The 452522-nt window shown below is 64.3% G+C and carries 423 protein-coding genes, 3 tRNA genes and 1 pseudogene (1 of these 427 running past the window's edge); 176 read left to right on the forward strand and 251 right to left on the reverse strand.

What is annotated here, in order from left to right; genetic code table 11:
• The 5 genes from QAZ22_RS10610 to QAZ22_RS10630 form a co-directional block, all read right to left on the reverse strand.
• Positions 1 to 126: the 5' portion of a hypothetical protein gene (locus QAZ22_RS10610; RefSeq protein WP_278206713.1), read on the reverse strand. 108 nt of this gene lie to the left of the window's left edge; 126 of the gene's 234 nt are visible here — the first part of the coding sequence; its start codon is at positions 124 to 126; the stop codon falls past the left edge of the window.
• A 36-nt stretch (positions 127 to 162) separates the two neighbouring features.
• A complete protein-coding gene (locus QAZ22_RS10615; protein ID WP_278206714.1) occupies positions 163 to 555 on the reverse strand; it encodes a VOC family protein in 393 nt (130 codons plus the stop codon).
• A gap of 73 nt (positions 556 to 628) precedes the next feature.
• On the reverse strand, positions 629 to 1039 hold the full coding sequence (locus QAZ22_RS10620) for an SRPBCC domain-containing protein (protein ID WP_278206715.1): 411 nt from the start codon (positions 1037 to 1039) through the stop codon (positions 629 to 631).
• Positions 1036 to 1359, reverse strand: a complete 324-nt coding sequence (locus tag QAZ22_RS10625; protein ID WP_278206716.1) for a metalloregulator ArsR/SmtB family transcription factor — start codon at positions 1357 to 1359, stop codon at positions 1036 to 1038. The genes QAZ22_RS10620 and QAZ22_RS10625 overlap by 4 nt, the downstream gene beginning before the upstream one ends.
• A gap of 112 nt (positions 1360 to 1471) precedes the next feature.
• Entirely contained in the window at positions 1472 to 2224 is a 753-nt protein-coding gene (locus QAZ22_RS10630; RefSeq protein WP_278206717.1) for an IclR family transcriptional regulator, read from the reverse strand.
• Between the two features lie 205 nt (positions 2225 to 2429).
• On the opposite strand from QAZ22_RS10630, the gene QAZ22_RS10635 reads away from it, so the two are divergent.
• From QAZ22_RS10635 to QAZ22_RS10655, 5 genes are all read left to right on the forward strand, one after another.
• The gene (locus QAZ22_RS10635) at positions 2430 to 3407 is read left to right on the forward strand and encodes a tripartite tricarboxylate transporter substrate-binding protein (protein WP_278206718.1); all 978 of its coding nucleotides are present in this window, start codon (positions 2430 to 2432) and stop codon (positions 3405 to 3407) included.
• Positions 3408 to 3533: 126 nt separating this feature from the next.
• Positions 3534 to 4070 (forward strand): tripartite tricarboxylate transporter TctB family protein, encoded by a 537-nt coding sequence (locus QAZ22_RS10640; protein ID WP_278206719.1) that lies wholly within the window; start codon positions 3534 to 3536, stop codon positions 4068 to 4070.
• A gap of 4 nt (positions 4071 to 4074) precedes the next feature.
• Positions 4075 to 5598 carry a tripartite tricarboxylate transporter permease gene (locus QAZ22_RS10645; protein ID WP_278206720.1) on the forward strand — a complete coding sequence of 508 codons (1524 nt, stop codon included), beginning with the start codon at positions 4075 to 4077 and terminating at the stop codon, positions 5596 to 5598.
• Between the two features lie 15 nt (positions 5599 to 5613).
• Entirely contained in the window at positions 5614 to 6798 is a 1185-nt protein-coding gene (locus QAZ22_RS10650) for a CoA transferase (RefSeq protein ID WP_278206721.1), read from the forward strand.
• Positions 6795 to 7634 carry a citryl-CoA lyase gene (locus QAZ22_RS10655; RefSeq protein WP_278206722.1) on the forward strand — a complete coding sequence of 280 codons (840 nt, stop codon included), beginning with the start codon at positions 6795 to 6797 and terminating at the stop codon, positions 7632 to 7634. Before QAZ22_RS10650 ends, QAZ22_RS10655 begins: the two co-directional genes overlap by 4 nt.
• 10 nt (positions 7635 to 7644) lie before the next feature.
• Here QAZ22_RS10655 and QAZ22_RS10660 read toward each other — a convergent pair whose 3' ends face one another.
• The 14 genes from QAZ22_RS10660 to QAZ22_RS10725 form a co-directional block, all read right to left on the reverse strand.
• Entirely contained in the window at positions 7645 to 8112 is a 468-nt protein-coding gene (locus tag QAZ22_RS10660) for an NUDIX hydrolase (protein ID WP_278206723.1), read from the reverse strand.
• A gap of 148 nt (positions 8113 to 8260) precedes the next feature.
• Positions 8261 to 8539, reverse strand: coding sequence for a hypothetical protein (locus QAZ22_RS10665; RefSeq protein WP_278207815.1), 279 nt, complete (start codon positions 8537 to 8539; stop codon positions 8261 to 8263).
• Between the two features lie 111 nt (positions 8540 to 8650).
• Positions 8651 to 9343 carry a response regulator transcription factor gene (locus QAZ22_RS10670; RefSeq protein ID WP_278206724.1) on the reverse strand — a complete coding sequence of 231 codons (693 nt, stop codon included), beginning with the start codon at positions 9341 to 9343 and terminating at the stop codon, positions 8651 to 8653.
• Positions 9340 to 12063: a sensor histidine kinase KdpD gene (locus tag QAZ22_RS10675; protein ID WP_278206725.1), complete on the reverse strand. Its 2724-nt coding sequence runs from the start codon at positions 12061 to 12063 to the stop codon at positions 9340 to 9342. Before QAZ22_RS10675 ends, QAZ22_RS10670 begins: the two co-directional genes overlap by 4 nt.
• 56 nt (positions 12064 to 12119) lie before the next feature.
• Positions 12120 to 12683 carry a potassium-transporting ATPase subunit KdpC gene (gene kdpC / locus QAZ22_RS10680; RefSeq protein ID WP_278206726.1) on the reverse strand — a complete coding sequence of 188 codons (564 nt, stop codon included), beginning with the start codon at positions 12681 to 12683 and terminating at the stop codon, positions 12120 to 12122.
• A 12-nt stretch (positions 12684 to 12695) separates the two neighbouring features.
• Positions 12696 to 14792 (reverse strand): potassium-transporting ATPase subunit KdpB, encoded by a 2097-nt coding sequence (kdpB, locus tag QAZ22_RS10685; RefSeq protein WP_278206727.1) that lies wholly within the window; start codon positions 14790 to 14792, stop codon positions 12696 to 12698.
• A complete protein-coding gene (locus QAZ22_RS10690) occupies positions 14789 to 15043 on the reverse strand; it encodes a hypothetical protein (protein ID WP_278206728.1) in 255 nt (84 codons plus the stop codon). Before QAZ22_RS10690 ends, kdpB begins: the two co-directional genes overlap by 4 nt.
• Positions 15027 to 16730 carry a potassium-transporting ATPase subunit KdpA gene (gene kdpA, locus QAZ22_RS10695; protein ID WP_278206729.1) on the reverse strand — a complete coding sequence of 568 codons (1704 nt, stop codon included), beginning with the start codon at positions 16728 to 16730 and terminating at the stop codon, positions 15027 to 15029. The genes QAZ22_RS10690 and kdpA overlap by 17 nt, the downstream gene beginning before the upstream one ends.
• Positions 16731 to 16752: 22 nt before the next feature.
• Entirely contained in the window at positions 16753 to 16842 is a 90-nt protein-coding gene (locus tag QAZ22_RS10700) for a K(+)-transporting ATPase subunit F (protein WP_040990279.1), read from the reverse strand.
• 631 nt (positions 16843 to 17473) lie between these two features.
• Entirely contained in the window at positions 17474 to 18910 is a 1437-nt protein-coding gene (locus tag QAZ22_RS10705) for an amidase (protein WP_278206730.1), read from the reverse strand.
• 153 nt (positions 18911 to 19063) lie between these two features.
• Positions 19064 to 20155 (reverse strand): Gfo/Idh/MocA family oxidoreductase, encoded by a 1092-nt coding sequence (locus QAZ22_RS10710; RefSeq protein WP_278206731.1) that lies wholly within the window; start codon positions 20153 to 20155, stop codon positions 19064 to 19066.
• Positions 20156 to 20421: 266 nt separating this feature from the next.
• Positions 20422 to 21594: an ABC transporter substrate-binding protein gene (locus QAZ22_RS10715; protein ID WP_278206732.1), complete on the reverse strand. Its 1173-nt coding sequence runs from the start codon at positions 21592 to 21594 to the stop codon at positions 20422 to 20424.
• Positions 21595 to 21674: 80 nt separating this feature from the next.
• On the reverse strand, positions 21675 to 22523 hold the full coding sequence (locus tag QAZ22_RS10720; RefSeq protein ID WP_278206733.1) for an ABC transporter permease: 849 nt from the start codon (positions 22521 to 22523) through the stop codon (positions 21675 to 21677).
• Positions 22520 to 23353, reverse strand: coding sequence for an ABC transporter ATP-binding protein (locus QAZ22_RS10725; protein ID WP_278206734.1), 834 nt, complete (start codon positions 23351 to 23353; stop codon positions 22520 to 22522). Before QAZ22_RS10725 ends, QAZ22_RS10720 begins: the two co-directional genes overlap by 4 nt.
• A gap of 273 nt (positions 23354 to 23626) precedes the next feature.
• Between QAZ22_RS10725 and QAZ22_RS10730 the strand changes: the two genes are divergently transcribed.
• Together QAZ22_RS10730 and QAZ22_RS10735 are read left to right on the forward strand one after the other, a co-directional pair.
• The gene (locus QAZ22_RS10730) at positions 23627 to 24574 is read left to right on the forward strand and encodes a MurR/RpiR family transcriptional regulator (protein WP_278206735.1); all 948 of its coding nucleotides are present in this window, start codon (positions 23627 to 23629) and stop codon (positions 24572 to 24574) included.
• A 213-nt stretch (positions 24575 to 24787) separates the two neighbouring features.
• The gene (locus QAZ22_RS10735) at positions 24788 to 26575 is read left to right on the forward strand and encodes an NAD(P)/FAD-dependent oxidoreductase (protein WP_278206736.1); all 1788 of its coding nucleotides are present in this window, start codon (positions 24788 to 24790) and stop codon (positions 26573 to 26575) included.
• Between the two features lie 526 nt (positions 26576 to 27101).
• Here QAZ22_RS10735 and QAZ22_RS10740 read toward each other — a convergent pair.
• Together QAZ22_RS10740 and QAZ22_RS10745 are read right to left on the reverse strand one after the other, a co-directional pair.
• Positions 27102 to 28334, reverse strand: a complete 1233-nt coding sequence (locus tag QAZ22_RS10740; RefSeq protein ID WP_278206737.1) for an amidohydrolase/deacetylase family metallohydrolase — start codon at positions 28332 to 28334, stop codon at positions 27102 to 27104.
• An 82-nt stretch (positions 28335 to 28416) separates the two neighbouring features.
• Positions 28417 to 28782, reverse strand: coding sequence for a RidA family protein (locus QAZ22_RS10745; protein WP_278206738.1), 366 nt, complete (start codon positions 28780 to 28782; stop codon positions 28417 to 28419).
• Between the two features lie 196 nt (positions 28783 to 28978).
• Here QAZ22_RS10745 and QAZ22_RS10750 point away from each other — a divergent pair, with 196 nt between their 5' ends.
• On the forward strand, positions 28979 to 29464 hold the full coding sequence (locus QAZ22_RS10750; protein ID WP_278206739.1) for a hypothetical protein: 486 nt from the start codon (positions 28979 to 28981) through the stop codon (positions 29462 to 29464).
• A 103-nt stretch (positions 29465 to 29567) separates the two neighbouring features.
• Here QAZ22_RS10750 and QAZ22_RS10755 read toward each other — a convergent pair whose 3' ends face one another.
• The gene (locus tag QAZ22_RS10755) at positions 29568 to 29822 is read right to left on the reverse strand and encodes a hypothetical protein (protein WP_278206740.1); all 255 of its coding nucleotides are present in this window, start codon (positions 29820 to 29822) and stop codon (positions 29568 to 29570) included.
• 320 nt (positions 29823 to 30142) lie between these two features.
• Here QAZ22_RS10755 and QAZ22_RS10760 point away from each other — a divergent pair, with 320 nt between their 5' ends.
• Both QAZ22_RS10760 and QAZ22_RS10765 read left to right on the forward strand, forming a co-directional pair.
• Positions 30143 to 31636 (forward strand): ATP-binding protein, encoded by a 1494-nt coding sequence (locus tag QAZ22_RS10760; RefSeq protein WP_278206741.1) that lies wholly within the window; start codon positions 30143 to 30145, stop codon positions 31634 to 31636.
• A 178-nt stretch (positions 31637 to 31814) separates the two neighbouring features.
• On the forward strand, positions 31815 to 32258 hold the full coding sequence (locus tag QAZ22_RS10765) for a hemerythrin domain-containing protein (RefSeq protein WP_278206742.1): 444 nt from the start codon (positions 31815 to 31817) through the stop codon (positions 32256 to 32258).
• Between the two features lie 5 nt (positions 32259 to 32263).
• On the opposite strand, the gene QAZ22_RS10770 is transcribed toward QAZ22_RS10765, so the two are convergent.
• The 9 genes from QAZ22_RS10770 to QAZ22_RS10810 all read right to left on the reverse strand — a co-directional run bounded on the left by QAZ22_RS10770 (position 32264) and on the right by QAZ22_RS10810 (position 42154).
• Complete coding sequence (locus QAZ22_RS10770; protein WP_278206743.1) at positions 32264 to 32986, reverse strand: Crp/Fnr family transcriptional regulator; 723 nt, start codon at positions 32984 to 32986, stop codon at positions 32264 to 32266.
• Positions 32987 to 33070: 84 nt separating this feature from the next.
• The gene (locus QAZ22_RS10775; protein ID WP_278206744.1) at positions 33071 to 34057 is read right to left on the reverse strand and encodes an ABC transporter permease; all 987 of its coding nucleotides are present in this window, start codon (positions 34055 to 34057) and stop codon (positions 33071 to 33073) included.
• The gene (locus QAZ22_RS10780; protein ID WP_278206745.1) at positions 34054 to 35040 is read right to left on the reverse strand and encodes an ABC transporter permease; all 987 of its coding nucleotides are present in this window, start codon (positions 35038 to 35040) and stop codon (positions 34054 to 34056) included. Before QAZ22_RS10780 ends, QAZ22_RS10775 begins: the two co-directional genes overlap by 4 nt.
• Positions 35037 to 36584, reverse strand: a complete 1548-nt coding sequence (locus QAZ22_RS10785; RefSeq protein WP_278206746.1) for a sugar ABC transporter ATP-binding protein — start codon at positions 36582 to 36584, stop codon at positions 35037 to 35039. Before QAZ22_RS10785 ends, QAZ22_RS10780 begins: the two co-directional genes overlap by 4 nt.
• 257 nt (positions 36585 to 36841) lie before the next feature.
• Positions 36842 to 37876 carry an ABC transporter substrate-binding protein gene (locus QAZ22_RS10790; RefSeq protein ID WP_278206747.1) on the reverse strand — a complete coding sequence of 345 codons (1035 nt, stop codon included), beginning with the start codon at positions 37874 to 37876 and terminating at the stop codon, positions 36842 to 36844.
• Positions 37877 to 37948: 72 nt separating this feature from the next.
• Positions 37949 to 38860 carry a sugar phosphate isomerase/epimerase gene (locus tag QAZ22_RS10795; RefSeq protein WP_278206748.1) on the reverse strand — a complete coding sequence of 304 codons (912 nt, stop codon included), beginning with the start codon at positions 38858 to 38860 and terminating at the stop codon, positions 37949 to 37951.
• Between the two features lie 19 nt (positions 38861 to 38879).
• Entirely contained in the window at positions 38880 to 40430 is a 1551-nt protein-coding gene (locus QAZ22_RS10800; protein WP_278206749.1) for a mannitol dehydrogenase family protein, read from the reverse strand.
• A complete protein-coding gene (locus QAZ22_RS10805; RefSeq protein WP_278206750.1) occupies positions 40406 to 41188 on the reverse strand; it encodes an SDR family oxidoreductase in 783 nt (260 codons plus the stop codon). Before QAZ22_RS10805 ends, QAZ22_RS10800 begins: the two co-directional genes overlap by 25 nt.
• A 72-nt stretch (positions 41189 to 41260) precedes the next feature.
• Positions 41261 to 42154 carry a MurR/RpiR family transcriptional regulator gene (locus QAZ22_RS10810; protein WP_278206751.1) on the reverse strand — a complete coding sequence of 298 codons (894 nt, stop codon included), beginning with the start codon at positions 42152 to 42154 and terminating at the stop codon, positions 41261 to 41263.
• 442 nt (positions 42155 to 42596) lie between these two features.
• On the opposite strand from QAZ22_RS10810, the gene QAZ22_RS10815 reads away from it, so the two are divergent.
• Positions 42597 to 43781, forward strand: coding sequence for a Gfo/Idh/MocA family oxidoreductase (locus QAZ22_RS10815; RefSeq protein WP_278206752.1), 1185 nt, complete (start codon positions 42597 to 42599; stop codon positions 43779 to 43781).
• Between the two features lie 65 nt (positions 43782 to 43846).
• Here the strand turns inward: QAZ22_RS10815 and QAZ22_RS10820 are convergent, their stop codons facing one another.
• Positions 43847 to 44437, reverse strand: a complete 591-nt coding sequence (locus QAZ22_RS10820) for a TetR/AcrR family transcriptional regulator (protein WP_278206753.1) — start codon at positions 44435 to 44437, stop codon at positions 43847 to 43849.
• Between the two features lie 243 nt (positions 44438 to 44680).
• Here QAZ22_RS10820 and QAZ22_RS10825 point away from each other — a divergent pair, with 243 nt between their 5' ends.
• Positions 44681 to 45340, forward strand: a complete 660-nt coding sequence (locus QAZ22_RS10825) for a methyltransferase domain-containing protein (RefSeq protein WP_278206754.1) — start codon at positions 44681 to 44683, stop codon at positions 45338 to 45340.
• Between the two features lie 48 nt (positions 45341 to 45388).
• Here QAZ22_RS10825 and QAZ22_RS10830 read toward each other — a convergent pair whose 3' ends face one another.
• Genes QAZ22_RS10830 through QAZ22_RS10840 form a run of 3 tightly spaced genes read right to left on the reverse strand, consistent with a single transcriptional unit; the run spans position 45389 to position 48467 of the window.
• Positions 45389 to 46249, reverse strand: a complete 861-nt coding sequence (locus tag QAZ22_RS10830; RefSeq protein WP_278206755.1) for a carbohydrate ABC transporter permease — start codon at positions 46247 to 46249, stop codon at positions 45389 to 45391.
• On the reverse strand, positions 46246 to 47136 hold the full coding sequence (locus tag QAZ22_RS10835; protein ID WP_278206756.1) for a sugar ABC transporter permease: 891 nt from the start codon (positions 47134 to 47136) through the stop codon (positions 46246 to 46248). Before QAZ22_RS10835 ends, QAZ22_RS10830 begins: the two co-directional genes overlap by 4 nt.
• A gap of 38 nt (positions 47137 to 47174) precedes the next feature.
• Entirely contained in the window at positions 47175 to 48467 is a 1293-nt protein-coding gene (locus QAZ22_RS10840) for an extracellular solute-binding protein (protein WP_278206757.1), read from the reverse strand.
• Positions 48468 to 48790: 323 nt separating this feature from the next.
• Here QAZ22_RS10840 and QAZ22_RS10845 point away from each other — a divergent pair, with 323 nt between their 5' ends.
• The 7 genes from QAZ22_RS10845 (at position 48791) to QAZ22_RS10875 (ending at position 55163) form a co-directional block, all read left to right on the forward strand.
• A complete protein-coding gene (locus QAZ22_RS10845; protein WP_278206758.1) occupies positions 48791 to 50062 on the forward strand; it encodes an extracellular solute-binding protein in 1272 nt (423 codons plus the stop codon).
• A gap of 117 nt (positions 50063 to 50179) precedes the next feature.
• A complete protein-coding gene (locus QAZ22_RS10850) occupies positions 50180 to 51112 on the forward strand; it encodes a sugar ABC transporter permease (protein WP_278206759.1) in 933 nt (310 codons plus the stop codon).
• Complete coding sequence (locus QAZ22_RS10855) at positions 51109 to 51984, forward strand: carbohydrate ABC transporter permease (RefSeq protein ID WP_278206760.1); 876 nt, start codon at positions 51109 to 51111, stop codon at positions 51982 to 51984. Before QAZ22_RS10850 ends, QAZ22_RS10855 begins: the two co-directional genes overlap by 4 nt.
• Positions 51981 to 52721 carry a PIG-L family deacetylase gene (locus tag QAZ22_RS10860; RefSeq protein WP_278206761.1) on the forward strand — a complete coding sequence of 247 codons (741 nt, stop codon included), beginning with the start codon at positions 51981 to 51983 and terminating at the stop codon, positions 52719 to 52721. The genes QAZ22_RS10855 and QAZ22_RS10860 overlap by 4 nt, the downstream gene beginning before the upstream one ends.
• On the forward strand, positions 52718 to 53590 hold the full coding sequence (locus QAZ22_RS10865; RefSeq protein ID WP_278206762.1) for an ROK family protein: 873 nt from the start codon (positions 52718 to 52720) through the stop codon (positions 53588 to 53590). The genes QAZ22_RS10860 and QAZ22_RS10865 overlap by 4 nt, the downstream gene beginning before the upstream one ends.
• Complete coding sequence (locus QAZ22_RS10870) at positions 53587 to 54351, forward strand: GntR family transcriptional regulator (protein WP_278206763.1); 765 nt, start codon at positions 53587 to 53589, stop codon at positions 54349 to 54351. Before QAZ22_RS10865 ends, QAZ22_RS10870 begins: the two co-directional genes overlap by 4 nt.
• 20 nt (positions 54352 to 54371) lie before the next feature.
• Positions 54372 to 55163, forward strand: a complete 792-nt coding sequence (locus QAZ22_RS10875) for an SIS domain-containing protein (protein ID WP_278206764.1) — start codon at positions 54372 to 54374, stop codon at positions 55161 to 55163.
• Positions 55164 to 55205: 42 nt separating this feature from the next.
• Here the strand turns inward: QAZ22_RS10875 and QAZ22_RS10880 are convergent, their stop codons facing one another.
• Positions 55206 to 55385, reverse strand: a complete 180-nt coding sequence (locus QAZ22_RS10880; protein ID WP_278207816.1) for a hypothetical protein — start codon at positions 55383 to 55385, stop codon at positions 55206 to 55208.
• A gap of 324 nt (positions 55386 to 55709) precedes the next feature.
• Here QAZ22_RS10880 and QAZ22_RS10885 point away from each other — a divergent pair, with 324 nt between their 5' ends.
• Complete coding sequence (locus QAZ22_RS10885) at positions 55710 to 56144, forward strand: hypothetical protein (RefSeq protein WP_278206765.1); 435 nt, start codon at positions 55710 to 55712, stop codon at positions 56142 to 56144.
• A 238-nt stretch (positions 56145 to 56382) separates the two neighbouring features.
• Here QAZ22_RS10885 and QAZ22_RS10890 read toward each other — a convergent pair whose 3' ends face one another.
• The 8 genes from QAZ22_RS10890 to QAZ22_RS10925 all read right to left on the reverse strand — a co-directional run bounded on the left by QAZ22_RS10890 (position 56383) and on the right by QAZ22_RS10925 (position 65483).
• Positions 56383 to 57573 carry an NADH-quinone oxidoreductase subunit D gene (locus tag QAZ22_RS10890; RefSeq protein WP_278206766.1) on the reverse strand — a complete coding sequence of 397 codons (1191 nt, stop codon included), beginning with the start codon at positions 57571 to 57573 and terminating at the stop codon, positions 56383 to 56385.
• 172 nt (positions 57574 to 57745) lie between these two features.
• A complete protein-coding gene (locus QAZ22_RS10895) occupies positions 57746 to 58141 on the reverse strand; it encodes a hypothetical protein (RefSeq protein ID WP_278206767.1) in 396 nt (131 codons plus the stop codon).
• Between the two features lie 120 nt (positions 58142 to 58261).
• Positions 58262 to 59869 carry an FGGY-family carbohydrate kinase gene (locus QAZ22_RS10900; RefSeq protein ID WP_278206768.1) on the reverse strand — a complete coding sequence of 536 codons (1608 nt, stop codon included), beginning with the start codon at positions 59867 to 59869 and terminating at the stop codon, positions 58262 to 58264.
• A gap of 32 nt (positions 59870 to 59901) precedes the next feature.
• Entirely contained in the window at positions 59902 to 60630 is a 729-nt protein-coding gene (locus QAZ22_RS10905; RefSeq protein WP_278206769.1) for an SDR family oxidoreductase, read from the reverse strand.
• A gap of 116 nt (positions 60631 to 60746) precedes the next feature.
• Positions 60747 to 61631 (reverse strand): AraC family transcriptional regulator, encoded by an 885-nt coding sequence (locus tag QAZ22_RS10910; RefSeq protein WP_278073929.1) that lies wholly within the window; start codon positions 61629 to 61631, stop codon positions 60747 to 60749.
• 171 nt (positions 61632 to 61802) lie between these two features.
• Complete coding sequence (locus tag QAZ22_RS10915; protein WP_278206770.1) at positions 61803 to 62753, reverse strand: ABC transporter permease; 951 nt, start codon at positions 62751 to 62753, stop codon at positions 61803 to 61805.
• A 23-nt stretch (positions 62754 to 62776) separates the two neighbouring features.
• A complete protein-coding gene (locus QAZ22_RS10920) occupies positions 62777 to 64297 on the reverse strand; it encodes a sugar ABC transporter ATP-binding protein (protein ID WP_278206771.1) in 1521 nt (506 codons plus the stop codon).
• Between the two features lie 73 nt (positions 64298 to 64370).
• Positions 64371 to 65483, reverse strand: coding sequence for a sugar ABC transporter substrate-binding protein (locus tag QAZ22_RS10925; protein WP_278073932.1), 1113 nt, complete (start codon positions 65481 to 65483; stop codon positions 64371 to 64373).
• A gap of 376 nt (positions 65484 to 65859) precedes the next feature.
• Here QAZ22_RS10925 and QAZ22_RS10930 point away from each other — a divergent pair, with 376 nt between their 5' ends.
• Positions 65860 to 67053, forward strand: a complete 1194-nt coding sequence (locus tag QAZ22_RS10930; protein ID WP_278206772.1) for an SGNH/GDSL hydrolase family protein — start codon at positions 65860 to 65862, stop codon at positions 67051 to 67053.
• A 53-nt stretch (positions 67054 to 67106) separates the two neighbouring features.
• Here the strand turns inward: QAZ22_RS10930 and QAZ22_RS10935 are convergent, their stop codons facing one another.
• Positions 67107 to 68066: a dihydrodipicolinate synthase family protein gene (locus tag QAZ22_RS10935; RefSeq protein ID WP_278206773.1), complete on the reverse strand. Its 960-nt coding sequence runs from the start codon at positions 68064 to 68066 to the stop codon at positions 67107 to 67109.
• A 95-nt stretch (positions 68067 to 68161) separates the two neighbouring features.
• On the opposite strand from QAZ22_RS10935, the gene QAZ22_RS10940 reads away from it, so the two are divergent.
• Positions 68162 to 69202, forward strand: a complete 1041-nt coding sequence (locus QAZ22_RS10940; protein ID WP_278206774.1) for a proline racemase family protein — start codon at positions 68162 to 68164, stop codon at positions 69200 to 69202.
• A 130-nt stretch (positions 69203 to 69332) separates the two neighbouring features.
• On the opposite strand, the gene QAZ22_RS10945 is transcribed toward QAZ22_RS10940, so the two are convergent.
• The 4 genes from QAZ22_RS10945 to QAZ22_RS10965 all read right to left on the reverse strand — a co-directional run bounded on the left by QAZ22_RS10945 (position 69333) and on the right by QAZ22_RS10965 (position 74186).
• Entirely contained in the window at positions 69333 to 70079 is a 747-nt protein-coding gene (locus QAZ22_RS10945; RefSeq protein ID WP_278206775.1) for a phosphoribosyltransferase, read from the reverse strand.
• Positions 70080 to 70121: 42 nt separating this feature from the next.
• Complete coding sequence (gene hemA, locus QAZ22_RS10950) at positions 70122 to 71399, reverse strand: 5-aminolevulinate synthase (protein ID WP_278206776.1); 1278 nt, start codon at positions 71397 to 71399, stop codon at positions 70122 to 70124.
• A 656-nt stretch (positions 71400 to 72055) separates the two neighbouring features.
• Positions 72056 to 72667, reverse strand: a complete 612-nt coding sequence (fixJ, locus tag QAZ22_RS10960; protein ID WP_278206778.1) for a response regulator FixJ — start codon at positions 72665 to 72667, stop codon at positions 72056 to 72058.
• Positions 72657 to 74186, reverse strand: a complete 1530-nt coding sequence (locus QAZ22_RS10965) for a PAS domain S-box protein (RefSeq protein ID WP_278207817.1) — start codon at positions 74184 to 74186, stop codon at positions 72657 to 72659. Before QAZ22_RS10965 ends, fixJ begins: the two co-directional genes overlap by 11 nt.
• Positions 74187 to 74412: 226 nt before the next feature.
• Here QAZ22_RS10965 and QAZ22_RS10970 point away from each other — a divergent pair, with 226 nt between their 5' ends.
• On the forward strand, positions 74413 to 75222 hold the full coding sequence (locus QAZ22_RS10970; RefSeq protein ID WP_278206779.1) for a universal stress protein: 810 nt from the start codon (positions 74413 to 74415) through the stop codon (positions 75220 to 75222).
• A 52-nt stretch (positions 75223 to 75274) separates the two neighbouring features.
• Entirely contained in the window at positions 75275 to 77917 is a 2643-nt protein-coding gene (mgtA, locus tag QAZ22_RS10975; protein ID WP_278206780.1) for a magnesium-translocating P-type ATPase, read from the forward strand.
• A gap of 73 nt (positions 77918 to 77990) precedes the next feature.
• Here mgtA and QAZ22_RS10980 read toward each other — a convergent pair whose 3' ends face one another.
• Together QAZ22_RS10980 and QAZ22_RS10985 are read right to left on the reverse strand one after the other, a co-directional pair.
• Positions 77991 to 78551: a cytochrome b/b6 domain-containing protein gene (locus tag QAZ22_RS10980; protein ID WP_278206781.1), complete on the reverse strand. Its 561-nt coding sequence runs from the start codon at positions 78549 to 78551 to the stop codon at positions 77991 to 77993.
• 3 nt (positions 78552 to 78554) lie between these two features.
• Complete coding sequence (locus QAZ22_RS10985; protein ID WP_278206782.1) at positions 78555 to 78836, reverse strand: PepSY domain-containing protein; 282 nt, start codon at positions 78834 to 78836, stop codon at positions 78555 to 78557.
• 149 nt (positions 78837 to 78985) lie between these two features.
• Here QAZ22_RS10985 and QAZ22_RS10990 point away from each other — a divergent pair, with 149 nt between their 5' ends.
• From QAZ22_RS10990 to QAZ22_RS11000, 3 genes are all read left to right on the forward strand, one after another.
• Positions 78986 to 79648 carry a response regulator transcription factor gene (locus tag QAZ22_RS10990; RefSeq protein ID WP_278206783.1) on the forward strand — a complete coding sequence of 221 codons (663 nt, stop codon included), beginning with the start codon at positions 78986 to 78988 and terminating at the stop codon, positions 79646 to 79648.
• A complete protein-coding gene (locus tag QAZ22_RS10995; RefSeq protein WP_278206784.1) occupies positions 79645 to 81009 on the forward strand; it encodes an ATP-binding protein in 1365 nt (454 codons plus the stop codon). The genes QAZ22_RS10990 and QAZ22_RS10995 overlap by 4 nt, the downstream gene beginning before the upstream one ends.
• A 62-nt stretch (positions 81010 to 81071) precedes the next feature.
• Positions 81072 to 81620 carry a hypothetical protein gene (locus tag QAZ22_RS11000; protein WP_278206785.1) on the forward strand — a complete coding sequence of 183 codons (549 nt, stop codon included), beginning with the start codon at positions 81072 to 81074 and terminating at the stop codon, positions 81618 to 81620.
• A 70-nt stretch (positions 81621 to 81690) separates the two neighbouring features.
• Here the strand turns inward: QAZ22_RS11000 and QAZ22_RS11005 are convergent, their stop codons facing one another.
• The 10 genes from QAZ22_RS11005 to QAZ22_RS11050 form a co-directional block, all read right to left on the reverse strand.
• The gene (locus QAZ22_RS11005) at positions 81691 to 82386 is read right to left on the reverse strand and encodes a CBS domain-containing protein (RefSeq protein ID WP_278206786.1); all 696 of its coding nucleotides are present in this window, start codon (positions 82384 to 82386) and stop codon (positions 81691 to 81693) included.
• Between the two features lie 37 nt (positions 82387 to 82423).
• Entirely contained in the window at positions 82424 to 82594 is a 171-nt protein-coding gene (gene ccoS, locus QAZ22_RS11010) for a cbb3-type cytochrome oxidase assembly protein CcoS (RefSeq protein ID WP_278206787.1), read from the reverse strand.
• Positions 82591 to 84876, reverse strand: coding sequence for a cation-translocating P-type ATPase (locus QAZ22_RS11015; protein ID WP_278206788.1), 2286 nt, complete (start codon positions 84874 to 84876; stop codon positions 82591 to 82593). The genes ccoS and QAZ22_RS11015 overlap by 4 nt, the downstream gene beginning before the upstream one ends.
• On the reverse strand, positions 84873 to 85388 hold the full coding sequence (locus QAZ22_RS11020; RefSeq protein ID WP_278206789.1) for a FixH family protein: 516 nt from the start codon (positions 85386 to 85388) through the stop codon (positions 84873 to 84875). Before QAZ22_RS11020 ends, QAZ22_RS11015 begins: the two co-directional genes overlap by 4 nt.
• Positions 85385 to 86944: a cytochrome c oxidase accessory protein CcoG gene (gene ccoG, locus QAZ22_RS11025; RefSeq protein ID WP_278206790.1), complete on the reverse strand. Its 1560-nt coding sequence runs from the start codon at positions 86942 to 86944 to the stop codon at positions 85385 to 85387. The genes QAZ22_RS11020 and ccoG overlap by 4 nt, the downstream gene beginning before the upstream one ends.
• 166 nt (positions 86945 to 87110) lie before the next feature.
• Positions 87111 to 87974, reverse strand: a complete 864-nt coding sequence (gene ccoP / locus QAZ22_RS11030; RefSeq protein WP_278206791.1) for a cytochrome-c oxidase, cbb3-type subunit III — start codon at positions 87972 to 87974, stop codon at positions 87111 to 87113.
• Between the two features lie 2 nt (positions 87975 to 87976).
• Entirely contained in the window at positions 87977 to 88126 is a 150-nt protein-coding gene (locus tag QAZ22_RS11035; RefSeq protein WP_278206792.1) for a cbb3-type cytochrome c oxidase subunit 3, read from the reverse strand.
• Positions 88127 to 88139: 13 nt separating this feature from the next.
• A complete protein-coding gene (ccoO, locus tag QAZ22_RS11040; RefSeq protein ID WP_278206793.1) occupies positions 88140 to 88871 on the reverse strand; it encodes a cytochrome-c oxidase, cbb3-type subunit II in 732 nt (243 codons plus the stop codon).
• A gap of 10 nt (positions 88872 to 88881) precedes the next feature.
• Positions 88882 to 90492 carry a cytochrome-c oxidase, cbb3-type subunit I gene (ccoN, locus tag QAZ22_RS11045; protein WP_278206794.1) on the reverse strand — a complete coding sequence of 537 codons (1611 nt, stop codon included), beginning with the start codon at positions 90490 to 90492 and terminating at the stop codon, positions 88882 to 88884.
• Positions 90493 to 90756: 264 nt separating this feature from the next.
• A complete protein-coding gene (locus tag QAZ22_RS11050; protein WP_278206795.1) occupies positions 90757 to 91470 on the reverse strand; it encodes a Crp/Fnr family transcriptional regulator in 714 nt (237 codons plus the stop codon).
• Between the two features lie 107 nt (positions 91471 to 91577).
• Between QAZ22_RS11050 and hemN the strand changes: the two genes are divergently transcribed.
• Entirely contained in the window at positions 91578 to 92960 is a 1383-nt protein-coding gene (hemN, locus tag QAZ22_RS11055) for an oxygen-independent coproporphyrinogen III oxidase (RefSeq protein ID WP_278206796.1), read from the forward strand.
• 222 nt (positions 92961 to 93182) lie between these two features.
• Here hemN and QAZ22_RS11060 read toward each other — a convergent pair whose 3' ends face one another.
• The 4 genes from QAZ22_RS11060 to QAZ22_RS11075 form a co-directional block, all read right to left on the reverse strand.
• Entirely contained in the window at positions 93183 to 94286 is a 1104-nt protein-coding gene (locus QAZ22_RS11060; RefSeq protein ID WP_278203250.1) for an IS4 family transposase, read from the reverse strand.
• A 101-nt stretch (positions 94287 to 94387) separates the two neighbouring features.
• On the reverse strand, positions 94388 to 94819 hold the full coding sequence (locus QAZ22_RS11065) for a potassium channel family protein (RefSeq protein ID WP_278206797.1): 432 nt from the start codon (positions 94817 to 94819) through the stop codon (positions 94388 to 94390).
• A gap of 115 nt (positions 94820 to 94934) precedes the next feature.
• Positions 94935 to 95384 (reverse strand): group III truncated hemoglobin, encoded by a 450-nt coding sequence (locus QAZ22_RS11070; protein ID WP_278207818.1) that lies wholly within the window; start codon positions 95382 to 95384, stop codon positions 94935 to 94937.
• Between the two features lie 182 nt (positions 95385 to 95566).
• Positions 95567 to 96757, reverse strand: coding sequence for an NnrS family protein (locus QAZ22_RS11075; protein WP_278206798.1), 1191 nt, complete (start codon positions 96755 to 96757; stop codon positions 95567 to 95569).
• A 208-nt stretch (positions 96758 to 96965) separates the two neighbouring features.
• Here QAZ22_RS11075 and QAZ22_RS11080 point away from each other — a divergent pair, with 208 nt between their 5' ends.
• On the forward strand, positions 96966 to 97670 hold the full coding sequence (locus QAZ22_RS11080) for a Crp/Fnr family transcriptional regulator (protein ID WP_278206799.1): 705 nt from the start codon (positions 96966 to 96968) through the stop codon (positions 97668 to 97670).
• On the opposite strand, the gene QAZ22_RS11085 is transcribed toward QAZ22_RS11080, so the two are convergent.
• On the reverse strand, positions 97588 to 97899 hold the full coding sequence (locus QAZ22_RS11085) for a DUF1858 domain-containing protein (protein ID WP_347566952.1): 312 nt from the start codon (positions 97897 to 97899) through the stop codon (positions 97588 to 97590). The two genes, QAZ22_RS11080 and QAZ22_RS11085, sit on opposite strands and share 83 nt — an antisense overlap.
• A 275-nt stretch (positions 97900 to 98174) precedes the next feature.
• On the opposite strand from QAZ22_RS11085, the gene QAZ22_RS11090 reads away from it, so the two are divergent.
• On the forward strand, positions 98175 to 100556 hold the full coding sequence (locus QAZ22_RS11090; RefSeq protein WP_278206801.1) for a phosphoketolase family protein: 2382 nt from the start codon (positions 98175 to 98177) through the stop codon (positions 100554 to 100556).
• 62 nt (positions 100557 to 100618) lie between these two features.
• A complete protein-coding gene (locus QAZ22_RS11095; protein ID WP_278206802.1) occupies positions 100619 to 101794 on the forward strand; it encodes an acetate/propionate family kinase in 1176 nt (391 codons plus the stop codon).
• A 191-nt stretch (positions 101795 to 101985) separates the two neighbouring features.
• Here the strand turns inward: QAZ22_RS11095 and QAZ22_RS11100 are convergent, their stop codons facing one another.
• Positions 101986 to 102501, reverse strand: a complete 516-nt coding sequence (locus tag QAZ22_RS11100; RefSeq protein WP_278206803.1) for a GNAT family N-acetyltransferase — start codon at positions 102499 to 102501, stop codon at positions 101986 to 101988.
• A 46-nt stretch (positions 102502 to 102547) separates the two neighbouring features.
• On the reverse strand, positions 102548 to 103195 hold the full coding sequence (locus QAZ22_RS11105; RefSeq protein WP_278207819.1) for a helix-turn-helix domain-containing protein: 648 nt from the start codon (positions 103193 to 103195) through the stop codon (positions 102548 to 102550).
• Positions 103196 to 103425: 230 nt separating this feature from the next.
• Between QAZ22_RS11105 and QAZ22_RS11110 the strand changes: the two genes are divergently transcribed.
• Entirely contained in the window at positions 103426 to 103599 is a 174-nt protein-coding gene (locus tag QAZ22_RS11110; protein WP_278074636.1) for a hypothetical protein, read from the forward strand.
• Positions 103600 to 103690: 91 nt separating this feature from the next.
• On the forward strand, positions 103691 to 104674 hold the full coding sequence (locus tag QAZ22_RS11115; protein WP_278206804.1) for a zinc-dependent alcohol dehydrogenase family protein: 984 nt from the start codon (positions 103691 to 103693) through the stop codon (positions 104672 to 104674).
• Between the two features lie 12 nt (positions 104675 to 104686).
• Here the strand turns inward: QAZ22_RS11115 and QAZ22_RS11120 are convergent, their stop codons facing one another.
• The 5 genes from QAZ22_RS11120 to QAZ22_RS11140 all read right to left on the reverse strand — a co-directional run bounded on the left by QAZ22_RS11120 (position 104687) and on the right by QAZ22_RS11140 (position 108500).
• Positions 104687 to 105277, reverse strand: a complete 591-nt coding sequence (locus QAZ22_RS11120; RefSeq protein ID WP_278206805.1) for an NAD(P)H-dependent oxidoreductase — start codon at positions 105275 to 105277, stop codon at positions 104687 to 104689.
• A gap of 32 nt (positions 105278 to 105309) precedes the next feature.
• Positions 105310 to 105696, reverse strand: a complete 387-nt coding sequence (locus tag QAZ22_RS11125; protein WP_278206806.1) for a hypothetical protein — start codon at positions 105694 to 105696, stop codon at positions 105310 to 105312.
• Positions 105697 to 105779: 83 nt separating this feature from the next.
• The gene (gene trxC, locus QAZ22_RS11130; RefSeq protein WP_278206807.1) at positions 105780 to 106229 is read right to left on the reverse strand and encodes a thioredoxin TrxC; all 450 of its coding nucleotides are present in this window, start codon (positions 106227 to 106229) and stop codon (positions 105780 to 105782) included.
• Positions 106156 to 108114, reverse strand: coding sequence for a heavy metal translocating P-type ATPase (locus QAZ22_RS11135; protein WP_278206808.1), 1959 nt, complete (start codon positions 108112 to 108114; stop codon positions 106156 to 106158). Before QAZ22_RS11135 ends, trxC begins: the two co-directional genes overlap by 74 nt.
• Positions 108114 to 108500: a DUF302 domain-containing protein gene (locus tag QAZ22_RS11140; protein WP_278206809.1), complete on the reverse strand. Its 387-nt coding sequence runs from the start codon at positions 108498 to 108500 to the stop codon at positions 108114 to 108116. The genes QAZ22_RS11135 and QAZ22_RS11140 overlap by 1 nt, the downstream gene beginning before the upstream one ends.
• A gap of 147 nt (positions 108501 to 108647) precedes the next feature.
• On the opposite strand from QAZ22_RS11140, the gene QAZ22_RS11145 reads away from it, so the two are divergent.
• On the forward strand, positions 108648 to 111329 hold the full coding sequence (locus QAZ22_RS11145) for a bifunctional acetate--CoA ligase family protein/GNAT family N-acetyltransferase (protein ID WP_278206810.1): 2682 nt from the start codon (positions 108648 to 108650) through the stop codon (positions 111327 to 111329).
• Between the two features lie 14 nt (positions 111330 to 111343).
• On the opposite strand, the gene QAZ22_RS11150 is transcribed toward QAZ22_RS11145, so the two are convergent.
• Both QAZ22_RS11150 and QAZ22_RS11155 read right to left on the reverse strand, forming a co-directional pair.
• Positions 111344 to 112903 (reverse strand): bifunctional aminoglycoside phosphotransferase/ATP-binding protein, encoded by a 1560-nt coding sequence (locus tag QAZ22_RS11150; protein WP_278206811.1) that lies wholly within the window; start codon positions 112901 to 112903, stop codon positions 111344 to 111346.
• Between the two features lie 65 nt (positions 112904 to 112968).
• Entirely contained in the window at positions 112969 to 113370 is a 402-nt protein-coding gene (locus tag QAZ22_RS11155; RefSeq protein ID WP_278206812.1) for a c-type cytochrome, read from the reverse strand.
• A 168-nt stretch (positions 113371 to 113538) separates the two neighbouring features.
• Here QAZ22_RS11155 and QAZ22_RS11160 point away from each other — a divergent pair, with 168 nt between their 5' ends.
• The 3 genes and pseudogenes from QAZ22_RS11160 to QAZ22_RS11170 all read left to right on the forward strand — a co-directional run bounded on the left by QAZ22_RS11160 (position 113539) and on the right by QAZ22_RS11170 (position 115895).
• The gene (locus QAZ22_RS11160; RefSeq protein WP_278206813.1) at positions 113539 to 114375 is read left to right on the forward strand and encodes a universal stress protein; all 837 of its coding nucleotides are present in this window, start codon (positions 113539 to 113541) and stop codon (positions 114373 to 114375) included.
• A 284-nt stretch (positions 114376 to 114659) separates the two neighbouring features.
• Positions 114660 to 115037 (forward strand): annotated as a pseudogene (locus QAZ22_RS11165) (DUF6088 family protein); the annotation flags it as partial.
• Positions 115038 to 115496: 459 nt separating this feature from the next.
• Complete coding sequence (locus tag QAZ22_RS11170; RefSeq protein WP_278206814.1) at positions 115497 to 115895, forward strand: hypothetical protein; 399 nt, start codon at positions 115497 to 115499, stop codon at positions 115893 to 115895.
• A 125-nt stretch (positions 115896 to 116020) separates the two neighbouring features.
• On the opposite strand, the gene QAZ22_RS11175 is transcribed toward QAZ22_RS11170, so the two are convergent.
• Positions 116021 to 116110: transfer RNA gene (locus QAZ22_RS11175), tRNA-Ser, on the reverse strand.
• A gap of 491 nt (positions 116111 to 116601) precedes the next feature.
• On the opposite strand from QAZ22_RS11175, the gene QAZ22_RS11180 reads away from it, so the two are divergent.
• The 5 genes from QAZ22_RS11180 (at position 116602) to QAZ22_RS11200 (ending at position 121326) form a co-directional block, all read left to right on the forward strand.
• Positions 116602 to 117342, forward strand: coding sequence for a metallophosphoesterase (locus tag QAZ22_RS11180; protein ID WP_278206815.1), 741 nt, complete (start codon positions 116602 to 116604; stop codon positions 117340 to 117342).
• Positions 117343 to 117360: 18 nt separating this feature from the next.
• Positions 117361 to 118773 (forward strand): bifunctional serine/threonine-protein kinase/universal stress protein, encoded by a 1413-nt coding sequence (locus QAZ22_RS11185; RefSeq protein ID WP_278206816.1) that lies wholly within the window; start codon positions 117361 to 117363, stop codon positions 118771 to 118773.
• Positions 118774 to 118954: 181 nt separating this feature from the next.
• Positions 118955 to 119656, forward strand: a complete 702-nt coding sequence (locus QAZ22_RS11190; RefSeq protein ID WP_278206817.1) for a hypothetical protein — start codon at positions 118955 to 118957, stop codon at positions 119654 to 119656.
• A 158-nt stretch (positions 119657 to 119814) separates the two neighbouring features.
• A complete protein-coding gene (locus QAZ22_RS11195; RefSeq protein ID WP_278206818.1) occupies positions 119815 to 120135 on the forward strand; it encodes a hypothetical protein in 321 nt (106 codons plus the stop codon).
• Between the two features lie 201 nt (positions 120136 to 120336).
• Positions 120337 to 121326: a BMP family ABC transporter substrate-binding protein gene (locus QAZ22_RS11200; RefSeq protein WP_126097971.1), complete on the forward strand. Its 990-nt coding sequence runs from the start codon at positions 120337 to 120339 to the stop codon at positions 121324 to 121326.
• A 61-nt stretch (positions 121327 to 121387) separates the two neighbouring features.
• Here QAZ22_RS11200 and QAZ22_RS11205 read toward each other — a convergent pair whose 3' ends face one another.
• Together QAZ22_RS11205 and QAZ22_RS11210 are read right to left on the reverse strand one after the other, a co-directional pair.
• Positions 121388 to 121792 (reverse strand): hypothetical protein, encoded by a 405-nt coding sequence (locus tag QAZ22_RS11205; protein WP_278206819.1) that lies wholly within the window; start codon positions 121790 to 121792, stop codon positions 121388 to 121390.
• A 32-nt stretch (positions 121793 to 121824) separates the two neighbouring features.
• Positions 121825 to 122034 (reverse strand): SlyX family protein, encoded by a 210-nt coding sequence (locus tag QAZ22_RS11210; RefSeq protein ID WP_278206820.1) that lies wholly within the window; start codon positions 122032 to 122034, stop codon positions 121825 to 121827.
• Positions 122035 to 122200: 166 nt separating this feature from the next.
• On the opposite strand from QAZ22_RS11210, the gene QAZ22_RS11215 reads away from it, so the two are divergent.
• From QAZ22_RS11215 to deoA, 6 genes are all read left to right on the forward strand, one after another.
• Positions 122201 to 123733 (forward strand): ABC transporter ATP-binding protein, encoded by a 1533-nt coding sequence (locus QAZ22_RS11215; RefSeq protein ID WP_278206821.1) that lies wholly within the window; start codon positions 122201 to 122203, stop codon positions 123731 to 123733.
• On the forward strand, positions 123730 to 124869 hold the full coding sequence (locus QAZ22_RS11220; protein WP_278206822.1) for an ABC transporter permease: 1140 nt from the start codon (positions 123730 to 123732) through the stop codon (positions 124867 to 124869). The genes QAZ22_RS11215 and QAZ22_RS11220 overlap by 4 nt, the downstream gene beginning before the upstream one ends.
• A 1-nt stretch (position 124870) precedes the next feature.
• A complete protein-coding gene (locus tag QAZ22_RS11225; protein WP_278206823.1) occupies positions 124871 to 125842 on the forward strand; it encodes an ABC transporter permease in 972 nt (323 codons plus the stop codon).
• Positions 125843 to 125915: 73 nt separating this feature from the next.
• On the forward strand, positions 125916 to 126308 hold the full coding sequence (cdd, locus tag QAZ22_RS11230; RefSeq protein WP_278206824.1) for a cytidine deaminase: 393 nt from the start codon (positions 125916 to 125918) through the stop codon (positions 126306 to 126308).
• Positions 126309 to 126321: 13 nt separating this feature from the next.
• Complete coding sequence (locus QAZ22_RS11235; protein ID WP_278206825.1) at positions 126322 to 127128, forward strand: purine-nucleoside phosphorylase; 807 nt, start codon at positions 126322 to 126324, stop codon at positions 127126 to 127128.
• Complete coding sequence (gene deoA, locus QAZ22_RS11240) at positions 127128 to 128444, forward strand: thymidine phosphorylase (protein WP_278206826.1); 1317 nt, start codon at positions 127128 to 127130, stop codon at positions 128442 to 128444. The genes QAZ22_RS11235 and deoA overlap by 1 nt, the downstream gene beginning before the upstream one ends.
• A 171-nt stretch (positions 128445 to 128615) precedes the next feature.
• Here the strand turns inward: deoA and QAZ22_RS11245 are convergent, their stop codons facing one another.
• From QAZ22_RS11245 to QAZ22_RS11255, 3 genes are all read right to left on the reverse strand, one after another.
• Complete coding sequence (locus tag QAZ22_RS11245; RefSeq protein ID WP_278206827.1) at positions 128616 to 129182, reverse strand: TIGR02281 family clan AA aspartic protease; 567 nt, start codon at positions 129180 to 129182, stop codon at positions 128616 to 128618.
• A gap of 104 nt (positions 129183 to 129286) precedes the next feature.
• Complete coding sequence (gene upp, locus QAZ22_RS11250; RefSeq protein ID WP_278206828.1) at positions 129287 to 129916, reverse strand: uracil phosphoribosyltransferase; 630 nt, start codon at positions 129914 to 129916, stop codon at positions 129287 to 129289.
• Between the two features lie 133 nt (positions 129917 to 130049).
• Entirely contained in the window at positions 130050 to 131024 is a 975-nt protein-coding gene (locus tag QAZ22_RS11255; protein WP_278206829.1) for an adenosine deaminase, read from the reverse strand.
• A 168-nt stretch (positions 131025 to 131192) separates the two neighbouring features.
• Here QAZ22_RS11255 and ubiE point away from each other — a divergent pair, with 168 nt between their 5' ends.
• The 3 genes from ubiE (at position 131193) to coaBC (ending at position 135132) form a co-directional block, all read left to right on the forward strand.
• Positions 131193 to 131969, forward strand: a complete 777-nt coding sequence (gene ubiE, locus QAZ22_RS11260; protein WP_278206830.1) for a bifunctional demethylmenaquinone methyltransferase/2-methoxy-6-polyprenyl-1,4-benzoquinol methylase UbiE — start codon at positions 131193 to 131195, stop codon at positions 131967 to 131969.
• A gap of 42 nt (positions 131970 to 132011) precedes the next feature.
• Positions 132012 to 133586 (forward strand): 2-polyprenylphenol 6-hydroxylase, encoded by a 1575-nt coding sequence (ubiB, locus tag QAZ22_RS11265; protein WP_278206831.1) that lies wholly within the window; start codon positions 132012 to 132014, stop codon positions 133584 to 133586.
• 73 nt (positions 133587 to 133659) lie between these two features.
• Positions 133660 to 135132, forward strand: a complete 1473-nt coding sequence (gene coaBC / locus QAZ22_RS11270; RefSeq protein ID WP_278206832.1) for a bifunctional phosphopantothenoylcysteine decarboxylase/phosphopantothenate--cysteine ligase CoaBC — start codon at positions 133660 to 133662, stop codon at positions 135130 to 135132.
• A 32-nt stretch (positions 135133 to 135164) separates the two neighbouring features.
• Here the strand turns inward: coaBC and QAZ22_RS11275 are convergent, their stop codons facing one another.
• From QAZ22_RS11275 to QAZ22_RS11300, 6 genes are all read right to left on the reverse strand, one after another.
• On the reverse strand, positions 135165 to 136601 hold the full coding sequence (locus tag QAZ22_RS11275; protein WP_278206833.1) for an MFS transporter: 1437 nt from the start codon (positions 136599 to 136601) through the stop codon (positions 135165 to 135167).
• Positions 136602 to 136793: 192 nt separating this feature from the next.
• Positions 136794 to 137270: a DUF992 domain-containing protein gene (locus tag QAZ22_RS11280; RefSeq protein WP_278074605.1), complete on the reverse strand. Its 477-nt coding sequence runs from the start codon at positions 137268 to 137270 to the stop codon at positions 136794 to 136796.
• Between the two features lie 270 nt (positions 137271 to 137540).
• Positions 137541 to 138392, reverse strand: coding sequence for a tetratricopeptide repeat protein (locus QAZ22_RS11285; RefSeq protein ID WP_278206834.1), 852 nt, complete (start codon positions 138390 to 138392; stop codon positions 137541 to 137543).
• 136 nt (positions 138393 to 138528) lie between these two features.
• On the reverse strand, positions 138529 to 138792 hold the full coding sequence (gene rpsU, locus QAZ22_RS11290; protein WP_040969057.1) for a 30S ribosomal protein S21: 264 nt from the start codon (positions 138790 to 138792) through the stop codon (positions 138529 to 138531).
• A gap of 178 nt (positions 138793 to 138970) precedes the next feature.
• Complete coding sequence (locus QAZ22_RS11295) at positions 138971 to 139357, reverse strand: SET domain-containing protein-lysine N-methyltransferase (RefSeq protein ID WP_278206835.1); 387 nt, start codon at positions 139355 to 139357, stop codon at positions 138971 to 138973.
• 108 nt (positions 139358 to 139465) lie between these two features.
• Positions 139466 to 140224 (reverse strand): SDR family oxidoreductase, encoded by a 759-nt coding sequence (locus QAZ22_RS11300; protein WP_278206836.1) that lies wholly within the window; start codon positions 140222 to 140224, stop codon positions 139466 to 139468.
• 251 nt (positions 140225 to 140475) lie between these two features.
• Here QAZ22_RS11300 and QAZ22_RS11305 point away from each other — a divergent pair, with 251 nt between their 5' ends.
• The 5 genes from QAZ22_RS11305 (at position 140476) to QAZ22_RS11325 (ending at position 145975) form a co-directional block, all read left to right on the forward strand.
• A complete protein-coding gene (locus QAZ22_RS11305; protein WP_278074601.1) occupies positions 140476 to 141729 on the forward strand; it encodes a sarcosine oxidase subunit beta in 1254 nt (417 codons plus the stop codon).
• Positions 141730 to 141809: 80 nt separating this feature from the next.
• On the forward strand, positions 141810 to 142106 hold the full coding sequence (locus tag QAZ22_RS11310) for a sarcosine oxidase subunit delta (RefSeq protein WP_278206837.1): 297 nt from the start codon (positions 141810 to 141812) through the stop codon (positions 142104 to 142106).
• Positions 142103 to 145111, forward strand: a complete 3009-nt coding sequence (locus QAZ22_RS11315) for a sarcosine oxidase subunit alpha (RefSeq protein ID WP_278206838.1) — start codon at positions 142103 to 142105, stop codon at positions 145109 to 145111. Before QAZ22_RS11310 ends, QAZ22_RS11315 begins: the two co-directional genes overlap by 4 nt.
• Positions 145104 to 145688, forward strand: a complete 585-nt coding sequence (locus QAZ22_RS11320; RefSeq protein WP_278206839.1) for a sarcosine oxidase subunit gamma — start codon at positions 145104 to 145106, stop codon at positions 145686 to 145688. The genes QAZ22_RS11315 and QAZ22_RS11320 overlap by 8 nt, the downstream gene beginning before the upstream one ends.
• 95 nt (positions 145689 to 145783) lie before the next feature.
• Entirely contained in the window at positions 145784 to 145975 is a 192-nt protein-coding gene (locus tag QAZ22_RS11325; RefSeq protein ID WP_278206840.1) for a hypothetical protein, read from the forward strand.
• Positions 145976 to 146078: 103 nt separating this feature from the next.
• Here QAZ22_RS11325 and QAZ22_RS11330 read toward each other — a convergent pair whose 3' ends face one another.
• The 6 genes from QAZ22_RS11330 to QAZ22_RS11355 all read right to left on the reverse strand — a co-directional run bounded on the left by QAZ22_RS11330 (position 146079) and on the right by QAZ22_RS11355 (position 150445).
• The gene (locus tag QAZ22_RS11330; RefSeq protein WP_278206841.1) at positions 146079 to 146315 is read right to left on the reverse strand and encodes a DUF680 domain-containing protein; all 237 of its coding nucleotides are present in this window, start codon (positions 146313 to 146315) and stop codon (positions 146079 to 146081) included.
• Positions 146316 to 146484: 169 nt separating this feature from the next.
• Positions 146485 to 147129 (reverse strand): TetR/AcrR family transcriptional regulator, encoded by a 645-nt coding sequence (locus tag QAZ22_RS11335; protein ID WP_278206842.1) that lies wholly within the window; start codon positions 147127 to 147129, stop codon positions 146485 to 146487.
• A gap of 138 nt (positions 147130 to 147267) precedes the next feature.
• Positions 147268 to 148044: an SDR family oxidoreductase gene (locus QAZ22_RS11340; RefSeq protein WP_278206843.1), complete on the reverse strand. Its 777-nt coding sequence runs from the start codon at positions 148042 to 148044 to the stop codon at positions 147268 to 147270.
• Positions 148045 to 148061: 17 nt separating this feature from the next.
• Entirely contained in the window at positions 148062 to 149114 is a 1053-nt protein-coding gene (locus QAZ22_RS11345; protein WP_278206844.1) for a phosphotransferase family protein, read from the reverse strand.
• Positions 149111 to 149596: a MaoC family dehydratase gene (locus QAZ22_RS11350; RefSeq protein WP_277816115.1), complete on the reverse strand. Its 486-nt coding sequence runs from the start codon at positions 149594 to 149596 to the stop codon at positions 149111 to 149113. The genes QAZ22_RS11345 and QAZ22_RS11350 overlap by 4 nt, the downstream gene beginning before the upstream one ends.
• Before the next feature lie 33 nt (positions 149597 to 149629).
• Positions 149630 to 150445 carry an SDR family oxidoreductase gene (locus QAZ22_RS11355; protein ID WP_278206845.1) on the reverse strand — a complete coding sequence of 272 codons (816 nt, stop codon included), beginning with the start codon at positions 150443 to 150445 and terminating at the stop codon, positions 149630 to 149632.
• A 116-nt stretch (positions 150446 to 150561) separates the two neighbouring features.
• On the opposite strand from QAZ22_RS11355, the gene QAZ22_RS11360 reads away from it, so the two are divergent.
• Entirely contained in the window at positions 150562 to 151803 is a 1242-nt protein-coding gene (locus tag QAZ22_RS11360) for an acyl-CoA dehydrogenase family protein (protein WP_278206846.1), read from the forward strand.
• A 5-nt stretch (positions 151804 to 151808) separates the two neighbouring features.
• The gene (locus tag QAZ22_RS11365) at positions 151809 to 152846 is read left to right on the forward strand and encodes a zinc-binding dehydrogenase (RefSeq protein ID WP_278206847.1); all 1038 of its coding nucleotides are present in this window, start codon (positions 151809 to 151811) and stop codon (positions 152844 to 152846) included.
• Between the two features lie 114 nt (positions 152847 to 152960).
• Here the strand turns inward: QAZ22_RS11365 and QAZ22_RS11370 are convergent, their stop codons facing one another.
• Positions 152961 to 153791, reverse strand: a complete 831-nt coding sequence (locus tag QAZ22_RS11370) for a MurR/RpiR family transcriptional regulator (RefSeq protein WP_278206848.1) — start codon at positions 153789 to 153791, stop codon at positions 152961 to 152963.
• Positions 153792 to 153937: 146 nt separating this feature from the next.
• Between QAZ22_RS11370 and QAZ22_RS11375 the strand changes: the two genes are divergently transcribed.
• The 12 genes from QAZ22_RS11375 (at position 153938) to QAZ22_RS11430 (ending at position 168310) form a co-directional block, all read left to right on the forward strand.
• The gene (locus QAZ22_RS11375) at positions 153938 to 154756 is read left to right on the forward strand and encodes an N-formylglutamate amidohydrolase (protein ID WP_278206849.1); all 819 of its coding nucleotides are present in this window, start codon (positions 153938 to 153940) and stop codon (positions 154754 to 154756) included.
• 19 nt (positions 154757 to 154775) lie between these two features.
• Positions 154776 to 156338 (forward strand): amino acid permease, encoded by a 1563-nt coding sequence (locus tag QAZ22_RS11380; protein ID WP_278206850.1) that lies wholly within the window; start codon positions 154776 to 154778, stop codon positions 156336 to 156338.
• Positions 156339 to 156421: 83 nt separating this feature from the next.
• Positions 156422 to 157792 (forward strand): glutamine synthetase family protein, encoded by a 1371-nt coding sequence (locus QAZ22_RS11385; protein ID WP_278206851.1) that lies wholly within the window; start codon positions 156422 to 156424, stop codon positions 157790 to 157792.
• Between the two features lie 146 nt (positions 157793 to 157938).
• The gene (locus QAZ22_RS11390; RefSeq protein WP_278206852.1) at positions 157939 to 159327 is read left to right on the forward strand and encodes an aldehyde dehydrogenase family protein; all 1389 of its coding nucleotides are present in this window, start codon (positions 157939 to 157941) and stop codon (positions 159325 to 159327) included.
• 17 nt (positions 159328 to 159344) lie between these two features.
• The gene (locus tag QAZ22_RS11395; RefSeq protein WP_278206853.1) at positions 159345 to 160517 is read left to right on the forward strand and encodes an iron-containing alcohol dehydrogenase; all 1173 of its coding nucleotides are present in this window, start codon (positions 159345 to 159347) and stop codon (positions 160515 to 160517) included.
• Between the two features lie 243 nt (positions 160518 to 160760).
• A complete protein-coding gene (locus QAZ22_RS11400; RefSeq protein ID WP_278206854.1) occupies positions 160761 to 161867 on the forward strand; it encodes an ABC transporter substrate-binding protein in 1107 nt (368 codons plus the stop codon).
• A 63-nt stretch (positions 161868 to 161930) separates the two neighbouring features.
• Positions 161931 to 162845, forward strand: a complete 915-nt coding sequence (locus QAZ22_RS11405; RefSeq protein WP_278206855.1) for an ABC transporter permease subunit — start codon at positions 161931 to 161933, stop codon at positions 162843 to 162845.
• Positions 162842 to 163633 carry an ABC transporter permease gene (locus QAZ22_RS11410; protein ID WP_278206856.1) on the forward strand — a complete coding sequence of 264 codons (792 nt, stop codon included), beginning with the start codon at positions 162842 to 162844 and terminating at the stop codon, positions 163631 to 163633. The genes QAZ22_RS11405 and QAZ22_RS11410 overlap by 4 nt, the downstream gene beginning before the upstream one ends.
• Positions 163634 to 163644: 11 nt before the next feature.
• A complete protein-coding gene (locus QAZ22_RS11415) occupies positions 163645 to 164709 on the forward strand; it encodes an ABC transporter ATP-binding protein (protein ID WP_278074578.1) in 1065 nt (354 codons plus the stop codon).
• 169 nt (positions 164710 to 164878) lie between these two features.
• Entirely contained in the window at positions 164879 to 166432 is a 1554-nt protein-coding gene (locus tag QAZ22_RS11420; protein ID WP_278206857.1) for a sodium:proton antiporter, read from the forward strand.
• Between the two features lie 107 nt (positions 166433 to 166539).
• Complete coding sequence (locus QAZ22_RS11425; protein ID WP_278206858.1) at positions 166540 to 167457, forward strand: endonuclease/exonuclease/phosphatase family protein; 918 nt, start codon at positions 166540 to 166542, stop codon at positions 167455 to 167457.
• Between the two features lie 7 nt (positions 167458 to 167464).
• Positions 167465 to 168310, forward strand: a complete 846-nt coding sequence (locus QAZ22_RS11430) for an EamA family transporter (RefSeq protein WP_278206859.1) — start codon at positions 167465 to 167467, stop codon at positions 168308 to 168310.
• 35 nt (positions 168311 to 168345) lie between these two features.
• Here QAZ22_RS11430 and QAZ22_RS11435 read toward each other — a convergent pair whose 3' ends face one another.
• From QAZ22_RS11435 to QAZ22_RS11500, 14 genes are all read right to left on the reverse strand, one after another.
• Complete coding sequence (locus QAZ22_RS11435) at positions 168346 to 169563, reverse strand: MFS transporter (RefSeq protein ID WP_278206860.1); 1218 nt, start codon at positions 169561 to 169563, stop codon at positions 168346 to 168348.
• Between the two features lie 89 nt (positions 169564 to 169652).
• Positions 169653 to 169970, reverse strand: coding sequence for a Dabb family protein (locus QAZ22_RS11440; RefSeq protein ID WP_278206861.1), 318 nt, complete (start codon positions 169968 to 169970; stop codon positions 169653 to 169655).
• Positions 169971 to 169980: 10 nt separating this feature from the next.
• Complete coding sequence (locus QAZ22_RS11445; RefSeq protein ID WP_278206862.1) at positions 169981 to 171609, reverse strand: choline dehydrogenase; 1629 nt, start codon at positions 171607 to 171609, stop codon at positions 169981 to 169983.
• 12 nt (positions 171610 to 171621) lie between these two features.
• Entirely contained in the window at positions 171622 to 172383 is a 762-nt protein-coding gene (locus QAZ22_RS11450; protein ID WP_278206863.1) for a 3-ketoacyl-ACP reductase, read from the reverse strand.
• Positions 172384 to 172543: 160 nt separating this feature from the next.
• Entirely contained in the window at positions 172544 to 174058 is a 1515-nt protein-coding gene (locus tag QAZ22_RS11455; RefSeq protein WP_278206864.1) for a GMC family oxidoreductase, read from the reverse strand.
• 5 nt (positions 174059 to 174063) lie between these two features.
• The gene (locus tag QAZ22_RS11460; RefSeq protein WP_278206865.1) at positions 174064 to 175179 is read right to left on the reverse strand and encodes an ABC transporter ATP-binding protein; all 1116 of its coding nucleotides are present in this window, start codon (positions 175177 to 175179) and stop codon (positions 174064 to 174066) included.
• Between the two features lie 23 nt (positions 175180 to 175202).
• On the reverse strand, positions 175203 to 176147 hold the full coding sequence (locus QAZ22_RS11465) for a carbohydrate ABC transporter permease (protein WP_278074568.1): 945 nt from the start codon (positions 176145 to 176147) through the stop codon (positions 175203 to 175205).
• Entirely contained in the window at positions 176144 to 177103 is a 960-nt protein-coding gene (locus QAZ22_RS11470) for a sugar ABC transporter permease (protein WP_278206866.1), read from the reverse strand. The genes QAZ22_RS11465 and QAZ22_RS11470 overlap by 4 nt, the downstream gene beginning before the upstream one ends.
• Before the next feature lie 172 nt (positions 177104 to 177275).
• Positions 177276 to 178529: an ABC transporter substrate-binding protein gene (locus tag QAZ22_RS11475; RefSeq protein WP_278206867.1), complete on the reverse strand. Its 1254-nt coding sequence runs from the start codon at positions 178527 to 178529 to the stop codon at positions 177276 to 177278.
• 59 nt (positions 178530 to 178588) lie between these two features.
• Positions 178589 to 180100, reverse strand: coding sequence for an aldehyde dehydrogenase family protein (locus QAZ22_RS11480; RefSeq protein WP_278206868.1), 1512 nt, complete (start codon positions 180098 to 180100; stop codon positions 178589 to 178591).
• 10 nt (positions 180101 to 180110) lie between these two features.
• Positions 180111 to 180887 (reverse strand): enoyl-CoA hydratase/isomerase family protein, encoded by a 777-nt coding sequence (locus tag QAZ22_RS11485; protein ID WP_278206869.1) that lies wholly within the window; start codon positions 180885 to 180887, stop codon positions 180111 to 180113.
• Positions 180880 to 182481, reverse strand: coding sequence for an acyl CoA:acetate/3-ketoacid CoA transferase (locus QAZ22_RS11490; protein WP_278206870.1), 1602 nt, complete (start codon positions 182479 to 182481; stop codon positions 180880 to 180882). Before QAZ22_RS11490 ends, QAZ22_RS11485 begins: the two co-directional genes overlap by 8 nt.
• Positions 182478 to 183494: a Gfo/Idh/MocA family oxidoreductase gene (locus tag QAZ22_RS11495; protein WP_278206871.1), complete on the reverse strand. Its 1017-nt coding sequence runs from the start codon at positions 183492 to 183494 to the stop codon at positions 182478 to 182480. The genes QAZ22_RS11490 and QAZ22_RS11495 overlap by 4 nt, the downstream gene beginning before the upstream one ends.
• Positions 183491 to 184543 (reverse strand): LacI family DNA-binding transcriptional regulator, encoded by a 1053-nt coding sequence (locus QAZ22_RS11500; protein WP_278206872.1) that lies wholly within the window; start codon positions 184541 to 184543, stop codon positions 183491 to 183493. Before QAZ22_RS11500 ends, QAZ22_RS11495 begins: the two co-directional genes overlap by 4 nt.
• Before the next feature lie 230 nt (positions 184544 to 184773).
• Here QAZ22_RS11500 and QAZ22_RS11505 point away from each other — a divergent pair, with 230 nt between their 5' ends.
• Positions 184774 to 185928, forward strand: coding sequence for a dihydrodipicolinate synthase family protein (locus QAZ22_RS11505; protein ID WP_278206873.1), 1155 nt, complete (start codon positions 184774 to 184776; stop codon positions 185926 to 185928).
• A gap of 11 nt (positions 185929 to 185939) precedes the next feature.
• Here QAZ22_RS11505 and QAZ22_RS11510 read toward each other — a convergent pair whose 3' ends face one another.
• Positions 185940 to 186401, reverse strand: coding sequence for a hypothetical protein (locus QAZ22_RS11510; RefSeq protein ID WP_278206874.1), 462 nt, complete (start codon positions 186399 to 186401; stop codon positions 185940 to 185942).
• A gap of 286 nt (positions 186402 to 186687) precedes the next feature.
• Between QAZ22_RS11510 and QAZ22_RS11515 the strand changes: the two genes are divergently transcribed.
• Positions 186688 to 186981, forward strand: a complete 294-nt coding sequence (locus QAZ22_RS11515; protein WP_278206875.1) for a DUF1330 domain-containing protein — start codon at positions 186688 to 186690, stop codon at positions 186979 to 186981.
• A gap of 90 nt (positions 186982 to 187071) precedes the next feature.
• Here QAZ22_RS11515 and QAZ22_RS11520 read toward each other — a convergent pair whose 3' ends face one another.
• The 3 genes from QAZ22_RS11520 to QAZ22_RS11530 form a co-directional block, all read right to left on the reverse strand.
• On the reverse strand, positions 187072 to 187740 hold the full coding sequence (locus QAZ22_RS11520) for an outer membrane protein (protein WP_278206876.1): 669 nt from the start codon (positions 187738 to 187740) through the stop codon (positions 187072 to 187074).
• A gap of 327 nt (positions 187741 to 188067) precedes the next feature.
• A tRNA-Val gene (locus QAZ22_RS11525) sits at positions 188068 to 188142 on the reverse strand.
• 216 nt (positions 188143 to 188358) lie between these two features.
• Positions 188359 to 188721, reverse strand: a complete 363-nt coding sequence (locus QAZ22_RS11530) for a response regulator (RefSeq protein WP_006199474.1) — start codon at positions 188719 to 188721, stop codon at positions 188359 to 188361.
• A gap of 165 nt (positions 188722 to 188886) precedes the next feature.
• On the opposite strand from QAZ22_RS11530, the gene QAZ22_RS11535 reads away from it, so the two are divergent.
• A complete protein-coding gene (locus QAZ22_RS11535; protein ID WP_278206877.1) occupies positions 188887 to 189828 on the forward strand; it encodes an N-formylglutamate amidohydrolase in 942 nt (313 codons plus the stop codon).
• A 301-nt stretch (positions 189829 to 190129) separates the two neighbouring features.
• Entirely contained in the window at positions 190130 to 190903 is a 774-nt protein-coding gene (gene hisN / locus QAZ22_RS11540; protein ID WP_278206878.1) for a histidinol-phosphatase, read from the forward strand.
• Positions 190904 to 190965: 62 nt separating this feature from the next.
• Here hisN and QAZ22_RS11545 read toward each other — a convergent pair whose 3' ends face one another.
• Both QAZ22_RS11545 and QAZ22_RS11550 read right to left on the reverse strand, forming a co-directional pair.
• Positions 190966 to 191424 (reverse strand): hypothetical protein, encoded by a 459-nt coding sequence (locus QAZ22_RS11545; protein WP_278206879.1) that lies wholly within the window; start codon positions 191422 to 191424, stop codon positions 190966 to 190968.
• 172 nt (positions 191425 to 191596) lie between these two features.
• On the reverse strand, positions 191597 to 192553 hold the full coding sequence (locus tag QAZ22_RS11550) for an alpha/beta hydrolase (RefSeq protein ID WP_278206880.1): 957 nt from the start codon (positions 192551 to 192553) through the stop codon (positions 191597 to 191599).
• 478 nt (positions 192554 to 193031) lie between these two features.
• Here QAZ22_RS11550 and QAZ22_RS11555 point away from each other — a divergent pair, with 478 nt between their 5' ends.
• Positions 193032 to 193499: an Hsp20 family protein gene (locus QAZ22_RS11555; protein WP_278206881.1), complete on the forward strand. Its 468-nt coding sequence runs from the start codon at positions 193032 to 193034 to the stop codon at positions 193497 to 193499.
• 167 nt (positions 193500 to 193666) lie between these two features.
• On the opposite strand, the gene QAZ22_RS11560 is transcribed toward QAZ22_RS11555, so the two are convergent.
• Positions 193667 to 194719, reverse strand: coding sequence for a low specificity L-threonine aldolase (locus tag QAZ22_RS11560; RefSeq protein WP_278206882.1), 1053 nt, complete (start codon positions 194717 to 194719; stop codon positions 193667 to 193669).
• A gap of 496 nt (positions 194720 to 195215) precedes the next feature.
• On the opposite strand from QAZ22_RS11560, the gene gltB reads away from it, so the two are divergent.
• Together gltB and QAZ22_RS11570 are read left to right on the forward strand one after the other, a co-directional pair.
• The gene (gltB, locus tag QAZ22_RS11565; protein ID WP_278206883.1) at positions 195216 to 199937 is read left to right on the forward strand and encodes a glutamate synthase large subunit; all 4722 of its coding nucleotides are present in this window, start codon (positions 195216 to 195218) and stop codon (positions 199935 to 199937) included.
• A gap of 155 nt (positions 199938 to 200092) precedes the next feature.
• Complete coding sequence (locus tag QAZ22_RS11570) at positions 200093 to 201547, forward strand: glutamate synthase subunit beta (protein WP_278206884.1); 1455 nt, start codon at positions 200093 to 200095, stop codon at positions 201545 to 201547.
• Here the strand turns inward: QAZ22_RS11570 and QAZ22_RS11575 are convergent.
• Complete coding sequence (locus QAZ22_RS11575) at positions 201544 to 202758, reverse strand: DUF459 domain-containing protein (protein ID WP_278206885.1); 1215 nt, start codon at positions 202756 to 202758, stop codon at positions 201544 to 201546. The genes QAZ22_RS11570 and QAZ22_RS11575 overlap by 4 nt on opposite strands.
• Positions 202759 to 202874: 116 nt before the next feature.
• Positions 202875 to 204095: a lytic murein transglycosylase gene (locus QAZ22_RS11580; protein ID WP_278206886.1), complete on the reverse strand. Its 1221-nt coding sequence runs from the start codon at positions 204093 to 204095 to the stop codon at positions 202875 to 202877.
• A 220-nt stretch (positions 204096 to 204315) separates the two neighbouring features.
• Between QAZ22_RS11580 and galU the strand changes: the two genes are divergently transcribed.
• Entirely contained in the window at positions 204316 to 205221 is a 906-nt protein-coding gene (galU, locus tag QAZ22_RS11585; protein ID WP_278206887.1) for a UTP--glucose-1-phosphate uridylyltransferase GalU, read from the forward strand.
• Positions 205222 to 205245: 24 nt separating this feature from the next.
• Here the strand turns inward: galU and QAZ22_RS11590 are convergent, their stop codons facing one another.
• Positions 205246 to 207039 carry an outer membrane beta-barrel protein gene (locus tag QAZ22_RS11590; protein ID WP_278206888.1) on the reverse strand — a complete coding sequence of 598 codons (1794 nt, stop codon included), beginning with the start codon at positions 207037 to 207039 and terminating at the stop codon, positions 205246 to 205248.
• Between the two features lie 160 nt (positions 207040 to 207199).
• On the opposite strand from QAZ22_RS11590, the gene QAZ22_RS11595 reads away from it, so the two are divergent.
• The gene (locus QAZ22_RS11595) at positions 207200 to 208201 is read left to right on the forward strand and encodes a KpsF/GutQ family sugar-phosphate isomerase (protein ID WP_278206889.1); all 1002 of its coding nucleotides are present in this window, start codon (positions 207200 to 207202) and stop codon (positions 208199 to 208201) included.
• A 50-nt stretch (positions 208202 to 208251) separates the two neighbouring features.
• Here the strand turns inward: QAZ22_RS11595 and QAZ22_RS11600 are convergent, their stop codons facing one another.
• The 11 genes from QAZ22_RS11600 to QAZ22_RS11650 all read right to left on the reverse strand — a co-directional run bounded on the left by QAZ22_RS11600 (position 208252) and on the right by QAZ22_RS11650 (position 221825).
• Complete coding sequence (locus tag QAZ22_RS11600) at positions 208252 to 208749, reverse strand: NfeD family protein (RefSeq protein WP_278074546.1); 498 nt, start codon at positions 208747 to 208749, stop codon at positions 208252 to 208254.
• Positions 208750 to 208779: 30 nt separating this feature from the next.
• Complete coding sequence (locus QAZ22_RS11605; RefSeq protein WP_278074545.1) at positions 208780 to 209730, reverse strand: SPFH domain-containing protein; 951 nt, start codon at positions 209728 to 209730, stop codon at positions 208780 to 208782.
• Between the two features lie 135 nt (positions 209731 to 209865).
• Positions 209866 to 210921, reverse strand: a complete 1056-nt coding sequence (gene hemH, locus QAZ22_RS11610; RefSeq protein ID WP_278206890.1) for a ferrochelatase — start codon at positions 210919 to 210921, stop codon at positions 209866 to 209868.
• 356 nt (positions 210922 to 211277) lie between these two features.
• Positions 211278 to 213323 carry a 5'-nucleotidase C-terminal domain-containing protein gene (locus QAZ22_RS11615; RefSeq protein ID WP_278206891.1) on the reverse strand — a complete coding sequence of 682 codons (2046 nt, stop codon included), beginning with the start codon at positions 213321 to 213323 and terminating at the stop codon, positions 211278 to 211280.
• Positions 213324 to 213637: 314 nt separating this feature from the next.
• Positions 213638 to 214009 carry a hypothetical protein gene (locus QAZ22_RS11620; RefSeq protein ID WP_278074542.1) on the reverse strand — a complete coding sequence of 124 codons (372 nt, stop codon included), beginning with the start codon at positions 214007 to 214009 and terminating at the stop codon, positions 213638 to 213640.
• 187 nt (positions 214010 to 214196) lie between these two features.
• Complete coding sequence (locus tag QAZ22_RS11625; protein ID WP_278206892.1) at positions 214197 to 215642, reverse strand: homospermidine synthase; 1446 nt, start codon at positions 215640 to 215642, stop codon at positions 214197 to 214199.
• 134 nt (positions 215643 to 215776) lie between these two features.
• Positions 215777 to 216715 (reverse strand): DUF3445 domain-containing protein, encoded by a 939-nt coding sequence (locus tag QAZ22_RS11630; RefSeq protein ID WP_278206893.1) that lies wholly within the window; start codon positions 216713 to 216715, stop codon positions 215777 to 215779.
• Positions 216716 to 216772: 57 nt separating this feature from the next.
• Positions 216773 to 217435, reverse strand: a complete 663-nt coding sequence (locus QAZ22_RS11635; RefSeq protein ID WP_278206894.1) for an aminotransferase class IV family protein — start codon at positions 217433 to 217435, stop codon at positions 216773 to 216775.
• The gene (locus QAZ22_RS11640) at positions 217384 to 218529 is read right to left on the reverse strand and encodes an aminodeoxychorismate synthase component I (RefSeq protein ID WP_278206895.1); all 1146 of its coding nucleotides are present in this window, start codon (positions 218527 to 218529) and stop codon (positions 217384 to 217386) included. The genes QAZ22_RS11635 and QAZ22_RS11640 overlap by 52 nt, the downstream gene beginning before the upstream one ends.
• Positions 218530 to 218909: 380 nt before the next feature.
• Positions 218910 to 219629 (reverse strand): proton-conducting membrane transporter, encoded by a 720-nt coding sequence (locus tag QAZ22_RS11645; protein WP_278206896.1) that lies wholly within the window; start codon positions 219627 to 219629, stop codon positions 218910 to 218912.
• A 357-nt stretch (positions 219630 to 219986) separates the two neighbouring features.
• A complete protein-coding gene (locus tag QAZ22_RS11650) occupies positions 219987 to 221825 on the reverse strand; it encodes a M3 family oligoendopeptidase (protein WP_278206897.1) in 1839 nt (612 codons plus the stop codon).
• A gap of 160 nt (positions 221826 to 221985) precedes the next feature.
• Here QAZ22_RS11650 and QAZ22_RS11655 point away from each other — a divergent pair, with 160 nt between their 5' ends.
• Together QAZ22_RS11655 and QAZ22_RS11660 are read left to right on the forward strand one after the other, a co-directional pair.
• On the forward strand, positions 221986 to 223530 hold the full coding sequence (locus tag QAZ22_RS11655) for a sigma-54 dependent transcriptional regulator (protein ID WP_278206898.1): 1545 nt from the start codon (positions 221986 to 221988) through the stop codon (positions 223528 to 223530).
• A 377-nt stretch (positions 223531 to 223907) separates the two neighbouring features.
• Complete coding sequence (locus QAZ22_RS11660; protein WP_278206899.1) at positions 223908 to 225758, forward strand: DUF882 domain-containing protein; 1851 nt, start codon at positions 223908 to 223910, stop codon at positions 225756 to 225758.
• A gap of 93 nt (positions 225759 to 225851) precedes the next feature.
• Here the strand turns inward: QAZ22_RS11660 and QAZ22_RS11665 are convergent, their stop codons facing one another.
• Positions 225852 to 226745: an AraC family transcriptional regulator gene (locus tag QAZ22_RS11665; protein WP_278206900.1), complete on the reverse strand. Its 894-nt coding sequence runs from the start codon at positions 226743 to 226745 to the stop codon at positions 225852 to 225854.
• A gap of 225 nt (positions 226746 to 226970) precedes the next feature.
• On the opposite strand from QAZ22_RS11665, the gene QAZ22_RS11670 reads away from it, so the two are divergent.
• Positions 226971 to 227732, forward strand: coding sequence for an SDR family oxidoreductase (locus QAZ22_RS11670; RefSeq protein ID WP_278206901.1), 762 nt, complete (start codon positions 226971 to 226973; stop codon positions 227730 to 227732).
• Positions 227733 to 227744: 12 nt separating this feature from the next.
• Here QAZ22_RS11670 and QAZ22_RS11675 read toward each other — a convergent pair whose 3' ends face one another.
• Positions 227745 to 228383: a 2-dehydro-3-deoxy-phosphogluconate aldolase gene (locus tag QAZ22_RS11675; RefSeq protein ID WP_278206902.1), complete on the reverse strand. Its 639-nt coding sequence runs from the start codon at positions 228381 to 228383 to the stop codon at positions 227745 to 227747.
• Positions 228384 to 228532: 149 nt separating this feature from the next.
• Between QAZ22_RS11675 and QAZ22_RS11680 the strand changes: the two genes are divergently transcribed.
• The 3 genes from QAZ22_RS11680 to QAZ22_RS11690 all read left to right on the forward strand — a co-directional run bounded on the left by QAZ22_RS11680 (position 228533) and on the right by QAZ22_RS11690 (position 231316).
• Positions 228533 to 229462, forward strand: coding sequence for a rhodanese-related sulfurtransferase (locus QAZ22_RS11680; protein ID WP_278206903.1), 930 nt, complete (start codon positions 228533 to 228535; stop codon positions 229460 to 229462).
• A 119-nt stretch (positions 229463 to 229581) separates the two neighbouring features.
• Positions 229582 to 230310 carry a tellurite resistance TerB family protein gene (locus tag QAZ22_RS11685; RefSeq protein ID WP_278206904.1) on the forward strand — a complete coding sequence of 243 codons (729 nt, stop codon included), beginning with the start codon at positions 229582 to 229584 and terminating at the stop codon, positions 230308 to 230310.
• Positions 230311 to 230554: 244 nt separating this feature from the next.
• Positions 230555 to 231316: an SDR family oxidoreductase gene (locus tag QAZ22_RS11690; protein WP_278206905.1), complete on the forward strand. Its 762-nt coding sequence runs from the start codon at positions 230555 to 230557 to the stop codon at positions 231314 to 231316.
• Positions 231317 to 231329: 13 nt separating this feature from the next.
• On the opposite strand, the gene QAZ22_RS11695 is transcribed toward QAZ22_RS11690, so the two are convergent.
• The gene (locus tag QAZ22_RS11695) at positions 231330 to 232514 is read right to left on the reverse strand and encodes a pyridoxal phosphate-dependent aminotransferase (RefSeq protein ID WP_278206906.1); all 1185 of its coding nucleotides are present in this window, start codon (positions 232512 to 232514) and stop codon (positions 231330 to 231332) included.
• A gap of 83 nt (positions 232515 to 232597) precedes the next feature.
• On the opposite strand from QAZ22_RS11695, the gene QAZ22_RS11700 reads away from it, so the two are divergent.
• From QAZ22_RS11700 to denD, 4 genes are read left to right on the forward strand one after another with little or no spacing between them, the layout of a single operon-like run.
• The gene (locus QAZ22_RS11700; protein ID WP_278206907.1) at positions 232598 to 233284 is read left to right on the forward strand and encodes a GNAT family protein; all 687 of its coding nucleotides are present in this window, start codon (positions 232598 to 232600) and stop codon (positions 233282 to 233284) included.
• Between the two features lie 54 nt (positions 233285 to 233338).
• Positions 233339 to 234319, forward strand: a complete 981-nt coding sequence (locus tag QAZ22_RS11705) for a cation diffusion facilitator family transporter (RefSeq protein ID WP_278206908.1) — start codon at positions 233339 to 233341, stop codon at positions 234317 to 234319.
• A gap of 38 nt (positions 234320 to 234357) precedes the next feature.
• The gene (locus QAZ22_RS11710) at positions 234358 to 234564 is read left to right on the forward strand and encodes a hypothetical protein (RefSeq protein WP_278206909.1); all 207 of its coding nucleotides are present in this window, start codon (positions 234358 to 234360) and stop codon (positions 234562 to 234564) included.
• A 2-nt stretch (positions 234565 to 234566) separates the two neighbouring features.
• A complete protein-coding gene (denD, locus tag QAZ22_RS11715) occupies positions 234567 to 235541 on the forward strand; it encodes a D-erythronate dehydrogenase (RefSeq protein ID WP_278206910.1) in 975 nt (324 codons plus the stop codon).
• Positions 235542 to 235806: 265 nt separating this feature from the next.
• Here denD and QAZ22_RS11720 read toward each other — a convergent pair whose 3' ends face one another.
• Positions 235807 to 236568 carry an SDR family oxidoreductase gene (locus QAZ22_RS11720; RefSeq protein WP_278206911.1) on the reverse strand — a complete coding sequence of 254 codons (762 nt, stop codon included), beginning with the start codon at positions 236566 to 236568 and terminating at the stop codon, positions 235807 to 235809.
• Between the two features lie 64 nt (positions 236569 to 236632).
• Between QAZ22_RS11720 and QAZ22_RS11725 the strand changes: the two genes are divergently transcribed.
• Positions 236633 to 237205, forward strand: coding sequence for a TetR family transcriptional regulator (locus tag QAZ22_RS11725; protein WP_278206912.1), 573 nt, complete (start codon positions 236633 to 236635; stop codon positions 237203 to 237205).
• Positions 237206 to 237447: 242 nt separating this feature from the next.
• On the opposite strand, the gene QAZ22_RS11730 is transcribed toward QAZ22_RS11725, so the two are convergent.
• From QAZ22_RS11730 to QAZ22_RS11745, 4 genes are all read right to left on the reverse strand, one after another.
• Positions 237448 to 238614, reverse strand: a complete 1167-nt coding sequence (locus QAZ22_RS11730) for a nickel/cobalt transporter (RefSeq protein WP_278206913.1) — start codon at positions 238612 to 238614, stop codon at positions 237448 to 237450.
• Positions 238615 to 238620: 6 nt separating this feature from the next.
• A complete protein-coding gene (locus tag QAZ22_RS11735; RefSeq protein WP_278206914.1) occupies positions 238621 to 239289 on the reverse strand; it encodes a DUF1007 family protein in 669 nt (222 codons plus the stop codon).
• Between the two features lie 133 nt (positions 239290 to 239422).
• Positions 239423 to 240322 (reverse strand): LysR family transcriptional regulator, encoded by a 900-nt coding sequence (locus tag QAZ22_RS11740; protein WP_278206915.1) that lies wholly within the window; start codon positions 240320 to 240322, stop codon positions 239423 to 239425.
• 2 nt (positions 240323 to 240324) lie between these two features.
• Positions 240325 to 241524, reverse strand: a complete 1200-nt coding sequence (locus tag QAZ22_RS11745) for an amidase (RefSeq protein WP_278206916.1) — start codon at positions 241522 to 241524, stop codon at positions 240325 to 240327.
• A gap of 541 nt (positions 241525 to 242065) precedes the next feature.
• Here QAZ22_RS11745 and odc2 point away from each other — a divergent pair.
• The gene (gene odc2 / locus QAZ22_RS11750) at positions 242066 to 243199 is read left to right on the forward strand and encodes an ornithine/lysine decarboxylase (RefSeq protein ID WP_278206917.1); all 1134 of its coding nucleotides are present in this window, start codon (positions 242066 to 242068) and stop codon (positions 243197 to 243199) included.
• Positions 243200 to 243297: 98 nt separating this feature from the next.
• Complete coding sequence (locus tag QAZ22_RS11755; RefSeq protein ID WP_347566938.1) at positions 243298 to 244005, forward strand: N-acetyltransferase; 708 nt, start codon at positions 243298 to 243300, stop codon at positions 244003 to 244005.
• Positions 244006 to 244070: 65 nt separating this feature from the next.
• Here QAZ22_RS11755 and QAZ22_RS11760 read toward each other — a convergent pair whose 3' ends face one another.
• The 6 genes from QAZ22_RS11760 to QAZ22_RS11785 form a co-directional block, all read right to left on the reverse strand.
• A complete protein-coding gene (locus QAZ22_RS11760; protein WP_278074515.1) occupies positions 244071 to 244355 on the reverse strand; it encodes an SCP2 sterol-binding domain-containing protein in 285 nt (94 codons plus the stop codon).
• Positions 244356 to 244581: 226 nt separating this feature from the next.
• Positions 244582 to 245103: a hypothetical protein gene (locus QAZ22_RS11765; protein ID WP_278074514.1), complete on the reverse strand. Its 522-nt coding sequence runs from the start codon at positions 245101 to 245103 to the stop codon at positions 244582 to 244584.
• Between the two features lie 70 nt (positions 245104 to 245173).
• The gene (locus QAZ22_RS11770; protein ID WP_278206918.1) at positions 245174 to 245596 is read right to left on the reverse strand and encodes a hypothetical protein; all 423 of its coding nucleotides are present in this window, start codon (positions 245594 to 245596) and stop codon (positions 245174 to 245176) included.
• An 8-nt stretch (positions 245597 to 245604) separates the two neighbouring features.
• Complete coding sequence (locus QAZ22_RS11775) at positions 245605 to 246174, reverse strand: rod-binding protein (RefSeq protein ID WP_278074512.1); 570 nt, start codon at positions 246172 to 246174, stop codon at positions 245605 to 245607.
• 116 nt (positions 246175 to 246290) lie between these two features.
• Complete coding sequence (locus QAZ22_RS11780) at positions 246291 to 247817, reverse strand: FAD-dependent oxidoreductase (RefSeq protein WP_278206919.1); 1527 nt, start codon at positions 247815 to 247817, stop codon at positions 246291 to 246293.
• Positions 247818 to 247997: 180 nt separating this feature from the next.
• Positions 247998 to 248504, reverse strand: a complete 507-nt coding sequence (locus tag QAZ22_RS11785; RefSeq protein ID WP_278206920.1) for a hypothetical protein — start codon at positions 248502 to 248504, stop codon at positions 247998 to 248000.
• Between the two features lie 584 nt (positions 248505 to 249088).
• On the opposite strand from QAZ22_RS11785, the gene QAZ22_RS11790 reads away from it, so the two are divergent.
• Positions 249089 to 250180: a transporter substrate-binding domain-containing protein gene (locus QAZ22_RS11790; protein ID WP_278206921.1), complete on the forward strand. Its 1092-nt coding sequence runs from the start codon at positions 249089 to 249091 to the stop codon at positions 250178 to 250180.
• Between the two features lie 53 nt (positions 250181 to 250233).
• Here QAZ22_RS11790 and QAZ22_RS11795 read toward each other — a convergent pair whose 3' ends face one another.
• The 4 genes from QAZ22_RS11795 to QAZ22_RS11810 form a co-directional block, all read right to left on the reverse strand.
• Positions 250234 to 250617, reverse strand: a complete 384-nt coding sequence (locus QAZ22_RS11795) for a hypothetical protein (RefSeq protein WP_278206922.1) — start codon at positions 250615 to 250617, stop codon at positions 250234 to 250236.
• A gap of 4 nt (positions 250618 to 250621) precedes the next feature.
• A complete protein-coding gene (fliR, locus tag QAZ22_RS11800) occupies positions 250622 to 251374 on the reverse strand; it encodes a flagellar biosynthetic protein FliR (protein ID WP_278206923.1) in 753 nt (250 codons plus the stop codon).
• On the reverse strand, positions 251371 to 253458 hold the full coding sequence (flhA, locus tag QAZ22_RS11805) for a flagellar biosynthesis protein FlhA (RefSeq protein WP_278206924.1): 2088 nt from the start codon (positions 253456 to 253458) through the stop codon (positions 251371 to 251373). Before flhA ends, fliR begins: the two co-directional genes overlap by 4 nt.
• Positions 253459 to 253549: 91 nt before the next feature.
• Positions 253550 to 254029, reverse strand: a complete 480-nt coding sequence (locus QAZ22_RS11810) for a MarR family transcriptional regulator (protein ID WP_278206925.1) — start codon at positions 254027 to 254029, stop codon at positions 253550 to 253552.
• Between the two features lie 62 nt (positions 254030 to 254091).
• Here QAZ22_RS11810 and QAZ22_RS11815 point away from each other — a divergent pair, with 62 nt between their 5' ends.
• From QAZ22_RS11815 to QAZ22_RS11825, 3 genes are all read left to right on the forward strand, one after another.
• A complete protein-coding gene (locus tag QAZ22_RS11815) occupies positions 254092 to 254820 on the forward strand; it encodes an NAD(P)-dependent oxidoreductase (RefSeq protein WP_278206926.1) in 729 nt (242 codons plus the stop codon).
• Positions 254821 to 255058: 238 nt separating this feature from the next.
• Entirely contained in the window at positions 255059 to 256840 is a 1782-nt protein-coding gene (locus tag QAZ22_RS11820) for a chloride channel protein (RefSeq protein ID WP_278206927.1), read from the forward strand.
• Between the two features lie 68 nt (positions 256841 to 256908).
• A complete protein-coding gene (locus QAZ22_RS11825; RefSeq protein ID WP_278206928.1) occupies positions 256909 to 258294 on the forward strand; it encodes an FAD-binding oxidoreductase in 1386 nt (461 codons plus the stop codon).
• A 12-nt stretch (positions 258295 to 258306) separates the two neighbouring features.
• Here QAZ22_RS11825 and QAZ22_RS11830 read toward each other — a convergent pair whose 3' ends face one another.
• From QAZ22_RS11830 to QAZ22_RS11980, 31 genes are all read right to left on the reverse strand, one after another.
• On the reverse strand, positions 258307 to 259950 hold the full coding sequence (locus QAZ22_RS11830) for an MFS transporter (protein ID WP_278206929.1): 1644 nt from the start codon (positions 259948 to 259950) through the stop codon (positions 258307 to 258309).
• A gap of 197 nt (positions 259951 to 260147) precedes the next feature.
• The gene (gene fliQ / locus QAZ22_RS11835) at positions 260148 to 260414 is read right to left on the reverse strand and encodes a flagellar biosynthesis protein FliQ (RefSeq protein ID WP_027165133.1); all 267 of its coding nucleotides are present in this window, start codon (positions 260412 to 260414) and stop codon (positions 260148 to 260150) included.
• A gap of 127 nt (positions 260415 to 260541) precedes the next feature.
• Positions 260542 to 260949, reverse strand: coding sequence for a flagellar hook assembly protein FlgD (flgD, locus tag QAZ22_RS11840; RefSeq protein WP_126098093.1), 408 nt, complete (start codon positions 260947 to 260949; stop codon positions 260542 to 260544).
• A gap of 1 nt (position 260950) precedes the next feature.
• Positions 260951 to 261388: a flagellar biosynthesis repressor FlbT gene (gene flbT, locus QAZ22_RS11845; protein ID WP_278206930.1), complete on the reverse strand. Its 438-nt coding sequence runs from the start codon at positions 261386 to 261388 to the stop codon at positions 260951 to 260953.
• Positions 261385 to 261732 (reverse strand): flagellar biosynthesis regulator FlaF, encoded by a 348-nt coding sequence (flaF, locus tag QAZ22_RS11850; protein ID WP_278206931.1) that lies wholly within the window; start codon positions 261730 to 261732, stop codon positions 261385 to 261387. Before flaF ends, flbT begins: the two co-directional genes overlap by 4 nt.
• Positions 261733 to 261763: 31 nt before the next feature.
• Complete coding sequence (locus tag QAZ22_RS11855; protein WP_278206932.1) at positions 261764 to 262813, reverse strand: flagellar hook-associated family protein; 1050 nt, start codon at positions 262811 to 262813, stop codon at positions 261764 to 261766.
• Between the two features lie 3 nt (positions 262814 to 262816).
• Complete coding sequence (flgK, locus tag QAZ22_RS11860) at positions 262817 to 264268, reverse strand: flagellar hook-associated protein FlgK (RefSeq protein WP_278206933.1); 1452 nt, start codon at positions 264266 to 264268, stop codon at positions 262817 to 262819.
• 31 nt (positions 264269 to 264299) lie between these two features.
• Positions 264300 to 265556: a flagellar hook protein FlgE gene (locus QAZ22_RS11865; RefSeq protein WP_278206934.1), complete on the reverse strand. Its 1257-nt coding sequence runs from the start codon at positions 265554 to 265556 to the stop codon at positions 264300 to 264302.
• 91 nt (positions 265557 to 265647) lie between these two features.
• Positions 265648 to 266316 (reverse strand): response regulator transcription factor, encoded by a 669-nt coding sequence (locus QAZ22_RS11870; protein WP_278206935.1) that lies wholly within the window; start codon positions 266314 to 266316, stop codon positions 265648 to 265650.
• Positions 266317 to 266526: 210 nt separating this feature from the next.
• Positions 266527 to 267123 carry a transglycosylase SLT domain-containing protein gene (locus tag QAZ22_RS11875; RefSeq protein WP_278206936.1) on the reverse strand — a complete coding sequence of 199 codons (597 nt, stop codon included), beginning with the start codon at positions 267121 to 267123 and terminating at the stop codon, positions 266527 to 266529.
• On the reverse strand, positions 267053 to 268444 hold the full coding sequence (locus QAZ22_RS11880) for a flagellar hook-length control protein FliK (protein WP_278206937.1): 1392 nt from the start codon (positions 268442 to 268444) through the stop codon (positions 267053 to 267055). Before QAZ22_RS11880 ends, QAZ22_RS11875 begins: the two co-directional genes overlap by 71 nt.
• Positions 268441 to 269880 (reverse strand): chemotaxis protein MotC, encoded by a 1440-nt coding sequence (locus QAZ22_RS11885; protein WP_278206938.1) that lies wholly within the window; start codon positions 269878 to 269880, stop codon positions 268441 to 268443. Before QAZ22_RS11885 ends, QAZ22_RS11880 begins: the two co-directional genes overlap by 4 nt.
• Positions 269877 to 271313, reverse strand: coding sequence for a MotB family protein (locus tag QAZ22_RS11890; RefSeq protein WP_278206939.1), 1437 nt, complete (start codon positions 271311 to 271313; stop codon positions 269877 to 269879). Before QAZ22_RS11890 ends, QAZ22_RS11885 begins: the two co-directional genes overlap by 4 nt.
• Positions 271310 to 271933 (reverse strand): hypothetical protein, encoded by a 624-nt coding sequence (locus QAZ22_RS11895; protein WP_278206940.1) that lies wholly within the window; start codon positions 271931 to 271933, stop codon positions 271310 to 271312. Before QAZ22_RS11895 ends, QAZ22_RS11890 begins: the two co-directional genes overlap by 4 nt.
• 3 nt (positions 271934 to 271936) lie before the next feature.
• Positions 271937 to 273595, reverse strand: coding sequence for a flagellar basal-body MS-ring/collar protein FliF (gene fliF / locus QAZ22_RS11900; protein ID WP_278206941.1), 1659 nt, complete (start codon positions 273593 to 273595; stop codon positions 271937 to 271939).
• A gap of 179 nt (positions 273596 to 273774) precedes the next feature.
• Positions 273775 to 274845, reverse strand: a complete 1071-nt coding sequence (locus tag QAZ22_RS11905; protein ID WP_278206942.1) for a flagellin — start codon at positions 274843 to 274845, stop codon at positions 273775 to 273777.
• Positions 274846 to 275203: 358 nt separating this feature from the next.
• Positions 275204 to 276190 (reverse strand): flagellin, encoded by a 987-nt coding sequence (locus QAZ22_RS11910; protein WP_278206943.1) that lies wholly within the window; start codon positions 276188 to 276190, stop codon positions 275204 to 275206.
• Between the two features lie 252 nt (positions 276191 to 276442).
• Positions 276443 to 277174 (reverse strand): flagellar type III secretion system pore protein FliP, encoded by a 732-nt coding sequence (fliP, locus tag QAZ22_RS11915; protein WP_278206944.1) that lies wholly within the window; start codon positions 277172 to 277174, stop codon positions 276443 to 276445.
• The gene (locus QAZ22_RS11920; RefSeq protein WP_278206945.1) at positions 277171 to 277665 is read right to left on the reverse strand and encodes a flagellar basal body-associated FliL family protein; all 495 of its coding nucleotides are present in this window, start codon (positions 277663 to 277665) and stop codon (positions 277171 to 277173) included. The genes fliP and QAZ22_RS11920 overlap by 4 nt, the downstream gene beginning before the upstream one ends.
• Positions 277666 to 277683: 18 nt before the next feature.
• Complete coding sequence (gene flgH, locus QAZ22_RS11925) at positions 277684 to 278388, reverse strand: flagellar basal body L-ring protein FlgH (RefSeq protein WP_278074486.1); 705 nt, start codon at positions 278386 to 278388, stop codon at positions 277684 to 277686.
• The gene (locus QAZ22_RS11930) at positions 278385 to 278915 is read right to left on the reverse strand and encodes a MotE family protein (RefSeq protein WP_278206946.1); all 531 of its coding nucleotides are present in this window, start codon (positions 278913 to 278915) and stop codon (positions 278385 to 278387) included. The genes flgH and QAZ22_RS11930 overlap by 4 nt, the downstream gene beginning before the upstream one ends.
• Positions 278916 to 279031: 116 nt before the next feature.
• On the reverse strand, positions 279032 to 280120 hold the full coding sequence (locus tag QAZ22_RS11935; protein WP_278207821.1) for a flagellar basal body P-ring protein FlgI: 1089 nt from the start codon (positions 280118 to 280120) through the stop codon (positions 279032 to 279034).
• Between the two features lie 149 nt (positions 280121 to 280269).
• Complete coding sequence (flgA, locus tag QAZ22_RS11940; protein ID WP_278206947.1) at positions 280270 to 280800, reverse strand: flagellar basal body P-ring formation chaperone FlgA; 531 nt, start codon at positions 280798 to 280800, stop codon at positions 280270 to 280272.
• A 5-nt stretch (positions 280801 to 280805) separates the two neighbouring features.
• Complete coding sequence (gene flgG / locus QAZ22_RS11945; protein WP_278074482.1) at positions 280806 to 281594, reverse strand: flagellar basal-body rod protein FlgG; 789 nt, start codon at positions 281592 to 281594, stop codon at positions 280806 to 280808.
• 9 nt (positions 281595 to 281603) lie between these two features.
• Positions 281604 to 281933 (reverse strand): flagellar hook-basal body complex protein FliE, encoded by a 330-nt coding sequence (locus QAZ22_RS11950; protein ID WP_278206948.1) that lies wholly within the window; start codon positions 281931 to 281933, stop codon positions 281604 to 281606.
• Positions 281933 to 282349 carry a flagellar basal body rod protein FlgC gene (gene flgC, locus QAZ22_RS11955; RefSeq protein WP_278074480.1) on the reverse strand — a complete coding sequence of 139 codons (417 nt, stop codon included), beginning with the start codon at positions 282347 to 282349 and terminating at the stop codon, positions 281933 to 281935. Before flgC ends, QAZ22_RS11950 begins: the two co-directional genes overlap by 1 nt.
• A gap of 2 nt (positions 282350 to 282351) precedes the next feature.
• A complete protein-coding gene (gene flgB, locus QAZ22_RS11960; protein ID WP_278206949.1) occupies positions 282352 to 282732 on the reverse strand; it encodes a flagellar basal body rod protein FlgB in 381 nt (126 codons plus the stop codon).
• Positions 282733 to 282821: 89 nt separating this feature from the next.
• A complete protein-coding gene (locus QAZ22_RS11965) occupies positions 282822 to 283478 on the reverse strand; it encodes a hypothetical protein (RefSeq protein ID WP_278206950.1) in 657 nt (218 codons plus the stop codon).
• Positions 283459 to 284865, reverse strand: a complete 1407-nt coding sequence (gene fliI / locus QAZ22_RS11970) for a flagellar protein export ATPase FliI (RefSeq protein WP_278206951.1) — start codon at positions 284863 to 284865, stop codon at positions 283459 to 283461. The genes QAZ22_RS11965 and fliI overlap by 20 nt, the downstream gene beginning before the upstream one ends.
• Before the next feature lie 4 nt (positions 284866 to 284869).
• Positions 284870 to 285592, reverse strand: a complete 723-nt coding sequence (gene flgF / locus QAZ22_RS11975; RefSeq protein ID WP_278206952.1) for a flagellar basal-body rod protein FlgF — start codon at positions 285590 to 285592, stop codon at positions 284870 to 284872.
• A gap of 7 nt (positions 285593 to 285599) precedes the next feature.
• A complete protein-coding gene (locus QAZ22_RS11980) occupies positions 285600 to 286721 on the reverse strand; it encodes a DUF1217 domain-containing protein (protein WP_278206953.1) in 1122 nt (373 codons plus the stop codon).
• 148 nt (positions 286722 to 286869) lie between these two features.
• Here QAZ22_RS11980 and motA point away from each other — a divergent pair, with 148 nt between their 5' ends.
• Genes motA through QAZ22_RS12010 form a run of 6 tightly spaced genes read left to right on the forward strand, consistent with a single transcriptional unit; the run spans position 286870 to position 291763 of the window.
• Complete coding sequence (gene motA, locus QAZ22_RS11985) at positions 286870 to 287745, forward strand: flagellar motor stator protein MotA (RefSeq protein ID WP_278206954.1); 876 nt, start codon at positions 286870 to 286872, stop codon at positions 287743 to 287745.
• A 34-nt stretch (positions 287746 to 287779) separates the two neighbouring features.
• The gene (locus tag QAZ22_RS11990) at positions 287780 to 288715 is read left to right on the forward strand and encodes a FliM/FliN family flagellar motor switch protein (RefSeq protein ID WP_347405179.1); all 936 of its coding nucleotides are present in this window, start codon (positions 287780 to 287782) and stop codon (positions 288713 to 288715) included.
• Between the two features lie 30 nt (positions 288716 to 288745).
• Positions 288746 to 289132 carry a flagellar motor switch protein FliN gene (gene fliN, locus QAZ22_RS11995; protein WP_278074472.1) on the forward strand — a complete coding sequence of 129 codons (387 nt, stop codon included), beginning with the start codon at positions 288746 to 288748 and terminating at the stop codon, positions 289130 to 289132.
• Between the two features lie 43 nt (positions 289133 to 289175).
• Complete coding sequence (locus tag QAZ22_RS12000) at positions 289176 to 290192, forward strand: flagellar motor switch protein FliG (protein WP_278206955.1); 1017 nt, start codon at positions 289176 to 289178, stop codon at positions 290190 to 290192.
• Positions 290193 to 290216: 24 nt separating this feature from the next.
• Positions 290217 to 291299 carry a flagellar biosynthesis protein FlhB gene (gene flhB / locus QAZ22_RS12005; protein ID WP_278206956.1) on the forward strand — a complete coding sequence of 361 codons (1083 nt, stop codon included), beginning with the start codon at positions 290217 to 290219 and terminating at the stop codon, positions 291297 to 291299.
• Between the two features lie 20 nt (positions 291300 to 291319).
• Complete coding sequence (locus tag QAZ22_RS12010) at positions 291320 to 291763, forward strand: hypothetical protein (RefSeq protein WP_278206957.1); 444 nt, start codon at positions 291320 to 291322, stop codon at positions 291761 to 291763.
• A gap of 32 nt (positions 291764 to 291795) precedes the next feature.
• Here the strand turns inward: QAZ22_RS12010 and QAZ22_RS12015 are convergent, their stop codons facing one another.
• The 4 genes from QAZ22_RS12015 to QAZ22_RS12030 all read right to left on the reverse strand — a co-directional run bounded on the left by QAZ22_RS12015 (position 291796) and on the right by QAZ22_RS12030 (position 295488).
• A complete protein-coding gene (locus tag QAZ22_RS12015; RefSeq protein WP_278206958.1) occupies positions 291796 to 292566 on the reverse strand; it encodes a helix-turn-helix transcriptional regulator in 771 nt (256 codons plus the stop codon).
• Positions 292563 to 293273, reverse strand: coding sequence for a LuxR family transcriptional regulator (locus QAZ22_RS12020; RefSeq protein WP_278206959.1), 711 nt, complete (start codon positions 293271 to 293273; stop codon positions 292563 to 292565). The genes QAZ22_RS12015 and QAZ22_RS12020 overlap by 4 nt, the downstream gene beginning before the upstream one ends.
• A 423-nt stretch (positions 293274 to 293696) precedes the next feature.
• On the reverse strand, positions 293697 to 294728 hold the full coding sequence (locus tag QAZ22_RS12025; protein ID WP_278206960.1) for a histone deacetylase family protein: 1032 nt from the start codon (positions 294726 to 294728) through the stop codon (positions 293697 to 293699).
• A gap of 43 nt (positions 294729 to 294771) precedes the next feature.
• Positions 294772 to 295488 (reverse strand): TetR/AcrR family transcriptional regulator, encoded by a 717-nt coding sequence (locus QAZ22_RS12030; protein ID WP_278206961.1) that lies wholly within the window; start codon positions 295486 to 295488, stop codon positions 294772 to 294774.
• 184 nt (positions 295489 to 295672) lie between these two features.
• Here QAZ22_RS12030 and QAZ22_RS12035 point away from each other — a divergent pair, with 184 nt between their 5' ends.
• The 8 genes from QAZ22_RS12035 (at position 295673) to QAZ22_RS12070 (ending at position 306528) form a co-directional block, all read left to right on the forward strand.
• Positions 295673 to 297346 carry an amidohydrolase gene (locus QAZ22_RS12035; protein WP_278206962.1) on the forward strand — a complete coding sequence of 558 codons (1674 nt, stop codon included), beginning with the start codon at positions 295673 to 295675 and terminating at the stop codon, positions 297344 to 297346.
• Between the two features lie 145 nt (positions 297347 to 297491).
• A complete protein-coding gene (locus QAZ22_RS12040; protein WP_278206963.1) occupies positions 297492 to 298586 on the forward strand; it encodes an ABC transporter ATP-binding protein in 1095 nt (364 codons plus the stop codon).
• A complete protein-coding gene (locus tag QAZ22_RS12045) occupies positions 298586 to 299506 on the forward strand; it encodes an ABC transporter permease (RefSeq protein WP_278206964.1) in 921 nt (306 codons plus the stop codon). The genes QAZ22_RS12040 and QAZ22_RS12045 overlap by 1 nt, the downstream gene beginning before the upstream one ends.
• On the forward strand, positions 299499 to 300296 hold the full coding sequence (locus tag QAZ22_RS12050) for an ABC transporter permease (RefSeq protein WP_278206965.1): 798 nt from the start codon (positions 299499 to 299501) through the stop codon (positions 300294 to 300296). Before QAZ22_RS12045 ends, QAZ22_RS12050 begins: the two co-directional genes overlap by 8 nt.
• Before the next feature lie 21 nt (positions 300297 to 300317).
• Complete coding sequence (locus QAZ22_RS12055) at positions 300318 to 301352, forward strand: extracellular solute-binding protein (RefSeq protein WP_278206966.1); 1035 nt, start codon at positions 300318 to 300320, stop codon at positions 301350 to 301352.
• 65 nt (positions 301353 to 301417) lie between these two features.
• Positions 301418 to 302614, forward strand: a complete 1197-nt coding sequence (locus tag QAZ22_RS12060; RefSeq protein WP_278206967.1) for a serine hydrolase — start codon at positions 301418 to 301420, stop codon at positions 302612 to 302614.
• Between the two features lie 29 nt (positions 302615 to 302643).
• Entirely contained in the window at positions 302644 to 303822 is a 1179-nt protein-coding gene (locus QAZ22_RS12065; RefSeq protein ID WP_278206968.1) for a serine hydrolase, read from the forward strand.
• Between the two features lie 384 nt (positions 303823 to 304206).
• Positions 304207 to 306528, forward strand: a complete 2322-nt coding sequence (locus QAZ22_RS12070) for a Tex family protein (protein WP_278206969.1) — start codon at positions 304207 to 304209, stop codon at positions 306526 to 306528.
• On the opposite strand, the gene QAZ22_RS12075 is transcribed toward QAZ22_RS12070, so the two are convergent.
• On the reverse strand, positions 306529 to 307440 hold the full coding sequence (locus QAZ22_RS12075) for a LysR family transcriptional regulator (protein ID WP_278206970.1): 912 nt from the start codon (positions 307438 to 307440) through the stop codon (positions 306529 to 306531).
• A 106-nt stretch (positions 307441 to 307546) separates the two neighbouring features.
• Between QAZ22_RS12075 and QAZ22_RS12080 the strand changes: the two genes are divergently transcribed.
• From QAZ22_RS12080 to QAZ22_RS12130, 11 genes are all read left to right on the forward strand, one after another.
• Positions 307547 to 308737: an acyl-CoA dehydrogenase gene (locus QAZ22_RS12080; RefSeq protein ID WP_278206971.1), complete on the forward strand. Its 1191-nt coding sequence runs from the start codon at positions 307547 to 307549 to the stop codon at positions 308735 to 308737.
• Between the two features lie 354 nt (positions 308738 to 309091).
• Positions 309092 to 312442, forward strand: a complete 3351-nt coding sequence (locus QAZ22_RS12085; RefSeq protein WP_278206972.1) for a transglutaminase family protein — start codon at positions 309092 to 309094, stop codon at positions 312440 to 312442.
• 6 nt (positions 312443 to 312448) lie between these two features.
• Positions 312449 to 314860 carry a circularly permuted type 2 ATP-grasp protein gene (locus QAZ22_RS12090; protein ID WP_278206973.1) on the forward strand — a complete coding sequence of 804 codons (2412 nt, stop codon included), beginning with the start codon at positions 312449 to 312451 and terminating at the stop codon, positions 314858 to 314860.
• Between the two features lie 6 nt (positions 314861 to 314866).
• Complete coding sequence (locus QAZ22_RS12095; protein WP_278206974.1) at positions 314867 to 315742, forward strand: transglutaminase family protein; 876 nt, start codon at positions 314867 to 314869, stop codon at positions 315740 to 315742.
• Positions 315743 to 315843: 101 nt separating this feature from the next.
• Complete coding sequence (locus QAZ22_RS12100) at positions 315844 to 316779, forward strand: glycosyltransferase family 2 protein (protein ID WP_278206975.1); 936 nt, start codon at positions 315844 to 315846, stop codon at positions 316777 to 316779.
• Positions 316779 to 317651, forward strand: coding sequence for a glycosyltransferase family A protein (locus tag QAZ22_RS12105; RefSeq protein ID WP_278206976.1), 873 nt, complete (start codon positions 316779 to 316781; stop codon positions 317649 to 317651). Before QAZ22_RS12100 ends, QAZ22_RS12105 begins: the two co-directional genes overlap by 1 nt.
• Complete coding sequence (locus QAZ22_RS12110; protein WP_278206977.1) at positions 317648 to 318391, forward strand: hypothetical protein; 744 nt, start codon at positions 317648 to 317650, stop codon at positions 318389 to 318391. The genes QAZ22_RS12105 and QAZ22_RS12110 overlap by 4 nt, the downstream gene beginning before the upstream one ends.
• 86 nt (positions 318392 to 318477) lie before the next feature.
• Positions 318478 to 319569: a DNA topoisomerase IB gene (locus tag QAZ22_RS12115; protein ID WP_278206978.1), complete on the forward strand. Its 1092-nt coding sequence runs from the start codon at positions 318478 to 318480 to the stop codon at positions 319567 to 319569.
• Between the two features lie 112 nt (positions 319570 to 319681).
• Positions 319682 to 320056 (forward strand): YciI family protein, encoded by a 375-nt coding sequence (locus tag QAZ22_RS12120; protein ID WP_059184386.1) that lies wholly within the window; start codon positions 319682 to 319684, stop codon positions 320054 to 320056.
• Positions 320053 to 321327, forward strand: coding sequence for an RNA polymerase sigma factor (locus QAZ22_RS12125; protein ID WP_278206979.1), 1275 nt, complete (start codon positions 320053 to 320055; stop codon positions 321325 to 321327). Before QAZ22_RS12120 ends, QAZ22_RS12125 begins: the two co-directional genes overlap by 4 nt.
• A 184-nt stretch (positions 321328 to 321511) precedes the next feature.
• On the forward strand, positions 321512 to 323026 hold the full coding sequence (locus QAZ22_RS12130; protein WP_278206980.1) for an aldehyde dehydrogenase family protein: 1515 nt from the start codon (positions 321512 to 321514) through the stop codon (positions 323024 to 323026).
• A 44-nt stretch (positions 323027 to 323070) separates the two neighbouring features.
• On the opposite strand, the gene QAZ22_RS12135 is transcribed toward QAZ22_RS12130, so the two are convergent.
• Positions 323071 to 323937 (reverse strand): hypothetical protein, encoded by an 867-nt coding sequence (locus tag QAZ22_RS12135; RefSeq protein ID WP_278206981.1) that lies wholly within the window; start codon positions 323935 to 323937, stop codon positions 323071 to 323073.
• 292 nt (positions 323938 to 324229) lie between these two features.
• Between QAZ22_RS12135 and QAZ22_RS12140 the strand changes: the two genes are divergently transcribed.
• The 3 genes from QAZ22_RS12140 (at position 324230) to QAZ22_RS12150 (ending at position 326734) form a co-directional block, all read left to right on the forward strand.
• Positions 324230 to 325054, forward strand: a complete 825-nt coding sequence (locus tag QAZ22_RS12140; protein WP_278206982.1) for a GNAT family N-acetyltransferase — start codon at positions 324230 to 324232, stop codon at positions 325052 to 325054.
• 111 nt (positions 325055 to 325165) lie between these two features.
• Positions 325166 to 325936, forward strand: a complete 771-nt coding sequence (locus tag QAZ22_RS12145) for an SDR family oxidoreductase (RefSeq protein WP_278206983.1) — start codon at positions 325166 to 325168, stop codon at positions 325934 to 325936.
• A 36-nt stretch (positions 325937 to 325972) separates the two neighbouring features.
• The gene (locus QAZ22_RS12150; protein ID WP_278206985.1) at positions 325973 to 326734 is read left to right on the forward strand and encodes an SDR family NAD(P)-dependent oxidoreductase; all 762 of its coding nucleotides are present in this window, start codon (positions 325973 to 325975) and stop codon (positions 326732 to 326734) included.
• 37 nt (positions 326735 to 326771) lie between these two features.
• On the opposite strand, the gene QAZ22_RS12155 is transcribed toward QAZ22_RS12150, so the two are convergent.
• The 4 genes from QAZ22_RS12155 to QAZ22_RS12170 all read right to left on the reverse strand — a co-directional run bounded on the left by QAZ22_RS12155 (position 326772) and on the right by QAZ22_RS12170 (position 331680).
• Positions 326772 to 327872, reverse strand: coding sequence for an alcohol dehydrogenase family protein (locus QAZ22_RS12155; RefSeq protein ID WP_278206986.1), 1101 nt, complete (start codon positions 327870 to 327872; stop codon positions 326772 to 326774).
• 166 nt (positions 327873 to 328038) lie between these two features.
• A complete protein-coding gene (locus tag QAZ22_RS12160) occupies positions 328039 to 329418 on the reverse strand; it encodes an aspartate aminotransferase family protein (protein WP_278206988.1) in 1380 nt (459 codons plus the stop codon).
• A gap of 36 nt (positions 329419 to 329454) precedes the next feature.
• Positions 329455 to 330948, reverse strand: a complete 1494-nt coding sequence (locus tag QAZ22_RS12165) for an NAD-dependent succinate-semialdehyde dehydrogenase (RefSeq protein ID WP_278206989.1) — start codon at positions 330946 to 330948, stop codon at positions 329455 to 329457.
• A 240-nt stretch (positions 330949 to 331188) separates the two neighbouring features.
• Positions 331189 to 331680 carry an Lrp/AsnC family transcriptional regulator gene (locus QAZ22_RS12170; RefSeq protein ID WP_278206990.1) on the reverse strand — a complete coding sequence of 164 codons (492 nt, stop codon included), beginning with the start codon at positions 331678 to 331680 and terminating at the stop codon, positions 331189 to 331191.
• 83 nt (positions 331681 to 331763) lie between these two features.
• Here QAZ22_RS12170 and QAZ22_RS12175 point away from each other — a divergent pair, with 83 nt between their 5' ends.
• From QAZ22_RS12175 to doeB, 11 genes are all read left to right on the forward strand, one after another.
• The gene (locus QAZ22_RS12175) at positions 331764 to 333149 is read left to right on the forward strand and encodes a PLP-dependent aminotransferase family protein (protein ID WP_278206992.1); all 1386 of its coding nucleotides are present in this window, start codon (positions 331764 to 331766) and stop codon (positions 333147 to 333149) included.
• 136 nt (positions 333150 to 333285) lie between these two features.
• Entirely contained in the window at positions 333286 to 334071 is a 786-nt protein-coding gene (gene ehuA, locus QAZ22_RS12180) for an ectoine/hydroxyectoine ABC transporter ATP-binding protein EhuA (RefSeq protein WP_278206993.1), read from the forward strand.
• 105 nt (positions 334072 to 334176) lie between these two features.
• Positions 334177 to 335028: an ectoine/hydroxyectoine ABC transporter substrate-binding protein EhuB gene (gene ehuB, locus QAZ22_RS12185; RefSeq protein WP_278074437.1), complete on the forward strand. Its 852-nt coding sequence runs from the start codon at positions 334177 to 334179 to the stop codon at positions 335026 to 335028.
• A 193-nt stretch (positions 335029 to 335221) separates the two neighbouring features.
• Complete coding sequence (gene ehuC / locus QAZ22_RS12190; RefSeq protein WP_278206995.1) at positions 335222 to 335881, forward strand: ectoine/hydroxyectoine ABC transporter permease subunit EhuC; 660 nt, start codon at positions 335222 to 335224, stop codon at positions 335879 to 335881.
• Positions 335882 to 335897: 16 nt separating this feature from the next.
• Positions 335898 to 336557, forward strand: coding sequence for an ectoine/hydroxyectoine ABC transporter permease subunit EhuD (ehuD, locus tag QAZ22_RS12195; protein WP_278206996.1), 660 nt, complete (start codon positions 335898 to 335900; stop codon positions 336555 to 336557).
• A 5-nt stretch (positions 336558 to 336562) separates the two neighbouring features.
• On the forward strand, positions 336563 to 337339 hold the full coding sequence (gene eutA / locus QAZ22_RS12200) for an ectoine utilization protein EutA (protein WP_278207822.1): 777 nt from the start codon (positions 336563 to 336565) through the stop codon (positions 337337 to 337339).
• A 238-nt stretch (positions 337340 to 337577) separates the two neighbouring features.
• A complete protein-coding gene (locus tag QAZ22_RS12205) occupies positions 337578 to 338681 on the forward strand; it encodes an ISAs1 family transposase (protein ID WP_278204614.1) in 1104 nt (367 codons plus the stop codon).
• Positions 338682 to 338729: 48 nt separating this feature from the next.
• Positions 338730 to 339722 (forward strand): hydroxyectoine utilization dehydratase EutB, encoded by a 993-nt coding sequence (gene eutB / locus QAZ22_RS12210; protein WP_278206997.1) that lies wholly within the window; start codon positions 338730 to 338732, stop codon positions 339720 to 339722.
• Positions 339719 to 340711, forward strand: a complete 993-nt coding sequence (locus tag QAZ22_RS12215) for a cyclodeaminase (protein WP_278206999.1) — start codon at positions 339719 to 339721, stop codon at positions 340709 to 340711. The genes eutB and QAZ22_RS12215 overlap by 4 nt, the downstream gene beginning before the upstream one ends.
• A gap of 38 nt (positions 340712 to 340749) precedes the next feature.
• Entirely contained in the window at positions 340750 to 341928 is a 1179-nt protein-coding gene (gene doeA, locus QAZ22_RS12220) for an ectoine hydrolase DoeA (RefSeq protein WP_278207000.1), read from the forward strand.
• A 4-nt stretch (positions 341929 to 341932) separates the two neighbouring features.
• Positions 341933 to 342934 carry a N(2)-acetyl-L-2,4-diaminobutanoate deacetylase DoeB gene (doeB, locus tag QAZ22_RS12225; protein ID WP_278207001.1) on the forward strand — a complete coding sequence of 334 codons (1002 nt, stop codon included), beginning with the start codon at positions 341933 to 341935 and terminating at the stop codon, positions 342932 to 342934.
• Between the two features lie 78 nt (positions 342935 to 343012).
• On the opposite strand, the gene QAZ22_RS12230 is transcribed toward doeB, so the two are convergent.
• From QAZ22_RS12230 to QAZ22_RS12275, 10 genes are all read right to left on the reverse strand, one after another.
• Positions 343013 to 344290 carry an L-fuconate dehydratase gene (locus tag QAZ22_RS12230; RefSeq protein ID WP_278207003.1) on the reverse strand — a complete coding sequence of 426 codons (1278 nt, stop codon included), beginning with the start codon at positions 344288 to 344290 and terminating at the stop codon, positions 343013 to 343015.
• Positions 344291 to 344303: 13 nt separating this feature from the next.
• A complete protein-coding gene (locus QAZ22_RS12235) occupies positions 344304 to 345035 on the reverse strand; it encodes an SDR family oxidoreductase (protein ID WP_278207004.1) in 732 nt (243 codons plus the stop codon).
• The gene (locus QAZ22_RS12240) at positions 345028 to 345507 is read right to left on the reverse strand and encodes a MaoC/PaaZ C-terminal domain-containing protein (protein WP_278207006.1); all 480 of its coding nucleotides are present in this window, start codon (positions 345505 to 345507) and stop codon (positions 345028 to 345030) included. Before QAZ22_RS12240 ends, QAZ22_RS12235 begins: the two co-directional genes overlap by 8 nt.
• Before the next feature lie 8 nt (positions 345508 to 345515).
• On the reverse strand, positions 345516 to 346589 hold the full coding sequence (locus QAZ22_RS12245) for a Gfo/Idh/MocA family oxidoreductase (RefSeq protein ID WP_278207007.1): 1074 nt from the start codon (positions 346587 to 346589) through the stop codon (positions 345516 to 345518).
• Positions 346582 to 346911: an L-rhamnose mutarotase gene (locus QAZ22_RS12250; protein WP_278207008.1), complete on the reverse strand. Its 330-nt coding sequence runs from the start codon at positions 346909 to 346911 to the stop codon at positions 346582 to 346584. Before QAZ22_RS12250 ends, QAZ22_RS12245 begins: the two co-directional genes overlap by 8 nt.
• A 1-nt stretch (position 346912) precedes the next feature.
• Positions 346913 to 348034, reverse strand: coding sequence for a mandelate racemase/muconate lactonizing enzyme family protein (locus QAZ22_RS12255; protein WP_278207009.1), 1122 nt, complete (start codon positions 348032 to 348034; stop codon positions 346913 to 346915).
• A 2-nt stretch (positions 348035 to 348036) separates the two neighbouring features.
• Positions 348037 to 349134: a sn-glycerol-3-phosphate ABC transporter ATP-binding protein UgpC gene (gene ugpC, locus QAZ22_RS12260; RefSeq protein WP_278207010.1), complete on the reverse strand. Its 1098-nt coding sequence runs from the start codon at positions 349132 to 349134 to the stop codon at positions 348037 to 348039.
• A 4-nt stretch (positions 349135 to 349138) separates the two neighbouring features.
• Positions 349139 to 350005 carry a carbohydrate ABC transporter permease gene (locus QAZ22_RS12265; protein ID WP_278207011.1) on the reverse strand — a complete coding sequence of 289 codons (867 nt, stop codon included), beginning with the start codon at positions 350003 to 350005 and terminating at the stop codon, positions 349139 to 349141.
• Between the two features lie 2 nt (positions 350006 to 350007).
• Positions 350008 to 350904, reverse strand: coding sequence for a sugar ABC transporter permease (locus tag QAZ22_RS12270; protein ID WP_278207012.1), 897 nt, complete (start codon positions 350902 to 350904; stop codon positions 350008 to 350010).
• A 210-nt stretch (positions 350905 to 351114) separates the two neighbouring features.
• Positions 351115 to 352428 (reverse strand): sugar ABC transporter substrate-binding protein, encoded by a 1314-nt coding sequence (locus QAZ22_RS12275; RefSeq protein WP_278207013.1) that lies wholly within the window; start codon positions 352426 to 352428, stop codon positions 351115 to 351117.
• A gap of 157 nt (positions 352429 to 352585) precedes the next feature.
• On the opposite strand from QAZ22_RS12275, the gene QAZ22_RS12280 reads away from it, so the two are divergent.
• Together QAZ22_RS12280 and QAZ22_RS12285 are read left to right on the forward strand one after the other, a co-directional pair.
• Positions 352586 to 353371: an IclR family transcriptional regulator gene (locus QAZ22_RS12280; protein WP_278074420.1), complete on the forward strand. Its 786-nt coding sequence runs from the start codon at positions 352586 to 352588 to the stop codon at positions 353369 to 353371.
• 75 nt (positions 353372 to 353446) lie between these two features.
• The gene (locus QAZ22_RS12285; RefSeq protein WP_278207015.1) at positions 353447 to 354283 is read left to right on the forward strand and encodes an amidohydrolase; all 837 of its coding nucleotides are present in this window, start codon (positions 353447 to 353449) and stop codon (positions 354281 to 354283) included.
• A gap of 1 nt (position 354284) precedes the next feature.
• Here QAZ22_RS12285 and QAZ22_RS12290 read toward each other — a convergent pair whose 3' ends face one another.
• Genes QAZ22_RS12290 through QAZ22_RS12300 form a run of 3 tightly spaced genes read right to left on the reverse strand, consistent with a single transcriptional unit; the run spans position 354285 to position 357150 of the window.
• Positions 354285 to 355445, reverse strand: coding sequence for an extracellular solute-binding protein (locus QAZ22_RS12290; protein WP_278207016.1), 1161 nt, complete (start codon positions 355443 to 355445; stop codon positions 354285 to 354287).
• The gene (locus tag QAZ22_RS12295; protein WP_278207017.1) at positions 355442 to 356602 is read right to left on the reverse strand and encodes a CaiB/BaiF CoA-transferase family protein; all 1161 of its coding nucleotides are present in this window, start codon (positions 356600 to 356602) and stop codon (positions 355442 to 355444) included. The genes QAZ22_RS12290 and QAZ22_RS12295 overlap by 4 nt, the downstream gene beginning before the upstream one ends.
• Positions 356599 to 357150, reverse strand: coding sequence for a MaoC family dehydratase (locus tag QAZ22_RS12300; protein ID WP_278207823.1), 552 nt, complete (start codon positions 357148 to 357150; stop codon positions 356599 to 356601). Before QAZ22_RS12300 ends, QAZ22_RS12295 begins: the two co-directional genes overlap by 4 nt.
• A gap of 496 nt (positions 357151 to 357646) precedes the next feature.
• Between QAZ22_RS12300 and QAZ22_RS12305 the strand changes: the two genes are divergently transcribed.
• Positions 357647 to 358531, forward strand: a complete 885-nt coding sequence (locus tag QAZ22_RS12305; RefSeq protein ID WP_278207019.1) for a hypothetical protein — start codon at positions 357647 to 357649, stop codon at positions 358529 to 358531.
• Positions 358532 to 358562: 31 nt separating this feature from the next.
• Here QAZ22_RS12305 and QAZ22_RS12310 read toward each other — a convergent pair whose 3' ends face one another.
• From QAZ22_RS12310 to QAZ22_RS12320, 3 genes are all read right to left on the reverse strand, one after another.
• Complete coding sequence (locus tag QAZ22_RS12310) at positions 358563 to 360080, reverse strand: hypothetical protein (RefSeq protein WP_278207021.1); 1518 nt, start codon at positions 360078 to 360080, stop codon at positions 358563 to 358565.
• A gap of 64 nt (positions 360081 to 360144) precedes the next feature.
• A complete protein-coding gene (locus QAZ22_RS12315) occupies positions 360145 to 361254 on the reverse strand; it encodes a cellulase family glycosylhydrolase (protein WP_278207022.1) in 1110 nt (369 codons plus the stop codon).
• A gap of 20 nt (positions 361255 to 361274) precedes the next feature.
• The gene (locus tag QAZ22_RS12320; protein WP_278207023.1) at positions 361275 to 363434 is read right to left on the reverse strand and encodes a GumC family protein; all 2160 of its coding nucleotides are present in this window, start codon (positions 363432 to 363434) and stop codon (positions 361275 to 361277) included.
• Positions 363435 to 363674: 240 nt separating this feature from the next.
• Between QAZ22_RS12320 and QAZ22_RS12325 the strand changes: the two genes are divergently transcribed.
• Entirely contained in the window at positions 363675 to 365087 is a 1413-nt protein-coding gene (locus QAZ22_RS12325) for a lipopolysaccharide biosynthesis protein (protein WP_278207024.1), read from the forward strand.
• On the forward strand, positions 365084 to 366178 hold the full coding sequence (locus tag QAZ22_RS12330; protein ID WP_278207026.1) for a glycosyltransferase family 4 protein: 1095 nt from the start codon (positions 365084 to 365086) through the stop codon (positions 366176 to 366178). The genes QAZ22_RS12325 and QAZ22_RS12330 overlap by 4 nt, the downstream gene beginning before the upstream one ends.
• A 208-nt stretch (positions 366179 to 366386) precedes the next feature.
• On the opposite strand, the gene QAZ22_RS12335 is transcribed toward QAZ22_RS12330, so the two are convergent.
• Positions 366387 to 367847 carry a hypothetical protein gene (locus QAZ22_RS12335; RefSeq protein WP_278207028.1) on the reverse strand — a complete coding sequence of 487 codons (1461 nt, stop codon included), beginning with the start codon at positions 367845 to 367847 and terminating at the stop codon, positions 366387 to 366389.
• Positions 367848 to 368150: 303 nt separating this feature from the next.
• Between QAZ22_RS12335 and QAZ22_RS12340 the strand changes: the two genes are divergently transcribed.
• A complete protein-coding gene (locus tag QAZ22_RS12340; RefSeq protein WP_278207029.1) occupies positions 368151 to 369305 on the forward strand; it encodes a GNAT family N-acetyltransferase in 1155 nt (384 codons plus the stop codon).
• 144 nt (positions 369306 to 369449) lie between these two features.
• Here the strand turns inward: QAZ22_RS12340 and QAZ22_RS12345 are convergent, their stop codons facing one another.
• From QAZ22_RS12345 to QAZ22_RS12370, 6 genes are all read right to left on the reverse strand, one after another.
• A complete protein-coding gene (locus tag QAZ22_RS12345; protein ID WP_278207031.1) occupies positions 369450 to 370772 on the reverse strand; it encodes an NAD(P)/FAD-dependent oxidoreductase in 1323 nt (440 codons plus the stop codon).
• Entirely contained in the window at positions 370673 to 371635 is a 963-nt protein-coding gene (locus QAZ22_RS12350; RefSeq protein WP_278207033.1) for a WecB/TagA/CpsF family glycosyltransferase, read from the reverse strand. The genes QAZ22_RS12345 and QAZ22_RS12350 overlap by 100 nt, the downstream gene beginning before the upstream one ends.
• Positions 371636 to 371983: 348 nt before the next feature.
• Positions 371984 to 372685, reverse strand: a complete 702-nt coding sequence (locus tag QAZ22_RS12355; RefSeq protein WP_278207034.1) for an RraA family protein — start codon at positions 372683 to 372685, stop codon at positions 371984 to 371986.
• Positions 372685 to 373800, reverse strand: coding sequence for a mannonate dehydratase (locus QAZ22_RS12360; protein ID WP_278207035.1), 1116 nt, complete (start codon positions 373798 to 373800; stop codon positions 372685 to 372687). Before QAZ22_RS12360 ends, QAZ22_RS12355 begins: the two co-directional genes overlap by 1 nt.
• 2 nt (positions 373801 to 373802) lie before the next feature.
• Positions 373803 to 374588, reverse strand: coding sequence for an SDR family oxidoreductase (locus QAZ22_RS12365; protein WP_278207036.1), 786 nt, complete (start codon positions 374586 to 374588; stop codon positions 373803 to 373805).
• Positions 374589 to 374605: 17 nt separating this feature from the next.
• The gene (locus QAZ22_RS12370; RefSeq protein ID WP_278207037.1) at positions 374606 to 375337 is read right to left on the reverse strand and encodes an FCD domain-containing protein; all 732 of its coding nucleotides are present in this window, start codon (positions 375335 to 375337) and stop codon (positions 374606 to 374608) included.
• Between the two features lie 187 nt (positions 375338 to 375524).
• Between QAZ22_RS12370 and uxuA the strand changes: the two genes are divergently transcribed.
• From uxuA to QAZ22_RS12435, 13 genes are all read left to right on the forward strand, one after another.
• Positions 375525 to 376709, forward strand: a complete 1185-nt coding sequence (gene uxuA / locus QAZ22_RS12375) for a mannonate dehydratase (RefSeq protein ID WP_278207039.1) — start codon at positions 375525 to 375527, stop codon at positions 376707 to 376709.
• 117 nt (positions 376710 to 376826) lie between these two features.
• Positions 376827 to 377969: an extracellular solute-binding protein gene (locus QAZ22_RS12380; RefSeq protein WP_278207040.1), complete on the forward strand. Its 1143-nt coding sequence runs from the start codon at positions 376827 to 376829 to the stop codon at positions 377967 to 377969.
• Entirely contained in the window at positions 377969 to 378817 is an 849-nt protein-coding gene (locus QAZ22_RS12385) for an IclR family transcriptional regulator (RefSeq protein ID WP_278207041.1), read from the forward strand. Before QAZ22_RS12380 ends, QAZ22_RS12385 begins: the two co-directional genes overlap by 1 nt.
• Before the next feature lie 26 nt (positions 378818 to 378843).
• Positions 378844 to 379875 carry a sugar ABC transporter substrate-binding protein gene (locus QAZ22_RS12390; protein WP_278207043.1) on the forward strand — a complete coding sequence of 344 codons (1032 nt, stop codon included), beginning with the start codon at positions 378844 to 378846 and terminating at the stop codon, positions 379873 to 379875.
• Positions 379876 to 379989: 114 nt separating this feature from the next.
• Positions 379990 to 380973 carry an ABC transporter permease gene (locus QAZ22_RS12395; protein ID WP_278207044.1) on the forward strand — a complete coding sequence of 328 codons (984 nt, stop codon included), beginning with the start codon at positions 379990 to 379992 and terminating at the stop codon, positions 380971 to 380973.
• Complete coding sequence (locus tag QAZ22_RS12400; protein ID WP_278207045.1) at positions 380963 to 382495, forward strand: sugar ABC transporter ATP-binding protein; 1533 nt, start codon at positions 380963 to 380965, stop codon at positions 382493 to 382495. The genes QAZ22_RS12395 and QAZ22_RS12400 overlap by 11 nt, the downstream gene beginning before the upstream one ends.
• 57 nt (positions 382496 to 382552) lie before the next feature.
• Positions 382553 to 383548: an ABC transporter permease gene (locus tag QAZ22_RS12405; RefSeq protein WP_278207046.1), complete on the forward strand. Its 996-nt coding sequence runs from the start codon at positions 382553 to 382555 to the stop codon at positions 383546 to 383548.
• 1 nt (position 383549) lies between these two features.
• Complete coding sequence (locus QAZ22_RS12410; RefSeq protein ID WP_278207047.1) at positions 383550 to 384335, forward strand: SDR family oxidoreductase; 786 nt, start codon at positions 383550 to 383552, stop codon at positions 384333 to 384335.
• 19 nt (positions 384336 to 384354) lie between these two features.
• Positions 384355 to 385560: a CaiB/BaiF CoA-transferase family protein gene (locus QAZ22_RS12415; RefSeq protein WP_278207048.1), complete on the forward strand. Its 1206-nt coding sequence runs from the start codon at positions 384355 to 384357 to the stop codon at positions 385558 to 385560.
• A gap of 2 nt (positions 385561 to 385562) precedes the next feature.
• The gene (locus QAZ22_RS12420) at positions 385563 to 386345 is read left to right on the forward strand and encodes an enoyl-CoA hydratase/isomerase family protein (protein ID WP_278207049.1); all 783 of its coding nucleotides are present in this window, start codon (positions 385563 to 385565) and stop codon (positions 386343 to 386345) included.
• Complete coding sequence (locus QAZ22_RS12425) at positions 386342 to 387355, forward strand: hypothetical protein (protein WP_278207050.1); 1014 nt, start codon at positions 386342 to 386344, stop codon at positions 387353 to 387355. Before QAZ22_RS12420 ends, QAZ22_RS12425 begins: the two co-directional genes overlap by 4 nt.
• Positions 387352 to 389139: a CoA-transferase gene (locus tag QAZ22_RS12430; protein ID WP_278207051.1), complete on the forward strand. Its 1788-nt coding sequence runs from the start codon at positions 387352 to 387354 to the stop codon at positions 389137 to 389139. Before QAZ22_RS12425 ends, QAZ22_RS12430 begins: the two co-directional genes overlap by 4 nt.
• Positions 389140 to 389149: 10 nt before the next feature.
• Positions 389150 to 389986 carry an SMP-30/gluconolactonase/LRE family protein gene (locus QAZ22_RS12435; RefSeq protein ID WP_278207053.1) on the forward strand — a complete coding sequence of 279 codons (837 nt, stop codon included), beginning with the start codon at positions 389150 to 389152 and terminating at the stop codon, positions 389984 to 389986.
• 58 nt (positions 389987 to 390044) lie between these two features.
• Here the strand turns inward: QAZ22_RS12435 and QAZ22_RS12440 are convergent.
• A tRNA-Met gene (locus QAZ22_RS12440) sits at positions 390045 to 390121 on the reverse strand.
• A 241-nt stretch (positions 390122 to 390362) separates the two neighbouring features.
• Here QAZ22_RS12440 and QAZ22_RS12445 point away from each other — a divergent pair.
• The gene (locus tag QAZ22_RS12445) at positions 390363 to 391328 is read left to right on the forward strand and encodes a Gfo/Idh/MocA family oxidoreductase (protein ID WP_278207054.1); all 966 of its coding nucleotides are present in this window, start codon (positions 390363 to 390365) and stop codon (positions 391326 to 391328) included.
• Between the two features lie 55 nt (positions 391329 to 391383).
• Here QAZ22_RS12445 and mnmA read toward each other — a convergent pair whose 3' ends face one another.
• Entirely contained in the window at positions 391384 to 392574 is a 1191-nt protein-coding gene (gene mnmA, locus QAZ22_RS12450; protein WP_278074397.1) for a tRNA 2-thiouridine(34) synthase MnmA, read from the reverse strand.
• Between the two features lie 7 nt (positions 392575 to 392581).
• Entirely contained in the window at positions 392582 to 392746 is a 165-nt protein-coding gene (locus tag QAZ22_RS12455; protein ID WP_278207056.1) for a hypothetical protein, read from the reverse strand.
• A gap of 98 nt (positions 392747 to 392844) precedes the next feature.
• On the opposite strand from QAZ22_RS12455, the gene QAZ22_RS12460 reads away from it, so the two are divergent.
• Positions 392845 to 393120 carry a DUF1153 domain-containing protein gene (locus tag QAZ22_RS12460; protein WP_006203587.1) on the forward strand — a complete coding sequence of 92 codons (276 nt, stop codon included), beginning with the start codon at positions 392845 to 392847 and terminating at the stop codon, positions 393118 to 393120.
• A 68-nt stretch (positions 393121 to 393188) separates the two neighbouring features.
• Here the strand turns inward: QAZ22_RS12460 and QAZ22_RS12465 are convergent, their stop codons facing one another.
• Positions 393189 to 394115: an NADP-dependent oxidoreductase gene (locus tag QAZ22_RS12465; protein ID WP_278207072.1), complete on the reverse strand. Its 927-nt coding sequence runs from the start codon at positions 394113 to 394115 to the stop codon at positions 393189 to 393191.
• Positions 394116 to 394205: 90 nt separating this feature from the next.
• On the opposite strand from QAZ22_RS12465, the gene QAZ22_RS12470 reads away from it, so the two are divergent.
• Entirely contained in the window at positions 394206 to 394607 is a 402-nt protein-coding gene (locus QAZ22_RS12470; RefSeq protein ID WP_347566939.1) for a helix-turn-helix domain-containing protein, read from the forward strand.
• 83 nt (positions 394608 to 394690) lie between these two features.
• On the opposite strand, the gene QAZ22_RS12475 is transcribed toward QAZ22_RS12470, so the two are convergent.
• Positions 394691 to 395068, reverse strand: coding sequence for a flagellar export protein FliJ (locus QAZ22_RS12475; protein ID WP_278074669.1), 378 nt, complete (start codon positions 395066 to 395068; stop codon positions 394691 to 394693).
• A 448-nt stretch (positions 395069 to 395516) separates the two neighbouring features.
• Here QAZ22_RS12475 and ctrA point away from each other — a divergent pair, with 448 nt between their 5' ends.
• Entirely contained in the window at positions 395517 to 396212 is a 696-nt protein-coding gene (ctrA, locus tag QAZ22_RS12480) for a cell cycle two-component system response regulator CtrA (protein ID WP_006203583.1), read from the forward strand.
• Positions 396213 to 396298: 86 nt separating this feature from the next.
• Here ctrA and QAZ22_RS12485 read toward each other — a convergent pair whose 3' ends face one another.
• The 3 genes from QAZ22_RS12485 to QAZ22_RS12495 all read right to left on the reverse strand — a co-directional run bounded on the left by QAZ22_RS12485 (position 396299) and on the right by QAZ22_RS12495 (position 397942).
• Positions 396299 to 396667 carry a response regulator gene (locus QAZ22_RS12485; RefSeq protein WP_278207079.1) on the reverse strand — a complete coding sequence of 123 codons (369 nt, stop codon included), beginning with the start codon at positions 396665 to 396667 and terminating at the stop codon, positions 396299 to 396301.
• A 372-nt stretch (positions 396668 to 397039) separates the two neighbouring features.
• Positions 397040 to 397669 (reverse strand): histidine phosphotransferase family protein, encoded by a 630-nt coding sequence (locus QAZ22_RS12490; RefSeq protein ID WP_278074392.1) that lies wholly within the window; start codon positions 397667 to 397669, stop codon positions 397040 to 397042.
• Positions 397670 to 397696: 27 nt separating this feature from the next.
• A complete protein-coding gene (locus QAZ22_RS12495; protein ID WP_278207080.1) occupies positions 397697 to 397942 on the reverse strand; it encodes a hypothetical protein in 246 nt (81 codons plus the stop codon).
• A 117-nt stretch (positions 397943 to 398059) separates the two neighbouring features.
• Here QAZ22_RS12495 and QAZ22_RS12500 point away from each other — a divergent pair, with 117 nt between their 5' ends.
• Together QAZ22_RS12500 and QAZ22_RS12505 are read left to right on the forward strand one after the other, a co-directional pair.
• The gene (locus QAZ22_RS12500) at positions 398060 to 398596 is read left to right on the forward strand and encodes an EipA family protein (protein ID WP_278074668.1); all 537 of its coding nucleotides are present in this window, start codon (positions 398060 to 398062) and stop codon (positions 398594 to 398596) included.
• A gap of 140 nt (positions 398597 to 398736) precedes the next feature.
• Positions 398737 to 399885: a hypothetical protein gene (locus QAZ22_RS12505; RefSeq protein WP_278207081.1), complete on the forward strand. Its 1149-nt coding sequence runs from the start codon at positions 398737 to 398739 to the stop codon at positions 399883 to 399885.
• A gap of 42 nt (positions 399886 to 399927) precedes the next feature.
• Here the strand turns inward: QAZ22_RS12505 and QAZ22_RS12510 are convergent, their stop codons facing one another.
• From QAZ22_RS12510 to QAZ22_RS12535, 6 genes are all read right to left on the reverse strand, one after another.
• On the reverse strand, positions 399928 to 400725 hold the full coding sequence (locus QAZ22_RS12510; RefSeq protein WP_278207082.1) for an RNA methyltransferase: 798 nt from the start codon (positions 400723 to 400725) through the stop codon (positions 399928 to 399930).
• A gap of 56 nt (positions 400726 to 400781) precedes the next feature.
• Positions 400782 to 401120, reverse strand: a complete 339-nt coding sequence (locus QAZ22_RS12515) for a metalloregulator ArsR/SmtB family transcription factor (RefSeq protein WP_278207083.1) — start codon at positions 401118 to 401120, stop codon at positions 400782 to 400784.
• A 167-nt stretch (positions 401121 to 401287) separates the two neighbouring features.
• A complete protein-coding gene (locus tag QAZ22_RS12520) occupies positions 401288 to 402049 on the reverse strand; it encodes a HugZ family protein (RefSeq protein WP_278207084.1) in 762 nt (253 codons plus the stop codon).
• A 37-nt stretch (positions 402050 to 402086) separates the two neighbouring features.
• On the reverse strand, positions 402087 to 403265 hold the full coding sequence (locus QAZ22_RS12525) for a CaiB/BaiF CoA-transferase family protein (protein WP_278207085.1): 1179 nt from the start codon (positions 403263 to 403265) through the stop codon (positions 402087 to 402089).
• Between the two features lie 6 nt (positions 403266 to 403271).
• The gene (locus QAZ22_RS12530) at positions 403272 to 404033 is read right to left on the reverse strand and encodes a 3-hydroxyacyl-CoA dehydrogenase (RefSeq protein WP_278207086.1); all 762 of its coding nucleotides are present in this window, start codon (positions 404031 to 404033) and stop codon (positions 403272 to 403274) included.
• A gap of 30 nt (positions 404034 to 404063) precedes the next feature.
• Entirely contained in the window at positions 404064 to 404669 is a 606-nt protein-coding gene (locus tag QAZ22_RS12535; RefSeq protein ID WP_278207087.1) for an N-acetyltransferase, read from the reverse strand.
• A gap of 312 nt (positions 404670 to 404981) precedes the next feature.
• On the opposite strand from QAZ22_RS12535, the gene QAZ22_RS12540 reads away from it, so the two are divergent.
• Entirely contained in the window at positions 404982 to 405968 is a 987-nt protein-coding gene (locus QAZ22_RS12540) for a glutathione S-transferase family protein (protein ID WP_278207088.1), read from the forward strand.
• A gap of 99 nt (positions 405969 to 406067) precedes the next feature.
• Here the strand turns inward: QAZ22_RS12540 and QAZ22_RS12545 are convergent, their stop codons facing one another.
• Positions 406068 to 406571: an NUDIX domain-containing protein gene (locus QAZ22_RS12545; RefSeq protein WP_278074383.1), complete on the reverse strand. Its 504-nt coding sequence runs from the start codon at positions 406569 to 406571 to the stop codon at positions 406068 to 406070.
• A 68-nt stretch (positions 406572 to 406639) separates the two neighbouring features.
• On the opposite strand from QAZ22_RS12545, the gene QAZ22_RS12550 reads away from it, so the two are divergent.
• Complete coding sequence (locus QAZ22_RS12550; protein ID WP_278207089.1) at positions 406640 to 407575, forward strand: metallophosphoesterase; 936 nt, start codon at positions 406640 to 406642, stop codon at positions 407573 to 407575.
• Positions 407576 to 407580: 5 nt separating this feature from the next.
• On the opposite strand, the gene QAZ22_RS12555 is transcribed toward QAZ22_RS12550, so the two are convergent.
• The 4 genes from QAZ22_RS12555 to leuA form a co-directional block, all read right to left on the reverse strand.
• A complete protein-coding gene (locus QAZ22_RS12555; protein WP_278207090.1) occupies positions 407581 to 408198 on the reverse strand; it encodes a hypothetical protein in 618 nt (205 codons plus the stop codon).
• Between the two features lie 68 nt (positions 408199 to 408266).
• Complete coding sequence (locus tag QAZ22_RS12560) at positions 408267 to 409070, reverse strand: alpha/beta fold hydrolase (protein WP_278207091.1); 804 nt, start codon at positions 409068 to 409070, stop codon at positions 408267 to 408269.
• A 228-nt stretch (positions 409071 to 409298) separates the two neighbouring features.
• Complete coding sequence (locus QAZ22_RS12565; RefSeq protein ID WP_278207092.1) at positions 409299 to 411086, reverse strand: tetratricopeptide repeat protein; 1788 nt, start codon at positions 411084 to 411086, stop codon at positions 409299 to 409301.
• 194 nt (positions 411087 to 411280) lie between these two features.
• Positions 411281 to 412957 carry a 2-isopropylmalate synthase gene (gene leuA, locus QAZ22_RS12570; protein ID WP_278207824.1) on the reverse strand — a complete coding sequence of 559 codons (1677 nt, stop codon included), beginning with the start codon at positions 412955 to 412957 and terminating at the stop codon, positions 411281 to 411283.
• Positions 412958 to 413483: 526 nt separating this feature from the next.
• Here leuA and QAZ22_RS12575 point away from each other — a divergent pair.
• The 4 genes from QAZ22_RS12575 (at position 413484) to QAZ22_RS12590 (ending at position 417007) form a co-directional block, all read left to right on the forward strand.
• Positions 413484 to 414650, forward strand: coding sequence for an ATP-grasp domain-containing protein (locus QAZ22_RS12575; protein ID WP_278207093.1), 1167 nt, complete (start codon positions 413484 to 413486; stop codon positions 414648 to 414650).
• Positions 414651 to 414654: 4 nt separating this feature from the next.
• Positions 414655 to 415431, forward strand: coding sequence for a hypothetical protein (locus tag QAZ22_RS12580; protein WP_278207094.1), 777 nt, complete (start codon positions 414655 to 414657; stop codon positions 415429 to 415431).
• Positions 415431 to 415745 (forward strand): nuclear transport factor 2 family protein, encoded by a 315-nt coding sequence (locus QAZ22_RS12585; RefSeq protein ID WP_278207095.1) that lies wholly within the window; start codon positions 415431 to 415433, stop codon positions 415743 to 415745. Before QAZ22_RS12580 ends, QAZ22_RS12585 begins: the two co-directional genes overlap by 1 nt.
• A gap of 161 nt (positions 415746 to 415906) precedes the next feature.
• On the forward strand, positions 415907 to 417007 hold the full coding sequence (locus QAZ22_RS12590) for a siderophore-interacting protein (protein ID WP_278207096.1): 1101 nt from the start codon (positions 415907 to 415909) through the stop codon (positions 417005 to 417007).
• A gap of 46 nt (positions 417008 to 417053) precedes the next feature.
• Here QAZ22_RS12590 and QAZ22_RS12595 read toward each other — a convergent pair whose 3' ends face one another.
• Entirely contained in the window at positions 417054 to 419126 is a 2073-nt protein-coding gene (locus QAZ22_RS12595) for a TonB-dependent siderophore receptor (RefSeq protein ID WP_278207097.1), read from the reverse strand.
• A 239-nt stretch (positions 419127 to 419365) separates the two neighbouring features.
• Complete coding sequence (locus QAZ22_RS12600; protein ID WP_278207098.1) at positions 419366 to 420901, reverse strand: MFS transporter; 1536 nt, start codon at positions 420899 to 420901, stop codon at positions 419366 to 419368.
• A gap of 147 nt (positions 420902 to 421048) precedes the next feature.
• On the opposite strand from QAZ22_RS12600, the gene QAZ22_RS12605 reads away from it, so the two are divergent.
• Positions 421049 to 421936 carry a LysR family transcriptional regulator gene (locus tag QAZ22_RS12605; protein ID WP_278207099.1) on the forward strand — a complete coding sequence of 296 codons (888 nt, stop codon included), beginning with the start codon at positions 421049 to 421051 and terminating at the stop codon, positions 421934 to 421936.
• 29 nt (positions 421937 to 421965) lie between these two features.
• Here the strand turns inward: QAZ22_RS12605 and QAZ22_RS12610 are convergent, their stop codons facing one another.
• The 5 genes from QAZ22_RS12610 to QAZ22_RS12630 form a co-directional block, all read right to left on the reverse strand.
• Positions 421966 to 422718 (reverse strand): SDR family NAD(P)-dependent oxidoreductase, encoded by a 753-nt coding sequence (locus tag QAZ22_RS12610; RefSeq protein ID WP_278207825.1) that lies wholly within the window; start codon positions 422716 to 422718, stop codon positions 421966 to 421968.
• A 46-nt stretch (positions 422719 to 422764) separates the two neighbouring features.
• Complete coding sequence (locus QAZ22_RS12615) at positions 422765 to 423853, reverse strand: AbrB family transcriptional regulator (RefSeq protein WP_278207100.1); 1089 nt, start codon at positions 423851 to 423853, stop codon at positions 422765 to 422767.
• Between the two features lie 68 nt (positions 423854 to 423921).
• Entirely contained in the window at positions 423922 to 424233 is a 312-nt protein-coding gene (locus QAZ22_RS12620; protein WP_278207101.1) for a putative quinol monooxygenase, read from the reverse strand.
• 139 nt (positions 424234 to 424372) lie between these two features.
• The gene (locus QAZ22_RS12625) at positions 424373 to 425158 is read right to left on the reverse strand and encodes an SDR family oxidoreductase (RefSeq protein ID WP_278207102.1); all 786 of its coding nucleotides are present in this window, start codon (positions 425156 to 425158) and stop codon (positions 424373 to 424375) included.
• A 71-nt stretch (positions 425159 to 425229) separates the two neighbouring features.
• Positions 425230 to 425664 (reverse strand): DsrE family protein, encoded by a 435-nt coding sequence (locus QAZ22_RS12630; protein WP_278207103.1) that lies wholly within the window; start codon positions 425662 to 425664, stop codon positions 425230 to 425232.
• A 221-nt stretch (positions 425665 to 425885) separates the two neighbouring features.
• Here QAZ22_RS12630 and QAZ22_RS12635 point away from each other — a divergent pair, with 221 nt between their 5' ends.
• The 3 genes from QAZ22_RS12635 to QAZ22_RS12645 all read left to right on the forward strand — a co-directional run bounded on the left by QAZ22_RS12635 (position 425886) and on the right by QAZ22_RS12645 (position 427664).
• Positions 425886 to 426956 (forward strand): hypothetical protein, encoded by a 1071-nt coding sequence (locus tag QAZ22_RS12635; RefSeq protein ID WP_347566953.1) that lies wholly within the window; start codon positions 425886 to 425888, stop codon positions 426954 to 426956.
• Between the two features lie 79 nt (positions 426957 to 427035).
• On the forward strand, positions 427036 to 427281 hold the full coding sequence (vapB, locus tag QAZ22_RS12640) for a type II toxin-antitoxin system VapB family antitoxin (RefSeq protein WP_126098270.1): 246 nt from the start codon (positions 427036 to 427038) through the stop codon (positions 427279 to 427281).
• On the forward strand, positions 427278 to 427664 hold the full coding sequence (locus QAZ22_RS12645) for a type II toxin-antitoxin system VapC family toxin (protein ID WP_278207105.1): 387 nt from the start codon (positions 427278 to 427280) through the stop codon (positions 427662 to 427664). The genes vapB and QAZ22_RS12645 overlap by 4 nt, the downstream gene beginning before the upstream one ends.
• Positions 427665 to 427666: 2 nt before the next feature.
• Here the strand turns inward: QAZ22_RS12645 and QAZ22_RS12650 are convergent, their stop codons facing one another.
• The 5 genes from QAZ22_RS12650 to QAZ22_RS12670 form a co-directional block, all read right to left on the reverse strand.
• On the reverse strand, positions 427667 to 428614 hold the full coding sequence (locus QAZ22_RS12650) for a cation diffusion facilitator family transporter (protein ID WP_278207107.1): 948 nt from the start codon (positions 428612 to 428614) through the stop codon (positions 427667 to 427669).
• A gap of 5 nt (positions 428615 to 428619) precedes the next feature.
• The gene (locus tag QAZ22_RS12655; RefSeq protein WP_278207108.1) at positions 428620 to 430809 is read right to left on the reverse strand and encodes an anthranilate synthase; all 2190 of its coding nucleotides are present in this window, start codon (positions 430807 to 430809) and stop codon (positions 428620 to 428622) included.
• Between the two features lie 291 nt (positions 430810 to 431100).
• The gene (locus QAZ22_RS12660) at positions 431101 to 432156 is read right to left on the reverse strand and encodes a succinylglutamate desuccinylase/aspartoacylase family protein (RefSeq protein WP_278207109.1); all 1056 of its coding nucleotides are present in this window, start codon (positions 432154 to 432156) and stop codon (positions 431101 to 431103) included.
• Between the two features lie 168 nt (positions 432157 to 432324).
• Positions 432325 to 433701 carry an FAD-containing oxidoreductase gene (locus tag QAZ22_RS12665; RefSeq protein ID WP_278207110.1) on the reverse strand — a complete coding sequence of 459 codons (1377 nt, stop codon included), beginning with the start codon at positions 433699 to 433701 and terminating at the stop codon, positions 432325 to 432327.
• Positions 433698 to 434159 (reverse strand): DUF4126 domain-containing protein, encoded by a 462-nt coding sequence (locus QAZ22_RS12670; protein WP_278207111.1) that lies wholly within the window; start codon positions 434157 to 434159, stop codon positions 433698 to 433700. The genes QAZ22_RS12665 and QAZ22_RS12670 overlap by 4 nt, the downstream gene beginning before the upstream one ends.
• Before the next feature lie 231 nt (positions 434160 to 434390).
• Here QAZ22_RS12670 and QAZ22_RS12675 point away from each other — a divergent pair, with 231 nt between their 5' ends.
• A complete protein-coding gene (locus QAZ22_RS12675; protein WP_278207112.1) occupies positions 434391 to 434948 on the forward strand; it encodes a sugar O-acetyltransferase in 558 nt (185 codons plus the stop codon).
• Here the strand turns inward: QAZ22_RS12675 and QAZ22_RS12680 are convergent.
• The gene (locus tag QAZ22_RS12680; protein WP_278074363.1) at positions 434935 to 435921 is read right to left on the reverse strand and encodes a helix-turn-helix domain-containing protein; all 987 of its coding nucleotides are present in this window, start codon (positions 435919 to 435921) and stop codon (positions 434935 to 434937) included. The genes QAZ22_RS12675 and QAZ22_RS12680 overlap by 14 nt on opposite strands.
• Positions 435922 to 436047: 126 nt before the next feature.
• On the opposite strand from QAZ22_RS12680, the gene QAZ22_RS12685 reads away from it, so the two are divergent.
• Both QAZ22_RS12685 and QAZ22_RS12690 read left to right on the forward strand, forming a co-directional pair.
• Positions 436048 to 436689 (forward strand): cysteine hydrolase family protein, encoded by a 642-nt coding sequence (locus QAZ22_RS12685; protein ID WP_278207113.1) that lies wholly within the window; start codon positions 436048 to 436050, stop codon positions 436687 to 436689.
• A gap of 462 nt (positions 436690 to 437151) precedes the next feature.
• Positions 437152 to 438468, forward strand: coding sequence for a hypothetical protein (locus QAZ22_RS12690; protein ID WP_278207114.1), 1317 nt, complete (start codon positions 437152 to 437154; stop codon positions 438466 to 438468).
• 70 nt (positions 438469 to 438538) lie between these two features.
• Here QAZ22_RS12690 and QAZ22_RS12695 read toward each other — a convergent pair whose 3' ends face one another.
• From QAZ22_RS12695 to QAZ22_RS12730, 8 genes are all read right to left on the reverse strand, one after another.
• The gene (locus QAZ22_RS12695) at positions 438539 to 440218 is read right to left on the reverse strand and encodes a formate--tetrahydrofolate ligase (RefSeq protein WP_278207115.1); all 1680 of its coding nucleotides are present in this window, start codon (positions 440216 to 440218) and stop codon (positions 438539 to 438541) included.
• A gap of 311 nt (positions 440219 to 440529) precedes the next feature.
• Positions 440530 to 441654: a DUF2333 family protein gene (locus QAZ22_RS12700; RefSeq protein WP_278207116.1), complete on the reverse strand. Its 1125-nt coding sequence runs from the start codon at positions 441652 to 441654 to the stop codon at positions 440530 to 440532.
• A gap of 15 nt (positions 441655 to 441669) precedes the next feature.
• Positions 441670 to 442974 (reverse strand): DUF6638 family protein, encoded by a 1305-nt coding sequence (locus QAZ22_RS12705; RefSeq protein ID WP_278207117.1) that lies wholly within the window; start codon positions 442972 to 442974, stop codon positions 441670 to 441672.
• Positions 442975 to 443089: 115 nt separating this feature from the next.
• Positions 443090 to 443506 (reverse strand): endonuclease domain-containing protein, encoded by a 417-nt coding sequence (locus QAZ22_RS12710; protein WP_278207119.1) that lies wholly within the window; start codon positions 443504 to 443506, stop codon positions 443090 to 443092.
• 101 nt (positions 443507 to 443607) lie between these two features.
• A complete protein-coding gene (locus tag QAZ22_RS12715; protein ID WP_278207120.1) occupies positions 443608 to 445518 on the reverse strand; it encodes an ATP-binding protein in 1911 nt (636 codons plus the stop codon).
• A gap of 22 nt (positions 445519 to 445540) precedes the next feature.
• Complete coding sequence (locus tag QAZ22_RS12720) at positions 445541 to 446689, reverse strand: hypothetical protein (protein WP_278207121.1); 1149 nt, start codon at positions 446687 to 446689, stop codon at positions 445541 to 445543.
• 34 nt (positions 446690 to 446723) lie between these two features.
• The gene (locus QAZ22_RS12725) at positions 446724 to 447812 is read right to left on the reverse strand and encodes a hypothetical protein (RefSeq protein ID WP_278207122.1); all 1089 of its coding nucleotides are present in this window, start codon (positions 447810 to 447812) and stop codon (positions 446724 to 446726) included.
• A 391-nt stretch (positions 447813 to 448203) separates the two neighbouring features.
• Positions 448204 to 448815 carry a thymidine kinase gene (locus QAZ22_RS12730; RefSeq protein WP_278207123.1) on the reverse strand — a complete coding sequence of 204 codons (612 nt, stop codon included), beginning with the start codon at positions 448813 to 448815 and terminating at the stop codon, positions 448204 to 448206.
• 232 nt (positions 448816 to 449047) lie between these two features.
• On the opposite strand from QAZ22_RS12730, the gene QAZ22_RS12735 reads away from it, so the two are divergent.
• The 3 genes from QAZ22_RS12735 (at position 449048) to choV (ending at position 452236) form a co-directional block, all read left to right on the forward strand.
• The gene (locus QAZ22_RS12735) at positions 449048 to 449983 is read left to right on the forward strand and encodes a choline ABC transporter substrate-binding protein (protein ID WP_278207124.1); all 936 of its coding nucleotides are present in this window, start codon (positions 449048 to 449050) and stop codon (positions 449981 to 449983) included.
• Positions 449984 to 450203: 220 nt separating this feature from the next.
• Positions 450204 to 451058 carry a choline ABC transporter permease subunit gene (gene choW, locus QAZ22_RS12740; RefSeq protein WP_278207125.1) on the forward strand — a complete coding sequence of 285 codons (855 nt, stop codon included), beginning with the start codon at positions 450204 to 450206 and terminating at the stop codon, positions 451056 to 451058.
• Positions 451055 to 452236, forward strand: coding sequence for a choline ABC transporter ATP-binding protein (gene choV / locus QAZ22_RS12745; RefSeq protein ID WP_278074349.1), 1182 nt, complete (start codon positions 451055 to 451057; stop codon positions 452234 to 452236). The genes choW and choV overlap by 4 nt, the downstream gene beginning before the upstream one ends.
• The last annotated feature ends 286 nt before the right edge of the window (positions 452237 to 452522 follow it).

Below are 452522 nucleotides of genomic sequence, written 5' to 3' on the forward strand. Positions count from 1 at the left end.
CGGAGAGTAGACCACCCAGGCCGGAGGCTCGCCCAATGCCATGGCGACGAAGTTAGCGATGACGGTCATGGTAAAGATGATCGACAGCCAGCGATGCAGTTGCCTGATCCATTTGCTCCAGTCCAATGCTGCCTCCTCTGAAAGAACGAATGAAACGCCGGCTTACCAACGCGCCAGCTCGGTGATCTGGATGAGATTGCCGCAGGTGTCGTTGAGCTGCGCGATCGTCGAGCCGGTCACCTCGGTCGGCGCCATGGCGAAGCTGCCGCCATTTGCCGTGATGCGCTCGTGATCGCCGTTGATGTCGTCGGTGAACAGCATGAGCGCCGGCTGGCCCTGCTTGAAGATGGCCTGCTGGTAGGCCTTGGCCGCCGGATTGTCATTCAGCGCCAATTGCAGCTCCGTGCCGTCCGGGTCGTCGGGCGAGGTGACCGTTAGCCAGCGAAACGGCCCGTTGGTGAAATCGGCCTTCTTGTCGAAACCCAGCACGTCCGTGTAGAAGCCAAGAGCCTTCTCCTGGTCGTCGACATAAACACTTGTCAGCTTGATCTTCATCGCATTTCTCCATTGCTCGCGCCGCAGGTTGCCCGCCAACGATTTCTGCTTTTTGAACCCTTTCGGCGGGACTTCAGTCGATCCGCGCCAGGACCTCTTCCAGGGCTGTGAGGAACCTTTGCCAACCAACGGTGGCGCCCCGGTAGTAGGATTGCTGATCGGTGCGGAAACCCGTCTGCTCCATGCGCAGATGGGTGCCCGTGCCCGTCGGGGTGAGCGTCCAGGTGACGACGCTCTCCAGATCCTTGGTGTCCCAGGTGTAGGACAGCGTCTTGTATGGCTCGACCGCCTGGACCTGACACTCGACGCCTCCCCAGTCCGCGCTGAGTTCGAAACGGTGGTCTACGACCGGCTTGAAGTCGTTCTTCATCAGCCACTCCTCGATGAGATGCGGTTGGGTCAGCGCCCGCCAGATCTTTTCCGGCGGGTAAGGGATCTCGCGCTCGACGACGACGGAGCGCGTTCCGGCCGGCATATCGTTCATTGATCCATCCTCTTCAGCAGATCCTCGAGATCGTCGAACCGGCTCTCCCAGAACCCGGCCATCTGACGGGTCCAGTCCATCAGCGGCGCAAGTGCTGCAAGCTGCGCGCTGTAATGGGTCTGCCGACCCTCGTGGCGGTCGCGCACCAGTCCGGCTTCCTTGAGGAGGCCGAGATGCTTCGAGACCGCCGGCTGCGAGACACCGGCCTGCGCCGTCAGCGCGCCGACCGTCTGCTCGCCTTGGCGGCACAGACGCTCAAAAATGGCGCGCCTTGTCGGATCGGCAAGCGTCCGGAAGAGCATATCATGCGCGTTCGACATCTGGATCAATAACCTAATGGCTATTGATTGATCTATAACCAATGGGATATGTAAGAGTCAAGCGGAAGTGGATGTCTGACTTTAAGCCGGCGCGCTCTCGATCGCCACGCGCTTAGCCGGCGGCGCCCATGTCGCGGCTTGCTTCATCCAGCATCGAGGCATCCTCGCCGAAGGCGCGTGTGGCGCGGGCGGCAGCTTCGAGCAGCGGGCGCTTCATGCGCGTGAGGAAAGCCGCGTCGACCCGCGTGCTCGGGCCGGCGAGCGTGAGCGCGCCGACCAATGTCCGCCCTGGTCCGAACACGGGCGCGGATATGCCTGCCGTCTGCGGGTCGCGATCACCGACCGAAATGTAATTGTAGGTTTTCCGGATCGTCTCGTAAGGCTCGCCCTGCTCGCCCGAGAAGGCGGCAAGCACCCGTCCGCCGGAGCCCACCAGCAAAGGCAGCACGTCGCCTTCGCGTATCGTATAGCGGATCGGGTGCTTGGACTCGACCCGGTAAAGACATGTGCGCACGTCGCCAGAGCGGACGTAGAAGGCGACGCTCTCCCAGCTGCGCTCGGAGAGATCGCGCATGATCGGCAGCAGGATATCCATCGCCACGACCGAGCGCTGGTAGAGCGCACCGAGCCGGAAGGTGGCCGGTCCGATGCGATAGCGTCCGTCCTCCAGACGCTCCAGCAGTTGCCCGCGCATCAGCGAATTGGCCAGCCTCAGAATCGTGCTCTTGTAGAGGCCGGTGCGGGCCGCGATCTCGGCGAGACCGAGCGACCGGTCGGCGGTGGTGAACGCATCGAGGATGGCGATCGCGCGATCGAGGGCCGCAACGCCGTCGGCCTGGGCGGGGCTGGGAGGAGTGGCTGTCATTTCGGGTGATGGTTTCATCTTGGGTCGCCCATCCGGGAGTGATCCCGGACATGCGGATTTAGTCCGGTCCGTATCGTTCTGTCCAGCAGAATGGCATTCCCGTTGACAGAACGCGGTAACAAATGCTTGAACTCGAATGCGGGGTCTTAATTCAGGCCACGTCTTGGCAGGCACCGGAGGAGGTGTCGTGATTTGGAGGAATCCCATGCTGAACAGACGCAGATTCTTGACCAGCACCGCCGCGGCCGGCGCTGCCGGTTTCGCCGCTTTGCACCTCACGCCGGCCTTGGCGCAGGACATCCCGCAGATCCAGATATTCGTGCCGGCGGCACCCGGCGGCGGCTGGGACCAGACCGCTCGCACGATCGACCAGGTGCTGCGCTCCGAAAAGCTGATCTCGGGCTCGCAGATCACCAATGTCGGGGGCGCCGGCGGCACGGTCGGCCTGCCGCAATTCGTCAACCAGTGGAAGGGCAAGGGCAATTCGCTGATGGTCGCCGGCATGGTCATGGTCGGCGCCATCATTGCCAACAAGGCCGCCAACAACCTGACCGAAGTGACCCCGATCGCCCGCCTCACCGGCGAGTTCGAGGCGCTGGTTGTGCCGGCCGCCTCGCCATTCAAGACGGCTAATGATTTCGTCGCCGCGCTCAAGGAGGATCCGACCAAGGTTCCGGTGGCCGGCGGCTCAGCCGGCGGCTCCGACCACATCCTGTTCGGCCTGATCGCCAAGACGGCCGGCGTCCCCGCGGCCAACCTGTCCTATGTGCCTTTCGCCGGCGGCGGCGAGGCGTTGTCGGCGCTGCTCGGCAACCAGGTCGCGGCCGGCATTTCCGGCTATGGCGAGTTCTCCGAGCAGATCAAGGCGGGCGCGCTCAGGCTGCTGGCGATCTCGTCCGACAAGCGCCAGGAAGGCATCGACGCGCCGACCCTGAAGGAGGCCGGCATCGACGTCGAGCTGTTCAACTGGCGCGGCGTCTTTGCCCCGCCCGGCGTTTCCGACGAAGACAAGGCGGCGATGATCAAGCTGGTCGAGACCATGGCCAAGAGCGACGCCTGGGCGACCGAGTGCAAGAACCGCAACTGGACGCCGATCCTGCTGACCGGCGACGACTACGCAAAATTCGTTTCCGAAGACACGGCCCGCATCGGCGCCATCCTCAAGGATCTCGGCCTCGCCTGAGTTCCGGCCCGCGCGATGTCCGAAGGGGGCAACGTCCCCCTTCGGAACAGCGTGGACAGATGATCGAGCGGCGGTGAAACTGCGGCGATGCCGGCGACTGCAAGCCGGCCATCCGGGGAGGAGACCATGAGCACCAGCGACCAGCAGGCGTCACCGCCGCGCCCTGCCGTACCGGAAATGTTGATCGGCATCGGACTTCTGGCCTGCGCCGGCGCGGTTGCCTGGCAGACCCTGGCGATCCCGGCGTCGCCGCTCTATTCCAAGGTCGGTCCGAAGGTCTTTCCCTACATCACCATGGCCGGCATGGTGGTCCTGTCGCTGCTGCTCATCTTGGCCGCCCTGCGCGGCGGCTGGCAGCCCGAGGAAGAAAAGGAAACGCCGACCGACTGGAAGGCGATGGGTTTCGTGATCGCCGGGCTCGTCGCCAATCTCGTGCTCATCCAGCCGCTCGGTTTCACCGCCGCCTCGGTCATCATGTTCGTGCTGGTCTGCTTCGGCTTCGGCAGCCGGCATCCGCTGCGCGACGCGCTGCTTGGCCTGGTCCTGGCGCTGGCGGCTTATTTCGGCTTTGCCAGGGCGCTCGGCGTCAACATCGGCGCCGGCCTGATCGAGAACCAGCTCAATGCGTTGATCAACGCCGTCTTGGGCATCGGGAAGGGCTGAGGCGATGGACACGCTCGGTTATCTCGCGCACGGATTCGCGGTCGCCTTCACGCCGACCAATCTCTTGTGGTGCCTGCTCGGCACGACGCTCGGAACCGCGATCGGCGTGCTGCCCGGCCTCGGGCCGGCGCTGACCATCGCGCTGCTCCTGCCGATCACCTACCAGGTGGCGCCGGAGGCTTCCTTCATCCTGTTTGCCGGCATCTATTACGGCGCCATGTACGGCGGCTCGACGACCTCGATCCTGCTCAACACGCCGGGCGAAAGCGCAACGATCGTCACTGCGCTCGAAGGCAACCGGATGGCGCGCTCGGGGCGTGGCGGCGCGGCGCTTGCGACCTCGGCGATCGGCTCCTTCGTGGCCGGCACGCTCGGCACGCTGGGCGTCGCCTTCCTGGCGCCGATCGTGGTCAAGTTCGCGCTGGCCTTCGGGCCGGCCGAGTATTTTTCGCTGATGGTGCTCGCCTTCATCACCGTTTCGGCGGTGCTCGGCTCATCCTCGGTGCGGGGGCTCACCAGCCTGTTCGGCGGCTTCGTCATCGGCATGATCGGCGTCGATCTGCAGACCGGGCAGCCGCGCTTCACCTTCGGCATGGGCGAATTGCTCGACGGCGTCGACGTCATCGTCGTCGCGGTCGGCCTCTTCGCGGTCGGCGAGACGCTCTACATGGCCTCGCGCCGCTATGCCGGCAGGGACGAGATCGTGCCGCTGAAGGGCTCGCTCTACATGACGGCTTCCGAGTGGGCGCGCTCGTGGAAGCCGTGGCTGCGCGGCGCCGCGATCGGCTTCCCGATCGGCGCCATGCCGGCCGGCGGCGCCGAGATCCCGACCTTCCTGTCCTACGCGATCGAGAAGAAGCTCTCCAAGCACAAGGAGGAATTCGGCACGGTCGGCGCCATCGAAGGCGTCGCCGGGCCGGAAGCCGCCAACAACGCGTCCGCCGCCGGCGTGCTGGTGCCGATGCTCACGCTCGGCCTGCCGACCTCGGCGACCGCGGCTATCATGCTGTCCGCCTTCCAGAGCTACGGCATCAATCCCGGGCCGCTGCTGTTGACGACCCAGGCCAACCTCGTCTGGGGTCTGATCGCCAGCCTGTTCATCGCCAACGTCATCCTGGTCATCCTGAACCTGCCGCTGATCGGCCTGTGGGTGCGTCTGCTGAAAATCCCGGCGCCGCAGCTTTATGCCGGCATCCTGGTGTTCGCCACCGTCGGCACCTATGGCATCTCGCAGTCGCCGATCGACCTCGTGATCCTCTATCTGCTGGGGATCGCCGGCTTCCTGATGCGGCGCTTCGATTTCCCGACGGCGCCCGTCATCATCGGCATGATCCTCGGGCCGCTCGCCGAGACGCAGTTTCGCCGGGCGATGACGATCGCCAATGGCGACTGGACGGTGTTCTACCGGCACCCGCTGTCGCTCACGCTTTTGACGCTCGCCTTCGTCGGTCTCGTCGGTCCGCATGTCTGGGCCTATGTCGAGCACCGGCGCACGCGCGGGCCGGAGCATGTGCCAGGCGATGCCTGAGCGATTGCCAAGATCATGACAGACCTGCTTTCCGGCATCCGCGTCCTCGACCTCACCAACGTGCTCGCAGGCCCTTACTGCGCCTACCAGCTGGCGCTGCTCGGCGCCGACGTCATCAAGGTCGAGGCGCCGCCGGGCGGCGATCTCGCGCGCCAGCTCGGCGCCTCGCCGGAACTCAACCAGGCGGGAATGGGCGCATCCTTCCTGGCGCAGAATGCCGGCAAACGGTCGGTCGTGCTCGACCTGAAGAAGGTGGAAGAGCGCGACCGCTTTCTCGATCTCGTCGCCACCTCCGACGCGCTGGTCGAGAATTTCCGGCCCGGCGTGATGGATCGGCTCGGTCTCGGGCACGAGAGGCTGAAGGAAGTCCGGCCGAGCCTCGTCTATTGCGCGATATCCGGGTTCGGCCAGACCGGACCGATGCGCGGCAACCCTGCCTATGACCAGATCATCCAAGGGTTGTCGGGGATCATGAGCATAACCGGCACGCCGGAGACCGCGCCGTTGCGCGTCGGCTATCCCGTCGCCGACACGCTTGGCGGGCTGGTCGGGGCCTTTGCGATCGCCGCGGCGCTTGTCAGGCAGAAGACGAGCGGCGAGGGCGCCTTCCTCGACGTCTCGATGCTCGAATGCACGCTGTCGGCGCTGGGTTGGCCGGTGTCGAATTATCTGACGGCCGGCGTCGAGCCGCGGCCGATGGGCAACGAGAACATGACGGCCGCGCCCTCGGGAGCCTTCCGCACCGGCGAAGGGCTGCTCAACATCGCCGCCAACAAGCAGGAGCAGTTCGTCACCCTTTGCGGGCTGATCGGACGCCCTGAACTGGCGTCGGATCCGCGCTTCGCCGAACGCGAGACACGCAAGGAGAACCGGGCAGCGCTGAAGGCGTTGATCGAGGAAGCGCTTGCCGGCGCCTCGGCCGCGATCTGGGAAGAAAAGCTCAACCGGGCCGGCGTGCCGGCGGGACGTGTGCTGACGATCCCGCAAGTGCTGGAGGAACGCCAGGTGACGGAGCGCGGCATGGCGACCCGCTTCCAGCATGTATCCGGCATGGAGGAGCCGCTGACGGTGGTGCGCGGCGGCTTCATGGTCGACGGCGCGGCACCGGCGCCCGCCCGGCCGCCACCGCGGCTCGGCGAGCATCTGGACGAGGTGTTCGCCGCGTTGCCGGCGAGCGACAAAACGAGGGCGCGAGCATGAGCGCGGAGAAGAAGACCGGCCGCGAGCGTGGCGAGGAATGGTGGCAGACCGGCATCATCGAGATGCATCCCGGCGTGATCCGGCTGCGCGGCTACGAGATCCAGGACCTGATCGGCCGAGTCAGCTTTCCGGCGATGATCTGGCTGATGCTGCGCGGCGAATTGCCGAGCGAGGAGCAGGCGGCGCTGCTCGGCATCGCGCTGGGAGCTGCCGTCGATCACGGCCCGCAGGCGCCCTCGATCGCGATCGCGCGCATGGCCGCCACTTGTGGCGTCGGCATCAACAACGCCATGGCCTCCGCCATCAACGTGCTGGGCGACGTGCACGGCGGCGCCGGCGAGCAGGCGCTCGCCTTATATGGCGACATTGCCGCCGCGATGGATGGCGGCGCAGGTCTTGCGGAAGCGGTGTCGGCGCGGCTCGATCGTTTCTTTGCCGAGGAGAAAGGCTATGTGCCCGGCCTCGGCCATCGCTTCCATCCAATCGATCCGCGGGTGCCCCGCCTCATGGAACTGACGCGCGCGTTTGCCGCGCGCGGCAGCGTCAGCGGGCGCTTCGCCGGCATTGCCGAGGCGATCGAGGCGGAGGTCGCAACGCGCAAGGGCAAGACGATCCCGCTCAACATCGACGGCGCCACCGCCGTCATCTATGGCGAGCTCGGCTTCCCGCCGCCACTGACGCGCGGTCTCTTCGTGCTGTCGCGCTCGGTCGGCATCCTGGCGCATGCCTGGGAGCAGTCGCAGGAGAGCGACCGCAACAAGGGACCGCTGCCCAAGGAATGGCTATGGGCTTATACCGGCACGCCGGCACGGCCTTTTCCTGGCGACGCCGATTAAAGAGATTCTGTCAGGCCGGAACGGTCGCCGGGATCGTCAAATCCCTGAGCAGCGTCGAAAGCTCCGGCTCGTCGATGAGCAAGGCGGCATCGGCAGGCGGCAGCCAGGCCCGCTGTCGGTTCGCGGCCTCCCGCCAGTCGGTCATCTCCTCGGTGACCTCGAGCAGATAGACGGCCACGTCGACGCGAATGAAACCGTTGGCCATGCGTTTCCAGTAGGAATAGGTGCCCGCGGGCTGCTTCAGCGCCTTGCCCAGCACGCCGGCCTCTTCCTGGGCTTCGATAGCAGCCGCCTTGCGCCCGCTCTTGCCCTTCATCGGCCAGCCCTTGGGGACGATGAAGCGCCTGGTCGTGCGTGAGGTGACCACCAGCACCTCGATGTCGCCGTCTTCGCGCAGACGAAAGGGGATGGCCGCCACCTGGCGGATCCGTGCTCCTTTCTTTGCTCTGCGTACCGCTTTCTTCTTGGCTGTTGCCATCCCAAAATCCGATGAGAGCAGCATCCGCCCCGCGCGTCATGCGCGTACGGCAAAAGCCTTACCCCTGCAAACCCCAAAACCATCGTCCTTGCAATCCGGCATTTTGCCAGCAAGTAAGTCGGCTAAATAAACGGAAAAAGCCGGAATGTCAGCGGCAGACCCGCGAAATCGTGGTGCCAATTACCTGGGACTGGCAATTCTGCTTGACGATCGGCACTTCAGGGCGAGGCTTCGGCGCGATCTGCCGGTCCTGTTCGCGGTATAGCTGCTGCTGTTGCTGGAACTGCTGCCGCTGCAGTTGGTTCCGGAGTGTTTGCAGTTCGTTCTGTTGGATCAGCGCGTTGCGGTTCGTCGGGATGACGACCTGAGCCGAGGCGTTTGAAGCCACACCCCAAAGGGTAGCAGACACCACGGCCGCCGAGGTCATAATTGCCAAAAAGCGAGGATGCGACATTGCTTCCTTCCCGCATGAAAAAACGGAACCTGCCCATAATATAGGGGATTTGTCCGGATGTACCATGGTTCAGGCTTGCGTCAGCTAGTCGACCTCACGCAAGCGATAGCCGACGCCGGTCTCGGTGATGATGTAGCGCGGCTGGTCCGGCGTCTTCTCGATCTTCTGCCTCAATTGGCGGACATAGACCCTTAGATACTGCACGTCGGTCGAATCGTTCCAGATCTGCTTCATCAGGAATTGGTGGGTGAGCACCTTGCCGGCATACTGCACGAGCATGCGCAGAATGTCGTATTCCTTGGGCGACAGCTTCACTTCCTTGCCTTCGACCTTGACGATGCGTTTCACCAGGTCGACCGACAGGTCTCCGGTCTGGAATACCGGCTTCTCGCCCTGCTGCTGGAACTTGTGGCGCAGCGCCACGCGGATGCGGGCGACCAGCTCATTCATGCCAAAGGGTTTTGTCACGTAGTCGTCGGCACCGAGCTCGAGCGCCGAGACGATGCCGGCCTCGTCGGTGCGGCTCGAAAGGATGACGACCGGAATGTCCAGGCCGTCGTTACGCCATTTGCCGAGAAGCTCGAGGCCGGTCATGCCGGGCAGACCGAGGTCGAGCAGGATCAGGTCGGGCCGTTCCGCCTGCACGAACTCGATTGCGGCCTTGGCATTCGGCGCCTCGGAGACCGTATAGCCCTGGCTGCCGAGGCCGACCCGAAGCAATTTGCGGATCGGCGGCTCGTCGTCGACGACCAGGATGCTGACGTTCTGGCTGGTCATGCGGCGTCATCCGTCTTGGCGACGGCCAAGTCCGGAATTTCCTCCGGAACCGGCATGCGGATGGTGAAGATCGCGCCCGGCCGGTCGGTGCGGTTCGCCGCCGAGATCGCGCCGCCCATGGCCTCGATGAAGCCCCGGCTGATCGACAGACCGAGACCCGTGCCGGCGCGGACCTGGTCGCGCTTGCGCACGCGGTAGAAGGTGTCGAAGATGCGCTCGAGGTCGTCGACCGGAATGCCCGGTCCCTCGTCCATGATCTGCAGGATGACGGACCCGTTGTCGAGCCAGCCTTGCAGGCGGATGGCCGAGCCTGGCGGCGCATATTTCGCGGCATTGTCGAGAAGATTGAACAGCACCTGCTCGAACAGGACAGGGTCGAGGCGCAGCATCGGCAGGTCCGGCGGAATGTCGGTGTCGATCCGATGCTCGCCGGTGATCTTGCGGGCCCGATCGAGCGCCGAGCCGACGATGTCGCCGACATAATGGAAGGCGTAGTTCGGCTCCATCGCGCCCGACTCGATCTTGGTCATGTCGAGCAGGTTGGCGATGAAGCGGTTCAGCCGCTCCGATTCGTCGACCACGGTCGACAGAAGGTCTGCGCGATCCTTTTCGGGAAGGGCGGCCGCATATTCCCGCAGCGTGCCGGCGGCGCCCATGATGGCGGCAAGCGGCGTCTTCAGGTCATGCGAGATCGAGGTGAGCAGCGCCGTGCGCAGCCGGTCCGCTTCCGCCGCCAGCCTGGCACGGTCGACATCGGCGACAAGCTGGATGCGCTCGATGGCGACCGCCGCCTGATCGGCAAGCGCGTCGAGAAGACGCTGCTGCTCGGACGTCAGCAACGGGCCTTGCCTGTCGTTGTCGAGGCCAACGACGCCGACCGCCGTGCGCCCAGTCCGCAAAGGGAGGTAGAGACGCTTCGCGCCGGGCAGCGTGTCGGCGCCGCGGCCGGCCGGGCGGTCGTGCTCCCAGGCCCAGCGGGCGGCGGCGATGTCGGCCTCGGCTAGCGTGTCGTCCGGCGGGTAGCCGGCCTTGACCGTGATCGTGCCGTTTTCCGGCAGAAGCAGCACCACGCGCACTTTCAGCATGGAGGCGATCTGGAACGCGGTGGCCCACAGCACGTCATCGAGCGTGCCGGCGCCGGCGAGCTTCTTGGCGAAGGAATAGATGTCCTCGGTTGCCCGTGCACGCGAGCGGGCGGCGACCGCCTGGCGCTGCACGCGCGCCGTCAGATTGCTGGCTATGACGGCGACAACGAGGAAGGCGGCAAAGGCGACGATGCTCTCCGGGTCCCTGATCGTCAGCGTGTAGCGCGGCTCGAGGAAGAAGAAGTTGAAGGCAAGGGCACTCAGGAAACAAGCGTAAAGCGCTGGCCAGAGCCCGAAGGTCACCGCCGACGTCAGCACGGCCAGGAGCAGGACGCTTGCCAGATTGCGAACATCGAAAAACTGGTCGAGAACCGAGCTGATGGCCAGTGCACCGGCTACATAGGCCGTGGAGAACAAATAGGGCCAGATCTGGAAAGGCTTCTGCTCGGCGGCCGCTTTAACCCTTGTCGAAGGCGTCCCCGCGTCGCGCTCGGTGCCCGAAATGACATGCACGCTGATGTCGCCGGCATTGCGGATCAGATCATAGGTGAGCGAGCCCTCGATCAGTTCCCGCCAGCACGAGCGGGTCGGCCGGCCGATGACGATATGAGTGAAGTTGTTCGCCGTCGCGTGGCGCACGATGTCCTGGGCGACGTTCTGGCCCGGGATAGTCGCCACCTCGGCGCCGAGCTGCTCGGCAAGGCGCAGGTTCGTCGCCAGCCGGTCCTTGTCCTCCTCGGACATGCCGGCCAGGCGAGGCGTGTCGACATGCAGCGCCGTCCAGGGCGCGCGGAGCCGGTCGGCAAGCCGGCGTGCGTAACGGATGCGGGCGGCTCCGCCGGGACGCGAGTCGACGCAGACGAGGACCCGTTCGCCGGCGGCCCACGGTCCCGGAATGGCGTGGGACTGCATGTGGTTGAGCAACTGCTCGTCGACGCGCTGGGCGGTGCGTCTCAACGCCAGCTCGCGAAGCGCGGTCAGATTGCCCGGCGAAAAATAGTTCTCGATCGCACGCTGCGCGGTTTGAGGGAAATAGACCTTGCCTTCATGCAGCCGCTGGATCAGGTCGTTGGGGGTGAGGTCGATGACCTCGATGTCGTCGGCCTCGTCGATGATGGAATCGGGAACGGTTTCGCGCACCCGGACGCGGGTGATCTGTGCCACGACATCGTTTAGGCTTTCGACATGCTGGATGTTGAGCGTGGTGTAGACATCGATGCCCTGCGACAGGATCTCCTGCACGTCGAGATAGCGCTTGGGGTGGCGGCTGCCGGGCGCGTTGGTGTGGGCGAGCTCGTCGACCAGAACCAGCGCCGGGCGCCGTTTCAGGATCGCGTCGATATCCATCTCCTCGAGGACATGGCCGCGATATTCGACCTGGTGGCGCGGGACCACCTCATAGCCGTCGACCAGCGCCTGGGTCTCCTTGCGGCCGTGCGTTTCGACAACGCCGATCACGACGTCGATGCCGTCGGCCCGGCGGGCGCGGCCCGCCATCAGCATCTCGTAGGTCTTGCCGACGCCGGGCGCGGCGCCGAGGAATATCCGCAGACGGCCGCGACCCTCCCGCTCAGCGTGCTCGAGCAGCGCGTCGGGAGATGGTCTGTTCTCCGGGTTTGTCCTGTCGTCCGGCATCAAGTCCAATCATGAATTGCGCCGGGGGTCGTGTCGATCCCCGGCACGGGTGCTGATTATTTCAGGTCGTCGAGCGCGAGATTGAGCGCCAGCACGTTGAGCACCGGCTCGCCCATGAAGCCAAGCTCGCGATCCTCGACATGGCTGCCGACGAGCGACTTCACCTTGGCTTCGTCGATGCCCCTGGCCTTGGCAATCCGCGGCACCTGGAAATAGGCGGCTTCGGGGCTGATGTCTGGGTCGAGACCGCTGCCCGAGGTGGTGACGAGGTCCATCGGCACCGGCGCGCTCGGGTTCTCGGCCTTCAACTTGTCGGCGTCGCCCTTGATGCGCTCGATCAGCTTCGCATTGGTTGGTCCAAGATTCGAGCCGCTGGAGGCGGCGGCGTTGTAGCCGTCCCCGGCGGCCGACGGCCGGCCGTGGAAATAACGGTCGCTGGCGAAGGCCTGGCCGATCAGTTCGGAGCCGATGACCTTGCTGCCCTTCGTGATCAAGCTGCCATTGGCCTGGTTGGGAAACAGCGCCTGGGCGATGCCGGTCATGCCGATCGGGTAGACGAGGCCGGTAAGCACCGTGAAGAAGACGATCATGACAAAAGCGGGTCTGAGTTGCTTGAACATCGGAACAGATCCTTAAGCGAGGCCGAGGGCGGTGACGATCAGGTCGATCGCCTTGATGCCGACAAACGGCACGACGATGCCGCCGAGGCCGTAGACGAGAAGGTTGCGGGTAAGCAGCGCGCCGGCGCCGATGGCGCGGTACTTGACGCCCTTCAGCGACAGCGGGATCAGCGCGATGATGATCAGCGCGTTGAAGATGATGGCCGACAGGATGGCGCTTTGCGGCGTCGCCAGATGCATGATGTTGAGCGCCTGCAGCGGACCGGCGGACTGGCCGGGCGCGACGTAGAAGACCGCGAACATCGCCGGGATGATGGCGAAATACTTCGCCACGTCGTTGGCGATCGAGAAGGTCGTCAGCGAGCCGCGCGTCATCAGCAGCGCCTTGCCGATCTCGACGATCTCGATCAGCTTGGTCGGATCGCTGTCGAGGTCGACCATGTTGCCGGCTTCTCGCGCGGCGACCGTGCCGGTGTTCATGGCGACGCCGACGTCGGCCTGGGCGAGCGCCGGCGCGTCATTGGTGCCGTCGCCGCACATGGCGACCAGCTTGCCCTTGGCCTGCTCCTCGCGGATCAGCGACAGCTTGTTCTCCGGCGTCGCCTGGGCGAGGAAATCGTCGACGCCAGCCTCGGCGGCGATCGCGGCCGCGGTCAGCGGATTGTCGCCGGTGATCATCACCGTGCGGATGCCCATCTTGCGCAGCTCCGCGAAACGCTCGCGGATGCCGCCCTTGACGATGTCCTTGAGATGGACGACGCCGAGCAGGCGGCCGTCACGCTCGACCGCCAGCGGCGTGCCGCCGGCCTTTCCGATCTCGTCGGCTATGGCCTGCAGGTCGCGGATCGTCTCGCCGGTGGGACGCGTGCCGTGAGCGGCGACGGTCGCCTGGTTGACGTGAGCCAGCACCGCGTCGACCGCGCCCTTGCGCACGGACGAGCCGTCGATATCGACGCCGCTCATGCGGGTCTGCGCGGTGAAGGGCACGAAGGCCGCGTGCAAGGTCGCCATATCGCGGGCACGGATGCCGTATTTCTCCTTGGCGAGCACGACGATCGAGCGGCCTTCCGGCGTTTCGTCGGCGAGCGAGGCAAGCTGCGCCGCATCGGCCAGTTCCTGCTCTGTGACGCCCTTGACCGGCCTGAACTCGGTCGCCTGGCGATTGCCGAGCGTGATGGTGCCGGTCTTGTCGAGCAGCAGTGTGTCGACGTCGCCGGCGGCCTCGACGGCGCGGCCGGACATGGCGAGCACGTTGAAGCGCACCAGGCGGTCCATGCCGGCGATGCCGATGGCCGAGAGCAGCGCGCCGATCGTGGTCGGGATCAGCGTCACGAACAAGGCGACGAGGATCGTGACCGGGATATCGCCGCCGGAATAGGAAGCGAAGCTCGGGATGGTCGCGGTCGCCAGCCCGAAAATCAGCGTCATGCCGACGAGGAGGATGTTGAGCGCGATCTCGTTCGGGGTCTTCTGGCGCTCCGCACCCTCGACCAGCGAGATCATGCGATCGAGGAAGGTGTGACCGGAGGCGGCGCTGATGCGCACGCGGATCCAGTCGGACAGCACCTGCGTGCCGCCGGTGACGGCCGAACGGTCGCCGCCGGATTCGCGGATGACGGGCGCGGATTCGCCGGTAATCGCCGCCTCGTTGACGGAAGCCACGCCTTCGATCACCTCGCCGTCCGAAGGGATGATGTCGCCGGCTTCGACCAGCACGATGTCGCCGACCTTCAGGCTTGTGCCGGGCACCAGCTTGAACTTGCCGCGATCCTCGCCGTTGACGAGCAGCTTGGCCTGGGTCTCGGTGCGCGCCTTGCGCAGCGAGTCGGCCTGAGCCTTGCCGCGGCCTTCGGCGACGGCTTCGGCGAAGTTGGCGAACAGCACGGTGAACCACAGCCAGATGATGATCTGCAGCGTGAAGCCGAGATCGCCGCCACCGGTGATGAGGTCCTTGACGAACAGAACGGTGGTGAGCGCCGAGACGACGGCGACGACGAACATCACCGGGTTCTTGACCAGCGTGCGTGGATCGAGCTTGCGGAAGGCGCCGCCGATGGCGGGCACCAGGATGCGGGCATCCAGAATGCTCGCGGATTTGGACTGGCTCATTTCGAGGCTCCGGTATCGGTGATGTTGGACGGCGCCGGGTGTTCGGTCTTCGGGAACAGGTGCGGAAGGCCGGTGGCCAGCAGCCACAGCACCAACAGCACCGCCGCCATGCCGAGAAAGGTTGAAAGCGTCGGGAAAGGTCGAGGTTTCTCGTCCCTTCCGTTGTCGGGCGCTCCGTCACCGGCCTGGTGACGGTCATGCGCGCGTATGTCGTTGAAGCGGAGCATGGTCATCTCAGAAGGTCTGTCCATGGATCATCGCCAGATGCTCGACGATCGGACCGACGGCGAGCGACGGGAAGAAGGTGAGGCCGCCGACGATGACGATGACGCCGACCAGCAGCCCGACGAACAGCGTGCCGTCGGTCGGGAAAGTGCCGGCCGAAGCGGGCACGGTCTTCTTCGCCGCCAGCGAGCCGGCAATGGCCAAAGCCGGAATGATGACCAGGAAACGGCCCATCAGCATGCCGATGGCACCCGTAAGGTTGAACCAGGGCGTGTTGCCGGTGAGTCCGCCGAAGGCCGAGCCGTTATTCGCGGCCGACGACGTGTAGGCATAGAGCACCTCGGAGAAGCCGTGCGGGCCGCCATTGGCCATCGAGGCCACGGCGCTCGGCAGGACCACGGCGATGGCCGTGAAGATCAGCATCGCCAGCGGCAGACAGAGGATGGCGAGCATTGCCATCTTGACCTCCTTGGCCTCGATCTTCTTGCCGAGATATTCGGGCGTGCGGCCGACCATCAGGCCGGCGACGAAGACGGCGACGACGACGAACATCAGGATGCCGTAGAAACCGGCGCCGACACCGCCGACGATGACCTCGCCGAGCTGCATGTTGATGATCGGGATCATGCCGCCGAGCGCGGTGAAACTATCATGCATGGCGTTGACGGCGCCGCAGGAGGCGGAGGTGGTGATGACCGCGAACAGGGCCGAGAGCGCGATGCCGAAGCGGGTCTCCTTGCCCTCCATGTTGCCGCCGTCGATGCCCAGCGCATGGACGAGCGGATTGCCGGCGGCCTCGGCCCAATAGCAGACGATGACGCCGGCTATGAACAACACACCCATCGAAGCGAGGATCGCCCAGCCCTGGCGCTGATTGCCGACCATGCGGCCGAAGACGTTGGTGAGACCGGCGCCGAGCGCGAAGATCGTCAGCATCTGGATCATGTTGGAGATCGCGTCCGGATTCTCGAACGGATGCGCGGCATTGGCGTTGAAGAAGCCGCCGCCATTAGTGCCAAGCATCTTGATGGCAACCTGCGAGGCGACCGGTCCGAGCGCGATGGTCTGCTTGGCGCCTTCCAGCGTGGTGGCGTCGACATAAGGCCCAAGCGTCTGCGGAATGCCGAGCCAGACATAGACCAGCGTCAGCACGATACACATCGGCAGGAGCACGTAGAGCGTACAGCGGGTCAGATCGACCCAGAAATTGCCGATCGACTTGCCCGAGGCACGAGCGAAGCCGCGGATCAGCGCGATCGCGATGGCGATGCCGGTGGCGGCCGAGACGAAATTCTGGACTGTGAGGCCTGCCATCTGCACGAGGTAGGACATCGTGCTTTCGCCGCCGTAGTTCTGCCAGTTGGTGTTGGTGACGAAGCTCGCGGCGGTATTGAAGGCGAGCTGCGGGTCGACCGCGGTCATGCCTGCCGGGTTGTAGGGCAGCACGCCCTGCAGCCGCTGCAGCGCGTAGAGAACGAGAAGGCCCACAAGGTTGAAGAGCAGCATGGCCGTCGTGTAGACGGCCCAGTGCTGTTCCTCCCGCTCGCTCGTTCCGGCGAGGCGATAGAGGCCGCGCTCGATCGGAACAAGCGCCGGCGACAGCAAGGTTCGGTCACCGCTGAAGACGCGGTACATATAGCCGCCGAGCGGCTTCACGAGCAAAAGCAGGATCCCGCAATAGAGGAGGATCTGTATCCAGCCGTTGAGTGTCATGATGTGACCTTCCGTGCGCCAATCAGAAGCGTTCTGGGCGAATGAGCGCGTAGGTGAGATAGGCAAGCAGGAACAAGGTCACCGCGCCGCCAAGTATGTAATCAAGAAGCATGATCCGATCGCTCCGCTCAGATTCTGTCGCAGGCTTTGACGTAGGCTAAGGACAAGACGAAGAATAAAATCCCGATCCCGAGAACAATGAGGTCCATTTCAGGTGTTCCTTGCTTTCCATTTGTGTTTGCAGCCCGCTCGGGCAGGCTCAAAACTGCACGCGACCGCGCATCACTTTGGCGATGACGGCGATCAAAGCGTTCTTTCGAAGGGAAATATGGACCCGATCGCCATAAAGGTTCGAGACGAGGCGGGCGGGAAAGATATAGGAATTTTATAGGGATTTTGGGCGGCCCCGTCCGAAGGTCCGGTTGGTTAATGTGCGTTGGCAGATTCCATGCCTTGGCGACTGGCCGAAAACGCCTATCGCGTCGTCATCCACGGGCGGAGCAAGGAGCGAAGCGACGCGCGCAGACCCGAGGATCTATGCCGTGACTTGGAAGCGCCGCGGCGGTCCAGAATTCCGCACCCTTGCACACTTCGGTCCAGGTAAGGGCATGGATTCCAGGGTCTGCGCGCGTCGCTTCGCTCCTTGCTCCGCCCTGGAATGACGAGGTTCATGAGCCTTCAGCTCATCATCAGCGTTTGCGATGACTACACCAACGTACGTTGATAGCCCACAAGGTGATCGCCTACAGCGCCGGCCGCCGGTCCTTCCATGGCATCTCGCCTTCCAACTGCGTGGAGAGCGCGAGCACCGTCGCCTCGTCGCCATAGCGGCCGACGAGCTGAACGCCGATCGGCGCGCCGCCGGCGGACTGCCCAAGCGGCAGCGAGATCGCCGGCAGGCCGGAGAAGTTGAAGGGAAAGTTGAAGACCGCGTCGCCCCATTTGGCGTTGTAGCGGTCGAGATCGGTCTCCGACATGTCGTAGTAGCCGAAGGGGCGCGGCAGCTCAGTCAGCGTCGGGGTGACGAAGATGTCGTAGGGGTTGAGGTCGGTGACGATGTCGCGGCCGATCAGCCTCAGCTGCTCGACATCGGAAACATGCTTGATGCCGCTGGTCGTGCGGCCGCGCGAGATCACTGCCCAGGTCACCGGCTCTACGTCGTGCGGTGTCACCGGGCGGCCGACCAGCGTTTCGAGAAAGCCGAAGGTCGCGGCCGTCTGGACGTTGGTCATGTCCGTGTAGGTTTTCCAGGCGGCATCGGCATCGAGCGGCATGTCGTGCTCCTCGACATCATGGCCGAGGCGCTGAAGCGCGGCCACCGCCGCAAGCACCGTCGCCTTGACCTCCGCATCGATGGCGGTGCCATTGGGCGGCGTGACGGTAAAGCCGACGCGCAGCTTCTTCGGCGTCCGCGCGGAGAGGCTGAGCCAGCTGCCCTCCGGCACCGGCGGCGTGTAGGCATCTCCCGGCAGCGCGCCGGCCACGGCATCGAGATAGGCGGCCGTGTCGCGCACCGTGCGCGATAAGCAGAGGAAATAGGCGCCGCCATACCAATAGTCGCCGAAGGGCGCGAGGCTGACGCGGCCGCGCGACGGCTTCAGCCCGACGATGCCGCAGCACGAGGCCGGCACGCGGATCGAGCCGGCGCCGTCGCTGGCTTCGGCGATCGGCACCATGCGCGAGGCGACCGCGGCCGCAGCGCCGCCGCTCGATCCGCCCGGCGTGATGCCTTCCTTCCAGGGGTTCTTCGTCGTGCCGTATAGCTTCGGCTCGGTGGTGATCGACCAGCCGTTCTCGGGCGCGTTGGACTTGCCGACGAGCACCAGGCCGGCCGCCTTGATGCGGCGCACCACCTCGCTGTCGGAATCGGCGACGAAGTCCTTCAGGTAGGAGCAGGAATTGGTGAGAGGCGCACCCTTCCAGGACGAGGCGAGCTCCTTGAGCAGATAAGGCACGCCGGCGAAAGGCGCGTTCCTGTCCACCGTCGCCGCCTGGGCGCGCGCCATGTCGTAGAGGCGATGGACGACAGCGTTCAGTTCAGGGTTCAGGCGCTCGATCGTGGTGACCGCCGCTTCGACCAGCTCGCTCGGCGAAACCTCGCCGCGTTTCACCAGGCCTGCCAGGCCTAGGGCGTCGGAGTTGGTGTAGGTCTCGAGCAGGCTGTCCGAAATCGCTGCCATGTCTTCCTCCCCCTATGATCGCGCCGATAGCCGGGAACGGCTCGGCGTTCCCCTCACCCAGCCTCCGCTTCGCTCGGCTGACCTCTCCGTCGGGGAGAAGGTGGCCGCGAAGCGGCCGGATGAGGGGGCTGGCGCGGCAGGGCGCGCCGAGCCTCAAGCCAGCTCGACGGTGCGCCTCTCCGCGATGCTCTGCTCGGCGGCGAGCACGATGCGCAGGCTGTTGACGGCCGCATCCATCTGCTCGGTCAGGTCGAGATCCTCGCGGATGGCGCGCAGGAAGAAGGCCTGCTCGCGGTCGCAAAGCTCCTGATGGCCGGGCTCGTCCTCCATGCTGACGATCTCGTCAGGCATCGAAAAGTTCTTGTCGCCGTCGACCTGCGCATAGTGGATCTTCAGCGCGTCGGTCTTGGTATGGCGGTCGATGTCGGCGGAATCCGATACCTCCTCGGCTTCCTTGGCGCTGCTTCCCGACTGGCCGGCGACGATCGAGACGGCACCCTTCGGGCCGACCACGTCCTTCACGAAATAGGCCGTCTCGCTCATCATCGGTCCCCAGCCCGCCTCGTACCAGCCGACCGAGCCGTCATCGAAGGTGACATGCAGGTGGCCGTAATTCTGCTTGTCGGCCTCGGCCCAGAGTTTCGCGCCGATGCCGTGCACGCGCATCGGCTTGGCGCCGGTGAGCTGGCACATGACGTCGACATAGTGCACGCCGCAGTCGACGATCGGGATCAGCGAGTCGATCAGGTTCTTGTGCCAATGCCAGGCGGTGCCGCTGCTCTGCTGGTTGAGGTTGAGGCGCATCACCAGCGGCTTGCCGAGCGTCTTGCCGACCTCGATGAATTTGATCCAGGACGGGTGGACGCGCAGGATGTAGCCCAGCACCAGCTTGCGGTTCTTGGCACGCGCCGCGGCCACCACCTTCTCGGCGTCGGCGATGTTGGTGGCGAGTGGCTTTTCCATGAACACATGGCAGTTGGCGGCGATCGCCTTCAGCGCATATTCGGCATGCGTATTCGGCCAGCTGTTGATGGAGACCGCGTCCGGCTTGGTTTCCTTCAGCGCCAGGTCGAAATCCTCATAGAGCGGATAGCCGGCAAGTTCCTTTGGGATCTTCCTGTTGCTCTTGATGGTGCGGCTCATGATGCCGACGATCTCGAAGCCGTCCGAGCGGTGATAGGCGCTGGCATGCGAGGCGCCCATATTGCCCAGACCAACCACCAGGATTCTTACTTTGTCGGCCATGTCAGCCTCCCTGATTATCAATTGAACTGTGGGTGGCGATGTGCGGCCGCCGCCCATGTGCCTGTCCGGGCAATCGCCACAGGTTGGCGCTGCCCCTCATTGCCCTGCCGGGCATTTCTCCCCGTATAGTGACGGGGAGAAAGAGCCCTTCGCCGAGGGTTTCGCCAATCGCCGGCGTTGCGGCCACCTCCCTTCTCCCCGTCACTATACGGGGAGAAGGTGCCGGCAGGCGGATGAGGGGCAGCGCTTACCTCAACAATTGCAGCCTACTTCACCGCCGAGTCGAACAGGTGCGCCTTGATCTTCTCGATGTCGAGCGCGGCAAAGCCTTCCGACAGTTTCACGCCGTCTGCGTCGGCCTTGACCTTGGCCTTGTCGAAATCATTGGCGGCCTGGATCAGGTCGTTCGTGCAGACGTCCTCGGCCCTCACCGGCGCGGTGATCTGGCCGATCTTCAGGATCTCGTCGAAGAAGCCCTGCCAGCTCGCCATGTCATGCGAGCCCCAGCCGCCGCGCTTGTCCATGTCGCCGCGGAAGACATTGATCTGCTGCAGGATCGAGGTGGTACCGAGCTCCGGCCCGAGGTTCTTGGCCAAGGTCGGGAACTGCTCGAACACGGCCTCGACGGCCGCGCGCGGGTTCTGGTATCCGAATTCGAGGCCCATCGCCCAGCCGCGCAGGTACTTCTCCAGGAAGGCTTTCTTGTCGGCATCCTCGAGGTCGGCGGCGCGCACGACGAAGGTATTGGCCGGCAGCTTCGAGTTCTGCACGCCCAGCCAATATTCGAAGTCAAGGCCCTTGGCGATCCATTCGGCACGCAACCCCTCCCAGGAGAGTGCGGCATCGCCCTGGCCGCCGGCAAGTGCCGTACCCCAGGTCGGCCAGCCGGCCTCGACATATTTCACCTTCTTGATGTCGACGCCTTGGGCCGCAAGCAGCGGATCGACTATCGCCTGCCAGGCGGCGGAGCCGAGCAGGATGGTCTTGCCTTCGAGGTCCTTGAGGTTCTTGGTGCCCTGGCCCTTGCGGAAGGCGAGGCTGAAGGTGTCGCGCGCGCCCATGTGGAACACGGACTTCAGCTTCATGCCGTTCTGGATGGCGAAGGAGAAGACGCCGGGCGAGGGGAAGCCCATGTCGGCCTGTCCGACATCGACGAACTTCACCGTCGCCGTGCCGTCCGACGGACCAGGCTGCATGTCGGTATTGAGGTCGCCGAAATAGCCGGCCTTCTTGGCCGACCAGTAGGGATAATCGTCCAGCACTTCCAGTGTGCCGCGCGGCGAGATCCAGGTGAATTTTTCATAAGCCGCCGCCCTGGCTTTCAAGCCTGATGCGCCGAGCGCGGTGGCGGTCACGACGCCGGCCGCCGTCACCTGCAGGAAGTAGCGGCGGCTGATGCCCGCTGCAGCACTGGAACGGATCGGATTTTCATTGGTCATGGCATTCCCCTTTGTTGATTGCCCTCTGTCGATCGCTTGCCTTGCCTTCGCCCGCCTTCCGGGCGTTCATGCTCCGATGCTCAGGTCTCCCAGCTCGCCCATTTCTTGCCGATCAGGAAGAACAGCACGTAGATCAGGATGCCGAGGATCGACAGGATCAGCACCACCGCGAAGAATTGCGGCATCTGGATCATCGACGAATAGGAGGTAAGCCGGTTGCCGAGGCCGAAGCCGCCGCCGACCATCTCGGCGCCGACTGCGGTCAAGAGCCCGAAGATCGCGCCGATCATCAGGCCGACCAGGATCATCGGCAGCGCCATCGGCGCGCGGATCTTCCAGAATATCTGCAAGGTGCTCGCGCCGTAGGAGCGGGCAAGCGCGATCTTGGCGCTGTCGACGCGGCGGAAGCCGGTGGCGGCGTTGATCATCACCATCGGGCCGGCGGCCAACGCCACGGCGATGATGCGCGGCGCATAGCCGAAGCCGAAGCGCAGGATGAGCAGCGGCACCAGCGCCAGCATCGGCGTGGTGACGAGGATGAGGATGTAAGGCGCGACGATCTTTTCCGCGAAGGGGAACTGTGTGATCACCGCCGCCATCACCAGCCCGACGATGGCGCCGATGGCGAAGCCCGACACCAGCTCGACCAGCGTGTAGCCGAGATGCGGCGCGATCAGCGGGAACTCGTCGAACAGCGCGTAAACGATCGAGCTTGGCGGCGGCATGATGTATTGCGGCACGTGGAAGATGCGGAGCGCCAGCTCGATGCCGCCGATGATCACCACGGCGACGGCGAGGATCGCCGCCACCTCGGCGCCGGACTTGACGCCGGGGCCGCTAGCGAAGGCGGAAAGATTGGTAAGGCTGACGTCCTGGCCGTCGCCGCCCTTGCTCTTCGAGAATTCCGGAATGGCGTCGCCCCCGCTCACGGCCTGATCCTCACGATTTCAGCGGTTTTTTGCCCCTGCTGCTCCGATCCCTTCGGCCGGCGCTCGCCGACGATGTCCATCTTGATGCGGTTGGTGAGGTCGAAGACCTCCTTGGTCGCCATGATCTCCAGCGAGCGCGGCCGCGGAAACGGCACGTCGTAGACCTTGGCGACGCGGCCTGGCCGGGTGGTCAGCACCACGACCCGGTCGGAGAGGAAGATCGCTTCCTCGATGCTGTGAGTGATGAAGACGATCGTCGTCTTGGTGTCGAGCCAGATCTCCTCGACGAGGCGGTTCATCTCCTCGCGAGTGAAGCTGTCGAGCGCGCCGAAGGGCTCGTCCATCAGAAGCACGGAAGGCTTCAGCGCCAGCGCCCGCACGATCGCCGCGCGCTGCTGCATGCCGCCGGAAAGCTCGCGCGGGAACTTGCCGCCGAAGCCGTCGAGCCCGACGCGGTTCAAGAGATGCGCGATCCAGGCCCGGTCGGGCTTCTCGCCCTTGATCTCGAAGGGGAAGTTGATATTGGCGTCGAGGTTGCGCCAGGGCAGCAGGTTCGCTTCCTGGAAGACGATGCCGATCTCGGGGCGTGGGCCGGTGATCTCCTTGCCGTCGAGCAGGATCGAGCCGCTGGTCAGCCGGTGCAGGCCCGACATCGACCACAAAAGCGTCGTCTTGCCGCAACCGGAAGGGCCGACGATGGAGACGATCTCATTGGCGTGCACATCGAGGCTGCAGCGGTCCAGGGCGAGGAGATCGCCGGAGGCCGTGCTGTAGACCTTGCTCGCTGCCTGCACGCCGAGCTTCGGCGTTCTTGCGCTGGCCGTATTCATGCTCCCCCTCGGAGACTGCGCGATGCGTTGCCAAAGGCCCATCCGTCCGCGAAATCAGTCTGTAACTATCCTACTTTACTGTCAAGCGACGACAAAGAGCTGACGCAATCAGGTTCAATCAGTTCTTATCTAAGAGTCTGATTTTCCGCTATTTTTGATCCCCTTGCGATGTGTGTTACTTTCCTACATACTCGCTTCAGTTGATTGCCATGGTCAGCGGGCGGATAATCGCGAATATGGTTGGTCCAGAAACGGGCAGGGAAGGACTGGCCAATGACCGAAGCTGACAGCCAGGTGCTGCGAATTCCCGATGAGGATGGCGACCGGCACGACCATGTCAGACGCTTCCCTGACATCATTTCGCAGGTGAAGGACAGCTACGCGGATTTGCGGCCGGCCGAGCGCCGCGTCGCCGATGTCGTGCTCGACGATGTCAAATACGCGGTCGATGCGTCCAATGCCGCGCTCGCGCAGCGCGCGCAGGTCAGCGAGCCGACGGTCACCCGCTTCTGTCGCGCTATCGGCTGCGAGGGCGTGCGCGACTTCAAGCTGAAGCTGGCGCAGAGCCTGGTCGTCGGCGCGCTCTATCTCAGCACCAAGCCGCAACCTTCGAACAGCGACAGCGGCATGCCGTTCTGGAACGCCGTGTTCGGCGAAGCGCGGCGCGCGCTGCAGGAGGCCGAGCGGCAGATCGATCCAGGGCAGTTGCAGAAGGCGGCGGAACTGATCGCCAAGGCAAGGCAGGTGACGGTGTTCGGCCTCGGCGGCAGCTCGTCGGCACTGGCGCAGGAAACGCAATACCGCCTGTTCCGCTATGGCATAACGATCAGCGCGCAGTGCGACCCGTATCTGATGCGCATGACGGCTTCGACGCTGAAGCCAGGCGATGTGGTGATCGCGATTTCGGCGACCGGGCGCACACGGGAGGTGATCGAGGCGGTGGAGCTTGCCAGGCATTATCGCGCCGACGCGATCTGCGTGACGGCACCGGACACGGAACTGACGCGGGTCTGCGACGTGCGGCTGACGATGGCGGTACCCGAATATCCCGACACGCTGAAGCCGACCGCTTCGCGCTACGCCTTCCTGGCGGCGATCGATCTGCTGGCGGTAGCGTCGGCCTACAAGCTCGACGGCCCGGCGCGCGAGACGGTGCGCCGTATAAAGTACAACGCCCAGATCCACCGGACGGGCAAGGAGATGGAGCCGCTCGGGGACTAGCGACTATTCCTTCTCCGCTTGTGGGAGAAGGTGGCCGAGCGAAGCTCGGTCGGATGAGGGGTGTTCCAGGGAACGCCAGCGTCTCACTCCGCTGGAACACCCCTCATCCGTCTCGGCGCTATCGCGCCGATCCACCTTCTCCCACAAGGGGAGAAGGAGAAGCGGCGGCGCCGGCTTCGATAAGAATTCGAACTGAAAAGGGAACGAAGAAGAATGCTCGATATCGCACCATCGCAACAGGCGGCGACCTGGCTCGGCTCGTTCGGCCGGGCGCTCGAAGTCGGCGACATCGAGGCGGCGACGAACCTCTTCGTTGAGGATTGCTACTGGCGCGATCTGCTCACCTTCACATGGAACATCAAGACCATGGAGGGCCAGGCGGCGGTCCGCGAGATGCTCGAGGCCACGCTGCCATCGGCGCGGCCGTCGCACTGGCGCCTGTCCGGCGAAGCCAGCGTCGACGACGGCATCATCGAGGCCTGGTTCAGCTTCGAGACGGCTGTGGCGCGAGGCGAGGGTATCCTGCGGCTCAAGGACGGCCGCTGCCGGACGCTGTTCACGGCGATGAGCGAGCTCAAGGGTTTCGAGGAGCAGAAGGGGCCGGCCCGGCCGCTCGGTATCCGCCACAAGGCCGATCCCGAGCGCGAGACCTGGGCCGAGAAAAGAGCGCGCGAGGCGCGCGACCTCGGCATGCACGAGCAGCCCTATTGCCTAGTGATCGGCGGCGGCCAGGGCGGCATCATGCTCGGCGCCCGGCTGCGGCAGCTCGGCGTGCCGACGCTCATCGTCGAGAAGAACGCGCGTGCCGGCGATTCCTGGCGCAACCGCTACCGTTCGCTCGTGCTGCACGATCCAGTCTGGTACGACCATCTGCCCTATATTCCGTTCCCGGAAAACTGGCCGGTGTTCACGCCCAAGGACAAGATGGGCGACTGGCTGGAAATGTATGCCCGCGTCATGGAGCTGAACTACTGGGTCGCCACCAAATGCATCAGCGCTGCCTATGACGAGGCCGAAAAGGTCTGGACGGTGGTGGTCGACCGTGTCGGCCAGCCCATCACGCTGAGGCCCAAGCACATCGTCTTCGCCACCGGCGCCTACGGGCCGCCGCGGCGGATCGAGCTGCCCGGCGCGGACAGCTTCAAGGGCGAGCTGCTGCATTCCAGCCAGTATTCGACAGGCGAGAAATTCCGCGGCAAGCGCGTCGCGGTGATCGGCGCGGCAAGCTCGGGCCACGATGTCGGCGTCGACCTCTGGGAGGCGGGCGCCAAGGTCACCATGGTGCAGCGCTCGCCGACGACGGTGGTGAAGTCCGACACGCTGATGGAGGTCGGCTTCGAGATCTTTTCTGAAAAGGCGCTGGCGCGCGGCATCACCACCGACAAGGCCGACATGATCGTCGCCTCGACGCCGTTCGCGCTGGTGCCGAAAGGCCAGCGGGCGCTCTATGACGTTATCCGCGAGCGCGACGCGGATTTCTACAAGCGGCTGAGCGCCAGTGGCTTTGCGATCGACTTCGGCGAGGACGAAACCGGTCTTTTGATGAAGGCCTACCGCACCGGGTCGGGCTACTACATCGATGTCGGAGCCTGCGAGCTGATCCTGAACGGCGAGATCGCGGTGAAGAGCGGGGTCGGCATCAAGGCGCTGTCGCCGAGCGGCATCCTGTTCGAGGACGGCAGCGAGCTCGCCGTCGACGCGATCGTCTGCTGCACCGGCTACCAGTCGATGAACGAGACGGTGGCGGCGATCGTCTCGCGCGAGATCGCCGACAAGGTCGGCCCGTGCTGGGGGCTGGGCTCCGGCGTCAAGGGCGATCCCGGCCCGTGGCAGGGTGAATTGCGCAACATGTGGAAGCCGACGGCGCAGGAGGCGCTGTGGTTCCACGGCGGCAACCTCGCGCTGTCGCGCTTCTATTCTAAGTTCGTGGCAATGCAGCTCAAGGCGAGGATGGAGGGGATCGCCACGCCGGTCTACGGCGAGCCGAGCAATGCTGGGTAAGGTCGACCCCCACTCCGTCGAGCTTCGCTCGACACCTCTCCCCCGATCGACGGGGGAGAGGAAAAGCGCGAGCTTATTCAGCTTCCTTCCTCTCCCTCCGGAGGGCTACGGCATGCACACATTTCCAAGCGGCTGGTCTTTGGCGATAGCGTGCATGGCGGCTTGGCGCATGCATTGTCTAATGTAGCGCTGGTCGACCCCCACTCCGTCTCGGCTTCGCCGAGCCACCTCTCCCCCGATCGACGGGGTAGAGGAAAGGCGCCAGGCCTTTTGCCGTCAACGCTCGTCCAGCAAGGCTCCCTTCCTTTCCCTCCGGAGGGGGGAAAGGTGGCGCTGCGAAGCAGCGACGGATTGGGGGAACCACCTGGCAATCAAGCCTCAGGTCGATCAGTCACGCCAGTCACAGAAGATGTGTGCATGTGGGGGAGAGGTGGCGCTGCGAAGCAGCGACGGAGTGGGGGAAGCCATTCGTCAAACGCGCCGCCGCCGCAACCCTGCCGGCCATCTCCCCTCAGGGAGAGATCGGCTAATCATGCCGCTGCCGAAAATGCATGGCCGCAACCTCGACATGCGTATGATGGGCATGCGCTTCGAAGCGCTCAGTCTCATTGTGGTTCGCGGCCTCGTTCGGCCACCATTTGCCGCCGATGACGATGCCGTTGGAGACCAGCCGCCGATCCGCGACCAGTGAAGCGCCGACCGCATCGACGAAGGTGAAGCGTCCCGGCTGCAATTTGAGCACCGCGACATCGCCGATACCGCCGACTTTCAGCGTGCCGAGCTCGCGCCTCGCGATCGCCTCAGCCGGGCGCTGCGTCGCCGCGCGCAGCACCTCGACCAGCGGCATGCCGAGCGCCATGAGCTTGGACATGCAGACCAGGATGTCGAAGGCGGGGCCATCGACGCAGTAGAGATGGACGTCGCTCGAGATGACGTCGGGCGCCAGGCCTTCGGCAAGCATGGCCTTGGCGACCTCGAAGTCGAAGGAGCCCATGCCGTGGCCGATGTCGAAAATCACGCCGCGCTCGCGGGCAAGGCGCATGTCCGGCCGCACCGCGCCCGAAGCGAAGACCGGCGCGTTGGGGAACGGCCGGAAGCAGTGGGTGAGGATGTCGCCGTGGCGGAGTCTCGGCAGCACTTCCGAGCGACCGGGCGGCGGCTCGTCGATATGCGCCATCAGCGGCAGGCCGACCTTATCGGCGGCTTCGAGCGCCAGGTCTACGGGTGCGATGCCGCTGGTGCCGCCGGCATGCTTGCCGGAACGCACCTTGACGCCGACGACGACATCGGCGTGCTCGCGCACCGCTGCCACCGTCTCGCGCGGCTCGCAGAGCCTGAGATCGCTGCATTCGCCGACCGACACGGTCTTGGCGAAGCCGAATATGCCGGCGAAGGAGATGTTGACGTAAGCGAGGATGCGGACCTTGGAGCGTTCGATGACGTGGCGGCGAAAGCCCAGGAAATTGCCGGCGCCGGCGCTGCCGGCGTCGATGAAGGTGGTGGTGCCGCTCTTGGCGGCAAGCCAGTCGGCGTCGACGCCGAGCGAGGTGCCGCCCCAATAGACATGGCTGTGCAGGTCGACGAGACCCGGCGCGACGATGCAGTCCCTGGCGTCGACGATCTCGCCGGCGGCCTCGGCATCGATGGCCGCGTCGATCGCGGCGACGCGGCCATCGGCGATGGCGACGTCTAGCGCCGCATCGAGGCCCGAGGCCGGGTCGATCACACGGCCACCCTTGATCAGCAGATCGAACTGCATCGGCGCCTCCTTGGCGTCTGTTTTTTCACGCAATTCCGAACGGAAAACCGCGATGCACTTTTCCTGGAATTGCTTTTAGCGATCAGACCGGCCGGTAGGCGACCGCCTCGATCTCGATCTTGATGTCGATCATCAGGCGCGACTCCACCGTGGTTCGCGCCGGCGGGTCATTGGGGAAGTGCCTGGCATAGACTGTGTTGAAGCTGCCGAAATCGCGGGCGTCCTCGAGCCAGACGGTGGTTTTCACCACGTCGTCCATGGTGCAGCCGGCAAGCGCCAGCGCGGCCTTGACGTTCTGCAGCACCTGCTCGGCCTGCTCGGCGATGCCGCCCTTGACCACGAGACCGTCACTGCCAACCGGCACCTGGCCGGAGACATAGACGAAATCGCCGGCGCGCACCGCCGGCGAGAGCGGGACATGCGATTTTCCAAAACACTGCTTGGGCAAGCGAGCCTCCTGTTGTCGACTGGACGGAACCGTTTCTTCCAGCCGTCTACACGCGTCGGCGTGATCCTCATAGAGCTCCTGTTGGAAAGCAACATTTTTCGAGAATCCATGTTGCTTTATTACAGAAGCCTGAGCATCCTGCGCCTCAACGCAGGTCGGCAATTCGTGCCGCCGGTACGCATGAGAGGGGGACCCGATGACCTTCGACAAGAATCCGTTTCCGGAAGGCGACGCCGATCGTCACGCGCTGTGGGAAATGCTGGTGCGGCGCGACATCGATGCCTTCCTCGGCCAGGACTGGGCGATGGTCGAGGACGATTTCATCGCCGAGAGCTTCTTCGGCATGCATGCGCATTTCCTCAGCAACGCGGATGCCTGGCGCCTGCAATTCCCCAGGCTGGAAATCTATCGCGACGAATGGCTGCGCCAGGCCAAGGAAACCGCGGCGACGAAATTCGCCGAGCCGCTGCGCGAGGCGCTGTTCCGCGTCACCAACATGCGCGACATCGACGTCGACGGCGACCGCGCGGTGCTGCACAAGAAGTTCGATGGCTCCGTCGCCAAGGCCGATGGCGGCGTCGACAGGCTCAAATGGCAGACGCTCTATTTCTGCCGCAAGGTCGGCGGCCGCTGGAAGATCGCCGGCTTCGTCGGCTATATGCCGCATCCGCTGGGAAGCTAGGCAGTCTGTTGATATTTCAGGTGTGGCCGGCCTGACCTGAATCTCAACAGACCATAGAGCGCGGCAACCCAAAACCTGCAGGCGCATGCCTCCGGAAGGTAGCTCAGGAAAGCCGCGGCAGCCGCTCGTCGGGCGAACGGTGGTCGAACACGACACCCATGGTCTTACCAACGGCCGCCATGACGATCAGTTCGACCAGCTGGTCGTCGCTGTCCTCGCAGGAGGGATCCGATTGGCGGATGGCGTCGAGCATCGCGCGGGTCGAGATCGTGTCGCCGGCGCGAAATTTCGAAAGAGCAGACGAAACAAGATCTTGCACCGTCGGATCCATAACGGGCACTTCCGCAGCGACGTTCATCGGCCTCCTCCTGCCATGAACCCTCCCTAAAAGGATGATACGCCAATGGTGGGATTGCGCCAGCGAAATGGTGGTCCGACCAGTGCGATTGGCGACATCCTGCCGCCATTGCCCTGAAAGCGCGTCGCGCTGAAACGGTATACAGGCGACGCGCTCCAAATCTTTCCATTGCGCATGTCGTTTTCCCAAACCGCTGCGCACTTTTTGGGCGACATGCCGTTAGGTGTGGAACACCGGGCCGCCGGCAAAGGCCTAAGCTCGACGCATCGCGCTCCGGTTGCTAAGCCCCTCCCGCGCAGGGAGACCATTCGAGTCGAGATATGACGGTTGCAATCGAGATGGGGCAGACGACGGCAGGCGCGCCGGCGGCCCTCGACCTTGAGGAACTGCTGGCGACCCGCCTGCTGGTGCAGGGCAATTCGGGCTCCGGCAAGTCGCATCTGTTGCGTCGGCTGCTGGAGCAGAGCGCGCCATGGGTGCAGCAGACCATCATCGACCCCGAAGGCGACTTCGTGTCGCTCGGCGAGCGCTACGGCCATCTGGTGATCGATGCCGAAGAACATACCGAGCGGGGCCTGCAGGCGGCCGGCGAGCGGGCGCGCATCCACCGCGTCTCGACGGTGCTCAATCTCGAAGGGCTCGATGCCGAAAACCAGATGCGGCGCGCCGCCGCTTTCCTCGGCGGGCTGTTCGAGGTCGCGCGCGACCATTGGTACCCTATGCTGGTGGTGGTGGACGAGGCGCAGCTCTTCGCGCCGGCCGCCGCCGGCGAGGTTTCCGACGAGGCGCGCAAGCTTTCGCTCGGCGCCATGACCAACCTGATGTGCCGCGGCCGCAAGCGCGGGCTTGCCGGCATCATAGCCACGCAGCGGCTGGCGAAGCTCGCCAAGAACGTCGCGGCCGAGGCCTCCAACTTCCTGATGGGCCGCACCTTCCTCGACATCGACATGGCGCGCGCCGCCGACCTGCTCGGCATGGAGCGGCGACAGGCGGAAGCGTTCCGTGACCTGGAGCGCGGGCATTTCATGGCGCTTGGCCCCGCGCTGTCGCGCCGTCCGCTGAGCGTGCGGATCGGATCGACCGAAACGAGCCCGCGCAACGGCACGCCGCGGCTGATGCCGCTGCCGGAGGCGGCGCTGGAGGATGCGCGCTCGATCATCCTGGCGGCGCCGCCGCCGGAGACGGTGCGGCCGCAGCGGCGGCCCTCGCCGGACCTGCTCGATCAGCTGATGGCGGCCAAGGCCGCTCCGCTGGATATCCGCCCCGAGCCGGCCGAGCCGCAGCCGAGCGCCGAGGATCTCGCCGAGCGGCGCGAGCGGATGGACCGCATCCTGCGCGCCATCCTGGCCGAACCCGACGCCGGGTTCCGCGTCATTGGCGTGCTCTACCAGGAGTTCGTGGTCCGCTGCCGGATCGAGGGGCTGGCTTCGGTCGTGCCGGACCTATCGGAGTTCCGCCGCATGCTGACACGCGCCCGCGCCGGCGTCGGCTCCGACATGGCCGAGGACGATGCGTGGCGCGACGTTTCCGTGCGCGCCTCGCTTCTGCCCGAGGACATGCAGGGCGTATTCATGATGATCGCCCGCGCGGCAAAGGAAGCCTGGCCTTGTCCGAGCGACGCGGCGATTGCCCGCGCCTACGGTTCGCATTCGCTGCGCCGCGCGCGGCGGCTGCTCGACTATATCGAGGAGCAGGGCCTCATCGTCTGCCAGATCGACGGCACCGGCCGGCGAACGGTGACGCTGGTGGAACTCGCCTGGGCAACCGCGCCGGGCGATCCGAATGCAGGGGAGGAGGACAGCTCGGCGGCATGACAGCGCGCCGAGCACGACCCGGCAGACAGCTTCAAGATCAGAGACGCCTTGAACCCGCTCCATCAGCTTCCTGGCAGGCGTTGCGATGGAAAGGGTTGATCCATATCAAGCCATGGCGATCGTCCCGGTACTATGAGAGGTGTCCAGGAAAAAGACCCGGGCATCGGGGCGGAGCATCATGACTGACGCCAAGCCGGAGCCGTTGCGCACCCCGGCCGATATGAAGCGGGCGCATGTGCAGATGCTTGCGCTTTGCCATATGCTGGAAGGCATCGCCGACGACCTGCCGTCGCGCGTCGACCGTCTGCAGTGCCTGGCCGTGGCGGCGGACCTCTTGCCGCTCGTTCGCGAGTGCCACCGCTTCGAGGAAGACGTCGTCTTCCCCGCCTTCGCGCAGCGAACTGGCAGGGAAGACATCATCGAGCGGCTCAAGGTCGAGCATCTGGAGGACGAAAGCGCAGCGACGGATCTCAGCGAGGCGCTGCTCACCCACGGCCACGGGCGGCCGATCGAGAACCCCGAGGCATTCGGCTACATGCTGCGCGCCTTTTTCGAATCGACACGCCGCCATATCGCCTTCGAGCGCGACCACGTGCTGCCCGAGGTTCTTGGCCGCCAATAAGGAGATCAGTCGCCTGCCCGCGCGGCCAGACGTCCGATGTCGTCGACGATGACGTGGCGGTTGTTCTCGACGTGGATCACGTTCTCTCCGCGCAGGCGGGTGATCTGCCGGCTCACCGTCTCTACGGTCAGCCCGAGGAAGTCGGCGATCTCCGCGCGCGACAGCGGCAGTTCGAAAGCGGCGCTGCGGCGCTCTGGACCGGCGCCCGGATCGATGTTGCGCGCGATCATCAGAAGGAAGCTCGCGATCTTCTCGGCGGCCGTCTTGCGGCCAAGCGCCACCATCCAGTCATGCGCCTGGTCGAGCTCGCGCAGCTTCTGCTCGAGCAGGCGATGCTCGAGGTCCGGCTGCTCCTTCATCAAGCGCTCGAGCGCCTGACGCGGGAACGAGCACAGCTCGACCTCGGTCGCGGCCTCGGCGGTCAGCGAGCTCTCCGACTGGAACGGCCTGCCGAGGAAATCGGGAGCAAACTGCAGGCCGACGATCTGCTGGCGGCCGTCGGAAAGCGTCTTGGTGAGCTTCACGACGCCGGAAAGCAGGTTGGCGAAGCGCTCGACGCTCCTGGAGTCGCTCACCAGCTCCTTGCCGGTCTCGGCCTTGTGCCGCTTCGTCGACTTGGAAAGGGCGACGAGCTGGTCAAGGTTGAGCGCGCCGCAAATGCCGCGATGCCGCGCCTCGCATGAAACGCAGAGAACCGGAATGCCCGTCGTGTGAATGTCTTCGCGCACGAGGAACAGCTATAGTGTTCCCGCCGCCCGGCGGCAACGAACGTAGCGTCGCAGCCCTGTGCCCGTCTGAAAGAAGCCGCCTTCCTACCGGTCCTCGATGATCCTCAAGTAGGCCGCGGTCACGAACAGCACGATGAAGCCGAACAGGATGCGGCGGCCGCCTTCCGGCATCTGCAGGATGGTGAGCAGCGTCGTCAGCACGGTGAGGATCAGCGCGCCGACGATGGTGCCCATATAGCCGCCGCGGCCGCCGAAGATCGAGGTGCCGCCGATGACGGCCGCCGCCACCGAAGGCAGCACCAGCGGCTCGGCGAGCGACAGCGAAGGCGCCTTGATCAGGCCGATGTAGAGCAGGCCGGTGATGCCGGCGAGCAGGCTGGAGATGACGTAGAGCGCGGTGATCACCTGCCAGTATCGGACGCCGGACAAACGCGCGGCGCGCTCGTTGTCGCCGACGGCATAGAGCAGGCGGCCGAAGCCGGTGCGGTTGAGCGTGAAGACGATCAGCACCGCCACCGGCACGAACAGCAAGAGCGCATTGGGAAAGCCGTAGGTGAGGCCGGTGCCCAGCCAGTTGAGGAAATCCGGGATCCTGGCGCCGGAGGCAATCACGGTGCGCTGGTAGACCTGCAGGAAACCGGTGCCGATCAGGCTGGTGCCGAGCGTCATGATCAGCGGATGGACGCGGAAGACGCCGACGCCGATGCCGTTGACGAGGCCGATCAGCACCGCCGGCAGCATGGCGAGAAGGAATGCCACCGTCGGATCCTGGTTGACGATCTGGGTCGCCATGATGAAAGCGCTCATCGTCGCCACCGTGCCGACCGACAGGTCGATGCCGCCGGTCAGCATCGTCATGGTCTGGCAGCCGGCGAGGATCGCCAGCGGAATGGCGAACTTCGCCGTGTTGGCGATCCAGCGCTCGTTGACGATGCCGGGGCGCAGGACCTGCAGGATCGCCACCAGGATGACGAGCAGGATGATCAGCGGAATGATCGGCCGGTCCGCCATGAAGCGCTTCAGGCGCCGGCCGAACGAAGCGGGCTGGGGCACGGTCGCGGTGCTCGTCATGGCGTTGCTCCTGCCGGGCGACCCCGGATGGTGATGAAGGCGCCGAACATCACGACGGCGACCATGATTGCGCCCTCGATGATGGCGGTGACATTGGGATCGATGGCCAGCAGCGTGAGATCGGTGCGCACCAGCCTGAGCACGAAGACGGCGATGATCGGCCCGAGCAGCCCGCCCTTGCCGCCGCCGAGCGCGACGCCGCCAAGCACCACCGCCGCGACGCTGGCGAGCAGATAGGGGCCAGGGATCGGCGCACCGATCCCGGTGCTGATGGTGAGCGACAGCCCGCCGAGCGCCGCGAACAGGCCGGAGAGCGCGTAGGCGACGATCCTGGTGCGCGCCACCGGCACGCCGCTGCGGAAGGCGGCGAGCTCGTTGCTGCCGATGGCATAGATGGAGAGCCCGAGACGCGAGCGCCTGAGCGGGATCCAGATGACGAAAAGGCAGACGACGAGCAGCACCAGCGCCTTCGGAACCCAGGCATCCGCCCAATCCGGCAGGCCGGGCACCGGCATGGTGCCGACCACGCTCGCCTTCAGCCACTCGGCGGCCGCGCCGCCTGGGGCGTCGAGCACCAGCAATGCCGCGCCCTGCAGCACGAACAGCGTGGCCAAGGTGACGACGATATCCGGCACGCGGGTGACGACGATGAGGAGACCGTTGAGCGCGCCGAGCACGAGGCCCATGGCCAGCACGAAGGGCACGACGAAGAGCGCATATTCCTCGCTGGCGCCGTTCATCATCGAAGCGGCGGTGACGCTGGTCAGCGCCATCATGGCGGCGACCGAGAGGTCGATGCCGCCGGCGATGACGACGACGGTCTGCGCCGCGACGGCAAAGGCGTAGGGCAAGACTGCCCGCGCGAGCGAGCCGAAATCGCCGCTGCCGTAGCCCGGCTGGATCAGTTTGGTGACGACGAACAGGAATACGAGCAGCGCAAGCAGGCCGGCGACCCAGCCCTGGCGGCGCAGGAAGCGGGTCATGGCGCGACCTCCGTATCGGAAGCAGGCCTGACGTCGGCAAGGATGCCGACATCTTGCCTGGCGCCGCGCGGCAAGCCGTAGGCCGCCCGCATCAGCGCCGGCTCGTCGGCCAGCTCGACCGGGAACGTGTCAACGACTCGGCCGCCGAAGATGACGATGACGCGGTCGCAGACACGCTGCACCTCTTCCAGCTCCGACGTGTAGAAAAGCACCGATTTGCCGAGGCCAGCGAGCTCGCGCAGCAATTTGTAGATCTCCTGCTTGGTGCCGACATCGATGCCCCGCGTCGGGTCGAAGCAGAGGACGGTGCGGGCATCCGCCGCGATCCAGCGGGCGATGGTCACCTTCTGCTGGTTACCGCCGGAAAGGCGCTGCACCTCGCCCTGCGCGCGGGTGTCGATCTGCAGACGGGCAATGGCGCTGGAGACCACCATGCGCTCGCGGCGCACCTTGATCGGGCCCCATTTGCGCAGCGCCGCGCTGAAGGGAAGCGCGATGTTCTCGCGCACCGAGCGCTGCATGGCCAAAGCCTCGGTGCGGTCGCCCGGAACATAGGCGATGCCGGCTCGGATGGCATCGCTCGGATGCGAGAACTTCACCGGAGCGCCGTCGACCGCGATCGTGCCGCCGGCCGGCCTGATCGAGCCGGCAAGGGCGGCGAAGAGCTCGTCCTGGCCCTGGCCCTCCAGCGCGACGACGCCGGCCACCTCGCCATTGGCAAGATCGAAGGAGACGTCGTTGAGCTTGGTGCCGAGCTGCAGGTTGCGCACCGAAAGCCGCGGATGGCTGTCTTGTGCGCCGGCAGCCTGGCTTGCCACCCGCGCGGCGGCGACGCTGGTCTTCTCGATGCGGGCGCCAAGCATCATCTCGACGATCTTTTCCTCGATGCCCGGCTCGATGTCGACGACGCCGACGGTGGCGCCATCGCGCAGCACCGTGGCGCGATCGCACAACGCGGAGATCTCGACGAAACGGTGCGAGATGAAGATCACCGAGCGGCCGCTGTCGCCTTGGCGGCGCACGACTTCCAGCACCTTTTCGGCAAGGTTGGCGGGAAGTGCTGCCGTCATCTCGTCGAGCAGCAGCACATCGGGTTCGACGGCGAGCGCGCGCGCCAGATCGAGCACGCGCAGCACGGCGAGTGGAATGTCACGCGCGGTCTCGCGTATGTCGAGATTGGGGATGCCAAGCTCGCGCACCCAGGCGCGGAAGGGCTCGACCGGCGTGCCGGTCAGCCGCAGATTGGAAAGCACATCGAGATCAGGGATCAGCGCCGGCTCCTGGTAGACCGGCAGCAGGCCGGCGCGGCGGGCGGCGGCGGGCGAGCGCACGTCGCGGGTTTCGCCGCGGATCAGGATGCGGCCTGCATCCGCCCGGATGGCGCCGGTCAGGATCTTCACCAGCGTCGACTTGCCGGCGCCGTTGGCGCCCATCAGCGCATGGACCTCGCCCGGCAGCACCGAAAGCGAGGCGTTGCGCAGCGCCGCCACGGCGCCGTAGTTCTTCGCCACGCCGGTGGCGTCGAGGAGAGGGTTGGTGGTCAAAGCGTGCGGGTCTCGATCATGTGTGGCCTGTTCTAACACAACAGCACGCCACGCTTGCGCGCGGCGTACTGCGGAGCGGCGACTTTCCCTTCTCCCTTGTGGGAGCTTGTGGGAGAAGGTGGCCTCGCGAAGCGAGGTCGGATGAGGGGGTGTTCCAGAAAACACCAACGCCTCATTCCTTCCAGCACCCCATCATCCGTCTCAGCGCTGCGCGCCGATCTTCCTTCCCCCAAAAGGAGGGAAGGAAGAAGCCGGATTTATTCGCCCGGGCCCTTGCAGGCGACGATCTGCTCCTTGGTGTAGGTGGTCCAGTCCGGGATCGAGATCGAGACCGGCCACTCGGGGCTGAGCGACGGATCGGCGGCCGACTTCAGCTTGGCCTTGCCTTCGTCCGTGGCGTTCTCCCAGAGCTGCGGCTCGACCAGGACGGTCTGCTGCGCCGGCTTCTTGCCGTCGAGGATCTGCAGCGCCAGCGTGACGCCGGCGCCACCGATCGAGCCGGGGTTGGTGACGGCTGCGCCGACCAGACCCTTGACCGTGTTCAGCTGGCCGACGAAACCGGCATTGTCGGCGCCGACAACCGGCACCATCGGCGCCTGCTGTTCCACCAGCGCGTCGACGATGACGTTGTCGATGCCGGAGGTCCAGATGCCGTTGATGGGCGCCCCTGTGGCGAGGAAGGAGAGGATCTGCTGTTTGCCCTGGTCCTGCTGCCAGCCGGTGAACACCTCCTGCGCGACCTTCACGTCGGGGAATTCGGCCAGCGCCTTCTTGAAGCCTTTGTCGCGATCGCTGTCGGCGGACGCGCCGGCGGCACCGCGCATGTAGAGCACCTCGCCCTTGCCGCCCATCTGCTGGAACAGCCACTTGGCGCCGAGATAGGCATATTGTTCCTGGTTGTTGGAGATGATGTAGGCGGAAGGTTCGGTGACCGCCTGGTCGACGGCGACGACGACGATACCGGCCTTGGTCGCCTCCTCCAGCCCGGCCTTGATGCCGGCCGGATCGGCCGGGTTGACGACGATGGCGTTGACCTTGGCGCTGATCAGGTTGCGAATGTCCTCGAGCTGGCCGGCGGCGTCGGTGTTGCGATGGGCGATGTTGAGCTTCGCCACCTCGCCGGACGCCAATGCCTGCGCCTTCATGGCGCAGATCATCTCCTCGCGCCAGCCGTTGCCCTGCACGGTGTTGGAAATGCCGATCGTGTATTTGCCCTCGGCGGACGAGACGCCCACCGAGGCAAGCAAGGCGGCACCGGCAAGTAGCGGGCCAATGGTCAGGTATTTCTTCATTTCAGTACTCCTCCACATTGACTGTCAGTTGCAGTTCCAGGGCTCCGTTGTGACCGGAGCCCAAGCTTTTCGTCATTTGACGAAGGGACGCAGCACATCACGGGCCAGCAGGAAACCGCGCTTCACCTTTTCGTCGCTTCCCTCGAACCGCCGGTCCTCATGCTCGATGATGACCGGCCCGTCATATCCAGCCCGGTAAAGACCCGAAAAGATGCTGCCCCAGTTGATGTCGCCAAGCCCCGGCATGCGCGGCACCTGCCAGCCTATGCCAGCGGAAAGAATTCCGCGCTCGTACAAACCATCATGATCAATCATCAGGTCCTTGGCATGCACATGCAGCATGTGCGGTCCGAACTCGCGGATGAAGCGTTCCTTGTCGATCATCTGCCAGACGAGATGCGAGGGGTCGAAATTCATGCCGACATCGCCGCCCCAGGCTTCGAGGATCCGGCGCCAGACATAAGGCGAGTAGGCGATGTTGTGCCCGCCCGGCCATTCGTCATAACTGAAGATCATCGGGCAGTTTTCGAAGGCGAGCTTCACGCCGTGCTCGCGCGCATGGGCGATGATCGCGGGCCAGACTTTCCGCGCTGTTTCCCAATTGGCGTCGACAGTCTTCGAAGCGTCGCCGCCGCAGAAGGTGTTGACGAGCGAGACACCCATGCGGCTCGCCAGCACGATCACCTTCTTCAGATGTTCGATCACCGCCTCGCGATGCGCCTGATCGGGATGCAGGGGATTGGGATAGAAGCCGAGGCCGGAGATCGTCAGGCCCTTGCCGGCGAGCTCGGCGGCGATGTCTTTGGCCTCCGACGCCGAGATGTCGGCGTCGATATGGCTGGTGCCGGCATAGCGGCGGCTGGCGCCCGAAGCCTTCGGCCAGCAGGCGATCTCCAGGGCCTCGAAGCCGGCCGAGCGCGCCCAGTCGGCGACTTCGCCGAGCGAGATGTCCGGGAATGGTGCCGTGAGTAGTCCAAGCTTCATGATCCCTCCCAATTCCTAACTATGCAGATCGCGCCGGGCGCTTCAACGACGCATCCGTTGGCCCAGCACAGACCTGTCTGACAAACCTCATCGGGTTGTTCGAAAGCAGGCCGTCGAGACCGGTGGTCACATGCGCGCGGAACGTCGTGTTGGCCGCAAGCGACGGGTCGAAGATGGCATCGATGGCAAGGATTGCGTCGGCGAGGGCTTCGCTGTCGGCACCAATGCGGCCGGCGATCGCCGCGATCCTCTCGGCAAAAGGATCGGACGCCTGCCAGGCGCGGCCGAAATGCGCGGAAGCCTTGACCAGATAAGCCATCCAGCCGGCGACCGGGACCGGGAGAAGCGCAATGCTCAGGCCCATGGCCAAGCGGTCGCGGATCGGGTTGAGCAGGCGCTGGACGATCTTCTGCGAGCCGTCGGTGGCGATCTGGTGATTGCGATGGCGTATCGCCGTGTTGGTGAGGCGCGCAAGGCTCTGCTCGACATAGGCGGCCGGTGAGATGCCGGGCACGGACATCAGCGTCGGCAGCGTCTCTTCCATCAGCATGCGGCGGACGAAGGTTGCCAAAAGCTGGTCGGCGACCGCCTCGAAAGTGTGCTCGAAGCCGCCGAGCACGCCGAGATAGGCAAGCGTCGACTGGGCGCCGTTCAGCACCCGCATCTTGAGATGCTCGAACGGGGTGACGTCGTCGACGAAGCTGGCGCCGACGCGGTCCCAGCGCGGCACGCGGCCAGCGAAGCGGTTCTCGATCACCCATTGGCGAAACCGCTCGCCGACGACGACGGCGCCGTCGCGATAGCCGAAGCGCTCTTCGACCGCGTCGATATCGGCCTCTGTCGTCGCCGGCGCGATGCGGTCGACCATGGCGGAGGGAAAGGCGACATTGGCGGCGATCCAGTCGGCCAGCCCGCTGCCGTGCCGTTCGGCGAATGTCCGCACGACATTGCCGAGAATGGTGCCGTTGGCCGGGATGTTGTCGCAGGAAAGCAGCGTCACCGGCCGGCCATGCGAGACCATGCGCATTTCCAGCGCCCTTGCCAGTATGCCAGGCACGCTGCGCGGCGTTTGCGGATTGGCGAGGTCATGCACGATGTCGGGGTGGTCGAGGTCGAGCGCGCCGCTCGACGGGATGTGGCAATAGCCTTTCTCGGTCACCGTCATGGTGACCATCTCGATCTCGGGCGAGGAAAGCACCCCGAGCGCCGGCGCCGCGCTGTCCTGGCTGTCGACGACGCGCACAATGCTGCCGATGACGCGCGCCTCGACCTCGTCGTTCTGGCGAATCAGCCGCGTGTAGACACCATCCTGTCGGCCGAGCGTCTCGGCGAGCAGGGGAGGCCGGATGTTGATGCCGACCAGTCCCCAGCGGTCGAAATCCTGCGCCAAAAGGTCGTCGGTGTATTCGGCCTGATGGCAGCGGTGGAAGGCGCCGACGCCGATATGCGCGATCCCTGGCCGCAGCGCCGAGCGATCGTAAGCCGGCTTGCTTACCTCGGGCGGCAAGCGGCCGAGCACGGCAGGGCCGAGGCGCTCGGCGGCGGTCACCGGTTCGCTCCGATCACCCATTGCTCCTGGTCGATCAGCGCGCCGGTCATCGGTCCGGCCGCGTCGGAAAGCAGGAAGACGGCAAGGTTCGCGATGTCGTTGACCGAGAACAGCCGGCCGAAGGGCTGCGCCGCGTTGGCGGCGTCGAGCCAGCCCGGACCCTGGCCGAGCGTTTCGGCCTGCATGATGCGCTCGGCCGGCGTGTCGGTCCAGCCGACATTGATGCCATTGACGCGGATGCGATCGAAGCGATGCGCGTTGGCGGCGTTCCTGGTCAATGTCGCCAGCGCGCCCTTGGTGGCGGAATAGACGGCAAGGTCCGGCGCGCCGCAATGCGCATTGATCGACAGGATGTTGACGATGGCACCGTCCTGGCCGCGCTTCTTCATGTCGGCGATCGCTGCCTGCATCAGGAAGAAGGGCGCGCGGGCGTTGGCGGCGAACAGCGATGCCCAGCCGTCCAAGTCGGCGTCGACGAAGGAGGCACGGTCGGTCAGAGCCCCTGCGTTGACCAGTCCGTCGATGCGGCCGAAGCGCTCGATGCATGCCGAGGCGAGCAGTGCCGGTGTCTCCGGGTCGCCGAGGTCGGCGGCGACGAAAGCGGCAGGCGCACCCATGGCCGTCAGGTCCGCCGCGACGGCGTCGCCGCGTTGCTGGTTGCGGCCAGTGATCAGCAGAGCTTCGGCGCCGGAGCGCGCGGCCGTCTCGGCGATCGCACGGCCAATGCCTTGCGTCGCGCCGGTGACCAGCACCACCTTGCCGTCGAGCCGAACCTCCATTCCTCCTCCCGGAACAAAGTTTCTATTTTTTCAAATATGGAACGACAGTTCCCTGTAGTCAACCGTACCTGTTCAGCCTGTCCGGCGCGCGACGACGCCGTGGACCAAAGCCATGCCGACGGCCAGCGAAGCGGCCAGCGAGCGGAAGCCGGCGAAATCCGACTCCACCACCTCCAGCCAGGTGTCCGACAGTTTCACCAGCGGCGAAAAGGTGCTGTCGGTGATGGCGACGATGCGCGCCCCGCGCTCATGCGCGACGGCGACGAGGTCGGGCGTGATCGAATTGTAGGGGCTGAAGGAGACGGCGAGCACCGCGTCGCGCCGGCTTATGCAGCCGACCTGGTCGAGCGCGGTCGAGCCGACATTGTCGACCAGGACATTGCGCACACCCTGTTGCGACAGCGTCAGCGACAGATAGGTGGTGACAGGAAAGGCGCGTTTGCTGCCGATGACATAGATCAGCTCGGCTCCCGCCAGCAGGACGACCATCTTCTCGAAGCTGTCGGTGTCGAAGCCGCTGCCGATGCGGCTGAGCGAGGCCTGCGAGGCGCCGACCATGCCGTTGAGGAAATGCAGATTGGCATTCTGCTCCTTAGCCGGCTCCTGGCTGCCCTGTCCACGTCCCTCAGGCCAGGAGCCTTTCATATGGTCCTTGAACAGGCCCTGGAAATCGGAAAATCCGGCATAGCCGAAGATCTGCGCGAAGCGCACTAGCGTCGAGGGCTGTACGCCGGCCTGGTCCGCCACCTGGGCGATGGTACCGAGTGCCACGTCGCTCGGATGCTGCCATAGGAAGATCGCGACTTGGCGCAGGCGCTTCGGGAAATGCACGGTGCCGGACGAGAGCACGGCACGCAGTTCTTCGTAGGTTTGCGGTTTCGTGTAGCCAAGTGCTGCCAGAGAACGGCCCTGTTTGCGGCTCTCGCCGCTGCCGACCCGGCCGGGTGAGGTTCGCGCGCCGCTCATGGGATGGGCCGGGTTTGAAGTACCGCGCAGAAAGGTGAAGACCGCCAATTGTCGAAGTTGGCGCCGCCCCTCATCCGCCTGCCGGCACCTTCTCCCCGTATAGTGACGGGGAGAAGGGGGCTGGCCGCAGCCTCGGCGCCTTTCCTGCAACGCTCGCGATTGGCGAAACCGCAGATGAGAGCGCCCCTCTCCCCGTCACTATACGGGGAGAGGATGCCGACAGGCAGGTGAGGGGCAGCGCCAGTGCCCGGAAAACTGGGCGAACTCAAAAGCTGACGCAATTGGCCTGCTTCCACTACCCAAACCCTCCTCTGCCATTTTCGTGCAAGCCTAGTGCGGCACGATCGTTTTACAAAACAAAATTTGGAAAAGCTGTTCGAAATTGGCGGAGAGCTCCCTATAGTCCCGCTGTCAATGACAGCCATCCGGGAGGAATCGAAACATGGTCTATGCAACCGCTGACGGAACCTCGCGCCGACGCCTCAACGTCGGCATGGTCGGAGGTGGCCGCAACGCCTTCATCGGCGCGGTGCATCGGCTGGCCATGCGACTCGACGACCAGATCGCCCTTGTGGCGGGTGCGTTGTCCTCCGATGCGGAGAACGCCGCGGCCTCGGCCGCCGAGATCGGCATCGCGCCCGAGCGCAGCTATGCCGACTATCATGCCATGGCGAAGGCGGAAGCAGTGCGGCGGGACGGCATCGAGGCGGTGGTCATCGTCACGCCCAACCATCTGCATGCGCCGATCGCGACCGCCTTCCTCGAGGCCGGCATCGACGTCATCTGCGACAAGCCGCTGTCGACGACGCTTGCCGAGGCCGAGGCGCTGGTGGCGCTGACAAAGACGAAGAAACGCCGCTTCGTCGTCACGCTCAACAACACCGGCTACGCCATGGTGCGCCAGGCGCGCGAGATGGTCGCGGCGGGCGAACTCGGCCGCATCGTTTCCGTGCATGGCGCCTATATCCAGGACTGGCTGACGCAGCCGATCGATGCGCAGGGGCAGAAGCAGGCTGAATGGCGCACAGACCCGGCGCGCGCCGGGCAATCGGCGGTGCTTGCCGACATCGGCGTGCACGCCTTCAACCTGGCGAGCTACATCTCCGGCTTCGAGGCCGAGGCGGTTTCGGCCGACCTCTTCACCGCCGTGCCCGGGCGCCGGCTCGACGACAATGCGCATGTGCTGGTGCGCTGGACGGGCGGCGCGCGCGGCACGATCCTCGCCAGCCAGACCTCGCCCGGCCACTACAACGACCTCTCGGTGCGCATCTATGGCGAGAAGGCCGGGCTCGAATGGTCGGGCACGAGGCCGGAGGAGCTGCGCTTCTCGCCCTATGGCGAGGAGACGCGCATACTGGTGCGCGGCGGCCATGGTTCGACAGCGGAAGCCCGGCGCGTCTCGCGCATGCCGGCCGCGCATCCCGAGGGCTATATCGAAGCCTTCGCCAATTTCTACCGCGACGCCGCCGACATCATCCGCGCGCATCGCTCGGGCGGAACCGTCGATGCGGCTAGGGCGGCGCAAGTGCCCGACGTGGTCGACGGCGCGCGCGGCGTGAAGTTTGTCGCAGCGGCAGTGGAGTCGAATGCGGCAGATGGCGCATGGACGCCGGCGCTGCTCGGATAAATGCCGCCGGCTCAGGCTCTGGATCGCGATCAATCCGCATCGCGACCTGCAGCGGGGTGATCCGCCTATCGATGCTCGTCCCCAATGACGGGTGAAAGCCCATCGAGCACCAGGCTCCGGAACATGGCGTCGACCTCAGCCGGCAGCAGCCCAGGCTTGCGCTCGAACCACCAGTTCAGGGTCGTAAGGAAAGCGCCGACGACGAATTGCACGACGAAGTCGCGTGGGATGGTGCCGTCCTGGAGGGTGGAGGACAGTTCCTGCCGCACCATTTCCGACAGGATCAGGCGGATCTCGTTCTCCGTCACGGCGCCGCCTCGCCCGCCAATCATCGTCCGGAAGTGGTCGGCGTACCGGGCCGCATGCTCGAACATGGCCGCGCTGAAGCCGAGCGGATCGTCCTGTGATGCTCCAGCTGTTGCAGGCACGGCGGATTGCGCCTCTTTCAGCTCTTCCCGAAGCAGCTGGAAGCCGCTGCGTAGCAGGTCCTCCTTGCCGGTATAGTGCGCATAGAAGGTCGAGCGGCCGACATCGGCTTCATCGATGATGTCCTGTACCGAGAGGGCCCCATAGCCCTTGCGCAGCATGAGCGTCAGCAGCGCCCGGTGAAGGGCCTTGCGCGTACGGGCGGCCCGTCGGTCGATTCCGCGCGACATGGATCGCTCCTCCCTTTGCCAATCCGCTCCCGGATCGCCTTTCTCTGCACGTTTTCCAGGACGGTAGGCCCGGATTGTCCACTAACGGACGTTCCATTTGCATCGTCCGTCGAATCTTCCGGACAGAATGTCCATTATCATACGGATTGTTTCGAACTTCACCAGTTGGCAGCCGCTGGACCGGCATTCGCCGGCTTGGCGCTGTTGAAGGTCTGGCGCTGCTGAAGAAAGGACGAGACGGACATGCATCACATGCGAAGCGAAGTGCGTACCGCTGGGGCCGCAATCGGCCCGGAAGCCAACAAGGGCATCGGTTTCCCGCGCCTTTACGACCTGCTCGTTCTCATGCTGACGCGGGGGCGGGATCGGGCCTATCGCGAGGCGTTGCTCGATCTGGCCGGTTTGGCACCCGGCTTCCAACTGCTGGACGTCGGATGCGGCACCGGCACGCAGGCGATTTCCGCCTGGCGCCGCGTGCAGCCCGACGGATCGGTGGTTGGCGTCGACGTCTCCGAAAAGATGCTTGCCGCCGCTCGCCGCAAGGCGAGCCGGGCCGGCCTCGATATCCCGTTTCACCATGCCGATGCGGCCGCGCTGCCGTTCGCGGATGGTCGCTTCGACGCGGTCACTTTCACGACGGTGCTGCACATGGTGCCGGAGCCGCGGCGCAGCCTTTGCCTGCGCGAGGCCGCGCGCGTCCTGCCTCCGGGCGGGCGGCTGTTGCTGGTCGACTATGCCGGCCCCGTCAGCGAGCGCGGACACATGTCGGCAAAGCACGGCCTGCACGGCCAGTTCGACCTGCATCGTCTTCGCGAACCGCTGGCTGCGGCCGGCTTCGAGCGCATCGAAGGCGGCCCGCTCAACTGGCTCGGCCTGCATTACCTGCGCGCCGTCAGGGTGTGAAGATTGTCGTCACGCCGATGATGGCCCTGCGTGCTCAACTATGGCGAACTACCCCTTGATCGCCGAGCCGACGATCGAATCGACGAAGAAGCGCTGCAGGAAGACGAACAGGACGAGCGGTGGCAGCACGGCGAGCGTGGCGCCGGCCATCACCAGGCCGGTGTTGACCGCACCCCGGTTATAGCTGAGCAGCCGGCTGAGGCTGATCACGATCGGATAGGCGTCGGCATTGCCCTGCAGCACGGTGAGCGGCCAAAGATAGCTGTTCCAGTGGTAGACGAAGGCGAACAGCGCGAGCGCCGCGATCGCGGGCGCCATGCTCGGCGCCACGATCTTGAACAGGATGAGCAGCTCCGAGGCGCCGTCCATGCGCGCGGCGTCGATCAGATCATCCGGCACGCCGGCGATGAACTGGCGCATCAGGAAGATGCCGAAGGCATTGGCGAGGTTGGGCACGATGATGCCGGCAAGGCTGGCGTTCAGCCCGATCGAGCCGACCATGCGGTAGAGCGGGATCAGCGTCACGATCGGCGGCAGGAACATGGTGGCGATCAGCAGCGAAAACAGCAGCGAGCGGCCGCGGAAAGAGTATTTGGCGAAGGCGTAGCCGGCCATCATGCTGGTGACCAGAATGCCGGCGGTGGTGACTGAGGCGATGACCAAGGAATTCCACATCGAGCGGCCGACATTGATGACGCCGGCGACCTTTTCGTAGGCGTCGAGCGTCGGCGTGTGAGGGATCCAGACCGGCGGCACCTGCATGGTCTCGGCGGGAGTCTTCAGGCTGGAGAGCACCATCCAGGCGAGCGGAAAGGCGGAGGCCACGGCAACCAGAAGCATGGCCGTCGCAAGCAGCGCCTTGTTCCCTGACGGGCGTTTGCGGGACGGCGGACGGGCTGGCGTGCTCATTCGCCGTCCTTCCGGTTGACAAGTGAGAACAGCGCGGAGACGCAGACGATCAGCGACAGCATCAGCATCACCGCCATGGCGGAGCCCAGCCCGCCCTGCGCGCGTTCGATGCCGACGCGGCGGATATGGTAGGTGAGCACGTTGGTCGAGCCCACTGGCCCGCCTTGGGTGATCAGCGCCACCGGCTCGAACACCTGCACCGCGTTGATGATGGCGATGACGGCGCTGAAGAGAAGCATGCGGCGAAGCAAGGGCAAGGTGATGAAGCGGAACTGCTCGCGGCCGCTGGCGCCGTCGATCGTTGCCGCCTCATAGAGGCTGCCCGGGATCTGCGTCAGACCGGCGATCGCCAGCACGGTGAAATAGCCGACCTGCTGCCAGACATTGAGCAGGACGATCGAGACCAGCGCCGAGCGCGGCGAGGAGAGCCAGGGCTGCGGGCCGATGCCGATCAGGCCGAGCATCTGGTTAAGGGGGCCTTCGCTCGGCGAATAGAGTTTCGACCAGACCAGCGCCACCGCGATCATCGGCACCATGTAGGTGGAAAACAGCACCGTCCGCAGCGCCGTGCCGCCTGCAACCTCGCGCTGATAGACCATCAGGCCGAAGAGGACCGACAGAGGCAGGATGAGGACGACCGAGAGCGCGGTGTAGACAGCGGTGTTGAGCAAGGCTGACTTGAAATCGCGCCCGACGGAGGTCGGACCGAGGATCTCTTGGAAATTGCCGAGGCCGACGAAGCTCGCTTCGGAAAAAGGCGTCTGCGTCGACCAGTCGTGGAAGGAGAGCCAGATGGTGAGCAGCATCGGCAAGAGCACGAAGACGCCGATCAATGTCACGGCGGGCGCAAGCATGATGCCCGCCGAGGCACGAAAAGCTTTGGCCATTCATATGGCTCCGATGGCTGCCGGTCAAAGGCCCGAGCCTATTTCGCCGCGCGCTCCAGGATCGACGTGGCATCGGCCTCAGCGTTCGCCTGCGCATCCTTGGCCGAGACCTGGCCATACTGCAACGCCTCGAGCGTCTGCTGCAGGGATTCCGAGAATTCCTGGCCGCCGAGCACGACCGGGAAGGGCCGCGCATCGGCCAGCACGCTGACATAGCCGGAAAGGAATTCGGAGCCGAGCTTGTCCTTGTGCGCCTCGATGTCGGAGCTGCGCGAGGGCAGGATGCCCATCGACATCAAAATGTCGGACATGGCCGAGGCGCCGTTCTTGCCGGATTTCGGGCTGTTCAGCCAGGCGAGGAACTCCCAGGCCGCCTTCTGCTCGGCCTCGCCGGCCTTGGCGTTGACCACCGTCATCCAGGAATAGGAGATCGAATGCGGCTTGTCGCCGCTCGGACCCACCGGAATCGGCGCGGTGGCGACGTTTGCGAACTTGTCGCCCATGCCGGTCTTCAGCGCGCTTTCCCACCAATTGGCCATGATGATCATGCCGGTCTTGCCGGAGACGAAATTGTCGAGGAACGGACCGGTGGTGTTGGCGTCGGCGGTCGCCATCGCCGGATTGCTCGCGCCGGACTTTATCAGGTCTTCATAGAGCGCGAAGGTCTCGCCGGCCTGGGCGCTGTCCAGCGCCGGCTTGCCATCCTTGACCAGGTTGCCACCATTGGAGACGAGCAGCGAGGCGAAAGGATGGACCACGCCTGCTGCCCATGAGTTGATCATGCCGAAGCCCTGCTGGCCCTTGTCCTTGTTGGTCAGCTTCGCGGCGGCATCCTTGAATTCGGCCCAGGTCTTGGGCGGAGCGGCAATGCCCGCCGCCTTGAACAGTTCCTTGTTGTAGTTCAGCGCGTAAACGTCGATCTCGTTCGGAATGCCGTAGAGCGTGCCGCCAACCGAGGCGGCGCTGACGACGCCCGCCGGCCATGCGCTCTTCACCTCATTGGCCACCGTTTCGGGGGCAGGGGCGACGAGCTTGTCCTTCGCCAGTTCCGGCAGCCAGAGGTCATAGATGCCGCCGATCGTCGGACCGTCGGAACCGCCGCCCTGCGAGCGCAGCGTGGTCAGAAGATCGCCGAAGGGAACCGCCCGCACGGTGATGCCGACATCCGGATTCTGCTTCGAAAAATCCTTGGCCGCCGCTTCGAGCAGCGCGACCGTCTCCGGCGACCAATGAGTCAGATAGGAGATGTTGACCGATTGCGCCCAGCTGGTCGCGGGGAGCGCGACGAGACCCGCGGCAAGAGCCAGTTTCGAGAACCAGGCAAGCGACATCGGCATCCTCCACACAAGCCGCGACAGAAGCAACGACGTTATGACAAGTTTGATCTCTGGCGCAAGCCCTAACGTGAGAACGTCAGTCGACGCCTTGTGGGTCAAAAATCCCAGGCTACAGCCGCCTGATGGTTTATAAATGAAATTCAAATGGATAATCGTGCCATCGCCTTTTCATTCGAGACTGCCGGATAGTTCTTCGCGGCCTTATGCTCTTGCGGTTGGCGTCATGTCGTTATAATGACTTTTCGAAAAAGCAGATGACTCTCTTGCGGCTTCGCTGCCGCGCGAGATCCAAAACCGAAAAATGGGAGAACCGGCAAATGAGCATGCTTTCAATCCACCGGCGCGCAGCGCTCGGCCTGATCGGCGGCCTCACCGCCGCCTGCGCTGGCATTTTGACGACACTGCCGGCCCGAGCCGACAGCACCGTGACGCTGTGGAGCTGGCGCACGGAAGACGAGGCCGCGATGCGCCGCATCTTCGATGCCTTCGAGAAGAACAATCCGGGCATCAAGGTCGATATCCAGTTCACGCCAGATGCCGACTACCAGAACCGCTTGAGCACGGCGCTGCGCGGCGGCCGCGGACCCGACATCGCGCAGCTCAAGGCCTATGGCGAATTGCAGCCCTTCATCGAGGGCGGCTATCTCGACGCGCTCGACGACAGCGTGGCGGAATTGAAGAACATGCCGGACGCGGCCCTTGGCGGCGCGCGCGGCCGCGCCGACGGCAAGCTCTACGGCGTGCCCTATTCGGTGCCGATGATGGGAGTCTTCTACAATGAGGATATCTTCTCGGCGCAAGGAATCGAAATCCCGAAGACCTACAAGGAGTTCGTCGCCACCTGCGACAAGCTCAAGGCAGCGGGTATCACGCCGATCGCCAATGGCGGCGCCAACGGCTCGGCCTGGGAGCTGGAGATCGGCGTCGGCGTCATCGGCCCGACCCTTTACGGTCCCGGCTTCTATGACGAGATGATGAGCGGCAAGGCGACCTTCGAGGATCCGCGCTATGTCGCCGCGCTAAAGCGCTTCGCCGAGCTGAAGCCGTATTATTCCGACGGCTTTGCCGGCATCGACTACACGACCGCGACGCAGCAGTTCATCGGCGGCAAGGCGGCGATGTTCTTCGGTGGCTCGTTCGAGAACGGCAGCTTCAAATCGCAGAACCCCAAGCTGAAATTCTCGATCTTCCCGTTCCCGGCCGACGACGCCTCGACCAAGCTCTACACCTCGGCCTTCTCGGACGGTTCCTATGGCCTGGTCTCGGAAAGCCAGAACAAGGAAGCGGCGACCAAGGTGCTGAACTTCATGGCCTCGGCCGAGTTCGCGCAGCTGTTCGCGGATGAGTTGGGCTGGCCGCCGGCCCGTAGCGACGTCACCGTCAAGGATCCGGTGCTTTCCAAGATGATGGAGATGTCGAAGAACTCGACGCCCTATCTCACGCTGGTCGGCTTCCGCTGGCAGACGCCGACCGCGTCCTCGGTGCTGCAGTCGGAGATCATCGACATGGTCGAAGGCAATGTCGCGCCGGAGAAGCTGGCAGCCGACATGCAGGCCGCCGTCAGCACCTGGTTCAAGCCCAAGCAGTGAGGAGCGCCGCCGGCCGCTCTACTCGGAAAGATGGAGCATGACGTCGTCCGAAAACCGCTTCACACTTTTCGGCATCACGCTCAAGGCGGCCGGCATCTCCACCCGATCGAGCAGCGCATGACCAGACTTCGCCACATGACCAGCCTCCAGCGCACGCAGCAGCGCATGGCCGTGCTGTTCATCCTGCCGGCTTTGGCCGTCTACGGGCTGTTCGTGCTCTATCCGCTGCTGATGTCGCTGTGGGGCAGCTTCTTCGCCTGGAAGGGGCTGCGCATGCAGGAGTTCGCCGGGCTGGCGAACTTTCCGCGCCTGTTCATTTTCCCAAGCGGCGCTCGGCTCTACGGCGCGCTCTGGCACAACGTCGCCTGGTTCTTCGGCATCATGCTGCTGCAGAACGGGCTTGGCCTTCTGTTCGCCTGGCTGCTCTTCCTGCGCGACAGGGGAGCCGCCTTCTTCCAGTCGGTGTTCTTCTTCCCGGCGGTGCTCAGTCCCGTCATCGTCGGCGCGCTGTGGCGGCTGCTCCTGGCGCCGGGCGGCATTGCCGAATGGGCGCTCAACGGTCTCGGCCTGCATCAGGGCAGCCTGACGGTGCTCGGCAACAGCCACACCGCTTTGGCCATGCTGATCGCCGTCGATGCCTGGAACTGGATGGGTCTGCCGGTGCTGATCTACACGGCTGGCCTCAGACAAATCTCCGGCCAGATCTTCGAGGCGGCAAAGCTCGACGGCGCCGGCAATGCACGCATGCTGTTCTCGATCGCGCTGCCGCTGTTGATGCCGGCGCTCGGGACGCTGACGACGCTCTCCTTCATCAACACCTTCAACCAGTTCGACATCGTCTATGTGATGCAGGGCGTACAGGGCAATCCGAGCTATTCGACGGACACGCTGGTGACCTACTTCTACCGGCTGGCATTCGGCGCCGAGGGCGCTGTCGGCATCACGGATATCGGGCTCGCGCTGGCACTCGGCACCATGCTTTTCCTCGTGCTCAGCATCGGCACGCTTCTGATGCTGCGCTTCTTCGACAAACGGACGGTGCAACTATGAGCGCGCCGTCTCTTCAGCGAGGATTGGCCTTCCAGCAACGACTGGCCATCCCACAAAGACTGGCGCGGCTGCCCGGCCGGACCATACTGCTGGGCTGGACGTCGGCGGTGCTCTTGCCGCTCTACATCCTGATAGTCTCCTGCTTCAAGACGACGGCGGAAATCTACGACAACCGGCTCGGCCTGCCGCAGAGCTGGGCCTTCGACAATTTCGTCCGCGCCTGGACCCGCGCCGATCTCGGCCACAATTTCATCAACAGCCTGATCGTCACCGGCGGCGCGGTGATCCTCACCATCGTCGTGTCGGCGATGGCCGCCTATCCGCTCAGCCGCTACAGGCTCGGCTGGAACGCCATCATGCTCGGCCTCTTTCTCTCCGGCATCATGCTGCCGATCAGGCTCGCGTCGGTGGAGCTGTTCACGCTGATGCGCAGCCTCGGCCTGCTCGACTCCCTCACAGGACTGATCCTGGTCTATTCGGCGATCCGCATTCCGTTCGCCGTCTTCATCTTCGCCAATTTCATGCGCGTGCTGCCGTCCGAGCTCGACGAGGCAGCACGCATGGACGGCGCCGGCGAGACACGCATCCTGTTCCAGATCGTGCTGCCGATGGTGAAACCGGCTGTGTCGATCGTCGCCATCTTCACGGCGATCGCGGTGTGGAACGATTTCTTCTTCCCGCTGATCTTCATCTTCGACGACCGCTACAAGACGGTGCCGCTGGCAATCAGCGTCTTCGTCGGGCAGTTCCGCACCGACTGGGGCCTGGTGTTCGCTTCGCTGGCGATCTCCATGGCGCCGATCCTGATCATGTATTGTTTGCTGGCGCGCCAGATTCGTGAGGGCGTCGGCGCCGGGGGAGGCATGAAATGATCGAGGACAAGGTCTATGCCGCGCGCTCGATCCTGGTCGTCGGGGCGCATGCCTTCGACGCCGAGGTGATCGCCGGACCCCTGGCAGCAGCCGCCGCCAAGGGCGGCGCCCAGGTCACCTTCCTGCATCTCTCGATGGGCGAGCAGGGTCACCCTTGCCTGATCCCGGAGCACTATTTGGCGCAGAAGGAGGACGAGGCGGCGAAGGCAGCGGCGCGGCTCGGCGTCGAGATGCGCAATATGAAGCTGCGCGACGCCTTCCTGCCCAACGACAACGCGACCGCCCTGCAGGTCTGCGACGTCATCCGTGAGCTACAGCCGGAGATCGTCATCACCCACTGGCACGGGAGCTGGCACAAGGACCACCGCGCCGCGACGCACCTCACCCAGACCGGCATCTTCTTTGCCGCCTTGCCGACGCTGAAGCGGGCCCATCCGGCACATACGCCGCAGCTCCTGCTCTTTGGCGAGAACTGGGAGGACGACGAAGGTTTTCGCCCTGAGCATCTCGTCGACGTCAGCGCCGGTTTCGACGCCTGGCACGAGGCTGTGATGGAATACGAGCTGGCGCGTGGACTGAGCAGCTTCCCCTATGTCGACTATTACAGCGCGCTCTACCGGCTGCGCGGCTGCCTGCGCGGCACGCGCCACGCTCAGGCTTTCGTGGCCGCCTCGCATTCCTGGAATGCCGGCAGCGGGCTGTTCGCGCCGCCCGCCGATCGGAGGCGCGACACATGACGCGGGTACTGGCCATCGATCTCGGCGGCACCAATCTGCGGGCCGCGGTCCATACCGGCGATACCGGCGCCCTTGCGCCACAGGTTCGCGAGCCGGCGCCGGACAACCTCGACGCGTTCGTCGCGCGCATCCGCGCGCTGACAAATGCCGACGCTGTCGACGCGCTCGGACTTGCCGTGCCGGGGCTGGTCGACGGCACGGTCTGTCGCTGGATCCCGAACCTGCCCTGGCTGGACGGCGTCGACATCGCGGCGGTGTTTCCCGACATAGGCGTGGCGGTCGGCAACGATGCTCAGATCGCGCTGCTCGCGGAAGCGGCTGAAGGCGCTGCCAAGGGCATGTCCGACGCGATCCTGCTCGCGATCGGCACCGGCATCGGCTCGGCGGTTCTGGCCAACGGCCGCATCGTCGCCGGTGCGCATGGCGGCGCCTGCTCGTTCGGCTGGGCCTGCGCCGACGTCGAGGATCAAGGCGATAAACGCAACGGCTGGCTGGAGCGTGCCGCCTCGGGCCGCGCGCTCGATGCGCTGTCCACGCGGATCGGGCTCGCCAATGGCGGCCGGCTGATCGAAGCCGCACGGGCCGGGCAATCCGCCGCGCTTGCCCTCGTCGAGGAAGCGGCGCGACCGCTGGGCACGGCGCTTGCCGGCGCGGTAGGACTGCTCGATCCGGGTGTCATTTTGGTCTCGGGCGGCCTGGCCGATGCGCTGGATGTGATTGCGCCGCCGCTGCTTGCGGCGCTTCGGCGTCAGCTGCCGCCGCATCTGCGCGATATCGAATTGAGGCCCGGCACTTTCGGTCCGCGCGCGGGGCTGGTTGGTGCCGCGCTTGCCGGGCAAGCGGGCAGCGGGTGGAGACAAATCCGATGAGCGAAGCGAGCTTTCAACAGCCGGACCGCAGGCGGCCGGAGCCGCTCTGGTATCAGGTCGAGGAAGCGATCCGCGCCATCGTCAAGAGCGGCGAATGGGCGACAGGCGACCAGATCCCGGCGGAAGACCGGCTCTGCGCCCTGTTCGGCGTGAGCCGTATCACGCTGCGCCACGCGCTGCGCAACCTGGAGGAAAGCGGACTGCTTCGGCGCGAGCACGGCCGGGGCACCTTCGTGCGTTCCGCCACGCTGGTGGCAGGCACGCGCGAACTGACCTCCTTCACCCAGGAAATGGGCAATATCGGCGTGGTCGCCGGCTCGCGTTTGCTCGATTGCAGCCTGACGACCGCGAATCCCGCCGCGGCCGGCGCGCTCGAGATCGAGGAGGGCGATCCGGTGGTGCGGATCAGGCGGCTCAGGCTCGGCAACAACGAGCCGATCGGCATCCAGACGGCGCAACTGGCAGCGATGCGTGTGCCGGGCTTCCTCGATGCCGGCCTGCTCAAGGGCTCGCTCTATGAGGCGCTGGAACGCCAGTACGGCATCGTGCCGGTCGAGGCGCGCGAGAATTACCGCGTCGGCGCGGTCAGCGCGGCCGACGCCGAACTGCTGGATCTGCCGGCGGGAAGTCCCGCCTTCGTGGTCGAGCGCATCACCATGGACGAGCGCGGCCCGTTCGAATTCACCGTCTCCGTCATGCGCGGCGACCGCTACGAAATTCGCTCGACGCTGCGCGCCGGCCGCCCGAACACCAGAAGCTGACACGATAACAGGAGTGCAAAGTGTCCGATCTCTACATTCCACGTCTCGTCGCCCTTATCGAACAGGCTTCGAAGGCCAATTCGGAAGCCTTCGGCCAGGCGGCGAGCCGCTTCGCCGACACGCTTCAGAATGGCGGGCTGATCCATCTCTACGGTTCGGGCCATTCGGTGCTGCCGGCACAAGAGATGTTCCCGCGCTATGGCAGCTATGTCGGCTTCAACCCGCTCACCGATCCGCGCGTGATGTGGCACAACGTGCTCGGCGCCGGCGGCGTGCGCGAGCTTCTGTGGCTGGAGCGGACCGAAAAATACGCCGAAAAGTTCCTCGACCACCAACCGCTGAACAAGGGCGATTCCATCATCATCTTCGGCCATAGCGGCCGCAATTCCTCCGGCATCGACACCGCCCTCTATGCCAAGAAGCGCGGCATCTTCGTCGTCGCGGTCACCAGCAAGAACAATCTCGACAAGCCGGCCACGCATTCATCCGGCAAGCGGCTTGCGGACGCCGCCGACCTCGTCATCGACACCTGCTCGCCGATCGAGGACGCAGTGGTGCCGATCGAAGGCTGGAGCCGGCCAGTGTCGGGTTCATCGACAGTGCTGGCGATGATCATGGCGCACGAGCTGCTGGCGCGCACGGCCGAGCAATTGTCGAAGCGCGGCATCGAACTGCCGGTCTTCGCTTCGCCGACGATTGCCGGTGTCACGCTGCACGACACCGACGTCATCTATGGCGTCTACCGCGAGCGCATGATCGAGGCTCAGAAGAAGCACCTGCCGACCTTCCAGGCGACGATGCGCGGAGAATAGATGGGTGGCTCGGGAGGCGTGCCCCTGGCGCCTGCCGAGCTGTCAGATGTTGCGCTGGACATCTCCCCACGCCGAGTGCTTGGGCGGCACATCGTTCTCATCCGGATTGGGGACAGGCTCCTCGTCCGGCAGCCGCTCCGGATCCGGTTCGCGCATCGGCTTCGGGTCGGGAAAAGGCGGCGGCGTAGGCACCGGCGTGGGCGTAGGATCGGGATTGGGGATAATGGCCATGCTGTGGTTTCCCTCGTTGCGCTGGCGGGTCGTCGGCGTGACGCGGTTTCCGGCAACCGGATATCTGCCCGACCAGAACATGACGGATTGATCGCAGCGGCCCCGGCGCCGATCGAGCGCCCGAGGGGCGGCTGACGCTGGCAGAACGGTCAGGGCCGCGGATGGTTCCAAGGCGAGCCTGCCGCATTCCGGCGGCGGCGGACGCGAATGCCGATCAAATGATTCCTGTAACCCGTTTCGGCTCTTGCCGGTGTCGCGTAGCGCATTAGTTCCGTTGCGGGGCGGGTGGTCAAACTGCCGACATAGGAGGCGGCCTTGAAGTACCAAACCGTTGATCAACTCAATGCCGTTGCCGACGTTAATGCTGAAGCAGCGGTTCTTCTTGCCAATCGAGGCCAGCGCCTCGAACGCTGGGCGCAACTTCTCGAGCAGGACCCTGGCCGGCGCCTGACCGCGCTTGCGGGTACTGAATACGCGACCCCCGACGTGCGCGAAAGAATGCGTGCGGCCGGATCGCCGATCACTGTCGCTTTCGAAGACCCGATCTTTCGTGCGCAAGGCTTGCACGACGACAGTTACGGCGAAGCGAAGCGCTTCTTCGAGCTCAGCGACTGGCAGTTGCATGAGGTCGTCTGCCATTGCCATGTCGGCGCCAATCTGCCGGCCCGCTGGGCAGCGTCCCGCGTCCGCGCGGCGATCTCTCCAGGCTCGGGCATTCTTGCCTGGCTGAGATCGGTGTTCATGCACTGAGGCGACTGCCGCGGTTCGCGGAACCGCGGCAGGTTCAATACCGGACTTTGCCGGAGGCGAGGGGAGTTTCAGCTCTCTCCGCCGGCCGGCAAGGTTAGACCTGGGCAGCCTCGCGAGGGCACTTCAGCGTTCGGCTGAATCGCCGAGGTGCTTCGGTAGCCCGCGTTACGCACTTCCGGACGGAAAACCGCTATACTTTTCCTGGAACTGCTCCAACTCCCTTTTCCAGACGGCTCCGTCAGCGATCGATCTCGCCGAACACGATGTCCAGCGAGCCTATGATGGCCGCGACGTCGGCGATCATGTGCCCGCGAGACAGATAATCCATCGCCTGGAGATGGGCGAAAGACGGCGCGCGTATCTTGCAGCGGTAGGGAACATTGCTGCCGTTCGAGACCAGATAGACGCCGAACTCCCCTTTGGGGGCTTCCACCGCGGCATAGACCTCGCCGGCCGGCACGCGGTGCCCTTCGGTGTAGAGCTTGAAATGCTGGATCGTCGCTTCCATCGAGCGCTTCATGGTGGCGCGCGGCGGCGGCGTGATCTTCTGGTTGGGCGTGGCGACCGGCCCCGCGCCGTCGGGCGTGCGCAGTTTTTCCAGGCATTGCCGCATGATCCGTACCGACTGCCGCATCTCCTCCATGCGCACGAGATAGCGGTCGTAGCAGTCGCCGTGCTTGCCGATGGGAATGTCGAAATCCATCTCGGGATAGCATTCATAAGGCTGCGCCTTGCGCAGATCCCAGGCGGCGCCCGAGCCGCGCAGCATGGGACCGGAGAAACCCCAGGCCCAGGCGTCATCGAGAGAGATGACACCGACATCCGCATTGCGCTGCTTGAAGATGCGATTGCCGGTGAGAAGGTCCTCGAGATTGTCGCAGACCTTCAGGAAAGGGTCACAGAAATCCCAGATGTCGTCGAGCAGTTGCTCGGGCAGATCCTGATGCACCCCGCCGACCCTGAAATAGTTCGCATGCATGCGGGCACCGGAGGCGCGCTCGTAGAACACCATCAGCTTCTCGCGCTCGGCGAAGCCCCAGAGCGGCGGCGTCAGGGCGCCGATATCCATGGCCTGCGTGGTGACGTTGAGCAGATGCGAGAGCAGCCGGCCGATCTCGCAGAACAGGACGCGAATGAGCTGCCCGCGCCGGGGAACCGGCAATTCGAGCAGCCTCTCGGCGGCGAGGCAGAAGGCATGTTCCTGATTCATCGGCGCCACATAGTCGAGCCGGTCGAAATAGGGCAGGGCCTGCAGATAGTTCTTGTATTCGATCAACTTCTCGGTGCCGCGATGGAGCAGACCGATATGCGGATCGGCGCGGTCGACGATCTCGCCATCCAGTTCCAGCACCAGCCGGAGCACGCCATGCGCCGACGGGTGTTGCGGGCCGAAATTGAGGGTGAAGTTGCGAACTGCGGTTTCGGTCACGGTGACCCCTCCGCGGAAGCTGTTTCGTTTCGGCCGGTGCAGTCCGATCAACCGCGCCAGAGCAATTCCAGAAAAACTGCACAGCCGTTTTCCGTCCGGAATTGCGTATAGACAAACACGTGGAGCGGGTCGGCGATCCTATCGAACGCTGAACCGCTCCAGGCAGCGCCGATCATGTGGTCGTCTGGATGATCAGCGTCAGCGTGCCGTCGCCATCGATGTTGGCTGCGACGACCTGCGAGGAATTCAAACCGTTCGCCTGCAGGACCGATACCGCCTCGGGCGAGGCATCGATCGATTTCTGCAGCTTTGCCAGGTCCTTGGCGGTCGTCCTGGTGACCACGGCTTCCGCCTGTGCCTTCACTTCGGCGGGCAGATCCTCGATCGCCACCACCACGACATTGGTGAATTTCTGACCGGAATTCTCCTGACCGGGTTGCGCCTGGTCCGGCGCAGGTTGCTGTGCAGGCGGCAAGGCCTGCGGCGGCTGCGGGTCCACACGCTGGGCCGAGACCGGCTGCGCCAGCGCCAGCGCTGAAAGCGTGAGGACCATCGTCAATGTCCGCATCGTCTTTCCTTCCATGTCTCGAAGTCTCACGACACAACCCCTCTGCCGGACGATGGTTCCCGGCGGCAAGTCGGAGGCGAAGGCCGACGAAGCCGAACAGCCGCCCGCCGCCAATGGGGATCAGGCGGCCAGCACCGACAGCGCCGCGGTCTGCAGGCGTTCGAACGCCGCAAAGCGCCTGTCGTGCCAGGCGGCAAGCGAGAGGTCGGGCGAATAGACCTCGCCCATTTCCGACATCGCCGACATGGCCGCGGGGAGGTCGGGATGGCGGCCGGCGGCGACGGCGCCGAGCATCGCCGAGCCGAGCAGCACCGGCTCTGGAGAGGTTGGCGCGTAGACCACCTTGCCGGTCGTGTCGGCGATGAACTGCCGCACCAGCGGGCTTTGGCCGGCGCCGCCGCTGATGGCGATCGTGTCGATCTTGATGCCGCGGGCGCGCATTACCTCCAGGATCTGCCGGGCGCCGTAGCCGAGGCCGCAAAGGCCGGCGAGATAGAGCGCGACGAGGCTGTCGGCGCCGGTTGCCATGTCCAGCCCGGCAATGAGCCCGCGCGCGTCGGGATTGGCCAGGGGGGCACGGTTGCCGAGAAATTCTGGAACGACGTGCAGGCCGCCGATCAGCCTGTCCGCCTTGGCCGCGCCACCATGGCGTTGCGCCTCCTGCGCCAGCCATTGGCTGAGGCTTTGGCCGTTTCGAGACGCAATCCCGGCGAGTTCGACCGCGGCGGGGTGCATGCCGACGAGGCGATCGATGGCGGCGCCCGCCGCCGACTGGCCGCCTTCGTTCAGCCACAGGCCGGGCACCATGGCGGAGAAATAGGGACCCCACACGCCAGGCACGAAAGCCGCCTGCTCGGTCGTCGTCATGGTGCAGGCGGACGTGCCGAAGACATAGGCCATGCGCGTCGTCACGCCGCCGGCGCCGCCGCGCGCGCCGACCGAGCCGATGCCGCCGGCATGGGCGTCGATCATGCCGGCCGCGACCGGCGTTCCAGGCAGCAGGCCAAGCTCGGCCGCCGCCTCGTTTGTAAGGCCATTGGCGAGGGCGCTTCCGGGCGCCACGATCTCGGTGCCGATCCGCGCGAATTTCTCGTCCGCAAGCGCGCTCAGCCCCACTTTCCGGAAATAGGCGTCGTCCCAGCGCGCCTCATGCGCGAGATAGGTCCATTTGCAGGTCACCGTGCAGGTCGAGCGCGCCAGGCTGCCGGTCGCCCGCCAGGTGAGGAAATCGGCAAGGTCCATGAACTGCCAGGCGTCAGCGAAAGTCCACGGCATGTTCTCGGCGAGCCACAAGAGTTTCGGCGTCTCCATCTCGGGCGACATGGTGCCGCCGACATAGCGCAGCACGTCCTCGCCGGTGTCGTTGATGCGGCGCGCCTGCTCGGTGGCGCGGTGGTCCATCCAGACGATGATGTTGCGCTCGGGATCGCCCGACGGGCTCACCGTCAGCGGCGCGCCGCCCGGCCCGAGAACGACAAGCGAGCAGGTCGCGTCGAAGCCGACGCCGTGCACCGACCGGGCCGAAATGCCGGCAAGCGACACGGCCTCGCGGACGGTGGCCGCAACCGCCCGCCATATGTCGTTGCTCGATTGCTCGACGATATGGCCTTCGGCATGCCAGATGGCGATGTCGGCCTTGGCGGATGCAAGCAGCACGCCTTGTTCGTCGAAGACGCCCGCGCGGGCACTGCCGGTGCCGATGTCGATGCCGATGAAATGGCTGCCCATGACTTCAGATCCTTCGCCCGATCCAACCGTTTCTATAGGTCATTGCTTTGCGGCAGGATGACAAGGTCGCGAATGGTGATGTTGCGCGGCCTGGTCAGCATGAACATAACGGCTTCCGCCACCTCGACCGGCTGCATCAGGCCGCCGGCGGCGAGTTCCTGCTCGAGCTTGTCCTTCGGCCAGTCCTTGATGAGCGCGGTGACCACCGGACCGGGCGCGACGGCGCCGACACGCAGGCCGTATTTGGCGACCTGTCGACGGACGGTGTGGACGAAGGCCTGCACGGCGTGCTTGGAGGCGGTGTAGATCGGCTCCCAGACGACCGGCACCAGCCCGGCGATCGAACTGGTCATGACGATGTCGCCCGTCTTGCGTTCGACCATATGCGGCAGCACGGCGCGGATGGAGCGGAAGGCGGCGTTGATGTTGAGGTTCAGCATGCGGTCCCAGGCATCGGGGTCGCCGCTCACCACCTCGCCGCCGATATAGGCGCCGGCATTGGCGTGGAAGATGTCGAGCCGGCTGGCGCGATCGAGGATCTGAGGCATCATGCGGGCGGCATCGGCGGCATCCGTCAGATCGACCCGCAACGGGACCGCCGCCGGGCCAAGCTCCTCGCAGACGGCATGCACCGCCTCTTCGTCGCGGTCGACCAACACCACGCGCGCGCCCTCCGAAACCATCATGCGGGCGCATTCGAGCCCGATGCCTGAGGCGGCGCCGGTGACCGCGGCGACCTTGTCGATCAGTTTCTGAGCCATGGGGTCCTCATGTTCCTATCGTCTTGCCGTTTCAGTCCGCACGCAGCCAATGCTTCGCCTGCCGGGGTGGCTTGCCCCAACCGCGTCTCGATGCCGATGTTGCCGTGCCGGCCGCCTTAGGCCGCTTTCGCCAGGTTGATGTTGTGCAGTGTCAGCCGCCGGAAATGCGAAGGCGTCATGCCCTTTTCGGCGAGGAACTGCCGGTTGAAGTTGGAAAGGGTGTTGTAGCCGACCTCGAAACAGATGCTGGTGATCGAGGCCTGCTCGTCGCTCATCAGCATCTGGCAGGCCAGGTTGATGCGCAGCCGCTTCACATACTGCACCAGCGTCATGCCGGTGTGCTGGCGGAAGGAGCGGGAAAAGACGCTGGGCGACTGGCCGGCGATGGCGGCAAGGTCCGTCTCGCTGAAGGGCTGGGTCAGGTTCTCGCGCAGATAGGCCAGCGCCTTGTTGATGCCGGCAGACATGTAGCCGGACGGGTCCGGCAGGTAGCTCGCGCTGGCCAGCATGCGCGCGCCTTCGGCACGGCTGAGCAGGCCCATCATCATCATGAACAGCTCGATGCGGCGCACGCCTTGGGAATTCATGATTTCTTCCATCAGCGGGGCGATCTGCCGGCTGGTCTGCCGGCTGAAAAGCACGCCGCGGCGCGAGGCTTCGAGCACCGGCGTCAGGGCGGCGAGCTCGGGGAAGGTGTTGATGGCGCCGTCGATGAAGCCCTCATTGAACTGGATGATGCGGCAGCGCAGCGGCACCGTCGCATCCTTGGGCACGTCGCTCACCCAGTTGTGCGGCAGGTTGGGGCCGGCCAGCACCAGATTGCCCGGTTCGAACTCGCCGATGAAGTCGCCGACGAAATAGCGGCCGCGCGTGGCGACGATGAGATGCAGTTCGTATTCCGGATGGAAATGCCAGCGCACGGTGCGGAACGGATAGCCGTGCGACCAGGCGGTGAACGATTCGCCGGGCCTGATCTGCACAACCTCGAGATCGGGTTTCATCGCTGTTCCTCCTCGAAGCCTTCAACGTCATCGCCCTCATCGATGCGTTATTTGTCATCGGCCTCATGCCAGCCAAACTACTGAGCCGACAAAACCGGCGCCACCCTGTTCCCATCCGATCATTGGTACTTTTTTGACTATACTGAGCCTCCGCGACTCCGGCTCCAGCATTCAGACGACGCCGCGCTCCTCGCTTCTGATGCGGAAGGCGTCGACGGCGATGGCGAGCAGGATCATCGCGCCGCCGATCATCTGGATGTAGTAGGCCGAGACGTTGATGAGCTGCAGGCCGGTCTGGATGACGGTGATGAGCAGCGTGCCGCCGAGCATGCCGACGACACGGCCGCGGCCGCCGAAAAGCGAGACGCCGCCGATGACGGGTGCGGCCACGGCGTAAAGCAGCGTCGTGCTGCCGACGGTGACGCTGACGCCGCCGAGATAGGATGTGTAGAGGAAGCCGGCCACTCCGGCGAGAAAGCCGGAAGCGGTGAAGGCGCCGAGCCTCGCTCGCTTGACGTTGATGCCGGCGGCATTGGCGGCACGGCGATTGCCGCCGGTGGCATAGAGGTTCCGGCCCCAGGCGGAATAGGCAAGCACGACATGCGCCAGCAGATAGGCGACGAAGAGGGCGATCGGCATCACCGGCCAGTTGCCGACGGTGGCGCTGCCTATGTAGCTGTAGCCCTCGTCGGTGACGACCATGGTGCGGGCCTGAGTGGCGCCGAGCACCGCGCCCTGCAGGAAAAGCCCCATCGCCAGCGTCGCGATCAGCGAGTTCATGCGCAGATAGGCGACGAAATAGCCGTTGAGCAGGCCGACGAGGACACCGGCGGCGATGGTGATGAGCACGGCCAGCGTCCAGTGGACGCCGAACTGCTGCATGGCGTAGGCGCCGACCATGCTCGAAAAGACGAGATTGCCGACCACCGACAGATCGATCTCGCCGATCAGAAGCGTGAAGGAAACCGCAAGCACGAGGACGCCGAGCGTTGTCGCCTGCACCAGCACATTCTGCAGATTGCCTTCCGAGAGGAAGAACGGATTGAGAAAGCCGGCGAGGATGCTGAACACGACTATCAGGATCCAGACCACATTGTCGAGAAGGAATTTCTTGCTGGCCATTTTGGAGCCTTACCTCAAAACTCTCATCGCGCCGTTCTCGCTTCGGCGATCGCGTCGATGGTTATCTCGGCGCGCTGCAGCGTGCGCGCGATACGGCCCTTGGAAAAGATCACCACGCGGTCGACGAGGCGCTGCATCTCTTCCGGGTCCTGCGCCAGCAGCAGCACGCTGACGCCGTTCCTCGTCGCGTCGTCGATCAGGCGGTGGATCTGTTCCTTGGCGGCGACGTCGACGCCGACGGTCGGCTCATCGAGCAGAAGCAGCCTTGGCTTGCGTTCCAGCAGCCGGCCTAGCATCACCTTTTGCTGGTTGCCGCCGGACAGTTCGCCGATCTCCTGGCCGCCGCTGCCCATGACGATATCCATGGCGCCGCGCGCCTCGCGCATGCGGCGGTTCATGCCCGATCCGCTGACCAGCCAACCGAGCGACCGCGGCCAGTTGCCGAGGTTGAGGTTCTCCGTCACCGACATCGAGCCGACCAGGCCCTCGCCGATGCGGTCGTGGGTGAGGTAGGCGACGCCGGATTCGAGGCTCTGCCCCGGCGAGCCGAGACGCAGTGCGCGGCCATCGATGACGACGCTGCCGGCCTCGACCGGCAGCAGGCCACCCAGCGCCCGCATCAGTTCCTGCGGTCCTTCGCCGAGCAGACCGACAAGGCCGACGATCTCGCCATGGCCTATCGTCAGATCGACCGGCCCGCCGCCGGGAAAGCAAAGTCCGCTGAGCGCGATGGCGGCGGGGTGATCCTCGCGGCTGCGGTGGAATTCGGCGACGTCGGCGCCGGTGATGACGCGCGCCATGGCATCGGCCGAAAGCGCCGCTGCCTTGCCGCTGGCGGTGACCTTGCCGTCGCGCAGCACCGTGTATTCCGAACAGAGCTGACGCACCTCGTCATTGTGGTGCGAGATGTAGATGAAGGACGTGCCCCTTTCGGTGAGGCTCTCGACCCATTCGAGAAGATGCAGCCGTTCGGCCGCGGCGAGGCCCGCCGTCGGCTCGTCGAGGATGATCAGCGCGGCTTCGGCCGCGACCGCCTTGATGATGGCGAGCCTTCGCCTGTCGCTGGCGCCGAGGTCGCCGGCGCGCCGCCTCGGGTCGACCGGCATGCCGTGGCTCTCGAGCTGGCGCGCCGCCAGGCGGTGAAGCGCCGGCCAGTCGGTCAGGCCGAAGCGCGTCGGCAAATCGGGCAGCAGAAGGTTCTCGCCGATCGAGAGGTCCTCGAAGATCTCGGAATGCTGGGACAGAAGATGGAGCCCACGCTTCTTGCGGGCGGTCAGCGGCAAGGCCGATACGTCCTCGCCGTTGAGCAGGATCGAGCCGCTGTCGTGGCGCAGCAGGCCGGCGATGATGTTGGACAGCGTCGACTTGCCGGCGCCGTTCTTGCCAAGCAGGCCGTGGATCGCGCCGCGCGACACGCTCAGCGAGACCCCGTCCAACACCGCAAGCGGGCCGAAGCGCTTGAAGACGTTGTCGACGGTCAAAACAGCACCGGCGCTGTCCGGCGCAAGACTATCGGGCACGATCGTGCCTTCGGCGACATTCATCTGGATAACCGGTAATTCCGAAATGGGGTGAGAACGCGACGGCGCGTTCCCACCAGTCTCGTCGGTTGCGATCTCAGCCGGCGTTCTGCTGCATCTTCCACACCTGGGTCACGACATTGGCCCAGTGGCGCGGGTCGTCGGCGTTTTCCTTGGTGAGGAAGTAGGGCGGGATGGTGAGCAGCGGGCCGGACGGGCTGTCGGCGATGGTGCCCTTCTCCCAGAAATACTTCTTGTTCTCGTAAGGCCCGGTCGGGACCGGCTTGCCCTTCAGCGTGTACTCTTCCAGCAGATCGACGACGATCTCGACATAGGCGATCGGGTCCTGCGCGATATCGGCGTCGATCTCGCCGGCCTTCACCCATTCCAGCGCGTTCGGCGAGGCATCGATGCTGGTCAGGATGATGTGCTTCTCGTGCCCGACCGGGAACAGCCGCTGCTGCGTTTCGAGCGCCTTGCGCGCATCGACGACGAAGATGTCGGTGGGCATGTGGATGGCGTCGAGGTCCGGCCGTTCGCGCAGCGTCGCCGAGACCACGGCAAGCGCCTGCTCATGCTGGTTGTTCTGCGGCCGCGAGATGATCTCGATGTTGGGGTATTTGCTCTTCAGCGTGTCCTCGAAACCATCCTTGCGGTCGCGCAGCGCGACCGCCGTCAGCGAGCCGTAGTTATTGAGCACGCTGCCCTTCGGCGAACCGTATTTCTTGGTGAGCAGCTCGGCGGTCTTCTCGGCCGCCATGACACCCGACTGCTTGTTGTCGAAGGTGACGGAGGCCGCCACCTCGCCGCCGGTGAGCACCGTGTCGACCATGCCGAGCGGCACGCCGAGCGACTTCGCCTTCTTGCTCAGCGGGATGAGCAGCTCCGAATCCAGCGCGTCGGAAATTAGGTAGCGCGGCTTCTGCAGGAGAAGGCTGTTCCAGTCGTTCACCTGCGCGTTGGCATCGCCGTTGGCGTCCTTGCCGACGAATTCCAGGCCGAGGCTCTCGACCTTGCGCTTCAGCGCCTCCTGCAGCACGACGAAGAAGAAGAAGCCGAGATAGCCCGTCTCCCAGGCCACGACCTTGGATGCCGCACCTTGCGCCGCAGCGCGCTCGCCTCCCGCCAGCAGCAGGCCGCCGGCAGCGGCTGCCGCGCCCTGCAAAAGCGCGCGGCGGTTCATCGTAAAGCTCTTGGTTTCGGAACCCATGTCTCGCTCCCTAGAATGGTTGGAATCCTTTGCCGGCACGGCTTTTCCACCAAGCCGAGCGGCGGGCACGCAGCCCCAGACATCTCCCGGAACGTCTCCTCCCCCGGTGATCCGATGTCGATTTCAGGCTAGGCGCGCGCTGTCCGGCCAGCCACCACGTTCCGGGGCGGGTGTTAGTACTTTTTTGATTCCACTCGAAAAAGACGATGCTGCGGCTGCGCCGTCGTTCCCGGAAAGTGAAGGGCTGGACTGCCGGCGCGTGGCGCGGCGAGTCAAAAATGTATGTGTCGCGGAAAGTGCAATCGGTAGCCTGCGCCGCGCGCTGCGGCTATCTGTGTTCGCGCGGGCTACGCCGAAAATCGAAGGGATGGAGAAGATGGAACATTGGATCGGAACTTGGAGCGCCAGCCCGATGAATGTCTGGCCTGGAGACGCCGTGCTCTACGGCTTCCATCAGCAGACGGTGCGCCAAGTGCTGCGCGTCAGCAAGGGCGGCGAGAGGTTGCGATTGAGGCTGTCCAACGAATATGGCGCCTCGCCGATTCGGATCGGTGCCGCCACCGTGGCGCTTGCCGCGAAAGACGGCGCCGTCGACGCCGCCAGCATCCGTCAAGTGACATTCGGCGGTGAGAGGCGAACCGATCTCGCGCCAGGCGCCCCGCTGCTCAGCGATCCGATCGAGCTCAAGGTTCCGGATCTCGGGGAGATCGCGATCAGCCTCTATTTCCCCGACTTCGCGCCGATCGAGACCTACCACTACGAGGCGCAGCAGACCGCCTATATCTCCGAGTTCGGCAATTTCGCCGACGCGCCCGAACTGCCTGTGCAGCAGACCTCGACCAGCCGCTATTTCCTCAGCGCCGTCATGGTCGAGAGCGGCCCGGGCAGCGGCTCGCTAGTTTGCCTTGGCGATTCCATCACCGACGGCTTCGGCTCGACCGTCGACGGCAATGCGCGCTGGCCGGACCGGCTGGCGGAGCGGCTCGCGAAAAGCGGCCGGCTGTCAGGCATTGGCGTCCTCAACCAGGGGATCGGCGGCAACCGCGTGCTTGTCAGCCGCGCCCGCGGCGCCAATGCGCTCGCCCGCTTCGACCGCGACGTGTTGAGCTTTCCCAACGTCAAATGGATTTCGGTGCTGGAGGGCATCAACGATATCGGCTGGCCGGAAACCATGCTCGCCGGAGGCCAAGAGGCCGTGGCCGTCGAAAGCCTCATTTCAGCCTACCGGCAGATTATCGCACGCGCCCGCCTCAGCGGCATCAAGGTGCTGCTCGGCACGCTGCCGCCCTTCGGCGGCGCGTTCGAAGGCCAGCCGCTAAGGACCTTCTATTCTGCGTCCAAGGAGCGCGACCGCCAGGCGGTCAACGCCTGGGTCAGGACATCGGGCGAAGCCGATGCGGTCGTCGATTTCGAGCGCGCGCTGGCCGATCCCGCCAACCCGACCAGGCTGCTCCCTGCCCTCGATTGCGGCGACGGCCTGCATCCGTCCGACGACGGCTACGCCGAAATGGCCAAGGTGTTCGAGAAAGCTTTCGAGGGATTGCTCGCTGGCCAGCTGGCTCCGAAATGACGGCGGAGGGAGCGCGTTCTGGTTCAGCGAGCTCCCGCCGCCGTACGGGCCAATCAGGCAGCGTATCTCGCCATTGCGGGCTGCCTCGACCACTGGGCGTACCAGGCATCGAACAATTTTAGCTGCGCCTCGGCAAAGCCGCGCTGGCTGTCGGTGAGGGCATCCGTCTCGTTGAAGTGAAGCCGGTATTCGGGATTACCCTTCAGCACCATCATGTGCTTGAAATAGAGCACCAGGTCGGGGCCTTCATCGAAGGAGGAGAGCACGGCGAGCGCCGCATCCAGCTCCAGCGCCAGCCGACGCGCTTCGGCGTCGCCCTTCGCCGCCGCCTGGCTGAGACCGACGAGATGCAGCACTTCCTTGGGCAGCACGTTGCCGATGCCGGTGATGGCACCGGACGCGCCGCAATTGACGAAACCATGAAAGACCGCGGTGTCGACGCCGATCATCAGCGCAACCTCGTCGTCGCGGCTGGTGATGTTTTCCGCCGCATAGCGCAAATCCGACGGGCCGCCGAACTCCTTGAAGCCGACCAGGTTCGGATGTTCGGCGCGTAGCGCGAAGAAGAGATCGGCGCGCGTGGCAAAGCCGTAATAGGGGCTGTTGTAGATGACCGCGGGCAGATCGGGTGCGGCTGAGAGAATTGCCTTGAAGTGGTGGCGCTGCGCCGTGACCGAGGGCCCGCGCGACAAGACGCGCGGGATCACCATCAGGCCGCGTGCGCCGACCTTCTGGGCGTGCGCGGCGTGCGCCACGGCACTGGCGGTGTTGACCGCGCCGGTGCCGACGATCACCGGGACGCCGGCTTTCACCAGCCGCTCGACGCCTTCCATGCGCTGCTCGTCGCTCAGCAATGGCCAGTCGCCCATGGAGCCGCAATAGACGACCGCCGACATGCCGGCGGCGATCAGCTCGCGTCCCTTGCGCACGAGCGGGTCGAAATCGGGAAGGCGATCACTCGTGCAAGGCGTCATCAGCGCCGGCATGCAGCCGGAAAAGACGTTGGCGTTCATTCGGATTCTCCTTGAGGCTGGCACGCAGATTGGTCAGTTTGTCCCGGAGGCATACCGCTTGCCAAGCGGATAGTCGTGGTCGACAGGGAGAAACAATGCGTACCAGATCAAGCATTCGCGTCGTCGGCTGCCATGCCGAGGGTGAGGTCGGCGACGTCATCGTGGGCGGGGTGCTGCCGCCGGCAGGCCGCACGATGATGGAAAAGATGATCACGATGGAACGCGATCACGACCATATCAGGCGCATGCTGATCTGCGAGCCACGCGGCAGCGTCGCCCGGCACGTCAATCTCCTGGTTCCTTCGACGCGCGAGGATTGTGTCGCCGGAGCGATCATCATGGAGCCGACGGAGTACCCGCCGATGTCCGGCTCCAACACGATCTGCGTCGCCACCGTGCTGCTCGAGACCGGCATGGTGCCGATGAACGAACCCGAGACGCGCTTCAAGCTGGACATGCCGGGCGGCGTCATCGAGGTGCGCGCCGAATGCCGCGACGGCAAATGCCTGTCGATAACTTTCCGCAACGCGCCCGCCTTCGCCGAACGCCTCGATGCCAATATCGAGGTCGAGGGGCTAGGAACGCTGAAAGTCGACATCGCCTATGGCGGGATGTTCTACGCCATTGTCGACGCGGCAGCGCTCGGCTTCTCGGTCACACCCGACGAGGCGCGCGACCTGGCGGTGATCGGCGAGAAGGTCCGCCGCGCTGCACGCGAGCAGCTCGATGTCGTGCATCCGGAATTCGACAATGTGCGCGGTGTGTCGATCGTGCAGTTCGCCATGCCGTTCCAGGGGCCGGGCAATGTCACGCGCAACACCTGCATCGTCTCGCCCGGACGCTCCGACCGCAGCCCGACGGGAACCGGCACATCGGCCCGCATGGCCGTGCTGCAAGCTCGGCGTCTGATGGACGTCGACGACGTTCTGATCCATGAATCGATCATCGGCTCGCGCTTCACCGGCAGAATTCTCGAACTGACCGAAATCGCCGGCCGCAAGGCGATCGTGCCGCAGATCACCGGCCGCGCCTGGATCACGGGCGAGCACAACTACTATCTCGATCCGACGGATCCGTATCCGCAAGGCTATGTGCTGTCGGACACGTGGGGCACGTCGACCTCGGTGACGCAGTAACGCGATCGGCGATGCCGATGGACGGACAGCCGAGCTGGCCGAAGGCATCTTCGGAGCGGTCTTCTATTGCTTGCGGCTGCAGCGTGCCTCTTTGCAGTCGCGTTGCAGGCTCGCGTTGGATCACCACAGCCTAAAGCGCGTCGCGATCTTTCGGATTCGCTCGATGCGCCTTAGGTTTTACGCATGTCTTTGACCCGAAACCGGTTCCCACCTTCGGGAGACATGCCTTGGCATTCCGGCTGCGTGCGGCCTCGTCGCAGATGGCAATGACGTCGTCGTCCGAGAGCTGAGGAAAGTTGAGGTAGTTTTGGCTGAGCGCCCGGAAATGCGCTGGTTCACTGAGGCAGACGGTCCAGTCGGCTTCCCCGGCAAGGTCTGTCAACGTCTCGGGTGGCGCCACCGGCAGGGCTACGACGATTTCGAGAGGTGAACGCCTCTTCAGCGCGCGGATCGCAACCTTCATCGTCGTTCCGGTGGCGGCACCGTCGTCAACGACGATCACCGTCTTGCCGCCTACCTCAAGAGGCGTGTGCTCGCCGCGATATGCCATGCGGCGCCTTTCAAGCTCCGGACGTTCCTTTGCGACAAGATCCCGGAGTTCGTCATCGCCGAGCGAGTAGGCCTCCACGGCCTCCCGGTTGAGCACGACGTCCGGCGGGTCGCCATCGACGATCGCGGCGACTGCCAGTTCCGGATTTTCCGGCGCTCCGACCTTTCGCACTATGGCCAGGTCAAGTGGCGCGTTGAGGGCCTTGGCGACCTCGGCGGCGACCGGAACGCCGCCCCTCGGCAATGCGAGCACGATCGGGTTCTCGAGCTGAAGCTTTTCCAGCTCGACCCCGAGCTTTCGTCCCGCCTCCTGGCGATCGCGAAACATTGGTCATTTCCCCGTCATGATCGCTACCGGATTGGAAACTTGCTACCCGCCCGATTTCGCCACCAAGAGCGGAATGATGCGGTCGCTCTCGGCGACGGCGGGGCGGCCGGCGGCGCCGTAGGGGATGCCGAGCGCGTCCCAGGTCTCGACCAGCGCGTCCTGCAATTCGGCGATCAGCGCGTCCGAATGGAAGGGTGTGGGCGTGATGCGCAGCCGCTCGGTGCCGCGCGGCACCGTCGGGTAGTTGATCGGCTGGATGTAGATGCCGTGGACGCCGAGCAGCCGGTCGCTCGCCATCTTGCACAGCTCGGGATCGCCGACCAGCACCGGCACGATGTGGGTGGCCGATTCCATCACCGGCAGCCCGGCCGCGGCAAGCACCTGCTTGGTTCTGGCCGCCTGGCGCTGCTGCGCGTCGCGCTCGGCCTGCGAGCGCTTCAGATGCCTGATCGAGGTGGTGGCCGCCGCCGCGATCGCCGGCGGCAGCGCGGTGGTGAAGATGAAGCCCGGCGCATAGGAGCGCACCGCGTCGATCACCGCGCTCGCGCCGGTGATGTAGCCGCCGAGCGTGCCGAAGGCCTTGGCCAAGGTGCCCTCGATGATGTCGATGCGGTCGGCAAGCCCCTCGCGCTCGGTGATGCCGCCGCCGCGCGGCCCGTACATGCCCACCGCATGCACCTCGTCGATATAGGTCATGGCGTTGTAGCGCTCGGCGAGCTCGACGATCTGCCGGATCGGAGCGATGTCGCCGTCCATCGAATAGACGCTTTCGAACACGATCAGCTTGGCGCGCTCGCGCCCTGCCGCCTGCAGCAGGCTTTCCAGATGCGCGACGTCGTTGTGGCGGAAGATCTTCTTTTCGGCGCCGGAGCGTCGCACGCCCTCGATCATCGAGGCGTGGTTCAATTCGTCGGAGATGATCAGGCAGTTGGGCAAAAGCCTGGCAATGGTCGAGATCGAGGCCTCGTTGGAGACGAAGCCGGAGGTGAAGACCAGCGCCGCCTCCTTGTCGTGCAGGTCGGCCAGCTCATGCTCGAGCTCGACCAGCGGGTTGGAGGTGCCGGAAATGTTGCGGGTGCCGCCGGCGCCCGAGCCCATCTTGCCGGCCGCGGTCTGGAAGGCGGCGATCACATCCGGGTTCTGGCCCATGCCGAGATAGTCGTTGGAGCACCAGACGGTGATTTCCTGGGCGCGGCCGTTGCAACGCCAGATGGCGCGCGGAAACTTGCCCACCATGCGCTCGAGGTCGGCGAAGACGCGGTAGCGCCGCTCCGCATGGAGCTGCTCGATCGCTTCTTCGAAGAACCGCTGGTAATTCATTGTTGAACTCCTATGCAGGAAGCGCCGCCCGCGAGTTGCGGCGGTTCGATCCGCTGGACTCAAACTTATGAACCGAGGGAAGGCTCCGCTTTGAGCTATGTCAAATCGCAGGACGCCTGGATGTGTTCGACGTGCCGCCGAACGAGACCGCGCTCCGTGGCCAAGAAGCTCGCGCCAAAAAGGCAAGGGCATTGCAATCCCGCGACCGCTGCGGGAGGTTCGACGCAAACGACCAAAACTGATTCAAGTCAAGGCGAGAAACCACTTTTCAGCTCATGCTGATCGAATGTGGAATCCCATAGCAAGCGCTCCGTTTGGCCGCAGCCTCGAACTAGCCGTTCTGGACGAGGATGGCTTGCATGCGCTTGTATTTCCTTGCGAAAAAGGTCGGGAAGGATGGCGGGATGCCGTTACCGGCGTGCGCGTCGATATCCGGCCGACCCACTGGCGCGAATGGGATCCCCGAAAAGATGAGACGGCTTCGCTTCGAAACCTGCCTTAGAGCGGCAAGTCCGGACGGAAAACCGCTGCGCACTTCTCCTGGATTGGTTGCTTTAAGCGTGTCGCGATCTCTCAGGTTCGCTCGGTGCGCTTTGCGTTTTTGATTTACGCATGTCTTTGCCCCGAGACCGGTTCCCGCTTTCGGGAGACATGCTTCAACGTTTGGGTTCGGCGATCAAGGCCATGCGCACCAGATGCGAGAGGCTGCCGGCGCCCATCTTGCTCATGACGTTGGCGCGATGGATTTCGACCGTGCGTGGACTGATCCCGAGATCATAGGCAATCGTCTTGTTCGGCAGCCCGGAGACAAGCCCATCGAGCACCTGGCGCTCTCGCTCCGACAAGGTGGCAAGGTTCTTCCGGATCTCGGCCGATTGCGGGTGCGTGGCTACCGCTTGAGTTCGGTTGTCCAGGGCAGAGCGAATGGCATTGATGAGCACCTCATCGTCGAATGGTTTCTCGATGAAGTCGGAGGCGCCCTCCTTCATCGCCTGGACCGCCAGTGCGACGTCTGCATGCCCCGTCATCACAATCACGGGCACGCTCAAGCCACGGGCTTTCAGTTGCCGCAGGAATTCGATGCCGTCGATGCCGGGCATGCGCACGTCGGTGACGATGCAGCCGTCGATCTCCTTGGGTTCCGACACCAGGAACGCGGTTGCCGATTCATGCAAGCGCACGGCAAAGTCGGCTGTCGCAAGGAGGAAACCCAAGGACTTGCGAACGTCGACGTCGTCGTCGACGACATGCACAACATCATTGGCCACTGGCAACCTCTTCCTTCTCTACAGCGCGCAGCGTGAACCGAAACGCGGTGCCGCCGCCGGGTGGCGACTCTGCCCAGATATGACCACCGTGGGACTCGACGATAGTGCGACAAATGGACAGGCCGACACCCATTCCGTGCTTCTTGGTGGTGACGAAAGGCTGGAAGAGCTGGGCCGAAACCTCCGGCGCCAACCCCGGGCCGGTATCGATGACAGCAACCTCCATCATACCATCGCGCCGCGCCTTGGTTGCGACACGCAATTCCCGACGTGGCGCGCCGTGCATGGCCTCCACGGCGTTTCGCATCAGGTTCAGCAATACCTGCTCGATCTGAATTCTATCAGTCAATACAAGCTCGGCCGCCGGGTCGAGATCGTAGCTGACGCGCACGTCCGCTTCCCTGGCGCCGACCAAGGCTAGCGACGAGGCGTCCTCGATGAGCGTTGGCAGACGTTCGACCTTATGCTCGCTTTCGCCCCTGGCGACAAAATCCCTGAGACGACGGATGACGTCGCCGGCGCGCAAGGCCTGTTCGGCAGCCTTCTCGACAGCTTCATGCAACATGGCGGCGTTCTCGTCCTTGCTCTTCTCGAGGAGGCGGCGGCTGCCTTTGAGATAGTTCGTGATGGCTGTCAGCGGCTGGTTTATCTCATGCGCCAATGTCGAGGCCATTTCGCCCAGCGCGGTGAACCGCGCCATGTGAAGCAGCTCCTGCTGCTGCTCCTGCATCCTGGCTTCCGTCCTGTGGCGTTCCGTCAAGTCGCGGCAGAAACCGGTGAAGAAACGGCCCGTTCCCGGATGCATTTCGCCGACGGCGAGTTCCATCGGAAACGTCGATCCGTCCTTGCGCATTCCGGTCACCGCACGCCCTATCCCGATGATGCGCCGCTCCCCAGTCGTCAGGTAGCGCTGCATATAGGCGTCGTGCTCGTCCCGGTATGGGGAGGGCATAAGCAACTTGACATTTTGACCGATGACTTCGCTGGCCTTGTAACCAAACAATGTCTCGGCCGCCGTGCTGAAGGATTGGATAAGGCCGCTTTCGTCGATGACGATCATCGCATCGGGAACCGTCGCCAGGATCGAACGCAGATGATCCTCGCGCAGTTGCAGCGCAGCGTTGGCGAACGACAGGTCGCTGACGTCGGTGCCCTGAACAAAGATAGCGGTGATCCGGCCGTCCTTGGCCCTGATAGGCTGATAGACGAAATCCAGAAGGCGTTCTTCCGCAAGGCCGGTTTCAGGATTGTGCAGGACAATTTTGGCATTGCGGCCGACATAGGGCTCGCCGGTTTCGCTGACACGATCGAGCAATTCGAAGAATCCCTGGCCCTCGAGCTCGGGCAAGGCCTCGCGAACCGACTTGCCGATGACCTGCCGTTGGCCGATCAGGTGTTGGTAAGCAGCATTGGCCAATTGAAAGACGTGGCCCGGCTCGCTGAGCAGGGTCATGAAACCCGGAGCCTGATCGAACATCAGCGCGAGAAGCTGATGTTCCGGCAAGTAGTCCCGCCCCATTTCACCACCAGATGCCGGAAGTGCCGCGGCGACGGCTTCGGGTGAAACTTCTCCCTTTTTGCTCACGGGCATTCTCCGGGTTGAAGCACGGCAGCGGTCGCTGATGTAGCACTCATCTTTTTACCCGCCAAACAGTCACTGCGGGCGATTTTGATCGGTATCAAGGCACTGCACCTCCGCACGATGCAAAAACGACGGAGACTTTCCGCGTCGGCGAGGTGCCCGCATGTCCTACAAAACGATAGTCGTCAATCTGGCCGTTGATGCAAACCCCGCGCCGATCGTAAAGTTGGCAGCGGAGCTGGCGCAGCGCTTCGACGCTCATCTCGTCGGCTTCGCCGCCGCGGACGTTCCGCCTTTGGTGTCGACGGGAGAAGGCCTGGTCTACGAAGGCGAGGTCATGCAGATTGCTCGCACGGAAATCGAGAAGCGTCTTGCCGAACTGCGTGACATTTTCGAGAAGATCGTCCCGGCCTCGATAAGCAGTGAATGGACGCAGTATATCTGCGGTCCGACGCGTGCTCTCGGCATAGCCGCCCGTTCGGCCGACCTTGTCGTGACCGCCGATGGCGGGGAGGATGTCTTCCGCGCCGTCGATATCGGAAGCCTCGTGCTCGGCGCCGGACGCCCGGTGCTGGTCACCGCGGGCAATGCCGAACACCTTCTGGCGAAGACAGTCCTTGTCGCCTGGAAGGACAGCAGGGAGGCGCGAAGGGCGTTGTCCGACTCCCTGCCGTTCCTGGCCAAGGCCAATGAGGTCGTCGTTGCCACCATGGAGGCCGGCTCCGGAGGCGATGTTCGAAACAGCCTCGCCGACGTCGCGGTTTTTTTGGAGCAACATGGCATCACGGCGCGGACCGAAGTGATCGCCGGTGAGGCCGACGGTGACAGGCTGGTGGCGTTCGCACGCTCGATCCATGCCGATCTGATCGTTTCCGGAGCCTACGGCCACAGCCGGCTGAGGGAATGGGCCTTCGGCGGTGTCACGCGCTCGCTGATCGACGAGAGCGGCATCAATCGCCTCCTGTCGAACTGACTGTCTGGCCGTGGCAACCAGAACGGCAGACGACGCGGATCGGCCGACAGCCATGGCAAGCAAGGAGCAATCGATCGGCCGCTTCCCTGGTCTTGTCGAGCATGCCTACTGGTCGCTCGGAACCGATCAGTTGGTCGGGCAGCTGGAAACCTCCACCTCCGGTCTTCTGAGCCCGGACGCAGCGGTCCGGCTCGCCAAATTCGGGCGAAACGCGCTGGCACCGCGGTCCGACGCTTCCGCGTTGGCTGTCTTGGCGCGCCAGTTTCGCAGTCCGCTGGTCCTGATCCTCGTCTTTGCCGCCGCCGTTTCGGCGTTCGTCGGCGAGGGTCACGAAGCAGCGATCATCGGCGCGATCGTGCTGGCCAGCTGCATCCTCAGCTTCACACAGGAGTATGGCGCTTCCCGCGCGATGGAGGCGCTGCGGCAGCGTGTCGCTCGCAGGGCGACCGTTGTGAGGGACGGTTTCGAACGCACGGTCGGTGTCGAGGACATCGTTCCTGGCGACGTCGTTTGCCTGTCGGCCGGCAATCTCATCCCGGTCGACGGCGTGATCCTGGAGTCGCGGGATTTCAACGTCAGCGAATCCGTTCTGACCGGCGAGACCTTCCCCGTTGTGAAGTCCGCCGGCCGGTCCGCGCCTGAAGCCGGCATCGCGCAGCGGACCAATGCGGTTTTCACCGGCACGTCGGTTCGCAGCGGAACGGCAAAAGTGCTTGCCGTGGCCACAGGAACTCGGACCGAATTCGCATCGATAGCCGAAGCGTTGGAGCGACGGATTCCCGAGACCGAGTTTGCTCGCGGCATCAGGATGTTCGGATATCTGATGACCGAGATCATGCTTGCGATCGTCATCCTGGTATTCTTCGCCAACGTGATGCTCGACAGGCCCTTGATCGAGTCGCTGCTGTTTTCGCTTGCCCTGGCGGTTGGCCTGACGCCCGAACTGCTTCCCGCAATCATCAGTGTCACCCTGGCCAGGGGCGCGCGCACGATGGCCGCCAGCGGCGTCATCGTACGTCGCCTCGATGCCATCGAGAATCTCGGCAGCATGGACCTGCTGTGCACGGACAAGACAGGAACACTGACGGAAGGCGTCATCCACCTCGACGGATCGTTCGACGTCGAGGGCAATGCTTCGAGAGAGGTTCTGCTTTGGGCACGGCTGAACGCGACTTTGCAGACCGGGCTGAAGAATCCCCTGGACGAAGCAATAGCGAGTGCTCCGCCTGGACAGGAGGATCTGTCCGGTTTCGCCAAGATCGACGAAATCCCATACGATTTTGTTCGGAAGCGGCTGTCGGTCGCCCTGCGGGAGGGGGCGCGCGAACAGATCCTGGTGACCAAGGGGGCCGTCCAGAACGTTCTCGACGTATGTGCCTTCGTGCAGGGTCCGCATGGGTTGCAATCCCTGGACTCGGCGGAGCGCCTGGCGATCGACGAGAAATTCAGGCGTTGGAGCGCGCAGGGGTATCGCGTTCTCGGCCTGGCGATCCGGCGCTTTCAGAACAAGGCAGGCTTCAGCCGGGACGACGAAACCGCGATGGCCTTCGCGGGATTCCTGCTGTTTCTCGATCCGCCGAAGGAAGGGGTGCGGGAAACGCTTTCGGCACTGGCCGATCGCGGCATCGGCGTGAAGGTCATTTCCGGCGACAATCGCTATGTCGCCGCGCATCTGGCCGAGGCCGTGGGTCTCCGGTCCGACAGGATCATGACGGGCGAAGATCTGTCGAAAATGACGAAGAACGGGCTTCTGGCCAGCGTTCGCAGCACCGATCTTTTCGTCGAGATCGATCCGAACCAGAAAGAGCGCATCGTCGAGGCGCTGCGCCGCAGCGGTCACGTCGTCGGCTACCTCGGCGATGGCATCAACGACGCGCCGGCGCTTCATGAAGCCGACATAGGCATTTCGGTCGACACCGCCGTCGATGTGGCCCGAGAGGCCGCCGACATCATCTTGCTGAAGCGTGACCTCGGCGTTCTGGTGCAGGGCGTCGACGATGGCCGAAAGACGTTCGCCAACACGATGAAATACATCTCCATCACGACCAGCGCCAATTTCGGCAACATGATCAGCATGGCCGCCGCTTCGCTCTACCTGCCGTTTCTGCCGCTACTGGCCAAGCAGATCCTGCTCAACAATTTTCTATCGGACATTCCCGCGGTTGCGATAGCGAGCGACAACGTCGATCCGGACCAACTCCAGCAGCCTCGTCATTGGGATATTCATTTCGTCCGACAGTTCATGGTCACCTTCGGGCTCGTCAGCTCGCTATTTGACTTTTTGACGTTTGCCTTCCTGCTGTATGGGGCTCGCGCGGAGGCATCGGCATTTCAGACCGGCTGGTTCGTCGAATCTCTGCTCACGGAACTCTTGATTCTGCTCATCATACGCACCCGAAAATCCTTCTGGGCGAGCCGTCCAAGCCGGCTGCTTGCGTCGCTTGCGCTGGCGGTGGGCGGTCTCGCGGTCGCGATCCCGTACACGCCCGTCGCGGGCTGGTTCGCATTCGTGCCATTGCCGTGGCCCGTGCTCATGGGACTGATTGCGATAACGGGTTGCTATGTGCTGGTCTCCGAGTTGACCAAGCATTGGCTCTTCGATCGGGGAAACGGCGGCCCGCGCAGACGAAAGGCAAGGAGCCCGCAACACCGGCGCCGCCGTCCAAAACGCGAGTCGGCCCGTGTTGCCGGCTGAACCCCCGCATTGCCGCGGCGGCCGGAAAACCTCGGGCCGACCGCAAGATCCGGGTCGACGGCAGGGAAGCCAGCTATGCGATATCACCTACATCCGGCGACCGCTTTCTGCCATTGATCATCGACCTCACAAGGTTCTCTCCATGGCGGATGCTGGCAAGAGCGACGCCGGCTATGTGAATGGCGATAAGGACAAGGATGGCGTTGCCCAGGAGCTCGTGAACAAGCTGCACCCACGCCACACCCCAATAGGCATCCGTGGTTTGCATCCAACCCGTCAAAGCGATGCCGCAGATGCAGGCAAGAAGGGCCAGCACCATTGCCGCGCCTGCGGGGTTGTGGCCGATATATCGCCGCTCCCGCTTGTGAGCGATGTCCTTGAGATAGTTGAGGGTCTGTCGAGGCGACCGAACGAACTGGGCAAAACGCGTATAGCCGGATCCAAACAGGCCTGCCGCCAATCGGGAAGCAACCAAGGCGATCGCGAGATAGCCCGCGTATTTGTGGACCATCATGATCTCGCCGGAAGTGAGCCACGCCACCGTCACGCTAAGCACGAGAGCCCAGTGGAAAAGGCGGACATAATACGACCAGACGTTTATCGAGGTCTGCCGTGTGCGGACGGTGGCGTTCATGACTCAGCCCTCGTCGCCGTCGGTATCGCCGCCGACGGGTGCAAGGCTCTTCGGATCGAACATGGTTTCGACACGCTTGCCCTTGGCGTCGATGGCGTAGGCCTCGTAGCAGCCGGACTCGGATTTGATGTTGCGGACTTTCCAGCCCTGGGATTCCAGCTTTGCCTGCAGGGCTTCGCGCGGCTGCCATTCGCTTGCCGGCACGTCGCACTTGTTGCCGGCGAGCGCCGCTCCCGTTCCGGCGGTACAAACGAACAAGGCGGCAATCACAACTGACTTCATCATTTTTTCTCCATCGGCTAATTCCGATGGCTGGAAGGTCGACGAAGAACCTGACAGCAAGCTGAACGCATCATGCGTCCAAACGGGCAATTGCCCAGCGACTTTGACAGTGGCAGCCTTGCCGCCGGAAGATGTTCTGATCAGGGGGTCGGTTGAGGGTTTTGTTCGTAGAAGACGACGCGGTCCTGGGCGAAGCCATCCGCGATCACGTCGCAGCCGACGGCCACGCGGTCGACTGGTCGCGCTCGATCGGCGACGCGGCCAGTCACCTCGATGTTGCAGCCTACGACCTTGTCCTCCTCGATTTGCAGTTGCCCGACGGCAAGGGCCTTGATTTCCTGAAACGGCTGCGCCGGGCGGGAAATGTCACGCCGGTTATTATCCTTACCGCGCGCGATCAACTCGCGGACCGGATCGAAGGGCTCAACAGTGGAGCCGACGATTATCTGGTGAAACCGTTCGATCTTGGCGAACTCTCGGCGCGACTCTCGGCCGTCTCGCGCCGCTACGCCGGAAATCCCAATCCGATCGTTCGTTTGACGGGTGGCGCAGAGGTAGACCTGGCCAAGAGGCTGGTCCTCGTCAGCGGCGTCCAGGCCACATTGACGGGTCGCGAATGGGCTGTCCTGGAACTTTTCCTCCACCGGCCCGGAATGGTCATCAGCAAACGACAGGTTGAAGACGCGCTCTATGCCTTCGGCGCCGAGATCGAGAGCAACACCGTGGAGGTCTATATCAGCCGCCTGCGGCGCAAGATCGGTCGCGATGCCATCGTGACCATGCGCGGCCTCGGATACCGGGTGGCGATCCAATGACGCGCCGCGGCAGTCTGACCCGCAGGCTTGTCATCTCGATGTTTGTCTTGACAAGCGCATTCGGACTGATCGCGGCGGCCGCCGGCTCCGTCACGCTGCACCGCGAAATCAACGAGGCGATGGACGGCGCCTTGCGGGAGGCCGCTCGCCGCCTCGTTCCTATCGTGATCGACGACCTCTTCTCCAAGGACACGACAGGGGCGTCTCGGCAGCTGGCGGAGGGGGTTTCAGGAGAGGCAGACGACAGGCTGATCTTCCAGGTTCGCGACAAGGGCGGCCGGGTGCTCCTCCGCTCCTACAATGCGCCGGATGCAGCGCTCACCGATTCGCTTCAGCAAGGCTTTTCCGAAAACAAGGGCTGGCGCATCTATACCGAGCCGGCCATCAGCAAGACCATCTTCGTGCAGGTTGCCGAATCGACCGCACAGCACAACGAGGAGATATTCGAGGCCGCTCTCGGCTTCCTGGTGCCAATCGTGGCATTGACGCCGGTGAGCGCGCTCTTCGCCTGGGCAATGCTTGTTCGTTTCCTGCGTCCTGTGGGGCAGTTGCGTGGCGATATCAGCGAGCGGCACGGCGATAATCTCGAGCCGATCCGGACCCATACGCTGCCCGTCGAACTCGCCTCGATCGCCGGATCGGTCAACAGGCTCATGCGGCGGTTGCGCATGGCTCTCGAAGCGGAGAAAGAGTTCACGGCCAACGCGGCACATGAACTGAGAACGCCAATCGCCGGGGCACTGGCGCAAGCCGAACGCCTTCTGATCGAGGCGTCGAGCGAGCCCACGCGCAGGCGCGCGCGACAGATCAAGACAGCGCTGCGCGACCTGGCGAATCTTTCGGAAAAACTGATGCAACTCGCGCGGGCCGACTCAGGTTTGGCGGAGTCCGATACGTCGTCCGACCTCATGGGCATCGCGGCCCTCGTGGTCGGAGACTTCCGGCATCTGGGAGAAGGCGGCGAGCGGATCGCGCTTTCAGGCCCTGCGTCCGGTCCGATGGTTGCGATCGATCCCGACGCGCTGGCAATCGTGATACGCAACCTCATCGAAAACGCGCTTCGCCATGGATCCGTTGGAGGGCCCGTAACCGTTGCGTTTCAAGCCGAGGCGGCGCTGCGCGTGGTCAACGAGGGTACGGTGGTGCCCCGCAAGGAACTCGGCGGGCTGATAAGACGCTTTCACCGCGGATCGACGCATGCCGACGGATCTGGGCTGGGACTGGCGATAGTAGCCAGGATTGTCCAACAAGCAGGTGGGGCTCTGGTGCTGAATTCACCGGCCTCAGGCAGGCAAGACGGCTTCGAGGCAATCGTGAAGTTCCGGTTGTTCGCGCAACAAGTTCGACCGCCCAGCAATTGACGAGAGTCAATGCAAACGGAACCTTTTTAGTCGATGGATCCGCATCCACGGGACCGTGCAGATTGAACAGTCTCTTTTTTCTGGAAGCATTTCTGCTCTTCGTCGCGCCAGGGCCCACCAACGCCCTCTTGATGGCGGGGACGGTAAAGCGCGAGAAGGCTGTTACGCTTTTGGCCGCGCAAGCATGCGGATACGGGATCGCGGCGACGCTCTGGCTTTCATTACGCCCCTTGATGCCGCCTGACGCGATCCAGATACTCAAAGTGATCGCAGCCGGGTGGCTCGTGGTCCTGGGCCTGCGCCTGATGGCCCGCAACCCGATCGACGTAGCCGAAAGCGATGGAAGCCTTTCCGTGCTGGCGACTACCGTCCTCAATCCGAAAGCTTTTATCTATTGCCTGGCGATGGTGCCGATCGATGCCAAGCCGCAAGTTCTCGGCGCCTTCTGGATTGTGCTGCTTGGGATGACAGCCACCACGGGATCGCTCTGGCTTTTGCTCGGCAAGCGGCTTCGCGGGGGTTGGAGGATGACGGACAAGATCGCGGGCGCTGCGCTTCTTGGATTTGCCCTGCTGCTGCTTCGACCGTTGTTAGCCGCGGCTGCGTTGTAAGGCTTAATGAGCCGAAGTCGGGATTGGCCGCCAGAAGCCGTTTAGCCGACATATCTCCTTTCCCCGCTGACTAAGAGACAAGCACGACCGACAACGGGCCGGCGTAGAAGAGATTGTCCTTGACCTCTTTGACGCCTTTGACGTTTTCCGCCGCAACGACCGCGGCCTTGCGCTGACGCTCGTCGAAAATGGCACCGCTAAGTTCGACGACGCCTTTGTCGACCTTTACGCCGATCAAAGTGCCATCGCCCCATGCCTGGCCCTGAAGCTCGGCCAGGATGTCCTTGCGGATGAGCTCGTCATCGCCGGTCGTCGCACCCGATTGAGGCAGGATGCGAAGCAGTGCGCGCAGCAGGTCCGTCCGGGTGACGATGCCTGCGATCGTGCCCGCGTCGACGATGGGCACGTTCTTGATGTCGTGGCGGGTCATCAATTCGACGATCTCGGCAAGCGAGGCACCCGGCGGCGCCGAGACGACGTCGCTCGTCATCACCTCGTCGACTCGACGTCCGTTGGCGAGAACATACTCTCTGGCCATCTTTCCGGGGCCGACGATAAACTCCAGCCAGCGAGGACGAACGCGCTGCGTGCCGAGCTCTTGACGGCGCAGGAAGTCACCCTCGGTTATGATGCCGACCATCGCGCCATCGCGCGTGACCGGCAGGCAACGGATTTTCCTCGACAGCATCAGGTCGACGGCGTCCGCGATCGGCGCCGCCCCATCGATCGTGACGACCGGCGTCGTCATGATGGCTTGAGCTTGCATCCCGGCCTCCCTTTCGCGCCATTGCGCTGAAACCGCATTATTTTGACTGCAGGACGTCGCCGGGCCGGTCGTCGGGCTCGATCAGTATCCGCTCCGCGGCCCCGTCGAGATCCTCGTATTGGCCGCTGCGCAACGCCCAAAGGAAGCCCGACAGACCGAGCGCTCCCAGGAACAGGGCCACGGGAATGAGATAGACGAGCGTGGTCATGGATGGGCCACACCCACGACATCGGAGCGGCGCCTAGTCGGAGTCGCTTCGGGTATAGCTTTCACGGTAGCCTGAAGCCGCATCGCATTTGCGATCACGATCAACGAGGAAGCGGACATGGCGATCGCGGCGATGAGCGGCGTCACATGTCCGAGGATGGCGATCGGAACGGCAAAAGCGTTGTAGACGATCGCGATGGCGATGTTCTGGCGAATGAGCCGGCCGGCCTTGCGCGAGATTTCCATCGCAAGAGGAACCGCGAGGAGGCTTTCGCGCAGGAAGACGAAATCGGCGGCCTTGCGGCCAATGTCGGCCGCGCTCGCCGGAGCGATCGAGACATGCGCCGCCCGCAACGCCGGCGTGTCGTTGAGACCGTCGCCCACCATCAGTACCTTGTGTCCCGCACGCGTCAGCGATTCGATCCACTCGACCTTTCCCGAAGGCAGCAGCGCCGGCACGAAATTCTCGATCTCCAATGCGTCGGCGACATCACCGCAGGCCTTCTCGGTATCGCCGGACAACATATCGACCGACACGCCGGCTTCCTTCATTTGCCGGATAGCCGCCCTGGCGTCCGATCGAGGCGCATCCTCGAAGGCGAAGCATGCGACGATGCTCCCATTCTTCGAAAGCACCGTGCCGCCATAGCCGCCGATCCTGCCTTCTCCGCCGGTGCGAGCCTTCCACCCGGCCCATCCGCGTCGGCCCAGACGCCAGATGTCATCCCCAGCGGTCGCCTCGATGCCGAAGCCGGGCTCTTCTCGCACCGAGTCGAGCTTGGGCTCACCGGCAAAGCCTGCATAGGCCGTAATGGCCCTTGAAAACGGGTGCCGCGAATGGGCTGCCATGTCAGCGGCCATCGCAAGCATGGTCGGATCGATCTCGGATGCGTTGACGAGCCTCGGCTGCCCCAAAGTCAGCGTTCCGGTCTTGTCGAACACAGCCGTGTCGATCGCCGCGAGGCGCTCCATGGCCGAGCCGTCCTTGACCATGACGCCGGCCTCGAAGAGGCGCCGGGCCGCTACCACCTGGACGATCGGCACAGCGAGGCCGAGCGCGCAGGGGCACGTGATGATGAGCACGGCGATGGCGATGGTGAGAGCCCGGTGCCAATCGCCGGACGCGACCATCCAGCCGAGGAATGTCACAAAGGCCGCCAGATGGACCACGGGCGCGTAGAGCGCCGATACCCGGTCGGCGATGCGCCGGTAGTGCGAGCGGCCGCCTTCGGCGGCTTCCATCAGGCGAACCATTTCCGCCAGGAAGGAGTCCTTCGCGGCGGCGGTTGCCCGCATCGTCAGCGGACCAGTGAGATTGAGTGTGCCGGCCTGGACGTGCGTTCCAGCACTCACGGCCTTGGGCTCGCTCTCACCGGAGACGATCGAGCAATCGAGGTCGGAATTGCCGCTGGTTATGTCGCCGTCGACCGGTATCCGTTCTCCGGCCGCGATGAGCAGGCGCATTCCCGGCGTGAGCTCGGCGACGGGCACGTATTCGCGCGTGCCGTCGTCCCGCAGGACCACCGAGCCCCGCGCCGCAAGCCTGGAAAGGCCGTTGACGGCCGTTCGCGCGCGTTCGCGCATCACATGGTCCAGCGTGCGGCCGATGAGCAGGAAGAAAAGCAGCGACACCGAGGCGTCGAAATAGGCATGTTCGCCGTGATTGATGGTCTCATAGAGGCTCATCGCGTAAGCCAGGGAGACGCCCACTGCGATCGGCACGTCCATGTTCATCCGGCCATGGCGCAACGCGTTCGCCGCGGAGCGGAAGTAGATGCCGCCGGCGAAGGCGAGAGCCGGAATGGCGATCAGCGCGGACAGCCAATGGAAAAGATCCCGCGTGGCGCCCTCGGCGCCGGACCAGACCGAAACCGACAGCAGCATGATGTTGCCGGCCGCGAAGCCGGCCACGGCGACGGCGCGGATCAACTCCGAAAGCGTCTTGTCCTTCTCGTGAATTTCCGGGTCGAACAGGTGCGCCTGGTAGCCCAGCCGACCGAGCACGGCAAAGAATGGCGGGACATCGTCTCCGTGCCAGCGGATCGACACACGCTTCGTCGACAGGTTGACGCGAGCAGACTCAACGTTCTCGACCTTGCCGAGCGCGGCCTCGATCGCTTGAATGCACGCCCCGCAATGAACCGTCGGCACGGACAGCTCGGTCTGGTGAATGTCGCCGCCAAGAGAGCGGCTGGCCAGCTTGATCTCATCGCTCGACGGCGAAGCGGATGCTGCGTTGGCGACCTCCAACGCCATTTCGGCGCCTGGCGCGCAGCAGCTCATTGCAGGGCTCCTTTCACGATCATGATGCGGCGGACATCGCGAAACGGTGACGTCAGTCCCGCGTCCGCATCGATCTCCACGATCCAGACGCCATCCTTCGGCGCGTGCCGGGCGGCAAATTCCCGCGTGTTGGCAGGAGAGCCGCCGGAGGCCGCGGCAAGTGTCAGGGTTTCGTCCTCGGCCTCGTAGGCCGGGTGGCGGAACAGCATCCTGACGCCGTGCAACGGCACCGGTTTGCCCTGGCTGTCGAAAAGGCCGTAGCGGACCTCGCCGGAAGCGATGGTCAGCTTGCCCGTCCAGCCGAGCGCCGCCTGCGCCCTTCCTTTCTTCGCTTCTTCGTTGAACTGCTGGCTGGCAACATAGGTGTTCTCGACGACGAGGCCGGTCCAGCTCTTTTGGGCGAGCGTGGCCATCGTGACGTTGACCCCGATCACCACCCCGAAGAAGGCAAGGATGGAGATCAGCATATGCCTGCCGGTGAACTCGCGCGGTTTCCGCGTATCGGTGCTCATTTGCCGGCCTCCGGCGCGTTGAAACTGGCGGTGTATTCGGCGGATTCGGAACTCGCCTGGTCGTCGATGCGAAATTCGAAGCGTTGCACCGGCTTCTTGATCTCGTTCGCGGGTTGCCGAACGAAGATCTTCAGCGTCTTCAGCCGGTCAGGTTCGACCGAGATGGAAAATGAGCGGCTTGGGGGCTGGTCGATGCCGACGACGCTCATCTCACCGCCGGCGAGACCCTCCAGCGTCACCTCGATCGTTCTCGGCTCGGGTATCATGTTGAGCAGCTTGACGGTGTAGCCGTTCCGGATCGAGCCGTCCGAAAGCGTCACGAACTGCGGATTTCTGTCGTGCAGGACATTCAGCTCCAGCCGCTCGCGCGTCAGCAGCGAATAGACGAGCGCCAACCCGATCGCCGACCACACACCAAGATAGATGTAGGTGCGCAACCGGAAGATCTTGCCCAGATGGAAATGTGCCAAGCCATCGACGAAGCTGCCGCTCGCCGTTCTTACGAGCGTCGGATTGACCGGGCTGGCGCCCCCCGAGGTCGCCAGCGCCATATTGGCATTGTAGTCGGCCAGCGTTGCATAGGAAATCAGCCCGCGTTCTCGGCCGAGCTTGTCCATGACTCCGTCGCAGGCGTCGATGCACAGCGCGCAGGTGATGCATTCCAACTGCTGGCCGTCGCGGATATCGATCCCCATGGGACAGACGGCGACACAGGCGTTGCAGTCGACGCAGTCGCCGACCGCTTGCCCGGCGGCCGAGACCTTCTTGGCATGCCGCGAACGCGGCTCGCCGCGCCAGTCGTTATACGTCACCGTCAACGAGTTTTCGTCGAGCATGGCGGCCTGGATGCGCGGCCACGGGCACATATAGGTACAGACCTGCTCACGCATCAGCCCGCCGAACACATAGGTGGTGCCGGTCAGCACGCCGATAGTGGCATAGGCGACCGGCGCGGCAGTGCCGCTGACGACTTCGCCGAGCAATTTCGGCGCGTCGGCGAAATAAAAGATCCAGGCGCCGCCGGTGGCGACCGCGATAATGAGCCAGATGGCGTGCTTGGATACGCGCAGGATGAGTTTGCGGGCGGTCCACGGGGCCGCGTCGAGCTTCATGCGGGCATTGCGATCGCCTTCGATCGCGCGCTCCACGACAAGGAACAGATCGACCCAGACGGTCTGCGGGCAGGTATAGCCGCACCAGGCTCGCCCGACCGTCGACGTGATCAGGAAAAGGCCGACGCCCGCCATCATGAGAAGTCCGGCGACGTAGTAGAATTCCTGCGGCCAGATCTCGATGAAGAAGAAGTAGAAACGGCGGTTCGCCAGATCGATGAGAACGGCCTGGTTGGGAGCGAAGGGGCCGCGGTCCCAGCGCAGCCAGGGCGTCAGGTAGTAGATGCCGAGCGTGATCGCCATCACCAGCCATTTGAACTGACGAAAACGACCGGAGGCGCGCTTGGGGAAGATCTTCTTGCGCGCCGCGTAGAGCGGCTGTCGCGTCTTGGCGGAGTTGACCGCTTCGGCCTCGAGCCGTTCTACCTGCGTCTGATCCAGCACGACGATCTCCAATCGCGGCGGAAGAATGCCGCCTCTATCCGGCAGTCTTGCAACCGCTCACGCCGCGCCGCGTTGATGCAGGTCAAATTGAGTCGTCAAAAGTCGAGGCCCGGCGTGGCCGGGCCTCGTCGCTTGAACGGCCGAGGGCCGAGAACAGGCCCCGCTCCTATTCTCCGCCGCCAAGCGAATGGACATAGACAGCCAGTTCCTTGACCGTCGTCTCCCCCAGGCGCCCGACCCAAGCGGGCATCACTCCGCTCTTCGGGGCTCGCACCTGTGAAGCAATGGCGGCTTCATCGGACCCGTAGAGCCAGATCGCGTCGGTCAGATTGGGGGCTCCAACATCCCTGTTGCCCTTCGCGTCCTGGCCATGGCAGACGGCGCAATTGTCCGCGAAGACCTTGGCGCCGGGCTCGATCAGGGTCTTGTCCTTGACAGGGCCCGAAAGACTGGCAACGAAAGCGCTGACCTGATCGATCTGTTCGGGCTTGAGCACATCGGCAAAAGCAGGCATTTCCGACTGGCGGGTATCGGCGTCGGTAGCGAACCGGATGCCGTGCGTGATCGTCTGCTGGATCTGCTCCGTCTTGCCTCCCCAGAGCCAATCGTCATCGTTGAGGTTCGGAAATCCCTTCGAGCCTTGCGCGCCGGATCCGTGGCATTGAACGCAATTGACCTTGAACGCGGCGCCGCCGGCCGCGACGGCGAACTCGCGCAGCGCGTCGTCGCCGGCGATTTCGGAGACGCTCTTGGACTGAATTGCCGCGACATATTTGGCCTTGGCGGCTTCGGCCGCTGCCATCTCGTTCTTGACGTCATTGCGGCTGGAGAAGCCCAGCGCTCCTCTGGTGGCCGAGCTCAGCATGGGCCAAGCCGGGTAGGCGATCGTGTAGGCGATCGCCCAGAAGATGGTGACATAGAAAGTAATGACCCACCAGCGGGGCAGGGGATTGTTGAGCTCCTTGATCCCGTCCCATTCGTGGCCGGTCGTCGTGATGCCCGAGATTTCGTCGATATGCTCGTTGCTCATGATCAATCGTCCTGGAGAGGAATTTTCGCGGCGTGGTCGGCATGGGCCTTGCCACCCGGACGGAGCGCGAAGGCAATGCAGCCGACAAAGAACAGGGCCATGGCAAGCAGCCCCCAGCTGTCTGCAAACTCCCGCATCAGATTGTAGTCCATCGGTTTGCTCTCCTCAGCGGTAGCCAGCGGCTTCGTCGTAGTTCTTGAAGTCGACAAGAGTGCCGAGCATCTGCAGATATGCGACCAGGGCATCCATCTCGGTGACCTGCTGGGGGTTGCCGTCGAAGTCGCCGACCTTGGCTTTCGGATAGCGGCTTTCCAGTCCCGACGTGTCGGCGTTGGGATCGGCCTGCGCCATCAGGTCGGCATTCGCCTGCGCGATCATGTCGTCGGTGTAGGGGACACCGACGCGCCGGTTGGCGACGAGGTGCGTGGAGAAGTCCTTCACCTCGATCGGCTTATCCTTCAGGAACGCGTAGCTCGGCATGATGGATTCCGGCACGACGGAGCGCGGGTCGGTCAGATGCTGGACGTGCCAGCTGTTGGAGTAGCGGTCGCCGACGCGGGCGAGATCCGGTCCGGTCCGCTTGGACCCCCACTGGAACGGGTGGTCGTACATCGACTCGGCCGCCAGGCTGTAGTGGCCGTAGCGTTCCACCTCGTCGCGGAAAGGCCTGATCATCTGGCTATGGCAGAGGTAGCAGCCCTCGCGAACATAGATGTTGCGCCCGGCCAGCTCGAGCGGCGAGTAGGGGCGCATGCCCTCGACCTTCTCGATCGTGTTGTCGAGATAGAAAAGCGGCGCGATCTCGACGATGCCACCGACCGTGACGACCAGCAAGGATCCGACGAGAAGCAGCGTGGCGTTCTTCTCGATCAGAGCGTGTTTATCTATCAGACCCATGTCTGGCTCCTTATTGGGCGGGCTGGAGGGCGGGCGTGGAAGCCGGCAAGGCCTGTTCTTCGCGCTGGCGGCCAAGAATTGTCATGGTGATGTTCCAGGCCATGATCAGCATGCCGGTGAGATACATGGCGCCGCCTGCAGCGCGCATGAGGTAGTAAGGGTGCATCGCGGCGACGGTTTCGGCGAAGGAGTAGACCAGGAAGCCCTGCTCGTCGTACTCGCGCCACATAAGGCCCTGCATGATGCCGGAAACCCACATGACGGCCGCGTAGACCACGATGCCAAGGGTCGCCAGCCAGAAGTGCCAGGTGACGAGGCGCATGGAATAGAGCCGCTCCCGATTCCACAGTTTCGGCACCATGTAGTAGAGCGCGCCGAAGGTGATCATGCCGACCCAGCCGAGCGCTCCCGAGTGGACATGGCCGATGGTCCAGTCGGTGTAGTGTGAGAGCGAGTTGACGGTCTTGATCGACATCATCGGGCCTTCGAAGGTCGACATGCCGTAGAAGGCGACGGCCGCAACCATCATGCGGATGATGGGATCGGTGCGGATCTTGTCCCAGGCGCCCGACAGCGTCATCAGGCCGTTGATCATGCCGCCCCATGAAGGCATCCACAGCATGACCGAAAACACCATGCCGAGCGTCTGCGCCCAGTCGGGCAGGGCGGTGTAGTGGAGATGGTGCGGTCCGGCCCAGATGTAGAGGAAGATCAGCGCCCAGAAGTGGATGATCGACAAGCGGTAGGAATAGACCGGCCGGTTCGCCTGCTTCGGCACGAAGTAGTACATCATGCCGAGGAAGCCGGCCGTGAGGAAGAAACCCACGGCATTGTGTCCATACCACCATTGGGTCAGCGCATCCTGAACGCCCGAGAACGCCGAGTAGCTCTTCGAGCCGAGGAATGAGACCGGCATCGAGAGGTTGTTGACCACATGCAGCATCGCAATGGTCACGATGAAGGAGAGGTAGAACCAGTTGGCGACGTAGATATGCGGTTCCTTGCGCTTCAGGATGGTGCCGAGGAAGAGGATCAGATACGCAACCCAGACGACCGTCAGCCAGAGATCGACATACCATTCGGGCTCGGCATATTCGCGGCTCTCCGTGATGCCCAGCAGATAGCCGGTCGCGGCCATGACGATGAAGAGCTGGTAGCCCCAGAAGACGAACCACGCGAGATTGCCGCCAAAGAGGCGCGCGCGTGACGTGCGCTGGACCACATACAGCGACGTGCAGAGCAGGGCATTACCGCCGAAAGCGAAGACGACGCCGGAAGTGTGCAACGGCCGCAGGCGGCCAAAATTGAACCACGGCGCGATGTTGAGGTCGGGATAGGCAAGCTGCAACGCGATGACCACGCCGACCAGCATGCCGACGATGCCCCAGAACGTGGTTGCGATTGCCCCGTAACGGATCGGCCCATCCATATAGGCGGAGGGGTCGACCGGAGCTGCAGGTTTGAAATCCGTGTTGCGCAGCAGGATCACGGTGAAACCAGCCACGGCGAAGAACAAAACCCACATGTGCTGGCGAAAAGGTTCATCCGCGCCAAAGCCGGCGGCCACAAGGGCGGCAAAAGCAAACAGGCCTAGAAGGACGATCTCTGTGCCAAATCTCATCGCAAGTCCCCGATCTCGTCTCGAAAATTCCAGCGGAAACTACCGCTCGCGGCACCATTTCGGGATTTTCCATCCCTCGGCCTTGATCCAGGTCAAACGCGGGCTGCTTTTCGTTCGGGAGCGTCCGTATCGACCGCTAGAGTGGAATGCCGGCAACGAGGCGGCTGGGCACGGAGTGCCGGCAAAGCGATCTGCAGGACCGAACACCGGGTTCGGGTCCGGTGGGGCCGAAGCTCAACGATTGTTTGGCAGAGGGCGCGATGTTCAGTCGCCGCAGCGTTCCTCGAGCTGAACCATGCTTGCCAGGCTGATATGGCGCTTGTTTACGATCCGGATCACGCCATCAAACTTTAGCCTGGACAATTCGCGGCTTACCGTCTCGATGGTCAGTCCGAGAAAATCGGCGATGTCCGCGCGAGTCAGCGGCAGGTCGAAGCTTATCGAACTTGCCGGATGGCAGGCAGGATCGATGTTTCTGGCGATCATGAGGAGGAAGCTCGCAACTTTTTCGGACGCGGTCTTGCGCCCCAGCGCCGCCATCCAGTCGCGCGCCTCGTCAAGCTTGTTCAGCGCGTGGTTGAGCAAATTCTGCCCAAGCTTCGGCGAGTCATCCAGCATTCGCTCGATGATCGTCCTTGGAAAAGAACACAGCGCCACGTTCGTCAAGGCTTCCGCCCGGATCGGCCTTTTCGCCCCGAAAGGCCGGCCCAGAAAATCGGGCGCGAAATGGAATCCGACGATCTGCTGACGACCGTCCGACAGGTTTCGCGTGAGCTTGACGATGCCGGACAAGACGTTCGAGTAGGTTCCATCGTCTGCGAGTTCCGTCCCCGCCAAGACCTCATGCCTTGACGAGGCTTTGGCCAGTTCGGCGAGTTGGCGAACCCTGAGCGCACCGCACAATCCGGCCCGCCGCGCTTCGCAGGATCTGCAAGTCGCGGGAATGTCGGCTTGTCGAGCATGCTGTCTGGCGGCCATTGCGACGCCCGTGGTCAAATAAGGACGGCAATTTGCGCAGGTTGCGCCCCCAGCCTCCTTGATCCAAATCAAGGCCTTGCCGGTCTCGCTCAGGCAGTTTGCCCGGCATGAGCTCCGCAGCCGCCACCATCCATGAAACGCGTCCGCCGCCCACTGCCGTGGGCCTTGGCGACAACGTACCGCGCTACACGAGCTATCCGACGGCCCCGCACTTTCATCCGGGCATCGACGCGGCGGCGGTTCGCGGCTGGATGGGAGCGCTTGAAGGCAATGACGAGATATCGCTGTATCTGCATATCCCCTATTGCGACAGGCTGTGCTGGTTCTGCGCCTGCCACACCAAGCAGACGCGCCACTATGCGCCCGTTGCCAGTTTTCTGCGCGCGCTGCACAAGGAAATCGAAACGGTCGGTGGTCTTGTGAGCGGCCGGGGCAGGGTGCGCGCCGTTCATTTCGGCGGCGGCTCCCCGACGATGCTGAAGCCCGACGACATCCTCATGCTCGGAAAAGCGTTGCGGGACCGGTTCGACTTCCTTGATGATGCCAGCCTCAGCGTCGAGATCGACCCGAGCGACATGGACGAGGGGCGGCTCGATGCCTTCGCCGCGATCGGCATGACGAGAGCGAGCCTCGGCGTCCAGGACTTCGATCCCAAAGTGCAGAAGGCGATCAATCGCGAGCAGAGTTTTGCGCTGACCAAAAGCATAATCGACGCGGTGCGCGCGCGGGGCGTTCGCTCCGTCAACCTCGACCTGCTCTACGGGTTGCCGCATCAAACCTTGGAGAGCGTCGCGGCGACCGTCGCCCAGGCGCTGACGCTGGCGCCGGACAGGCTGGCCCTGTTCGGCTACGCGCATGTGCCGTGGTTCAAGAAGCATCAGACGATGATCGATGAAGCCTGGCTGCCCGACTCGTCCGCGCGCTTGTCGCAATCGCAGCTCGCCGCGCGAATGATCGTCGATGCAGGCTACGAGGCCTTGGGATTGGATCATTTCGCAAAGCCGCAGGATGCGCTGGCGGCAGCGGCGCGCGCCGGCAAGATCCGTCGCAATTTCCAGGGCTATACCGAGGACCAGTGCGAAACGCTGATCGGCCTTGGCCCGTCCTCGATCAGCCGGTATCGCCAGGGCTATGCGCAGAACATCGTTGCGACCGGCGAGTACGAGAAGGCCGTGAATTCCGGACGGCTGGCGATAGCGCGCGGCGTCGAGTTCAGCCTCGATGATCTGGCGCGGGGCTGGATCATCGAGCGCTTGATGTGCCAATTCAGTTTCTCGGCGGTAGAGCTCGTCGAACGCTTCGGCGCCGTCGGCCAAACGCTGCTCTGTGAAGCGAGCCGACTGGCCATCAGCGGCGCAGGCCAGCTTCTTCGGCTCGACGGTGAAAGCTTCGTCGTGCCGGCGGAAAGCCGCCCGCTGGTCAGGGCGGTGGCGGCGAAATTCGACAAATATCTCAGCAACGGAACCGGCAGGCATTCTCTGGCGGTTTGAGCACGTCTTTGTTTCCCAAAACCACCGCGCACCCTCGGGTCAAGCCCCATAGGCGCTAACTTAGCAATCGATGTGCGATGGCGCGTCGTCGTCGGGGTGGTTCGCGCAAGCGGTGGAGCAGCATGTCGAGGGAGATCAACCTGGTAGGCCCCAGTAATACAGCCATCGAGATGTTGGAGATTGCCAAGGCCACGAGACGCCAGATCGGCAGGGCGGATCGGTTCAGGCGGCCAGGGGGAGAGAGTCCGGCGCCTCGGGATCGAGGGCCGGCAGGTCATCTTCGGCCAGCAGGGCGGCCAGCAGAGCGGTGTTGATCCACAGGCGAGCCAGGTCGGGATCCTTTGCGCGGAGATCTTCCAGACCCACCAGCGACTTCATGCGTTTGAACGCCAGCTCGATCTGCCATCGCAGACGATAGGTCGAGGCGAGCCGCTCAGGCGGCCAGTCATCCGGCGGCAGCGATGTCAACAGCACCAGATAGCCGGCCATCTCGATGCCGGCCTGGCTGGGTTTGTATCTCGCCTTGGCCGCCAAACGGCGCGCCGCTCGTCTGGCCTTCTCAGCCGCCTCGGGCGGCATGGGCAGGATCACCACCCGAGCGGGTATCGCGACCCTGGACTTGCCGTCCTGGACGCCCACCGAAAGATCGAGCACGCCCTTCTTGCCCGCTTCACGGCACAGCGCCAAGCGATCCAATAGCCGGCCTTGGCCATCCAGCAGGCGTGGATAGTTTGAAGGGGCACGAACCAGAAAATCAGCCCCTGCCTCGATTACCCGAGCCAGATCGTCGGCCTTGGCGTGGGCACGGTCGGCGATCCGAAGCTCTCCGGCCCTGGCGCCGCGCGACAGCCGCTCGGCTTCATGGCGATCCGTGACCTCCACCGAACAGAGCTTCAGCGTTGCAAGATCGAACACCGTGTGCACCATCCAATAGACCCGCTTGGGACCAGGCGGCGCAACTACCGTGGCGTCCACCGCCATCATCCGCAGGCCTCCGTACAAGCCGGCGAAGGCTTCGGGGCAGCGCTCGGCAAGCAATTCCGAAACCAGGCCGCCCACCCAATCAGCACTGGCCTTCAGACGCTTCAGCATCGCCACGTCCGACATCGACGCCACTCCCCGCTGCTCGGCCCAACCAGCCAGCATCCGAAGCGAGAAGCGACCCAGCACATAGGCAAAACACAGCCGCAGCAGGTCAGCAGCGCTAGCCACCTGCCGTTTGCGCAGCAGCGCCCCAGCCTCCCGCGCGCTGGTCTCCAACTCTTCCGCCGAGCCCAATCGTCCGACCAGCTCGTCCCAATCCAACGCTTGCAGCGAATCGCTCATAACCACGGTGAATCACTCACCACGATCACCGTCAAGCCTAAGTTAGCGCCTATGGGGTCGAGCCCGTGGGCATGCTTTTGGCGACATGGATGGGCGGCGGATCAAAAGTGCTCGCCGACCCTGAAGGGGCCGACACGGGTACCGGCCGCGATCAGATAGGCGGTCGACCAGCCGATCAACAGAAAACCGTTGACGCCTTCCAGAGCCGCCAGCACTCGCCAGCCATGGGCGGGCACAACATCTCCATAGCCGACCGTGGAAAAGGTGATGGTCGAAAAGTAAAGCGCCGTCTCGAAGTCGTTCAATATCCCGAGCAGCCGGTAGATCCCGGCCCATAACCAGACTTCCGCCGTCATGACAGCAAAAAGCCCCATCACCACGCTGATCATGGCGATGACACGGCTGCGCCGGCCGTGCATACGGAAGAGCGCCACGAGACGTGCCATCACACGGGTGATCGCGATGAGGCCGAAAGTATGGATCAAGACCGTCAGGCTGATGACGATCGTGCCGACGCAGAGATTGAGGATCATCTGAGGAAACTAAGGCCTCGGCGGATCGCAGTCCTTGCGTAAAATCAAGCCCGACACCGGCGCGCCAGGCACCAACGTCTCAAACCGTTGCTCGCCGGAGGTTTGCCGGCGCAACCTATTCGGCACCCGATCTCGCGGCGGGACCGAGGCGAAAGAACATGGCAAGCTTCAGGCTGGCGGCTATTCGTTCCGCCCGCTCGACAAATACCGCCGCGGTTTCAGGCGCGAAAAGCTCTGCCGCCGTCTCGCGGAAGAGGGCCAACCAGATCTCGAAGTCGGCTTCGGTGACATCCTCGAGCTTCAGGTGGGCCGGCACCGGCCGGCCATGATAATCGCCGCTTTTCAATATGACGGAGGACCAGAAGTCCGTCATCTTCTCCAGATGGGGCTCCCAATCGCCGGTGATCTCGCGCGCGAAGATGGGGCCCAGACGCTCATCCTTTCTCACCTTCGAATAGAATTTGCGAACCAGCACTCCTATCGAGGCCCGGTCGACGCCAGGGCGAAGCAAGGGCTGTTCGGCGGCAGGGCGAACCCTGTCAAGCAAGGCCGGCTTCGAAGTCATCATGTTCCTTATTCTTTGGCAATCAGGTCGGTGGTTCGCTACGGCATCAACCGCGGTGTCCTTGTAGATCGCCCGACGGTTTGGCGATTTGCGCTGGCTCAAATTGCTCGCGGAACAATGACCGGCGCGCGGCCAGCTCGAAAACCGAGTGACAAGACGGCTTCGCCGCCCATCTTCAAGGCTCACTTGCCGCGTGCGTTGAGGCGAGGCCGCATGAGCATCCCCCCAAAGAGCACAGCGTAGCCGACGAAGGCGGCCACCCAGAACGCCGCCGAGATATGCAGCAGAATTGTTGCGGCAGGAGCCATGGCGGCAGCTATTCGCAGAACGGCAGCGATGACGATCGCAACGAAAACCGCGCATGTTCCGGCGTTTGCCGTCAGCGCGCGGCCTGTGTGGCCGAGGGAGGCGCGGGTCATGACGGCAAGCGTCATACAGGCAATCGCTCCCACCGCCAATGCATGAATGCCGGCCACCGGGGGAACCGTCCCCGGGGCGAAGACGGCTAGGCCGGCTAGCAGCAGGCCAAGCGGCACAAAGGCGAATGCAACGTGCAGGATCAGAACCAAAGGGTCGGCCAGCGTCCGGTCACCCGCCCAGCGGCCAAGCCGAATGGCATTGAGGACTGCACCGGCGATGAGCAACACGCCGGTTGCGATGGTGTCGGGAAAGAAAGTCCACGCGGCGAGCCCGACGGCGGACAGCGCGATCGTTGCGATATCGAACCTGCCGAATGATGCCGGGAGCCGGCCGGGCTTCTCGCGAACCAGCCAATTGCGGGTGAAGCTCGGAACGATGCGCCCACCGATAACCATGATGAGGACGACAACGGCTCCAAGACCGAGGCGCCGGCTCATATCGGAGACGCCCTGGTAATGCGCTTCGGCATGAAACATGACATTTGCCGCAAAGAGGGTCGCGACCGGCAGGAGCACCTTGAGGTTCCGCCAGTTTCGCCCGGCAACGATTTCCGTCGCGGCGGCGGCTACCACCGCAAGAAGAAAGGAGCAGTCCACGACCGCGCTCAGGAGCCAGCCCGTTTCCGCCGAAAAGAACACGGCCACCCGACCCGCGAGCCAGAGCAGCACGAGCACCAACAGGCGAAAATCCTGAACGGGGAGCCGTCCGGTCCAATTGGGAATTGCAGTCAACAGGAATCCCGTCACGACCGCCGGCAGATAGCCGAAGAGCAGTTCGTGAATGTGCCAATCCACGGGCAGGAATACGCTGAGGATCTCGAGCTTGCCGTAATAGAGCGGCAACCACAAGAGTATCGCGACGCCGGCCTGCAGCGAGCCTAGCAGAAAGAAGGGCCGAAAGCCGTAGGAGAGAATTGCCGGATAGACGCTTGGCCGCGTCCGTGGAATTGCCATGACATGCCTCATAGGAAACCAGGCAATGCGCCCGTTTCGATTCTTCTATCCCGGCCCCGAGGGGTGGAATTTGCCTCAGCGCAAACAGGAATGTGAATCGCCGTCGCCGGCGACAACAGGCTTTACTTGTCGATGGGCGGTCGTCCATGACAAAGTCTGGTCAGGGGCCTGAGAGCGTTGCGCCACTGAAGTCGGGGAGGAAAGGCGGTTGGCAAGCCTTGATCGATCACTGATTGCCGGGCTGCCCGTGTTCGAGGGAGTCGCTGCTGCGGATCTCGATCGCATCGTCGGGCAGGCAAGATCCATTCGTATCGCGAAGGATCAGCCGGTGTTCGAGCAGGAGCAGGAGGCCCATTCGTTCTTCCTGCTGCTCGACGGCCATGTGCGCGTGGTGAAATCGACCCCGGACGGGCACGAGGTGACCGTGCGATATATAAGCCCCGGCGAGTTGATGGGGATCGCCAGCGCGCTGGGCCGGACGACCTACCCGGCAAATGCCATTGCCGCCGTCGATTGCGTGGTGCTTGCCTGGGCAAGCCAGCTCTGGCCCATCTTCGCGACGAGCTTCCCGAGCTTCAGCGCCAATACATACAAGGCGGTGGGAAGCCGGCTCCAGGATGCCCACGCACGCGTCATCGAGATGTCCACCGAGCAAGTGGAACAGCGTGTCGCGCATGCGCTGCTCAAGCTGATCAAGCAGTCAGGGAAAAAGACCGAGGAAGGCATTTTGATCGACTTCCCGATTTCACGCCAGGACGTTGCGGAAATGACGGGCACAACGCTTCACACGGTGAGCCGATTGCTTTCGGCCTGGGAAGACCAGGGCCTGGTCAAGAGCGGACGCCAAAGGGTCGTCGTGGTCGAGCCGCATCGACTGCTCGTGATTGCCGAGGGTCGCGCGGCAAAGAGCTAGTCCCATCTGCGGCATCGATCGCCGCCTCCAGGTCGCGGCGAAGCTGATCCTCGTCGAGATCATGCTCGCGCGCCGCGTCGGAAACGGTGTGAAAGGAAGCGATCGGGCAGCCGACGCATAGCATGCCGTGCTGGAGGATGACGCGGATTGCAGCCGGCGTCTCGCGCATGATCCTGTCCATCGTCGCATCGTCGTTCAATTTGCGTTTCATGCTGCCGCTTGTCCGCATTGCAAGGCAGACATCTTGCCCGAGCGTTCCGGCGCGTTCGTTGCTCTGAAGCAAAGATGGCGCTGTCTCGCCTTGCTCGACGAAGCCGCAGCTCGAGGTGCGTTCTAGACCTGCGGCCGGCCGGCCTTGGCATTTGCGATGGATCAAAGCCTGATCGTTCTTCGCCGGATAGATCGATGACGACTGGTTTGGCACCGAGCCGTCGTGAACCGGTGGCGGCCTCGATGCGTTGTGCTTCAGCCGGCGTCGGCTTGGAATCAGCGAAGGAGTCGGAAATGACCGAGCATCCCAGCGCCAATCGCTTGTCCGCACAGGAGCTGCGCGACATCGATGCCTATTGGCGTGCCGCCAACTACCTGACGATCGGGCAAATCTATCTGCTCGACAATCCGCTGCTTCGCGAGCCGCTTCGGCTGGAGCATGTCAAGCCGAGGCTACTCGGCCATTGGGGAACCTCGCCGGGACTGAGCTTCATCTATACGCATCTCAACCGCGTAATCAGACAGCGCGATGCAAATGTCATCTATGTCTGCGGTCCCGGTCACGGGGGACCTGCGATGGTTGCAAACACCTACCTCGAAGGCACCTACAGCGAGATCAATCCGGATATCCAGTTGGATGAGGCCGGGATGAAGAAGCTCTTCCGGCAGTTCTCTTTTCCGGGCGGCATCCCAAGCCATGCGGCGCCCGATGTGCCCGGCTCGATCCATGAAGGCGGCGAGCTCGGCTACGCGCTCTCGCATGCCTATGGCGCGGCCTTCGACAATCCGGATCTGATCGTCGCCTGCGTCGTCGGCGACGGCGAGGCGGAAACCGGGCCGCTCGCCACCTCCTGGCACTCCAACAAGTTCCTCAACCCGGCGCTTGACGGCGCGGTGCTGCCGATCCTCCATCTCAACGGCTACAAGATCGCCAATCCCACCATTCTGGCCCGCATCCCTGAAGAAGAACTGCGCGCGCTGTTCGTCGGCTATGGCTACGAACCGCTGTTCGTCGAGGGCGACGATCCGGCCTTGATGCACGAGCGGATGGCGGTCGTGCTCGACGACGCGCTGGACCGCATTCGGGCGATCCAGCAGGCGGCGCGCAGCGGCGCGAAGACCGCGCAGCCCCGGCCGAAATGGCCGATGATCGTGCTGCGAAGCCCGAAAGGCTGGACCGGTCCGAAGGAGGTCGACGGGCTGAAGACCGAGGGGTTCTGGCGCGCCCACCAGGTTCCGCTCTCCGGCCTCGCGGAAAACCCCGCGCATCTGAAGATGCTCGAGGAATGGCTGCGGAGCTATCGGCCTGAAGAACTCTTCGATGCAGCGGGCACGCCCGTGTCCGCCATCCGTGCCACCGCGCCGGGAGGCGCCAGGCGCATGAGCGCCAATCCGCATGCCAATGGCGGCCTGCTGCGACGATCTCTCGATCTGCCGGACCTGAACGAGCACGCGATTGCGGTCAAGCGCCCGGGACAGGTGAAGGCCGAATCGACCAGAGCCATGGGCGCCTTCCTGCGAGACGTCATGGCGTTGAACCAAGCTGCCCGGAATTTCCGCATCGTCGGGCCGGACGAGACGGCTTCGAATCGCTTGCAGGACGTCTTCGAGGTGACGGAACGCGCCTGGATGGAAGAGATCCTACCCCAGGATGTCCACCTGGCGCGGGAAGGCAGGGTTTTGGAAATCCTATCGGAGCATACCTGTCAGGGCTGGCTGGAAGGCTACCTGCTTACGGGGCGCCATGGGTTCTTCTCCTGCTACGAAGCCTTCACGCATATCGTCGATTCCATGTTCAACCAGCACGCAAAATGGCTGGACGCCTGCCGCGAGCTGCCCTGGCGACGACCGATCGCGTCGCTGAACTATCTGTTGTCCAGCCACGTCTGGCAGCAGGAGCACAACGGCTTCAGCCATCAGGATCCAGGCTTCATCGACGTGGCTCTGAACAAGAAGGCGGACGTCGTGCGCGTCTACCTGCCGGCGGATGCCAACAGCCTGCTTTGCGTGACCGATCATGTGCTGCAGACATGGAATCGCATCAACGTCATCGTCGCCGGCAAAGCCAATTCCTGGCAGTGGCTGTCCATCGACGAGGCGAAAGTCCACTGCAGCGCCGGCATCGGCATATGGGAGTGGGCATCGACCGACCGCGGGGCAGAGCCGGATGTGGTGATGGCCTGCGCCGGCGATGTGCCGACGCTCGAGACTCTGGCCGCCGTCCAAATCCTGAAACGCCACATCCCCGATCTCAAGATCCGGCTGGTCAACATCGTCGACCTGATGACCCTGCAGCCAAAGGAACATCATCCGCACGGCCTGTCCGATCGCGAGTTCGATGCGCTGTTCACCAGGGACAAGCCCGTCATCTTCGCCTACCATGGCTATCCATGGACCATCCATCGCCTGACCTACCGGCGGACCAATCACGACAACATCCACGTGCGCGGCTACAATGAGGAAGGCACGACAACGACACCCTTCGACATGACCGTGCTCAATGGGCTCGACCGCTACCATCTCGTGCTCGGCGTGCTCGACCGCATTCCGGAGCCGGCCGGTGCGCACATTCGGCTGAAACAGGCCATGGAAGGCAAGCTGATCGAGCACCGGGCCCATATCCGCGAGTACGGGCAGGACATGCCGGAGATCCTCGACTGGAAATGGGAGCAGTAGCCGATGCCGAAGCGCCGGGCTGCGAGGACAAGCGCCGCAAAAGTGATCGGGACCGGTCGGCGATGACCGATGCAATTCTCGTCCTCAACGGCGGCTCCTCAAGCCTGAAGTTCGCCCTGTTCCAGCAGCGCGACGAACTTCACCTTTTGCTGCGTGGCAGCGTCTCGTCGATAGGGCGCAGCCCACGACTGCACATCGCGCCTACGGCTCTGTCGCCCGAAATCGACAGGAGCCTGGGGGACGAGCCGATCGATATCGCAAAGGCATTCGAGGCCGTGGCGTCCTTTCTCGCCGACCGCTGTCTTTTGCGCCAGATCGGCAAGGTTGGACATCGCATCGTGCATGGCGGTCGGGAATTTGCCCGCGCGACTCGGCTTGACGAGCGCACGCTCGATGTCCTTCACAAGCTTGAGCCGCTGGCCCCGATCCACCAGGCGATCAATCTCGAAATCGTCGGCATGGCAAGTCACCTTCTGCCTGAAGCCTTGCAAGTCGGCTGCTTCGATACGGCGTTCCACCATGCTCGGCCGGAGCTGTCGAAGCTCTATGGCTTGCCGCGCGAGATGTCGGAACAGGGCATCGTTTCGTATGGCTTCCATGGATTGTCTTATAGCCACATCGCCGCGAAGCTTCATGATCGCTACGGTGCCGCCGCCGGCGGCCGGACGATTGTCGCCCATCTCGGCAGCGGCGCGAGCTTGTGCGCCATGAAGGCAGGTGCGAGCGTCGCCACCACCATGGGGTTTTCGACGCTCGACGGTCTTCTCATGAGCACGCGTTGCGGTGCCATCGATCCTGGCGTGATCCTGCATCTCCTGCAGGACCAGAAGCTGTCATCCGAGGAACTATCCACCTTGCTTTACGAGCGCTCCGGCCTGCTCGGCGTATCCGGCATTTCCGGTGATATGCAGACGTTGCTTGCGTCGAAGGAGCCTGCGGCGGCCCGTGCCGTCGATCTCTTCGTCTACCGCGCCGGACGCGAGATCGGATCGCTCGCAGCCGCGCTTGGCGGGCTCGACACACTCGTGTTCACCGCGGGGATCGGCGAACATGCGCATCAGATCCGGCAAAGGATCTGCGAGGCCGCTGGATGGCTGGATGTCGTTGTCGACGACGGCCTGAACCGCGGCGACGAGGAGCTGGTCAGCGCCCCGAATTCCCGCGTCGACGTTCTTGTCATTCCAGCCGACGAGGAACGCGCGGTGGCCACGGAACTGCTCGACCTTGAAAGGGCCTGATTGCCCCTTGGCAGCAGGGCGGGACGCAAAGCGCGTCGCGTCGAACCGGATTCGGGCGGCGCGCTTTAAGTCTTTGTTTTGATGCATGTCGTTCTCCCAAAACCGCCGCGCACTTTTGGGCAACATGCATTAAGTCTTTGCATTCACGCGTGTCGTTTCCCGGAACCGCCGCGCTCTTTGGGCGACATGCGTTAACCCGGCAGCTTGGCGCCGAGCTTCCGCTGAACCAGGACGAGTGTCGGATCATCGGGGTAGGTTGCGACGGTGAAGCCCATGTCGCGCTCAACCTCGATCGCGGCGCGGTTCTCGCGGCTCTCGATCGACTCGATCGTCTCGATACCATGCTCCTCGGCATATCGCGCGATATAGCCGAGAAATTCCCAGCCGACGCCGAGATGCTTGCGGTCCTGTCGAATGCAGATCGCCACCTCGCCGCGCCTGTCGGCCGGATCGCTGGCAAGCGTCGCCACCGCGATCAGCATTCCGTCGGTCGAGAAGGCGAGAAAATTATGGATGTGCGGATCGTCGGAGCGGGTCATCGCGACCAGCCGCTCATGCGAAACTTCCTTCACGGCTCCGAGGAAGCGGAAGCGCATATCCTCCGATGTGACATGGGTGAAGAACTCGGCGACGAGCGGCTCGTCCTCAGGACGTGCGCGGCGCACCTCGAAGCGAAATCCGGTGTGAGTGGTAAGCGTGGTTTTCATTGTCGTCCCTTTCAGGATTGATGCGCGGGGATTGGCTCGACTGGCCTCATTCTCCCATCGCCAGCAGCGTATCCCGCTTGAGGATTTCGATGCTGCGCAGGCTGGGCAGACGAATGACGCCCTTCTCCTTCAGGCGGGTGAAAACGCGCGACACGGTTTCAATGGTGAGGCCGAGATAGTCGCCAATGTCGATCCGCGACATCGGCAGTTCCACCTGCCGCAAGCCACCCTGGCGCTCCGACATTTCGACCAGGAATGCCGCGACGCGCTCGATGGCGTTCTGGCGGCCGAGCACGAGAAGATGTTCCTGCGCCCGGATCAGACCTTTGAGGGCAAGAGGCAGAAGCTGGCGGGACACATCCACTCCCGAGGGAGTGCGAAAGACCCTTACCCCCGTTGCGTTGATGGCTTCGGCGAAGAAGTGGTGAGCAGCGTCGGCCTCGAAGCCGAAAGTCTCTCCCGCCAGATGGAACGCGCTTATCTGCCTGCGGCCGTCGGCAAGCAGGCGGTAGATGCGGACCGCGCCGAATTCGACCTGGTAGAGGGCGCCCGCCTTTTCGCCTTGGGCATAGATCTCGGCGCCTGCCGGAAAGAAGCTGACCGGCTGCGTTGCCGCCCCGTCAAAGATGGGCGCAGGGCTATGATGAGGGAGATACGACTGCAGTTCGATCTTGGCGGAAGCGTGAGCGTGCATGGCTGTGGTCCCGGTGAATTGGTGACAACAGCAGTCGCGCAAATCCGGCCATGCCGAAATTCGGTTATGTCCCTACGGGAAACTACTTAGAGCGGCTCGACATCATCCGATCGAGCCGGGCCGCGCGTGGCCGCTCACGCGTTCCATGCGATTGACCACGATCAAGGCCGGCGTGATTTGGCTCGGCAATTATCGGTCAGAACCAAGCATCCAATCAAGGGAATCCGACCATGACCTCCGGTATCATCGAAATCTGGGCTGGGATACTCGGCCTCGCATATCTTGCCGGTGCAGGACTTTATTTCGAGATGATCTCGACCAGGAAGCGCAGCCACGTTTCGGCGAGCCATGGCTTCGGCCATCACACCCGGCCGCAGCCGGTCAAGATCAGGCACTCGCGATAGCAACGGGTACCGGACAAGCGCGTTTTCCGTTCTGGTTGCCGAATGGAGCGAGTCTGTTCCCGTCTGTTTTCCAAGAAACCGGGGAAGTGCGATGAAGGCAATGGTGCTGGAAAAGCCCGGTACGCCTTTGAAGCTTGTCGACCGCCCCGACCCCACGCCGGGACCGGGCGAGATCAGGCTAAAGGTGGAGGCCTGCGCAGTCTGCCGGACCGATCTGCATGTCGTGGACGGTGATCTGCCGCAGCCGAAGCTGCCGCTCGTGCCGGGCCACGAAATCGTCGGCGTCGTCGATCTGGTCGGCGAGGGCGTGTCGCCGTCCCGGCTCGGGCAGAGGGTGGGTGTCCCTTGGCTCGGACACACATGCGGGCACTGTCCCTATTGCACCTCCGGCGCCGAAAATCTCTGCGACCAGCCTCTCTTCACCGGCTATACGCGCGACGGCGGCTTCGCCAGCCATGTCGTTGCCGACGAGAATTTCGCTTTCGAGCTCGATGTCACCGCGGATCCGGTGTCGCTGGCGCCGCTCCTGTGCGCGGGGCTGATCGGCTGGCGCTGCCTCAAGAAGGCCGGCGACGGCCGGCGACTGGGCATCTATGGCTTCGGCGCGGCCGCTCACATCATCGCGCAGGTGGCGATCTGGGAGGGACGCGAGGTCTTTGCCTTCACGCGGCCGGGGGACATCCAGGCGCAGGATTTCGCGCGCTCGTTGGGCGTCGTCTGGGCAGGGGCGTCCGATGAATTGCCCACCGTCCGGCTTGACGCCGCGATCATTTTCGCACCGGTCGGCGCGCTGGTGCCGGCCGCATTGCAGGCCGTTCGCAAAGGCGGCCGCGTGGTCTGCGGCGGTATCCACATGAGCGACATTCCATCGATGCCCTACAAGCTTCTCTGGGAAGAGAGAGAATTGGTGTCGGTCGCCAACCTAACCCGCCGCGACGCGGAGGAATTCTTCCCGGTCGCGCAGCGCGCGCAGGTGCGCACGCACACAAAAACCTATCCGCTGGAGCAGGCCAACCAGGCGCTGGACGATTTGCGGATGGGCAGGCTGAGTGGCGCTGCCGTCCTGCAGCCGTGACGGCCCCGCAGATTAGATCGCGCGTTCGCCCAGCCGTTGCATCTGCTTGAGCCAGTTCGCCCGCTTCGCGTCGCCGGCGTTCGCAACCATGCCGAACAAGGTCTCGCGTACCGGCTTGATGCCGGCGAAGTTGAGGATGCTTCGCCGCATGCCCGCCAAGCCGTGACCGAGGAACCAAAGCCGATAGACCGCGGCCGGCATTCCCATCGTCACCACCAGGCGCGCGGAACGGCCGCGCAGCAAGGTTTTGGGGAACCCGCCGCCTTTGTCCGAATAGGCGAACGCGACACCCGGCCGCATGACCTGCTCCAGGAATGCCTTGAGCATGGCCGGCATGGTTCCCAGCCAGAGCGGAAAGACAAAGACGAAATGCTCCGCCCAGACGACTGACTCGGCCGCTTCCTTGAGATTGCCGGGGAGCGTTCCATGCTCGAACTCCTGCATTGTCCGAAGCATCGGAAAGTCCTGCAAGGCCAGGTCGATCCGGCGCACGGCATGGCCAGCCCGTTCCGCGCCTTCGGCGTAGGCCGAAGCCAGCGCGCGGCAGAGACGATCGGGAGACGGATCGGGATGGCCGATGACAATGAGTGTGCGGCGCGGCATGGCTTGGCTCAGACCAGCTTTGAAGAGAATTGCTACGGCTGCTCCACGCGAGCGACCTGATAGGTGTGCATGGCCCCATTACGCTTTATGGAGACATATTCGCCGGTCACGAAGCGCTCCTCGCCGAGATGAAAGCCGACCTCGTCGTCGCGGTCGCCCTCGGCATAGTCGAAAAACCATTGTCCGCCCGGCTTGCGGCGCAAGCGGCCGACAAGATCCTCTTCGCCGGTGCGAAAGCGGCGGACGCGACAGACTGCCCGATGCGTCTTCCATTCCTCCGCGTCCAGCCGTCCCTCGTCGGTGAGCGGCGCCAGCACGTCGTAGCCTTCTTCCCGGTCTCCTTCCGGATGACCTTTCTCGCGAGCGAGAAGCAGGCGGATGTTCCTGAATTTGGGGGTGAGGTCGTGCAAGCTGGTCATGACAAACTCCTTCGAGGCCATTCCTAGCGCGGCGGCCGGACGTGGCCTTGATCAGAGTCAAACGAGTCTCGGTTCGGCGAAGCTCAGCTGGCGCCCGTTGGTACGTGGCCGCGAACCCAGCTGACGATCTGGCTCGTGCTCATCGCCCCCGATATGCGCGCGATCTCCCGCTGGCGATGAAAAAGGATCATGGTGGGAATCCCACGAATGCCCAGCCTTGCGGCGATGGCCTGCTCCTTGTCGGAATTCAGCTTGATCAGCCGCACGTGAGGCTCAAGCGCCTTGGCGGCAGCTTCATAGGCCGGCGCCATCATCTTGCATGGGCCGCACCATGGAGCCCAGACATCGACGAGAACGGGCAGACTGCCGCGACCGACCTGGCGTTCGAAGTTCACGGCGTCCAAGTCTTCCGGATGCCCTGAAAACAGCCGGGCGCCGCACTTCCCGCACTTCGCGTCGCTACCGCTTCGGGTGGAAGGCAGGCGGTTGATCGTGGCGCATTTGGTGCAAACCACCAGATTTTCCTGTGACATGGCTTTGACTTCTCTTGCCTCGGATGCCTACGGAACGCCCGTCGCCAAGCGCGCGCAGCGCATTGAGAATCACCGCGACGTCTATGCCCTCCTGAAGCAATGCTCCCGCCACCGGCGTCATGTGTCCCATGGCGGCCGCAACCATCGCGGCGCCCGAGAGCGCCAGTCCGACAATGATGCTCTGCAGGGCGATCCTGCGCGTATGTCTGGCGATCCGCAGTGCTTCCGCGACCGGCTGCAGCCTCTCGGTCAGCACAACGACATCCGCGGCTTCCGAGGAGGCTGTCCCGCCACGGGCTCCCATGGCAATGCCTACCGTCGCCGCGGCAAGGGCAGGGGCGTCGTTGATACCATCGCCCACCATCATTGTCGGCGCGATCGTCTTCTCCGCCTCGACCGTTGCGACCTTGTCCGCCGGCGTGGCATCGGCAATCACGGCATCAAGATCAAGCGAAGCGGAGATCTTCTCCGCCGCCGAGCCATCGTCGCCGGTGAGCATGACTATCCGGGCCACACCGCCCGAACGCAGTCCGCAGAGGGTGTCGCGCGCATCCTCTCGTATCGCATCTCCAAAAGTGAAAATGCCGGCAAGCTCGCCATCGAGCGCCAGAAACACCCTGAGCACCTGCGCGTCGCGGTGCCGTTCCTCTCCACTTTCCGCCCATCTGGGCAGTGGTTCGTCCCCAAGGACGAGCGACCTCGACCCTGCCGCGATCGACATCAGATCAACCCGCCCCCTCAAGCCTTCTCCGCGATGTTCACGAACGTCACGGGGTTGGGACAGCGCCAGGTTTCCACGGCGAGCGATGCGGACAATCGAATCCGCAAGGACATGATGCGAAGCCTGTTCCAGCGAAGCCAGCAGCCGCAGCAATTCTGCGGCATCCTGGCCCGGGGCGACATCGATCTCGATCAGCTCGGCGCCGCCGAGCGTCAAGGTGCCGGTCTTGTCGAAGATTGCGGTGCGTATCTGGGCGAGCGCCTCCAGCGCCGTGCTGCCCTTCATCAGAATGCCGGCGCGGGCGGCGCGAGACACGCCGCCTATGAATGCAACGGGCGCCGCGAGGATCAGCGGACAGGGCGTTGCGACCACCAGAACGGCGAGAGCGCGGATCGGATCATCCGAAAGACGCCAGGCGATGCCGGCGACCAGCAGCGTGACCGGAAGGAGCAGCAGGGCAAAGCGATCGGCAAGGCGTATGAACGGAGCCTTGGCGGTTTGCGCGGCAGCGACCATGCGCACGATAGCGGCGTAGGTGCTCCTGTCGGCGATAGCCGAGGCTCGCATGACGAAGGCCTCGCCGGCATTGACGGTGCCGCTGCGCAACGTGTCGCCAGCGCTTCGCCGGCCCGGCAGGGGCTCTCCGGTCACTGTCGACTCATCGAGCCGGGCCGAAGCGTCGATCAGGATGCCGTCGACAGGCAGCAGTTCGCCGGCGCGAACCAAAAGCTCGTCGCCGACAGCGACCTGATCGATCGGAACGGTCTCGGTGCCGCGTGCGGATTTTCGATGCGCCACACGTGGCGCCCTATCGGTCAGAGCCTTCAGATTTCGCTCAGCTCGCCCGCGCGCCAGATCTTCGAGCACCGTGCCGCCGGCATACATGATTGCGATGACGATTGCCGCCAAAGGCTGCCCAAGCAGCAGTGCCGCCGACATCGAAACGAGCGCGATCGCATCGACGCCGATCCGGCCGATCCAAAAATCCCGCAGGATGGAAATGGCAAGCGTCACGACAACGGGCAGGGTTGCCGCCGTCCAGATCGCATCATGCGGGACGAAGTCGAAGCCGCTTCGCCACACGCCCAGCCCAACCGCCAGTCCGAGAACGGCGATCATCAGCAGCGCCCGCCGCAGCACGGACTCGTTCATGGCGGCGGCCATCAAAGCTCGCCGATCATTTCCTGCAGCAACAGCCGAACATCCCTTGCCGTCGCGGCAAGCTGGGGGTTGTCGATGGCCCCCATCGCCGCCATCGGATCGATGGCCGCTACCTCGACCTGACCGGGGGCGGTCTCGGTCACGATCACGTTGCAGGGCAGCATGGCGCCGATCTTGTCCTCGGCCTGCAGCGCGCGCCAGGCGAAATGCGGATTGCAGGCGCCGAGGATCATGTATGGCTTGAAGTCCACGCCCAGCTTGACCTTCATCGTGTGCTGGACATCGATCCTCGTCAGGATGCCAAAGCCCTTGCCGGCAAGCTTCTTGGTTACGTGTTCGATCGCCGCCGCGAACGGCATCTCGAGGCTTTTGCCGAGATAGTAGCTCATCGGATTCTCCTTCGACGGACCCGCGCCAGAAGCGAGAGATTGCGAGTGGCGTTCCGTCAGCTAACCGCGACAGGTCGGGTGGAGCTTTGATCCAGCGCAATGAATGCCCGACGTCTTTGGTGAATGTGGCGGCAAGGAGTTTCCGGGATGACCATCCGAAATCTTGAATATGCCGTCTCGCCGAAATCCGTCGCCGTCGTCGGCGCTACCGAGCGCGCCGGCTCGGTCGGCCGCGTCGTCTTTTCCAATATCGTCAGCGGCGGCTTCGAGGGAGAGATCTGGCCGCTCAATCCCAAACATGCACAGGTGGCCGGTCATCGCTGCTATGCGAAGGTCGCCGATCTTCCTGGCATTCCCGATCTGGCCGTCATCGTGACCCCTCCCGACACCGTTCCAGGCATGGTGCGCGAGCTGGCCGAGAAGGGGACACGCGCGGCCGTCGTCATCACCGCCGGGCTCAATCGCGAGAACGGTTTGCGCCAGGCGATGCTCGACGCGGCCAAACCCTCGCTCATGCGCATCATCGGGCCGAACACGGTCGGGCTGATGATCCCTCCGGCCAAGCTGAACGCCAGTTTCGCCCACATGGCGGCCAGGTCCGGGAACATCGCCCTGGTTTCGCAATCCGGCGCGATCGCCACGTCGCTGATCGATTGGGCAGCCGAAAACAATGTCGGCTTTTCCCGGATCATCTCCCTCGGCGACATGGCCGACGTCGACGTCGGTGACTGCCTCGATATGCTGGCAGGCGATTTTCACACGCGCGCCATCGTGATGTATCTCGAAACGATACCCGATCCACGCAAGTTCATGTCGGCCGCGCGGGCGGCGGCGCGCCTCAAGCCGGTCATCGCCATCAAGCCCGGCCGGCACGAGCAGGCGGCCAGGGCAGCCGCGACACATACCGGCGCGCTTTCCGGCGCCGACAGGGTGGTCGACGCCGCCTTGCGCAGGGCGGGGGTGCTGCGCGTGAACGACCTCGCCGAATTGTTCGACGCCGCCGAAACGGTCGCGCGCTATTCTCCGCTCGAGCGAGCGCGGGTCGGTATCGTCACCAATGGCGGCGGCGCCGGCGTTCTTGCGGTCGACAAGCTGGTCGGACGCGGAGGTGAGCTGGCCACGCTTTCGCCGTCTACGATCGAGAGGCTGAACCGCATGCTGCCGCCGACCTGGTCGCATGCAAACCCGATCGACATCGTCGGTGACGCGGCGCCGGAGCGCTACGGCGCGGCACTCGAAGCCTTGGCGGCAGATCCCGAAACGGACGTCATCATGGTCATGAACTGCCCGACCGGGCTCGGCTCATCGCCCGACGCCGCCAGAAAGGTAGCCGAGCTTGGCGACGAGGGCGAGGTTGGAGGAAAACCGCTGCTGGCGTGCTGGCTCGGCGAGCATACCGCGCGGCAGGGCCGGGACATACTGACGGAGGCCGGCATTGCGAGCTTCGAAACGCCGGAGGATACGGCGATCGCGGCGTCCTATCTCAGCGGATGGTCGCGGGCCCAGCGAGCGCTCCTGCGTACGCCCTCGAGCCAGGACGAAGGCCAAGGCGCCGGCAAGGCGTCGGTGCATGCCATCTTCCGGCAGGTGGCAAGCGAGGGGCGGCGCATGCTGACGGAGCCGGAAGCAAAAGCGGCGATAGCCGCTTACGGCATTCCCGTGCCGCGAACCATCGTCGCCGGATCCGTCCCGGAAGCGGCGCAGGCGGCCGGTCAGCTTCTCGAAAGCTCCGCAAGCGTGGTCGTCAAATTGTTGTCGAAGGCGGTTTCACACAAATCCGATGTCGGCGGTGTAGTCCTCGACATCACGAGCGCCGCGGAGGCTGGTGAGGCCGCGCGATCGATCGAGACACGCCTGAGCGCGCAGGCGCCAGGGACGAAGGCGGACGGCTACACCGTGCAAACCATGGTCGTGCGCAAGCATGCACAGGAGCTCATTCTAGGCATGAACCTGGACCCGATGTTCGGCCCGATCATTCTGTTCGGCGCCGGCGGCACGGCGGTCGAGGTTCTCAACGACACCGCGATCGCGCTTCCGCCGCTCGACGACGTTCTGGCCGGAGACGTGATCGACGCAACGCGAATAGGCCGCCTGCTTGCCGGCTATCGCGATCGCAAGCCAGCCGATCGAGCCGCGATCATCGCCGCGCTGAACGGTTTGTCGCAAATGATCGTCGACTTCCCTTGCCTGGTTTCCCTCGACATCAACCCGTTGCTGGCCGACAGCGAAGGCGTGATCGCGCTCGATGCCCGCATCGAAATCGATCCGCGACGGATGGATGAACCAGCGCCGAATCCGGCCCTTGCCATAAGGCCCTATCCGTCGGGATGGAGCCGCGACCTGCTATCGGACGGCATGTCTTTCCACATACGGCCAATCATGCCGGCGGACGTCGCGCTTTATCCGGCGTTCCTGGCGAAGATTTCCCCCGACGACCTGCGGCTGCGCTTCCTCTCGCCGCGCAGGAATTTCCCGGACCAGATGCTGAAGCGGCTGACGCAGCTCGACTATGATCGCGACATCGCCTTCGTCGCGCTCGAGAAGGACACGGGGGCGCTAGCCGGTATCGGCAGGCTTTCCTGCGACCCGGATCACAGGACCGGCGAATATGCGCTGCTCGTGCGATCGGATCTGCAGGGGCATGGCTTGGGATGGGACCTGCTGAAACAGGTCATAGACTATGCGAAGGCCGAGGGCATCAGCCGCATCGAGGGCATGATCCTCAACGAAAATCGCAAGATGCTGACAATGTGCCGGGAGTTTGGCTTCTCGCTTGCGCACCACCCCAGCGAATCCGGCCTGTCGGTGGCGACGCTGGAGCTTGGTTAAGCCGCCGGCCAGCTCTATGATCCCGTCTTCCTGAGGCTGACTGGAGATGAAGGGACGCCCTCGACGAAAGCCGCCATCTCGGCGGTGATTTCGACTATCTTGCGGTCTGCGTCGATCTTGCGCCAGGTCAACGGCCCGGCGTCGCGCTGCAACTGCCGCGACAGGATGTCGACCGTGGCATCGGAGGGGCCACCCTTGCGCTCGCTGACCCGGTGCCAAAGCACCGCCGGATCGGCCGACAGCCAAAATCCCGCAAACGGGGCATTTGCCTCGCTCGCGGCGCGTTCGATCCTGTCGCGATCCTCCGGCTTGTCGAAAACGGCGTCGGCGACAACGGAGCCGCCTTCGACAAGGATCAGCTCCGCGCGCCAGCCGATCTGGCGATAGACGCGTTCCGACACGCCTGGACGGTAGGCCTTGTCCGGCAGCCTCGTTTCAGCGGCCACGCCGTGCATGGCCTTGCGGATGCGGTCGCTCTCGACAATCCGTGCGCCGGGCGGCGCACCGATGTGGGCGGCGAGCGCTTCGGCGACCGTGGTCTTGCCGGAGCCGCTCAAACCGCCGATCGCGACGAGCCGAGGCGGCGTCACGGCGAGCAGGGCTCGGGCGAGCTCGAAGTAGGACCGCGCTTCGGCAGTGAGCTTTGCTGAATCCGAACTGCCTTCCTCGACTTGCGTTGCCGTGACATGCGCGCGCACCGCGGCCCGCACCGCCATGAAGAACGGCAGGAGGATGAAACCGTCTTCGTCGTCGGCGTCATCGAGATAGCGATTCATCACCAGATTGGCGAATTGCGGAAAGCCGCGGTGCCACAGGTCCATCAACAGGAATGCCAAGTCGTAGAGCACGTCGACAGTAGCGATCCGGTCGTTGAACTCGATGCAATCGAACAAGCGCGGCTCGCCCTCGAAGAGGCAGATGTTGCGCAGATGCAGGTCGCCGTGGCAGCGGCGGACGCGGCCCGCCGTCTCGCGCCGGTCAAGCAGGCCGGCATGACGGGCGAGGGCGGTGCGGAACGCGGCGTCGAGCGTTTCGATCTCCCTTCCGTCAAAGACGTGGCTTGTTGCAAATCCGGCCGAATTGATATCGAGCACGCCGCCGATATTCGCCGACCCGCTGCCGGCATGGATTTCCTCGGCGCTGCGGTGGTACCGCGCGATCATGCGTGCGACGTTCGTCATCAGGGCTGGTGTCAGCTCGCCCGCGCCGGCCATGCGATCCAGAAGCTTCGACTGATCGAAGCGAACCATTTCGATGACGGCGTCGACCAGGTCACCCGGCCCATCCACGGCAAGCCGGTCTCCTTCGCGCGTGATGCGGTGGACACCGAGATAAAGGCCCGGCGCCGTCCGGGAGTTCAACTCCACTTCCTTTTCGCACGCGGCGAGCCGCAGCTCCGGCGTCGAAAAATCGACATAAGGCAACTCGACCGCCCGCTTCAGCTTGAAAGCGCGGCGCGCGACGAGAAATATCCGGGAAATATGGGTCTCGATCGCCTCGACGGGGCCAACCTCGCCATAGGCGGCAGGATCCTTCAACATCTCGACCACGACGTCCTGGTTCTCAGCGATCATAGCCTGTGCGCCCTTGGTCCTGGTTGCATCATCGTCCAGTCTCGCCGACTGAAGCCTAACGAGGCTCATTGGCGTTGAAGCGTCTGGACGTAACCGGCGAGGTTATGGATGCGTTCCGTGGTGACGGCCTCCCCACCGTAGGGGCCGTAGCGCTTCACGTCGTCAGGCAGGAACTGATTGCCCCAGACCGGCATGTCGCGCTCGCCGTGCTCCGGCACGAGGCCGCGGCCGTCGATCGTCGAGTAGACCCGCCAATAGGGAAATTCCCCACCATTGCGCCTTGTCAGCGTCGTCAGATCCGCTGGGCGCTTCCGCAATACGTCGGCCATAGGTCCGTCGCCTTTGCCGTCCACGCCGTGGCAGACGGCGCAGGAGTTCAGATATTCCTGCTCGCCATTGCTCATCTCCTGTGCCGCCGCGGCGCTCAGCGTCAGCGCCAAGAGACCCATCGTCATCCAGAATCGCATCGATCCGCCTCCTGCCATCGATGTCAGGCTAAAGCGTGTGACGCGCGCGCACGTTGACCGGGATCAATTCGGCGAAGGGATCGGTTTGATTCAGCGCAAGGAAGGAGGCCGATCGGGCCGCTACGGCTACCTCCTCTGTGAACCTTTGTCGAACAAGGAGTCGCCGCCATGCCATTCAAGACTTTGCTCACCGTCACAGGGCCGGATCACGGGGACGGCGATGTGAGGCTCGCCGCCGGTCTCTGCGAGGAAATCAACGCACATCTCTCCGTGCTGGTCCTGGTCATGGCCGCGCCTCCCTCGGGCGGAGAATACGCAGCGGTGGTCTCGCCGGCGTGGCTCGCAGAGCGCGAAGCCGAAATGGAAGCGCTGGAGAGGCGCAGCTCCGCGGTCTCCAAAATGCTGTTGGAAAGCCTCGTATCGGCTGACCTGAGCAGCGATTACCCGGAGCAGTCCTGGGCGGATGAAGTCATCGGTCGGCGCGCCCGTTACGCCGATTTGACCGTTGTCGGGCCGGAAATGCTCGCAAGCCACTTGCTCAAGGAGAAGGTCATCGCAGGCGGACTGTTCTCGTCAGGAAGGCCTGTCCTGCTGGTCCCCGAGGCAGCGCGAGCGACGTTGAAACCGAAACGCGTCCTTGTCGCGTGGGACGCCAGCCTGGAAGCGTCGCGGGCCGTGCGGGAATCGCTCGACATCCTGGCACGAGCCGATGAGGTGCGCATCGCCATGATCGACCCGGTCGAGGACGAACGGCACCACGGAGCGGAACCCGGGGCGGACGTGGCAGCCTATCTCGCCCGCCACGGCGTGAAGGTTACGGTCGACCGTCTGCCGAGTTCGAACCATTCGATCGCCGGTGTCCTTCGCCAGCACGCGGTCGACACCGGCGCCGAGCTCATGGTCATGGGAGCCTACGGCCATTCCCGCCTGCGCGAGCGGATCTTTGGCGGCGTGACCAAGTCGATGATCGAGGAACCGGGACTGCCGGTCCTTCTGGCCCGTTGAGGGGCGCGCGGGCCGTTTGAAATCGCAGCAGGGAGTTAGATCGCGATTCCTACCAGTTTGCTACACGCCGGCCTTCCTTCGCCAAGGCTTCGGAGGGCATCCTGCTTCGCGCTGAGAGGAATTCGCCAGGCTTGTCCTGCGAAGCGCGCAGCGCGAAGCAGGATGGCGGAGAGAGCGTCTTTCGATTCCGTCCGTATCGCATCGAAATAATTGATCTTTTTCAGCATTTGTTACACAGTTTGTTACACGACAAGCGTTACAAACCCTTCGCGGGGACTAGAGCGCCGAAGGTCCATCCGAAGCTACTGGGCCAGCTTTCACCGCCTCCCGACGATGTCGCGCGTGCGCTGGCGCGGGAGGCGCGTTCAAAGGCGCAGATCGCCGGCGCGCACGCCGTCAATGCGCACGGCCTCTCGAGCGAGGTTCCCGCAAAGCGCCTTTATCTGACGGACCCCCGGATCGTGCTGGGCAAGCGCTTGATCGATCTGCGTCACGCTTCGCATAAGCATCTGATCGCACCGGGCAGTCCTGGCGGCACCGTTGTCCAGCACTTCGCTACGTCGGGCCGGTGCGCGCCTCCGACGTGGCCCAGCTCGCCGTGCGGCGGCTGTCGGCGCGACAAAAGGCTACTCGCGTCCAACGCGGTTCAGGCTCCGGCCTGAATGAGTCCCACGCCGCGAACCTGATGCGCCAGTTTAAGCGCTACGCCTTCAAGGGTTGATCCCGTCACAAATGTTGATGCATCACGCGTCGGCCTGGTGCACCTCGGCGTCAAAGATCAATCGGCATCGACACGAAGACCGAAAGATCAATGATTTAGGATTTCACCGGGTCCTTCCCCGGCCGTGCCAGGGATGGGACAAAAAGCATATTTTCACTATGCCTCACGCATATAAACCATCGCTTTCGTTGATGGTTCTGAATTCCGCAGTTCAACCCATCCTGCGGAATCCTTCTAGCGGATCAAATGGTTGTCTACCAGCGGGGGCGGACCCACTTTGGCGGCGGCCGCCAGATTAGAGTCTTGCAGGTGCGCATATCGAACTCGCTGCTGCGAGGAACCCGCAGAGGGTAGGTCCGTTTCCTTGCTAGGAAACCAAGTCCCCTATTGGGAGGCGTACATGTCTATACGAATGGCCATCGCATCGGCGTCCATCTTGGCGTTCGCTTCGCCGGCTTTTGCCGACTGCGGACAGGAGTTGAAAGCACTCGAGCCTAACGTCACCACTGCCGAAACGGGCGCAGTCTCTAACAAGTCGGGTATTCCGGCGACCAAGCACCAAGCGGAGGTCTTGGGCGGCAAGCAGCAGGGCGGCAACACTGAGGTTACGGGATCAACGGCGGGAGCTGTGAAGCCGGCCACACCTCATCAGGAGCAAGTGACTGGCGCCCGCAGCGGCCAAAGCGCCGAACATCCCAGCCAACTGATGGCTGAAGCCCGCAAGATGTCCCAGGCCGGAGACGAGCAAGGGTGCATAAAGAAACTGGCAGAACTCAAGAACGCTCTTGGCGTCAAGTGACTGCCGATCCGATCAGGATAGGTGGTCTCTAATTCGCCACGTGCCGCAGACGGAGTGAATGCAGGGCTCGCTGCCTGGTGACGCGCTCATATGACTCTTCAATTTGCGCGAAGCGCGAAGCAGGCTGGCGGAGAGAGCGGGATTCGAACCCGCGTTACGGTTTCCCGTAAACACACTTTCCAGGCGTGCGCCTTCAACCACTCGGCCACCTCTCCGTCCTTGCATCTCGCGCTGGCCGGTTTCGCCGCGCGGGTTGGGGAGATGCGCCTCCCTTGGGAAGTCCTCAAGCGACTATTTGGGGTGCCTTCAACCGGCGGACAACCCCTTTCCCGGCACCTCTAGCCGTCTAGGCAAAACAGGCGCGGGGCTCATCTAGTCGATCCCAAAGCGAATGCCAAGCCATAATGGCGTTGCAAAGCCTTTTGTCGCGCATGGTCCGAGGGCCGCATGCGTGAAAGCGTGCCGCGCGTTGCAATGCCGTGCAAAGGCTGGCCCGCAAGGCGGTCCGCGTGTAAGCGCAGCTTCGGACAGTTTCAAGGGCGTCGGAGGCCAATAACCTTATCCGCGGCAAACGATCGCCGAAATCAGAGAGGCAGCTATGGTGGCGGGGAACGCCTTGTCGTGAACGCGCGCATCGATATTGAGCCCGATCAAACCCTTTGCGGCCGTTGCCTTACTATGGTGTGCTGGTTCGGGGACAAGGTGGATGCGCATAGCGATCCTGTCTGACATTCATGCCAACCGCGAGGCCTTCGACGCGGTCCTGGACACCGTCCGCAAGCAGCCGCCGGACCAGCTGGTCCTGCTTGGCGATCTGGTCGGCTACGGGCCCGACCCCGTCTATGTCGTCGAGAAAGCCGCCGATCTGGTCGAGGACGGCGCACTCTGCATCATGGGCAACCACGACGAAGCGGTGGTGGTTGGCCGGACCGACATGACCGAACATGCGCGGGCAGCCGTCGAGTGGACCCGCGAGCGCCTCGCCCGGCAGCACTTGGATTTCCTGGCGCGGCTGCCGCTTTCGTTCCGGTCCGAGGACCGGTTCTATGTTCACGCCAGCGCGGAGCGGCCGGAAAAATGGTTGTATATACGCGACGCCGACGCGGCGGAACGCTGCCTGTCCTCAAGCGATGCCCGCTTCATCTTCTGCGGCCACACCCACGTTCCGGCCATCTACTACGCCTTGCCGGGCACCCGGCCGATCCATTTTTCGCCTCTGAGCAATGTGGCGGCGCCTTTGTCCGAGTTGCGGCGGCATCTGATCGTGGTTGGAGCGGTCGGCCAGCCGCGCGATCGCAACCCGGCTGCCTGCTTCGCGCTGCTCGACACGAAGCGGCGCGAGGTGACGATGGTTCGCGTTCCCTACGATCACGAAGAAACCGCCCGCAAGGTTCAGGCGTCCGGCCTGCCCGCGTGGCTTGGCATGCGTTTGAAGATTGGCCGCTAGATCTCCTGGAGACGATGGATGCAGAGATTCGAGACAGGGGCACAGATCGACGGTTTCGAGCTCGTTGAAAGGCTGCCATCCGGCGGCATGGCGTCACTCTGGCGCGCGAAAAACCCGAAGTTCGATTTCCCGCTTCTGCTGAAAATCCCTTTTCTCGATCCGGGCGGGGACGTCTCCGTCATAGTCGGCTTCGAGGTCGAGGAAATGATCCTCAAACGCCTGGCGGGTCCGCATGTACCGCGCTTTGCATCGTCCGGCGGCCTGGCGGAAGTGCCTTACATCGCAATGGAGTTCGTCGTCGGCGCCGGCCTGGCGGAAACAGCCCGCCGCGCGCCTCTGCCGCCGGACGAAGTGGCAAGGATCGGCGGCGAAATCGCGAAGGCACTTGCGGCGTTACATCGCCAGAAGGTCGTCCATCTCGATCTCAAGCCCGAGAACATCATCCTTGCCGAACGCGGCGCCGTGCTTCTGGACTTCGGCCTCGCCCGCCACGCCGAGCTTCCGGACCTGCTCGGCGAGGAGAGTTCCGTGCCGATGGGTACCTCAGCCTATATTGCGCCGGAACAGGTGCTGGGCGAGAGGTCCGATCCCGCAAGCGACCTGTTCGCGCTGGGCTGCATCCTCTATCAGCTCGCCACGGGCGAGGAGCCGTTCGGACGTCCGGCCACGTTCGCCGGAATGAAGCGCAGGCTCTATCATGCGCCCAAGCCGCCGCGCGACATCGACAAGGCCATTCCGAGGTGGCTGGAGGCCGTCATCCTTCGATGCATGGAAGTCGACAGATCCAAGCGGTATGTCGAGGCGGCGCATGTTCTTTCGGACCTCAGAAACCCCGACCAGGTCGTGGTCGCCAGGCCGCGCGCGACATCGAACGCAAGAATCTGGGGCTCCATCGCGAATCTCTTCCGCAGGACAGACGAGAAGGCGCTGGTTGGGAAGCCGGCCAGCGGCAGGGTGAAGTCCGGACCGCCGATCGTTCTGGCCGCGGTCGACCTTGCCAACGGCAGCGACGCGCTGGCAGTTGAGGTTCTCAACGAAACAGCGCGTGTCCTTGCCGCGCGGGAGGATTCCTGGCTGGCCTGCGTGACGGTATTGAAGACCGAGATCATCGCCGACACGCCGGCCGCCGACGAATCGGGACGCCTGATCTATCTGAAGCGGCTGGTCGCGCTGAAGGACTGGGCACGTCCGCTGCACCTGCCGGAAGATCGCATAAGCTATCACGTGCTGGAGGCCGTGAGCCCTGCCGACGCGATCCTCAACTATGCCGAGCACAATGACGTCGGGCACATCGTCGTCGGCGCCCGATCGTCTTCGGCAATTCGCCGGCACCTCGGCAGCGTCTCGACCAAGGTCGTGGCGCGAGCTCTTTGCTCGGTGTCGGTGGTCCGGTTGAAGGCGGTCGAGGAGCAAAGGCGGCTGCCGCCTTGATGTCATCGATGCGCTGCAGCAGCGTCCGCGCTTGACTTCGGCCTTGGCTCCCTGTCGACTGCCCTTGGAGAGCTTCGGTTTCCGATGGAAGAGCCGAACGCTCCAAATATTGGTTTCACGCAATCCCGGGGGACGGCTTTTTCGGGAATTGCGTTGGGCTTTGCGGGGGCATCGTCCTGACATGGCATCGATCAACCAGCAACCCGCGGGCCGGCCGGACAGCGGGCTTTCCTTCATCCCGGTGGCGTGGCTGATCATCGTCATGGGGCTCTCGGCCTATGGCCTGATCTCGAGCTGGCGGCTGATCGGCGACTTCGACCTGCCGGAGAGCGTGTTCTTCCTGATCTATGGCGGGCTGGCCGGCGGCATCGTCACCATTTTGTGGGGGCTTTACCTGCTCGGCCTTGCCTTCAACCGATCGGCGCGGTTTCCCCGCCACTACACCATCTGGCAGGTGGCGATCATCCTGTGGCTCATCGTGCGCGAGGGCTACACGCTTCTGGTGCCCGACTTCGTCTTTTCCGCCGAAGCACTGGGCTTTACGGCCGCCGAGATCGCCATCGGCCTGCTCTGCATCTATCTCCTGCGGCATGGCGCCGGCGCCGAGGCCGTCTATGCCAATCCCGAGACCGAACGCCCGCCGCTCCTGATCTCGCTCGTTGCCGCGCTGCTCGGCATCATCCTTGGCGGCGCCATCGGCGCCTGCGCCGGATTCTTCGCCGGATCGCTGATCGCCGATGCCACCCATATGAGCTGCTTCGAGGGCGCCTGCGGGTTTTTCGCTGCCTTCATCGGCCTCGCAGGCCTGATCGTCGGAGCCATCGCCGGCGGAATTTTCGCCATCTGGCGGGTCAATCGGCGCAAACCGGCAAAAGCAGCCTAAGGCAATTCCAGGAAAAGCGCGCAGCGGTCTTCCGTCCGGAATTGCGTCAAAACAAATAGATAGGGCTGCTCAAAATCGCGTGTCGCGATTGCGTGGCGATTGTGCACGCTCTATGTCGGTTGCGGGGCAGACGGGAGCTTTCCCGGGGAGTGCGTTGGATGTTGCGGTTCATCTTTCGGCTGGCGGCTATGATTGCGTTGTCGATTTCGGTCATCATGGCGGTGATCGACACCACGCGCTCGGTGGCGGCGTCGGCGCTGGTCATGACGCCGCTCAACACGAGCTGGCTGGCGGTATCGCCCGACACTCGCGCTGCCTTCGAGACCTATGTGCGCGCCAAGGCCAGTCCGCTGGTCTGGGACGGCGCCATCGCCTGGGTGCTCGCCCAGCCCGGCTTCGCGGTGTTCGCGGTGCTGGCGTTCCTGCTCTACCTCGTCGGCTACCGGCGTCGGCGCCACGAATTCGCCCCGACCAACTGACGGGGACGTTTCTCGCCGGGAGTAGGCTGCCGGGCCGTTTTTCCAACAGGTCAAAATTCCACGTGAATTTTGTTTCGGGCCGTGCCAGATTGGCCGCGAGCGGGAGGGGCATATACACTTCCTGCCTGACATCGCATGCCTGCCGGAGAACCGGGCAGGCAGGCGGTGCAAACGGAAAATAACCGACAGGGTGTGGATCACATGAAACGTATCGTTCTCGGCCTCTTGGCCGCAACTGCAATGGTTCTTCCGGCCTTCGCCGCGGATGTCCAGCCGGCCATCCTCTACGATCTCGGCGGCAAGTTCGACAAATCCTTCAACGAGGCCGCCTTTCACGGCGCCGAGAAGTTCAAGGCCGAAACCGGCGTCGCTTACGTCGAATTCGAGGTTTCCAACGCCTCGCAGCGCGAGCAGGCTCTGCGCCGCTTCGCCGAGGACGGCCGCAACCCGATCGTGATGGCCGGCTTTGCCTGGGAGGATGCGCTGAAGAAGGTCGCGGCCGAATATACCGACCTCAACTTCGCCATCATCGACGATGCCGTCGACCTGCCCAATGTCCGCTCGCTGGTATTCAAGGAGAACGAAGGCTCCTACCTCGTCGGCATCCTGGCGGCGATGGCTTCCAAATCGAAGAAGGTCGGCTTCGTCGGCGGCATGGACATCCCGCTGATCCGCAAGTTCGAATGCGGCTATGTCGGCGGCGCCAAGTCGGCCGGCGCCACCGACGTCATCCAGAACATGACCGGCGACACGCCGGCCGCCTGGAACGACCCGGCCAAGGGCGGCGAGATCGCCAAGACGCAGATCGACCAGGGCGCGGACGTGGTCTACGCCGCCGCCGGCGGCACCGGCGTCGGCGTGCTGCAGGCGGCCGCCGACGCGGGCAAGCTCGGCATCGGCGTCGATTCCAACCAGAACGGCCTGCAGCCCGGCAAGGTGCTGACCTCGATGATGAAGCGCGTCGACGTCGCCGTCTATAACGCCTTCATGGACGGCAAGAACGGCACCTTCAAGGGCGGCGTCCAGAATCTGGGCCTCAAGGAAGGCGGCGTCGACTACGCCATGGACGACAACAACAAGGCGCTGGTGACCGACGAGATGAAGGCGGCCGTCGAAAAGGCCAAGGCCGACATCATCGCCGGCAAGGTCGAGGTGCACGACTACACCGCGGACAACAAGTGCCCGTATTGATCGGCTGCTGAATCAAGATATCTCGACCGCCGGGCGAACGCCCGGCGGTTTCTTTTTGGGCTTATAGCGTGCCGGCGAGATAACCCAGCGCGAAGGCCGCCAGCAGAGCGAGCGCGATGACGAAGCCGAGCCGGCCGCCAAGGGAATGCACGCCGACGCCATAGGGTTTGCGCTCGATCTTATTGATCACGACGGGCGACTTCGCCTCGCTCTCGCTTAATCCGGCGAGCCGCATCTGCGGCAGTTCGCCAAGCCGGCGCTGGACAAGCTGCCAACGCTCGTCCGAAGACGCCTCGGACGCACCCGCAGGCTCCGCCGCGCGCATGCGCTCGGCGAGCCACAGCACCGCGTCGCGAAAGGCGGGATCGATCTCAAGGTCGCGCTCGGCGCGGGCGCGCTCCCTTTCGTCCATCAGGCCGAAGACATAGTCGCCGGCCCTCGCGATGCGGTCTCCTTCACTGGCCATGATCGTTCTCCCCATGGCTCGCCAATGCCCGCTCAATAGTGCGGCGGCTTAGTCACAGGCACGTCGGGAGCGGCCTGCTCCTCCAGTGCCAGGAACCTGTCGGTAAGGGCGGCGAGCTTGCGTTCCATGCGCTCGATCACCCTCCACTGCTCGGCGATCTGGCCGGACAGTTCCTCGATCGTCTTTTCCTGCTCGGCGGCACGGATTTCCAGCGTCGTCAGCCGATCATCAGGCATGGTCATTCAAAACCCGGTTCTGTGAATGTGAAGCTCTCGGCCACCTTCGAAATTGACAAGCGCGCGGGGATTTGTCGAGAGTGAATGACGTTCCATGCCAATTGGCACGGGCGGGGCATCATGCTAGGCATCTTGACCAAGCGATAAAAAAATAACGAGTGGGACAGGCTGCATGGCGCAAGCCGCAATCGAACTCATAGGCATCAACAAGAGTTTTGGCGCCGTGCGCGCCAACCGCGACATCAACCTGGAAGTTGCGCGCGGCACCATCCACGGCATCGTCGGCGAGAACGGCGCCGGCAAGTCGACGCTGATGTCGATCCTCTACGGCTTCTACCAGGCCGACAGCGGCGAAATCCGCGTCGGCGGCAAGCCGGTGTCGATCAACACCTCCAACGACGCGATCGCGCTCGGTATCGGCATGGTGCACCAGCATTTCATGCTGGTCGACAATTTCACGGTGCTGGAGAACGTCATCCTCGGCGCCGAGACCGACGCGCTTTTGAAGAGCAGCATCGCCAAGGCGCGTTCCGAGCTAGAGCGGCTGGAGCGCGAATACGGCCTCGAGGTCGATCCCGACGCCATCATCGAGGAACTGCCGGTCGGCCTGCAGCAGCGCGTCGAAATCCTCAAGGCGCTCTATCGCGGCGCCGAGATCCTGATCCTGGACGAGCCAACCGGGGTCTTGACGCCGGCCGAGGCCGATCACCTCTTCCGCATCCTCAAGCAATTGAAGGAGCAGGGAAAAACGGTGGTTCTGATCACCCACAAGCTGCGCGAGATCATGGCCATCACCGACACCGTCTCGGTCATGCGTCAGGGAACTATGGTGGCCACCAGGGTGACGAAGCAAACCACGGTCGGCGAACTGGCCGAACTGATGGTCGGGCGGCGCGTGCTCTTGCGGGTCGAGAAGGGCCAATCGGAAGCCGGCGCCATAAAACTCTCGGTCAAGAACCTGACGGTCAAGGATTCACGCGGCGTCACCATGGTCGACGACGTGTCCTTCGACGTGCGCGGCGGCGAGATCGTCGGCATCGCCGGCGTGGCAGGCAACGGCCAGTCGGAGCTGCTCGAGGCGATCTCCGGCATCCGGCACGCCGTTTCCGGCGAGGTCATGCTCGAAGGCAAGCCGGTCGACCTGACCGGCAAGGCCGACCCCGGCGAATTGCGCGACCGCGGCCTCGCCCATGTGCCGGAGGACCGCCACCATGTCGGGCTGGTGCTCGCCTTCGAGGAGCACGAGAATTCGATCCTCGGCTATCACGACGACGAGCGCTATCTGAAAGGACCGTTCCTCGACGTCGATGCCATCATGGCCGACGCCAAGGACAAGATCGAGAAATACGACATCCGTCCCGGCAATCCACGGCTGAAGACCGCCAATTTCTCCGGCGGCAATCAGCAGAAGATCGTGCTGGCCAGGGAGATGGAGCAGGATCCCGGCGTGCTGATCGTCGGCCAGCCGACGCGCGGCGTCGATGTCGGCGCCATCGAATTCATCCACAAGCGGCTGATCGCCATGCGCGACCAGGGCAAGGCGGTGCTGGTGGTGTCGGTCGAGCTCGACGAGATCCGCTCGCTCTCCGACCGCATCCTGGTGATGTTTGCCGGCCGCATCGTCGGCGAGCGCGGGCCGGAGGCGACCGAAGGCGAGCTTGGTCTCTTGATGGCCGGTGTCGAACACCAGGAGGCTGCGGAATGAGCACGCCTTACACCAAGCTGCCGGCCTGGGCCGATTACGGGCTGATCCCGCTGATCAATCTCTCGGTGGCCTTCATCGTCGCCGGCTTCGTCGTCATGCTGGTCGGCGAAAATCCGTTCCGCGCCGCCGTCATTCTGGTCGAGGGCGCTTTTGGCAAGGGCACGGGCATCGCCTTCACCTTGTTCTACGCCACCACCTTCATCTTCACCGGACTGTCGGTGGCGGTGGCGGCGCATTGCAGCCTGTTCAACATCGGCACCGAGGGCCAGGCCTATATCGGCGGCCTCGGCATCGCGCTCGTCTGCCTGAGCTTCGACAGCGTGCTGCCCTGGTGGGTGATCTTTCCGATAGCGATCGTTGCCGCGGCCTTGTTCGGCGCGCTCTGGGGTTTCATCCCCGCCTATCTGCAGGCCAAGCGCGGCTCGCACATCGTCATCACCACCATCATGTTCAACTTCATCGCCGCCTCGGCGATGGTCTATCTGCTGGTCGGTCCGCTGAAGCCGGCGGGATCGCAGGCGCCGCAGACACGCAACTTCCTCGCCGGCGCGGAATTGCCGAAGCTCAACTGGATGCTCGAATTGTTCGGCGCCAAGATCCGCTCGGCGCCGCTCAATATCTGCTTCCTGCTGGCGCTGGTGATGGCGTTCCTGGTCTGGCTGCTGATCTGGCGCACCAGGCTCGGTTACGAGATGCGCACCTATGGCCATAGCCCGAAGGCGGCGCGCTATGCCGGCATCTCGGAAACCCGCATCATCCTCACCGCGATGATGATCTCGGGCGGGCTGGCCGGCATGATGGCGCTCAACCCGGTGATGGGCGACCAGCACAATGTGGCGATCGATTTCGTCTCGGGCGCCGGCTATGTCGGCATCGCGGTTGCGCTGATGGGCAGGCTGCATCCGGTCGGCATCGTGCTGGCGGCGATCCTGTTCGGCATGCTCTATCAGGGCGGCGCCGAGCTTGCCTTCGAGATGCCGGCGATCAGCCGCGACATGATCGTCATCATCCAGGGCCTGGTCATCCTCTTCGCCGGCGCGCTGGAGCATATGTTCAGGCCCTATATCCAGGCGCTGTTCGCCTCGTTCAGCCCGAAATCGGTCGGCATGCAGGCGGTCAACGGGAAGGGGGCCTGAGATGGACGTCTTCAACGCTATCGTCCAGGTTCTGGATTCCACCATCCGCCTGTCGGTGCCGCTGCTGCTTGCCTGTCTCGCCGGCCTCTATTCCGAGCGCGCCGGCATCTTCGACATCGGTCTCGAAGGCAAGATGCTGGTCGGCGCCTTCGCCGGCGCCGCGGCAGCTTCCGTCTTCCATTCGGCCTTCATCGGCCTCGGCATGGCCATCCTGATCTCGGTCGCCTTCGCCATGGTGCACGGCTTCGCCTCGATCACGCATCGCGGCAACCAGATCGTCTCCGGTGTCGCCATCAATTTCGTCGCCGCCGGCTCGACCATCATCCTCGGCCAGGCCTGGTTCCAGCAGGGCGGCCGAACACCGGCGCTGCAGCCGGGCGAGCGGTTCGAGGCGATCGTCTGGCCCGGCGCCGAAGCCGTCCGCGACATGCCGATCCTTGGGCCGATCTACGCCGAGCTGATCTCCGGCCATTCGATCCTGGTCTATTTCGCCTTCGCCATGGTGCCGTTCACCTGGTGGGTGCTTTTCCGCACCCGCTTCGGTCTCAGGATGCGCGCCGTGGGCGAGAACCCGGCTGCCGTCGACACGGCCGGCATCTCGGTCGCCTGGCTGCGCTATCGCGCGCTGATCTGCACCGGCGTGCTGACCGGCGTGGCCGGCGCGTATCTCTCCATGGTGCAGAATGGCGGCTTCGTGAAGGACATGACCGCGGGCAAGGGCTATATCGCTCTTGCCGCGCTGATCTTCGCCAAATGGAAGCCGGTCAACGCCATGTTCGCCTGCCTGCTGTTCGGCTTCCTCGACGCGGCATCGATTCGCCTGCAGGGCTCGCCGCTGCCCATCGTCGGCAAGGTGCCGGCGCAGTTCATGCAGGCGCTGCCCTATGTGCTCACCGTCGTCCTGCTCGCCGGCTTCATCGGCAAAGCGATCCCGCCGCGCGCCGGCGGCGTGCCCTACGTCAAGGAACGCTGAGGCCTGGACTGCACAAGGGTTCGGCAGCTTCGGCAACCAGCATTTGAACAAGATCGTGGGAGAGAAGAACTGAATGTCGCATGATCTGTTCGAGGCTGCGAAGACGGCGATGGCCAAGGCCTATGCGCCCTATTCCAAGTTTCCCGTCGGCGCCGCGCTGCGCACCGAGGACGGCCGCGTCTTCACCGGCGCCAATATCGAGGTGGCCTCCTATCCCGAGGGCTGGTGCGCCGAGACCACCGCGCTCGGCCACTACATCATGGGCGGCGGCGGCAAGATCACCGAGATCGCGGTGATCGCCGAGCGCATGGCCAAGTGCTCGCCCTGCGGCGGCTGCCGGCAGCGGCTGGCGGAGTTCTGCCGGCCGGAAACCAAGCTCTATCTCTGCGACAATACCGGCGTGGTCGAGACGGTCACCATGGGCGAGATGCTGCCTTACGGTTTCAGTGGCGACATCTTGAAATGAAGAGTGGGTTGAAATGAAGGAAGCGCTGGATCATTTGGTCGAGAAACTCGATGGGCTGACTCCGACCGCGGCCCTTGTGCTGGGCTCCGGCCTCGGCGGGCTGGTCGACGAGGTCGAGGACAAAAGGCGCATTTCCTATGCCGAACTGCCGGGCTTCCCGCGCAGCGGTGTTTCCGGCCATGCCGGCGAGGTCGTTGCTGGGCGTTTCGCCGGCACGCCGGTGCTGATGTTGTCCGGCCGCGCGCATTATTACGAGCACGGCAACGCCGCTGCGATGCGCCCGGCGCTGGAGGTGCTTGCCGGCATCGGCATCTCGCATCTCTTCCTCACCAACGCCGCCGGCTCGGTCGACCCGGAGATGGGGCCGGGCTCGGTGATGCTGATCACCGACCACATCAACTTCTCCGGCTCCAACCCGCTGATCGGCGAGCCGAGCGATCGCCGCTTCGTCGGTCTCACCGAGGCCTATGACGCCGGCTTGCGCAAGGCGATCGAGACGGCGGCGAAGGCAACCGGCACGGCGCTGCACAAGGGCGTCTACATGTGGTTTTCCGGACCGTGCTTCGAAACGCCGGCCGAAATCCGCATGGCGCGCGTCATGGGCGCCAATGCCGTCGGCATGTCGACGGTGCCGGAAGTCATCCTTGCCCGCTTCCTCGGTCTCAAGGTTGCTGCCTGCTCGGTCGTCACCAACCTCGCGGCCGGCATGACAGGGGCGGAACTCTCGCACCAGGAAACCAAGGATATGGCGCCGGTCGGCGGCGCGCGGCTGGCGACCATCCTGCGGCGTGTCTTCGAGGAAGGTTTGCCGGAAAGCTGATGCTCCCCCAGGAAATCATCCGCCGCAAGCGCGACGGCCACCGGCTCTCGGCCGAGGAGATCGCTGCCTTCATCGAGGGCATAACGGCCGGCACGCTCTCGGAGGGCCAGATCGGCGCCTTCGCCATGGCGGTGTTCCTCAAAGGCATGAGCCGCGAGGAGGCTGTGGCGCTGACGCTCGCCATGCGCGATTCCGGCGACGTGCTCGACTGGTCCGACCTGCCGGGCCCGGTCACCGACAAGCATTCGACGGGCGGCGTCGGCGACAATGTCTCGCTGATGCTGGCGCCGATCGTCGCGGCCTGCGGCGCCTATGTGCCGATGATCTCCGGCCGCGGCCTCGGCCACACGGGCGGCACGCTGGACAAGATGGACGCCATCCCCGGCTACACCAGCCAGCCGGATGTGACGCGCTTCCGCAAGACCGTGCTGGAGACCGGCTGCGCCATCATCGGCCAGACCGCCGATCTCGCGCCCGCCGACCGCCGGCTCTATGCGATCCGCGACGTGACGGGCACGGTGGAATCGGTGCCGTTGATCACGGCCTCGATCCTGTCGAAGAAGCTCGCCGCGGGCTTGGGCTCGCTGGTGCTCGACGTCAAGGTCGGCAATGGCGCCTTCATGGAGAAGTCGCGCGACGCCGTCGCCCTGGCGAACAGCCTGGTCGAAGTCGCCAACGGCGCGGGCCTGAAGGCCTCGGCGCTGGTGACCGGCATGAACGAGCCGCTGGCCTCGGCCGCCGGTAATGCGGTCGAGGTGAGGAACGCGGTCGACTTCCTCACCGGCCGGCTCCGCGACCGGCGGCTGGAGGACGTGACGCTGGCGCTCGCCGCCGAAATGCTGCAGTCGGCGGGGATCGTCTCGTCCAACCAGGACGGGATCAGGCGCGCCGCCGAGACGCTTGCCGGCGGCCGCGCGGCGGCGGTGTTCGCGCGCATGGTGAACGCGCTCGGCGGTCCCGCCGATTTCGTCGAGAACCCGGAAAAGTATCTCCCCAGAGCCGCGGTGGAATTGGCGGTTGAGGCGGCGAAGGACGGCTTCGTCACAGGCATCGCGACGCGCGATATCGGGCTCGCCGTCGTCGCGCTGGGCGGCGGACGCATCCGTCCGGACGACAAGATAGACCATGCCGTCGGTCTCACCAGGCTGCTGCCGGTCGGGGCGGAGGTGCGGGCGGGCGAGGCGCTGGCGCTGGTCCATGCGCGGACCGAGGCGGACGCCGAGACTGCCGCCGCCGCGGTGCGTTCCGCCTATTCGACCGGCGCCGCGAAGCCGTCCGCCGAAAAGACCGTCCTCAGGCGGATCCTGCCGCTTTGAAGCGCGTCTCCCGAAAGTGGGAACCGTTTCGGGACAAAGACATGCGCAAAATCAAAAACCTAAAGCGCATGGAGCGAATCTGAAAGATCGCGACGCGCTTTAGGATGCGTTGATATTCGGGTGATGCCGGCCTGACCTGAATCTCGACACACCCTATGTGGGGCTCAATTCCTACTGCACGAGCAGCAGCGCGCCGTTCTGGACTTCGTATTTCTGCAGCCGCTGCAGGAAGCTCATGCCGATCAGGTTGGTTTGCAGCGCCCGGTCGTCGAGCACCACCGCCTGGACGTTGTCGATGGAGATCTTGCCGATCTGCAGGTGATCGACGGTCACCACCGCGGCCTTGATGGCGCCGTTCGCCGTGTTCACCTGCTGGCTGAAATCGGACTGGTTGAGAGAAATGCCGATCCGGCGCGCGGTCGAGGTGTTGATGGCAACCAGCGTCGCGCCGGTGTCGATCATGCCGTCGATCTGACGGCCGTTGAGCTTGAAGGCGGAGGTGAAATGGCCGCGCTCGTCGGCATTCACCAACACCTGGCGGCCGAGCGGCATCGGCGCCGCCGGCCTGACTGGAACCGAAGCGAGCTTGACGTCCGGCTGGGCATCCGGGGTCGCAGGCTGCGAGGCGACCGCCGATCGCAGCAGGGCTTCGACCATCCGTGGGTTCGACTGATAGACGATCGGGATCGATGCCGAGCCTCCGACAAAGACACCAAGGAGGAGAAGCTTGCGCAGCATGGATCGACCTTCATAAAGGTCCAATGCCTACGCCGACATGGTGTTTTCAGCTTTAACGGGCGCCGGAACCGTGGTCTTTGCGTAAACAAGCGGTAAAGAAACGCTCACTTGGTCCCGTACATGCGGTCGCCGGCGTCGCCGAGGCCAGGCATGATGTAACCCTTTTCGTTCAGCTGGCGGTCGATCGAGGCGGTGAAGATCGGGACATCCGGATGCGCCTTGGTAAACCGCTCGATGCCTTCGGGCGCGGCGAGCAGGCAGAGGAAGCGGATGTTGGTAGCGCCGCGCCCCTTCAGCTTGTCGATCGCGGCAATTGCGGAATTGGCCGTCGCCAGCATCGGATCGACGACGATCACCAGACGGTCGGCAAGGTCGCTCGGCGCCTTGAAGAAATACTCGATCGCTTCGAGCGTCTCGTGGTCGCGATAGAGGCCGACATGGGCGACGCGCGCCGCCGGCACCAGGTCGAGCAGGCCTTCTAGCAGGCCGTTGCCGGCCCGCAGCACGGAGGCAAAGACCAGCTTCTTGCCCTCCAGCGTCGGCGCCTCCATCTCCTCGATCGGGGTCTCGATGGTGGTGGTGGTCAGTTCGAGATTGCGGGTCACCTCGTAGCCCAGAAGCAGCGAGATCTCGCGCAACAGACGCCGGAAGCCGGCCGTCGAGGTCTCCTTCTTGCGCATGATGGTCAGCTTGTGCTGGACAAGGGGGTGGTCGACGACGGTGACGCCCTGCATGGTCTGCTCCCGTGAATGGTGAACGGTGGATGGTGAATAGTGAATAGTGAGCGGGTTTGCGAGTCCTGATGGTTCGATGATTGCCTTGACACGCCGAGGCGCGCCGGCAAACCAACCATTCACCATTCACCATTCACCGGCCCTTAGCGTCGAGCCGGCCCAGCAGTGTCGCCTTGGTCTTCCGGTCGACGAAGGCCGCTTCGATGGCCGTCCTGGTGACGGCGGTGAGCGCCTTGTCGTCCATGGCGAAATGCTCGGCGGCGATGTCGTATTCGCGTTTCAGCGAGGTCCAGAAATAGGGCGGGTCGTCGGAATTGAGCGTCACCTTGCAGCCGGCCGCGCGCAGCGCCGGGAAGGGATGGTCGGCGAAACTGTCGAACACCTTGAGCGCGATGTTCGAGCCCGGGCAGCATTCCAGCACCACACCCTCGGCGGCGATGCGGCGAACGAGGTCCGGGTTTTCGACGGCGCGCACGCCATGGCCGATGCGCGACGGGCGGATATGGTCGAGCGCTGCTTTGACACTTTCCCAGCCCATCAGCTCGCCGGCATGGATGGTGATGCCGAGGCCGGCCTCGCGGGCAATCTCGAAGGCGCGCACATAATCCTCGAAGTCGCCGATGCGCTCGTCGCCGGCGACGCCGAAACCGGTCACCAGCGGATGGCCGCAGCGCGCCGCGAAGCGCGCCGCCTGCTCGATCGCCTCGACGCCGACATGGCGAACGCCGGTAACGATCATACGGCCCTCGATGCCGGTCCTGGCCTTGGCGCGGGCTATGCCTTCGCCCAGCGCATCCGTATAGGCCTTGGGCGAGAGGCCGGCCTTCCTGGCGTGATCCGGCGAGGTGAAGACCTCGGAATAGATGGCGCCGTCACGGGCGAGGCTGGTGAGATAATGATCGGTCAGGCGAGCATAGTCTTCCTCGGTGCGAAACAGGTCGGAGGCAAAGTCGTAGGCCGCGAGGAAAGAGCTGAAATCGTGCCAGACGAAGGAGCCGTTCTGGATATAGGGCGAGGGGTCCTTGCCGTATTTGCGGGCCTGGCTGACGACGAGGTCGGGCGCCGCTGCCCCTTCGATGTGGCAGTGCAATTCGGCTTTCAAGATCATGCGGCCATCCCGTCCGGTATGCTGTGCCCGCGCGGATTCGGGGCGAAAAATCATGCGAGACTCTTCCCGAAGCCGTATCGAAGGCGCGGCTGAAAACCGCGCCTTCGACAATAGCGTCGGCCCCATCGATCGGCTATGGTCCCGCCGGTTTTATGGCGGATCAAAATAATGTCAGTTGAGAGAACCACGGCCGCGGGCGGCATGGAAACCTCCTACGGCTTCAGGAAGGTAGGCGAAGGCGACAAGCAGTTCCTCGTCAACGATGTCTTCCACAAGGTGGCCAATCGATACGACCTCATGAACGATCTGATGTCCGGCGGGCTGCACCGGCTCTGGAAGGACGCGATGGTGGCGTGGCTCAATCCGCCGAAGCGCCCGGGCTGGAAGGTGCTCGACGTCGCCGGCGGCACCGGCGACATCGCCTTCCGCATCGTCGAGGCCAGCCATCGCAACGCGCATGTGACGGTCCTCGACATCAACGGCTCGATGCTCGACATCGGCCGCGACCGCGCCGGGAAGAAAGGGCTCTCGGAAAACACCGATTTCGTCGAGGCCAATGCCGAGACGCTGCCCTTCGACGACAATACGTTCGATGCCTATACGATCGCCTTCGGCATACGCAACGTGCCGCGCATCGATGTGGCGCTGAGCGAAGCCTACCGCGTGCTGAAGCGCGGCGGACGGTTCCTTTGCCTGGAGTTCTCCGAGGTCGACATGCCGCTGCTCGACAAGGCCTACGAAGCCTGGTCCTTCAACGCCATCCCCAAAATCGGTAGAGCGGTGACCGGCGACGGCGAGCCCTATTCCTACCTGGTGGAATCGATCCGCAAATTCCCCAATCAGGCGAATTTTGCTTCCATGATCACCCGCGCGGGCTTCGATCGCGTCAGCTTCCGTAATTATTCGGGCGGCATCGCTGCACTTCATTCGGGCTGGAAGCTTTGAGGCCCGAATCTTTGAGGCAGGCCAGGCGATGAGCAGCGTCCGATGACCAGCGTTGGCGCCGCTTTCCGGCTCGCCAGGGCCGGCTGGGTGCTGGTCCGCGAGGGTGTCGTCGCGGCGCTGCCCGGCGAAGAGCTTTCCGGCATGCCGAAGCTCGGCTGGCGGCTGGCGCGCGTGCTCACCCGCCGTCGCGCCAGACGGCATCAGCGCGGCGACCGGCTGGCGCAGGCGGTGGTGCGGCTGGGGCCATCCTACGTCAAGCTCGGCCAGTTCCTGGCCACGCGACCGGATGTCGTCGGCAACGACATGGCGGTCGACCTCGCCCTTCTGCAAGACAAGATGCACACATTCCCGAAGACGGAGGCGATCGCCGCTATCGAGGCCTCGCTCGGGCGCAAGATCGGCGACCTCTACGCAAGCTTCGGCGAGCCGGTTGCGGCCGCTTCGATCGCCCAGGTGCACGGCGCCGAAGTCGTTCGCGACGGGAAAGCTTCACGGGTGGCGGTGAAGGTCATCCGGCCCGGCGTGCGCCATCGCTTCTTCCAGGACCTCGAGAGCTACTTCCTCGCCGCCCGCCTGCAGGAAAAATACATTCCATCGTCGCGCCGGCTGCGGCCGATCGAGGTGACCCAAACGCTGGCGCAGACCACCAAGGTCGAAATGGACATGCGGCTCGAGGCGGCCGCGTTTTCAGAGCTCGGTGAAAACACGAAGGGGGATCCAGGCTTTCGGGTGCCCGCGGTCGACTGGGAGCGGACCGGCCGCGACGTGATCACCATGGAGTGGATCGACGGCGTCAAGATGAACGATCTGGTCGGCCTTGCCGCCGCCGGTCACGATCTCAAGGCGATCGCTGCCAACCTCATCCAGTCGTTCCTCAGGCACACGCTGCGCGACGGCTTCTTCCATGCCGACATGCATCCGGGGAACCTGTTCGTCGAGGCGAGCGGAACCATCGTTGCCGTCGATCTCGGCATCGCCGGCCGGCTCGGCAAGAAAGAGCGGCGTTTCCTGGCCGAAATCCTCTACGGCTTCATCGTGCGCGACTATCAGCGCGTCGCCGAGGTGCATTTCGAGGCCGGCTACGTGCCGCGCCAGCACAATGTCGAGGCTTTCGCGCAGGCGATCCGCGCCATCGGCGAGCCGATCCATGGCCAGTCTGCCGAGACCATCTCGATGGCGAAGCTTTTGACGCTGCTATTCGAGGTCACGGAACTGTTCGACATGGCCACCCGGCCCGAGCTGATCCTGTTGCAGAAGACGATGGTCGTGGTCGAGGGCGTCGCCCGCACGCTCGATCCCGCCTTCAACATGTGGAAGACATCGGAGCCGGTGGTCGGCGACTGGATCGCCAGCAATCTCGGCCCACGCGGCATGTTCTCTGACGCGCGCGACGCCGGCAAGGCGCTGGTGGCGCTGGCAAGGCAGGCGCCGGATATCGCCGCCCGCACCGAGCGGCTGTCGCGCGAAATCGACCTGATGGCCGAACATGGCCTGCGCTTCGACGAGGCGACCGCGCACGCCATCGGCAAGGCCGAGGCGCGCCATACCCGCTCCGGCCGCTTGGCGCTCTGGGTGATCGCGTTGACGCTGCTTTACATCGCCTGGCGGATTTTCTGACCGCCACCCGCCTTGCCGCAGTTTGATTGCATTGCTATCATTGCCGGCGAAAGTTTGAAGCGGGTGCAATCAGATGGCCAGCATCACGATCCGCAACCTTGACGACGAGGTCAAGGACCTGCTGCGCCAAATGGCTGCCGAAAACGGCTGCTCGATGGAGGAGCAGGCGCGGGCGATGATCCGCGCAGCGGTCGAAGGAAGGGCGGGGCAGGCCGACCGCATCGACGAGATCGAGAAGACGCTGCGCGCGCTGACAGGCTCCAATCGGCAAGCGGGTCCCATCTCAACAGTATCCGGCAAGCCATCAATTCGAGGGACGCTTGCCGGCAAGCGCATCCTGCTGATCATCGGCGGCGGCATTGCCGCCTACAAGGCGCTCGACCTGATCCGGCGCCTGCGCGAGCGCGGTGCGTCGGTCAGGGTCGTCATGACATCGGCCGCGCGGGAATTCGTCACCACGCTGTCGGTCGGCGCGCTCTCCGCCGACCATGTCTTCACCGAGCTGTTCGATCGCAATGACGAGCATGATGTCGGCCATATAAGGCTGTCGCGCGAGGCCGATCTGCTGGTGGTCGCGCCGGCGACCGCCGACCTGATGGCGAAGCTCGCCAACGGCCATGCCAACGACCTTGCCTCGACGGTGCTGCTTGCAACCGACAAGAAGGTGCTGATGGCGCCGGCGATGAACCCGAAGATGTGGTCGCACCCGGCGACGCGGCGCAACCGGGCGACCTTGCAGAAGGACGGTATCACCTTCGTCGGTCCCGCCAAGGGCGAGATGGCGGAAAGCAACGAGGCCGGCGAAGGTCGCATGGCCGAGCCGCTGGAGATCGTTGCCGCGATCGAGGCGATGCTCGACGAGAGACCGAAGCCGCTTACCGGCCGCAGGATCATCGTCACCTCGGGGCCGACGCACGAGCCGATCGACCCGGTGCGCTACATCGCCAATCGCTCCTCCGGCAAGCAGGGCCATGCGATCGCGGCGGCGCTGGCGAAGCTCGGGGCCGATGTCAGGCTCGTCTCCGGCCCGGTCAATATCGCCGATCCGGCCGGGGTCACGACCACGCATGTCGAGACCGCGGCAGAGATGAAGGAAGCGGTCGAGGGCCTTTTGCCGGCGGACGCCGCGGTGTTCGTCGCCGCGGTCGCCGACTGGCGCACGGCCAATGCGGCCGGCGAGAAGATCAAGAAGGTGGCGGGCGAGGGACCGCCTTCGCTCAAGATGGTCGAGAATCCCGACATCCTGGCCGGCGTCGGCCATCATAGCCAGCGGCCGCGTCTCGTCGTCGGCTTTGCCGCCGAGACGCAGGATCTCATCGGCAACGCCGAGGCCAAGCTCAGGAAGAAAGGCGCCGATTTCATCGTCGCCAACGACGTCTCGCATGAGAGCGGGATCGGCCCATCGGGCGTCATGGGCGGCGACCGCAACAAGGTACGCATTGTCTCCCGCACCGGCGTCGAGGAATGGCCGGAGATGGGCAAGGACGAGGTGGCGACACGGCTCGCTGCGCTGATCGCCGAACGGCTGCAGACGGTTGTCGTTTGAGAGTAGCGGGCCGGTTAACCGACCCGTTACCATTAGCCTGCCGCTTCCTGTGGCCGAACGGCCGGCATGGCGATCCTCAGAGCTGCGATGCAACCCAGAACGCCGAGCGGCACGAAGGCAAGGAACAGCCAGCCTGCGACGCCGGCGGCCGCTTCGCGGTTCAGCCCTTCCGAGAAGCCGCTGGCGTTGGCTACGATGCCGGCGAGCGCCGCGCCCACCGCGTAACCGATGCGCTGCATGGTCGGCACGGCGGCCGACGCGATGGTCTGCTCGCCTTCACGGGCCGAAGCGACGATGACACGCGTGAGGAACGGCCAGCATATGCCGAAGCCGCCGCCCTGCAGCAGAGCGCAGAGCAGGATCAGCGGAATCGAGCCCGCCGGGATGGTGTAGGCGAAACCGGCGAGGCCCGAGGCGATCATCAGCGCGCCGATGACGATGATCACGCGTTCGCGTTCCAGCGGCGCATTGGCGATGATGATCGACAGGATCGACCAGGCGATCGATTCGGCGGCGATGATGTAGCCGGTCGTCAGGATCGGTATGCCGTGCAGGGTGGTCAAAAGCAGCGGCCCGTAAATGGCGAAGGTGCAGGTGGCCACCGAGAACGCCGCAACCATGGTCATGCCGCTGCCGAGCGGCGTACGCCATGAAAACAAAGGTGACGGGAAGAGGCGAGAGCGCGGCCTGAGGGCGTCGATGCGGAAGAACAGGACCAGCCCGATCGAGCCGAGGGCCAGCAGCAGCGACGAGCGCAGCAGGGCAATGTCGATGCCGGCTGCGGCGATCAGCACGACGCTGATGGCGAGACAGGCGAGCGCCGGATAGGGAAAGGGCGGTGCGGAGCCCCCGCCCGCCTGCGGCTTCGTCGCCTCGGGTGTGTCGAGCACCATGAAGCTTACCAGCGCCATCGCCGCGCCGCCGAAGGTGAAGACGCCGAAGGCCCAGCGCCACGACAGGAACTCTGTCATGATCGCGCCGAGCATCGGTCCGCTGAAGGCGGCGACGCCCCAGATCGCCGACATGATGCCGAAGAGCTGCGGCCAGATGTTGCGCGAAAACAGCCGCTCGACCGAGACGAAAGCGAGCGACACGAGCGCGCCGCCGCCAAGACCCTCGACCAGGCGTCCGGCGAGGAAGAGCGGCATCGAGGGAGCCGTGGCGCAGATCAGCGCGCCTGTCGCGTAGAGCAAAGCGGCGACCACCATGTTGGAGCGCAGCGCGACATAGCTCACCAGCCGCCCGGCCGCGGCGCCAGCGACAATGGCGCCAAGCTCGTAGATCGCCAGCGACCAGCCAACCAGCTGCACGCCCGCGAGCTCGCCGACCATGGCCGGCATGATCGTCGCCACCATCGTCTCATTGGTAGCATGCAGCAGAATACCCAGGCTGATGAAACAGAAGCGCGCCAGGTCGCCGCTTGCCCACAACGCCCGCCAATTCACCTTGTTGCCGCTTGCTGCGGTCACGTCGATCTCCTGCTTGCTACAGCAGCCTCATTCGCTTTCGAACAGGGCGCCAGATCCAGATCGGCAGGGCTTGTAGAACCTCAAGCGCAGTTGAGCTCAAGAGGCTTTTTCAGCGATATCGGTGGACCAGCGCGCAAAAAAAATGCGGCCCGGAACGAATGTCCCGGGCCGCATCGGTTCCGATTGAAAGTTCTACTTGTAGGAGTGGACGAGGTCCAGCGAGGCCACGGTGACGGCGAGATTGACGCCGGTCTGCGCCTGGACGCTGAGCGGCTCGAGCATGAAGGCGCTATTCCAGCCGCCGACCAGGACGTTGGCGCCGCCGCCTGTCACGACGCTCGCCTCGGCATTGACGCCGTAATAGCTGCCGGCGAGGTCCCCCGCGTCATGACTGGGGGTGGCGGCCAGAACCGCCCAGACGAGCTGGCCCTGATGCGTCTTGCCGACATCGACGCCGAGCTTGGAGATCATCCCGGTGTAAATCTCGGCCGGCCCGTGATGAGAGGGCCGGAAGACGCAGGACACGCCCTTGTTTGACGAGATGATATAGCCGGTTCCACCGTCGATTGAGCAATCGAGCGTGCCGAGCCGGAGCGTGCCGGCGTTGACCGGAGAAGCGAGGACCGTGGCGGTAAGCGCGGCGGCGGCACAGGCAAGCGTTTTGATCATTGGAAAGGTCCTTTCGCAAAAAATTGGCCCCGATTAAACGGTCGAGGTGCGAGGAGCGTTCCGCCGAAAACTTGGCGCGAGCATGGCAGAGGTCGACGCATTGCGCCAGGCGGTTAACGGACCGCTACGGGCGTCTCCGGGGCGCAACAGTGCGATCGCCGGCACGACAGGGCGATCGCAGGCGACGCCTTGGCGATCGAAGGCGACGCCTTGGTGATCGCAGGCGACGCCTTGGTGTCGCGGAGCAACCTTGCTTGCGTCAGCTTTCGATCAGCTGGCGCTGCCGGAGGTGCGCGACAAACCGTCCTTGGCCGGCTGGTAGTTGGGGTCGAGGTGGATGGCCTCGCGGTAGGACTTGGCCGCCCTTACCTTGTCGCCGCGCCGCTCGTAGATAAGCGCCTGGTTGGCCCAGGCCTCGGCGTTCTTGCCGTCGAGCTTGATGGCCATGTTGAAGTCGGCGAAGGCATTGTCCTCGTCGTTCATGGCGAGGTAGGAGAGGCCGCGGCCGTTGTAGGGCTCGGCGGCGTCCGGCGCCAGCGATATGGCGGTCGAGAAGTCCTCGATGGCGAATTTGTGCTGGCCCTGGCTTTGATAGATCAGGCCGCGATTGTGGTAGGCGCGGGCGTCGGTGGTGTCGAGCTGGATTGCCTTCTGGAAGTCGTTGAAGGCGTCCTGGGTGCGGCCCGCCTTGCGATAGAGATTGCCGCGGCCGATATAGGCGGCGTCGTAATTCGCGTTGATCTGGATCGAGCGGTTGTAGTCCGCGAGCGCCGCTTCCTGATTGCCGAGGAAGCGCTGGATGAGCGCGCGGTTCGAATAGGCCTGGTAGAAATTCGGATTGAGCTGGATGGCTTGGTTGAAATCCTTCAAGGCCGCCTGGTACTGGCCGCCGCGGCCATAGGCCGAGCCGCGCACATTATAGCCCTCGGGATCCTGCGGATTGCGCTGGATGACCGCCGACAGCGAGGAGATGTTCTCAGTCGACCCTTGCGCCTTGTCGATGTTGTTGAACTCCCCTGTCGGGGCTGTCTGGCATGCTGCAAGGGTCAGGCCCGAAAGCAGGGCCGCCGTCAGGGCGAAGCCGCGAAAAGCGGTTCTGCGCTCCACGGTAATTGCGTTCATCTTTGTCCTCACTGGCGCCGCGCCGTCAGGTCCGTTCCCTCTCCGAACCGGCTCGAATGCATAAACAAAAAGGTGGCGGCGATTCCGCATCGCGCCACCCTCGGTATCCTTCGAAAAGGACGAAAAATTGGCGTTATCAGCGCGGCGAACGCGATGCGCCGGCAGCACCAGCGGGAGCCGGGCGCGGGGTCATCGGCAGCAGGCCTTCGCGCTGCGCGCGCTTGCGGGCCAGCTTGCGGGCGCGGCGGACGGCTTCGGCCTTCTCGCGGGCACGCTTCTCGGACGGCTTCTCGTAGTGACCGCGCATCTTCATTTCGCGGAAAATACCTTCGCGCTGCATCTTCTTCTTCAGCGCGCGAAGCGCCTGATCAACGTTGTTGTCGCGGACGAGTACCTGCACGGGCAATCCTGTCTTCGGGTTTGAAATCAACAGGCAAGCGGCCATAGCCACCATGCCTCCGCGGCGGGTTGCACCGCGAATTGTGGCGGCTGATAGCAGAATCAGGCCGTGCTGTCCACCGTTGATTGCAGGAAACCGTGATCAAAAACCGGTGCGCCTCGCCTCGCCTGCTCCGCGCTCACGCCGTCGCCAAATGGAGGCGGGCGAAATCCTCGAAAAACTCGCCATAGTCGCAGGTAATTTCCTCGCCGGCGGCGATGTCGCGAATGGCGGTGGCGCCGCCATATTGCGAGAAATCGGTGTTCGGCCGCTCGGAATGATTCATGAAGCGGCCGTTGTCGACCTCATAGACCATGAAACCCGGCCTGTCCGGGCTCGGATAGGCGTAGCGGTCGAGCAATTCGCGCAGATGCGCCGGCGCCGCCTCGTATTTCTCCATTGGGATCAGCCGATCGAAATCGGGATCGAGCCGCCAGATCGAGGCACCCTTCCTGATCGGCTCGGCGGCGAAAACGCCGACGCCTTCGATGGCGCTCTGGGCAACATAGGTTCTGATCAGCAGCATCGGTCCCGTCCGTCTTCGACGAGAAAACGGAATCGTCAAACCGCGCAGAAATGCAAGGCCGCTTCACGACATTTTCGGCTGGTGGGCAACCCATGCCCACCAATCCCTTCACGTCCGGTTGATCGATACTCCGCCATCGGCAAACAACGCCGTGCCAGTGGTGAAGCTCGAAGCGTCAGAAGCGAGATAAAGCGCCGAGCGGGCGATCTCTTCCGGCTGCGCCATGCGCTTCAGCGCGTGGATGCCCTCGACGAAGGCGCGGGCCTCGGGCGTGGTGGTTGTGGCACCGGGCGTGTCCGTTCCGCCGGGCAGCAGCGCGTTGACGCGCAGCCCCTTCGGTCCGTATTCGGCGGCCAGCACCTGCGTCAGTCCGATCAGGCCCGCCTTAGCCGCGGCGTAGGCCGCCATGCCCGGCATGCCGGCCGTGCAGCCGACGAAACTCGAGGTGAAGATCAGCGAGCCGCCGCCGCGCTGCAGCATCGGCGGAATCTGTTGCCGCGCGGCCAGATAGGCGCTGGTCAGGTTTGTGTCTATCGTCTCCCGCCAGCTTGCCGGCGCCATATCGGGAAGCGGTGCCATCACGCCGACGGAGCCGGCATTGTTGAAGGCGATGTCGAGACCGCCGAACCTTTCGATCGCAAGCTCGACCAGAGCCTTCGCGTGGGCCTCGTCCCTGACGTCGCCGGCAAGTGCTGCCGCAGTGCCGCCGGCTTCCTCGATCTCGCCGACAAGCGCGTCGAGCTCAGTCCGGCGGCGCGCCGCAACGACGAGGCGGGCGCCCTGTTCGGCGAACAGCCTGGCGGTGGCGCGGCCGATGCCCGAACTGGCGCCGGTGACGATGGCGACCTTGTTGGTGAGCGCGAACATGTCTCTATCATCCTTCCATTGAACCGGTCTTGCCGGCGGTCGGGTGTTTGCTCGCAGATCGGCATTTCGGCAGCCACCCGAAAGCTGACTTGCAGGTCGGATTGCGGCTGGTCGGGCAGGCGCCGCGAACCTGTGGCGCAAAACGGCAAGCGCCGTCGCAAACAGCGCAAGGATGGCAGCACGGTTTCGCTAGTGATACACCTCGCGTGACGGGCGGACGACATCCGCGATTTTTGGCGCGAGGCTATAACGTGAAGAAATATTCGGTATTCGCCATTGCCCGCGAGGCGATGCGCGGCCACAAGGGCTGGGAAGAACAGTGGACTTCGCCCGAGCCGAAGAAGGAATACGACGTCATCATCGTCGGCGCCGGCGGCCACGGCCTGGCGACGGCCTATTATCTGGCGAGCGAGCACGGCATCACCAATGTCGCGGTGCTGGAGAAGGGCTGGCTCGGCGGCGGCAACACCGGCCGCAACACCACCATCATCCGCTCCAACTACCTCTATGACGAGAGCGCCGGCATCTACGACCATGCGCTGAAGCTGTGGGACGGGCTCAGCCAGGAGCTCAACTACAACGTCATGTATTCGGCGCGCGGCGTCATGATGCTTGCGCACAATGTGCATGACGTCCAGGTGTTCAAGCGCCACATCCATGCCAACCGGCTCAACGGCATCGACAATGAATGGCTGACGCCGGAGCAGGCGAAGGAATTCTGTCCGCCGCTGAACATCGCCAAAGAGGCGCGCTATCCGGTGATGGGCGCGGCCTTGCAGCGCCGCGGCGGCACGGCGCGCCACGATGCGGTCGCCTGGGGCTATGCGCGCGGCGCCTCGGCGCGCGGCGTTCACATCATCCAGAACTGCGAGGTCACCGGCATCAAGCGCGCGGCCAATGGCGCCGTCGCCGGCGTCGAGACGACGCGCGGTTTCATCGGCGCCAAGAAGGTCGGTGTCGTCGCCGCCGGCCATTCCTCCGTCATCATGAACATGGCCGGCGTGCGCATGCCACTCGAAAGCTACCCGCTGCAGGCGCTGGTGTCGGAGCCGGTCAAGCCGGTGGTGCCTTGCGTGGTGATGTCGAACACCGTGCACGCCTATATCTCGCAGTCCGACAAGGGCGAGCTGGTCATCGGCGCCGGCACCGACCAGTATATCTCCTATTCGCAGACCGGCGGCCTGCACATATTGCAGCACACGCTGGACGCCATCTGCGAGATGTTCCCGATCTTCACGCGCATGAAGATGCTGCGCTCCTGGGGCGGCATCGTCGACGTGACGCCGGACCGTTCGCCCATCCTGGCGAAGACGCCGGTCAAGGGACTCTATGTCAATTGCGGCTGGGGCACGGGCGGCTTCAAGGCGACGCCTGGTTCGGGCAACGTCTTTGCCCACACGATCGCCAGGGACGACCCGCACCCGATCAATGCGCCCTTCACGCTCGAGCGGTTCCGCACCGGCCGTCTCATCGACGAGGCGGCTGCGGCGGCGGTGGCGCACTGATGCCGACATTTCCGCTGAGGCTTTGCGATCAACCGGCCGGCGCCCGCGCCGGCCATGGCGAATTGTAGGATCGACCGAAAATGCTTCTCATCCGCTGTCCCTATTGCGAGGAAGAGCGCCCGGAACTCGAATTCCGCAATGCCGGCGAGGCGCATATCGCGCGCCCGACCAACATTGCCGCCGAGAGCGAAGACGATTTCGAGAAATTCTTCTTCATCCGCTCGAACCCGAAAGGCGTCACCTATGAGCGCTGGCGGCACATCCATGGCTGCGCGCGCTTCTTCAACGCCGTGCGCGACACCGTCACCGACAAGTTCGTCATGACCTACAAGGCCGGCGAGCCGAAGCCTGCGAAGCTGCCTGGAGCCTCGAAATGAACGCCGCGTTCCGCATTCCCGGCGCCGGGCGCCTCAGCCAGGCGAAGACCGCGTCCTTCAGCTTCGACGATAGGTCCTATACCGGTATCGAGGGCGATACGCTGGCCTCGGCGCTGCTCGCCAACGGCGTGCATCTGGTCGGCCGTTCCTTCAAATATCACCGGCCGCGCGGCTTCCTGTCGGCCGGCGCGGAAGAGCCGAACGCGCTGGTTCAGGTCGTGCGCGACGACGCGCGCAAGACGCCGAATGTGCGGGCGACCGTGCAGGAGCTCTATGACGGACTGACAGCCCATTCGCAGAACCGCTGGCCTTCGCTGGCCTTCGACGTCGGCGCGGTCAATGACCTTGCCTCGCCGATGTTCTCGGCAGGCTTCTACTACAAGACCTTCATGTGGCCGAAATCGGCCTGGAAGAGCCTCTACGAGCCGCAGATCCGCTCGGCCGCCGGCCTTGGCGTTTCTCCGGACCGACCGGACCCCGACCACTATGCGGCGCGCTATGCGCATTGCGACGTGCTGGTGCTGGGCGGCGGTGTCGCCGGTATCGCCGCGGCGCTCGCCGCCGCCGAAACCGGCGTGCGGGTCATCCTCGCCGACGAGCAGGCCGAATTCGGCGGCAGCCTGCGCTTCGAGAGCGGAGCCAAGATCGACGGCGAGAATGGTTTTGCCTGGGCGCAAGCCGCGATCGCGAGACTCAAGGCCATGGACAACGTCCGCGTGCTGCCGCGCACGACTGCCTTTGGGTATTATGCGCAGAACTTCGTCGGCCTGGTCGAGCGGGTCAGCGACCATCTCAAGAGCCCCGGCCGCGAGCTGGCGCGCGAGCGCCTGTGGCAGGTCCGCGCCAAGCGCGTGGTGCTGGCAACCGGCGCCATCGAGCGGCACATGGTGTTCGCCAACAACGACCGTCCGGGTGTCATGCTGGCATCGGCCGCGCGCACTTACCTCAACCACTATGGCGTCGCGGTCGGCAGGAATGTCGGCGTCTATACGGCCAACGACTCGGCTTACGCGGCAGCGATCGACCTGAAGAAAGCCGGCATCAATATCGCCGCGATCGTCGACCTGCGCGACAACCCGTCGGAGGCGGTGATCGACGAGGCGAGAAGCCTCGGCATAGAGATCAATTTCGGCCGCGCGGTGGTCAGCGCCGGCGGCAAGCTGCGCGTCTCCTCGATGACCGTGCAGCCGAAGAATGGCGGCGGCGAGCGCACCATCGCGGTCGATGCCATCCTGATGTCGGCCGGCTGGACGCCGTCGGTGCATCTTTTCTCGCAGTCGCGCGGCAAGGTCGCCTTCAACGAGGAGACGCGGCGCTTCGTGCCGGGAACCTACGCGCAGGACTGCGTCTCGGTCGGCGCCTGTAACGGAACGGACGGGCTGGACGCAACGGTCGACGAGGCCTATGCGGCCGGCGCCAAAGCGGCGAAGGACGCGGGCGCCAGGGATTCCAGCGTCAAGACGGGCAAAGGCGCCAAGCCCAAGGTCGATGCCAGCGAGAGCTGGTCGCGCGGCATGCTGGGCGCCGCCCCCGGCGCCGGACCGGGCACCACGGTCAAGGCTTTCGTCGATTTCCAGAACGACGTCACCGCCAAGGACATCCGCCAGGCGGTGCATGAAGGCATGCACTCGATCGAGCACGTCAAGCGCTTCACCACCAACGGCATGGCGACCGACCAGGGCAAGACCTCGAACATGCACGGCCTGGCGATCGCGGCCGAAACGCTCGGCAAGCCGATCCCGCAGGTCGGTCTCACCACCTTCCGCGCGCCCTATACGCCGGTGACGTTCGGCTCGATCGTCGGCCACGCGCGCGGCGCCTTGTTCGACCCGACGCGTCGGACGGCGACCCATGGCTGGGCGGCGGCACATGGCGCCGTCTTCGAGGATGTCGGCCAGTGGAAACGCGCCTGGTATTTCCCCAAGGCCGGCGAGGACATGCACGCCGCCGTCAACCGCGAATGCGTGACGGTACGCAAGGCGGCCGGCCTGTTCGACGCCTCGACGCTCGGCAAGATCGAGGTGGTCGGGCCGGATGCGGCGAAGTTCATGGAGCTGCTTTACACCAATCCGTGGGAGAAGCTGGAGCCCGGCCGCTGCCGCTACGGCATCATGCTGCGCGAGGACGGCTTCATCTATGACGACGGCGTCGTCGGCAGGCTGGCGCCGGACCGCTTCCATGTGACGACGACGACCGGCGGCGCGCCGCGCGTCATGCACCACATGGAGGACTACCTCCAGACCGAGTTCCCGCATCTCAATGTCTGGCTGACCTCGATCACCGAGCAATGGGCGGTGATCGCGGTGCAGGGACCGAAATCCCGCGAGATCATCGCGCCGCTGGTCGAAGGCATCGACATGTCGGACGAAGCGCTGCCGCATATGTCGGTGCGCGAGGGCAAGATCTGCGGCGTGCCGACGAGGCTGTTCCGCATGTCCTTCACCGGCGAGCGCGGCTTCGAGGTCAACGTGCCGGCCGACTATGGCGAGGCCATCTGGGAAGCGCTGTGGGCCGAAGGCCAGAAGCACGGCGCCACTGCCTACGGCACCGAAACGATGCACGTGCTGCGCGCCGAGAAGGGCTACATCATCGTCGGCCAGGACACCGACGGCACGGTGACGCCGAACGACGCCGGGCTCGATTGGGCGGTCGGCAAGAAAAAGACCGACTTCGTCGGCATCCGCGGCATGATGCGCTCGGACCTCGTCGCCAAGGGCCGCAAGCAGCTCGTCGGCCTGAAGACCAAGGACCCGAAGGTCGTGCTGGAAGAGGGCGCGCAGATCGTGGCGGATCCGAAACAGGCGATCCCGATGAAGATGATCGGCCACGTCACCTCCAGCTACTGGTCGGAGAATTGCGGGCGCTCGATCGCGCTGGCGCTGGTCGCCGGCGGCCGCGACCGCATGGGCCAGACGCTCTACGTGCCGATGCCGAACGGCACGATCGAGGTGGAGGTGACTGGCATGGTGTTCGTCGACGAGAAGGGAGAGCGCCTCAATGGCTAAGGCTGCTGCCAAGATAAAAACCGCCGAGGCTTCAGCTTCCGTCGAGCGGCGTCCGGCACTTGCCGGCCGAGCGGTGTCGGCGCCGGGCGTCAAGGTCGAGATCCTGCCGCCGGCCGAACGCATCTCGCTGCGCGCGCCGGAAGCTTCGCTCACGGCACTCTCCAAGGCGCTCGGCGTGACCTTGCCGACGAAGCCGAAAACCTCGGCCACCAAGGGCGGGCGCACCGCGCTCTGGCTCGGGCCGGACGAGTGGCTGATCGTCGACGAGGCCGGCAAGGATCCGCTGGCCGACTGCGCCAAGCTGTCGGCGCTGCATTCGGCGGTCGGCATCTCGCATCGCAACGTCGCGATCTCGGTCACCGGGCCAGCCGCCGCAGTGACGGTCAATTCCGGTTGCCCGCAGGACCTGTCGCTCGAAGCCTTCCCGGTCGGGGCGGCGTCGCGCACCATCCTCGGCAAGTCCGAGATCGTGCTGCTGCGCACCGGCGCGGACGCATTCCGCGTGGAGTGCTGGCGTTCCTTCTCGGACTATGTCTTTACTTTGCTGTCGGAAGCGGCGAGCGACGCTGCGAACTGAGCACATGACCTCTCGCGGCGTGCCCTCTGCTGTGTTCCCCCATAGGAACCATCGCCGCTCCGTTCCGTTATTTGCGACTAGCGAGGGAGAAGCCGATGCCATCCAAATCAGCACCAAAGTCGCCTAGGAAGACAGCGGCGGTCCGTTCGCTCGAGCAGGAACGGCATCACGAGATCGAGGAAGAAGAGCTCGAGGAAGGCCTCGAGGACACATTCCCGGCCAGCGATCCGGTGTCGATCACAGGCACGTCCATTTCCGGCTCTCCCGCGAAGCCCGGCAAGAAATAGAAACGTGCCGGCAAAGACATAGGGTACGACCGGATTGTCGGCGAAACGAAAACGAGCGGCCAAGTGCCGCCCGTTTTCGTTTCCAATTTTGCGTTTGCCGCGTTCAAAGGCCGGGCAGGAACCACGGGTTCACGTCCATGCCGAGCCGCGGGCCCTTGATGGTCTGGGTCTTGCTGGCGTCGGCCTTTTCGACCGAGCCGGTGGCGGTGCAGTCGAGCGTCACATTGGTATGGGTCTGAACGCAGGCCGCCGGGGCGTGCTTGGCCGGCTGGCTCGCGCCGGCAAAAGCGGCGCCCGAGAAAGCCAGCACGGCAGCGAGAGCGAGGACTGTCTTTTTCATCTTCCGTCTCCAGTCAATTCCGTACATGTACGATACGACGTACATATACGGTTAACGGAAGCTGAATACAAGGAGGAGTTTTGTACGCGTACGACAAATTTTCTTGAAGGTAGGAATTCGCCTTCGCGAATCAAGCGATCCGATGGGCAAAACGGTCAAAGATGGCCGGTCAGCAGTTGACGGGTGTTTCGGTCAGCGGGGGTATGTCCTGCGCCGACAATGAAGCCAGCATGAAGTCGCACATCCGCTTCACATAGGCCTGGGGATCGCCGAACGGATAGAAGGGAAAGGTGATCAGCAGCGAGATCGTGCCGTGGCCGACGGTCCACAGCATGGTGGCGATGGCGCGCGGGTCGCCCTTGAGCTCGCCGGCGGCGACACAAGCTTCGACCCTTTTGATCAGCACTTTCATCGCCGGGTTGCCCTCTTCCATGTCCTCGTAGCTGCGGCCTTCCGGCAGTCGCGTCTTCTCTGTCATGAAGACGGTGCGGTACTCATTGGGGTTGCCGAGCCCGAAGGCGGCATACTCGGTCATCACCGCCCGCAGCGCCTCAACGGGATCGTCGGAGGGATGTTCCTCGATGCGCCGGGCCAGCGTTTCGAAGGCGTCCTCGGCGAGCGCGAACAGGATGTCCTGCTTGTCGGCGAAGTAGGAATAGACAGACATCGGCGCGTAGCCGACCCGCTTGGCCAGCTTGCGGATGGTAAGCCCTTCGTAGCCCTCTTCCTGGACAAGCTTGTGGGCCGCGTCGACCAGTTCGGAGCGAAGCTCAGCTTTCTGTTTCTCGCGGCGCTTCTGAACGCTCAGCGTCAATGTCCGCCTGCCTTTGTCGTGGTTGCCTTACGAAATTATATACGCTGTACGGAAACGGACAAGGGAGTGGCTTGGTTCCGCAAGGTACGGCCTAACGCTTTGTTCCAACTCAATTCCGGGGGAAAGCCGTTACCTGAACTAGATCGCGCCGATGCCGCCATCGAGCGCCAGCGCGTGGCCGGTCATGAAGGAATTGGCGGAGTCGGCGAGATAAAGGATGCCGGTCACGATCTCGTCCACTTCGCCGACGCGCTTCATCGGCACGCCGCGCGCGAGCTCGGCAAGCGCTTCGACTTCCGGCGCGCCGGTAGAACGCACGAAGCCGTCGACCATCGCCGTCCTGGTATGGGCCGGGCAGACCGCGTTGATGCGTATCCCCTTGGCGGCGTATTCGACCGCCGCGGAGCGCGTCAGCCCGACGACGCCATGCTTGGCGGCGGCGTAGACCGACAATTTCGGCGCGCCGGAGAGACCGGCGACCGAGGCGACGTTGACGATGGCGCCGCCTCTGCCGCTTTCCCTGAATTGCCGCTCCATCTGTGGAATCTGGTGCCTCATGGCGTAGAAGACGCCGAGCAGGTCGACCTCAAGCACCCGGCGCGCTTCTTCCGACGTCACCTGCGGCAGGCGCACGAAGGCGTGCACGATCCCGGCGTTGTTGACGGCAATGTCCAGCCGGCCGAATTTCCCGACGGCGAGCTTCACCAGATCCTCCGAGAGCTTCTCGTCGGCAATGTTGCCGGCAAGGAACGCGGTTTCGGCGCCAAGTGTCGCCGCGAAATCGCCCAGTGCCGCTTCGTCGAGATCGGAAAGAACCAGCCGCGCACCCTCGGCGGCGAAGGCTTTGGCCGCGCCGCTGCCGAGGCCGCCGGTCGCACCGGTTATCAGCACCGTGGCTCCATCGAACCTGCCCATCGCCCAACTCCCCGTATTCAAATCCGCCTGTCGATCAGGTCCACCGCGAGCGCGGCGAGCAGCTTCACCGCCTCGCCATAGGTCTTGGCCTTTTCCGGATTGGAGGCATTGCCGTCCAGCGCACGGCGGTAGACACCCTGGCAGATCGCCGCCAGCCGGAAGAAGGAGAAGGCGAGGAAGAATGTCCAGTTGCCGATGCCGTCGATGCTGCGCCGCCGGCAATAGGCGGCCACATAGGCTTCCTCGGAAGGCAGACCGAGCACAGCGCGGTCGACGCCGCCGAGGCCGCGAAAGCCGGAGGCATGCGGCAGCCGCCACTGCATGCATTGATAAGCGAGGTCGGCGAAGGGATGGCCGAGCGTCGACAGTTCCCAGTCGAGCACGGCGATGACCTTAGGCTCGTCCTTGGCGAAGATCATGTTGTCCAGCCGGTAGTCGCCATGCACCAGCGAGACCCGGCCGTCGTCGGCCGGCATATGCGTCTCCAGCCAGGCGATCAGCCGGTCCATGTCGGCGATCTCTTCCGTTTCGGAGGCGCGGTACTGGCTGGTCCAGCGCGCGAACTGGCGCTCGAAATAGCTGCCGGGCTTGCCGAAATCGCCAAGCCCCACGGCCGCGATATCGACGTCGTGCAGGGCGGCGAGCGTCGCGTTCATGGCGTCGTAGATCGCCGCGCGCTCGTCATTGCTGGATGTGTCGGGGCCGGATGCGTCCGGCAAGGACGGATCCCAGAAGATGCGGCCATCGAGGAATTCCATGACATAGAACATGCGGCCGATCGGCGAGTCCTCGCCGGACAGGTGCAGCATGCGCGGCACCGGCACGGCGGTCGAGCTGAGCGCCTGCATGACCCGGAACTCGCGGTCGACCTGATGCGCCGACTTCAGCAACTGTCCCGGCGGTTTGGCGCGCAGCACGTAGCGGCCGCTCGCGGCGGTCAGCAGATAGGTTGGGTTCGACTGTCCGGACTTGAACTTGTCGACCGCCGAAAGCCCGGCAAAGCCCGGAATATGCGCCTCGAGGTAAGGCGCAAGCGCTGTTTGATCTAAGACGTTGCTGTCGCCGCTCATGCGGTCTCGGGCTGGCGCTCGATCAGCGTCAGGGTCAGCCAGCGCGCGGTCAGCGCCGGCTTCTTCGATCCTTCGATCTCGATGGTCACGTCATGCGCCGTCTGGACCCAGCCGGAAGGCCGCACCTTGACGTCGGCCAGCACGAAGTGCGTGCGGATGCGCGAGCCGGTCTTGACCGGCGCCAGGAAGCGCAGCGTGTCGAAGCCGTGATTGACGCCCATCTTGGTGTTTTCGATCGGCGGCATGGTCTCGAAGGTCATGGCCGACAGCAGCGACAGTGACAGGAAGCCATGCGCGATGGTGCCGCCGAACGGCGTCTCACGCGCGGCGCGCTCCGGATCGCAATGGATGAACTGATGGTCGTCGGTGGCGTCGGCGAACTGGTCGATCATGCGCTGCGTCACCGTTCGCCAGGGCGACACGCCGACTTCCTTGCCGACGCTGGCCAGAAGCGTATCGAGACTGATCGGTTCCACGCTGATGTCCTCCGCACCCCCGCCCGGATAACGAGCGTATCATTCCTTGAACAACGTCATTCCATGCTGCACCGACTGGCCGCCGTCGATCGGCAGGATGGCGCCGGTGACATAGCTTCCGGCACGGCTGCACAAATAGAGCGTTGCGCCGGCAATGTCATCCGCCACGCCGATGCGGCCGAGCGGAACATGGTTACCGACATGTTTCGCCTGCTCCGCGGTGGCGGTGGCAAAGGCCGTCATCCGGCTCTGGAAGGGGCCGGGGGCGAAGGCATTGACTGTGATGCGGCGGGCGGCGAACTCGATCGCCAGCGTGCGCGTCAGGTGATGCACGGCGGCCTTGGAGGCGGTGTAGGAATAGGCGTCGTCGGCCAGCGGCTGGGTGCCCATCACCGAGCCAAGATTGATCACGCGGGCCGGATCCTCGTCGCTTGCGGCGTCGTCGAGCAACGGCAGAAGCTCCCGCGTGAGATGGAAGACCGCGGTGACGTTGACGCCGAAGACCTTGGCCCAGGCGTGGTAGGGAAACTCCTCCAGCGGCGCGCCCCAGGAAATGCCGGCATTATTGACCAGGATGTGCAGCCGGTCCGTGCGCACCTTCACCTCGGCGACCAAAGCGGCGATGCCCGCTTCGCTGGACACGTCGCCGGCAAAGCCCTCGGCCCGGCCGTCGCCGCCCTGCGCATTGAGCTCGCTGGCGACCCGGATGCAGTCCTCGCCCTTGCGCGAGGCGATCATCACGGTGGCGCCGGCCCGCACCAGCCCGGTCGCGACCATCCGGCCGATGCCGGTTGCGGCGCCGGTCACCAGCGCTGTCTTGCCGGCGACCGAGAACAGCCTGTCCAGATAGCTCATCCTAATTCCTCCCACGTGCCTCGTCCCGGCCGGAAACCGAAGGACTCGCGTTGACAACGCTAGCCGAAGTACGGTCATCCTTGCCACGGGTAAAGACTTCGAAAGGGCCGGAACCGATGGCGGACATGAATCTCGGCATGAGCGAGCGGCTGAAGCCGATCCACCAGAGCGTGGCCGCGATGGTGCGCGACGAGATCGCGCCGCTTGGCGAGGCGTTTCTCGCCCAGGTCGGCAAGGGCGGCGACCGTTGGGCCTACACGGCCAGACAGACCGAGATCCTCGAAGGGCTGAAGAAGACGGCGCGGGAGCGCGGCCTGTGGAATTTCTGGCTTACCGATTCAAAGCGCGGCTACGGCCTGTCGACTGTCGAATATGCCTATCTGGCGGAAGAGATGGGAAAAGCCCATCTCGGCGCCGAGACCTTCAACTGCTCGGCGCCCGACACCGGCAACATGGAAGTGCTGGAGCGCTACGGCTCGGAAGAGCATAAGCGGCAATGGCTGGAGCCGCTGCTCGATGGGAAAATCCGCTCGGCCTATCTGATGACCGAGCCCGACGTCGCCTCATCGGACGCCACCAACATTTCGATGCGCTGCGAGCGGCGCGGCGACGATTATGTGCTCAACGGCGAGAAATGGTGGGCGTCCGGCGCCGGTGACCCGCGCTGCGCCATCTACATCGTCATGGTCAGAACCGGCTCGGACGAAGAGCCGCAGCATAGCCGGCATTCGATGATCCTGGTGCCGGCGGACAGCAAGGGCGTCACCAAGTTGCGACCGATGCAGGTCTATGGCGACGACGATGCGCCGCATGGCCATATGCATCTCAGGTTCGAGGATGTGCGGGTTCCGGTGGCGAACCTGATCCTCGGCGAGGGCAGGGGCTTCGAGATCGCGCAGGGGCGGCTGGGGCCTGGCCGCATCCATCACTGCATGCGCGCCATCGGCCAGGCCGAGATGGCGCTGGAGATGCTGTGCCAGCGTTCCGTGCGGCGCGAGGCCTTCGGCCAGTCGCTGGCGAAGCTCGGCGCCAATTTCGACATCATCGCCGAGTGCCGCATGGAGATCGAGATGGCGCGGCTGCTCTGTCTCAAGGCGGCATGGATGATCGACCAGGGCGATCCGCGCGCCGCCGCGCCCTGGATCAGCCAGATCAAGGTGGTAGCACCCCGCGTCGCGCTGAAAGTCACCGACGAGGCGGTGCAGATGTTCGGCGCGCAAGGCATCAGCCAGGACACTCCGCTCGCCCGCTCGTGGACACATCTGAGAACATTGCGGCTCGCTGACGGGCCGGACGCCGTGCACCGGCGCCAGGTGGCGCGCGCCGAGCTCAGGAAATATACGCAGGAAAAGGTCTGACCGCCATGGCGCTTGCGTCGGAAATGAAGGCCTTGCTGCTCGTCGGCGACGGCTATACCAAGACACCTTCGGCCGGCGCGCTGGAGGCGATGGAGCCTTATCTCCGACCGGGCAGCATCGCCGTGCCCGAACCCGGCCCGACACAGGCGCTGATCAAGGTCGGCCTCGCCTCGATCAACCCGTCCGATATCGCCTTCATCAAGGGGCAATACGGCCAGCCGCGCGTGAAGGGGCGGCCGGCGGGCTTCGAGGGGGTCGGTATCGTCGTGACGACAGGCGATGACCCGTACGCAAAGAGCCTCGAAGGAAAGCGCGTCGCCTTCGCCACCGGCGTGTCGAACTGGGGCTCGTGGGCCGACTATGCGGTGGCGGAGGCTGCGTCCTGCATTCCGTTGCTCGACACGGTTCGCGACGAGGACGCCGCGGCGATGATCGTCAATCCGCTGACCGCTTTAGCCATGTTCGACATCGTCAGAGAGGAAGGCGAGAAGGCCTTCGTCATGACCGCCGGCGCCAGCCAGCTCTGCAAGCTGATCACTGGGCTGGCGAAGGAGGAAGGTTTTCGGCCGATCGTCACCGTGCGCCGCGACGAGCAGATCCCGTTGCTGAAAGGGCTGGGTGCCGCGCATGTGCTCAACGAAAAAGCGGCGGATTTCGAAGCTGCGCTGCGCGAGGTGATGAAGGCCGAGCAGCCGCGCATCTTCCTGGACGCGGTGACCGGACCGCTGGCCTCGGCCATCTTCTACGCCATGCCGAAGCGCTCGCGCTGGATCGTCTATGGTAGGCTCGACGCCGAGCCGACGGTGATCCGCGAGCCCGGCCAGTTGATCTTCCAGCACAAGCGCGTCGAAGGCTTCTGGCTGGCCGAATGGATGCGAGCGTTTCGCGACCGGCTCGGCCCGGCGGTGCTGGAGGCGCAAAAGCGCTTTTCCGACGGACGCTGGTTAACCGACGTGACGGCGGTGGTGCCGCTGGACGAAGCTATGGCCAGGCTGCCGGCCGAGTTGGCCAAGCCGAATGGCAAGGTGTTCATAAGGCCTTAGAGCGTTTCATCGCTTCACGGAAACGCTGAACCACTCTAACTATTTGTTTTTAGGCAATTCCGGACGGAAAACCGCTACACACTTTTCCTGGAATTGCTCTAGGCCAACACCTGTTCACCGCAGGCTTTCCAGGTCGCGGATGCGCTTGGCGCCGGCGGCTTCGAGCTGTCTCGTGACGGCGCCGATCAGCGTTTCGGCGACGACGAAGAGCGCGGCCGACGAATCCCAGGCCGACGGCACGGCGGTACGCCCGGCGATCACGTGGCGGGCGAAGCGGGCGATCGGCGACAGCCACTGGTCGGTGAAAAGCACGATCTGCACGCCGCGCTGGTGCGCCTTCTCGGCAAAACGGACAAGGCTTTCCTGGTAACGCCTGATGTCGAAGATCACCAGCACGTCGCGCTTGCCCATGTCGATCAGCCGGTCGCGCCAGATGCTCTCCTGGCCGGCGAGGTGGTAGACATCCGGCTGGATGATGGCGAGGTGGGCGGCCATGTAGCGCGCCAGCGGGTCGGTGAAGCGGCCGCCGATCAGGAAGGTCTTGCCGCGCCGCTCGGCAAGCCTTGTGGCGATGTCGACGAGTTGCCTGTCGGAGAGGTGTCGGAACGTCTCGCGCATGTTTTCCAGCGTCGCCTCCAGCATCGGCGAAACCGTGCCGCCGTTGGCGGGCGACGCCGGGTTGAGGGTGCGCGACGCCGGAGACTGCAACTGCGCCGCCAGCTCATCCTGCAGCGCCGACTGGAATTCGGGATAGTTCTGAAAGCCAAGTCTCGCGACGAAACGCAGGATCGTCGGCGAGGATACGCCGGCTGCGGCCGAGAACTCGGCGACCGTCTTCAGCCCGGTCAGCGGATAGTTGGCGATCAGCGTCTGCGCGGCGCGGCGCTCGCCGGCGGGCATTGTGCCGATGCGGTCCGAGATCAGTTCGGCAATGCTGGAAATCATGGTTTTCCCCCGCCCGTTGACCCGGTCGCCGCCGTTTTCGGAATTGGCGTTTGACAAAGCCGGCCAAAGTGTATGAAATCATCCACAGGGACGCAATGAGGCAAAATACGTAACATAAGATACAGCGCTCCCCAGGGGACGGCAGTATGGAGAAAGCACGGCACGCCAGCCTTGCACCGTCGGGGACCGTGAGGGTGACCAACCTTGGCGGCTCCAGCCCCTTCGTCTTCACCTGCGACCACGCCTCGAATTTCCTGCCCTCCGAATTCGGCACGCTCGGCCTGCCCGTCGAGGACCTCTCCCGCCACATCGCCTGGGATCCCGGCGCGCTGCCCGTCGCCGGCCGCATGGCCGAGGCGCTCGATGCCACGCTGGTCGAGACCTGCGTCTCGCGCCTCGTCATCGACTGCAACCGGCCGCTCGACGCGCCGGACCTCGTGCCGCCGGTCAGCGAAACGACGGCCATCCCGGGCAATACCGGTCTTTCCGAAAAGCAGCGCGCAGCGCGGGTCGACCTGGCGTGGCGTCCGTTCCATGACACGGTTGCACAAATCATCGAGCGACGGCTGGCGCACGGCCAGGAGACGCGCCTTGTGTCGGTGCACTCCTTCACGCCGGTCTACAAGGGCAGAAGCCGGCCCTGGCATATCGGCATCATCCACGATGACGACCGCAGGCTGGCGGCGCCGCTGATATCTGCGCTCAGGCGGCTCTCCGGCGTCACCGTCGGCGTCAATGAACCCTATTCGCCGGCCGACCGTGTCTATTTCACGCTGGAACGGCACGCGCGCTCGCGCGGCCTTGCCTGCGCGATGATCGAAATCCGCAACGACGAGATCTCCGGCGAGACCGGGCAGCGGAAATGGGCGGATCTGCTCACAGGCATATTTTCGAATCTGGAGCCCGAGGAGGCCAGGGGCTCCCGACAACGCGTAATGGGAAAGTCAGTACAGTCGGCCAGCTAAGAACCAACAGGGGACCAAAATGTCAGCGCAAGACTATACGGAACATGACAAGCATGAGGACCTAAAGGTCCTCCATGGAATGGGCTATGCCCAGGAACTGTCGCGAAGCATGAGCCGCTTCTCGAACTTCGCGATCTCGTTCTCGATCATCTGCATCCTTTCCGGCGGCATCAATTCCTTCGCTCAGGCGATATCCTCTGTCGGCGGCGCCGGCGCCGGCATCGGCTGGATCGTCGGTTGCGCGGTATCCGGATTCTTCGCTCTCGCCATGGCGCAGATCGCCTCCGCGTTTCCGACAGCAGGCGGCCTCTATCACTGGGCGTCGATCCTTGGAAACCGCTTCACCGGCTGGCTGACCGCCTGGCTCAACCTGCTCGGGCTGATCACCGTTCTGGGTGCCATCAACATCGGCACCGCCTTCTTCTTCGTCGGAACGTTCGGCAGTTGGTTCGGCATGACCGGCACCCCAGGCGAGATTGTTGGATTTGTCGCCCTCATCACAGTGATCCAGGCGATCTGCAATCACTTCGGCATCAAGCTGACTGCCATGCTGACCGACGCTTCGGGCTTCCTGATCCTTGGCGCAACGGCGGTGCTGATCGTCGCCTGCCTGGTATTTGCTCCGGCAATCGACGTCACCAGGCTTTGGACGTTCACCAACTATTCGGGCGATGCCGGCGGTGGGGTTTTCCCGCAGTCGGATTCCATGACCTACCTGTTCCTGCTCTGCCTGCTGCTGCCGGTCTACACCATCACCGGATATGACGCGTCGGCGCACACCTCCGAGGAAACGCTGAAGGCCGCGCATTCCGTCCCGAGAGCAATCATTTCGTCGGTGCTGTGGTCGTCGCTGATCGGTTGGGCGATGGTCTGCGCTATCACGCTGGCGATCCCCGACCTGGCGGCCGGCGCCAAGCAGGGCTGGAGCGTCTTCTTCTCGACGATGGACACGATCCTGCCGGTATGGCTCAAGGAACTGCTTTATCTCGCCATCCTGATCTCGCAGTTCCTTTGCGGCCTGGCCACCGTGACCTCGGCGTCGCGCATGCTTTTCGCCTTCTCGCGCGACGGCGGCATGCCCGTCGGATCGGCCTCGCTTGCCAAGGTCAGCCCGACCTGGCGCACGCCCGTCCACGCCATCTGGACGGCTGCTGTCCTCGAGATCATCTATGTGTTCCTTGCCCAGTTCATCTCGATTGGCGGCACCAACATCTACACCATCGTCGTCAACTCGACGCTGGTCTTCCTGTTCCTGTCCTTCATCATACCGATCGTGCTCGGCATGCTGGCCTACGGAACCGCGAAGTGGCCGAACCCCGGTCCTTGGAATCTCGGCACGGGGCTGTTCAAGCTGTTTTGCGTGCTGTCGGTCGTCGGCATGGCGATCATCTTCTACATCGCCATCCAGCCGCCGAACGACAAAGTGCTTTACATCACCATCGGCTTCCTCGTGCTGACCGCGGTGCTTTGGTACGGCTTCGAGACCCGTCGCTTCCGGGGCCCGCCGATCGGCGATGAGATCGCCAAGCGCCAGGCTGCGATCAAGGCGGCCGAACAAGCGGTCGGCGAGACCGGCAACTGATGCGTTAGCCCGACAACCATGGCCGGCATCGCGCCGGCCATGGTTCCTCCCTTTCAATCGACCAGCACTGGAGCGCCAAAGGAATGGCCGGGAATTTCTCGTTCGATCAGTTGAAGGAAGCGGTCTCGAAGGGCGAGATCGACACCGTGCTGGCCTGCATCGTCGACATGCAGGGCCGGCTGGCGGGAAAGCGCTTCCTGGCCCAGTATTTCGTCGATTCCGCGCATGGCGAGACGCATGGCTGCAATTATCTGCTGGCCTGCGACATCGATATGGAGCCGGTGCCCGGATACAAGGCGGCGAGCTGGTCGAAGGGCTATGGCGACTTCGTCATGAAGCCCGACCTTTCGACGCTGCGGCGCATCCCCTGGCTGGAAAAGACGGCGCTGGTCATCTGCGACGTGCTCGACCACCATGACCATGAGGATCTCGCTCACTCGCCGCGCGCCATCCTGAAGAAGCAGGTCAAGCGTCTCAAGGAGCGCGGCTATATCGGCTACTTCGCCTCCGAGCTCGAATTCTACCTGTTCAACGAGACCTACGATTCGGCCCGCAAGAAGCACTGGCAGGGCCTCGATTCCGCTTCGCCCTATATCGGCGACTACCAGATCGGCATCACCACCAAGGAAGAAGGCGTCATGCGCCGGCTTCGCAACGAGATGGAGGCGGCCGGCATCCCGATCGAGAATTCCAAGGGCGAGTGGGGCCCGGGCCAGGAAGAGATCAATGTGCGCTATGCCGAGGCGCTCGAGATGGCCGACCGCCACGTCATCCTGAAGAACGGCGCCAAGGAGATCGCCGATTCCGAAGGCAAGGCCATCTCCTTCATGGCCAAGTACAATTACGGACTGGCCGGCAATTCCAGCCACATCCACAATTCGCTGTGGAGCGCCGACGGCAAGACGCCGCTGTTCTTCGACAAAAACGCGGAATGGACGCTGTCGAGCCTCGGCCAGCAATGGGCGGCCGGCCAGCTCAAATACGCCAAGGAGTTCACCTGGTTCCTTGCGCCCTACATCAACTCCTACAAGCGCTTCCAGGCCGGCACCTTCGCGCCGACCAAGATCATGTGGAGCGAGGACAACCGCACCGCGGGCTTCCGCCTTTGCGGCGAGGGCACCAAGGGCATCCGCATGGAGTGCCGCATCGGCGGCGCCGACCTCAATCCCTATCTCGCCTTCGCGGCGCTGATCGCGTCCGGCCTTGCTGGCATCGACGAGAAGCTGGAACTGCAGAAGCCGTTCGTCGGCGATGCCTATCAGGCCTCGCAGCTGCCCGAAATCCCGAAGACGCTGCGGGACGCCACCGAGACGCTGGCGACCTCAACGATGCTGAAGCAGGCCTTCGGCGAGGATGTGGTCGAGCACTATGTGCACACCGCCCGCTGGGAGCAGTTCGAATACGACCGCCGCATCACGGATTGGGAGCTGCACAGGGGGTTCGAGCGGTACTAGGGTGGGCAGGCGGCTCAGGGCCGCCTCTCGTCACAGTGAAGCGGGTTCCTTCTTCTCCTTCACTGCAGGGAAGAAGCTGCCGCCAGGCGCGTGAAGGCCGCACCAAGCCAGATGACTTTCGATTGTTGTAAAACTGCGAGGAAGAAATGACCGAAACGGTCAAACTCAAATCACCCATCGACGGCTCGATCTATGCCGAGCGGCCGGTCGCGAGCGACCAGGCGATCAGCGCGGCGGTCGAGCGCGCCAGGGCAGCGCAGGAGAAATGGGCCGAAACGCCGGTCGTCGAGCGCGGCAAATACATGCTGGCGATGCTGGAAGCGCTGGTCGCTATGACCGACGAGATCGTGCCCGAGATCGCCTGGCAGATGGGCCGGCCGGTGCGCTATGGCGGCGAGTTCGGCGGCGTCAGGGAACGCACCAACTACATGGTCGAGATCGCGGAAGCTGCGTTGAAGCCGGTCATGGCCTCCAATCCGAAGGAGGGCTTCCGCCGCTATATGAAGAAGGTGCCGCTCGGCGTCGTGCTGGTGATCGCGCCGTGGAACTATCCCTATCTCACCGCGGTCAACACGATCGTGCCGGCGCTGATGGCCGGCAGCGCCGTTATCCTCAAGCATGCGGCGCAGACGCTGCTGGTCGGCGAGCGCTTCCAACAGGCCTTCGACAAGGCGGGCCTGCCCAAGGGCCTGTTCCAGAACCTGGTCATGAACCATGCCCAGACCGAGAAGCTGCTCGGCTCCGGCAAGATCGACCATGTCAACTTCACCGGTTCGGTCGGCGGCGGCCGCGCCATCGAGAAGGCTGCGGCCGGCACCTTCATGACGCTCGGCCTCGAGCTCGGCGGCAAGGACCCCGCCTATGTGCTGCCCGACGCCAAGATGGACCATGCGGTCGCCAATCTGGTCGACGGCGCCTTCTACAATTCCGGCCAGTGCTGCTGTGGCATCGAGCGCGTCTATGTGCACGAGAAGGTCTATGACGAGTTCGTCGAGGGCTTCATCGCCGAGACAAAGAACTACGTCGTCGGCAATCCGCTGGATCAGGCTACCACGATGGGGCCGATGGCGCAGGCGCGCTTCGCCGACCTGATCCGCGAGCAGAAGGCCGAGGCGCTGCGCAAGGGCGCCAGGGCGCACATCAACATGAAGGTCGAGAACGACAGAGCGGGCTCGCCCTATCTGGCGCCGGAGGTGCTTACCGGGGTCGACCACCAGATGAGCGTCATGCGCGAGGAAAGTTTCGGGCCGATCGTCGGCATCATGAAGGTGCGCGACGACGAGGAGGCGATCGCGCTGATGAACGACAGCCCCTATGGGCTGACGGCTTCGATCTGGACGCGCGACACCGAGCGCGCGGTGGCGATCGGCGACCGCGTCGAGACCGGCACCGTGTTCATGAACCGCTGCGACTATCTCGATCCGGCGCTGGTCTGGACCGGCGTCAAGGATACCGGCAAGGGCGCCGCGCTCTCGGCCATCGGCTACGACAATCTGACCCGGCCGAAATCCTACCACCTGCGTGAAGCGATCTGATTTTCGAAAGACAATCCATGTCCAAGCTGATCTCCAAATGGAACTACCCCACCACCGTCCGCTTCGGCGCCGGCCGCATCAGGGAACTGCCGGATGCGCTGACGGCGGCCGGCATCAAGCGGCCGCTTTTCGTCACCGATCCTGGCCTGGCGAAACTTCCGGTCGTCGCCTCCACGCTGAAGATTCTCGACGACGCCAAGGTCCCCTATGGCGTGTTTTCCGAGGTGAAGCCGAATCCGGTCGAGTCCAACCTCACCGCAGGCATCGCGGTGTTCAAGAAGGGCAAGCATGACGGCGTCATCGCCTTCGGCGGCGGCTCGGCGCTCGACCTCGGCAAGCTGATCGCCTTCCAGGCCGGACAGACGCGCCCGGTGTGGGATTTCGAGGACATCGGCGACTGGTGGACCAGAGCCAATTCCGACGCGATCGCGCCGATCATCGCGGTGCCGACCACGGCGGGCACCGGGTCCGAGGTGGGGCGCGCGGGCGTCATCACCAATGAGGCGACCCACACCAAGAAGGTCATCTTCCATCCGAAACTTTTGCCGGCGATCGTGATTGCCGATCCGGAACTGTCGGTCGGCATGCCGCCCTTCATCACCGCCGGCACCGGCATGGATGCGCTCGCCCACTGCCTCGAAGCCTATTGCGCGCCGGGCTATCATCCGATGGCCGACGGCATCGCGGTGGAAGGCATCCGCCTGGTGTTCGAGAACCTGCCCAAGGCCTTCGCCAACGGCAAGGATCTGGTCGCCCGCGCCCATATGATGAGCGCCGCGGCGATGGGCGCGGCCGCCTTCCAAAAGGGGCTGGGGGCCATCCACTCGCTGTCGCATCCGATCGGCGCGCTCTACGACACCCACCACGGCATGACCAACGCCGTGTTCATGCCCTATGTGCTCGCCTTCAACCGCGAGGCGATCGAGGACCGCATTGCGCGGCTCGCCGCCTATTGCGGCATCAAGGGCGGTTTCGACGGTTTCGCCAAGGCGATCATCAAGCTGCGCAAGGAACTCAAGGTGCCGCACGCGCTGCCCGGCCTGATCAAGGGCCTCGACATGGACAAGAAGCGCAAGGCGTTGATCGCCGACATGGCGGTGGTCGATCCGACCGCCGGCGGCAATCCCGTCAAGCTCACCAAGAAGGCGGCGCTGACGCTGCTCGATAATGCCATCGCCGGGTCGGTGTGAAGCGGGTACCGACGGTGAAAGTTGATCTGGAAACGAGGGGAAAGGAAGGGGAACAGGGCAAGGGACAAGTCGGATAATGATTAGCCGGAAAAAGAGTCGCGAGGCGATTGCTACAACCGGTTAAAAAGAGTTTACTTTTTCGTACTGCGGGGTGCCGGTTTCACAAAGGTTTCATCTGGCTGTCACACGAAAACGATACCGCATCGCAGGCGTCCAATGGCGTCAGTTCAACGGAGAGAACAAATGTTGAAATTCACGGGGAAAGTGCTTTCCCTTTCGGCCGCGGCGCTCTTCGCGTCGACGGTGATTTCGTCCGCGGCTTCGCTGGACGATCTCGCCAAGGCGGCCAAGGCGGAGGGCGAACTCACGGTCATCGCGCTGCCGCATGACTGGTGCGGCTACGGAGCGGTCATCGACGCTTTCAAGGCTAAGTATCCGGACATCAAGATCAATGAGCTCAACCCCGACGCCGGTTCGGGTGACGAGGTCGAGGCGATCAAGGCCAACAAGGACAACAAAGGCCCGCAGGCGCCCGACGTCATCGACGTCGGCCTGTCGTTCGGCCCGTCCGCCAAGAAGGACGGCCTGATCCAGGCTTACAAAGTGTCGACCTGGGATTCGATCCCGGACAGCGCCAAGGATGCCGAAGGCTACTGGACCGGCGACTATTACGGCGTGCTGTCCTTCCTGGTGAACAAGGATCTCGTGAAGGAAGCGCCGGCTGACTGGGCCGACCTTTTGAAGTCGGACTATGCCAACACCGTCGCGCTCGCCGGTGATCCGCGTGCCTCGAACCAGGCCATCCAAGCGGTCTACGCCGCCGGCCTTTCCGGCGGCGCGGCCGCGGGCGATGCTGCCGGCACCGCCGGCCTCGATTTCTTCAAGAAGCTCAACGCCGCCGGCAATTTCGTGCCGGTCATCGGCAAGCCGGCGACGCTGGCCCAGGGCCAGACTCCGATCCTGGTCACCTGGGACTACAATGCGCTTGCCGGCCGCGACACGCTGAAGGGCAACCCGCCGGTGGATGTCGTCGTGCCGAAGACCGGCGTCGTCGCCGGCGTCTACGTGCAGGCGATCAGCGCCTTCGCGCCGCATCCGAACGCCGCCAAGCTCTGGCTCGAGTACCTCTACTCCGACGAGGGCCAGATCGGCTGGCTGAAGGGCTATTGCCATCCGATCCGCTTCAACGACCTCGCCAAGAACGGCAAGCTGCCAGCCGACGTGATGGCCAAGCTGCCGCCGGCTGAAGCTTACGCGTCGGCCGTCTTCCCGACGCTCGACGAGCAGGGCAAGGCGAAGGAAGCGATCACCAAGAACTGGGACGCCGTTGTTGGCGCCAACGTCAAGTAAGTTGTAGAAATGTCCGGGCGGCCTCGAGGCCGCCCGGAACCCTTCGAAGACGGTAGCCGGCGCATGACCGACCTCTCGCTCTCCAATCAAGCCATCGCGGGAAAGACCGCGCCGCCCAGCGAGGCGCGCGCGTTGCGGCTGCCGACGCAATGGATCGGCGTTGCGCCCTTCTTCATCTTCGCCGTCATGTTCCTGATCCTGCCTACGCTCTACCTGATGCTGGGCGCGTTCCAGAACGAGGCGGGCGAGTTCACGCTTGAAAATCTTATCGCTCTGTCGGAGCCAAATATCGTTGCCGCCTACTGGATCTCGATCAAGGTCAGCCTGGCTTCGGCGCTGATCGGAGCGTTTGCCGGCCTCGCCATCGCCGTCGCAATCGTGCGCGGCGGCCTACCCAACTGGATCAGGTCGGCCACACTCACCTTTTCCGGGGTGGCCTCCAATTTCGCCGGCGTCCCCCTGGCCTTTGCCTTCCTCGCCACGCTCGGCCGTCTCGGTCTCGCCACGGTGATCCTGAACACCTTGTTCGCGCTCAACATCTACGCGCATGGCTTCAACATCCTGTCGTTCTGGGGCCTGACGCTGACCTACGTCTATTTTCAGATCCCATTGATGGTGGTGATCATCGTGCCGGCGATCGACGGGCTGAAGAAGGAATGGGGCGAGGCGGCCGCGACGCTTGGCGCGACCACCGCCCAATATTGGCGCATGGTGGTCATCCCGGTGATCTGGCCGAGCTTCCTCGGCACCGTCATCCTGCTCTTCGCCAATGCTTTCGGAGCGATCGCCACTGCTTACGCGCTGACCGGCTCGTCGCTCAATATCGTGCCCATCCTGCTCTACGCGCAGATACGCGGCGACGTTCTTCACAATGCACATCTCGGCTATGCGATCGCCTTCGGGATGATCGTCATCACCGGCCTCGCCAATGTCTTCTACATCTGGTTCCGGACGCGCTCGGAGAGGTGGCTGAAATGAAGACCGGACGCTTCTGGGCCTGGGTCGTTTTCATCCTTGGCGCGGCCTATTTCTTCATTCCGCTGATCGCGACCGTGGAATTTTCCATGCGCATGCGTCGCGGCGCCTATTCCTTCGACGCCTACCAGATCGTGCTGGGCGACGCCCGCTTCCAGGCGACATTCATGTATTCCGTGGTTGCCGCCATATTCACCATCATCCTCGGCGTGCTGGTGGTGGTGCCGGCGGCCTATTGGATCCGGCTGCGCCTGCCGCAGATCAGGCCGCTCGTCGAGTTCATCACGTTGCTGCCGCTGGTCATCCCGGCAATCGTCATCGTGTTCGGCTATATCAGGATGTACGGCTCGAATTCGCCGCTGCCGTTCCTGGCAAACGACACGGCCACCAACGCTCTGCTGGTGATCGGCTATGCGACGTTGTCGCTGCCTTATATGTACCGGGCGGTGGATACAGGCCTTCGCACCATCGACGTGCGCACGCTGACGGAAGCGGCGCAGATCCTCGGGGCGGGCTGGTCCACGATCATCACTCGGGTGATCCTGCCAAATGTGCTGATCGCTGTGCTTTCCGGGGCCTTTCTGACCTTCGCCATCGTCATCGGCGAATTCACGATGGCGAGCCTGCTCAACCGGCCGGCCTTCGGCCCGTATCTGCAGAATATCGGCGCCAACCGCGCCTATGAGCCGGCGGCGCTCGCCATTATCGCTTTCGCCATCACCTGGGGCTGCATGTCGCTGATCCAGATCCTTTCGCGTTTCGCGCCGAAATCGGCGAATCGCCCGAACTGAAAGTCAAAGCCATGGCTGAGCCGTTCCTCTCCATCCAGCACGTGCGAAAATCCTTCGGCGCCACGACGGTGGTCGAAGACTTCAATCTCGATGTCGAAAGCGGAGAATTCGTCTCTTTCCTCGGCCCGTCCGGCTGCGGCAAGACGACGGTGCTGCGCATGGTCGCCGGCTTCGAGGAACCGTCGGCCGGCAAGATCGTCGTCGGCGGCAAGGACATCACCAGGCTGAAGCCAAATCAACGCAATGTCGGCATGGTGTTCCAGGCCTATGCGCTGTTCCCGAATCTGACGGTGGCGCAGAACATTGCCTTCGGCCTGAAGGTGGCCGGCATGCCGAAGGCCGATGCCGACAAGCGCGTCGCCGAGATGCTCGACATCATCAAGCTGCCGCAGATGGGCGACCGCTATCCTTATCAGCTCTCCGGCGGCCAGCAGCAACGCATTGCGTTGGCGCGGGCGATCGCCCCGAAGCCCAAGCTGCTTCTGCTAGACGAGCCGCTGTCGGCGCTCGACGCCAAGGTGCGCATTTCGCTGCGCGAGGAAATCCGCTCGATCCAGAAGAAGCTCGGCATCACCACCATCTTCGTGACGCACGACCAGGAAGAGGCACTGTCGATCTCGGACCGCATCGCCGTCATGTATGGCGGCAAGGCCGAGCAGGTCGGCACGCCGTTCGAGATCTACAACCGGCCGGCGACCAAATTCGTCGCCAATTTCGTCGGCACGCTGAACGTGCTGGAAGGCAAGGTCACCGACGCCGCCTCGGGCAGGGTTCAGGTGAACACGCAGGAGGTATCGCTCAAGGGCAAACTGAACGGCTCGAAGTCCGGCGACACGCTGTCGCTTGCGCTGCGGCCGGAAGCGATCTCGCTGGGCCGGCAGCCGGGCCACGACACCAGCCTGTCGGGCGAGATAGCCGAAGTGCATTTCCTCGGCTCGGTGATCCGGGTGCGCGTCGGCATCGGCGGCAACACGGTGTCGCTCGACACCTTCAACAACTCCGCGACGCCGCCCCCCGTCGTCGGCGAGAAGGCGGACATCTCCTTCTCGTCGGGCGACATGCTGGTGTTGCATTAGGGAAAGAGTGAATGGTCAATGGTGAATGGCAATCGGCGAAGAGAGCACTTTACGTGCTCGAATTCTTATGATGACGCCCATTCACCATTCACCATTCACCATTCACCATTCACCATTCACCATTCACTTTTGCAGTGCCAAACGCCTGGTTCCATCGCTACGATAAGCCATGGCGCTGTTCGAAGTCACCTTGATCCTGCTGCTGATTGCCGTCGTGCTGACGGCGCTGTCACGCTGGCTGGAGGTGCCTTATCCCTCGCTTCTGGCCCTGGCCGGGGCGGGGCTCGCCTTCCTGCCCGGCGCTCCGATGATCGAGATCGACCCGGAATTGGCGCTGGCGCTGTTCATCGCGCCGGTGCTTCTCGATGCCGCCTATGACACGTCGCTGCGCGATCTCAAGCGCTACCGGCTGTCGCTGGTGCTCTTGGCGCTCGGCGCCGTCGTCTTCACCACCGTGGTCGTCGCCTTCGTCGGCTGGAAGATGGCCGGCCTGCCGATCGCGGCGGCGATCGCGCTCGGCGCCATCGTCGCCCCACCGGACGCCGTGGCGGCGAGCGCCGTGCTCAATCAGTTCAAGGTGCCGCACCGGCTCACCGCCATCCTGCAGGGCGAGAGCCTGCTCAACGACGCCACGGCGCTGCTGATCTACCGGATCGCGGTTTCGGCCGCCATCGGCTCGGTCATGCTGAGGGACGCAGTGCCTGTGGTTCTCTTGTCGACGATTGGCAGCGTTGCCGCCGGCTATCTGTTCGGCCGCATCTCGCTGTTGGCGCTGACGCGCATCGAGGATGCGGCAAGCAGCACCGTGGTGCAGTTCGCCGGAACGTTCGCCGTCTGGATCATCGCCGACAGGATCGGCCTCTCCGCCATCATCACCATCGTCGTCTATGCCATCACCATCGCACGCACCGGCCCACGCCGCATGACGGCGAGACGCCGCGTCAGCACCTATTCGGTCTGGGAGTCGGCGGTGTTCGTGCTCAACGTGCTGGCTTTCGTGCTGATGGGCCTGCAGGCACGGTCGATTGTCGGCCGGCTCTCCGGCGACGGGCAGGGCGACGCTTTCCTCTTCGCCGCAACCGTGCTCGCCGCCGTTATCGTGGCGCGTCTCGTCTGGGTGCTGGCCTATGTCGCCATCATGAGACGATTTGCCCGCTTCGACAGCGAGGAGCAAAGGCGGGATGCGCCGACGTTTCGCGGCGCGGTGCTCGTCGGCTGGTGCGGCATGCGCGGGCTGGTGACGCTGGTCGCGGCTATTGCCTTGCCGGCCGGCTTTCCCGGCCGCGACCCGATCGTGCTTGCCGCCTTCGCGGTCGTGCTCGGCACGCTGGTGCTGCAAGGCGTCAGCCTGAAGCCTTTGCTGCGCCGGCTCAATTTCGAGCGGGATACGACGGTGGATCGCGAGGTGGCGCAGGCGCGTGTCGCCATCATGCAGGCCGCGCTCGACGTGCTGAGCCGCAAGACGACGGCCGCCGCGGCGGTAGTGCGCGAGCAGTACGAGGCTCAGCGCTTGATCGCGGAAAATCCGGAGGACGCCCAGGCTGCGACCGAATACGACCGGCTGCGCCTCTATGCCATCAACCGTCAGCGCGACACGCTCGAGGAGCTGCGGCGTAACGGCACGATCGGCGACGAGGCCTATCACCGGCTGGAAGAAGAGATCGACTGGGCCGAGCTGGCCGCGTCGCCGGCGGGACGGTTCCAGCCGCTGACCACTTATTAAGGGGCGGCTCGGGGTACTGGCTGGACCATCCCGAGCGTCGTCGCGGTCCATTGCCACGCCATCGCCGAGACGCTACTGGCGTGGCCATATATTAAGCCGGTTCATCAATGAAGCTGATCAGCTACAACATCCAGTACGGCTATGGCACCGACGGGCGCTACGATCTCACGCGCTGCGCGAAGCTGATTGACGGAGCCGACATCATAGCCTTGCAGGAAGTGGAGCGGCACTGGCAGCGCAGCAATGGCGAAGATCAGCCGGAAATGCTCTCGCGGCTGCTGCCCGACTATCATTGGGTCTATGGTCCGGCATTCGACATGGATGCCAGCGAAAGGCGCGACGGCCGTGTCGTGAACCGCAGGCGCCAGTTCGGCACGATGGTGCTGTCGAAGCTGCCGATCGTCTGGTCGCGACTGCACGCGTTGCCGCTGCGCCGCACGCTGAGGCCGCTCAATACCCGCAATGCCGCACTGGAATGCATGATCCGCACGCCGGCGGGACCGGTGCGGTTCTTTTCGCTGCACCTTGCGCATATCGCTGCGGAGGAGCGGCTGGAACAGATCGACTATCTGCTTGGCGAGCATCGGCGCGCGCCATCCGACGGTGGTCCGTGGAGCGGCGCCGACGATGAGGCGCAGCGCAACTGGAGCAATGGCGAGCCGGAGCCTGAAAGCCCGCTGGCCGCGATCTGGCTCGGCGATTTCAACATGGAACCGGGAAGCACCGAGTACCGACGCATAGTCGGCGGCACGCCTTATCACCGCGGGGCGGCCTATATCGACGGGTTCGTCGATGCCGCCGCTGTCGCCAGCGAGCCGGTGCCGGATTTCCACACGCATGAAAAGATCATCGACGGCAGGCTGGCGAAGCGCCGGCTCGACCATTGCTTCGTCGGCGGCATGCTGGCCGAGCGGGTGCGTAGGGTGAGCGCCGACATCGGCGAGGTCGCTTCCGACCATTTCCCGCTGCGGGTCGATATCGATCTGGAGACGCCAGGCATTGCCTCGGGCCTGGCGGGCAGGTGAACCGCGCATGACGCTGTTCGTTTTCCTCGCGGTGCTCACGGCGGCTGCCATGCATGCGATCTGGAACGCGCTGGTCAAGGTGCATCTCGACCGCTTCCTGTCGATCACGCTGATGACGCTCGGCATGGGGTTCGCGGCGCTGTTGGCGCTCCCTTTCGTCGAGGTGCCGAGGGCCGAAGTATGGCCATTCATTCTGGCGTCGGTGTTCTTCCACATGGGCTACCGGACCTTCCTGATCGGCGCCTACAAGGCCGGCGATTTCGCGCAGACTTATCCGCTGGCGCGCGGCACGGCGCCGCTCTTGTCCGCGCTCGGCGGCATCGTCCTGCTTGGAGAGGTGCCGGCGCCGCTCGCCATCTTCGGCATCGTGCTTCTGTCGGCCGGCACGCTGGTGATGTCGTTTCGTGGCGGCATGCATCTCGAGCGGTTCAATCCTCGCGCGGTCAGTCTCGCGCTCGGCACCTCGATCTTCATCGCCAGCTACACGCTCTCCGACGGCAGCGGGGCGCGGCTTGCGGCGACCGCGCAAAGCTATGCGGCCTGGCTGTTCGTCTGTGACGCGCTCTGGGCCTTGGTGTTGTGCGTCGCCTTTCGCGGGCCGCAGTCGCTGCCTGTGCTGGCGCGCGACTGGAAGGCGGGTCTTTTCACCGGCGTGCTCAGCGGCGCCGCCTACTGGATCGTGATGTGGGCGATGACCAAGGCGCCGATCGCCTCGGTCGCGTCGCTGCGCGAGACCTCGATCCTGTTCGCCATGGTGATCTCGGTGCTGGCGCTGGGCGAGAAGATGACGGCCTGGCGCGCCGCGGCCGCGCTCGGCATCGTCGCGGGCGTCGTCGCTCTCAGGCTGGGTTAGAGCAATTCCTGGAAAAGCCCTGTAACGGTTTCTCGTCAACCGAACACGGTCATCACCTCGCCGCGCTTCTCGGGGCTGAAGCGGATGACGACGATGATGCAGACGGCGACCACGCCGGCAAACAGCGCCAGCGCATGGCCGTAGCTGCTTCCGGGCGCCTCGGCGATACCTGCCTGATAGGGACCGCCATAGGACGCGGCGAGGTTGCCGGCCTGATAAATGAAGCCGGGCAGGGTCGCGCGTACCGAACCGGGCGACAGTTCGTTGAGATGTACCGGGATGACGCCCCAGGCGCCTTGCACCGCCACCTGCATGACAAAGGCGCCGATCGCCAGCATGAAAGGCGTCGTCGTATAGGCCCAGAGCGGAATTGCCGGCAAAGCGATCACGCAGGCGAGCGTGATGGCGTTGATGCGGCCAATCTTCTCCGACAGGGCGCCGAATGCCAGGCCGCCGGCAATGGCGCCGATATTGGCGACGATGGTGATCCAACTCACCGTGTGCGGATCAAAGCCATGCTCCTTCCTCAGGAAGGTCGGGTAGAGATCCTGCGTGCCGTGGCTGAAGAAATTGAAGAACATCATCAGCACCACCGCATAGAGCGCGATGCCCCAATGCCTCCGCAGCGTTTCGAGGAGGCCCGGCCGCACCTGGGCGCGGCCTTCGACGAAAGCCGGCGATTCCGGCACATGCGAGCGGATGAAGAGCACGATCAGCGCCGGCACGAAGCTGAGCAGGAACATGGCGCGCCAGCCGATGGTGAAGTCGCCGATCTTCTGTCCGTAGAGCAGCCCGTACACCACCGCCGCCAGCAAATAGCCGGCCGGATAACCGCATTGCAGGATGCCGGAGACCATGCCGCGGGCGCTCGGCGGAATGGACTCCATGGCAAGCGAACTGCCCAGCCCCCATTCGCCGCCCATGGCGATCCCGAACAAGGCGCGTAGGGCCAGGAATATGCCGAGATTGGGCGCGAAAGCGGCGAGCGCGCCGATCACCGAATAGCTGACGATGTTCAGCATCAGCATGGGCTTGCGCCCATATTTGTCGGCAAGCATGCCGAAGACGAACGCACCGATGAAGCGCGTCGCGAGCGTCAGGAACAGAGCTTTGGAGACCGCCGGGACGTCGGTCTTGAATTCAGCGGCAATATCGACGAGCAGGAATGTCAGAAGGAAGAAATCAAAAGCGTCCAGTGTCCAGCCCAGAAAAGATGCGACGACGGTCTTCTTCTGCTCTGCGGTGAGGCTCAAGGCGTTTCTCCTTTGCACCCCCAGGGGACGATATGTTCCATGCGGTGCAAAAGAGAACGGTCGTTTGCCGGTTTTCGGTCAACCAGCGGTCACATTTCCGTAAACTCGAGGTCGAAGACCAGCAGCCCGTCGGTGCCGCCGTCGAGCGCGGCAACCAGGCGAGCGCCGGCACGCTGGTGCGCTTCGTGGAGCAGATAGGCGTCGCGGGCAGCGGCATCGCGGAAATCGATGGTGAAACCATGCGTGAGGCCGCGCGCGAAGGGCTCCGGGCTGACATTGGCGCTGAAATGTACGCCGCCCATGCCGTCGATGACGGAGCGCAGCGCTTCGAGATCGGCATGGATCGCGGCGCGCTCGGCGGCGGGGACGTCGTCGCGGAAGCGGACAAGGACGCAGTGGCGGATCATCGTTCTTCCTTCAGGCCGCCCGGTTGCCCTTGAACACGGCCGGCGGCAGCGGCTCGCGGCCAAGGATCAGGTCGGCGCCCTTTTCGCCGACCATGATCGTCGGCGCATTGGTATTGGAGGAGGGGACACGCGGCATCACCGAGGCGTCGCAGACTCGCAGGCCTTCTATGCCACGCAGCCTGAGATCTGGCGAGACCACCGCCATTTCATCATGACCCATGCGGCAGGTGCCGACCGGATGGTGGTCGGTCTTCGAGGTTCGGCAGGCATAGTCGAAGAGGTCGGCGTCGCTTTGCAGGGCAGGGCCGGGCAGCACTTCGCGCAGCACGTAGGGGGCAAGCGCCTTCTGGCGCATGATCTCGCGCGCCAGCCGCAGGCCCTTGATCGACATGTCGCGGTCGTACGGATCGGACCAGTAGTTCGGGTCGATCAGCGGGTGGTCGGCCGGATCGGCGCTCTTCAGCCGCACCGTGCCGCGCGAGCGCGGCCGCAGGAAGGCGGAGTTGAGCGTCACGCCGGGGTTCTTCAGCTTCTCGACGCCGGCCTCGATGCCGGAGCCGAGGCCGAGATGAAACTGGATGTCGGGCGAGGCGGCGGTCGGGTCGGCATACCAGAAGCCACCGGTCTCGAAGAGGCTGGAGGCCACCGGCCCCTTCTTCAAAAGCAGATATTGCAGACCCGCCCATAGCGTGCGGTGCAGCTTGGCGTAGTTGTCATAGGTGTGGTCGCCGGTGCATTCGGCGATCACGAACAGGTCGAGATGGTCCTGCATGTTGGAGCCGACGCCCGGCAGGTCGTGGACAGGGGTCACGCCGACCGACTTCAGGTGATCGGCCGGTCCGATGCCGGACTGCATCAGGAGCTTCGGCGAGCCGATGGACCCGGAGGAGACGATTACCTCGCGTTCGGCGCGCAATATGGTCTTCTCGCCGCCCGGCTTGTCGACGATCTCGACGCCGCTGGCGCGGCCCTTCTCGATGACGACGCGGGTGACGAGCACGTCGGTCCTGACCGTCAGATTCTTGCGAGCGCGGATCGGCTTCAGATAGGCGACAGAAGCGGAGGAGCGCCGCGCGTCCTTCTGGGTGAGCTGGTAGTAACCGACGCCCTCTTGGGCAGCGCCGTTGAAATCCGGGTTGAAGGGCATGCCCATCTCCTGGCCGGCGCGGAAATAGGCCTCGCAGATCGGCAGCGGCGAGATCGGGTTGGAGACGCCGAGCGGGCCTTGGTCGCCATGGAAATCGTTGGCGAAGCGCTGGTTGTTCTCGGCGCGCTTGAAATAGGGAAGCACGTCGCGATAGCCCCAGCCGGCGAGCCCTTCTTCCTTCTCCCAGGCGTCATAGTCGCGGGCATTGCCGCGCGTGTAGATCTGGGCGTTGATCGACGAGCCGCCGCCCACCACCTTGGCCTGGGTGTACCAGAAGACGCGATCCTTCATGTTCTTCTGCGGCACGGTCGACCAGCCCCAGGAGGCGATGCCCTTGGTCATCTTGGCGAAACCCGCCGGCATGTGGATCAGCGGATGCCAATCCTTGCCGCCGGCTTCCAAAAGCAGCACGGAATGGGAAGGATCCTCGCTCAGCCGGTTGGCCAGCACGCAGCCGGCCGGACCGGCGCCAACAATGATATAGTCAGCCATTGTTCCACTCACTCACAAGCGAGGCACGGAAAGCGCGCCGTCGACATCGATCACCGACCCGGTCGAAAAGCCGAATTTTCCGCTGGCCAGCGCTGCCACCACCGCCCCGATATCGGCGGCCTCGCCCCAGCGTTTGGCCGGCACCAGGCCGCTATCGATCAGCGCGTCATATTTGGCGGAGACGCCCGCGGTCATGTCGGTGCGGATGATGCCAGGCCGAACCTCGAACACGCCGATGTTTTCCGCGGCGAGCCGCAGCGCGAGGTTCTTGACCCACATCGACAGACCGGCCTTGGACATGCAGTAATCCGCGCGCTCCGGCGAAGCCATCGTCGCGCTGACCGAGGTGATGGTGATGATCGATCTGGTCGAGCCGGCAGGCGTCGCAAGCATGGCTTTGGCGACCGCCTGGCTGAGGAACACCGTGCCGCGCAGGTTGACGGCAAGAGCGCGGTCGAAATTCTCCGGCTTCAGCTCCAGAAGATCGCCGCGCAGCACTGCGCCAATGCCGGCGTTGTTGACCAGGCAGTCGATGCTGCCGAAGGCGTCGATCGCGGTCTCGACAAGTTCGGCGTGGCCAGCGAGATCGGCAATATCGCATTGGGCGTAAGCGAACTTCGCGCCGCGCGCGGCGATGTTCTCGGCAAGCGCATCGGCCGGCTTCTTGGCAAGGTCGGCGACGAGGATGTCGAAGCCGGCGTCGGCCAACGCCTCGGCACAGGCAAGCCCGATGCCGCGCGCGCCGCCGGTGACTATGGCCGCCGGGCGGGTCATTTGAAGCCAGCCTTTCGGATGTCGGCGCTGCCCCTCACCCTTACCCTCTCCCCGTGAAGGACGGGGAGAGGGGGATCTCCGGCGTTACGGCCAACTCCCTTCTCCCCGTCCTTCACGGGGAGAAGGTGCCGGCAGGCGGATGAGGGGCGGCGCCGGCCTGTCATGCCGCAAGCTCCGTCTTGCGGATGTGGTCGGCGACGCGCAGCGCCTGGGCCGCGATCGACAGTGCCGGATTGACCGCGGCCGAAGTCGGCAGGAAGCTGGCGTCGACGACGAACAGGTTGTTGTGGTCGAAGGCACGGCAGAACGGGTCGAGCGGTGACGTTGCAGGGTCATTGCCCATTTTCACCGTTCCGCACTGGTGCGAGGGTGTGCGCTTGTCGAAGGGCCGCGACAGCACGATCGGATAGCCGCAGGCGCGGAAATTCTCGCGCATCACCTTGGTCAGGCCCTCGAGGGACTGCATGTTGGAGCGCCGCCACTGCATGACGATCTCCTTGCCGTCGACCATGATGCGGCTTTCGGGATCGGGCAGATCCTCGCACATCAGGTACCAGTCGACGGCGTGGCCGGCCATGAAGTCGAGCGCGAATTTCGGCGCCAGCTTCACATTGGCCCTCAACATATTGCCGTCGATCTTGCCGAGCAGTTGCACATTGCCGAGCGGCTTGCCGCCCTTGCCGTCCGACAGATAGTAGTCGTTGAGCATCAGCGTCTTCTGGTAGACGGCATCGTTGCGGCGGCGCGGGTCGATCGCGAGCATCGCGCTCGAATTGTGGTTCATGAAGTTGCGCCCGACCTGGTCGGAGCTGTTGGCGAGGCCCTTGCCGCCTGCCTTGCCATTGCCGGTGGAAGGCGAGCGCAGCAGGATGACGGCGGAATTGACCGCGCCAGCCGACAGGATGACCAGCTTCGGCGACAGCGTCTTTTGCGAACCGTTCTGGGTATAGTGGATGGCCACGATGGACTTTCCGTCGGGCGAGGCCTCGAGCCAGTCGACATGGGCGCTGGTCTCGAGGCGGATGTTCTTGTCAGTGAGCGCCGCCGTCAGAGGTCCGGTCTGGGCGTCGATCTTGCCCTGGCCGGTGTTGGGGAAAGCATCCCAGCCGGTCTTGCCTTCCTTCAGCCAGGCTTCGATGTCGACACCCAGCGGCAGCGAGGCCGGATGCAGGCCAAGGCTCTTCAGTTCGGCACGGGCGCGCGCGATCGACGGCTCGTCGGGCACCGGCTTGAAAGCGTAAGGGATCGAGTGGAACGGCTCGGTCGGGTCCTCGCCCAGCGTTCCGCGCACGCGAAAAAGCTGCTCGGCCTTCGAGTACCAGGGCTCGAACTCCTCATAGGAAAACGGCCAGGCGGGAGAGATGCCGCCGAAATGCTCGAGCTCGGAGAAATCCTCCTTGCGGTAACGGATGAGCACGGCGCCGAAGAATTTCGAATTGCCGCCGACATAATAGTAGTTGCCGGGGTTGAAGGCGGCTCCTCCGGCCTCGCGCCACATCTCCTTCGGCCGATAGTGCTCGTCAACGAAGATCGACCGCGTCGAGCGCGCATGCGGCGTCGCCGGCATCGGTTCGCCGCGCTCCAGGATCACGATCGAGGCGCCGCTGCCGGCCAAGCCGGAGGCGATCGTGGCGCCGCCGATGCCGGAGCCGATGATGACGATATCCGGGTTCATGGCCGTCAGAGAATGCGCTTCTCGGTCGCCGGGTCGAAGAACACCGCCTTGCTGAGGTTGAAGGCCAGCGGCGTGCTGGTGCCGGGCTGGATCCTCGCATCGGCGCGCAGCCGCGCCACCACGCCCTTGCCGCCGAGATTGGTGACCGCGAAAGTATCCGATCCCGCCGGCTCTACCACTTCGATGTGGCAGTCGGCGGTGGCGATCTCGGACCCGTTGCGTTCCGCCCCTTCCGGGTCGGTCAGCGCTTCCGGGCGGACGCCGAAGATGACCGGCTTGTCCTTGAAGGCCGCAAGGCCGGCCGGCGCGCCGGGAAGCGACAGCGTGATCGGCTGGCGCGCCTCGCGATCGAGCACGACGGCCAACCCGCTGCCATTGGCGCCGATCTTGGCCGGGATCAGGTTCATCGCCGGCGAGCCCATGAAGTCGGCGACGAACACGTTGGTGGGGTTGTTGTAGACTTCGGCCGGCGTGCCGAACTGCTGCACCTCGCCGTCGCGCATGACGGCGATCTTGGTCGCCAGCGTCATCGCCTCGATCTGGTCGTGGGTGACGTAGACGATCGTCGTGCCGGTCGTGGCGTGCAGGCGCTTGATTTCGATGCGCATGTCGACGCGCAGCTTGGCGTCGAGGTTGGAGAGCGGCTCGTCGAACAGAAAGAGTTTCGGATCGCGCACCAGCGCACGGCCCATGGCGACGCGCTGGCGCTGGCCGCCGGAGAGCTGGCTGGGCTTGCGCTGCAGGAGGTGGCCGATCTGCAGGATCTTGGCCACCTTGTCGATCGCCGCCTGCCGTTCCGCCGCCGGCACGCCGCGCATCTCCATGCCGAAGGCGATGTTTCCAGCCACCGTCATGTTCGGATAGAGCGCGTAGCTCTGGAAGACCATGGCGATGTCGCGCTTCGAGGGATGCAGATCGTTGATCGCGCGCCCGTCGACGCGGATCTGGCCCTCGGTGATGTTCTCCAGGCCGGCGATGGTGTTGAGCAGCGTGGACTTGCCGCAGCCTGACGGACCGACCAGCACGAGGAAGCCGCCCTTTTCGAGCTCGACATTGATGCCCTTCAGGATCTCGACATTCCCGAAGCGCTTCTTCAGCCCATCAATTTCCAAAAAAGCCATGGTCGTTCCTTCAAGAAAGAGGGTCAGCCCTTGACCGCGCCCGCCATCAGCCCGCGCACGAAATAGCGGCCGGCGACGACGTAGACGATCAGGGTGGGGAGTGCTGCGATCATCGCCGCCGCCATGTTGACGTTGTATTCGACGACGCCGGTCGAGGTGTTGACGACATTGTTCAGCGCCACCGTCATCGGCATCACGTCGCCGGTGCCGGCATAGGCCGAGGCGAACAGGAAGTCGTTCCAGATGTTGGTGAACTGGTAGATGACGGTGACGACGAAGATCGGCATCGAGTTGGGCAGCATGATGCGGCGGAAGATCTGGAAGAAGGAGGCGCCGTCGACCTGCGCCGCCTTGATCAGTTCGGTCGGGAAGGCCTCGTAGTAGTTGCGGAAGAACAGCGTGGTGAAGCCGAGGCCATAGACCACATGGACGAAGACCAGGTTCACCGTCGAATTGCCGAGGCCGAAGTTGAACCCGGTCGCGTTCCGCAGGCTGGCGCCGAAGCGGCCGATGCTGCCGAGAATCGTCGCCATCGGCAAAAGCACCGACTGGAACGGGATGAAGCAGGCGAACAGCATCATCGCGAAGACCAGCGTGTGGCCGCGGAAGCGCCATTTGGTCAGCACATAGCCGTTGAGCGCGCCGAGCAGCGTGGAGATCAGCACCGCCGGCACCACCATCTTGATGGAGTTCCAGAAGTAACCCTTGATGCCGGCGCAGGTAAGGCCGACGCAGGTCTGGCCCCAGGCCTTGAACCACGGCTCGATTGTGGGCGACTGCGGCAGCGCCAGCATGTTGCCGTTCTGGATCTCGTCCATGGTCTTGAACGAGGTGACCAGCATGACGAAGAGCGGCATCAGATAGAACAGCGCGAACAGCGCGAGCAGACCGTAGATGACGATGCGGTTTATCGTCCTGGCGCTGACGCCGCTCGAGGCTTGGCGGGCCGGTGAGGCAACAGTGCTCATCGCGGCTTCTCCCTGAGCTCGGAATAGAGGTAAGGCACGATGATCGCCGTCAGCGTCATCAGCATGATCACCGCGCTGGCCGAGCCGACCGCCATCTCGTTGCGCTTGAAGGTGAACTCATACATGAAGTTGGATGGCAGCCAGGCCGAGCCGCCCGGGCCGCCGCTGGTCAGCGCCACGACCAGGTCGTAGGACTTGATGGCGAGGTGGGCGAGCACGATGAAGGCCGAGAGGAACACCGGCCGCAGAAGCGGAATGACGATGCGGCGGTAGAGCTGGAAGGTGGAGGCGCCGTCGATCTGCGCAGCCTTCATGATCTCGCCGTCGATGCCGCGCAAACCGGCCAGGAACATCGCCATTATGAAGCCGGAAGCCTGCCAGACGCCGGCGATCACCACCGTGTAGATGACGAAATCCTTGTTCTTGATCCAGTCGAAATGGAAGCTCGTCCAGCCCCATTGATGCAGCGTCTGCTCGAGGCCGAGGCCGGGGTCGAGGAACCATTTCCAGGCGACGCCGGTGACGATGAAGGACAGTGCCATCGGGTAGAGGTAGATCGGCCGCAGCATGCCTTCGCCGCGGATCTTCTGGTCGAGCAGGATGGCCAGGAACAGGCCGAGCGCCAGGCAGATCAGGATATAGAGGAAGCCGAAAATGCCCATGTTGGTGATCGAGGTGTACCAGCTCGACGGCGGGTCGCTCTCGAAGGTCCAGCGCCACAGCCGCTGATAGGCGCGGGCGCCGGTTATGGCATAGGACGGGAAGGTCTTGGAGTTGGTGAACGACAGATAGATCGTCCACAGGATGAAGCCGTAGACGAAGACGATCGTCGCCGCGAAGCTCGGCGCAAGAACGATCTTCGGCAACAGATCCTGCAGCCGCGAGCGGACGGTCGCGTCCGGGCGGGCGTCATGCTCCGGTGTCAGCTTGATTTGGGTTTCGGCGACTGTGCTCATCGGCTCATCCAGTACCGGTTGGTCGGGAGCTCTCCGGCGCGAAGCGCGCCAGGATGCATCCCGCACCGTTTGTGACAGGGGACCTCCCCCGCCGAAGCGGGGGAGACCTGTTGGTTTGTTCGCGCAATTCCGGACGGAAAACCGCTTCCTGGAATTGCGCCGGCGAAAAGCCTTACTTGGCGTCGTCGATCGCCTTGACCAGCTCGGTCACGGCCTCGTCCGAGCTCTTGATCTGCCCATGGACGAACTTCGAGATGACGTCCTTGTATGCGTTGGCAACCGCCGGGGGCGCGCCGTAGCCCTGAGCCAGCGAGCCGAACAGCGTGCCGCCCTCATTGGCCTTCTTCAGGTCGGCGATGCCCTTCTTGCCGCAGGCGTCGAAGTCGGTGTCAGGCACGTCGGTGCGGGCAGGAACCGAGCCCTTCACGACGTTGAAGGCCGACTGGAAGCTCTTCGACAGGGTGGCGGTGGCCAGAGCGACCTGGGCGGCCTTGCGGTCGTCCGGAACGTTGAACATGCCGAACATGTCGGAGTTGTAGATCACCGAGCCGTCGGTGCCCGGGAAGCGGTAGCAGAGAAAGTCGGTGCCCGGGGTCTTGTTGGCGGCGTGGAATTCGCCCTTGGCCCAGTCGCCCATGACCTGAACCAGCGCGTCACCCTTGATGACCATGGCGGTGGCGAGGTTCCAGTCGCGGCCCGAGAAGTTCGGATCGACATAGGTGACGAGCTTGGCGAGGTTGTCGAACGACTTCTTCATCGTGTCGGACTTGAGCGACTCCTCATCGAGGTCGTTCATCGCCTTCTTGTAGAACTCCGGACCGCCGGTCGACAGCACGACAGAGTCGAACATGGTGGCTTCCTGCCAGTTCTGACCGCCGAGCGCCAACGGGATAACGCCCGCGGCCTTCGCCTTGTCGAGGAGGGCGATGAAGTCGTCGAAGGTCTTCGGCTCGGTGCCGCCGATCTTGTCCATCACCGCCTTGTTGATCCACAGCCAGTTGACGGAGTGGACGTTGACCGGAGCCGCGACCCACTTGCCGTCATAGACGGAGAACTTCTGCAGGGCGGCGGGAACCGATTTGTCCCAGCCTTCCTTCTGGGCCGTCTCGGTCAGGTCGCCCATGACGCCGGCGGCGGCATAGTCGAGCACGGTGTAGCCCAGCATCTGCGAGGCGGTCGGATAGTTGCCGGCCGCAACCATCGCCTTCAGCGCGGTCATGGCGGCGTCGCCGCCGCCGCCGGCCACCGGCACGTCCTTCCAGGCATAGCCTTCCTTGGCCAGATCCTGCTTCAGCACGTTCAGAGCGGCCGCTTCGCCGCCCGACGTCCACCAATGCAGCATCTGCACTTCCTTGACGTCCGCGGCATGCGCCGAGAACGCAAAGCTCGTCGCAAGAGCCGTTCCGATAAGCAGTTTGCGCAACATTTACTACCTCCCTTGTTGCAGTCACATAACCGGCGGGGTGACCGCCGGGGTCTCCCAACTCAGCCGACCCACCAACCGGTGCGCTGGCCGCGATGAAACTGGATGGTCTTTTCCTCGGTATAGTCCTCGACGGCGCGTTTGCCGAGTTCGCGTCCGAGACCGGACTGCTTGTAGCCGCCGAAGGGCAGTTCGGGATAACCTTCCATGAACGTATTTACCCAAACCGTCCCCGAACGCACTCCGCGCGCCACCGACATGCATGTGTCGATGCTGGCGCTCCACACACCCGCAGACAGACCATAGGGCGTGTTGTTGGCGATGTGCAATGCCTTTTCAATCGTTTCAAATGTGAGGACGGACAGCACCGGCCCGAATACTTCCTCGCGGGCGATGGCCATGTCCTCGGTGACGCCCCGCACGATGGTCGGATCGAGATACTGGCCGGCATTGGAGGCGAGCTGTCCGCCGCCGCTGAAGACGCTGCCGCCGTCGGTTTTCGCTGCCGTCACATAGCCGGCTACTTTTTCCATATGGTCGGCGGAGATCATGGCGCCGACCTTGGTGCGGTCGTCAAGCGGGTCGCCGACTTTCACCTTCTCGGCCAGCGCCTTGACGGTCCTGAGGAAGTCATCGGCGATCGCTTCATGCACGATCAGCCGGCTGCCGGCATTGCAGCATTCGCCGGCATTGAAGAAGCCGCCGAACACCGCCGCATCCGCCGCCGCCCCGAGGTCGGCGTCGGGGAAGACGATCTGGCCGTTCTTGCCGCCGAGTTCCATCGACACCTTCTTCAGCGAGTTCGAGGCCGCCGCCATGGTCATCTTGCCGACGCGGGTCGAGCCGGTGAAGGACACCATCTCGACCAGCGAATGGCTGACCATCGGCGCGCCGACATCAGCGCCGAAGCCGGCGAGGATGTTGACGACGCCGGCCGGCAGCCCGGCCTCCAGCAGGATGTCGCCGAGCACGAAGGTCGAGGCCGAGGTCATCTCGCTCGGCTTCACCACCGCCGTGCAGCCGGCGGCGAGCGCGAAGGGCAGTTTCTGGCTGACGATCAGGAAGGGGAAATTCCATGGCGTGATGATCGAGACGACGCCGATCGGTTCGCGCAGCACCACGCCCAGCATATCGTCGCCGAGATTGGCGTAGCTCTCGCCATGCAGCGTGCGGGCAAGCGAGGCGGCGTAGCGCCAGATGTCGACCGCACCGCCGATCTCGCCGCGCGCCTGCGCGATCGGCTTGCCGGATTCCAGCGCGTCAAGCCGCGCGATCTCCTCCAGCCGGGTCTCGATCAGGTCGGCCGCCTTGAGCAGCACGGCCGCGCGCTCGGCAGCCTTCATGCGCGGCCAGGGACCTGTCTCGAAGGCCCGGTGCGCGGCCTGCACGGCCGCCTCGACCTCCGCGGCGCCCGCCTGGGCGTAGCGCGACACGGCAAAACCGTGGCCGGGGCTCATGCGCTCGATGGTGCGGCCGTCGCGGGCGTCGACATGGCTGCCGTCGATCAGAAGCTTGTAGGCCTTCGGCGCCTGGGACGCCTCGGCCGGCATGGAAATCTTGAGTGGTGCGTTCATGGTGCTTTCTCTAGGATCTCGAAAAGGCCGGCTTCCGCTTGGCCTTGAAGGCGCCGACGCCGGCTTTCAGGTCGCCGGTGAGCGCAATGAAGCCGCTGGCCAGCGCCTCGGTCGCCGCGGCATTCTCCTCGCCCTCGGCGACGCCGATCATCAGCTTGGCGGCCTCGGTCGCCAGCGGGCCGCGTTCGGCGATTTTTTCGGCCCAGGCCCAGGCATCCTCCAACGCCTTGCCGGTCTCGACGACGCGGTCGACGATGCCAAGCGCGAGCGCATCGGCTGCCAGAAAAATCTCGCCGCCGAGCGCCATGCGCCGCACCGCCTGCGCGCCGAAGCGACGCACGGCGCGCTGGGTGCCGGACCAGCCGGGGACCACGCCGATCGAAGTCTCGGGGAAGCCGAGCTTCACTTGCGTCTCGGCGACGCGGAAATCGCAGGCCGCTGCGAGCTCCAGCCCGCCGCCCAGCGCATGGCCGGAGAGCACCGCGATGGTCGGCTGCCTAAGCCGCGCCAGCCGGTCGAAGACGCGGTGGCCGAAGCGGACCCATTGCACCTGGAAATCGGCGGCGTTCAATTGTGCCCAGGCCTCGACGTCGCCGCCGGCGCAGAAGCCCTTGCCTTCGCCGCGGATGAGCACGACGCGGACGCCTTCGGCCAGTTCCGCCTCGCCAAGTGCGGCTTCGAGCGCGCGCAGCATCGGGATGTCGAGCGCATTGAACTTTTCCGGACGACGCAGCGCAACGATGCCGACGGCGCCGTCCTGCTCGAAAGTGACGAGGCGTTCAGCCATGCGCGCCTCCGAGCGAGGCACCGCCATTGAGCGACAGGCCGATCGGCCGGTCGTGGTAGAGCGATGACGGCGTGCCCCTCAGGTCGTTGGCGACGGCGAGCGGAATATCGGCCTGCGCCAGCACGTCGCGCTCGAGATCGATGCCGGGCGCCAGCTCCGTCACCATCAGCCCGTCGGGCGTCAGCTTCATCACGCAGCGCTCGGTGACATAGGTGACGTCCTGGCCTTGAGCGACGGCGCGTTTTCCCGAGAAGGAGATGTGCTCGACCTCCTCGACGATCTTCTTGACCTTGCCTTCCTGGTCGATGCGGATAGCGCCATCGGCCAACGAGAGCTTCGCGCCGGCGTTGAAGAAGCCGGAGAAGACGATCTTCTTCGCCCGCGCGGTGATGTCGACGAAGCCACCAGCGCCGGCCGTGACATGCGGGCGGGCCGAAAGCTTCGAGACGTTGACCGAGCCGTGGCGGTCGATCTGCAGGAAGGAGAGCAACGAGGCATCGAAACCGCCGGCTTGGAAATAGATGAACTGGTGCGGCGAAGGCATGATCGCCTCGGCGTTGGAAGCGCAACCGAACTTGAAGTCGAGCAGCGGCACGCCGCCGACCGCGCCCTGCTCGATCACCCAGGTGACCTTGCCGTGCTGGCCTTCCTCCAGAAGTATGCGCGGCACGTTGGCGGAGATGCCGAAGCCGATGTTGACGGCCATGCCGTCGCGCAACTCCATCGCAACGCGGCGCGCGATCACTTTCTGGATGTTCATCTCCGGCGTGCGGAAGGAAGACAGCGGTCGGAAAATCTCGCCGGAGATCGCCGGATCGTATGGCGTCTGCGTCGTCTGCAACTGGTCGGGCGCGACAACGATATGGTCGATCAGGACGCCGGGCACGCGCACATCATGCGGCTTCAGCGTGCCGTTCTCGACGACGCGCTTGACCTGCGCGATGACGATGCCGCCATTGTTGCGGGCCGCGAGCGCCTGTTCGAGGCCGCCGAGATAGGCGCCTTCATGCTCGTAGGTGAGGTTGCCGCGCTCGTCGGCGGAAGTGGCGCGGATGATCGAGATGTTGGGAACGATGGCGCGGAAATAGAGCCATTCCTCGCCGTCGAACTGCTCAACCGAAACGATCGGCTCGCTGGCCGCCGCGTTCATGGCGCAGCCCTGGTGGCGCGGGTCGGCAAAGGTGTCGAGGCCGACCTTGGTCAGCACGCCGGGCCGTTTGGCGGCCGCCTCGCGATGCATGTCGAACAGGATGCCGGAAGGCACATTGTAGGCGGCGACCGAATTGTCGCCGATCATCTGCCAGATCCGCGGCGGCTCGGCCGAGGAGGGGCCGGAAGGATAGGAGCCGCAGAGCGTGCGCTTCAACAGCCCCGGCTTGGCTAGATGATCGATGCCCTTAATGCCGTACATGTCGCCGGCGGCGATCGGGTGCAGCGTGGTGATGTCCCTCGGATGACCTTCCGCATCGAAGCGCTCGCCGATCGCGGCAAGCACGGCGTCGGGGCAGCCGAGGCCGCTCGACGACGATACCGAGACGACCATGCCGTCCTTGATCAGGCCGGCGGCATAGGCCGCAGAGACGAGCTTGCTCACGCGAGGCTCCCGAGTTGCGGATCGATGGTCACAGCCTTGCCCGTTTTCGAGGATTGCAACGCGGCTTCGGCGGAAGCGAGCGACCAGATGCCGTCCTCGCCGGTCGCCGATGGATGGCCTTCGCCGCGGATCGCGGCATGGAACTGTCGCAGCGAGCGGGTGTAGAGGTCCTCGCGGTCGAAGCTCAGTTCTTCCTCGCCGCTCGCGGTGCGCAGCAGCACGGAGCCGACCGGCTTCTGTGTCATCACATTGGTGGCGAATAGCGAGCCTTCCGATCCATGCACCTCGAAGCCCGTGCCGGCGAATTTCGTCGTGAAGCCCTCATGCGACTGGGCGATGACGCCGGACTTGAAGCGCCAGACGCACATGGCGCCGTCCTCCAGCCCGCCGCCGGCCATGCCGGCGGCTTGCGTGAAGGCAGAGATCTCGACCGGATCGTCGCCGAGCACGAAGCGCAGCGTGTCGGCATCGTGCACCGTGATGTCGAGCACCACGCCGCCGCCGGCTTCGGGCCTGGCGATGCGCCAGCCCTGCAGGTTTTCCGGCAGGTAGACGGAATGAAAGACACGCGCTGCGATCGGCCTTCCGATACGGCCGGCGGCGATCGCCTCGCGCATCGCCCGATGCGCGCCGGCATTGCGCAGGTGGTGGTTGGTGCCGAACACGATGCCGGCTTGCCCGGCCGCGGCGACCATCCTGCGCGCATCGGCGCTGGTCAGCGCCAGCGGCTTTTCGCACAGCACATGCTTGCCGGCCTTGATCGCAGCCAGACCCTGTTCGAGATGCAATTCGTTGGTGGTCGAGATGTAGACGGCGTCGATGTCCGGGCCAAGCAGCGCGTCCAGCGTCGAGACGGCGGCCGGTATGCCGTTTTCCTTGGCGTAGGCTTCGGCGCGCTCCGGGCTGGAGCTCATCACGGCGGCAACCTCGCCATCACCTTGAGCGCGGATGGCGTTGATCATGAACTGCCTGGCGATCGTGCTCGCGCCGATCAGGCCCCATCTCACGCTCATGCCGCGTCTCCCATTCCAGTGCTGCGCGCGTTGCGGCTCGGGCCGCAGCTTTCCCTGACAACGAGGCTGACAGCGCCGATATGGTCCTCGGCGCGCGTGGTGCGCGACTGGATCATCTTCAGCATGACGTGGGCAGCCCGCTCACCGAGGCCGGCGGTGTCGACGGCGACGCTGGTCAGCGCCGGCATGTAGTGCTCGGCCTCGGCCACGTCGTCGAAGCCGACGACGGCGAAGTCGGCTCCGGCTTCCAGGCCGCGCTTGCGCAGCGCGAGCATCACGCCGAAAGCGACGGCATCGTTGAAGCAAAGGGCGGCCGTCGGCGGCTTAGGCGCCGCAAGCGCGGTCTCCAGGCAGGTCATGCCGCCCTTGCGGCTGGTCTCGCCCTCGACGATCGTTCTGTCGGCGACGGGGATGTCCAGCGTTTCGCAAGCCTCCAGAAAACCGCCCAGCCTCTGTCGATAAACGACGAGGTCGGACGAGCCGCCGAAGAAGGCCAGCCGGCGATGGCCCTTGCGGATCAGATGCTCGGTGGCGATGAAGGCGCCGCGATGGTTGTCCGGCGCGATTACCGGAATGCGGCTCTCGGGCAGCCGGCGCATGGTGAAGACGATCGGCACGCCGGCGGTCTCGATGCGGCGGAAGGCGCCGGGCGTGGTGCCGCGCGCCGGCGAGACGATCAGGCCGGCGACGCCCTGCTCCATCAGCGACTTCAGCACCTCTTCCTGCCGCACGGGATTCTCCGCGGTGTTGGCGATGAAAGGCACGATGCCGGCAGCCTGGAAGACGCGCTCCATGCCGACCGCCAGCTCGGCGAAGAAGGGATTGGTGAGATCGTTGATCACCATGCCGATGACGTTGGAATGGGCCTTGCGCAGATTGGCGGCGCCGCGGTTGTAGACATAGCCGACATCCTCGATCGCCTTGCGCACCTTGACCGCGGTCTCAGGCCGGATCAGCCCGCTGCCCTGCAGCACGAGCGATACCGTCGATTTGGACACGCCCGCCTCGCGGGCAATGTCCAGGATCGTCGCCTTGGCCCGGCTGGCCATATCCGTGACTTCCTCCGCGTCGATATCGAGATCTATTGGAACGTTCTAAACACCTCGGCAATCTGGAGTCAATCGGCATTCTCGTGAAATTCGGAAAAATTGATGGATGCCCCGTGAATGCAAGGTTCTTACACTGAAATTCGACATTGAATCGCTTCAGCCGGCAGAACCATAAAGATCCTTGATTTATTGGAACGTTCCATCTATAGCTGCCGCAAAGGGAGACTTCCATGGACATCATCCTGCCTGCGGAGAATGGCGACCGCGTCAGCTACAGGCTGGTCGGTCAGCCGGTAGAGCCCGTCATCGGCGCGGATTTCCCGCGCATCGCCTATGCCGCGGCCCATGTCGTCGCCAATCCATTCGCCATGACCGATCCCTGGTCTCAGGCTGCGGTCGACTGGGACAAGACCATGGCCTTTCGCCATCATCTGTGGCGGCTCGGTTTCCGCATCGCGGAAGCCATGGACACTTCGCAGCGCGGCATGGGTTTCGACTGGGCGAGCGCGAAGGAACTGATCCGGCGCTCGATCGCCGAGGCACATACGGTGAAGGGCGCCGATCTCGCTTCGGGCGCCGGCACCGACCACCTGGCGCCCTCGGCGGCAAAGTCGCTCGACGACGTGATCCGCGCCTATGAGGAGCAGTTCGCGTTCGTCGAGGGCGAGGGCGGCAAGGCGATCATGATGGCGAGCCGCGCGCTGGCGGCGGTGGCCAAGGGGCCGGACGACTATGCGCGCGTCTACGACCGCATCCTCAGCCAAGCTTCCGGCAAGGTCATCCTGCACTGGCTCGGCGACATGTTCGACTCGGCGCTGAAAGGCTATTGGGGAAGCGACGATTTCGAGTCCGCGCTCGATACGGTCGTCGCCATCATCGAGCGGCATGCCGACAAGGTCGAAGGCATAAAGATATCGCTGCTCGACGCCGGCAAGGAGGTACGGCTGCGCGACCGCCTGCCCGAGGGCGTGGTGATGTTCACCGGCGACGATTTCAACTATCCGGAACTGATCGCCGGCGACGGCAAGAAGCATTCGCATGCGCTGCTCGGCATCTTCGACGCCATCGCGCCGGTTGCCAACGCCGCGCTGGCGAAGCTCGGCGCAGGAGACCGGGCCAGCTATGACGCGCTGATGGCGCCAACCGTGCCGCTGTCGCGGAAAATCTTCGAGGCACCGACCGAATATTATAAGGCGGGCATCGTCTTCATGGCGTGGCTGAACGGCCACCAGGATCACTTCGCCATGGTCGGCGGCATGCAGTCGGCGCGCGGCATATGCCACTACGCCGACATCTTTCGCCTGGCCGATCAGGCCGGATTGCTGGCCGATCCCGAGCGCGCCATCACCAGGATGAAAGCCCTCTGCTCGGTCGCGGGCGTTTGAATCAGGCAGTCCTATCTTCTACGCGATGGCATCAGCCGCGCTCGACAGGTGGAAGGCTGTCCTGGAGCGGCGAAAGAAATCAGGGCCGGCGCCATATCGAGCTCGAACGGGATCGTGTGAAAACTCTGACCGCGGCTTTGCAGCAGGTCGACGATGCGCGCTTCCTCGTCAGGGTCGACGATCCAGAATTTCTCGCAGTCCGGGAGTTCAGGTTCATTGTCCAGGACGAACCGGACATTGTCGTGTGACTGGCCCTTCGTGTGCCGTGGCTCCAAGTCATTGCCGATGGTGCGGCCGAGCATGAAGCTGTCCTTCGCGGGGGCGGGTTGCGAGGTCTCATAAGCCTCACGGGCGGCGTCGACGCGCTGCCGCGCCAGACGATCGCGGGCGGCTTGCCTTGCCGCCCGTTCGCGTATCCGGGCAAGGGTGGCAAGCGGCGCGCTCGCGCGTTTGAGTTCGCGATAGACGCGCAACCAGACCACTCATGTGCCCAGACTCGCGGCTGGACATCGCAGTCCGCGTGCGATTGCCGGCGGACGGAAGAGCGGAGTCTCTATTGGAATTAGGGCAATCCTCCCGAAATCGGCTCTGCGTGCCTGTTATTCGGATTGTGTCACAGTTCTATTCAATCGATGCGCTCAAACAGATAGGCAAGGACGCTTGCCCCGCTACGACCGGCACTCCTCCGGTTCGCTAGACAAGCGCCCGGCTCCACGCTTAGCTGCCAGGGCAGTTCAGATCATCAGGGAGCGCTTCAGCGTGAAGGGATACTGGCTCATCGTCGGAACCGAGATTTCGGACCAGGAAGCGCAGGCGGAATACGGCCGGCTCTGGAAGCCGATCGGCGAAAAATACCAGGCGCGAACCAACACGACGAAGCAGCCGCCGCTGCTTGTCGAGGCGCGCGATGCCAAGCGCATGGTGCTTGTGGAGTTTCCGTCGCTGGAGATCGCCAAGGCCTGCTACGCCGACCCGGCCTATGAGGAAGCCATGCGCTTCGCGCTCAAGGCGTCGAATCGCGTGCTGGTGATGTTCGAAGGGGACCTCGGTTAGCCGGCGGGCGTAGCGCCACTGGAGAACCGCTAACTTGCGCTCGATCCGAGACGGCCAACGCCATGGCCGCCCGCAACAATTCAAGGGAGGTCAAAAGCGGTAGTTTAGGCTCAGAGAAACCGTATGGGTGCTGGGCTTGACGAACGTTGGGCCAACCAACGCACTGTCGTCTTCGAAATTATGGTCCGAGAAATGCGCGTAGGCGTAATCAACGCCAACAACCCATTTGTCATTGAGCGCGTAATCTGCGCCAACACCGATCGTCCAGCCGGTATAAGTCCGGTCAAACTTGGTATCCCCAAAACCGAGAACGCTATATCCGGTATCGTGCAGGTGCAGGAAGGCCACGCCGCCCTTAACGTAGGGGAGGAAGTTGCCCATCGCATATCCGGCCTTCGCGACGATATCGCCTTGCCAATCAGCAGCGGTCTCGAACGTTTCACCGTCGATCGTCGGCACTGTCTTCTTGTTGAACACCGCAACCAGACGAGCCTCCGCTCCGAGAACGAAATTGTTGTCGAACTGATACTGGTAGCCTACTTGGCCGCCAATCGATGCCGATGTGCTATCGCCATCATATCCGGTGGGATCATAATTCGGGATCGTCACATCGCCCTTGAGGAAATTGACGCCGGCCACCGCGCCAATATAGGCGCCTGTCCAATTGTAGGACGTGGGCTCGACTGACAATGCATCCGCAGCAAAGGCTGACGAACAAAACCCAACAAGCATTGCCGACGTGAGTAGAACCTTCCCCATAACTCGCCTGTCGCTCCGATCCGCCATTGCACCTAAGAGTTGATAGCATGGTTTTCAGGAGTTGCGCTGTAACACAGCGGCAACAGTGGCGCTGGATGAGGCGTGGCGAGAGATTGCTTCCGACACCGCGAGCAAGGTTCGGACCCTACAAAAACCCGCAAGCCGGAGCCAGCGGGTGATAGGTTGGCTTTGTCTCGCCCCCGTAGGGAGCTAGCGAACTATAATGGCGCAGCAAGCCGCGTGCACTTTCGCTCATTCCAAGACGTCGCCTGCCCACGCCGCCGCTTGTGCCAGGCAGTGGCGGAAACCGCTGAGTTATTGGAAGGATGGTGGGCGTGACAAGGATTGAACTTGTGACCCCTGCAATGTCAATGCAGTGCTCTCCCGCTGAGCTACACGCCCATCCGAAGCCGCGCATACACCATTTTTGGTCCGGCGCGTCAATAGCGGGAATAAGAAAAGAAAGCTCCGTTTTGCCGCAGCGGCGGGAGGCCGATGCCCGAAGCGCGTCGCGTCGAAAAGGATTTCGAGCGACGCGCCTCAGGTCTCTGTTTCATGCATGTCGTATCCCAAAACCGCGGCACGCTTTTGGGCGTCATGCATTGGCCGGAAAATATCTCAGGCCGCCTGCAGCATCTTCTCGACCTCGTTGACGAGGTCGCGCAGGTGGAACGGCTTCGACAGCACCTTGGCGTCCTTGGGCGCCTTGGAATCCGGATTGAGCGCGACGGCGGCAAAGCCGGTGATGAACATCACCTTGAGGTCCGGATCGATCTCGGTGGCGCGGCGGGCAAGCTCGATGCCGTCCATCTCGGGCATGACGATGTCGGTCAGAAGCAGCGAGAAAGGCTCCTCGCGCAGCCGCTCATAGGCGCTGGCGCCATTGTCGAAATCGCTTACCTGGTAACCGGCTCGTTCGAGCGCCTTGACGAGGAAGCGGCGCATGTCGTCGTCGTCTTCCGCCAGCAGAATGCGTGCCATCATATCCCGTCCGAATCACCCACCCCAGGCCTGCCGCCGGGCAGGGCCGTTAACCATCCTGTATATGAGGAGGAGACGGTAAACATCAAGTGAACGTTGGGTTGGTGCATACTACCTCGCGCAGCCTTTTGGTGAGGCCGAAATGCTGGACATGCCGGACGCAAGATGGCAGTTTTGCGTAATGATGCAGTGCTTGGTCCTGGTTCGTTCAAATTGAAGACGGCAGCCGAGGATTTTTCGGTCGTACCACCCTTCGAAATCCGATCGGGCGCCGAGCAGCGCGTACCTTTCCTGTTCAATTCGCCGCATAGCGGCCGCCACTATCCCGAGCGCTTCCTGGCCATGGCGCGGCTCGACCGCAACGCCATTCGCCGGTCGGAGGACTGCTATGTCGATGAGCTTTTCGGCGGCGCCGTCGCGCTCGGCGCGCCGATGCTGGCGGCGAACTTCCCGCGCGCCTACCTCGACGTCAACCGCGAGCCATGGGAGCTCGATCCGCGCATGTTCGCGGAGCCGGTGCCGTCCTTCTGCAACATCCGTTCGGCCCGCGTCGCGGGCGGCTTGGGCACGGTGCCGAAGCTGGTGGGGGAGGGGCTCGACATCTATCCCGGGCGCCTGCCTCTGGCCGAGGCCGTGGGACGCATCGAGGCCGTCTACAAGCCGTATCACGAGACGCTGAAGCGGCTATTGACCAGGACTCACGCCAGGTTCGGCTACGCCGTGCTGATCGACTGCCATTCGATGCCGGCCAGCATCCGCGTCGGCGACAATGGCGCGCGGCCGGATTTCATCATCGGCGATCGCTTCGGCATTTCTGCGTCCGCGGCTCTGACCGAGACGGCGATCGGCCTGCTCACCGGCATGGGCTACGCGGTCGCGCACAACAAGCCTTATGCCGGCGGCTTCATCACCGAGCATTACGGGCGGCCGGCGCGTCATCTCCACGCGCTGCAGATCGAGGTCAATCGCGGACTTTACATGAACGAGCGGACGTTCCAGAAGTCGGCCGGCTTCGACACGCTGGCCGACAACCTGACGCGGTTTTCGGCCGAGCTGATGTCGATGCCCGACCACAATTTCGTCGACCTGCCGCTCGCCGCGGAATGATCGCAACCCGACGTTTCGCGGCTTAAAAAAAGACCGCATCGCTTTCACGACACGGTCGAAGTCTAGGGAGGAAACGCCCAAGGAGGGCATGGACAGGATAAGCTGTCCGAGAACAAAACTATTGTGCGATGCACAAATGTCAATCGACTTCGGGCTTTTTTAATTCAATATGATGTGCAAATTCCGTTTCGACGGCTGAGGTGTGACATTCGGGCAACAAATGCGCGATGCCTGACCGGCCTTTGCGTCTTTGCTCCGGGCAGAAAACGGCGGCCGCCGGCTGCCGCAAGGGGAGAGTGAGTTGGATATCAGCATCGACTTCATGCGGCGCATCGCGCGTGCCGCCGCCGCAGAGACCTTGCCGCGCTTCCGCAGCCAGGGCGCGGTCGCCAACAAACTGGCGGAAAGCTTCGATCCGGTGACCGAGGCCGACCGCGAGGCCGAGCGGGCGATCCGGGCGCTGATAGCGGCGGAATACCCCGATCACGGCATCCTCGGCGAGGAGCATGGCAGCGAAAACCTGTCGAGCCGGCATGTCTGGGTCATCGACCCGATCGACGGCACGCGCGCCTTCATCTCCGGCTTGCCGGTATGGGGAACGCTTGTCGGGCTGACGGTCGACGGCGATGCCGTCGCCGGCCTGATGTCGCAGCCTTTCACCGGCGAGCTGTTCTATGCCAATGCCTCCGGTTCGCACTACGAAGGCCCGGGCGGTCCGCGCAAGCTCACGACCCGCAAGACGACGGACCTCTCCAGGGCGACGCTGTTCACCACCACGCCGGCGCTGTTCAAGGGCGAGGCGCGAAGCCGCTACGACCAGTTCGAGAAGCAGGTGCAACTCGCCCGCTACGGCACGGACTGCTATGCCTTCGCGATGATCGCGGCGGGAAGCGTCGACATCGTCGCCGATCCGGACTTGAAACCCTACGACATCGTGGCGCTGATCCCGATCATCGAGAAAGCGGGCGGCGTCGTCACCACCTTCGAGGGCGGGCCTGCGGAAAACGGTGGCGACATATTGGCGGCGGCGACGCCGGAATTGCACGCCGCGGCGATGGCGGCGCTGCGCGGCTGATCATACGGCGTGCCTCGGTGTCTGTGCGCGGCGGAGACCACAGCGCGGAAGGAGCCGCTCTCTCAGCTGTCGGTGGGCCGGGCGTCGGTGCGACGCAGGCCCCACAAAATGAGCGCGAAAGCGGTGAGGCCGGTCGGCGCGGACGAATAACCGACGACCTTGATCACGGCTTCCTGAAACGCGCTCCCGTGAGAGGCTCCAGCCGCCAAAGGCATCGTCTCGTTGCCGGCTCCCCAGGCGCTGGCGATCACGTAGGCGGTCAGGATGGCCAAGGCCGAATAGATCAGGAGCCAGAACGCGACCCGCGACGTCGCCGCACCGAGATTGAGCCTGGACCATGTGAGACCCAGCGCCAGCAGGAGAACGCCTTGCAGGGCGCTAAGCGTGTGTGCGGACAGTCCGAGCCGCGGCGCGGCGAGGTAGGGTATCGCAAACCCTTCGAGTGAGGAAAACAAGAGCAGGGCGACGCCAATCTGCAGCAGACGGTGCCCCTGACGTGACAGCGTGCTCGATGCGTCCATGGCCGTCTCTCCCGTCTCCGGTTGGCGTCTGACCTCTTTGGGCAGCAACTAGCGCTCGACGGCTGGACGGGAATAAGGCGCCGCGCCGCGCCGAGGGCATGACGGCGGGCTGGGCCAATCGGGTCGTGAAAACTCGCTCGCTGTCGTGACCCGCGGTGCGCCGGCGAAGCGGTCAAACAGCGTCGCCGGTTCCCGGAATGAACGCATCGAAGGCCGCGAGCAGCTGCTCGCGGAAAAGATCCTTCTCCTGCAGGATCTCGTGATGCGCGCCGTCGATCATCAAGAGCGAGCCGACGCGCAGCCGCCGGGCATAGGATTCCACCGCCTTGGTCGAGACGACCTGGTCGGCACCGGCGGCGACAATCAGCATCGGAACCTGGATCCTTGCCATGAAATCGGGATCGCTGACCGCCTCCGCGGCTTCGGCGGCAGCCTTCAGCCAGCGGATGGTCGGGCCACCGAGCGCGAGCTGCGGCCAAGCCCTGTAGATGTCGGTGTTGCGCCGATAACGCTCCGGATCGGACGTCACCTTGTTGGTTTCGAAGGGCGTCGGCAATTTCGGGCGCGGCCCCCAGGCGGCATAGAGACGGCCGAGGCCCAGCGCGCAGAATACCGCGCAGATGCGCCGCACCGTGGTTATCGAAACCGACAGGTCGGGTACGGCCAGGAAGGGGGCGATCAGCACCATGCGGCGGACCCGGTTGACCATCGAGGGCGAAGCGAGCAGCGCGATCACCGCTCCGGTCGAGTGGGCGAGAATGTAATAGGGGCCGCGGCAATCCGGCAGCACGATCTCCTCGAAGAACTGCTCGAGGTCGCTTGTGTAGTCGCGGAAGCTGCGAACATAGCCGCGCTGCCGGTTGCGCAGCAGGCGGCTGGAATCACCCTGACCGCGCCAGTCGAGGATGGCGACGCCGAAGCCGCGCTCCGCGAGGTCGCGGATGGTCTCGAAATATTTCTCGATGCATTCGTTGCGGCCAGTCAGCAGCACAACCGTGCCCTGCAGCGGGCGGGCAACCGCGGCGAAGACGCCGTAGCGAATCTTCTTGCCGTCTCGGGTGGTGAAGAAGCCACCGGCAGCGTTCTTTGGCGGCGGATTGCCTTCAGTCAGATAGAAAAGATCCGTCATTCGGCGCTTCGTGATTGTTCTTTGCCCGAACGGGCCAGGCGTTGCCATGGTGATAGACGGCCATGCGCCAAAAGCAAAGGCGTCGCGGGGATTTGCGCGGCTTTCATAAGACAGGGAGGGCGTGAAACGGTAAGGCCGGAAGCGCCTGCGGCGCGCTTCCGGCCCCTGTCGATCCGGGAGGAAGGGACGTTGCACCCGGTTCGGCCTCGTCGCGGCGCTCCGATCGAGGCGCCGCATGTCCGTAATCCTGGCTGCAGCTTAGCGTCACGTGGCTGAACGGATGCCGAAGCCTCGGTTCATCTGGCGTTCATCGGGCAGAAGGGAACTTGACCGCGCGAAGTTCTTGAAAAGGCCTTTTCCGCTTCCCAAATTGAGATTGCGGCCGCCGATGTCGGGGCCGCTGGCCTATCCGGAACGCCTTTCGAGGGTTTCGTACCGGGTCAAACGCAAACCATGTTGCTCAACAGGAGAACACATCATGCGTCACGTTGATTTTTCCCCGCTTTATCGCTCGACCGTCGGCTTCGACCGTCTGTTCACCATGCTCGACTCGCTCGGCCAGCCCGAGAGCGCGCAGACCTATCCGCCCTACAACATCGAGCGCACCGGCGAGAACGCCTATCGCATCTCGATGGCGGTTGCCGGCTTCTCGGAGGACGAGATCTCGATCGAGGCGCACCGCAACGTGCTGACCGTCAAGGGCGAGCGCAAGGAAGAGAACAACGGCGAGGGTTCCGAGCTGCTCTATCGCGGCATTGCCTCGCGGGCCTTTGAGCGCCGCTTCCAGCTCGCCGACCATGTCGAGGTCGAGGGCGCCACGCTGAAGAACGGCCTGCTCTTCGTCGACCTCAAGCGCAACATCCCCGAGGAGCTGAAGCCGCGCAAGATCGCGATCACCTCGTCTTCGGACAAGGCCAAGCAGATCGAGGCCAAGGCTGCCGCGTGATCCGCAGGCTCCATCTGGAATATGTCTCCCTCCCGAGACGGAAGCGGCGCCGAGAGGCGCCGCTTTTTTGTCGGGCCGGCTACGCTTTTTCGCCGAATCGCTCCGAATATGGATTTTCGCGCAATTCCGGACGGAAAACCGCTGCGCATTTTTCCTGGAATTGCTCCCTATTCAACCAGCAAGTGACCAAGCCGGTCGATCTCTTCCGTCGTGGTCGCGAAGCTCGCGACGAAGCGGTAGATCGCTTCATTGTCGCCGAGATGGCCGTCGAAAGCCAGCGGCACGCCCCACTCATAGAATTTGGCGCCGGCGGCCCGCAGCCTGTCGGCAAGAGCGCGGTCGAGGATCGCGAACACTTCGTTGGCCTGCGGCAGCCAGGCGAGCCTGCCTGCAGGGGCGTCCTCGATCGTCTCGGCCAGATGCGCCGCCATCGCATTGGCGTGGCGCGCCATCCGCAGCCACAAATCATCGGCGAGATAGGCTTCGAACTGGGCCGAGATGAAGCGCGCCTTGGAAAAGGTCTGCCCGGCGCGCTGGCGTAGGAGGCGCAGATCGCGGCCGACTTCCGGGTTGAGGATCACCACCGCATCGGCCATCCAGCAGCCATTCTTGGTGCCGCCGAAAGAGATGAGGTCGACGCCGCTCTTCCAGGTCATCTCCGCCGGCGTGACGTCGGTCGCGGCAATCGCATTGGCAAAGCGCGCGCCGTCCATATGCAGCGGCAGTTTGTGGCGATGGCTGACCTCGGCGATCGCCTTGATGTCGTCGACCGTATAGACGGTGCCGACCTCGGTCGCCTGGGTGATCGTCACCGCCATCGGCTGGCCGCCCGGAGCGAGGTCCTGCGAATAGCGTTTGATCGCCTTGTCCAGAGCCTGCGGGTTGATGCGGCCCAGGGGACCTGGAACGGGCGCGACGCGCGCGCCGCCGGTGTAAAAACCCATCGCGCCGAACTCGTCGACATTCATATGCGCTTCGGAATGGCAAAGCGCGATGCCGCCGATACGGTTCAGCGCCGCCATCGAGAGCGCGTTGGCTGCTGTGCCGGTGGCGACGAAAAAAACCTGAACTTCGCGTTCGAAGATCTCGCTGAAGCGGCGGTAGACGGCGCGGTCGAGATCGCCGTCGCCATAGGCGGTCGCGGTGCCGGCGGCATGACGCGACAGGTTCGCCGCAATGTCGGGATGGACGCCCGCCCAGTTGTCGGATGCAAAGAACATCGAAAGGTCCGTGTCGTGATTTGGCAAAAGCGGCGCGACTTGACTGCTTCGGCGCGAGATGCGCAAGGGCCAATCGTTCGCAAAGTGGTGAAGCCAGCCGGCGACCACACCGGCTGGGATCAAAGCTTACGTTTGGCGATGCCGTCACGAAATTTTGTGTCGCGGCGAGGCCAAGATTTTTGTGAATCGGTCTTGTGCGGGTTCCCGATTTCTGTCATAAAAAATTTAGGACAGTAGTGCTGTCTTATTTTGTCGCACAAAACAGGCTGGACTGGCGTATCATCGCTGCCATTCCGGCCATTGTCGCGAGCGGCGGGTAGACGGCTCCGCTCTGACCTGTACGATACCGGATGCGAACCGGGCGTATGGCCGCATGGTTTGGCAAGACTTTCGCGAGACGTGCAGCAAGGATGAAGGGAAGCATTCTCGCTTCCCAAGGCAAACCAGCGCCCTGAGGGAAATCACCGCGCAAGGGTGCGGAATGGAGGATAGGACGATGACGGAACTGACGCCATCTGCGATCAACGGCCAGGCCGCGCAGACGAAAGCGGCAGCCGTCAAAAATCCGACTCGCCCGACCAACCGCTTGACCGCGCAAGGGCTCTACGATCCGCGCAACGAGCACGATGCCTGCGGCGTCGGCTTCATCGCCAACATGAAGGGCGTGAAGTCGCACCGGATCGTCGAGGACGGTCTGGCGATGCTGGAAAACCTCACCCACCGCGGCGCCGTCGGCGCCGATCCGCTGGTCGGCGACGGCGCCGGCGTGCTGGTGCAGATTCCGGACCAGTTCTTCCGCGAGGAAATGGCGGCAAAGGGCGTCGAACTGCCGCCGGCCGGCCAGTACGGCGTCGGCCACTGGTTCATGCCGCAGGACGCGGCACTTCGCGCCCATATCGAAGACATCATCGCCGAATCGGCGCAGTCCGAAGGTCTGCCGCTCATCGGCTTCCGCGACGTGCCGGTCGACAATTCGTCGCTGTCGAAAGCGCCGGAGATCGTCGCGTCCGAGCCGTTCCATCGTCAGGTGTTCATCGGCCGCACGGCCGACATTCCGGACGACGAGGAATATGAGGCAAGGCTCTACCTGCTGCGCAAGGTGATCTCGGGCCGCATCTATGCCGAGAACGACAACAAGGACATCGGGGCCTATTGCGTGTCGCTGTCGGCGCGCACCATCGTCTACAAGGGCATGTTCCTCGCCTACCAGGTCGGGGCCTATTACAAGGACCTCAAGGATCCGGGCTTCGAAACGGCGCTGATCCTCGTCCATCAGCGCTTCTCGACCAACACCTTCCCGTCGTGGAAGCTCGCGCATCCCTACCGCATGGTCGCGCATAACGGCGAGATCAACACGGTGCGCGGCAACAACAACTGGATGGCGGCGCGTCAGGCGTCCGTCGATTCCGAGCTGTTCGGCAACAACATCTCGAAGCTCTGGCCGATCTCCTACGAAGGCCAGTCGGACACGGCGTGCTTCGACAACGCGCTCGAGTTCCTGTTCCAGGGCGGCTACAGCTTAAGCCACGCCATGATGATGCTGATCCCGGAAGCCTGGGCCGGCAACAAGCTCATGGACGCCGACCGCAAGGCCTTCTACGAGTACCACGCCGCGCTGATGGAGCCGTGGGACGGCCCGGCTGCGGTCGTCTTCACCGACGGCCGCCAGATCGGCGCCACGCTCGACCGCAACGGCCTGCGCCCGGCGCGTTACATCGTCACCGATGACGATCGCGTCATCATGGCTTCGGAGGCCGGCGTGCTGCCGGTGCCGGAGGAGAGGATCGTGCAGAAGTGGCGGCTGCAGCCCGGCCGCATGCTCCTGATCGACCTCGCCAAGGGCCGCATCGTCTCCGACGAGGAGATCAAGTCGGAGATCGCGACCAGGCACCCCTACAAGACCTGGCTCGCCAACACGCAGCTCATCCTGGAGGATTTGAAGCCGGTCGAGCCGCGCGCCTTGCGCAAGGACGTCAGCCTGCTCGATCGCCAGCAGGCCTTCGGCTACACGCAGGAAGACACCAAGCTTCTGATGGCGCCGATGGCGACCACCGGCCAGGAAGCGGTCGGCTCGATGGGCACCGACACGCCGATTTCGGCGATGTCGGACAAGTCGAAGCTGCTCTACACCTATTTCAAGCAGAACTTCGCCCAGGTCACCAATCCGCCGATCGACCCGATCCGCGAGGAGCTGGTGATGAGCCTGGTGTCCTTCATCGGGCCGCGGCCGAACATCTTCGACCTGGTCGGCACGTCGCGCCGCAAGCGGCTCGAAGTGCGCCAGCCGATCCTGACCAATGGCGATCTCGAGAAGATCCGCTCCATCGGCCACACCGAGGACCGTTTCGACACCAAGACGATCGACATCACCTACGGCTCGAACGAAGGCGCGGCAGGCATGCAGGGCGCCATCGACAGGCTCTGCGAGCGGGCCGAGGCGGCAGTCGCCGGCGGCTACAACATCATCATCCTGTCGGACCGTCAGGTCGGGCCGGACCGGATCGCCATTCCCGTGCTTCTCGCCACCGCGGCGGTGCATCACCATCTGATCCGCAAGGGCCTGCGCACCTCCGTTGGCCTGGTCGTGGAATCCGGCGAGCCGCGCGAGGTGCACCATTTCTGCTGCCTGGCCGGCTACGGCGCCGAGGCGATCAACCCCTATCTCGCTTTCGACACGCTGCTCGACATGCACAAGCGCGGCGAGCTGCCGGCGGAGGTCGACGAATATGAAGTCGTCTCCCGCTACATCAAGTCGATCGGCAAGGGCATCCTCAAGGTGATGTCCAAGATGGGCATCTCGACCTATCAGTCCTATTGCGGCGCGCAGATCTTCGACGCCATCGGGCTCAAGTCGGATTTCGTCGAGAAGTACTTCACCGGCACCGCGACGCTGATCGAAGGCGTCGGATTGGACGAGATCGCGACCGAGACGCTCAGCCGCCACACCGACGCCTTCGGCAACGACCCGGTGTTGGGCAACAACCTCGATGTCGGCGGCGAGTACATGTTCCGCATGCGCGGCGAGGCGCATATGTGGTCGCCGGACGCGGTGGCCACCTTGCAGCACGCCGTGCGCCAGGGCTCCTGGGACACGTTCAAGGAGTATTCGGCGCAGATCGACAGCGCGACAGCCAGAGCACGGACCATTCGCGGTCTGTTCAAGATCAGAACAGCCGAGGAAACCGGCCGCAAGAAGGTCGCGATCGACGACGTCATGCCGGCGGCCGAGATCGTCAAGCGTTTCTCGACCGGGGCGATGTCCTTCGGTTCGATTTCCAGGGAAGCGCACACCACGCTGGCGCGCGCCATGAACACCATCGGCGGCAAGTCGAACACCGGCGAGGGCGGCGAAGAGGCCGACCGCTATCTGCCGCTGCCCGGCGGCGGCAAGAATCCGGAACGTTCGGCGATCAAGCAGGTCGCTTCCGGACGCTTTGGCGTGACGGCGGAGTACCTGGTCAATTCCGACGTCATGCAGATCAAGGTCGCGCAGGGCGCCAAGCCGGGCGAGGGCGGGCAGTTGCCTGGACACAAGGTCGACGCCACCATCGCCAAGGTCAGGCATTCGACCCCCGGCGTCGGCCTGATCTCGCCGCCGCCGCACCACGACATCTACTCGATCGAGGATCTGGCGCAGCTGATCTACGACCTGAAGAACGTCAACCCGGCGGCCGATGTCTCGGTCAAGCTGGTGTCGGAGGTCGGCGTCGGCACGGTTGCCGCGGGCGTCGCCAAGGCGCGCGCCGACCACATCACCATCTCCGGCTACGACGGCGGAACCGGCGCTTCGCCGCTGACCTCGCTCAAGCATGCCGGCAGCCCGTGGGAAATGGGCCTCGCCGAGACGCATCAGACGCTGGTGCTCAACGGGCTGCGCTCCCGTGTGGCGCTGCAGGTCGATGGCGGCCTGCGCACCGGCCGCGACGTCATCATCGGCGCACTGCTCGGCGCAGACGAGTTCGGCTTCTCGACCGCGCCGCTCATCGCGGCCGGCTGCATCATGATGCGCAAGTGCCACCTGAACACATGCCCGGTCGGCGTGGCGACCCAGGATCCGGTGCTGCGCAAGCGCTTCAAGGGCACGCCCGAGCACGTCATCAACTTCTTCTTCTACGTGGCGGAAGAGGTGCGCGCGCTGCTCGCCGAAATGGGCTTCACCCATCTCGACCAGATCATCGGCGACACCGACCTGTTGGAGAAGCGCGACGTGATCCAGCACTGGAAGGCGCGCGGGCTCGACTTCTCGAAGATGTTCTTCAAGCCCGACGCGCCGCATGAGGCGCTGCACTGGACCGAGCGGCAGAAGCATCCGATCGACGACGTGCTCGACCGCAAGCTGATCGAGCTGGCGAAGCCGGCGCTGGAAGCCAAGCAGCCCGTCACCATCGAGCTGCCGATCCGCAATGTCGACCGTTCGACGGGCGCGATGCTGTCGGGCGAAGTCGCCAAGCGCTTCAAGCACAAGGGCCTGCGCGAGGATACGATCACCGTCAAGCTCACCGGCACCGCCGGCCAGTCCTTCGGCGCGTTCCTGGCGCGCGGCGTCTCCTTCGATCTGGTCGGCGCCGGCAACGACTACGTCGGCAAAGGCCTGTCGGGCGGCCGCATCGTCATCCGTCCGCCGGAAGAGGCCAAGATCATAGCCGCTGAATCGATCATCGTCGGCAACACGGTGCTCTATGGCGCCACCGAGGGCGAGGCCTATTTCGCCGGCGTCGCCGGCGAGCGCTTCGCGGTGCGCAATTCCGGCGTCGTCACCGTCGTCGAAGGCGTCGGCGACCATGGCTGCGAATACATGACCGGCGGCATCGTCGTCGTCATCGGCAAAACGGGGCGCAACTTCGCCGCCGGCATGTCGGGCGGCGTCGCTTACGTGCTCGACGAGAAGGGCGATTTCGCCGAGCGCTGCAACATGGCGATGGTGGAGCTGGAGCCGGTTCCGGAAGAGGACGACCTGATGGAGAAGCTGCTCCATCACGGCGGCGACCTCGACCACAAGGGACGCGTCGACGTCTCCGGCGACATGACCAGCCACGATGAGGAGCGGCTCTACCAGCTGATCTCGAACCACGTCCACTACACGGGTTCGGTGCGCGGCCGCGAGATCCTCGACAACTGGCAGAGCTTCCGGCCGAAATTCCGGAAAATCATGCCGGTCGAGTATCGCCGCGCGCTGATCGAGATGGAACGCATGCGCATGAGCGTGGCGGCGGAGTAGGCTTCGGGCATGGCCGGGGAGACAATGCCCCGGCCGGCATCCTCACCAACAATCCTGACCTCGGAACCAAGGTTGCCATGGCGGCCTTATGAGGTTAACGGGTGCGCCGACAAGCTAGGCTTTCGAGCGTGCCTTCGGACAGCAGGGACTGGACTATGGGCAAGGTAACAGGGTTTCTCGAGATCGACCGGCAGGTGCACAAGTACCAGCCTGCCTCGGACCGCATCCGGCATTTTCGCGAATTCACGCTGCCGATGTCGGACAAGGAGGTCGAGAAACAGGCCGCGCGCTGCATGGATTGCGGCATCCCGTTCTGCCACGGGCCGACCGGCTGCCCGATCCACAACCAGATCCCGGACTGGAACGACCTCGTCTACAATGGCGACTGGGACAGCGCGATCCGCAACCTGCATTCGACCAACAATTTCCCGGAGTTCACCGGCCGCATCTGCCCGGCGCCCTGCGAGGAAGCCTGCACGCTCAACCTCGAGGACATTCCGGTCGCCATCAAGACCGTCGAGCAGGCGATCGCAGACAAGGCTTACGAGACCGGCCACATCCGGCCCTATCCGCCGGAGAAGAAGACCGGCAAGCGGGTCGCCATCATCGGCTCCGGGCCGGCGGGCATGTCGGCGGCGCAACAGCTCGGCCGTGCCGGCCACGACGTGCATGTCTATGAGCGCGAGAGCCGGCCGGGCGGATTGATGCGCTACGGCATTCCCGACTTCAAGATCGAGAAGCATTACATCGACCGCCGCATCGAGCAGATGCAGGGCGAGGGCGTGACCTTCCATTGCGGCGTCAATGTCGGCGTCGACAAGCCTGTTGCTGAGCTCCTCGCCGAGCACGACGCCGTGCTCTATTGCGGCGGCTCGGAAACGCCGCGCCCTGCCAACATCCCCGGCGACGATCTCAGCGGCGTCTACGATGCGATGCCCTATCTGGTACAGCAGAACCGCCGCGTCGGCGGCGAGCCGATCCAATCGGTGGCCTGGCCCTCACATCCGATCATCGCCGGCGGCCAACATGTCGTGGTGGTCGGCGGCGGCGATACCGCGTCCGACTGTATCGGCACCGCCTTCCGGCAAGGCGCGGTGCGCGTGACGCAGCTCGACATCCGCCCGCAGCCGCCGGAGAAGGAAGACAAGCTTGCCGTCTGGCCCTACTGGGCGACCAAGATGCGTACGTCCTCCTCGCAGGCCGAGGGCGCGGAGCGCGAATTCCAGGTGGCGACGCTCGAGTTCATCGGCGAGGACGGCCAGCTGACCGGCGTCCGCTGCTGCGAGGTCGACGAGAAGCGCAAGCCGATCGCCGGTACCGAATTCGTCATCCGCGCCGATCTCGCCTTCATCGCCATCGGCTTTGCCGGTCCCGCGAGCGACAGCGTGATGAGGGAGCTCGAGGGCGTGATAAGGACCGTCACCGACAGCCGCCGCTCGAAGAATGTCGAGGCCAACGACCGCGACTACAGGACCAGCATCGACAAGCTCTACGCAGCGGGCGACGTGCGCCGCGGCCAGTCGCTGGTGGTGTGGGCGATCCGCGAGGGCCGCCAGGCGGCGCGCGCGATCGACGAGGCGCTGATGGGGTCGACGGTACTGCCCCGTTAACGATTGATTGCGGTCGTCGTGTCTGAGGCGGCGGCCGCTGCCGCCGGTTTCGGCGGCCAGGAAAAATCGTCGGCGCGGCCAGGCGAAGCGGCTGGCGCCTTGCCCTCGACGGTCAGCTTTTCACCAGGCAGGTTCGGATCGGCCTTGGCGGGCGGAGCGGCACCTAGAAGTTCCGTGCCGCCGTCGAGCGCCGGATCGCTGAGCAGCATCGGCGGCGTACGGTCGACGATGACCGGAGTTGCGGCGGGCTTCGACGCCTCGACCGGGGCGCCGGCCGGCGCGGAAACCGTCGTGACGCTTCCCGGCGCCGCCAGTCCGAGGATCTTCGCCAGCGGCTTTTCGGTATAGAAGGCAAGCTTGCGCTTGCCGGCCTTGGTGACGTTGATGCCGTCGTCGGAGCGCAGGCGCACCGGTTGGCCGTTGATGTCGGGGCCGGAGGTGACGAAGGCGCCGTTCTCATCGACGAAGCCGTCCCAGACATCGACGAACTCGCCGCCATGAGCCTGGGCGGCCGAATGATAGATGTCGTTGAAGGCCAACATGTCCGAGGTCATCTTCGCCACCCGGAACGCCGGCATGCCGACCCACAGGAACGGCACCTTGCTATCTTGAATGGCCTTGCCCAGCGCATCGGTGCGGCGCTCGTATTCCTTGGTCCAGTTCTCGGAGCGCGGCTGCTCGCGCACGTCGCCGACACGCATCTGCTGGCGGTCGTTGGAGCCGAGCATGACCACCACCACGGACGGTTTCTCCGTCTCGATAAGCGACTTGATCTCGGCTGGCCAATTGTAGAAATCCTCGCGCACGAAGCCGGACGAGCCGTTGCTGCGCGAAACGATCCTGACGGCCGGATTGTCGGCAAAGGCGGTGTCGAGGCCCTCGGCCAGCCCGCTCGCCAGGAAATCGCCGACCACCAGCACGACGCGGGCATCCGGCGTCTTTTCGACGATCGGCGTCTCCGGTTCGGCCGGCGGGCGCGGCTTGGGTTTCTTCTTTGGTTTCGGCCTTGCCTGCTGGATGTCGGCCGGGGGCTCGATGCGTTCGCTGCGGCGCGGGAACAGGAGGTCGCGCAGCGACCAGCCGCGGCTTTCCTCCTGTGCGAAAGCAGGCGAATGGAAGGCGCTGGAGCCGGCGACGGCAAGCACGGCCACGGCCAGGACGAGGATCGGCAGGCGGCGAACGATCAGCCAGATGCGCGCAACCGAAACCAATCGCTTCTCCATCCCTTGGCGCATGACCATGCAAAATGCGGGAAAGTCATGCGCAAGCCGAAGCGCTGCAGCATCCCTTGCGGTATTTCAAAGGATGTTTGACGCCACGAGCGGCTCTACTGCTTGCGGAGCCATTTCAGCACTTCCAAGCTCGGATAGCCATCCTGTGTCAAGCCGACCTTTGCCTGGTAAGCCATGATGGCGGCCTTCGATCCGTCGCCGATCTTGCCGTCGAACTTGCCGTCATAATAGCCGTGCTCGGAAAGCCGCTTCTGCAACTCCTGGCGTTGCTCGAAGGTGAGCTTGGTGAAGGGCCGCTGCCAGTCCTGCACAAGGCCTGTGCCGCCGGCGATCTCGTCGGCGAGAAGGCCGACGGCCAAAGCGTATTTGTCGGCATTGTTGTAGGCCTTGATGACCGAAAAATTCCTGATCATCAGGAAGGACGGTCCGCCCCTGCCGTCCGGCACCTTCAAAGTCGCCTTGTCCGTCAGGTTCCGGAACGGCTTGCCATTGGCCCTGACGACGCCGAGCGCCTGCCATTGCGCCAGCGTCTTCGATCCGGCGGGCAGCTTGCCGGGCGGAATGGTGACCTCATAGCCCCAGGTCTTGCCGGCCTGCCAGCCGTTCTTCTTCAAGAGATTGGCGGAGGTCGCCAGCGCGTCGGGGATCGAGTTCCAGATGTCGCGCCGGCCGTTGCCGTCCATGTCGACCGCGTAGCGCTGGTAGCTGGTCGGGATGAACTGGGTCTGGCCCATCGCGCCGGCCCAGGAACCCATCAGATGACTTTCGTCGATGTCGCCGGTCTGCAGGATCTTCAACGCGGCGATCAGCTGGGTGCGGGCATATTTCGACCGCTTCGGGTCGCCATAGGCAAGGGTCGCCAGCGAACGGATGACATTGCGCATGATGTCGTCGCGCTTGAGGGTCTCGCCATAGTTCGATTCCATCGACCAGATGGCGAGAAGGATGTTGCGGTCGACACCGAACCGCGCCTCGATGCGATCCAGCCACGGCTTCCATTTGCGCGCCATTGCCTGACCGTTGGCCACCGACTGGTCATGCACGCGGTTGTCGAAATAATCCCAGGCGGGAGCGGTGAATTCCGGCTGGGTGCGGGCCTTTTCCAGCACGACCGGGTCGGGCTCGATGCCCCTCATGGCCTGGTCATAGACAGCACCCGAAACGCCGCCCGAAACCGCAGTGGCGCGAAAGCCCGCGACCCACTGGCGGAACCCCGCATCGGCGAAAGCGGGTCCGGCAGGCATCAGCAAGGCAAGCGTCAGGCCGGCGGCCGTCACCATTGCCGTCAGTCGCCTTGCGGTGTTGCGAACGGACATCTTTTCCTCCTTCGTCAAATCAGGAAGGATCATTCAACGCCGAACCGGGTTAGTATTTAGTTTACCATAGGTGCCGCCGAGTACGAAAAGAGGCTGCCGCTTTATGCCAGCACGTTCTACTCGGCGTTCGGTAGTTCAACATTCCGGCGTGAAAATGTCAGGGGGGATTGCGGAGCACCTCGCCGAGCGGATAATGGGCTCAAAACGGATGGGGTCGAGCATGAAGCGAGTTCGCAAGGCAGTTTTCCCGGTCGCCGGCCTCGGCACGCGGTTCCTTCCGGCCACCAAAGCCATTCCGAAGGAGATGCTGACCGTCGTCGACCGGCCGGTCATCCAGTATGTGGTCGACGAGGCGCGCGAGGCCGGTATCGAGCATTTCATCTTCGTGACCGGGCGCAACAAGGCGGTCATCGAGGACCACTTCGACGTCCAGTTCGAGCTCTACGACACGCTGGCCCAGCGCGGCAAGGACGACCAGCTCGCCCGCCTGCAACGCCTGCAGCCGGCACCCGGCCAGACCAGTTTCACGCGCCAGCAAGTGCCGATGGGACTTGGTCATGCCGTCTGGTGCGCGCGCGAGCTTGTCGGCAACGAACCGTTCGCGCTGCTGTTGCCGGACATGATCATGCAGTCGGAGAAAAGCTGCATGAAGGACATGGTCGAGCTTTACGCCGAGACCGGCAACAACATCATCGCGGTGCAGGAATGCAATCCGGCCGAGGCGCACAAATACGGCATCGTCGGCCGTGGCGAGGACACTCATCACGGCTTCCGCATCACCGGCATGGTGGAGAAGCCGAAGCCGGGCACCGCGCCCTCCAATCTCTTCATCAACGGGCGCTACATCCTGCAGCCGGAAATTTTCGGCATCCTCGAAAGCCAGGAGCGCGGCGCAGGCAACGAGATCCAGCTGACGGATGCGATGCTGAAGCTGGAGAAGCAGCAGCCCTTCTACGGCTATCATTACAAGGGACGCACCTTCGACTGCGGCTCGCCGGAAGGCTTCGTCGAGGCCAACGTCGCCTTCGCGCTCTGGCGCAACGATATGAACGAGAGCATGGCCGGCGTCATCCGCACCCTGCTGGATGAAGTGCGGCCGGCGGAGCGGCGCGGCGCGGCTTTTTAGGCTACACCCTCAGCCGCACCGCCTTCAGCGCTGCACCTTCAGGCCGAGATAGACGCTGTTGGCGACGTAGTCGCGACCGGGCAGGTTGCTGGTCAGCTTTTCCGTCCTCACCCGTGTGGTGAGGCCGGCATAGCGGTTCAGCCACCAAGTCAGACCCGCCTCGGCGCTCAAGATCAGGTCATGGCCGTCGGAGCCGGTGTAATCGCGCCAGTCGAGACCAAGCGACGAATTCGCCGTCAGGTTGGCGCGGACCTGCCGCTCGCCGGTAAGGCGGCTCGAGTAGAGGACATCGCCGCTCTCGTTTGCCGCGGTCGTGCTCTCGATGGTGGTCCTTCCGGTGAGGCCGATAATGGTGCCGCGCTCGGGCGACCATTTGAGATCGGCATTGACGTATGGGCCGGCATTGGCCGGCAGGCGGTCATCATCGATGGCTTCGCGCAGCCATCCGACGGAAAATTCGCCGGACAGCTTGTCATCCATGTCGAGCTCGAGGCCGGCGCGGGCGCCGAGCCGCGTCGAGGAGCGCTCGAAACCGTTGCTGTCCAGGCGCAGATCATAGATCCGCCGGCCGGCCTCCGCCTCGACGAAGGGCGTGAGGGCCGGCGAGACCTGATAGCCGGTGCGCAAGGTCGCCGAATAGAGCGTGGAGTCGCGATCCTTCTGCGACAGGACGGTGCCGTCCGAGAGTTTGGCGTCGCCGTAGAAGTCGTGCGTGACCGCGCCGGTCAGCGTGTAGCGCATCTTGCCGACATCCTTCTCGATGCCGAGGCTGCCGTCCACGGTCTGCCGCAGCGGCTGCGAGGTGACACCGGCAATCGCATCGGGCGAAGATGCCGATTCCGGCACCGCTTCATAGCCGAGCTTGGCGATGGCGCGCAGCTCGTTGTCGAGGTCGACATTGAGTTGGCCCTCGATCCGGCCCTGCGCGTCATTGATCTTCTGGCCCGAAAGCGTGTTGCGGAAGATGCCGTAGCCGTCGATGACGGCCGAGTTCTCGCGCCAGTCCGAGGTGGCGGAGAAACGCAGCGCCGTCTCGGACAGCACCGCCGACCTGCCGCCGCTGCTGCCGTCGGCATTGGACGTCGCGGTGAAGCCTTGCTCCAGCGTCGGGCGGAAGACAAAGGTTCCGAGCTTGATGCCGGGGGCGGCGAAGGGATCATCCTCCGGCTTCACCTTCTGGCCTTCGATCGATCCGGTGCGCTCAGCGCCGGGATCGAGCTTCTGCCGGTCGACGCTGTCGATGGTGAGGGCGCGGCGGTTCGTGTCGACATCCTCGGTGGCCGCGGTGTCGGCCCGGTCGTCGGCAGCGGTGGTCTTGGCCGTGCTGTCGTTGGCCTTGCCGGGTTTCTTTTTCACCTTTTTCTTGTCGGCGGCCTTGGTGTCGCCTTTCGTGCCGGCATCGGCTGCGCGCTGCCTGGCGGTCGAAGGCCGGCGCGGCCGGGTCGCGGTCAAATTGTCGGCGAAAGGGTCGTCGGTCGCCTGCGGCTGGTCGAAGATGCTCCCCGTCGCGCCCGCTGTCTGGTCGTGGTCGGGCACCGCGCCTGGGCTTGCCGGCTCATATGGGTTAGCAGGTGTCTGGTCCTCGGCCGTCTGAGCTGCCGGAGCCGCCTGATCCGGCGATCCCTGCGCGCGCAACTGTCTCGCTTTGCGCTGCTGGTCGGCCAGAATCGCCGATTCCGAGACCTCGCCGCGCAGCTCGGTTTCCTGCGCGAAGACCGGCGCCGGGCGCAGCAAGGCAAGTACGCTCGCCGTCACCAGCAGCGTGCTGACGGCTATGCCCTTTCGACCTCTTCTCGTTTCAGGCTGGGGCCCCGACATCGTCACCACTGCTTGCGCGGCGCAGGCGCGCCATACTTACCGGACCGTAAATGCGGATGGTTAACGGAGGGTTGAAACGGGCCGGTTCCACCGCCCCCGACGCACGCGGGACGGGAATTCCGTTGGACAGGCGGGCGACATGGCGCTAATGGCTTCTGCCATGCATGCGGGGTCCCCAGGAAGGAAGCAGCCGGACAGGCAGGCTGCGATCGAATCGGCGCTGAGAACGGTGGCGACGGAGCAGACTGGCGTCGCGGCGCTTGCCGCTGCGCTCGGCGATGGCTTGGCCGAGCCGTTCGGGGCCGCGGTGGACATCATCTCGCGGATCGAAGGCCGCGTCATCGTCACCGGTGTCGGCAAGAGCGGCCATATCGGCTCCAAGATCGCCGCCACGCTCGCTTCGACCGGCACGCCTGCCTTCTTCGTCCATCCGGCCGAGGCCAATCATGGCGATCTCGGCATGATCGCCAAGGATGACGCCATCATCGCCATGTCCTGGTCCGGCGAAAGCAGGGAACTGATGGGCATCGTCGCCTATTCCAGGCGCTTTTCGATCCCGCTGATCGCCATCACCTCCGGCGAGACTTCGGCGCTGGCACGGGCCGCGGACGTGATGCTGCTCCTGCCGGTCGTGCCCGAGGCCTGCCCGCACGGGCTGGCGCCGACGACATCGACGCTTCTCCAACTGGTCATGGGCGATGCGCTGGCGATTGCGCTGCTCGAGGCGCGCGGCTTCACGCCGGATCACTTCCGGACCTTGCATCCGGGCGGGCAGCTTGGCGCCAATCTGACCTTGGTGTCAGAGATCATGAGGACCGGCGATCAGGTTCCGCTTGCCCTTCTCGGCACCAAGATGCCGGAAGCGGTGATGACGCTGTCACAGAAGAAAGTCGGTTGCGTCTGCATCGTCGATACGAACGGCGAACTGGTCGGGATCGTCACCGACGGCGACGTTGCGCGCAACCTGCACCGCAATCTGGCCAACGTCACCGTCGACGAGGTCATGACCCGCACCCCCAAGACGATCGATCCTCAGACGCTTGCGGGCACGGCGATCGCGATGCTCAACGAGCACAATATCGGCGCCTTGGTGGTGATCAAGAACAACATGCCGGTGGGCGTGGTTCACTTCCACGATCTTTTGCGCATCGGCGCCGCTTAGCTAGGCGAGCGAGGCCGGCCTGCAAATGGCGGCTTTCTGCGCTTTTTTGGTCAGATAGCTTCGACGGTCAGCTCCAGGTCGGTATCCGCTGCGCCTGTAACGCGCACTTGCGCGCCCGCCGGCAGGTCCGGGCCGGAGACGCGCCACAGCGTATCCCCCAGCCTGATGCGGCCGCGGCCGTTCTGGATCGGCTCGGCCAGCGTTGCCGTGCGGCCGACCATCTGCGCGCCGCGACGGTTGAGCAGCGGCTGATCGACCTCGCCGGCGCGCGCTGCCGTCAGCCTCTTGCCGACGAAGGCCGAGATCACGGACAGGACGAGGAAGGCCAGAACCTGAACCTGCCACGTCCAAATGGCGCCGTTCAATTCGGCCTGCCACGGCCAGATGGCGGCATAGCCGATGAGCAGCGAGATCGCGCCGACGATCAGCGCCGCGAGGCCGATCCAGAGCATGAACACGCCAGGCGCCACGATTTCCATCACCAGGAGCACGAAGCCGAGAACCATCCAGTTCCAGGGGCCGAGCTCCGAAACGATGCGGTCGATCATTGACGTTCTCTCCAACCAGACAGCGTCACATCAGTTGTCGCTTGGCCGCACGACCGGCGGGCGCGAGACCTGCCGCTGCGTGCCGGAAGCGCCGTCGCCCTTGAAGACCTCGCGGGCGATCTCGCCGATGCCGCCCAGAGAACCGATCAGCGACGAGGCTTCGAACGGCATCAGCACGATCTTGTTGTTGCTGGACGAGCCGATCTTGGCCAGCGCCTCGGTGTATTTCTGCGCGACGAAGTAGTTGATGGCCTGCACGTCGCCCTTGGCGATGGCTTCCGACACCACCTGCGTCGCCTTGGCCTCGGCCTCGGCCGAGCGCTCGCGCGCCTCGGCGTCGCGGAAGGCGGCTTCCCTGCGGCCCTCGGCCTCGAGGATCTGCGACTGCTTCAAGCCTTCGGCCGCGAGGATCTGGGCGCGCTTGTCGCGCTCGGCCATCATCTGGCGACCCATCGACTCCACCAGATTGGCCGGCGGGTTGATGTCCTTGATCTCGACGCGGGTGATCTTGATGCCCCACGGATGCGCCGCCTCGTCGACGACACGCAGCAGGCGCTCGTTGATGGCGTCGCGATTGGACAGCAGTTCGTCGAGGTCCATCGAACCCATGACGGTGCGGATGTTGGTCATGGTGAGGTTGAGGATGGCGTTCTGCAGCCCGGCCACCTGGTAAGCGGCCTGCGCGGCGTTCAGCACCTGGTAGAAGGCGACGCCATCGACGCCGACGATGGCGTTGTCGCGGGTGATGATCTCCTGCGTCGGGACATCGAGCACCTGCTCCATCATGTTCATCTTGGCGCCGACGCGCTCGAAGATCGGGTTGATGATGTTGAGGCCGGGCGTCAGCGTCTTGGTGTACCGCCCGAAACGCTCCACCGTGTAGTTGTAACCTTGCGGCACCGTCTTGATGCCCTTGAAAAGAAGGATGACGACGAGAAGGACAAGAACAATGATTGCAATATCGAAACCGCTGAAGCCCATTTCGTTTCTCCCTCAAAAGGCGGCGACCTCACGAAATCACTTAAGTGTGTTTCCGTAACGTTACAATCAGGTGATCATGAATATTGGTTAGCGGAGCTTTTGCACACCGGTTTCAAGGTCTGTCGGTGAAGACCGTCACACCCAGCCGGACAGCTCGCGCCGCACCAGCGCTTCGATCACCGCCATGCCCTCGGTGCTGTCGTTGAGGCAGGGGATATGAGTGAAGTCCTTGCCGCCGGCATGGTGGAAGGTCTCGGCCGCCTCGCGGCCGATCTCGTCCAACGTCTCGATGCAGTCGACGGAAAAGCCGGGATTGACGACAGCGATCGACTTGACGCCGTCCTTCGCCAGTTTCTCGACGGTGACGTCGGTGTAGGGCTGCAGCCACTCCTGCGCGCCGAAGCGCGACTGGAAGGTGGTGATGAGCTTCTTCTCGTCCCAGCCGAGCCTCGCCCGCAGCAACCGGGTCGTCTCCAGACAATGCGCGCGATAGGGATCGCCCTTGTCGGAATAGGGCTTCGGGATGCCATGGTAGGAAGTGATGACCACCTCCGGCACGAAGTCGAGCGTCGCCAGATGCTTCTCGATCGAACGGGCGAGCGCCTCGATATAGACCGGCTCGTCATAATAGGGCGGCACGCTGCGGATCGCCGGCGCATGCCTGATCCTCATCAGCGCGCGGAACAGCTGGTCATTGGCGGTTGCCGTCGTCGTCGCCGAATATTGCGGATAGATCGGAAAGGTGAGGATGCGCTCGCAGCCTTGCTCGACCAGCCGTCGGGCGATGTCCGCCGTCGAGGGATTGCCATAGCGCATCGCCCAGTCGACCACGACGTTCGGCAGGTCACCAAGCGCGCCGCTAAGCTTCTCGGCCTGCGAGCGGGTGAAGGTGCGCAGCGGCGACTCGTTCTTTTCGGTGTTCCAGATCCTGGCATAATTGGCGCCCGACTTTTTCGGCCGGGTGGTGAGAACCAGCCCGTAGAGGATTGGATACCAGATCGCCTTGTTGAGCTCGATGACGCGCGGATCGGAGAGGAATTCCCTGAGATAGCGCCACATCGGCTTGAATTCGGTGCCATCCGGCGTGCCTAGATTGATCAGCATGATGCCGATCTTGCCCGATTTCGCCGGCGCGGCGCCCGCCAGCGCCGGATCGGCGGGTTTCGCATCGGCAGGGCTGGCAAGCGTCATCAACCGTCTCCGGGCACCGAAGGCTGCGGCAGTTCAGCGTTTTCACGGAAACGCTGAACTGCTCCAGCTATTTGTTTTTACGCAATTCCGGACGAAAAACCGTGCAAACTCTCCTGGAATTGCGTTGAGCGCCCGCGAAACTAGCGACGCCGCGCCGGTTTTCAATGCTGCGTCTGGCCGCACCGTAGAGCGAGATGCCTATTCATTGAATTGCCGTCTCGCTCTACGATTCTGTTTTTAAGCATGATCCTCTCCGAAAAGTCTGCAACTTTTCGGGATCATGCTCCATCGCGTTCCAGCCTGAAGACGGAACACCCGCCCGGTTTCCTGGGCGGGTGCCATGAATGCCCGAGGGCTTACTTCGCGGCCGGCGGGATGGTCAGCGTCGCGCCGAGCGGCAGACGGCGCGGCCTGTAGTCCTTGTTGGCCTCGGAGATCAGCTTCCATTTGGCGCCGTCGCCATAATTTTTCTTGGCCAAATCCCAGTAGGTGTCGCCGGCGGCGATCACGTGGCTGGTTTCTGGGCTGGTCGCGGCGCTAGCCTGTGCAGGCTTGGCCTCCGCAGGGGCTGGCGCGGTCGTCTCAGCAGGCTTCGCCGGTTCGGCGGCCGGCGCCGCCGGCGCTGTCTCGGCCGGAACGGTCGGCGGCGTGCCGGCGATGTCGCCGGAATTGGACGGCAAGGCCGGCATCGCGGGCTCGGCGATCGCCGGCGCTGTCTCGGCCGGCTTCGCGGGTTCGGCGGCCGGCGCCGTCGTCTCGGCAGGCTTTGCCGGCTCTGCTGCCGCTACCGTCGCTCCGACCTCGGTGATGCGGCCGTCGAGCTTCGGCGTGTAGGGCCGGTGCGCGCCGAGATAATCGGCCACCACCTGCTCCAGGCCCGGGCCGTAGTCATAGGCGTCCGTGGCCTTCTCGGCGAAGACCTTGTAGCCGTCGCCGCCCTGGCGGACGTAGTTGTTGGTGGCGACGAGATACTGCTTGTCCGGGTTGATCGGCGCCCAGGCGCCGTTCTCCATCACCTCGACCGATTTGACGCGGCCGGCATTGGGCGCGACCGACTTGTCGAAAGAGTATTTCAGCCCGGCCACCTGCGGGAAGCGGCCGGCACCGTCCTCGATCTGGCTGAGGCCGCTTTCCAGCCCTGCGACCAGATCCTTGCCGGAGATCTTGAACGTCGCCAGCGTGTTCTGGAACGGCAGGACGGTCAGCACCTCGCCCATGGTCACGGTGCCCTGGTCGATCGAGGCGCGCAGGCCGCCGCCGTTCGAGATGACGATCTCGACGCCCTGGCCCTTGACGCGATCGAGGACGGCGTCGGAGACGAGATTGCCCATTTCGCATTCGCGGGCGCGGCAATTCTCGCGGCTGCCGTCGATCGGCTTGGTGGTCTCGGCGACCTCCTTGTTCTTCAGCGCCTCGATCGGCGCGCCAAGCTCCTTGATGCGGGCAAGAACGGCTGGATCGGGTGTGATCGACTTGTCGAGGAAGATCGGGTCGCCGCTCGCTTCCTTGACGACGCCATTGTCGTCGAACACGACCTTGAACTCGCCGAGATATTTCGAATAGGACGCCGCCTGCACCACCGGCACCTTGTAGCCGTCGGGGTTGTCGACCATCGTCGGATAGGGGCCTGCCGCCTTGGGGTCGGTGTTCGACAGCAGCGTGTGGCTGTGGCCGCCGACCACCACGTCGACACCCGGGATCTTGGCGATCACGTCGCGCTCGCGGTTGTAGCCGATATGGGTCACCGCGATGATCTTGTTGATGCCCTGCGCCTTCAGTTTCTCGACCTCGGCCGTGATCGACTTGACGTCGTCGGCGATGGCAATGTTCGGACCCGGCGAGGCAAGCTCCGGCGTGTCGTTGGTGACGGCGCCGACAATGCCGATCTTCTGGCCGCCGACCTCGACGACCATCGATGGCTTGATCTTGCCCGCCGCGCCGGATTTGTCGTTGGGCACGACGTTGGCGCTGACGATCGGGAACTTCGCCTTGTCGAGGTAAGGCACCAGCGCGCTCTCGCCGTCGTCGAATTCATGATTGCCGAGCGTCACAGCGTCGGGCTTGATCTGATTGAGAAATTCCTCCTCCGCGGCACCCTTGTAGGTGATGTAGAACAGCGATCCCTGGAAGCTGTCGCCTGCATTGAGCAGCAACACGTTCTGACCCTCGAGCTTCTTGCGCTCCTGGGCGATCGCGGTGACCAGCCGGCCGGCGCCGCCAATGCACTCGCCTTTGGTTTCCTCTTCGGCAGAACAGGTCGACTCGTATTTGTTGTTGCCTTCGATGCGGCTGTGCCAGTCGTTGAAATGCAGGATGTTCAGCGTGTAGTCGGCAAAGGATGCTCCGGCCGACATGCCAAGCGTCGAGGCAGACAGAGCTAGAACGGCGGCAATCTTCTTCATCTTCGTCTCCCGGATAAGCTGACCTGAAGTGCTTAATGCCCTCGCTTGACTGGAAAATAACAGTCAGCTTCGGGTCATGTTCACATCGCGTTTTGGCCGATGCAAGCGGAAATCGGGAAGAGCTTTGCCGGCACAAAAAAGAACGGCGGCTCACGCCGCCGACCTCGACAAGATCGATGTATCCATCGAGCGTTTCTCCGTTTCACGGAAACGCCGAACCGCTCTATCTCGTTGTTTTTACGCATTCCGGACGGAGGCTACGGCGAAGTCGCCGAACCCAACCGTTACATACTTTTCCTGGAATTGCCCTACGCTCAGGCGCGGCGCGTCAGCACGAAATTCTGGCCGCTGGCGCTGGTGCAATTGAGCTGGCTGGTGGAGACCATCAGGCAGTTGAAGCTGACCGGCGTCTGGCGGATCAGCGAGGTGCCGTGGATCTCGACCGAGGTCGGGCCGGTCATGGTGTAGCTGCCCTCAGACAACTTCTGGCCGGTGTCGGTCGCCACGGTGGTGAAGCTGCCGGCGGTAAAGGTCGACAGGCCGGTGCCCTTGGCGTCGATCCAGTTGCCCTCGACGCCCTTAGGGGCGGCCGCGATCGGTTCGGAAGGTCCGGTAGTGGTGCAGGCGGCCGCGGCCAAAAGGCTTGCCGCGGCGCCTGCCGAAAGCAATTTGCGCGCAATGGTCATCTGAAAAACCCTCTCCTCTCGCACCGGCCCGAAAATCGACCCGATTTTCGGAAAGCACGATGCGTGCATCCAAAGTGCTAGAGCGTGCTGTGTGCGTCCGACTGGATGCACGTCGCTCTAGGCCGCACCTTCTCAATCGCCCGATTTCCGGGCGATTGCAAGGTGGAGACGGCGGTAAGTCTGGCTGCTATCGCACCAGGATGTTGCGGAACTGCCACGGGTCTTCCTTGTCCATGTCCTCGGGGAAAAGGCCGGGACGATTATCGAGCGGGGTCCAGTCGGTGTAGTAGCCCCTGACCGGCCCGAGATAGGGCATCTGCACCTCCAGGCAGCGCCTGAAATCCATCTCGTCGGCCTCGACGATGCCGGCCATCGGATTTTCAAGCGCCCAGACCATGCCGGCCAGCACCGCCGACGTGACCTGCAAGCCGGTGGCGTTCTGGTACGGCGCCAGCTTGCGGGCCTCGGCCAAGGACAACTGCGAGCCGTACCAGTAGGCGTTCTTGTCGTGGCCGTAGAGCAGCACGCCGAGCTCGTCGACGCCGTCGACCAGCTCGTTCTCGTCGAGCACATGATGGACAGGCTGCGCCTTGCCGGCGGCGCCGAACATCTCGTGCAGCGACAGAACCGCGTCATTGCAGGGATGGTAGGCATAATGGCAGGTCGGGCGGTAGTTCACCTTGCCCTTCTTGCCGCGGACGGTGAAGAAATCGGCGATCGAAATCGCCTCGTTATGCGTCACCAGGAAGCCGTATTGCGGGCCGGGCGTCGGGCACCAGCTGCGCACGCGCGTGTTGGCGCCGGGCTGCTCCAGATAGATCGCCGCCTGCGAGCCATGCCTGTGCTTCTTGCCGTTCTTCGGCATCCAGGTTTCATGCGTGCCCCAGCCGAGTTCGGCCGGCTGCAGGCCTTCCGAGATGAAGCCCTCGACCGACCAGGTGTTCCAGAACACGTCCATCGGCTTCGGCTTCTTGGTACGCTGGGTGTCGCGCTCGGCGATGTGGATGCCCTTGACGCCGGCCTTCTTCATCAGCTTCGCCCAACCCTCGCGGTCATGCTCCGCCGGCACGACGAACTCGAGCCCGAGATCGGTGGCGAGGTTGACCAGCGCCTGCTTGACGAACCACGAGACCATGCCGGGATTGGCGCCGCAGCAGGAGATCGCGGTGGTGCCGCCCGGGGCCTTTTCCTTTTCCTGGCGCACGCTCTCGCGCAGCGCATAGTTGGTGCGCGAGGCGTTGTCGGCCGTTTCATCGAAATAGAAGCCGAGCCATGGCTCGACGACGGTGTCGACATAGAGCACGCCGAGCTTGCGGCACAGCTTCATCAGCTCGAGCGAGGAGGTGTCGACCGACAGGTTGACGCACATGCCCCGGCCGCCGCCATTGGTGAGAAGGGGGGTCAACAGCTTCTTGTAGTTCTTCTTGGTCACCGCGTCCTGAACGAAGGTGATGCCGCGCTCGTCGAGCAGCTTGCGGTCGGAGTCGCGCGGGTCGATGACCGCCATACGCGACTTGTCGAACTTGAAATGGCGTTCGATCAGCGGCAGCGTTCCCCGTCCGATCGAGCCGAAGCCGATCATCACGACAGGGCCGGTGATTTCACCGTAAACGGGCCAGTTTTCATTCGCCATTTTTTCGCACACTCCTTCAAACACGCGCAAAAACCGGGCACTCTTCGCCCCGCGGTCGAGCGCTACAATCACAGATCATTGTCACAAACCAGCGAAAACCGCCAATCGCCGGCTAAGCCCGCATGGCGACGTGGTTAAGCGGCCTTGGCCGTGCCGTTGAGGTAGGCGACCAGCCGGTCGCGGTCGGCGGTGAGGCCCTTGTAATCGAGCTGCGCCTGGTCGAGGGCGTTGAGCTGTTCGGCGAAAGAGGCCGCCAGTGTCGCCCTGTCAGGGTGCCGGTCGAGCACCGCCAACGGGTCGAGGTGGATACGGATGGTGAAGAGGATGTCGCGCGAGACCGGCAGCTTGCGCAGCGTCTGCCGCTCGACTCGGATGAAGGCGTGGGCGTTGATGTCGCCGTCGGGGAAGCGGGTGGGCCGATTGGCGGCGCGGTCGATGCGCTCCCCGTTGGAAAGCGGATGATAGAGCGCCTCGCCCGCCTGGATCGACCAGTTGAAACGTTCGACCGCCTGGCCCTGCAGGCCGTCGAACATGCGGTTTATCAAATCGGCGGGCCGCGTACCCGGGCCGAAGCCCGGCACGGGCGCATGGATCTGCTGCAGCGGCTTGCCGAATTTTTCCCGGAGCGACCAGGACGAAGGAAAGCAGAGCGATCCGGCGGCGAGCCGCCAGCCGTCGTCGCCCCGCCGCATCAGGATCAAATCCTCCTGCACCAGCAGGGACGCCTGGACGAGCGGCGCTTTGCGCAGTCCGGGAGAGAGATTGCCGATCGCTCCGTCGGGGCCGAACCCCTGGATGGCGGAGCCTGTGCCGTGGTGAGTCCCCGGGTGTTTTTCTCGCAGATGGGCGACGAGGAGGTCGAGCACCTCGCGCTGTGCGTCGCGCGTATCGTCTTGCTCGACAAAGACCTTTTCCGGGATCTCCGCGTAAAGCCGCCGCTTTTCGGCGAGATAGGGCAAGAGGAATTCATCGACCTCGATCCAGCGGTCGAGCTCGAGCGGCTTCAGGCCGATGGTGAACAGTTTCGAGGAGCCGTCATAGGGCGTGTGGGTCGGGAGCGTGTGGGTGGTCATGCTTGCTTCAAACAGAAAATGGCTTCTCTCAAAAGAAAAGGACCGGCGGTTCCAGTGTCAGGCGAGTTGCGCCGGGATCAGCCCGCGCAGCGAATTGCCGACGAAGATCGCCTTCGCGGACTTCAGATCATCAAAGGTGTAGATCGCTTCCGCGGCGCGGCCTTCGTCCAGAAGCTCGCCGCGCAATACTCCAGGAAGTAGGCCGCAGTCGAGCCGAGGCGTCGCGAGCACGCCGTCACCGAAGTCGGCGAAGAGATTGGTGATCGTGCCTTCGCAGAGCTCGCCGCGCTCGTTGGCGAGCAGCACCTCGTCGGCTTGCGTGATGAGATATTCGGCACGTGCATGCGTGTAGACCTGTCGCAGGCTGGTCTTGTGGTGCAGCAGCATGTTGCCGGAATCGAGGCGGACCCGCGCCAGCTGCAGCCGCCAGACCCTGTCCGCGGCGAGCGGTTCGTAAGGCTGCGCCGATGCCGTCGCCTCGCCATTGCGCTGCAGGACAAGGCGCGTGCGCAGTGCGATCTGCCGCCCGCCGACCGCATCCGTCAGCGTCTGGCCGACCCGTTGCGGGTGGCAGGCAAAGCCAAGCTCCGCCGCCGAAGCGTAAAGCCGCGCAAGATGCCGCTCGAAGCGCAGGAAGCCCGAGCCAGGCTCCCAGCGCATGGTCTCGATCAGTTCGAAGTCGGCACGGTTCCCGTCGCGAAGCGCGCTTTCAGAAGACACTCCCGATACTCCTCATCGGCGGTCGAATCGAAGACGACGCCGCCGCCGACATTGTAGACGGCCTCGCCATCGGCAAAGAGGGAGATGGTGCGGATCGCCACCGAGAACCGCATCGTGCCGCCGGGCGCGACCCAGCCGATGGCACCGCAATAGACGTCGCGCGGCACGCCTTCCAGGTCGTGCAATATCTCCATGGCGCGGATTTTTGGCGCGCCGGTGATCGAGCCGCAGGGAAAGAGCGCGGCGAAGATCTGGCGAATGCCGACATCCGGCAGCAATCTTGCGCGTACCCGGCTCACCATCTGGTGGACGGTCGGATAGGTCTCGATGCGGAACAGCTCCGGCACCTGCAGCGTGCCGACCTCGCTGATCAGCGAGATGTCGTTGCGCAGCAGGTCGACGATCATCCGGTTCTCGGCCTGGTTCTTCTCGTCGTTGCGCAGGAACGCCTTCAGCCGTTCATCCTCGGCCCTGGTCGCGCCGCGCGGCGCCGTGCCCTTCATCGGGTGCGTCTCGATCATGCCCTCGTCATCGATCTCGAAGAAGAGCTCCGGCGAGCGCGACAACACGATCGGATCGCCGAGCGAGACCAGCGCGCCGTATTTCACGGGCTGGCGCCCGGTCAGCGCCTCGAAGGCGGCGAGCGGATCGCCGGACCATTGCGCATGGACCGGGAAGGTCAGGTTGCCCTGGTAGCAATCACCCTTGCGGATATGGTCGTGGAGGCGAGCGAAGCGGAGGGCATAGTCCTCGGCGGACCATCCCGCCCTGGCGTCGAAAATCGGGCCGTTGGTCGCTAGCCCGTTGCTTTTCGGCACGGCCTGTTCGAGCGGCGCGTCGAAGACGCCGAGACAGATCAGTGGCGCGCGGCGGCCCTCCGGCAGCAGCGGCACCAGCTTCGGCTCGAGCAGGTAGCCGGCCTCGTAGGAGAAATAGCCGGCCAGCCATTTGCCGGCGTCGGAGGCCGCCTGCGCTGCTTCGAGCGCCGGCGCGAATTCGGCCGCGGTTCGCGCGATGATGATCTCGAGCGGCCTGTCGAAGACGAGCTGGCGGCCGGCCTCGTCATTGCGGAAGATTGCGGAAGGCAGGGACATAAGCCTCGGATACGGTCCATTCAGTCGACCGCTCTATATGGGGGCTGGGCGGGGTGCAATCGAGGGAACGGCGTCGGGCGGCGCAAAGGCGTTTTCGGCAACTGATTTTGCAAGGATTGGCGGAGGCACCAGAACTTCGTCATCCACGGGCGGAGCGGAAGCGAAGCGGACGCGGAGACCCGAGGATCCATTCCGTGACCTCGCGCGAAGGGTAATGGCGGTGCAGAACGAAGGCTTTTCTGCACTGCCGCAGCACTTGTAGGTAACGGAATGGATCCTATGGTCTGCGCTGCGTCGCTTCGCTCCTTGCTACGCCATAGGATGACGAAGTGATGGGCGTCTCCGGCCTATCTCCGGCATTTGCCATACCGCCGAGATGTTCAGGTGTTGCTGGCGGTGCCTGCCGTCGGGAAGCGACGGGCGAATTCGGCCTCGTCACCCGCGGCCAGCAATTTCGCCTGCTCGATCCATTTCTCGCGCTCGATGCGACCATCGAAATTGAGAACCTCCTCGACGCGCTTCACGTCGGCCTCGGTCCACGCGGCGATCTGGGCGTAGGTGGTGACGCCCTGATCCTTGAGCAGCTTTTCGTTGACCGGACCAATGCCGATCAGGCGGCGCAGATTGTCCGCCTTGCCGTTGGGCGCCGTCGGTGCGGCGGCTTTCTTCGGAGCCGGTGCGGCTTTCCTTGGCGCCGCGCTTGCCTTCGGCGCGGTCGCCGTCTTGGCCGCCGCCGGTTTCTTGGCCGGCACGCTCTTGGTCGAGGCCGATTTTGCCGCGGACGATTTCGCGGGCGGCGATTTGGCCGCGGCCGGTGTCGACGACATCAGCGCCGTCGGCGCGGGCGCGGCGGCCTTGTCGGCGCCGGCTTTGGCGGGTGTCCCGCGCAGCTGGCGCTCGAGATCGGCGCGGGCGCGGACACAGGTGTCGAGCTCGCCGCTCAGGCGGTCCGTGTCGGCGCGAAACCGGTCGCGCTCGCTCCTTGCGCGATCGAGATCGCCGCGCAGACTGTCGAGCTCGCCGCGCAGGCGGCCCCAGATGAACCAGCCAACCAGGACACCCACAACGAACGCCAGGAGCATGTAGAAGAAAGTGCTCATTTCCCTCTCCAGTCCGATCTGTCGGCCGCGGCCCGAAATGGCGAGCTTGCCGCGACGATCGTCAATCGTTCCGCGTTCGGCGGAACAGCCGCTTTAATAGAGCTGTCGGCGCTTGGCTCTCCTCCGCCCACGGCCGACGGCCATCATCGCATTCGCCGAAGCGCCGCGAGGGGCCGTCTCTGGCCTTGGCGATGCGTCCGGCTGAGCTTGAGGCGGGACGCTATCATATGGCTCGCTGAAAACTAATTGAAAAATGCGGCGGAGTTATTGAAGAACAGCCATTTGGAAAAGAATAAGCTGCTTCTAATATTAATTTTTGCTAAAATACTATGGATTATGCCGTCGGGCGAACGCCCGTCATTTGTCGAGCACTTCCAGCTCGTCGATCAGCGTGCTGATCACGCCAAGGCCGATCTGCCAGAAGGCAGGATCGGTGGCGTCGAGGCCGAAGGGCGCCAGAAGCTCCGAGTGATGCTTGGTACCGCCGGCGCGCAGCATCTCGAAATACTTCTCCTGAAAGCCGCGCTCCGCATTCTGGTAGACGGCATAGAGCGAGTTCACCAGGCAGTCGCCGAAGGCGTAGGCATAGACGTAGAAGGGCGAGTGGATGAAGTGCGGGATGTAGGTCCAGAAGACTTCGTAGCCATCGCGCAGCCTGATTGCCGGCCCCAGGCTTTCGGCCTGAACTTCCAGCCAGAACTGGCCCAGCCTGTCCGAGGTCAGCTCGCCGTTGCGGCGCTCGGCATGCACCTTGCGCTCGAACTCGTAGAAGGCGATCTGGCGCACGACGGTGTTGATCATGTCCTCGACCTTCTGGGCGAGCATCGCCTTGCGTTCGCGCTTGTCGGCGGTCTGGTCGAGCAGCGAGCGGAAAGTCAGCATCTCGCCGAAGACGGAGGCGGTCTCGGCCAGCGTCAGCGGCGTCGAGGCCATCAGCGCGCCCTGGCCGGCGGCCAGCACCTGATGCACGCCGTGGCCGAGCTCATGCGCCAGCGTCATCACATCGCGCGGCTTGCCCATGTAGTTGAGCAGCACGTAAGGGTGCGCCGACGGAACCGTCGGATGGGCGAAGGCGCCGGGCGACTTGCCAGGCCTGACCGGCGCGTCGATCCACTTGCGGTCGAAGAAGGTCCGCGCGATCTCCGCCATCTCCGGCGAGAAGCGCTGGTAGGCCGACAGCACAGTGTCCCTGGCGTCGTCCCAGCGGATCACCGCTTGCGGTGTCTCGGGCAGCGGCGCGTTGCGGTCCCAGTGGTTCATCACGTCCATGCCGAGCCAGCGCGCCTTCATCGCATAGTAGCGGTGCGAAAGCCGCGGATAGGCATCGCGCACGGCGGCCGCGAGCGCATCGACCACGCCGCGCTCGACGCGGTTGGCGAGATGGCGTGAATCGGCGATGTCCTCGAAGCCGCGCCAGCGGTCGGAGATCTCCTTGTCCTTGGCTAAAGTGTTGGTGATGAGCGTGAAGGTCCGCAGGTTCTTGCGGAAGGTCGCGGCGAGCGCCTCGGAGGCGCGACGGCGCACTTCGCCATCGGAGTCCTGCAACCGGTTCAGCGCCGGCTCCAGCGTCAACTCCTCGCCGTCGACATCGAAGCGCAGGTCGGTCATGGTCTCGTCGAACAGGCGGTTCCAAGCGCCGCGCCCGGTGACCGACTTTTCATGGAACAACTGCTCGACCCGGTCCTCGAGCTGGTAGGGTTTGTCCTTCCGCAGGTCGAGCACCCAGGGCCGGTAGTGGGCGAAGGCCGCGTCGGCCGCAAGCGCGCTTTCGATCACCGCGTCGTCGATCAGGTTGAGCTCCAGCGCGAAGAACAGCAGGTGCGCGCTGGCATCGGTCATCTTCTCCTGGACGTCGCCATAGAGCTTGGCGCGCTGCGGATCGGCGGTGTTGCCGGCATAGACCAGCCCGGCATAGGAGACGATGCGGCCGATCAGTTCCTCCAGCGCCTCGTACGTCTTCAGTGCCTCGCCGAGCCGGCCGGCGGCGCCGCGTTCGGCCTCGGCGGCCAAAGTGCCCTTCCAGCGGCCCTCGAAGGCGATGGCGTCGCTTGCCGCCCGAGCGATGTCGCGCTTCAGCTCCGGCGCCTCCATACCGGAATAGAGATCGGCGAGATTCCATTCCGGCAGATCGCCAAGCTCCGCCGCGCCCTGGCCGGACGCTGGCGCCGCAAGCCGCCGACCAAACATCATGCGCATCAACAATACCTTCTTTGAATCAAGGGACCAAAATCAAAGGGAAAGGAGAAGCCGGTCAAATCCTAAGGAATTCGTTCACCGGGTTTTTTGAAACCTTATTTAGAACCCTGTGCCAAGATGATCCATGGGGATTTCTCAAGGCCGGGCAGCCAACACAGTCATGACAGGTTCCATACTCATAGTCGATGACGATCCCGTGCAGCGCAGGCTGCTCGAGGCGGCGGTGACGAAATTCGGCCACAGCGCCATCGTCACGGAGGGCGGCGAGGCGGGGCTCGACGTGCTCGACGGACCGAACGCGCGCGATGTGTCGGTCGTCATCCTCGACCTGGTCATGCCCGGCCTCGACGGCATCGGCGTGCTGAAGGCGATGCGCGAACGCGCCATCAACCTTCCGGTCATCGTGCAGACCGCGCAGGGCGGCATAGAAACCGTCGTCTCGGCCATGCGCCACGGCGCCTTCGATTTCGTCGTCAAGCCGGCTTCGCCCGACCGGCTGCAGACGTCGATTTCCAATGCCTTGAAGGTCGAGGCGGTCGAGGACGAGATGAAGCGCACGTCGCGGCGGCGCGGCGGCCATCTCACTTTCAAGGACTTGATCACGCGCAGCCCGGCGATGGACCGGGTGATCCGTCTCGGTCAGAAGGCTGCGGCATCCAACATCCCGATCCTCATCGAAGGCGAATCCGGCGTTGGCAAGGAACTGGTGGCGCGCGCCATCCAGGGCAGCGGCGACCGCCGCTCGAGACCCTTCGTCACAGTCAATTGCGGCGCCATCCCGGACAATCTCGTCGAATCGATCCTGTTCGGGCACGAGAAAGGCTCCTTCACCGGGGCCACCGACAAGCACACCGGCAAATTCGTCGAAGCGCATTCGGGCACGCTGTTCCTGGACGAGATCGGCGACCTGCCGCTCGACGTCCAGGTCAAGCTTCTGCGCGCCGTTCAGGAGGGCGAGGTCGATCCGGTCGGCGGCCGGACGACCGTCAAGGTCGACATCAGGCTGATCTCGGCGACGCATCGCAACCTGCTCCAGCAGGTCAAGGACGGCAAGTTCCGCGAGGACCTGTTCTATCGGCTGAACGTCTATCCGATCTTCGTGCCGCCGCTGCGCGACCGGCGCGACGACATCCCCTATCTGGTCAGGCATTTCATGGAAAAGGTGGCGCCGGCCGATCCGCGCCATCGCCTCACCGGCATATCGGCCAAGGCGCTGGCAATGCTGCAGGCCTATGACTGGCCGGGCAACATCCGGCAGCTCGAAAATGCGGTGTTCAGGGCGTCCGTGCTCGCTGAAGGCGAATTGCTGACCGAAGAGGAATTCCCGCAAATCCGCGCGCAGGTCGAAGGCACGGTAAAGCTCGAAGCCGAACCGGCATCGGCGGTTGCAACGATCGCGGACGAACCGCAGCCGATTGGCCAGGCCGCCGGTATCAACGGGGCGGGGGCCGCTTTGCACGAGAGCGAGGCGCCGGCGCGGCCGCTGCCCCGCTTCGGCACGCTGAGAGCCCTGGACGAGCGCGGCAATGTGCGGGCGCTGGCCGACGTCGAGCTCGAGATGATCAAGCTTGCGATCGACCACTATAACGGCCAGATGAGCGAGGTGGCGCGCCGCCTCGGCATCGGACGCTCTACTCTCTACCGCAAGTTGAAGGAATATGGCATTGACCCCGAAGCGGGTCGTCTCGACCGGCTTGCGTCCTGAGATGCAAGCGCCACTCCAGCTTCCTTCCTAAGATCCGAGTCAAATTGTCGCTTTTTGATCGGAAGGCGCTGTTTTTCAGTGGCTTGCCTGCTGGCGATCACACATTAAGGCGAACGGTAACAGATCGTGTTTCGGTTCAAGCCGAATTCTCGATCTAAACCAGCGATTTACCACGAAATACAGTGCATCATTTTTGACGGGATATCGCCACTGTGTTACCGCATTTTGGCTTCAATAAGCGATGATTAACCATTAGGATCGATATTCGGATGTGAGAACCACGCATCCGTTTGGGCAAATCCGGGGACAAACGGCAGCCTGCAAGGCCTTTTGATTTGAACCAAGTCGAACGACACACAAACGGGCGGCATTTTCACATGAGCGTCTGGCCGAGGTGGCTGACGTTTGTGATTTTGGCCGTCGGGTTCCTCTCGGCAGCGGTCTCCGGAGCGAAGGCCGAAATCCGTTCGCTTAAGCTCTATCACCTGCATACGCACGAAAAGGCCGAGATCGTCTACAAGCGCAATGGCCGCTACGATCCTGAAGGCCTGCGCAAGATCAACATCATCCTGCGCGACTGGCGCCGCAACGAGCCGACCAAGATGGATCCTCGGCTGCTCGACCTGGTGTGGGAAGCTTACCGCGAGAGCGGCGCGACCGACTATATCCAGGTCGTCTGCGGTTACCGCTCTCCGGCCACGAACTCGATGCTGCGCAGCCGCAGCCGCGGCGTCGCCGAAAAAAGCCAGCACATGCTCGGCAAGGCGATGGATTTCTACATTCCCGGCGTGCCGCTGAAGAAGCTGCGCAATATCGGCCTCAAGATGCAAGGCGGCGGCGTCGGCTACTATCCGAGATCCGGCTCGCCGTTCGTCCACATGGATGTCGGCAATGTCCGCCACTGGCCGGGCATCAGCCGCCAGGAACTGGTCAGCCTGTTCCCGAACGGCAAGACGCTGCATGTGCCGAGCGACGGCCGGCCGCTACCGGGCTATGAACAGGCTGTGGCCGCCTACAAGGCACGCAAGGGCGCCGGCACCCCCAACATCGAACTGGCCAGTGCAGGCGGCTCGACCAAGCGCTCCGGCGGATTGTTTGCGGCCTGGTTTGGCGGCGGCGAAGACGAGGCTGACGACAGCGCCGATGTCGCCAGCGCCGAGCCCGCGCCGCAGCCGAAGGCCGTGAAGCAGGTGGCGACGGCGAAGGGCGGCAACCTGCCGGGCATCGCCATCGTCTCGCCGCAGGACGCCAAGCGCGCCAACATCCCGCAGATCGCGGATGACAGCACCGACGATTCGCAGCAGCCGCAGCAGGACACGCCTGAAACCATCATCGCCGCGTTGCCGCCGAAGGAGATTCCGGTCCCTGCTTTCGCGCCGCGGCCGAAGGTCGATGTCGGCCAGCAGACGCCTGAAAACGTGCCGTTCGCCGTGGCGGACGCCTCGGCCACGACCGAGCAGGCGGTGGCAACGGCGCATGCTCCGGTCAATGTGCCGTTCGGCATGGCCGACGCCGCCGGCGCGGCACAGGCCGCGGCCGATCCCGCGCAGGTGGCGGTCAACAACATTCCGCTGCCGACTTGGCGTCCCGACCGCTCGACGCCGGCCGAATTGGCGACCAAGGACAAGAACGTCTTGCTGGCGCTGGCGGAAACGGCCTCGCAGGACAAGAGCGCAACCGATGCCTTCTCGGTGCTGCCGACCGCGCGGCCCGACACAAGCAAGCCGGATGAGATCAAGGCTGTGCTCGAACAGGCCAGCGCAACCACCGTGGCCGGCCCGAGCGGCGCCGAATATGAGGTCGCTTCGCTGACGGCGCCGGAGCCGCGCTCGGCGTTCAACGATCCGTCGGGCCTCGATGCGGCTTCGCCGCGTCAAGCCATCGCAGCCCGCCCGGCCGGCACCGATCCGGCGCAGGCGATCGGCGGCGGCGTGAAGACGACGCGCAAGGAGGCCAGGCCTTCCGCCAACGATCTGCGGCCGGGGCCGAAGGCGATGGTGGTGGCGACGCCGCCGCAGGCAGCGCGCTGGGCGCTGGGCAGTGGCGAGAACATAGCCACCGTTTCCGATCCGACGACGGCGCCGCGCTATGCCTATAACATCGTTCATACGCCGCCGAGCGAGGTCTACACGGCCGGCTTCCAGACAGACCCTCAGACGCCGGATGCCAGCCGGTTCACCGGCAACGCGGTGAAGTTCCTTTCGGTCGCCCGCTTCCAGACGAAATAGCGAGCCTGCCGGGATCGCAAAAGCCGCGTTGGACACCAGCGCGGCTTTCGCTTTTGCTGCCTGCCCTGACCACCGGTCTCCCGCTTGGGCGGTTCAGTCAACTTCCAGCGCAGGCGCCTCGCCCCTTGCCAGAAGCCGCGCGGCGTCGCGCGCCGGGGGCAGGCCGAACTGGCGCGCATATTCACGGCTGAACTGAGAAGCGCTTTCGTAACCGACGGCAAAGGCGACACGCGCTGCGTTGCCCGGCTGTGCGATCAGCAGGTGGCGGGCCTCCAGCAGGCGGATCTGCTTCTGATACTGGATCGGGCTCATGGCCGTCGCTGCCTTGAAGTGGCGGTGGAACGCGGCGTTGCTCATATGGGCGAGCGCGGCCAGTTCCGTCACATCGATCGGCTCGTTGTAATGCGCGCGTATCCATTGGGTGGCGCGGCGGATCTGCGACAGGCGTCCGTCGGCGCGCGCAAGCTGGCGCAGCTTCGCGCCTCGCGGGCCTTGCAGCAGCCGAAACGCTATCTCCCGTTCAAGCATGGGCGCGAGCACGGGGATCTCGTGGGGCCTGTCGAGCAGCCGCAGCATCCGGCGCCAGGCGTCGAGCAGCTCGTCATCGGCGGGATAGGTCGCGAAGCTTTCGCCGCCGGCCGCCGGCTTGTGGTCGATGAGCAATGTGCCGATCACTTCCATATCGAGGCTGAAGGCGATGGCCACGTAAGGATGGGCGGCGCTCGCCTCGATCAACTGGCTGGTGGCGGGCGTCTCGACCGCGTAGACGAAACAGCTGCCGGCGCCGTAGCGAAGCGTGCGATCGCCGATCAGCACCGATTTCGTGCCCTGCAGAACGAACAAGGCCGTCGGCTGACAAAGCTCTGGCAGCGGCGGCGTCGGGGCTTCGCTGCGGCCGATCGTGACGCGAGGAACGGCCGTACTCGTCCGTCGTCCACGCGCGTGGCGGCCGGCGATTGCGATCAATTCCTGCAGCGCTTCGTTCATCGGTTCAGCATTGCCGATCCGCACCATCCGCGCAACGAGGTGAGGCGTTGCGCGCACCTGGATAACGCGCAAGTGCGCCTGTGACGCGCAGCGCACCTGTGACGCGCAAGCGCGCACTTGAGAGGACGCGCACTTGAGAGGATTAGGCAAGAGCAAGAGAGATTTCGGCGCGCGAAGTTCCCCGTTTCGCGCCATTTCCAGGCCTCTGCACAGGAGACATTGGACATGACGAAACGAAAGAATGCGCTGGTGACTGGCGCCAACAAGGGAATCGGCCTCGAGACCGCCCGGCGGCTGGCGGCGCTGGGGTTCAAGGTCTGGCTCGGCGCTCGGGATTCGAAGCGCGGCGAGGCCGCGGCCGAAGCATTGCGCAGCGAAGGTTTCGACGTCGAGCCGCTCGAGCTCGACGTCACCAGCGACGAGAGCGTGGCGGCCGCGGTCAGGACCTTCGCTGCGCGAACATCCAGTCTCGACGTGCTGGTCAACAATGCCGGTGTGGCCACCGGATATGTCGATGCGCTCGGCCCCGACGGCCGCTACGAGCGGCCGCCGAGCCAGGAACCTCTCGCGGACATGAAGGCCATCTATGACGTCAACGTCTTCGGTCCGATCCGCGTCACCCAGGCATTCCTGCCGCTGCTTCTGGCCGCGCCCGCCGCCCGCATCGTCATGTTGAGCAGCTATCTCGGTTCGATCGCGCGCGCAGTTGGTGCCGGAGTTGGCGAAAGCCAGTCACCCAACGTCATGGGCTATGGCAGCTCGAAGACGGCGCTCAATGCCATTACGGTCGCTTTCGCCAGGGAGCTTGCGCCGAGCGGCATCATGGTCAATGCCGCCGCTCCCGGCTACACCGCGACCGACCTCAACGGGCACAAAGGTCACCGCACGGTGCAGCAGGCGGCCGAGATCGTCGTGCGCCTGGCGACGCTCGACGCGGGCGGGCCGACCGGCGGCTATTTCGACGAGAGTGGCCCGCTGCCCTGGTGATTTTGGGGCGAACTATTTGGCGAGCTTGCTTGCTTCGCGCGCGAGCGCTTCGATCTCGTCCCACTTGCCGGCCTTGATGAGATCGTCGGGCGCGACCCAGGAGCCGCCGACGCAGATGACGTTGGGCAGGCTGAGATAGTCGGCGGCGTTCTTGGCCGTTATGCCGCCGGTCGGGCAGAACTTCACGTCTGCGAGCGGCGATGCGAGGGCCTTCAGCGAAGCGATGCCGCCCGACTGCTCGGCCGGGAAGAATTTCAGGAAGCGCAGGCCGGCTTCGCGCGCGGCCATGATCTCGCCCGGCGTGATGGCGCCCGGCAGCAGCGGCACGGGGCTGCCGTTCGCCGCGTTCAGAAGCTGGCCGGTGATGCCGGGACTGACGATGAATTTCGAACCGGCGGCGGCCGCTTCGTCGAATTGTCTCGCATCGAGGATGGTGCCGGCGCCGACGACGGCGTCCTCGACCTCGGCCACGACGCGGCGGATCGCCTCCAGAGCATCTGCGGTGCGCAGCGTGATCTCGATTGCCCTCAAGCCGCCGCGCGACAGAGCGCGGGCAAGCGGCACGGCGTCGGCCACGTTGGCGATCTTGAGCACCGGGATGACCGGCTGGCCGTTGAGGAGCGACAGGAGCTTTTCGGTCTTGCTGGTCATTGGCTTGCCTCTCCGTTGCGATCGATTTCAACCGATTAGCAGAAGGGGTATTTGAAGTCCACGAAGGCGGGCGTGTCGCGATGTCACGCGGCGGGTCGCTCGGTGCCTCTGCCTTGAAACCGCTTTCAGCACGGTCTAGTGGCATGGCCATGACAACGCGCACAAAAATTCAGCCGGTCCGCGTCGCAGCGCTCTACAAGTTTGCCCGGCTCGACGGCTTCGAGGTCTTGCGCGTGCCGCTCGCCGCCTTCTGCCGCGAACACGGCATCAAGGGCACGCTGCTTTTGGCGTATGAAGGCATCAACGGCACCGTCGCCGGCGGCGAGGAGGCGATCGCCGCGCTGATCGATCATATCCAGGCGATCGAAGGGCTTGCCGGGCTGGAAATCAAATACAGCAGCGCCGCCGATATGCCGTTCCACCGCATGAAGGTGCGGCTGAAGCGCGAGATCGTCACCATGGGCGTCGACGATCTCGATCCGGCGACCAGCGCCGGCACCTATGTCGCGCCGGCAGACTGGAATGCGCTGATCTCGGCTGCCGATACGGTGGTGATCGACACACGCAACGCCTACGAAGTCTCGATCGGCACCTTCAGGGGCGCGGTCGATCCGAAGACCGCCAGCTTCCGTGAATTTCCGGCCTGGGTCCAAGAGCACCGCGACGAGCTCGAAGGCCGCAAGGTGGCGATGTTCTGCACTGGCGGCATACGCTGCGAGAAGGCGACTGCCTATGTGAAGTCGCTGGGCTTCAGCAACGTCTTCCATCTCAAGGGCGGCATCCTGAAATACCTCGAGGACGTGCCGGCCGAAGAGAGCCTGTGGCAGGGCGAGTGTTTCGTCTTCGACGAGCGGGTTTCGGTCTCGCATGGTTTGGCCGAAGGCGATGCCGAGCTCTGCCGCGCCTGCCGGCATCCGCTGACAGCCGAGGACCGGCTGTCGCCGAAATACACGGTCGGCGTTTCATGCCCGCACTGCTTCGATGCGCGCTCGGACGAGGATCGTGCCCGTTACGCCGAGCGGCACCGCCAGGTGGAGCTGGCGCAAGCGCGCGGCGGCCGGCGACACATCGGAAGCTAGGGCGCGCCCGGCACCACAAAACAGCCGCCCGTCATTGTAATGTCAATGCGCGGGGCCTACGTCTTGCCGGTCCGAAACCCGCCCGGGCGCATTCGGCCGGGCCAATTCTGGAGGCATTGATGCTCGACCCCAAGAAGCTGCTCGACGACCTGCTCGGCTCGCAAATTCCTGGCACGGGATCGACCGTTCGCGACAAGGCGGGGCAAGCGGTACAGATGGCGAAGGACAACCCGCTCGCCGCCGGCGCGCTGGCCGCCGTGCTGCTCGGCACGGGCACCGGACGGCAGGTGACCGGAGCCGCCATCAAGCTCGGCGGCCTGGCGGCGATCGGCGGCCTCGCCTACAAGGCCTACCAGAACTACAAGGCCGGAAATGCGCCGGCGCAGGAACCCGTGGCTGGCGAGCCGGAGTTGCTGCCGCCGCCCAAGGACACCGCCTTCCATCCTTCTCAAGCGCCGCAGGGCGAGGCCGAATTCACGCTGACGCTGGTGCGGGCGATGATCTCCGCCGCCAAGGCGGACGGCCATGTCGATGACGAGGAGCGGCAGAAGATCGCCGACAGGCTCAAGCTTGCCGGCATCGGCACGGAAGCGGAAAAGTTCCTGATGGAAGAACTCGAACGGCCGCTCGATCTCGACGCGCTGATCGCCGGCGCCAAGACCGATGCGCAGAAGCTCGAGCTCTATACCGCCTCGCGACTCACCATCGATCCAGACACCCGCACCGAGCGCGGTTATCTCGACCTGCTTGCCGGCCGCCTCGGCATGCCGGACGCGCTGGTCGATCATGTCGAGGCGACCGTTGCAGCGGCAAAAGTGCCGGCCGGAGCCGCATCCGATCCGCAGTAGCGAATCGCGTGGTAAACGCGCTTGCGGCATCTTGTTGACCGTTGATCTTTCGTTAACCCAGCAAGCGCATCATTCTAAGCAGTCGGACCGGCTTTTCCTCCTCCCAAGCACGGTTCAGATCAGGGCGGTCGCCAATGACCGCCCTTTTTGTCGGCCCCTCCTTTTTGTCGACAGAGCTGCTTGCCACGGTCTCCATCATTTGCGATGCCTCGTCCCGTTCCAGCAATGACGGGGGAGCGCGTCGATGACCGCCATGCAAGAGAAAACCGCCATCGTTACCGGAGCCGGCACCGGTATCGGCAAGAGCGTCGCCACGGCGCTGCTCAGGGCCGGCTGGAACACCGTGTTCTGCGGCCGCCGCAAGACGCTGCTCGAGGACGCGATCGCCGAGGCCGGGAAGACCAGCGCCAAGGCGTTGGCGGTAGCGTGCGACATCAGCAAGGCCGACCAGGTCGACGACATGTTCGAGACCGTGGTGGAGGCCTTCGGTCGCGTCGACCTGCTCTTCAACAATGCCGGCATGGGCTACAAGTCGACGCTGATCGACGAGATCCCGGTCGAGGTCTGGAACGACGTCGTGGGCGTCAATCTCACCGGATCGTTCCTGTGCGCCCGCGCCGCCTTCGGCGCCATGCGCCGGCAGAAGCCGATGGGCGGCCGCATCATCAACAACGGATCGGTGTCTGCCTATGCGCCGCGCCCGGGCTCGGTGCCCTATACGGCGACAAAGCACGCCATCACCGGCCTGACCAAGACGCTGGCGCTCGACGGGCGGCCCTACGACATCGCCTGCGGCCAGATCGATATCGGCAATGCGCTGACCGAGATGGCGCAGCCGATGACCGTAGGCGTGCCGCAGGCCAACGGCTCCATCGCCGCCGAAGCGGTGATGGACGTCCAGCGCGTCGCCGACGCAGTCCTCCACATGGCAAGCCTGCCGCTCGACGCCAACGTGCTGTTCATGACCGTGATGGCGACGAAGATGCCGTTCGTCGGGCGCGGGTAAGGAAATTGAGGCTCTATTTCTTCAGGAACGCTTCGATCCGCTCCAGCGCGCGCAGGATGTTCTCCTCGGAATTGGCGTAGGAGAGCCTGACATAGCCTTCGCCGAGCACGCCGAAATCCGGACCGCCGATCAGCGCGACGCCGGCATCCTCCAGCAACGCCGAGGCAAGCTTCTTCGCCTTCCAGCCGGTCTTCGACACGTTGGGAAAGGCATAGAAGGCGCCTTTCGGCGTGATGCAGGAAATGCCGGGAAGCGCATTCAGGCCCTCGACCACGATCTTCCTGCGGTTGTCGAAGGCGCGCATCATCTTTTCGACGTCGTCCTGCGGGCCGTCTATCGCGGCGATGCCGGCATACTGGCTCGGCGCGTTGACGCAGGACCAGCAGTTGACCGCCAGCTTGCGCACCTTGTCGTAGAGGTAGGCGCCCTTCTCGCCATTCGGCCAGATCGACCAGCCCATGCGCCAGCCGGTCATCGCCCAGGTCTTCGACCAGCCATTGAGCACGATCAGCCGGTCGCGGATCTCGGGGAAGTTGAGCAGCGAGCAATGCGTCTCGCCGTCATAGGTCATGACGTCGTAGATCTCGTCGGAGAGGATCGCGACCTCAGGGTGCTTTTCCAGTCCCTTGACCAGCTTCTCGATCTCGGCCCGCGGAGTGACGCCGCCGGTCGGGTTGGCCGGCGAGTTGAGGATCAGTAGCCTCGTCTTCGGCGTGATCAGCGCCAGCGTCTCCTCGGCCGAGAAGGCAAAGCCGTTCTCCTCGCGGATCGGCACGGGAATGGGCGTCGCGCCGGTGAACTCGATCATCGAACGATAGATGGGAAAGCCGGGGTCGGGATAGAGGATCTCCGCGCCCGGCTCGCCGAACATCAGGATCGCGGCGAACATGGTCGGCTTGCCGCCGGGCAGGATCATCACGTTTTCGGGCGAGACCTCGACGCCGGTGGTGGTCAGCGTGCGGCGCACCACCGCCTCGCGCGTGGCCAGCAGCCCGTTGGCCGGCGTGTAGCCGTGATGACCGTCGCGCAGCGCCTTGATCGCAGCCTCGACGATGTGCTGCGGCGTCTTGAAGTCGGGCTGGCCGATGCCGAGGTTGATGATGTCCCGGCCCTGATGGGCGAGCGCGGTGGCCCGCGCCAGCACCGCGAAGGCATTTTCCTCGCCGAGACGGTCGAAGGCCGCGATCGTGTGGAGCATTTTTCCCGTCCCTGTGGTTCTTTCTGTCAGCGAGCGTTTTTGTGAGCTTCCGCCAGGAAAAGTCAAACGGATTGGAGCTTTCGGTGTCGGAAAATCTGAAAAGTTGGCAGCCGCGCCCGCGTCCCGAACGCAGGGCGCTCGAAGGCCGCTATGTCCGGCTCGAGCCGCTGAGCGCGGCAAAGCATGGCGATGGGCTTTACGAGGCATCGTCGGTGCCGGATGCCGCCGGCCGTTTCGCCTGGCTGCCCGACTATCCGCCGGAAACCCGCGCCGCTTTCCAGCCATGGCTGGACAAGGTCGAGGCGAGCGAGGACCCGCTGTTCTTCGCCGTCGTCGACAAGGCGAGCGGCAAGGTCGCCGGGCGCCAGACGCTGATGCGCATCGATGCCGCCAACGGCGTCGTCGAGATCGGCAACATCTATTGGGGGCCGCTGATCTCGCGCAGGCCGCAGGCGACCGAAGCGCAGTTCCTGTTCACGAAATACGTCTTCGACGAGCTCGGCTATCGCCGCTACGAATGGAAATGCAACAACCGCAACGAACCGTCGAAGCGCGCGGCGGAGCGCTTCGGCTTCAAGTTCGAGGGCATTTTCCGCCAGCATCTTGTGGTAAAAGGCGAAAACCGCGATACGGCGTGGTATTCGATCATCGACAAGGAGTGGCCGGCCTTGCGCAAGGCCTATGAGGCCTGGCTCGATCCGGCGAATTTCGATGGCGATGGCCGGCAGAGGCGGCGGCTCGAGGATTTCCGCGCCGAGTTCGGCGCGTAGACCAAGATCCGGTCGTCGGACAAAGATCACGGTCGGTAAATAGGAGTTGCCAGGATGGCACACGATCACGCCGCGCATGGACACAGCCACGGCGCGGGCCACGTGCATGGCTCGACCGACAAGAAGCGCGTGCTGATCGCGGCCTGCCTGACCGGCGGCTTCATGGTCGCGGAGGCGCTCGGCGGCCTGCTCACCGGCTCACTGGCGCTGCTTGCGGATGCCGGCCACATGCTCGCCGATTCGATTGCGCTGGGCCTCGCCTGGTATGCCTTCCATCTCGCCGGACGTCCTGCAACCGGCCGTCTCACCTACGGCTTCGCCCGCGTGAAGACGCTGGTCGCCTACACCAACGGCATCGCCATCTTCGCAATCGCGCTGTGGATTGTCTACGAAGCCTGGGGGCGGCTGATGCATCCGGCGCCGGTGCTGGGCGGGCCGATGCTGGTGGTGGCGGTCGCAGGCCTGCTGGTCAACATCGCCTCGTTCTTCGTGCTGCATGGCGGCGACCGCGAGAGTCTCAACATGCGCGGCGCCATCCTGCACGTGCTGGGCGACCTGCTGGGCTCTGCCGCGGCCATCGTCGCCGCCGTCATCATCCTGGCGACAGGCTGGACGCCGATCGACCCGATCCTTTCCGTGCTGGTGTCGCTGCTGATCCTGTCGACGGCGTGGTCGCTGATGCGCGAGGCCGCGCATGTGCTGCTCGAAGGCGTGCCGGCAAGCCTCGATCGCGACCTGATCGCCAAGGACCTGGAAGCTGCCGTCAAGGGTGTGCGCGAGGTGCACCACATGCATGTCTGGTCGCTCGACGGCACCAGCAACATGGCGACGTTGCATGCCTGCCTGGATGACGGCGTCGATGCGCATATGGCGGTGAGCGCCATCAAGAAGCGGCTCGCCACGAAGCACGGCATCGACCATGCAACGGTGGAGCCCGAGTTCGGGCACTGCGCCGACAGCCATGACGAGCACGACCATCACCATGATCACGATCATGCGCATGACGCGCCTCGCGATCGCCGTCATTATCACTGATGCGTGCCGAAGATGAACGAGCCAAGGAACGCCTGCTGATGGATCGCGAGACGCGCAACGCGGCCATCGCCGCGGCCTGGATACTGCTTTTGTTCGGCCTCGCCGCCTATTTCCTGCCGACCATCATGTTGGCCGTCGGCAAGGTCTCGACCGTCCTGGCGGCTGTCATCGCCGCGATCTTCATGGTGGCACTGTTCGTCGTCCTGTGGCTGCGCGGACGCAGCCAGCGCAAGAAGGGTCTCTAAAGATGAGAATTCTGATTACTGGTGCTGCCGGCATGGTGGGCCGCAAGCTGATCGCGCGGCTGGCCAAGGATGGCGCCTTGCGCGGGCGCAAAATCACGGCGCTCGATCTGCACGACATCGTGCCGCCGCAGGCGCCTGTGCTCGCGGGTGTCGAGGTCTCGGTCCATACCGGCGACCTTTCCGAACCCGGCGCGACGGCCACGCTCGTTGCTTCCCGACCGGATGTGATCTTCCATCTCGCCGGTATCGTCTCGGGCGAGGCGGAAGCCAATTTCGATCTCGGCTACCGCGTCAATCTCGACGGCACACGCGCCTTGTTCGACGCCGTGCGGCTGGCGGCATTTGCGCCGCGCCTTGTCTTCACCTCATCGATCGCGGTGTTCGGCGCGCCGTTCCCGGACGTCATCCCGGACGAGTTCCACCCGACGCCGCTCACTTCCTACGGCACGCAGAAGCTGATCAGCGAGGCACTGCTCGCCGACTACTCGCGGCGCGGCTTCTTCGACGGCGTCGGCATCCGGCTGCCCACCATCTGCGTGCGGCCTGGCAAGCCGAACAAGGCGGCCTCGAGCTTCTTCTCCGGCATCATCCGCGAGCCGCTCAACGGCGAGGAAGCGATCCTGCCGGTGCCGCGCTCGGTGCTGCACACCCATGCCAGCCCGCGCTCCGCGGTCAATTTCCTGATCCATGCGGCGGAGATCGACGGCAATGCGGTCGGGCCGCGCCGCAACCTCACCATGCCGGGCGTCGCCGTCACCGTCGGCGAGCAGATCGAGGCGCTCGGGCGCATTGCCGGAGCCGAGGTGGTGAAACGGATCCGCGAACAACCCGACGAAACGATCTGGGCGATCGTCAAAGGCTGGCCCACGCGCTTCGAGGCAAGGCGGGCGAGGGAACTAGGTTTTGCCGCTGAAAAGAATTTCGACGAGATCATCCGCGCGCATATCGAGGACGAGCTCGGCAAAACGGTCGCTTAGGTTGAACTCTAAAGGGTCACCGCCTTCCCGAGACAACCTTGACCCGCCTCTGCAATTAATTCGGTATCGTTCGTCAGATGCTGGATATCGTAATCCGCGAAGTTCTTAATTTGCTTTGCTGCTTTTCGATAAAGGTCGAGCATTGAATGTCGGCCGTATGGCTGCTGGCTGATGAGGCAGGTTTGTTGTGATCAAAAAGTCACCAGTTTGGGATGCCTGAGGCCGTAGGGAGCGAAGGCGAAGGAACGCTAGTCACCCTGCGCTGTCAAAACGTCGTGGTGATGCCACCGTCCACGGCGATTGTCTGGCCGGTGACGAAGGAAGCCGCGTCGCTGGCGAGAAAAACCACGATGCCGGCGATCTCCTCCGGCTTTCCCCAGCGGCCGAGTGCCGTGCGAGTCTTCAGCCAGCGCGCCCAATCCGGATCCTCGGCGAGGCCGGCATTCGCCTCGGTCGCGAAGGTTCCGGGGGCGACGGCGTTCACGGTGATCCCGTGGCCGCCGAGATCGACGGCGAGCGCCCGGGTCAGGCCGTCGATACCGGCCTTGGCCGCGGGATAGCCGACGTCTCCGGCCCGGCCGAGCTGCGCGATGACGGAGGAAACATTGATGATCCGGCCCGGCGCGCCGCGGCGGATCAAGGCACGGGCGATCGTTTGGCTCATCGCATAGGCGGAAACCAGGTGGCCGTCGAGCATGGCGCCGAATTCCTCCGGCGACATGGCGTCAAAGCCGCGGCGATCGCGACGGCCGACATTGTTGACGAGGATGTCGATGTCGCCCAGCCTGGCAAGCGCCTGCTGCGCGGCTTCGCGCCGAGTGACGTCGAACGGCGCGCCATGCGCGTCCTGACCCTCGTCCCGCATTCTGGCGACGGCTGCCTCGAGTGTGGCGGGCTCGCGCCCGTTCAGGATCACGCGGGCGCCGGCTTCGGCTAGGCCGCGCGCCATCTCGAGCCCGAGCCCACGCACCGATCCCGTCACTAGGGCGGTTCGGCCGGCAAGCGAGAAGCTCATGCTGCGCGCCATCGGATACCTCGACTGAAACGACCGTTTCAGTTACGTATTACAGCAGGCATGAAAGGAGCGCAAGATGGCCGGGCATGAAGCAGTGACTGCCGAACCTTCACTCCGCCGGGCGGAACTGCTCGATGCCAGCTATGCCTATGTACTCGACCATGGCCTCAATGGATTGTCGTTGCGCCCGCTGGCGGCCGCCATCGGCTCCAGTCCCCGTGTGCTGCTCTATCTGTTTGGTAGTAAGGAGAAGCTGCTGCGCGAACTGCTGGTCCGGGCGCGCACCGAACAGATCGCGCAACTGACTGTCGTGCTCGCGGCCGAGGGCCGAAGCCATGGCCTCGAAGAAACGGCCGGGCGACTGTGGGCCTGGTTGTCCGCGCCCGAGCGACGCCCGATGGTCAGGCTCACCTATGAGGCGTTCCTGCTTTCTTTCAGCCATAAGCCCGGTCCGTGGGCGGGATTCGCGGCGGAAGCGGCCCAGGACTGGCTGGACCTGCTGATCGACACCCAGACGCAGCTCCCGCGAGCTGAGGCCGAGGCACGGGCAACCCGTATACTCGCAACGATACGCGGCCTGCTGATCGACCTTCTGGCCAATGGCGATAATGAAAGAATTGCCGCCGCCGTGCGCATGGGCTGGCTCTGAGTTGGACCGGACGCCGCACGGAGTCGCACCCTCCATTATTGCATTGCATACCGACAGCTGTTCCGCTCGCGCAACCGGATGACATCGGCACCGCTGTTGCCGCTATATCTGCGAACGTGTCCGGTCAGAACCGCATATCGTGGACGCACCGCCCGTCGCTCGGCAAGTCCTCGTAGCTGTCCAGGCTATCGAAGCGATCCACCGCCAGCCTGACATTGACGGCCGCGCGCGTCGTCGGCACTTCAGACGCCGCCCGAAAGGCTAGCCGACAGAAGCAACAGACCGACCAGGAAGATGAAGGCCGCGCCACCGATCTCGACGATCGAATGGATGCGGTTGCCGAGGCGTCCGTCGCCGGCGAAATAGACCGCCCAGTTCTTGGCCGTCACCGCGAGCGTCGCCAGCGCCGAGACGGTGATCGCGGTGCCGATCGACATGGCGAACACCGACAGCAGGCCGCCCATCCAGAGCCCGTTGAGCAGCGCGAAGCTCAGCACGATCAGTGCGCCGGAGCAGGGGCGAATGCCGACGGCGGCCACCGCCGACCAGGCGGTGCGCCAGTCGAAACGGTCGCCCGAAAGCAGCGCCGGGTCGGGCGCGTGCGAATGGCCACAGGTCTCGCAGACTTCGCCTGAACCGTGATCGTGATCATGGCCGTGGTCATGGTCGTGTACGGCATGGTCATGATGGCGGTCATGCGCGCTGTGATCGTGGGCATGCGAATGACCATGGTCGTGATGCGCATGCAGGGCATGCGAATGCGCTGCGTGGGCATGCGCGTGAGCATGCGAGTGTCCGCCATGCGAGTGTCCGGCATGCGCGGCCGACAGGCTGTAGGCCTGGCCGGCGCCGAACAGTCGAAGGATGGCCTGGCCCGCCTTGCGCCAGAGCAGCCAGGCGCCGAACAGGGTCACCAGCACAAAGCTCGAGATTTCGAGGAACCATGCCGCGTCGGTCATAGACACCGCGGTGCCGCGCAGGACGAAATAGGCAAGCACCATGACGACGACCGCGGTGAGCCCCTGCAGCAGCGCCGAGACGAAGGACAGCAGGATGCCGCGCTTCAGCGCCACTTCGTTGGCGACCATGTAGGACGAGATCACCGCCTTGCCGTGGCCGGGTCCGGCGGCGTGGAAGATGCCATAGGCGAAGGAGAGGCCGACCAGCAGCCAGAGCTTGCTGCCATCCTGGCGCATCGCCTTCATCGCGGCTGCCAGCGAATGGTAGAATTCCTGCTGCCGGACATTGATCCACATCAGGATGTGAGCAAACGGACCGGACGTGGTGGGGGCCGTGCCGTCATTGGTGCCGATGCCGAGCGAGCTCTGGGCATGGGCGAGGCCGGACAGATGCGTGATCACCAGGGTGGCGGCCGCGAGGCCGAGCGCCAAGCGCAGCGACGGTTTCATCACCGGTTATCCTTCTGGCGGGCAGTTCAGTTCGAGCTTGGTGGCGAAGATCTTGCTCATGTCGGTGCCCGTTGGATCGTTGAAGAACGCGTCCGTCAGGGTCTTCTGGTTTTCCTTGATCGCTTCGTCCGGATCGGGACGGATCACATTCTTGGTGCAGTTCGAGGGCAGGCCCTCGACGGTGAGGTTGGCGTCGTCGGTGAAATCGATCGCCGTATAGAAGGTCGGATCGTAAACGCCGATGTCGATCTTGCCGGCGAGCTTGATCGGTGTCTTCGGTTCGGATTCGAAGAGGATAATCAACTGGTCGTTGTCGAAATTGGCCATCAGATGCGGCGGCGGGACCATGGGCACGTCCTTGCCGTCGTGCGTGACCAGCTGGAAATAGTTGAACTCGGCCAGCGACGAATGGACGGTGTCGGCCACTTCCTTGAGCTCTTTGTCGTCAAGCTTCAGATCGGAGTTCTTGTCGAACTCCATCATCACCGTACTCGAAAAAAGATCGTCGAAACGCCACAGATGACGCAGCGCTTTCACACTTTGGTGATCCTCGCTCAGGATCACGTCGAGGCGGGCCTCGGCAAAGACGTGCGGATGCACCTCGGCCGGCTCGATCCCGGCAAATGTCACTGCCGCGGCCGAAGCCAGCATGGTTGCTTGCCGTTTCAAGTGCATTCCGGGCTGCGATTCCATCAACTTCGGGAGTGGACCCCGAGAGTTATCAGAAAGGGGGCGAAATTGGGACGCGCCTTCGGCTGATTTTGATGCCCTCCGTTATCCCAGGACCGCCACTTGTTGGTGGCATGCATCATGCGCCGTCGCGCGTCCTGAACCAGTGCACCAGGAAATCGACGAAGACGCGGACCTTGGCGGGCAAATAGCGGCGGTGCGGGTAGACGGCGAAGATGCCGCTGCCGGAGAGAATGCGGTCGTCGAGCACGCTCACCAGCCGGCCAGCCGCCAGGTCTGGAGCGGCGATGAAATCCGGCAGGATGGTGAAGCCCAGGCCGGACACGGCGGCTGCTCTCGCCGCCATCGGGCTGTTCACCTCTATCGGACCGGACACGGTGACGCTGACCGAATCCTCGCCATCGCCCTTGAAGCGCCAGTTGGCTAAAGAGCGGCCGTTGGTGTCGACGATGCAGGGCATGTTGGAGAGGTCCTGCGGACGCGTCGGGGTGCCGTGCTTTGCGAGCAGCTCCGGCGACGCGCAAAGCCTGATCGAAAATGGTCCCAGGCGCCGGGCGATCAGCGACGAGTTCTCCAGCCGCGAAATGCGCACGGCGACATCGAAGCCTTCCTCGACCAGGTCGACGAAGCGGTCGTCGAGATGGATGTCGAGCACGATGTCGGGATGCTGCTTGGCGAAGTCGATCAAGGATTGACCGATCGGCGCGTCGGCGAAGGTGCGCGCCGCCGAGAGCTTGATGCGGCCGCGCACATCGCCGGAGGATTCGCGCACGGCATCGGCCAGGCTGTCGACCTCGCGCACGATTTCGGAAGCGCGCTGATAATAGGTGTGCCCCGCTTCGGTCAGCGAGAACTGCCTGGTGGTGCGGTTCAACAACAGCGCGCCGAGCTCGTCCTCCAGCTCGCGCACATATTTCGACAGCAGCGCCTTCGAGCGGCCGATCTTGCGCGCCGCGGCCGAGAAGCCTTCGGCCTCGACCACGTCGATGAAGGCGCGCATGCGGGTCAGTGTATCCATGGTCAGACCTTTCGTGCCGCGTCGAGAATCCTGCGGCCGAGCCGTATCAAAGCGACGTCGCTGCCGGAAGGGCCGAGCAGCGACAGGCCGAAGGGGGCGCCGTCGACACTTCCCAAGGGCAGGGTGATCTGCGGGAAGCCCGCCAGGCCGGCCAGGCACAATAGATGCAACGCCCGTTCGCGATAGGCCTGGAACTGTTCCGGCGTGCTGGTCTTCAGCGGCGCTGCGCCGGGAACGGTCGGCAGGACGAGAAAGGCGTCGTCGCCGAGCAGGGCGACGAGCTCGGAACGGAAAGCCAGCCGGCGTGCCGCCTCGGCGGCAACCGTGCCGGCATCGATCGTGCGGCCGAAGCCGAAACGCTCGTCGATGCCCGGGCCAAGGCCGTGGTTGCCTGCGGAGATCCACCCGCCATGCACCTGCCAGGCCTCGTGGGCCTGCAGCCGGCGAAAGCACCAGTAGAGGTCATCCGGCGACGAGGCGAAGGCGTATTCCGTCTCGGTCGGCTCGCCGACGACGCCGGCAGCCAATGCCTTCATTCGTTCATATTCGGCAGCTTCGGCCGGGCCGGCAACGAAAGCATCGAGCCAGGGGAGCGACAGCGGACGGTTGAGCGGATGCCGGTGCGGATCATCGCCGAGCAGCAGCTTGCCGACCGCTTCGTAGGTCTCGATATCGCCGGCGAACCAGCCGAAGGTGTCGAAGCTCGGCGCGAGCTTCATCGCGCCGTCGAGCGAGATGCGACCGTGGCTGGTGCGCAGCCCGATCAAGCCGCAGAAGCTCGCCGGCGCGCGGATCGAGCCGCCGGTGTCGGAACCGACGGCGATGTCGGCAAGGCCTCCTGCAACCGCGGACGCCGATCCCGAGGAGGAGCCCCCGGTCACGCGGTCCGGTGCGGCCGGGTTCACCGGAAAGGCGAAATGCGAATTCTGGCCGAACAGCGAGAAGGCGAGCTCGTCGGTCTGCGTCTTGCCGACGAAGCGCGCGCCGGCATTGAGAATCATCTGCACGGCCTCGGCCGTCCGAGCGGCGGCATGGGCCTCCTCGAACTTGCGCGGGTTGCCGCAGCCGGTGCGGTAGCCGGCGACGTCGTAAATGTCCTTGACCGCCAGGCGCAGGCCGGCAAGCGGACCTGATTCCGCATTGGCCACAGGCACTTGGCGCAGATCGAGGAAAGCGTTTAGCGGGCCGTGGGTGTCTGGCATCGTTCGATTTCCGGATACGGTCCACAAACATTGTTCGACGCCGGAATTTTTACAACCGGCGCTTACGATTTTTATTGATTGTGAAACCCTTCGCTCTTATATCGCGGTTGCCCAAAGTCGCACGTGCCTGTGGGTGTCCGCCGATCCTCGAATGGTGAGGGCAACCGGTAAGGTAACTGGAGCCAACCCCTCCAGTCGGTCTAGTGGCCAACCGCCAGACCGAGGACACCTTGAAGCAACGACGGTGCGGGCCTTTCTGGTGTCTGCCGGTCGTCCAAAGACCGGGGTTACTGAAGAGGCACACCTTCATTGCCTGTAGTGCGGACGGGGTCCTCCCATCCAAGCCAAGGCAGACAAAGCGAACCGAGGCCGGGCAAGGCCAGGTTCACCGCCGCGAGACGGCGATTCGTGGTTCCGGGGTCTCCACCGGCTGGTTCCACGGGTTTTCCGTCCCGCCTTTGTCCACCGCGAGTTCGCGAGGCTGAGCGCCCGCGTCCCGCAGCCTTTGTGCGCGCCGAAAGGCGCAGATGGAGAGACCTCGATGGCCACCCAGCGCATCCTCGACTTTCTCGCCACCCGACGTCCGAACGGCCCCTGCCTCGTCGTCGACCTCGATGTCGTGCGTGACAATTTCCGCGCCTTCGAGAAGGCGTTGCCCGATTCCAAGATCTACTATGCGGTGAAAGCAAACCCGGCGCCGGAAATCCTGCGCCTCCTTGCTGCGATGGGCTCGTCCTTCGACACCGCATCGGTTGCCGAAGTCGAGATGGCGATGGATGCCGGGGCGCCGGCGGATCGCATTTCCTTCGGCAACACCATCAAGAAGGAGCGCGACATCCAGCGCGCCTACCAGCTCGGCATCCGCCTCTACGCCGTGGACTGTGTGGAGGAGGTCGAGAAGATCGCCCGCGCTGCCCCCGGCTCGCGCGTGTTCTGCCGCGTGCTCACCGACGGCGAGGGCGCCGAATGGCCGCTGTCGCGCAAGTTCGGCTGCGTGCCGGCGATGGCCGTCGACGTGCTGCGCCATGCCAAGGGCCTCGGCCTCGACGCCTATGGCGTGTCGTTCCATGTCGGCTCGCAGCAGACCGATCTCACGGCCTGGGACCGCGCGCTGGGCGACGCCAAGAAGGTGTTCGCGACGCTCGCCGAGGAAGGCATCGTCTTGAAGATGGTCAACATGGGCGGCGGCTTCCCGACCCGGTACCTGAAGGACGTGCCGGCGGCCCAGGCCTATGGCCAGGCGATCTTTTCGGCGCTGCGCAGGCATTTCGGCAACGCGCTGCCCGAGACGATCATCGAGCCGGGCCGCGGCATGGTCGGCAATGCCGGCGTCATCAAGTCGGAAGTGGTGCTGATCTCGAAGAAGGCCGACAACGACAATGTGCGCTGGGTGTTCCTCGACATCGGCAAGTTCGGCGGCCTGGCCGAGACCATGGACGAGGCGATCCGCTATCCGATCGTCACGCCGCGTGACGGCGGCGAGACCGCGCCTTGCGTGCTCGCCGGCCCGACCTGCGATTCGGCCGACGTGCTCTACGAGAAGACGCCTTATCCGCTGCCGCTGTCGCTGACCATCGGCGACGAGGTGCTGATCGAAGGCACCGGTGCCTACACGACCACCTACTCGGCGGTCGCGTTCAACGGCTTCGAGCCCCTCCGATCCTACGTGATCTGATCGGTTCGCAAAGACCGATCAGATCAACCTGGGCGGATGCCCGTCATCCGCCCGGGCTCGCTTGTGGAACAGATCTCCGCTCGTGAAGGATCGCGGACATGGAATACCTGATCAAATCGGCCGTTGCGGCCACTGAAATTGCCCCCTCGTCCGGACCGTCGGATGAGCTTTTCTCCGCGGGGGAGAAGAGCTCGACGGCAGTGCTGGCGCCCTCCCTTGCCCACCGGGCACAGGCTGGCTCGCGCGGCGCGCCGGACGAGGGGGCCGCACAGGCGCCGGCCTTCGTCATCCTTGCCGAAGGCGCCGGAGACATTGAGGCGCGCGAGACGCTGCTTGACCGCGCCATGGGGCCGAAGCGCAGGAAGAAATCGTCCGAGAAGCTGCGGCGCGGCCGCCGGCCGTCGGAAGGCCTGGCCTTTGCCGCGCGCGATCCGTCGGGCGCGGTGGTCGGCACGGTCCGGCTGTGGGACGTGACGCTGGGCGAAGGCGGTCCGGCGGCGCTCCTGCTCGGCCCGCTGGCGGTCGAGCCGTCGCTGAAGAGCGCTGGCATCGGCTCGGCGCTGATGCTCCATGCGATCGCCGAAGCGGCGCGGCTCGGGCATGGCGCGATCGTGCTTGTCGGCGATGCGCCCTACTACGGGCGGTTCGGCTTCTCGGCCGATCGCACGGGATCGCTCGCCATGCCTGGCCCCTATGAGCGGCACCGGCTCTTGGCGCTGGAGCTGAAAGAGGGCGCGCTTGACGGCGCCAAGGGCACGATCAAGGCCGCCGGCCGCAAGGTCAAGACGCTGAGTTTCACCGCCTGACGGCTTTCGGTTCGACAAAAACGCGACGCCGCCCATCGGGCGGCGTCGCGCGTTTTTGCGAATGATCAGCCGAGCAACTGGCTGAGCGCCATGGCGACCGTCATGTCGCCCTCGACCTTCAGCTTGCCGGCCATGAAGGCCATGGTCGGGTTGAGGTCACCGGCGATCAGCGAGTCGAGATCGTCGAGCGAGAGCTTGATCGTGCAGTCGGTCGGGGCATCGGCGGTCGAGACGGTCGCGCCGTCGATGACGACGACGCCGTCGCTGCCGGTGTCGAACTTGACCGAATGCTCGAAGCCGGCGCTTGCCACGCGCGACCTGATCTTGTCGGCAATCTCCTGAACGCCCATGGCGGTTCTCCTCGTTTGGTTGCGTTTGACGCGCACCGGCCTGGGCCGCTGGGCGAGGCGCCGCGTCGCGCGGGAGCGCGGCCACGGTCACCAGCGCATATAGCTTTCGGTTGACGTTTACGTCAACGTGGTCGCCATGCGGCATGGTGGCAACCATGCGGCATGTCGCATCAGCGGCGGATGGGTGGGGCGAGGCATGCAATCCGGTTGAACACCGGCAGCGCGATCAATGCTGCTTGAAGGCCTTGGTCATTTCCTGGGCCGTTTCGCCGGCATTCTTGCGGCGCCGGATCGCGTTGTCGCGGATCTCGTCCTTGGACAGGAAGTTGACCTGGTCGATCAGCACGTCATGCACCAGTTCGACGCCGACACGGGCGTTCACCGTGTCGCGGATGGCCTTGCGGAAGGCATCGAGATCGATCGTCTCCTTCTTGGTGAAATCGATCTGCGGATTGGAATAGAGGTAGGAATAGACCTGGTCGGTTATCAGCGCCGGCGCCGGGATCGACAGTTTCTTTATCTGGTCCGGTTCCACCGTATAGACGAGCTTGGTGAGAAAGTAGCCGTCGATCTTGGCGTCCTTGATGAGCGGCACGGAAATGATGTCGGTCTTGACGTAGTCGAGGCCACCCAGCATCGGCTTCGGCGGCTCACCGACGCCGCGCTCGCCCGCCGCCTGGAAGGAATAGAACACCGCGCCGAGTGTGGCGGCGCAGATCCAAAGCGCTGCGGCGATGAACTTGATCATGATTGGCCGGGCATGATCTTGTCCGAAAACCGGCTTCCATTTTTCGCTGACGCGGTCCTGCGGCTAGGGATCATGCTCGGGCGTATCCGAATTCGCCGGCCGAATAGGTGCCGTCGGTATCGGCGCGCTGGATGGCGTTCTTCAGCAGCGTGGCGACCTCGTTGACGGCGTTGAGATGGGCAAGGATCGCCGCCTCGTTCTTCGCCAGCTTCTGGCGCAGCCGCGCCAGCCCCTCGCGATGCTGCTCGAGGAACTCGATCTCGTTGGCACCCTTCAGGGCGCGGGTCAGTTCGTAGAGATAGCGGCTCTTGCGGGCATTCGAGGCCTTGAGGTCGTAGTCGGTTCCGCTGCGGATACCCGCCGTTTCCTCGTCCACTGCCTCCTCGATGCGGCCGATGATGGCGGCGAGGTTACCGGGCCGCGCAGACGCGGCCGGCGTTTCCATGGCGATGGTCCGTGCAGGCAGATTGGAAAGGTCCGTTTGGTCGGCCATGTAAGTCCCTAGATCTTGATGTCCGTTTTTATGGTTGTGTCGTCACCGGTCATCGACCGGGCGGCTTTACGCTCGAGCTCCTCGATCATCGAGGTCGAAAGCCTGGTCTGCTGGTCGATCTCGGCTTTCTCCGGTCCGCCCCCAACAGGTCCGACCGGTACCTTGCGCTTGCCGTCCAGATAGTGGTCTGCAAGCATTGATTTCGCGATGCCGATGCCGCCGTGCGCGGCCATCACGTCAGCCACCTTTTCGGCAAGCTGTGACTTCCACATGTCGCCGGCCAGCCCCTTGCCATAAACGCCTTCGGTGTCCTTGGGCATCATGTTCTGGATGAAGGTCGTCAGCACCATCGCCTCGAAGCGCTGGAATTTCTTTGCCGGGTTTGTCGCTTCGGCCTTGTCCGCGGTGGCGCGCGACAGCACCGAGCCGGCATCTACAGTGGCCGCCTGGTCGACGGAGAACGTGCCTGGGGCGCCTCCCGCCCTTCTGGCGAGCGCGGCACGCGCGGCCTCGACATCGGCCGGCTCCGCCGCGCGGGCAACGTCCATCACGATGTCGCTGGGTGGGGAAATCGCCAAGAAAGTTTCGCCTTTTGCCAAGGTTCGGTCGTTGCACAATGCCTCGACAAGCTTGTGGCAGGCTTACCAGGGATTTGGCCAAGGGATTGGATCGTTCATCCGCTGCGCAGGCGCAATCAAGCCATGGAAACCTCGCAGGCCAGCGCTTGCACGTCACGGCCGATGGCGGCGACGGCGACAATCTTGCCGTCCTTCTTGTAGCCGACCAGACAATCGCGATCGGGGATGTTTCCGTCGACCTCGATCGCGTCCCACGACCGGGCGTAGCCGACATAGCGGATCGATACGTCGTAGTGCTCGCTCCAGAAGAACGGAACGCTCGAGAAGGGTTGCCGAAGGCCAAGCATGTTTTGCGCCGCGATCTGGCCTTGACGTTCCGCCACGACCCAATGCTCGACGCGCCGCGATTCAGCCGTCTTCAAGTCAAGCCACAGCGCGACATCGCCGGCGGCAAATATGCCGGCCACATTGGTCTCGAGGAATTCGTTCACGAGCACACCCCTGTCGACGGCGATGCCCGCATCGGCGGCCAGCGAGATGCGCGGCTTCACGCCGGCGCCAACGACGACAAGATCGGCATCGACTACGCTGCCGTCGCTCAATGCAACCGCCTGGGCGGTTATCCGTTCGGCCGTGGCGCCCAGATGGAAAACGACGCCGTGCTCCTCATGCAGCGAGCGGATGAAGCTGCCGAGTTCCGAACCAAGGACTACTCCAAGCGGATAGGCCTCCGGCGCGACAAGGTGGACCGCGATGTCGCGCTTGCGAAGGGCGGCCGCCACTTCCAGACCGATGAATCCCGCGCCGATCAAGACAGCCGTCTTCGAGCTTCGGGCGCGTTCGATGATGGCGCGACTGTCGGCCAGCGACCGTAATGTGAAGACGTGGTCGCGATCGGCGCCGGCGATCGGCAGTCGAACCGGCTCGGCCCCCGTCGCCAGCAGAAGGCGATCGAAGGGAAAAACCCGCCCGTCGCCCGCAATCACCGCCCGGCCGTCGACGTCGATACGCTCACATGTCGTCCGCAACTGGAGATCGATCTTGTTGCGGACGTAGAATTTGGGGCCGCGCAGCGGGATCCATGCCTCCGGCGCCGTCCCGGCAAGATAGTCCTTCGACAGGTTGGGACGGTCGTAAGGCGCGTCATCGTCCGAACTCAGCATGGTGATTTCGCCGGCAAACCGGCTGCGGCGCAGCATTTCGGCGGCCGCGAACCCGGCGGCGCCACCTCCGACAATGACGATGCGACCGGGTTGGCCAGCGGCATCGGGCTGCGACGACGGCGCGGTCTCCTTGTCCGCGGGAACCTTGCCGGTGACGAGGAGACGATCGCCACGGCGCTCGACGCTCCATCGCTGCAGCGGGTCGAAGGCCGGCGCGGCAAGCGCCTCGCCGGTGCGGAGGCTGAAGCAGGCATGGTGCCATGGGCATCGAACCGTGTCCTCGACAACCATCCCTTCGGCCAGCGGCCCGCCGTAGTGGGTGCATTTGCCTGCGACCGCCAGCACTTCCTCGCCGACACGCGCCAGAAGCACCGGCTCCTCGCCGACGTGCCCGGCAAGCAGCCCCTTGTCGCCAAACGCGGCAACCGGCACTCCGACCGTCAAGTCGGGACCCATATCCGGATTTTTCTGCGCGGCCATGGCGGCTCTCCCTTCGGGGCATTTGCCGACGACCCATTCACTCGGGTGTCGCACCCAGAATTGACGCCACGCCAGCCAAAAGGTTCCTGATGGCGGACGGCAATCCGCAAAGAATCTCCTTCTCCTCTCCGGCCGGGAGGCCGTGGTTCCGCGTCGATACGGGAGCGGCGCTCATGACCTTCAGCCTTTTGGCTTCAGCTCCGTGTCGTAATGTTCCTCGATCAATGCACAATGAAGCGTCACGGGCCCCTTTTGGACATCGCTTAGAGGACCGTCGATGAAATCGCAGGCGAGAAGATTGTCCGAGCTGCTCCTGCGCGCCGAGGCGACATTGACGTTGACCTTGACAGGGCCGGCAAGCCAATCGAGACGCTTCCTGTCGATCTTTGCGCCGCTGATTTGGGCGTGACCGCCCGTGCCTGGTACTTCCACCTGCTCGTCCTGCCGCCCAAGGCTGATTTGGCCGACCTCGTTGACGTGCTTCTTGGCGTTCCGCTTCGGGTCGCCGTAATAGGATGCAAAGACGATGATGCCTTCCTTCTTGGCGGCGAGCTTGGCGGCTGCGTTTTTGGAAAGCGTGATGTCGACATCGAAGCCCATGTCACTCTGGGCTGTTGCCGGCATGGAGCCTGCCATCAGCACGGAAACCGCAATCGTCATTGCGAGCGATGATCTATGGCGTTTCACAAATCCATTCTCCTGGCTGGGCGGCGGCCGCGTGTCCGTCGAAGCGAGTTTGCGAGCGCGAATATCTTCGCCGCGTTCCTCAAAGTTCTATCGTCGAAAGACAGACCGGAACGACGCTGCTCGCCATGCAGTCAGACGAAAGCAGGCTCGCTAACCGGCGACTCGGCCAAGGTTGCGGGAATTACTTGGCAAGAGCGTGCAAGCCGACGGACCGGCCTGGTGAAAGTCGGCGTTCCCCTCCGTGGATCACTCTAGCGCCTGCCCGCCCACGGATATCCAAAGGTTGCATGGGACTGCAACTTGTGGCAAGACAAAAAGTATATAACGCATGACTAATACGAATTCTTGAGGTTATTTACGTATTCCTAAAATAATGATTGCCAACTGGCGATGATTGGCTGGCGCCGACTTCATCGCTAACTTCAGTCATAATTCAAAAAAATTGTTAACTTTTAAGTATATGCAAATGTAACTGCTTTTCCTCGTGGCTGAGGGGCCTTGCGGCGAATGGGCGGACAGGGAGCCAAGGTTCAAGGAAAACATCAGGTCGTCGTATCGGCTTGATTGAGATGGAAAAGGAGCGAATGTTCACTCAGACGGCAAAAAGGTCGGCAATTCCATTCGTGCTTCTGCTGGTGCTTTTGTGGCCTCCGGCGACCGCCCTTGCCCAGCAGTCTTCCGAGCCCCTGAAGGTCGGCCTCTTCGTCAATCCGCCGTTCGTGATGAAGGATGGTGGACACTTCACCGGCATGGCCGTCGATATTTGGCAGGATCTCGCAGACAAGCTCGGCCGCCAATACCGCTATGTGGAGTTCAAGACCATTCACGACCTCGTTCAGGCGACCGCCTCCGGCAATATAGACGTGGCCGTGACGAACCTGACGATCAATCAATCCCGAGCAGAACAGGTCGATTTCACCCAACCCTGGTTCGATGGCGGCGATCGCATCATGGTGGCGACGGATCGGGGGAGCGGCTTCAACAGCCTGATCACGGGATTGAACAACGCCGGCTTCCTGAAGGCTTATGCCTGGATGGCCCTGACCATCGTCGTCGCGACAATTCTGCTTGCGGTTTTTGATCGCCGGTTCGACGAGTCCTTTCCCAAGCGCTGGCGCGACGGGATCGCCGAGAGCTTTTATACCGTCATGTCGGTCGCCACGTCCGGCAAGCCACCCGCACGCAAGAATCTCTTCGGCTGGATCGGACGTATCTGGCAAGGCATATGGCTGGTCTGCGGTATTGCCGTTCTCGCCTATGTGACCTCTTCGGTCACGAGCGTGATGACGACCCTTTCGCTCGCCAATCAGATCAACGGTCTCGATGATCTGTCAAGCCAGCCTGTCGGTGTGATGGCTGGCACGGTCCAGGAAGATTTCGTTCGCGGCAAGGGCCTTCGCGCCCAGAGCTATCCAGGTATCGACAGCGCCGTCGAGGCCTTGGTGGATGGCGACGTGACTGCGATCATCCACGATGCGCCGGTGCTTGAATATTACGCCCATAGACATCCCGAACAGCGAGTGAACGTGGTCGGGCGGTTGTTCGAGAAGGACAAATATGGCTTTGCTCTGCCGCGCCAAAGTCCCTTGACGCGACCGCTGACGGTTGAACTGCTCGGGGCCCTGGATGCTGGCGAGGTCGACAAACTGAGGACCAGATATTTCGGAGCCTCTTGATACGCGTCCCTGTTCGGAACGCCGCATTCAGGCTCAACGCGGAGTTCTCGCTGCTACTCCTGCGTCCGCTTCTGCGTGATCAGGTCGAGGCGCTCGCGATCGGAGCGCTCGCGCTCGTCGCGACGGCGGACATCCTTGTAGGCGCGTTCGACCATGTTGGTGCGGGCAGTCGCGGTGGCGATCAGCGCCGCTTCCTGCCGGGCGCTCTCAAGGTTCTGCTTCTGGCGACCGAGCGCGTTCGCGATGCGGCGATGATAGAGCTCCGGGAACAAGCCGCCAAGCGAGCTGCCGGTATCGAAATGCTCGATGAGTTCCTTCGCTTCCGATTCCGCCGCGGCGGCCGCCGAGAGGAAGCCGGCATGCCGGGTCTCGTGCAGCGCCTTCAGCTGCTCCTGCACCTTGACCAGCTTCCTCAGGCGATCCTTGCGCGAGGTCATTGCGCTACCTCGCAAGCGTCAGGTCGACGAAGCCGTCGACGAACAGCGACAGCAGGGTGCCGACGGCGAAATAGAAGATGATCATCCCGCCGGCGATGACGAAGGGCAGCGAGATGAAATAGACCGGGATCTGCGGCGTCAGCTTGTTGACGAAGCCGATCGTCAGATTGACCAGGATGGCATAGGCGACGAAGGGGCTGCCGAGCCGGATCACCAGAAAGAAGGCATCCGACACGGTGTCGGTGACGTCGACGAGCGCCGCCTGCGGATTGAAGAAGACGTTGACCGGGGCGACCGTGTACGAGGCGACGAGCGCCCGCACGATCTCGTGGTCGAAGTCGAAGACGAAGAGCAACAGCAGCGCCGAGAACGAGATGATGGCTGCAAGTGCCGCCTGGGGCTCTGGCTCCTCGATCGCCGGCCCGCCCGAGCCGCCATAGCCGATCAGCATGGCAATGGCCGAGCCCATGAAGCGCAGCGCTTCCATGTAGAGCCTTGTCATGGCGCCGATCAGCCCGCCGACCAGAAGCTCGGAGACGATCATCGGCGCCAGGACCTCAGGGCGCGGGTCGACGTGAGGGTAGATGCGGTCCCACAGGAAGGCGAGCAGACCACCGGTGGCGGCGACCGACACGAACAGCCGGACCTGGAGCGGCACGCGGGCGCTGGAGATGCCGGGCATCAGCATGAAGCAGGCGCCGATGCGGCAGAAGGCGAGGAAGGCGGCGATGACGACGCCTTGCGAGAGCGCGTTCACGAGATGGTTCCAAGCACCTTGATCTCGACGCCCTTGGCGATCTCGACGTGGCTCAGCACTGGCAATGTCGTGAACAGCCGCTCGATGATCATGCGCACATAGGGACGCGCGTCGGGCGCAGTGACGAGCACGAAGCGCTCGCCGGCCTCGAGATGCTTGCGGATCGCCTTGGTGGCGTCCTGGCCGAACTCCTCGAGCTGGCGCGGATCGATGTCGAACTCGCGCACCTCGCCCTTGGCATCGCGCTTGAGGCTCTGGTGGAAGGCGAGGTCCCAGCGGTTGCCGAGGCGCAGCACCTTGAGCATGCCGCCCTCGGAAAGATCGCCGCAGATCTGCTGCGCCATGCGGATGCGGACATGCTCGACGATCTGCTCGGTGCGGCGCACATGCGGCGCGATCTCGGCGATCGCCTCGATGATCAGATGCAGGTTGCGGATCGAGACGCGCTCGGCAAGCAGAAGCTTCAGCACTGCCTGCAGGCCGGGATAGGAGATGTGCGAGGTGCAGATCTCGTCGGCGAGCTTGCGGTATTCGGGGTCCAGCCGCTCGAGCAGCGCCTTCATGTCCTTGTAGGACAGGAGCTGCGGCAGGTTGTTGCGGATGACCTCCGAGAGGTGGGTGAGCAGCACCGACATGTTGTCGGCGAAGGTGAAATTCTCGCGCTTCAAATCCTCGGCGAAGGTTTCCAGCACCGAATAGGCGCGCATGCCGAAGGCCGGCTCGCGGATCTCCTCGCCGGGAATGTCGGGCACGCCGCGCGTGCCGAGCAGCACCATGACCTCGCCGACCCGCATCTGGTACTCGGCAACGACAGTGCCGTGGACCTTGATCTGATAGCTCTTAGGCGGAATGGCGAAGTCGTCGGCGACGCGCACCTCCGGCACCACGAAGCCGTATTGCTGGGCGAATTTCTTGCGCATCTTCGACATGCGGAACACCAGCTCCTGATGCGCGACCAGCAGCCTGGTCGAGAGCTGCTTGCCGATCAAAAGCTCGATCTCGGAGGTAGCGAGCGATGCCTTGACCGAATTCTTCTCCTCCTCGACCTTGTCGGCCTTTTCCTTGGTCTTCTGCGCTTCGGCGGCGGCCAGTGCCCGGTTGTGGCGCAGCGGGATGACGTAGCCGAGGCCGGCCATGGCGCCGGCTAGCGCGAAGAACGGGAACAGCGGCAGGCCGGGCATCAGGCCCAGGATCACCAGCAGCGAGGCGGCGACATAGAGCGCGCGCGGATGCGCGCCGAGCTGGCCGAACACCGCCTGGTTGGCAGAGCCGCGCGTGCCGCCCTTGGAGACGAGCATGCCGGCGGCGAGCGAGACGATGAGGGCCGGGATCTGCGTGACGAGGCCGTCGCCGACAGAGAGCTTGATGAAGACGTCGGCCGCCTGGCCGAGGCCCATGCCGTGGCGCAGGTATCCGATGGCGATGCCGCCGACGATGTTGATGGCGGTGATGATCAGGCCGGCGATCGCGTCGCCGCGCACGAATTTCGAGGCGCCGTCCATGGAGCCGAAGAAGGAGGATTCCTCCTCCAGCTCGCGGCGGCGCAACTGCGCCGTCTTCTCGTCGATCATGCCGGCGGACAAGTCGGCGTCGATCGACATCTGCTTGCCTGGGATGGCGTCGAGGGTGAAGCGCGCGCCGACCTCGGCGATGCGGGTGGCGCCCTTGGTGATGACGATGAAGTTCACCACGATCAGGATCATGAAGACGATGAGGCCGATGACGAAGTCGCTCGACATCACCAGCTTCGAGAAGCCCGAGATGACATAGCCGGCCGCATGCGTGCCCTCATTGCCGTGCGACAGGATCATGCGCGTCGTGGCGATGTTGAGCGAGAGCCGCAGCATCGTGGCGATCAGCAGCACGGTCGGGAAGGACGAGAAATCCAGCGGCCGCTGGATCCAGAGCGCCACCATCAGGATCAGCACCGAGAGAGCGATCGAAAAGGCAAGGCCGATATCGATGAGGAAGGCCGGGATCGGCAGGAACAGCACCGCCAGTATGACGACGATGCCGAGCGCGAAGAAGACGTCGCGGCCGTTCTTGGCCGCCAGGCCGGACGGAATTGTTTCGCTGATCGCCATGTCGTCCTCAATTCCAGACTTGCCCAGCGCAAAGGCAGGCCCCCAACCGTAACCGGCCAAGCTTGCGCGAAGGTGGGAGAGAGGCGTTAGGCTACAGCTGAGCCGCGTCCGCCGTGGCGACGCCGACCAGCCAGCCGCGGACGGCGCGTTCCTCGGCCGCGGACAGTCCGGCGGTCAGCTCGCGTTCAAGCCTCTGCACGCGCTCGCGGCATTTCTTCAGCAAGGCACGTCCCTTGTCGCTGAGGTCGAGATGCTGGATGCGGCCGTGCACCGCGTGGGGCTTGCGCACGAGCGAGCCTGCCTTTTCCAGATTGCCGACGATCACACTCACCGTCTGCGGGGTGAGCACCGCAAGCCGGGCGAGGTCGGCGTTGGATATGCCGGGATAGGCCGACAGCATGGTCAGGGTCGCGAATTGCGCCTGCGTCACGCCGAATTCGTCCAGCGCGCGCTCGACCCTGAGCCTGTAGGCGCCGGCGGCCTGGCGCAGCAAATAGCCGATATAGCCTTGCTCGCCGCGCTTGCCTTCACCGGGCGCGGGAATTGCAGGGAAGGTTTTCTGCTTGCGCATGATGTCAGAGCTCTTATATGTTGTTCGTACACTGATATTATCGCAAAGTGGAGCAGGAGACGATGGGCTATCGAATCTTTCTTGCCGGCGGTTCCGGCGCGATCGGCCGGCGCCTGATCCCGCAACTGGTCGATGCCGGCCACCAGGTGACGGCGACGACGCGCCGGGCCGCGAAGACCGAGGAGCTCCGCGCACTCGGCGCCGATCCGGTGGTTGTCGACGTGTTCGATGCCGGTGGATTGCGCACCGCGGTCGCGGCGGCGAAACCCGAGATCGTCATCCATCAGCTCACCGACCTGCCGCCCGGGCTCGACCCCGCCAAAATGGGTGAGGCGGCTCCTAGGAACGCGCGCATTCGCGATGAGGGTACCCGCAATCTCGTCCAGGCCGCGAAGTCGGCCGGCACCCGCCGCCTGATCGCGCAAAGCATCGCCTGGGTCTATGCGGCGGGGCCGGAGCCGCATGCCGAAACCGATCCGCTGGATAGCGGCGCCGAAGGCGGCCGCGGCATCAGCGTCGGCGGCGTGGTCGCGCTGGAACGGCACGTTCTCGAGGCCTCGCCCATGACAGGCATCGTGCTGCGCTATGGCCATCTCTATGGGCCAGGCACCGGAGCGGAGACCGCCGCCGATCCGGCCGTGCATGTCGATGCCGCGGCGTACGCGGCGCTGCTTGCCGTCGAGCGAGGTTCGCAGGGCGCCTACAACGTCGCGGAGCCGAATGGCCATGTCACGACCGGGAGGGCCGTCAGCGAGTTCGGCTGGCGTCCTGACTTTCGCCTGGCTATGTGAAACATGCGAAGAACTTGCCACCATGATTGAAGTCGCGTCGGCGCGAAATCTCGCCTTGCTCGGCGTCGCTGCGATGGAGCCACAGGCCCTCGCGCCGATAAGCAGCCGCTGAAGCTTCACCAATCGGCGCAGCGCCAAAATGGCGCCACAAGCTGTCGGCATTGCGGTTGTCACGCATTGCCGCCGGGCGTATCAGGCACGGCAGCTTCCATCCCGCGCATACCGGCGAGCCGCTCCGTTGCCTGCCAGAAACGAACCGCAAGTCTACGCCCGCCGGCTTCGGGCGGTGCTGATCAATTCGATCCCCGTGCTCGAGGCGCGCGGCATCGTCATCGTGCTTATGGCCGGTGCCGTCGGTGTGATCGCGGGCGCGCTGGTCACCGGCATGAGCGCGCTGGTGCAAGGCATGCACTTCCTGCTCTTCGACGTGCAGCCGGGGGGCCGGCTTTCGGCGATGTTTTCGCTGGCCAATCCGGTGCAGGCGATGTTTCCGGCGATCGGCGGCCTGCTGCTCGGCCTTTCGGTGATCTGGCTGAGAAGGCGAAAGTTCCGAACGCCAGTCGACCCGATCGAGGCCAATGCGCTCTATGGCGGGCGCATGTCGCTCACCGACACTTTCATCATCGTCGCCCAGACCATGATCTCAAGCGGCTTCGGCGCCTCGGTCGGGCTCGAAGCCGGCTACACGCAGATCGGTTCGGGCATCGCCTCGCGGCTGGCGCGCGCCTTTCGGCTACGCCGCAACGACGTTCGCATCTTGGTCGGCTGCGGCGCCGCCGGCGCCATCGCGGCCGCCTTCGACGCACCGCTGACCGGCGCGTTCTACGGCTTCGAACTGGTCATCGGCATCTACTCCGTCGCCAATGTCGCGCCGGTCATGACGGCGGCGATCGCCGCCTCGCTGACGGCGGAGGTGTTCGGCGGCGTGCCGTTTCCGCTGGAACTTTCCGGCCTGCCGACACTGACCGCCAGCCAGTATGTGCCGTTCCTGCTGCTCGGCCTGCTCGGCGGGGCAGCCTCGATCGCCATCATGCATCTGGTGAGCATCGTCGAACGCCTCTTCGCGCGGCTGGCGATCGATGCCTCGGTCCGGCCTTTCATCGGCGGCGTGATTGTGGGGCTGCTGGGGCTGGTCACGCCGCAGGTTCTGTCCAGCGGGCATGGCGCGCTGCATCGCGAGTTCGCGATGAACTACGCGCTTCCCGTGGTGGCGAGCGTCTTCGTGATGAAACTTGCTGCCTCCGCCATCTCGCTCGGCTCCGGTTTCCGCGGCGGCCTGTTCTTCGCTTCGCTGTTCCTGGGCGCGCTGCTCGGCAAGGTCTTTGCCGGGGTCATGGCGCTCGCCACGCCGTCAACGGGCCTCGATCCGGCGGTCGCCGCCGTCGTCGGCATGACCTCGCTCGCCGTCGGTGTCGTCGGCGGTCCGCTGACCATGACCTTCCTGGCGCTGGAATCCACCGGCGATCTCACCCTGACAGGGGTGGTCCTGGCGGCTTCGATCATGTCGGCGATCCTGGTGCGCGAAACCTTCGGCTACTCCTTCTCGACCTGGCGCTTCCATCTGCGCGGCGAGACGATCCGCAGCGCCCATGACGTCGGCTGGATGCGCAGCCTCACCGTCGGCTCGATGATGCGCAAGGACGTCCGCACCATCGATGCCTCGACGACACTGGCCGAGTTCCGCAAGGAGGTTCCACTCGGCTCGGGGCAACGCGTCATCGCCGTCGGAGAGGGCCAGCATTATGTCGGCGTGCTGCTCGTTCCCGAACTGCACAGCGATCTTTCCGATGGCGAGACTCCGGTCCGGTCGCTGGCCCAGTTCAAGGATGCCGTGCTGGTGCCGTCGATGAATGTCCAGTCCGCCGCCGAGACTTTTCAGCGCGCCGGCGCGGAAGAGCTGGCGGTCGTGGAGGATTTCGACGACCGCACCGTTCTCGGCCTGCTTACCGAAAGCCATCTGATGCGGCGCTACGCCGAAGAGCTCGACAAGGCGCGGCGGGATCTCTCCGGCGAGGGGTAGTCAGACGACAGCACCGCCGACACGACGCTCACCTGAACCTATTCTCACCGCTCCCTGGAAATCATTCCATGCAAGTCAAGCGCAACGGCGACATCTCGTTCTGGTATGCTGATCTGGGCGCGGTTCCCGCGCCGCGTCCGCCCTTGCCCGGCGACATCGAAGCGGATGTCGCGATCGTCGGCGCCGGCTATACAGGGCTTTGGACCGCCTATTATCTGAAGAAGGCGAAACCCTCGCTCCGCATCGTGCTCCTCGAACGCGAGTTCGCCGGCTTCGGCGCCTCGGGCCGCAATGGCGGCTGGTTGTCGGGCGGCTTCGGCTGGTCGCGCGAAAAATATCTCAAGACCTCGACCAGGCAAGGCGTGACGGCCATGCAGAAGGCGATGGCGGGCTGTGTGGACGAAGTGATCCGCGTGGCCACGGAGGAGGGTATAGATGCCGACATCCGTCGCGTCGACAATCTGACGGTCGCCACCAATCCGGCGCAGCGCGAACGCGTGCGCGAGGAATGCGAGACGATCCGCTCCTGGGACGCCGACCCCGATCGCATCGAACTGCTCGACGCCGCGGCGACACGCGCGCGCATCAACATCAAGAATGTCATGGGCGGCTTCGTCATCCACGGCCAGGCGCGCGTACAGCCGGCCAAGCTGGTGCGCGGGCTTGCGGAAGCGGTCGAGCGGCTCGGCGCGCCGATCTACGAGAAGACCACCGTGACCTCCATCGCCAAGGGCCGCGTGACCACCGACCGTGGCACGGTGCGGGCCGAAACGATCATCCGCGCGACGGAAGGATTCACCGCCGGCATCCCTGGCGAAGAGCGGACCTGGCTGGCGCTCAACAGCGCGCAGATCGTCACCGAGCCGCTATCGCCGGAACTCTGGCGCGAGATCGGTTGGGAAGCGCACGAGCTGCTCGGCAATGCGGCGCATGCCTATTGCTACGCCCAGCGTACGCGCGAGGGGCGCATCACCATGGGCGGACGCGGCGTGCCTTACCGCTACGGCTCGCGCACCGACGTCAACGGCCAGACGCAGCAGGCGACGATCGACCAGTTGCACACGATCCTGACGACGCTGTTGCCGCAGACGGCCGGATGCCGCATCGACCACGCCTGGTGCGGCGTGCTCGGCGTGCCGCGCGACTGGTGCACGACGGTCGGCCTCGACCCCAGGACGCGCATCGGCTGGGCGGGCGGCTATGTCGGTCTCGGCGTGTCGAGCTCCAATCTCTCAGGGCGCACGCTCGCCGACCTGATCCTCGGCCAAGACACCGAGCTGACGCGGCTGCCCTGGGTCAACCGCAAGGTGCGGCCCTGGGAGCCGGAGCCATTCCGTTGGCTGGGTGTCCACTCGATGTATCAGCTCTACCGCATCGCCGATAACCGCGAGGCTGCGGGGCTTGCTCATACCTCGAAGCTGGCCGCCCTTGCCGACAGCATCACGGGCCACTGATCGGCCAGAGGATCAGTGATCGATTGGGCCTTTCGGCGAGACAAGCGTTGTGCCCGCGGTGGTTGGACGCTCGATCATGCGGCGCACGCGCGGCGGGTTCTCGCCGCTGTGCAGAGCGCGGATGCGCTCGCCAACCACGGCGTCGGCATGGGTAGCGCGCCTGTTGTGGCGGATGTACTCGACCCAGGTCGGCGTGTGGTAGTGCTCTATCCAGATGCCAGGATTTTCGAGATCGCGGGCGAGCGTCCAGTTGCGGGCGCCGTCGCGGCGGCGGATGCGGCCGCGCTCGGCCATGGTGGCGAGGAATTCCGGAACATCCTCCTCGCGGATGATGTATTCGATCATGATGGCGATCGGGCCGCTGCGCGGCTTCAAATCGAGCGCCAGCATCGGCTCCTTGAACCGGTTGAGCGGATCGAGATTGAGGGCGGTCTGCTGCGGCAGCGGCAGGACGAAGCCGATGGCGCCGCCCGCCAGCATCGCGATCGCCGCGACCGTCAAGGCGGTCTCCGCGCCATGGGCGTCGGCGACGACGCCCCAGATCCAGCTGCCCAGCGCAATGCCGCCGAACGTCGCCGTCTGGTAGATCGACAGCACGCGGCCGACCACCCAGCGCGGCGTCGACATCTGCACCGTGACGTTGAAATGCGAGAGCGCGATCACCCAGCAGGCGCCGCCGACGAGCAGGCCGGCCGACGCCTGCCAGGCATTGTGGCTGACGGCGGCATTGAAGGCACAAAGCGCGAAACCGGCGAAGGCGGCGCGCACCATCGTCTCGCTGGACAGCAATTGCCGCAGCCGCACGCTGATCAGCGCGCCGCCGACCGCGCCGATGCCGAAGGCGCCGAGCATGATGCCGTAGGTCAGCGCGTCGCCCTTGACGACGTCGCGCGCCACCAGCGGCAGGAGCGCCAGCACCGCGCCGGCGCTGAAGCCGAAGGCGAAACCCCGAACCAGCACCTTGGCGATATTGGGCGACATGGCGACGTAGCGCAGGCCGGCACCCATCGCCGCGCCGAGCGCCTCGCGCGGCAGGGTCGGCGCCGGCACCTCCGGCCTCCAGCGGAACAGCACGACGATCAGGCCGATATAGCTGATGGCGTTGGCGGCGAAGGCCGCCGCCGCGCCTGCGGCAGCGACGATGATGCCGCCGATCGCAGGGCCAACGCTGCGTGTGATGTTGAAGCCCATCGAGTTGAGCGCGATCGCCGCCGGCACCTTGGCGCGCGGCACCATGTCGCCGACCGAGGCCTGCCATGACGGGCTGTTCAGCGCCGTTCCGCTGTCGATCAGGAAGGTGAAGGCCAGCAGCGTCCACGGCGTCATCCAGCCGAACCAGGTGAACACCGTGAGCAGCGCCGAGACGACCAGCATGAAGGTCTGGGCCACCAGCATGACCTTACGGCGGTTGAAGCTGTCGGCGATGGCGCCGGCAATGAGCGCGAACAGCATGATCGGCAAGGTGGTCGAGGCCTGGACAAGCGCCACCTGGTATGAAGAAGTGGCGATGGTGGTCATCATCCAGGCGGCGCCCACGCCCTGGATCAGGCCGCCGAAATTCGACACCAGGCTTGCCGACCAGACGGCACGGAAGATGCCGTGCCGGAACGGCGCCAGCGCCGAAACGCGTTCGCTTTCCGGCTCGTCGTCGATCATTACCGCTGTCCCGCCTTCATCTGCCGTGTTGCATTTCGCCGCGCGCCAGGACCGCGCCGACGACTCGCCAAAGGATCGCGGTCCAACAACAGTAAGGCAAAGGCGAAAATGCGTCGGCGAAGCTTTAAGCCAAGCATCTTGCCGGTCTGGACCAAACTTTTGCTGCTTCGCGCGGGCAGGCTGCCCGCAGCCGTTGGTCAGAATCCGTGCTCGATGCGCTCGAAGATGACGTTGGTGAAGGCCGAGATCTGGCTGCCGATGAACGGCCCGGTAAGCGCCACCACCAGCATGATGGCGACGATCTTGGGCACGAAGGTGAGCGTGATTTCCTGGATCTGGGTCAGCGCCTGGATCAGCGCGATACCGATGCCGACCGCCATCGCCACCAGCACCACGGGGGCGGAGGCGGTGAGCACGGTCCACACCGCGTATTGGACGATATCGAGGGCGTCGGCCTCGTTCATGGGCAGACCCTTATAGAACCGGCCAAAGCAGATCGCGTGAAAAAGGATTCACGCGGTCTGCCTTGGGTTTCTTGATTTTGAGTATGTCTTTCGTTCCGAACCCGGATTCACTTTCGGGAGACATGCTTCAGGCGGCCGGCTTGATCGAGACACCTGCGCCGACGGGGACTTCAGTGCCGTCCTGCAGCACGGCGATCAGGCCGCTGCTGGCGAGCTTCACCGAAGCCACGGTTCCCGTGGTCTTGCCGTCGGCGGATGTGATCGAGCGGCCGATCAGCGCGTCGGCCTGCGACAGCGCCGAGGACTGCATGATCTGGTCGAGCTTGCTGTTGGTCTGAACTGATTGCTCGACCTGCGAAAAGGTCGCGAGCTGGGCGACGTATTGCGTGGAATCCATCGGCTTGGTCGGATCCTGGTTCTTCATCTCGGCGATCAGAAGCTTCAGGAACGACTGGTAGTCGACGGCGGTCTTCGATGTCTGCTGGCTGGCCTGGTTGGCGCCAACGGGGATCGTCGTTGTCATATCCACGGCCATCTTATGCTCCCACAGCCAGCGCGCGCGGCGCTTCCGGAATGTCGTCATAGCCGCCAAGCGCCTGGCGCTCGAGCGGGTAGAGCGCGCGTATCGCCTTCAGCGCATCGTAGATGTGATCCTCGCCGACCATGCGGTCGATCTGCTTCAGCGCGTTGCAGATGTCCTGATTGTCGAAGCTTGCAATCAGCATCGGCAGCGAGCGGCGGAACATGTCGCGCGCCTCGGAGGCGCCCAACGGATTGATCAGCATGATCTGCACGATGAAGTAGAGCTGCCTTAGCGGCGTCGAGGCCTGCTCAGCCTGGATAACGTGGCTTTCCAGAAGGAACTGGACGTCGTTCATCAGCTCGATCGTGACCTTGCGGTCGACGCGGATGACGGCGCCGTTGATGTAGATCTTCTCGTTCGGCTTCAGCGAGATCTTCAGCGTGTTGGTCATTGGATGCCATCTCTGATGATCTGGGAGACCTCGATCAATCCTTCGAAATTGTTGGCGCGGCCCTGCCGGATGTCCTCCGTTTCGCGCAACAGCCACAAGCCGATCGAGATCAGGTTGGCCCGCAGTTCCTTGGGCAGCGCATTGTCGCTGGAGCCGAGATCCTCGACGAAGGTGGTCCAGACGCGGTTGGTGAAGTGCAGCGCCTCGACCGCTTCCATCGACTCCGGCCCGACGGCGGCCGCCGCGGACAGCATGTCGATCGAACGGGTGAGCAACTGCCGCTCCCGATCCTTGGCGTCGGCGACGGAGTCGGTCTGGATGTCGGCGTAGGAGAATTGATACATCGTCGAAGCTCTGCCGTTCCGGTTCATGTGTTCAAGTGAGATAGTTCAGCAGGCTGAGCTGCTGCAGGCGCGCGGTCAAGGCGAAGGACGTTTCGATATGCTGGGTCAGATCGGCCACTCGGGTGGCGGCCTCCGCGGGGTCGACGCCCTCGAGGTCGACGATATGCTTCTCGAAGAGATCGACCTGGGTCTTCATGCGGTCGCTGGCATCGGACACGCGCTTCTGGGCAAGGCCGACGTCGGAGCGGACCTGGACTAGGCCGCCGATGGCTTCGCCGACCAGCCCCTGCGCACGGGTGATGATCGTGTTCCGAGCGGCTTCGCTGATGTTGCCGGTAACGAGCGTGCTGACCATGGCGGCCGCCATGGCGAGCTTGCGGATGCCCTGTTCGTTGGCGCTGACGGAGGTCTGCGTGGTCTCGTTCAGCGAAATGCGGCTGGTGATCTGGTCGTCGGTGGCGCTCGACCAGTTGGCCTGCCAGCCGGAACCCAGGAACTGCGGCTCGACCTGAGTGGTGATGAAGTCGTCCATCTGGGCCGCAGTGATGTTGGCGGCTGCCGGGTCGCTCTGGGTGAAGCCGAAATAACTGGTGAAGGCCGCGTCGAACGCTGCCTTGGCGGGCGAGCCGGCGGCGCTGAAATCGTCGATCGGCTTGACGTCGGTGTTGGTGCCGGCAAACAGATACTCGCCGTTGACGCTGGTGTTGAGAATGCCCGTCATCTGCTGCAGCGCCGAGGTGCCTGCAGTCCGCAGCACGCTGGTCGAGGAGTCGCCCGACACGCCCGTGGTCAGCGCGGACAGGAAGTTCTGCGCGACATCGGAGAGCTGGCCGAGCGAGTCCTGGGTCGATGTCAGCCGGGCGCCGACCAGCGCGTTGGAATCGACGATACCGTTCAGCCGGTCGAGGTCGCGCTGGAAGGTGACGGCCTGGGTCGTGCGGCCGCCAAGCGCCAGACCGACATCCGCGACCTGGCCTGTCTGGGATTCCTTCGTCGCTTTGACGAGGTCGGCCTGCATGCGCATCTGCTGATAGCGCAGGGCGTTGGAGATCGCGGCTGAGGAAACGGCCGTGGCTTTCATGGATTATCCCACCGCGCTCAAGAGGGAGTCCAGCATGTCGCTGACGGTCTTCATCATGCGCGCGGACGCCTGATAGGTATGCTCGAGGTCGAGAAGCAGCGACATTTCCTGATCGACATTGACGCCGGTATCGTTCGACAGCGCTTCGGCGGTACGCGTGGCCAGCGCCTCCTTGGCGTCGGCATTGGTCGACGCCTGCTGGCGCACGCCTTCGAACCAGCCGATGGCGTTGGCGGCATAGTCCGAGACGCTGGAGCTGACGGTGATGCCGGCCGACGTGTCGAAGGCCATCGGCTGATCGAGCCGGTTGCCGTAGGCAATCAAAAGGTCCGAGTAGGAAGCGCCGCCGGTGTTCGAAATATAGGCCGCGCCGTTGGCGCCGCCATCGCGCAGCAGCGACGGGTTGCCGCCGGCGCTCGGATCAAACGCGGCATTGACGCTGATCGAGCCGGCCAGACCGTTGACCAGGGTGCCGGCGGCGGGAATGGCGGGGGCGCCGGACCAGGTGAACAGGCCCGTCGCGTTGGGCTGCGAAGGCGACGTCTCGGCAAAGGCCGTAATCAGGCCGCGCGCGATCTCGTCGAGCTGGCTCTGCATGGTCGCAGCGACGTCGTCGCGCAGCTTCAGCATGCCGGCGAGCTTGCCGTCGGCGGTGGCGCTGTCGCCGGTGCCTGCCGAAAGCGGCACATTGTCGATGTAGATCGTGTTGCCGGGCGTGCCGGCGGTGTAGCCGGCCGAAGGCGTGAAGGTCACCGACCGCGGCACCGTCTCGAACAGCGTCGTGCCGTCCTTGGTGGTGATGACCATGTCGTTGTCGCCGCGCGTGAAAGTCGAGACGGGGACATATTCGGCGATCTTCTTCAGAAGCGCGTCGCGCTGGTCGAGCGCGTCGGACACATCCGTGCCCGAGCGCGTGCCCGAGATGACGGCCTTGTTGGCGTCCTGGAATTGGCTGAGCAGCGAGTTGAGGTCGTCGACCGCGGTGGCGATCTGGCCATCGGTCTGGGTGCGGAAGTCCTGGATCGCCGTGGTGCCGCCATTGAGCGAATTCACCACCTGCTTGGCGGCATCGATGACGCTGGTGGCGAGGGTCTGGTTCGACGGCGTCGTGGCGTAGAGCTGCAGCTGCTGCTGCAGGTTGGCGATCGCGGTCGACGGGGACGACGCGTTATCGACGCCGTTGACCGAGAGGTCGAGCTGATCCATGCCGCTGTAAAGCGCGCTCTGGCCGCTCCATGCCGACAGCGCGGAAAGGTTCTGCCGGAACAGAAGGTCGTTCGCGGCGCGCTGTATCTCCACCGATCGCGCGCCGGGCGCCGTGCTGGTGACGACGGCGACGCGACGGGCATAATCCGGGTTGGATGCGTCGGCCACGTTGCGCGACACGACGCTGGTTTGCTTGGATGTGGCCAGGAGCGCCGACTGGGCGATGCTCAATGCGGTAGAAAGGGACATGCGGGTCTTTCACGGGCTGGCGCCCGATGGGTTATCTCTTCAGGTTGACGAGGACGTCCATGAGGTCGGAACCGGTCTGGAAGACTTTCGAATTGGCGGTGTAGCTGCGCTGCGCCGCGATCATGTTGGTCAGTTCCTCGGCGATGTCGACGTTGGAATTTTCGAGCGCGCCGGAAACGACCGAACCGAGTTTTCCTTCATTGGCAAAGCCGATGCGAACGGCGCCGGAGTCGGCGCTCTGCACATAGACGTTGCCCGGCATCGCAGTGAGGTTGTCGGGGCTCTGAACGTCGGCCAGCGGTATCTTGTAGAGCGGCTTGGTAGTGCCGTCCTGGTACTGCGCGTAGATGACGCCGTCCTGGCTGATCTGGATCTTCTCGATCGTGCTGGGCGGGTTGCCGTTGACCTTGGCGTCGGAGACCGTGAAACCGGTGCCGAGCTGGGTCAGCTTGGAGAGATTGAGGTTGAGGGTCGAGCCGTTCGGCACGGTAAAGGAGATGCCCGTGGTCGCGCCGGTCAGCTTGCCTGTGGTGGTGTCGAAGGTGAGATTGGCCGTACCCAGCGCGCCGCCCGTATATGGGAAGGAGGTGCCGGGGGTCGCCTTCGACTGGTCGAAGACCGAGACCTGCCAAGTGCCCGAACCGGTGTTGGTGAAATAGACGTCGAGCAGCACCTTGTTGCCGAGATTGTCATAGGCGACCAGCGAAGACTTCGAGGTGTATTCGGCGGTCGCGCTGTTGGTGGAGGGCAGGCTGCCGGCCGCGACCGGAGTGGCGCCCGCCGGCAGGTTGCCGGTGAAATTGCCTTCCGTGCTCGGCGTCGCCGTCATCTCCTGATCGGAGATCTGCACCGGCACCAGGCCCTCGAAGCCGTTCGCGGTCGCGGCCGGATCGCCGTTGGCGTAGCTGTAAGCCATCAGCTGGTAGCCGGCGGCATTGACCAGCCGACCCTGGGCGTCCGGAACGAAGGCGCCGGCGCGAGTGAGGTAAGGGGTGCCGCTCGGGTCCTGCACGACGAAGAAGCCGTCGCCGTTGACGGCGAGGTCCGATACCGAGGTGGTGTATTGCAAGACGCCCTGCGAGCTGACGGCGGAACGGATCGTCGTCGTGACGCCGCCCGAATTGTAGGCGCCGCCCGTGCTCGGCATGATGAGCGTCGAGAACTCGGCGGAGGAACGCTTGTAGCCGGTGGTGTCGGAGTTCGCGATGTTGTCGGCCACCGTGGACAAGCGGTTGGCCTGCGCGTTCATACCGGAGACGCCGGTCCGCATCATTCCGTAGAGGCTCATCGATACATCTCCTCGGCGCCCTTCTGAGAGGCCATAAAACTAAGCCCCATGTCTTGCGCGAGGCTGGCGCGGGACGTCGCGGCGGCAGCCATCAGAACACCAGCCGGTAGCCGAGGAACCTCTTGGAATCGATCGGGTCATGGCCAAGCTTCCCGCGCAGTTTCTTGCGCAGCTTCGAGATGTGGCTCTCCACCACGTTCTCCTCGACCTCCTCGTCGAAGATGCCGTAGATGGCGTTGAACACCTGCGTCTTGGTCACGCGCCGGCCACGGTTGCTGGCCAGATATTCCAGGATGCGCCGCTCGCGACGCGGCAGCGGCAGCGGCTCGCCGTCGATCTCCGGATCGCGTCCGTCCATGAAGATGCGCATCGAGCCGACTTCGGTGTAGGCGGTCTCTTCGTGGGCGCGGCGGCGGATGGCGGTGATGCGGGCGAGAATCTCGCGGATGTGCACCGGCTTGCGGACGACGTCGTCGACGCCGCTCTCGAAAAGCCGCAGCGTGTGTTCCAGCGAATGCTGCTCGCTGAGCGCGATCACCGGCGCGCCGGTGCGGTCGCGGATCTGACGCGGCGAGATGGCGCCCTCGCGGCAATCGCCGATGAGGAAGGCCCTGACGGATCTGAGATCGGTGTCGGCGGCGGAACTCACCCACTCGCCGAACTCGCCCGGCGCGAAGCCCGCTGTCGCAACGCCCTCGCGATCGAAAAGTGAGCTATAGCCCTCAGTTACGAGCTCGCGCTCATCAACGATCACGATCATCGGACCACCCCTCCGAATCAGCTCATCTGCCCCGTGCGGAAAGCGGTACCCGGCTCGGCGAATCCTGAAAAACCGTCATTTCTTGTAGCTATTTTCTTGGGAGTTTTTTTGGGAGCCGTAATAAAGGCGGTGGCAAAGGCGCATCGGCGAAGGCAACGCGCAGCCGATATCGGGCATGGGAAACACGCCGGAAAGGGGCGGACGGCTGCGCTACTTCTGATTGCAGAAGGCGCTGGCGTCAGGCGTCCATTTGCCGAAGCCGGTGGCGACCATGTTGGCAATGACGCGGCAGACATAGATCTTTTGCGCCGGGTCGTTGTCGGGGCCGGCATGATAACGGGCGACGGCCATCGACCAGGTCATATGGCGGGCATGCAGGCTTGCCAGGAAGCGCGCCGCGTAGTCGACATTCTGGTGCGGGTCGAGCATGTCCTCGACGCTGCGGAAATGATCGCCGTGATAGCGATGATTGATCTGCATGCAGCCGAGGTCGATCAGCGTCTTGCCCTCGCGGTAGGCATTCTCGAATGTCGCCAGCGCCTCGTCACGGCTACGCGGGAAAACAGCTTTTCCTTCTATATTCAATGCGTTGGGTTGGAGGGTGCCCTTCTTCCCCGTTTCGGTAAGGCCGACCGCATAGAGGATTCCCGCCGGCACGCCGTAACGGTCGGCGGCGCGCAGGATCTCCGGCTCGCAAGGATTGGAGACGGCGCCAGCCGCGCCGGCGGCGGCCAGGCTAGATATAGATATCGTCGCCAGCGCCTTCGCGAAGAGGCGAAGCAGCGCGGCTGAATTCCTGTGCGCCATTGCCGTCGTTCCTTCCCGGTTGCTGGTCTCCGCCGGCGCTGTTGCCGCCCGAATTCCCCGGTTGGAACGAAGGCTGGTCGCGGCCTGTCGACATCGGCAGAGGGGCGTTTGCATCGGCGCGGCTGGCCGAATGAACTGCTATCGAGGGTTGCAGGATGGTGACATGGTCGACGTCGAAACCAAGACCGCGGAGCGACTTGACGATGGCGTCGCTGTCGGCGGTCAGACGGCGGTACGCCTCATGGGTTTCCGGTTTCATCTCAATCGAAAGTTGCTCGCCGGAAAGCCGCAGGCTCGCAGTCACCATGCCGAGCTCCGAAGGGTGGAGCTCGATCTTGAGGACATGTGTCGGAACGGCAACAGAAGTGGCCGTTTGAGCGGCGATCGAGGCGCTCGAGAAGGCTTGCTGGACGCCGTTGTCCGAAGCGATCGCCTCAACCAGCGCCGATGCCGTCTGGCTGACGGGATTTTGCGGCGGCGCCGGGAAACTCTGCTGGCTGACGACATCCATGCGCCCGGCGGCGGAGGACGGCTTGGCCTGATTGATCGACGCTATGGACTGCGCCGTCTGCGCTGTCCTCTGGGCGACCGTCGGTCGCCAGCCTTGCGGCGTCGCGGCGTCGGTTTCGGTCCCTTGGGTTTCAAGCGGGATGTCGTCCTTGCCGACCAATGCGGTCGCGGCCTGAAGGACGCTGGCCGGTTTCTGTCCGAAATCGGGTCCGGATTTCTCCGTCGTCATCGTCGCGCGACCGGATCGCGGCGACGGTTCGGGGTTTTCGGAATTGTCGGCCAATGTGCGTCTGCCCTGACGGATCGCCAGCTGCGAAGAGGCCGACTGACCGATGGAGGGCTGGGCCTCTGCCTCGGCGGCGGATCCGCCGCGATCGGCATTTGTCGACGTTGCGAAATGGCGGATGTCGCCCAGCGCCATCAGCAAGGGCAAGCTATCCTGGGGCTGAGCGGCATCGGACGACTGCGCCGCGGCACTGGCATCGTCCGCTGTGTTCTTGCGACCGGTGTCCGCGTTGTTCTTGGCGGTTTTGCCGGTCACCGGCTTTGTCGCGACTGTCTTGCTCTGCCCGCCCTGATCGGGCTGTGCCTGCGGCGGGCCGGCGATAGTGCGACGCGCCGGATGCGTGTCGGAGGACGCAGGCTCTGCCGACGGCTTGCCGCGCTGGGCCGACTTTTCGGCGCCATGCACCATCTCGCCGAAGTTCGAGCTTTTCTCCTTGCCGTCGACAGCCTGCCGATGTGGCTTGGTGTGGGCAGGGCCGAATCCCGGCGAGGCCTGACTGACATTGGTCATCTGGGCGCTGGTCATTTGGGGGCGGCTCCGAGCAATTGGTCAATCTGGTCGAGTTGGCGACGCGCGTTGAGCATCGCGGCGTCGGTGGGATCGTGCGGATCAAGGCCTGCCGCGGCGGCCGGCGCGGACGCGGGCAGCACAGGCGGCGTTTCGGGCTGCGTTGGAGCAGAAGCCGCCGCCTGGGCTGTGGCCTCAGCCGTCGCCGGCGAAGCCGGCGGCGCGGGAGCAGCAGCCGGCGAGTCCGCCGGCTTGGCAGCGGCCGCGACAGCCGGCTGCTCGGACGCAGCACCCTCCACCGGCGGCAAGGCTTCGGCGTCGGCCTGGCTCACAGGCTCGGCTTCAGCGGCGGGTTTCGCCGTATCGATCTTCGCTGGTTCCGCGGCCTCGGTCTCATCCTTGCTGGCCGCCGGCACGGGGGCAACGACCTCGCCGGCGACGGCTTGCGCGGCATCGAGCAAGGCGCGGTCGCTCTCCGAGAGCTTGCCGCGATCGATCTTGCCGAGCCTGGTCCGCACGTCGTCGATCGTCGCCGACGTCACCGTGGAGAGGCTCGAATAGAGCACGGCGCGCGGGTCGTCCTGGTTGCCTTTGCCGCTGCGGCCTTGCTCAGCCCGGGCCGAGGCGAAGGCGGAGAGGTCGCTCAGCCCGTCGATCGCGGCGCGGCGGGCGATGCGCAGATAGATCACCTTCTCGCGCTCGGGGTCCATCATCGACGTGATGTCGGCGAGCTTGTCCTGGCTGATCGACATATGCAGTTGAATGACGCCGGAGACGAAGGAATCGGCGAACTGGCTGGCATAGGGGGAATAGAGATAGCCCGCGACATACTGCGTCGAGGCGAGCGCGAAGCGCGCTGCGTCGCCCTGCGCCACGGCGAGGCCGACCGAGCGGCGAAGCGCCGCTTCCTCGACCAGGGTGCCGGGGCTGAGCAGGCGGGCCTCGTCCAGCAAGGTCAGCGCCGCAGCCGGTTCATCGGTAGCGAGCAGCGAACCTTTGACCAGCGCCAGGAAAGCGCCGAGGTCCGGGGGCACGCTCATCGGATCGATGGGCTTCAGGATTTCGATCGCGGCGGCCGGCCGGCCGTTCAGGTAGGCGACGATCCCCTTGGCGACGGCAAGGCTTTGCGGGTCGGTCGTCGCGCGCGAAGCCGCCGCCGCGACGGTTACGGGGTTGCCGCCGCTCATGCCGTAGACGAGCAGAGCGCGGAAATTCTTCGGATCCTTGAAATCCTCGGCATCGGCGGCGCGAAGCCTGGCATCGGTCATTTCGAGGAGCTTGGCCTGCATCGGCATCGCCGCATGATCGCCGCCGGCGATGCGGTCCTGGATCAGCTGCAGCGAACGCACCAGCTGGTAAGGCTGCAAGCCGTCGTCCTGGGCGAAAGCCGCCGCCGGTAATCCCGCGGCGAGCAGCAGCCCGACGGCCCGGCCGATGACGGTCCTGCCTCTCATCCGCCGGTCGCCATCAGGATTTCGATGCGACGGTTCGCGGCGGCCAGCGGATCGGACGGGGTCTTGGGCTGGCGGTCGGCGAAGCCGGCGACCTCGGTGATGCGGCTTTCGTCGACGCCACCGCGCACCAGCATGTAATAGGCGGAGTGGGCGCGGGCGGTGGACAGCCGCCAGTTGTCGTAGGTGTCGCTGCGGAACGGCCGCGCGTCGGTATGGCCGCTGATGGTGATGGTGCCCTTCTTCTCGTTGACGATGCGGCCGATCTTCTCCATCGCCAGCACCAGCTCGCGGCGCGGCACGGCCGAGCCGATCTCGAACATGCCGAAATCGAGTTGATCGGTGATCGAAATGACGACGCCCTTGTCGGTGGCCTCGACGGAGACGCCCTGCGCCAGCTTTTCACCCGGCGCGAAGGCCTTGGCCAGCTCCTGCTTGATTTCGGCCGCAGCCTTGAGGGCGGCGCTGCTCGGGGCCTTCTCGCCTTCCTGCGTCGCCCCGGCCTTCGTCTCCGCCTCTGCCGCTTCGGCCTTCGCGGTCCCCGGCTTCGCGGCAGCCGTCTCGGCTTTTGCGGCTTCCGACCTTTCAGCTTCCGCCTTTTCAGGCTGGGCGTTCTCGGCCTTGTTCTCCTTGCCGTCGGCTTTCCCGACTTTCGTGTCGCCCGATCCGGTTGCCACCTTGGCACCGGGTTTTTCCGGCGTCGCCAGCGGCTCGAGCGGCGCATCCAACCGCGGCGGCGCAGGCGGAACGGCCTTGACCTTCGGCACTTCGGTTTCGGCGACCCTTTCGCCGGGTTTGGCCGGATCGCCTTCGATCTTTCTGCGTTCGGCGCTGGCTTCGGCGCCAGGGGTCGCCACCTGCTGCGACCAGAAATCCGGCGCGAAGGGATCGCGATAGGATTCGCCGCCGGAAGCACCGGTCGCCGGACCGGCGTTCTGGGCGCCGCCTTCCCCCTTGGCGCTGACATTCTGCATCACGCCGGTATCGGTGGCGATCTCGGACAGCACAGCGTAGGGATCGGCAAACAGATGCTCGTCGGAAAGGTCGGATTTCTGCGAGGCCTCCTTGGTCTGCCGCCGGTCGGAAGAGCCGGCGCCGCCCTTGCCGTTCTCGCCGGCCTTGCTGGCGCCGTCCTGCGGGTTGTCGGCGGTCAGCCCGACTTTGCTCGGGCCGTCGCCGAGATCTTCCAGGCCCTTGCGGCTGGAGTTGCGGTCGATCAGCTCGACCGGATTGAAGTAGCTGGCGACCGCGGCCTTGGTCTGCTCGTTGGCGGCGTTGATCAGCCACATGACGAGGAAGAAGCACATCATCGCGGTCATGAAATCGGCGAAGGCGATCTTCCAGACGCCGCCATGATGGCCCTCGTCATGACCGTCGTGATTGCGCTTGACGATGATGATCTCGTGCCTGGCCTCACCGTGGTCGATGGCGCTCATGTCAGGACCTCCGACAGGGAAGCCGACCATTCGGCGATGCGCGTCTCGAACACGGTGTCATCGATGGTCACGGTCAGGTCGAAGCCCGGGGCTTCGGCGAAATCGAGATTGGCCGCGCGGTCCCCAAGCGCTGCCTTCAGAGGCTCGAACAGCGACAGCGGCCCACGCACGCCGATCCGCACGGCCTCGCTGTCGGCGACCGCGGCGCTGATGGTGCGGGCAAGGGCGTCGAGCGAACGCTTCTGCAGGTCGTCGCTGACGATGCCACCCAGGATGCGGGCGATGGTTGCGGCGGTGAGCTCGGCGACGCGCGCCTCCATGGCGTCGATGCGCGTCGCGACCGCCGCGCCGAGATCGCCGCCGAAGCTCTCCAGGAACGCCTTCGCCGCATCGTCGTTGGCCAGGCGCTCGGCCTCGAGCGCCGCCTCATGGGCCGCCGCGAGGCGAGCCTCGAGCGCTGCCTCCGCATCTGCCACCGCCTCGGCGATCAAGGCGCCAATATCGGCCTGCGGCGGAGATGCCTCCGGCTTGCGCTCGATGTCAGGCGCCGGCGCCTGGCCGGCACGCGGGGCGCGCGAACCGAAATCGGGCAGGAGATCGAAAAGGGCTCCGGAAGCCATGGCTTAACCCGCGGCTTCCGGCGCGGCGGCCCATTTGCGCAGGATCTGGGCGGTACGCTCTTCGTTGAGGTCGACCATGCGTGCCAGCCGTTCCTGCGGCGCCGGCCTGATCTTCTGGCGCAGATCATCGAGCGGGGTGGCGCCGGGACGGGTGCCCGGCAGGGCGCCGACCGGCGCCTCGGAAGCGATCGCGGCGACCGGCGCGTCGGGCGTTGGCAACGAGCGCTGGACATCGTCGAAGCTCGGGCCGGCGATTGCCGCGGGCTTGGCCGATGCCGTCAGCGCGGCCGCCATCGGCCGCAGCCCGAAGAAGGCGACCAGGAACACCACGACAATGAAGGCGCCGGCGTTGATCAGCGTGCCGGCGTACGTGCCGATAGAGGCGAGCATGCCAGGCTGGTCGATCGGCTCGCCATCCAGACCGTCGATGAACTCGACCGCCGAGACGTCGATGATGTCGCCGCGTTTTTCGTCGAAACCGGTGGCGGAGGCCACCATCTTCTGGATGTCTGCAACGCGCTTGGCGATCTGTTCGGGCGTGACGTCCTTGCCGAGAATGGTCTTGAGCCGATCCTGGTTGACGACGACGGCGATCGACATCTTGGTGACGGAATAGCCATTGGAGATGGTGGCGATCTTCTTGGAGTTGATCTCGTAGTTGGTGATCTCTTCCTTGCGGTCGTTCTGCGAGGAGGATTGCGGCCCCTCGGTGGTGGTCGTCTGCGTCTCGGGCAGGTTCTGCTCGACACTGGTCGGGGTCGAAGCCTGTTTCTGGTTGCTGGCCTCGTTGGTGCGCACCGACTGCACCGAACGCTCGACGCGGGATTCGGGATCGAAGATCGTCTCTTCGGTCTGGCGGGTGTCGGTGTTGACGTCGGCCTTGACGCTGGCGCGGAAATTGTCGGGGCCGAGATAGGGCGTCAGCGCCCGGCGGATGTTGTCGCCGATCTGCGCCTCGACCGTCTGCTCGACGCCAAGCGTGCGGGCGGCGCTGGTGTTGGAGGTGTCGTCGCCGGCGGCGAGCAGGTTGCCGTTGGAATCGAGCACGGTGACCTTGTCGGCCGACAGGCCGGGAACGGCGGCTGCAACCAGGTGGCGGATCGACTGCGCGCTCTTCTCGGCATCGGCGCCGGCGTAGCGGATGACGACCGAAGCCGAGGGCTGCTGCTCGTCACGGCGGAAATTGGCGCGCTCGGACATGACGATGTGAACGCGCGCCGCCTTGACGCCGGCGATCGACTGGATGGTGCGCGCGATCTCGCCTTCCAGCGCCCGCACACGGGTGATCTGCTGCATGAAGGACGTCAGGCCGAGCGAGCCGACATTGTCGAACAGCTCGTAGCCGGCGTTGGCGCTGGTCGGCAGGCCCTTTTCGGCGAGCAGCATGCGCGCCTGCGCGGTGGTGCCGGCCGGCACCAGCACCGAGGTCCCGTCCGCGCCGACATCGAAGCCGATGCCGGCTTCTCCCAGCACCAGGCCGATCTGGTTCACGTCGTTGCGGTCGAGCCCGACATAGAGCGTCTCGTAGGCCGGACGGTTGAGGTAGACCGAGGCGACGCCGATGACGGCCATGACCAGCGCGGCGATGCCGCCCATGAGAGCGAGACGCCTGACGCCGAATCCCCGCAGATTCGCGATGAGCCCCTGGATCTGTTCCGGCACGATTCAACCGCTCCCAGCATGACTGTCCGCCGGAAGACTAGACCGCGAAGCTTGTGCGAGGATGATAGGGCGTGCCGCCGAGGAGCCTGCAAAGAACTGAAGCGGCGATTTCTTCCCGGCCGACGAAAAAGGCCGCGCTTCGGACGCGGCCTTTCGTCGGTCGATGGTGATCGGGCGGCTCAGCCGTTCTTGAACAGCTGCAGGATCGACTGCGAGGAGCTGTTGGCGATCGACAGGGACTGGATGCCGAGCTGCTGCTGGACCTGGAGCGCCTGGAGGCGGGTCGATTCCTTGTTCATGTCGGCATCGACGAGCTGGCCGACGCCGCGGTCGATGGAGTCCATCAGGCTCTGCGTGAAGGTCTTCTGCAGGTCGATCGAGCTCTTGGCGGCGCCGAGCACGGTGGCGGCGTCGGTGAGCTGACTCATGACGTTGTCGATCTTGGTGACCATCTGCGTGATGATGTCGTCGGTCACGCCCGTCGCCGTGATGTCGAGATTGTAGGCGGAGATGTTGTCGATCTTGACGGGCGTGCCGGTCACGGCGCCCTGGCCGGCGGTGTTGGCGGCGATGTCGGTGGCGCCGCCGGCGATCGCGGCCGCATAGGCGGCATCGTACGCGGACTGGTCCGCGGCCGTGGAGTAGATCGAGGTCTGGCGGTCGAGGATGCCGAAATTCTTGACGTCGGTGGCGAGGCCGGAATCGAACAGCTTGGTGCTCTCGACATCGATGTCGATGGTTCCGAGCGAGATGGCGCCCGACGAGGAACGGTTGAACGAGGAAACGATCTTGGCGTCGGGCTGGACGCCGTCATTGGCGGCGGCGACCTGCTTGGACGTCACCGAGAGGAAATTCGATCCGGAGAAGGTGGCGGCGTCGGCGAAGGACTTCATCTGCGCCTGAAGCGCTGTGATTTCGCTCTGCGTCTTTGCCTTGTTGGCATCCGACTGGCCGACGGCCGACAAAAGCTTGGTCTTGATCTTGCCGATGGTGTCAAGCACGTTGTTCATGCCGGTGTAGGCGGTGTCGACCTTCGAAGCGCCGAGGCCGAGCGCATCCTGCACCGTCGACAGCGCCGAATTGTCGGACCGCATCGTGGTGGCGATCGACCAATAGGCGGCGTTGTCGGAGGCCTCGGAGACCCGGTAGCCGGTCGAGATCCGGGCCTGCGTCTGCTCGAGCGATTTGTTGGTGGCGTTGAGGCTTTGAAGTGCAGTCAACGCCGCAGCGTTCGTCATGATGCTCGCCAAGAAACTCGCTCCTTCTCCAAAGCCGGCATGCCATACAGGCCGGATCGGCCCGCCCATCGGTCGCGATCGTGCCGGTCGGGCCGATTCGACAACCTGTCGTAGTCCAATGGTTAACCATAGCTACCGCGATATGGTTAATGGCCTATTAAAAATCAGCCTCGAGAGGTTAAGGAGCGAGGGTTGCGCGAGCCTTGTGCCCGCCGTGTCCGAACGGATTCTGGCGACGCGCTTCAGGTTCCGTTTGATGCATGTCGTTGGCCCAAAACCGCTGCGCTTTTGGGCGACACGCATCGGCAAACGCAAATCGGGCCGCGCTTTTGGCGCGGCCCGATAATATTGCCTGGACGGTCGGGAGCGATCAGCCGCGGAAGAGCGACAGGATCGACTGCGAGGAGCTGTTGGCGATCGACAGCGCCTGGACGCCGAGCTGCTGCTGAACCTGCAAGGCCTGGAGGCGGGTCGATTCCTTGTTCATGTCGGCATCGACGAGCTGGCCGACGCCGCGATCGATGGAGTCCATCAGGCTCGAGGTGAAGGTCTTCTGCAGGTCGATCGAGCTCTTGGCGGCGCCGAGCTTGGTGGCGGCGTTCGTCATGTCCTTGAGCGCGGCGTCGACGACGTTCATCATCTGCTGGATCTGGGCGTCGCTGGCAGCCGTGCCGCCCGAGAAGATGGTCAGGCTGGCGACCGAATAGGTGTCGCCGGCCGCGGGAGCTGCACCCAGGGTCGGGTTCTGCGCCGTGGCCGTCGTGGCGCCGGTGGTGCCGAGGCGAGCCGCGTCGAGGATGCCCTTCGAGGTCGGGGCAGCGCCCGAGTCATAGAGCTTGATGCTTTCCACATTGACGTCGATCGTCGAGATCGAGACCGCGCCGGTGGCGCTGCGGTTGAAGGCCGAGACGATCTTGACGTCCGCCGCCGTGCCCGTAGCCGTCGATACCGATAGCATGTTGGTGCCGGAGAAGGTGGCGCCATCCGCATAGGCCTTCAGCTGGTCCTGAAGGGCCTTGATTTCGACCTGGGTCTTTTCCTTGGAAGCATCCGTCTGGCCGTAGGAAGCGGTCAGCTTCTGCTGAATCTGGTTGATGGTCTTGATCGCGCTGTCCATGCCGGTGTAGGCGGTGTCGACCTTCGAGGCGCCGAGGCCGAGGGCGTCCGAAACGGTGGACATGGCCTGGTTGTCGGAGCGCATCGTGGTGGCGATCGACCAGTAGGCGGCGTTGTCCGAAGCCTGCGAGACGCGATAACCCGTCGAGATGCGGGCCTGGGTGGTGTCGAGGTTCTTCTGGGTGGCGTTCAAGCTCTGCAGCGCGGTCAGCGCCGAGGCATTGGTCATGATACTGGCCATGATACTCGTACCTTGATTTTACACGGATTTTTTTGACATACCGGCATGTCCGGTATGACGGTGCGGCATCATGCCAATGACCGTTGCGACCGGTCACCCGCCATCTGCAGGCGACTATGGCGGCAAGTCCCTACCAAAGGACTAAACTGGACGGTTAATCGAAAATAATATTTGGAAATTCGCACCGTTGTTCATCAGCCAAAGTCCTCAGGACTTGGGTGAGCTCTCTCGCTGGCCGTTCGGGCGGTATGGTCAGGTAAAGGACCGCACCAGGCTGCCGACCAGAAGATTCCAGCCGTCGATCAGCACGAAAAACAGGATCTTGAATGGCAGGGAGACCACCGTCGGCGGCAGCATCATCATGCCCATGGCCATGGTGACGGTGGCGACGATGAGGTCGATGACGAGGAACGGCAGCACGATCAGGAAGCCGATCTCGAAGCCGCGCCGGATCTCCGAGATCATGAAGGCCGGCACCAGGATGCGCAGGTCGACGGTATCGCGCGAGACGGTCTGGCCGCGCTCGCGGGCGAGATCGGCAAAGAGGTCGAAATCCTTGTCGCGCACATTGTGCAGCATGAAGCTGCGGAACGGATCCGAGATCTTCTCGAAGGCTTCGGCCTGGGTGATCTGATTGTCCATCAGCGGCTTGACGCCGGTGTTCCAGGCCTGGTCAAAGGTCGGCGCCATGACATAGAAGGTCATGAACAGCGACAGCGAGATCAGGATCAGGTTGGCGGGCGTCGATTGCAGGCCGATGCCGGCGCGCAGGATCGAGAAGGCGATGACGAAGCGGGTGAAGCTCGTCACCATGATCAGCAGGCCCGGCGCCACCGAAAGCACGGTGAGCAGGCCGAACATCTGGATGAGGTAGCCGACCGTGGTGCCGTCAGCCTTGCCGATGCCGCCGAGATCGAGCTGCTGCGCCGCGGCGACGGAGGTGGTGACGACGATGAGCGCCGTGGCGGTGAGGAGCTTTCTCATTCGAGCAGCATCGTCCTGATGAGAACCTGTTTGACATGGCCGCCGCTACGCAGCGCCGCGCGCTCGTCGAGATCGGCCTTGAGATGCTGGTAGCCGCTGGCGCCTTCGATCTGATGCAGCTTCAGCGTGCGCACGAACGCCACCAGATCCTGGTGGATCTGGTCGGTCATCTCCGGCGGCTGCGGCGCGTCATAGAGCACCGATGCCTCGAGCCTTATCCAGACCTCGCTCGGCGACGCGATGTTGGTGGTGATCGGGGCCAACTGGACCACCGCGGGCCCGGCTGCCGGTTTACCGCCTTCGGCGGGTTTTTCCGCGGTGCCCGCATTCTCCGGCGCGGCGGGTACAGGCGCTGGCGCCTCTCCCTGCTTGAGATAGCCGCCCGCGACCCAGCCCATGCCGATGGCCGCGCCCGTCATGACCAGAAGCGCGGCGAGCTGGATTATCAGCGAAGGTCCCTTCTTGGGCTGTGCCTGCTCGACATTTGCCACGGACAGCGATCTCCTGGCCTAGAAAGGAAGAACCTGGTCGAGGATCTGCTGACCGTAGGCCGGCTGCTGGACCTCCATCACACGGCCGCGCCCGCCATAGGAGATGCGTGCCTCGGCGATGCGTTCGTAGGGGATCGTGTTCTCCGCGCCGATGTCGGAAGGACGCACCATGCCGGCGATGGTGAGCACCCGAAGCTCGTAATTGACGCGCACTTCCTGCGAGCCCCTGATCATCAGGTTGCCGTTGGGCAGCACCTCGGTGACGACCGCGGCGACATTGAGCTCGAGGTTTTCCGAGCGCTTGATCTCGCCGTCGGCGTTGGTCTCGGTGCTCGAGCTCAAGCCGGCATCGCCCTTGCCGCTGGTGCTCTTGCCGTCCCAGCCGAGCGTGACGTCGTAGCCGAGCTTGCGCGCCGCGGTGCGGCTGCGGTCGTTCTGGTTCTTGAAATTGGCCTTGTCGTTGAGCTTGATGTTGACGGTCAGGATGTCGCCTTCGCGCAGCGCGCGCGGATCGGTGAAGAGCCTGCTCTGGCGGTCGTCCCACAGCGAGAATTTCTTCACCGGCGCGGCCGGCGGCTCCGGATAGCTGTAGGGCGCGCCTCCGCCATTGCCGATGCCGGAGCCGACCGGCGACAGCGCAGGCTCCCGGCCGACCTCCTTGAGATCGGTGCCGCAGCCGGACAGTGCCGCCGCCGCGACAAGGACGAGCAATTTCAACTTCATGACGGATCAACCCTTCGCGCCGCGCTGGCCATGATGCCGGTGAGCGTCGCCGCCGCCTTCTGGTCCATTTCGTTGAGGATGACGCCGGCCTTGCGCGAATCGAGCTTCATCAGGATGGCCGCCGCGAGCTCGGCATTGACCATCGCCAGGCGCTCCGCCGCGGCGTCGGGTTTCATGCCGGCATAGATCTTGACGACGCTGTCCTCGGCGCGGGCCAGGAAAACCTCGCGGCGCTTCAGCCATTCCTCGTATTCGGCGCGCTTCGCCTCCAGCGCCTTCATGCGCTCGTCGATACCGGCCTGCAGCTGCTTCAGCTCCTCGGCCTGCAAGGCATAGCGGCGGTCGCGCGCGGCGTCGGCGATGTTGGAGCAGAAGCGCTGGATCTCGCTTTCGTCCGGCGCCTTCTCGCGCGTGAGCTGGGCCGGCTGAGCCGGCGCCTGTCCGCCGGGCAGCACCTGGCGCACTTCTTCCGCGCGGGCGGTACCGCCCGCCAGCGTAAGGATTGCGGCAGCGGCGAGGAGGCCCATTCCAGAATGAAGTCTCCGGCCAGAATGAAGTCTCCGGCCAGGATGAAGTCTCCGGCCAGAACGAAGTCTCGGGCGACGATGCAGTCTTGAGAAGATCAGCTCGATCATCGGCGCGCCTATTGGAGAACCAGGTCGGCCTGCAGGGCGCCGGCCGACTTGATGCCTTGCAGGATGGCGATGATGCCGTCGGGCTTCACGCCCAGATGGTTGAGGCCGGAAACGAGCGTTTCGAGATCGGGGCCGTCGAGGACGGCAACGCGCACGTCGGGGCGTGTAGCCTCGATGGCGGTGAAGGGTTCGATCGCGGTTCGGCCCCTGGAGAAAGGTTCCGGCTGGACCACTTTCGGCGCCTCGGTGATGCGCACCGTGAGCGTGCCGTGGCTGATCGCCACGCGCGATATCTTGACGTTGTTGCCGATGACGATGGTGCCGGTGCGCTCGTCGATGACGACGCGGGCAGGGGCATCCGACTCGACGACCAGGTTCTCGATCTCGGCATAAAAGCGCGCGGCGGAGACGTTCTTCGGCCGCCTGATCTGCACGGTGCGGGCGTCGCGCTCGGCGGCGACGCGCAGGCCGAAGCGCTGCGATGTGTAGTCGTTGATGGCGTCGGCGATGCGGATGGCGGTCGAGAAATCCGGATTGCGCAATTGCAGCGTGAGCACGCCCTGGTCGTCGAACTCGGCGGGCACCGCGCGCTCGACGATGGCGCCGTTCGGCACGCGACCCGCTGTGGGCACGCCTTGCGTCAGCTGCTCGGCCTGGCCCTTGGCGACGAAGCCGCCCACGATGACCGAGCCTTGTCCTACGGCATAGATTTCGCCGTCGGCGGCCTTCAGCGGCGTCATCACCAGCGTGCCGCCGGCGAGCGAGGTGGCGTCACCCATCGAGGAGACGTCGATGTCGATGCGGGCACCCGACTGGACGAAGGGCGGCATGTTGGCGGTGACGATGACGGCGGCGACGTTCTTGGCGCGCGCGCTGCCACCTTCGGTGGCGATGCCGAGATTTTCCAACATGGCGCGGATCGACTGTTCGGTGAACGGCGAGTTGCGCAGGCTGTCGCCGGTTCCGGCCAGGCCGATGACCAGGCCGTAGCCGACGAGCTGGTTGTCGCGCGCGCTCTGCAACTGGGCTATGTCCTTGATGCGTGCCGCGACCTGGCCGGGCGGCAATGTGCTCGGCCCCGTCGAGACGCGGAACATGCGCGTGGTGGTGGCCGGATCGTATTCAGGATCGTCGTAGACGCCGCCATTTTTCTGCGCAAGTTCGCGCTTGGCCTTGGGCGTCAGCCCGTCGGCCAGGGCAGGCTGAAGGCCGATGGCCGCGCTCAGCAAAAGGGCGAAAGCGCGCATCACGATGCGCCGACCTTGATGGTGCCGTCGGCCATGACGATGCCGGAAATGATCTTGCCGCTGTCGATGTTGCGGACCTTGATGAGATCGCCGGCGGCGCCTGGCTGCAGGGTGACGCAGGCGGCCGAAATGGTCAGCGCGCCGGCGGTGAAATAGACCTGCACGGAGGCGCCCTGTTCGACCAGCCAGGCATCGCGAATGGCGGCTACCGGGATGTAGCGGCCGGGCAGCAGCGTGCGCTTGGCGACCTTGCCCTCCAGTTCCCCCGAGTGCGTCGCCATGCCGTCCGGCTTGTGCTTGCCCGGGACCAGCGTCACCTGCTTCAGTGCCGCAAGCTCGATGGTCTCGCCGGGGTAGATGACGCGGTTGGGGATCAGTACGGCCTCGCCGACCGCCTGACCGGCGGCGATCTGATTGGCCGACTGCGTCTGACTGGCCGATTCCTGCGCAAGCGCCGGCGTGCCGCCGGCCACCAGCGCGATGGCCAGCACGGCGCGGCGGAATGCGGGCCAGAGGATCGGCGTCGCCATCGTCGTTACCTGATGTTCTTGGAGACCACCGAGGCCATGTCGTCGGCGGCCTGGATGACCTTGGAGTTCATTTCATAGGCGCGCTGCGCCGAAATCAGCTCGGTGATTTCCTTGACCGGATCGACGTTGGAGGACTCCAGATAACCTTGCTCGATCGTGGCGAAGCCGGGATCGCCGGGAACGCCGACATTGGCCGGACCGGAAGCGGCGGTCTCCTGGAACAGGTTGTCGCCGAGCGGCGCCAGGCCCGCCTCATTGGCGAAGTTCGCGATCTGGAGCTGGCCGAGAAGCTGGAGGTTGGTCTGGCCGTCGATGCGGGCAAAGACCTGTCCGGTCTTGTTGACGATCACCTCGACCGCGTCGGTCGGCACGGTGATCGCCGGGATGACGCTGGCGCCGTCGACGGTGACGAGCTGCCCGGTGGCGTTGGTGTTGAAGGCGCCGGCGCGGGAATAGAGCGTGCCGCCGTCGGCGCCCTCGATCTGGAACCAGCCCCTGCCGGTCAGCGCCAGATCGAAGCTATTGCCGGTGCTGGTCAGCTCGCCCTGCGTGTGGACGTTGCGCACGGCGGTCGTCTTGACGCCAAGGCCGATCGAGACGCCCTCGGGCACCAGCGAGGTGTTGGAGCGATTGGGCACGCCCTGCGTGCGGTCGACCTGGTAGAGCAGGTCCGAGAATTCGGCCCGCGCCCGCTTGTAGCCGGTGGTGTTGATGTTGGCGATGTTGTTGGCGATGACTTCCAGATTGGTCTGCTGGGCGTTCATGCCGGTCGCGGCGATGGCAAGGGCTTTCATGTCGCGGTCCTAGATACTCATGCGGCTGATTTCGAGATAGGCCGAGACGACCTTGTCGCGGATGGCGATGGTCGTCTGCAGGGCCTGCTGAGCGCTCAGCACCGCATCGACCACCTGGCGGGTGTCGGCATCGCCCTTGAGCGCCTGGATCGACATCTGCTCGGCATTCTGCAGCGTGTTGACGGTCTTCGTCGCGGCGTGGCTGAGGATTTCGGCGAAGCTGCTGCCGACGCTCTCGCTCGCCTGTGTCCCGACACCGCCCTGAAGCAGGCCGGGCGAAGCGGCCTCCGCGCCGTCGATTGCCGGTTTGAACTGGAGTGCCCCGATACCGCCGATCATTACTGGTTCCTCATCAGGTCGATGGTCATGGAAATCAGATCGCGAGCCTGCTTGATGACCTGCAGGTTGGCCTCATAGGAGCGGTTCGCCTCGCTCATGTCCGCCATTTCGACCAGCACGTTGACGTTGGGCATCTTCACGTAGCCCTTTTCGTCGGCGGCTTCGTTGCCAGGCTGGAACTCGATCGGGAAGTCCGACGGGTCGCGCGCGATCGAGCTCACCTCGACCAGCGAACCGCCGCTGGCGCGGTCGAGCTCGGACTGGAAGGTGATCGTCTTGCGCCGATAGGGATCGGCGCCCGGCGTGTTGCCCGTCGACTGCGCGTTGGCGAGGTTTTCCGACACCACGCGCAGGCGCTCCGACTGGGCGCCAAGGCCGGATGCCGCGACTTTGAGGGCTGCGGTCAGCGCATCCATGGTCAGCTCTTCACCACCATCGTCATCATCGAATGGAAGGCTTTGACGATCGCTGTGTTGAGCTCGAAGGAGCGGCGCACTTCGCCGGCCTTCATCAACTCGTCCTCGACCACCACCGTGTTCTTCGACGGCATGATCGAGCCGGTGGGTTCCTCCGGCTTGACGTTGAAGCCTGCATTGGTCGTCGCGGCGCCGAGATGACCGGCCTGGGTAGCGACCAGCGTCACCGCAGTGCGGTCGAGAACCTTTTCGAACGGCTCGACATCGTTTGCCGCATAGCCCGGCGTGTTGGCATTGGCGATGTTGGAAGCGATCGCCGACTGGCGCACGGCCAGCCATTGCGACTGCCGGGTGGCGAGGTCAAAGAGGTTGACGGGTTCCATGGGACTCTCCGGGCGAGTACGCACAAGACTAGGCCGCCAGTCTTGCGCGGACCTTGCGCGGGACGAGCCGGCGGCCCGTCACGGCGCAATCACCTGGAAAGCTGGATCACCTTGTCGGCATCGGTGACGATCACCCATTTGCCGCCGCGCTGCTCGATCGAGGCGACGCGACTGGAATCGGGCAGGACAGAGCCGCGCTGGACGATCCAGAGGCCGGTATCGTCCTCGATCATGGCGCGGCCGTTGGCGACATGCACCATCTTGAATTCGGACGCGCCGGCCGGGAAAGGCTGGTCGCCAGGCACCGGGGCGGGTTCGTCCTGCACCGTTCCGGTGGCAAGCAGGTCGATATCGGCGTTGGGAACGTCCTTGGCCGTCAGCGGTGCGCTGGGTTCGGCCGCGACGCCGCCGCCCTCGCGACCGGAATTGCTGCCGCTGCCACCGAACTTGATGGCCTGCACGCCGAACTGCTCCTGGTTGAAGAAGATGTACCAGGGAAACAGCGCGCAGATCAGGCCAAGCGTGATGCCGAGCGCGGCGACGACGAAGTCGCTGCGCCGGTCCGCCTTTCTGTCAGCCAGGCGCGGGAACTGGGCCGGCGGCGGCTTCGGCCATTCCACCTTCGGGAACAGGCCGTTGATGAGCGAATCGCGGCTGGCTTCGGCCTCCTCGGCGGCCTTGGCCTCGGCGATCATCTCGCGCAGCAGGCGCTCGGTCTGCTGCAGCTCAGTCTCCTTGATCGCCATTTGGCTTCCCCTTGAGATGGCGGGCGAGGTCGGCGAACGGATCGGCCGAAGCGCGATCCCTCGGCGATTGGGTGAGCGCTTCGTAGATCAGCGGCACCTGGCGCACGGCGATGTCGAGCTCGGCGTCGGCGCCGCCCTGATAGGCGCCGAGCAGGCGGATGTCGCGTGTGTCCTCGAAGCGCGCGATCATCGACTTCAGCCTGGTCACCAGCAGGCGCTGCTCCGCGCTCCAGGCCTTGTCGGCGAGACGCGAGATCGACGACAGCGGATTGACCGGCGGGTAGCGCCCCTGCTCGGCGATCGCGCGATCAAGCACGACATGGCCGTCGAGGATGCCGCGCACCGAATCGGCCACTGGATCGTTGTGGTCGTCGCCGTCGACGAGAACCGAGATGATGGCGGTGATAGAACCTTTGCCCTCAGCGCCCGGGCCCGCGCGTTCGAGCAGCTTCGGCAAATCGGTGAAGACCGAGGCCGGGTAGCCGCGCGCTACCGGCGGCTCGCCGGTTCCGGTCGCCACCTCGCGCAGCGCATGGGCAAAGCGGGTGATGGAATCCAGCACCAGCAGCACGCGATGGCCCTGGTCGCGGAAATGCTCGGCCACACACATGGCGGTATCGGGCGCGCGCCGGCGCATCATGGCGCTTTCGTCGCTGGTGGCGACGACGGCAACGGTCTTGGCCATGCTGTCGGCGCCGATTGTGTCCTCGAGGAATTCGCGCACCTCGCGGCCGCGCTCGCCGATCAGCGCGACGACGACGGTATCGAAGGCCTCGGCGCCGGCGAGCATGGCAAGCAGCGTCGACTTGCCGACGCCGGAGCCGGCGAAGATGCCGAGCCGCTGACCGAAGCAGAGCGGGGTGAAGATATCGATCACCCGCACGCCGGTGAGGAAGCCCGTGCCGACGCGCTGGCGGGCCATGGCGCCGGGCGTCTGTGTGTCGGTGCCATCGGCGGCATTGGGCCTGATCAGCGGCGGACCGCCGTCGATGACGCGGGTCAGCGCGTCGACGGCGCGCCCGCGCCAGGAAAGATGCGGCGTGACGGAAAGCGGGCCGCGCCGGAATACGGCATCGCCGATGCCGGCATCGGCATTGCGCTCGAACGGCGCCACGACGACCTCGTCGCGGCCTATTCTGACGATCTCGCCGCGGCGCGTGCCTGCCTTGCCGCGCTGCTCGACGATGTCGCCGAGCCTTGCGATGTCGGAGAGGCCGCGCACCTTGTAATGGGTGGGCGAAATCTCGACGACGCGGCCGCCGCGGCTGAGCAATGTCTGCGGATTGTCGAACCGCCGCCAGACGCGTTCGAGCGCCGCCAGCCGATCGGTCTGACCGGCCTCGGCAAACCTCTCTGGCGCGCGGAGCAGGGACGAGCCGGTCGCCATCTCGCTACTTCGAGCCGAGCGTCTTGATCGCGTCGTCGGTGGAGGAAGCGCTCTGCCGGATCAGCGCAGCGGTGTTCTCGAAGGCGCGCTGCACCTGGATCAGCCGGGTCATCTCCAGCACCGGATTGACGTTGGATTCTTCCAGGAAGCCTTGCGCGACGCCGACATCGGAACGATCCGTGACCGGTTCGGGGGTACGCGCCGGCACGATGCCCGAATTGCCGTAACGGACAAAATTGTCGCCGGGATCGAACTGATAGACACCGATGGCGCCGACAAGCTGGTCGTTCTGGCGGAGCGAGCCGTCGGCGCCGGCCTTGGGCGGGCCGTTGCGCGGATCGAGCTGGATCGGCGCGCCGCCGCCGTCCAGCACGGGATAGCCTTCGATCGACATCAGCTCGCCGTTCTCGTTCATGGAGAAGCGGCCGTCGCGGGTCATCACCGTTCCGGCCGGCGTCTCGATGGCGAACCATGCGTCACCCTGGATAGCGAAGTCGAAAGGATTGCCGGTTTCGGTCAGCGAGCCGTGCGCGGTGGAAAGATAGGTCTTGCCCGAAGAGGCGAAGGAGACCGACTTCGGCCCGGTGCCGGAGACGACGTCCTCGAACTTCACGCCGGTGGCGCGAAAGCCGATGGTCGAGGCATTGGCGACATTGTCGGCGATGGTGTCGAGACGGCGCTCGAGCGCGATCTGCGAGGAGAGGGCAACGTAAAGACTGTCCTGCATGGTGTTCTCAGAACTTTAGCTTCTGCATGGCCATCATCAGGTCGGTGGAGATGCCCACCGTGAGCGGCTGCGCGAAGAGCACGCTGACCGATGTCACGGCCGTCGAGGTCGGGTTGTTGATCTCATACATGCTGGTGAAGCGGGTCAGGAACTTGCCGAGCTTCTCGGGATCGGTGAAATCCGAGATGTCGAGCTTCTGCTCGAACAGCTGCGCCTGCTTGTCGATGTCGGCCGTGGCAAAGGAATCGGGCAGGCCGAGCGCGGTGCGCACCACGCTGGCTAAAGCGGTGTCGGCGAGCACGTCGTACCAGCTGGTGATGTCCGGGGCCTTGCGCTCGAAGTAAAGCGCCAGCCGGACGCCCTCGTTGGTCTTGCCGGCGTCTTCCTCCAGCGTCTGGCGCATGTATTTGTCGACGGTCGGCTGCTGGGCCGGAACGTAGGTGGTGGCGTTCTCGCCGTACTGCTCGAAGTTGAAGGCCGAGGCCAGCGCCGCATAGGCCGGGTTAGTCTGCTTGTTGGCGACGCTGTCGGGGTCGCGCACGCCGCCTTGCAGGACTTGCTTGATGAGATCCTTGTCTTCGGTCGCCGAATCGAGGCCGAAGGCCGCCAGCGCGTAGGTGTAGAGCCGGCTGTTGCCCATCAGATCGTCGACGGACTTCACCTTGGTGATGTTGGAGAGATAATAGGTCGTCTCGCCCTTCACGTAGTCCGAATTCGGATCGAGACCGGCGATCTGCGCCTGGATGGCGTAGTTCTTCGTCACCAGCTGCTGCGCCTTGTTGTAAACGGTCGCATCGGCGCCATTGGCGGCGAAGTTGAAGGCGGCGACGAACTCGGCGTAGCGCTTGTCGGTGAGCTTGTTGGCGAAACTGTTGGGATCGGAAACGCCTTCCTTCAGCGCCTTGACCATGAAGGCCTTGGCATAGTCCATGTCCTCCAGCCCGTAGGCCTTCATGGCATATTTGAACAGGCGGTCATTGTTGACGAAATCGTCGATCGATTTCACCTTGGTGATATTGGCCAGATAATATTTGGTATCGCGATCGACCGTCGGCTGTTGCTCGATACGGTCGATCGACTTGTTGATGTCTTTCACGATCAACTGGTAGCTGGTGTAGGTATTGAGCAAAGGACACGCCTCCGGCCGAAGCTATCCCGGCACGATAAGCTGACTTCCTTGCGCGAAACTGAATCGCGTCCATGGGCTTCGATTCAAGCCTCACACAAGGCACGAGGACTATCCCTGATCCACGAGGTGACATGCGGAAGGACCTGTCGTGGGTATTCTGATCGGACTTGTAGTGACGCTCGGCTGCGTTCTCGGCGGCTTCATGGCCATGGGCGGCCATCTGCACGTGCTGCTGCAGCCATGGGAAGCCGTCGTCATCTGCGGCGCGGCGCTCGGCACCTTCCTCGTCGCCAATCCGATGAAGACGGTCAAGGATACGGGCAAGGGCATTCTCGAAGCCTTCAAGCAGGCCGTGCCGAAGGAACGCGATTATCTCGAGACGCTGGGCGTCCTGCACAGCCTGATGCGCGAGCTGCGCTCGAAGTCGCGCAGCGAGGTCGAGGCGCATATCGACAATCCGGAAGAGTCCGCCATCTTCCAGGCTTTCCCGACCGTGCTCAAGAACCACGAGCTGACGCATTTCATCTGCGACTATTGCCGCATCATCATCATCGGCAACGCACGCTCGCACGAGATCGAGGCGCTGATGGACGAGGAGATCCAGACGATCCGCACCGACAAGCTGAAGGCCTATCACGCGATGGTCGCGGTCGGCGACGGCCTGCCGGCGCTCGGCATCGTCGCCGCAGTGCTCGGCGTGGTGAAGGCGATGGGCGCGCTCGATCAGTCGCCGGAAATCCTCGGCGGCCTGATCGGCGCGGCGCTCGTCGGAACCTTCCTCGGCATCTTCCTCTCCTATGCCGTGGTCGGTCCGGTCGCCACCAAGATCAAGACGGTGCGCGAGAAGAAGAATCGCCTCTACATCATCGTCAAGCAGACGCTGCTCGCCTATATGAACGGCGCCTTGCCGCAGGTCGCCATCGAGTTCGGCCGCAAGACCATTTCGTCCTATGAGCGCCCGACGATCGATGCCGTCGAGCAGAGTACGATGAACACGGGCAGCGCCGAGAAGAAGGCGGCCTGAGCATGCAGAATTTCAGCCAGGGCCGCCTGCCGTCATGACCAGTCCGGGCAGTCCGTCGCAAACCCGGGCCTTGATCATCGAGCGTCTCGTCGGCGACAGCGGCGAGGCCGCGCAGGTGATCGGCGTCGGTCGCGGCATGGCCGAACGCTCGCTGCCGCTGCTGCAGAAAGCCCTTTCCGGCGACCTTGGTGCGCCGGTCACGGTCGACCTGCAAGCGGTGGAAGTGGGTCGGGTGCCCGATGCGCGCATACGCGCCGGCGAAACCTTCGCCATGACCATCGTCTCCTCGCCGACCTCGGCCGACGCCATGACGCTGGTCATGGACGCGCCGGCAATCGCCGTCATGGTCAGCGCCCTGTTCGGCGGCGACCCGGACCAGCCGGTGGCGCCGATCGAGCGCGACCTGTCGCAGATCGAGACCGACGTCGCGACCAGCGTCTTCCAGGAGGTCGCGGTGGCGCTGAACGGATCGGACAGGCGCTCTCTAAACTTGCGCCTGCCGGTCCCCCGGGCGATGTCCGGCAACGAGGCAAGACGGCGTGTGCTGCGCGATGGCGCGGCGGTTCGCATCGTCTACGGCATCTCGACGCCGACCGACACCGGCACGGTGACGGTCATGATCCCGCAGCGCCTCCTTCTGGCGGCGCGCGGCGCCACCGCCAATACCGACGAGGACGGAACGACGGAGTTCGACTGGCGGGCGCGCTTCTCGGAAGAGGTTATGCGTTCGGCCGTGCGGCTCGAAGCCACCATGCCGCTCGCCCGGCTGACGCTCGGCGAACTCGCCGCCTTCCAGCCCGGCCAGGTGATCGAGTTCGAGGAGAACGCGCAGATCCAGGCCAAGCTCAGCGCGCGCGACAAGACGCTGTTTGTCTGCGAGTTCGGCAAGCTCGGGCAGAACTACACGGTCCGCATCCGGCATCCCCACGATGCCGGGCAGGATTTCATCGACGGGCTCATGCCGGGCTGAGGCCGGGCTTGGGATTATTGGAGACGAGGCATGGCAAAGACCAAGGTGGAAGCCGAACCAGAAGCCGACCAGCCGGACGAGCAGCTCGACCGTGCCATCGAGGAATTGCGCGGCGTGCTCCGGGAAGAGGAGAAGCGTCCGGACGCCGCTCTCCAGGCCGGCGCCAATTCCTCGATCATCATGACGATCCCGGTCGATGTACAGATCATTCTCGGCAGCACCGAAATGCCGGTGTCGGAGCTGATGGCGCTGCAGAAAGGCTCGACAGTGGCGCTCAACCGTCGCATCGGCGAGCCGGTCGACGTGGTGGTCAATGGCCGCAGAATCGCGCGCGGCGAGATTACCGTGCTGGAAAACGACCCGTCGCGCTTCGGCATCAGACTTACCGAGATCATAGCCGCGACGCAGAGCGCTTGAGGATGGACAGCGAGAGCATTCACCGGCAACGGAGCCAGGCACAATGACGTCGTTGACGCTGACGCGCCCGCAAAAGGCCGCCGCCATACTGGTGGCGATGGGCAAGCCTTCGGCCAGCCGGCTGCTCAAATTCTTCAAGCAGGAGGAGCTGAAGGCGCTGATCGAGGGCGCCCGGCTGCTGCGCACCATTCCGCAGAGCGACCTGGAGCGCATCGTCGCCGAGTTCGAGGCCGAGTTCACCGAGGGCGCCGGCCTGCTCGACTCCGCTGACAGGATGGATACGATCCTCAACGAGTCGCTCTCCCCCGAGGAAATGAGCGCCATCATGGGCGACAAGAAATTCGAGCCGACGCCGGAAGGGCCGCCGCCGATCTGGCCGGATCTCGAAAAGCTCGAGCCCGCGCGCCTCGGCACCTTCCTCACCGGCGAGCATCCGCAGACGTCCGCCATGGTGCTGTCGAAGCTTGCGCCGCAGACCGCGGCCAATGTGTTGCTGACGATGGAAAAGCCGATACGCAGCCAGATCATCAAGCGCATGGTGACGATGGCCAACATTCCCGACGCGGCAACAAGGATCGTCGAGAACCAGCTGCGCGTCAGCGTGCTTTCGCAAAAGGCGAGCAGGGACACGTCGGTCGGCCAGGAGCGCGTCGCCAGCGTGCTCAACGAAATGGCCAAGCCCGAGCTCGACGAACTCATGCAGGATCTGGAGGAGGCCGGCACGCCGGACCTTGCCGGCGTCAAGTCGCGGCTGTTCGCCTTCGACGATCTGCCGCTGCTCACCCAGAAGGCGCGCGTGCTTCTGTTCGACGGGCTGTCGACCGAGCTGGTCACGCTCGCGCTGCGCGGCGCGTCGGCGGAGCTTACCGAATCCGTGCTGTCGGCAATCGGCGCGCGCTCGCGCCGCATGATCGAATCCGAGCTCGGACAGGGATCGGAAGGCATCGCGCTCACCGACATCATGGGCGCACGCAAGACGATCGCAGTGGCGACGATCCGGCTGTCGCGGCAGGGAGCGTTCGAGCTTCCCGCCACGCAGACCGCCGCCGAAGCCGCCTGACGATAGCAATCCGGTCAGGGCACCATGGCTGAAGCGGTCGACAAGGATTCCAAAACCGAGGAAGCCACAGAAAAGAAGATCCGCGACACGATCGAGCAAGGCAAGCTGCCCCACTCGCGCGAGACGGCGATTTTTGCTTCCTTCCTTGCCATACTGGTGTTCACCGTCTTCTACGCCAAGGACGCCATCGTAAACCTCGGCATGTTCCTCGCGATGTTCCTGGAAAAGCCGGAGGCGTGGCCGATGGACACCGAGACCGATGTCATCACGCTCTACCGGCAGGTCCTGGTCGAGATCGGCCGTGCCGTCGTCAGCCTGCTGGTGCTCCTGGTGGTCGCCGGCGTCGGCGCTTCGGTGTTCCAGAACATACCGCAATTCGTCGGCGAGCGGATCAGGCCGCAACTGTCGCGCATTTCGATCGCCAAGGGCTGGAGCCGCCTGTTCGGCGCGCAGGGCTTCGTCGAATTCGCCAAGTCGCTCGCCAAGCTCGCCTTCGCCATCGCAGTGCTCACCTTCACGCTGTCGGAGGATCACCGCAGGCTGCTCGCCGGCATGATCACCAACCCGGTGTCGTTCGGCATGGTCATCCGCAGCATCTTCGTCGACATACTGGTGGCGATCGTCTTCGTCATGGGACTGATCGCGGTCGCCGACATCGTCTGGTCGCGCTTCCATTGGCGGCGCGATCTGCGTATGACCAAGCAGGAAGTGAAGGACGAGCTGAAGCAGTCGGAGGGCGATCCGATCGTGAAGTCGCGCCTGCGCTCGCTGGCGCGCGACCGGGCACGGCGGCGCATGATGACGGCGGTGCCGCGCGCGACGCTCGTCATCGCCAATCCGACGCACTATTCCATCGCGCTGAAATATGTACGCGAGGAGGATTCCGCCCCGGTCGTGCTCGCCAAGGGTCAGGATCTGGTGGCGCTGAAGATCCGCGAGATCGCCAGGGAGCACAACATCCCGATCTTCGAAGACGTTGCGCTTGCCCGCTCCATGTACAAGCAAGTTTCGGTTGATAGCGTGATCCCATCGCAATTCTACCAGGCCGTCGCCGAGCTGGTGCGGATCGTCTACTCGAAGAAGGCCGAGCGAAAAGCAACCCAATGAACGGACGCTGCCTGTAATCCATGAACCGGCAACCACACGCCAATTCACGCGAGCAGATCGTCGCCAGCGCCATCCAGGACGTGGTCGGCGAGCTGCGTCTGATCGAGGTCGCCGACTACATCGCCTTTATCCGGCTGGAGCATTTCGCCTGCCTGTCGGACCTCGTGGACTCGGCTGCGGAACTCTACTTCCAGGCGGGCACGCTGCGGCTTGGCCATGGCGGCGAAGCGCATGTCGACTGGAGCGGCAGCCCGCGCATCGTGCTGGATCTAGAGCTCCGGCCGCGCGGCGTCACCGTCTATTTCCAGCTGACGCTGACCGAGCACGGGGCGTCCGTGGTCGTCAACTACGTGTCCTTCGAGAAGCCGGGCGAGACGCCGGAGCACAACACCGCCCTGCTCGAGGACGCGATCGACCAGGCGCGCATCCGCAGGACCGAACCGCTCGCTCATCTTTGGGAATAGATCGAAGGGCGCGGACGCCTGGCCCCGGCGGGCTACTCGATCAGACCGAGACGCAGCGCCTTGGCGACCGCCTGGTTGCGGTTGACCGCATTGAGCTTCTGCGTCGATTGGGTGAGATACTGGTTGGCCGTGTGCACCGACAGTTTCAGGAGCTTCGCGATCTCTTCGCTGGTGTTGCCGTTGGCGGTCAGCTTCAGGCATTCGAGCTCGCGCTTGGAGATCGCGCGGGTCCTGCCGGTTTCGCCTGGGCGGATGCGCGCGACCGCCGCGAACAGCGCAAAGCAGCGCGCGTGGATTTCACAAAGCGTGTCGTCCGAGAACGTGATGTCCGATCCCAGGAAGACCACCAGACCGCATTGGCCGCGATCTGCATGCACCGGAAAGGCGATGCCGTTGGTGCCGGGCGCGAGCGGCGCGGCCGGCTCGCACCACGTCAGGCTCTCCAGCGTCTGCCGCGAGCCTGCGATGTCGTCATCGGTCCACCAGCGCGGCGTCGTTGAGATGCGACTGTGGCGCACCATCTCCTCGCCGCTGGCGCCCGAGATGAATTTGGTGGCGACGGAGGTCGACGGATAGTCGGAATCGAAGCAGGCGACCAGGCGCGCGCGCTCCAGCGACGGACTGACGAAGAACAGCCCGAAGCCGGAAGCGTTGATGTCGACGGCAATCCAGCGGCAGCGCCGCACCGCGTCCGGGATGGTCACCGCGTGATGCGTCTCCGAGCCGAGCGAGAAGGCGCCGAACGGATTGCGCTGTTCGTTGAAAAGGGCGGCCGCGGCCTCCTTGATTTGCGCGTGCTTCAAATGATGCCGCTCCTGATCGCCGTCGCAATCGCCATCGCGCGGTTGCTGGCCGCGAACTTCTGGATGGCATGCGTGATGTAGCTGTTGACGGTGTTCGACGAGACGCCAAGGATCAGGGCCACCTCGTCGGTGGTCTTGCCTTCCGATACCCAGAACAGGCATTCGCGCTCACGATCCGAGAGCGGATCCTGCATCGATGCCGCAGCGATCAATTGCGGGATGCCGGACAGCGCATAGCAGCATTTGAGCTGCGCCTTCATCAGGGCGGTCAAGTCGATCTTGCCGGGCTCGGCGGCGGAAAACAGCACGAACAGGCGCTGGCGGCCGACATTCAACCTCAGCGAATAGATTTCGGCATGACCGAGCACATCGAGCAGCTTGGCTTCCTCGCCGGTCAGCAGCGCGCCGGCATCGGGCGCGTGGGCGGCGACCAAGGGCCTGGGGCGCACGCCCGGTGGCGTCGTCAGCGGTCCCAGCGCAAGATTGGCGATCAGCCTCTTGCCGATCAGCTCGATGGCGTCGAAGATCCAGTTCGACGACACGATGCGCGCGTCGTTGCGGTCCTGGTCGTGCACGATGGCGACCAGCATGTAGCTGTCGGCGCCGATGTCGGCGGCAAGCTGCATGAAGAAGCTGGTGAGATCGCCGCGGGACGCCAGGCGCGAGCCTGATGCGTCGGATTGAAGAAGCGCGGCGGGATTGCTCATCTTGATATTCTGGCCGGAATCGATCCCTGTGCCCGGTGCTGGCAAAAGCCAACGGCCGGACCCGAAACGCGTCACGTTCACGAAGACACACTCGATGGCGCGCACAGCACCCAATCGAGCCGAATCCTTTCAGGGAACGCGCAGCCATCCGCGTCAGGTACCGGCCGGATGCCGGAACTTGAGACTTTGGGTGATCGCCGCGCCCCCCGTGGACCGGCTGATTCGGGTCTAATCTACCCGCAGATGAATCCGACATCAAACGCGATTTGACAAAATCGAATCTGGTGGACTCGTGTCGCGACTCAGTGGCCGCTCTTCGGGTTACTTTGCGAGTTGAATTGAGCCGATGATTTCCCGGCAAGGTCGCGAAAAAACGCCCCCGGTTGCCTCCCGGGGGCGTATGTCCGTTCGGCTGGATGCGGCTCAGCGATCCTCGAAGCCGGTCAGCACGCCGACGGCATTGATGCCGATCTCTTCCACCGCGTAGCCGCCTTCCATGACGAACAGCGTCGGCAGGCCGAGCTTGGCGATGCGGCGGCCGATCTTGGGGTAATCGACGCTCTTCAGCTTGAACTGGCTGATCGGGTCCTTCTCGAAGGTGTCGACGCCGAGCGACACCACGACGACGTCCGGGGCATAGGCGGCAAGCCTGGCGCAGGCGTCTTCCAGTGAGGCGCTCCAGCCGTCCCAGTCGGTGCCGAAGGGCATCGGATAGTTGACGTTGAAACCTTCGCCCTCGCCCTCGCCGCGCTCGTCGGCATGGCCGAGGAAGAAGGGGTATTCGACCATCGGGTCGCCATGCAGGTTGAGCACCTGGACGTCGCCGCGCCGATAGAAGATCTCCTGCGTGCCGTTGCCGTGATGGTAGTCGACATCGAGGATGGAGACACGGCTTGCGCCCTGGTCGCGGAACCATTGCGCGATGACGGCGGCGTTGTTGATGAAGCAGTAGCCGCCCATAAAGGCGGCGCCGGCGTGGTGGCCGGGCGGACGGCAGAGCGCGAAGACCGTCCGCTCGCCGCCCTTCACCAGTGCCGCCGCCGTCAGCGCGACGTCGTAGGACGACTTGATCGCCGCCCAGGTGCCTTCGACGAAGGTGGCGCCGGCATCGAAGGAATAGTAGCCGAGCAGGGCGTCGATGCGCTTCGGCGGCACATCGCCGCGCAAGCCGCGCGTCGGCCAGGTGAAGCCCATGGCCGAGCCCGTGAAACCGGCGGCGATCCATTCCGGCCAGACCGTCGGCAGGAAATCGATGTATCGCGCGTCATGGACCCGCTTGGCTGCGGCGAGGTCGTGCTCGACCGGCCCGATGATCGGCCCAAGCTTCTCGCTTTCCACCCGCGCCTTGATGAATTCGGCCCGCGACGGCTTCTCGAAACCCGGCACGATGGCCGAGGTGACCAGTTCCATCTGTCCCGAATGACCGGCGTGGAGAGGCGAAAAGACAGTCTTCATAGAATTCCCCTGGAAGTGCGAAAAATCAGTTGGAAATGCGAAATCAGTCGAGGTTGAGATAGGGGTTCACGAGAGCCAGCCACATGGCTTCCACATCGTCCTCGATGAGGTCGAATGTCTTGCGGTCTCTCTTCAGTCCGACAAGCCTGCAGGCGTGCCCGACCTCCATCATCACAAGGCCCAACCGTTTGGCGGTCTTTTCTTCAAGGGCCGGGTTCACATGCTGCAACCAGGCTGCGTAGAGCGCGATGATCTCTTTGTCATATTCGTCCTGGATCGGCCTGAGGTCGGCGTTGCCGGATATGGCCTCGATCACCGGCATCAGCGTGACATTGTCCAGATACAGCCTCGACGTGTCGATGAAGAGCTTGCGCACTTCGCGCCGAAACTCGTCACGATTAGTTGGCCGGGGGACGTTGATGCGCTTCCGGATGACCTCAGGAAAAGACGACAGCCAGCGCCGGGCCAGATCCAGAAGAATGGCTTCCTTGTTGGGAAAGTACTGATAGACCGAACCGACCGACAGCCCCGCGCGCTGCGCGATGGCAAGCGTCGTCGGTGTCCTGGTTCCCTGTTCCCGCGTCAGGATCAGCGCCGCGTCGAGAATCCTGTCGACCACCTTGCTCGACCGTTTTTGCCGCGGCTGCTTGCGCGGTTCGAGCGCTATCCTGGTCTTGCGGTCGAGACTGCGCTTCACTTTTCGGTCCCCTCGTTCCCCGCCAGGCCTCAACACAGACGTGGGGTGCTGTCCACTATACATTCGAAATTCCGGCTGTTGACAAACGCGAATAAACAGTCGCATTCTTTATCCACGCTGTCTTCAACGATAACAAGGGGAATTTCGGGGACGGCGCACCGGCATCAGCTTTTGTCCCATGGCGCCGCCCCGATGGAGCGGCAGGTCGCTGGACTTGGCGCTGTCGGCAGCAAAATGTGGAGTCGCGATGTCGGTTGCGGGTGGTGGTGCGGATCTCATGGTCGTCAACGGCCATGTGCTGACCATGGACGAGGACAATCCCGTCGCCGAGGCCGTTGCCGTCAAGGACGGCACCATCGTCGCCATCGGTAGCCGGGCCGCTGTCGAACAGCTCAAGGGACCGGCAACAAAGGTCATCGACGCCAAGGACGGCTCCGTCCTGCCTGGTTTCATCGAAGCCCACATGCATCTGTTTTCAGGTGCGGCCGAGCTTGCCCATTTGCAACTCGCCGGCGTCCACGGCTTCGAAGCGCTGCAAAGTGCGATCCGCGACCACGCGCAGACGCGTCCCGATGCCAAGATGCTGGTCGGGCAGGGTGTCGACTACACCGTGCTCGGCAGAGAGCGGGTGACGCGTCACCATCTCGATGCGATTCTGCCGGACCGGCCTTTTGCCATGGCCGCTCCCGACCACCATACGATGTGGGCCAACACCATGGCTTTGGAGATGGCGGGGATTTTGCAGGGGCGGCGGCTCGGCCCGGGCAACGAAATCGTCATGGGGGATGACGGTCTGGCCACCGGCGAATTGCGCGAGGGCGAAGCGTTCGGCCCGGTGCTCGATCTTGCCGGCGAAAGCCGTGTGCGGCTGGGGCTGGCGACCGGCGGTGAGCCGGACCCGACGCCGTCAGTGGAAGAACGTGCCGCCGATCGCGATATCATGCGACGCGGACTTGCCTGGTGCGCGCGCCACGGCATCACCTCCATCCAGAACATGGATGGCAACCTCTACCAGCTCGAACTGCTGGCCGAGATCAAGGCCGAGGAGGGCTTGGCTTGCCGCGTGCAGGTCCCGTTCCACTACAAGAATTTCATGACGCTCGACATGCTCGACAAGGCGTCAGTCATGGCCGAGCGCTACGATGGCGAATGGCTGTCGTCGGGCATCGTCAAGGTGTTCTATGACGGGGTGCTCGATTCCTGGACGGCTGTCATGATCGAGCCCTATGCCGACCGTCCGGACTGGGTAGGGGAGCCGCTTTTCACGCCGCAGCAATTCATCGACCTTGCGGTCGCCATCGACAAGCGCGGCCTGCAAATCGCGGTGCATTCGATCGGCGACGGCGCCGTGCGCGCGGTGCTCGATGGTTATGAGGCGGCCGAGAAGGCCAACGGCAGGCGCGACAGCCGGCATCGGGTCGAGCACATCGAGGTGATCACCGCTGCCGACGTGCCGCGCTTCCAGAAGCTCGGCGTCATCGCCTCGATGCAGCCGCCGCATCCGCCGGGCGCCATGGGCTTTCCTTTGGAGCCGACGGTGTCGCGCATTGGCGCCCCACGCTGGCCGCTGAGCTATGCCTGGCGGACGCTGAAGAACGCCGGCGCGCGCATCGTCTTCGCCTCGGACTGGCCGGTATCGCCGATCGATCCGATCCTGGGCATTCAGGCGGCAGTGCTGCGCAAGCCCTGGGCGGAGACCGATCCTGACCAGAGCTTCTCGCTGTATGAGTCGATTGCCGCCTACACCGTCGAGGGCGCCTATGCCGAGTTCATGGAACATCGCAAGGGTAGGCTGAAGACCGGATATCTCGCCGATATCGTGGTTTTGTCGGCTGACATCGAGGCGACGGCGCCGGAGGCGCTGCACACGGTGCGGCCAGTGACCACGATCTGCGGCGGAAAGGTCACTTACCAAGCCTAAGCATGGCCAAACCCGAGGTTGTGGCATGGGAATTGCGTCAAAAAGTCGAGTAGCAGCTCCGCAGTTGCCAAGCCGGTTGGCTTATGGTGACAATCAAACAGGAACAAACCTGCCGCCAAGAGCAGGCTCTCTCAATGGGGTAATCGTGCCGGAACAACCGGATAAGAACGCGATCGAAGTTCGCGGTGTACGCAAGGTATTTGGAACCGGTGAAAACCAGGTAGCGGCTCTCGACACGGTTTCGGTGTCGATCCGCGAGAACGAATTTTTCACGCTGCTCGGCCCGTCCGGATGTGGAAAGACGACGCTGCTGAGATTGATTGCCGGCTTCGATTTTCCAAGCGCCGGCGAAATCCTGCTGCACGGCCACGACATCGCACCGTTGCCGCCCTTCAAGCGCCCGGTCAACACGGTCTTCCAGAGCTATGCGCTGTTCCCGCACATGACGGTGGCGCAGAATATCGGCTTCGGCCTGGAGATGCTGGGCAAGCCGAAGGCCGAGATCGAGGCGCGCGTCGCGAAGATGCTGAAGCTGGTCAAGATGGAGGCGCTGAAGGCGCGCCGCACCAGCCAGATTTCCGGCGGCCAGCAGCAGCGCGTGGCGCTCGCCCGGGCGCTGGCGCCGCAGCCGAAGGTGCTTTTGCTCGACGAGCCGCTGTCGGCGCTCGACTACAAGCTGCGCAAGGAAATGCAGATCGAGCTGAAGCGCCTGCAGCACGAGACCGGCATCACCTTCATCTTCGTCACGCACGACCAGGAAGAAGCGCTGACCATGTCCGACCGTATCGCGGTGATGTCGGCCGGCAAGATCCTGCAGGTCGGCACGCCCTGGGATATCTACGACAAGCCGGCGGAGCGCTTCGTCGCCGACTTCATCGGCGAGACCAACTTCCTCACTGCGGCCATAGACAACACGGGCAATGGCAAGGCTCGCGCGACGCTGAAATCCGGCGCGACGATCGACGCGACCGTGGCTGAGGGTTTCGCGCCGAAGGGCAATGCCACGGTCGTGGTCCGGCCGGAGCACGCGAAACTGACCAGCGGTAAGGGCGACCTGTCAGGGACGGTCGAGAATATCGTCTATTTCGGCACCGACACGCATATCCATGTCCAACTGGACAGTGGCGAAGCGTTTACCGTGCGCCAGCAGAACACGCGCAGCGCGGGCTGTGGATTCGAACGCGGCGACAAGGTCGGCATCGTGATCGGCAACGATGCCGCGCAAGTGCTGAGGGACTGATGGCAACCGCGGAACAAGTCGCCAAAGAGGCGGAACGGCGTGACATCCGCACACGCTGGCTGCTTTCGGCGCCGGCGCTGATCATCATCTTCCTCGCGGCCACAGGGCCATTGCTGATCGTGCTGGTCTATTCGGTGCTGACGCCCGGCCCCTACGGGGACGTGAAATGGCAATTCTCGCCGGAAGCCTGGGTGTCGGTGGTCATGGAGCGCGACATCTTCGACGACACACTTTCGCTCGCTGCCGCCCATGTCACCATCTTCTGGCGCTCCATCAAGTTGGCGGTGGTGACAACGATCGCTACTTTGGCGCTCGGATTCCCCACCGCTTATTTCATGGCCACACGCAGCGAGAAAACGCGCGACATCTGGCTGTTCCTCATCACCATTCCGTTCTGGACCAACCTGCTCATTCGCACGTTCGCGGTGCTGCAGATCATCCGCAACGAGGGCATTATCAACACTGTCCTCATCAAGCTGGGAGTCATCTCGGCCCCGATCCAGATCCTGTTCACCGATACCGCGATCCTTATCGGCATGGCCTATGTCTACCTGCCGCTGATGGTGTTGCCGATCTATGCCAGCATGGAGAAGCTCGACTTCCGGCTGGTCGAGGCGGGCTACGACCTTTATGCCAATCGTTTCCAGGTGTTGAGGCGCATCATCTTCCCGCTGGTCAGGCCTGGTGTCATTGCCGGCTCGATCCTGGTCTTCATTCCGGCGATCGGCGCCTATGTGACGCCGAGCGTGCTCGGCGGCGGCAAGAACATGATGCTTTCGAATCTGATCGAGCTGCAGTTCGGGCAGGGCCGTAACTGGCCGCTCGGTTCGGCGCTATCGATCACCGTCATGATCATCGTCATGGTGGCGCTGCTGGCCTATGTGCGAAACGCCGGGCGGACGGAGGTGCGCCATGGCTAATTTCTCCATCAAGCACCAGCCCGGCTTCACGGCCGTCGCCACGACCTGTTTCGTCGTTCTCTACATGCCGATCGTCGTGCTGGTCGTCTACGCGTTCAACGCTGCGACATCGACCTCCGAGTGGGGCGGCTTCTCGCTGAAATGGTTCCAGTCGGCGTGGCAGAATACGCAGGTCATCGATGCGACCCTGCTATCCTTCCAGATCGGCTCTGTAGCCGCCGTGCTTGCAACCATCGCTGCCACGATGGCCGCGCTGGCGACCACACGGACGGCGCCGTATCGTGGACTGACCTTCAAATATGCGGCGATCAACCAGCCGCTAATGGTGCCGGAGATCGTTACCGGTGTGGCGCTGCTGATCTTCTTCTCGCGTATCAAGATATCCACCGGCTACTCCGGCCTCGGTTATCTCATCGCTGCGCATACGGCGTTCTGCATTCCCTTCGCCTATCTGCCCATCCGGGCGCGACTCGAAAATATGGACCTGACGCTGGAGCGCGCTGCGGCCGATCTTTATGCGACGCCCTGGCAGGTCTTTCGGCGCATAACGCTGCCGCTGCTGTGGCCCGGAATCCTGGCAGGGCTGATGCTGGCCTTCGTCATCTCGCTCGACGACGTCGTCATCACCGAGTTCGTCAAGTCCGGCGGCCAGGACACCCTGCCCACCTACATGCTCGGCCAGATACGCCGAGGCATAACGCCCGAGATCAACGCGATATCGACCGCTTTCCTGCTGCTTTCGGTCGCGATCGTCACGTTGTTTTTCTTCGTCAGCAGGAAACAAGACTGAACCGATAATGGGAGACAAAGCATGAACTGGAAGACAACAGCGACCGCAATCGGGCTGACGTTGCTCGCCTCAACAAGCCTCGCTCGCGCTGACGGCGTTCTGAACATCTACAATTGGGGCAACTACACCAGCCCGGACGTGATCAAGAAGTTCGAGCAGAAATACAACGTCAAGGTGACCATCACCGACTACGATTCCAACGACACGGCGCTGGCCAAAGTCCGCCAGGGGGGCACCGGGTTCGATATAGCGGTGCCGTCGCAGACCTTTGTTCCGATCTGGATCAAGGAGGGCCTGCTGCTCGAGACCGATCCCGGCAAGATGGAAAACTTCAAGAACGTCGCGCCGGAATGGGCCAATCCCGAATTCGACCCCGGCCGCAAATATTCGGTGCCGTGGGCCTGGGGCACGGTCGGCGTCGTCGTCAACACCGATGTCTACAAGGGCCCGTCCGATAGCTGGGGGATCGTGTTCAACACGCCCGACGAGCTGAAGGGCAAGGTCAACGTCGTTCCCGAAATGAATGACGTCATCTTCGCGGCGATCAAATATGTCGGCGGCCAGCAATGCACCGACGACAAGGCGGTGCTGAAGAAGGTGCGTGACCTCCTGGTGGCGGCCAAGCCGAACTGGATCGCCATGGAATACAATACCATCGAGAAGATGGGCGCCGGCGATTTCAAGGCGACCAGCGACTGGAACGGCTCGGCGCTGCGCCAGCGCCTGGCCCACCCGGCCATCCACTACTTCTATCCGAAGGAAGGCTTCGGCCTGTGGAGCGACAATGTGGTCGTTTTGAAGGAAGCCAAGAATGTCGAAAACGCCAAGCTGTTCCAGAACTTCATCATGGATCCGGAAAATGCGGCCGGGCTCTCGGCCTTCCATCGCTATGCCAACGGCATCGCCGGTTCCGACAAATACATGCCGGCCGATATGAAGGATGCGCCGGAAGTGATCATTCCGGCCGACGTGAAGGCGAATGGCGAATTCCAGAAGATGTGCCCTCCGGAAACGCAGGAACTCTACACCAAGATCTGGACCGAACTGCAGAAGTGAATGCGTCCCGACGGACCCGGCGGCGCATGCCGCCGGGTCGTGTCCATCTCGTCGGGAAGTTCATCATGACCTCTTATCGCAACTCCGATCCGCGGCCGCCGATCATGCAGGGCTCGCCGCCGAAGCTGATCCCTCCGAAGCTCGATTGGGACAGAGGCCCCTGGAATCGCTGGGCCTTTCAGAACATCCGCGAGGTCCTGCCGACCGTCGAGGTCTGGCGCGGCCACGGCCACCGCCATCGCCTCGACCGTGCCGAGGTCGATCTCGACGATCTGCCGGTGATGGACAGCGCAGGCGCCGCGACGACGCTCGCCGGCCTGCTCGACGAGACCTACACGGACAGCTTCCTGGTGCTCAAGGACGGCAGGATAGCCTATGAGCGTTACTTCAACGGCATGGACGAGCGCACGCTGCATCTGTCGCAGTCGATGGCGAAGTCGGTCACCGGATCGGTGTTCGGCATCCTGGTCGGACGCGGCCTGATCGACCCGGCCAAACTGGTGACCGATTATCTTCCGGAGCTCGGCGCGACCGCTTGGGCCGGCGCCACCGTGCAGCAAGTGCTCGACATGACGACGGGCGTTCGCTTTTCCGAGGAGTATACCGATCGCTATTCCGAAATCGGCCAGGTCGATGTCGCCAGCGGCTGGAAACCGGTGCCGCCGGGCAGCGATCCCGACTTCCAGTGGCCTTCGCATATGTTCGAACTGATCCTGCGGCTGAAGGACAAGGTCAGGCCGCATGGCGAGGCTTTCGAATACCGCTCGATCGAGACCGACGTGCTGGCCTTCATTATGGAGCGCGTGACCGGCAAGCGCCTGGCGCAGCTGGTCTCGGAAGAGCTCTGGCAGAAGCTCGGCGCCGACGAGAGCGCCTGCTTCACCGTAGACAGCGCCGGCTATGCGCTGGCCGAGGGCGGCTTCAACGCCACGCTGCGCGACTACGGCCGCTTCGGCCAGCTGATCCTCGGCAATGGCGGCGGGGTGATCCCGGCCGACTGGATCGAGGCGACGCGCACCGGCAGGCACGGACCGGATTTCAGCCCCAGCCTGCCGGACGGCAGCTATCGCAACCAGTTCTGGATTGAGGATCCGCGCTCGCGCGCGCTGATGTGCAAGGGCGTGTTCGGACAGATGATCCATATCGGCTGGGAGCACCGAATGGTCGTGGTGAAGCTCTCGACCTATCCGGATTTCACCAACATCGGCTATTCGGTGGCGACGCTGAAGGCGGTGCACGCCATCGCGGCGGCGCTCGCCTGAAAATCTGCGATAAAACACCGGAGACAATCGTGACCGGCAAGACTGCGTTCGAGACCAAATACGGCTTTGCCCGCAAGGATGTGCGGCTCGACAACTGGCGGCTGAGGCCGTTCAGCCGATGGTCGTTCCAGAACGTCGGCGAGCTTGTCCCGTCGGTGCATGTTGCCGCGGCGCCCGGCGGAGAGGCGCAGGCGAAGCCTCTCGGTGCGCTGCTCGAAGAAAAGGTCTCGCTTGCCGGCGGGCCCGAAACCGTCGAGGCTTTCCTCAAACGCTCCGACACCGACGGGCTGGCGATCATGAAAGGCGGCAAGCTGGTCGGCGACTGGTCGGCACCGCAGATGGCGTTCGGAGCGCGGCACATCATCTTCTCGATCAGCAAGTCGGTGACCGCCATTCTGGCCGGCATTCTGGAAGGCGAGGGGGTATTCGATCCTGAAGCGCCGGTAACGCGGTACATCCCCGAGGCCAAGGGGTCGGCCTATGGCGATGCCAGCGTGCGCAACGTGCTCGACATGACGGTCAGCCTGGATTTCGAGGAGGCCTATCTCGATCCGGAAAACGCCTTTGCCCGCTATCGCCGCGCGACGCTGTGGAATCCCGGCGGTGGAGCTGAAAGTCTCACGACCTTCCTGTTGACGCTACAGCGTCTGGCCGAGCCGCATGGCCAGACCTACCGCTACCGCTCGCCAAATTCGGATATGCTCGGCATCCTGGTGGAGCGGGCATCCGGCAAGCGCGTCAGCGAGCTGCTCGGCGAAAAACTATGGCTGCCGCTTGGTGCTGCTAGCGAAATGTCGGTGACGGTCGACATGGAAGGCACGGCGCGCACTGCCGGCGGCATGTCGATGACGCCGCGCGATCTTGCCCGCGTCGGCGAGATGATGTGGCAGGGCGGGGTGGCCAATGGCCGCCGCATCGTGCCGGAAGCCTGGGTGCGCGATACGGTTGCCGCCGGCGGCAGCTATGAGGCGTGGCGGCGTGGCACGATGGCGTTCCTTTTCCCCAAAGGCCGCTATCGCAACAAGTGGTACCAGATGGGCACGGCAAGCGGCGCCTTCTGCGGCATCGGCATCCATGGCCAATGGATCTACGTCAACCCCCGGGACGAGGTGGTGGTCGCCAAGATGTCGTCGCAACCGGAGCCGGTGGACGACAAGCTCGACCTCGATATTGTCGCGTTTTTCGAGGCGCTGAGCGGCATGGTCTGAGGGGCGTGATCGCTGATGTCGGCCGATTGTCGATGTCGGCGCTGCCCCTCATCCGCCTGCCGGCACCTTCTCCCCGTATAGTGACGGGGAGAAGGTGAGCTGGCCGCTACCTCTGTGCTTATTTTCCAACGCTGCCGATTGGCGAAGCCGGCGATGGGAGCGACCCTCTCCCCGTCACTATACGGGGAGAGGATGCCGGCAGGCAGGTGAGGGGCAGCGCCAGCCTTCGGCAGTAATCGTTCCGCGCAGTAGTCGAGAGACCTGGTTTAGCGCAGTCACGGCAACGCGCTTTCCTGTGGACCTTGATGGTCGGCTGAGAACAGCGCGGTTGGCGGGTGGAGTGTCCCGGCCTATGGTCACCGCTCTTTTTCGACAGGGACCAGCATGGCATCGGATATCAAGCGCATCGCAGCAATCATCGCGGCCGAGATCGGCTCGCGGCCTGAGCAGGCGGCAGCGGCGATCGGTCTGCTCGACGAAGGCGCCACGGTGCCGTTCGTGGCGCGCTACCGCAAGGAGGTCACCGGCGGGCTCGACGACACGCAGTTGCGCGATCTTTCCGAGCGGCTTACCTATCTGCGCGAGCTCGATGCGCGCCGCGAGACGATCCTCGGCTCGATCCGCGAGCAGGGCAAGCTGAGCGAGGAACTCGAGGCCAAGATCACGGCGGCGACGACCAAAGCTGAGCTGGAGGACATCTACCTGCCCTATAAACCCAAGCGGCGCACCAAGGCGGAGATCGCCAAGGAACGTGGGCTCGGGCCGCTCGCCGAGGCGATCCTTGCCGACCGTTCGGCGGTGCCGGCAGAACTCGCGCTCGCCTACGTCACGGAAGAGGTGCCGGACGCCAAGGCGGCGCTCGAAGGGGCGCGCGACATCCTGTCGGAGCAGTTCGCCGAGAATGCCGACCTGGTCGGCAAGCTGCGAGGCTATATGAAGGAACGCGCCTTCCTGCGTGCCAAGGTCGTCGACGGCAAGCAGGAAGCCGGCGCCAAATTCTCGGACTATTTTGACCATGTCGAGCGTTGGGCGGGCGTTCCCAGCCACCGCGCCTTGGCCATGCTGCGCGGCCGCAACGAAGAAGTGCTGTCGCTCGACATCGAGGTCGATGCCGACGACGCCTCGCCGGTGAAGCCGGTCGAGCGCATGATCGCCAACGCCTATGCGATCGGCGCCAGCCTGCCGGGCGACAAATGGCTGATGGAGGCGGCCGGCTGGACCTGGCGGATAAAGCTGTCGCTGCATCTGACGCTCGATTTGATGCGCGACCTGCGCGAACGGGCCGAGGAAGAGGCGATCCATGTCTTCGCCCGCAATCTGAAGGACCTGCTGCTCGCCGCTCCCGCCGGCTCGCGGCCAACCATGGGTCTCGATCCGGGCATCCACACCGGCGTCAAGGTGGCGGTGGTCGACGGCACCGGCAAGCTGGTGGCGACGACGACGGTCTATCCGTTTCCGCCGAGGAACGATGTGCGCGGCACGCAAGCCGAACTCGCCGCCCTCATCCGCCAGCACAAGGTGGAGCTGATCTCGATCGGCAACGGCACCGGCAGCCGCGAGACCGAGAAGCTGGTGGCCGACATTCTGTCGGACCTGCCCGCCGCTTCCGGACCGAAACCGCTCAAGGTGATCGTCAGCGAGGCGGGCGCCTCGGTCTATTCCGCTTCTGCCACGGCGGCAGCCGAATTCCCCGGCCTCGACGTGTCGCTGCGCGGCGCGGTGTCTATCGCGAGACGCCTGCAGGATCCGCTCGCCGAGCTGGTCAAGATCGAGCCGAAGTCGATCGGCGTCGGCCAGTACCAGCACGATGTCGACCAGTACCGGCTCGGCCGCTCGCTGGAAGCGGTGGTGGAGGATGCGGTCAATGCCGTCGGCGTCGACCTCAACACGGCGTCGGCGCCGTTGCTGGCGCGCGTTTCGGGGTTGGGACCGTCGCTTGCCGAAGCGATCGTCGCGCATCGTGACGCCGGTGGTCCCTTCGCGACGCGCCGCGATCTGTTGAACGTGGCCCGCCTCGGACCACGCGCGTTCGAGCAATGCGCCGGCTTCCTGCGCATTGCAAACGGCACCGAACCGCTCGATGCTTCCTCGGTTCACCCGGAAGCCTATGGCGTGGCGAAGAAGATCGTTGCCGCCTGCGGCCGCGACGTGCGCTCGCTGATGGGCGACAGCGCCGCGCTGAAGGCGCTCGACCCGCGCGTCTTCGTCGACGAGCGCTTTGGCCTGCCGACGGTGCACGACATCATCGCGGAATTGGAAAAGCCTGGACGCGATCCACGCCCCGGCTTCAAGACGGCGACCTTTGCCGAAGGCGTCGACGACATCAAGGATTTGAAGCCCGGCATGCTGCTCGAAGGCACGGTCACCAATGTCGCGGCCTTCGGCGCCTTCGTCGACATCGGCGTGCACCAGGACGGGCTGGTGCATGTCTCGCAACTGGCCGACCGCTTCGTGAAAGACGCGCACGAGGTGGTGAAGGCGGGCGACGTCGTCAAGGTGCGGGTCGTCGATGTCGACATCAAGCGCAAGCGCATCGGGCTGTCGATGCGCAAGGATGGCGGCGAAGGCGCGTCACGCGGTGGCCAGCGTGACAGCGGCGGCGGCAAGCCGGCGCCGCGTTCGTCGGCACCGCATCGGCAACAGGAACGACCGGCGCAGCAGGGCGCCTTCGGTGCTGCTTTGGCGGAGGCGATGAAGCGCAAATAGCTACCACGCCAGAACAGCCGGTTCCCTCTCAACTTGACCCAGCAGCCAGTCGCGGAAGCTGGCGACCGGCGGGTGGCCGCGCTTGTCGTGCGGCACGACGAGGTAGTAGGCGCTGCGGCTCTGCATCGGCAGGCCGGGCGCCGGCACGAGCTGTCCGCGCTGCAATTCGCCCGATATCAGGATCTCCGGCAGCAGCGCCACGCCGAGCCCCGCCATGCAAGCCTGAGCGACGGTGCCGAACTGCTCGAACTGCATGCCTGGCCCGGTCGGTGCGCTGAGGCTCTGCGCTTCGAACCATTCGCTCCAGGCGCCCGGGCGCGTCGCCATGTGCAGCAGCGGCAAGCGGCTGATATCGGCCGGCGTGGCGATCTTGCGGCTGGCCAGGAATTCGGGCGAAACGACGGGCATCACCGTCTCGCGCATCAAAAGCGTGCAGTCGGCGTTCGGCCAGTCGGGCATGCCGTGATGGATCGCGGCGTCGAGCCGTTCGCGGGCGAAGTCGAAGCGGCCGATGCGGGTGGCGAAGTTGATGGTGATGTCCGGGTGGCGGGCGACGAAATCCGGGATCAGCGGCATCAGCCAGCGCGTGCCGAAGGTCGGCAGGATGGCGAGGTTGAGGACGCCACTATGCCGATTGCTCATCAATCCAAGCGCGGCATCGCGCAACATGCCGAGCGCCGAGCGAACCGCCTCGGCATAGATCTCGCCTGCCGTCGACAGCCTGACATTGCGGCTGTCGCGCTCGAACAGCCGACGGCCGAACTGTTCCTCCAGAAGACCGATCTGCCGGCTGACGGCACCTTGGGTCAGATCGAGCTCGCGGGCGGCGGCGGTGAAGGAGCCGAGGCGCGCCACCGCCTCGAAGGCGGCAAGCGCGGCGGTGTTCGGCAGCAGGCGGCGCTGGACGTTCATGATCTATTACTAACGCTCATTGATTCGTGATGCAATTTCGTTTGATTTTTTCGATGCGGAGGCGGATAAGCCGGGCACCTCAAAAATATGCCGGGAGTCCAAGGTCATGGCCGCCGAGAAGAACGCCTTTGTCTGGAACGATCCTTTCCTGATCGAGGACCAGCTTGCCGAGGACGAGCGCATGGTGCGCGACGGCGCCGCGGCGTTCGCGGCAGACAAGCTCGCGCCGCGGATCGAGGAAGCCTATGCCGACGAGAAGACCGATCCGTCGATCTTCCGCGAGATGGGCGAGGCCGGTCTGCTCTGCATCACCATTCCGGAGGAATATGGCGGGCTTGGCGCCAACTACGTGACCTACGGGCTGGTCGCGCGCGAGGTCGAGCGCATTGATTCCGGCTACCGCTCGATGATGAGCGTGCAGTCGTCGCTGGTCATGTATCCGATCCATGCCTACGGCTCGGAAGAGCAGCGCAAGAAATACCTGCCTAAGCTCGCCTCCGGCGAATGGATCGGCTGCTTCGGCCTGACCGAACCGGATGCCGGCTCCGATCCGGGCGGCATGAAGACGCGCGCCGAGAAGACGGCGGACGGCTACAGGCTTTCGGGCTCCAAGATGTGGATTTCCAACGCGCCGATCGCCGACATCTTCGTCGTCTGGGCCAAGTCGGCTGCGCATGACAACCAGATCCGCGGCTTCGTGCTGGAAAAGGGCATGAAGGGGCTTTCGGCGCCGAGGATCGGCGGAAAACTCAGCCTCCGCGCGTCGATCACCGGCGAGGTGGTGATGGAAGGCGTCGAGGTCGGTGAGGAGGCGCTGCTCCCCAACGTCTCGGGCCTGAAAGGTCCGTTCGGCTGCCTCAACCGGGCGCGCTACGGCATTTCCTGGGGCGCGATGGGCGCGGCGGAAGATTGCTGGCACCGGGCGCGGCAATACGGCCTCGACAGAAAACAGTTCGGCAAGCCGCTCGCCGGCACGCAGCTCTTCCAGAAGAAGCTCGCCGACATGCAGACGGAGATCGCGCTCGGGCTGCAGGGGTCATTGCGCGTCGGCCGGCTGATGGATGAAGGCAAGATGGCGCCGGAGATGATCTCCATCGTCAAGCGCAACAATTGCGGCAAGGCGCTCGACATCGCCCGCCAAGCCCGCGACATGCATGGCGGCAACGGCATCCAGATCGGCTATCACGTCATGCGCCACGCGCAAAACCTGGAGACGGTCAACACCTATGAGGGCACGCATGACGTGCACGCGCTGATCCTGGGACGCGCGCAGACGGGCATTCAAGCGTTTTTCTGAGCCAGTACTTTCGTCATAGTCGGGCTTGACCTGAGTATCCATGCCGTGACGTGGAGGCGTCTCCGCGGTGCGGAAATTTCGGCGCGGAAGCGCGATGGGGATTTGTTTGCACCGCTGCGTTCTTCGGTTGACGGAACGGAATGGATCCTATGGTCTGCGCGCGTCGCTTCGCTCCTTGCTTCGCCATAGGATGACGAAGGCGTAGGTATCGCCAATCGCGGACGTTTGGGCTGTTACCCAGCGTCATCGCGTCCATTAACTGCTTAAATTAGGTGCAGCGCAACATCTCTGCTTGGAGAATGGCCAGGACTTGTGTCAGGTTCGGCGAATTGAAACGCCGAACTCCGGGGCACCATGGCGATACTGGCGGCCGTCCACCACCTGACCCACTACAAGTACGACCGGCCGGTGGTGCTCGGTCCCCAGGTGATCAGGCTGCAGCCGGCGCCGCATTCGCGCACCAAGGTGCTCAGCCACTCGTTGAAGGTCGAGCCGAAGAATCACTTCGTCAACCTGCAGCAGGACCCCTACGGCAACTTCCTCGCCCGTTTCGTCTTCCCGGAGCCGGTAACGGAGCTGAAGATCGAGGTCGACCTCGTCGCCGACATGACGGTCTACAATCCGTTCGACTTCTTCGTCGAGGAATCGGCCGAGAACTTTCCGTTCGAGTATCCGGAAGAAATCAGGCAAGACCTCGCCATCTATCGGGCGCCGGAGCCGGCCGGGCCGTTGCTGTCGAAATTCCTGGAAAGCATCGACCGCAGCCCGACAAACACCGTCAATTTCCTTGTCGGCCTCAATGCACGGCTGCAGCACGAAATCGCCTATATCGTGCGCATGGAGACTGGCGTCTATTCGCCGGAGGAGACACTTGCCGCCGGCAAGAGCTCGTGCCGGGATTCGAGCTGGCTGCTGGTGCAGATCCTGCGCAACCTCGGCATCGCCGCGCGCTTCGTCTCCGGCTACCTGATCCAGTTGAAGCCCGACCTCGTCTCGCTCGACGGTCCGCCCGGCACCTCGATCGATTTCACCGACCTGCACGCCTGGTGCGAGGTCTATATTCCGGGCGCCGGCTGGATTGGCTTCGACCCCACGTCCGGCCTGCTCACCGGCGAAAGCCATGTGCCGCTGGCGGCGACGCCGCATTTCCGCAATGCCGCGCCGATCTCCGGCATGGCAAGCTTCGCCAACGTCGATTTCAGCTTCGACATGCGGGTCGATCGCATCGCCGAGCATCCGCGCATCACCAAGCCGTTCTCGGACGAGAGCTGGGAAGCGCTCGATGCGTTGGGCAACAAGGTCGATGCGGTTCTGCAAGCGCAGGACGTGCGGCTCACCATGGGCGGCGAGCCGACCTTCGTGTCGATCGACGATTTCGAGTCCGCCGAATGGAACACGGCCGCCGTCGGTCCGACCAAGCGCGACAAGGCGGATCAGCTGATCCGCCGGCTGCGCGAACGCTTCGCGCCGGGCGGTTTTCTCCACTACGGCCAAGGCAAGTGGTATCCGGGCGAGAGTCTGCCGCGCTGGACCTTTTCGCTCTACTGGCGCGCCGACGGCGAGCCGGTGTGGCGCGATCCGTCGCTGATTGCGCGAGAGAACGGCAATATCGAGGTCGGGCCGGAGCAGGCCGAAAAGCTGCTCAAGGCGATCGCCGGCGAACTCGGCATCGAAAAGTCGATGGTCAGCGAGGCTTACGAAGATCCGGCCGAATGGCTGCTCAAGGAAGGCAAGCTGCCGGACAATGTCGATCCGTCGAATTCGAAGCTGGAGGATCCGGAAGAGCGCAGCCGCATGGCGCGCGTCTTTGAGCGCGGCTTGACCAAGCCGTCGGGCTACGTGCTGCCGGTCCAGCGCTGGAACAGTCAGGCCGCCGGGCAACGCTGGCGTTCGGAGAAATGGAAGACGCGCCGCGGCCGCCTGTTCCTGGTTCCGGGCGATTCTCCCGTCGGCTACCGCTTGCCGCTCGGGGCGCTGCCTTACGTGCCGCCGGCGCAATTTCCTTACATCGTGCCGGTCGATCCGTCGGTGCCGCGCGGCGCCTTGCCGGCGCGGGACGCCATTCTGCAGGAGGCTCCGGCAGGTGGGGCGGACGACATCGCCCGGCAGCAGGCGGAGGCCTCGTTCACGGCGGCTACCGCGCAGCAGGACCGCGTCGAGCAGCAGCTGACCGAAATCGGCGGCGCGGTGCGCACCGCGCTCACCGTCGAGCCGCGCGACGGGCGGCTCAGCGTGTTCATGCCGCCGGTCGAGGCGCTGGAAGACTATCTCGAATTGGTGGCGGCGGCCGAGAACGCGGCAAAAGCCATCGGCCTGCCGGTGCACATCGAAGGCTACGCACCGCCGCACGACCCGCGCCTCAACGTCATCCGCGTCGCGCCCGATCCCGGCGTCATCGAGGTGAATATCCATCCGGCCGCCAACTGGCAGGAATGCGTCGCCACGACGACCGCGATCTACGAGGAGGCCAGGCAGTCGCGGCTCGGCACCGACAAGTTCATGATCGACGGCCGCCATACCGGCACCGGCGGCGGCAATCACGTCGTGGTCGGCGGCGCGACGCCCAATGACAGCCCGTTCCTGCGCCGGCCGGACCTGTTGAAGAGCCTGGTGCTGCAGTGGCAGCGGCATCCTTCGCTTTCCTACCTGTTCTCCGGCCTGTTCATCGGCCCGACCAGCCAGGCGCCGCGCATCGACGAGGCGCGGCACGATTCGCTCTACGAGCTCGAGATCGCGCTGGCGCAGGTGCCACACCCGGACAAGGGTGGGGCGCCCTTGCCGTGGCTGGTCGACCGGCTGTTCCGCAACCTCTTGACCGACGTGACCGGCAACACGCATCGCTCGGAAATCTGCATCGACAAATTGTTCTCGCCCGACGGTCCGACCGGCCGGCTCGGCCTGGTCGAGTTCCGCGGTTTCGAGATGCCGCCCAATGCGCGCATGAGCCTGGCGCAGCAATTGCTTGTCCGCGCCATCATCGCGCGCGCGTGGAAGAACCCGCTCGACGGCCGTTTCGTGCGCTGGGGCACTTCGCTGCACGACCGCTTCATGCTGCCGCATTATGTCTGGACGGATTTTCTGGACGTGCTCGAGGATCTGAAGCTCAACGGCTTCGACTTCCGCCCGGAATGGTTCGCTGCCCAACTCGAATTCCGCTTCCCGTTCTGCGGCGAAGTGCAGCATGCCGGCGTCAAGCTGGAGCTCAGGCAGGCGCTGGAGCCCTGGCACGTGATGGGCGAGCAGGGCGCCATCGGCGGCACGGTCCGCTTCGTCGATTCCTCGGTCGAGCGGCTGCAGGTGAGGACCGAAGGCCTCAACCCGGAGCGCCACGCCGTCGTCTGCAACGGCCGCATCGTGCCGATGAAGGTGACCGACAGCAGAGAGGTCGCGGTGGCGGGCGTGCGCTTCAAGGCCTGGCAGCCGGCATCCGGCCTGCATCCCGCCCTGCCGGTCAACACGCCGCTGGTCTTCGACGTCTACGACCGCTGGTCGGGACGCTCGGTCGGCGGCTGCGTCTACCACGTCGCGCATCCGGGCGGCCGCAACTACGACACCTTCCCCGTCAACGGCAACGAGGCCGAGGCGCGGCGGCTTGCCCGCTTCGAGCCGCGCGGCCATACGCCGGGCGGCTATGTGCTGCGCGACGAAGAAGGCTCTGAAGACTTCCCGATGACCCTTGACCTGAGGCGGCCGGCGAGATTCTGATCGACCATGGCCAAGGGGAATCAGAAACGGGCGGGCGGAAGGCCGCGGGCGCAGAACCTGCTGGAGCACTATCGGCCGATCGACGGCGTCGTCGACGAGATGGTCGACGCGGCTGGCAATCCGCGCCCGGCCTGGCGGTCCTTCATCGAGGCGCTGGACGGTCTGGGGGCTGAAACGCTCGGGCAGCGTTTTACCCGCGCCGACCAGTATCTGCGCGATGCCGGGGTCTACTACCGCGTCTACGACAAGGCAGGCGCCAACGAGCGCGAATGGCCGCTGGCGCATGTCCCGCTGCTGATCGATGAAAAGGAATGGGCCGAGATCAGCGCCGGCCTCGTCCAGCGCGCCGACCTGTTCGAAGCGATCCTGGCCGATATCTACGGGCCGAACCGGCTGATCGAGACCGGCATCCTGCCGGCCGGGCTGATCGCGGCGAGCCCGGAATATCTGCGCCCTGTCGTCGGAATCCGGCCGGCCAGCGGTCATTTCCTGCATATGGTCGCCTTCGAGCTCGGCCGCGGACCGGATGGCCGCTGGTGGGTGCTGGGCGATCGCACCCAGGCGCCGTCAGGCGCGGGATTCGCGCTGGAGAACCGTGTCGCGACCACGCGCGCGCTGTCGGACATCTATGGCGAGCTGCATGTGCACAGGCTCGCCGGCTTCTTCCGCCGCTTCCGCGACGCGCTGAACGGCATGGCGAAGGAATCCGGCGGTCGCGTCGCCATCCTGACGCCGGGACCGCTCAACGAAACATATTACGAGCACGCCTATATCGCGCGCTATCTCGGCATCATGCTGCTCGAAGGCGAGGACCTGACGGTGTCCGGCGGCCGGCTGGTGGTGCGTACCGTTTCGGGCCTGATGCCGGTCGGCGTGCTGTGGCGGCGGCTCGATGCGGCCTTCGCCGATCCGCTCGAGCTCAAGCCGGACTCGCAGATCGGCACGCCCGGGCTGGTCGAGGCGGTTCGGCGCGGTACCGTCTCGGCCGTCAACGCGCTGGGTTCAGGCCTGATGGAAACGCGGGCGCTGCTTTCCTTCCTGCCGCGAATTGCGCGGGAATTGCATGGCGAGGAGCTCAAGCTGCCGAGCATCGCCACCTGGTGGTGCGGGCAGCAGACCGAACGCGACCACGTGCTGGCCAATGTCGACCGCATGGTGATCGGTCCTGCGCTGTCGACGCGGCTCGCCTTCGAGGACGACGGCGCAACGCGGCTGGGCTCGGCGCTGTCGGCCGGGGAGCGGACGGAGCTGATCGCGCGGATCGAAGCCGACGGCGACGCCTTTGTCGGCCAGGAAGCCGTGACGCTTTCGACGACGCCGGTCTTCGTCGGCGGCCGGCTGGAGCCACGGCCCGCCAGCCTGCGCGTCTATCTGGCGCGGACGCCGGACGGCTGGACGGTGATGCCCGGCGGTTTTGCCCGCGTCGGCTTCTCGCTCGACCCGACGGCGATCGCCATGCAGCGCGGCGGCCAGGCGGCGGATGTCTGGGTGGTCAGCGACAGGCCGGTCGAGCGCGAGACGCTGTTGCCGCAGGAGACTGACGGCTTCACCCGCACCATGCCCGGCAGCCTGCCAAGCCGTGCGGCGGAGAACCTGACCTGGCTCGGCCGCTACATAGAGCGCTCCGAAGACACGGTGCGCGTGCTTCGCGCCTATCACGTGCGACTTGCCGAAACGTCCGACCCCGAGATGCCGCTGCTCGCCGACATCAGGGACTATCTCGAACCATTCGGCATCGAGGTCGAAACGGCGATCCCGCTTGGGTTGATCAGCACCTTGGACAGCGCCTTCTACAGCGCCGGCCAGATCCGCGACCGCTTCTCGCCGGACGGCTGGCTGGCGCTGAAGGACCTGTCGAAGACGATCCACAAATTTGCCGACAGGGTGGCGCCCGGCGACGACGCGACGCGGGCGATGACGGTGATGCTGCGCAAGCTTGCCGGGTTCTCGGGACTGCTGCACGAGAACATGTACCGCTTCACCGGCTGGCGCTTCCTGGAGATCGGCCGGCGGCTGGAGCGCGGCATCCAGATCGCCCGCACGCTGGCGCGGCTGACCAGAAACGGTGCGCCGGAAGGCTCGCTCGACATGATGCTGGAGATCGGCGACAGCGTCATGACCCACCGCCGGCAATATCCGGTGCAGGCCGGGCGGCGAACGGTGATCGACCTTCTGGCGCTCGATCCGCTCAACCCGCGCTCCATCCTGTTCCAGCTTGAGCGGTTGAAGGCCGAAATCGGCATGCTGCCTTCGGTCGGCGGCGAGGGGCACATGTCGGCCGCAGCGAAAGAGATCCTGCAGCTCAACACGGCGATCGCCGTGATGGAGCCCCAGGACATGACCGCGAAGGTGCTCGACGAACTCGCCAACCAGATCGGCGATCTCTACAGCAGTCTCGCCAAGGCCTATTTCGGGTAGGCGGCAATGCTTTATGACATCAGACTCCATCTGCATTACGACTACGCGGCCGCAGCCGGTGGCGGCCGGCATCAGGTGCGCGTGCTGCCGCAGACGATCGCCGGCGTGCAGCGAGTGATCGCCGCCTCGTTGTCCTTTCAGCCCAATCCGGCCGAACGGGCGGATTTTTCCGATTTCTTCGGCAACAGCGTCACCGCGATTGCCTTTCGCGACGCGCATGAGGAGCTCGACGTCAGGATGAGCGCAAGGGTGTCGGTCTCGCGGCCGGAACCCGGCCTCGATGTCTCGCCCGACATCCATGGCTTGAGGGCGGAACTCGACGCGGTGCGTTCGCTGTCGCCCAACGCGCCGCATCATTTCCTTGCCGCCAGCGATCATGTCGGCATCGATACGGCGATCACCGCCTATGCGCGGGAGAGCCTTGCCGGTTCGGCGGTCGCCACGGCCGTCGATCTCTGCAATCGCATCCACCGTGATTTCACCTATGACGGCAAGGCGACGACCGTGCAGACGCGGGCCAGCGACGCCTTCGCGCTGAAACGCGGGGTCTGCCAGGATTTTTCCCATATCATGATCGCCGGCCTGCGTGGGCTTGGCATCCCCGCCGGTTATGTCAGCGGCTTCCTGCGCACCATTCCGCCCAAGGGCAAGCCGAGGCTCGAAGGCGCCGACGCCATGCATGCCTGGGTGAAGGCCTGGTGCGGCCGCGATGCCGGCTGGCAGGAATTCGATCCGACCAACGGCATGCGGGCGAGCAACGACCATATCACCGTCGGTTACGGCCGCGACTATTCCGATGTCGCGCCGATCGTCGGCGTCCTGAAAACCACCGGCGGCCAAGTCGGCGAGCAAGCGGTCGACGTCATCCCGGTCGCTGCCTGAAGGCATGCCGTCGGTCGCGCGGGCTGCTTCTCAAATCACGATCCGGCCGCTATCTTGCCGACCGGGTGTCGCCGGTCGGGCACTGGCGTGGAGTTCAATTGTTGACTGCGGTCAGTGTCATCATTCCAGCACATAACGCGTCGGCGACCGTCGCCGACACGCTGGCGACGTTGCGTCCGGAGGCCGAGGTCATCGGCGAAGTGATACTGGTCGACGATTCCTCGACGGACAACACGGCGGCGGTGGCCGCGGATGCAGCCTCGCGGCTGGCCTTGCCGCTCCGCATCATCCAGTCGAGCTGTCGGGACGCGGGCGGCTCCCGCAACCTTGCGCTGGCCGCGGCACGCTTTCCCTGGATCTACATGATCGACGCGGACGATTTGCATCTCGATGGTGGATTGCGGGCGCTGCTGTCCAAGACCAGGACAAAGCCAGGTGCGGATATGGTGGTCGGCGCCTACCGCCGACGAACCGACGGTCAGAACCGGCAGTTCAAAATGCCGTGCGGCTATACGGCCGCGGGGCTCGCCAACGCATCCGCCTATCTGGCGGGCAGGGTGCGGTCGATCGCCGTCGGCAGCGCGCTGGTCTCGCGGCGCGCGGTCGGCGATACGCGCTTTCCGACCGGGCTTGCCTATGATGAGGACACTTTGTTCTGGGCGCGGGTGATGAGCAAGGCATCGCTCGAGGTCGTGACCCAGCCCATCATGGTCTATTTCGTATCGTCGGGGCGCTCGGACGACCGCTTCACCATCGAGCCTGAGCGACGCTTCCTCGAATGGCGCCTGGCGCTGCGCGAACTCCTCGAATGCGGCATCCCCAAATCATCGCTGAAGGCGCGGGAGGGTCTTGTCGCGCTCAAGATCGCCCGTGTCCACTACGCACGGGGCGATCTCGAAACGGCGGCAAAATTCCTGGCGATTGCCAACGCCGCTCCCAAGGTCTCCGTCGATATCTGGCGCTGCATGCGCTATCGGCTGAAAATCGCGGCGTGGCGTCGTTTCTCCGACCATCAAATCCAGCTGCAAAGTGCGTGATGGCCGATGGGCCCGAGCTCGCAGTTGTGGTCATCGGTTTTCGGGCGCCAGCTGAGCTGGTGGCGGCGGTGAGGTCTCTGCTTGCCCAGAACATTCCGATCGAGGTCGTGGTCGTGAATTCCGGCGGGGGGAATGCCCAGGCGCTTCTGGCCGACGCCGGGCTCGCTGTGCCTGTCATCGAATTCGAGCAGAGGCTGTTCGCCGGCGCAGCGAGAAATAGCGGCATAGCGGCTACGAAGGCTCCTTTCGTCGCCTTTCTCGCGGATGATTGCCTGGCCTGCCCGCGATGGGCCGAAGTCCGGCTGCGGCATCATCGGGAAGGCGCAGCGACTGTCGCGAGCGCCGTCGTCAACAGCCACCCGCGCAACCTGGTCGCTTGCGCGGCGCATCTCGTTACCTACATGCGACGCCTGCCTGGCCTCCCCGACGAAAAGGCCCAGCGCTACGGCGTTTCCTTCGACCGTAGACTGTTCGATCAATACGGATTGTTCGATGAGCGACTGGCGTCGGGAGAAGACACCGAATTCATGGCCAGGTTGCCTGAGGCGATGCGGCCGGTCTGGGAACCGCGTATCCTCACCATCCATCGCAACGAGACGCGCCTGCTCGACATGCTGGCCGACCAGTATCGGCGTGGACGCCGCTACGGCGCCTATCTCGGGTCCGTCGATGCCGAAAGACCGCAGCGCCCCTTTCGCAAGGTGTTCCGCGACCGACGCAACGTCGCCAAGCTGGCGAGAGCGGGGCTGTCCGGAACGGAGAGGACTTTCGCGATGATGTCGCTGCCGATCGTGTGGCTGGCGTTGTTCGCCAAATCGCTCGGAGCCGTCGCCGGCGCCAAATATGGCGACAAGGCGGGCCGACGCCAATGATCACCGTCGAGATGAAGCAGCCGCGCCGGCGACGCGGCCGATGGCTTTGGTCGCGGCAAAGGATCATCGCCGTCTTCAGCTATCGGTACGACGCGCATCTGGTGCCCGACCTCCTTGCCAATCTCGACCCTATCGTCGATGGCTGGATCGCCTATGACGACAGGGCAACGGATGAGATTTTCAGCAGCGAACCGCGAAGACGGCGCGCGCTTATCGCCGCAGCCCATGAGGCGGGCGCCGATTGGGTTCTGGCAATGGACCCCGCCGAAAGGATGGAAAATGCCGTCGCCGGCCGTATCGGCCAACTGACCGGCGGATCCAGACGCATCGTCTGGGGTTTTCACTGCCGGGAGATGTACACGCCGACAAGCTACAGGATCGACGGAACCTGGGGCCGGAAGATGCAGCACAGGCTTTTCGGCGCCTACCATCCGGATCGGTACCGGTCGAAGGATCTCCATGGCGCCTGGTTCCCCGAGGACCTCGGTCTCAAGCTCAGGGACAGCGGTCTCAACCTCTATCATTTGAAGATGATCGAGCCGAAACGGCGCGCGGCGCGTCGGGATCTCTACAACCGTCTCGATCCCGATCGCCGGTTGCAAGAGATCGGCTACGACTATCTGGCGGACGAAACCGGAGCGGTTCTCGAGACGATACCGGCCGGGCGAAATTATTTTCCCGCCCATGCCGACAACGGCGGGCTCTGGATGGCGGATGTGTCGGCCAACAGGCAGGGCTGAGGGCTGTCCCCAAGGAAGCAACAAACAAGCACGGAACCAGCAGCCCGCTGTGCGGCTTATCCACGGACACGTTCCGTGGAGCCATCATGCTGCAGCGATCACACCCGTCCCCCGGCCGTTCGGCTAGCGCGGACGAAGCCCGCGAGAACGGTGCGCAAAATTCGGCCGAGCGCGCGTCGCTCAGCTATGTCAGCGATGCCGATCCCGGCATTCGCCGATTGAGAAAAGGTAAGGGATTTCGTTACGTCGACCCGAACGGGAAACCGGTGACCGCACCGACGCTTGACCGCATCAAGGCGATCGTCATCCCGCCGGCGTGGACCGATGTGTGGATCTCGCCCGATCCGAACGGCCATATCCAGGCGACCGGCCGGGATCAACGCCGACGCAAGCAGTACCGCTATCACCCGCAATGGACGGAGGAACGGGACGGCGTCAAATTTTCCAGTCTTGTCGCTTTTGCCGAGGCGCTGCCTAACCTCCGGCGCCGGATCGATGCCGACCTGCGGCGGCACGGGCTGCCGCTGGAACGTGTAGTCGCTGCGATCGTTTGGCTGCTCGACAACACCATGATCCGCATCGGCAATGCCGCCTATGCCCGCGACAACAAGAGTTTCGGCCTAACCACTCTGCGCGACCGCCATGTCGAAATCACCGGCTCCAGCCTGCGCTTCGCCTTCAAGGGCAAATCCGGCAAGGAATGGAAGCTGAAGCTGGTCGATCGCCGCATAGCAAAGATCGTGCGCGGCGCGCAGGACCTGCCCGGCCAGAAATTGTTCCAATATCTCGACGAAGACGGCGATCGGCGGCCGTTGCGGTCGGAGGACGTCAACCGCTACCTCCGCGAGGCGTCCGGCCCGGAGTTCAGCTCCAAGCATTTCCGCACCTGGGGTGGCACCATTCATGCGGTAGCGCTGTTTGCGCAAGCGGAGCTCCCAGAAAGCATGACCCAGCGAAAGCGGGTGATGAACGGCATCGTCGACAAGGTTGCTGAACGGCTCGGCAACACGCGAGCCGTCTGCCGCCGGTGCTACATCCACCCGCTCGTCTTCGAGGCGTGGGCGCAAGGCACGCTGCTCAGCGAAATGACCGAGGCCAACAAGCGAAAGCGTCTCATACCGGGCCTCGACGAGGAGGAGACGCTGGTGCTCAGATGGCTCGAGGCGCGCGGAGCCTGACGAACGGTAGGCGGCCGAGGGTAAGCCCGTGATCGCCCTACAAATATTTTTATCGACGTTGTGTCGGGAAGGGTCCTACTGTCGCGTCCTTTGATACGGAAAGGACCAGACCATGCTCTATGCCATCCTCTGCTACGCCTCCGAAGACGTCGTCTGCTCCTGGAGCAAGGAACAAGACGACGAGGTGATGGCAAAGCTCCTCAACGTACAGGACAAATACGCCAAGGCAGGCCGGCTGGGACCGGTGGCGCGTCTCTTGCCGACCACCGCAGCGACGACTCTCCGCAAGGTCAAGGGCGAATCGATGGTGCTCGATGGGCCTTTCGCCGAGACCAAGGAGCAGTTCCTCGGCTTCTACACGCTCGAATGCCAAGACTTGGATGAGGCTGTCGAGTTCGCCCGCGAGCTCTCCGAGGTCAATCCGAGCGGCGGCTCCTACGAGATCAGGCCGATCTCCGTCTTCAATCCGACCAAGGTTCCCGCATGACCGACCTGGCCTGGATCAGCAATGCGATCAGCACCGCCCGTCCGCAGGCGATGGGCGCGCTGCTGCGCTATTTCCGCGACCTCGATGCCGCGGAAGAAGCTTTCCAGGATGCTTGCCTGAGGGCATTGAAGAATTGGCCGAAGAACGGTCCGCCGCGCGATCCGGCGGCCTGGCTGATCTTCGTTGGCCGCAACAGCGGCATCGACGCCGTGCGCAAGCGCGCCAAGCAGGCGCCGATGCCGGAAGAGGACCAGATTTCCGATCTCGAGGATGCCGAAGGCGATATGGCCGAGCGGCTGGACGGCGCGCATTATCGCGACGATATCCTGCGGCTCCTGTTCATCTGCTGCCATCCCGACCTGCCGGCGACGCAGCAGATCGCGGTCGCGCTGCGCATCGTCTCCGGCCTGACCGTCAAGCAGATCGCGCGCGCCTTTCTCGTCGGAGAGAGCGCCATGGAGCAGCGTATCACCCGCGCCAAGGCGCGCATTGCGGACGCCGGCGTGCCGTTCGAGACGCCCGGCGCGGTCGAGCGCTCCGAGCGCCTCGCGGCGGTTGCGGCCATGGTCTATCTCATCTTCAACGAGGGCTATTCGACCAATGGCGGCGAGGCGCCGGCCCGCGCGCCGCTTTGCGAGGAAGCGATCCGGCTCGCCCGGCTGCTGCTCAGGCTGTTTCAGCAGGAACCGGAGATCATGGGGCTGACCGCGCTGCTTTTGCTGCAGCATGCGCGCGCGCCGGCGCGTTTCGACGAGAATGGCGAGATCGTGCTGCTCGAGGACCAGGACCGGTCGCTCTGGAGCCGCAAGATGATCGACGAGGGCCTGGCCCTGGTCGACAAGGCGCTCCGCCACCGCAAGCCCGGTCCCTACCAGGTGCAGGCGGCGATCGCGGCGCTGCATGCGCGTGCGGCAACGCCCGAGGAAACGGACTGGACAGAGATCGACCTGCTTTACGGCCTGCTCGAGCAGATGCAGCCGTCGCCGGTGGTGACGCTCAACCGCGCCGTTGCGGTAAGCAAGGTGCGCGGGCCGGAGGCCGCGCTCGCCATGATCGAGCCGCTGGAAGACCGGCTATCCGGCTATTTCCACTTCTTCGGCCTGAGGGGTGGCCTGTTGATGCAGCTTGGCCGGGACGAGGAGGCGCGCGTCGCCTTCGACCGCGCCATCGCGCTAGCCAACACAGCCGCCGAGGCCGCTCATATCCGCATGCATATCGACCGGCTGATCAAGGAAAGCGGCCAGCGGACCTCCGCCAAAAAAGCGCACTGATCCGCCGATTCACCGCCTGGCCCAATTTTGCGCGCCGGGCTTGGACCATGCCGGGGTGGCGGTTTTTCCCTGAAACGAGTAATGCCACGCATCAAAGGCGCCCGGACGTGCCCATGGCGCGCCCAGACGTGGCGCAAGGCTTCGACGCTCGCCATATCCAAGGTGGGATCTGAAAGGGATAAAAATGACGATAGCGAAGGAAACGGCCTCACTTCTGGAGAAACTGGGTGTCGCCAAGGACGCGCTTGCCGGCGGCGACCTCATCGTGCGCAGCCCGGTTACGGGCGAGCAGATCGCGGCGTTGAAATCGATTTCGGCGGCCGATGCGGGCAGGGCCGTCGATGCCGCGCACAAGGCCTTCCAGGCCTGGCGGCTGGTGCCGGGACCGAAGCGCGGCGAGCTGGTGCGCCTGCTCGGCGAAGAATTGCGCGCGCACAAGGCGGAGCTTGGCCGGCTGGTATCGATCGAGGTCGGCAAGATCCCGTCCGAGGGCCTCGGCGAAGTGCAGGAGATGATCGACATTTGCGATTTCGCCGTCGGCCTTTCCCGCCAGCTCTACGGTCTGACCATCGCCACCGAGCGTCCCGGACACCGCATGATGGAGACCTGGCATCCGCTCGGCGTCGTCGGCGTGATTTCGGCCTTCAATTTCCCGGTCGCGGTGTGGTCGTGGAACGCGGCGCTTGCGCTCGTCTGCGGCGACGCGGTGGTGTGGAAGCCGTCGGAAAAGACGCCGCTGACGGCGCTTGCCTGCGAGGCGATCTTCACGCGTGCCGCCAAGCGTTTCGGCGCCGATGCGCCGGAGGGCCTGCTCCAGGTGCTGATCGGCGACCGTGCCGTCGGCGAGGTGCTGGTCGACCATCCGAAGGTGCCGCTGGTTTCGGCTACCGGCTCGACCCGCATGGGCCGCGAGGTCGGTCCGCGGCTCGCCAAGCGCTTTGCGCGCGCGGTGCTGGAACTCGGCGGCAACAATGCCGGCATCGTCTGCCCGACCGCCGATCTCGACATGGCGCTGCGCGCCATTGCGTTCGGCGCCATGGGCACGGCCGGGCAGCGCTGCACGACGCTCAGGCGCCTGTTCGTGCATGAGAGCGTCTACGACGCGCTGCTGCCGCGCCTGAAGAAGGCCTATCAGAGCGTCTCGGTCGGCAATCCGCTGGAGACGTCGGCGCTGGTCGGTCCGCTGATCGACAAGACCGCCTTCGACAACATGCAGAAGGCGCTCAAGGAGGCGCAGGCGCATGGCGGCAAGGTGACCGGCGGCGCGCGGTTCGAGAACGGGCACCCGGACGCCTACTACGTCCATCCTGCGCTGGTCGAGATGCCTGCCCAAGTCTCGCCGGTGACGGAAGAGACCTTCGCGCCGATCCTCTATGTGATGAAATATTCCGATTTCGACGAGGCGCTCGAGGCGCACAATGCGGTGGGCGCCGGCCTGTCGTCGTCGATCTTCACGCGTGACCTGCAGGAATCGGAACGCTTCCTCGGCGTCGACGGTTCGGACTGCGGCATCGCCAACGTCAATATCGGCACCTCGGGCGCCGAGATCGGCGGCGCGTTTGGCGGCGAGAAGGAAACCGGCGGCGGTCGCGAGAGCGGCTCGGACGCCTGGAAGGCCTATATGCGGCGCGCCACCAACACGGTGAACTTCTCCAAGGCACTGCCGCTGGCGCAGGGCGTGTCGTTCGATATCGACTGAGGGTACCATCGCTGGCTGAGGCTGAGATGCAAGCGCTGCTGCGCTCAGCCTTCGCCCGCGGCGGAAAAGCAGGCAGCGAAGGCCGCGTCGATAATGGCGAGCTTGGCTGCCTGAACGGCCATGTACTCGTCGAAGAACTGCCGCGAGACCCACATTACGGAATGGCCGCGCTGGCCGACCCAGCCGATGCTGCCGAGCGCTTCGGCGTCATGCAGCTTTCGCGCCAGATGGGTGCGCGACAGCTTCAGCCAATGCGCGAACTCGCTGATCGAAATGACGCTGGTCGGAATCTTGTCGAGGTTGGCGTCCTCCGGATCGATGCCCGACATCAGCCAGTCCATGACGATACCGCCGTTGTTCAGCCAAATAAACAGGGAGAAGGTTCGTTCAGGTTCCCGCACCGGAATGGATGTCAGCAAGCCGTCGCAGATCAACGGCTGCAGCTTTGCCAGCATGTCGGGTCGCTCGAGGAAGGTCGCCAGCCGGTTTCCACCATCGATGCGATCGAGCGTCCTCAAATGGGCATAAATCCAGTTGGTGAAGGTCTCGATGGTGGCCTCGGTCACCCGCAAGGGGTGGGCGCGGCCATCACCGCTCGGCGAAACATGTTCGGCGATGTTGTAGTGCAGCATTTCCTTGACGAACGCCTCGGCGGTGTTGCGGCTGGCGACCGAGTTCCGGCGCACGACCTCGATGAAACGCGCCACCGTCATGTCGGTGCGGCGGTCATTGGGGTCGCGCCTGAAATGCAGAGCGAGCCCGACATGGCCGAGCAGCCAGCGCTGCTGGGTGGCAAAGACGGCGGCAAGGCGCGGGCTGGTTTCGTAGACATGGATGAGCGCGCGCGACTGTTCCTGCACACTGCGAAGTGCTTCAGGATGACTGGCGATTTCTTCGGCGCTCAGCGGCATTTCCTGCGGCACTCCGTTCGATTCCAAGCAACGACAATGAAGATTTATAGCCTTCGCCGGTAGTGTCCAGTTTGCCTATTGGAACAACGGTAGATGTTCCGGCGCGTCCCTAGTTAACCCGTTGCACTGGTTTGGAAAATCCGTCTCGACAATAGTCTGGACCGCAACCTTGCGCACGTGCCTTTCGCAGCGCGGGCGACCCGTCGCCGAAGCGTGGCCTTTGCAACGTTGCCGGCGACGCCCTATCGTGGCGGCTTGAAACCATCGCCTCAGGCCGCCGCCGAGTGAAACGATGCCGAGAACGATAAGGACGCTGACCGCCAACGACGTGGAAACGCTCGTCGACTGGGCGGCCGGGGAGGGTTGGAATCCGGGCATCGGCGATGCCGCCGCGTTGCGCGCGGCCGATCCGGAAGGGTTCATCGGCGCCTTTGTCGGCGGCGAGATGGCGGCCGGCATTTCGGCCGTCGCCTACGGCGCGGGTTTCGGCTTCATCGGCCTTTACATCTGCCGGCCCGACCGGCGTGGCGAGGGCCACGGCAAGGCGGTCTGGGATGCCGGCACGACCCGGCTCGGCAATCGCATCATCGGCCTCGACGGCGTGGCCGAGCAGCAGGCCAACTACCAGCGCAAGGGCTTCGTGCCCGCCTATGAAACCGTCCGCTACAGCGGAGCTCTCGGCCTGGCCGGCGGCAGCGACTTGCGACCGGTCGCCAGCATGGCGGAGATATTTGCCTACGACCGCCAGTGCTTTCCGGCGCCGCGCGAGGCCTTCCTGCGCGAATGGCTGCAGCCGCCCCGTCTCGCGCTCATGTCCGCGGGCCCGGCCGGCACAGCCGGGTATGGCGTGGCGCGCCGGTGCCGGGAGGGATTCAAGGTCGGGCCGCTGTTCGCCGACGATATGGACATAGCCTTGGCGTTGGCGGCAGGACTGGCGGGCGAGGCGGGAGGCGAAGCGCTGCATATCGACGTGCCGGCCACCCAGGTCGGCTTCACCGCCATGCTTCAGGCCGCCGGCATGGTTGCGGGCTTCACGACGACCCGCATGTACAAGGGCGGCAAGCCCGGAAATGCCCCGTCGAAGGTTTTCGGCATCACGACGCTGGAACTGGGGTGATCGTGGGCCGCGTCGTCTCCTGTGATCATTGTTTGTCCGGCGTGGCGCATGCGACATGTCTGCGGGACATGGTTCGCATGGACGGGGACGGTGTTTGGTGGAGATTTCCGAATGGCTGGCAGGACGGTCCTGATCGCAGGCGGCGCCGGGGGGATGGGCCTGGCGACCGGTCTTCGCCTTGCGGCTGACGGCGAGCGGATCGCGCTCGCCGACCTTCCAGGTGCAAAACTCGACGAGGCCGTGGCGAAGATCGCCGCCACCGGTGCAAACGCGATCGGCTTGTCGCTCGACATCCGCTCCGTCGCCGCTTGCAGGGAAGTGGTGGACAAGGCACGCGAGTGGGGCGGCGGCCTGGACATTCTCGTCAACGCCGCAGGCGTCTGGCTGGAGGGAGCGGCAGGCGAGGTCCGTGAAGAACAATGGGACGTTGTGCTGGACGTCAATCTGAAAGGTGCGTTCTTCCTGATCTCGGCCGCCATTCCGCATCTGTCGGCGACGCAAGGCGTGATCATCAATATCGCCTCCGACGCGGGCATCGTCGGCAACAACGGCGCGGCGGTCTATTGCGCCTCGAAGGGCGGGCTGGTGCTTTTGACCAAGGCGCTCGCCCTGGAGCTTGCCCCACATGGCATCAGGGTCAACGCCGTCTGTCCCGGCGACACGGCGACGCCGATGATCGAGTATCAGGCGAGGACCTATGGCGGAGATGACCCCGACGGCTACAAGCGAAGGCTCCTGGGGCACTATCCGCAGGTGGAAAGAGCACGGTTCATCACCGTGGAAGAGATCGCTTCCTTCATCCACTATCTTTGCCAGCCCGGCGCGGCCCCGATCACCGGGGCCGCGCTCTCGATCGATTTCGGCATCAGTGCGGGATACTGAATTGCGGCGGCGTCGGCTTCATCGCCTGGAGGATCCATGACCGCGTTTCGCAAATCCCGCAGGGCGCTGGTGACCGGCGCGGGCGCGGCCGACGGCATCGGCGTCGCGGTCGCGCGTGCGTTCGGCGAAGCCGGGCTCGCCGTCGCCATTACCGCCTCGTCGCAGCGTGTCGAGCAGCGCGCCGAAGAGCTGCGAGCCGACAGGCTCGACGTCCGCGCCGTGGTGGCCGACCTGACGCGCGCGGCGGATGTCGAGCGGCTATGCTCGGAGGTCGGCGAGGTCGATATCCTCGTCAACAATGCCGGGATGGGGACGGTCGCCCAGCCGGCTCTGCAGCGCCGCTTTCTCGATCTCAGCGAGAGCGACTGGGACCGCGGCATCGATGTCAGCCTGAAGACAACATTTCTTGCTACGCGCGGATTTCTGGCCGGCATGGTTCGGCGCGGCCATGGACGCGTGGTGAATATGGCTTCGGTCACCGGACCCTACGTCTCTAACGAAGGAGAGGCCGCCTACTCCGCCGCCAAGGCCGGCATGGTCGGGCTGACGCATGCGCTTGCACTCGAGGTCGGCCGCAGCGGCGTCACGGTGAATGCCGTGGCGCCGGGCTGGATCGCGACTGGCGCCTCGACGCCGGAAGAACTCGTCGCCGCGCAAAACACGCCGCTTGGACGCGCCGGCACTCCGCAGGAAGTCGCCGCCGCCGTCCTGTTCCTGGCATCCGATGGCGCCAGCTATATCAACGGCGCCGTTCTCGTCGTGGATGGCGGCAACATCCTGCAGGAGCGCAAGGGCTGACCGCGAAGGTCAACCCGTCAGCCGCCGCCATCGACCGTTATTTGTTCCTGTCCGCCATCGCGTCCGGCACCACCACCAGCTTGCCGACGAAGTCCTTGGCCATGAAGTCGGTCTGGGCACGGTGGAAATCCGACAGCTTGTAGATACCGCCGACCAGCGGCTTGATCTTCTTCTCCTCGATGTAGCGCACGATGCGGCGGAAGTCCGCGCGTGTCCCTTGGCTCGAGCCATGCAGCTGCAGCTGCTTCAGATACATGGTGCGGAGGTCGAGCTGCACGACTGGACCCGCGATGGCGCCGGCCGTGGTGTAGCGGCCCTCGGGCCGCAGGATGCGTAAGAGGTCGTTGAAGATGGCTCCGCCGACAAGGTCGGCGACCACGTCGATGGGCTTGCCGCCCGTCGCCTCGTTGACGGCGGCCGGCAGGTCGGCCACACCGCGCGTGATCACCTTCTCGGCGCCGATGTCGAGCACCGCTTGCTCCTTGCCCTTGCCAACAAGCGCATAGGGAATGGCGCCGCGCGCCCGCGCCAGCTGCACGATGCCCGAACCGACGCCGCCCGAGGCGCCGGTGACCAGCACCCGCTCGCCGGCCTTCAGCGCGGCGCGTTCCAGCATCTGCTCGCCGGTGAGATAGGCGCAGCAGAAGGTGGCGAGCTCGACATCGCTGAGGTCGGTGTCGACGACATGCGCGTTCTCGGCCGGAAGCGCCTGGTATTCGGCGTATCCGCCGTCGCGGCCATGGCCCATATAATCGATATCGGCAAGCGAATCGTCGTCGCGGTTGTAGATGGAGAAGTCCACCATCACGCGCTCGCCGATACGGCTGGCAGGCACTCCGTCGCCGACGGCAACGATGGCGCCTACCGTGTCGGTGCCCTGGATGCGCGGAAAGGTCAGCGTGTTGCCTTGCCGGCGCCAGGTCGACACCGCCCCGGCATCCTCCTCAGTGCCATAGGCGCCCTGGCGCACCCATACATCGGTGTTGTTCATGCCGCAGGCGCTGACCTTGACCAGCACCTCGCCGGCGGCGGGCGAGGGCACCTTCACATCGGTGCGGTAGACGAGCTTTTCCATGCCGCCATGGCCGGTGAGCTGCACGGCGGCCATGGTTGCGGGAACGGTGGGATGGGACTTCATAGATGTTACTTCCAATTGTGCAGGTTTGCGCTGCCCCTCACCCTTACCCTCTCCCCGTGAATGACGGGGAGAGGGGGCGCCGGGGCTGGAACTTGTCCCTTCTCCCCGTTTTTCACGGGGAGAAGGTGCCGGCAGGCGGATGAGGGGCAGCGCCAACGGTCAAAGATCAGAGAGCTGAGAACACGCCGTTCACCGCGTCGGCGGTCTTGGCGACGATGGTGTCTGCCTCCTCGCGCGTCAGGCAGAGCGGCGGCGCGAAACCGAGGATGTCGCCCTGCGGCATCGCGCGGCCGATGACGCCACTGGCTGCCAGCGCCGTGGCGATCTGCGGTCCAACTTTAAGCGCCGGGTCGAAGAAGACGCGATCGTCGCGATCCTTCACGAACTCGACCGCTGCCAGCAGGCCGTCGCCACGGACCTCGCCGACATTTTTGTGGCCGCCGACGGCCTTGGCGAGCTCAGCGCGAAAGTAAGCGCCGGTCTCGCCGGCGTTCTTCACCAGGTCCATCTCGTCGATCAGTTCGAGATTGGCGACGCCCGCGGCAACGCAGATCGGGTGCGCCGAATAGGTCCAGCCATGGCCGAGCGAGCCCAGCTTGTCGGAACCCTTGACCAGCACCTGCCAGACCTTGTCGGAGACGATGACGCCGGAAAGCGGCGCATATGCCGAGGTCAGGCCCTTGGCGATGGTGATCAGGTCCGGCTTGATGCCGTAATGATCGGAGCCAAACATGGTGCCGAGACGACCGAAGCCGGTCACCACCTCGTCGGCAATCAAGAGCACGTCGTATTTGTTCAGCACGGCCTGGATCTTTTGCCAATAGCCGGCCGGCGGCGGCACGATGCCGCCGGTGCCAAGGATCGGCTCGCCGATGAAGGCCGCAACGGTGTCCGGGCGTTCGGCAAGGATCATTTCCTCGAGCTTGTCGGCGCAATATTGCGAGAACTGCTCCTCGCTCATGGAGCGGTCGGCGCGGCGGAAATAATAGGGCGCCTCGGTGTGCATGATCGGCGCGCGCGGCAGGTCGAAGGCGTTGTGGAACAGCTCCAGCCCGGTCAGCGACCCGGTCATGACGCCGGAGCCGTGATAGCCGCGCCAGCGCGAGATGATCTTCTTCTTCTCCGACCGTCCGAGAACGTTGTTGTAGTACCAGATCAGCTTGATGTTGGTCTCGTTGGCGTCGGAGCCGGAGAGGCCGAAATAGACCCTCGACATGCCCTTCGGCGCGCGGTCGATGATCATCTTGGACAGCCGGATCGAGGCCTCGGTGCCGTGGCCGACATAGGCGTGGTAATAGGCGAGGTTCCTAGCCTGTTCAGCAATCGCATCGGCGATCTTCTGGCGGCCATAGCCGACGTTGACGCAATAGAGGCCGGCGAAGGCGTCGATGCTCTTCTTGCCGGTGTTGTCCCAGACGGTGACGCCTTCGCCGCCTGCCATGATGCGGGCCGGCGACTCACCCCGCGCATGCGTGCCCATATGCGTCGAGGGATGGAAGAAGTGGTCGCGATCCCAGGCCGAAAGTTCGTTGGACTGTTCGAGCATCTTTTTTCTCCTTGCAGGAAATTCTTCCGGCGTGCGCTAGGCGACGTCCAGACAAACGTATTTCAGATCGGTGAAGGCTTCGAGGCCATGGCGTGAGCCTTCGCGGCCAATGCCGGATTGCTTGACGCCGCCGAACGGGATCGGCGCGCCGGTGATCTTGACCCGGTTGATCGCGACCATGCCGTAGTCCAGCGCGCGGCCCAGGCGTGCCTGCCGCGCGCCGTTCTCGGTCACGACATAGGCGACGAGGCCATATTCGGTGGCGTTGGCGCGGGCGATGACTTCCGCTTCGTCATCGAACGGCGTTACGGCGGCGACCGGACCGAAGGTTTCCTCATGCATGATCAGCGCCACGTCCGGCACGTCGACGAGCAGCGTCGGCTGGTAGAACAGCGGTCCGGCCGCGTGGCGCTTGCCGCCGGTGAGGCAGCGCGCGCCGCGGGCGAGAGCGTCGGCCACCTGCTCCTCCACCTTCTTGACGGCGCGCTCATGCATCAGCGGTCCGATGTCGGCGTCGCCGGAGAGCCCGTTGCCGGTGCGCAGCCGCTCGATGCGGCGGGCGAAGGCGGCGCAGAACCGGTCGTAGATCTGGCGCTGCACGTAGATGCGGTTGGCGGCAAGGCAATCCTGGCCGGAGGTGGCGAATTTGGCGTCGAGCGCGATCGCCACCGCCTTCTCGATATCGGCATCGTCGAAGACGATCAGCGGCGCATGGCCGCCGAGCTCCATGACCAGCCGCTTCATCGTCGGCGCGCTCTGCGCGGCAATCAACCGGCCGACTTCGGTCGATCCGGTGAAGCTCATGGCGCGCACGCGGGCATCGGCGCACATCGTTCCGACGATCGTTCGTGCATCACCGGTGACGACGTTGAAGACGCCGGCCGGCAGTCCGGCGCGCTCGCCAAGCTCGGCCAGCGCCAGGGCCGAAAGCGGCGTTTCCGACGACGGATGCGCCACCACGGTGCAGCCGGCGGCGAGCGCCGCGGCGGCCTTGCGAGTGAGCATGGCGGATGGAAAATTCCACGGGGTCACGACGCCGACGACGCCGAGCGGCTCGCGGCGCACGGTCATCTCGGCATTGGGCAGATGACTGGTGACGCTCTCGGCGTTGAGGCGTTTTGCCTCCTCGGCATACCATTCGACGAAGGAGGCTGCGTAGTCGATCTCGCCGAGCGATTCCTTGAGCGGCTTGCCTTGTTCCAGCGTCATCAGCAGCGCCAGATCGTCCTTGGCAGCGATGATCAGATCGAACCATTTTCGCAAAATTCTGGAGCGCTCCTGCGGCATGGCCGACCGCCAGGCGGGCAGGGCGCGCGCTGCCGCATCGATTGCCTCTGTCGTCTGCCCGGCATCGAGCGCGGCGACGAAGGCCACTGTGGCGCCGGTGGCCGGGTCGGTGACTTCGAAGCTGGCGGCCGAATGGCCGGCCGTCCAGTGACCGCCGACATAGCCGAGATCGCGCAATAGCCGGCGATCGGCAAGACGGTCGAGTGCTTCGTGGCGGTGCGGGCGTGCAAAATGCGCGGACATTGATAGCTCCCTCACTTGGGATGTTCCCTCGATTGGGCGAAGCATCGGACGTGCCGGGCAAAAAAGGAGACTGTTTCGGCGTCCGTCCGTAGAGAGATTGTCTCTATTGGATTGCCCGGGGAGACGATCTCTCTGCGCTGAAGCGCGCCGTGATGTTTCAGATTCGCTTCGCGCGCTTTAGGTTTCGATCTTCCGCATGTCTTTGTCCCGAAACCGGTTCGCACTTTCGGGAGCCATGCTTCACGCTTGCCCCGGCAGCAGATCGGCCACGGGCAACACGGCGTCTTCCTTCACCGTCTTGGTGACGATGTAGGTGAAGTAACGGTCGATGCCGATCTCGCGTTCCAGCAGGCTATCCACCAGCCGCTGATAGGCATCGATGTCGCGCGCGATCACCTTCAGCACATAATCGACGCCGCCGCCGACCGACCAGCAGGCGACGATCTCCGGGATGTCGCGGATGACCCGCTCGAAGCGGTCGAAATCGGCCTGGCGGTGGCTGGCCAATGTCACTTCCATCAGCACGGTCGCCACCGGCGCGATCACGCGCATGGCGATCGCGGCGTGGTAGCCGGAAACGATGCCGGCCTTCTCCAGCTTGCGCAGCCGCATCCAGCAAGGGGTCGGCGACAGGCCGACCTTCTCGGCCAGCGCCAGCTTGGTGATGCGCCCGTCGCGCTGGATGGCGTCCAGGATCTTGAGGTCGATCGGGTCGAGTTTCGCTGCCGCCATGCCGGCTCCGTTTTTTGCTCGGGACAGCATGACGATGCATTATTTCGATTGTCAATTGCACTGATTTCGATCTCTAATAAGTCATGACATTATGGCAGCCAGATCCAGCGCTGATTCGACGACCGGCCTATCTCTCGCTGGCCGACCAATTCGCCCGCGCGATCCATGACGGGCGGCTCGCCAACGGCGCGCGGCTGCCGACGCACCGCCGCCTTGCGGACGACTTGAAACTTTCGGTGCAGACCGTCAGCCGCGCCTATGAGGAACTGATCCGCCGCGGCCTGATCTCCGGCGAGGTCGGACGCGGCAGCTTCGTGCAGACGCAGCGCCGCGAGCCGGAGCCTCCCTACCTCCCTGAGCGGCTGGGCGAGGTCATCGATCTCTCCATCCTGAAGCCGGTTTGCGAGCCGATGCATCTGGAGAAGCTGAAGCAGGCGCTCTCCTGGCTGGCCGAAAACCTGCCGTCGAGCGCCGCGTTGTCGTTCCGGCCGAACATGGTGTTCCCGCGCCACCGCGCGGTGGCGGTCGAGTGGCTGAAGCTCTGCGGCCTGGAAGCCTCACCGCAGAATATCTGCCTCACCAATGGCGCAACGGCCGGCATGACAGTGGCGTTGATGAGCGTCGCGCCACCCGGCTCGACTGTCGCCACCGAGGCGATCGGCCATCACACGCTGGTGCCGCTGGCCCGCTATCTCGGCTTCAATCTCGAGGGTCTGCCGATCGACGGCAACGGCCTGATCCCGGAAGCGTTGGACGAGGCCTGCCGGCTCTCGGACATCCGTGCCGTCTTCGTCCAGCCCTCGGTGATCAACCCGACGGCCACCTTGATGGACGCCACTCGACGCGAGCAGATCGCGGCGGTCGCGCGCAAGCACGACATCGCCATCATCGAGAACGACGTGCTTGGGCCTCTCGTCGAAGGTCGGCCGCCAGCCGTCGCCGCCTTCGCTCCAGAGCGAACCCTCTACGTCACCTCCTTCACCAAGATCGTCGTGCCGGGCCTGCGCATTGGCTATCTCGCGGTGCCGGACCGCTACGTCGCGGCCGTCGCCAACCGCCATCTCGTCTCGAACTGGATGGCGACACCGATGGTGGCGGAGATCGCGACGCGCTGGGTGAACGACGGCACGGCGATAGAGCTGGTCAACTGGCAGCGCGGCGCGCTGAGACGCCGGCAGGAGATCGCCGCCGAGGTGCTCACGGGGATCGACTACCGCGTCCATCGCGACGGGCTGCATCTCTGGCTTGAATTGCCGGGCGACCGCGCCGAGGAGAGCTTCGTCGCGCAGGCGCGCCTGCGCGGCGTGGCGATCGCGCCGGGCACTTCCTTCCGCATCGCCGACACGCTCTGGCATCCGGCCGTTCGTATCTCGCTCGGATCGACCACCGAAGGGGAACTGCGCGCCGGCTTGAGCGTTGTCGCCAAGCTCCTGCTTGGCGATCCGGAGCATCTCCTGCTCGCCATTTGATGCACAACAGAAGCGCAGATTGCCCTGAAATTGTGCCGTGCCCGAAATATTGTCATGATATTATTTTCCTAATTGACATGATTTGGCGCGTTTCGCATCGTTAAGGGCACAGGCTGCTCCAGAACGGGGAAATGTATTGCCCGCGCCCATCATCAAGGTCGATGCCATTTCGAAGAGCTTCGGCACCTTCAAGGTGCTGGACGGCCTGTCGATGCAGGTCATGCCGGGCGAGAAGCTGGCGCTGATCGGCCCGTCCGGATCGGGCAAGACGACGATCCTGCGCATCCTGATGACGCTGGAGAAGATCGACGGCGGCCACATCCAGATCGACGGCGAGCAGCTCTACCACACGGAGCGCAACGGTCAGTTGCTGCCGGCCGACGAGCGGCACCTCGCCAAGATGCGCCAGAAGATCGGCATGGTCTTCCAGCTCTTCAACCTGTTCCCGCACAAATGCGTCATGGACAACGTCACGCTGGCGCCGATGCTGACCAAAGGCGTGGCGCGCGCTGCCGCCGAAAAGCGGGCGATGGAGCTGCTCGACATGGTGGGGCTGGCCGACAAGGCCAAGGCGATGCCGGCGCAGCTTTCCGGCGGCCAGAAGCAGCGCGTCGCGATCGCCCGGGCGCTGGCGCTGTCGCCCAAGATCATGCTGTTCGACGAGGTCACCTCGGCGCTCGATCCCGAACTGGTCGAGGAGGTGCTCAACGTCATGCGCAAGCTCGCTGCCGAGACCGACATGACGATGCTGCTCGTCACCCACGAGATGGGCTTTGCCCACGATTTCGCCGACAGGGTGCTGTTCTTCGACCGCGGCAGGATCGTCGAGGAAGGCAAGCCCGATGAGATTTTCCGCCATCCCAAGCAGGAACGCACACAGGGTTTCCTGAAGAAGATCATCGCGGCCGGACATCGCGTCTGACCGCAATGCAAACGGGCGACGAAGTCGTCCCGGCAACGAGCCGCCCTCGGGGTCCAAACGCCCAAGTGGGCAAACCAAGAAGATAGAAACAAGGAGTTGGGAACGATGAAGAAACTTGGCATTCTGGCTGGCGTCGCCGGCCTCGCAGTGGCAGCGGTGTTGGTCGCCTCCGGTGCGCGTTCGGCCGACGACGCCAAGCTGGAGCAGCTCAAGCAGCAAGGCTTCGCCCGCGTCGCCATCGCCAATGAGCCGCCCTATACGGCGGTCGCCGCCGACGGCAAGGTCTCGGGCGCGGCGCCGGATGTGGCGCGCGAGATCTTCAAGCGCCTCGGCGTCAATGACATCGTCGCCTCCATCTCCGAATACGGCGCCATGATCCCCGGCCTGCAGGCCGGCCGCTTCGACGTCGTCACCGCCGGCCTGTTCATGAAGCCGGAGCGCTGCGCGGCGGTCGCCTATTCCGAGCCGGTGCTGTGCGATGCCGAGGCGATGCTGGTGAAGAAGGGCAATCCGAAGGGCTTCAAGAGCTATGAGGACATCGCCAAGGACAGCTCCGCCACCGTCGGCGCGCCCGGCGGCGGCACCGAGGAGAAGCTGGCGCTCAATGCCGGCGTGCCGCGTGATCGCGTCATCGTCGTGCCGGACGGCCAGAGCGGCCTGAAGATGGTGCAGGACGGTCGCATCGACGCCTATTCGCTGCCCGTTCTGTCGATCAACGACCTGGTCAAGAAGGCCAATGACCCGAACCTCGAAGTGATCGCGCCGGTGCAGGGCGCACCCGTCTATTGCGACGGCGCCGCCTTCAAGAAGGGCGACGAGGCGCTGCGCGACGCCTATGACGTCGAGCTCGCCAAGATGAAGAAGTCCGGCGAGTTCGCCAAGATCATCGAGCCCTACGGCTTCTCCGCCAAGGCGGCGATGTCGACGACGCGCGAGAAGCTCTGCGCGGCGAAGTAGTGCTCTTTGCCTTCTCCCCGCAAGCGGGGAGAAGGTGGCCCGAAGGGCCGGACGAGGGGCGGCGCCAGCATTTCAAGGTTAGCGCTGCCCTTCACCTGCCTGCCCGTCCTTCGCAGCAGCTGGGGAGGGTGAACCGGCATCTTCTGCCCGTTCAACGGGGAGAAGGAACCTAAACCGCAAACGTTGGAACCCAATGACCCAGTGGTCCGGCTATCTCGGCCTGATATTGCAAGGAGCGCTTGTCACCATCGAGCTGACGCTGATGGGATCGGTGCTGGCGCTCGTCATGGCTTTCCTCGCCGGCATGGGCCGCGTGTCGCGCTTCTTCATTATTCGGGCGTTGGCCACGACCTATATCGAGTTCTTCCGCGGCACGTCGATCTTCGTGCAGCTGTTCTGGGCCTATTTCGTGCTGCCCTTCGCCGGCCTGTCGCTGACGCCGCTCCAGGCCGGCGTGCTGGCGCTGGGGCTCAATGTCGGCGCCTATGCCGCCGAGGTCGTGCGCGGCGCCATACTGTCGATCGGCCGCGAGCAGTACGAAGCCTGCACGGCGCTCAATCTCGGCCGCTGGCAAGGCATGCGCCACGTGATCCTGCCGCAAGCGCTGCTGGTCATGCTGCCGACCTTCGGCAACAATGCGATCGAACTGCTCAAGGCGACCTCGGTCGTGTCGCTGATCTCGCTCGCCGATCTCACCTTCCAGGCGCAGGTGGTACGCTCGCAGACCGGCAGCACGCTGATGCCCTTCGTCTCGGTGCTCGTCATCTATTTCGTGCTGGCGCTGATCATTTCCTGGGGCGTGCGTTCGCTGGAGCGCCGCATGGCGCGCGGCCTCGACGGAGTGCGTGTCTGATGGAGTGGGCCAAGTAATGGAATGGGATTGGGACTTCGTCCGGCAGATCATGCCGACCCTGATCCAGGGCGTGAAGATCACGATCCTGGCGACGGTGCTCGGGTCGGTCCTGGCCGCCATCGTCGGCCTGGCAATAGCGCTGGCGCGGCGCTCGCCGAACCGGGCGGTGTCGCGCAGCGTCGGCTGGTTCGCCGAATTCATCCGCGGCACGCCGCTCCTGGTGCAGCTCTACTTCATCTTCTACGTGCTGCCCGATTTCGGCATCCTGTTGCCGCCTCTGGTGGCCGGCGTCATCGGGCTTGGCCTGCACTACGGCACCTATACGGCAGAGGTTTATCGCGCCGGCATCGACAATGTGCCGCGCGGCCAGTGGGAGGCCGCCAAGGCCTGCAACCTGAGTGGCCACCACACCTGGACGCATGTCATCCTGCCGCAGGCGATCCCGCCGATGATCCCGGCTCTGGCCAACTATTTCATCGCCATGTTCAAGGAGACGCCGCTGCTTTCTGCGATCACCGTGCTGGAGCTGATGAACCAGGCCAAGAGCGTGGCCAACAGCTACTATCGCTACATCGAGCCGATGACGCTGGTCGGCGCCTTCTTCCTCGTCATCAGCCTCTGCTCCGTCGTATTTTTGCGCTGGCTGGAGCACCGCTACGGCAGGATCGAAAGATGAAAGTCATGAAACCGTTGCCCGAAATCCGGCTGGCGCCGAGCCGGCCCGCCCTCGATGCGCGTCCGCTGGAAAAACGTGTCGGTCTGATAGCTCTAGCCACCGACCACACCAGCGAGGTCGACTTCCGCCGCATGGTGGCGAGCGAACGGATCGGCGTCTATGTCGCGCGCATTCCCTATGCCAATCCGACGACGCCGGAGAATTTGCGCAAGATGCAGCCGCAGCTTTCGGCGGGCGCGGCGCTGATCCTGCCGGACGAGCCGCTCGACGCCATCTGTTACTCCTGTACCTCGGCCTCCGTGGTGATCGGCGACGCCGAGATCGAAGCCGCGATCCAGGCGGCCAAACCGAACGTTCCCGTGGTCACGCCACCGATGGCGGGCGTACGCGGCCTTAAGGCTTTCGGGGTGAAGCGGATCAGCATTCTCACGCCTTACACCGTCGAGACCAGCCGGCCGATGGCGACCTATTTCGCCGCGCACGGCTTCGATATCGAGAGCTTCACCTGCCTCGGATTCGAGGACGACCGCGAGATGGCGCGGATCAAGCCTGCCTCCCTCGTCGAGCTGGCGCGCAAGGCCATGCATGCCCAGGCCGACGCGCTGTTCGTCTCGTGCACGGCATTGCGCGCGGCGCTTGCCGTTCCGGGCATGGAAGAGGCGATCGGACGCCCGGTTGTCACCAGCAACCAGGCCAGCGCCTGGAATTGCCTGCGGCTCTGCGGCGATGACGCGCCGCGGCCGGAGTTCGGCCGGCTGATGACAAAGCCGCTTGGACAGTAAAAATTATGTCCTGCGTACAAGAGCGACCCCTTCTGGCCTGCCGGCCATCTCCCCCTCAAGGGGGGAGATTAGCTGCTGCTACGCTTTCGCCAATCATCGACATTGCAGGAAGAGAGACGGTGCCGAAGCCGCGGATCACCCCCCTTGAGGGCAGGGGAATCGCACATGAGTAGAAAAGGACTCTTGTGCGGTATGTGGAAATCGATTCTGAGAGCCCTCTGGATGATCGGAGGTCGCGATGGTGTTTCTGGATGTATTCGGCGAGGTCCCGGATCCGCGGGACTTGACCGCGCAGCACCCGTTGCCCGAGATTTTGTTCGTCGCGCTCGCAGCGGTGCTTTGCGGGGCGACGCACTGCACGGAAATGGAGTTGTTTGCCAAGAACCGGCTCGATCTGTTGCGGCAGTTCATCCCGCTCGAACGCGGCGCGCCCAGCCACGACACCTTCAGCCGGGTGCTGGCGGCTCTCGATCCTGTCGCCCTCAACGAGGCCTTCATGCGCTTCATGGCCGCGTTCGGCGCGCAAGCGCGCATCGATGCGCCGACAGGCCAGGTCGCCATCGACGGCAAGAGCCTCAGACGCGCCTACGCCAAGGGTCGCTCGCATATGCCGCCGCTGGTGGTGACCGCCTTTGGCTGCGACACCTTCATGAGCCTGGCCCAGACCGTGGCCCAGGAGGGCGGCGAGGTGCAGGCCGCGATCGCGGCGCTCGAACTGTTGTCGCTCAAGGGGTTGACCGTCACCGCCGATGCCTTGCACTGCCATCGGCGCATGACCAAGACCGTGCGCGAGGGCGGCGGCCACTACGTCATCGCCATCAAGGGCAACCAGTCGAAACTGGCCACCGAAGCCAACGCCGCACTCGACAAGGCGGCGGCCAGCAAAGCAACCAAGTTCCATCAGACCGAAGAGGAGGCGCATGGTCGTCACGAGGTACGGCGCGCTTTCGTCATTCCCTTCGCACAGACGCCGGGCAAGAATGCCCTCGTCGACCTTTGCGCCATCGGCCGTGTCGAAAGCTGGCGCACCGTCAAGGGCAAGACCACACACAAGGTCCGCTGCTATGCACTGTCGCGCAAAATGCCGGCACGCGAACTGCTCGCCACAGTACGCCGCCACTGGAGCATCGAGAATGACCTGCACTGGCAACTCGACGTCCTGCTCGGCGAAGATCAACTCAGGGGTCGCAAGAACAACTCGGCCGCCAACCACGCCATACTGCGCCGCCTCACGCTCAATGTTCTCAGAGCCGATCCCGAAAACATTCCTCTCAGCCACAAACGACTCAAGGCACGATGGGCCGATCAAGACCTCCTCCGCCTCTTCACTCATATGCGATAGCCCTGCCCTTGAGGGGGAGATGGCCGGCAGGCCAGAGGGGGTCGCCCGATGACGCGCGCCGTCGCCTTCGCGGACATCCGTACCGCCCGCGAGCGTATCGCCAACAAGGTCGAGCGTACGCCGGTCGTGCTGTCGCAAAGCCTCTCCGATCGCGCAGGCCATCCCGTCCACCTCAAGCTGGAGCATCACCAGACCACCGGCGCGTTCAAACTGCGCGGCGCGTCCAACGCCATCGCCGCGCTGAGCCCGCAGGAGAGATCGCGCGGCGTCGTCGCGGCATCGACCGGCAATCACGGCCGCGCGCTCGCGCATGCGGCCATGCTCGAAGGCATGCGCGCGGTGATCTGCATGTCGAAGCTGGTGCCCGAGAACAAGCTCGATGCCATCCGTCCTCTCGGTGCGGATATCCGCATCGTCGGCAACAGCCAGGACGATGCACAGCAGGAGGTCGACAGGTTGGTCGCGGAGGAGGGCCTCGTCATGCTGCCGCCCTTCGACCACCCGGACATCGTCGCCGGGCAAGGCACGCTGGGATTGGAGATCATGGAACAGGTTCCGGACGCGGCAAGCGTGCTGGTGCCGCTCTCCGGCGGTGGATTGGCGGCCGGCGTCGCCGCGGCCGTCAAGGGTGTGAGCCCGAGCACCAGCGTCATCGGCATCTCGATGGAGCGAGGCGCCGCAATGAAGGCAAGCCTCGATGCCGGTCGGCCGGTGCAGGTCGAGGAACTGCCGACGCTCGCGGATTCGCTAGGCGGCGGCATCGGTCTCGACAACCGCCTGACCTTCGCCATGTGCCGCGACCTGCTCGACGACGTCGTCCTGCTTTCAGAGGAGGAGATCGCCGCCGGCATCCGCCATGCCTATGAGGAAGAGCGCGAGATCATCGAAGGCGCGGGCGCCGTCGGCATCGGCGCGCTGCTTGCCGGAAAGGTGAAGGCGAAAGGCCCGATCGTCCTCATCCTGTCCGGCCGCAATATCGACATGAGCCTGCATCGCCGCATCGTCTGCGGCGACCCTGCACTGGAGGAGAGCGCCGCATGAGCCGCATGACCATCCTCACCGAAGCGGAACTGCGCAAGATCGTGACGCTCGATCTCGACGCCGTCGCCTGCGTCGAGAATGCCTTCCGCGCTCTTGCCACGAAGCAAGTGGTGATGCCGCCGATCTTGAGGCTCGACATTCACGAGCATCGCGGCGAGGTCGACGTGAAGTCCGCCTATGTGCCCGGCATAGACGGCTTCGCCGTCAAGATAAGCTCCGGCTTCTTCGACAATCCGAAGCTCGGCCTGCCGAGCGGCGGCGGCATGATGGTGCTGCTTTCAGCAAAGACCGGCGTAGTCGAGGCGCTGCTGCTCGACAACGGCTATCTGACTGATGTCCGCACGGCGGCCGCCGGCGCTGTCGCGGCCAAGCATCTGTCGCGCGAAGAGTCCAGCGTAGCCGCGATCTTCGGTGCCGGCTTGCAGGCCGGCCTGCAATTGGAAGCCTTGCGCCTTGTCAGGCCGATCGAGGAAGCGCGCATCTGGGCGCGCGACGCCGCCAAGGGCGAGGCGACCGCCGCCCGCCTGCGCGAAAGGCTTGGCATCATGGTGCGCGCCGAGCCGGACGCGGCGAAGGCGGCGGCCGATGCCGACATCATCGTCACCACCACGCCGTCGACCGAACCGCTGATCAAGGCCGGGTTCGTCTCGGCCGGCCAGCACATCACCGCCATGGGCTCGGACGCCGAGCACAAGAACGAGATCGCGCCGGCGATCCTTCGCCTGGCCGATCTCTATGTCGCCGACAGCGCGAAGCAGACGCGGCGTCTCGGCGAACTCCACCACGCCATCGAGGCCGGCGTGATGGCCGCCGACGCCGAAGTCACCGAACTCGGCCAGATCATCGCCGAGAAGAAGCACGGCCGACGCTCGGACGGCGACATCACCATTGCCGACCTCACCGGCACCGGCGTGCAGGACACCGCGATCGCCACTTTGGCCCGCGACCGTGCACGGGCGGCGAAGGCGGGAACGATTTTGGAAAGCTGATGCTGGCCGTAAAGGCCCAAAAAACGAGGACCAACAAAATGCAGCCAAACCTGAAATTCTCGCGAAGCGAATTTGCCGATCGCCTCGCCAAGACGCGGAAAGCCATGCAGGCCAAGGGGGTCGACCTGCTGATCGTCAGCGATCCCTCCAACATGGCCTGGCTGACCGGCTATGACGGCTGGTCCTTCTATGTGCATCAAGCGGTCATCGTGCCGCCTTCGGGCGAGCCGGTCTGGTATGGCCGCGGCCAGGACGCCAACGGCGCCAAGCGCACCGCCTATCTCGCGCATGACAACATCATCGGCTACGCCGATCACTATGTGCAGTCGACCGAACGGCACCCGATGGACTACCTCGCCGCCGTGCTGGCCGAGCGCCGCTGGGACAAGCTCACCATCGGCGTCGAGATGGACAATTACTGGTTCTCCGCCGCGGCCTTCGCCTCGCTGCAGAAGCACCTGCCCAACGCCCGGTTCGTCGACGCCACCGCGCTGGTCAACTGGCAACGCGCGGTGAAGAGCGCGACCGAGATCGACTACATGCGCAAGGCCGCGCGCATCGTCGAGGCCATGCATAAGCGCATCGTCGACAAGATAGAGGTCGGCATGCGCAAATGCGATCTGGTCGCCGAGATCTACGATGCCGGCACGCGCGGCGTCGAAGGCATCGGCGGCGACTATCCGGCGATCGTGCCGCTGTTGCCGTCGGGCGCCGACGCTTCGGCGCCGCATCTCACCTGGGACGACAAGCCGATGAAGGCGGGCGAGGGCACGTTCTTCGAGATCGCCGGCTGCTACAATCGCTACCATTGCCCGCTATCGCGCACCGTCTTCCTCGGTAAGCCGACGCAGGCCTTCCTCGACGCCGAGAAGGCGACGCTGGAAGGCATGGAAGCAGGCCTTGCCGCGACGAAGCCGGGCAACGCCTGCGAGGACATCGCCAACGCCTTCTTCGCGGTGCTGAAGAAGTACGGCATCGTCAAGGACAACCGCACCGGCTACCCGATCGGCATCTCCTATCCGCCGGACTGGGGCGAGCGTACGATGAGCCTCCGCCCCGGCGACCGCACCGAGCTCAAGCCCGGCATGACCTTCCATTTCATGACGGGTCTGTGGCTGGAGACGATGGGACTGGAGATCACCGAGTCGATCCTGATCACCGAGACCGGCGTCGAATGCCTGGCCAACGTGCCGCGCAAGCTGTTCGTGAAGGATTGAGGCAATGTCAGCTCTGCGTCCATCTCCGATCACGCCGACCGTCGACTTCGAGCGCGACGGCGTGCAGCACGGCTTCCTGCGCCTGCCTTACAGCCGCGACGATTCGGCCTGGGGTTCGGTGATGATCCCAGCCTGCGTGATCCGCAACGGCAAGGGGCCGGCGGCGCTGCTCACCGGCGGCAATCACGGCGACGAATATGAGGGGCCGCTGGCGCTCTACGAGCTCGCCCGCACCCTCGACCCGAACAACGTCACCGGCACGGTCATCATCGTGCCGGCGATGAACTATCCGGCGTTCCGCGCCGGCACGCGCACGTCGCCGATCGACAAGGGCAACATGAACCGCAGCTTCCCCGGCCGGCCCGACGGCACGGTGACGGAGAAGATAGCCGACTATTTCCAACGCGAATTGCTGCCGCGGGCGGACATCGTGTTCGACTTCCACTCCGGCGGAAGGACGTTGGATTTCGTGCCGTTCTGTGCCGCGCACACGCTGCCCGACAAGGCGCAGGAAAAGAAAGCCTTCGCGGCGGTCGAGGCCTTTTCGGCGCCGTTCTCGATGCGCATGACCGAGATCGACACGGTCGGCATGTATGACACGGCGGCCGAGGAAATGGGCAAGGTCTTCGTCACCACCGAGCTCGGTGGCGGCGGCACGTCACGGGCCGAGACGGTGCGCATCGCACGCCGCGGCGTGCTCAACGTGCTACGCCATGCCGGAATCGTCGCTGGTGCGGTCGAGAAGGGCAGAACCCAGTGGCTCGACATGCCCTCGGGCGATTGCTTTGCCTTCGCCGAGGACGACGGCATGATTGAGACCATGGTCGACCTTGGCGAGAAAGTGGACGAGGGCCAGGTCGTGGCGCGCATCCATTCAACCGGCCGTACCGGCATGGCGCCACAGGAGATCAGGGCAAGGATGTCGGGCCTGCTGGCCGCGCGCCATTTCCCTGGCCTGGTCAAGGCCGGCGATTGTGTCTCGGTGCTTGCCGTCGAGGTCGACTGATCGCGGCGTCACCTGTCATGCAGAGCGTTTGAGAAAGCGAGTCGTGCGCAAGCCCAACTGCCTGCGTACGACTCGCGTTCAACCGTGGAACTGGTAGGCGGCAATGGAGTCGGGCTTCATCTCGATCGAGAAGCCCGGCGCCGCCGGCGGCATATAAGCCGCGTTCTCGATGACGCAGGGCTCGAGGAAATGCTCGTGCAGGTGATCGACATATTCGATCACTCGGCCCTGCTTGGTGCCGGAAACAGCGACATAGTCGATCATCGAAAGATGCTGGACATATTCGCACAAGCCCACGCCGCCGGCATGCGGCCAGACCGGCAGGCCGAACTTGGCGGCGATCAGCAGGACGGCCAGCACCTCGTTCAGCCCGCCCATGCGGCAGGAATCGATCTGCACGACGTCAATGGCGCCGCCGGCGATGAACTGCTTGAACATGATGCGGTTCTGGCACATCTCGCCGGTCGCGACCTTGATCGGCGCCACCGCCTTGCGGATCTTGGCATGGCCGGCGACGTCGTCCGGACTGGTCGGCTCCTCGATGAAGAAGGGCCTGGCGAAGGCGAGATCGCGCAGCCAATCGATCGCCTGGTCGACCTCCCAGACCTGGTTGGCGTCGATCATCAGGTAGCGGTCCGGACCGATCACTTCGCGGGCGATCCTGAGGCGGCGGATGTCGTCGGCGCGGTCGCGGCCGACTTTCAGCTTGATGTGGTTGAAACCCTGGTCGACCGCTTCCTGGCAGAGCCGCCGCAGCTTGTCGTCCGGATAGCCGAGCCAGCCGGCCGAGGTGGTGTAGCAGGCATAGCCTTGGCGCTCGAGCGTGGCGATGCGCTCGGCCTTCCCCGCTTCGGCTCGCTTCAGAATCTCCAGTGCCTCGGCCGGCGTGATCGCATCGGTGAGATAGCGGAAGTCGACGATGCGCACGATCTCTTCGGGGCTCATCTCGGCGACCAGGCGCCAGACTGGCTTGCCGGCTTCCTTCGCCCACAGGTCCCAGACCGCATTGACCACCGCGCCGACGGCGAGATGCATGGCCCCCTTGTCCGGGCCGATCCAGCGCAACTGGCTGTCGCCGGTCACGTGATGCCAGAAACGGCCGGGATCCTCTCTGACCCAGTCGAGGTCGAGTCCGACGACGAGATGGCGCAGCGCCTCGATCGCCGCGCAGCAGATCTCGTTGCCGCGGCCGATGGTGAAGGTGAGCCCGTGGCCCTTCAGCGAGGGCACGTCGGTGTCGAGGATGACGTAGGCTGCGGAATAATCCGGGTCGGGGTTCATCGCGTCTGACCCGTCGAGGTTTTGCGAGGTTGGAAAGCGCAGGTCGAAGACGCGAAGATCGGTAATGCGGGTCATGCTCGGTGCCTCATCAGATCGACCAGCCGCCGTCGATATTGTAGGCCTGTCCGGTCGTATAGGTGGCGCCGGCGAGATAGACTGCAAGATCGGCAATCTCCTCAGCCGTGCCAAGCCTGCCCATCGGCTGGCGGGCGATGAAGGCCGCGCGAGCCGCTTCGTAGTCGCCCTGCGCGCGCATGCGGCTTTCGAGCGACGGGCTCTCCACCGTACCGGGGCAGATCGCGTTGCAGCGGATGCCCCTCGCGACGTAGTCGGCCGCGATCGACTTGGTGAGGCCGATCACGGCCGCCTTGGTCACGCCATAGGCGAAGCGGTTCGGCACACCCTTCGGCGCGCCGGCGACCGAGGACATGTTGATGATCGCGCCGTCGCCGCGCTCCAGCATACCGGGCAGCACGGCGCGGATGGTGCGGATCATGGCGCGCACATTGAGATTGAAGGCGAAGTCGAGGTCCTCGTCCTTCATGTCGAGGATCGAGCCGGAATGGACGAAGCCGGCGCAGTTGAACAGCACGTCGACGCGGCCGATCTCGGCGAAGGCGGCCTTCACGGCCTCGTCGTTCAGCACATCGAGCTTGCGGGTTACGATCGCTTTATGGCCGCCGAGCTCGGCCAGCGCGGCTTCGTTGATGTCGGTGGCGTGGACAGTGGCGCCAGCCTCGGCAAAGGCCAGCGCGCTTGCCCGACCGATGCCCTGCGCCGCCGCGGTTACGACAACGATTTTCCCCGTAAGATCAGCCATGTTGTTTGTCTCCGTCTTTCAGCCGAGCCGGGGGGCGCCGTTCGACGATGTAGATATGATCGGCGGCGAGTACGACTTCGTCGCGCTGATTGATGACCTCGACGCGCTCGATGACGCGCCCTGAGTCCGGCCGTTTCGGATCGTCTTCTTTTGCTGCGATCGTCGTGCGCGTGCGGATCGTGTCGCCGATGAAGACCGGCTTGATGAAGCGCAGCCTGTCGTAGCCATAGGAGAAGGCCACCGGGTTGATCACGTTCGCCGTCAGGCCGACGCCGACCGAGAAGACGAGCGTGCCATGCGCGATGCGCTGGCCGAAGGGCGTCGTCTTCATGAACTCGGCGTCTATGTGGTGCGGAAAGAAATCGCCGGTGTGACCGGCGTGGACGACGAAGTCCGTCTCGGTGATGGTGCGGCCGCTGGTCAGCCGCGACGAACCGATCTCGTAGTCCTCGAAATAGATGACCTGTTCCATCTCGTGCCCTACGGCTTTGCTGAGAGCGGCGTCGCCGGCGCGGCGCTCGATTTATAGGCGGCCTCGACCAGCGCCATCGTGTTCCAGGCGTCCTCGACGGAACTGACCAGCTCGGCGTCCTCGCCAGACGCGAAGCGCTGGACATTGGCCATGCGCCCGACGAAGGCGTCGGGGAACCATTCGCCAATGAGCGGCACGCTGACCCAGTCGGAGCCACCTTTGGGATAGATCTCGAGCACGTCGGGCTCGCCGCGCGGATAGTCGAGATTGAGGCCGAGCTTGACGTAGGCGGCGCCCTCGGTGCCGCAGACGCGGAACTCGCAGGCCTGATGCCGCCGGCCGAACTTGTGGTCGTGGTTGATCGAAAGCGCGCAGCGCACCGTGTCGCCATAGTCGAGGATGGCGCTGGTGCGTGTCTGCGCGACCTTGTGATTGGGGTGACCGAGCGTCTTGGCATGCACGCCCTTCGGGTCGCCCAACAACTGCCGGATCAGGTCGAGATAGTGGATCGAGTGCATGGCGATCTCGACGCGCGGCGCCTTGAGCAGAAATTCCCAGAGCTGCCACGGCGTCGCGAGCGCCAGCCAGGCGTCGAAGTCCACCACCTCGCCGAGCCAGCCCTTGGCGATCGCGTCCTTCAGCGCCAGCATCATCGGCGCGAAGCGGAGCTGGAAATTCACGGCAGCCTTGAGCTTCTTGGCGCGGCAGATTTCGAGGATCTCGGTCGCCTCGCCGAGATAGTTGCCCATCGGCTTCTGGATCAATGCGACCGCACCGTCGGGCAGGGCCTTCAGCACCTCGGCGTGCCGGCCGGGCGGCGTCGCCAGATCGAAGATCGCGTCCTTGACGGCGGCCGCCTCGTCCACCGAGCGGAACGCCGTCACGCCCCACTGCTCAGCCAGTTTTCCGGCCTTGGCATGGTCGGGATCGTAGAGGCCGGCAACCGGAAAGCCGGCCTTGCGATAGGCCGGAAAATGCGCGTCGCCGACGATCGAGCCGGCACCGAAGGTGACGATCGGGCGCGGCTTTGCAGGCGCCGGCCAGGACTGCGCCAGCGATCGAGGATCGAAAGCGTCAGTCATGGTGGAAGACTTCATCCATCATCGCCCACCATTCGCCTTCCTGCCTGGTCGGCAAAGGCTCCTGGCAAGGCATGCAGACCGCCCACCATTCCTGGGTCGTGGGGTCCGCGGCCATCTTGGCCATGTCGGCGGCGTAGTCGGTGCCGTGATACTCGAAATAGGAGAACAGCAGGTTCTCCGGCCGCTTGAGGTAGATCGAGTAGTTCTTGATGTTGCAGGCCGAGATCATCTTGAGCACGTCCGGCCACACGGCGGCGTGCAGGCGCGCATATTCCTCGACCTTCTCCGGCTTGAGGCCGAGCACCATGCCCATTCGCTGCATCTCAATCCCTCCGTCCGGTGACGGTGACGTCGAATTCGGCGATGCTGCGCGCCTTGAGCGCGTCGAAATCCCAGTCGATGCCGAGGCCCGGCTCGCTCGGCGCCAGCGCATGGCCGTTTTCGATCACCATCTTCTTGCCCGTCAACTCGTCCAGCTGCGGAATGTATTCGACATATTTGCCGTTCGGCACCGCGCAGGCCAGGCTGACATGCAGTTCCATCAGGAAATGCGGGCAGACGGGCATGTCGAAGGCTTCCGCCATATGCGCCACCTTCAGCCAGGGCGTGATGCCACCGATGCGGCCGACATCGACCTGCACGACGTTGCAGCCGCCCTTCTGCATATATTCGCGGAAATGACGGATCGAATAAAGCGACTCGCCGACCGCCACCGGCGTCGCGGTCGAATTCGACAGCCGCACATGGCCGTCGATGTCGTCCGCGGGCAGCGGCTCCTCGATCCAGGCGAGATCGAGATCGCGCAGCCGCTCGGCGCGCCTGATGGCCTCGTCGACGGAAAAACCCTGGTTGCAGTCGGTCATGATCTCGTAGCCGTCGCCGACAGCCTTTCGCACGGCCGAAAGCCGGGCGAAGTCCTCCGAGCCGTGCGGCTTGCCGATCTTGACTTTGGAGCCGCTGAAGCCTTTCGCCTTGGCGGCTACCGCGTCCTCGACGAGCGCTTCCGTCTCGATGTGCAGCCAGCCGCCTTCGGTGGTGTAGAGCGGGCAGCGGTCCTTGGTGCCGCCGGCAAGCTTCCAGAGCGGCAGCTTCTGCTTCCGCGCCCGCAGATCCCAGAGCGCAGTGTCGATCGCGGCGAGCGCGATGCCCGTGATGGCGCCGATGGTCGTGGCATGGGTCGCGAATTCGAGATCGTGCCAGATGGCCTCGATCCGGTCGGCATCCTCCCCGACCAGGCGCGGCGCCAGGTGATCGGCCAGAAGCCGCATCACCGAAGAGCCACCGGTGCCGATCGTGTAGGAATAGCCCATGCCGACCGCGCCGTCGGCGTCGGTGATGGTGACGATCGGAGTTTCCTGGCTGACGAAACTCTGGATCGCGTCGGTGCGCTTCACCTTCGGCACCAGATCGACCATTGCAAGCTCGACTTTCTCGATCTTCGCCATCGTCAGCTCCTCAAGGATTTACCGGTTTCGGCGGAAAAGAGATGCGCCTGCGACAGGTCGAAGTGCATCACGACACGGTCGCCCGCCTTCAGAGGCCGAGGGTTCAGCATGCGCGAGACCCAGTCGCGGCGGTCGAAGTCGGCGAAAACCAGCGTTTCGTTGCCGAGCGGCTCCGTCACCGTCACCGGCAGCTCCGTCTCATAAACGTCCGCCGCGTCGCCGGAATGCAAGCCGTGGCCGGCCGGATAGAGATCGTCGGGGCGCAGGCCGAACACCACTTTATCGCCGGCGCTTACCCTGCCTTTGAACCGACCGGGCAACGGCAGGCTCTGGCCGCTGGCGAAGACGACCTTGCCGTCGTCGACTGTCGCCTCCTGCAGGTTCATTGGCGGCGAGCCGATGAAGCCCGCGACGAAGCGCGTCGCCGGCCGCTGGAAGACTTCGTCCGGCGTGCCGACCTGCTCGATATAGCCGTCGCGCATGATGACGATGCGGTCGGCCAGCGTCATCGCCTCGACCTGGTCGTGCGTGACGTAGATGACGGTGGATTTCACCTTGGCGTGCAGCTTCTTGATCTCGGTGCGCATCTGGGTGCGGAGCTTGGCGTCGAGATTCGAGAGCGGCTCGTCGAACAGGAAGACGTCCGGATCGCGCACGATCGCGCGGCCCATGGCGACGCGCTGGCGCTGGCCGCCGGAGAGCTGCGAAGGGCGGCGCTCCAGCAGCGCGTCGAGGCCGAGAATGGCCGAGGCCTCGGCGACACGGCGGTCCATCTCCTCCTTCGGCGCACCGGCGATCTTCAGCGAGAAGCCGAGATTCTCGCGCACCGTCATGTGCGGATAGAGCGCGTAGGACTGGAACACCATCGAGATGTTGCGCGAGCGCGGCGGCAGGTCGTTGACAACGCGGCCGCCGATCTCGATCGTGCCGCCGGAGATGTCCTCCAGCCCCGCGATCATGCGCAGCGTGGTCGACTTGCCGCAACCCGACGGCCCGACGAGCGCTATGAACTCGCGGTCGGCAACGTCGAGGTCTATGCCATGCACGATCTCCATATTGCCGTAACGCTTGGTGAGTTTCTTGAGCGAGACAATCGCCATCGGATCAACCTTTCACCGCGCCGGAAGTCAGGCCGCCGACGAGGTGTTTTTGCACGATGAAGGTAAGGATGAGCGCCGGAATGATCATCACCACGGCGAGCGCGCACATGCCGCGCCAGTCGATGGTGAATTCGGCGGTGTAGTCGAGCAGCCCGACGGGCAGCGTCTTGGAATTGATCGAGCGCGTCAGCTGGGAAGCCAGCGCAAACTCGTTCCAGGAGGTGAGGAAGGCGAAGATGCCGGCTGACGCGATGCCCGGTCCGGCGAGCGGAAACTCGACCTGCCAGAAGGCCTGCCAGCGCGTGCAGCCATCGATCTGCGCGGCTTCGGCGAGGTCCTTCGGCACCTGGCGGAGGAAGCCGTCGATCAGCCAGATGGTGAAGGGCACGTTGAGCGCGACATAGGCCAGGATCAGGCCGAAATGCGTGTCGATGATGTCGAGCCGCGCATAGACGAAGAACAGCGGCAGCGAGAGCGCGATGCCGGGCACGGTGCGCGTCAGCATCAGCCCGAGGAACATCGCCGACTTGCCGCGGAAGCGGTAGCGCGCGAAGGCGTAGCCGCCGGCCATGCCGATGGCGATGGCAATGACGGTCGACGTCACCGAAATGATCAGCGAGTTGCGGAAATAGTCGAGGACGGGAATGCCGCCCTTGCCGACGCCGCTGAACATGGCGATGTAGGCGTCGAGCGAGACCTGCTGCGGGATCCAGACCGGCGGCTTCGCGAGGATCTCGACCGTCGGCCGCAACGAGGACAGCACGATCCAGATGCCGGGCAGGCAGATGAAAAGCATGGCCAGAAACAGACCGACGCGGTGCGCGACGGTTGCAGCGCGGCGCTTCAGGCGGGCGGATGCGTTGGCGTCCATTCTCACCACTCCGCGCCGATCTGGGTGCGCGCCGCGGCGAGCTTCTTGAAGAAATAGACGGTGAAGACGATCGACAGCAGGATCGAAAAATATGCCATCGCGTTGGCGACGCCCATGCGCGCGTCGCTGTAGGCGGTGCGCGCGACCAGCGTCCACAAAAGTTCCGTGCGGCCGGCAGGGCCGCCGTCAGTCATAATCTTGACGATGTCATAGGCGCGCGCGACGTCGAGCGAGCGGATGGTCATGGCGATATAGGCGAAGGGCATGATGAAGGGCCAGGTCACATAGCGGAAGGTCTGCCACGGCGTGCAGCCGTCGACGCGCGCCGCCTCGACCGGCTCCTTCGGCATGGCGAGCAGGCCGGCCAGGATCAGGATCGCGAAGATCGAGGTCGACGACCAGATCTCGGCGATGGAGATGGCGATGAAGGCGAGATGGCCTTCGATCAGCCAGGGGATCGCGTCCTGCGTGATGCCCAGCGACTGCAATGCGTTGTTCACCAGCCCGATATTGTCGTTGAACATGAACTTGAACTGGAAGCCGACAAGGATCGGCGAGAACATCATCGGGAACATCATGATAGTGCGCAGCGCCCGCTGGCCGCGGCTGGCCTTCTCGACCAGCAGCGCCAGGCCGAGCCCCAGCAGCATTTCGAGATTGAGCGCTATGGTGAGCAGAAGCACGGTGCGGCCGAAGGCCCACCAGAAATTCGCGTCGGACAGAATGTTGCGATAGTTGCGCAGCCCGATGAAGGTAAAGAAGGTCTCCGGCCGCGTCAGCCTGAACGGCGTGAAGCTGGAATAGAAGGACAGGCAGAGCGGCACGACCACCACGGCCGCCAGCACGAGCACGGCCGGCAGCAGAAGAAGGGTTGGCGCGGAAAGCCGCTTGGCCGTCATGCAATGTCCCAAAATTGCTTGCGGGCCGGCGATCCAATCGCAGGGCGGCCGCATCGGTCAAAAGCGGCGCCGGCCACAAGACCGGCGCCGCAGGGAGGATGGTTCCTTAAAGCGCGTCGTGCTGAAACGGATTCAGGCGACGCGCTTTAAGTCCTTGTTCTTGTGCATGTCGTTTTCGCAAAACCGCTGCACACTTTTGCGCGACATGCATCAGAGCTTGCCGGCGTCCTCGAGGATCTGCGTCGCCTTGGCGGCAGCATCGTCGAGCGCCTGCTTGGAAGTCTTGTCGCCGAGGATGGCGGCCTGGAGCTCCGGATAGACGGCGTTGGAGATCTCGATCCACTCCGGCGTCTGCGGCACCGGGAAGGCGTTCTTGGCGGCTTCCTGGAAGGCCTGCAGCACCTCGGTCTTGTAGGGATCGGACTTCGCCTGCTCGAGGTCCCATTCCCAGACCTTGGTGCGGGTGGGCAGCGGGCCGGCAGCTGCCTCCAGCTTCTGGCTGTCCTCATTGGTCAGCCACCAGACGAGCGAGGCGGCGGCTTCCTTGTTGGCGCAGTTCTCGGTCACCGAGAAGCCGTGCGCGCCGGACCAGCCCGAGCGCTTGCCGGACGAGCCCTTCGGCTGCACCTTGACGCCGACATTGCCTGCAATCTTCGACGACTTCGGGTCGTTGAAGAAGCCAGCCCAGCCCGGCCAGTCGAGGTTGATCGCCACAGTGCCGGAAGCGAAGCCCTGGCCGAGATCGTCCCACAGATAGTTGGTCGTGCCGGCCGGCACGGCCTTGGCCTTGTAAAGCTTGACGAACCAGTCGAGCGCCTTGACGCCGGCGTCCGAGTTGAAGGCCGGCTTGCCGTCCTTGTCGAGATATTCGCCGCCGTCGGCAATCACCATCTCGTAGAAGCGGCCGTTGATCGCCTCTTCCTTGCCGGCATATTGCGTGCCGTAGAAATCGGGCGGGCTGGCGAAGAATTCCGCCTGCTGGGCCATCTCGTCGAAGGTGTCCGGGGGAGCGAGGTCCTCGCCGTATTTCTCCTTATAAGCCTTCTTCTTGGCTTCGTCCTGATAGAGGCTCTTCTGGTAGTAGAGCGCCGAGACGTCGAACTGCGCGCGCGGCAGCATCACCAGCTTGCCGTCTAGCGTCCCCGCCGCGATGTTGGCCGGGACGAAGGCGTCGATCTCCTCCTTAGGCAAGAGCTTGGCGAGATCGGTGTAGATGCCCGGATATTGCGGCGCGAACGAGGTGTGGTTGGAACCGACGCACCAGGTGATCGAATTGGAGGCGATGTCCGACTTGATCTCCTTGTCGAGATCGAAGTGGTTCTTCTTGGAGATGACGTTGACCTTGGCGCCGGTCGCCTTCTCCCACTCGCCGATGCGCTCGTAGAGCTTTTCGTATTGCTGGCCGCCGATCAGCTTGGCGTCGATGGTGACGCCGGGAAACTTGCCCGGCAGGTCGGCCGCGAATGCAGCGCCCGATGCCATGAGCAATGCGCCGGCGGCGACGCCGGAAAGCAGTCTGTTCATGAATTCCTCCCTGGACGGCCGGTGGCCGTCATGACCTGAAGCTCAACCGCTTCATTCATATGCAAACAAAATATTCATAAGTCGTCAAGCCGAAACTTCTTCCCAATGAAGGCGCTCTTGCGTATATGAAGATGAAAATTCACCAGAGAGGCATCCGGTGCAGGACGACGAGGAAGACCGCTATCGCGCGCCGGCTCTGGACAAGGGGCTGGACATCCTGGAGCTGCTCGCCAGCGTCGACGGCGGCCTGACGCAGGCCGAGATCGCCAAGCGGCTCGACCGCAGCCCGAACGAGTTCTACCGGATGCTGGACCGGCTGGTGAAACGCGGCTACGTCACACGCCCCGACGGCGACCGTTACTCGCTGACGCTGAAGCTCTTCGGGCTCGGCCAACTGCATGCGCCGGTGCGCAGGCTGGTTTCCTACGCCACCTCGATCATGCGCGAGCTGGCCGAAACCGCATGGCAGGCGAACCAGCTCGTGGTGTTCGATCGCGGCAGCGCCGTCGTCATCGCGCAGCAGGAAGCGCCGCGATACTGGGGAATCTCCATCCGCGTCGGCTCGCATATCAGCCTGTTCGACACCGGGTCGGGACATGTGCTGCTGGCCTTCCGCTCGCCGGAAGAGCGCGAGATGATGATCGCCGAACACTTGCGCAGCAACGAGGAGATGAAGCTGTCGCCCGACTTCTTCGCCCGCCTCGACCAGGTGCGCGACCGCGGCTATGAGATGATGGCTTCGCTGCAGACGGCCGGCGTCTACAATCTGTCGGCGCCGGTGCTTGGTCCCGACGGACGCGGCATCGCCGCGCTCACCATACCCTACATCACCCTGGTCAACGCGCCGGCCGCGCCCGATATCACCAGGACCATCACGCTGCTCCAGGCGGCGGCCGCTCGTCTGTCGCAACTTGCTGGATCGGATGTGAGGCCCAAGGAGTAATTCTTATTTGAATGATGAATTCTCCCGTGAGATGATCTTTGGGTGGCATGCATAAGCGCGACAAGGGAGGAAGCCATGATCGTCGACACGCATCTGCATCTCATCGACAAGGCGGCGCTGCGCTATCCGTGGCTGACCGGCGTGCCGGCGCTCGACCGCGACTTCTCCCACGATGAATACGCAACCGAAGCGCGCCGCGCCGGCATAGAACTGGCGCTGCATATGGAGGTCGACGTCGACCCGGCCGATATCGAGGCCGAGGCGGCCCATGTCGAAGGATTGTCGAAAAAGCCGGGCAGCCTGGTGCGGGGCGCGATCGTCTCGTGCCGGCCGGAAGAGGCCGGCTTCGCCGCCTGGCTGGACAAGGTGAAGGCCGATCCTTTCGTGAAGGGTTTTCGCCGCGTGCTGCATGTGGTGCCCGACGACGTGTCCGAGGGCGCGCTTTTCCGTGAAAACATCCGGCGTATCGCTGGCAGTGGGCTGACCTTCGATCTCTGCGTGCTGCCGAGGCAAATGAGCCAGGCGATCGCGCTGGTCGATCTGGCGCCGGACGTGCAGTTCGTCCTCGATCATTGCGGCGTACCCGACATCAAGGGCAAGGCCGAGCACCCCTGGCGCGAGCAGATCGCCGCGATCGCGCGGCGCCCCAATGTCGTCGGCAAGATCTCCGGCGTCGTCGCCTATGCCGATTCCGCGACCTGGACCGCCGAGACGCTGCGACCCTATGTCGAGCACACGATCGAAAGCTTCGGCTGGGACCGCGTCGTGTGGGGCAGCGACTGGCCGGTCTGCACGCTGGGCGGCGGACTGCTCGGCTGGGTGGCTGCGACGCATGCGCTGATCGCGGGCGCGAGCGAGACCGAGCGCGCCAAGCTGCTGTCCGGCAATGCGAAGAAGCTCTGGCGGCTCTAAGTTATTCTGCTCGCCGGTCGTAGGCCGATCGTTTTGGAAAGCTCTCTCGGAACAGGCGATTGATGCCGCTGACAACACGGCTGGCGTCCTGCCGGCCGGCAAGGCCCGCGTTGAGGCAGTCGGATGCCGCCTGCTGGAACGCCATGTAGCCGTCATGGCGTGGGCGCACCCAGGCGCCTTCCAGCGTCGCCCGCGTGGCGCGATAGAAGTCGCCGGTCGCGGCGTTGACGGCCGCATCCTCCCAGGCGGCGGCATGGCCCGGCTGGCCGCCGGCGGCGGCATAGGGTCCGCGCTGCACGTCGCCGCTGGCGATCCAGTAGGCGAAGTCGATTGCTTGCCGGCAGGCAGGGGAGAAGGCCGAGACGGCAATGCCGGTGCCGCCGAGCGCGGAGCCGACCGGGCCGTTGCTGCCCACGGACGGCATGTCGCAAAAGAAAAGCCGGTTCGGACGGAAACCGGCCGTCGCGTAAGGCACATAGCCATAGATCAGCGGCGCGCAGGCGATGCGCGAGCCGGCCTCGGCCATCTTCTCGAACACCGCGATCGGGTCCATCGTCAGGCATACGGAGTCGACCAGCGCTGCGATCTCGCGCAGCATCTCGATGACGGTTTCGCCGGTCTCGGGATCGACCAGATCGCCCGGGCCTTCGACGGCGCATGGCCGGCCGAGATCGGCCGCAAGCGTGAAGAAGCACATCAGCGAGTGCGGCGGCCTGAGCGGCAGGAGCACGCGGCCCTGTTCGGCAAGCTCCAGCACTTCGGTCCAGATCGCCGGCGCGGCCGCGATCAGATCGGGCCGCCAGGCCTGGACCTGGGTCGCGGCGTCGATCGGAAACGCCCATTGCCGTCCCTGCCAGGTATAGCTCCGATAGGATCGGCCGACGCTGCCCGCCGTAAGCGCTTCGCGTTCCGCCTCGCGGCCCGGCACGTCGAGCGGCGCCAGGCATTTTTCTCCGGTGATCTGGCCGACATGCGGATGATCGATGACGATCAGGTCATAGGCGCGGGCGAGTTCTTCCACCGGGAAGGATTCGAAATCCTGCAGCGAGCGTTTCTCCCATTCGATCGAAACGCCGGTCTTTTCCTGCCACAGCCTGGAACAGGCGACCATCGGATCGTAGCCGCGCGGATGGTTCCAGGTCATGCCCTTGAGCGACGTCATAGACCGAATTCCCCGCGGATTTTTGCGCTGTGCTCGCCGACGCGGGGTGCCGCCTGCTCGACCTTGGCGCGCACGCCGTCGATCCTCAGCGGCGACCGGGTGGTGTGGATCGCCACGCCGTCCTCGCGCGTCACCGTCTGCAGGAGGTCGAGCGCCGTGAAACCGTCGCTCTCCAGCACCTCCTTCCAGTTCAGCACCTTGGCGCACCAGATGTCGGCGGGCTCGAGGATGGCCAGCCACTCGTCGACCGATTTCTGCGCGATGTGCTGGGCGATGATCGCCTTGATCTCGTCGCGGGCGGTGAACCAGGTCGACGGCTGGTCGCGGTAGGGCGCCAGCGCCTCGATCTCGAGCAGGTCGGCAAGCTTCGGGATCGGTGTCATGGCGATCGCCAGGAAACCGTCCTTGGCCGGATAGACGCCGTAGGGTGCCGCCAGATAGGCATGGGCGCTGCGGAAGGACGAGCGGCGCGGCAAGCGCCGGCCATCGTTGAGGTGGGTCGTCAGGACCTCGAACTGGAAGTCGATCAGCGCCTCGAACAGGCTCGTCTCTACGTGGCCGCCTTGGCCGGTGATGCCGCGCCGGACCAGCGCTGCAAGGATGCCCTGCGCGCAGGCCGCGCCCGCCAGCATGTCGGCGATCGCCAGGCCGAACGGCACCGGCCCCTGATCTTCGTCTCCGTTCAGCCACATCACGCCGGAGCGCGCCTGGGCGAGCAGGTCCTGGCCGGGGCGCTTCACCCACGGGCCGTCCTCGCCATAGCCGCTGATCGAGGCATAGACCAGGCGCGGGTTGAGCGAACGCACATGCTCGTAGTCGAGGCCGAGCCGTTCAATGACGCCGGGGCGGAAATTCTGGATCAGCACGTCGGCTTTCGCGAGCAATCCGCGCAGCGCTTTCAGGTCGTCCTCGTTCTTCAGATCGACGGCAAAACTTTCCTTGGCGCGGTTGATGGCGTGGAAGATGGTGGAATCGCCGCCGATCTCGGTGTCGCTGAGATAGAGCCGGCGCGAGAGGTCGCCGCCATCGGGCCGCTCGATCTTGATGACGCGGGCGCCGAGGTCGAGCAGCCTCAGCGAGCAGTAAGGTCCCGACAGGAACTGGCTCATGTCGACGACGACAAGGCCGGACAGCGGCAGGTCGGAGGCCATCGTCACTTCTCCGTCTTGCCGGCGAAGTCGGCCGGATTCTTGTACTTCACGGTCTGCAGGTGCTCGCAGTAGAGCACCAGCTCGCCTTCGCCCTTGAACACCTCGTAGCTGGCGCGGATCAGCCCCATGTCATGATAGCGGGGTTTCTTTTCCATGTTGGTGCGGATCGAATAGATGGTGTCGCCGATGAAAACCGGCTTGATGAAGCGGAGCTTGTCGTAGCCGTAAGAAAAAGCGTTGACGCAATTGGTGGCGACAAGGCCGAGCCCGGCGGAGAACACGAACGCGCCGGCGACCAGGCGCCTGCCGAAAATACCTTCGCGCTCGGCGAACATCTGGTCCTGCACGTAGGGGTGGATGTCGAGCACCAGAGTGTTGAAGAGATGGCTGTCGCCTTCGGCCATGGTGCGCCGGAGCGAGCGGATCTTCTGGCCGACCGGCCAATCCTCATAAAACCAGTTTTCGGCGTTCCACACCGGCAGCTCGGCGTGATCGGCCGGCATGTCGGAAGGGCGTGTCGAGGCGACGCCGACGGTGGGCGGGAAGCTGGTCATCATCCTGTTCGTCCGCTGCCGGAGAATAGGCCGCGCCGTCCGGGCCAGGCCGGAGCCAAACGCGATCGATCCTCCCCAAATCTTCTCTTGTGAAGATTATATTCACATATGAGATTTGGGTACAAGCGGGGTTGGGCAGAAATTTTACCCGCCCGGCCGAACCGTCGACGGCGCCGTATTGATCGTGGGAAGCGGTAACGTGCCGCAGGAACGCAAGGGTTGATAGCGAAGGCTAGGCCCGGGCAACCAGGAAAACGCGTAGCGACTTTCCGCCTGGAATCACGCAGAAATAAATGGTTATTAGGCAACCCTACAACGTCAAATACCCTTATCGGTTGTAGAATTCGGAAGATCAGTTGTGGCGGGAGAGCGCCGCAGGGTGCCGTGAGACATGGCCAATAAAATCGGCTTCGATGGCAGTGTAATTCGTTAGTAATCGATCATCAGGATAATACGGGTCTCGACCATATTTTGTGCCTTTTTTCTTGAGTCGACTATGGCTGTTCTCGGTGCGTTTCCTCCCGGTGTCGGCTGCCGACCCTTCGATGAGGAGGATTGGGAAGGCGTCGCGGATTGCCTGCGCAGGGGCTTTCCGGAACGCAGCCGCGGCTATTGGATCGAGGCGCTGACCCGCCTGTCGCGGCGGCCCGCGGTCGCCGATTTCCCGCGATATGGTTTCGTTCTCGAGAAGTCGGGCAAAATCGTCGGCGCCGTGCTTACGCTCTATGCCAGGCACAGAGGCGTGGACGGCGACGAAATCCGCTGCAATCTCTCGAGCTGGTCGGTGGATGCGGAGTTCCGGCCCTATGCCAGTCGGATGATCGCGACGGTCATTGCGCGCAAGGACGTTGTCTACACCAACATTTCCCCGTCACCCGGAACATTGAAGCTCAACAAGGCATTCGGCTTTCGCCTGTTTTCCGGCGGACAGGTCGCCTTCCTTCCCGTCCTGAACGCGATGCCGCGCCCGGACCGCGTGCTGGAAGCCGGTTCGGACCTCGCCGAGATGGCGCAGCTCACCGACAATGAAAGATACATACTCCTGGAGCATGCGGCGCTGGGCTGCCTGTCGCTGATCTGCATTTGCGACGGCCTGGCGCTGCCGCTCGTGCTGAAGCCGCGGCGCATATTGCACGGTCTCATTCCGTGCTGTCAGATCGTCTACTGCCGCTCCCACGCGGATCTGGTCCGCTGCGCCGGGGCCGTGGGGCGCTTTCTCCTGCGGCGCGGCAAGCTGCTTTGCCTCGTCGATGCCATGGGGCCCGTTCCCGGTCTGGGCGGCCGGTATTTTCCGAAGAAGGGCCTGAAGTATTTCAAGGGCCCGAAGTCGCCCTCGCCAGGAGACCTGACATTCACCGAGATGGTGCTGTTCGGCTCCTGAACGACGTCGCGAAGCCGGCCGATCCTTGAAATCAGTCCAGTACGCCGGCCCTTGCCGCCGCGGTTATGCGCCAGCGTGTTCCGAGCGAGATACCCACGAGCAACAGGCAGAAGGCGAGGGCGAGAGGGGAGTAGAACGCCTCCTCCTGCAGCACGGCGTTGGCCGAGATGGTGGCGATGCCGACAAAACCGAACAGGAAATCCGGGTCGCCGGTTTCGACGAGCTGCCGGCGCAGCGCCACCAACAGCGCCGCCAGGAAGCCGAAGAAGACGAGGCTGCCTACGCCCATCTGGTAAAGCATGACGCCGACCGCGCTCTCGACCGGCACCGAGGCGGCACCCTCGGCCTGAGCGCTTTGCCAATTGAGATTGATGCTCGTGCTCGACAGGTTGCCGCCGAGCCCCAATCCTTGTCCCAGCGGGTCGGCCAGGAAGTCGCGCATGCCTGCGATCAGGCCGAGGACGTGATAGTCGCCATGCGTCGCGCCGTAGCCGATCGCCGCCGTCGTCCAGACCACGGCCAGCGCTATCACCGCCATGAGCGCCAGGCCGGTGCGCGAGGGCTTGTAGATCAGCCGCGCGGCAATCGCAACGAAGAGCATGAACGTCGCTCCCTTGGAGCCGATGACGAGCAACAGTGGCAAGGCTGCGACAGGCAGCAACCACCGTCCTCTGAACAGGAGCCAGGCCGAAATGGTGCTCAAGGCGTAAGCATAGCTGATCGGATGGAAGTTCGGGCCGCCGATGCGAAACACGCTCGGCAGGATGTCGTTAAACAGCGGCGTGTTGAAGAAGGTCGTGGTCATCACGTCCTCGATGCCACGATAGACGAAACCGGTTTCCTTCAGCGCTTGCTCCCACACTCCCGTTTCGACCTGCCGCGATATGCTGCGCTCGACGTAAAGGTCGCCATGGAAGAGGCCGAGGAAATCCATCGTGAAGATCAGTTCGGCGTAGCCATAGATGATCGCGCCGGCGCCGAGCCAGAGTATGCTCTTGCGCAGATCGACGGGATAAAGGCTGGCGGCGAGGACCGCGACGTGAAAGCAGGCGAGCGGTGTGATCGTGTTGCGGAAATAGACGACCGCGTCCTTGGGGCCGCCATGCACGACGCCGAGGGCGAAATAGAAACAGACCGTTCCGCACAGCGCCATGTTGAGCAGCAGCCATGGACGCAATTCGGTCAGTGCGCGGACGCGGTGCTGAAACGAGGCGGCCAGGAAGATGCCGAACGCGGTCATCAGGATGATGAAGTTCGTGCCACGCAGCGCGTCGAACGTGTCGTTGTCGGGAATGTACGGGGTGAACCAGGCGACCACGAGGTTCTGATAGAGGAAGGCGCAGATGATCAGCACGGGAACGCCCGAAGGCACCGCGTTCGCAATGATCAGCGTCAACACGAAGGTCGCGGCAACCCCGAACGGGGTCCAGACGGCAAAAGAGGAGACGGCGAGCGCAACGACAAGCAAGGCCGTGCCGACATGCAGCAGGGCTTCGGGCGTGTCGCGGCCCGGCAGTCCGACAGGCGAATAGGCCTGCGTCGTGCTCATCGGCGGCCCGCTCCGGTCGTTGCTCGCCCCAGCAAGCGTCTATGGCGCCTGTCGTCCACGTCCGCTAACCTCCAAGGAGCGCGGCGATCATCGACCCGTCGAAGCCTTCGACGCTCCGCCGGTTCTTGATGAAGCCGAAACCCTGATCGAGCTCCCAATAGGTCCATGCGACCTGATTCGTTTCCGCCGCCTTGCGCACGGCGCGCACCCAGGACGCGCGGCTTTCGGCATCCACGCAGAAATTGAGCACGCCGAATTCGTTCAGCATCGCCGGGCAGTCATGGGTCGCGGACCAACGCGCCAGATCGGCAAAATCGGAGGCGATTCGCGCTTCTGTCCAAGGCGCCGACAATTCGTCCTCAACGAGGTTGGCGGCCTCCTCGTCGCCGGCCGCGCGCAGTTTGGAAAGCAGCTGGTTCACCGCCGCCGTTTCCTTGCTTGCGGGAAAGGGCAGGTCCGCGATGCGGGCGAGCGGCGACGCATCCCAGTTTTCGCACTGATGGGTGAATGCCATCGGAGCGTAATAGTGCACCGCGGCAATCTGATTGTCGTCGGCGAGCGGCGGCGTATCGGCGATTTCCCAGATGCCCTGAAACCGTGCCGGTCCCCAGACCAGCGTGTGGAGCGGACACTTCGCTCGCAACGTTGCGGCGATCCGCTCCCGCAGCGCCAGCCATACGTTCCGTTCCATCGGTGGCTCGTTCAGCAGCTCCGGATAGACCGATTCCATCGGCAGGTCGGCGACAACGACACGCAAGGAGGTCCAGGCCCGAAGCACCTGCCCGCCCGCGGCTTCGGGATCGTTTCGGAAAGCCGCCACCAGCTCGCCCGAGGGATGCATGTCGAGGAGGACCGAAAAGCCCAACCCGACAAGATCCCGGATCCCGTTCTGGATGCGGCGAAGCGTTGCCGGATGGCCGCTGGAGACGAGGTCGCCGTTCACCGGCAGCCGAATGGTTTCGAAGCCGGCCTGGCGCAGCTTTTCAAGCGTGGCCGTGGCGGGAGCAGGTCCACCGTCGCGGTCGAACCATCCTGGAAGGTTGAAGCCGCGCGACGGGACGCGGACGCCGCCCGTCGCCAGCGCGGCCGACCGTGGCAGAGGGGAGGTGGCGAGCAGGACTCCGGCGGCAAGTGCCAGCGCATGTCGCCGTGACATCTTGGACGGCGATGTCATCGATGCATCGCCTCCACTGCCTATCCCCGTGCGGCGGCGCTGCGGCGCTGTTCGCCCACCGCTCGCGTACCGTCTATCGCCTCGGCCGGCCGTGCGCCATCCGGCGCGACGACAAGAGTGGCGCTGCGGCCGATCTGGCCGGCGCCGAATTTTTGCGCAAGCAGCTTGGCGGCTTCCGAAGGCTGCTCGGACGGGCCGAGCGCAAGAAGCGCAAGGTCGGCTTTGGCGAAGAGTTCCGGAATCCAGCCATTCTCATTGAACGAAGGGGCGATCACGAGCACGAAATCGAACGCGCTCCCGGCTTCCGCCAGAATGCCGCGGAAGGTGTTGCGATCCGGCACGCCAGGACCTTTCTCCATCACGGAGCTGCAGACGACCGTTCGCAGGCCGGTCGCGCCGTCGATGAACAATCCGGCTCCGTCTGTCGTCGAGCTAGACAGATGATCGCCGATTTCCACCATCAGCACATTCTGGTCGGCCCGTTGCATGCCGATGCCGAGCATCGCACCCGCGATCCTTGCCTCGAAGCTGCTGCGGATCGAGGACACCAGGATGACAAAGGGTTTGCTATGGTCGTTCAAGTGCAGGACCATCTGCCGCATGATCTTCAGGACGTCGAGCGACAGCGTTTCGTTTCCGGTCTGGAACAGCTGCTTCCTGATCGCCTTGATGTTGGAATAGGCGGTTCCGCCGGCGACGCCGGGCAGGCGGTATTCGCCGAAATTGGCCGGCATCGGCAATGGCCGGGGGCTGACGGGCGCGCTGTCCTTGCGGTCCACGACCGGCTCCGGCGCGGCATGTTTCGGCGCCTGCGGATCCTCTTCCGGCTGCGGGACCGGACCAAGCGCCAAGGCAAGGCCGCATCCTGCAAGAAGCCCCAGCACGGCGCTCACCAGGAGAAGCAGGACCGGCTTCGGCCATGTCGGCTGGACCGGCGGCGAGGCGACGCCGATCTTGCGCGCCTCGGAAGTCTGCACGCCCTGCATCTGGGACGTTTCCTGGGCGCGCTTGAGATAGTCGTCGAGCACGGCGCGCGCGGCTTGCGCCTTGGATTCCAGTTGCCGCAGCTGCACCTGCGCGATGTTCGAGTCCGCAGACTGCTGACGCAGGGCTTCGAGCTTGTCCTGCAGCTTGCCGACATTCTGCACGGCAAGATCGTAGCTGGCCTTCAACTGCTGCCTTATCCGATCGGCCTCGGCCGCCATCAGTCGCTGCAACCGCTCCAGTTCGGATTGAAGCCGTCCGATCGTCGGGTGACGCGGCCCGTACATGGTTTGCAGGCTGGCAAGCTCGGTGGCGCGCTGGTTGTAGTCGTCGCGCAATTTGCTGGCGGAGGTGGAGGTAAGAATATCCGCGAGCTTGGCGAGTCCGGCCGGTGAATTGCCCGCCGCCAGCGCCTGGTTGTAGCGGTCCTTGGCCCGATCGGCGTCACCCTGGGCGGCTATCAGCTGCGCCGTGAGCTGATCGAGCTGCGACTGCAGCGTGCCGCCATCCGTCGAATTCACGATATTGTGTTTCGTCTTGAAATCCTCGACCGCGCGCTCGGCGTCGCTGACATCCTTCTGCAGGCCCGAGATCCTGTCCGTCAGCAGCGTGTTCACGTCGCTGTTGGCGGTCTCGCGTTCTCCCACGAGGCCTGCCCGGTACTGGTCGACGATGGCATTGGCGATGCGCGCTGCCTTTTCCGGCGACGGCGAGGTGAAGTTGACATTGATGACATAGGTAAGTCCTTCGCGCTCCACCGACACCTTGCTCTGGAAGCGTTTGAAGGCGGCATCCTGCGAAGGGGTCGCTCCGGCTCCGAACAGCGACAGCAGACGCGACGTCATACCGGCGCCGGCGAATTCCGGATCGCTGTCGAGCTTCTGGCTCTTGAAGACCGCGCCCAGCAGGTCGGGCGACTGAATGACGAAGACCTGGCTGGCGATGGCGGCGCTGTCGGACCCGATCCCCGGAAGCACGTTGTTGAAATTGGTCGCGCGCGTGTCGCGGGGGTCGATCAGTATCGAGGCCGTCGCAGTATAGCTCGGTTTCGTCACCGCAAGATAGGAAAGCGCGAGCAGCAATGCCGCGCCGGCGATGGCAAGCACCATCAAGCGGCGCGCCCAAAGAATGGCCCACACGGCACCTATGTCGAACAGCGGCGGAAGAGTGCGCTCGTCGATCCTGGCTGGCTTCATCAATGTTCCTCGTGCGGAGCCGCGACCTAACGACCTCACTCGTCTCCACATTATTAAGGATTATCGTTAGCCATCCGTTAAGCGTGGCGGCGTGACGATGAGCTCGGCGTGGGCGATGCCGGTAACCATGCGAAGCGTTCGCGCTGGCGCGGTTGCGGCATTTTGCTTATGCAGGATCGGGTTTTGAGCGTCGTCGTAGGTGCTGGGTAGGCCCATCGCCGATCGTCTCAGGAGGCGACGTTGAAGGACAATACAGGGAACCGCGAGGCCGCCCATGGGGCAGCGGCCAGCCCGGCGACCGACATGCGCATGTCGATCACAGCCCTCGCCAAGAGCGGCGCCGTGGCCGGCATCATCAAGCTTGCCAGCGCGGGCCTGTCCTTCCTCATGTTCGTGGCCGTGGCGATGGTGACGGACGAACGGGGGTTCGGCCTTTACAGCGCGACCTATGCCGGCGCGAGCCTGGTTTCCTTCTTCGCTTCTGTGGGTCAGCAGAGCACCGTGCTCAGGTTCTGGCCCCAATATGCCGGATTGGGCGATCTCGCCTCGGCTCACGGGCTGATGGCCCGCGCCATTCTCGTGGCGCTGGCCGGGCTTGTCGGCACCAGCCTGCTGATCATCGTGGTGGGTTTCCTGCCTTTCGTCGGCAGGGGAACGCCGGAATGGCTCCCGCTGTGCGTGGCGGCCGCGGTGCTGTCCTTCTCGCTCGGCTGGTCGGAATTCACCTCCGGCGCTTTCCGGGCCAAGAACGCGCTGATATCGGGCCTGTTGCCGCGGGACGTCATCTGGCGCGCGGCGACGATCGCGGCCGTTCTGGTGCTGCATTTCATGCATGTGAGGATGGATGCGGTCGCCGCGACGTATCTGACGGCGCTGCTGCTCATCCTCTCGGTTGTCCCGCAAACAATCATCCTGGTGCGCGACACGATGGGGGCCGATCGCGGCGGTCTCACCGAAGGGCAGAAGCGGGAATTCAAGACCGTGACGCTCGGCCTGTGGGGCGTCACCTCGCTGCCGCCAGCGCTCGGCCAGGTCAGCACCCTGCTCGTGGCGATGATCCTGGGGCCTGAGGCGGCAGGCGCGATCTTCGTGGCGGACCGGACCACCCGTTTCGTCACCCTTGCGCTCAACGGCATCAACCAGGCGCTGGCGCCGCAGATATCGGCCGCCTTCTACAGCGGCGACAGGGCTCACGTGCAGCGCATCACCAGCCTCGCCGCGCTTGGCGGCTCGGCCATTGCGCTGTGCGTGCTGGCATCCTTCTGGATATTCGGCTACCTCATCCTGTCCATCTTCAATCCGGCCTATGCGACGCCGACCATGAGGGCGACGCTCGTCATCTTCGGCATAGGGGCGACGTTCGGCACCGCCTGCGGTCCGATCGAAATCCTGCTGCAACTGACCGGTCTCCAGCACGCGCTGTTCAAGGTGCTTGTCGTCGTCAACATCGCCGGGCTTTGCGTGACGGCGGTGGCAACCTATTACCTCGGACCGGTGGGTGCCGCGCTCAGCATTGCCGGAACCGTGATCGCCTGGACGGCCTTCGGAGTCTCGATCGCCCGGCGCAGAATCGGTATCAATCCATCGGTCCTTGGCTTGTCTTTCGACAGGATCGGTCTCGTGCCCCACCTGCTCCCGAGAGAGCGCACGTGAAGATCGTCCAGGTGCAGACCCAGGCGGAAGCGGCCGGGGCGCAACGCATCTCCGACATGGTGGGCGAAGGATTGCGGGCGCGCGGACACGAAGTGCGCACCGTCTTCATGTATCGCAAGACCGATGCCTATGACCGCGATCCCAACGTGGATTTCATCCTCAAGCAACGGCCGCGAGGGTTGCCAGGGCAAATCCGGGCAAGCATCGGCCTGGCGCGATATCTGCGCGCGGCACGCCCCGACGCGGTCATCACCTACCAGCACTATGGCAACATCTTCGGCACGATCGGCGCCCGTCTGGCCGGTGTCAGGCATATCGTCGCAAACCAGAGTGGCGCCCCGCACAGCAAGGGGGTCATGGGTCTTCTCTCGCAGATCGACAAGCTGATGGGCATGGTCGGCCTCTACCAGGCGAATGTCGTCAATTCCGGCTGGACGGAAGCGCAGTTCGATCGCTATCCGCAATCCTATCGGCGGCGTATGCGCCGCATCGATCATGGCGTTCCCGTACCGGGCGAGGAATTCGACAAGGCAGGGGCGCGCGCCGCCTTCGGCCTGCCGCAGAACGTATGGCTGGCCGTGTCGTCCGGCCGGCTGACGCGCATGAAGAACCAGATCGCGCTTGTCGGGGCGCTCGACCAACTGCCTGACGTCCATCTCGCGCTTGCCGGCGCGGGGCCGGAGCGCGAGGCACTCGTCGCCTTTGCCGAGAGCCACGGCGTGGCGAACCGCCTGCATCTCGTCGGCGAGGTTCCTCCGGCACGCATCTTCGAATTCCTCGCGGCCGGCGACGCCTACGCGTTCGCCTCGATGACCGAGACCTTCGGCCTTGCCTGCGTCGAAGCGGCCATCTCCGGCCTGCCGATCGTTGCGAGCAACCTCGACGTCATGCGCGAGGTGCTGACCGCCGAGGACGGCTCACCCGCCGCGCTGTTCGTCGAGGCCGACGCCGCCGGCATGGCCAAGGGGCTCGCCGATTTGTTCGCACGGCCGGAATTCAAGGCCAGGCTTTCGGCGGCGGGGCGACGGCTCCGCGACAAATATTCGCCGGCCAGGATGTGCGCGGGCTACGAGGCGCTACTTGTTGCCTGAGAGCCCGTTTGGAAACTCTACTACTGCGACCAGAAGGCGTTTTCTGCGCTTCCGGTGCTCACGTACTCAAAGGTACGCTCCGCTCCGGTCTTCGCCGACCGAAGCCCTCGTAAGTGTCGCCGCTCTATGAAGGCCACGGCCGGCGTAGGCCGGTTCTCGAAAACACCTTCATATGACTCGCAGGAGCGAGTTTCGAAACAGTCTCTGACTACTTCCGTACAGCGGCGATCCCGTCGATCACCTCCAGATGGCCCGCCCGATTGAGCGTGTGGATCTTCGGATAGGGCCAGTCGCCGGCCGCATCGATCGGCCGCGGCGCCGAAAGCCGCACCGTCTGCTGGTCGAGTTGCAGCAGCTCGGACAGGCCAAGCCCGCCGCCATAGCCCAGCGTTCCGTCCTGCACCGGAAGGAGGACACGGCCGTCGCGGCTGCGGACGAAGGCTCCGCCGGGGCGGGCCATGCGATGGTCGATCAGGATCGGGTTCGCCGGATGTGGCAGCCATGGGCCGGCGAGCGCGGGGGCCGAGAAGACCACCAGCATGTCGGAAGTGCTTCCGTGGCCGTCCCGGTCCGTGGCGAACAGCCAGAGCGTGCCTTCATGCTCGAACAAGGTGGCATCGGAAATCTCGCCCTCGACCAGCACGGTCTCGGCAATCCAACCGTCCGGGAAGCCCGAGGCGCGGTAGAGCGTGAGCCTGCCGCTGGCGCTCGCCTCGGGCAGCATCCAGACCGCGCCGTCGCGCTCGAACACTTGCGGGTAGGAGAGGTGGTGGGCTTCCTCCAGCACGACCCGAGGCGTGCCGGGGACACCGCCGGCATCGAACGGAACAACGGAGATGACCGCCTTGCCGGTGGCGTGCGGATAATCCTCGACGAAGACGAAGGGCTGGTCCTGCCACCAAAAGGGAAACGGGTCGGCATAGAAATGGTCGCCCATGTCCGGCAGCGCCGACCAACCGGTCCCGAGCTTGCCCCTATCGGCGACGCCCGGCGCATCGGTGAAGCGATAGCCGACACGCCAATGCGCGTGGCGGAAGCGTGCGCGTCGCAGCGCTTCGCGGCCGAGCCGCGGCAGCGCCGTGCCGAGATAGGCGGACGTGAAACGGCCTCGCTCACCACGATCATGGCTCTCCGCGATCTGCTCCCGCAGCAGCCGGCCGGCGGCGAACGCGCGGGCGACCGACTGAACCAAAGTGACGGCCCGGGCGAACACGTCGTCGGTGCCGAGCGCGGTGGACTCACGCTTGTCGACCATCGGCCGCGCCTGGCCCACCACCGTCTTCCTGTCGAGCACGGCCTCGATCACCGGCAGCCTGCCGGCCGCGACGGCAATTGCTGCCGAGAGATCGGCGCTCGATCCGTCGAAGCGGAGGCCGATGGTCGGAACATCCGATGGGACCGCGTCGCCGGCAAGGTCGAGCCTCAGCGCGGCAGGGCGATTGCCGGGCCGAGCCTGTATTTCTTGCACCGCGGAGCCGAGAAGCGGGCCACGCCGGCGGAAAAGACGTTGCTCGAACTGGAAGGCGGCTTTTGCCGCGGCCGGCCAGCCTGCCGGCCCGGGCTGATGCGCTACCGCGACATCGTGGCCGTCCGCCTCCAGCCGCTCAATGGCAACCTGCTGCCAATGGCGGGGCGCCGATTGCGGAACGATGACTTCGATCGCCAGCATGTCTTGCCGTCCGCGTCTATTTTCTATTCGGGTTTTCGTAGTTCCGACAATGAGGAGCGAAAGACTAGCCCTAAATGCTTACATCAGCGTTACACGCAAAATCCAACTTCGACTTCGACGTTCACGGCGAAGATTCTCGACTTGCGATCCCGAACCGGCCGAGTGGGCGGGGCGCCCGGCCGCTTTTGCAACGCGACATTAGCATTTTACGCATATACCAAGATTCCAACTATCCCGGCGATCGATCTTGACCTGAAGGCCAAGACGTCGTCGATAGGCCGCTGTCCCGCCGGTTCGGATCACATGTTTGAAGTCACTGCCGAGGATGCGTTCGATTTCCGTTCGACGGAATACGCCGAGCTCTTCGCCAGCTCGGCGGCGACCGCCTTTCAGCACCCCATATGGCTCGCGCAACTGTATGAGAGGCTCGTACGACAAGGCGCCGCCACGCCGCTGATCATCGTCGTACGTCTGCGCGCAAGCGGAAAGCTTGCGATGGTCCTGCCTCTGGTGAGGCGCCGCTACACGCTGCTGAAGGTCGTGGAATTCGCGGATATGCGGGTTTCCGACTATGTCTCGCCCGTCGCCGATGAGGAGACTTTCTCCCGCATCCTCGCGGACAGCCGCACGGTCGCCGCCATCCGCAAGCATCTGCGGCCATACGATCTCTTGCGCATCGGCAAGCTGGCGGACCGCTCACTGGCGATGGAGCGCCTGTTCGGCATCGACAAGCGCGACAGCATGGGCATGAGCGCCTATACCAGCAAGCTGGAGCCGACATTCGCCGGCTGGCGCGAGCATCGGCTGGACCAGTCCTACCGCAAGGAGCTCGACAAGAAATCCCGGCAGCTCAACCGCATGGGGGAGGCGCGCTTCGAACGCGTGGACGACCCGGCCGCCATCCGCACGACATTCAATGCCCTCAAGCTCTATCGCGGCAAACGCTTCGACGGGAGCGACGGCCCCGCCGACCTTTTGCAAACGTCCTCCTATTTCGATTTCTATCTGGCTGTCGCCAATGAAGGATCCGGCGGCTTTGCCCGCACCTACGTGTTCTGGATGAACGGCCGGCCGATCGCGGGCGCGCTCGGGCTCGAGCATCGCGACTCCCTCCTGATCATTCTCGGCGGCTTCGACGAGGCAGGCTACAGGAAGCAGTCGATCGGCAGCCTGATGTTCGAGCAGATCGCCCGCGACTGCATCGAGCGCGGAGATCACTATCTCGATTTCACCATCGGCGACGAGCCCTACAAGCGCATCTTCGGCGGCCGGCCTTCACCGATGTGGCAAGTCTACCATGCGGGGAGTCCGCTCGGCTATGCGGCGCATCTGACGGTGGAGAAGTTGCCGGCAGCCAAGGCGCTGGCACGGCATATCCTGGAGGCCGCGCATGTCAAGAAGGCCAAGCCTTCCGCCATCATCGTGCCGGCTCCCGATGAGGCTGCCGAATCTTCCTGATTGAAAACGCGTTGGATCCCTGTGTCGGGGAACTAGAGCGGTTCACCGTTTCACGGAAACGGTGAAACGCTCTAACTCTTTGTTTTTACGCAATTCCGGACGGAAAACCGCTGCGCACTTTTCCTGGAATTGCTCTAACCTCGATCAGTTGACGGCTTCGATCCGCGGTTGCCTGAGACCGCGCAGCCTGGCGGCAAAGCTCGGGCTGAATTTGTCGATCTCATGCAGGATGCGGCGGCGGCTGAAGTGAACCTGCCGGCGCGCGCGCCAGCGCAGGTCGGTGTCGATGGTCAGGCTGCGGCGGAAGTTTGCCAGTTCGAGCCCCCGCTCGTCCATGGCCAGCTTCATGGGATCATCGTAGAAAGTGGCGATCTTTGCCGCCGCCATGCCGGGCGAAGCCATCCACTGCGGCACGTGCACCATGCACAAGCGTTCGACGTCCGTGAGCAGCCGGCTGACGCCCGTTCCGGCCGCCGGACAGGATGTCTGATAAGCGTCTCCGATCAGGACGACGCCATCGCGCTTGCAATTCTCGGCGACGGTGATGTCGGTGAGCCAACTCGAGACACGGTCGATGACCTCGAAATCGCCGAATGTCTTGAGGAGCCCGGGAAGCGTTTCGACGAGCGTCTCGCGAGGGCGGTCGCGCAGCGCCTTGACCCAAGGGTCGGTATGCTCCCGGAAAACAAAGAGATTGGCGCGAGTGACGCCGCCGGCCGGGAAAAAGTTCAGGTAGTCGATCCCGTCCGACACCCGCTCGCCGTAATAGGTCAATGCCGGATGCTTGAAGGCACGTGCGCCCGCCGGCCGTACATTGAAGCCGAAGGTCAACGATTGCCGCTGGTGGACGAACCGCCGCTCGATACCCACGTCGCGTCGCAGGATATCTCCCATGCCGGTGGCGAGCACGAGGAGGCGAGCCGTCACATCCGGCTGGCCGATGATCGATACACGCTGCCGCTCCGGACCCGCTTCCACCGCGCTCACCCGACCGGCGACGAAGCGCACGGTCTTGGGCAGTTCGGCCCGCATCACCGCGACGAGGTCGTCGTAGAAAATGCCGTAATGAGGGGCGCGCGTGCGGTCGAGCACACGCCCCTTGCGCACGTTGACGATCTCGTCGAATGCCGCGGCCGCTGCAGAAAGACTATCGAGGAGACCGATCCGGCGCAGTTTGTCGATCTGGTCGCCGGCGATCTTCTCGACGCGGAACTCGCGCGGAAAAACGGGGTGGCGGTCGATCAGCGTGACATGGTAGCCCGACCGCCCGAGCAGGGTCGCGGCAAGCGTTCCGGAGAGTCCGCCGCCGACGATGGCGATCTCCGTGTCGGTCCCCTCCGGCAGCGGACGAAGCGAATGTTCGGCGGTCATTGCGAATACCTCAACAGGGCATAGAGAGCACGGGGATTGGTGGTGAAATAGCGCCAGAAGAGCCGGCGCGGCTCCATCAGCATGCGCCAGAGCCATTCGAAGCCGGCCTTCTGCACCCAAAGCGGCGCGCGCCGGACCTTGCCGGCGATATGATCAAAGAGCCCCCCGGACGTCTTGATCACGCCGACATTCGAGAGCCGCGACGCAAAATCGCGAACAAAAATCTGCTCGCGCGGAACGCCGAGGCCCAACCACAATATGTCCGGTGCGAGCGCGTTGATTTCATCGAGCTTTTTCTCGAGCGCCTGGCCGGAAAGATATCCGTGGCTGTGGCCGACGATGCGCAGGCGCGGGTAGCTGGCCTTGATCGCGGCTACGGCCTTGGCGTTCCCGGCCTCGGTCGATCCGAGCAGGTAGAAGGTCGCGGCCTCGTTCTCGGCGAGCCTTGCCACGTCATGGAACAGGTCGGTGGTGGCCACCCGTTCCGGCAGCGGCGTGCTGCACAATAGGCGCGAGGCGAGAACGAGCGGCTGGCCATCGGCGAAAATCTGGTCGGCTTCGCGGAAGAGGGCGGCTATCTCGGACTTCGCGCGCGCCTGGGCGATGACCTCGCCGTTGGCTGAGGTGAAATAATACGGACGGCTGCCGTGGCGGTGCTGCCGCGCCGCCGCGATCATCAGACGGGCGGCGCCTTGCCGGTCGATCACCGTGACAGGAAGTCCGCCGAGTTGCACCGTCGGCAATGCAGCCAAGTCCTGCGGGGAAGGCGCTGCCTCCAGCTTCGCCACGGCGGTCACGCTTGGGTACCCGGTCGAAGTCTGATGCTGCAACCGGGGAAAATGAGAGGTCTCATGGTTAGCGGGCGTCACATATTGGCTGGAGTGGAGCGGATCCGATCCGTTGGTGGTAACGCAGTCTTGTTCAAAATCTCTTTTTGAACTTTCTAAAACTTTTCGCATAGGAGAAGTCGCCCCATTCTCCGATATTCAAGCTACCCCCTTCATCGTCATCATAAGTAAAAAAATCAAAACGTTAAGTGAATTGTTAATAGTTAGTTAATATGTAAAATTTGAATTGAAATTCAAATTGATTTTGTTCTTTCGATTGCAACTGCGACTTGTTTTTTGTCGATTTTAAGTTGTATTCTTTCCAGGCGTTTGCGGTGCGATTGCTGTTGATCGTAGCCACATCGGGGCGCCAGCTCGCATCCTGGATAGCGGCGGGTTGTCGATTGCAGCCGGGGTCCGGGATGTGGCGGCTCTACCGGCCCCCATCAGCCGCACTGCGGCGGCGCCCACGGCTGTCCGTCACATGATGCCGAAAGTCTTGTAAGCGTCGACCGCGCTCATCCCTTCGCGGATCGCCTTGGCGACGAGTTTTTCTCCGCGGACTTTCTCAAGGGCCAGCCGCACCACCTCTTCCTCGGCCTGCCGCGGAATGACGAGGACGCCTTCCTTGTCACCGAAAAGCAGCGTTCCCGGCTCTACGCGCACGCCACCGATCTCGAGCCCGCAGCGATAGTCCATGACCTTGCCGCGCACGCCCTGATCCTGCGCGTAGTAGCCGGTGCAGAAGCAGGGAAACCCCAGCGCCTTGATGCCATCCGTATCGCGGGCGAAGCCGTCGACCAGTGCGCCGCGCGCGCCGAGGATTTTCGCGCGCGTCGACATGAGTTCGCCCCACAGCGCGTAGCGGGGCGAGGCGCCGCTGGCGACATAGATCTCACCGGGCTTCAGATCGTCGAGCGCTTCGAACATCAGCCCGAAGGGCTTGGTCATCAACGGGTTCCGTGTCGCCTCGCCGGATGGAAAAATGTCGGCTTCGAGCACCGGCATGGCCCGACCAAGCAATCGCGTCTTCTCGTCGACAGGCCTGAATACGGGCGGCAGGAACTGATGCTGCAGCCCCAGCGTGTCCATCACGTCGCCGACCACCGCAACGAAGAGCTCCGCTTCGAACAGGCGGTACATCTCGGCATCGTCGGCATAGAGGCGCGTCGATCCCGTCATCAGGCTTCTATCCCGATGTTGGCGGATTGAGCGGTGCGGCAAGGCCCGAGCGCCGAGGCATTCTGCACCAGCGCGCGCATATAGCCGAGCGCGAAGGCCTTTCCCGCGTGCCAGGGCGCATCGCAGGACATTTCCGGCGTATGGTCGGGGATAATGACGCCGCCATAGTTTTCATCGCGCAGGATGCGGACGATCTCGGCCATGTCGATGTCGCCGTCGTCGACGAAGGTCTCGTGATAGTTCGGCACCTTGCCGCGGACGTTGCGGAAATGGATGTAGCCGATCCGCTTTCGCCGGGCGAAGCGCCGGACATGTCCGTAAATCCCGTCGGTGCCCGGCATCTCCTGCAACGAGCCGAGGCAGAGTTCCAATCCGTTGGACGGGGAATCGACGATATCCATCAGCCGGTCGTATTTCCGCGGCCGGTTGACGAGCCGCGCGGTACCGCGCAGCGTCTCGGCGGGCGGATCGTCGGGATGTGCTGCGAGCACGACGCCGGCTTCCTCGGCCACCGGAACCAGTTCCCGCAAAAAGGCGCCGAGCCGCTGCCAGAGTTCGTCACTGCTCACCGTCACCGGGCTGGCGTCCGGCCGGCCGGGGCGGTAGCGCATGTTCCAGACGACACCGTCGGGCAGCGGCAGATCGGGATCGATGGCCGCAAGGTCGAGCCCCACCGACATCGCCTCGCCGCGCGCGAACGGTCCGCGCGACCAGCCCCAGACGCCGGCGATGGAGAAGTTGTAGCCGATGCAGGGGATGCCGGCGCGCCCGGCATCCCGGACCAGCCGCTTCAACCCCTCGATCTGCTTCGCCCGATCGGGGCCGTCGAGCAAAACGTCGGACCAGAAACGCGGCGAAAAATTCTCGATGGCGGCGATTTCCAGTCCGTTGTCGCGCACGGTCTTCACCAGGCCGGCGAAGTCCTCATAGTTCCAGAGTTCGTCGGTGGAGCAGTCGCCCCAGCCTTCCTTCTCGCTGCCGGCGGACAGCGAAGGATCGCGCCCGCGAAAATAGTTGGTGAGATGGGCAACGATGTGCGTGGCGCCCGCCTGACGGGCGAAGCGGAAATTGTCGGGGGTCAGGGATTCCCGGTAGAGGCCAAGACCGATCTTCATGGTTATTTCACGCCGATGCCGGCGGTCAGGCCGCCGTCGATTTTGTAGTCCGCGCCGGTGCAGAAGCTCGCCTTTGACGAGCACAGGAAGGCGATGAGTTCCGCCACTTCCTCCGGCTCGCCGATGCGGCCAAGCGGATGCGCAGCGCCGAAGCGCCGGTAGGCCAACTCGACATCGGCATCACTGCCGTTTTCGCCGCGCGCGGCCTTCTTGAGAATCGGCGTGCGGATCGAGCCCGGACTGACCGAATTCACCCGGATGCCGGCCGCTGCGTAGTCGAGCGCGAGCGAACGCGTCAGCGTGTGGATGGCGCCCTTGGTCGTGGCATAGGCGGCGACGTTCTGCTGGCAGGCGAAACCCTGCACCGAGGCGACGTTGACGATGGCGCCGCCACCCCGGCGGATCATTTCGGGGATGCCGAAATGGGCGGTCAGATAGATCGAGCCGACATTGACAGTCATCGCCTTATTCCAGGTTTCCCAGTCGGTCGTCGTCGCCGTTCCGTACGGATGGACGGCGGCCGAATTGACGATCACGTCGAGGCCGCCGAAGCGCGCGACGCCGGCTGCGACGGCGTCGCGGACCTGGTCCGGCACGGAGACGTCGGTGTCCACGACCAGCGCGACGGCTTCAGACCTTTCCAGTTCCGCTCGCATTGCCGCATTGGCCGAGCGGTCGATACCGCAGGCGACGATCGCAGCGCCGCCCGCGGCAAGGCGCCTTGCGGTCGCAAGGCCGATACCGGTCGTCCCGGTCACCAGGGCGACCTTGCCGTCGAAATCCTTCATTGCGGGAACTCCTTCAATCACGTGGCGGAAGCCGGCTCTTCCGGCAGGAATCGCAGGGCGAAATCGAGATGGCGGCTCATCAGGTAGGCGTAGGCCAGCCTGTCGCGCGCGCGCAGCGCGGCGATGATCTCGCCATGCGCGGCGCGGGTATCGGCCAGTACCGGGCGCATTTCCTTGCCGATGGTCATGATCCGCAGGATCACCGGGGCAAGGAAGGAATACATGTCCGTCAGCATGCGATTGTCGGCCAGCGCGACCAGCGCCATGTGGAAATTGAAATCGTTCTCGGCGGCTTCCTCGATCGAGCGGCTGTCGACGATCCGGGCATTGATCTCGTCGAGCGCCTCGATCTGCTCGCTCGTGGCATTGAGCACGATGTGGTCGCCGATGCCGACTTCGATGATGCGCCTGAAACCCTGGATGTCGGCAAAGGACGAGCGCGAGACATCCATATGCGCGGCGAAGAAATTCTGGATGGCGATGCTCTGCCCGTCGGCCAGGACGGCGCCGACGCGTGGTTTCGGTTCGATCAGCCCGTAGGTCCGAATGGTGCGCAACGCCTCGCGCACCGTGTTGCGGCTGGCGCCGGTGATCTCGCTGAGCTCGCGTTCGGTCGGCAGCACGTCGCCGACATTCAGCTGCCGCGCCCGGATGAGGTCGAGGATCCGCCCGGCCGCGGCGTCAACCGCAGAGCTGCCGCCGGCGCGACGGCGGTCGGCATTGTCACGCACGGCCTGAGGGTTTTCCAATGAGCTGCTCCTAAATTGTTGGACCAACATATCGCAAGATTTGGGGAAAACAACCAACTTCGGCCCTGCATTGGTTGATTTTGCAGACATAATGCTGGCCGGCGGCCTCCGCAAACGACGATATTTTTAATTTGACTCCTATCGTGGTCCAACAATAAGTTGCTGCTCTCTCGAAAAGGAAACGGCGATGGAACAGTGCTGGCGTTGGTACGGCCCGGACGATCCGGTGACACTCGATCATGTCAAGCAGGCGGGCGCGACCGGCGTCGTCTCGGCCCTGCACGACATCTATGACGGGCGCGCCTGGCCGCTTGAAAATATCCTGGAGCGCAAGCGGATCATCGAGGCGGCGGGGCTGACCTGGTCGGTCGTCGAGAGCATCCCCGTCCACAATTCGATCAAGATCGGCTCGCCGGAACGGCTTCGTTATGTCGGCTTCTACAAGGATACGATCCGCGCGCTGGCGAAGGCTGGCATCGCGACGATCTGCTACAATTTCATGCCGGTAGTCGACTGGACCCGCACGGATCTGGCGTACCGGCTTCCGACGACCGGTTATGCATTGCGCTTCGACGCCATCGATTTCGCGACTTACGACCTGTTCGTACTGAAGCGCAAGAATGCCGAGGCCGGCTACACATCCGCCCGCATCGCCGCAGCGCAAGCGCGGCTGAAGGAACTCGGCGAGGAGAAGATCGACAGGATAGAGCGCAACCTCATCGCCGGCCTGCCCGCCACCGAGCGCAGCTACGACCGCGACAGTTTTCGCGAGGCGCTGGCCGAATACGATGCGATCGGGCCGAAGGAATTGCGCGAAAACCTCGCCTGGTTCCTGCGCGAGATCATTCCGGTCGCCGAACAGGAAGGGGTGCGCATGTGCATCCATCCCGACGACCCGCCCTTCTCGCTCTACGGCTTGCCGCGCATTGTCTCGACGGCCGAGGACGCGCGCTTCATCCTCAATGCCGTCGACAGTCCGGCAAATGGGCTGACGTTCTGCACCGGCTCCTACGGCACGCGCGCCGACAACGACATCGTCGCCATGGTCAAGGAATTCGCCGACCGCATCCATTTCGTCCATCTGCGCAACATCACCATCGAGGATGACGGCTCCTTCTATGAAGCCGAGCATCTCGAGGGCGGCACCGACATGGCGCATGTCATCCTTGCCCTGATGCAGGAGGAGGCGCGGCGTCGGAAGGAGGGCCGCGCCGATTGGCGCATTCCGATGCGGCCGGATCACGGGCATCTGCTCGCCGACGACATCGGCAAGACCAGGATCAATCCCGGCTACTCGCTGATCGGTCGGCTGAAGGGTCTCGCCGAACTGCGCGGCATCATGCGGGCCGTCGAGCGGTTTGGCCTGGCTTGAGGCCGGTCCGGGAGAATGCACGGTTTGCGTATGTAAAAACTATTTGCTCAGGTAAAAATACCTGCTACTGGTTTGCGGGCCGGGCGCAAGTCCGGTTCCAGGGAGGAATTGCCAGATATGACAAGACTGCGCGGTCTTGCGTGGGATCATCGACGTTGCTGGGGTCCGCTCGACGCCAGCGTCGGGCCGTATTGCGCCGCCAATTCCGGCCTCGAAATAGAATGGGACCGCCGCAGCCTCTACGAATTCGGCGAGGGCGCGCTCGGCCCGGTGCTCGGCGCGTATGATCTGGTCGTGTTCGACCATCCCTTCATCGGCGACATCGCGCAGGACGAGCTGATGGTGCCGTTCGACGACTATCTGTCGGCCGAGCAGATCCGCTTCTTCGAGCGGGATTCGGTCGGTCCGTCCTGGCGGTCCTACGGCAGGAATGGTCGCCAATGGGCATTGCCGATCGATGCCGCCTGCCACGTCGCCTCATATCGTCCGGACCTCCTGGAGCGCTACGGGCCGGTGCCCAATATGCATGAAGAAGTCGTCGCGCTCGGCCGGCTCGCGCGCAAGGACGGCAAATGGCTCGGCCTGCCCTTCGTGCCGACGGATGCCATGTGCATGCTCCTGACGCTCACGCACCCGCAGGAGAACGGCGAGCAATTCATCGCAACGGACATGATCGAGCGGGCAATCGCGCAACTGCGCGAGCTGGCGGCGCTGTCGCATCCAAGCTCGTCCAGATGGAATCCGATCCGCTGCTACGACCATATGGTCGCGCATGACGACGTGGTCTATGTGCCGTTCGCCTTCGGCTATGTGAATTACGCCTCGAAGACCGACCGGCCGTATCTGCGCTTTGCCGACGTGCCGACCGCGCGATCGGCCGGCGCCTTGCTCGGCGGCGCCGGCATCGGCATCAGCGCCCAGTCGAAACACAAGCAGGAAGCGATCGACTACGCGCTGTTCCTGTGTTCGCCCGAGTATCAGCGCGGTGACTATGTGAGATCGGGCGGCCAGCCGGGATCGCTGGCGGCCTGGAAGGATGCGAACGTCAACGGCCTTTCAGGCGATTTCTTCAATTCCACGCTGCGCACGATCAGCTCGTCCTATTTGCGTCCGACGCATCCGGGCTTCATCGCCTTCTTCCGCGAATGCGCGCCGCGTGCGGCCGCCGCCATCGCCGGCGACATCGCGCCGGCCGAACTGGCCGAGCACGTGAACCGCCTCTACCGCCAGACCAGGCAACCGGAACGGAGCGTCGCGTGATGGCAGCCGGCATTGCCGAAACGATCGAGGAAGGCGAAAGCGGCCGCAACGGATATCGCGTGCCGGCGGTGGAGAAGGCGCTCGACGTCCTGGAGTTCATGGCCTCCAGCGCCGAAGCGCTGACCCAGACCGAGATCGCGACCGGCCTCGGGCGATCCATCCACGAAATCTACCGCATTCTGCTTCTGTTGGAGAAGCGGGGCTACATCTTCCGCACGCAATCGGATCGCTTCCGGCTGTCGCTGAAGCTGTTCGAGCTGGCGCATATGCATCCGCCAGTGAACCGGCTGATCGAATGCGCGTTGCCGGTGATGCGCGAACTCACCACCAATGCCGATCAAAGCTGCCACTTGGTGGTGCGCGAGGGACAGAACGCGCTGGTGGTGCTGCAGATCGATTCACCGCTGCCGATGCGCTACTCGGTCGCGCTGGGATCGCATTTCCCGATCCTCGAGACCAGTTCCGGCGCGGTGCTGCTTGCCCATTCAAGCCGGGCCGAGCGCGACCGCATCGTCGAGCGCATCGTGGCCGCCGGCGAAGGCCAGGGAACGCGGGAAGAAATCGAGGCGCGGCTGAACGAAGTGGCCAGGCTCGGCTACGAAATGCGCGCGTCGCTGGCCGTCGAAGCCTGCACCAACATCTCCATGCCGGTGCGCGATCACACCGGCGCCGTCATCGCGGCGCTCACGGTGCCGCTCTTGCCGCAGAAGGCGGCGCGCTTCGACCGTGGGACCGTCTTCGAACGAGCCCGCGCCGCAGCCGAGAAGATATCGGCCGCACTCGGCTGGGGTGAATCCACTTCGTTACGTGCCGACCCGGAACGGCGGGACTACCCGTTCAGCGACTGACAAAAGCAATAACCTGGGAGAAGGAAATGCACTGGTCCAAGTCAATTCTGTTTGCATCCGCGGCCATACTGGCCCTGGGCACCGCCGCGGCGCATGCCGAGAACATGCCCAAGCGCATCGGCTACGTCACCAACTACGCCACCCATGAGTGGTACCAGAACGTCATCAAGGGCATGAAGGCGCGCGCCAAGGATCTCGGGATCGAGTTCGAGGTGCAGGACGCCAATCTCGACATCGCCAAGGAAGTGTCGGCCGCGGAAGACTTCATGGCCAAGGGCGTCGACGTGCTGATCATCACGCCCGTCAACGAGGAGGGCGTGGTGCCGCTGCTGCGCCAGGCGAAGTCCAACAACATACCGGTGGTGCTCGAGGGCAATCCGGTCAAGGGCATGACCACGATGGTCGCCATCTGCGACTACGACACCGGCTACATGTCCGGCGTCGAGGCGGGCAAATACGCCAAGGAGAGGCTCGGCGGCGTCGCCAAGGTGATGAATGTCGGCCTGCCGCTGCTTTCCGCCACGGTGCTGCGCTCGCACGGCTTCATGGACGGCCTGAAGACCATCATCCCCGACGCGGTCATGGTCCACGACCTCGACGGCGGCGGCAATCCGGACCGCGCGCTCGAGGTCTCGTCGGCGGCTCTGGCCAAGAATTCCGACATCAACATCATCTACGGCATCAACGATTCCTCATCGCTCGGCGGCTTGCAGGCCTGGAAAGCGGCCGGCAAGTCGCAAGACGGCCTGCTGACGGTCGGCACCGGCGGCGAGGGGCTCGCCTTCATCAACGCCATGCAGAACGAGCCGTCCTACCGCATCGAGGCCGCGATGTTCCCGGAGAAGGAAGGGTTCACCGCCATCGATGCCGCGGTCAAGCTCTTCAACAGTGAGGAAGTGCCCGAGCACATCGTCAGCCCGACCGCCCCGATGACCGGCGAGGACTGGAAGAAGTTCTATGACTACGACGGCACCACCCGCACCATCAAATGGGACGCCGTCAATGCGCTGCAGCCGCCGGCAAAGTGCATGAAGACCTCAGCCGATCTCAAGAAGTAGGCTGATCGACGCGGGCCCTTCCCGCGAGGCGGGAAGGGCTGCCCGGCCAGGCGCCGTTGGCGGCAAAGACACCGACACCGGCGCCTGACCCCCGAGCGACGGGAATGGATTGAGATGAGCGAGCTTACACACGCCCCCGCGCAAAGACGTTCCATCGGCGGCCAGCTTCTGGGCGGCAGCCAGCTCGTGCTCTGCGTCATCCTGGCGGTGCTGTGCATCGCCATATCCATCGCTGCGCCGCAGTTCTATTCGGAGGCCAACATCATCGCCATCCTGCGCCAATGCGCGCTGGTGCTGATCGTCGCCTCGGGCATGACCATGCTCATCATCACGGCGGAGGTCGACCTGTCGGTAGGAGCATCGCTCGCCTTCGTCGGCTGCATCGGCATGGCGGTGCTCAATTCCACACACAGCCTTGCGCTCGGCATGCTGGCGGCGCTTGCCTTCGCCGGCGGCGTCGGCTTGTTCAACGGGCTGGTCGTCACCAGGCTCCGGGTGAACTCGCTGATCGCCACCATCGGCACGATGATGATGCTGCAGGGCGGCGTCTACCTGTTCACACGCGAGGCTGTGCAGAACCACAATCAGCTGGCGAGCTTCACCGATCTCGGCGCCGGCTATGTCGGCGCGGTGCCGGTTCCCGTCATCCTGGCGGCGCTGATCTTCGCGGTCGCCTATGTGACGCTGCGCTTCACCACGCTCGGCCGCTATCTCTACGCGGTGGGGGCCAATGAAAGGGCGGTGCGCCTGTCCGGCCTGCGCTCGGAACGCCTCAAGCTGTTCGCTTTCGTGGTCACCGGCCTTTGTGTCGGCGTCGCCGGCATGATCCTGTCGTCGCTGATGAATGCCGGCCAGCCGACCGCCGGCCGCGGCTTCGAACTGACAGTCATCGCCGCCGTCATCCTTGGCGGTACCAGCCTGCTCGGCGGCCGCGGCTCGCTGTTCGGCACTCTGCTCGGCGTGCTGGTGCTGAAGGTGATCGACAACGGCATCATCATTCTCGGCTGGAACCAGGATTTGCAGATGGTGGTGCCTGGCGTCGTCATCATCCTGGCGACTTATCTCGACATCATCCGGAACAAAGCCAATGTCCGTTGATTTCCTGCATCCCGGCAAAGGCACGGCCATCGACACGAATGTGCCGGCGCTGGAACTGCGCGGCATCGGCAAGCGCTTCCCGGGTGTCGTGGCGCTGGACAATGTCGACTTCACCCTGGAGCCCGGCAAGATCCACGCCCTGATGGGCGAAAACGGCGCCGGCAAGTCGACGCTGATCAAGATCATGGCCGGCGTCTACGGCAAGGATGCCGGCACCATCCGCATGCGCGGGCGCGAGGTCGACATCAAGTCGCCGCGCGACAGCCTGAAAGAAGGCATCAAGGTCGTGTTCCAGGAGATCGCGTTGATCTCCGAGTTCACCGTCGCCGAAAACATCTTCCTCGAAGGCTATCCGACCGGCAAAGCCGGCTCGATCGACTGGAAGAAGATCCGTACCGATTCAGGAGCACTGTTCAACCGCATCGGCTTCAATGTCGATCCGGCGGCGCGGACCGGATCGCTGCCCGTCAGCCAGCAGCAGATGGTCGAGATCGCCCGCGCGCTTGCCCACGAGGCGCGCGTCGTGGTGATGGACGAACCGACGTCCTCACTGACGCCGAACGAAGTCTCGCTGCTGTTCACCGTCATCCGCCGTCTGGCGGCCCTCGGCATCGCGGTGGTCTATGTCAGCCACAAGCTCGACGAGGTGTTCGAGATCGCCGACACGGTGACCGTGCTGCGTGACGGACGCCACATCTCGACCAAGCCGATCGGCGAGCACAGCAACGACACGCTGATCCAGGACATGATCGGCCGGCGCATCGACAATCTGTTCCCCCGCAAGCGCGGCGCACCGGGCAGCAAGGTGACGCTGTCGGTAGAAAATCTCAGCACGGCGAAGAAGCTGAACGCCATCTCCTTCGAGGCGCGCGCCGGCGAGGTGCTCGGCTTCTTCGGATTGATGGGGGCGGGCCGCACCGAACTCGCCAAGGCGATCGTCGGCTACGATCCGATCACGTCCGGCGCGATCACGGTCGACGGCCAGCGCCTCGCGCCGCATGACACGCGCACCGGCGTCAAGCTCGGCATCGGCCTGCTCACCGAGGATCGCAAGAGCGAAGGACTGATGAGCGAGCTGCCCGTCTACCAGAATGCCAGCCTCGCCTCGCTCGGCGCGTTCGCCAGCATGGGCTTCGTCGACAAGGCGAAAGAGCACAGAGCGGTGCAGGACTATGTCGACCGTTTCCGCATCAAGACACCCAGCCTGTTCCAACAGGTGAAGAACCTGTCGGGCGGCAACCAGCAGAAGGTGTTGATCTCGCGCTGGCTGATGCGGGGGCTGAAAGTCATCGTCGTCGACGAACCGACCCGCGGCATCGACGTTGGCGCCAAATCGGAAATCTTCGCGCTGATCGACCGGCTTGCCGGCGAGGGTCTGGCGGTCGTCATGATGACGTCGGAGATGCCCGAACTGCTCGGTCTCGCCGATCGGATCGCGGTGATGTGCGAGGGCCGCCTGACCGCGATCATGTCGCGCGAGGAAGCCACGCAGGAGAAGATCCTCAATGCGGCGATCGGGTGAGGTCATGACGCTTCGCGGCGGCATTCCCTGCGTTCAGTCCTTCGAAGGGAGCAAGCGATGAGCCTTACAAGCACGGCTTCCGCAAAGGCCGAGCCGTCCATGCTGGGGCGGCTCTTTGCCCGGCAGGAACTGGCGCTGCTGGTCTGCCTTGTTCTGGTGCTGGTGTTCTTCTCCGCCACGGTCGAGAATTTCCTCTCCATGCGCAACATGACCAACGTGCTCGGCCAGGCCTCGCTCGCGCTCACCGCCGGCATCGGCTGCGCCATCGTCTTCATTTCCGGCGAGGTCGACATTTCGATCGGGTCGCTGCTGGCGACCATCGCCCTGCCGCTGATCATCATCATGAACGACACCAACTCGCTGCTGCTCGGCGTCGGCGGCGCGCTGCTGTTCGGGCTGATCATCGGTGTGGTGAACGGCTATCTCACCGCCTATGCCGGCATCAACTCGCTGATCGTGACGCTCGGCACCATGTTCATCATGCGCGGCGGCGTCTATCTCTACACCGGCCAGCGCGCGATCCCCGACGATGCCGCCCTCGACAGCTTCATCGCGCTCTCGGATGGCCGCCTGTTCAACATCATCCCCTATTCGGCGGTCATCGCCATCGTCCTGCTCGCCGCATTCGGCTACATGATGCAGCACCGGCCGTTCGGGCGGCAAATCTATGCGGTCGGCGGCAACCAGGAAGTGGCGCGGCTGGCGGGCTACGACGTGCGGCGCGTCAAGTTCGTCTGCTTCATCATCAGCGCGCTGCTGGCGACGGTTGCCGGCATCATCCTGGCGGCGCGCGTCGGCTCGGCGCAGCATACGGCCGGACTGAACTTCGAATTCCAGGTCGTCGCCGCGACCGTGCTCGGCGGGGTGAGCCTCGCCGGCGGCATCGGCAGCCTGACCGGCATGGCGCTCGGCGTCCTGATCCTGCAGTTCCTGTCCAACGGGCTGCGCGGGCTCGGGCTGCCGACCGAATGGCAGCTCGTCATCACCGGCATGATCATCATCGCCGCGGTCGCCTTCGACGAGGCGAAGCGCAGGCGTGCGATTGGAGGCTGACATGGCTCGTCTGAAGGGAAAAACCGCCGTCATCACCGGCGCCGCCGACGGCATCGGCCATGCCATCGCCGAGGCGATGGCGAGGGAAGGGGCGCATGTCTTCCTCGGCGACATCGCAGACAAGGCGGGCGAGGATTTCGCGGCAGCGCTGCGCGCCGCCGGCCACCTGGCCGACTATGTCCATTGCGACGTTTCGCAGGAAGCCGATATCGCCGGCCTTATCGATGCGGCCGTCAGGAAGACCGGGCACCTCGACGTCCTGGTCAACAACGCCGCCATCGCCATCGGCGGCATGCCGGTGCACGAGATGACCGACGAGCAATGGCACCGGCTGATCGCGGTCAACCTGACCAGCGTGTTCCGCGGCTGCAAATACGCGCTGCCGCACATGATCGCGCAGAAGGCGGGCTCGATCATCAACATGGCCTCCGCGCAGGGCCATATCGGCCTCGACGGCTGGACCGCCTATGCCGGCGCCAAGGGCGCGGTGATGGCGATGACGCGCCAGATGGCGGTCGAGTTCGGCCCGGTGAACGTCCGCGTCAACTCGATCTCGCCCGGCACCATCAACACGCCGATGAACGACAGGCTGATCAAGGAGATCGGCGGCAATCTCGCCAAGGCCTGGGTCAAGATGCATCCGCTCGGCCGCATCGGCGAGCCTTCCGAGGTGGCCGAGGCCGCCGTCTATCTCGCCTCGGATGCGGCCGGCTTCACCACCGGCACCGACCTGCGCGTCGATGGCGGGCTGACCGCCGCGCCGCGCTACGTCCCCGAACTGCTCTGAACACGAAACGAGACATCAAATGAACAAGGCCCTCGAAGGCGTCCGCATCCTCGATTTCAGCCATCTGCTGCAGGGGCCGTTCGCCACGCAGCTGCTCGGCGACATGGGCGCCGATGTCATCAAGATCGAGCGGGCCGGCGCCGGCGACATGTTCCGCGGCATGACCTTCTTCGCCAAATGGGTCGGCGGCTCCGAGAGCCCGAACTTCCTCGCCTGGAACCGCAACAAGCGCTCGATCGCGCTCAACCTGAAAAGCCGCAAGGTGCATGCCGTCATCATGGAGATGGCGAAGAGCGCCGACGTGGTGGTGCAGAACTTCCGCCCCGGCGTGCTGGCCAAGCTCGGCTACGGCTACGAGGATTTCAAGGCCGTCAATGCGCGCATCATCTACTGCTCGGGTTCGGGCTATGGCGAGGAGGGCCCTTATGTCGAGCGCCCTGGCCAGGACATGCTGATCCAGGGCCTTGCCGGGCTGATCGCCAACACCGGCCGCGGCGACCAGGCTCCGGTTCCCGCCGGCGCCGGTCTCGCCGACCAGATCGGCGCCATGAACATGGTCTACGGCATATTGTCGGCGCTCTACTATCGCGAGAAGACCGGCAAGGGCCAGAAGATCGAGGTCAATCTGCTGGCCGGGCTGCTCGCGCATCTCAACCAGGAATATGTCGCCGTGCTCAATCTCGGCGAGGATTTCGTGCGGCCGAATTCCGGCATCGGCCACCCCGGCATGCAGGCGCCGTTCGGCATCTACGAGACGAGCGACGGCGGCTACGTGTCGATCGCCATGAGCCCGTTCAAGACGCTTTACGAGGTGCTGGGGGCGCCGCAGCTCGCCGTCTACGACGACCTGAAGACGCTGTTCGACAAACGCGACGAGGTCTTCGAGAAGGTCAATGCCGAGACCAAGAAATTCGCCACGCAGGATCTTTTGGCGCGGCTTCTTGCGGCCGACATCTGGTGCGCCGAGGTAAAGGACATCCGCCGCGCGGCGGAAGACCCGCAGGTCACGCATATGGGCATGATCACCAGCTACGATCATCCGCGGGGCGGCAAGGTGCGGGTGGTGGCGCCCGCGGTCAAGATGAGCGAGACGCCCGCGACCATCGAACGGCCGGCCCCGCTGGTCGGCCAGCATGGGCGCGAGATCCTGGCCGAGTTCGGCCTGTCGAAGGACGAGATCGCCGCACTCGAGGCGTCCGGCGACATGACCGTGGAAGCGGCCTGACGATGGGCACCTACCGGACACTCACGGTCGAAATCTCCGGCCGCGTCGCTGTCGTCACCTTCCGGCGCGCCGATCAGCTCAACGCCATGAACCGGCTGATGCAGGGCGAGATCACCGAGGCCTTCGAGGCGCTGTCCGCCGATGCGGACGTCGGCGCGATCGTGGTGACCGGCGAGGGGCGCGGCTTCATGGCCGGCGCCGACATCAAGGATTATGCCGCGCAGACGGCGCCCGAGTTCGACACGTTCCAGGCTGCCGGCATGCGCATGTACGCGGCGATCGAGAACAACCGCAAACCGGTGATTGCCGCGGTCAATGGTTTCGCCTTGGGCGGCGGCATGGAGCTCGTGCTGTGCTGCGACATCGTGATCGCCAACCAGTTCGCCAAACTCGGTCTGCCGGAGATCAAGCTCGGGCTGATCCCCGGCGGCGGCGGCACGCAACGCAGCGTCGCCAAGCTCGGCCGCAACCGCGCCAATCTTCTGCTGATGACGGGTGCGATCGTGCCGGCTTCCGAATTCGTCGGTGCCGGCTTGGTCAACGAGATCGTCGATGTCGACAAGCTGATGCCGCGCGCGCTGGAATTGGCCGAGATGATCGCCGCCGAGCCTGCCGCCGCGATCGAAGGCCTGAAGGCCCTGACGGCGCATGCGGTGTCGGGCGAACTGGCCGATGGCCTTGCCATGGAGCGCGACATACTGGGCGGCCTCTATCGCAGCGAGATCGGCCAGCGGCGCGTCAAGGAGTTCGCCGAGAGAAGTGTTGCGAAGAAGGCCAGCCCATGAAGGGTGACGATTATCGCGGCCTCGGCTGGGCGCATGGCGCGCTAACCGTCCAGCGGCTCGGCGCGATGCTGGCGCCGGTCACGTTCGTGCTCGCCGACGGGCGTCAGGTTTCGCCGATGCATGTCGCGCCCTGGTCGAACGAACGGCAAGCGGAGGCGCTGCCGGGCATTCTGCGCAAGCTGCGTGGCGAATGGCCCTGCGTGCCTTTCGGCTATTCGGTGCCAGCCGAGGGGTGGCCCGAGGCCTGGACGCATGTCATGGGACCTCCGGCGCCGGACGAAGAAATCCATGGCCATAGCTCCAATCATGACTGGACATGGCGCGACAGCGAGCCCGGGTCATTGTCGCTGTCGCTTTCCTACCCCAAGGGGAGTCCGGTCGAGCGCGTCGAACGAACGGTGAGGCCTGATCCGTCGGCGCCGGCCGTCGACATCGAATTCAGGATCGTCGTCCGCCACGCCTGTCGCCTGCCGATCGGCCTGCATCCGGTGTTCCGGCTGCCGTTCGAGACGGGCGCCGCCACACTCGAGCTCGGCGGCTTCGATGAGGGCCGCACTTATCCGCACGATGTCGAACCCGGCGCGGCGCTGTTTGCCAGGAACAAGACCTTCTTCGGGCTGAGAGCGGTGCCGGCGCGCGCCGGGGGGACGATCGACGCCTCCCGTTTGCCCTTGGCCGCCGACACGGAAGAGTTGCTGCAGATCGAAGGCGTCGACGGTATCGCCGCGCTCGCCAACCACGAGGATGGCTACCGGGTGCAGCTATCCTGGCAAAAGGAGCATTTCCCGAGCCTTCTGCTCTGGTACTCCAATCGCGGCCGCAAGGCAGCGCCCTGGAACGGGCGTCACATCGCCATCGGCATCGAGCCGGTCTGCTCGCCCCTCGGGTTCGGCCCCGCGACCGCGCTTGCCGACAACCCCATCGCGCAATCCGGCATCACGACGGCGCTGGAATTCTCGCCCGAAAAACCGTTCGTGACCCGCTACCGCATCGAGGCATCCGCGCTGTGACGGATTTCAGGTCGATCTCCCTGGTCAAGTCGAACCGGCCGCAATTCACCGATATCGAGGGGCTGGCGGCGATGGTCGGCCAGGGCGATGCCTTCGGCGTCGGCGGTCATCATTTCGCCCGGCTGCCGGTCGCATTGCTACGCGCGATCGCCGGGTCCGGCATCAAGGACCTGCGCTACGTCTCCTGGGCCGGCGGGTTGCCGCTCGAGCTGCTGCTCGAAGTGGATGCGGTGGCGGAAATCGACCTCTGCTTTTCCAGCCTCGATATCTTCGGGCTGCCGCCGAGGTTCCGCGCGGCTGCCGAGAGCGGTGCGATCCCCGTTCGCGATTGGACGGCCCTGGCCATGATCCAGGCGCTGCGGGCGGCGCAGCAGAACCTGCCGTCGATGCCGTTCCAGCTTCCTCAAGGGTCCGACATGCTGGCACGCATGGCGCGTGCGATCGCCAGGCCCGATCCGGTTGCCGGGACCGATACCGGATTTGTCCCGCCGCTGAGGCTCGATACGTTCGTCGTCCACGCCCAGCGTGCCGATGAAAGCGGCAATGTTGAGATCATCGGGCCGCGGGCGCTGGATTTCGCCATGGCGGGCGCTGCGCGGCAAGTGCTGGTCACGGTCGAGGAGATCGTACCGGTCGGGGCGCTGCGGCAGGACGGCCGCCAGAGCATTCTCACCCGCAATCAGGTTTCGGCGATTGCCCCGGCGCCGGGCGGCGCCTACCCGGCCTCGTGCCTGCCATTCTACGTCACGGACTATCAGGCGCTGTCGGAGGCATTCGCGGCCAAGGAGGCACGCTTGTCGGACAGGCTCCGCCCGCCTTTGGACGGCCCGCCGGAGCGGCTTCGAAAAGCGGCGAAAGTCAGCGCCGAGACAGTGCTGGCGATGCCGGCGCTCGCTCAGGGCGACAAGCAAGCATCTGTCGACGAGATCATTGCCGCGCGCATCGCCGCCGAACTCGACAATGAGAGCTTTGCCAGCGCCGGCGCGGTATCGCCGCTCGCCAACGTCGCCTATCGTCTGGCCAAGGCGACGCATGCGCCAAACATGATCGTCGCGACGATGAGCTGCGGCCATCTCGACATTGCGCCGAGCCCGATGGTGCTGTCGCTGATCGAAAGCCTCGATTGCGAGACGGCGGTGGCGCATGCCGGCGGCGACGACACCTATTCGACCTACTACCAGGCTGGCGCGGTGACGCATGAGATCGTCGGCGCGGCGCAGATCGACCGGCGCGGCCGCGTCAACAGCATCGCGCTGCACAAACCGAGCGGGGGCCTGCTGAGGCTGCCAGGGCAAGGCGGCATGGCCGACGTCGCCAACATGCACCGCGACTACCTGCTCTACATTCCCCGCCACTCGGTCCAGTCGCTGGTGCACGAGGTCGAGATCGCGAGCTCGGCCCGCGGGCTGCTCACGCCCGCAGAACGCGACCCGATGGGCTATCGCACCGGCAAGGCGCTGGTCTTTACCGATCTCTGCGTCTTCAGGCTCGACCAGACCTCGCGGGAACTGATCGTCATCGAAACCATGCCGGGCGTTACGCGCCAGCAGGTCCGCGACGCCACCGGATTTGCCGTGACTTTCGATGCCGATTGCCGCGAGGTGCCGATGCCGTCCAGCGATACGCTCGTTGCCTTGCGAAACCGCGTCGACCCGCTTGGTCTGCGCCGTCTCGAATTCGTCAGTGCGAAGGAGCGCGGCGCGCTGATCGCCGAGATCCTCGCCGCCGATCGCGCCATGGTCGATCGCTGCATCGCCGCACAGCGATCGCCCGCCGCGAGCTGAGGAGCGTTTCATGGCCAAACCGTTGCTCGACATGTCCGCCGCGCGCGTCTTCTTCGACGGCATCTTCAGCAATCCACGCGTCGCCCATCCGGAGGGTGTGGCCGTCCACCGCGATGGCTCGATCTGGTGCGGCACCGAAACCGGCGATCTCCTGCGGTTCGCCGCCGATGGCAGTTCGGTCGAGCGCATGGGCGGCACGGACGGCTTTCTGCTCGGCATTGCCTTCGACGGTGCCGGCAACTGTTTCGCCTGCGATCTCAGGCATGCCGCGATCTTCCGCTGGGACGCCGCGACGGGTCGAATGGAACGTTTCGCTGCCGCGGGCATCCGCGTGCCCAACTATCCGGTTGTCGATGAGGCGAGAGGCTGGCTCTTTGTTTCTGACAGTGTCGGCGAGGACAACCGCTCGGGCATCTTCCGCTACGACCTCGAGACGGGCGAGGGCGGTCTGTGGTGCCGGGAGGCCATGTCCTTCGCCAACGGCATGGCTATGGCGTCGGACGGCAACGGCCTTTACGTGGTGGAAAGCGACGCGCCCTGCATCAGTCATGTGCCGATCCTCGGCGACGGCAGCGCAGGGGCTCGGCGGGTCGTCGTCGAACACGTACGCAATGTTCCGGATGGCGTCGCCTTCGCGCCTGACGGCTCGCTGTTCATCTCGTGCTACGAGCCAAGTCGGATCTATCGCTGGCGAAAGGACCGAGGCCTCGAAGTGCTGATCGAGGATCCGGCGGCGACCACGCTGGCGCATCCCACCAACATCGCCTTCAAGGGCGACAAGCTCTACACCGCAAATCTCGGCCGCTGGCACATCACCGAGATCGATCTCACCGCAGTTCCAGGCTGAGCGGCCGGATTAACGTTGAGCCAGCAAATCTATTTGAGATCGCGGATTTTTGCGTTTGTGGTAGCGGAGGAGGGACTTGAACCCCCGACCCCAGGATTATGATTCCCGTGCTCTAACCAACTGAGCTACTCCGCCAGGAGTGACGAAGAGGCTCGAAGAACCGCCCGGTATCGGGCAATTTCGAGGCATTCGCCAAGGTCGCGCGGATATAAGGTTGGCAGGGCAAACCTGTCAAGCTTGGATACGGCCGGCAAGTCGGCATAATCTCGTCCCCGAAAAAAGCTTTGCCTGACAGACACTCAAGCGCATGCGTCGGGGTTGAGTTCGACGGGGCACGTCGTTATGTCTCGGCCATGAAATTCTAGAGTTTGAACGAATGAAGCCGCGCATCGCAGTCCTCGGTTGCGGATACTGGGGCAGCAACCACATCCGCACCCTCAAGGCGCTCGGCGCTCTCCATGCCGTTTCCGACGTCAATCGCGCCCGCGCCGAAGGCTTTGCCAGCGAGCAGGACTGTGAGGCGATCGAGCCGGACAAACTGTTCGAGCGTGCCGATGTCGACGCCATCGTCATGGCGCTGCCGCCGCAATTCCATGCCGACATGGCGGTGCGCGCCGTCGAGAGCGGCAAGGACGTGCTCGTGGAGAAGCCCATCGCGCTGACGGTCGCGGATGCCGAGCGCTCGGTGAAGGCTGCCGGGAAAAATGGCCGCGTCTTCATGGTCGGCCACGTACTGCGCTTCCATCCCGCCTTCGAGACGCTGAAGGCGCTGATCGACAACGGCGAACTCGGCGAGGTGCGCTATATCCATTCGCATCGGCTCGGCCTCGGCAAGTTCCACACCGAGAACGACGCGCTGTGGGACCTGGCGCCGCACGACCTCTCGATGATTCTCGCCATCACCGGCACCGAGCCGATCGAGGTCAGGGGCGAAGGCGCAGCGCTTCTCGACAATCTCAGCGACTTCGCGCATCTGCACATGCGTTTTCCAAACGGCGTGCGCAGTCATCTCTTCGCCTCGCGGCTCAATCCCTATCGCGAGCGCCGGCTCACCGTGGTCGGCACCAAGGCGATGGCGGTGTTCGATGACGTCGAGCCCTGGGAGCGCAAGCTTGCCGTCTACCGCCACGCCGTCTGGCAGGACAGCGGCCAGTGGGCCTTCACCGCCAACGAGCCTTCTTACGTGGCGGTCGGCGAAGGCATGCCGCTGACACGCGAGCTCGCGCATTTCATGCAATGCATCGAGACACGCGCGGAACCGCGTACCGACGGCGAGGAAGCGATCCGGGTGCTGCGCATTCTCACCGCGGGCACGGTGACGCACAGCGGCTCGCCGGACTGAGCAATCCGCAAGGACAATCCTGACCTGAAGCGCCCGATTGGTCGAAGGGTACCAGCTACTCGGCGGGGATGCGCGCGGGCCGTTGCGCAAGCCTGGACAGCATCGCCTCGGCCTCGGCGCCGCGCTCGGAGCGCTCGATGAAGCCGCCGCCGTAGACTCGCGCCTCGTTGCCGTCGTCGGAATAGAGCACGCAGGCCTGTCCGGGCGCGATGCCGGATTCGCCGTCGACCAGCTCGACCGAGGTCACGCCGTCGTGGTGATGCAGCACGGCGGGGCGCGGCGGCCTGGTCGAACGGACTTTCGCGAAAAGCTCGATCCCGCCTTCAGGGACGTCCGAGAGGGGGCCGTCGCCAAGCCAATTCATGTTGCGCAGATAAATCTTGTGCGTCTCCAGCGCCTCGCGCGGGCCGACCACCACGCGCGCCCGGTCGGCGTCGAGATGGACGACATAAAGCGGCTCGCCGGAGGCGATGCCGATGCCGCGGCGCTGGCCGATCGTATAGCGCAGGATGCCTTCATGGCGGCCAAGCACGCGGCCGTCGATATGGACGATGTCGCCCGGATTGGCGGCCGCCGGCTTCAGCTTGGCGATGATATCGGAATACTTGCCCTGCGGCACGAAGCAGATGTCCTGGCTGTCCTGCTTGGCGGCGACCGTCAGCCCCATCTCCTCGGCGATCGCCCGCACCTGCGGCTTGGAGAGACCGCCGAGCGGGAAGCGCAGATAGTCGATCTGCGCCTGTGTGGTGGCAAACAGGAAATAGCTCTGGTCGCGGTCGGCGTCGACCGGCCGGTAGAGCGCGCGATGCGCACCATTGGCGCGCGAGCGGATGTAGTGGCCGGTGGCCAAAGCGTCGGCGCCGAGATCCTGCGCGGTGGCCAAAAGGTCGGCGAACTTGACCGTCTGGTTGCAGGAGACGCAGGGGATGGGCGTTTCGCCGGCGACATAGCTCTCGGCGAAGGGATCGATGACCGCCTTGCGGAAGCGCTCTTCATAGTCGAGCACGTAGTGCGGGATGCCGAGCGTCTCGGAAACGCGGCGGGCATCGTCGATGTCCTGGCCGGCGCAGCAGGAGCCGGCCCGGTGCGTCGCCGCGCCATGGTCGTAAAGCTGCAGGGTAACGCCGACGACGTCATAGCCTTCGCGCTTCAGGATGCCGGCAACGACCGACGAATCAACACCGCCCGACATGGCGACGACGACGCGGGTGTTTTCTGGGCGTCCGGGGAGATCGAGGCTGTTCATGGTTCTTTCAATCTGCGTGGCGCTGGCTGCCAATGGCCGGAATATAGGTCAAGCGTACCGGCTGCGCCAGCTTGCCTCCCCAAGCGATCTTTTCGGCGATTTTTCCCGGCAAAATCAGGGCCGGTACCGCGATTGTTTCAAATGCCGAGCAAAAACCTAACGTGACGTTCACGATCCTTACCTAGTCATTAGGGTTCGCTTAGGCAATTTTTAAAGCTGTGGCGGTACTGTGGCGGGGATTGGGTCTTTGAGTTTTTAGTAGAGAGTACGATGACCGATCTGGTTAGACCTAGAGTCAAATATGTTATCGGGCCTGACGGCAGCCCTCTCACGATAGCCGATCTGCCGCCGACGAATACACGGCGCTGGGTTATCCGGCGCAAGGCGGAAGTGGTAGCGGCGGTTCGCGGCGGACTGCTCAGCCTGGAAGAGGCCTGCCAGCGCTACAAGCTCACCACCGAGGAATTTCTCTCCTGGCAGGCATCGATCGACGAATATGGCCTCGCCGGGCTGCGCACGACGCGGATCCAGCAATACCGGCACTAAATACCGGCTGTCGGAAACAGAAGGGCGCGGAATTCCGCGCCCTTCTGTTTATTCGGAGACGTGCTTCTTTACACCGTGAGAACGACCTTGCCGATCGGTCGGGTGGCGAGGAAGACGTGGGCGGCGCCCGCCTGATCGAGCGGGAAAACTTTCGCGACGTGGGGCGACAGCTTCTTGGCGTCGACCAGACTGGCGAGTTCGACAAGGCCTTCGCGGTCGGGCGTCACGGACATCCGCTCGACGCGGATGTTGCGCTCCTTTGCCTTCGCTCTCGCGGCATCGGGCACATTGAGCAGCGACACCAGCACGCCGCCATCTCGCAGCACCTGCAGCGACGCTTCGGCATGATCGCCGCCGACGGTCTCCAGCACCAGGTCGAAATTGCCGGCCGCCCCGGTGAAATCCTTTCTGGTGTAGTCGATCACCTCGTCGGCTCCGAGCGAACGAACGAAATCAAGCTTGTCCGGACTGGCGGTCGAGACGACATGAGCGCCGAGCGCCTTGGCGATCTGCATCGCCAGATGGCCCACGCCGCCGGCGCCGGCATGGATCAGCGCGCGCTGGCCGGACTGAATGCGGCCGTGGCGAACAAGGCCTTGCCAAGCGGTGAGGCCGGCGAGCGGCAGCGCTGCCGCATGGATATGATCGATGCCGGCGGGCTTGATGGCGATCTCGGCCGCTGGTGCTGCCGCGAGTTCGGCATAGGCTCCGGCCTGTTTGGGAAAACGCGGCATACCGAACACCTCGTCGCCGGCCTTGAAGGCGCTCACGCCGGCGCCCACTGCCTCGACGGTTCCGGAAATGTCCCAGCCGAGAATGAAAGGCGGCCCGCCAAGCAGCGGATAAAAGCCGCCGCGCACGGCGCCGTCGACAGGGTTGATACCGGCTGCCTTGACGCGAACCAGCACTTCGCCAGCCGCCGGCGAGGGATCGGGCTGTTCGGCGACGAAAAGGACGTCGGGTCCACCGACGGAGTTCTGGATAACGGCACGCATAAAGACCTCCTGTTCGATTGATGTGTCGCTATCATTTGGAGAGTAATATTCCCTTGTCTAGTATGTACCTTTTCGATATATAGGCACCTCATGGATAGTAAAGACGCTCCCTTTGGCTATGACGCCTTCCGGCGCACCTGCCCGTCGCATACCGTGCTCGAGATGCTGGCCAGCAAATGGGTCTACCTAACCGTTTGCGCGCTCCGGCGCGGCCGGATGCGCAATGGCGAGCTGGCGCGCAAGCTCGAAGGCATCACGCCGAAGATGCTGACCCAGACGTTGCGTGTACTGGAGCGCGACGGCCTTGTCCGGCGCGAGATCTATGCGGTCATTCCGCCGCGGGTCGAGTATGAGCTGACCGAACTTGGCCAAAACCTGGCGGGATTGCTCAGTCAGATCCGCTCCTGGGCGGAAGAGCATGCGCCCGACATCAAGGATGCCCGTGCCAGGGCATCGGCGAATCATCGGGACGATATGGCGATTCAGCCTTGAATTGAGAGCGCGGGCAGGATCTGTCCTGGCGCGGCTTCAGGGGCGATGCCGGAGGACCCCGGCGATAGCGGTACGCGCTCGGCTCAGCCGATCATGGCGCTGCGGCCGCCCGCTTCCGCGTCGCGGATCTTGCTGTCGCGCGATTCCAGCATCTCCGCCTTGGAAAGCTCCGCTTCAGCTTCGCCGAGTAATGATTCGGCCATGGTTCGCTGCTGGGCAAGGTCGCCCTGCGAATTCCTGAGGTTGTCGCGGCGCAGGCGTGCCGCCTTGGCGAAGGTCGGATAGGCAAAATGATTGATGTCGGTGATGCCGGCTTTTTTCTCTTCGGCGACGATCTGCGCCTCCAACTCGACGGCCATGCGTTCGAACTCGGCGATCATCATGTCCAGCTGCAACAGCTGGCGCCGCTTCTCATTCACCTGAAACTGCTTCAGTCGAACGAGGTTTTCACGTGACTTCATGACTCGGTACTCCGCAAAACGCACACCTGCATATCGTCCCATCGGCCTTGAAAGGCCCAAGCGTCGCCCGTTTCCCCCGGCTTTCCCCCTACTATAGGAAACAAAGCCCTAAAGATTTTTGCCGGCGGTAACCATTCGTTTACGGGCATTGTTAATCATACGGGCGAGGACTTAAGGCCGGGTAAAAATTCCGGCTGCGGCGGGAAGCGCGGCCTGCGAGTCTCTGGAGTCACTTAGGCTGGCTTATTAATGTGGTACATGAGCGATTTGGGTCCGTGATTCGTTATTAGATTCAAGTGGGTGTAGAAAGGGGTTAAAAAATCTGATATCGTGGTCGGCACGAAATTAGGATTTATTAACCAGTCGGTGGCACCTTCTGTTCAGGCAATCACTGCTCCGGGTTCCGGACGGGTCGTGACGCGGTCCGGCAGCAGAAAAGGGGAATGAAATGCGTGTTCTGCTGATTGAAGACGACAGTGCAACCGCACAAAGCATCGAGCTGATGCTGAAATCGGAAAGCTTCAACGTCTATACGACCGATCTCGGCGAAGAAGGGGTCGATCTCGGCAAGCTCTACGACTACGACATCATCCTTCTCGATCTCAATCTTCCCGACATGTCGGGCTACGAGGTGCTACGCACGCTTCGCCTCTCCAAGGTCAAGACGCCGATCCTGATCCTCTCGGGCATGGCAGGCATCGAGGACAAGGTGCGCGGTCTCGGCTTCGGCGCCGACGACTATATGACCAAGCCTTTCCACAAGGATGAGCTGGTGGCGCGCATCCACGCCATCGTGCGCCGCTCCAAGGGCCATGCCCAGTCTGTCATCACCACCGGCGACCTGGTGGTCAATCTCGACGCCAAGACCGTCGAGGTCGGCGGCCAGCGTGTGCACCTGACCGGCAAGGAATATCAGATGCTGGAGCTGCTTTCGCTGCGCAAGGGCACGACGCTGACTAAGGAAATGTTCCTCAACCACCTTTACGGCGGCATGGACGAGCCGGAACTGAAGATTATCGACGTCTTCATCTGCAAGCTGCGCAAGAAGCTCGACGCCGCGTCCGGCGGCCAGAACTACATCGAAACGGTATGGGGCCGCGGCTACGTGCTGCGCGAGCCGGAAGACATCCGCGTCAGCGCCTGACCTGCGGCAAAACGGTTCGTATAAAAAAGTAATTCAAAACAAAAACCCGGCTCCGGCCGGGTTTTTCGTTTCCGACATCGAAAAGCTCAAGCCGCGGTCTTCAGGAAGCGGAAGCTCTCGAGCAGCTGCGCCCGGTTGAAGGGCTTCAGCAGATAGCCCTGGGCGCCGGCACGTTTCGCCCGCATGATCGAGCCGACGTCGACTTCGACGAGCGAAACCAGGATCTGCGGCTTTACGGGGCTTTCGATGGCGCGGATGCGGCGAATGAGGTCGACCGCCTGCATGTCCGGCAGGCCCCCGTCGACAACGACGACATCGGGCATGTCGGCGGAGCAGATCTCGACCGCATCAAGCCCGGTGGCCGCTTCGGTGACCACGATGTCCGAGCCGCCAAGGATACGCTTGGCGACCTTCCTGATGACGCTCGAATCGTCCACGAACAGGCAGCGCTTCATTTCCGGGCCCTCTTTGCCATCTGCCGAACCGGCAACCTCCGGTAACCGTGGGGCATCATAGAGCAATCTGGTAAAGAAGCCGAAAAGCGGTTAGGTAAAGTTTTTCCAAAGAGGCGCGACGGACGGGTTCTTCACCGTCAAGCCAATGCTCCGGAAATCGCCGACATTGCTTCATCCGCACTGCAAGCGACAATATCGGCGGAAATTAATACTTGGTCTGCTCTTGGTCGCTGCCTAAAGCGCGTTGCGTTGAAACGGATTCAGGCGGCGCGCTTAAAGCGCGTCGCGATCCCTCGCTCCGTGCGCTTTAAATCTTTGTTTTATGCATGTCCGTTTTTCGCAAAACCGCTGCGCACTTTTGCGCGACATGCATTAGACCGCCGACAGCACGATCTCTTCGGCGGTCGCATGGATCGAGATGGTCATGTTGGCCTCGCGAGCCAGAAGCAGCGTGTAGTAGGGCTGGACCGAATGGGCGTCGATCGGTTCCTCAGGCTTGTGGCCGGAATGCAGCTCGAGGAATTTCGGCGGCACGCGCAGCATCGGGCCGCTGGCCGACAGCGAAAAACGCGGCTCCGTCTCGAGGTTCTCCAGCGTGACCACCAGCTTGCCGCCGCGCGGTATGGCCGCGTTGGCGACGAGAATGAGATTGAGCAGCAGCTTGACCTTGTTCTTGGGCAGCAGCGCGCGGGCTCCGTTCCAGACCAGCTCCGGCTTCTCGTTCTTCAAAAAGGCAATGGCCACGGCCTCGGCGTCGCCGGTGTCGATCATCATGCCGGCCGAGCCGGCGGCGCCGAAAGCGATACGGGCAAACTGCAGACGCGCCGAGGCGTTCCTGGCGCTCTGTCGAATCAGTTTCATGGCATCTTCGTCGGCGCCGCCTTCATCGAGCAGTTCGAGGCCGTTGTTTATGGCGCCGACCGGCGAGATGATGTCATGGCATACGCGACTGCACAGAAGCGCCGCCAGATCGGGGGCGGAGAGGGTGAAGAGCTCGGCCATCGGAGAAATCCCTGCTAGTTCACATATTCATGGCCGAGCGACCGATTTTCGCGCCGCCACGCGAATCACGCTCTTTTCCAAGGCCTTCTGAATACACAGCGCCCGCCCGCGCATCAACAAATCCGCGGCCGCGGACGGCAAAAACGGTGCATTCACGCCGGGAAACCGGGGCGAAAGAGGCCGTGTCGGTCCGCCAGCCTTCGAACCGCCATCTTCCTGCGCCAGTTTAATGGTTGAAAAAGGATTACGGCATAGTTTGCCCGTGATAGTCATCTCGAAGCGGCCGCCAAGAGCCGTAGGGGTACGAGGCGTCGGCGAAAGTGCTCCCTGACGGAGATTGGAAGCATGTTTTCCCGATTCTATGACCGGACTCTCGTCCGCGTCCTTGCCATGACGATCGCCCTCATAGGTGCTGTCATCTTCTCAACCTCCGCGTCGCGGGCCCAGGAATATACCGCGCAGGAGATCATCGATTCCGGCCACAAGTTCTTCGGCGCGACGTCAGGCGGCCTCGCCACCGTGGTCGAAAAGATCTTCGCGTCCTACGGCCTGCCAAACGGCTATCTGCTCGGCGAGGAAGGATCCGGAGCGCTGATTGGCGGCCTGACCTATGGCGAAGGCACGCTCTACACCAAGAACGCCGGCGACCATAAGGTGTTCTGGCAAGGCCCGTCGCTCGGCTGGGACTTCGGCGGCGAAGGGTCGCGCGTGATGATGCTGGTCTACAACCTCGACGACATCAGCAGCCTCTACAACCGCTTCGGCGGCGTCGCCGGCTCCGCCTATGTCGTGGCAGGCGTCGGCTTCAACGTGCTGCAGAGCAACAGGGTGCTCATCGTTCCGATCCGCACCGGCGTCGGCGCCCGGCTCGGCGTCAATCTCGGCTATCTGAAGCTTACGGAACGGGCGACCTGGAATCCGTTCTGACCGGGCAGGATTGCCACATCCGATCGGATAAGCCTGACCGCGCCGCGGCATGCTCTTGCCGCGGCGCTGGATTTCCGCCATGCCAAGGTGGCACAGTCGGGCATTGGCGGGTTGCCGCCTCGCATTTCGGGTAGTCCACCTTGGTCCAGTCGATCCTGTTCTTCGCACTCGGCTTCCTCTGCGCCGTCTTTCTGGTCTCGCTGATCGCGCCGGCCGTGTGGCGGCGGGCCGTCGTGCTGACGCGCAGGCGCCTCGAGGCCTCGATGCCGCTGACGCCCGCCGAGATCCTGGCTGAAAAGGACCGGGTGCGCGCCGAGTTCGCCATGAACACGCGCCGGCTCGAGATGAACATCAAGAGCCTCAAGGAGAAGGTGGCCGAGCAACTGGTCGAGATCGGCCGCGGCCATGAGGCCCTGAAGGGACTGGCGGTCGAGACGAAGGACAAGAACCAGGCGCTTTCCGACCTGCAGGCCAAGAACGCGGAGCTCAGGCAGCGCGAGCAGGAACTGCACAATTTGTCGGAAAAGCTGGCGCAGGCTGAGCGCTCCCTGGAGAAGCGAGCGCTGGAGCTGCAAAAGCTCGAGCAGATGTATGACGACGCCAGCTTCTCTTCCAGCAACCGCCAGATCGAGCTGGTGGCCCGCGAATCGGAACTGGACAAGCTCGCCAGCGACATTGCGGTGCTGCGCAGCCAGCGCAAGGAGGCGGACCGGCGCAGTCAGGAGCTGGCCGCGGAGGGCAAGGCGGCCAGGGATGCGCTCAAGGCGGAAAAGAAGCGGACTGCCGAGCTGGACAAGAAGGTCGAGCGGCTGCTTGCGACCCTTGCCGACCGCGAGGAAAAGCTTGACAGGCGCGAGAAGGAGCTTGCCCGGATGCGCGAACGCCCAAAGCAGGGCCCCGCGGCAAACGGCGGAACGCACCATGCCGGCGAGGCCGAGGGCATCGACAAGGCCATCGCCAAGCTCGAAGGCGATCGGGAGCGGCTGGAGGCGAGGCTGGCGGCGCTCGCTCACGAGAACAAGCAGCTCAAGACCGATCTTGCCGCGTTCGAAACGGCAAAGCCCGAACAGGCAGGCGACGTGCGTCGCGCCGGTGCAGCGCTTCGCGAGCAGATGAACGAACTGGCCGCCGAGGTCGTCAACCTGACGATGAAGCTGGACGGGCCGGATTCGCCGATTGCCAAGGCCTTGGCGCCTTCTCGCGACGGGCGACAGGATGCCGGCGAGCGCGGCATCAGCCTCGCGGATCGTGTAAGGGCCCTGCAGAAGGCCGGCTCGACCGCCAGTTGAGCCAAAGACAGCCAGCGAGCGGAACGACTTGGTCGTTGGCTGCTATCGTCTCGAGAAGTGATGCAGGGCGACGGCCGAAGCAGCTGCAACGTTCAGGCTGTCGAATCCCTCCGCCATGCCGATCCGTACCGTCCGCAGACGGTTGAGCAGGGCGTCAGGCAGGCCTTCGCCTTCCGTGCCGAGATAGAGCGCCAGCCGTGAAGTTCTTTCCGCGGCCCGGATGTCCGTTTGGCCGCGCGGCGAGAGCGCGAACTGGTTGAAGCCCAGCCCGTCGAGCGTTGCAATCAAGCTCGTGGTGTCGTCGAAGGAGGCAAAAGGAACCTTCAGCGCCGCGCCGACCGAAACGCGGATCGCCTTGCGATAGAGCGGATCGCAGCAGGTGGAATCGAGAAGCACGGCGTCCGCGCCAAAGGCCGCGGCGTTGCGGAAGATCGAGCCCATATTGTCGTGATTGGATATGCCGACCAGAACCACGACCAGCGCGCTTGCCGACAAGGTTTCAAGCAAAACCTCCGTCGGTCGAGGAGCGCCCCGAACGCCGATCGCCAATATTCCGCGATGCATGTGGAAACCGGCGATCCGGTCCATGACCTCGCCGCCGGCGACATAGACCGGGAAGTCCGCCGGCGCCTTGCGCAAGACGCCTTCCAGGCCCGCCAGCCTGTTTTCCAGAATGAGGGCCGATTCTGCGGAGAAGCGTCCGGCCGACAACAGAAGGTCCAGCACCACCTTGCCTTCCGCGACGAAGCGCCCGTGGCGGCCGACGAGATCGCGCTCGCGGATGTCGAGATAGGCGGCGACACGCGGATCCTGCGGGTCGTCGATGGGAATGAAGTTCATGCAGACCTCGCCGGCGAACGATCGTCAGCGAGGTAAGGGGCTTTGGATAGCGCGGGTCAAGCCCCGGCGCGGCGCAACCGATAGGCCATCTGGGACAGATCGCCGTCGCCGAAAATGCCTTCCAGCATACGAAGCAACTCGCGCACCGCGTCGGACTTGCAGGAATAATAGATCATCTGGCGATCGCGGCGCGTCTCGACGAGATCGAGCGCTCTCAGCTTGGCCAGATGCTGCGAGAGAGCGGACTGGCTCAACTGGACTTTATCGGCGATGGCACCGACGGACATTTCGCCGTCGATCAGATAGCTGACGATCAGAAGCCGCTTTTCATTGCCCATGAGCGTCAGAAACGCGGCAGCCGATTCGGCGTTGGCGACTAGCTTGCTCGAGATCATAGATGCCCCATGTTTTCTGGCTCATCCAGCCGCCATGGGGGCAATGGTGGCTGATTCCATAGTGTTCAGGTCAGAAAGCGCCGCTGAATCAGCGCTGCAACAAAGGGTAGATCATTTTATCTAAATCTCAAGAGTTGCTTTCGATCTGAGACGATTAACTTTCGCTACTATGCCTTGCCGGCGGCGCGTCCGGTCTTTGCCATCTCGACCAGCACGGACCGCAACTCGCTGGCGGCGCAGAGGGGTTGAGGGAAGAAGACCCTGCAGACGGCATCCGCACAAGCCAGGTCCATGCCGTCGGGATCGAAACCCGTGGCTATCCAGCCATCGCCGTCGGCCCCGCCGAAATGGCGCGCATAGATGCAAAGCGCATCGCGATGGTCGGTGTTCATATGGTCCAGCGCCGACTGTTCACTGGCAGCAAGCTCTTCGACGATCGCGCCGCCGGTGATCAGGTCGGCGCGATCCAGAAGATATGCCTTGCCGAAACCGCCATTTAGACTGGCGCGTTCAGGCTCGAGCCGGAATATCGAGAAGTCGCCAAGCCCGGCATAGAGCTTTGCCTTCGGATTGCGGTTGAGGTAGCGCCGTTCGGCGCCGGCGTGCTCGGCCGAGCCACGCTCCAGCCGCAGCGCCCGGCACACAAGCGTGATGCGCGGATGCGCGAGCGGATCGCCCTTGCCGGGTTCGCCGACGAGCAGCGAGCAGCGCGGGTCGGCGAGAAGCGCGCCGGTATGCGCGGACAGCATCGAGACCAGGATCAGCGGCGCGCCGTCGATGTCGGTCGCCACGCCGACCCGGCTTGCCAGCGGCGCGCCGGTGCCAGGCTCGATCACCGCCAGCGCGCCGAAACGGGCCGAGCGGATCAGCGTCCTCGCCAGCCTGACGGCCTCGGCGTCGGTCTCGCGGATGACATCCTTCCTAGTCAAAGCGCTCCCCGCGATAAGTTGATTTATGCTCTCCGGTTTATTGGCCAAACAGGCCGGACCTGACAAGGGCTTCGATTTCACTTTCACTGATGCCGAAGCGTGCCAACACGCTTGCCGGCTGACGGTCTGCAGCGGTCGGCGCCGAGGCAAGGGTTTGGGAGGCCTGCGAGAAACGTGGCGAAGGGGCCGGCCGCTCGAGCCGGTCGGACCTCACGAAGCTTTGCCTTGCGCGATTGTGAGCGTGATTCCCGGCTTCGGCTAGCGACAGGACCGGAGCGACGCAGGCATCGGTCGGGCCAAAGACGTCGGCCCAATCGTCGCGCGTCTTGTCTCTGATCTTCGCGGCAATGGCGGCGCGCATCTCGGGCCACGATGTCCTGTCATATTGGCTGCCGACAAAACGCCGGTCGAGCGGCAGAAGTTCGGCGAACTCGGCAAAGAATTGCGGCTCGAGGCAGCCGACGGCGACATGCCGGCCGTCCGCGGTCTCATAGGTGTCGTAGAAGGGCGCCCCGGAATCGAGCAGGTTTTCGCCGCGCCGGTCGTTCCAGAGTCCTGCCGCCATGTAGGCATGGATAGGAGCCGCGAGCATCGATGCGCCCTCGACCATCGCGGCGTCGATCACCTGGCCCTTGCCGGTGCGCGAGCGCTGGAAGAGGGCGGCCAGTACGCCGGTGATCAACACCATGGCGCCGCCACCCTGGTCGGCGACGAGGTTGAGCGGCGGCACTGGCGGCGTTTCCTGCCTGCCGATGGCATGCAACAGGCCGGCATAGGCGAGATAGGTGATGTCGTGGCCAGCGCGGCGCGCAAGCGGCCCGTCCTGGCCGAAGCCCGTCAGGCGGCCATAGATCAGCGCCGAATTGCGTTCGAGCACGACGTCGGGTCCGAGGCCCAGCCTTTCCATGACGCCCGGGCGAAAGCCCTCGACGAGGATGTCGGCCCTTTCCGCGAGACGCAGCAGAAGCTCGGCGCCATCCGGACGTTTCAGGTCGAGCTTGAGGATGGAGCGTCCATGGCGGTCGAGGTCATAGGCTTCCGGTAAGGACAGAAGCGGCTCCCGGACGTCCGCCCGCTCGATGCGCAGCACCTCGGCGCCCATTTCCGACAGCATCAGGGCTGCGAGTGGCACCGGGCCGAGGCCCGCCATCTCGATCACCGTCAGGCCAGCCAGCGGTCCTGCCTTGGGGGTGGCGCCTGCCTGTGAGGTGGTCATTGCCTTCTATTTCGGCGCCATGCGGATCGCGCCATCGAGGCGGATCGTCTCGCCGTTCAGCATCTGGTTCTCGATGATGTGCAGCGCCAGCGCCGCATATTCCGAGGGCTCGCCGAGACGGGGTGGGAAGGGCACCGAGGCGCCGAGCGAATCCTGCACCTCCTGCGGCATGCCGGCCATCATCGGCGTCTTGAAGATGCCCGGGGCGATGGTGCAGACGCGGATGCCGGAGCGCGCAAGGTCGCGCGCCACAGGCAGCGTCATGCCGACGACGCCGCCCTTGGATGCCGAATAGGCCGCCTGGCCGATCTGACCGTCATAGGCGGCGACCGATGCCGTGTTGACGATGACGCCGCGCTCGCCGCCATCGAGCGGGTCGAGTTTCGCCGCCCGATCGGCGACGAGGCGGATCATGTTGAAAGTGCCGATCAGGTTGATCTCGATCACCTTGCGGTACTGGTCGAGCGGGTGCGGACCATCCTTGCCGATCGTCTTCACGCCGATGGCGATGCCGGCACAGTTGACCAGGATGCGCGGCTCGCCAAGCCTTTTCGCCACTTCGGCAATGGCGGCGGTGCCGCTGTCGCCGCTGCTGACATCGCACTGAACGGCGATGCCGCCGATATCGGCGGCAACCTTGGCCGCGCGCTCGATGCCGACATCGAGTATCGCAACCCTGGCGCCCCTGGCGGCAAGGGCGCGCGCCGTCGCTTCGCCAAGGCCCGAGCCACCGCCGGTGACGATCGCGATCTGGCCGTTGGGGTTCATGCGGGCATCCTCCGGGAATTTCAGGTCATGCTACGAAGCACGCTGCTGGGGCGCAACCTGAATGACCGGATCGATCGAGACCTGCGGATTGGCCGGCGCCCGGACCGCGGCCGCAGCCAAGTCCGCGACCCGCGCCGTGTCCGCATGGCAGACCTCGCCGACAAAGCGGGCCACCGCGCCCGGCTTGATTTCGTGGTGAAGAAGCCTGTCGAGATCGACCGGGCGCGGCATGATGATCTGGCCGCGCGGAAAGCGCTTGAAGCCGAGCGGACCGTAGTAAGGCTCGTCGCCGACCAGCATCACGGCCGGAGCGCCCGCCTTCGCCGCGGCTTCGAGAGCGATCGCGACCAGCCGGCGGCCGATGCCGAGATTCTTGAAGGCAGGGCGCACGGCAAGCGGGCCAAGCATCATGGCGCGTCCCGCGCCGGCAGCAACGCGCGTCATACGCACCGAGGCGATCACCGTGTCGTCCTTGACGGCGACAAAGGACATCGAGCGGTCGTGTCCGCCGGATTCGCGGATCTTGTAGGCGGCAAGCACGAAACGGCCGGGCCCGAAGGCCTCATCGTTGATGGCTTCGATTTCAGCATCATGCGCCGGGGTTTCCGGCAGGTATTTCACGTCGGCAAGGCTCATGGTCTTTGCGTTCCGGTATGCGAGGAAAGGTTGCTGCAAGCGGCAGCGTTCGCCAGTCAGCGCTTCATCAAGCGCGGGCGCCCTTTCGTCGTCGGTCGAACCGGATCGAGGCAAAGTCGAACATGGGCGCCTCCGCTAGCATCAATTTTTCCCGGCTGCAATCGGCGCCTTTCACCTTTCTTTTCACTGCTTGACGATCTGGTTCGTCATTTGACGAACTGGTTCGTCGTTTGACGAACTGTTCAGCGGCTGAGGGCTTCGACATTCCGGCCGTTCGCCTAAATGATGTTGGAACCCGCAGGGAGATTTCGCATGGGATTGCTGATCGAGGGCAAGTGGCAGGACCGGTCGACCGTTGCCGACAGCAGCGGCAGGTTCGTGCGCGCGGAAGCGCAATGGCGCGACTGGGTGACGCGCGACGGCACGCCGGCGGAAGGCCGCAAGCGCGGCTTCAAGGCAGAGCCCGGCCGCTATCATCTTTACGTTTCGCTCGCCTGCCCATGGGCGCACCGGACATTGATCTTCCGCTCCCTGAAGAAGCTGGAAGACATCATCTCCGTCTCCGTGGTGCACCACTTCATGGGTGAGAACGGCTGGACCTTCAAGGCGGAGGACGGTGCCACCGGCGACACGCTCTACGGCCTCGAATACCTGCACCAGATCTATGCCAAGGCCGATCCCGCCTATTCGGGACGGGTGTCCGTGCCGGTGCTGTGGGACAAAAAGCAGGAAACGATCGTCAACAACGAGTCTTCCGAGATCATCCGGATGCTCAATTCCGCCTTCGACGAATGGGGCGATGCGAGCCTCGACTTCTATCCCCCGTTGCTGCGGGCGGAGATCGACAAGATCAATGCGCTGGTCTATCCGGCGATCAACAACGGCGTCTATCGCGCCGGCTTCGCCACCACGCAATCCGCCTACGAGGAAGCATTCGGCGAATTGTTCTCAGCGCTCGACACGATCGAAGACCGACTTTCCAAGCAGCGCTATCTGGTCGGCGAACGCATCACCGAGGCCGACTGGAGACTGTTCACCACGCTGGTCCGCTTCGATCCGGTCTATGTCGGCCACTTCAAATGCAATCTGCGCCGCATCGCCGACTATCCGAACCTGTCGAATTATCTGCGCGACCTCTACCAGGTGCCCGGCGTCTCAGGCACGGTCAACCTGCACCACATCAAGGCGCATTATTACGGCAGCCACAAATCGATCAATCCGACCGGAATCGTTCCGGTGGGGCCGGAGCTGGACTATGCCGCGCCGCATGATCGCGGCAGGTTCAGGAAGGCGGCTTAGCGCGGTTCAGTGTTTGATAGAATCGCTGAACCGCTCTAAGTGTTTTTTACGCAATTCCGGACGGAAAACCGCTGCGCACTTTTCCTGGAATTGCTCTAGCTACCAGTAAGCTGAAACGTGCTCGCCGCCGAAAATTTCGGCAATCCGCCGTCGCGTCGCGGGCGTCGTATCTTCCGGCAAACGGTCGAGCGGAAAGAACGCCGCCTCGGCGATCTCATGGTCGGGCTGCTTCGGCCCGGTCTGGCTGAAGGCTTCGATCAGATAGAAGCCGACATGGTCACGGCTGCTGGCGCGACGGTTGAAATGCATCGATTTCAGCACCGGCGAGGCGGTCAGGGCGATATTTCCTTCCTCAGCCAGTTCCCGCGCCAGCGCTTCGATAAGCGTCTCACCCATCTCCACGCCGCCGCCCGGCAGTTGCCAGCCCGGAACGTAGGTATGGCGGATGAGGAAGACGGAATTTGACACCTGGTCATAGACGAGGCCACGCACGCCGAGCGTCATCGGGCGCCGCAGCAGGAAATAGAGGTGGAACAGCCTCGCCCGCAGTCCCGGCCAGCCGGTCTGACGGAACGTCTCCTCGAGATCGGGTGAGCCTGTCATCCGGCAATCCGCGGGCGAACAGCAAACGGTGAGTAGAAAGCCCGGACGGGGTCGCTTAAGAAGGGGCTATGCTCAGGCTCGCACATATTTCCGATGTCCATCTGGGGCCGCTGCCCGATGTAACCTATCGCGATCTCGCGTCCAAGCGCGTGCTGGGCTACGTCAACTGGCAGCGCAACCGCCGCCGGCATATGCACGATGCGGTCATCGACACCATCGTCGCCGATATCAAGGCCAGCGCGCCCGACCATCTCGCCGTCACCGGCGATCTCGTCAACCTGGCGCTCGACGGCGAGATCGAGATGGCAAAGCACTGGCTGGAGACGCTTGGTTCTCCGAACGACGTGTCGGTCGTGCCAGGCAACCACGATGCCTATGTGCCCGGCGCCTTCGACAAGGTCTGCCGGTCGTGGGCGCCGTGGATGACGGGAGACGGCGTGGACAGTCCGGTCGACCGCAATTCCTTTCCCTATCTGCGCGTACGCGGCAACGTCGCGCTGATCGGCGTCACGACGGCGCGGGCCACGGCGCCCTTCATGGCCAACGGCTTCTTCATGGAGGGCCAGGCGGAGCGGCTCGCCAAGATCCTCGACGCCACCGCCAAACAGGGGCTGTTTCGCGCCATCATGATCCACCATCCGCCGGTGCGCGGCGCGGTTTCGCAGCATAAGCGGCTGTTCGGCATCTCGCGTTTCCACAAGGTCATTCGCCGGCACGGCGCCGAGCTTGTCCTGCACGGTCACTCGCATCTGCCGTCGCTGTTCACCATCGGCCCGCGCGGCGCCAAGGTGCCGGTGGTCGGCGTAGCCGCCGCCGGCCAGGCGCCGGGCGGCAAGCATCCCGCCGCCCAGTACAATCTGCTCGAGATCGACGGGGAAAAGGGCAACTGGAGCATCCGCCTGACACGGCGCGGCCTGACCGGTCCGGCACTGCCGCCATCAGATCTCCAGGTGATCGAGCTGGGTGCCGACCTGGCGGCGGCCCGTGAGCTCGTCAAAAGCTGAACTGGTCAGAAGCTGATCTTCATCTGGGCGATGCGATCCCAGAACAGCACGAGCGATACCGCCAGGCCCACCAGGGCGCCGGCGGCGATCAGGCCAAGGCCGGCGAAGAAGGTCGTCCAGCCGTTGCGGCGTGCTGCGGATTGCAGCGGCGGCTCTGCCTCCTGAACCTCGGCGCGATGCAGGCCAGGCACGGCGCTCTCGACCGCCCCTTCCATCATCCGCTGCCGCTCGACGACACGCTCGGCCACATAACGTGTCACGGCATCGGCGACGGGCTTCATGTCGGTCGATTCAGCCAGCACCACGCGGCCGATGCGCGTGTCCTTGAGGAAACGGAAGGTGCGGCGATCCCGTCCCATGGCGACATGGCTGACGGCATCGATCCACAGCCGCGGCTGCAGGCCGGAGGAGACGGCGAAGTCGAAATTGTCCATGTCGGTGGGCACACCGGCAAAGACGGGCGCGAGCTCGGTGGCCAGAAGTTCGAGCCGCATGCGGTGTGCCTCGCGCATGTCGACCACCACGTCGTCGCGGTCGGCAAAGGCGTTCTTGACCTCGCGGATCGCGTCCGCGAGCTTCCGTGACGGCTCGATCGGGGTGACTTTGTCGCCTGCATCCTTCATGGCGGCTGCCTCGCTGTTGGTAAACAGCGAGTTAACACACTCGCCGGCAAAATGCACTGCGAGATGGGTCAGCTTGCTGCCGCGCCGATAACAGGCCGTTGGCCTTTGCGTCGGCGCCGCATGTTGCGGCGCACGACCTCCGCGATCAGGTCGGGCGCCTCCTCGGCCAGCATGTGGCCGGCCTCCAGCACGTGGTGCAGGTGGAAATGCGCCGGCAGGGTTTCGGCCTGGTCGACGGGCAGGACGGGATCGTCCGTTCCCCAAACCACCATCACCGGCATGCTCAAGGTCGCCAGCCGTTCGCCAGGGATGACACCTTGCCGGTCACCCCTGGTCATCACGGCTGCGGTATCGACAAGGGTCTGCAACTGGCCCGGCCGCTCGCGCATAAGCGAAAGCGCCTCCACCACATGTTCCGGGGGCACGCTCCTCGGCCCTGACATGGCGGCAAGGCATGCACGGATCTCATCCCGGTTGGCTGCGGCGGCATAGCGGCGCAGCAGTGGTCCGTTGATCTCCGGGCCGAAGCCGCCCGGCGCCAGCAAGGTCAGCGAGGCCACCCTCCCGGGATCGGCAAGCGCCATCAATGCCGCGATCGCGCCGCCCATCGAATGGCCAACGAGGTGGACTTTGCCCAGCCGGCGGGCGATCAGATCCGCGAGGATGGCCCGTGCCGCCTGCTTGGCGCCGCCATTTCCGTCATATTCCAACGAGTTTCCATGGCCCGGCAGATCGTAGGCCAGCACCCTTGCACTCGGCGCCAATGCAGAAATCACGTCGCGCCATGTCTCATGGCAGCTACCGAAGCCGTGCAGCAGCACGATCGTCTTCGGGCCTGCACCGTATTCGGCGACGTTAAGGGATGGCAGCATGAAATTTATCGGTTACGAAGCAAAAACGAGTGGCAATTCCAAATCGTGGCTGGATGCTCCCTGGCCGAGTCGATAGCTAGTAAAATCTTCGCGACTGGGGCGGTCGGCGCCAAACCAACTGCATAAGCATACTCTAATTTTTTCGTCGTCCTCGTGCTATTGTGGCGATCGGGCAGCCAAGGATCGATTCCGTCGTCCGGTCGACGTGGCGGAGACGGGCTTGCGGCCTCAGCTCGGGTTGCCGATTCCCGCAGAGTGCAAGGACTGCACCAGCCGGTCGGTGAGATCGGCGGGATACTTCCTGTCGACAAAGGTCGCGCGCGGATCGGCGGCGAATTTCGGGAACTCGGCCGTCAATTCGTTGGCCAACTGGCTCGCGAGCTTGTCGCGGCCTGAAATCTTGGCGCCGATGATGCGTGCGGCCAGGTAATGCGATTTTGATGCCGTGGTCCGCAGCGATTCGCTGGCAATTGCGGCTCGCTTCGTGTCGCCTTGCATCAAGGCTCCGAGAAACAGGCCGTAATCCCACCAGGTCGGGTGGCCGCTGAATGTTTCGACGGCGTGGCCGAGGATCGGAGTACCTTCCTGATATTTACCGGCGAAGATCAGGCCGTAGCCGTAGGCGGCGGCCATGCCGAGATCGTAAGGGTTGAGTTCATAGGCCTTGCGCATCCAGCGGATCGCTTCGTCCGTATTGCCGAGACGCGAGCTGAGATAGCCATAGGCGCGATGCGCGTGCGGGCTCATCGGCCCCATCTGAACGGCGCGGTGGGCGAACGACATGGCCTTTTCGAGCGTCGCATCGGGCGGGTAGGCATAGTGGCTGGTGACGGCTTCCAAATGCAGCGAAGCGAGTTCCGAGTAGACGAGCGATGATTTGGTGCCTTCGCCGACCAGCTTCTCCAGACAGCGATACGCGGCTTCGTGCGTCTTGGCGCTCTGATCGAGATAGTAGCGATCGTCGAGCACCAGACATCCGATCTGGCTGGTCTGGATGTCGCTCTGGTCGATGTAGCTGTAGATCGCGCCCGAAGCGGGGACGGTCGAAGTCAGGAGGCTGGCGATATTGCTTTCGACCACGCCAGGCGCGCTTTCGGCTGGGGTCAGGTTGCGCGACAGGAGAACCCGCCCCGTCGCGACGCTCTGCAACTCGATCATGACGTCACCGGTGGCAGGTCCGGGAATAACATCGAAAACGAAGCTGACCGGATCGGCGGAACTATCGCGCGTGGCGCCGGCGTCGCGTCCGATGAAGTCTATGGTATCGAAGCCGGCGAGACCGGCGCGAAGCGAGGAGGCGACACGGGCGGCCTCGGGTCCGTCGGCCTTGATGGCCAAGTAGATCAAAGGCAAGCTGTCGAAAGTTTGCGGAGCGACGCTGCCGGTCGCGCCTGCCGTTTCGACCGGCGCGGCCGAGTCGTCGCCGGGAAGAAAGGCATTGCCCTGGCGGACGACAAGGACACCCAGCATGGCGATGACCAGCACCATGGCGGCCCAGAAGAACCGCAATTGGCGCGTCAGCGACGAGGCGGATTCGGGGACCGCGGGTGTCGCCGTCGACGGGACGGCATCGGCGGGCGAGGCACCGGCGGCCGCGCGATTCTCGAAATGCTCGGCCGATGGCGGAGCAGCCTGGCCACTGTCGGCGGGCTTGGCCTCGGCGGGCAGCCGGATGGCATTCAGCTCGTAGGAAGGCACGTAGCCGCCACGCGGGATTGCGATGCGCACCGGCTCGGCAACCCCCTCATTGGCGAAATAATGATCCAGAAGCTCACGCAGCCGTCCGGCCTGGACCCTGACGACCGCATCGGTCGAGGCGTCGAAATCGCCGTCCTTGCCGAAGACGTCCATGGCGATGGAAACGCCCTTCAGCCTGTCGCCTTCGCCGGCCTGCTCGCGCTCGACCAGATAACGCAATAGCCTGCGGGCACGCTCGGACCGTCCGAACGTTTCGCTGGCAAGCAGTCGCTCCAATGTCTCGCGCACTGCGGGGGCGGCAGGCGTGGCAGGCTCCAAGTGTCGAACCCTTCAAAGTCGGCACAGGTTAGGAACCGATCATATATAGCGCTCGCGCCGGCGCACAAGAACGCTTCTGTTATGCGATCGCGTAAGCCACCGCAAATTTCCCTGCCGGTTAATGAATGGCAGGGAAATCGCGTATGTTTTGCGGCATTGCGCGGCTCGTGAGAGGGCCGCGCGAAGTCAAGCGGTCAGCCGGCCTTGCGGCCGAGGATGCGGTTGGCGGCCGAAACCACGGCCTCGAGCGAGGCGGCGACGATGTTGGTGTTTATGCCGGCGCCGAACAGCTTGCCGCCCGGATATTCCATCTCGACATAGGAGATGGCCGAGGCGTTCGAGCCGCGCTGCAAGGAATGCTCGGAATAGTCGAGCACCGACATCTCGACGCCGACATGGCGCGAAAGCGCATCGACGAAGCCGTCGATCGGTCCGGTGCCGGTGCCGGTGATCGTCATTTCCTTGCCGTTGTCGAGGATAACCGCCTCCACCACGCGCCGTCCCTTCACCTCGGTGTCGGGATAAGTCTGATGGTCGAGGAATTTCAGTCGCGCGCCGGGCTGGTCGACATAGGCTTCGAGGAAGCGCTCGTGGATGCGCCTGGCCGGCACTTCCTTGCCTTCGGCATCGGTGATCGCCTGGATATCCTGGCTGAATTCGATCTGCAGGTTGCGCGGCAGGTTGAGACCGTAGTCGGCCTGCAGCACATAGGCGATGCCGCCTTTGCCGGATTGCGAGTTGATGCGGATGATCGCCTCGTAAGTGCGGCCAACATCGGCCGGGTCGATCGGCAGATAGGGCACTTCCCACAGCGGCGTGTTGGCCTTGCGCAGCGCCTTCATGCCCTTGTTGATGGCATCCTGATGCGAGCCGGAGAAAGCGGTGTAGACCAGCTCGCCGACATAAGGGTGACGTTCCGGGATCTTCAGCTGGTTCGAGTACTCGTAGACGTCCTTCATCCGGTTGATGTCGGAGCAGTCCAGCTCGGGATCGATGCCTTGCGTGTACATGTTGAGCGCGAGCGTCACGATGTCGACATTGCCGGTGCGCTCGCCATTGCCGAACAGCGTTCCTTCGACGCGGTCGGCGCCCGCCATCAGGCCGAGCTCGGTGGTGGCGATGCCGGTGCCGCGGTCATTGTGCGGGTGCAGCGAGATGATCAGCTTGTCGCGGTTGTCGAGATTGCGGCACATCCATTCGATGCGGTCGGCATAGACGTTGGGCGTCGACATCTCGACCGTCGAGGGCAGGTTGATGATCAGCTTGTTGTCGGCCGTCGGCTTCACGATCTCGATGACGGCGTTGCAGATTTCCAGCGCGACCTCGAGCTCGGTGCCGGTGAAGCTCTCCGGCGAATATTCGAAACGGTAGCCGCCGCCGGCCTTGGCCGCCATGTCGGTGATCATCTTGGCGGCGTCGGTGGCGATGCGCTTGATGCCGGCGACGTCCTTTTCGAAGACGACGCGGCGCTGCAGCTCGCTGGTCGAGTTGTAGAAATGCACGATCGGCCGGTGCGCGCCCTTCAGCGCATCGAAAGTCCGCGTGATCAGCTCGGGCCGGCACTGCACCAGCACCTGCAGCGACACATCGTTCGGCACGCCGCCCTCCTCAATGCACCAGCGGGCGAAATCGAAGTCGGTCTGCGAGGCTGACGGAAAGCCGATCTCGATCTCCTTGAAACCCATGTCGAGCAGCAGCGCGAACATGCGCGCCTTGCGTTCGTGGCCCATCGGGTCGATCAGGGCCTGGTTGCCGTCGCGCAGGTCGACCGAGCACCAGATCGGCGCCTTCTCGATCGCCTTGGACGGCCAGGTGCGATCGACGAGGTTGACGGTCGGATAGGGCTGATATTTGCGGGCGGCGTCGGGCATGTGCCCGGGCGCTCGCGCGTCCGTTTCGGCCTCGCCGGCGCGGATTGCTTCTCTTCTGTTCATCGTCGTTTCTCCCGGCGGCTCGTGGGACCGCCCTCAGGCGGATTGGTGCCGAGCGGCGCCTTTACCAAAGTTTCGTTCGCTTGATGTGACTTGCCAATCTGGCCAAGGAGCATGCGCCTCGAGCGGCGGTTTTCGACCGCCGGGCGCTCCTTCAGCGGACCCGGCGATCGCCGATAAGGCCGAGAAGAAGCAGGGTCGAAGCAAGCGCGCGCACGGTCTCGCCGGCAAAGCCGGAGCGAGGAGAAGCGACGGGGCGGGTGCGCGTGGTCATGCCGGCTCTCTTACAGGAGCGGGCATCTGGAGGCAAGTGCCGGGTCCGGCTTCAAGTCTTTGGTTTCATGCATGTCGTTTTCCCAAAACCGCTGCACATTCTTGAGCGACATGCCATCGGCGCGGCTCTTCCCCGCTCCAGGCAAATGCGCCACACTCGTTCCCGGAGACCTGATCTCAGGGGAGGCAGTGCATGAATTTCGTGTTCTTCTCGCCGCATTTTCCGGCCAACGGCGCCGATTTCTGCGACCGGCTAAGGAAGGCCGGCGCCACCGTGCTCGGCATCGGCGACGCGCCCTATGAGACGCTGAGCGGCAAGCTCAAGGCAGCGCTGTCGGAATATTACCGCGTCGCGGACATGGAAGACTACGATGCCGTGTTCCGGGCCATGGGGCATTTTATCCACAAATGGGGCCGCATCGATCGATTCGAGTCCCTCAACGAGCACTGGCTGGAACTTGAGGCCAACATCCGCACCGACTTCAATATCTTCGGCACCAAGCTCGATTTCGTGAAGAATTTGAAGCGCAAGAGCCGCATGCGCGCCTTCTTCCGCAAGAGCGGAGTCGAGACCATTCCACAGCGCAAATGCTCGGACCGCGCCGGGGCCATGACCTTCATCCGTCGCGTCGGCTATCCGGTGGTGGTGAAGCCGGATTCAGGCTCCGGCGCCTCGAACACGTTCAAGATCTCCAACGCCAGGGAGCTCGACCAGTTCTTCAAGGACAAGCCCGAGGGCGTGACCTTCGTCATGGAGCAGTTCATCGAGGGGCTGGTGGTGACCTTCGACGGCCTCGTCAACCGCGATGGCGAGGTGGTGCTGGCGGCGAGCCATCGCTACGACCAGAGCATCATGGACGCGGTCAACAACGACCGCCATATGAGCTACACCTGCTTCCCGGAGATCAGCCCGGCGGTCGAGGAGGCGGGCCGCAAGATCCTGAAAGCGTTCGACGTGCGCGAGCGCTTCTTCCATATCGAGCTGTTCGAGACCAGGGACAAGCGCATCATCGCACTCGAGGTCAACATGCGTCCGCCGGGCGCCTGGATGACGGACGCCATCAACTATACCTTCGACATCGATGTCTATGCCGCCTGGGCCGACATGGTGGTGAAGGACGCGGCCGGTGGCCCGTACAAGGGCAAGTATTTCACCGCCTATGCCAGCCGCAAACGCCATATCGACTATTTGCACAGCCATGAGGACGTGCTAGCCGCCCACGGCGACAAGATCGTCCACCACCAGGCCATCGAAGAGGTTTTCAGCCGCGCCATGGGCAACTACGCCTACCAGATGCGTTCCAAGGACCAGAAGGCGTTGCGCCAGGCGGTCGACTACATCCACGCGGAAAAGGCGTGAGGCGATGGACGTTTCCTATCACAAGGGTCATGCCCGCAACCTTGGCCGCGACATGGAATACAAGCGCTACGGCCATGCCGGGCGCCCGGTTGTGGTGTTCCCGACCTCGCAGGGGCGCTTCTACCAGTTCGAGGATTCGGGCGGCGTCGGCGCGCTCGCCGAATTCATCGATACCGGCCGCATCCAGCTGTTCACGCTCGACGGCATCGATTCGGAATCCTTCTTCGACAAGCATGGCGATCCTATCCACCGCATCGCCCGCCACGAGGCCTATTTCCGCTATGTGCGCGAGGAGGCGCTGCCGGAACTGCAGTCGGTTGCTGCCAAGGCCAATGGCGGACGCATGTTAAAGCCGCTGTTCTGCGGCTGCTCGATGGGCGGCTATCATTCCTCGAATTTCGTCTTCCGCTTTCCGGAACTGGCGAGCGGCGTGATCTCGCTGTCCGGCGTCTACTCCACCCGCGACTTCTTCGGCCGGGCGCTGGAGGGCAGCATCTATTTCAACTCGCCGCTCGATTATCTGCCGGGTATCGTCGACCAGCGGCTGCTCGGCCGATTGAGGGCGCTGCGACTGATCTTCTGCTGCGGGCAGGGCGCCTGGGAAGAGCGCATGCTGGTCGAAACGCGCGAACTCGAGCAGGTGCTGCGCGACAAATCCATTCCGGCCTGGGTCGACTATTGGGGCGGCGACGTCAGCCACGACTGGCCGTGGTGGCACAAGCAGCTCGTCTATTTCTTCGGTCGCTGGCTGGACGACGACCTGATGCACAGGATCGATTGATGGCCGCGCCCGAGCCCATCCGCCGTTTTGTCGAAGCCACCAATGCCGGCGACACGGAGGCTTTTCTCGATACCTTCACGGCTGACGCCTTGCTCACCGATTGGGGCCGCTCCTTCCGCGGGCGCGATGGGATCGCGCGCTGGAACCAGACGGACAATATCGGCGTGCGGTCCCGCCTCGGCATCGTTCGCATTGCGCAGTCGGGCGATGTCTACCATGTGCGCATAAAGGTGGCCGGCAACGGCTTCAACGGCGAAGGCGACATGACCTTCAAGCTGGACGGCGACCGGATCGCGAGCCTGGTGATCGCCTGACGTCGCCTTGCGGGTATCCACCGGCGTCCGGCCGCTCAAAATATGACAATTATAGTCATCTTTTTCTGGAAAAGGCCCTGATGCTGTGGCATGCCTGCCAGGACGATGGCGTCGGCCTATGATGGCCGTATCGCCACAACCCCTTGTCGAAAGGCATGGCGATGGTCCAGCTCAGCGCGCAAACCCATATCCGCAACGATGCCATCCGGGCGGTCATGGACAGGCTGCGCGCCGAGCATGGCGACTGCGAGATCGATGGCGGCGTCGCGGATCAGTGGGAGCTCCGCATGGATTACGGCTCGCTGCGCGCCGCCTTCGAAGACGGCGGCATGCTGATCCGGGTCTCGGCGCAAGACGAGACCTGCCTGTCTTACATGAAGATGATCGTCGCGGGCCATATCGCCGGGCAGCTCGGGACCACCGACGGCCTGCGCTGGCAGGGCGACGGCAACGATGCCGGCACGCCTGTCTTCTTCCGCGAGATCACAGTCAAGTCCTCGACGCGGCTGTCGCCGCATATGCAGCGCGTGCGCTTTTTGGGTCACGACCTCGGCCGCTTTGCCCATGGCGGGCTGCATGTGCGGCTGCTGCTGCCACCCGCCGGACGGCAGCCGATGTGGCCGGTGATGGGCGCCGACGGCATGATCGTGTGGCCCTCGGGCGAGGATGCGCTCACGGTTCGCGTCTACACGATCCGGGCGCTGGACGTCGCGGCCGGCTGGCTCGACATCGACTTCGTGCTGCATCCCGGCACCGAAACGCCGGCGGCCGCTTTCGCGCAGGGCGCGCGGGCGGGCGACGTCATCGGCATGATCGGCCCCGGCGGCGGGGACGTGCCGGAAGCGCAAAACCTGCTTCTTGTCGGCGACGATACGGCGCTTCCAACCATCGGCAGGATGCTGGAGGAGCTTGCGCCGTCGACCCGCGCCGAGGTCCTTGTCGAAGTCGATGGTCCGCAAGACCGGATCGCGCTGGCGGGGGACGACAACGTCACCGTCCGCTGGCTTTACCGGCACGGCGGCGAGGCCGGCTGCGCAGGTTTCTTGCCAGCGGCGCTGCGCGAGCGCGGCCGTGTGGCCGACGATCTCTATGTCTGGGCAGGGTGCGAATTCGCCGACTTCCGCGAGATCCGCAGGATCGTGCGCAAGGAGTGGGGCCTGCCGCGCGACCGGCATCTGGTCACCGCCTATTGGCGCCGGAGCTCGCAAGGCGAGGAGGGGGGCGGCGAGGAGGGGGGCGGCGAGGAACAGGACAATACATGAATATGGATTTGTCCTCGCCGCCCGGTTTTCAACAGTCAGCGATGCCTCAGAAGCGGTAGCGCAGGCTGCCGAACAGCGAGCGGCCTTCGTCGCGGTAGCAATAGCCGGCCGAGCAGATCGTCCGCTGGTTGTCGAACAGGTTCTTGGCGTTGACCTGCAGCTTGACGCCCTCGAGCTTCGGATTGCGGTAGCCGAAATCATAGGACAGCGAGGCGTCGACGAAGGCGCGTGCATCGTTCTTGAAGGTGTTGGTGTCGTCGCCGTAGCTTGCCCCGGCAAAGCGCACGCCGGCGCCGAGCCCAAGCCCGGCAAGCATGCCGCTCTCGAACTGATAGTGGCCCCAGAGCGACAGGATGTGGTTCGGCGTCGCCGAAAGCTCCTTGCCGACCGTGCCTTCCGCGCCGCGTTCGATCTTCATGCGCAGATAGGTGTAGGAGGCAATGACGCTGAAGCCGTTGTCGAGCGAGGCATTGGCTTCCAGCTCGACGCCGCGCGAGTTGAGATCGAGCTGACGCTGCTTGTTGATGCCGGTCGAGGCGTCGAAGACGACGCCATCCTTCTGGTCGATGTCGAACAGCGCGGCGCTGACGGTCGCGTTGTAATCGGGGACCTCGTATTTGACGCCGATCTCCTTCTGCGTCGCGATGGTCGGGCGGGCGACATGAGTGACGTCGCTGTCGATGTCGTCATAGACGAAGCCGATGTTGGGCGAGAACGAGGTCGAATAATTGACATAGGGGATGATGCCCCATTCGGTGCGGTAGGAGAGGCCGATGCGGCCGGAGAAGGCGCTGTCCTTCTGCTTCGACCGGCTGAAATCGGCGGCGGTCGAGGTGGTGTCGACCCAATCATAGCGGCCGCTGGTGAACAGGGTGAAATCGTTCCACTCCATCTGGTCGTGCAGGTAGAGGCCGAGCTGGTTCATCTGCTGGCCCCCGGAATAGGGAACGGCTGCCGACTTGATGTCCTCGACCGAGACATAGGAGAGCCCGCTGCCGGCGTCGTAGTCCGACCAGGCATAATCGATGCCGCCGACCGCGGTGTGTCGCACCGGGCCGGTGTCGAATTCGAGCTGCGCCATGTTGTCGACGACGAAGTTCTTCATCTTCTCGGTGTAGTGACCCCAGTAGCGCTGCAGCGGCTGGTCGGCGCCGACCGAATAGTGGCCGCTATATTCGATGTCGCTGTCGACGGCGTCGTAGCGCAGGTTCTGGCGCACCGTCAGCCAGTCGTTGACGCGGTGCTCGAACTCGTAACCGATGCGGCCCTGGTCCTGGCTGAAGTCGTTCCAGGCCGGGTCGCCTTCATAGACGTTCGACAGCACGCCATAGGCCGAGTTGTAGAACGCCGCGGTGCCGCCGGTGACGGACTTCGAATATTCGCCGAGGATCGTCAGCTTGGTGTCCTCGTCCGGCTTGAAGGTGACGGCCGGAGCCAGATAGAGCTTGTCGTCGGGATAGGCGGGCAGGTCGGTATCGCCGAGGCGGCCGAGGCTGGTGAAGCGATAGAGGATGCTGCCGTCATCGTTGACCGGCCCGGAGGCATCCAGCGCCGCCTGGAAGCGGTTGTGCTCGCCCGCCAGCAATTCGATCTCGCGGAACGGCTCGTCCTTGGGCCGCTTGGTGACGACGTTGACGATGCCGCCCGGGCCGCTGACGCCATAAAGCGAGGACGCCGGCCCTTTCAGAATGGTGACGCCCTCGATGCCGTAAGGCTCGGTCTTGAACCAGGCCGAAGGCCCGTTGTACTGGCGCAGCCCGTCGCGGAACATGCCGTTATAGAAGGCCTGAAAGCCGCGCAGGAAGAAGGCGTCGTAGCGAGTGTCGAAGCCGAAGCTGTTGGGATTGGCGCTCGCCGTATAGCCCAGCGCATCGTTCAGCGTGCGCGGCTTCTGGTCCTCGATCTGCTTCTGCGTCACGACCGAGACCGCCTGCGGGATCTTGACGATCGGCGTGTCGACCTTGGTGCCGATGCGGTCCTTCTTGGCGACGTAGCCGTCCTGCACCAGGATCTCATTGCTTTCGGCGGTCACCTCGATCTTGCCGAGAACAGCGCCGTCTCCATTGTCCTGCGCAGCGGCCGGCGGCGCTTGGCCAAGCACGGCGGAGGCCGCCAGCATTGATATTCCCCAGCGCCATGTCGTCGACCGCTCGCCCATTAACTTGTCTCCGATTCTCATGTTAATTGCGCTCTCGCGCTCTCAAATATGAGTAACTGAGTCAAGTATTTTTTATACCCTAGCCGAACTCGATGACGTCATATGCGTCAGACAGGTCGGTCGTGGTTGCGCCTCCCCATAACGATACAGGTCGGCGCCCGCCGAAGACGACTGGAAGGGCGCCGCATTTTGGGCGGCGGCTAGCCTTCCTGGCAGGCCGGGAGAGGCGCGACGTCTTGTTCCGGCGCCGATCCGCGACGCAGGCCGAGGAAGACGACGATGGCGGTGAGGAAGGTGATTGTCGCCAGCACGACGAGCAGCCGGTCGAAAGCCGCCTCGTAGGCATGGATGAGAACGCTGGCGTTAGCCGTCGGCAGATGTTGCGCCGTTCCGCCGATATTGCCGGTTGCAAGCAGCTGCGCCGCCGCAGCCGCCAGGGCGGGCGAAGCCAATCCTTGATTGCCGAGCTGGGTGGCGGTGAAACCCGACAGCGCCGCCATGACGATCGCCAGCGCCACGCCCTCGCTAGCGACGCGGGTGGTGTTGAAGATGCCGACCGCCATACCCGCGCGCTCCTTCGGCACGACGCTGACGGCAAGACCGTCCATCAGGCCCCAGGGCAAGGCGATGCCGATGCCGATCAAGACCAGCGGGGCCACCAGCGCGCTGTCCACCGCGGGAACACGACTGAGCCAGACGAGGCCGGCGGCTGCGACAAGCAGGCCGACACCGCTGATCGTGGCCGGAGCGACCCAGCGCGCCAACTGGCCGGCAAGCAGCGGCAATATCAGCAGCGGCCCGGAGAGGCAGATCATCAACTGCCCCGCCTTGATCTCGCTCATCCCCTCGATGCCGATGAAGCGGATCGGCAAGAGCACGAGCAGGACGACAAAGGCGTAGGCAGGCGCGGCGGCCAGGAACTGGACGCCGACGAAACGCGGGAAGCGAAACAGCGTCAGGTCCAGCATCGGCCGGCGCACGCGTCGCTCGACAATGACGAAAGCGACAAAGCAGATGGCGGCCATGCCGAGAAGCGCGACGACGACGGGGTCCGTCCAGCCGTTCTGCGGTGCCTGCAGCACGCCATAGGTCAACGCGGCGAGCGCTATGGTGAAGGTGCCAGCTCCCGCCCAGTCGAGCCCGGCCGCATCCGGATCGCGCGATTCGGCGACGGTGCGCAGGCCGAGGGACGCAGCAGCAACCGCGAGCACCGCCACCAGAAGGAAGATCGCGCGCCAGCCGAAAGCGTCGATGAGCAGGCCGGAGGCAACCGGGCCGAAGGCGAGGCCGATGCCGAAGCTGGTGCCGAGGAAGCTGAAGGCGCGCAGCCGCAACTGGCCGTCGAATTCCTGAGCAAGCGCAGAGGCGCCGCCGGCGAAAGCGGCAGCACCGCCTATGCCTTGCAAAGCCCTGAAAATATCGAACCAGACGATGTCGGGCGCAAGTGTGGCGCCCATCGCGGCAAGGACATAGGTGGCGAGGCCAGCGAGGAAGATCCGCTTGCGGCCATGGTTGTCGGCCAGTGCTCCGGCCGCCATCAGGCTGGCGCCGAAGGTAAGCATGAAGGCATTCGTCACCCAATTGAGTTCGATCGGGCTGCCGCCGAGGTCGGCGGCAATGCGGGAAAGCGCCACGGCGGGGCCGGTGAAGCTCAACGGCATCGTCATGGCGGCGAGACAAACCGACAGCAGCACAAGCCATCTGCCGGCGGAGCCGGTTATGGTCATCGAAGTCATGGATCTTCCTATCTGAGGCGGGATTTTCCGGCACGCCGCGGATTGGCGGCGCCGATCGCAACGACAAGATAGGGCGGCGACATTTCCGGCAAAATAGTATTAAATCTCCGATCATACCGGAATGAAACGCTCGAATGGATTCACGCGATGGATCGCCTCAACGGCCTTCTGGCTTTCGCCCGCACCGCAGAGCTCGGCAGCTTTGTCGCCGCCGGCCGGGCGCTGGGAATCTCGGCATCCGCCGTCGGCAAGAGTGTCGCCCGACTCGAGCAGGAGCTCGGGGTGCGTCTCCTGCAGCGCAGCACGCGACGCATAGGTCTGACCGAGGAGGGCAAGCTATTCAACGAACGCGTGCGCCGCATCCTCGACGACATCGACGATGCCGAGGCGATGCTGTCGCGGACGCGCGAGACGCCGCATGGGCGGCTGCGCGTTTCGACACCGATCGTCACCTATCATCTGCTTTTGCCGGTGCTTTCGGAATTCATGGCGCGATATCCGGAGATCGAGCTCGATATCGATTTCAACGATCGCATCGTCGACATCATCGAAGAGGGCATCGATGTCGCGATCCGAAGCGGCGAGTTGCCCGATTCACGATTGGTATCGAGGCCGGTTGCGCCCTTTCGCATGATCTTATGCGCGGCCGCTTCCTACCTCGACCGCCATGGCACGCCCGGCACGCCAGCGGATCTCGCAGCGCATTTCGGCATACACTTCCGCTTTCTCAACAGCGGCAGGTTGCTCGACTGGCCGTTCATTACCGGGAGCGCGGCACCACAGATACGCTCGATGCTGACCTGCAACAACATGGAGGCATTGAAGGGCGCCACGATCGCTGGTCTGGGCATCGCCTGCATGCCCGATTTCCTGGTGCGGGGGGCGCTGCATGAGGGAACGCTGCGCACCGTGCTTGACGACCATGTCGACGGTCGCGGCCAGTTCCGCATGCTGTGGCCATCCAATCGCCACCTCTCGCCGAAGGTTCGCGTCTTCGTCGATTTCCTCCCCGAGCGGCTTGCGGCCGGACGGTAGGTTTCGCCGGGCCAAGGCTGCGACGATGGTCAGTAGGTCGCGCGTCCGCCGGAAAGGTCGAAGGTGGCACCGGTGGTGAAGGAATTCTCGTCCGACAGCATGAAGGCGACCATGGCGGCCGCCTCCTCCACTTCGACGAACCGGCCGCGCGGCACCTTGCCCAGCATGTAGGTCACCTGGGCCTCGGTGAGCTGTTCGAGGATACGGGTGCGGGCGGGCGAGGGCGTCAGCGCGTTGACGGCGATGTCATGTCCGGCGAGTTCCTTGCCGAGCGACTTGCTCAGCGCCAGGACGCCCGCCTTGGCCGCCGAATAGGCGGCTGCGTTGGGATTGCCTTCCTTGCCGGCGACGGACGCGACGTTGACGATGCGGCCGTAGTTTCGGTCGATCATGCCGGGCACCAGGCGCCGGCAGCAGTAGAAGACGCCGTTGAGGTCGATATCGACGATCTGGCGCCAGGCAGCGGGGTCGTAGTCCACCACGGTCGCCGCCGGTCCGGCGATGCCGGCATTGTTAACGAGGAGATCGACGGATCCAAGCGCGCGCTCGGTTTCGGTGGCGGCGCGGTCGACGGCCTCGATCTGCGACTGGTCGCAAATGAAGGTTTCGACGCGGCCAAGCGGTGCAAGCTCGGCGACGGCGCTCTTCATCGCTGGTAGATCGATGTCCCAGATGGCGACGCTTGCGCCCGACGACAGCAGGCGCCGGGCAACCGCAAGGCCGATGCCTTGTGCGCCGCCCGTCACGACGGCGACGCGGCCAGAGAGATCAACGGCGTTCAAACGGCGGTTCATTGGCTTCTTCCTCCCCTTGCATTGATACTGCGGATCAGTCCTTCACGTTTCGCGCCACCAGCTTGGCGACGCTTGGACCAATGAGCAGCACGACGAGGAAACGGGCCGACTGCAGCGCCATGACGAAGGAGATGTCGACGTTCTGCGCCGCGGCGGCGATGATGGCGACGCTGTCCATGCCGCCGGGGCTGGTCGCGAGATAGGCGGTCAGCGGGTCGATGCCGAGCACGCGGCTGATGACGAATGCCAGCCCGCCGCAGAATGCGATCAGCGCCACGATCGAGGCGATGATCTGCGGCAGGGCGCGCGCCGCATGACGCAGGATCGGCCGGGTGAAGTTCAGTCCGATCGACCAGCCGACCATGGCGTAGCTGATTGCGAGCAGCCAGGGCGGCAGTTGCATCGGCACGCCGAAGCCCAGATGGACGACGGCGCCGATGATGAAGGTGCCGAGGAAGAAAGGCGAGGGCAGTCTCAGCTGCCTTCCGAGCAGGCCGCCGACGATCGCGATGCCGATGGTGGCGGCGAAGGCCACGGGATCGATCGGCGGAAACCACACGACAGGCGGCACTTCGACACCCGATGTGTCGACCCACATCTTGGCGACCAGCGCCGCCGTCATCGAGACGAAGATGACGCGCAGATATTGCATGAAGGCGACGAGTCGCTGGTCGGCGCCGAAGGCGCCAGCCATCAGCACCATGGCGGTGGCCGCGCCCGGCGAGGAGCCCCAGACGGCGGTGGTGCCGGGCAGGATGCGCCAGCGGCTGATCAGCCAGCCAAGCAGGCTCGAGGCCGCGACGGTGGCGATCACCGCAACGAGGAAGAGCGGCCATTCGACATAGAAGACCGGAAAGATGTCGGCCGAGATCGAATTCGCCACCAGGCAGCCGACCACTGCCTGGGCGGAACCGAGCAGCAGTCGGGGCACACGCACCGTGGCGCCGTTGGTGCCGGCCAGGATCGCGGCCATCATCGGGCCGATCAGCAGCGCCGCCGGCAGGGCGGCCAGCTCCAATGCACCGGCAAAGAGCAGCGAGAACACCACCAGCGCCAGCCACTGCTGTGGCGCGCGCAATCGCGCCATGCGTTCAACGGGTGGTTGCTCTGGTGAAGAGTCCATGTCCGGCTCTTAGACCGGGCGCGGACAAATGCGAACCCGCTTGTCGAAGAAATTCCTTGTCCAGGCCGTCAACTGGACTTTTCCGGTGCAGGAAGGCCGAAGCCGCCGACCGGATGGGTCTCGACCTGGAATTCGAAGCCGGCAATGAAGGGACGCGCCTTGGCGATCGCCGCCTGGACTTCCGGCAATTGCAGCGAGGCCTTGTGGCTCGCCTGGTCGGTCCACACTTCGGTGACCCAGATCGCATCGGCATCCACGGGGTCGGTGGCGATTATGTAGCTCAGGCAACCAGGCAGGGCCACGGTACTTTCACGCAGCACGTCCATGACCGCGTCGCGCTGGCCGCGTGCTGCCCGCATCTTGCCGATCAGTCCGAACATTCCCTGTCTCCCTTTCAGCGCTTGGCGTTTGGCCAAACGCCAATTGCTTCAATCTCATTCATGCATGTCGTTTCCCAAAACCGCTGCGCGCTTTTGGGCGACATGCATTAGGTTGCGCGAAGAGTATGCCGGTCTCGGCTCACTGCATCAACTGGCCGCCATTGACCTCGATCACCTGGCCGATGATGTAACCGCTCAAGAGGTCGGAGGACAGGAACAGATAGGCTCCGACGCAATCCTGCGCCGTTCCGGCACGGCCCTGAGGTATGGTGGCAACCATGGCCTTCATCTGCTCGGCACTCGAATAGCGTTCATGGAACGGCGTCAGGATCGTGCCAGGCGCCACGGCGTTGACGCGGATGCCGAAACCGATCAGCTCCTTGGCCATGCCGCGCGTCACATTCGAGACGAAGGCCTTGGACGAGCCGTAGAGGCCGGCGCCGCCGCCGGCGCCGTTGCGCGCGGCGATCGAGGAGGTGTTGATGATGAAGCCACCCTGGCGCTTCAGCCAAGGGATCGCCTTGCGCGAGGCGGTCAGCACCGATCGCGCGTTGAGATCCATCACCGCGTCATAGTGAGCTTCTGTCTGGTCGGCATAGGCAACGCGGCCGAGCATGCCGCCGGCATTGTTGACGAGCCCGTCGAGCCGGCCGAAATGTTGCGCGCTCTGCTCGACCACGCGCTCGACGTCGGCGGGAACCGAAAAATCGCCCTGGGTCAAAAACACTTCGCCGCCGCCCTCGCGGATGGTCTTGGCCAGCGTTTCGGCTGCTTCCCGGCTCGAATTGTAATGCAGTGCGACGCGGCATCGTTGCGCGGCGTAAGCGAGGGCGAGCGCGGCGCCGATCCCGGTCGAGGCGCCGGTGACCAGCACTGCCTTGCCGGCAAGGTCGGGAATGACAAGTGCGGTCGGGTTGGCTGGCATGTCGATACCTCCGGGATTTGCGCGGGCAATTGGTAGACGCTTGCCGGCCAGGCGTTCAAGTTCAAGCGAGATCAGGGCCGGAGATAGACATAGCCCTGACGCTGCAGCTCCGCGATTTTGACGACGCCGCCCTTGTCGGCGACCTGGAAGCCTTCGAGCAGATCGGCCAGCGTGATGTCCATACCCTGCATGGTGTTGCCACAGGCCTGCGGCACGAGCCCCTGCTGGACGAGGCCGGCAAACCGGCTGGAGGTCGCGCCGGACGCGCTCTTCGTCTTGAAGGCGGCAAGGGCCGGACCATGCACGACCAGCACGATCTCGACATTGCCGCCGGTGCCCTCATAGTGGTTCTTGATATTGCCGAGGACGAAATTGACCTTGTCGGCGTCGCTGAGGTGATAGGCGACCTTCAGCCGTTCCCCGCCCGTGGCGGCAGTCGCCTGGCGCAGACCGAAAAGGCCGGCCGCTCCGGCAAGACCGGCGCGGAAAATGTCACGGCGCAGCATCCCGTATCCTCCTCTGCCGCCGGCTTGCACGATTGGCGTGGCCGAGGCTGCGGACCTGGAGCGTTTCACCGTTTCAGGGAAACGGCGAACCGCTCTATCCCCTTGTTTCGACGCAATTCCGGACGGAAAACCGTTACACACTTTTCCCTGGAATTGCTCTAGACTAGCATAAATCTCGGTCACGTCCTGTCGGTGCTAGGAGGGATCACATGACGTCGTGGATGGTGGGGGGCGCGGCGCTGGGGGCCGTGTTGTTTCTTGTCGGCGAGGCGACTGCCGACGATGCTCTCAAGCTCACCGAATTGAGCCCAAATGGCGCCGATGCCTGCTTCGGGCGCGTCTATGATGCAGCCCATCTCAAGGCGCATCCGCACCAGAAGGTGGCACGCATCTTCTTCTATTACGGCCACGACCCGGTTAGCCGGCCGAACGAGGAGCCGAGCACCATGTCCGACGCCGCCTATAACGGCTTTCTCACCACCACCGTGCGCGGTGCCAAGAAGCCCGACTGGGCAGCCGGCTGGTGCAACAAGGAGGATCCGAGCGACAAGGCGAGCGGCATCCGCTGCGGCATGGAATGCGACCGCACGCTGGCCTCCCTCAAGGTCGACGACAAGGGCCGGCTGATCCTCTCCAACCTGCAGCCCGACGTGTATCTCGACGCCGGCGCGGAGGAGGATCTCGGCGAAGCGGAGTACAACAAGCAGGCGCTGGGCAGCGAGGACGACAATTTCCGTCTGGATCCGATGCCGGCTGACACCTGCAAGGCGGAGTTCGCGCGCATCGATCCGATCGATCCGGCGCTCGGGCCCCCGCTGCGTGAGCGATTGAAGCCCGACCAGGCCTTCTGCTACGGCCGCGACTACGATGACGCGCATCTGAAATCGCATCCCGGCCAGATGACGCAGTCGATCCGCGTCTTTCGCGGTCCGATCGAGCTCGCTTCCTTCGCCACCGGCGGCGACGCCGCCAACTGGCCCGACGGCGCCGACATCGCCATCTCGGTGACGACCAGGCAGAAGAGCGCCAAGGTCACGCAGACCTATTCCTGCCAGGGCGAGGCCGACCAGTGGCGGTGCTCGGCAAGCTCGAAGATGAGCGACTTTGCCTGCGACATCTCGCAGAAGGAAATTTTTCTCAAGCGCGGCGCCGGCGGCACGATGATGCTGGCCAACCCCAACAATGCGCTTGCCGTCGTTGACCTCTGCTCGAAGGCGGCGGACGGCAAGACCAAGTCCGACGACAAGGTCTATAGGCTCAATCCAATGCCGCAGTCGGCCTGCGCGCCGTGAGACATTTCGGGACGGATCGCCTTGTCCACATCGGTGCGATGATATATATTTTTGCTACATATCATAGGATTTGCTGGCGATGAACAAAGCAAAAATATTCTGGTCAGGCCGCTCGCAGGCTGTACGCCTGCCGAAGGAGTTTCGCTTTGAAACTGACGAGGTTTCGATCCGTCGTCATGGTCAGACTGTCGTTCTTGAACCTCTTCCCCAGGATTGGGCCTGGCTTGATCAGGTGATCGGGACACTTGACGACGATTTTGTCGATGCGGCGGAGGAAAGGGTAGAGGAGCAAAAACGGCCAGCTCTCGGCGACGTCTTCAAGTGATCTATCTGCTCGATACCAATGCTGTCATCGCCGTCATGAAGGGCGATGATGATTTGCTGACAGTGCTCAAGCGAAACAAGCCTCAAGATTTCGCGCTTTCGGCAATTGTCGTGCACGAGCTCTATTATGGGGCTTACAGAGGCCAGCGAACGGAAGAGAATCTCGCACGGCTGGACGCGCTTTTGTTTCCGGTACTCGAATTCGATCGGGAAGACGCGCGGCACGCCGGCGAGATTCGGGCGATGCTGGCGACATCGGGAACTCCAATTGGTCCCTTTGATGTACTTATTGGAGGCCAGGCACGTGCCCGCGGCCTGACGTTGATGACGCGGAATGTTCGCGAGTTCGAACGGATCAGGGGTCTGGCGATCGAGACTTGGTGAGTTCACGCGAAAGGCACCGCGGTGGTGCCCTTCGGCAGCTTCGCCTCGTCGTCCGGCTCGACATGGATGGTAACGCGCACGGAGGGGATCTCGGCCTTCAGCGCATCCTCGATCCGGTCGCAGATGACATGGCTGGCGCCGACCGTCATGTCGGCATCGACGACCAGATGGAACTCGATGAAGGTGGCGCGGCCGGCTATGCGCGTCTTCAGGTCATGCACCTCCATCGCGCCCTTCGAATTGGCCGAGATGATGTCGCGGATCTGCATGTGCTCTTGGGTGTCGACGGCGCGGTCCATCAGTCCATTCATCGACGAGCCGATGACATGCCAGCCCTGCCAGAGGATGTTGAGCGCGACGATCACGGCAAGCGCCGGATCGAGGATCTGCCAGCCGGTGAGGACGGCGCCGACAAGGCCGCCGAACACACCGAGGGACGTCACCACGTCGGTCATGATGTGCTGGCCGTCGGCGACCAGAGCCGGCGACTTCGCGTTCCGGCCTGAGCTGATCAGGATCCATGCCCAGATCGCGTTGATGATCGTCGCCACTCCGTTGACGGCAAGACCCGTCCAGGGCTGTTCCAGCGGGGCGGGGTGCTGCCAGGATCGCCAGACTTCGTTGAGAATCAGGAGGGCAGCGACGACAATCAGCACCCCTTCGAGCACGGCCGAGAAGTATTCGGCCTTGTGGTGGCCGAAGGGATGGTCCTGGTCGGCGGGCTTGTAGCTGACCTGGATCGCCCAGAAGGCGGCGGCCGAGGCGATGACGTTGACGATGGATTCCGCCGCGTCCGAATAGAGCGCGACTGAGCCTGTGATGTACCAGGCGGCGACCTTGAGAGCGAGCACGACGCCGGCGACGACGATCGACCAGAAGGCCAGCCTTGCCACCTTCTGTCTGGTCGCGGCTTTCACCGCGGCTGCCGTCGTGTCTTCCGTTGCGGCCATCGTTGCTAGGCAGCCTTTTCCTTGGCCTTGCGCGGCAGATGCGCAACGATGTTCTCGATGATGCGCATGCCGGCATTGTGGCCGAGCGTCATGATCGATTCCGGATGGAACTGCACGGCGGCGATCGGCTCCTTGCGATGCTCGAACGCCATGATGATGCCGTCCTCGGTCTCGGCCGTGACCACGAAACCGTCGGGCAGGCGCACCGGATCGGCGAAGATCGAATGATAGCGGCCGACCGTCACCTCCTTGGGCAGCCCCGAGAAGATGATGCCGGGCTTGGAGACGCGGACGCGCGACGGCTTGCCATGCATCGGGATATGCAGCTGCCTCAGCTCGCCGCCATAGGCCTCGGCCAGCGCCTGCAGACCGAGGCAGACGCCGAAGATCGGCAGGTCGCGGCTCCTCGCCCTTTTGATGGTGGCCGCGCAGTCGAAATCCCTCGGCGTGCCGGGGCCGGGCGACAGTACGACGAGATCCGGCTTCAGCCGCTCGAAGACCTCCTCCGGCACCGGCGTGCGCACGGTCGAGACATTGGCGCCGGTCTGGCGGAAATAGTTGGCGAGCGTGTGGACGAAAGAGTCCTCATGATCGACGAGCAGAATGTTCACCCCGTCGCCGACGCGCGCGGTGGTGCGTTCGGTGCCGGTGGCGTTGCCGGTCTTGGCGTCGCGGATGGCGGAGAGCATGGCGGATGCCTTCAATTCGGTTTCGGCTTCTTCTTCCTCGGGAACGCTGTCGAAAAGCAATGTGGCGCCGGCGCGCACTTCGGCGATGCCGTCCTTGATGCGTATGGTGCGCAGCGTCAGCCCGGTGTTCATGTCGCCGTTGAAGTTGACCATGCCGATCGCGCCGCCATACCAGGCGCGCGGGCTCTTCTCGTTCTGCTCGATGAAGCGCATGGCCCAGAGTTTCGGGGCGCCGGTGACGGTGACCGCCCAGGCATGCGACAGGAAAGCGTCGAAGGCGTCCATGCCTTCGCGTAAGCGCCCCTCGATGTGGTCGACGGTGTGGATCAGGCGCGAATACATCTCGATCTGGCGGCGGCCGATGACGCGCACCGAGCCAGGCTCGCAGACGCGCGACTTGTCGTTGCGGTCGACGTCCGAGCACATGGTGAGCTCGGACTCGTCCTTTTTCGAATTAAGCAGCTTCAGGATCTGCTCGGAGTCGGAAATAGCGTCGTCGCCGCGCTTGATGGTACCGGAGATCGGGCAGGTCTCGACACGGCGGCCATTGACACGCACGAACATCTCCGGCGAGGCGCCGATCAGATATTCGTTTTCGCCGAGATTGATGAAGAAGGAATAGGGGGAGGGGTTGATCGTCTTCAGCTTGCGGGAGATGTCGGCGGGCTGGGTTTCGCAGCGTTCGTAAAACATCTGACCGGGCACGACCTCGAAAAGGTCGCCGCGCTTGAAGCTCTCCATGGCCAGGCGCACCAAATTGGCATATTCACCCGGCTCGTGGTCACCGCGCGGCGGGATGCGGTCGGCGGTCCTGAACGGCTCGGCGGCGCCTTCGCGAGCCAAGCCCTCGGTCGAAAACCCCTCGCCGGAATAGTCGTAGCGGTCGGTCCAGGCCTTGGTCGAATAGTGGTCGACGACCAGGATCTCGTCGGGCAGGAACAGCACGAGGTCGCGCTGGCTCTCTCTGCGCTCGAGCTTGTAGTCGACCGGATCGAACTGGAAGGCAAGGTCGTAGCCGAAGGCGCCATAAAGGCCGAGATTGGCGTCTTCGGCGGTCCTGAAGAGCGCGGTGATGGCGCGCAGCACGGTGAAGACGGACGGAACGCGGCTGCGCTCCTCCTCGGTGAAGACACGGCCGGGCTTGGCGACATCGAGACGGATGAGCCTTTTGGAGCTCTCGGCGATCGACACTTCGCTGAGCTGGCCAAGCGCTTTGCCGATCACCGGCAATAGCACCTCGCCACGGGCGTTCAGCACCTCGATGCGCATGGCGCGGCCGCGTGCCGAGATCACCAGCGGCGGGTCGATGATGGCCGTGTCCCAGCGCGTGTAGCGGCCCGGATATTCGTAGTTCGAGGAAAACACTGCGCCGCGGCGGGAATTCAGGCCTTCGACATAGGCGTCGATCGCGCCTTCGTAAGGCCTGTCATGGCGCTCGCGGGTGATCGTCACCCCACCCGCGGTGACGAAGCGCTCCGCTCCGTTGTCCAGAACTTTAATCGTCATTGCCGTCTCCATCAGCGTTTTGGGCAACGGACCCGGGAATGGCTTGAAAAAACAAATGGCCGCCCGGACATTCCGTTGCGGCCACCCTCTTCTTTACGCACACGCGTTCGAACTGGCCGCTGTCAGCGAGCCCACCACCAAACGGTCTTGTTCGAACGCATGTTCATGGCGACTCCCATAGCGGCGAATGAAGGCCTGCGCAACTGGATTTCATGCGGATGGTGAAAGCCGCAGGCCTTTGTTTGATGCATGTCGTTCTCCAAAAACCGCTGCGCATTTGGGCGACATGCATCAGTCCTCCAGCGTGCCGGAGCGCGCGTCGGCGCTCTTGTTGTCGCCGGCGAGCTTCAAAAGGTCCTCGCCGGCGCGGATGATGCGGCGGGAACGCCTGGTCAGGATGAAGCCCGATTGCGGCGCGAACACTCCGGTGTGGCCGCCAACTTCGCCAGGCGCATGGACGATCGTCGCCAGCCTGTCACCTTTCTTGACGCGGTCGCCGGGCTTGACGTCGTAAAGGATGGCGCCGGCCTTGGGCGAGGGCATCATGTCGATGTTTTCCAATGGCATGACGGCGCTGCTGAAACTGCTCGCCTTCGGAACGGAAGGATCCTGAATGACGCCGCGCGTCACCAGCAGGCGGTAGAGGCCTGCGGCATCCGACCCGGCCAAGGCGGCGTCGACGTCCAGCATGCCGCGATATTCGACCGTGGTGACGACGCGGCGGTCGAAACGCGCGACGCTCGGCGGCACGTTCTGGTAGGGCATGATCGAGGCGCCCTCGAAGGTGCCGCTGCTGTCCTCGCTCCACAGCACGACGGCATCGGCGCCCATGGCGGCCGCGCAGTCGGCCATATGCGGCCAGAGGCTGGTGTGGATGTAGAGATAGGCAAGGCCCTCGTCGTCGCAGTGGAGATCGAGCACGATGTCGTTGCCGAGCGAAAGCTCGACGAGCCGGTTCTTCAGCCGGCGGTCGGCGCCGCCAAGGCTGACGTCCGGCAAGAGCTTGGCATCGGGTGCTGCAAGCAGCGGAAAAGAACGATTGAAGTTGGTGCGGGTGCCGAGATTGAAGCGGCCCTGATGCTCGCCGAAATGATACTGGGCGCGGCCGATCGGATTGGCCCACGGCACCACGGTGACGGCGCCCCTGATGCGGCCTTCCGCTTCCGCCTTCGCAAGTATCGGCATCAGAGCGTCGATGGCGACGACGCCCGGCAATTCGCCGGCATGGAGCGCCGCCTGCAGATAGGCCGAGGGTGCTGCCTTGTCCGTGCCGTCGAAGCGGAAAACCGGGAATTCGTATGCAACGCCTTCGCTGTCGCCGGCGATGCGCTCGATCGTCTTTTGCATGAAGTGCCTCCGATGTGAGGCCAGACATGCATGTTTGCGGTTCGGCTGTCGAGTGGTCCAGCAGCGCCGGGCGTCGGCGCAGCGCAGCCGTTCGGCCGGCTGGGTCCGCAGCGCAGTGCGCGGTTGAGCGCCAGCGCAGCCCGACGGCCTGAAGCGGCTTGTCCAGCCTCAGGCGAGCGGCTTCAGTTCCTGGGCGATGGTCGGCAGAAGTTCCGAGACATTGGGGTGGATGTGCATGGCGCGCGCCAGCGTCGAGATCGGCGCCTTGGCGTACATGAGGTCGAGTATCGAGTGGATCGCCTCGTCGCCGCCCGGGCCGAGGATCGAGCAGCCGAGGATTTCGCCGGTGTCGGCATCGGCCAGGATTTTCATGAAGCCCTGCGTCTCGCCCTTTTCGACGGCGCGGCCGACACGGGTCATCGGCCGCTGGCCGACGAGCGCCCGGCGGCCGGATTTCTTCACCGCGGCCTCGGTCATGCCGCAGCGACCGAGTGGCGGATCGACATAGAGCGCATAGGCCTCGATGCGGTCGCTCACCCGGCGCGGGTCGTTGTCGAGCAGATTGGCGGCGACGATCTCGTAGTCGTTGTAGGAAGTATGGGTGAAGGCGCCCTTGCCGTTGCAGTCGCCCATCGCCCAGATGCCGGGCACGCTGGTGCGCAGCTGGTCGTCGACGACAACGTAGCCGCGCTGGTCGACTTCGACGCCGGCCTTGTCGAGGCCGAGGTCGTCGGTGTTGGGGACGCGGCCCAAGGCCAGCAGCACATGCGAGCCGACCGCCGGCGGCTTGCCGGCGGAGAAGGTCACGGCGATGCCGTTGCCTTTCCTGGCGAAGGCGATGTCGTCGGCGCCGACATGGACGGCGATGCCCTCGTTTTCGAGGATCGACCGGATGGCGGCCGAGACATCCTCGTCCTCGCGGCCGGTCAGCCGCGGCGCTTTTTCGATCACCGTGACCTCGGAACCGAAACGGCGGAACATCTGCGCGAATTCGAGCGAGATGTAGCTGCCGCCGACGACGACGAGATGGCTGGGCAGCACATCGAGATCCATCATCGAGGAATTGGTGAGATAGGGGACGTCGTCGATGCCGGGAAGGTCGGGCACCGATGCGCGCCCGCCGGTGTTGAGGAAGATTTTTGGCGCGGTCAGCAGATCGTCGCCGACGCGCACGGTGTTGGCGGATACGAAGCGCGCATGACCACGGTAGAGCGTGCATTTCTCCATGCCCGCGATCCAGGTCTCCAGCCCAGAGCGGGAAGCGCCCGACACCTTGTCCTTGCGCGCCTTGATTGCCTTGTAGTCGACGCCGACCGGGCCGGAGAGGGTCACGCCATAGTCGGCGGCGCGGCGGGCAAGATGGGCGGCATAGGCGCTCGCCACCATCGTCTTGGTCGGGATGCAGCCGGTGTTGACGCAGGTGCCGCCCACTAGCTTGCGCTCGATCAGCGCTACGCTCATGCCGGCCGCAGTCAAGCGGCCGGCGAGTGGGGTGCCGGCCTGACCTGCACCGATAATGATGGCGTCGAAGACCTTCGCGCTCATGCGACCGCCGCCACGATGAGCAGGCCGCCGATGACCGCGACCGCGTCCTCGATGAAGGCTGCGGGTGGGTCCTTGCCGAACGCGGCTGCCAGTCTCGAACGGGCTTCCGCGCCGCCCAGCGTGCCGATGACCGCGCCGATCGCGCCAGCAATGAGGCCGCCGATGGTCGCGCCGGCGGTCGCGCCGATCACCGCGCCGGTGAAGGCGCCGATGACGATGCGGGCGCCGAACTGCTGCGGCACCTTGCGGCTCGGCGTCGACGGCAACTGGTCGGTGACGAGCTCGACGATCGCCAGGATGGTGAAGATGCCGACAGCGATCCAATGGCCCATGAAGCTCGCCCAGGTGCCGGCGACCGGCAGCCAGCCGAGCCAAGCACCCCACGCGACTGTCGCCGGCGCCGTCATGGCGCGTAGGCCGGCAACCCCGCCAATCAGCAATGCAAGAATGTAAAGCATGATCGACCCCCTCAAATCCGGGACCTCGCACGGCCCCGAGACGTAAGGCTAGCATAGGCCGGGCTTTTGGCCACGGCTTTTCCCTAAAGCGCGTGGCGATCTTTCAGGTTCGCTCCATGCGCTTTAGGTTTTTTGATTTTACGCATGTCTCCGAAACCGGTTCCCACTTTCGGGAGACATGTTTCAGGGGCGAATTGTGCTTTGGCAGCAGGCAGCATCGGAGGAGCGGCCATGACGACAAGCGAGCGCATGAAGATGGCGGCGGGCGAATGGTACACTTGCCTCGACGCGGAGCTGGAGGCCATGCGCGTCGCCGCGCGCGACGCGGTGTTCGAGCACAACGGCCTGTCGCCCCGGCAGCGCGGCGACATAGGCCCGGCTTTGCGGGCGCTGCTGGGCGGCGCGGGCGAGGGCGCGCGCATCGAGGGAGGATTCCACTGCGCCTACGGCTTCAACCTCTTCCTCGGCGATGGCGTCTTCCTCAACACAGGCTGCACCATTCTCGATACCGCGCCGGTGCGCATCGGCAAGGGAGCCATGCTTGGTCCCAACGTGCAGATCTACTGCGCCGAGCATCATCGGGAGGCCGCTGGGCGGCTTGCCGGACTGGAGATCGCCAAACCGGTGACGATCGGCGACAATGCCTGGATCGGCGGCAGCGCGGTGATCCTTGCCGGCATCAGCATCGGCGAAGGCGCAATCGTCGGAGCGGGCGCGGTGGTGACGCACGACGTGCCGGCCAACATGACAGTGGTCGGCAACCCGGCGCGGGTCGTTACAAGAGGCTGAGCGCGTCCGATACCTGAGCGCTTCGAGAGAACTCGCGCCGATATTGCATCGGCGAGGTCCTGAGCCGCGCGGCGAAATGCTGCCGCAGCGAAGTGGCGCTGCCGAAGCCGGCCTCGAAGGCCACCATATCCATCGACTTGTCCGTCTGTTCCAGCAGCCGCTGCGCCAGCGCCACGCGCTGGCCGGCCAGCCAGTCGCCGAAGCTGGTGCCGGTCGACTTCTGGAAGCGGCGCGTGAAGGTGCGGCGGGTAAGGCCCGCTGCTTCGGCGACGCTGTCCAGGCTGTGCGCGTCGCCGAGCGTCGCCCGCACCTCGTCCAAGGCCTTGGCGAAGCGGTCGGCGGTCGGCGTCGGCGCGAGCGGGCGTTCGATGAACTGGGCCTGTCCGCCTTGCCGATGCGGCGAAAGCACGACGTGGCGGGCAAGCCGAAGCGCCGCCTCGGCGCCATAGCGGGCGCGCACGATGTGCAGGCAGCAGTCCAGCCCGGCGGCGACGCCGGCTGAGGTGACGATGTCGCCGTCGTCGACGTAGAGCACGTCGGCGTCGACGGCGATATCGGGATGAAGGGTCTTGAGCTGATCTGTATAGGCCCAGTGCGTGGTCGCCTTGCGTCCCGCCAGCAGTCCGGCGGCGGCAATGGCGAAGGTGCCGAGGCACAGGCCCACGATCAGCGCGCCACGTTCGTGTGCCCGTTCGAGCGCATCCTTGAGCGGAGCGGCCAGAGGCGCGTCGAGATCCTTCCAGCTGGGGATGATGACGATGTCGGCTTCGTCGAGCGCCGAAAGATCATGCGGGACCGAGATGGTCAAACCGGCATCGGTATGAATTGGCCCTTGTTCGGCCGCGCAAACACGGAAGTCGAAGCGCGGCAGGCCGAGCTTGGTACGGTCCGCGCCGAAAACCAGGCATGGCACGGAAAGATGGAAGGGGCTGATGCCGTCGAATGCGACGGCGGCGATGATCGGATTGTGCATGGCAGACACCATTGGGTTGCGGCAACAGTGTCCCAATTCTTTCGACTAATGTCAATTGGGACACTTTCTGCGAGTGGATATCCGGCCTAGCTTTGCGCTCATCAACCCGTTCGAAAGGAAAAAGCCATGTCAGCATCAGCCACCCAGCCGCGCCGCGCGCTCGTCGTCGTCGATGTCCAGAACGACTATGACGGCGGCAATCTCGCCATCCAGCATCCGCCCTTCGCCGACAGCGTCGCCAATGTGGCGCGCGCGATGGACGCCGCCACTGCTGCCGGCATCAAGATCGTCGTCGTCAAGCAGATGGCGCCGGAATCAGCGCCGTTCTTTGCCAAGGGCAGTCATGGCGGCGAGCTGCATCCCGAGATCGCGAGGCGCGCGCGCGACCATTATGTCGAAAAGACGCTGCCTTCCGCCTTCACCGGCACGGACCTCGAGGACTGGCTGCGCGCCAACCACATCGATACGATCGTGGTCGTCGGCTACATGACGCATAATTGCGATCTGTCGACCATCATCCATGCCGTGCACATGGGCTTTGCCGTCGAATTCCTCTCGGACGCCAGCGGCTCGGTGCCCTACGCCAACAGCGCCGGCCACGCGTCAGCCGAGGATATCCATCGGGTGGTGAGCGTCGTGCTGCAGTCGCGCTTCGCCGCCGTGCTGAAGACCGCCGAATGGATCGATTGCCTGAAGACCGGCGCCCTGCCGGAACGTGACACGATCTATGCGTCCAACCAGCGGGCGCTGGCACGCAACGCCGCCTAAAGCGCGTCGCGATCTTTCAGATTCGCGCCATGCGCTTTAGGTTTCCGATTTGACGCATGTCTTTGTCCCGAAGCCGGTTCAGCAACAGGCGCCGCAGCGATGCGGCGCCTGTTGCTTGGCATGAAAATTCATGAGGCGCGTGACCCACTTCACAGAAGTCCAGCCGGCACTTCCAGAGAGTGATGCCGCATTGGTAAGCGCGGTTGGCCGGGGGCTGGATTGGAAGCGCGCATTGCACGAACCGTGGTTGTCCTGACGCTTGCCGTCGGAGCCGCGATGTTGCCGTGGCCCGCCTTCGCGCAAGTTCCTCCACACGCGCCAGGGACCATCTGCTTCACCCAATTCTTCTGGTGCTGGGCGCAGCCGCCCGGGCCGCCCGGATATCCATGCGGGTGCCCGTCGCAATATGGCTACGTGCCCGGGGTTCTGGGCTAGCGAGGCGATGAGTGAGAGCCGACGTCGATGACCGCTCCTGTTGATCCTCTTGTGACCGGGCTGCTGAAAGACGCGAAGCTGGTGGCGGGCTATGGTCGCTATGGGGTCTTCAAGGACAATTCGCTGTTCGCGGCCATTGGCGATGCCGAGAAGCTTGGCGATGTGACGGCCAGCCAGCCGGCGGTGGTCAATCTCCAGAAGGTCTTGAACGACTGTTCGGGTGTCGTGCCGTTTTCCACGCTGGCGGCACTTCGCTCCGGGTGGTCGCCTGGCGACACCTCACGCAGGGCCGCGATAGCAACCTATTTGCTGGTGGCGCTGTCGGTGATCCTGATGGTGATCACAGGCAAGATGACATATGTCTACAACAGGGGCGTCTCCTTGAGCGCCGAGCTGCAAGACATAAACAAGGACAATTTCAGCGTTCGCTTCGGCCAGGCGGTGCGCCAGGTCTGGACGACGCAGAAGCAATTGCGATCGGCCGCATCGGGCGGCCTGTCGCAAAGCGACATAAATCTTCTTGAGGATGTCTACTACAACGCCGAGGACAGCCTTCATTTGCTCGACCAGCGGTTCGTCGCCCTTTGGGCGAATTCCCAAAGCTTCATGACCCGAGAGGCGCGTTTCCCGATCTGGGGGATGCAATCGGCCTATTGCAAGGTGCAGTCGCTGGTAACCGCGGGCGCGGCGGGCAATGGTCAGATCTACGATCCGCAGCAGGCGATCACAAACCAGCTTTGCAATCAGGGGGTGGCGTCGGCAAAGTCGGAATATGCGGGACCGGTGGGCGGGGCACCGGCAGGGGGAAATCCAGCTTGCGCGCAACCCGGCACTCCCGCGGGCAAGGAGCCTGGCGGCGCCGCGTCGGCAGGCACAAGCCCCGAGCTCGATGCGAACAGCGAGTATGAGGAGGCCACCCGCAGTCTTCAGTGCAGCGGCGTGATCACCCTTACCCCCAGTTCAATTTACATGATGACCGCGCAGATAGGAGGCCTCAACGCCGTCTTGAGCCCCTATGCGCTCTGGATACTGCCGGCACTTTACGGAAGCCTGGGCGCCATCATGTTTCACATGCGCATGATCCTGAACCCGCTGCTGCCTAACCCGACATTGGCGCGACTGGTTCACAGGGTCGTCCTGGGAGCGCTGGCGGGCATGGTGCTGGCCTGGTTCTTGGGGCCTGACACGAAGCTTGGCGGTCAGGCTTCAGCGATAGGCTTCAGCCTGTTCACCTTCGCCTTCCTGTTCGGCTTCAGCCTGGATATCTTCTTCACCCTCCTCGACCAGTTCGTCAGCACGTCGGTCGTAGGCATCAAGAAGTTCGGTTCCTCGACGGCGGCTTGAGGAATCCGGGCAAGCAAAAAGGGCGCCGCGGCAGCGCGGCGCCCTTGGTCATTCTCAGCTCGAAGAATGTTTAGAACAGACCCTCGATCTGACCCTGTTCGTTGAGGAAGATCTTTTCCGAGGATGGCGCCTTGGGCAGGCCCGGCATGGTCATGATCTCGCCGCAGATGATGACGACGAAGCCGGCGCCGGCCGAAAGCCTCACCTCGCGCACCGGCACGGTGTGGCCGGTCGGCGCGCCGCGCAGGTTCGGGTCGGTCGAGAAAGAGTACTGTGTCTTGGCCATGCAGACCGGCAGGTTGCCGTAGCCGGCCTGCTCCCAGGCATGCAGCTGGTCGCGGATCGACTTGTCGGCGATCGCCTCGTCGCCGCGGTAGATGCGCTTGACGATGGTGTTGACCTTCTCGAACAGCGGCATCTCGTCGGGATAGAGCGGCGAGAACTGCGAGGCGCCGGATTCGGCGATCTCGACCACCTTCCTCGCCAAATCCTCAATGCCGGCGGAGCCTTGCGCCCAGTGCTTGCACAGGATCGCCTCGGCGCCCTGCGCCTTGACGAAGTCCTTCATCGCCTGGATCTCGGCCTCGGTGTCGGTGGTGAAGTGGTTGATCGCGACCACCGCCGGCACGCCGAACTGCTTCACGTTCTCGATGTGGCGGCCGAGGTTGAGGCAGCCCTTCTTGACCGCCTCGATGTTCTCCTTGCCGAGGTCTTCCTTCTTGACGCCGCCATTCATCTTCATGGCGCGCACGGTGGCGACGATGACGGCGGCGGCCGGCTTGAGGCCTGCCTTACGACACTTGATGTCGAAGAATTTTTCGGCGCCGAGGTCGGCGCCGAAGCCGGCTTCGGTGACGACATAGTCGGCAAGCTTGAGCGCCGTCGTGGTGGCGACGACCGAGTTGCAGCCATGCGCGATGTTGGCGAACGGACCGCCATGCACGAAGGCCGGGTTGTTCTCAAGGGTCTGCACCAGGTTGGGCTGGATGGCATCCTTCAGAAGCACGGCCATGGCGCCGTCGGCCTTGAGGTCGCGGGCATAGACCGGCGACTTGTCACGGCGGTAGGCGACGATGATGTCGCCGAGACGCTTCTCGAGGTCCTTGAGGTCGGTGGCCAGGCACAGGATCGCCATCACTTCCGAGGCGACGGTTATGTCGAAGCCTGCCTCGCGCGGGAAGCCGTTGGCGACGCCGCCCAGCGAGCAGATGATCTCGCGCAGCGCCCGGTCGTTCATGTCCATGACGCGGCGCCAGGCCACGCGGCGGATGTCGATGCCGAGCTCGTTGCCCCAATAGATGTGGTTGTCGATCAGCGCCGAAAGCAGGTTATGGGCCGTGGTGATGGCGTGGAAATCGCCGGTGAAGTGGAGGTTCATGTCGTCCATCGGCACCACCTGGGCGAGGCCGCCGCCGGCCGCTCCGCCCTTCATGCCGAAGTTCGGGCCGAGCGAGGCTTCGCGGATGCACACGACCGCCTTCTTGCCGATGCGGTTCAGGCCGTCGCCGAGGCCGACCGTGGTGGTCGTCTTGCCTTCGCCGGCGGGAGTGGGGTTGATGGCGGTGACCAGGATCAGCTTGCCGTCCTTGTTACCCTTCACCGACTTGATGAACTCGGCCGAGATCTTCGCCTTGTCGTGGCCATATGGCAGCAGGTGCTCGTACGGGATGCCGATCTTGGCGCCGATCTCCTGGATCGGTTTCTTGTTAGCGGCGCGCGCGATCTCGATATCGGACTTCACTTCGGCCATGACGGCTTTCCTCTGAAATGAGCGGTGGAGGGGAGGGCTTCGATCGCTGCATGATCGAAACGCCGCCCGGACGCAAGGGCATGTTCTAACCCTGTCGCTGTCACGGCGTCAACTTTCATGCAACTATGTTTCCTGTGAAGAAAGTTTACTGTTCCCGGGCCGACCTTGCCGGCGTCTTCGGCGCCCGGTCGTTGCGCCGTATAGAAGCCAGAGCGGGTGTCGCTCCGCCGTCTCAAAACAGCCGTGCAATACGCGAAAAGCGACAGAGGCGACGGCGCAAATCCGCCAGCCCCAACTGTCGGCTGGTCAGGCTATTGGGTCAGCACGTTGCTGATCTCGACCATGTTGGAGCGCACGCGCAGGACATAGAAGCCCATGGTCGTCAGATGCGTCGGCAGGAGCCAGCCGTCCTCGCGTCCATTGGCGATGATGAAGGGCTGGATGCGCAGCGCCGAGACGAACTGCGCGTCCATCGTGTCCCACAGGTTCTGCAGGTGCTTTTCCTTGATCACGCCCTCGAAGTCTGCCTGAGCGCCCTTCATCAGCCCGTAATAGGCATAGAGCTGGCCGTAGGCGAACCAGAAGCGATCGTCGGCGCGGAAGTCGAACCAGCCGTCATTGTGGTTCTCGGCGCGCTCCTTGAGGATCGCCGAGGTCGAGCCGATGTCGCTGGCGATACGGTCGATATATTGCTTCAGATTGTCGGCGCGGGCGTCAAACGTCGCCTGGCAGGTGGCCAGCCGTGCATTGAAGGAGCGCAGCTTGCGCACCGCGTCGCGATAATAGCTCGGCGTCGGCGTCTTCGGGCCGAACGGGTTCAAGCCGAAATACCATGTGTATTCGTCGAATTGCAGATTGCCGCGCGCGTCCTGCAGGTCGCTGTCGATCTGCGAGGTCGTGCGCACGCGTCCGAGATTGTCGGCAAGCTCGGTCGCGGTGCGCCGCACCGCCTGGTTGATGCCACGCTGGAAAGAGGCCTTGTTGTCCATCCATGGCGTGTGGTCCCAGTCGATGCCGAACAAGCCGAGCTTGTAGAGGATCATCGACGAGATCCAGGCATTCTGGTTGACATTGAAGTCGGTAAGATCGGCCGCCACCTGGGCGATCGCCGAGTTGCCGCAGGTTTTGGCCGTGTCGGTGCCGGCGCCGGCAGAAACCTGCTCGCCGGCCGACACGTTGCGCGTCTCGAAGGTGTATTTGTCGGGATAGTTCGGCTCGAAATTGTTCCACCACTGGGTGGCATAGAAGAAATTGGCGTAAAGGCCGATCAGCACCAGGATGGCGAGGCCCACCACCGCCTTCAGGATCCAGCCGCGCTGCCCGTACCAGCGGCCGACCCACATGAACGGCCATAGGATGATGCCGACGACGAAGCCGATGCCGCGGCCGATCCATTGGAAAATCTGGGTGAAGAAATTCACGATCGGATCAAGCATGGCTCTCGTCACCCCTCAGTCAGTCAAGCCGTAAAGGCGCGCGCGGAACGCCGCCTTGTCCTTCAAATATGTGGTTTTCAGAACGTCCACAACATGCGATCGCCAGGCGTCGCTGAAGCCGTCGAAGTCCCTGTAGAAGCCCGGTTTGTTGAAGACGTAACGCGAGACGATGTCCTGCGGCACGAAATCCGAGATCAGCTGGTTGGTGAGCCAGGCATCGGGATGATCGGGCCTGGCGCGCACGACCAGGAAGCGCTGGCGCGGCGGAACGTCCTCGACCTTGAGATGGCCGAACTGGGCGATCTCGCGCTTGGCGGCGTTGAGGAACGGGAAGTTGCCGTCGCTGGCAATCAGGTCGGCATGGCCGTGGATCCAGGTCTGCAGCCAGACCTTGTCGACATCCGTCAGGTTGCGGTTGGGCTCGGCGTCGCGGATCAGCGCCCGCACCACCATCTCGGCGCGATGCTCGAGATAGCCCGAGGCCTCGATCCAGGAGGCGCGCGGCAAGTCAAGGCGACCGGTGGCGGCGAGGAAACGGAACACCTTGTCGGCGTCGTTGATCGACAGATAGCTCACCTGCCACGGCCGCGAGCGGCGGAAGCCCGGTGCTGCCGGGTCGCAGATCACCGTCGTCATATCGGGATCGACAAAGACGTAGAGCCCGCCGAAATGGCTCGTCCAGTAGGCATTGTGGCGGAAGATCACCTGGTCGGGGACAAGCGCGTTCTCGCGGATGTCGCCGCAGACCTTGGCGAGATCGACCATGCGCTCGAGCATGGCGTCGTCGCGCCAGGCGTCGGGCTCCTGTTTCAGCCGGTCGACAAGCTTGCCGAGCTCGGCCGCCTTGCCCAGCACGTCCTCGGCCGACAGCACCTTGAACTCGACCTGGTTGATCGAAAGCAGATCCTCGATGTCGTTGACCTTGGGAACGGAGTCCTCGATCTCGCCGTAGATGACGTCCTTGATGGTCAGAGCGTCGATGGCGCGCTGGTTCTTGGACATGAATTCGAACATCAGCTGCGAGGTGTTGGAAAAGGCGGTGTGCACCACCGGCAGGTCGATCTGCGACGGCGTCAGGATGATGAAGCGGCGGTTGACCTCGTTGGGATCGAGATAGTCGTAGTCGCCGCATTCCTCGGCCACCTCGGGCGAAAAACCGGTGCGGTCGATCTGGAAGCTCGTCAGCTTGGTGGGCTCGAGGCCGAAGGCGACGAGCGCCTTGTTGTAGCGCTGGACGAGGTGCGGCTCGTCGACAGCGAGCAGCCTGCCGTAGATCAGCTCGTTGTCGCGCAGCAGGTCGGGCTTTTTGCTAGGGGTCATTTGGGCGACCCAGTGAGATTTTCCTGTGTGGGCGAAGGATGGAGCGCCAACGTTGGCGTCCCCCTCTCCCCGTTCTTCACGGGGAGAGGGTAAGGGTGAGGGGCGGCGCGAACGGTCAAGGATATGTCTCCCCATAACCTTCGGCGGCAATAAATCGAAGGTCGTGTGTATCGATGTGGCGCTCTAAACGCTGCTCGACGGCCGCCAGTATGGTCTCAAGCACCGCCTCCCTGTCCTTCAAAACGTCGACGTTCCAAAAGCGGAGGACGGACCAGCCGGCTGACACCATGAAGCGATCGCGAATCTGATCATGTTTGTTCGCGATATGCTGGCTCCCATCAACTTCGACAACAAGCTGGCATTCCCTGCAGGCAAAATCAGCGAAATACCTGCCTATGGGGAACTGCCGCACGAATTTGTAGCCGTTCAATCTGCGATCACGCAGCTCGTGCCAAAGTGCGCCTTCGGCATCGTTGTCTGACTGGCGCAATCGCCGTGCTCGCTTCGTCGTCTCGATTACCGGTCCACGCATGCGCTGCCCCTCACCCTTACCCTCTCCCCGTGAAGAACGGGGAGAGGGGGGCGCCAGCGTTAGAGCTACGTCTTTCAGCACACGTGGGCAGCGAAGCAACATCAAGCATTCCACAGCCCCTTCTTCTTCAGCTCCTCCATCTCGCGTGCCGCACGCTCGCGCAGGCGCGCGTCGCGCAGCAGCTTCTCCACCGCGGCGTCGTCGGACCTGTCGGAATAGCGGAATTCGGAATCGGCGTAACGGTTGATCTCCTGCATGACCATCTCCATCGAGAACGGGCCGCGCAGTTCCTCGATCATCGCCTTCTTGTCGTCGTAGCTCTTGTGCATGAAGGCTTCCGGCTTCTCGAACCAGTCGTCCGGCATCTCGATGTCCATGGCGCGCATTTTTATCGCGTCGGTGACGTTCTTGATGGCGCGGCCGGTGAAGCGCGGTTCGGCGTCCTTGATCATGTGCAGGTAGGTGCCGATGTCGGCCATGGTCTTCGGTGCGCCGTTTTCCTTCATGTAGCGTTCATAGACCTTCGACAGCCCGTCTTCCTGCGGCTTCTCGTGCTCCTCATAGGCCTCGGCCACGGCGCGCTGGATTTCCTGCGCCGCGTAGAGCTTGTGGTCGCCCAGCGGGATCTTGTGGTTCTTGCCGGCAAGCAGCACGAAGATGTCGATGTAGTCGTCGCGGGTCTGCGGGCCGTCGACCAGCCAGCGGGCGCCGGCGCGCTGGCGCAGCGCATCGTCGACATTCTCGGGATAGTTGGAAAACATGCCGAAGGAGCAGTTGCCGCGCACCACGGTGGAAGCACCGGCAAAGGCGTCCATCAAGACGCCGGTGATCTCCTGCTGGCCGGCGGACGCGCGGTCGTCGGAGCGGCGCGCCGCGACCTGGTCGATGTCGTCGATGGTGCCGAAGCCGATGGTTCGCGGATTGAGCACGTTGTTGATGAACTGGCGGCAGTTCTGGCCCGACTTGCCCTGGTAGGACGAGATCTGGTCGACGCCGAAATTCTCGTAGACGAAGGGATAGCCGGCGACCTGGCAGTAGTCGTTGACGAGACCGGCGATCATCTGGATCAGTGTCGTCTTGCCGGTACCGGGCGCGCCGTCGCCGATGAAGGTGAACAGGAAGCCGCCGAGCTCGACGACGGGGTTCAGCTCGCGCTCGAAATCATAGGCCATCAGCATCTTGGCCAGCCTGACCGACTGGAATTTGGCGATGTGGTTGCCGACGACTTCTTCCGGTTTCTTGAAGGTCATCACCAGCGGCTTCAAACGCTTGCCTGGCGCCACGTCGAAGCCGTCGATGGTGAAGTCGTCGACGTCGATGCGGATATGCGCGTTCTCGAACGGGCCGATGCCGTCGAAGCGCCCCTTACGGGCCAAGAGTCCATCGATGGCGACGCGGGCAAAGGCACGCGCCCGCGTCATCAGGTCGGCGTCGTCCTTCGAACCGGCAATCGCCTTGTCGAGCCCGGCCACGATGGACTTCACCGCATCCTGCGGCGTGTCGAAGAGGAAGTCGGGTTCGGGACTGTCGTTCGGCGCCTCGCCGTCACTGTCGATCAGCTGGAACAGGTAGGAGGCGAAGCTGAAGGCCGAAACATAGGCCGCGGCCGACAACAGTCTCTTGAACCTCGCAGCCTCGTCGCCTTCGAGCGGAGCCCGGGCGTTCTTCGCCTGCAGGCTTTCGAGATCGGAACCCTCGGCAAAGACATCCGATATGGCCAGCGCGATCGCCAGGCCGCGGCGGGCGCGGAACAGAAGCGTGTGCTGCGGGATGCTCATCAGCTGGTCGTCGGGATGGATCGCGGCGACCGTCTTCGACAGCTCGACTTCGCGCGTGTGCCGCACCGAGCCGACCGATACGGTCGAGACGAAGCGCCGGTTGGTGCCGGCGAGCGCGGTGCCGGATTCGCGCGCGGGATCCTCCAGCACGACGATGCGGGTGATGAAGCTCTGCGCGGTGGCGCGGTGCTTTTCGATTGCCGCTTCCGAGATCGTGGTCAGCCCGGTGTCCATGAAGGATGCTCCGCGGTTGAAATCAGACGTCGCTGATGACCTGCCCGTTCGACAGGATGTGGACCTTGTAGCCGGAAAAGATCTTCTGCGCCTCGCCGGCGGCGTATAGCGCCTGATAGGCCTCGTGCGGGATCAGCGCGTGGTTCTCGTAGCTCGACACGCCCTGGCGCGCGGCTTCGAGGTCGTCGGTGTTGATGAAGAATTCCTGCGTCGTCTTTTCGCTGGAGAACAGGCCCTTGCGGCCGGGCTTCTCGCCCTTGGAAAAGACCTCCTGGATGGTCCAGGTGAGCAGCCAGGCGTTTTCGGGCTTGCGCACCTTGGCCAGGACCTCCGTGACCGTCGAATTGTTCTCGGTGATCCCTGCCGAATAGAAAGGTCCAAGCACGACGCGCCGCAGCTGCTTCGGGTGCAGCGGCTCGAAATCCTTGTCGAGATTGACGGCGATCGTCGCCGGCGACAGCGTGTAGGCCGAATTCTTCTCGGTGAAATCGTCGAAGCGGTGGGCGAGCTCGGGGTTGAGCAGGCCATCCACGGGCAATGGAATATCGACGCGCTCGTTCAGCTTGCCGGTGCTGTCGTCAACGAGTTGGCGCACCATGCTTTCGGAAGAGTCCTCGACCGTCACCATGTAGACCAGCGGCAGGTTGGCGCTGCCGTCGAACGATGCCCAATGGACGAGATAATAAGGCCGCATGGTCTTCGGGTTGACCGAGACCTTCGCCGTCTGTGCCAGGATGAAGGGACCGAAGGTCGCCTTGCTCCTGACGTCCTCCAGATAGAGCCGCTCGGCCATCGACTTCTGCAGCGCCGCTGGAAATTCCTTGTGGCGCAGGATGAAGTCGGCCATCTCCTCGCGCAGCTCGCCGGCCTGCGGGATGTTGGCTAGGCGGCTGTCGGCCTGGCGGCGGTCGTTCTCCAGCTCGAGCAGGTTCTGGAACACCGGGTAGCCGCTATCGGCGCGCGAAATGCGGAACGTGTCCATGAAGCCCAGCCGGTTGCGCCAGCAGGCAAAGGACTTGTCCAGCCGGGCGATGTATTCGGCGACGATCTTGGCGACGATGCCATGCCGGTAGAGCGGCGAGCGATCGTCGCGCATGAACACTTCCAGCCCGCTCAGCGCCGACGTGATGGCGGAGAAGTAGCGCGCCGCAGCTTCGTTTTCGGGGGTCATGGCGCTGCCCTGGAGAAGAATGCCGGCACGCCGCCTACTGCTGCACGTAGTTGGCGGCGTTGTGCTTCTTCATCACCTCGTCGAAGCGCCGGGCGAAGGCATCGTCGGCGAGCTTCTTGCGGCGCTGGATGTCGGCGCTCGCCACCATGTTCTTCTCATGCATCTCGAGCAGATCGCCGATGTGCTTCTGCGAGGCGGCCCCGATGCCGGCCATCGTCTCTTCCGCCGTGTTGTCGACCTGGCTGCCCAGCGTGTTGATCTTGTGGGCAACGTCCTGCTGGGCGGCCGTCTTCAGCGAGTCTTCCAGCGCTTTATACAGGACGATGCGCTGCTCGGTGTCGATGGTGAGCTTGTTGATCAGCGTCGACTGCGCGGCGATCTGGTTGTTGAGGGAGTCCACGAATGTCTGGAACATCGAGGTATAGCGTTCCAGCGTCTGGCTTTCGGCGAGCAGCTCCTGCTCCTTGGCCTGCTTCTCGTTGTATTCGGTCGCCATCTTCGAGCGCTCGCCCTCGAGCTCGGTGCGCTCCTTCTGGGTCGTCGAGGCGGCGATCTTGTTCTCGACGTCGAGCAGCATCGGGTTGAGCTCCTCGATGCGCTTCTGCACCGCCTCGAGGTTGGCCATCGTGGTCTTGCGGCGCTCGATCACCTGCGACAGGCTGGTTTCGGAGGTCTTGTAGCGCTGGTCGAGAATCTGCTTCTGGGCTTTCAGGATGCCGACGATGGTGTCGGATTTCGCCAGCAGTTCCTGCAGATTGCCGGCGAGCGACATGTTGCGCACGCGGTCGGTGCGCATGCGCTGCTTGCGCTGCGCGGAGAACACACCGACGAAGTTTTCCCAGCCGGTGTAGTTCTTCATGCTCTCGAATTCGGCGCCGAAGACGTTGGTGGCGTCCTCAAGCCCGATGATCAGGTCGGCAATGTTGCCTTCCATGACCTTCTGCTGCTTGAGCACGTCCTCGATGCGGGCGTTCTCGATGTCGAAATTGGCGTCGCCGATCTTCTTATCGGCCTGGGCGAGGGTGTCGAGCACGGTGCCGGACTGCTCGATCTTGGTGCGCATGTCCTCAACGACCTGCTTGGTCTTGGCAATTTCGGCATCGAAATTCTGCAATGTCGCCATAGGGGCCTCCCGCATCGGCATCCGGTTTCGTCGCACGTGGCGGCGAATATATGTGGGGCCTCCAGGGATTGAAAGAAGGAAGACAAGCAGAGGCGTTAAAACAAAAGAATTGGTCAGGCCCTTGAAAGACAAGGCAAGCATGCCAATCGCGAGTAATGCGCCTGGCCTTCAAGCAGCTTCAGCTTCTATGCCTTAAGCTCTTGTTTTCGCGGCGACCGGCATCGGCTGGAGCGGCGGGCCAAACTCTTGCGGCAAGTCGCGGCAGATCATTCGATCGTCGGCCGGTCTATCGCCGGACGGCGCCTCTCGGAATGCCGATCAGGGCTTCGGATCGGCCCTGAGTAGGCAGAGGGGTGGCAACCGGTTACCGACTGGCGGCAGGCTCTCCGCTTCAGTTGCGGGCGAAGCCGATGAAGTCGTCTGGCGCCGCCCTGCCCATTTCCTCTTCCCAATGGCGGCGGCAGAGCGAGACATAGACGTCCTTGCCGATCGCCACCTGCTCGCCCTGCCTCGCCACCTTGCCGTCGGGACCGAGGCGTACCACCATCGTCGCCTTGCGGCCGCAGCGGCAGATGGTGCGCACCTCGCGCAGGTCGTCGGCGATGGCAAGCAGCGCGCGCGAACCGGAAAACAGCTTGCCCTGGAAATCGGTGCGCAGGCCGTAGCACATGACAGGGATGTTCAGCCGGTCGGCGATGCGTGCGAGCTGCCAGACCTGCTCCTCCTCGAGAAACTGCGCCTCGTCGACGAAGATGCAATGCACGGTCGTATGCTCGTGATGCTCGGCAACGCGGGCATAGAGATCGTCGCCGTCGCGGAACGCCTCCGCCTCGGTCTCAAGGCCGATGCGCGACGAGATCAGCCCCTTGTCGCCCTTGCGATAATGGCCGGCGACGAAAAGCATCGTCGTCATGCCGCGTTCGCGATAGTTGTAGGACGCCTGCAGGAGCATCGTCGTCTTGCCGGCATTCATCGTTGCGTAGTTGAAGTAGAGCTTTGCCATGTGGGTCTTTAAGCCCACTTGCCGCAATGCGGGGAAGGGGGCGCCGGCTCCTTCCACCAAAAAAGCGCTTGCTTCGGAAAAGACGCTGCATGTCGCTGAATGGCCAGCGCGCGCCGTTCATCGTGATGTGGCCCCGCTTGAAACCACTTCAAAATGGTGTTTGGCTGACGGAACAAGGCGGTCGCAAGAACCGTGACTTCGAGCCGCCTCGAATTGCAATGGGAGAAAGTTGATGTCGCGTATGAAATCTTCCGTCGCCGGCCTCGGCCTGGCGGCGCTTCTGTCCACGACCGCCGCCTATGCCGGCGACCCGGCGAGCTGCAAGGCCGTGCGCCTGTCCGATGTCGGCTGGACCGACATCCAGGCGACCACGGGGCTGGCCTCGGTGCTGCTCACCGCGCTCGGCTACGAGCCGCAGGTGATCCAGCTTTCGGTGCCGGTCACCATGGCTTCGCTGAAGAACAAGGACCTCGACGTCTTCCTCGGCAACTGGATGCCGTCGATGACCAACGACATCAAGGACTACACCGCCGACGGCTCGGTCGAGACGATCAGCACCAATCTGACCGGCGCCGGCTACGGCATCGTCGTGCCGACCTATGTCGCCGACGCCGGCGTCAAGACGCTGACCGATCTCGGCAAGTTCAAGGACAAGTTCAACGGCAAGATCTACGGCATCGAGGCCGGCAATGACGGCAACCGCATCATCCTCGACATGATCAAGAACCCGGCCGACAACCTCGCCGGCTTCGAGCTGGTCGAATCGTCGGAGGCCGGCATGCTGACGCAGGCCGAGCAGTCGATGAAGAACAATGAGTGGATCGCCTTCCTCGGCTGGACGCCGCATCCGGTGATGGGCGCCATGAAGATCACCTATCTCGACGGCATGGGCGACAGCGGCTTCGGCGCCGCTACCGTCTACACCAATGTGCGCAAGGGCTACACCACCGAGTGCCCCAATGCCGGCAAGTTCATCGCCAACCTGAAGTTCAATCTCGACATGGAAGGCGAGATGATGGATGCGATCCTCAAGGGCGGCGACGCCCAGACGGTCGCGACCGACTGGCTGAAGAAGCATCCGGACGCGATCACTCCCTGGATTGCCGGCGTGACCACCTTCGACGGCGGCGATGCCGCCGCGGCCATCAAGACCGCGCTTGGGAGCTGAGCCGGCTTTGAGTCCGGCATGATCTCCGAAAAAGGGCAGCCACTGGAAAAGGCTGCCCTTTTTCTTAAAGCGCCGCGCTGAAACGGGTTCAAGCGACGCGCTTTAAATCTCTGTTTTTGCGCATGTCATTTTCCCAAAACCGCCGCACGCTTTTGGGTGACATGCATTAAGCTGCGAGACAATGACCGTACGGCAAGTGCGGCGAAACCGAGAGGGGAAGATGGATCCGATATCGAAATTCCTTACCGACTACAAAATCCCGATCGGGCCATGGGGCAAGGCCTTCTTCGGCTTCCTCACCGACAATTTCGATACCGTCTTTCGGGCGTTCTCAAACGGCCTGAATTTCATCCTCGACGGGGCGGTGGACCTCCTGCTGATGGTGCCGCCGGTGCTGCTGGCGCTGGTCATCGCCCTCGTCGCTTGGCTGTTGCAGCGCTCGCGGCCGCTCGCCATCGGCGTCTTCATCGGCCTGATCTTCATCATCAACCAGAACCTCTGGAAGCAGACGGTGCAGACGCTGGTGCTGGTGGTCGCCGCCGCCGCCATGGCGATGGCGATCGGCGTGCCGCTCGGCATCTGGGCCGCGCACAAGCCGAAGGTCTACCGCGTCATGTTGCCGGTGCTCGACCTGATGCAGACGCTGCCGACCTTCGTCTATCTGATCCCGGTTCTGACGCTGTTCGGGCTCGGCAACGCACCCGGCCTGATCGTCACCATCATCTTCGTCATCCCGACCGCAGTACGACTCACCCACCTCGGCGTGGTTTCGGTGCCCACGGCGATCATCGAGGCGGGTGAGGCGTTTGGTGCCACCAAACGCCAGCTCCTATGGAAGGTGGAGCTGCCGTCGGCGCTGCCGACGATCATGGCGGGGCTGACGCAATCGATCATGCTGTCGCTGTCGATGGTGGTGTTCGCGGCGCTCATCGGCGCCGGCGGCCTCGGCACCGAAATCAACCGCGCGCTCGGCTCCCGCCGCATCGACCTCGGACTTGAGGCCGGCCTCGCAATCGTCGTGCTCGCCATCGTGCTCGACCGGATGACGCGCATCGGCGTGGGAGGCAAGAAATGACCGTCGCGGTTGACTTCAGGAATGTCGATATCGTCTTCGGCGCCGATCAGGCCGGTTCGCTTGCGCTGATCGACAAAGGCGCCACCCGCGCCGAAATCCTCGAGAAGACCGGCAACGTGCTGGGCTGCGCCGGGGCCAATCTCACGGTGAATGAAGGCGAGATTTCCGTGCTGATGGGCCTGTCGGGCTCCGGCAAGTCGACGCTGCTCAGAGCCGTCAACCGGCTCAACGTCGTGTCGCGGGGACAGGTGTTGGTCAATGACGGCGACCGCACCGTCGATGTCGTGACCTGCGACGAAGCGACCTTGCGGCGGCTGCGCCAGAAGCAGGTGGCGATGGTGTTCCAGCAGTTTGGCCTGCTTCCGTGGCGCACCGTCGAGGAAAATGTCGGCTTCGGCCTCGAGCTTGCCGGCGTGCCCGATGCCGAGCGCAAGGCGCGGGTCCAGAAACAGCTGCAACTCGTCCATCTCGACCAATGGTCGAAGAAATACGCGCATGAGCTTTCGGGCGGCATGCAGCAGCGCGTCGGCTTGGCGCGTGCCTTCGCCACCGAGGCGCCGATCCTGCTGATGGACGAGCCGTTCTCGGCGCTCGACCCGCTGATCCGCACCAAGCTGCAGGACGAGCTCCTGCAGCTCCAGGCGGAGCTGAAGAAGACCATCATCTTCGTCAGTCACGACCTCGAGGAGGCGCTGAAGATCGGCAGCCACATCACCATCATGGAAGGCGGCCGCATCGTGCAGACCGGCGCGCCGGAGGACATCGTGCTGCGTCCGGCCAACGACTATGTCCGCGACTTCATCGCCAACGTGAACCCGCTTTCGGTGCTGACGGCGTGGAACGTGATGCGCGACCGTCGCGATCTGGAACAGGGCGAAGACGGCTGGGTGTGGCTCGACCGGCGCAAGACGACGCGCTTCAAGATCGACGAGCATGGCCTGGTGGCGGCGGCCGAACGCGACGGGAAGCCGGCGGTATGGGTGTCCTGTGCCGATGTCGAGCGCCAACCGGAGGAAGGGGCGCAGGTATTCTGGGCCAATCCCGGCACGCCGCTGAAGACGGTGATGCTGGCCATGCATCGTTCGCAGACCGCCCCGGTGGCACTCTTCGACGAAGGCTCGCGCTTCGTCGGCGCGATCGGCATCCGGGACGTGCTGAGCGCGGTGCTCAGGCGGTAGGCATTTTTCGCACGCGTCCAAACAGAAGTTTGGGCGCCGCCTCAGGCTTGTTTTTCGCGTTCGCCGAGCGCAGAATCCTTTCGTTGCGTGCCCATGCGCCAAGGGGGGTGATACCGACGTCGCATAGAGGGCTTTCCGGCGCGGTCGCGCTGTCCGGCCTCGCCGCGGTTTCGCTTGGAAGCGGCGCGGCGCTTTCCCAAAGTTTTGTCGTCGGCAATGGCGTGACGGCCGGCCAGCAGACGATGACCGGTGCGGGCGAAACCGGCGTCGTCAGCCCAGCGGGAGC

It is taken from the genome of Mesorhizobium sp. WSM4906 (assembly GCF_029674625.1).
GTDB lineage: Bacteria > Pseudomonadota > Alphaproteobacteria > Rhizobiales > Rhizobiaceae > Mesorhizobium.

Excerpts from the sequence above, each read along its gene's own strand:
- QAZ22_RS10615 (WP_278206714.1), bottom strand. The coding sequence starts at position 555 with ATGAAGATCAAGCTGACAAGTGTTTATGTCGACGACCAGGAGAAGGCT.
- QAZ22_RS10620 (WP_278206715.1), bottom strand. The coding sequence starts at position 1,039 with ATGAACGATATGCCGGCCGGAACGCGCTCCGTCGTCGTCGAGCGCGAG.
- QAZ22_RS10625 (WP_278206716.1), bottom strand. The coding sequence starts at position 1,359 with ATGTCGAACGCGCATGATATGCTCTTCCGGACGCTTGCCGATCCGACA.
- QAZ22_RS10630 (WP_278206717.1), bottom strand. The coding sequence starts at position 2,224 with ATGACAGCCACTCCTCCCAGCCCCGCCCAGGCCGACGGCGTTGCGGCC.
- QAZ22_RS10635 (WP_278206718.1), top strand. The coding sequence starts at position 2,430 with ATGCTGAACAGACGCAGATTCTTGACCAGCACCGCCGCGGCCGGCGCT.
- QAZ22_RS10640 (WP_278206719.1), top strand. The coding sequence starts at position 3,534 with ATGAGCACCAGCGACCAGCAGGCGTCACCGCCGCGCCCTGCCGTACCG.
- QAZ22_RS10645 (WP_278206720.1), top strand. The coding sequence starts at position 4,075 with ATGGACACGCTCGGTTATCTCGCGCACGGATTCGCGGTCGCCTTCACG.
- QAZ22_RS10650 (WP_278206721.1), top strand. The coding sequence starts at position 5,614 with ATGACAGACCTGCTTTCCGGCATCCGCGTCCTCGACCTCACCAACGTG.
- QAZ22_RS10655 (WP_278206722.1), top strand. The coding sequence starts at position 6,795 with ATGAGCGCGGAGAAGAAGACCGGCCGCGAGCGTGGCGAGGAATGGTGG.
- QAZ22_RS10660 (WP_278206723.1), bottom strand. The coding sequence starts at position 8,112 with ATGGCAACAGCCAAGAAGAAAGCGGTACGCAGAGCAAAGAAAGGAGCA.
- QAZ22_RS10665 (WP_278207815.1), bottom strand. The coding sequence starts at position 8,539 with ATGACCTCGGCGGCCGTGGTGTCTGCTACCCTTTGGGGTGTGGCTTCA.
- QAZ22_RS10670 (WP_278206724.1), bottom strand. The coding sequence starts at position 9,343 with ATGACCAGCCAGAACGTCAGCATCCTGGTCGTCGACGACGAGCCGCCG.
- QAZ22_RS10675 (WP_278206725.1), bottom strand. The coding sequence starts at position 12,063 with ATGCCGGACGACAGGACAAACCCGGAGAACAGACCATCTCCCGACGCG.
- kdpC (WP_278206726.1), bottom strand. The coding sequence starts at position 12,683 with ATGTTCAAGCAACTCAGACCCGCTTTTGTCATGATCGTCTTCTTCACG.
- kdpB (WP_278206727.1), bottom strand. The coding sequence starts at position 14,792 with ATGAGCCAGTCCAAATCCGCGAGCATTCTGGATGCCCGCATCCTGGTG.
- QAZ22_RS10690 (WP_278206728.1), bottom strand. The coding sequence starts at position 15,043 with ATGGACAGACCTTCTGAGATGACCATGCTCCGCTTCAACGACATACGC.
- kdpA (WP_278206729.1), bottom strand. The coding sequence starts at position 16,730 with ATGACACTCAACGGCTGGATACAGATCCTCCTCTATTGCGGGATCCTG.
- QAZ22_RS10700 (WP_040990279.1), bottom strand. The coding sequence starts at position 16,842 with ATGCTTCTTGATTACATACTTGGCGGCGCGGTGACCTTGTTCCTGCTT.
- QAZ22_RS10705 (WP_278206730.1), bottom strand. The coding sequence starts at position 18,910 with ATGGCAGCGATTTCGGACAGCCTGCTCGAGACCTACACCAACTCCGAC.
- QAZ22_RS10710 (WP_278206731.1), bottom strand. The coding sequence starts at position 20,155 with ATGGCCGACAAAGTAAGAATCCTGGTGGTTGGTCTGGGCAATATGGGC.
- QAZ22_RS10715 (WP_278206732.1), bottom strand. The coding sequence starts at position 21,594 with ATGACCAATGAAAATCCGATCCGTTCCAGTGCTGCAGCGGGCATCAGC.
- QAZ22_RS10725 (WP_278206734.1), bottom strand. The coding sequence starts at position 23,353 with ATGAATACGGCCAGCGCAAGAACGCCGAAGCTCGGCGTGCAGGCAGCG.
- QAZ22_RS10730 (WP_278206735.1), top strand. The coding sequence starts at position 23,627 with ATGACCGAAGCTGACAGCCAGGTGCTGCGAATTCCCGATGAGGATGGC.
- QAZ22_RS10735 (WP_278206736.1), top strand. The coding sequence starts at position 24,788 with ATGCTCGATATCGCACCATCGCAACAGGCGGCGACCTGGCTCGGCTCG.
- QAZ22_RS10740 (WP_278206737.1), bottom strand. The coding sequence starts at position 28,334 with ATGCAGTTCGATCTGCTGATCAAGGGTGGCCGTGTGATCGACCCGGCC.
- QAZ22_RS10750 (WP_278206739.1), top strand. The coding sequence starts at position 28,979 with ATGACCTTCGACAAGAATCCGTTTCCGGAAGGCGACGCCGATCGTCAC.
- QAZ22_RS10755 (WP_278206740.1), bottom strand. The coding sequence starts at position 29,822 with ATGAACGTCGCTGCGGAAGTGCCCGTTATGGATCCGACGGTGCAAGAT.
- QAZ22_RS10760 (WP_278206741.1), top strand. The coding sequence starts at position 30,143 with ATGACGGTTGCAATCGAGATGGGGCAGACGACGGCAGGCGCGCCGGCG.
- QAZ22_RS10765 (WP_278206742.1), top strand. The coding sequence starts at position 31,815 with ATGACTGACGCCAAGCCGGAGCCGTTGCGCACCCCGGCCGATATGAAG.
- QAZ22_RS10775 (WP_278206744.1), bottom strand. The coding sequence starts at position 34,057 with ATGACGAGCACCGCGACCGTGCCCCAGCCCGCTTCGTTCGGCCGGCGC.
- QAZ22_RS10780 (WP_278206745.1), bottom strand. The coding sequence starts at position 35,040 with ATGACCCGCTTCCTGCGCCGCCAGGGCTGGGTCGCCGGCCTGCTTGCG.
- QAZ22_RS10790 (WP_278206747.1), bottom strand. The coding sequence starts at position 37,876 with ATGAAGAAATACCTGACCATTGGCCCGCTACTTGCCGGTGCCGCCTTG.
- QAZ22_RS10795 (WP_278206748.1), bottom strand. The coding sequence starts at position 38,860 with ATGAAGCTTGGACTACTCACGGCACCATTCCCGGACATCTCGCTCGGC.
- QAZ22_RS10800 (WP_278206749.1), bottom strand. The coding sequence starts at position 40,430 with ATGGGTGATCGGAGCGAACCGGTGACCGCCGCCGAGCGCCTCGGCCCT.
- QAZ22_RS10805 (WP_278206750.1), bottom strand. The coding sequence starts at position 41,188 with ATGGAGGTTCGGCTCGACGGCAAGGTGGTGCTGGTCACCGGCGCGACG.
- QAZ22_RS10810 (WP_278206751.1), bottom strand. The coding sequence starts at position 42,154 with ATGAGCGGCGCGCGAACCTCACCCGGCCGGGTCGGCAGCGGCGAGAGC.
- QAZ22_RS10815 (WP_278206752.1), top strand. The coding sequence starts at position 42,597 with ATGGTCTATGCAACCGCTGACGGAACCTCGCGCCGACGCCTCAACGTC.
- QAZ22_RS10820 (WP_278206753.1), bottom strand. The coding sequence starts at position 44,437 with ATGTCGCGCGGAATCGACCGACGGGCCGCCCGTACGCGCAAGGCCCTT.
- QAZ22_RS10825 (WP_278206754.1), top strand. The coding sequence starts at position 44,681 with ATGCATCACATGCGAAGCGAAGTGCGTACCGCTGGGGCCGCAATCGGC.
- QAZ22_RS10830 (WP_278206755.1), bottom strand. The coding sequence starts at position 46,249 with ATGAGCACGCCAGCCCGTCCGCCGTCCCGCAAACGCCCGTCAGGGAAC.
- QAZ22_RS10835 (WP_278206756.1), bottom strand. The coding sequence starts at position 47,136 with ATGGCCAAAGCTTTTCGTGCCTCGGCGGGCATCATGCTTGCGCCCGCC.
- QAZ22_RS10840 (WP_278206757.1), bottom strand. The coding sequence starts at position 48,467 with ATGTCGCTTGCCTGGTTCTCGAAACTGGCTCTTGCCGCGGGTCTCGTC.
- QAZ22_RS10845 (WP_278206758.1), top strand. The coding sequence starts at position 48,791 with ATGAGCATGCTTTCAATCCACCGGCGCGCAGCGCTCGGCCTGATCGGC.
- QAZ22_RS10850 (WP_278206759.1), top strand. The coding sequence starts at position 50,180 with ATGACCAGACTTCGCCACATGACCAGCCTCCAGCGCACGCAGCAGCGC.
- QAZ22_RS10855 (WP_278206760.1), top strand. The coding sequence starts at position 51,109 with ATGAGCGCGCCGTCTCTTCAGCGAGGATTGGCCTTCCAGCAACGACTG.
- QAZ22_RS10860 (WP_278206761.1), top strand. The coding sequence starts at position 51,981 with ATGATCGAGGACAAGGTCTATGCCGCGCGCTCGATCCTGGTCGTCGGG.
- QAZ22_RS10865 (WP_278206762.1), top strand. The coding sequence starts at position 52,718 with ATGACGCGGGTACTGGCCATCGATCTCGGCGGCACCAATCTGCGGGCC.
- QAZ22_RS10870 (WP_278206763.1), top strand. The coding sequence starts at position 53,587 with ATGAGCGAAGCGAGCTTTCAACAGCCGGACCGCAGGCGGCCGGAGCCG.
- QAZ22_RS10895 (WP_278206767.1), bottom strand. The coding sequence starts at position 58,141 with ATGCGGACATTGACGATGGTCCTCACGCTTTCAGCGCTGGCGCTGGCG.
- QAZ22_RS10900 (WP_278206768.1), bottom strand. The coding sequence starts at position 59,869 with ATGGGCAGCCATTTCATCGGCATCGACATCGGCACCGGCAGTGCCCGC.
- QAZ22_RS10905 (WP_278206769.1), bottom strand. The coding sequence starts at position 60,630 with ATGGCTCAGAAACTGATCGACAAGGTCGCCGCGGTCACCGGCGCCGCC.
- QAZ22_RS10910 (WP_278073929.1), bottom strand. The coding sequence starts at position 61,631 with ATGAAACCCGATCTCGAGGTTGTGCAGATCAGGCCCGGCGAATCGTTC.
- QAZ22_RS10915 (WP_278206770.1), bottom strand. The coding sequence starts at position 62,753 with ATGGCCAGCAAGAAATTCCTTCTCGACAATGTGGTCTGGATCCTGATA.
- QAZ22_RS10920 (WP_278206771.1), bottom strand. The coding sequence starts at position 64,297 with ATGAATGTCGCCGAAGGCACGATCGTGCCCGATAGTCTTGCGCCGGAC.
- QAZ22_RS10925 (WP_278073932.1), bottom strand. The coding sequence starts at position 65,483 with ATGGGTTCCGAAACCAAGAGCTTTACGATGAACCGCCGCGCGCTTTTG.
- QAZ22_RS10930 (WP_278206772.1), top strand. The coding sequence starts at position 65,860 with ATGGAACATTGGATCGGAACTTGGAGCGCCAGCCCGATGAATGTCTGG.
- QAZ22_RS10935 (WP_278206773.1), bottom strand. The coding sequence starts at position 68,066 with ATGAACGCCAACGTCTTTTCCGGCTGCATGCCGGCGCTGATGACGCCT.
- QAZ22_RS10940 (WP_278206774.1), top strand. The coding sequence starts at position 68,162 with ATGCGTACCAGATCAAGCATTCGCGTCGTCGGCTGCCATGCCGAGGGT.
- QAZ22_RS10945 (WP_278206775.1), bottom strand. The coding sequence starts at position 70,079 with ATGTTTCGCGATCGCCAGGAGGCGGGACGAAAGCTCGGGGTCGAGCTG.
- hemA (WP_278206776.1), bottom strand. The coding sequence starts at position 71,399 with ATGAATTACCAGCGGTTCTTCGAAGAAGCGATCGAGCAGCTCCATGCG.
- QAZ22_RS10965 (WP_278207817.1), bottom strand. The coding sequence starts at position 74,186 with ATGGGGCGGGACTACTTGCCGGAACATCAGCTTCTCGCGCTGATGTTC.
- QAZ22_RS10970 (WP_278206779.1), top strand. The coding sequence starts at position 74,413 with ATGTCCTACAAAACGATAGTCGTCAATCTGGCCGTTGATGCAAACCCC.
- mgtA (WP_278206780.1), top strand. The coding sequence starts at position 75,275 with ATGGCAAGCAAGGAGCAATCGATCGGCCGCTTCCCTGGTCTTGTCGAG.
- QAZ22_RS10980 (WP_278206781.1), bottom strand. The coding sequence starts at position 78,551 with ATGAACGCCACCGTCCGCACACGGCAGACCTCGATAAACGTCTGGTCG.
- QAZ22_RS10985 (WP_278206782.1), bottom strand. The coding sequence starts at position 78,836 with ATGATGAAGTCAGTTGTGATTGCCGCCTTGTTCGTTTGTACCGCCGGA.
- QAZ22_RS10995 (WP_278206784.1), top strand. The coding sequence starts at position 79,645 with ATGACGCGCCGCGGCAGTCTGACCCGCAGGCTTGTCATCTCGATGTTT.
- QAZ22_RS11005 (WP_278206786.1), bottom strand. The coding sequence starts at position 82,386 with ATGCAAGCTCAAGCCATCATGACGACGCCGGTCGTCACGATCGATGGG.
- ccoS (WP_278206787.1), bottom strand. The coding sequence starts at position 82,594 with ATGACCACGCTCGTCTATCTCATTCCCGTGGCCCTGTTCCTGGGAGCG.
- QAZ22_RS11015 (WP_278206788.1), bottom strand. The coding sequence starts at position 84,876 with ATGAGCTGCTGCGCGCCAGGCGCCGAAATGGCGTTGGAGGTCGCCAAC.
- QAZ22_RS11020 (WP_278206789.1), bottom strand. The coding sequence starts at position 85,388 with ATGAGCACCGATACGCGGAAACCGCGCGAGTTCACCGGCAGGCATATG.
- ccoP (WP_278206791.1), bottom strand. The coding sequence starts at position 87,974 with ATGAGCAACGAGCATATCGACGAAATCTCGGGCATCACGACGACCGGC.
- QAZ22_RS11035 (WP_278206792.1), bottom strand. The coding sequence starts at position 88,126 with ATGGACTACAATCTGATGCGGGAGTTTGCAGACAGCTGGGGGCTGCTT.
- ccoO (WP_278206793.1), bottom strand. The coding sequence starts at position 88,871 with ATGGGTCTGATAGATAAACACGCTCTGATCGAGAAGAACGCCACGCTG.
- ccoN (WP_278206794.1), bottom strand. The coding sequence starts at position 90,492 with ATGAGATTTGGCACAGAGATCGTCCTTCTAGGCCTGTTTGCTTTTGCC.
- QAZ22_RS11050 (WP_278206795.1), bottom strand. The coding sequence starts at position 91,470 with ATGGCCGCCAGACAGCATGCTCGACAAGCCGACATTCCCGCGACTTGC.
- hemN (WP_278206796.1), top strand. The coding sequence starts at position 91,578 with ATGAGCTCCGCAGCCGCCACCATCCATGAAACGCGTCCGCCGCCCACT.
- QAZ22_RS11060 (WP_278203250.1), bottom strand. The coding sequence starts at position 94,286 with ATGAGCGATTCGCTGCAAGCGTTGGATTGGGACGAGCTGGTCGGACGA.
- QAZ22_RS11065 (WP_278206797.1), bottom strand. The coding sequence starts at position 94,819 with ATGATCCTCAATCTCTGCGTCGGCACGATCGTCATCAGCCTGACGGTC.
- QAZ22_RS11070 (WP_278207818.1), bottom strand. The coding sequence starts at position 95,384 with ATGACTTCGAAGCCGGCCTTGCTTGACAGGGTTCGCCCTGCCGCCGAA.
- QAZ22_RS11075 (WP_278206798.1), bottom strand. The coding sequence starts at position 96,757 with ATGGCAATTCCACGGACGCGGCCAAGCGTCTATCCGGCAATTCTCTCC.
- QAZ22_RS11085 (WP_347566952.1), bottom strand. The coding sequence starts at position 97,899 with ATGCGGACAAGCGGCAGCATGAAACGCAAATTGAACGACGATGCGACG.
- QAZ22_RS11090 (WP_278206801.1), top strand. The coding sequence starts at position 98,175 with ATGACCGAGCATCCCAGCGCCAATCGCTTGTCCGCACAGGAGCTGCGC.
- QAZ22_RS11095 (WP_278206802.1), top strand. The coding sequence starts at position 100,619 with ATGACCGATGCAATTCTCGTCCTCAACGGCGGCTCCTCAAGCCTGAAG.
- QAZ22_RS11100 (WP_278206803.1), bottom strand. The coding sequence starts at position 102,501 with ATGAAAACCACGCTTACCACTCACACCGGATTTCGCTTCGAGGTGCGC.
- QAZ22_RS11105 (WP_278207819.1), bottom strand. The coding sequence starts at position 103,195 with ATGCACGCTCACGCTTCCGCCAAGATCGAACTGCAGTCGTATCTCCCT.
- QAZ22_RS11110 (WP_278074636.1), top strand. The coding sequence starts at position 103,426 with ATGACCTCCGGTATCATCGAAATCTGGGCTGGGATACTCGGCCTCGCA.
- QAZ22_RS11115 (WP_278206804.1), top strand. The coding sequence starts at position 103,691 with ATGAAGGCAATGGTGCTGGAAAAGCCCGGTACGCCTTTGAAGCTTGTC.
- QAZ22_RS11120 (WP_278206805.1), bottom strand. The coding sequence starts at position 105,277 with ATGCCGCGCCGCACACTCATTGTCATCGGCCATCCCGATCCGTCTCCC.
- QAZ22_RS11125 (WP_278206806.1), bottom strand. The coding sequence starts at position 105,696 with ATGACCAGCTTGCACGACCTCACCCCCAAATTCAGGAACATCCGCCTG.
- trxC (WP_278206807.1), bottom strand. The coding sequence starts at position 106,229 with ATGTCACAGGAAAATCTGGTGGTTTGCACCAAATGCGCCACGATCAAC.
- QAZ22_RS11135 (WP_278206808.1), bottom strand. The coding sequence starts at position 108,114 with ATGGCCGCCGCCATGAACGAGTCCGTGCTGCGGCGGGCGCTGCTGATG.
- QAZ22_RS11140 (WP_278206809.1), bottom strand. The coding sequence starts at position 108,500 with ATGAGCTACTATCTCGGCAAAAGCCTCGAGATGCCGTTCGCGGCGGCG.
- QAZ22_RS11145 (WP_278206810.1), top strand. The coding sequence starts at position 108,648 with ATGACCATCCGAAATCTTGAATATGCCGTCTCGCCGAAATCCGTCGCC.
- QAZ22_RS11150 (WP_278206811.1), bottom strand. The coding sequence starts at position 112,903 with ATGATCGCTGAGAACCAGGACGTCGTGGTCGAGATGTTGAAGGATCCT.
- QAZ22_RS11155 (WP_278206812.1), bottom strand. The coding sequence starts at position 113,370 with ATGCGATTCTGGATGACGATGGGTCTCTTGGCGCTGACGCTGAGCGCC.
- QAZ22_RS11160 (WP_278206813.1), top strand. The coding sequence starts at position 113,539 with ATGCCATTCAAGACTTTGCTCACCGTCACAGGGCCGGATCACGGGGAC.
- QAZ22_RS11170 (WP_278206814.1), top strand. The coding sequence starts at position 115,497 with ATGTCTATACGAATGGCCATCGCATCGGCGTCCATCTTGGCGTTCGCT.
- QAZ22_RS11180 (WP_278206815.1), top strand. The coding sequence starts at position 116,602 with ATGCGCATAGCGATCCTGTCTGACATTCATGCCAACCGCGAGGCCTTC.
- QAZ22_RS11185 (WP_278206816.1), top strand. The coding sequence starts at position 117,361 with ATGCAGAGATTCGAGACAGGGGCACAGATCGACGGTTTCGAGCTCGTT.
- QAZ22_RS11190 (WP_278206817.1), top strand. The coding sequence starts at position 118,955 with ATGGCATCGATCAACCAGCAACCCGCGGGCCGGCCGGACAGCGGGCTT.
- QAZ22_RS11195 (WP_278206818.1), top strand. The coding sequence starts at position 119,815 with ATGTTGCGGTTCATCTTTCGGCTGGCGGCTATGATTGCGTTGTCGATT.
- QAZ22_RS11200 (WP_126097971.1), top strand. The coding sequence starts at position 120,337 with ATGAAACGTATCGTTCTCGGCCTCTTGGCCGCAACTGCAATGGTTCTT.
- QAZ22_RS11205 (WP_278206819.1), bottom strand. The coding sequence starts at position 121,792 with ATGGCCAGTGAAGGAGACCGCATCGCGAGGGCCGGCGACTATGTCTTC.
- QAZ22_RS11210 (WP_278206820.1), bottom strand. The coding sequence starts at position 122,034 with ATGACCATGCCTGATGATCGGCTGACGACGCTGGAAATCCGTGCCGCC.
- QAZ22_RS11215 (WP_278206821.1), top strand. The coding sequence starts at position 122,201 with ATGGCGCAAGCCGCAATCGAACTCATAGGCATCAACAAGAGTTTTGGC.
- QAZ22_RS11220 (WP_278206822.1), top strand. The coding sequence starts at position 123,730 with ATGAGCACGCCTTACACCAAGCTGCCGGCCTGGGCCGATTACGGGCTG.
- QAZ22_RS11225 (WP_278206823.1), top strand. The coding sequence starts at position 124,871 with ATGGACGTCTTCAACGCTATCGTCCAGGTTCTGGATTCCACCATCCGC.
- cdd (WP_278206824.1), top strand. The coding sequence starts at position 125,916 with ATGTCGCATGATCTGTTCGAGGCTGCGAAGACGGCGATGGCCAAGGCC.
- QAZ22_RS11235 (WP_278206825.1), top strand. The coding sequence starts at position 126,322 with ATGAAGGAAGCGCTGGATCATTTGGTCGAGAAACTCGATGGGCTGACT.
- deoA (WP_278206826.1), top strand. The coding sequence starts at position 127,128 with ATGCTCCCCCAGGAAATCATCCGCCGCAAGCGCGACGGCCACCGGCTC.
- QAZ22_RS11245 (WP_278206827.1), bottom strand. The coding sequence starts at position 129,182 with ATGCTGCGCAAGCTTCTCCTCCTTGGTGTCTTTGTCGGAGGCTCGGCA.
- upp (WP_278206828.1), bottom strand. The coding sequence starts at position 129,916 with ATGCAGGGCGTCACCGTCGTCGACCACCCCCTTGTCCAGCACAAGCTG.
- QAZ22_RS11255 (WP_278206829.1), bottom strand. The coding sequence starts at position 131,024 with ATGATCTTGAAAGCCGAATTGCACTGCCACATCGAAGGGGCAGCGGCG.
- ubiE (WP_278206830.1), top strand. The coding sequence starts at position 131,193 with ATGTCAGTTGAGAGAACCACGGCCGCGGGCGGCATGGAAACCTCCTAC.
- ubiB (WP_278206831.1), top strand. The coding sequence starts at position 132,012 with ATGACCAGCGTTGGCGCCGCTTTCCGGCTCGCCAGGGCCGGCTGGGTG.
- coaBC (WP_278206832.1), top strand. The coding sequence starts at position 133,660 with ATGGCCAGCATCACGATCCGCAACCTTGACGACGAGGTCAAGGACCTG.
- QAZ22_RS11280 (WP_278074605.1), bottom strand. The coding sequence starts at position 137,270 with ATGATCAAAACGCTTGCCTGTGCCGCCGCCGCGCTTACCGCCACGGTC.
- QAZ22_RS11285 (WP_278206834.1), bottom strand. The coding sequence starts at position 138,392 with ATGAACGCAATTACCGTGGAGCGCAGAACCGCTTTTCGCGGCTTCGCC.
- QAZ22_RS11295 (WP_278206835.1), bottom strand. The coding sequence starts at position 139,357 with ATGCTGCTGATCAGAACCTATGTTGCCCAGAGCGCCATCGAAGGCGTC.
- QAZ22_RS11300 (WP_278206836.1), bottom strand. The coding sequence starts at position 140,224 with ATGTTCGCGCTCACCAACAAGGTCGCCATCGTCACCGGCGCCAGTTCG.
- QAZ22_RS11310 (WP_278206837.1), top strand. The coding sequence starts at position 141,810 with ATGCTTCTCATCCGCTGTCCCTATTGCGAGGAAGAGCGCCCGGAACTC.
- QAZ22_RS11315 (WP_278206838.1), top strand. The coding sequence starts at position 142,103 with ATGAACGCCGCGTTCCGCATTCCCGGCGCCGGGCGCCTCAGCCAGGCG.
- QAZ22_RS11320 (WP_278206839.1), top strand. The coding sequence starts at position 145,104 with ATGGCTAAGGCTGCTGCCAAGATAAAAACCGCCGAGGCTTCAGCTTCC.
- QAZ22_RS11325 (WP_278206840.1), top strand. The coding sequence starts at position 145,784 with ATGCCATCCAAATCAGCACCAAAGTCGCCTAGGAAGACAGCGGCGGTC.
- QAZ22_RS11330 (WP_278206841.1), bottom strand. The coding sequence starts at position 146,315 with ATGAAAAAGACAGTCCTCGCTCTCGCTGCCGTGCTGGCTTTCTCGGGC.
- QAZ22_RS11340 (WP_278206843.1), bottom strand. The coding sequence starts at position 148,044 with ATGGGCAGGTTCGATGGAGCCACGGTGCTGATAACCGGTGCGACCGGC.
- QAZ22_RS11345 (WP_278206844.1), bottom strand. The coding sequence starts at position 149,114 with ATGAGCGGCGACAGCAACGTCTTAGATCAAACAGCGCTTGCGCCTTAC.
- QAZ22_RS11355 (WP_278206845.1), bottom strand. The coding sequence starts at position 150,445 with ATGAGCTATCTGGACAGGCTGTTCTCGGTCGCCGGCAAGACAGCGCTG.
- QAZ22_RS11360 (WP_278206846.1), top strand. The coding sequence starts at position 150,562 with ATGGCGGACATGAATCTCGGCATGAGCGAGCGGCTGAAGCCGATCCAC.
- QAZ22_RS11365 (WP_278206847.1), top strand. The coding sequence starts at position 151,809 with ATGGCGCTTGCGTCGGAAATGAAGGCCTTGCTGCTCGTCGGCGACGGC.
- QAZ22_RS11370 (WP_278206848.1), bottom strand. The coding sequence starts at position 153,791 with ATGATTTCCAGCATTGCCGAACTGATCTCGGACCGCATCGGCACAATG.
- QAZ22_RS11375 (WP_278206849.1), top strand. The coding sequence starts at position 153,938 with ATGGAGAAAGCACGGCACGCCAGCCTTGCACCGTCGGGGACCGTGAGG.
- QAZ22_RS11380 (WP_278206850.1), top strand. The coding sequence starts at position 154,776 with ATGTCAGCGCAAGACTATACGGAACATGACAAGCATGAGGACCTAAAG.
- QAZ22_RS11385 (WP_278206851.1), top strand. The coding sequence starts at position 156,422 with ATGGCCGGGAATTTCTCGTTCGATCAGTTGAAGGAAGCGGTCTCGAAG.
- QAZ22_RS11390 (WP_278206852.1), top strand. The coding sequence starts at position 157,939 with ATGACCGAAACGGTCAAACTCAAATCACCCATCGACGGCTCGATCTAT.
- QAZ22_RS11395 (WP_278206853.1), top strand. The coding sequence starts at position 159,345 with ATGTCCAAGCTGATCTCCAAATGGAACTACCCCACCACCGTCCGCTTC.
- QAZ22_RS11400 (WP_278206854.1), top strand. The coding sequence starts at position 160,761 with ATGTTGAAATTCACGGGGAAAGTGCTTTCCCTTTCGGCCGCGGCGCTC.
- QAZ22_RS11405 (WP_278206855.1), top strand. The coding sequence starts at position 161,931 with ATGACCGACCTCTCGCTCTCCAATCAAGCCATCGCGGGAAAGACCGCG.
- QAZ22_RS11410 (WP_278206856.1), top strand. The coding sequence starts at position 162,842 with ATGAAGACCGGACGCTTCTGGGCCTGGGTCGTTTTCATCCTTGGCGCG.
- QAZ22_RS11415 (WP_278074578.1), top strand. The coding sequence starts at position 163,645 with ATGGCTGAGCCGTTCCTCTCCATCCAGCACGTGCGAAAATCCTTCGGC.
- QAZ22_RS11420 (WP_278206857.1), top strand. The coding sequence starts at position 164,879 with ATGGCGCTGTTCGAAGTCACCTTGATCCTGCTGCTGATTGCCGTCGTG.
- QAZ22_RS11425 (WP_278206858.1), top strand. The coding sequence starts at position 166,540 with ATGAAGCTGATCAGCTACAACATCCAGTACGGCTATGGCACCGACGGG.
- QAZ22_RS11430 (WP_278206859.1), top strand. The coding sequence starts at position 167,465 with ATGACGCTGTTCGTTTTCCTCGCGGTGCTCACGGCGGCTGCCATGCAT.
- QAZ22_RS11440 (WP_278206861.1), bottom strand. The coding sequence starts at position 169,970 with ATGATCCGCCACTGCGTCCTTGTCCGCTTCCGCGACGACGTCCCCGCC.
- QAZ22_RS11445 (WP_278206862.1), bottom strand. The coding sequence starts at position 171,609 with ATGGCTGACTATATCATTGTTGGCGCCGGTCCGGCCGGCTGCGTGCTG.
- QAZ22_RS11450 (WP_278206863.1), bottom strand. The coding sequence starts at position 172,383 with ATGACCCGCCCGGCGGCCATAGTCACCGGCGGCGCGCGCGGCATCGGG.
- QAZ22_RS11455 (WP_278206864.1), bottom strand. The coding sequence starts at position 174,058 with ATGAACCCGGATATCGTCATCATCGGCTCCGGCATCGGCGGCGCCACG.
- QAZ22_RS11460 (WP_278206865.1), bottom strand. The coding sequence starts at position 175,179 with ATGGCTTTTTTGGAAATTGATGGGCTGAAGAAGCGCTTCGGGAATGTC.
- QAZ22_RS11465 (WP_278074568.1), bottom strand. The coding sequence starts at position 176,147 with ATGAGCACTGTTGCCTCACCGGCCCGCCAAGCCTCGAGCGGCGTCAGC.
- QAZ22_RS11470 (WP_278206866.1), bottom strand. The coding sequence starts at position 177,103 with ATGAGCACAGTCGCCGAAACCCAAATCAAGCTGACACCGGAGCATGAC.
- QAZ22_RS11475 (WP_278206867.1), bottom strand. The coding sequence starts at position 178,529 with ATGTTGCGCAAACTGCTTATCGGAACGGCTCTTGCGACGAGCTTTGCG.
- QAZ22_RS11480 (WP_278206868.1), bottom strand. The coding sequence starts at position 180,100 with ATGAACGCACCACTCAAGATTTCCATGCCGGCCGAGGCGTCCCAGGCG.
- QAZ22_RS11485 (WP_278206869.1), bottom strand. The coding sequence starts at position 180,887 with ATGGCTGAACGCCTCGTCACTTTCGAGCAGGACGGCGCCGTCGGCATC.
- QAZ22_RS11495 (WP_278206871.1), bottom strand. The coding sequence starts at position 183,494 with ATGAGCGTGAGATGGGGCCTGATCGGCGCGAGCACGATCGCCAGGCAG.
- QAZ22_RS11500 (WP_278206872.1), bottom strand. The coding sequence starts at position 184,543 with ATGGCCAGCCGGGCCAAGGCGACGATCCTGGACATTGCCCGCGAGGCG.
- QAZ22_RS11505 (WP_278206873.1), top strand. The coding sequence starts at position 184,774 with ATGGACATCATCCTGCCTGCGGAGAATGGCGACCGCGTCAGCTACAGG.
- QAZ22_RS11520 (WP_278206876.1), bottom strand. The coding sequence starts at position 187,740 with ATGGGGAAGGTTCTACTCACGTCGGCAATGCTTGTTGGGTTTTGTTCG.
- QAZ22_RS11530 (WP_006199474.1), bottom strand. The coding sequence starts at position 188,721 with ATGGCACGCATTCTGCTGGCGGAAGACGACGACGACATGCGCCGCTTC.
- QAZ22_RS11535 (WP_278206877.1), top strand. The coding sequence starts at position 188,887 with ATGGCAGTTTTGCGTAATGATGCAGTGCTTGGTCCTGGTTCGTTCAAA.
- QAZ22_RS11545 (WP_278206879.1), bottom strand. The coding sequence starts at position 191,424 with ATGGACGCATCGAGCACGCTGTCACGTCAGGGGCACCGTCTGCTGCAG.
- QAZ22_RS11550 (WP_278206880.1), bottom strand. The coding sequence starts at position 192,553 with ATGACGGATCTTTTCTATCTGACTGAAGGCAATCCGCCGCCAAAGAAC.
- QAZ22_RS11555 (WP_278206881.1), top strand. The coding sequence starts at position 193,032 with ATGCGTCACGTTGATTTTTCCCCGCTTTATCGCTCGACCGTCGGCTTC.
- QAZ22_RS11560 (WP_278206882.1), bottom strand. The coding sequence starts at position 194,719 with ATGTTCTTTGCATCCGACAACTGGGCGGGCGTCCATCCCGACATTGCG.
- gltB (WP_278206883.1), top strand. The coding sequence starts at position 195,216 with ATGACGGAACTGACGCCATCTGCGATCAACGGCCAGGCCGCGCAGACG.
- QAZ22_RS11570 (WP_278206884.1), top strand. The coding sequence starts at position 200,093 with ATGGGCAAGGTAACAGGGTTTCTCGAGATCGACCGGCAGGTGCACAAG.
- QAZ22_RS11580 (WP_278206886.1), bottom strand. The coding sequence starts at position 204,095 with ATGTCCGTTCGCAACACCGCAAGGCGACTGACGGCAATGGTGACGGCC.
- galU (WP_278206887.1), top strand. The coding sequence starts at position 204,316 with ATGAAGCGAGTTCGCAAGGCAGTTTTCCCGGTCGCCGGCCTCGGCACG.
- QAZ22_RS11590 (WP_278206888.1), bottom strand. The coding sequence starts at position 207,039 with ATGTCGGGGCCCCAGCCTGAAACGAGAAGAGGTCGAAAGGGCATAGCC.
- QAZ22_RS11595 (WP_278206889.1), top strand. The coding sequence starts at position 207,200 with ATGCATGCGGGGTCCCCAGGAAGGAAGCAGCCGGACAGGCAGGCTGCG.
- QAZ22_RS11600 (WP_278074546.1), bottom strand. The coding sequence starts at position 208,749 with ATGATCGACCGCATCGTTTCGGAGCTCGGCCCCTGGAACTGGATGGTT.
- QAZ22_RS11605 (WP_278074545.1), bottom strand. The coding sequence starts at position 209,730 with ATGGGCTTCAGCGGTTTCGATATTGCAATCATTGTTCTTGTCCTTCTC.
- hemH (WP_278206890.1), bottom strand. The coding sequence starts at position 210,921 with ATGACGCTTGCCAGCCCTGCCGATGCGAAACCCGCCGATCCGGCGCTG.
- QAZ22_RS11615 (WP_278206891.1), bottom strand. The coding sequence starts at position 213,323 with ATGAAGAAGATTGCCGCCGTTCTAGCTCTGTCTGCCTCGACGCTTGGC.
- QAZ22_RS11620 (WP_278074542.1), bottom strand. The coding sequence starts at position 214,009 with ATGACCATTGCGCGCAAATTGCTTTCGGCAGGCGCCGCGGCAAGCCTT.
- QAZ22_RS11625 (WP_278206892.1), bottom strand. The coding sequence starts at position 215,642 with ATGGCGAATGAAAACTGGCCCGTTTACGGTGAAATCACCGGCCCTGTC.
- QAZ22_RS11630 (WP_278206893.1), bottom strand. The coding sequence starts at position 216,715 with ATGACCACCCACACGCTCCCGACCCACACGCCCTATGACGGCTCCTCG.
- QAZ22_RS11640 (WP_278206895.1), bottom strand. The coding sequence starts at position 218,529 with ATGTCCCTGCCTTCCGCAATCTTCCGCAATGACGAGGCCGGCCGCCAG.
- QAZ22_RS11645 (WP_278206896.1), bottom strand. The coding sequence starts at position 219,629 with ATGAGCACTTTCTTCTACATGCTCCTGGCGTTCGTTGTGGGTGTCCTG.
- QAZ22_RS11650 (WP_278206897.1), bottom strand. The coding sequence starts at position 221,825 with ATGCGCATGATGTTTGGTCGGCGGCTTGCGGCGCCAGCGTCCGGCCAG.
- QAZ22_RS11655 (WP_278206898.1), top strand. The coding sequence starts at position 221,986 with ATGACAGGTTCCATACTCATAGTCGATGACGATCCCGTGCAGCGCAGG.
- QAZ22_RS11660 (WP_278206899.1), top strand. The coding sequence starts at position 223,908 with ATGAGCGTCTGGCCGAGGTGGCTGACGTTTGTGATTTTGGCCGTCGGG.
- QAZ22_RS11665 (WP_278206900.1), bottom strand. The coding sequence starts at position 226,745 with ATGAACGAAGCGCTGCAGGAATTGATCGCAATCGCCGGCCGCCACGCG.
- QAZ22_RS11670 (WP_278206901.1), top strand. The coding sequence starts at position 226,971 with ATGACGAAACGAAAGAATGCGCTGGTGACTGGCGCCAACAAGGGAATC.
- QAZ22_RS11675 (WP_278206902.1), bottom strand. The coding sequence starts at position 228,383 with ATGACCAGCAAGACCGAAAAGCTCCTGTCGCTCCTCAACGGCCAGCCG.
- QAZ22_RS11680 (WP_278206903.1), top strand. The coding sequence starts at position 228,533 with ATGACAACGCGCACAAAAATTCAGCCGGTCCGCGTCGCAGCGCTCTAC.
- QAZ22_RS11685 (WP_278206904.1), top strand. The coding sequence starts at position 229,582 with ATGCTCGACCCCAAGAAGCTGCTCGACGACCTGCTCGGCTCGCAAATT.
- QAZ22_RS11690 (WP_278206905.1), top strand. The coding sequence starts at position 230,555 with ATGACCGCCATGCAAGAGAAAACCGCCATCGTTACCGGAGCCGGCACC.
- QAZ22_RS11695 (WP_278206906.1), bottom strand. The coding sequence starts at position 232,514 with ATGCTCCACACGATCGCGGCCTTCGACCGTCTCGGCGAGGAAAATGCC.
- QAZ22_RS11705 (WP_278206908.1), top strand. The coding sequence starts at position 233,339 with ATGGCACACGATCACGCCGCGCATGGACACAGCCACGGCGCGGGCCAC.
- QAZ22_RS11710 (WP_278206909.1), top strand. The coding sequence starts at position 234,358 with ATGGATCGCGAGACGCGCAACGCGGCCATCGCCGCGGCCTGGATACTG.
- denD (WP_278206910.1), top strand. The coding sequence starts at position 234,567 with ATGAGAATTCTGATTACTGGTGCTGCCGGCATGGTGGGCCGCAAGCTG.
- QAZ22_RS11720 (WP_278206911.1), bottom strand. The coding sequence starts at position 236,568 with ATGGCGCGCAGCATGAGCTTCTCGCTTGCCGGCCGAACCGCCCTAGTG.
- QAZ22_RS11725 (WP_278206912.1), top strand. The coding sequence starts at position 236,633 with ATGGCCGGGCATGAAGCAGTGACTGCCGAACCTTCACTCCGCCGGGCG.
- QAZ22_RS11730 (WP_278206913.1), bottom strand. The coding sequence starts at position 238,614 with ATGAAACCGTCGCTGCGCTTGGCGCTCGGCCTCGCGGCCGCCACCCTG.
- QAZ22_RS11735 (WP_278206914.1), bottom strand. The coding sequence starts at position 239,289 with ATGCACTTGAAACGGCAAGCAACCATGCTGGCTTCGGCCGCGGCAGTG.
- QAZ22_RS11740 (WP_278206915.1), bottom strand. The coding sequence starts at position 240,322 with ATGGATACACTGACCCGCATGCGCGCCTTCATCGACGTGGTCGAGGCC.
- QAZ22_RS11745 (WP_278206916.1), bottom strand. The coding sequence starts at position 241,524 with ATGCCAGACACCCACGGCCCGCTAAACGCTTTCCTCGATCTGCGCCAA.
- odc2 (WP_278206917.1), top strand. The coding sequence starts at position 242,066 with ATGGCCACCCAGCGCATCCTCGACTTTCTCGCCACCCGACGTCCGAAC.
- QAZ22_RS11755 (WP_347566938.1), top strand. The coding sequence starts at position 243,298 with ATGGAATACCTGATCAAATCGGCCGTTGCGGCCACTGAAATTGCCCCC.
- QAZ22_RS11760 (WP_278074515.1), bottom strand. The coding sequence starts at position 244,355 with ATGGGCGTTCAGGAGATTGCCGACAAGATCAGGTCGCGCGTGGCAAGC.
- QAZ22_RS11765 (WP_278074514.1), bottom strand. The coding sequence starts at position 245,103 with ATGATCAAGTTCATCGCCGCAGCGCTTTGGATCTGCGCCGCCACACTC.
- QAZ22_RS11770 (WP_278206918.1), bottom strand. The coding sequence starts at position 245,596 with ATGGCCGACCAAACGGACCTTTCCAATCTGCCTGCACGGACCATCGCC.
- QAZ22_RS11780 (WP_278206919.1), bottom strand. The coding sequence starts at position 247,817 with ATGGCCGCGCAGAAAAATCCGGATATGGGTCCCGACTTGACGGTCGGA.
- QAZ22_RS11790 (WP_278206921.1), top strand. The coding sequence starts at position 249,089 with ATGTTCACTCAGACGGCAAAAAGGTCGGCAATTCCATTCGTGCTTCTG.
- QAZ22_RS11795 (WP_278206922.1), bottom strand. The coding sequence starts at position 250,617 with ATGACCTCGCGCAAGGATCGCCTGAGGAAGCTGGTCAAGGTGCAGGAG.
- flhA (WP_278206924.1), bottom strand. The coding sequence starts at position 253,458 with ATGGCGATCAGCGAAACAATTCCGTCCGGCCTGGCGGCCAAGAACGGC.
- QAZ22_RS11810 (WP_278206925.1), bottom strand. The coding sequence starts at position 254,029 with ATGCGCAAGCAGAAAACCTTCCCTGCAATTCCCGCGCCCGGTGAAGGC.
- QAZ22_RS11815 (WP_278206926.1), top strand. The coding sequence starts at position 254,092 with ATGGGCTATCGAATCTTTCTTGCCGGCGGTTCCGGCGCGATCGGCCGG.
- QAZ22_RS11825 (WP_278206928.1), top strand. The coding sequence starts at position 256,909 with ATGCAAGTCAAGCGCAACGGCGACATCTCGTTCTGGTATGCTGATCTG.
- QAZ22_RS11830 (WP_278206929.1), bottom strand. The coding sequence starts at position 259,950 with ATGATCGACGACGAGCCGGAAAGCGAACGCGTTTCGGCGCTGGCGCCG.
- fliQ (WP_027165133.1), bottom strand. The coding sequence starts at position 260,414 with ATGAACGAGGCCGACGCCCTCGATATCGTCCAATACGCGGTGTGGACC.
- flgD (WP_126098093.1), bottom strand. The coding sequence starts at position 260,949 with ATGGCCGTGGATATGACAACGACGATCCCCGTTGGCGCCAACCAGGCC.
- flbT (WP_278206930.1), bottom strand. The coding sequence starts at position 261,388 with ATGACCAACACGCTGAAGATCTCGCTGAAGCCGAACGAGAAGATCTAC.
- flaF (WP_278206931.1), bottom strand. The coding sequence starts at position 261,732 with ATGTATCAATTCTCCTACGCCGACATCCAGACCGACTCCGTCGCCGAC.
- QAZ22_RS11855 (WP_278206932.1), bottom strand. The coding sequence starts at position 262,813 with ATGAAAGCCACGGCCGTTTCCTCAGCCGCGATCTCCAACGCCCTGCGC.
- flgK (WP_278206933.1), bottom strand. The coding sequence starts at position 264,268 with ATGTCCCTTTCTACCGCATTGAGCATCGCCCAGTCGGCGCTCCTGGCC.
- QAZ22_RS11865 (WP_278206934.1), bottom strand. The coding sequence starts at position 265,556 with ATGAGCCTCTACGGAATGATGCGGACCGGCGTCTCCGGTATGAACGCG.
- QAZ22_RS11870 (WP_278206935.1), bottom strand. The coding sequence starts at position 266,316 with ATGATCGTGATCGTTGATGAGCGCGAGCTCGTAACTGAGGGCTATAGC.
- QAZ22_RS11875 (WP_278206936.1), bottom strand. The coding sequence starts at position 267,123 with ATGGCGCACAGGAATTCAGCCGCGCTGCTTCGCCTCTTCGCGAAGGCG.
- QAZ22_RS11880 (WP_278206937.1), bottom strand. The coding sequence starts at position 268,444 with ATGACCAGCGCCCAGATGACCAATGTCAGTCAGGCCTCGCCGGGATTC.
- QAZ22_RS11885 (WP_278206938.1), bottom strand. The coding sequence starts at position 269,880 with ATGAGAGGCAGGACCGTCATCGGCCGGGCCGTCGGGCTGCTGCTCGCC.
- QAZ22_RS11890 (WP_278206939.1), bottom strand. The coding sequence starts at position 271,313 with ATGAGCGCCATCGACCACGGTGAGGCCAGGCACGAGATCATCATCGTC.
- QAZ22_RS11895 (WP_278206940.1), bottom strand. The coding sequence starts at position 271,933 with ATGGCTTCCGGAGCCCTTTTCGATCTCCTGCCCGATTTCGGTTCGCGC.
- QAZ22_RS11910 (WP_278206943.1), bottom strand. The coding sequence starts at position 276,190 with ATGGCCAGTATCATGACCAATGCCTCGGCGCTGACCGCGCTGCAGAGC.
- fliP (WP_278206944.1), bottom strand. The coding sequence starts at position 277,174 with ATGAGAAAGCTCCTCACCGCCACGGCGCTCATCGTCGTCACCACCTCC.
- flgH (WP_278074486.1), bottom strand. The coding sequence starts at position 278,388 with ATGAAGTTGAAATTGCTCGTCCTTGTCGCGGCGGCGGCACTGTCCGGC.
- QAZ22_RS11930 (WP_278206946.1), bottom strand. The coding sequence starts at position 278,915 with ATGGGCCTCCTCGCCGCTGCCGCAATCCTTACGCTGGCGGGCGGTACC.
- QAZ22_RS11935 (WP_278207821.1), bottom strand. The coding sequence starts at position 280,120 with ATGTTCCGCGTCTCGACGGGGCCGAGCACATTGCCGCCCGGCCAGGTC.
- flgA (WP_278206947.1), bottom strand. The coding sequence starts at position 280,800 with ATGGCGACGCCGATCCTCTGGCCCGCATTCCGCCGCGCCGTGCTGGCC.
- flgG (WP_278074482.1), bottom strand. The coding sequence starts at position 281,594 with ATGAAAGCCCTTGCCATCGCCGCGACCGGCATGAACGCCCAGCAGACC.
- QAZ22_RS11950 (WP_278206948.1), bottom strand. The coding sequence starts at position 281,933 with ATGATCGGCGGTATCGGGGCACTCCAGTTCAAACCGGCAATCGACGGC.
- flgC (WP_278074480.1), bottom strand. The coding sequence starts at position 282,349 with ATGGATGCGCTGACCGCAGCCCTCAAAGTCGCGGCATCCGGCCTTGGC.
- flgB (WP_278206949.1), bottom strand. The coding sequence starts at position 282,732 with ATGGAACCCGTCAACCTCTTTGACCTCGCCACCCGGCAGTCGCAATGG.
- QAZ22_RS11965 (WP_278206950.1), bottom strand. The coding sequence starts at position 283,478 with ATGGCGATCAAGGAGACTGAGCTGCAGCAGACCGAGCGCCTGCTGCGC.
- fliI (WP_278206951.1), bottom strand. The coding sequence starts at position 284,865 with ATGGCGACCGGCTCGTCCCTGCTCCGCGCGCCAGAGAGGTTTGCCGAG.
- flgF (WP_278206952.1), bottom strand. The coding sequence starts at position 285,592 with ATGCAGGACAGTCTTTACGTTGCCCTCTCCTCGCAGATCGCGCTCGAG.
- QAZ22_RS11990 (WP_347405179.1), top strand. The coding sequence starts at position 287,780 with ATGACCAGTCCGGGCAGTCCGTCGCAAACCCGGGCCTTGATCATCGAG.
- fliN (WP_278074472.1), top strand. The coding sequence starts at position 288,746 with ATGGCAAAGACCAAGGTGGAAGCCGAACCAGAAGCCGACCAGCCGGAC.
- QAZ22_RS12000 (WP_278206955.1), top strand. The coding sequence starts at position 289,176 with ATGACGTCGTTGACGCTGACGCGCCCGCAAAAGGCCGCCGCCATACTG.
- flhB (WP_278206956.1), top strand. The coding sequence starts at position 290,217 with ATGGCTGAAGCGGTCGACAAGGATTCCAAAACCGAGGAAGCCACAGAA.
- QAZ22_RS12010 (WP_278206957.1), top strand. The coding sequence starts at position 291,320 with ATGAACCGGCAACCACACGCCAATTCACGCGAGCAGATCGTCGCCAGC.
- QAZ22_RS12020 (WP_278206959.1), bottom strand. The coding sequence starts at position 293,273 with ATGAGCAATCCCGCCGCGCTTCTTCAATCCGACGCATCAGGCTCGCGC.
- QAZ22_RS12025 (WP_278206960.1), bottom strand. The coding sequence starts at position 294,728 with ATGAAGACTGTCTTTTCGCCTCTCCACGCCGGTCATTCGGGACAGATG.
- QAZ22_RS12030 (WP_278206961.1), bottom strand. The coding sequence starts at position 295,488 with ATGTATAGTGGACAGCACCCCACGTCTGTGTTGAGGCCTGGCGGGGAA.
- QAZ22_RS12035 (WP_278206962.1), top strand. The coding sequence starts at position 295,673 with ATGTCGGTTGCGGGTGGTGGTGCGGATCTCATGGTCGTCAACGGCCAT.
- QAZ22_RS12045 (WP_278206964.1), top strand. The coding sequence starts at position 298,586 with ATGGCAACCGCGGAACAAGTCGCCAAAGAGGCGGAACGGCGTGACATC.
- QAZ22_RS12050 (WP_278206965.1), top strand. The coding sequence starts at position 299,499 with ATGGCTAATTTCTCCATCAAGCACCAGCCCGGCTTCACGGCCGTCGCC.
- QAZ22_RS12055 (WP_278206966.1), top strand. The coding sequence starts at position 300,318 with ATGAACTGGAAGACAACAGCGACCGCAATCGGGCTGACGTTGCTCGCC.
- QAZ22_RS12060 (WP_278206967.1), top strand. The coding sequence starts at position 301,418 with ATGACCTCTTATCGCAACTCCGATCCGCGGCCGCCGATCATGCAGGGC.
- QAZ22_RS12070 (WP_278206969.1), top strand. The coding sequence starts at position 304,207 with ATGGCATCGGATATCAAGCGCATCGCAGCAATCATCGCGGCCGAGATC.
- QAZ22_RS12075 (WP_278206970.1), bottom strand. The coding sequence starts at position 307,440 with ATGAACGTCCAGCGCCGCCTGCTGCCGAACACCGCCGCGCTTGCCGCC.
- QAZ22_RS12080 (WP_278206971.1), top strand. The coding sequence starts at position 307,547 with ATGGCCGCCGAGAAGAACGCCTTTGTCTGGAACGATCCTTTCCTGATC.
- QAZ22_RS12085 (WP_278206972.1), top strand. The coding sequence starts at position 309,092 with ATGGCGATACTGGCGGCCGTCCACCACCTGACCCACTACAAGTACGAC.
- QAZ22_RS12090 (WP_278206973.1), top strand. The coding sequence starts at position 312,449 with ATGGCCAAGGGGAATCAGAAACGGGCGGGCGGAAGGCCGCGGGCGCAG.
- QAZ22_RS12095 (WP_278206974.1), top strand. The coding sequence starts at position 314,867 with ATGCTTTATGACATCAGACTCCATCTGCATTACGACTACGCGGCCGCA.
- QAZ22_RS12105 (WP_278206976.1), top strand. The coding sequence starts at position 316,779 with ATGGCCGATGGGCCCGAGCTCGCAGTTGTGGTCATCGGTTTTCGGGCG.
- QAZ22_RS12110 (WP_278206977.1), top strand. The coding sequence starts at position 317,648 with ATGATCACCGTCGAGATGAAGCAGCCGCGCCGGCGACGCGGCCGATGG.
- QAZ22_RS12115 (WP_278206978.1), top strand. The coding sequence starts at position 318,478 with ATGCTGCAGCGATCACACCCGTCCCCCGGCCGTTCGGCTAGCGCGGAC.
- QAZ22_RS12120 (WP_059184386.1), top strand. The coding sequence starts at position 319,682 with ATGCTCTATGCCATCCTCTGCTACGCCTCCGAAGACGTCGTCTGCTCC.
- QAZ22_RS12125 (WP_278206979.1), top strand. The coding sequence starts at position 320,053 with ATGACCGACCTGGCCTGGATCAGCAATGCGATCAGCACCGCCCGTCCG.
- QAZ22_RS12130 (WP_278206980.1), top strand. The coding sequence starts at position 321,512 with ATGACGATAGCGAAGGAAACGGCCTCACTTCTGGAGAAACTGGGTGTC.
- QAZ22_RS12135 (WP_278206981.1), bottom strand. The coding sequence starts at position 323,937 with ATGCCGCTGAGCGCCGAAGAAATCGCCAGTCATCCTGAAGCACTTCGC.
- QAZ22_RS12140 (WP_278206982.1), top strand. The coding sequence starts at position 324,230 with ATGCCGAGAACGATAAGGACGCTGACCGCCAACGACGTGGAAACGCTC.
- QAZ22_RS12145 (WP_278206983.1), top strand. The coding sequence starts at position 325,166 with ATGGCTGGCAGGACGGTCCTGATCGCAGGCGGCGCCGGGGGGATGGGC.
- QAZ22_RS12150 (WP_278206985.1), top strand. The coding sequence starts at position 325,973 with ATGACCGCGTTTCGCAAATCCCGCAGGGCGCTGGTGACCGGCGCGGGC.
- QAZ22_RS12155 (WP_278206986.1), bottom strand. The coding sequence starts at position 327,872 with ATGAAGTCCCATCCCACCGTTCCCGCAACCATGGCCGCCGTGCAGCTC.
- QAZ22_RS12160 (WP_278206988.1), bottom strand. The coding sequence starts at position 329,418 with ATGCTCGAACAGTCCAACGAACTTTCGGCCTGGGATCGCGACCACTTC.
- QAZ22_RS12165 (WP_278206989.1), bottom strand. The coding sequence starts at position 330,948 with ATGTCCGCGCATTTTGCACGCCCGCACCGCCACGAAGCACTCGACCGT.
- QAZ22_RS12170 (WP_278206990.1), bottom strand. The coding sequence starts at position 331,680 with ATGGCGGCAGCGAAACTCGACCCGATCGACCTCAAGATCCTGGACGCC.
- QAZ22_RS12175 (WP_278206992.1), top strand. The coding sequence starts at position 331,764 with ATGACATTATGGCAGCCAGATCCAGCGCTGATTCGACGACCGGCCTAT.
- ehuB (WP_278074437.1), top strand. The coding sequence starts at position 334,177 with ATGAAGAAACTTGGCATTCTGGCTGGCGTCGCCGGCCTCGCAGTGGCA.
- ehuC (WP_278206995.1), top strand. The coding sequence starts at position 335,222 with ATGACCCAGTGGTCCGGCTATCTCGGCCTGATATTGCAAGGAGCGCTT.
- ehuD (WP_278206996.1), top strand. The coding sequence starts at position 335,898 with ATGGAATGGGATTGGGACTTCGTCCGGCAGATCATGCCGACCCTGATC.
- eutA (WP_278207822.1), top strand. The coding sequence starts at position 336,563 with ATGAAACCGTTGCCCGAAATCCGGCTGGCGCCGAGCCGGCCCGCCCTC.
- QAZ22_RS12205 (WP_278204614.1), top strand. The coding sequence starts at position 337,578 with ATGGTGTTTCTGGATGTATTCGGCGAGGTCCCGGATCCGCGGGACTTG.
- eutB (WP_278206997.1), top strand. The coding sequence starts at position 338,730 with ATGACGCGCGCCGTCGCCTTCGCGGACATCCGTACCGCCCGCGAGCGT.
- QAZ22_RS12215 (WP_278206999.1), top strand. The coding sequence starts at position 339,719 with ATGAGCCGCATGACCATCCTCACCGAAGCGGAACTGCGCAAGATCGTG.
- doeA (WP_278207000.1), top strand. The coding sequence starts at position 340,750 with ATGCAGCCAAACCTGAAATTCTCGCGAAGCGAATTTGCCGATCGCCTC.
- doeB (WP_278207001.1), top strand. The coding sequence starts at position 341,933 with ATGTCAGCTCTGCGTCCATCTCCGATCACGCCGACCGTCGACTTCGAG.
- QAZ22_RS12230 (WP_278207003.1), bottom strand. The coding sequence starts at position 344,290 with ATGACCCGCATTACCGATCTTCGCGTCTTCGACCTGCGCTTTCCAACC.
- QAZ22_RS12235 (WP_278207004.1), bottom strand. The coding sequence starts at position 345,035 with ATGGCTGATCTTACGGGGAAAATCGTTGTCGTAACCGCGGCGGCGCAG.
- QAZ22_RS12240 (WP_278207006.1), bottom strand. The coding sequence starts at position 345,507 with ATGGAACAGGTCATCTATTTCGAGGACTACGAGATCGGTTCGTCGCGG.
- QAZ22_RS12245 (WP_278207007.1), bottom strand. The coding sequence starts at position 346,589 with ATGACTGACGCTTTCGATCCTCGATCGCTGGCGCAGTCCTGGCCGGCG.
- QAZ22_RS12250 (WP_278207008.1), bottom strand. The coding sequence starts at position 346,911 with ATGCAGCGAATGGGCATGGTGCTCGGCCTCAAGCCGGAGAAGGTCGAG.
- QAZ22_RS12255 (WP_278207009.1), bottom strand. The coding sequence starts at position 348,034 with ATGGCGAAGATCGAGAAAGTCGAGCTTGCAATGGTCGATCTGGTGCCG.
- ugpC (WP_278207010.1), bottom strand. The coding sequence starts at position 349,134 with ATGGCGATTGTCTCGCTCAAGAAACTCACCAAGCGTTACGGCAATATG.
- QAZ22_RS12265 (WP_278207011.1), bottom strand. The coding sequence starts at position 350,005 with ATGGACGCCAACGCATCCGCCCGCCTGAAGCGCCGCGCTGCAACCGTC.
- QAZ22_RS12270 (WP_278207012.1), bottom strand. The coding sequence starts at position 350,904 with ATGACGGCCAAGCGGCTTTCCGCGCCAACCCTTCTTCTGCTGCCGGCC.
- QAZ22_RS12275 (WP_278207013.1), bottom strand. The coding sequence starts at position 352,428 with ATGAACAGACTGCTTTCCGGCGTCGCCGCCGGCGCATTGCTCATGGCA.
- QAZ22_RS12285 (WP_278207015.1), top strand. The coding sequence starts at position 353,447 with ATGATCGTCGACACGCATCTGCATCTCATCGACAAGGCGGCGCTGCGC.
- QAZ22_RS12290 (WP_278207016.1), bottom strand. The coding sequence starts at position 355,445 with ATGACGTCGCTCAAGGGCATGACCTGGAACCATCCGCGCGGCTACGAT.
- QAZ22_RS12300 (WP_278207823.1), bottom strand. The coding sequence starts at position 357,150 with ATGACCAGCTTCCCGCCCACCGTCGGCGTCGCCTCGACACGCCCTTCC.
- QAZ22_RS12305 (WP_278207019.1), top strand. The coding sequence starts at position 357,647 with ATGGCTGTTCTCGGTGCGTTTCCTCCCGGTGTCGGCTGCCGACCCTTC.
- QAZ22_RS12310 (WP_278207021.1), bottom strand. The coding sequence starts at position 360,080 with ATGAGCACGACGCAGGCCTATTCGCCTGTCGGACTGCCGGGCCGCGAC.
- QAZ22_RS12315 (WP_278207022.1), bottom strand. The coding sequence starts at position 361,254 with ATGACATCGCCGTCCAAGATGTCACGGCGACATGCGCTGGCACTTGCC.
- QAZ22_RS12320 (WP_278207023.1), bottom strand. The coding sequence starts at position 363,434 with ATGAAGCCAGCCAGGATCGACGAGCGCACTCTTCCGCCGCTGTTCGAC.
- QAZ22_RS12335 (WP_278207028.1), bottom strand. The coding sequence starts at position 367,847 with ATGCTGGCGATCGAAGTCATCGTTCCGCAATCGGCGCCCCGCCATTGG.
- QAZ22_RS12340 (WP_278207029.1), top strand. The coding sequence starts at position 368,151 with ATGTTTGAAGTCACTGCCGAGGATGCGTTCGATTTCCGTTCGACGGAA.
- QAZ22_RS12345 (WP_278207031.1), bottom strand. The coding sequence starts at position 370,772 with ATGGCTCTGGCGCATGCTGATGGAGCCGCGCCGGCTCTTCTGGCGCTA.
- QAZ22_RS12350 (WP_278207033.1), bottom strand. The coding sequence starts at position 371,635 with ATGCGAAAAGTTTTAGAAAGTTCAAAAAGAGATTTTGAACAAGACTGC.
- QAZ22_RS12355 (WP_278207034.1), bottom strand. The coding sequence starts at position 372,685 with ATGACGGGATCGACGCGCCTCTATGCCGACGATGCCGAGATGTACCGC.
- QAZ22_RS12360 (WP_278207035.1), bottom strand. The coding sequence starts at position 373,800 with ATGAAGATCGGTCTTGGCCTCTACCGGGAATCCCTGACCCCCGACAAT.
- QAZ22_RS12365 (WP_278207036.1), bottom strand. The coding sequence starts at position 374,588 with ATGAAGGATTTCGACGGCAAGGTCGCCCTGGTGACCGGGACGACCGGT.
- uxuA (WP_278207039.1), top strand. The coding sequence starts at position 375,525 with ATGGAACAGTGCTGGCGTTGGTACGGCCCGGACGATCCGGTGACACTC.
- QAZ22_RS12380 (WP_278207040.1), top strand. The coding sequence starts at position 376,827 with ATGACAAGACTGCGCGGTCTTGCGTGGGATCATCGACGTTGCTGGGGT.
- QAZ22_RS12385 (WP_278207041.1), top strand. The coding sequence starts at position 377,969 with ATGGCAGCCGGCATTGCCGAAACGATCGAGGAAGGCGAAAGCGGCCGC.
- QAZ22_RS12390 (WP_278207043.1), top strand. The coding sequence starts at position 378,844 with ATGCACTGGTCCAAGTCAATTCTGTTTGCATCCGCGGCCATACTGGCC.
- QAZ22_RS12395 (WP_278207044.1), top strand. The coding sequence starts at position 379,990 with ATGAGCGAGCTTACACACGCCCCCGCGCAAAGACGTTCCATCGGCGGC.
- QAZ22_RS12400 (WP_278207045.1), top strand. The coding sequence starts at position 380,963 with ATGTCCGTTGATTTCCTGCATCCCGGCAAAGGCACGGCCATCGACACG.
- QAZ22_RS12405 (WP_278207046.1), top strand. The coding sequence starts at position 382,553 with ATGAGCCTTACAAGCACGGCTTCCGCAAAGGCCGAGCCGTCCATGCTG.
- QAZ22_RS12410 (WP_278207047.1), top strand. The coding sequence starts at position 383,550 with ATGGCTCGTCTGAAGGGAAAAACCGCCGTCATCACCGGCGCCGCCGAC.
- QAZ22_RS12415 (WP_278207048.1), top strand. The coding sequence starts at position 384,355 with ATGAACAAGGCCCTCGAAGGCGTCCGCATCCTCGATTTCAGCCATCTG.
- QAZ22_RS12420 (WP_278207049.1), top strand. The coding sequence starts at position 385,563 with ATGGGCACCTACCGGACACTCACGGTCGAAATCTCCGGCCGCGTCGCT.
- QAZ22_RS12425 (WP_278207050.1), top strand. The coding sequence starts at position 386,342 with ATGAAGGGTGACGATTATCGCGGCCTCGGCTGGGCGCATGGCGCGCTA.
- QAZ22_RS12435 (WP_278207053.1), top strand. The coding sequence starts at position 389,150 with ATGGCCAAACCGTTGCTCGACATGTCCGCCGCGCGCGTCTTCTTCGAC.
- QAZ22_RS12445 (WP_278207054.1), top strand. The coding sequence starts at position 390,363 with ATGAAGCCGCGCATCGCAGTCCTCGGTTGCGGATACTGGGGCAGCAAC.
- mnmA (WP_278074397.1), bottom strand. The coding sequence starts at position 392,574 with ATGAACAGCCTCGATCTCCCCGGACGCCCAGAAAACACCCGCGTCGTC.
- QAZ22_RS12460 (WP_006203587.1), top strand. The coding sequence starts at position 392,845 with ATGACCGATCTGGTTAGACCTAGAGTCAAATATGTTATCGGGCCTGAC.
- QAZ22_RS12465 (WP_278207072.1), bottom strand. The coding sequence starts at position 394,115 with ATGCGTGCCGTTATCCAGAACTCCGTCGGTGGACCCGACGTCCTTTTC.
- QAZ22_RS12470 (WP_347566939.1), top strand. The coding sequence starts at position 394,206 with ATGGATAGTAAAGACGCTCCCTTTGGCTATGACGCCTTCCGGCGCACC.
- QAZ22_RS12475 (WP_278074669.1), bottom strand. The coding sequence starts at position 395,068 with ATGAAGTCACGTGAAAACCTCGTTCGACTGAAGCAGTTTCAGGTGAAT.
- ctrA (WP_006203583.1), top strand. The coding sequence starts at position 395,517 with ATGCGTGTTCTGCTGATTGAAGACGACAGTGCAACCGCACAAAGCATC.
- QAZ22_RS12485 (WP_278207079.1), bottom strand. The coding sequence starts at position 396,667 with ATGAAGCGCTGCCTGTTCGTGGACGATTCGAGCGTCATCAGGAAGGTC.
- QAZ22_RS12490 (WP_278074392.1), bottom strand. The coding sequence starts at position 397,669 with ATGGCCGAGCTCTTCACCCTCTCCGCCCCCGATCTGGCGGCGCTTCTG.
- QAZ22_RS12495 (WP_278207080.1), bottom strand. The coding sequence starts at position 397,942 with ATGACTATCACGGGCAAACTATGCCGTAATCCTTTTTCAACCATTAAA.
- QAZ22_RS12500 (WP_278074668.1), top strand. The coding sequence starts at position 398,060 with ATGACGATCGCCCTCATAGGTGCTGTCATCTTCTCAACCTCCGCGTCG.
- QAZ22_RS12510 (WP_278207082.1), bottom strand. The coding sequence starts at position 400,725 with ATGAACTTCATTCCCATCGACGACCCGCAGGATCCGCGTGTCGCCGCC.
- QAZ22_RS12515 (WP_278207083.1), bottom strand. The coding sequence starts at position 401,120 with ATGATCTCGAGCAAGCTAGTCGCCAACGCCGAATCGGCTGCCGCGTTT.
- QAZ22_RS12525 (WP_278207085.1), bottom strand. The coding sequence starts at position 403,265 with ATGACCACCTCACAGGCAGGCGCCACCCCCAAGGCAGGACCGCTGGCT.
- QAZ22_RS12530 (WP_278207086.1), bottom strand. The coding sequence starts at position 404,033 with ATGAACCCCAACGGCCAGATCGCGATCGTCACCGGCGGTGGCTCGGGC.
- QAZ22_RS12535 (WP_278207087.1), bottom strand. The coding sequence starts at position 404,669 with ATGAGCCTTGCCGACGTGAAATACCTGCCGGAAACCCCGGCGCATGAT.
- QAZ22_RS12540 (WP_278207088.1), top strand. The coding sequence starts at position 404,982 with ATGGGATTGCTGATCGAGGGCAAGTGGCAGGACCGGTCGACCGTTGCC.
- QAZ22_RS12545 (WP_278074383.1), bottom strand. The coding sequence starts at position 406,571 with ATGACAGGCTCACCCGATCTCGAGGAGACGTTCCGTCAGACCGGCTGG.
- QAZ22_RS12550 (WP_278207089.1), top strand. The coding sequence starts at position 406,640 with ATGCTCAGGCTCGCACATATTTCCGATGTCCATCTGGGGCCGCTGCCC.
- QAZ22_RS12555 (WP_278207090.1), bottom strand. The coding sequence starts at position 408,198 with ATGAAGGATGCAGGCGACAAAGTCACCCCGATCGAGCCGTCACGGAAG.
- QAZ22_RS12560 (WP_278207091.1), bottom strand. The coding sequence starts at position 409,070 with ATGCTGCCATCCCTTAACGTCGCCGAATACGGTGCAGGCCCGAAGACG.
- leuA (WP_278207824.1), bottom strand. The coding sequence starts at position 412,957 with ATGCCCGACGCCGCCCGCAAATATCAGCCCTATCCGACCGTCAACCTC.
- QAZ22_RS12575 (WP_278207093.1), top strand. The coding sequence starts at position 413,484 with ATGAATTTCGTGTTCTTCTCGCCGCATTTTCCGGCCAACGGCGCCGAT.
- QAZ22_RS12580 (WP_278207094.1), top strand. The coding sequence starts at position 414,655 with ATGGACGTTTCCTATCACAAGGGTCATGCCCGCAACCTTGGCCGCGAC.
- QAZ22_RS12585 (WP_278207095.1), top strand. The coding sequence starts at position 415,431 with ATGGCCGCGCCCGAGCCCATCCGCCGTTTTGTCGAAGCCACCAATGCC.
- QAZ22_RS12590 (WP_278207096.1), top strand. The coding sequence starts at position 415,907 with ATGGTCCAGCTCAGCGCGCAAACCCATATCCGCAACGATGCCATCCGG.
- QAZ22_RS12595 (WP_278207097.1), bottom strand. The coding sequence starts at position 419,126 with ATGCTGGCGGCCTCCGCCGTGCTTGGCCAAGCGCCGCCGGCCGCTGCG.
- QAZ22_RS12600 (WP_278207098.1), bottom strand. The coding sequence starts at position 420,901 with ATGACTTCGATGACCATAACCGGCTCCGCCGGCAGATGGCTTGTGCTG.
- QAZ22_RS12605 (WP_278207099.1), top strand. The coding sequence starts at position 421,049 with ATGGATCGCCTCAACGGCCTTCTGGCTTTCGCCCGCACCGCAGAGCTC.
- QAZ22_RS12615 (WP_278207100.1), bottom strand. The coding sequence starts at position 423,853 with ATGGACTCTTCACCAGAGCAACCACCCGTTGAACGCATGGCGCGATTG.
- QAZ22_RS12620 (WP_278207101.1), bottom strand. The coding sequence starts at position 424,233 with ATGTTCGGACTGATCGGCAAGATGCGGGCAGCACGCGGCCAGCGCGAC.
- QAZ22_RS12625 (WP_278207102.1), bottom strand. The coding sequence starts at position 425,158 with ATGCCAGCCAACCCGACCGCACTTGTCATTCCCGACCTTGCCGGCAAG.
- QAZ22_RS12630 (WP_278207103.1), bottom strand. The coding sequence starts at position 425,664 with ATGCTGCGCCGTGACATTTTCCGCGCCGGTCTTGCCGGAGCGGCCGGC.
- QAZ22_RS12635 (WP_347566953.1), top strand. The coding sequence starts at position 425,886 with ATGGTGGGGGGCGCGGCGCTGGGGGCCGTGTTGTTTCTTGTCGGCGAG.
- vapB (WP_126098270.1), top strand. The coding sequence starts at position 427,036 with ATGAACAAAGCAAAAATATTCTGGTCAGGCCGCTCGCAGGCTGTACGC.
- QAZ22_RS12650 (WP_278207107.1), bottom strand. The coding sequence starts at position 428,614 with ATGGCCGCAACGGAAGACACGACGGCAGCCGCGGTGAAAGCCGCGACC.
- QAZ22_RS12655 (WP_278207108.1), bottom strand. The coding sequence starts at position 430,809 with ATGACGATTAAAGTTCTGGACAACGGAGCGGAGCGCTTCGTCACCGCG.
- QAZ22_RS12660 (WP_278207109.1), bottom strand. The coding sequence starts at position 432,156 with ATGCAAAAGACGATCGAGCGCATCGCCGGCGACAGCGAAGGCGTTGCA.
- QAZ22_RS12665 (WP_278207110.1), bottom strand. The coding sequence starts at position 433,701 with ATGAGCGCGAAGGTCTTCGACGCCATCATTATCGGTGCAGGTCAGGCC.
- QAZ22_RS12670 (WP_278207111.1), bottom strand. The coding sequence starts at position 434,159 with ATGCTTTACATTCTTGCATTGCTGATTGGCGGGGTTGCCGGCCTACGC.
- QAZ22_RS12675 (WP_278207112.1), top strand. The coding sequence starts at position 434,391 with ATGACGACAAGCGAGCGCATGAAGATGGCGGCGGGCGAATGGTACACT.
- QAZ22_RS12680 (WP_278074363.1), bottom strand. The coding sequence starts at position 435,921 with ATGCACAATCCGATCATCGCCGCCGTCGCATTCGACGGCATCAGCCCC.
- QAZ22_RS12685 (WP_278207113.1), top strand. The coding sequence starts at position 436,048 with ATGTCAGCATCAGCCACCCAGCCGCGCCGCGCGCTCGTCGTCGTCGAT.
- QAZ22_RS12690 (WP_278207114.1), top strand. The coding sequence starts at position 437,152 with ATGACCGCTCCTGTTGATCCTCTTGTGACCGGGCTGCTGAAAGACGCG.
- QAZ22_RS12695 (WP_278207115.1), bottom strand. The coding sequence starts at position 440,218 with ATGGCCGAAGTGAAGTCCGATATCGAGATCGCGCGCGCCGCTAACAAG.
- QAZ22_RS12700 (WP_278207116.1), bottom strand. The coding sequence starts at position 441,654 with ATGCTTGATCCGATCGTGAATTTCTTCACCCAGATTTTCCAATGGATC.
- QAZ22_RS12705 (WP_278207117.1), bottom strand. The coding sequence starts at position 442,974 with ATGACCCCTAGCAAAAAGCCCGACCTGCTGCGCGACAACGAGCTGATC.
- QAZ22_RS12710 (WP_278207119.1), bottom strand. The coding sequence starts at position 443,506 with ATGCGTGGACCGGTAATCGAGACGACGAAGCGAGCACGGCGATTGCGC.
- QAZ22_RS12715 (WP_278207120.1), bottom strand. The coding sequence starts at position 445,518 with ATGGACACCGGGCTGACCACGATCTCGGAAGCGGCAATCGAAAAGCAC.
- QAZ22_RS12720 (WP_278207121.1), bottom strand. The coding sequence starts at position 446,689 with ATGACCCCCGAAAACGAAGCTGCGGCGCGCTACTTCTCCGCCATCACG.
- QAZ22_RS12725 (WP_278207122.1), bottom strand. The coding sequence starts at position 447,812 with ATGGCGACATTGCAGAATTTCGATGCCGAAATTGCCAAGACCAAGCAG.
- QAZ22_RS12730 (WP_278207123.1), bottom strand. The coding sequence starts at position 448,815 with ATGGCAAAGCTCTACTTCAACTACGCAACGATGAATGCCGGCAAGACG.
- QAZ22_RS12735 (WP_278207124.1), top strand. The coding sequence starts at position 449,048 with ATGTCGCGTATGAAATCTTCCGTCGCCGGCCTCGGCCTGGCGGCGCTT.
- choW (WP_278207125.1), top strand. The coding sequence starts at position 450,204 with ATGGATCCGATATCGAAATTCCTTACCGACTACAAAATCCCGATCGGG.
- choV (WP_278074349.1), top strand. The coding sequence starts at position 451,055 with ATGACCGTCGCGGTTGACTTCAGGAATGTCGATATCGTCTTCGGCGCC.